Genomic DNA, 461,373 nt, shown 5'->3' with positions numbered 1-461,373 from the left:
GTGTGCGAATCCATCGGTCTCGACCAGTGGCCATATCACCGATGATGACAATCTTATTATTGAAGTCCTCTACAGGAATCTTTCTCTCTAAAACATCGATAAAACTTCTAAAGGGAAGATCTGCAACAGGGGCTGGCCAATTAAGCAGCATCACCCCATTGTCAAACGAGGGAACATCTAGAATATCCGTTGTCAGGCTGTAGGCTTCAGCTGTTGCTTTTGCAAAGGAACGACTGTTATTAATGTGAATTTTGTGGCGTCGTGTTACACCATCAAAGTCATCACTGTAGTCATCAATATGGCCACTTGCGATCGCATTTTTATAAAGCAAATCATGCGCTTGTAGTATTTCCCCTTCCTCATCAACTGTCTCAGCCAAAACAACGCCCTGATGCGCTGCCATTACCTCAGCCAAGGCAGCATCATCCTTAGTCTTGTCTGGCATCAACACATCAAAAGCAGCCACCCGATTATTACTTTCCAACAAAAATTCTAACAGTTCAACATAGTTAGAGCGTGGTAGTGGGTGGCTTCCTAGTTTCTTTAACGTTCGATCGTCAATGCCAATGACGATGAGTTCATCACTCCACGCCCTTGATCCACGTAATCGAATTAGCACATCACTTGAAATATTATCAAGCGGCTTGATCAGCCCTAGGTAGGACAATGAGACAACAAAACTACTGACAAATAACCCTGGCAACAATGGCTCACATCGCCGCAAGAGTCTCAGCCAGTTAGGGGACCACCAACTCATAGACTTGCGTTTTGCCAAGGGGAGTAACAACAGTCGCCTCAATACGTCGATTAGCAGACAGAGGCAATTCTAATGCGAAGTTCCCCTCAGTATCGATCTCTTGAGTTTCTTCATCAATCACCAATAAATTGACAGGAAAGGTATTTCCTTCTACGACAACAATTGATTCATCCTCACGCCGCTGACGTTCTAACCTTAAAAGGTTAAAGTTAGGCTCCTCAGTAATAGGTACTGGTTCAGAAGGGGGTTCTCCCGGAATCGTAAAATTTTGAAATCCAGTATTTACGGGTACCGATACCCCTTGAGCTTCAGAAGCCACACTACCCTCTTCAACAACAAGTGACGACCGGCCACTGGGTTGAATTGCAATACCAAAATTTGTACCCCGCACTCCATTGATACCGGCTGGGGTGCGAATCTCTAAACGAGAATCAGGATTAGTAAACGGTCTGACAAAGACTCTGGCTTGGCCGCGACTGACATCCAGTTCTGTAACTTTACCGCCCCGTGGAGTAGTGTAGAACTCTATAATACTCAGCAATGTATTTTCAGAGACACTAACAAAACCCACTTGAGTATCGACGGCGAGTCGGGCGAGGGAACCGGCTCCTGTACGTATACCATCACCCACTGCCCCCAAACGCTGACCGGATTGAGCACGTCCCCATTGACTACTCTGTCGAACATCGACGGTACCGCTAAAGCTACGTAATTCTAGCCAGCGGTTTACGCGTACCGAGAGAGGGCGAGCATCTGTTTTTAGGGAAATACTCGCGGCGACCACGGCGAGACCGGTAAGTATTACCAGGCGACGTGGGCGTAAATAACGAGATAACATGTTGCGATTGAGCCCCTTCATCCTGTTAGGTCCTTCTATACATGATGTGTGCACAGATTACCAACAAACAAATCATGGCACGACTGTTTTGCCGTAATCTTAAAGGTCATGCCAATGGCCTGTGGATTCAGGCCATTTGGCCGAAACAGTTGCTATTAAAAGGCATAAGCCGCCTGCCACTAGAAACACCACCAGGAATAACGTTTATCGACCTAATCGGGCACGATGAATGACGCGTACATCGAGCGATAAAGACTCATCAATGGAGTCAACCAGTTCTTTTGCATCTCTGTAGTTGTCAAAAGATGCAACATGAACATAGCTACCTAACCTTGAGGATGTCAAAAACGCGTCAGGAATACAGGCACGAATCGTAGGCAAGCTTTCTTCAAGATCATGGGTTAGCAGCACAATATAGGGCCGACTTGTAACATGGCCAATCACAATTCTGTCGTCATTCTCAAAGGTATTGAACTCTTGGGGAGAGACTAAAAAGTCACAATCCTCAGATTGAGCCGATACACCACCAACCGACAGCATCATAAATGTGCTTGCTGTCGCCAAACAACACATGAACTTTTGAAAACTGTTCAAGCCTGTATCACCAAAGCTAAGAAACACCTAAATAATAACCACATCAGGTGTCCTCACTTCTATAAAAATCCTGCAGAAGCAACCATGCTTCATATTCGGAGGGGGCAAACTATCCCTGTTTAGACATTTCACGGGTTTCTGCCGATAATTTGCCGGATGGTTTGGGGCTAAAGACATGGGCTGCGGTCAGGTGATGACTTGTCATCAATGCTGCGGTCAGCCGCCGATGCCGCAAACGAGTTCTCGCTTGTGTAGGGAGCAGTAGGGAGGATATCACTGCTTGAGGTTCCGAGGGTTGGGGTTTGACCGTTGGTGGCACCTTAGCCATTCCGTTACTCACCCCTGCGGCAAATACCAAAACCACTATCCCCATAGTGAAGGACTGGAGTACTTTGTCCAGCCACGAATGTCGAAAAAAGGCCAGCCACGACGCCTTCTGGTCTATTAATGGGGACATGACTTTATCAAGCTATTCAAAACAAAGATGCTGATGAGCGAGCAAATAGTGACTGGAACTGTAGGGCTCTATCAAGACTATTACAAAATTCAATGTTTTGAATTATAAACTTGCATAAAGTTATGGAACTGCGTCAATATCGAATCCTGGGATCGACATAGGCATTGAGGATGTCAATGGCAATACTGACGAGGGCTACGATGGTGCCAAAGAATGTCATCAACCCTTGCACGACTTCATAATCTCGTTGAGAAATAGCTTCAAAAAATCGATTGGCCAGGCCAGGCCAGGAGAAGGTGACTTCGGTCAGGACGGTACCCCCCAATAGGGACGCAAAGGTCAGCCCCAGAATGGTAATCACAGGAATCAAGGCATTCCTGAGGGCATGGACAGTGATAATGCGAAATTCGGGAATGCCACGGGCACGAGCCGCTTCCACATAATCGGCCCGTAGAGTCTGCTTGAGGTTGACTCGCACCATGCGCTCAAAAACACCGCTAATCAAAATACCGAGGGTCAGGCTGGGTAAGGCTAAGTGATATAGAGCTGTCCCAAACTGAGACAGATTGCCATGGAGTAAGCTATCCAACAGATAGAGGCCCGTAGGCCCATCGGGAGGGGTTTGTAGAAGGGGAAACCGAGTGCCAATGGGAAACCAGCGCAACTGCACGGCAAATACCAGCTGTAGAATCATGCCGAACCAATACATGGGTGTGGCATAGGTGAGAATGCCAAATAGCCTGCCACCTGCATCAATGGGCGTATTAGGACGTGATGCCGCGATCGAACCTACGGTGATCCCCACGATGGCGGCTATGGTCAAGCCACAAAATGTGAGTTCCACGGTGGCAGGGAAATGATCGCCGATGATGTGCCAAACGGTTTGGCCCTGGCTTGCAATAGAGCTACCTAAGTCAAAGCGCAGCAGGTGACCCAGGTAATCTAGGTATTGAAAGAATAAGGGCTTGTCGAGGCCAAGTTGCGATCGCAATGCCTCTTTCGCCTCAATCGGTGCCCTGGGTCCCAACAGCGCGTCCACCGGATCGCCCGGCGTTGCCCGCATCAGCAAAAACACCACCGTTGTGATCGTCCAGATCATCAACGGTGCCAGCATCAACCGCGACAGCACATAATAACGCAGCGCATTAGCCCGAGATGCCATGTATTTCCCCCATATCTAACCCAACCAATTCCCCTGTAGGGGCGTTCCATGGAACACCCCTACACAAGAATTCGCCAAAACCATTTATTTGTTGATTTGCCATAGCAAAAATTGCTGGTTTGGCTCGATCGCCACACCATCCACACCTGACGCAGCAAAGACATAATCTTTGTTTTGCCAGAGTGGAATATAAGGCACATCCTCTACCATCACCTGCTGTAAGTCTTTAAATACGTCACTACGAACCGATTCATCCTGCTCTGCACGTTGCTTAGCCAGCAGATCGTTGGTCCTAGTACTGTAATAAAACGAGCCGTTCCCCTGGGTTGCACCTTTTTCACAGAGCGTTTCTTCAGACCCCTCATTACAGCTGAGAAAAGGCTGCACAAAATTATCCGGGTCAAAATAGTCTGGATACCAGTTAGATAAGACACTGGGATAAACCCCTTTCTCCACGTTTTCCCACAGCGTCGCTGACTCAGCCGTACTCACTTGCACAGTCACCAGCCCTGGCAAATTAGACTCAATCGCTTCTTTTAAGGTGTTAGCCACCACACTACGGGTGGTAGAAGCAGTTGGATACCAAATCTCAAATTCAAGCGGATTCGCCGCCGTAATCCCCGCCTCTTCAAGAAATACCTTCGCCTGCTCATAGTTACCATCGCCATAGGCGGTTTCAAACACCGGCTCATGTACGTCAAAACTCTTGGGGATCAAGCTATAAAGAGGCTCTGCCTGGCCTTGAAAAGCGCGGTCGTTAATGAGATTACGGTCAATCATAGCGGCCACCGCTTTGCGCACATTCAAATCATCAAAAGGCGCAATCTTTTGGTTCAGCGACATATAGTTAACGACGGTTGACCCCGCCTCAATCACATTCCAGCCACCCTGTCCTGCTTCTCGTTCTAAGGCTGCAATTTGGTCGGGATCCAGTGTTTGATAAGCCACATCCAAACCGCCGGAGCGAAAAGTATTGTAGAGATTGGCTGGGCTTGTGAAAATCTGAATATCAATGCCCTCGTTACCCGGTGCTGTTCCCCAATAATCTGGATTGGCATCTAGCTTAATCACATCACTACTAAAGGAAGCCAGCTTATAGGGACCAGAGCCAATAAATTCTTCCGGCTTAAACTGACCATCCCCAATGGTGTAGGTTTCTAGCGGTACAGGCGTCACCCCCCAAAATGTCAGCAGCGATGTAAACGCCGCAAAGGGCTGCTTAAGGGTCATCGTCAGTTCGTATTCACCAGTCGCTTCGACCGTATCAATTTTTTCTGACAGCAAGAACGCGGGACGACCGCCATTATCCATAAAACGCTGAATGGAAAACGCCATCACTTCTGCATTAAAGGCAGAGCCATCGTGCAGCGTCACCCCTTCTCGCAGAGGAACCGTATAGGTCAGGGCATCGTCGCTGACGGTGGGCATATCTGTCGCCAGCTGAGGTTCTAGGGTGGTGGTGCCTGGGGCGTAGGTGTAGAGACGATCCCCCAGGTTATAAAGCAGAATGCCAGGGAAAATTTCATAGGCATCGGCAGGATCCAGGGTACGGGCCTTCAGGGTAGTCCCCATAGCAACACGGCCATCTGAAGTGGTGGGACCAGCTGCTTGCTCACCACCATTACCTCCACAGGCAACGGCCATAATCAGACATAGGCTAAAAAGGCCAATGTAGTAACCCAGTGAGCGCAGTGGTCTTGGCCAACCACGCTCACTCAAAAACTGAACCGACATAGAGGATCTCCGATACGCTAGCCGACCACAGTTGTCTATCCCTGGCCTTAATAGCAGACACAAACACGTGGCCCATGGGTGCTAGTTGTACCATTCTCAGAGGTCGCAAGCAATTAAGTAGGTGACTCAAGACGCGATTATTACTGATATTGCAGGGATTAGACGCTTGCGAAATAACGCTGGTCTTATAAAATGAACATCAAGCTAGACCGCTCGCAGCTTCAACCTGAACGTCTTACTTACTCAACCTTTAATAAGCGCTGATAATTCCTTTTCAAGGGAACTGCTTTGATTTGAGCCTATCGGCCAACTAGTCAAGATTCGACCTAGCAGCATTACTGACCCACTATGGCTAGGAGCCTCTTCCATGCAGACCACAAGTAAATTAGGCTTTCAACCCTCAGGAAGGGTTTATCTTCTCATGGCCATTGCCATCTTTGGTGCGGCCAATGCAGTCACTCGCAAGCTGACTGAACTGGGGGCGATGAACCTAATTGATGAACGTAACCCGATCTCATTTTGCAATGTATTGTTCGTTGGTAATTTATGCGCCCTCATTCTGTTAGCCATTACCTATGGTCGGGAGTGGCGGAAACCAGCATTGCAAAAAATTAATTGGCAAGACTGGCTCTCCATGGCTGTCGTCGCAATCTTAGGAGCAGCCATTGTACCAACGCTTATCTTTACGGCACTCGAGATTACTCCGGTTAACAATGTGATTCTTATCAGTCAGATTGATACACCGCTGGTGCTGGCATTATCGGTTTGGGTGTTGGGCGATCGGGTGAATAAATGGGTGGTTGCTGGAGCCGTTGTTTCTTTTATTGGGGTTGCTCTAACCGTATTGATTCAGCCTGCTGGCACTGAAATGGTTTCCATGGGCATGGGCATGGTTTTAGGCCGTGGCGCTCTGTTTACATTGATAGCCGCTGTGATCAAAGCCGTGGCAAACCTGATCAGCAAAATTAGTCTGCGTGAGATTCCATTGGGAATTTTCAGCGTTTTTAGAATGTTTGTTGGAACTGTTTTCTTCTTTGGAGCCACCGTGGTTCTCTACGGTCCTGAGCATTTTATGGATGTAGGTTCACCTTTTTTGTGGCAGTGGATGCTGTTCTATGCCGCTATCATTGTTGTGGCGGGTCAGTCATTTTGGTTTAACGGTCTGAAACGTAGTACGGCCAGCGAGGTCTCATTTGCCACTGCATTTAATCCGATTGTAGGCATTCTGTCTGCATTTATCCTGCTAGGTGAGGTGCCCACCCTTGGACAGTACTTGGGAGGTGGTGTCATTCTGTGCGGCATTGGATTAAACCAAATTGGCGTACAGCGATTAAATATAATGCGTCCTTCTCAGCGACCCAGCACTAAGGAAATGAGCGAATCTGGTGGATTCAAAGGCGTTTAAGCACGTTCGCCCCCAGGCAAGCACAAGGCCAACCCCTACCTAACCCATGCACGATAGACCAACCCCTACCTAACCCATGCACGATATCCATGCACTATGGTGAAGGCCATTGAATATCTATCTGTTGCACATACAGGTCCTCAATCTTCAACAGCGGCAAGGTGGCATCATCATCAATGCCTGAGAACAGATTCAATGTGAACTGATAGCGTCCTTGATCTTCAACAGGGCGGTTATCCTGTCGCCAGCGTTCGATTTCGGTGGCGAGGTCTGTGACTAGTTGTGAGGTGATTGTTGTATTTTTTGCGATCGCAACCCTCGGCGTCAACAACACCGGCACTGCCGAAAACAGCTGCTCATCCCCCACCGTCACCATGGCAAAGCTGTAGCGACAATCTAGCCGCAAACCATAGGGCTGGGGGGCTGAATCCGGTAGCACCGTCTCAAATAACCGCTGCAAATGAGTCAACACCGGCTGTTCGGGCGTATCCGAGAGGTCCGCAATGTTCCAAGGACGATTATTCACCAACAGCGGTGTCACCCAGTTACTAAAGCGTACCTGGGGCGTCTGGAACACAAAGACAGGATTAGTTTGAGCATAGGGCACCAGTTGACGGTTACGGGTTAGCCAGATACCGCTCCAGGCATTTTGCTGGGCTAAAATATCGCGATCCTGAATGATCAGGGTGCGATCAGGAATCGAGGATTCTCCATAGACCGGATCGAGGGCGGCTTCCTCCGGTGATTTTTCTTCAAACCGATAGAGCTGGTTCTGGAAACCAGGCGCAGAGTCTTGCCGTTGAGGTGAGTCATCAAGCTGTCGATAGCCTGGCAGCAGGACCTGGGGCAATAGCGCTGTATCAGGTGCCACAATGGTCATCTCCTTGATGGCAGGTTGACCAACAGGTACCGGAGGCTCTTCTTCATTAATGGTGTAGTCCACACCTGTTGCCACAATGCTGCGCTGTACGGGCTGCCACTCTCTCCAAGTAACAGCCACCTGGCCCACTAATTTAGTAAAGTCATCCACTGCTTGAGTTGTCTCTTCGGCTAATGCTGTCAATTTTGCAGAGGTATCAGCTTCAGCGAGCTTTTCAAATGTAGCTTTAAGGGCTGGATATTTCTGATTAAACCGCACCAACGCATCAAATAAAGTCTCTTCACTACTGTCCTCTGGTAAACCTAACTGTGCCGGACTAGGTAACCCTTGCAGGTTATAGCGCACATCACTTTCTAGACTATCCTGAGCCACATCCAAGTGCTCATAGGTATAGACATACTGCCATTCACGCACTTTCGCTAACTCATTGCCGATGGCATCCGGATCTAACTCAGCCTGTTGCAACACCAGAGATGGTGGGATGGGATAGGTACGTAGAGGAATTGGAATCTGGACATGACCAAGGGTATCCGGCTCATCGGGTTCAATAAAGCTGAGCCAATCAGACGACTGATACCCTGCTATACCGGGAACAGTTTTTATGTTGTATTCCAACTCATTACGGTTGAACGTCAGATTGAGTTCAATATCTTCATACTTTTCAGGATTGTGAGTATTAAAGAAAAACGTCAGATAGGTTGTTTCTTCTAAAGAGACTTTAGCTGGAGACAGGGTAAAATCGAGGGTGGAGAGATCGGTAATCTCGGCTTGGGTAGTCGCATCACGGGCACTTATCAACGTGGGCTGCCCGGCTAAACGCACTGGGAAATCCCCATCATCGGGCAAATCATTTTTCACAGATACACCGTACTGGACAATGGTTTCAATGGCATAGGCCTCTGCTAAATTAATACGTAGCTCTTGGTTGAGAGCCTCAGCAGCACGGCGTTGACGTGCATCATTATCGGGGCGTGATGGCTGTAATAGAGAAACAACTTGAGCACTGATAGCATCCGCCAATGTCTCTTTGGCAGCTAAAATCCCATCAACGTTGTCCGCAACCGTATTGCCTAAACGAACCGCTGGGACAGACACTTCGGGTGCTAAAAAGTCTTCCACTGCTTGCAAACAGCTTTGCCCCAACAGGTTCAAGTCAATGGCATCAAAGCGTTTGTTATCAGGCTGATAATCGGCACGGTTCCGGTCTGCCTCTGTACTGATTTTGAGATCAACGGTGCCCGCCATCAGGGTATTGGCCAACGGGGCAGGAGCAAAGAATAGAGGATTGCGGTCTTCGCCAGCAGGTAAAGTCTGTTGGTCTAGATTCAGAGGCTGAATTGTATAAGTGAGTCCTCCCTGGCCTAGACGCACGGCCCAAATTGATTGACTGCTGGCATTATTGGGATCGCCAGGGAAGCCGGGGTTACGGTTATCGCTGGTGGCAAGACGCAAACCAGAAAATGCGGCTTGGAAATCTTGGGCAAATCCTTGAAGAGAGGCTGACCGGGTATCACCATTGATGGTATGGGGAGATAGATAGGCGGTGGACCGCTGCACCAGGGTACGGTCAGGTAGGTCATTGGCAACTAAATTATCATCCCGTTGCAGAGTCACGTTGACAGTGACTGGAAAGATTAGCTTCTCGGGATAGATAACAGTATTGTTATCCGTGGGTAAATCTAGCGTTATGGGAATTTGTTGGATGTAAGGCGGCTTAATGAATGGGGCACCTATTTGGAGAATGGGAAGGGTTTGAATTGCGATCGCAACCTCCGCCAGAGACACAGTGCGATCTAACCGTTCTCTCAGCTGCTGCACCTGAGTTTTAAGCTGGGCATTTGCGGGGTCAGGGGCACTCGCCAAGGCTGCCACCAAGGATACTCGCACCTGCTCAAACAGCTGTGTGAGACTGTGGAACGTCTCATGGTCACGGGTTACTGGCACATTAGACTGGCTGTGAAATGGCTGCAAGGCCGCATTCAGAAACGGCTGCACATAGGTCTGAAGTTCAGGAGTCGTATTCTCAACCAAGACAGACCATGATTGGAAAGCTGGTAATAGCGACTGCCCAGGCTGAATTAACCCGGATAATGTCTGGTTGGTCGTGACGAATGCCGCTAGATCAATCTGCCGATGGGTGCTGGGGGATGGCTGCAGGTTACGCACAACTGCGTCCAGGGTGGGCTCAGTGATTGAGCCACTAGTTGATACAGACGCATTGGGAGCAAGGATGAGTTGTGCAGGAATCGTCAGCGTTGTTGTTGCCTCTAAGAAAGCATTTGTGGCCAGAGCAATGTCCGTCACTGTTAGCAGAACCGCATCTAAGCCAATATTGAGCGTTGTATTCTTAAAGACAGCTTGGACTTTGTCTCGGGCGTGGGCTAATGAGTCGGTGCTTCGCCAGTCATACGTCAGGGGTACGGCAAGGATAACCTGATCATCGAGATAATCACCCTTGGCCTCTAAAATCGGGATCAAGGCCTCAACGGTGATACCAAGAGCACCCGCAATTTCTGCTAGCGTATCTCCTGGCAGGGTTTCATAGGTGTTGGCCTGGCTACTAATCGACAGACCGTCTCGGACTAAACCCGGTGTATCGCGATGACGTTGGGCAATTTGAACCACTTTGGCAGCAGTGGCCGCTTCAGTAATGTTGGGCAGGGGAGCGGTTGCGATCTCGATCACATTATCAAAATCTCGCAGCAGTGCCTCAGCTTTTAGAGCCTCTTGTGCAATTTTCCGAAGACTATCGTTAACAACAATATCGCGCTCGACGGGAATCTCTAATCGAGTACCTGCTGTCCACAAGCCGCTCAGCTGCTGATTTTCTTCGGCTAAATCATCTACTGACAATCGGAACGTGTTAGCCACAGTTGCAAAGGTTTCATTGGCACTGACATTGTGGGACTGCAGCGTCAAGCTTTCCAAAGTAATGAGATAGCCATAAGCCATCTCCACAAAGCTGGTCAGCACTGCTTTATCCACAGATTTTTGAACAACATTTGTACCTTGTAGTAGCACAGACGTTGCCGCTGTTGCTGTCACATCAGCTTGATGAATCTGATAGTAAATCTGTTGGTAGGTCTCACGCGCTGCGATCGTCTTGCGCCTGACCTCTTCAAACAAATTACCGGGGGTGGAAATATAAGGACTAGAGTCTAGCTGTAGCGATAAATCCAGGCGAGCTTTTTGCTGAGAAACCGCCTTAAATCGATAACGTTCCACTAGCGATGGCCACTGATTCAGCCCCAACAGTGGATCAAAATAACGGACAGGCAACTCAGTGAATTTAAACTGTTTGAAAATGTTGCCATAGAGATCGCGCCACTCTAACTGTGGTTGTACCACTGCCTGGGCTGAGACACCTCGATAGGGATTCATCTCAGGAGATGGCAGTGACGGATTGGCAGTCCCGCCCTGATCAGTAGACAGGGTATAGACTGGCAGCACCCGTTCATATTGCCATGGGTGGTTGGCATCTTCAGGATCATCACTGGGGCCAATGGGTAATGCCTCCGGTGTTGCCACAAATTGTCCCGGTTGTTCTAATAATCGATAGCCCAAGAGCTGGTAGAGATTTTCCAATTCATCATTGGCAGTACCATTATTGGGTTGCACTGACACATTCGGACGTGTCAGCTGTATCCCTAAATGACCTGCGGGTATTTGCAATACCGGTATGGGATCGTGCTCATCATTACGGATGGCCAACAAATCTACTGATTGGGCGGCGGTAATGTCCACACAGTTGTGGAAACGAGCAGCCTCTTGTGTGAAACCCGTCACACGGATCACCAACACCAAATCCGCTGTTACCCCATCTGTAAACAAGTTTTCTGGTAGCCCAGCGGCACCCAAAGGTCCATAAACCAGGTAATAGCCCCCTGAATTAACCGTGCTGCATTCCCACAGAATTTGTAAAAAGTCAGCGCCATCACTGTCACTGTTCGCAGGTAAGGTGGCTTGATAGGTGGTTCTCGTTGACGCTGTACTGAAGCTTCTAGCTGTTGAACTTGTTCCCGCCGCTTGACTGCGGGTGGAAAGATTAGCTTTTAATAACAACACATCACGAGTCGGTTGCACGAGTTGCGCCGTGTCAGCGTCTAGATAAAACAAATCGAGGCTGGGAGATGCCCCTGTGACCCGAATTGCTTCCAGCAAATCTTTCCCCACTTCATCAGTGCCTTCTAGCTGATAAATGTTATCTCCTGCCAGGCGACGTACGGTTACCTTCACCTTGGTTGACCACTTGACCCTATCGCGTGGTAGCGGAGTGGCTGTTTTGTCTGTCGCATCGGCCAGAATGAAGGGGATAGTTGATAGAGGAGCAGAGTCAGGTAATAAACCTTGCCTATAGGTCAACGGATCGGCTAGATAGGCCCGCAAATCTGACGGTAATTCTCGCAACTCGCCTACTGTCATTGGGCTCCGCTGACGTAGGGTATATTGACGTTCTACAGATCGATAGAAAGGCAGCAGAGGCGATGTTGTTGACTGATGATCTAGATTAGGAGTCGCTGTCTGCAGGGCTAGTAAGTCATTTTTCTGTTCAGTCGTTAATCCATAGACCAGTGATGCTGCATTGCGAGTAGGTGGATTATTCAGATTGGCACGGTCATAGTCAATAAACCGTATCCAGTTCAAGGTAGCGGGTTTACTCAGTACAATTTGATCCAAGTTGACCGTAGTCACTTCTCTGGCATCATCTCCCACACCAACGGTCTGAGTGGTAATCGACACATCAAACTGCTGCCCCGTTGCCTCATATAGAGGATTTGTTGCCCAGGCTGTCATGGGTGCGGCTGTGGGTGTGGGTAATCGTAGTCCATGGAGAAAATAACGAGACGCGGTACCCGATAGATGGTTAAATGCGCCATTGCTATTCAAAGTCGATAAGACTGTTTCTATGGAAGGTGCGGAAAACTCGGCTTGGTCTTCTAGGTCTTCTAAATAGTCAATGGCACTCTGTAGACCAGAACGAATCAAGAGCAAGAAATAATCTGCAAACAGATAATCTGTTAACGAAAGAAGCTCTGTTCCTGAAGTGACGGGGTCCGATGGGCTGCCGCCAATTGCCGAATTTTCAACAGCGCTACCGGGACGTACCTGTAGTTGCTTAAAGTAGTCCTTAATTTTTTGCAGATCATCCAGGCTGCGCTTAAAACTATCTACCTGGAAATCAATGGGCGATTGCTGATCTAAGGCCATGCTTATTAACGGCACCATGGGGAAGAAAGTGCCACTTAGCTCTTGATTCTGTTGCAGGTCGTTGAGCGTGCGATCAGAAATATCAAAGACAAAATTGGTCTCTAAGAATTGATAGAGCTGACGCAAGAACGCAGGCAAATTATTGGCTGTTGCAAATTCTGTTGTGAAGCGATCATAGAGAGTTTGCCAATCTACCAAGGTAAGTGGCTGATCCGTGGAACTGATGCGGCGATAGCTGTGAAGCGTCCATCTCAGCAGCGCCTTCACTAGCTCATCAAAGTCGGTGTTAACAGTTGCTGCAGCATCACCTATCTGCTCTGGGTCATCATGGCGTACCGAGTTTTCAATAAATAATAGGGCAACCCCTTTCACCTGCCCGCCAACCTGGGTGAAACCGGGTTGAAAATATAGGTCGATGCGGATGCGATCGCTATCCGTTTGATCAGCAGGCAAACCATCAGGCAACGATAGCTTCACCGGCAGCCAAGTCTCAGCGGTAGAAGCGCCTGAGGTATCCGCATCTAATGTAGTAAAGGATAATTCAGCCTCTACTGCGGCTGATACAACTGACTCTGAGACCAGAGCGTCTGGCACTGTTGATGCTGACACCGAGTCAACAGGCAACGCTGACATATCCAACGTTGTTAAGTCTGATGGTTCAGCAGTCGTTGATTCTACCGACTCAAAGGCCGCAGCCTCAAAAGCTGCCGTTTCCAACGCAACTGGCATACTGAAGGCCGCTGGAGCGAAGCGAGCCGCTCGACGGCTGGTAGCGCCAATGGCATTGGTCGAGCTGGTGGTTGGTGAACCCAGCTTCCAGGGAGTGGGTTTAGCAGAGCCCAGGGTAAAGGACTGACGTACGGTCACCCTAAACGAGAACCGGATACGCACAAACGCAATCTTGATAGAAGCCCGTACTGAAACCTCAGCCTCCAGAGCTAGCTGGGTTGGCTGATAGGCTTCTACCACAAATAAGACTGTTGCCCGCAGCACCACTTCTACGTCAACACTAATTACTCCAAAATCAACAACGCCATAGAGACGCCCCACCAGGGAGACACCTCCCTGAATCTTGAAGTAATCATCACTGGCAACATTCGCTTCACTGGGGTTAAACCGGGCAACTACGCCTTGAATGACGCCTTGAACCGTGATACTAATTTCAGCCTTGAGAATCCCTTTGTTGAAGGTGCGGCCCAGACCAATCTTCAGACCCAGACCAAACTCATACACCGGGCTAAAGGTACCATTGACAATCGCAGGGGTACTGGTCGCTGTCTCCGCACTCAGCTTAGCAAAGTAGAAACCACCGGCCCCTAGTACAGGGAAAGGACCGGCAAACCCTTGAATAGCAAAGGATCGAGAAAAGTCTCCTTTCCAGGGGAAACCAAAATCCAGGGCAAAGTCTCCATTGGTGTAGATATCCACCACCACAATCGGCAGCGTTACTGACACTGCGCCCACATCAAACTGGCGCATGGCATCTGGCAAAGCCAACTCTAGATGGTATACACCCACCGTATCACTAACACGCCGATAGAGAATCTCAAACTGCAGCCCTGCAAATAGCTTTGCCTTAGCACCATAGAGACTAATGCGAAGTCCATAGATCAGTGGATCATTAAAGATCACACTCATATCTATGGTGTCCATGATGGAGAATTGCGCCCCCAACAAAATGCCGCTGTTGGGGTCAAATTGAATCGGACTGCTACCCTCAGGAATCGTGATCGTTGCCGTCGGGTCAATGCTAACCGGGGCAGGTGAGGGTAACTGGGCTTGCAAGGCTTGCAATGGATTGCCACGACGTTTGGCCGGGGGCAACACCCCCATAGTTTGTCGCAGCACCGTCATGACTTGGGTGATGTTGCGGGCTTGCGACACAATATTAGGATGAAAAGTCACCCGTTGGCCAACGGCTAAAAACTGTAAGTCAAAGACCTGGATACCTTTACCCGGAATATTAGGTGGGTTCTCATTGACTGGATCCCAACCAACCTGTTGACGCGGCTGACCAGGAATTGTCAGATCTAGACTAATGCGAGAACGGTATTGTTTAGATCCTCGGGAAGTTTCACCATAGGAGAGGCTCAGATTTGAAATTTTGAAGAGACCTAGATTCAGACTTTCAGCATAGCTAAAGGTAAACTGCTTATTGGTGAGATTGATGCTAACCCTCAGCTTACTGAAATCAATACTCTCTTTACCTAAGACATCCCAAGGAGCGTCTAGCTCAAAATCTTCTAAACTTGGATCAAAGAGATTAACAACATAGCTAATAATATCGCCAATATTGACTATCCCGGAAAAACTGAAGTCAATTTTTTCTATATTGTTAGTATTGCTGTAGCGTCCCGTCAGCGTAAATGATTTAAATGTAATCTCAAATCCAACTCGCTTTTCAGTTAGCGAAAATCCATAAAAGATGGACGCTGTTAATGTCTTATCAAACAGCTCAATCAGCCCAGCTACTTTACCGCTAGCTTTATCAGTAATTGTTTTAACAGTTTTGCCAGCCCTGACATCTTCTCTATAGTTTTTAATCTCAGCACTGGCTCCGACAACAAAAGGCTCACTAGCAATAGTAAAAGCCCAATCGATTGCCCCTAGAAAGCGATACCGAGATTGGGTAATGGTGCCAACTTTCTTTTGAGCAAGTTCTAACTCAAGTAAATCGATACTTAAATTCTCAAGTTCAAAATCTGATGTTAAGTTTCCTGCACCTAATAGTTTATTAACCAGCGATGCTAACTGAATACGCTCAGCCCGTGCTAAAAAGATCCACTCTCCTGAACTGGTAGCCGTTGTCACAATGCGGCTCACCAAGACAGAAAACTGGCCACCAAAAAGGCTAAAATCTCCTTGTAGAAAGAAGGATTTCTCTTGGGGTGATTGTTTGAGAGCAATGAGTATCCGATCAATGCTGAAGTTTAAAGGAGCACTAGGATCGTTCGTGGGAATTTCTACAGCCCAGACATCTGCCAAGCCCAGGCTAAAAGCATAGGTTTCAAGCGTAGGGCGAGCCTCCAACGTTAGCTCAGTAATGGCTAACCCGCTCATGGAATCTAACGGTGGCAGCTCAGGAATTATTTTCTGTAACAGCGCCACTAGCAATAATCGCTGCCCTGGCAGCATGCCGCCACGAAATACAGACGTTCCTCCTTCTTGTGTGTTTTCCAGCTGAAGGTTGACAGTTTCGCCCCCTGCCGTCAGTTCTGCCACAAAGCCAAAGCTGACTGTTGTCTGTTTAGTTAAGGATGAACTCATAAGACGTACTTGCAGTGCCTCAACTGATGTGACATAAACCTTGGAGGTTAATTTGAAACTCTAACAGGAATGGCGTTGCTGATCCTCGGTATGATTTTATCTGTAAGATATTGATATACGGCGTTTCTAACAGACTAGTTCATCCTGTAGCTCAGCAACGGCAATTTCAGAATGCCTAAATTAAACAAGCATTCTGAAATTGTCTTTAGGTAACTCTCTTAACCCTCCTCGTTACTCACCTTGAAATAAAGACCTTTCAGCTTTAGATCTAAACTATCGATCAGCGTGCCTGCATCTCCAGTCCATGTAGCGGACAGTCCCACTGTGTAAGCCGTTTCTGATTTGGCAGGGGCGCTGGTGCTAGTTCCGGTTGGAGGAATTCGTAAATGGAAATCTTCAATGGCTAAGTTGGCTTGAGTCAGCAGATTGACAGCAGTTTGAATGGCAGGAATGCTCGGTAGCTGTGTCTCATCCAACGTGCCATCATCTTTTAAGAAAGAGATGTCATCAACGCCAAGCGCTTGCAGAATCCCTTTCAGACGTTCACCGACAGTACCTAAAACAACTCGTTCTCCTGCCGGAAGGCCCACTTCAATGCCTTTTTCTTTAATTTCTGTAATGGCATTTTGGGGCTGTAGAGAAATTTCTTCACCATCGAGTTCTAAAACAACACCAAAAAATACTTTAGACTCTGCTGCATTGGCACCTGATGGAGCGGGGGTGATACCAGACATACAATTAAGACTCCTTAAGAGATGATGATTGAGTAGGCTATAACAAGATACTTATCAGTATCCATGAGACATGGCTATCAAACGGTCTAGACCTCATTACCTTGGTTAATAATTTTGATCTTGGCCTTGATAGCAAAGGTTTGATCTTCCACTTGATCTGCAAAATCAAAGGGAAACGTAACAAGTTCACCTTCAGCAGAAAAATCGGTACCCTCCCCATTACCTGCCTTGACATTGATATTTGTATTCCAAATTGGTGTTATGGGGCTGTTTGAAGGAAATAGAGCAGGAAAGTTAGTTTGATAATGGTCGTTAACAGCCGTGATCAAGGCGGAAATAGTATTAGCATTGAGGATATTTTCTTCAGCCATTTTTCATAGAAGTAAAAACGTTGAGATATCTTGGGGAAGATGGGTACATATCACCCATAGATCAGAACCTAAGGTGGTCTCTGGGCTGGTTCTTTAGCGTAGGCAGCATACCAGCCGATGGGATGATCGCGACCTTGACTATTACCAAAGATCAGCAGTTCGGTTTGACCATTGGGGGGCAGCGACAACACCAATAGCTTCAAGACAATAGCTTTAAGTTTTAACAAGTAGGTGGAGTTGTCAGGCCCATCGGCTGGATCAAATAAGAGTTCAGCCGTCTTAAATGAGAGTTTGATTACACTTTGCAGTGGGAAACCCAGGACATCCCCAGACAGTCCTGGTAGTTTCATTCCCACATAGACTTGGGGCTCTGGGCGCGTATCTGCCTCAGGATTGGGGTTGGGCAACCAGAGCACCACTAAGTCAGACACAAACTTGGATACACTAGCCAGGGCACCGAGATTCCCTAGGTCTAAATCAAAGGACAGACCATACCAGGTAACGTCTGCCGATAGCGAAGCATTGCCCAAGGCAGTTTTTATCGGTAAAAAGCCTTTGGGTTTGTCTTGACCTTGGATAAACCCGGTCAAGGTGATGGGAAATTTGGCATAGAGGCTGTTGTTGCGGAAGTCACTGCTCTTTAGATTAAAGCTGAGGTCATCAGGAACAAACGCAAAGGACCGTTGATTAGCATCATCTCTGGGAAACGATAAGGTGACCACCAGATTTGCCGCACTGAGAAACTGCTGTGCATCAGTTTGGGTAGGAAAGTCACCATCAGGGCCAAAGGAGAAAATATCGAATTTTTCCAACTTACGAAAGTTGAATTTTGTCCAGAAGGAGAATCGCCCTGTAATAGTAGGATTATCCCCAGCAGGAATTGGATCGGAGGAAAACTGGGCTTTGACAATATCGATATAGTTAAAAATCGCACTATTGGGCATTAAAAAGCGGTTATTGCCGCTAAAGCTAAACGCATAAGTCGTACGACCATTATGATTTTCAGCACTCCCCTGGAGATTGACCAAATTACGTCCAGAGACATTGGTAAGACTACTAACGCTAAAGTCTTCTTGGAGCTGAGTCCGTTCTTCAAATAATTTATCTAGGGTAACGGCAATTTGACTGGCAAAGTCTGTTACCCGAGAATTTTGAAACAATACCCGCAGATTCAGTACCTGAAAGTTATAGCCAGAGGGGTGGGGCTCAGGTGGCTGATTGTCTTCATAGTCAATTAAGCCAAACAGAGACGATGGTTCCACCACCAGTGCGCCATTGTCATCAGGATGAATAGGAGTACTATCAATGCCAACATACTGGGCAAAGAAGTTTTCTTCTTTGATGCCGCCAGCTAGGGCCACCAGTTCTGGGGGTAACCCCTCGGCGGGGGGCACGGGAATGTTGAGGCCGATGATGCCGGACCAGTTGGGGTTTCGGGCAATATTAGCTAAGGGAGCGTAGCGTTTACGGGTTTTCAAAGGGATGTCTTCGGTATCATTTGAGATCGCACTCTCCAAACTCGCCCGCACCCGCTGCCGCACCTCAGCAATCTTCGCCTCATCCCCCACAAATGTGGCCGCCTGAGACCAGAGACTCGGCTGCTCAATTAGCTCTAGCAGTGATTTGTTGTAGTACTTAAAGATCAGAATACTTTCTGGACGCCAGAGTATGTTTCCGGCATCATCCACCGTATCCAGATAAAATGTCCAACCATCAATGGTGAGTTGAGTAATGGTTTGATTGGGATCATCAGGGTCATTAAAAGAAGACTTCAGTGCCTCAGCCTTGTCAATGACGAGCAATAACTGATTAGCCTGAAACGCACTCCAAAGGGCCGAGCTTCTCTCAATGTTGGTGAATTTCAAAAACTGAGTCTGCTCATTCTTGGTCGACCGAGCCAGCACCAGCTCTCTCATAAGGCTGTAATCAGTGGTGAAACGAGCCAATAGCCCTTGGGGTGTTGTACCACTAATAGTTTCGGTCGTAGTGTCGGCAGCACTGACAAGGTTTGAACTCGTGATAGCGGCAGTGCTGGCCGCTGTTCTAAAGGAACTCCCCACAGCACTCACAGCAGCCGTTCTGACGTTAGCGACCGGGGCCCCTGACACACTTTGTTGCTCATAATGCTGCTGGATCTTAGCCCGCCGTAGTGGGTTCACCACTTGAAGTTCTAATTCACGACAATCTGTAATCGCGGTAGCCAAACTCCCATAGGGAAAGATCGGAAATGTGTCGGGTATGGTCTCTACAGTGACATCATTGGCTACAGCAAGATTTGTAGCGGATACGTTCTCTAAATCAGTGGCTGGCACCTCCAAAAAGTTCATTAGAGACGTCTGACGAGACGGCTGATAGAGAATGGACTGATCGGGTTGAGCATAATAGGTAGGAGAACCGTCAGTGCGCCGCACATAGGCCCAAGCTGTCGTTGCACTAGCTTGTGTGGTTAAAGCAGCTGCAGTCATCCCTGTCTCGTCATCCTTCGCACGGCTTGCCCGTAAAGCATTTTGAAACCACTGTTCAAAATCTCCTAAGGTAGACAGGTCAGAGCTAGAGAGTTGTTGCAACGCCTCCGTTGCCTCTAACGGTAGCTGATAGCCCGACGGGAAAAACTCCCCTAGCAAAGTATCGCGAATGAGTAAAATCTCCTCAGCTCGGTTGGGGTCAAACAGACTACTCAGCGTCTCTCGCTGGTTCAAGTCATCGACGAGTCGCTGGGTTAGGATATTGACCAAATCTCGTAGTCGCTGAGTTAGGCCCTGACTGGGGGTGTAGCGGGGTGCAAAGGCAGGGTGACCAGGGACAAAGCCAATGGTATAGGTGCCCGCTTCTAGCAGTTTGATATATTCCACCCCTGAGAGACCACACATCAGATTTTTGCCATAGTCGGGCAGTTGCCGAGCTGGGTTGTCATCATGGCGAGGGATGGTCAGCCCAAACTCACCCTGGGGGGTCAAATATAGCCCCTCTGCTGGCCCTAGACTGGAGGCTGGCTTAGCTGCAAACACCAGCTGGCTGCTAGATTGAGGCGTCAGATAGACGGTATAGCCTAGGTTGCTGCGATAGCCCGAAGGGAGACTGGGCAGTGTGTTGTCTGATAGTGGTACAAATGTGAAGGAACTGCGATCGCAATCCAAAGGATCCCATGAGCCTTGCAATTTCAAATCGGCTGGGTAGCGCTCTTGCGCCGCTGCGGTTTCATCAAAGAGAGGATAGCGCAGCGATTGGTAAAATGCTGCTGAGCCAAACAAAGCTGGATCGCTAGAAAGTAACGGGTCCGCAAAAAAGACCCGAAAACCAATATCCAAAGAGGCCAGTTCGGCATAGGTAGAGTTAGCAGATCGGGCTAAGGTCAAGTCAAACTGCCAAGCACCAATGCGCGGGCCGACTAGCGGCAGTTGGATTTGTTCTCCGACGCCCCTTAACTGATGGGCACCATAATCGGTGGTCAAATAGGCCAGGGCTGTGGTGCCTGTAAACCCGGCTGAGCTTGGGACAATTGTGGTGCCCCTGGGTAACGTCAGTGCATACCCCCCTAAGTCAAAGGTTGATTGACGACTAACACGCCCATCATCTATGGAGAGACTTTGTAACTGCCATTGAGAAAGAGACTCACTGGGATTGTTGACCCACAAAAAGCGTACTTGGCGATAGGCAGGAGATTGACGCAGTTCTAGGAGTTGCGATCGCAACGTCACAAAATCAAAGGTCTCGACATCTATCACCTGGGTCGGCAGAAACAGATATATCCCAGCAGTTCTCGACCAGGTAGTTAATAAATCCAGATTGTCAGCCTGCGCATCACCATTGGCAAAATTGAGTGCTAAATCCGTGAACAGCACATCAACACCCGCAGGAGTAGTCACCACTCCAGTGTCAGCCGCCACATTAACCAGACGATAAAAGCCAGTCCCTAACCCATCAAAACGGGGAATTGCCATGATGTTTCCCCCTAAAAGTAGATGCGATCGCCCTGCAACAGCGGTAGATCCAACGCATTCGTATTATTTCCCAGATTTATAAACCGATAGTCTGGTGTATTCTCGACCCCTTCATAAACCAACCGTTGAGGTCTGGCTCGTAAAGCCGCCTGGCCATAGCGCTCCGCCACTTGCCGCAAGGTGGTGCCCACCGGCACATAGGCTGGCTGTTCTTGCACAAAAATAGCAATCTCAGGCACCACGGTGGCTCGCCCCCGGAAGTAGACCAATGCAATATTCGTTGGCGGTTGACTCCTGGCAGCCCTGGGATTGCGATAATAGGTTGTTGCCTCTTCTAACGTGTTGAAATCATTCGCCCCAATCAACAACGCCACTCGCTCTGCCCCAATGCGTCCCTGGGACGGTAGAAACTCATCCGGATACATCAACCGATAGAAGGCCTTACGATTCCCTGGTCGCAACAGATCTACTAAACCACTGGTCGCTTGACTGGTAGACTCCACCGCCGTTGGCACAGCTGACAAAAACGGATCAAACCCTAAAAAATCCTGTGCACCGTCCGTTTCAAAATGCAGGGTGTAATAAGCTGTCCCACTACTAACAAAACCCGTGTCAGCTGTTCTATCCACAGGATGCACAAACTGATAATTCTGGTATTCAACCCGTAGACGCATACCGCCTACTAGATCTACTGTCTGCGCATCGTAACTATAAACATATTGCAGGGCCTGAGTGATGGGCACAGGTAACAGTTTGGCCAGTCGTCGTCTAACCTGTTCAAAACTAGAGGGCCGCACAGAACGATTCGATAGCTGCCCTAGAAAGTTATCGTAGTCGCTAGCAATCTCACTGTCAGACCGTCCGGATAAGGACAATATCAATTGTGCATTCTGCTCAGACTGAATCAGTTCAAATAGTCCACGGGCAGACTTAATAGTTTCGACGCCACGCAAGACAGTGGGCAAAATGGTTGTCTGAGTTTCCGGGAACCTTGGCTGTGACCCATAAATTAGTACCGACTGACCTGAAACATCAATGATATAAAAATCTTCTTTAGATTGAACAACTGGAGCAAAAACCTCGTTGGCATAGCGACTGAGCTGTGCTGTGGCCTCAGCAAGTAAAGCATTGGGCGTAGGGGGAATGGTAAATGTTGTAAACTCCGGTACCGAGAGTACCTGACGTCGCCCAAACTCATCTTCCCAGGGAAAGGTACCGTTGACAGTAGCCACAAATCCGGCACCACTGAGCTCGATCAGAGTATCCAAACTCATAATTTGACGGCAACCTGGTGTCGGGCAGACCTTCACCTGATCAGCCACGACTACGGTTGTGCATGGCTCATGGATGGGACCCAGCGTCAGACTAAAGGGTAACTGGTAGAGGATGGCACTACGTAGGACAAACTGATCTTCGATAGAGTGTCCATAGAAATTAAAGGCGCGGTTAAGAGAATTGCCCGTTAGCAACACCCGATCTTCCGCAACAGCTCGCAGCGGGTCCTCCACGTATTCAATGACAAGATCTAAATCGGTAAGCTTAAAGTCTGTTTTGAAATCAAAGGGCCGGTTAATGCTTGGCAAGTTGATCTCAGACTCCCGCACATCAGCAATCAGCTCCCACTGAGGTCGATTGTCAAAACTACTGGGCTGTAGCTCAAAGTTCTCAACGGTGATTTCTCCTAAATCCTGCAAAATAAATGTGAGTGGCTGATTAGGCTGCGGAATTAAGGGTAAAAACTGTTCTGGTTGGCCCGAATTATCCTTGGTACCTAGGGTGAACTTATTCTGTTGCCAAAGTGTGGCTTCTACGGCACTGCTATTTTGCTCTAATGCCCAAGGATTGGGACCGACCTTTTTCCAGGAGAGGGTAATGCGATCAAACTGAAATTGGGGGGTTGCCAACCGAGGTGTCGTTGCCTTTGATTGAATCAAACTGAACTCATCTTCATATACGATTTCCGTTGCCAGGGGCTGATCTAATGGTGCTGGCATATCGGTTAACCTGAGGGCCCCTGTTGTCAGTACCTGGGGATAGTAAAGTTGGCGTACCTGCTCTGGAGTCAGCGCTTTGTTGTAAACAGCAATGCGATAAAATTCTCCTTGCCAGGAACGATTGGGATCTTTGAATTCGTTTGCGATCGCAAGTTCAAAATCTCCCCAAGTACTAAAATCACCACCGACAGTAGCCGAGTCAACCGGCTTGCCATCAAGATATAGATACGCGTTAGGCTCTCCTGCTATCGGCATAGAACGAGTAAACACTAGACATGTAGGCCGCAGTTGAACAGATTTATTTGGGGAGTGCAGCACATCTTCTTTATTTATTCGACCATTTTTATCAGTCACAGTTGTCCGCAGACGCACCACATAATGATCTTTTTGTTGGCCAACTAGAAAATTATGCTCGGAAAAATCTGACGATAATGTAATCAGACGATCTGGACCGCTTTGATTTTGCAGCGCCGGCTTAAACCACAGCACCACAGAAATTTCTTGGGTATCTTGACAGGCCTGAATCAGTCGCCTCACAGGTCGAGGAGCAGGCAATGGTTGTCTCGCATCACGGGGAGCGGTTGCGATCTCAGTATCTGCCTGGGTAAGCAAAGCACCCCGTTCAAGGGTGACCAAATCAGGGGTATACACCGTCAAATCAATCGCCACCTGGCCCGACGCATCACGAATGATATTCCCAGAAACAGCTTCAAATGAATATAACGTCTGCAAAGATGGCCACGGATGGGCAAGGGTTTTCACCGTAATTTCAGTCTCTTCAATCACCCCAACCTGGCCCACTGAAACCTTGGGACCCGTCGCATTGAAAACTAATTGGCCATCGTCCCATGCAGGAATCAGAGCCACTGGTTGTTCCAAAAGATCGAACAACAATATAACCTTAAGACCTCCAGATACTGCAACATCAGCAGCCATTTGAGTGAAGGTGAGATCTAAATCTTGAAACGTTACATGACCACTTGGGCTCACACCAAACGGAGCTGCCTGACGCACCGTTAATGTAAATACTGACTGCCCTGCAACATCACTAACCCCTACAGAAATATCTACGAAAGCTGGGCTGGGAGTGGCTGGCAATCCCGTCAAGACAATATGCCCTGGCACTTGCACATTGGCAGCTCCGCCCAAACTTTCCTGAACCAGCGCCCACCACTCTAATGCGGTCAATTGAGTGTTGTCAGATAGATCATAAAACTGAATTTGCAGCTGACTGATTTGAACCCCAAAATGCCTGGCACTCTCTGGCGCAGCAGGATTTGTCACCACCAAGCGACCTTGGCCAATCACATCTGACATAAACTCAACTCAACAACAACAGAGAAAGTTACCGAAAAGCCAGCTCACCAGCATCGCCGTGAGCCAATAAAACTTAATAAAGATGCTGCTCTAGTAAAACCACTTATTGTTTGCAAGCATATCCACTGTAGTTGATGCATTCAAAGTAGCAGCCATAATTCTTCATGTTTTTGTAACATGCAGCACCCGCATCAACCCATAAAAAGAGGTCAATCTACTTCCGTTAGTTTAATCAAGAAAATCTAAGGCAAATCAATTTAGCAAAAGGATATATATTATTAAAAACGAAGATTGCTGAAATACCAGTGGTATTTCCTTTATTACAGGTTAATCATAATGTGTTGAAATATATATTTCAACAGGATCTCGTGGTAAGAGCTTAAACATCAAAAACAACATTCTATACATCCTTCAGGCATTGGAGGTTTGCAGCGATCTATTGCCTCCATGCGGCATATCCGCATAAAATCAAGCTTTTAGAGCGACATTATTTATTGATTTTCTTCTGTCACACGTATTTCAAATCACAGATTTAGAAACACCTGTAGGCTAGTGTTGAGCCAGTCTTCAGGTCATTGTCATTTTTAATAATCTTGTGAAACTACACCATAGGCTCTGAGCAAAGCCCTTTTAACGAAGCAAAAATCTTAACCCTCTTCAATATAATCTGGGGACACATTTATCTGGGGGCATCACTCATGAATCCTTTAGATCAGCCTTATCTCAATCAGATACAGGAGATTAATTTTCAGCCAATTTTTATTCTTGGCGATCATCGCTCAGGAACAACTCTGCTTTACCAGACTCTAGCATCGACACAATACTTTAATGTGGTGACGGCCTATCACATTATCAAGTACAACGAGATCTTACATAACCATTTCAATCATCTTGAAAAACAAAAATATCAAGAACTACAGACAGAGTTTAGGCAATTAGGGATTAGCGATCGCGAATTCGATGCAGTCCCCGTTTCTCCAGAACTACCCGAAGAATATGGCTTCATTATTCGCAATGCCGGACACGAGCTTTATATCAACGATGCAAGCTTACCCAAGTTTTTAGAAGCCTGTCGCAAGATCCAGAGCATCTCCGATTCTGGTAAACCCATTCTGCTCAAAAATCCCTGGTGCTATCCTCACTTTCTCTATATTCGCCAGGCCATACCCAATGCAAGATTTATCTTTATCCACCGCAATCCCATCCATGTAATCAACTCAAAGCTCAAAACAGTGGATAAAGTCCTCTCTGAGTGGAATGCCTACACAGGACTTGTTTCCAACCGATACAACAAGATCTTCAAAAATCCACTTTTTCGGCTGATTTACCGCATCATGTATTTTCCATACTTGGGTATCGGCCTCAATAAAGTCTTGCAACAATCTTTGACGTCTACGTCTTATTTTATGAGTAACATTCAGAGTCTGCCAGACTCGGTCTATGTGTCTATCCGATTTGAAGATCTTTGTGAACAGCCCCAAGCCACACTGAAAAAGATTTTTGACTTTCTAGACGTCAAACCAGACGTGGCTATCGACTATGATTCACTGATCAAAAAGCGACCTACCCAGTTAATACCAACAGTGGCACAACACCAACAACGCATCATCCAACGACTAACGCCCTACTTTGAATTGCACAATTATCCTACAATTGCATCAAGCTAGTTTTTGGCAGAGTCAGTCACTAACAACCTCCATAGAGCCTTAGCTAGGATAGGTCATCGAACTACGCCGTCTGAGTTAACACAAGAACGTCTGCTCCCGATGTCTTTAGCTAATAAAAACTTAAAAGCAATGCGATGAAAGTTATAGATTGTTTTGTAAGGGACATTGCATTTAAGCTATTGCTGTTCTGACCGTAAGAGTTAATTCCTTCATGGTGCTATCACAGCCGCTCTATCATGCGACTCCTCGCCCTCAGGCGAGTGAACCTGTTAAACGTCCCAGTGCATTAGTCATGGCAGCCCTTTTCAGCGCGATATTGCTTTGGGCCTCAGCTTTTCCCGCCATTAGTGTTGCGTTAACAGCCTACAGCCCATTAGAGGTAGCTGTTTTACGCTACCTAGTCGCATCTGCAATCCTGTTAGTTTATGCCCTTCTCAAACGAATGCCATTACCACGTCGACAAGACTGGCCGCTGCTCAGTCTCTGTGGGATCACAGGATTTACTCTTTACAATGTGTTTTTAAATGCGGGCCAACTAACAGTGTCTGCTGGCATGGCCAGTTTTATTATCTCGTCAGAAATTGGCATTATCGCTTTACTGGCATCACTGTTTTATCGTGAAAAGCTTACTCAAGCAGGCTGGTGCGGGATTAGCCTTTGTGTAGCTGGTGTAGCCACCATTTCTCTTGCCAGTAGCGGCAGTTTACAGTTCTCCCTTGGAGCATTGTTGGTGTTTATGGCCACGCTTTGCATCAGCGTTTACTCAGTCATCCAAAAACCGTTATTACAGCGCTACACTGCAATTCAATTTACGACCTATGCTATCTGGGCAGGTACTCTAGTCTTAGTGTTATTTGCACCCCATGCTGTGTTTTCTACACTGCATGCGCCCTTTGGGCCAACGCTATCAGTTGTTTACATGGGGTTGTTTCCAGGGGTAGTTGCTTACATTGCTTGGTCCTATGTGCTTTCTAAGATTCCGGCATCCCAAGCTGGCAGTTACCTATCGCTCATTCCTGTAGCGGCTCTGTTTATTGCTTGGCTATGGTTACGAGAGATACCGAGTCTGGTTTCATTGGTAGGTGGTGTGATTGTCTTATCCGGTATCATGCTCGTGAATTGGCAGAATAAAGCGTAGCTACAGCCATATCCTTTCTCTCGATAGCTGAGAATCTTCCTGCAAAGATGATGGCTCCACCGCTCACCATGGCATCAACCCCAGTCTCCATAGAGTTATGTCACTGCTTAATCAGGATAACAGTGACAAAAACAACATTAACGTTTGTATCAAAGCAGAGATATTGAAGCACTGCCGACATACTCTAAGGACATGAGCTGAAAGGCTCATAGTCAAAACGAAAGGAGGTCTGACGATAGATATCTCGATAGAATCGTTTGACGGATCAAAGACAGCACCCAAACAAATCACTGATATCTCTTCTTACTGGCACTAGAGAGTTTTGTTTATAGTAGGTTCACCTTACATACGACAACTCTAAGAAGTCTTGTTGAGCTTAGAAGAATCCTTCAGTCGATTGTTTTGGGTGCTGTTGTGTTTTAAAAAATGAGTTATCTAAGAGTATCAACCTGGACCAGAAAGCTGCCTGTAAATACTTTTAACCAGACTATCTGAGGTATTGGTTAGCTTTTTAACAACTAAAGCTGCAACACCCCCATCCTCAAGGATGATGCCCAGCAATAGGTGATTGGGCTCAATGTGCTCATCACCTAGCTTTTTAGCTTCTTCAAGACCGATCTCTAGCACACGCTTTGCCCTAGGGGTGAATGGAATTTTCGTATCTATAAATCCTGTCCCAAGACCAATAATCTGTTCCACCTCTTGGCGTGCATCTTCCAGGGTTATCGCTCGTTCTGAGAGAACATTAGCAGCTGCATTGTCACCGTCTGCCAACATCCCTAACAGTATCTGCTCTGTACCAACAAAGTTGTGTCCCATTCTCCTAGCCTCATCCTGAGCCTGAACAATAATGGCACGGGACTTTTCTGTAAACCGCTCAAACATAAACTAAACCTCCAAATTATTGACAACAGTTGACATTGGATAGACAGCAGTCACTATCCTCCAAACAATTTCCGACAAGATGGCAACATAAGCCATCGCTGTAGTCAGCAGTGCTCAACAAAATGAACAAAATTTTAAACACAAACTCTCAGCCAACTCTCAAGCGTTATAACGCTATGCTAAGGGGCAACCTCAGAGCATAGGTCGCCACACTTTCTAGCAGTGACGTTCCTTAATATTTTCAAAAGTGCTAAACAGCCTATGTTCTGACACTTACGACCAAGTACTTAGCAGCTCTACCTCCATGAGCAGCTAATCAACAATTATATCCACTCTAAAAAGAAATGACACCTATGATGAGCCAAAGTGATAATTGGCCACCATTTAAGTGATGCCGTTGTTGCTTTAGAGGAGGATCAGTAACGCTTAGGTTATGCATTTGCCTGCTCCTTTGCCAGGCCATGCATCTTCTCTGCTGTGATTTCATCAGCTGGAAACAGGCACTCAATGCGTAACTCTTGTAGGGTGATATCGTAGGGTGTGCCTAACGTAGCCAGAGTGGAAAAGAATGCCAGGGTAGTGCCTTCTTTCTCAAACTTGACCGTTAACAACGGCACCTGCCAAGATTCATAATCATTTGATTGCCAAAGAGTTTTGATGTCAGGGAATTTCAACATTTCCTGGAACAGACGCTCAGACAGACTATTTTCACCAGCGGACACTGCCTCACGATGGATCCGACGGATTGACACAGCAGCCACAGCTTCCCAATTAGTCACTATTGGCCGCAACACATCCGGGCGGAGCATCGCCTTCATTAAATTTATCTGTCCACTGGCCGAGCAACAGTTCATCAGCTGCTCCGGTTTAATCAGATATGTCAACAAACGTTGCGCCGATTGGTTACTCTCCAATTGATTCCAATAGCGATCCATCACGATCGCCGGATAAGGCTCCTGCTGGCGCAGCATAAAATCCAGTGCCTGCCGAATCGGTGCTAACTCCGGTGCAGATAAGTCGCTCTCTACAAAAACAGGGGCAAACCCTGCTGCCGTTAGCAACGTATTTTGATCACGAAACGGTATTTCTAAAACCGTTCCCAGTCGCAAAATCATCTCTCGACTGGGCTGGGAACGCCCCGATTCTAAAAAGCTTAGATGCCGCTGGGATACATCACTAGCTAGCGCTAGCGCTAGCTGACTAAAGCCACGCTGCTTCCGCCAGGATTTCAGCAATGTTGTGAACGGCGCTGCTGACATCAGTTTCAAAGTTTCACGAATTCGATTACCTCAAAGGTAATTGTTTCTATTATGTGGGCAGGCCATAATCGTTGCAATCACCGCTACGGAAACTCATGATGAGCACTATCTCTATCCAGCAGTCCAGACCTCTAAGGTGCAAACTGTATCTGACGCTAACTGTTATCGGTAGCATCCTGCCTTGGATATTTCTGGATCAGTTTCTCTTCTCAGGGACGGCCTCAGCCTCAAAGTTTTTTGCCCAAGCATTTTCTACACCAGTGGGTATCGCCCTCACCGTTGACTTATCTATTTCTTGTCTGGTCTTTTTCTGTTTCGCCTGGTTCGAACTATCGCGAATTGGCCTATCCCGACGTTGGCTATGGCTCTATTTAGGTTGCACCTTGGGTGTGGGTTTGTCCTGCTCTCTACCCCTCTTTCTATATATGCGAGAGCGGCAGCTAGGTAGCCTGGGTCAATAGAGAAGCTTTCCGTCATACTAGAGGTGGTAGCGATTCCACTTCTAGTATGCAAATCCATCGCCTCAACGCCTGGTCAGATAATTATATTTTTTTGCTTCAGGATGGACCTAGGGCAGCCGTTGTAGATCCAACTGAAGCGCAGTCTGTCTTAAGTAAGCTTGAGGAATTGGGTGCTGAACTCATCGCTATTTTCAACACCCATCACCATGGTGACCATGTGGGGGGTAATCGTGAACTACTGGCTAAATTTCCTAACACAACGGTTTACGCTAGTGAAGCTGATCGCGATCGCATTCCTGGCCAAACAGTATTCCTCCACGAAGGTGATACCGTCACATTTGGTGGACGCACCGGCCAAGTCTTCTTTGTGCCTGGTCACACCAAAGGCCACATTGCCTATTATTTTGCTCCGGTTGAAGCGCATCAGCCGGGAGAATTATTCTGCGGTGATACCCTATTTGCCGGTGGCTGTGGACGACTATTTGAAGGCACCCCAGCCCAAATGGTCAATTCCCTGAGCAAATTACGGCAGCTGCCAGACAATACGCGCGTTTGGTGCGCCCATGAATATACCCTCAGCAATCTCAAATTTGCAGTGACCGTAGATGGGCAAAACGCAGATTTGCAAGACCGTTATCAACAGGTACAAGTAGCCCGCAAACGTCAGGAGGCCACAGTCCCCTCATGGCTAGGTATTGAGAAAAAAACTAATCCCTTTTTGCGCTGGGACCAACCCGCACTCCAGGCAACCGCTAAGATGAAAGAGCCTGCTCGCGTTTTTGGGCGTATTCGTGGCATGAAAGATATGTTCTAGCACATCACCCGATTGGGTGATCTAGTTGGGGGATGTCAGGCCGGACGCCAATTTATACATTAGGGACATAATGCGTAGACACACTTCCCTATGACATTGGCCCCCTCCCTTGCTATCAAAATGCTGGGTGGCATAGCCCTCACTGCGTTTTGGCTTGTTCCCCTGCACATCTCCCGTGCTGAATCTTCCCTGTGGCAACTGACTGCTTGGCAACCCACTGCCACTACAGCTGTCGGTATGACAGGTATGGACGCGACAGAGCCTGACACTTCAAACTCTGTAGTGAATGGGGTGCGATCGCAATCCACATCACCCTTCTCGCCCAAAATATTTAGTGTCTCCCTACACAGCCGCTATTTCAGCACGGGAACATCCCTCATCTATACTTGGTAGCTAAGCTTAAGCCTTTCAGAGGCAGACCACTCTCAACCCACACGACCAAGGTGACATGGTCCTATGCCGCTCAATATTTTGATTGTCGAAGATGATCCCATGATGCGTCTGGGTCTCACCCATTCCCTTGCGCACAAGGAGACGATAACCATCATTGGTGAAGCCAGTGATGGTTATCAAGGTGTGGCCATGGCCGCATCAGAACAGCCCCATGTTGTCCTCATGGATGTAGGCATGCCCCGCATGGATGGCATCGCAGCTACACAAGAAATTAAACAGCGATTCCCCAACATTCGGGTTGTGGTTTTCACCTCCCATACCGATCAAACTGAAGTGATCGCCGCTCTCTCTAGCGGAGCCGACGCCTACTGCATTAAGGGAACCAATATCGATACCCTGATGCAGGCCATCAACGTTGCCGCCAGCGGAGGGATTTATCTAGATCCTCAAATTGCCCAGCAGGTGGTGACCTGTTTAACCCACCAGCCACCAGCTCCGATTCCAGATCATCCCCTATCGGCACGCGAACTGGAAGTGCTCAAGTTAATTGTTGAAGGGTATAGCAATCCAGAAATCGGCGAGAAGTTGTTTCTGAGTACCAACACGGTTAAAACCTATGTGAAGGGCATTATGAACAAACTGGTAGTCAATGATCGAGTGCAAGCAGCCGTATTAGCCCTAAGAAGGGGTTGGGTTAGTTAAGGGCAACGTTAGCCAAAAAGTACTGCCTGCCCCCAAGTCAGATTCCACACCGATGGTGCCACCATGGGCAGCAACAATCTGCTGTGCAATGTGTAATCCTAAGCCAATGCTCAAATGACGCCGACGATGTCCCTGGGAATATAAGCTAAAAAGATGGGTGCATTGGTCAGTTGTCATGCCCACACCATTATCCCGCACAGAACAACGTATATGGGGCTGAGGCTGAGACTCCACCGAAGCCTTAATCCATATGGAAATACCTGGTGGATTATGGTTTAAGGCATTGATAATCAGATTATGAAACACCCTCCACAGCTGAGTCATATCACCAGCAATGGTTGGCAACTCAGGAGACAGCTGATTAGCCACCATAATATTCGATTCTTGTAGTTGTGGAGCCACCTCCTGACAAACTGCATCAACGAGAGAACATAGCGAGACATTCTGTCGCTGTAGCACCAGACCTTTTAAATTGTTATTGTGAGCCTCCAACAGGCTATTGATTAGGACCAGCTGACGATCTCCCCCCTGCAGCATCTGCTCTAGCAAAGTGCGAGGCATCGCAATTGTGTCTCCGGGCTGGGCTAACAAGCTTTTGAGCAATAGCTGAGTACCCGTTACAGGATTACGTAAGTCATGGGAAACGGCATGCAAAAAGGTTTGTATTTCTTGCCGCGCTTCAAACTCTTTGTAGCGTAATCGCTCGTAGAGGTAGACAGACAAGTCTGCCACAAAACACACCCATAACAAATAAATATAAGCGGCCACCGAGCCCAGAATTAAGTTAGAGCGCTCCGCTGCGTTTTCTACATTGAAAAAGGCAACTGTGATCAGCAATGTTAGGGGAATTAAAAGCGTTAGTTGCGATCGCAAATGCAGTTGCCATCGAACGGGCACCACGGTCGACTGAGCTAAAAACACCATGGTCCACAGGATGATGTCAGAATCATCTATATTACCGCCAATCAAGGACGCAGTCAGCAATGAAAGCGTTACTCCAGCTGACATTCCCCAGAAGATTAACCCTGGATGTTGTTTCCCCCATGGGAGCATCTGTAGACCCAGTGCTACGGCAAACACGAATCCAATCACACCATTAATCACAAAGTCATTCCGTTCCATATAGTCCGGCACCGTTAACCAGACCCAAGTCTCAAATAAGACAAAACTGACCAGCACAAATACCAATAGCCAAATCAACAGTCTCAGACGTTGATGGAAAAATTGTTGTCGCCACTGTTTATAAACGCTCAATACACTAGGTGACTCAACGTGTGGAGGAAAGTAGTGACGCCACCAAGCGCGCGCATAATGTAACATGGCATCCAAAAACGACTAACGCCTATTTTCTCAAATCAAACTCAACCTAACGTATCCAGGCATGAAATTCACAGCATACCGTTGCTAATTGAAGGGATGAAGCGAGGACAAAATAACCCTGAATCAGCATTGTCAGATTAACTCCTCTCAAGGCTCAGCAACGCCCACAGCATACTTCAAATGTCATGCATTTCATCCCCCTTAAGCCAACAACTTATAGCAGCGCGAATGAGCTGATAAACCGATCGACATCTGTCTCATTATCGTCAATAGCAAATAGCAAATAGGCACGCTCATTGACAAGATAGAAACGCATGTCAATGGTTCCTTCATCATGGCTATAGCGATAGCGCCGACCTGGGTGCCCCCCCAGCTGAACGTTCACTTCTACAGCCTTTAAAACTGCAGGGTCAATGTCTTCAAATGAGTCTCTTAGATTATTGAGAACAACCTCTGACCCTTGGCTCAGAAAAGTGGTGGGCAAATCAGAATACGCAACCATATATTGACTGTTAGAACTAGACGTTTCAAAGATATGGATTTCAACCGGATCCCCTTCAATGTCATCATCTTCAGTGGTGACGTCTGGAGGTGTGGGAAATGCGATCTCAAAACGTCCTGGTGATGATGAATATAAAGAACTTTGGGCAAGTTGCCATGGAGCCACAGGTTCAAAGGCAGCAACCGGCATGCCAGGCAGCATGCCCACAGCTCCTATAGCACTCAAGGCAATCACACTTTCCATCATTAGACGACGGATCAATCGAGATCTATGCATACTCATAAAGTTAGTCTCCAAAACTAGTCGGTCGGAACATCGGGCTACCTAACGTTTCTATAGATTAGTTTTGAGACTCTAATGATCACTACGCCCAACCGGTTCACCCAATCGGGTGATTGAGCCAGTGCTTGTTGATTTGGAATACAGTCTTCTACCAAAGGTGGTCATGAACAAACACCTGTACCACCCTAGAGCTGATCCAAGTCAGGTATTAATAACCAATTGACTAATAACTCCACACCTCAAAAAGTGCCAGGCTCGTCACTTCGTATTTTAAATTTGCCTCAGGCGGACCTGAGTCTATAGAATGTTAGACTGCACTAGTTTTATTACGGGTCAAAGAAGGAGACTGGGCCACATAAACCGTTTTTACGTTGAAGGATTGCATCCAAAACGTACTCAAAGCGCGCTTTATCTGGGCTCGAGCAGAATCATTATGGCAAAACGGGTTCAGTTAGTTCTAAGTCAAGATATTAGCAAGCTAGGTAAGACAGGCGACCTCGTCGAAGTAGCTCCTGGCTATGCTCGCAACTATTTATTGCCTCGTGGTTTGGGGTATCGGGCAACTCCCGGTGTGCTCAAACAGGTAGAGCGCCGCCGTGAAGAGGAGCGTCAGCGTCTTGAGCAGATTAAGCAAGATGCTGAAGCCATGAAGACTGCGATCGCAACCATCGGTCTCTTCACCATCAAGAAAGAGGTGGGCGAAAATGAGGCAATCTTCGGTACAGTCACTGCTGATGAAGTTGCCGAGCTGATCAAGACCAACACTGGTAAAGACATCGACAAGCGCGATATTGATGTTCCCCCCATCAATAAGCTGGGTGAGTACACTGTGCTGGTTAAGCTCCACGCTGAAGTCACTGCAGAACTACGGCTACGGGTTGCTTAGGTTATTTAACCCACTGCAAGCATTGCGCTTAAATGCCTGCAATACAATGCACTCATCATTCGATCAAGCCCTAGGTTGCTCATCAAATCTAGGGCTTCCTTATGGGCAACCAACGTACGCGAACTAACTATGAAAGGGGATGAATGCTTTGCAAAAGCCCCCTGAGAACTCTGACACACTAGATCATGTCAGGGCAAAGCGCATATAATACAAATGAACTAAAAAACCTGTAGCCAGGTTATAAATACTCGTTTTCCCTGTTATCTTCTCTATCTATAGCGTTTTGTAATCACCCTTGACGCTAGATGTGGATGGCTAAGATACTGATAAACAGGGAGTGGCATAGACTGCTACGTAACTATCCGGCATGCGCTTCAAATATTTTCATGCCGCTTGCCGCTCCCCTCTTTTAGCTCCCCTCACCATATTGCCTGAAGGTCATCATGGCTAAAGAACATAAGTTTCAAGCAGATTTTGATCGCCTACCACCTCAGAACATCGACGCTGAAGAGGCTATCTTAGGCGGTATTTTATTGGACCCAGAGGCCATGGGTCGTGTTACTGAAATTTTGGTCCCCGATGCCTTTTATATTGCCAGTCACCGCGAAATCTATCGAGCTACCCTTGAACTACAGGCTAAGGGCAAACCCACTGACCTGATGACCGTTGCCTCCTGGCTCAAAGATCACAACTTGCTTGAAAAAGCTGGCGGGCAAGCCCGTTTGGCCCAGCTGTTTGACCGCACCATCAGCGCCGCTAACATTGACCAGTACGCCAAACTGGTCATGGATAAATACACCCGCCGTAAACTAATCCAAATCGGGGGTGAAATTGCCCAGCTCGGCTATGAAACTGAAACTGCCATCGAAATGGTCCTCGACCAGTCTGAGCAAAAGATCTTCGGCATTACCCAAGAGCGTCCCCAGCAAGGGCTCACTGCGACATCTGACATCCTGACTGAAACCTTCGACGATATCGAACAGCGCTCCATGGGCATGGTGCTGCCTGGTTTATCTTGCGGCTTCTATGATCTCGACGCCATGACTCAGGGGTTTCAGCGATCTGATCTGATCATCGCTGCTGGACGTCCGGCCATGGGCAAAACAAGCTTTGTCCTGAACGTGGCTCGCAACATTGCAGGCGGACACAAGCAACCCATCGCTATATTCAGTTTGGAGATGTCCAAACAGCAGCTCGTGTATCGTCTGCTATCGGCAGAGGCCAGAATTGAAAGTGGTCGCCTACGCACTGGGCGCATTGGGCAGCATGAGTGGGAACCTTTGGGACATGCCATTAGTTCTCTGTCTCAAATCCCCATTTTTATCGATGACACCCCCAATATTTCAGTAACTGAGATGCGCTCTAAATGCCGTCGTCTTAAAGCTGAAAATGGTGGTGCCTTGGGACTTATCCTGATCGACTACCTCCAGCTGATGGAAGGCAGTAGCGATAACCGAGTCCAAGAACTCTCTAAAATCACGCGATCGCTAAAAGGGCTTGCCAGAGAACTCAATGTGCCAATTATATCTCTCTCCCAGCTCAGTCGCGGTGTCGAGTCGCGTACTAACAAACGCCCCATGATGTCCGATCTTCGTGAAAGTGGATCTATCGAGCAGGACGCAGATTTAATTATGATGCTGTATCGCGAAGAATACTACGACCCTGACACCCCTGATCGAGGTCTCGCAGAAGTCATCATCGCTAAGCACCGTAATGGTCCTACAGGAACCATAAAATTGTTATTTGAACCCCAATATACTCTCTTTAGAAACCTTGCTAAACCAAATTCATAGGAGAACTTCCTCACCTACTCTTCAACTCGATAGCCAAGTTCTGCCAGGTGCGATCGCGACTGCCGCCATCGATCCTGCACTTTCACAAACACCTCTAAGTACACCTTGCCAGCAATGAGCTTTTGCATTTGCTCACGGGCAGCTGTATTAATTGTCTTCATCATCGACCCTTTTTTGCCAATGAGAATTCCTTTTTGAGACTTGCGCTCTACATAAACTGTCGCCAGCACATTGGTAATCTTAGGCGTTTCCTCAACTGTTTCAATCGTTACAGCAACAGAATGGGGAATTTCTTCACGGGTATGCAACAACACCTGCTCACGAATTAACTCGCCCATGATAAAACGCTCAGGCTGATCGGTGACTAAATCAGGTGGATAGTAATAAGGGCCAGCATCTAGTCGTTCGATCAAGCTTGATTTCAAAGCCTTCAGACCTGTCTCTGTCACCGCTGAAAATTTACACACAGGCCAGTCATTCTCATCAGCCAGTGCTTGATAACTAATATCAATCATCTGGGCCTTAGTCTCAGACTGTAAATCAGCTTTATTGATACCTAGAACAACCGGCACCTCACTACGCTTCAGCAAATCTGCAATAAACAAATCACCACGACCTAACTCGCTGGTACCATCCACCACGAACAACGTCACATCCACAGAGTTGATGGCAATGCGGGCATTTTTGACCAGCACTTTGCCCAACTCATGGTGGGGTTTGTGAATACCAGGGGTATCCACAAAAATGACCTGCGCCTCCGGCAACGTCATCACCCCACGCAGGCGATTGCGCGTCGTCTGGGCAATGGGCGAAGTAATGGCAATCTTTTGCCCCACCATCGTATTCATTAGCGTTGACTTTCCCACATTGGGACGTCCCACAATCCCAACAAATCCGGAACGAAACCCCGGTGGAGGTGTTGGGGCTCCCCCCAGATCAATGGCCATACTTATTCTATAACTCTAACTATTAACTCTTTTCCATTACCCAGTGGGCAGCAGACCACCTTACGTTTCACCCGTAATGTGAACTACAACATCTCGGTGATAACCATGGCTACGATGTTCCCACAGGTAAATTCCCTGCCAGGTACCCAACGCCAACCGACCATTTATGATAGGAATCTGCTCCGATGTATGGGTCAAGGCCGTCCGCAAATGGGCAGGCATATCATCTGGTCCCTCAGCACTGTGGTTATAGTAATTACCCTCAGGTACTAACTTGGCCAAAAAGTTTTCCATATCAACCAGCACATCCGGATCTGCATTTTCTTGGATCACCAAACTGGCTGAAGTGTGGCGTAAAAACAAACAGCAAAGCCCGGTTCTCACCCGAGATTCACGGACAGCATCTTGCACCTGCATCGTAAATCGCTGCAATGATTTAGGACGGGTTTGTAAGGTTAGCACAGTCTGATAATGCACGGACGTTGACGTGGTAGGAATCATGGTGATGCCCTCTGAAGTAAAGACTCATCATGCTTTTCAGCATAGAGCAGGACTTACAGTCACGTCCAAGTTGCAATCTGTAATTTCTTTTAAGGTACGCCAAGCATTTTGGACAAGAACAAAGCCTAGTCCAGGGTACATGGGTTTGCTACCTAACACCTAAAGTTTCCACCTATAAACGTTGTATCAATTACCGAGTAGGGAATCTTGAGCTTACAGATACCGGGTGTTTTTAAGACCTTGACATCGCATCTACCTTGAGCCTAAATGCTGCCTCCAAGCCCGATCATTGTCATTATGCAGGGAGTTGCTGCATGGAATCATTGGCGTCGCATGCAAGCACCTGACACAGAGGCACCTCAACTGAGAGAGGCACTGTTGATCCGAGCCGAGTTACCTAGGGTTAACCTCAGTCAAGTGGACGGCTGTATCAGTAATTTCTCTGGTGCTAATTTATTTCAAGCCAACCTTTCGCAGGCAATTTTCTACACCGCAAATTTATCCCAGGCCAAGTTGGATTGGGCCAGATTGACAGGCGTGGACATGCGGGAAGCTAACCTCAGGGATGCCAGCTTGATTAGAGTGGACGGACAGCACACCAATTTTGCCATGGCGGATCTACACGGTAGCAACCTCAGGGAAGCCATCTTAACCGACAGTAACTTTTGCAAAGCATCCTTAGCAGGCGTTGATGGCTGCATGGCGCAAATGAGTCAATGTAATCTGAGTCATACAGACTTGCAGAACAGCCTTTTTTATACTGCTGATCTGCAACAGGCTAACTTGCGACAAGCCAAGCTCACCTCAGCTGACTTCCGTGAAGCCAATTTAACCCAGGCAATTTTAGAAGATATCAATGCCTGTCACACCAGCTTTGCCAGGGCAATTTTAGACCGGGCAATTCTAACGGGAGCTTTGCTAGCAGACGCTAACCTGACGATGGCTAATTTAAAGCTCACCATCCTCAATAAGGCTAATCTCAGCAATGCCCAGGTACAAAATGCCGTTTTGACGGAGGCCAGTCTTGTGGGTGCAACACTCTGCCAGGCGCAGTTGCAAAATAGCAACATGGCTCAAACAGACTGCCGCAATACCCTATTTAGTGAAGCCAATCTGGAAAACGTAAATTTGCAAGGGGCTGACCTGAGTGGAGCCAATTTGAGCAAGGCTGCATTACAAGGCGGTTGCTTAAAAGATGCCAAATTGAAACATACCAACCTGAGCCACGTTGATCTACGCCATACTGATTTAACGGGTGCCGATTTAAGTCATGCTATTTTAGCTGGCACGCAATTACCCAAAGGGTATGAGCCAACCCAGTATCCCGTGAGTGAAACAGAGTCCTGTAATAGGCAGGTGGCTTAGGGTTAACTCAAATAATCACTAATTGCATTTGCGATCGCACCATTACCATCCGTGGCCAGTTTCTCGCCTGTAGGGGGTACCAGGGGTTGCTCTAAAAACGACCAGTCCCCCTTAAAGAAAGTATGGCTATCTAAAATTTGGTGATAGGCATGGCGTTGGATACCATTCATCAGCAAGGGGGCTTCGGCAAAGCCCTCACGGGGCAGCGTCACGACACCGCGATCTAGACGACAGGCTTCGGCAAAGGTGCTATATCCGGGTTTAGAAACGATGCGATCGCACACCACCATGATGTCCGCAGGTCGCAGCCCAATCTCCGCAATCTTAATCAGGTTCGGTAACTCTGGTGCATTGTGATCAAAGGTGAGAAACTGCCAATGGGGATATGCCCGTAATGCTGTCTCATAGGGAATTTGAGATAACCCTAGCCCACCAAACGTCAGCAGAATGGTGCGATCGATAGGAACCGTAATGCCAAATTTCTCTCTGATTACATTGGCTGACAGCTTAGGATTTCCCCCCGTGAGACCGACATCAGTGATGTTAGGGAAAGCGACCATATCTTCATGGAAAGGGAGACGAAAAAGGCGATCGCAATCCCCAAAGCAGTCTGCAATCGAGTCTGCAATTGCCTCAAATTCTCCTCCCCAGGGCCGATAAATAAAGTCCCAACCAAAATTCCCCATCATCCAGCAGGGTAAATTCACCGCCTTAGCCAGCTGAGTTAATAAAGGAGGAATATCCCCCATAATCAGGTCAATACCTGTGTTTCCAATAAACTCAACTTCTGGTGCCAGAATCTCATCCTGATGCTCATAAATCCATTTAAGTTTCTCCAAGGTGGCAACCTTATCCATTGTCAAGCTGTCACTTTGTAATACACCAATATCAAAACTCACCGCTCGATAGGTCACTCGCTCAGGCTGTAGATAAGATTGCAATAACCATTGGGGAGCCGTCGTTGCCAGAATAATCTCTACATCGGGTCGACTCTGTTGCAATGTTGCTGCCATGGAGGCAGCACGGGTAGCATGGCCAAACCCATGGTTAGTAACTGCGAGATAAAGCTTAGGCATAAACTTTTGTTCTTTCTATTAACATTTAACAATTCAGCCTTACACCACATATTATCTTCGTAAGTTTAGAAGACCGCCATCATCATTTTAGGCTAACTCAAGCTTGTAACTAGGGTGACCTATCCTCCTTACCCTGCAAGAATTACAGAAAGAGCATTGTGACAATTGTTTACCCCCTAGAGAACAACTAATAAAAACCTCTAAAACATTGAAGTATTAGTGAAATGTATGGATTGCCATCTCCTTAACGTTAGAAATCAATCAAGATAATAATCATCGGGGACAAAATTTAGTAACAACAGTAGAGACAAATCTGTTGACTGCTGATCGCATTCACTGTCCATCAAACCGTAATATTTGGAATCTCATGAGCAGCGCTTTTGTTGAATTGGGTAACTTGTTTGAACTTAATGAGTTTTTTGAATTTGATGAATTTGAATTGATTATAGGAACACCAGCCAGTGAGCAGCTCAATGGTACTGAAAATAACGAAGTGATTATCGGCCTTCGTGGCGCTGATACAATTAACAGCAACGGTGGTTTTGACCTACTGTTTGGCAATCGCGGCAACGACACCATTGCAGGTGGATCTGAAAGCAATTTTATCTTTGGCGGTCCTGGTAGAGACACTATTTATGCCAACGGTGGTTGGAATATCCTCATCGGTGGTCCTGGTGCTGATCGCATACATGGCAGTAACCAATCAGACTTCATCCTGGGTGGCAGCGGTAGAGATATCATTTATGCCAACGGCGGTGGAGACTTTATCGCGGCTGGTCGTGGTGCTGACAAAATTTACGGCAGCAATCAAGCTGACATCATCCTGGGTGGCAGCGGCAAAGATACGATTTACGCCAACGGTGGTGACGATCTGATTGACGGTGGTGATGGTATTGATACAATCTGGCTCAGTGGTGACGAGACTGTTGTTCTCGATGCAAACAATAGTAAGTACGACATCATCAAGAACTTTCAACTAGGTCGGACTACTTTTGTTGTTAATGACCTTGAGAACTTAAACGTTCAAGGGAGCAGTGACGGCGCTAAAATCTATCAAGGCAATAACCTACTAGCGACCGTTAGCTGGCAATCTGCCAGTGTCTTTGAAAACAACATTAACGACATCTTTGTTACTGAAATCGACGAAGTGGTTGTGTAACACAGCCATTTGGGAAGTTGCAAACAAATAAATAAAGGCTCCAGGATTGCGTTAGTGAGGTTTTGGATGCTGACATCTGATACTTTACCTAGCCAGGAGATCCTGGCTTAAGTTGATACTTCTCATACTACAAATTAGTGCTAATCATCGTCATCGAGAATCATCTTCTTGGAAGAGTCTGATTCTCGATGATAATTTCTCTTGGAATTTTGTCAAACCGTATGCGCTGACAGGAGATCCCTTAATGATAAGCATAGGCTTTATACACACATGGCTCAGCGATCCTCAGCATTGCAGCATCCATCACACCTGGATTGGGATTGCTACTTAAGGCTATAAATTCCTGACTGGTGTATGTATTTCGGATTGTATCAATTATACACTGACCAAGTTCCTCAAACTTCTGATCTGAGAATATGCCCAACTGGGTGATGCGAGCTGTTATTTCAAAAGCCATGCTAGAGGTGTCTTCTCAAGAAAGCGCGAATGATGTCTTTAAAGAAAATAGATGGCAAGCAACTCTTTAAGCTTGGATTACTAGGCCTAGGAGTAGGCATATGTAATATTGTCGCGGTGATGCCTGCTTTAGCATCTCCTGCACCTATATTTGAGCCGGTTCTTGATGAACTTACCACTTCAAACTTTGCTGTACGCCTTCCCACGTCTGTACCCACCGACGTGGAACTACATCCCTTTACTCGAAACAAACATCCTGGGTTCCATATCCTCACTGTTGGTACCTCACCTGAATGTTCAGGTGAGCGTTGTCTGGCCTTTAACATTGTGACCATCCCAGAGCCCAACACCTGGCCAACTCCAGAGGAAAATCGTTTAACGCCTCTGACACCCGTTGTCTTAGGCAACGGTATTCAAGGCTATACCGCTGAGGCCATGGGCTTTGCATCTGTGGAATGGATGCAGGATGGCACGCTCTATATATTGAACTACAGTACAGATATACTGTCATTTGAGGATGCGATCGCAATGGCCACGTCTATGGCAACTGAACCACCGGTTTCAGGAGCACAATAACCAACACTTGAGTAATACCAACTTCGAGTTCATTAAGCCTGAACCAAGTTCTTCCAGAACCAAACCGCTTTTCTGTTCTAGGCCAATGGACAATCCATAAAAACAGAAATGGTGAGGTCGTTAAACGACCTCACCACTCACAGATTTATGTAACGAGAGCCTCTATGGCCAGTTCTTACAATGAATTGGCCAGCAGTAGCTTATTACAAAACAGGTACAAACTGCTCTTTCTCAGGGACTGTAGTATACTCAGCCACAATCTGACGGAACTCATCTCCGTCAAGAGTCTCTTTCTCAATGAGAATATCGACCACGCGGTCCACAGCTGCACGATTATCTTGAACCATGCGCTTAGCATCGTCGTAGCACTGCTCAACAATGGTGCGAACTTGTTCATCGATGCGCTGAGAGACGGTTTCAGAATATTCAGAACGATTACCCCAGCTGCCGCCAAGGAAAACCTCACCCTGAGGATTCTCTAGAGCCAACGCCCCCAACTCAGCAGACATACCAAAGCGGGTAACCATTTGACGGGCCATGGACGTCACCTGTTGCAAGTCGTTCCCCGCTCCCGTGGTAACCTCAGCCTCACCAAAGATGATGTCCTCAGCGGCACGACCCCCAAGGGCACCGGTAATCCGAGCCAAAAGCTGGGCACGGGAAATCAACATCTGGTCTTCGCTGGGAGTAAACCAAGTTAAACCTTGAGCCTGGCCCCGGGGAATCAAAGTCACCTTCTGCACAGGATCATGGGCCTTAACCAGGGTGCCAATCAGTGCGTGGCCAACTTCGTGGTATGCAATCAAACGCTTGCTCTTACCGTCGACTAAAGGTGTGCCTTCCATACCGGCGATGACGCGATCAACGGCATCATCAATTTCCAGCATCGTAATGGCTTCCTTACGACGACGAGCGGTAAGAATAGCCGCCTCGTTCAGCAAGTTGGCTAAGTCAGCACCTGTGAAACCAGGTGTGCGACGTGCGATCGCATCCAAGGAAATCTCATCCGCCAGCTTCTTATTGCGGGCATGGACTTCCAGAACCGCAATACGGCCCTTAACATCAGGTGGATCAACCGATACCTGACGGTCAAAGCGACCGGGACGTAACAGCGCCGAGTCAAGTACATCGACACGGTTAGTCGCTGCAATCACGATAATGCCGCTGTTGCCCTCAAAACCGTCCATCTCGGTCAGCATTTGGTTGAGGGTTTGCTCGCGCTCATCGTTACCACCCCCGATACCAGAACCACGGGAGCGACCAACGGCGTCAATCTCATCAATAAAGATGATGCAAGGAGCATTTTCCTTCGCTTTCTTAAACAGGTCGCGAACACGAGACGCACCAACACCCACAAACATCTCTACAAATTCAGAACCAGAGATGCTGAAGAACGGCACACCCGCTTCACCAGCGATTGCTTTGGCTAGCAGCGTTTTACCAGTTCCAGGAGGGCCAACAAGCAAAACACCTTTGGGGATGCGAGCACCCACAGCTGTAAAGCGCTCAGGTTTCTTCAAGAAAGTCACCACCTCTTGCAGCTCTTCCTTGGCTTCATCAATACCTGCCACATCATCGAACATGATGCCGGTCTTGGCTTCCATCATGAAACGAGCCTTTGATTTACCAAAGTTCATGGCCTGACCGGGACCACCGCCAACGCCACCGTTGGAGCGACGGAATAGGAAAAATAAACCTGCAATTAGCAAGAACGGGAATAGCAGATTGCCCAGAATACCAACCAAAGCACCGTCGTTACGAGGTGGGTGGGAATCCAAACTGATGTCAGAGTCGCGGAGACGCTCAACGAGCTCAGGCGCACTACCGGGTAGGTCCACACGCCAGCGCATAACGCGGTTATCTAGTTGTGGATCAACCGCTTCAATAATGGCTGTTCGGCCACCATCATAGAGGTCAACCGCTGTCACTCGACCAGCATCTATATAGTCTAAAAACCGGCCGTAGGTCATACGGGTACTTGCCGTATTACGACTCATGTTTGCGGGGTCTCCGCCCATGGAACCTTGCCAGAAGAAAAACCCAATTAACAGGGCTGGCAATGTCCAGAGCAAAATGACTCTCCAAGAAAGCTTCATATCTCGGTGGCCTCGTTTTGATTAACAGTCCTAACTGCCTAAGCAGATTGAAAAGCAAGTTCTAAAGCAAGCTATAAAAACCTGTGAGTTGACTAAAAGCCTGCCAATGGCATTTTCTCAAGTCGATTAGGTTTAATTAACTACATTGTTTACTAAATGTAACGTAATTTCTCAGATACAGGCAATCCGTTACGTAGTCACTATGTTACCGGGTGATCACAAGCTAGCTGTTTAGTCGGTCTAAAACCATTAACTAGTAGCTATTGCGATCGCACGTTCCAGACGCCCCTGATCGAAACCACGCTGGTGCAAAATCACCCAGGACTCCACTAGGTCTGGTCCTTGCATATCCCCCATTAGGGCTGCTCTCAGGGATCTCATAATCAGACCTTTTTTCACCCCCAATGCCTTAGTCACCTGATTAATCAGACCTTTGGCATCACCCACCTCATTTAGGCCTGCATGGGCTTTAAGGGTATCTAAAACAGCCTGCATTGCATCCGCCACACCATCTTTTTTAAGCTGCGCTACCGCTGCCTCAGAGAACTCCATGGTCGGCATAAAGAAAAAGCGGCTCAGGTCAACACAATCTTTTAAGCGAGTCAGACTAGGCCCTGCTAAGGCAGCTAACTTGAGCAACCAGTCTTGATCAGCCTCTGTATCAAATTCATACCCCGCATCTTTTAGATAAGGAGTCATCAGTGCTAACAAACTCTCTGGGGATTTCTGATGCAGGTACTGGCTATTGATCCAGTCCAGCTTATCCCAGTCAAATTTAGCGCCAGCCTTATTGACCCGGTCAAAGCTAAACAGCTTTGCAGCCTCATCTAAGGTGAATAGCTCTTGGGCATCAGGGGCAGACCAACCCAGCAACGTCATATAGTTGGCCAGCGCTGCAGCAGTAAAGCCCATCGTCTGAAAGTCAGAAATAGAGGTGACTCCATCACGCTTGGAAAGCTTGGCACCCTTTTCATTCAAAATCAGCGGTGTGTGGGCAAACTGGGGCACGGGCATCCCCATGGCCTCGTATAGCAAGATTTGCTTCGGAGTATTGCCCACATGATCTTCACCACGAATGACGTGGGTAATGCCCATATCGGCATCATCGACCACCACTACAAAGTTATAAAGGGGCTGACCAATTTCTGTACTTGAGGAGGCGCGAGCAATCACCATGTCGCCCCCCAAATCACGACCTTTCCAATTGACGGGACCACGCACCATGTCGTTCCAGGTAATGTCACGGTCGTCATCAATTTTGAAACGAATCACCGCCTGACGTCCCTCTGCTTCAAAAGCAGCAATTTGCTCAGGGGTGAGATCGCGATGCTGATTGTTATAACGGGGTGCTTCACTACGGGCTTTTTGCCGCTCGCGCATCTCATTCAGTTCTTCGGGAGTTTCGTAGGCACGATAGGCCAGTCCTTGATCTAGCAACTCCTGAATTTTTGGCTGATAGAGACCCATGCGCTGGGTTTGATACACGGGCTCCTCATCCCAGGTCAGACCTAGCCATTGCAAGCCATCCATAATGTTCTGGGTGTACTCAGGCTTAGAACGCTCTAGATCGGTGTCTTCTACTCGCAGAATAAACGTACCGCCCTGGGCACGAGCAAAAAGCCAGTTAAAAACTGCGGTTCTGGCTGTCCCAATGTGGAGATTGCCAGTGGGACTCGGAGCAATCCGAACGCGAACAGACATGGTTGATAGTGCCAAAAACGAAACAGCTAGGTCTATCAGCGTACTATATGGCAGCCTGTAGAGGTTGCACCGTTTACAGCAGTGATCTGTGCCTGGTTATTGGGTGCTGTAGCTCCTCCTAGCATTACTTTTAGAGGTGGTATTTTGGGCACACTGGTGCGTGCAGAGCTATTACACCTAAGGGATATGGAATGCCTGTCCCTTGGTGATCTCAGCATTGGCGGAGCAGGGGTCTTTGATGTCATTGCACTATATGGTTTATTTGCACGACTACTCACTTAGACTGCTTAAAGATCCCGCAAAGTTGTCTGAGAAAGAACACCAAGTTGGAACAATGATAGTGTCAATAATTCTCTAAGAATTAGACCGATTTATATTGATATTTAGGGCCAAGCTTTATGCTGAGTGAAAAGATTCAAGATGCAGCTATACGAGCAAGCATCGCCGATGACTGCGCTAAATTAATTGATAAGCAAGTAGCTGCTAAAGGTGGCCTCACTGGCATGGCCATGAAAACTGCCTACGGTGTGATCAAAGGAGTTGGCGCAGGTTACATCCCTGGTGCCATTAATCGACTACTCCCCGATGCATGCAAAGCCCTTGAACCTATTTGGCAAGAAGGTGCAGCAGCGGGTGACCCAGTCAAATACCTCAGTGAAAATAGCGATCGCACCGCTGACAGCATCTTAAGTGTGACCGATGCCCGTATTCAAAACACCAGCAATGGCGTCGTTAGCGGAACGTATAAAAAACTACGTAAATCCGTTAAGAATGACGTAGAAGCTGCCGTTCCTGACCTGGCGCAAATCATCTACAGCCACGCCGCTTAACACGGACTCAAAATCCCATCCCTGCGTAGGGGCAGCACCTTATGCCTGCCCCTTTGTCCTAATAAATAGGATTTGGTATTACCAAACTCGCCAGTCTTCCCAATCAAGGTTGAAGATAGACGTATCAGGAAAAGCGGTAGGATTGCCACGTTCTTGCAACCGTTGCTGTAGCTCCAAAAGCTCAGGCTCAAATCGAGGTAAATCATCCACCAAGCTATAGGGCAACAGTTGATTCTCCAGCGCATAGTCAATGGTTGCACCAGCAGCGATGCCCACCGACCACTCAAACGAATGAACACGATAGGCGGCAGCAGCAATCGTACTGGTGGCAATACTCTTCCCCGCAACCAGCATGTTGTCGATCTCCTGGGGAATCAGCGCCCGCAGGGGAATCTGACCAGGATAACTCTGCCCATGGGCTCGCCGTACACCAGCCCGTTCAGTATTGCCTGGCAGCTCAGGCGGTGCTAACTCCATACAAGGATGAAAGTCGATGGCATACTGAGCAATGCCCAATGAATCTGGAAAGATAGTGGAACGGGTGCGGCGAGGGATATCTGTTGCAGCCTTATTCTCTCCGATAGCGGCAGCGGTTTCTAAACCAGCCAATGCCCGGCGCAATTGTAGATACATACCATCGGGTAACTGAGTCTGGTAATACTCATCGCTATAGTCCACACGGGAAATGTCAATCTCATTGATCATGAATCCCTCCGGATGACCATAAGCAGGTCGCCCTATAATTCGACGACCCTCGCGGATATAGGGATGCTTGGATAAGCCGTGGGCTGTATTCATAGGGGCATCAAAACCGGTGAGAAATCGATGACGAAGATCCACACTTTTAATGCCATAGCCCAGCTGAGAATCTGACAATCCACCAATCAACCAGTGGTAATAGCTGAAGGCATTTTCTTCACCCCGGCGCAGAGTATCTACACGCAACCCACCTAGCCAACCGCCAGGTTCTAGCTGGCCTGTAGCGTCCAGCTGCTCATGGGAATAGATCAGGTTGTCTACGAATGTACCTGGTCGGTAGTCATTGCCCCAGGTCCAATTTTGCATGGAGATATCGCCGGGCTTAATATCACTAACTCCAAAAATACGGCGCTCGGGTCGGTTACCCGGTGCCCATAGCCGCCGATAAGTAAAGACAAAATCAATGTAGTTGGTGTTGTCGCGCTCGCGTTCAAAGCTGAAATATGGAGCGTAAATGTCGTAATACTCTGGTCGTTCCTGCACTTGGGCCTCTTCAGTCCGCTCCATTGCGAACGTATAGGTAAACCCCTGGGTGCAGTAGGCATCGCCCGTCAAGGTGGGCGAAGACGGGTTGAGATAGGACTTTGGATCTAGACCTAAACGATAGGGCACCCCCGACAGTGCAATCAATTCGCCCGTTTCGGTGGCCTCAACCACGTACCAATCAGCAGGTCCTTCATTGCCAGTAGGCTGAAAGCGAATAATGTTTTTGCTTAAACGCTCTGAATCTTCATAGCGATAGACATCTTCGTAGAAGGCAGATAACGGCTCGGTATTGAGGGGAGGTGTACCCGGTGCTGGGCTGTGTTGGATTGCGATCGCACTTTCAATCATGGAGCCATCAATATCCAACTCCTTCACCACTGTTGAAGGAAACCACTTCAGGGTTCCATCCCCCTCACGAGCTGCCTCATTCAACATGTCCACCAAAATATCGTGGGCATCAGCGGGCAAAAAACAAACTGCACTAACCCAGCAGTCCCCTGGATTCTGGCGACCATAGAGATCCAGCACCCGTTGCCGCAGGTCTTTATAACCTGACGCATAAAACAAAAGTTGACGCTGCATTCTAGCTTCATCTAAGGCCGTTGTTCCTTGAGATGTCAGCTGCCCCCCTAACCAGTCAGTCATCTCTGTCAGGCAAACTGTTCGTCCAGCGTGCAAACTCTCGTAGGCGGTAGACACCCCCGCAAGGCCACCACCAACCACCAAGACATCACAGCTTTCAGTTTGCTCAATACGATTGGGCTGGGCTGCCAACGGGCTAGCCAGGAGGAGTAAGAGACCAATGGCCGAGAAGAGGCGCTGACCAAAAGAGCTTAAAAGCAAGCTAGCAGAAATTCGCATATAGGTCTTTCCTTAGTCACTGACATTACTGCGCCCAACACTATATCCGAGCACTAAACCCAATAAATTGAGAATTCATGGCCGATACAGACAGAAGCAGTAGGATACACATCAGCTACCACAGTAAACAATTAAATCAATTTCAACATCGCCATACCCGGCCAGAGCGGTTATTCCCACAGTGGTTCGACTGGGTAACCGCGCCTGGTCAAAGTAAGACGCATAGACTTGATTAACAATCTCGTAGTAGCGAAAGTCCGTGACAAAAATTCGAACCATCACAACATTTTGAAAGCTTGTACCCGCATGGGTTAACACCCGTTTCAGGTTTTCCATCACCTGCCGCGTTTGCGCTTCAACATCCAGCTTTAAGACTTCACCAGACTCAGGATCTTCAGATAACTGCCCTGTCACGAAGAGAAAATCTCCAGCCTTTACAGCATGGGAGTAAGGAGCAACTGGAGGTAGTGCATCAGGCAAGGTAATAAATTCAAGCATGGTAGATCAGCCACGGTAGTTGGTGCTGATCTATTTGCTCATTGAAAGAGAATTGGGTATTCAAACAACCTACTTCATTAAAGAATTGCGCTCACGCCGCCCCTGCTGTGCTTAAAAGCAACCACATGTCAGCAGACTTGAGGCACCGAATTCCCCATACAGGTCACTACAATCGTCCCTAAACCCTAGAAATATAGAACATTGGATCAAGCAGCCGTTAGCCAGCTCAATCGCAGACATAGCCAGGAAATTCACACCTAAAATCAACCTGAAATATGATCATTTAAACGAGATTTATGATACATTTGTATTAGTTGATGAGGCATATGTTCTATTAGTTCCTCGTCCTCTTCTGCAATATGAACGATTTAGATATGGAACTTCAGACGATTCGGCAGAAGCTACAAACCCTGAAAGCATCTCCTCCCGAAACAATGGCAGCTCCTTGGAGCCCGTCACGATTGACTGCGCCTTCCCCTAATTTAGCCCAGGTGACCACGGCAATTGAGACCCTACGGCAACGCTCAGGTCAAACACTGTCATCGTCTCCAGTTCCTGGTTCTAGTTTGCAGCAGTTTGATGCTGCGCTTGGTGCCGTTGAGCAGCTGGCACAGCAGCAACGACAAGCCTTGCGACGATTACAGTCCGTAGGTGATAGCCTGATTCAACACATCCAACCGGGTACATCGCCAGATATTGATGACATCACTCGCTTTTTAGCAGAATGCCAGGCCATTCAGATCCCCACTGTTCAACGTGATGCCGATGGATATTTAGAATTGATCTATCATACGGTCGATTTTCACCAGGCTGAGCACGACGCTACGTCAAATGCACAAACCTTAAGGTTGCGATCGCAGTCACTATTCAAACACCCGCTCCATCAAGAACAAGGGCGTTCTAATGATTTTGACGATCAGTATGATCGCAAAACCAATGGCACAGGCTTTGTGAGCGACCTCAGGCGTGTTTATCAGCAACTGTCTGGATCTATCCAACGATGGACACGCCGCTATCTACACTCTAGACAACAAACACGGGTTTCACAATTTACCCTCCTAGACAGTGCAATTTGGTGCATTGGTGCAGCCATTTTCCGGCTGATTCTAAATCAACTGTTTCAAATTAACCCAGCACTATGGCCGCCAGTAGCATTTATTCTCATTGCTGGCATTATCCTCAGTCTTTACAGAGCTATTCTTAGCCCCCGCCCCGATCCAGTATTAGGGTATCGCACACTTATGATCATCCTCGGTTTGCTGGTCGGCGGTCGTTTTGCCTAACCCCAACAACCACAATCACTACAACAGATATCAGAGCTTTTATACATTTTCACTAAAAGCAGTGCAGTTAGTTTTGTCATGCAGTTTCTTTCCTACTCATTTCATTCTTTCCCAAGAGGTCTCCCATGGTTTACCCCAACAATGTTCCCCATCGCCCTCGGTCACAAAGTCTAGGTCCCAAACCTCTAGTGGCAGCTAGTCTAGCCATGATTCTTACAGCTTTACTGATCGATTTTAATGGCATCAAAAACTTTTTTACATCCGCTAGTACAGCTAGCCAACAAGCCCATTGTAATGATGTAGTAAGTGATGACGCCAAACTATCTCGAGAACAGTTAGCCCAACTCCTCACCATCCCAGAACGAGATGCCAAAGAGAGAGTTCGACAAGTCGTCAGCGAACCCTATTGTGCATTACCCACACTCAAAGTCCGATCTGGGGTGGATGCGGAACGAGAAGCCTATCCCCTTGCATTTGATCCTGGTACAACCCTTGTGATTCTCTACGAAAATAATGAGTATGCAGGTTATCGTTTCAGCTTTGAGTAGGTCTCAGCACAGGCTTTGGATTATATTCTTTGGCTTATTGCTAAGTAGTTGTCAATCCCAAGCAATACCCCCCAAACGAGTCATTAATATCCAACAACAATGGGAGCTGGAACCCGGCGATAAAATTGCAGACCATCTTGTCGTTGGCAGTTTAGGCGATATTTCCATTCAGCTTAAGCATCAACCCTTAAGAGCACCGTTTCCAGGCAAAGTAGAACCCAGCACATTCGAACAGTGCGTAATTTATTCCACCCCTGAAGTTCCAGCTTACCTGTTTCGATTTTGTGGTTTGCAAAGGCCCAGACTTGGCAACATTAAAGCCGGGCAAACCATGGGTGGAGGACGTCACATACAATTTGCCACATTACGCCGTCAGCCCGATGGCACTTGGATTATTGTTGAACCCTCGACCGGAGTTTTAGAACGAGCCATTTCCCAACATAATCCTGGCAGATCTCCCACTAAAGATGAGACAAATCAGGATCAAGTCCAATCACCTCAGACACCAAAAGGAAAAAAATCTGTTAACTAACAAATGTTTCCTGGCAACCTCTCTCACCTTGTGTTTCCGCCTTCGGAGTCCTGACCACTATGCTGCGCTTCAAGCTTCATAACCTTTTTGCCCTTTCTCTTTTGGTGACTGCCATAGGTCATCGTCCTGCCCAAGCTATGGGTGTGAACTTTGACCTAGAGACACAACCCAAAAGATCTCAGACTTCCTCCAGTTCTGAACTTATCGATAGCCAACCCGGTTTACCTGAGACAGACTCTCCAAGTGCAGTAAAAGTTTTTAAGCCACTGCCTATACCGCCTACAGCGAGTCAGCCTCCGCTTCGAATTACAAGATCTAAGTCTGCGCTACCGAGCCATGTGATCGCATCTGCACGGGTATTAACCCCACCACCGCCAAGCGCTTTGCCAACCTCACGGGTACTCTCACCCAACCCTATTCCATCTACACCTATACCCCATGATTCATCAGAGAAGGAGGCCATTGCCTTAAACTTTACTCCGGACGCATCTATCTTCGAGCCATCAGAGCCATCACCACCTCAGCCCTTAACAAAAGCTCAGGAGCAGCCTGCTTTACCCAATTGGATGTATGAAGGTGGTTCCAACTCATTAGTCGCTCGGGTTATTGGCAGCGCCGAAGGAACACGCACTGCCAACGGAAATCCCACTCAAGCTTATTACGGCCACACCGACCCAGGTAACGGTGTGTGGAACATGGGAACGTTTTCCTATCAGCACGGCGCAAGTTCTCCTCAAGAAGCTGATAAGAAGCAACTCAAAAGACTCAAAAGACAGGGGAAAACCATTGCAAACCAGGCTGATCAAGCAGAATTATCCATGACCCTGGGGGAAGTTCTTAATGGTTTAGACTTAGCAAATCAATCGCCTAGGGCGGCCTTAGAGCGCGGTGGTTATGTCGATCGTCTTGTCCAAGCTAGACATAAAGGAATGAAAAACAACGATGCCATTGTCTGGGCAAGAACATACTCTTACTTAGACCCAGATACGCAGCGGTGGAATGCTCCTGGACTAGGCAACACCTTAACCAGCATTCGTAGAGATCAACGCCGTCGCCATGATGCTGTTGCCACAGCCTTCAACAGTTATCAAGCCCAGCGAGACGATCTAAATACCCCATCAGAAGAAACCTTGAAGACCCCCATATTGGCATTAGCTCCAGAACCTTCAACTAACCTCTTTTCTACAGATAAGACCTCGCAAGAAAAGAAATTATTGGTGACTCAACCCACAGATTCAACATCATTAGCATTCAGTATTCATGATGATTGGGAGTCTTCGAGTCGAGAAATTCAGAGCAGAGATGTGCCCATAGCTAAGACATATGAGGCTGAGACTGACGCCATTCAGGCAAAAGACACCTTAAAACGTGGAGATGACTCTCAAGATCAAAGGTTGTCCATAGCTCCAACATCAGATCCAGAGGAAATTGCTGGCTAATCGCTCTACATACAAACGTTAGTTTGAATCAGTAAATAGACAACATTAAAAAAAGCAAGCTAGAGTGAGACTGGTGTCGGCTGACCGCGTCAAGATCATGCAACCCTCATCCTATCCAATTTCATCGCTCTCAGACGCCATTGAAAGGTGTCAAGCATTAGGTATGCGCCTCAGTCGTCAGCGTCGCTATATTTTGGAGTTGCTTTGGGATGTGCAGGAGCATCTATCTGCACGGGAAATTTATGACGAACTTAACCGTCGAGGCAAAAAAATTGGCCACACATCGGTCTACCAGAATTTAGAAGCCCTCTTTGATCAAGGCATAATTGAATGTGTTGAACGCTCAGATGGCAGACTATATGGCCATCTCAATAGTTCTCATAGCCATGTCAATTGTCTAGACACTCAGAAAATAATTGATATTGATATCGAACTACCGCGTGCCGTTATTCAAGAAGTTGAGCAACGTACCGGTCTGAAGATTACCGATTATCGTATTGATTTTTTTGGAACTACAAACTGATGCCCTTCAAGGCAGTCTCCCCTGTAAGAGCATCCATTGCACCAAAGTATAGAGACTTGTTTGGCAATGATAAAACCTCTGTTCTAGCTAGAACAGAAACTTCCAGGACAGAGTACTAAATCTCTACTTAAACTAGGCTTTAAGCTTGATGGACTATGTGTTGCTATCACATCAGCCAAGCAACACAAGCATTCACTGTAGGATTTAAATAATTTCTACCTCTGGCTAGTATACCCAATGGCAAAAATTTGGCGGAAATTTCATGCACCCATGCACCCATCGACTCATCCACATTGGATAGTGAGCAAACTTACGCCCCAGGGTACTAGTCACCCAGGACTTCACGGCTAAATAGGACAAATACTGTTCCAAAAACAAGAGCAGCTAATGTGATATCCATATCTAAATCCTCGCTTAATTTTTTAGGCCATTACCAGATTGCCCTTTCTTGAAGCCTAATGCGAGGATTTAGATAAATTTTCCTTGAACTTTATTGATGTGCTTAACTACGAATTTGCACAGGCATCACAAGGTATGTCATTTGTAAACCACTAACGGGAGTCAGAATTGCTGGACTAGTAGCTGAATTGCACTGTAATTGCACTTCAGGACTCGGTAGAGCACGAAGGCCTTCTAGTAAGTACCTCACGTTAAAGGCAATATCGAGATCCTCTCCTGTCACCTGGGCAGACATCTCTTCTCGGCCACTACCCACCTCCTGGGCCTCAACTGACAAAGCCAAGGTTTGGGCTGAGCCAGCAATGGAAAGTTTGACAATATTATTGCGTTGGTCGGCTAGTACACCGATGCGCTCTAAAGCAGACATCAGCTGCTTACGATCTATTGTCAACTGCCGCTCGAACTGCTTAGGAATTAGTTGGCGGTAATTGGGATATTGCCCTTCTAAAAGACGAGTCGTAATGCGCTGATGCCCTAACTCAAAAACGACTTGAGTCGGATCAAATCTTAGGGAAATTGGCTCTGTTCCCTGATAAGACTGTAGTAACCGTTCTAACTCACGTAGGGCTTTGCCCGGAACTGTCACATCAATGGCCAAGTTCATGCCCGAATCATCCACACTCTGAACTACAGCTAAGCGATGGCCATCTGTAGCAGCAAATTCTAAATTTTCGGGTTCTGCCACGACATGAACACCTGTGAGCACTTGTTTGGTTTCATCAGAACTGGTAGCAAATAGAGCTCCCCGTAGACCTTCCAAAATGGATTCTGCCGAAACACTCGCTACCTGTCCATCCTCCACTAAGGGAAGGTTTGGATAGTCAGTGGCTTCCATGCCACGCACTTGATATTCACCAGCTGAGCACGTCAGGGTAATCACTGGTTCGGTATTTGATTGGCTAAAATCTAAATCTTCAGGAGGCAGTTTAGCCACAATATCTCCCAATAGTTTGGCAGGAACTGTCAGCATCCCCCCCTCTTCAACATGGGCAGAAAAGCTGGTTTGGATCCCTAGTGTTTCATCAAAACTCGTTAGGGTAATGCGTTGTGCATCTTCATCTACCTTGACCAAAATATTTGCCAATACGGGCTTATTGGGCCTGGAAGGAACTGCCCGGCTGACAATTGAGAGATGTGTGTTGAGATCCCCCTGGGAGCACACGAACTTCATGGCTGACATATGTCTATCAAGAATGCTGGCCAATCGTAACACCCCAACAGAACGATGGAAAGCGTTTATTTTAAGCAAATTTTCTTGCTCTGTTCTATAGATAAGTTCTTTCTTTAAATTTAAACAATAGTAGTAGTAGGGCCTGTGGAAACTGTGGAAAACATCTTTACACCCCTTCTCTATCAGGCTATTGAATCTTTTTTGGCCTGTGGAAAAAATGTGGATATTCAGAGCCGTTTTCCACAAGATCTGAGTAGGCTAAATCTTTTTCCCCATCGCCTGTCCTATTCTCCCCAGTTAATCCCCACCTTTTCCACAGCTAAAGTAGAGTTTTCCACAAGCGATATTTCTGGATTTTGGTATCAAACTTAATATTCTCAAAGCCTTCGGACGTAATGGTTTGATTGTTAAGTAGATCGTCAGTACTGTTTTCCACAGCCAAAAGTTTTCAATGTACTAGTCAACAGAAACCGCACCAGGGTCATATCCCTGGTGCGGTTTCTGTACTATTATTGCCTGATCCTTTTACGCAGGATGCCTGGGGCAGAGCACGTATGTCCTCTTTTTTGTCTGAGCCCTAGATTGACGACTTTGTATGATTTGTTTGATCTAGCTATGCTCGATTGCTTAAGCTGATGCGATCGCTAAGCTCACGTACCGTTTGAGCCATGTTCAAGTCTTTTTTAATGAGTTGAGCGATTTTATCGCAGCTGTAAAGAACTGTAGTGTGGTCTTTTCCACCAAAAACTTCGCCGATCTTGGGCAAACTAAGATCCGTATGTCGTCGCATTAAGTACATGGCGATCTGTCGAGCTTGGCTGATTTCACGGCGGCGAGAATTGCCTTTGAGGTCTTCTACGGAAACGCTGAAGACTTCGGAAATAATATCTATCACCGATGTGGGAGACGCATCGATTTTGCCTGTGGGGGCATCAAGAACCGGCTTCAGATTCTCGATGGTCATGGGCAGTCCTGAGATAGAGGTATAGGCAATAGCTCTAATGAGAGCACCTTCTAGCTCACGAATATTGGATGTGTAGCTAGAAGCAATATACTCAGTTACCTCACGGCTTAAATTCACGCTCTCGTATTCAGCCTTTTTCTGTAGAATGGCCATCCTGGTTTCAAAATCAGGCGGTTGAATGTCAGCAATCAATCCCATGGAAAATCTGGAGCATAGCCGTTCCTGGAGCCTGGGGATTTTATTTGGCGGACGATCGGATGCTAGGACAATCTGCTTGCCTGCTTCATGAAGCGTGTTGAAGGTATGGAAGAATTCTTCCTGGGTATATTCTTTGCCTTCAATAAACTGAATATCATCAACCATGATGATGTCGACTTCTCGATACTGTTCACGGAAGCGTTGCATGCTGTCCCGCCGAATAGCTGTGATGAGGTCATTCGTAAACTGCTCGGTGGATACATAGGCAATGCGAGCAGCGGTATCGATATCTAGACGGTAATGACCAATAGATTGCATTAAATGGGTTTTGCCAAGACCAACCCCGCCACAAAGAAATAGGGGATTAAACTCACGGCCAGGCGATTCGGCGACGGCCAGGGCGGCAGCATGGGCCATGCGGTTATTGGACCCGACAACGAATCGGGAAAAAACAGCTTTTGGGTTGAGGTCAGGTGGACTTGATTTACTGGTAGTGATGCGTTCTGTGGTTTGAGGTGAAGGCCAGGCGGCAGCATTATCCGTCCGATTCGTATCACCATCAACTGGTTCACTCACTGTGACGACCACGTTAATGTCTTGGCCCAACAGTTCTTGCGCTACGTCAGAAATGACTTGAATGTAGTGCTTTTGCACCCAATTACGGGCAAAAGGATTCGGTGTGGAAATAGTTAGAGTACTATCCGCTAGGGTTTGGAGTCGTGTGGGTTTGATCCACGTTTCAAACGTGGGACCACTGAGTTGGTCCTGAAGTTTATTGAGAACTTCATTCCAGAGACCATCCACTTTGTTCACAACTAACCCTCCAAACGGTGAGTAACTCTGCAATCTCAAGCTCAGTATTTTCTCTGAATGCTCCGTAATGGAACATTACAAGAATAAGGACCTCAAAATTAAACACCCCCAAACAATTGGACAGTGCTGAACTTGGAACACTATTTAATAAGGTCCTAAAAACCATAGTTGATTATTCAATCAACTATGGTTTTCAACAGGTTCTGTATTAAGAACCGTTTTATCAGTAATCACGCAAAATTAGACATTAATCGATTCCCCATGGCTAAGGCTGAAAAACTGAAGCTGATGACGGCACAGTGCTCTAACATCTCTTAATCGACGATCTCAGCAGGATGTCAACCTACTCTTAGGCGAGCTCTTGGTTGAACGACCCTGGATTAGGGATACACACCTGAATTGAATGGATAGTGTATGGCTTTTATCGACGTTTTCCCTTACAAGCACCCATTAACGAGGGCTATTCCCCATAAAGGACTAGGAATATTTAAATGCGTAGGTATAACTTTTAGTACATTGAAAACTAATGAGCTCTAATACACTAACCTGTTGTTGTTCACATATCCAGCAAGCACACCAGAGTAATCTGCACCATAGATATAACCTTCTTTAAAGGATGCAATGATCTAACTTGATGGAGACGAGGGTGAACTGGCACAGGTTACATGGTTGAATTTAGCTGTAGACGCTATACAGATAAGGGTTAGTCAATAGGACGCTGGCAATGTGTAGATGCTTGTGAGGCGTTCTGTCCAACCAGAGTCATTGCAAAGTTCCCATGCCTGATGCCATGTCTAAACTACGCTCCTCAACCGTTCGTTTTGCCAGGTCGTTAGCTCTTTACGGGTTTATTGCGGCCTGTAGTGCAACGGCAGCTGTGTTCACGACAGCACAACTTGTTCCAACAACGGCCCAATCGCCTACCTCTGGGTCTGGGCGTTTGCTGACGGACAGTAGCTTTATTGCATCCGTGGCTGATGATGTGGGACCTGCTGTGGTTCGGATTGATTCCTCGCGAACTGTGACTCGTCGGTCTGGACCGTTTGATGATCCGTTCTTTCGAGAGTTTTTTGGCGATATGTGGGAGGAGCCATCGTCTCGGGTTGAGCGTGGCCAGGGTTCTGGCTTTGTCGTCGAGTCAGATGGTGTGATTTGGACCAATGCCCATGTGGTTGAAGGGGCCGATGCGGTGACGGTCACGCTTAGGGATGGCCGTGAATTTAGTGGTGAGGTGGTGGGTGAAGATCCGCTAACGGATGTGGCGGTTATTAAAGTTCAGGCTCAGGATTTACCTACCGTGACCCTTGGCAATTCAGAGCAGCTGCGCCCAGGGGAGTGGGCTATTGCCATTGGCAATCCACTGGGGTTAGACAATACTGTTACGGCTGGAATTGTCAGTGCAACGGGACGCACAAGTGCTCAGATTCGAGTGCCAGATAAACGGGTGCAGTTTATTCAGACTGATGCGGCCATTAATCCTGGAAATTCTGGTGGGCCGTTACTAAATGAGCGCGGTGAAGTAATTGGTATTAATACGGCCATCATCGGAGGTGCCCAAGGATTAGGGTTTGCGATCCCTATCAATTCAGCTCAGCGTTTAGCTCAAGAATTGATCGAGAAAGGTCGGGTGGAGCATGCCTATTTGGGTATTCAAATGCGTACACTGACAACTGATTTACGCCAACAAATCAATCGCGATCCTCGTAATGATCTGAGGTTATCTGCTGACGAAGGTGTAATTATTTTGGGCCTGATGCGTAATTCGCCAGCCTTAGAAGCAGGTTTGGAAGTGGGTGATGTGATTGTGGCCATGAATGGTAAATCGATCACAGCGGCTGAGCAAGTACAGCAAATTGTTCAAGATTTAGGCGTAGGCGAGTCGATTGGGATAGAGGTTGACCGGAGTGGTCGTCAGATAGCTCTGGATGTAATGACAAAGGCGTTACCGCAGCAGCGACGATAGATGGGCATACGGTCGGTTATTCAATTGGGTGATGTGAGATTGCGATCGCAAGCCCAACCCATTCAGCATTTAGACGATCCCCAGCTGCAACAGCTAATTGATGATCTGTTAGCTACCGCAGCGGCCAAAAATGGTGTGGGTATTGCCGCACCCCAGGTTGCTGAAGGCCTACAGCTGTTTATTGTGGCTTCACGCCCGAACCCACGCTACCCCGAGGCCCCGACTATGGAGCCTGTCGCCATGATTAATCCGCATATCCTTAACCACAGTGACGATCAAGTCAAAGGCTGGGAAGGGTGCCTCAGCGTGCCAGGGAAGCGGGGATTTGTTCCTCGGTACCGCGAGATCGAAGTAACTTACCTGGATCGCGATGGCCATGACCATCGTCAGCATCTGCAAGACTTTGTGGCGCGAATTTTTCAACACGAATACGACCATCTACAGGGCAAGGTTTTTCTTGACCGGGTAGAGCATCCCGATGACATTTTGACTGAGGCCGAATACCAAAATCGATTTAATTGTCCTTAGATTTGGTTTTGGGGCGTCGTCGTTTGCCACCGCCTTTGCCCGTCATTTCCCCTTCTACTCGGCTAATGCGCAAAGGGTGGCCCGCAACGGATACCTTTTTAAGGTGTCGCATCATTTCTTTGGGTATCCCCTCTGGCAAATCTACGGTGCTGTGGCTGTCGTAGATATTAATGCGACCAATGTAGCGACTTTCGAGACCGCTTTCATTTGCGATCGCGCCCACAATATGGCCAGGTTTCACCCGATGCCGATGACCGACCTCAATGCGATAGCGTCCCATGCCTTGCTCAGGTGGGGATGCCCTGCGTTCACGTCGCTGGGGTCGCTCGCGCCGGTCGCCGCGCTCTGGACGACTGCGCTTGCGTTCTTCCAACAATAAGGGCTCGTTGCCTTGTACCAACTTGGCTAAGGCCGCTGCAATCTCAATAGCAGGCACATTATGCTCCTGTTCATATTGCTCCATGAGATTGTTGAAGAACTCTAGATTCTCCTCAGCAATGGTGTCAGTAATTTGCTGTTTAAACCGAGCAATGCGCTTGTTATTGACCATCTCGGTCGTTGGCATCTCCATTTTGGAGATTTTTTGTTTGGTTGCCCGCTCAATGGCATACAGCAATCGTCGCTCACGAGGGGCTACAAATAAAATTGCTTCACCATTACGCCCGGCTCGCCCTGTACGGCCTACTCGATGGACATAGGTCTCGGTATCATAGGGCATGTCATAGTTAATGACATGGCTAATTCTATCCACGTCTAAGCCGCGGGCAGCTACGTCGGTGGCGACGACGATATCCAGCTTGCCTGATTTAAGCTGTTCGACGGTACGCTCCCGCTGCATTTGTGAAACATCTCCACTAAGCGGGGCAGTTTCATAGCCTCGGGCTTCCAGCTTCTCCGCCAGTTCCACGGTGGCCAGACGGGTTCTAACAAAGACGATCATGCCGTCAAATGTCTCTGTTTCTAAAATGCGGGTCAGGGCATCTAACTTGTGGTACCCACTAACCATCCAATAGCGCTGTCGGATAGTGTCAGCGGTGGATGTTTTGGATTTAATCAGGACCTCAGTGGGATTATTGAGATGTCGCTGGGCAATATGGCGAATTTCTTTGGGTAAGGTGGCAGAAAAGAGAGCGACCTGCCGAGATGCTGGGGTTTTCTCCAATACCCATTCCACATCGTCGATAAAGCCCATGCGCAGCATTTCATCGGCTTCGTCCAGTACGAGACACTGCAATGCGCTCAGGTCCAAGGTGCCGCGTTTCATGTGGTCCATGACCCTGCCAGGGGTGCCCACGACAATATGTACCGAACGTTCTAGTTTACGAAGTTGAATACTATAGCTTTGCCCCCCATATAGGGGCAGCACATGAAAGCCTTTCATATGAGATGCATAGCTTTGAAAGGCTTCTGCCACCTGAATTGCTAATTCTCTGGTGGGAGTCAATACTAGGGTATGGGGCAAACGCTGCTCAATATTGACGCGGGATAACAATGGCAGCGCAAAAGCCGCTGTTTTGCCAGTACCTGTTTGGGCTTGCCCAATCAGGTCCACACCAGCCAATACATGGGGAATAGTCTGGGCTTGAATGGGTGTTGGACTTTCATAGCCCAAACCTTCCAAAGCCTTTAGTACCGGCTCACTTAAAGACAACTCACTAAAGCTTGGAGCCGATTCCACATCCATTGGCATTTATCTAAATCTTAATATAGGCGCTGTTACAGCCTGACAGATGTTGAGTCAAAAACAAACTCTGACAGCAAAATAAGTGCTGAATAATCACTATTATGAGGGTTGCTAATTGAGTTCAGTCCCTAAGACGTTCCTCCCGAGCAATGGTTGGATAATTTCTACATTTTTTACAGACTATAAATAATTTCGTTTTTGGACGTCTCTACAATTCTACTTTATCTGCTCTATACTTGGAACAAGACACATAATTGGGTGCATCGTCTGAAACCATCTTGAGATATATAGAGCCTCTGGGATGGAGAAATCCTTGAATGTGATGGCAATCTTTACACGCTTAGGGCGCAAGGTTAGAACTCTCATTTAGAGTCTGGTGAAAGCACTAGCTTCGGATTTGTTGGATGTAGCTTAGATGCTTTGACCTTGCTGATTCAGAGGAGAGTAAATCTGAAAAATGTCGATGTAGGGCAATTTTGCCGGTTCGAATCTTTCCCTTAATCAGCAAGCACCTCGATCCTCCTTTTCAAATATCATCGTTTTACAATGGCTCCAGTATCTTTTAATTGGTGAGCAGGTTAGGCGATGGTATTTGAATATATTTTTAACTTCGGTAATTTGTTTGTGCTCCCATTTTGGGCCTTGATGGTGTTATTGCCCAATTGGGACGTCACCCGCAAAATCATGGCATCCTACATTCCATTTGTGGTGTTGGCGGCGCTTTATGTCTATTGTTTTGTTGCCAGTCTTGATCCTGACAAACTCGAGGAGTTTGCTAACCCTACTCTGGCGGTGTTGGCCAACTTATTTTCAGATGAAAAGGTGATGACGACGGGATGGGTGCACTTCTTAGTGATGGATCTCTTTGTGGGCCGCTGGATTTACTTGCACGGACAAGAGAAACAATTATTTACTCGTCATTCCCTGGCGCTATGTTTGTTTGCTGGACCTATGGGACTTTTATCCCATGTAGTGACTGTGTGGATTACACCATTGTTTAAGTCTTCCGCTGAAGTGGCTTAAACGCTAGTCTCTGTTAAATAGGCAGACATCAGCATGTATTTGCTGCGGGCTTGGAAATGAGTCTGGGCGTAGAGGTGCTGTGCCCTAGTATTGGATGCCGCCACCTCTAAGTGCAGCGCATGAATATCCAGGGCTTTTGCTTCTTGCTGAATCTGCCTCAGGGTTTGTTTTCCCAAACCTTTGCCACGAAACTCGGGCCGGATATAAAACTCATCGATAAAGGCATCTTTACCACCAAATTCGATACTGTAGCCGAAGGTGAGGGCAATGTACCCTGCGATCGCAATATCTACAACAATTAACCAAATTCCCCCGAGTGAAGAGTCGGATAGCAGGCCATGAATAGCCTGTTTTCGGTTCTTGCCCGTCATATGGATGCGTTCAAACTCATGGTAGGCCTCCACCAGCGGCAATAGCTGTTGCAGGTTGTCCGTAGATGCGAGTTGGAGTCTGTAATGCATGATGTACCTCTATGGGCAACGGATATAAGCCCTAGGATGAGTAAAATTACAGGCTTTCAGGAATCTGACGATACTGATGATGGTGATAGTACTTAGGATAGTTATCAAGGCGCACATGTAGCCAGGCGACTCCACCACCTGCTGTACTAAGCCATACTGGCTGATCGCTAATGCGTTGGGCCATAGTATCACCGACTAAAGTCCATAGGGCATGTTGCTGAGGCCTCGGCGCATTTTGTACAAACGCCCCGAGATGACTGTAATCGCCATCAGCATCTGTAGGGCAGGGGACAATTAGCACAGCATCTTTGCCCAGATTCAAAAAATTAACAACCGGTTGATCAGGTGGGAAATAGGGTGAAAACGTCTGCCGATCAGGGGGGCGTGACAGGCTCGGGCTGTCTATTAACACACACTCAAAAGGAGTATTAACCGTTTTTGTCGTTATTGGTGGTGTTTCCCAACGAAAGCTGGCAAAAGGAGATTTTGCCAATAGGTCAATGAAAAAGTTACGAAAACCACTATCTTTTTGCCAGGCATCTATAACTGTTGCATAGGAAACAGGAGATGAATTTTTTGTGATGACAACCCGAAGGCTGTGAAGATTATGTGATTTTTCGCACTGTGCATTCCACATGACCGACTGCTCCCCTACCTTTGTCAAACTTTTGTCTAATTTTGCTGCAATGTCGGGAACTTTTCCTGGGATAACTAGATAACAGTGTAGAGGTCAGTGTGGCTAGTGTCAGTGATTATACGTTGCCTACTCACGAACAATTCACGGTTTTGCTGAGTAATTTACGCGCATTTGCGCGACCAATATCACCACGGACTAGCCATCATGGCAGTACAGAAACGTTGTTCCCTAACAGTTAACGCGAGAGCAGTCCTATGGTTGCCGTTAGAAAGACAGAAAGAACACCCGAGATTATATTGCAGCAGGTTTGGAATACCCACAAACTTACTCGTAAAGATCATGTCAGATTGTCTTCCTTTTTACTGTCCATTGTGGATTTAACCCCTAAACAGCGTGAGCAGGTACATCATATTTTTGATGAGCTGAGTCTGGGTAAAATTCAACTGGTTGACTAATACTAGACGCTTGGTGGAGGCGTTCCATAAAACGTCTGTACATTGTATTTTAGTTGGGATGACGGTATATCAGGGCGCTACAGAAAAGACTGTTATCCAAAAATATTGAGTTGAGAATCAGGGCTGCTTTCTTGAACTTTTGATTTTTTAGACGGTTTGGTTGCACTCCCTTTGCGGAGGCCTACGGCGATTTTACTGTGTTTTTCAATTTGACCCATGACCTGTTGGGCTCGTTTGATGACGCTGGGGGGCAATCCCGCTAGGCGACCGGCTTCTATTCCATAAGAGCGATCAGCTCCGCCAGGTTGTACCTGGTGTAGAAAGATAATCTGGTCTGGCATTTCTTTCACCGTTACTTGGAAGTTGGCCACATTTTCTAATAGTGAAGCGAGCTCATTGAGCTCGTGGTAGTGGGTGGCAAAAATAGTGCGGGCTTGAATATCACTAGCCAGGTGTTCTGCCACCGCCCAAGCAATGGAGAGTCCGTCAAATGTGGCTGTGCCTCGACCAATTTCGTCGAGTAAGACGAGGGAGTGAGGGGTGGCATGGTTAAGAATATTGGCGGTTTCATTCATTTCCACCATAAATGTGGATTGCCCGGTGGCTAAGTCGTCTACGGCACCAACGCGGGTGAAGATGCGATCGCACACTCCCAGCACTGCACTCTTCGCTGGTACAAAGCTTCCTACCTGGGCCATCAGCTGAATGAGCCCCACCTGTCGCAGATAGCAGCTTTTCCCGCTGGCATTTGGCCCCGTCAAAATGATCAAGTCCGGAGGATGGGCCTTGCCCCCCCTCCCATCGGGTGTTTCCCCATAACCAAGACCCGTCGAATTCGGCACAAAAAAGCCCGCAGGCAGCGACTGCTCTACCACCGGATGGCGTCCAGCTTCAATCGCTAGAGTCCGATCTTGCACAATATCAGGGCGACAATATCCCTGGTAGATAGCCAGCTCCGCCAGGCCACAAAGCACGTCTGCTGCCGCTACATTTACGGCCACCTTGCGGATGAGTTCAGCATGTTGGCCAACGTCTTCCCGTAGCTCTAGAAAAATCTCGTATTCAATTTGATTAATCTCATCCTTTGCGTTAAGGATGCGAGCTTCTCTCTCCTTTAGTTCTGGTGTAATGTAGCGTTCTTCGTTAGTCAGCGTTTGTTTACGAATGTAGTTGTCAGGAGCCTGTTTGCTCTTGGCCCGAGAGATACTGATGTAATATCCAAAGGCTTTATTGAAACCGACTTTTAAGTTAGAAATACCGGTACGTTCCCGTTCGGTAACTTCCAGATTGGCAATCCAGCGCTGGTCGCTACTGACTTGATCTCGTAGGCCATCAAGGTGAGCATTAACGCCTTCGCGGATCAGGCCACCATCTGTGAGGTAGAGCGGTGGGCTCTCCACTAAATGAGCTCTGAGCTTGCGTCCCATCTGCTCCAGTTCTGACGGTACAATCTGTAGTTTCACTAAATGCGGTGACTGGGCGTGGGCCATCAGTGCCGCCAGATCTGGTAACTTTTCAAATGACTCAGCCATGGCTACTAAATCACGACCGTTGGCAGTACCAGAGCCAGCGCGCCCGGCCAGTCTCTCTAAATCATAAATTTGCTTGAGGATCAGCTGTAGCTGCTGACGTAGCGTGCCGTTGTCTACCAGTTCACTGATCGTTTCTTGGCGCTCCTGAATGTTCTCGATGCTTAAAAGCGGTTGCAATAACCAGCGTCGCAGCGCTCGACTGCCCATGGCGGTCGTGGTTTTGTCTAAAGCCCACAGCAATGAGCCGTGAAAGATACCATCCCGTACAGTTTGAGTCATCTCTAAATTACGTCGAGTCTGATGATCAATCACCAGAAATTCTGTGGTGGTGTAGGTCGATAGAGGCTGTAGTGGTGCCAAACTCTCTTTTTGAGTATCTTCGACATAATGCAATAAACCGCCAGCTGCTCTCGCTGCGAGCGGTAAATGTTCGCAACCAAAACCTTCTAAAGAGCGTACGCGGTAGCTTTGTAGTAGACGCTGTTTTGCTTCAGCATGGGTAAACGGTGTTTGGGAACGAAAGGTATAGCAAAATTGTGCTGGTAAGCCTTCGGGTAAGTTGTCCGAGGTTTCTCCTGGCCGCAATAGTGCACCTAAATCAGGGGCGTTGGTGGGCACAAGTACCTCTGCGGGCTGCAGTCGCATCAATTCCTGAGACAATTGATCAATGGCTGTACCCTGGGTGGTAAAAAACTCTCCTGTTGAGACATCGGCATGGGCTAGTCCCCAATGTTTGTCGGCAATGACTAGGGCGGCTAAAAAGTTGTTGCGTTTAGCGGTGAGCATACCCTCTTCAAGAATGGTACCAGGCGTAATAACGCGGGTGACCTCTCGTTTGACCAGTCCCTGGGCCTGGGCCGGATCTTCTACCTGGTCGCAAATTGCGATCGCAAATCCTTTTTCCACTAATAGTGCGCAATAGCGATCTAGCGCATGATGAGGAATGCCTGCTAAAGGGACTTTACCGATAGCCTTGCCAGCATCTTTGCTGGTCAGGACGAGCTCTAGTTCACGGGCAATTGCGATCGCATCCTGAAAAAACGTCTCAAAAAAATCCCCAACGCGATAGAGCAAAAGGGCATAGGGATAGGCATCCTTTACCTCAGCGTAGTGACGCATCATTGGCGTCAGGTCGTCGCGTTTGATCTCTTGATAGTCGGTGTACCGCACCGTATGTTTAAGCAACCGTTCTGGAATGCCAATGTCTTGGGGGGTATTACCAGAGCGTTGGCTGTTGGTTTTAGATGCGGATGCGGTCATGGGGCCTTTGAACCGTTAGAACTCTGATTAATCTTATGATGCATGCTTAGATGCAATCTCTAAGATATCTAGGAAATCCACAAATCCATTGTTAGCGTTTAGAATCGTCTGACCAATGCTTACTAGCCCATGCTGACCGATATTCAGACGCGTAAGTTAACTAAGCTCTTTCATCTGTACGATGCCAATGACGATGGCGTACTGGTGCAGCAGGATTTTATTGCCTTGGCTCAGCGCCTGGCAAACCTGCGCCAGGAGGTGCAAGCTGCATCCCATCAAGAGCAAATTTTGACCCATTTCCAGCAGGACTGGGTCTGCCTGTGCGCAGCAGCAGATCAAAATTGTGATGCTCGGATTACCTTGAGGGAATGGTTAACCTATTACGAGCAGATTCTGAATGATATTAAGCAATATGCCAGTCGAGTGATTGCCCTAGTAACGTTGCTCTTTGCCGCTTTTGATCAGGATAACGATGGTCAGATTAGCGAACAGGAATGGATCAGTCTGCTGTCAGTGTTCAATGTGCTGCCAATCTATGCATCGTCCATATTTCTTAATCTAGATGTGAATCAGGATGGAGTTCTCAATCAGGATGAAGTGCTGACGTTGATTCATGATTTTTTCTATATCAATGAGCCCTCTGCTCCGGCCAACTTTATATTTGGTCCCTATTGAATCATCTGAAAAAGCAGGCACGAGTCTACTGAAACAGTTGGCCAGGCATACTATATAGCTGTGTATTTCTTAAACGCTCAGCCTTTGTATGGTTTCTCTAAGCACACCACCTGCTGATTTCAATACTCCACAATCATCGAATGCATCACTACCTCAGCTATCACCCGTCCCTTTAGGGTGGTCAACGGAAGATCGCATCGTGGCCCGTGCCCACTTAGTCGGTGAGCGCCTGATTGTGAAAACATTGGAAACCAAGGATGCGTTGTCTACCAACCCGTTGATTGTTAGGGCTGGGAAGTCCGGCTGTGCCGTACTGCTACGTTACGGTGTGGTTGTCGTATTTAATCTGAATGCTATCGAAGAAGCTGCATATTTAGAGTCGCTCAAGCCGTTAATCAAAGAACCATCGTCGGAAGATGTATTTGAGGATCTGCTGTTAGCATTTCATCCCACAGCGAAAGAACGGTTAGAGCAAGATACATTATGGCTGCGGGACTCTAGTGCAGAGCGTTTGCAAATTGTGGCAGAGGCCCTCGCAAAAAGCGTTGTCCTGGACTACTACGAGCAAAGGGTTTTTGATCTGTTTAATCAAATTAAGCCGTTTACAACAGCGATTCAAAACCCTAAAGAACGGGCACCAAAAGAGAAAGAGTTGCTACGCTACATCGGTGGAACGTTACTAATTCAGCAAAAAATGTTGGGCATTGTGGAGGTGGGTGATAAACCGGATCCGATTTGGGATTTCCCGGATTTAAACCGGCTCTATCTGCGTCTAGAGGACGAATATGAACTGCGGGAGCGACTTTTGATTCTGGAGCAAAAGCTCGCTTTGATTTCCCGTAGTGTAGAAACTGCGTTGAGCATATTGCAGCAGGGCAGCAGTCATCGGGTGGAATGGTACATTGTTATCCTGATTTTGGTGGAGATTCTGCTGTCGGTGTACGAAATTTGGCTGCAATAATCGGAGGTTTCTGATCATTGGAATGATTTAATCTAAACAACGTGGCCTTTGATGTACGTTTTTTAGAGCAGTTTATACTCTGTAAGTTAACCGCTCGTTGAGTGCAATTTTGAGAGTGCACATTATTCCAGCCCATCGCACTACGGAAAATATCAAATGGAACTTGTAGATTCAAGTAATTGCCTGAGTGTTGAAGGACGTACGGCTCTACCCATCACCATGACCTTGCGGCAGACAACTGTGCATTAGAGCTGAAAATTATCTAGATATCTAGACTCCTGTCAGGGGGAACACCATGGAATCTAAACCGTTGCCAGTGATCTTACGAAAGTTTGTCTTTCGAGACGAGCTATCACAAGACCATGAATCCCATGTGGATCAAGATATTGACGCAGGTCAAGATGCTTCCCAGGTCAGGCTTGTGCACATTGGCACCCCTGAACGTAAGCGGGCTTCCATTCCTGGCTATTTTGTGATGAGTAGCGCACCACCAAATATTGAAAATGCCAAAGCCATGCAAGAGTCAGAGATGCAGGCAGCGGCACGGGGTGTGAAGGAAATTGCCCGGCATCTCTATGATATCTGTTCTAAACAGGAGGGACCTGACCCTGAACTCATGATTACTGTTCACGGATATAACAGTGGTCGCAGCTCTGTTCGAGATTGGTATAAGAATATTTTTCAATATATTAACCGATACGACACAGTGATTCCAGGGCAAGGCAACCAGGTCTTCATCGGCTATCGCTGGCCGTCAGAGAATATTGAGTTTCGGCGTTTAGGAGAAGCTTGCAAAGCGCTGCCTCCTTTACCGCGAGATTTGATGTTTCTAGGGTTTGGTGGGGCGCTAATTCTGCTAATTGTAGAACTTATGGCCTGGGATAAAACGCTGGCGGGTCTAATAGTAGTACCTCTATTGCTTTTGTTCTTAGGCCTATCCACCATAATTATTACACTGGTTATTTTGCGCATGGTGGTTTATTTTCGCGATCGCTACCGAGCTCACAACTTTGGAGTTCTGGATCTCGTTGAATTGCTGCGCCAAATTGACCGGGAATTAGTGAACTTAAAAGCTGCTGATATCAAGCGACAAAATCCCAACGAGCAATATCCTTGTGACAAAGCAGCCCAATTCTGGAAACAAACCCATCGTAAAATAAAACTCTCGTTTTTAGGACACAGCATGGGTGGTTTTGTGGTTACCAATGTGGTACGGATTTTATCCGATGTGTTTGATACGCGCTCCATTAGTAACAAACCTCCAGCCGATATTGGATCTGTTTTCCGGTTAGAGCGGCTGATTTTAACGTCTCCGGATATTCCGATTTTGACTATTGTGTCGAGCCGAGTAAATTTTCTCTCATCTTCTTTAAGACGATTTTCAGAGTCCTATTTATTCAGTAGTGAAGGCGATTTGGCGTTGCGGATTGCTTCGGCGACAGCTAATTACTTTACGTTTCCTAGTACGACAGAAGCAATGGGTTATCGTTTAGGGAATGTTTCGTTGAAAGCTGATCATAACAACTCTAAGGATTACGGCATTGTTAACTTGTCAGCTTTAGATGAATGTTTTTTCCCAGGTTCGTCTTTAGCGGATTCTATTGCTCGTAATCCTTACAAGATTATGGAGCATTTATTCCTTACCTATAACTGGTGTAAAAAAGATGGCTACAATACGTTAGCTAAAATATCGCAGGATTGTATCAAAGCTAGTCAATCTGAGACGATAAATAATTCCCCATCTCAAACGACTGCTCAAATTACGATTGCTGATTTCTTTACTTACTTTGACTGCACTGATTATAAAGACTTTACCTTCTCAGTCAAAGAAGATGTCACTAGTGAAGAGACAAAGGGGCTTCTGACCCGTGCTAACCGTAGAAAAGCTTTGAATTGGTGGGATTATCTAATGTTGATGGTGGATGGAGTGTTCGGAATACGAGATGTCCATGGAGGCTATTTCCAGGGACAGTTTACCCAATCAATGATCTATCGTATTGCATTCCTAGGCTTTCAAGGATATCTAAAAACATTGGATAACGATCCAAATATGGCCTTTGATCCTCATGTGGCGTTGAGTAAATTGCATTTGCAATGTCGTGCCTTGGGAATTCAGAGTTTTCTCTCTCCTATGCGCTACCGTGTGAATATTCAAGGAGCAAGTATTGCAGACAATAAGCAAGAACTGATCGCAGCCATTGATCAAGAGTCCACTGAAGTCTTGCAGTCGGATAATATGTTGGAATCTCTTCAAAATCAGGGTTTTGAAGTCATCGTGAAATAATTCAATCACTGCTCAGGTGAAGTATACAGGTCTTGTACGGTAAAGTAGTCGTTGAACTTTACAGTCTCGTAGTTTAGGAGAGACATTAACAACTATTTTGCAGAACCCATGTTTGCTGCTTCCTCATGGGGGATTTCTGACCATTGGTTGGGCAAGGGGGCAAATATTTTTTAGATACGGTGTCTGCAAAAAGGGCTGCTCATATGAGCAGCCCTTTTTGCCGTTCACTTGATTTTTGCTAATTTCTTAGCCACCAACGCGAATCAGTTCTACATCAAAGATGAGTGTGGCATTGGGGGGAATAACACCCCCTGCGCCACGGGCACCGTAACCTAGTTCGGGGGGAATGACTAGCTTACGACGACCGCCCACACGCATAGTAGCAACACCTTCATCCCAACCTTTGATTACCTGGCCAACACCGATGGTAAAGGAGAAAGGACGGTTGCGATCGCGACTACTGTCAAACTTTTCACCGTTTTCTAACGTACCAGTGTAATGCACTGTCACGGCTTGACCTTGTGTAGGTAGAGCTCCAGTACCGACCTCAAGGTCTTCGTACATTAGGCCGGAGTCCGTAGTTGTCATATTTTCGGCCATATCGGTCGTAGGTTCCTCGGTTGTTTCTTCGGTTGGTGGGTCAGGTTCTGCTTGGGCGACAAGCGTAGACGTGACAGAATCGGTCGTGCCTATGTCTACGGTCAAGTTACCGGCAACAGCTTCACTTCCTCGTAGCTGAGTAGCTAGTGCAACTACACAGCAAATGGTGAAAACCCCCAGGCTAATAAAAACTTCTTTCACAGTTCGTTCTCCCAGTGCGATAGCGCAAGAGCTGATGCATCAGCTCGTAACCTGCATCCAAATTGTACGTTACGATTCCTAAAAATTAGGTAGGACTCATGTCACATTTAGTGCCGGTACAGGTAATAGATTACTAGGCTCTAACGCCATTGTTTATTTTCTAAATCTCTAAGTTGGCGCTCCAGGCGATCTAAGCGGCCCCGCAGTTCATCCATTTCCGTCTGGCGTGGCACACCCAAGTCTTGCATGATATTACGAATCTGACGCTGGAGTTGTTCATCGATAGCGGCCTGGTCGATGTTGAATTGAGACATGAAGTCATCGACGAATCCGCGGGCTTGTTCTGGATTAAGCTTGCCATCTTTGACCCAATCTTCAGTCACCTGCCGTAGCTGTTCAGCAACGAGTGATGTAGTGCCAATGCCCAACATTAGAAGTTGCCGAAATAGATTGGATGAGTCCATAGCTTAACTCTAGGTGATGGATGATGAGACTTATCGAACCGGCAGTCGTAGGAAACTTGTAGGAAACCCCGAAATGTAACCCACACCTTCTACAGTTTTGGATGCGCTGTCGGCTTAGATAAACTTATTCTGGCAAACTATTGACGTATTCGACGGGCGGTTAACCGTATGGTTCAGAGAGTTCTATGGTGTTTAATGGCTGTCTGGACGGTGATTGTCTGGGCCAGTACTCCCGTCCATGCTGAAGCGACCCTTAATCCTCAGCCGTCTATGGTGATTGAATGGCTAAAATTCAGAGTAGAGCCTGCTCAGCGTGGTCGTTATCTAGAAATTGACGAGGAAATTTGGACCACAGCTCTCGAGTCCTATCCCGGTTTTTTAGATAAGACCACTTGGCTAGACCCGAACCACGATGATGAAGTAATTTTTGTCATTGCTTGGGCTACTCGTGAGCAATGGAAATCAATTCCTGAAGAGGAGCTAGAACAAATCAATCAGCGCTTTGATGCGGCCCTGGGCATTGACTATGATCTAATGGAATCTAAAGAATTTATCGTTCCAGATCCAAAGGCTCCGTAGTTTAGAGCAAACGCATATGCCCAGCTGTCCTCGATGTCATCAGTCCGTATTCATTAATGCAGTCACTTGCTCTAACTGTGGGTTAGAGCTGAAAGCCCATGGACATCCTGGCATTGACCTGCATCGTTCTGAGGGTGGCACTTATCTGTGTGATACCTGTGTGTATCATCAAGATGATAGCTGCACGTTTCCACAGCGGCCTCAAGCCACTACATGCACCCTGTATGTAGACACTGCTCAAAAGCCAGTGCCCGAAGCTTCGAAGATCTATACAATTCCGTGGTGGCGTAAATATTCCGGGTGGCTAATGCTGGCAGCGCTGATTCTAATCAGTGTTGTGTTGGTAGTTATTTAAAAAATTAGAGACGTTCTATGGAGCGTCTCTACAAAATTAAACTTAATTTTAACGGGCCTGACGGGATTCGAACCCGCAACTTCCGCCGTGACAGGGCGGTGCTCTAACCAATTGAACTACAGGCCCTTACGAGCGATCTCTATTTTGCTTAGTTATGGGTACTTTGTCAAACAGTTAGTGCAACTTTTTTAGGCAGTGGGGATTATCCGGCTTCTGCGTTGTCTTTCCAAATAGGGACCCTATAGCTAAATAGGGACCCTACAGAGATTATCCGGCTTCTGCGTTGTCTTTCCAAATAGGGGCTGCAAAGTTAGCGAGCCACTGTTTGACCCAAAATGTGGCCCGGCAGTCGTCTTCGTTATACTTCAAAATATCATTGAGATATTGTTCATTCTGGCTCGATAGCCAATTGTCATACCAGCAGATAGACTGGGCTCCATTTGCACTGCTGTCTCGCCATTCAAAGCCAATCCAGCGGGCAATGTGCTTAAGGGCATAGCTTTCGATCGGTAAGGTGACGGAATCGACGATGCGTTTATGGATATCGACAAATCGGCTAAGCAGTTCATCGATATCGATAATGCTGCCATATCGTTCGGCTAGGCGTCTTACGGTCTGGGCTTCATAGGGACAAAAATGGTAGATCGGCGAGTCTGGATAGTGGGCAATCACATGTTGAAATTGATGCCAGGCACTAGCTTCGCCCTCAGGCTCTCGGGCTACGAGTGGGATAAAGGTTTCGTTATGGGTTTGGGTGTCGACAACCAAAATCCCGTGGAGATAAACCAGGTCTTTGTCGGGGGCGGCTTCAATGTCGAAATATAGTTCGATGGGGGCACTGGGCAATTCCTGGGGAGACAGAGTGAAGTTATTGTTGGCGTCGGTACGTGCGATCGCAGCTCCCGAAAGTTTTGCCTGGGCCTGATGCACTAGTTTTTCTGCCACTTTCAACTCAAAACCTGAGGCCTGAGCCAACGTGGCGGGCTGGTTTCGTGCCAGGGTTTCAACCGTTGTGAGTCCAAGCTTTTCTAAATGGCGATAGCGGTTGAGGGTGACCCCAGGCAGGAGAGACAAATGATTTTGTTGCTGGGCGACTTCATAACAATGATTGAGCCACACGCACATGTCACATCGACTCCGGCTGATAAAAACATCCGGTGTCTCCCCTGATGTCAATACAGTTTCACAGGTGTCTAGAAGCTCCAGAAGCGTTGGCCATTGTTTCTCAAGATCGATAACGTAATGACGTTCTTTAAGGCGTAGATGGGCCTCTGCTGGAACGACTCCTTGCCAGGCTGCCAATACATAGGCATGGAAGGCGGCTGTCAGCTGATATTCTTGCTTAGGCTTTTTACCTAACTTGATGTCTAAGGGAACGTAGTACCAATTGCCCAGCCATGAAACACCTGGTTGTTTAATCCAAAGATCTGGCTGGCTAACATAGCCAATGGAGCCATCTGCATTGATGGCGGCTACAGTTCCTCGAAAAATATGTTCCACCCCTTGCTGCATTAGGGTAAATGTTTCCTGGGCTGTAGCAGCAACATTACCTGCATGGCGAGGGGGGCGATTAACGGGGTGAAAGTCTGCTAAGACAGTTTGTCGATGGACGGCACTATCGCTTTTCAGCTTGACTAGATAATCGCTGGGCTCTGATTGTAGGTCTGCATCGCCATAGGCATCCAAATATGCCCGCCGTTGACAGCGCAGAAAGGTAAAAAGTGTACTGTCCTGAATAATTTGATCTGGTTTCGTTTGCTCAAGTGACCAGGAGGATGCAGTTGATGTCCACTGAAGAGTAGATGCTGGTGTAGCGGAACCAGCATCCTGACTTGGCGGCATAGGTAACCTAGCAACCAAAATCCTCCCAAGCCTGTCGGCAAGACGCAACCAAAAGTATTGAAATCATCAAAGCAATAGAGCGTACTCTTTGGCAGAGGCAGAGCGTTTGCGACTAATGTAACGCAGCATTTGCTTATTGTAGTAACACGCTGGAGCGGAAATCGCAATAATGGTACGGGGAAAGAATTTTGTAGGCAGTGACGAGTTCTTAGTTATAAATTTTGAGTTTTGAATTCCGTGCTCGATATTGGCACCGGCATGAACTCAAAACTAAGAACTCCAAAGTGTAATTAGACTCCAACTTTTGGGTGTGCAGACGTTGCATGTAATGGCACTCCAGCAGTACTGTTGGCTTACGCTGAAAATAATCCTGTGCTAATGCGCTTTAATCCCCGTGTCACCACATCGGAATAGCGTAGTTTCCCTAGGAAGACATCGCCCATGATCTGCGTGCCTTTGGGTTGTTTGACGCCAACGCGATAGCCAACGTTAGGTGCCAAATAAAATGCCTTAGCCAGACGAGCGGCCCAACGCATTTCATTGCCCCATTCATCAATCATGGTTTGGGTATAGTTAGTCAGAGCCTGTTCGTTGCCGCTGAGGGCGCTGTGAACTGCTTCAGAGGCCTTGAGACCACTAAAGATAGAGGGCCGAATACCCTCGGCAGTAAATGGATCTACCACGCAAGCGGCTTCCCCAGCTAATACAGCTTGGGTGGTATGCAGTGTCTGATCACCATCCCAAAGAAAAATAGGATGTCCATGTTTGGTTTCCTCATCGATCTCCACTCCAAATTGTTTGGAGTAGTCGGCGAGAGGCTGCACTAGATCACGAGATTTGCGTTTAGCTGAGACAAATGCTCCACTACCTAAGGAATAGCCATCTGCCTTCGGAAAATTCCAGACATAGCCATTTTTAAGTAGGCCAAATTCAAAATGGACGATGTGGCCATCGTGAACTGGCAGTCGAGGCTCCGTTTCAATCGCCCCGGCCATAACCGTTTTGCGTTGCTTAAAGCCCAGCCATTTTGCCATTGGACCTTTAGCACCGTCTGCGGCGATGAGATATCGCCCTACCACTGGCTCAGCAGATGTACTGATATGCCAGCAACCATCCTTAAACTCGATGCCTGTGGCTTTGGTGGCTTCCTGTAGAACAGCTCCCTGCTTTTGGGCCTGCTGCACCATGTAATGGTCAAACTCGTCGCGGCGCACCATCCAAATGGGTTCCGATAGTTCAGAAATGACTTCATCTTCCATGTTGTAGGTGTAGCGAACCTGGGTGACTTTTTGCGAAATCACTGGTTCAAAGTCATAATCAAACCATTCAGCTACCTTGGGGCAAACGCCACCGCCGCAGGGTTTGTAACGAGGCAGTTTGCTTTTTTCTAATATCAGTACAGAATGGCCATTTTTTGCTAGATGGTAGGCTGCTGTGGCACCAGCTGGGCCACCGCCTACAACGACGCAATCGTAGAAAGATGCCATAAATTCAATTAAATTTGATGGGTTAGTATGTGGTGTAGTTTACCCAGACTAGAGCGTTGCGCAATGGTTGATTACGATGGCGGTGCTTTTCGATCGAGTTGGGCGGCGGCAGCGATCGCACCCTTTTCCTTAGCCCGCTGAGCATAGGGTTGTAGTGTAGCGGCCTCACATCCCGTCAAAATGCTGAGATTTTCAAGGCTAATACCCCGCATAAGCATTTCCACACACCAAGTTTGTCGCGCTTGAATCAGTTTAGGCATTTCCACAACCATATTCAGGCCTTGCCACCAAAATTCCCAGCGTTCTTGCAGCTCTGTCACGGTCATAGGGTTGCCCGCTTCATCAATAAACATGGCGCTGGCATCGTCTTTGCGGTTTTTGAGCCATTTGGTCAGGGGATTGCTGGTGTAAGAACCGTAGCGTTTACCTAAAATCCATTGGTTAACCGTGACCTGGCGAGGGCCGTTGGTCCCCGTCACCTGCAAAATGTGTTGGGATTTATCGCAAATTTGGTGCGAGCGCTGCAATCGAGTAATTTCTATCGGTAGGAGCCCGGCACCGAAGAGAAGAAGTGCGATCGCATGATCCTGGAACCCAATACTTCGAGTCTGCTTCATCAACTGATGTACCCAGCTGGTGGGCAAATCAACCACTAGGGCTGGTGCTGACTCAGAGACAGTTGCCATTGACTCGTTGTGTGGAGTGCTAATTAATTTAGTCAAACACTCCAAAAAATGACTTCGATCCTCCCAGAGAGAATCTCCGCTAGTGGTTTCAATCACCGTGTAGCCCACTAAAGCAGCACCGATCAACCGGGTGAGTTCTGCTGCTGGGAGAGATGATGTATCCAACATTTGCCCTAGATGGTTAGCAATGGCTTGTTGAATTTCCCCCAGCCTTAGCTGTAAAGCGGCGCGATGTTCAGGTGGATACTGGTCAGACTCACCAATAAGAGAGCGTACAAAGTTGGGATATCGCTCCAGTAGCTGTAGGTGTTCATCCAAATAAAGCTGCAGGACATCCGGTGAATATTCGCCGTGGAGCGGGGGCTGGGCATTTAATGCAGGTGACTCTTGCAAGATGGCCAGGAGCAGACCGTACTTATTGCCAAAATTGCGAAATAAGGTAGCCTCATTCACCTCAGCCATATTGGCTATCTGTCGAGTTGTCGTGTGGCTAATGCCTTGAGACAAGAAAAGTTCAAACGCTGCCTGAGTGAGTCGATGGCGAGTTGAAGTCGGAGACATGGACGACTTGCAAGTGCTACTTGCAACTTAAAGGAATCATTGCTACTCTAAGTTTAATGCAAGCGATACTTGCAAAGTGTTCAGAGAGTAGCGGCTGTCAGCTGAAACCCTCTAAGAATTTGCCAATATCAACGACAGTGAGGACTGTATGACTGCACAATTAACCCAACCGCGGCTGGATCCTCAACCTGAGGTTAAACGCCCACCTATGGATTGGGTCACGTTTGGTTTCTTTGCCGTATTTCACGGTGTTGCCCTGCTGGCACCCTGGTTTTTCTCCTGGTCTGCACTGGGTGTCGCCATTTTATTGCACTGGTTATGTGGCGGTGTAGGCATTTGCCTGGGTTTCCATCGATTGCTGAGCCATCGTAGCTTTCAGGTGCCTCGCTGGTTGGAATACCCCATCGCTGTGCTAGGAACACTGGCAATGGAAGGGGGCCCTATCTTTTGGGTCAGCGGTCACCGTAAACACCATGCGTTTACAGAAGATGTGCATAAAGACCCTTATTCAGCCAAGCGCGGCTTTTGGTGGAGTCATATGCTTTGGATTCTGTATCCCCACCGTGAAAACTTTGATAAAAATTACTACGGTAAGTATGCGCCTGACCTCATGCGTCAGCCATTCTACCGCTTTTTGAATAACTATTTTCTATTATTTCAAGTGCTGCTTGCACTATTGCTCTACGCTATTGGCGGCTGGTCCTTTGTTATCTACGGTGTTTTTGTCCGAGCAGTCTGTTTGTGGCATGCAACTTGGCTAGTTAATTCTGCTACCCATACTTGGGGCTATCGTACATTTCATACAGATGATAATGCTCGTAATCTATGGTGGGTGTCTCTAGTCACCTACGGTGAAGGCTGGCACAATAATCACCACACCTATCCTCGTGCTGCTCAGACCGGCTGGAAATGGTGGGAGATCGATGTTACCTGGTACACCATTCTGCTGTTTGAGCGTCTGGGCTGGGCTAAGAAAGTGAAGCGTATTCCAGCGACACATCGTTAGGTAAGTTCAAAACTAGAGCATCAAATAGCAAAGAGGTATAGCTCCAGAGAAAACGAAGGGCTATACCTCTTTTAGCGTCTATCGTTTTAATGCCTTGATCCCTATACATGAATCCCCTACAGGCGAGATACTGGATTAGTTCTAAGTTTTGCGTGAGAGAGGCCTCGATTAAGTGCCAGGATTCAGAGCTGATTGTCAAGACCTCCAACCCACTCAAAACCTAGAACCAAGAACTAAGAACTCTCTATCCCCGTGGCTTACTACATCTCACCCCGTTTTCTTAACGCTTTGGCAGTTCACATTACTAAGAACTTTTTGGAGTTACCCCAGGTGAAGCTGCCGCTGATTTTCGGTATCCATGGCCGCAAAGGGGAGGGTAAAACCTTTCAGTGTGAGCTGGTGTACAAGCGTATGGGAGTGAATGTAGTTCATGTTTCTGGTGGCGAACTAGAGAGCCCAGATGCGGGAGACCCAGCTCGTTTAATTCGTTTGCGCTACCGCGAAGCCGCTGAGCTGGTCAAAATTCGCGGCGAAATGGCCGTGCTGATGATCAATGACCTGGATGCTGGAGCTGGTCGCTTTGATGGCATGACTCAGTACACCGTGAATACGCAACTGGTGAATAACACCCTGATGAATATTGCGGATAATCCGACCAATGTGCAGCTGCCGGGTAGCTATGACGAAACGCCGCTACCGCGTATTCCGATTGTGGTGACGGGTAATGACTTTGCCACGCTCTATGCTCCCTTAGTTCGCGATGGGCGCATGCAGAAATTTTACTGGGAGCCGAACCGAGACGATCGTTTGGGAATTGTGGGAGGAATCTTTGCACCCGATGGTCTAAGTCGTAATGATATTGAGACCCTGGTGGATACGTTTCCGAACCAGGCAATTGATTTCTATGGGGCACTGCGATCGCAAATCTACGATGAGCAAATCATTGATTTTATTCATCGTGTAGGGGTGGAAAATGTTTCTCGTAATGTGGTGAATACGAAAACTCCCCCCAGCTTCAAAAAGCCTGATTTCCGTATTGGCCATCTGATTGAAGTGGGTCAGCGTTTGGTCCGCGAACAGCGTCGCCTTCAGGAAATGAGATTAGTGCAGGAATATAACCAGGCTCTGAACAAGGTCGGGGAGAATCGCAGCAACGGCAACGGTAACTACTATCGTGCTTATCAGCCTGCGCCCTCGGTGCCGTTACAGCCGGTAGAAGAACCTAACGGTGCTTCACACAACACTCCTGCTACACCCCAGTCGCAGTCAGTGGTTGCTGCTAGTTCTCTGCCTGATGAGGTGCAGCAGAATGTGCGTAATCTAATGACTCAGGGCTATCAGGTCGGCATGGAATATGTGGATAAGCGTCGCTTTCGGACCAATGCTTGGCAGAGTTGCCCGGTGATTAATGGTGGTAGTGAAGGACAGGCACTTCAGGCAATTGCACAGTGCTTAGTTGATCATGGCCAGGATTATGTGCGTTTGATTGGTATTGATCCCAACAGTAAGCGACGAGTGTTAGAGCGAATTATTCATCGACCCTAAAGGAACTTAGGAGGGAATGCCAGCGCTAAGGGATATACATGAACATCAATACCCACTCGGACTTGGTATCACTAACAATAATCTCTGTTTTGTTTTCTGTTGTTGTTACATTTACTCAAGAGATTGTTGTATTTTAGATAAAGCTCCTAGCCTCAACAAGTGCAGCAGCCGTTGCATTGCTTCAAACAACTGGTGTAGGCCGTAAAGGAAAGATATTTTAAAAAATCTCATTGCTCGCTAAAGACGGCATCTGTGAGATTTAGAGAGAGAAACACTATTTATGGATAAACTAAAGCTTACTACCTTGACTAAGATGTCTAACTGGTAAGAACTTCTGTTCCTGTAAGCTCTTCACTATCAAGATTATAATGATTGTCCTCAACCCAACGGAGAACGTTTTTGGCAAGTCGGCTTTTGCTTTTAATTGCTCTGATAGCACCAGTCAGGTCCAGTTGTTGCGCAGTTTCCGGATGCTCTAAATCAAATAAACCAGTATTGACCAGATCTATCCGATTAAATTCGTCTTCTAGATTTGTAAAAATTTCTAAGAAGTGTAGGGCAGTCTCTAACTCGGGTGGATCGAGAATTGGGCAATCTGGGCCAGCTAAAAAAGTATTCACAAGGTACCTGAAAACTGCATAGACGATTTGGGCCTTTCTGCTAAGGGGCTACGCAGATTGTTTTTAAAACAAGATACCCAGGATGAGGGAGAAGCTTTACCCTCATTTAAAGCCTAGCACCTATTGTATTACTTGGCTTCCGGGTAGGTCGTTATATCAAGTACCCGTGTTTGATCGGTTAATACTCAACAATTACAGGGGTATGATCGCTAGGTTTTTCCAGCTTGCGTGGTTCGACATCAATCCAGCAGCGTTTGGCTTGCTTATACAGTTCAGGCGATAAGTAATGGTGGTCAATGCGCCATCCCAGATTGCGCCTGAACGAAGCAGCTCGATAATCCCACCAGCTGAAGTGACCACCTTCATCTGTAAATTTACGAAAAGCGTCCGCTAATCCTACGGTGAGCAGGTCTTGTAGAGTTTTACGCTCTAATGGAGAAGACATGATGTGCTTATCCCGCTTCTCATCGGTATAAATATCCTTGTTTTCTAGGGCGATATTGAAGTCACCACAGACATTGAGCTTGGCAGTTTCCTCAAGAGTTTTGGTCAGATACAGTTTGAGTAAAGCGAGCCAACGCATCTTATAGTCATACTTTTCACTACCGATGGAAGATCCATTGGGCACATATAAGTTAAGAATGCGCACGCCATCTAACACAGCACTAATAACTCGTTTTTGATCGTCCAGATGGCCAACGGTATCCTCATCAAGGATTGCTCCAAATCCCATGCGCACATCGTCTAAGGGCGTTTTACTGATGAGGGCTACACCGTTATAGGCTTTTTGTCCGTATATGTAAGTGTGATAGTTAAGTTCCTCAAAGGGGGTTTTGGGAAAGTCAGCATCAACGACTTTTGTCTCTTGGAGACACAGCACATCTACGTCTGAATTTGCCTTGAGCCAATCAGTGACATGGCCAAGACGAGTGCGAACAGAGTTAACGTTCCAAGAAGCGACTTGCATTCGATTCGGTTTCAGCAGAGACAACGCTATCCAGCTCCGTCATTGGGTAGGGGCTCCCCTTGGGGGTGGCCGATACATCAGATGTCGTCTGAATTAGCTCTCGTATTTTAGTATTGGGCAGCGTTGATAGAGCAACCGATGCTGTAGACGTCATTTGTAGCGTTGCTTCAGTAATCTCAAAGTCCTTGAACAGTGAAGTTTGGAGGCGATTCAACAAGACATCGCGTCGACCAGCACTAGCCGTATTTACAGTGAGGTTTGCCGTCAAATGAATTTGACCCGGTGCGATGGTCCAAACCTTAAGCTGCTCTACTTTGGTGATGTCTTTAAAGATAAGCAAATTTTGCTCAATCTCTTGCAGACTAATGTTGTTGGGTGTTTGCTCTAGCAAAATGCTGAGGCTCTGGCGGATCAGTGGGATCGCTCCGGCAAAGATGAGCAGCGCGATCGCAATGCTTACCAACCCATCTGTCCATTGCCACCCAAACCACTGCACAACTGCCGCTACACATAAAACCCCCAAACAGCTGAGTGCATCGGCCAGGGTATGTAGAAATGCCCCCCGCAAATTCAAATCATCATCAGTGTGGCGATGGAGTAAAACGGCGTTGATGCCATGAACACCTAAACCTCCTAACGCCGTCAGCGCCATGGGTTTTGTTAAAATCTCACTGGGCGGTGTCTGTAGTTGCGCAATAGATTCTTGGCCAATCCAACCTGCAATTAATAAAAGACCAATGCCATTCACCAGGGCGGCTAAGATTTCCACGCGACGGTAACCAAAAGGCGCATGGGATGACGTGGGCCAGCGGGCGATCCAGGCAGCGAGTAGGGTCATTGCGATCGCAAACACGTCAGCAATCATATGGCCTGCATCTGCCACCAGCGATAAACTGTGGCTGTGGTGACTCACCCGCAGTTCCACCGCTGAAAAAATTGCCACCATCACGAGGGCAATGGCCAATACTCTAAGTTTCTCTGGCGACGTCTCTGCGGGGCAGTCGCAAGCCCCAAAACCATGATTATGCATACTTGATATTGGTCACATTGCTTATGCCAAAGCGTGTCTGATGAAAGCGTTTTGTTGTCCCGCCAATGTGACACGCAAACACCCTGATGCATCAGGGTGTTTACTATATGAGGGTGCCACACCTAACCAAAACCAACAATTAACCTTGTGACAATATGCCCGACCAACCCCTCCAAGGCGATGCTCTGATCAAGGAAACTAATCGCCGCATTCGTCTTGCTAAAAAACTTTGGGATGCTCACAATAATGCCGCCTGTCGTCGTGAGCGGGAGCGCGCCTTAAAGTTGTATAGCCAACTTACTAAGGTGCAGAAGGAAAAAGTGCCACAGCAACTACGAGTCTGGTTGCGATATCGCAGCGAAAAATATTTTGGTGCTCATCGGACGCCGCCGGGGAGTAAGCATCGGTCATCAAGGCGGCGAAAATAGTGGATGGGAGAGTTAAGCGTTGCGTTTTGCTTTCTCGGTCGGATCTGTCCAATGCTCTAACCATGTAAATCCTTGGGAGAACATCAGGTTTAATGCCAAATAGGTCAGACCAACAGCTGTATAAATTTCAAATGCGCGAAAGTTGGTGGCTACAGTCAGCTGACCGCGACGAAAGAGTTCTTCCAAGCCAATAACAGCGACCAAGCTCGTGTCCTTGAGTAATGTGGTGAACTCATTCCCTAAAGGTGGGATCATGCGTCGCAGGGCTTGGGGTAAAACAATGTAGCGTAGGGTTTGAATCGCATCTAGACCCATGGATGAAGCTGCTTCCCACTGCCCGCGATCAATTGATTGAATGCCACCTCGGACAATTTCAGCTACATAGGCCGCTGAATTCAGGCTCAGGGCAAGAACGCCAGCGGACCACCGGTCAAAGGTAAAGCTTAATCCCAGGCTTTTGAAGAGTGCTGGAAAGCCAAAGTAAATCCAGAAGATTTGGACCAGCAGCGGCGTGCCTCGAAAAAATTCAATGTAAGCACGGGTGGCCAAACGTATGGGCCAGAACTTGGAGAGTCTGGCGGTGCCGAGCAATGTGCCACCAATAAAGCCAAAGAAGATGGCTAGGGCTGTCAACTGTATGGTCGTTAAGGCACCCCGCAGTAGGGCGGGCAGAGCATTAATAATATATTCCACGTCGATAGGTTCCCTTGTGAGGACCTGTTAAGGAGTAGTGCTAGGACCTGAATATTGGGGTAAGGCTAAGATTCTTGCTCAAATTCCATGGAAGACACGGATCTTCCATGGAATTTTAAGGTTCAAGCTCTCCTCTAAAAGCCAGCTTCCGGTAAGGTGCCGACAGGAGTGGTGCCAAACCACTTTTCATAGAGGGCATCATAGGTGCCGTTTTCAATCAGTTCGGCTAAGGCTGTATTTAAAGCCTCAAGGTTTGGCGAATCTTTGGGCATCGCGATGCCATAGAATTCTTCGGTTATCAATTCACCTACAACCTTGACGCCGCCAATATTGCCAGTCGCGATCGCATCCAACGTTACCGGCGCATCGTTAATCACAGCATCAGCATTGCCATTAGAGAGTTCTTGTAGTGCTAATGGCGCTGAATCAAAGGTGCTGATTTTAGCATCCTTAATCGTACCGGCCATCTCTGCACCTGTAGTACCCAGCTGTACAGCGATGGTTTTTCCTTCTAGACTCTCGAATGATGTGGTTTCAGTATCATCTTCAGCTACTGCGATCGCTAGACCAGCTCGGAAGTAGGGGCGAGAGAAATCCACTGTCTGAGCCCGTTCTTCAGTAATGGTCATGCCGCTAATGGCTGCTTCGATGGTGCCAGCCTGTAGAGCGGGAATTAGACCATCAAAGGGTAAGCTTTCAAACTGAACTTCGACACCAGCCTGCTCACCAATGGCCTTCATCAAGTCAATATCAAACCCTACAAGTTCACCGCTGTCATCCTGAGACTCAAAGGGAGGGAAGGCGGGCTCAGTACCCACTAGCCATAGACCAGCAGCATCGCCACCATCAGCGCTGGGGGTTGTGGAGACATCACCACCACTACCGCAGGCCGCCAGTACGACAGCTGCTCCCAGACTTAAACACGCGTTTCTTATGAATTGAGACCGTTTCATAATGCTTAATCGGCTCCTTATTGTTATGACGTCACTGATCTACCGCAGAAGATAAGACGCTAGGGCTGAATCACCCTGATATCTGACTCAAACGTGTAGTTTAAACTACCAGGAATTAAAAAACGGTGTTGTTTGTAGCGTCATGGTTGCTTACGTTTCTTTACCTTCTTCGGTTTTTTGCTGCGCCGAGCTGCTGCCTGAGCTTTCTCTATCCAGTTCAAAAGTTCTACTGGTTCTTCTAGGACTGTTTTGGGTAGTTGATAGTAAGACATTTGAATGGTTTTACCGTGGCGTTCATAGTGAAACGGCCCCATGTCGGCTTCTAGATAGTCGACTAAATTGTCATCATCAACTTTGAAATAGAGCGTTTCATAAGCAATCAGAGCAAACATGATCCCGTCTGCGTAGAGACCATAGCCACCAAACATAGAGCGGGAAGTAACGGGTGCCACCTGATTCAATTGGTGAACAATTCTATCTTTGAAAGCCATGGTTTCTGGAGATGGCATGGAGTATTCCCGAGCAATAAAACCTCTTACCTGTCCGACGATGATACGTAATTTCTGCGGGTAAGTGATTACTGTTAAACATTCATGACTTAAAAAACATTGTGATTCGTAGCGTCAGCACAATGTCAGCGGTATGATGCCTTTCAAGATGTTACTGATAGGTGTGTTGTGACAGAAGCCGCAATTTATTTTGCAAACCTGCAGAAGAGCTATGGCGACCTATCGGTGCTGCGAGGCATTAATGGCCAAATTGAACGTGGTGAAGTTGTTGCCATCATTGGTTCTTCGGGATGTGGTAAAAGCACGCTACTACGCTGTTTTAATCGCTTAGAAACCATCAGTGGTGGTCAGTTGGTTGTAGATAATATCAATTTATCAGCCCCTAATCTGAGTGCTAAGGCGTTACAGCAGTTGCGAGCAAAAGTAGGGATGGTTTTTCAGCAGTTCAACCTTTATCCTCACATGAGTGTTTTGGACAATCTGACGCTGTCCCCCCGTAAGGTGCTTCGGCTTTCTACTAAGGAAGCGGAAGAGCGAGCACACGTCTATTTAAATAAAGTTGGTTTAGCTGAAAAGGCCTCAGCTTATCCTGATCAGCTTTCAGGTGGACAAAAACAACGCGTTGCGATCGCGCGCTCTCTCTGTATGCAACCTGACATTTTGCTATTTGATGAACCCACAAGCGCTCTAGATCCTGAACTGGTGGGCGAAGTGCTTCAGGTGATGCGCACCCTGGCTGAAGATGGTATGACCATGGCCGTAGTGACCCATGAAATGCAGTTCGCTCGGGAAGTCGCGAGTCGTGTCCTATTTCTCAATCAAGGTGTAGTCGAAGAAACTGGTGCTCCTCGAGACGTGTTGCAGAACCCTCAGAGTGAGCGTTTACAGACATTTCTCAGTCGTATGAATGGGATAACAGTTTAGGTCAAAACTAGGTCAAAGCCTTTTAGACAAAACCTCGATCAACAAATTCACAGCCCCGCTGATAAATTGTCTGGGCATAATCTGTCCACTGCCCTTGACCCCAGTACCGGAAGCAGCTGGTTTGTAGAATTAGGTTGTGCAGGAGTGCCTGGCGATAGTTGGCATTTAATGCTAGGTAGGCTTGCTTGCTTGCTGGCACTGCAGCAATGGCATGGTGAAAGCTAGCACTTAGGCGTTCTATGGGGTCAATGACATTGGCATATCCATCGATCCAACTGCGATCGTTAGTCCATGAGCCTCCTGTAAATCTAGTGTTTTGTTCCGCTAGATGTGAGATCGCATCACCCACCTGTTCTGGTGTAATGTTGCCATCCAGAGCCTGCCACAGTTGATGTTGGTCCTTAGCCTGACAGTTAGGAAAATCACTTTCTTTGATTCCGGCTGCTGCTAACAGTTCCAGATATTCGGTACCGTTAATTCCGGTGACTGTGTGCTCATGGCGAGATTCATGCCAGGCTCGTTTAAAGGCCCCTGGAAATTCGTTCATCATGACGCCGCCATTTTCACCGTCAGAGATTTGGCTCACTAGAGGTGGGATTGACTTATTTCCAAGGGGTATCTTTCCTAAGGTCTTGGCTTCGTAATACGGCTGCATTTGACCAATTAACTTAGTATCAGAACCTTGGGTTTTGATTAAGGCCGTGATCGACACTGTGTCGCCATGACTGTTGCGAGCCACCAAACGATGAGGCAGATGTGGTTGCTGAATTCCCTCACCTGTCAGTATTTCCACGGTATGCTCTTGGACCATGACCCAGCGATAACCTGTCTCTTTGAGAGTTTTAACCAACGTGTACAGAGCATCGGGATGATTCGGCAGTTGCATTTCAGGTAATGAGAATCCTCGAACTCGCTTGAGTGCTTCTAATCCAAAAATGCTGGCAAACTGGTGCTGCCAAGCTCGAATATGTAACTTGATATCGGGTAGTGGCGTGGCAGCGGCAACGGCATGTCCCCAAAATGTACCTAACCATTCCACATGGGTTTGGTACCGAGGATCGCAGGTGATCCCTCTGAGCTTATCGAGAATGTCGTCACGCCCCATTTGCTGGAGGCCCCACAGCAAATTCCCTGAATAGTCCAGCATGACCCGTGGGTTGCAACCCTGACTCACAAGCTCAGGGATAAAATCACCCATGCGGGCATAGCAATAGGCAAATGGTCCAGCATTATGATTGTCACCTTCATAGTGGTGTTCAAACATATATTGCAAATGGCCGATAAGCTTGCCCTCTGGCCCCGCTGGGATCGTCGGCTGGTGCATGTGAAGTGCGATCGCAAACCCTGCCGACAGGCTGTTGAGATCGAGATTACTGCGTTCCAGAAAAACTGGCTCGTCGAAACTACTCAACTCCTCAATAGATGACTCCCAGCCACAAAGCATAGGGAGTGTTTGATCATAGGTAGCTGGGGGAGATACAGCAGCAGACATATACTTGGAGAGTATTAAAAGGTGGATTATTTTCTATCCCTAGTGTCCCAGGTACGGGCTTTAAAATAAACCACCCTTATAGAAAAGATAACCCTAGATTAACTCTCCCACTAAACTCTTTGGTTACCTATTCATGAACTCCACGTTCGAATGAAACCGCCAACTCATCTTCTAACCAATTTAGGATTTGCAATCGTTCTCCCTGAGTGAGATACAGATGGCCCGTATGACGTAGGCGATCGTTGACGTCTTCTATATCTGAAGGTGTCATCAACCCAACTATGGCTCCTATATTATAAAGAGCATCATCTCGTTCCTCTTGAGTGTGACAACCGTAGCGATATCTTGAGATTTGCCGACTAATATATTTGAATGCCTGGGGGTCGGTAGATTCTAACCGCTGCTTGCGTTCATCAGCAATTGGTTCACCAGCAACCATGGCAGCATAGTCGGTGTCTAATATATCCAACTTGACGATTTTGACTTCTTGGCTGGATCTATGGCTCACGGTGGTCAACACCCCACATACTCTTTGAGTCTTTTCAATTGTGCCTTCCTCAAATAGAAAATGCTTGAAGCTTTGTTATTTTGCAATTGTCCGTTTGCAAACGTTTGCAAACGGACAATTCGCTAAATTTCACTCGCATTTTAAGCGCATGCTCAAATCCAGCCAGGATGAGCGAGTTATTGGCGCGCTACTTGATATATAGTCAACACCCGTTAATGCAATCTCACGAATGGTTTCGAGAGTAACGTTGCCGGATCCCTCAATCTTGATCCGAGAACTATGCTGTCGAATTAAGTAGACTGCTTGCTCCATCACACTTGGAGTCATGTTGTCCAACATAATAATGTCGGCACCATGGTTCAATGCCTCCTCAACCTGTTCTAAATTCTCTGTCTCTACCTCTATATTGAGCGGATAAGGCATAGCTAACCTTACAGCTTTAATTGCCTGTGCAATTCCACCCGCAGCAGCAATATGGTTGTCTTTAACCATCAAGGCGTCATCAAGGCCCATACGGTGGTTTTTCGCACCGCCCATGCGAGTTGCATACTTTTCTAAGGCTCGAAGCCCTGGGGTCGTTTTGCGAGTATCCACGAGCTGAGCTGGCAGATCTGCAATTGCATCGACATATTGCCGGGTAGCAGTCGCAATACCACTAAGATGCATTGCTAAATTCAGGGCGACTCGTTCACCCGTGAGCAAATGAGCGAAGGAACCGCTCATTTGAGCAATGGTCGTGCCTGCTTCTACCCATGTGCCCTCAACAACACAGGGCTCAAACTCTATTTGATTAACCGATGTGCCGTCTAAATCAGACAGGATTGCAAACACTCTACGAGCGATCAGAAGTCCACAGATGACGCCCGATGCTTTTGCTATCCAATACCCACTTCCCTGTCTTACACCTGTGGTGTCTAAACCTAAAGTGGTCTGATCTCCACGACCAATATCTTCTTGCAGCCATTGCTTTAGCTGATCATCTAAGCCGATCCAGTTGATATTCACAGTATTTTTTCTGCTCAAGCTCACCCTATTTAAATAGAGATAGAGACAAACGATTGCACTGTCTACTAGCTAGCTTCAAGTCAACAACACAACTCACGCTAGTAATAGTTGCCATCGATTGGTAAGTAAGCCAGCTTCAGCAATAAAGCTGTGACCAAAACACCTAAAAGCTTCATCTAAATTCTAAAGAAAGTTGTGTCATAGTCACGATGGGCATGGCCAAAACTCGCTTCGACGCCTTGTTCTAAGGCGTTTTGCGGCTTTCCGAAAAAACTTCAAGAAAGGAGTTGACCAGTGACGAATAGCTCGCTATATTAGTAAAGCGCTTGAGACGGGAGCGGCGAACACCGTAACCGAATCGAGTTAGAACCTAGACAAATCAATAGTTTGAGATTCTAACAAAATCCTGTTTAATTTCTTTAGTTTGAAATTGGTTAGACCTTATCACGAGGTTGAGGCCGATGTCAAACGACCGGATACTTAGATAACACTGAGTGTCAGGTCAACACTTGATGAATGAGTCTTGTTTTTTCTTTAGGGAGCAATGAGATTACCATGGAGAGTTTGATCCTGGCTCAGGATGAACGCTGGCGGCGTGCTTAACACATGCAAGTCGAACGAACCTTTCGGGGTGAGTGGCGGACGGGTGAGTAACGCGTGAGGATCTGCCCTTAGGCGGGGGACAACTTTTGGAAACGGAAGCTAATACCCCATATGGCGAGAGCTGAAAGCTTAATGTGCCTGAGGATGAACTCGCGTCTGATTAGCTAGTTGGTGGGGTAAGAGCTTACCAAGGCGACGATCAGTAGCTGTTCTGAGAGGAAGATCAGCCACACTGGGACTGAGACACGGCCCAGACTCCTACGGGAGGCAGCAGTGGGGAATTTTCCGCAATGGGCGCAAGCCTGACGGAGCAACGCCGCGTGAGGGAGGAATGTCTGTGGATTGTAAACCTCTTTTCTCTGGGAAGAAGATCTGACGGTACCAGAGGAATCAGCATCGGCTAACTCCGTGCCAGCAGCCGCGGTAAGACGGAGGATGCAAGCGTTATCCGGAATTATTGGGCGTAAAGCGTCCGTAGGCGGTCAATTAAGTCAGTTGTTAAAGACTGCAGCTCAACTGTGGGAGAGCAACTGAAACTGATTAACTAGAGTATGGTAGGGGTAGAGGGAATTCCTAGTGTAGCGGTGAAATGCGTAGATATTAGGAAGAACACCAGTGGCGAAGGCGCTCTACTGGGCCAAGACTGACGCTGATGGACGAAAGCTAGGGGAGCGAAAGGGATTAGATACCCCTGTAGTCCTAGCTGTAAACGATGGATACTAGGTGTTGTGCGTATCGACCCGTGCAGTACCGAAGCAAACGCGTTAAGTATCCCGCCTGGGGAGTACGCACGCAAGTGTGAAACTCAAAGGAATTGACGGGGGCCCGCACAAGCGGTGGAGTATGTGGTTTAATTCGATGCAACGCGAAGAACCTTACCAGGACTTGACATCCCTCGAATACCTAAGAAATTGGGTAGTGCCTTCGGGAGCGAGGAGACAGGTGGTGCATGGCTGTCGTCAGCTCGTGTCGTGAGATGTTGGGTTAAGTCCCGCAACGAGCGCAACCCACGTCTTTAGTTGCCATCATTCAGTTGGGCACTCTGGAGAGACTGCCGGGGACAACTCGGAGGAAGGTGTGGACGACGTCAAGTCATCATGCCCCTTACGTTCTGGGCTACACACGTACTACAATGCAACGGACAAAGGGCAGCCAACTAGCGATAGTGAGCTAATCCCATAAACCGTTGCTCAGTTCAGATTGCAGGCTGCAACTCGCCTGCATGAAGGAGGAATCGCTAGTAATCGCAGGTCAGCATACTGCGGTGAATACGTTCCCGGGCCTTGTACACACCGCCCGTCACACCATGGAAGTTGGCCATGCCCGAAGTCGTTACCCTAACCGTTTTCGGAGGGGGGCGCCGAAGGCAGGGCTGATGACTGGGGTGAAGTCGTAACAAGGTAGCCGTACCGGAAGGTGTGGCTGGATCACCTCCTTTAAGGGAGACCTACCGAATCGACTCCGAACGAATTTTTATTAGGAGCGATATTGGTCACTCTAGGTCGTGACAGGATTGAGGGAATTTCAAACTATTGTTTAGGTTGTATAGGCTGGGGCTATTAGCTCAGGTGGTTAGAGCGCACCCCTGATAAGGGTGAGGTCCCTGGTTCGAGTCCAGGATGGCCCACTGATGGGGGTATAGCTCAGTTGGTAGAGCGCCTGCTTTGCAAGCAGGATGTCAGCGGTTCGAGTCCGCTTACCTCCACCAAATATTGCCAGATTGGCAGAGATAGGAATAACTTCAGCACCCTGTTTAGGTCTGTTAAGAGATGGGCTAGGGGAATAGGCTGCTGGATTTAGGTCTAGCGAGAACCTTGACAACTGCATAGATTAGTCGAATAGGTAGTTCGACACAGAGAACCTTTAGTAAAAAGACTGAGAGGTCAAGCTACAAAGGGCTCATGGTGGATACCTAGGCACACAGAGGCGAAGAAGGACGCGGTTACCGGCGATATGCCACGGGGAGCAGGAAGCATGCATTGATCCGTGGGTTTCCGAATGGGGCAACCCTACGTACGGCCCACTGAATCTATAGGTGGGTACGAGCGAACGCAGCGAATTGAAACATCTTAGTAGCTGTAGGAAGAGAAAGAAAACTCGATTCCCTTAGTAGCGGCGAGCGAAGCGGGAAGAGCCTAAACCAATTCTTATCAGAGTTGGGGTCGTGGGACAGCGATATGGAATCTGGAGGATAGACGAATCACTTGAGAGGTGAACCAAAGAAGGTGAGAGTCCTGTAGTCGAAATTTGAAGGATACTAGCTGAATCCCGAGTAGGTTGGGGCACGTGGAATCCCGATTGAATCAGCGAGGACCACCTCGTAAGGCTAAATACTCCTGTGTGACCGATAGCGAATAGTACCGCGAGGGAACGGTGAAAAGAACCCCGGGAGGGGAGTGAAATAGAACATGAAACCATGAGCTTACAAGCAGTTAGAGCACGATTAAACGTGTGATAGCGTGCCTGTTGAAGAATGAGCCGGCGACTTATAAGCACTGGCAGGTTAAGTCGAGAATGACGGAGCCAAAGGGAAACCGAGTCTGATAAGGGCGATAGTCAGTGTTTATAGACCCGAACCCGGGTGATCTAACCATGTCCAGGTTGAAGCTTAGGTAACACTAAGTGGAGGACCGAACCGACTTCTGTTGAAAAAGGAGCGGATGAGGTGTGGTTAGGGGTGAAATGCCAATCGAACCCGGAGCTAGCTGGATCTCCTCGAAATGTGTTTAGGCGCAGCGGTAGTGATTATAGCTGGGGGGTAAAGCACTGTTTCGGTGCGGGCTGCGAGAGCGGTACCAAATCGAGACAAACTCAGAATACCCAGTGAATACATTGCCAGTGAGACGGTGGGGGATAAGCTTCATCGTCGAGAGGGAAACAGCCCAGACCATCAGCTAAGGTCCCCAAATCATCTCTAAGTGATAAAGGAGGTGAGAATGCTGAGACAACCAGGAGGTTTGCCTAGAAGCAGCCATCCTTAAAAGAGTGCGTAATAGCTCACTGGTCAAGCGTTCTTGCGCCGAAAATGAACGGGGCTAAGAGATGTACCGAAGCTGTGGACTTGATTTATCAAGTGGTAGAGGAGCGTTCTGTAGTAGTGAGAAGCATTAGCGAGAGCAGGTGTGGACGAAGCAGAAGTGAGAATGTCGGCTTGAGTAGCGAAAATAGATGTGAGAATCATCTACCCCGAAAACCTAAGGCTTCCTCCGGAAGGCTCGTCCGCGGAGGGTTAGTCGGGACCTAAGGCGAGGCCGAAAGGCGTAGTCGATGGATATCAGGTTAATATTCCTGAACTTTGTTTGTGGAGCATTGCAGGGACGCATGACAACTAGCTACACCCTAAATGGATTGGGAAGTTTCTACGGAAGCTGCGTAGTGAACGATAGTGCCTAGAAAAGCTGTGGATGTAATGAAGCGAACAGACCCGTACTGTAAACCGACACAGGTGGGTGGGTTGAGTATACTAAGGGGCGCGAGATAACTCTCTCTAAGGAACTCGGCAAAATGGCCCCGTAACTTCGGGAGAAGGGGTACCCCTTAACGGGGGTCGCAGTGAAGAGATCCAGGCGACTGTTTACCAAAAACACAGGTTTCTGCAAACTCGAAAGAGGAAGTATAGGAGCTGACGCCTGCCCAGTGCCGGAAGGTTAAGGAAGCTGGTCAGTCTTCGGATGAAGCTAGCGACCGAAGCCCCGGTGAACGGCGGCCGTAACTATAACGGTCCTAAGGTAGCGAAATTCCTTGTCGGGTAAGTTCCGACCCGCACGAAAGGCGTAACGATCTGGATGCTGTCTCGGAGAGAGGCTCGGCGAAATAGGATTGTCTGTGAAGATACGGACTACCTGCACCTGGACAGAAAGACCCTATGAAGCTTTACTGTAGCTTGGTATTGGGTTCGGGCTTTGATTGCGCAGGATAGGTGGGAGACATAGAACTAATGCTTGTGGGTGTTAGTGAGTCGCTGGTGAGATACCACTCTATCAAGGCTAGGATTCTAACATTGACCGTGACCCGGTTAGTGGACAGTATCAGGTGGGCAGTTTGACTGGGGCGGTCGCCTCCTAAAAGGTAACGGAGGCGCGCAAAGGTTCCCTCCGGCTGGTTGGAAATCAGCCTTTGAGTGTAAAGGCATAAGGGAGCTTGACTGCGAGAGTGACAACTCGAGCAGGGTGGAAACACGGCCTTAGTGATCCGACGGTACCGAGTGGAAGGGCCGTCGCTCAACGGATAAAAGTTACTCTAGGGATAACAGGCTGATCTCCCCCAAGAGTTCACATCGACGGGGAGGTTTGGCACCTCGATGTCGGCTCGTCGCAACCTGGGGCGGTAGTACGTCCCAAGGGTTGGGCTGTTCGCCCATTAAAGCGGCACGCGAGCTGGGTTCAGAACGTCGTGAGACAGTTCGGTCCATATCCGGTGCAGGCGTAAGAGCATTGAGAGGAGTCTTCCTTAGTACGAGAGGACCGGGAAGAACGCACCTCTGGTGTACCTGTTATCGTGCCAACGGTAAACGCAGGGTAGCCAAGTGCGGAGCGGATAACCGCTGAAAGCATCTAAGTGGGAAGCCCACCTCAAGATGAGTGCTCTCATGGAGTTAATCCAGTAAGGTCACGGGAAGACGACCCGTTGATAGGTTCTAAGTGGAAGTGCAGCAATGTATGAAGCTGAGGAATACTAACAGACCGAGGGCTTGTCCTATCAGTCAAGGGGTCTCATGGATGAACTCTTATTCGAACTAATACTAATCTATGCAGTCTTTCAGGGCTCTACTGAGAGATTAACAGTAAGCCTCAATAGCTTTCCTGGTGCCAATGGCGGTGTGGTCCCACTCCGACCCATCCCGAACTCGGTTGTGAAACGCACCTGCGGTGAAGATAGTGAGGGGGTTGCCCCTTGTGAAAATAGCTCGGTGCCAGGGTCCTAATCTACAAAGCGCGTCTTGTTCTAGACAAGGCGCGCTTTTTGCGTGGCCCCTGCCTTGCCAGCAAGGCATGACAGCTCGCACCTCCGATGACTCTCTTGAGTTTGTGTCTTCTGTCTAGCTCGTCGCTACCCGAAGTGGTCACCCCCAATATTCTGAGTGTCGATGATTTTGCCTTCCGTAGATGTCATCATTATGGGACTATCTTGGTGGATCTCGAAACGAACCATCCCATTGCCCTATTGCCAGATCGAACAGCAGAAACCTTTGCAACCTGGCAAGAAAGACCACCCTGGTATTGAAATCTTGTCCAGGATCTACAAACGCAGGATGATTCAGGGCTCTCCTAATACCATTCAGGTCGCCGATCGCTCTCATCTGTTACGCAATCTTGAAGAGACGCTAGAAAAGGCCTTGAAGGGGCACTCAAAAATCCTCAAACAGGTTGAGCAAGATCAGCTTTAAGCTGAGAGTGATATCGCCTTTGAAGGTCTGATATAAGAAGACTCAGTCCCCCAACTTCAAACAGCCCAACAACGGAAAACGGCCCAAAAGCGAGCTGAACGATTAGACAACTATGAGCAGGTTCGACAACAAGGACACAAAATCAAAGACATTGCCTACCATCTAGGAATGGGTAAGCGTACCGTGTATTACCTGCCTGTCTCACGAGACATTTCTAGAATGGCAGTCCGTCCAGACAACAATGCAGGAGCATGTTAGGTCCCTACAAGTCCTATCTCATCGATCAATGGAGCTGGGGACATCAGCATACTAAACGGCTCTTCAAGGAGATTCAATAATATGGGTATTTAGGGACCTATGAAACCGTGGTCCGCTATACCCATACGTTACGGTTGACTCAGCCAAAGCAGGCATGTCTTTAGACGTCAGTAATGATTCGATTGAAGGCCAAAATAATCGATTGAAAATGCTGAAGCGATACATGTTTGGGCGAGCCGGGTTAGACCTATTGGCCAAGCGACTGATTTTGACGAATAGATAATCTCCTGAGGCGATGGTTCAAGTGAGGGTAGCGCGCTCACCAAAAGTGGCTATAAGCCGATCTACGGCAAAGGTTGGAAAACATCAAAAATTTAAGAAGCGATGCTGAAAATTTCCACATGCAGAGCTGTATATACCGCAGAAAGTCCTCAAACTTCCCTTGATATAAGCTTTCCAGATATTTCCGAAAAAACTTCAAGAAAGGAGTTGACCAGTGACGAATAGCTCGCTATATTAGTAAAGCGCTTGAGACGGGAGCGGCGAACACCGTAACCGAATCGAGTTAGAACCTAGACAAATCAATAGTTTGAGATTCTAACAAAATCCTGTTTAATTTCTTTAGTTTGAAATTGGTTAGACCTTATCACGAGGTTGAGGCCGATGTCAAACGACCGGATACTTAGATAACACTGAGTGTCAGGTCAACACTTGATGAATGAGTCTTGTTTTTTCTTTAGGGAGCAATGAGATTACCATGGAGAGTTTGATCCTGGCTCAGGATGAACGCTGGCGGCGTGCTTAACACATGCAAGTCGAACGAACCTTTCGGGGTGAGTGGCGGACGGGTGAGTAACGCGTGAGGATCTGCCCTTAGGCGGGGGACAACTTTTGGAAACGGAAGCTAATACCCCATATGGCGAGAGCTGAAAGCTTAATGTGCCTGAGGATGAACTCGCGTCTGATTAGCTAGTTGGTGGGGTAAGAGCTTACCAAGGCGACGATCAGTAGCTGTTCTGAGAGGAAGATCAGCCACACTGGGACTGAGACACGGCCCAGACTCCTACGGGAGGCAGCAGTGGGGAATTTTCCGCAATGGGCGCAAGCCTGACGGAGCAACGCCGCGTGAGGGAGGAATGTCTGTGGATTGTAAACCTCTTTTCTCTGGGAAGAAGATCTGACGGTACCAGAGGAATCAGCATCGGCTAACTCCGTGCCAGCAGCCGCGGTAAGACGGAGGATGCAAGCGTTATCCGGAATTATTGGGCGTAAAGCGTCCGTAGGCGGTCAATTAAGTCAGTTGTTAAAGACTGCAGCTCAACTGTGGGAGAGCAACTGAAACTGATTAACTAGAGTATGGTAGGGGTAGAGGGAATTCCTAGTGTAGCGGTGAAATGCGTAGATATTAGGAAGAACACCAGTGGCGAAGGCGCTCTACTGGGCCAAGACTGACGCTGATGGACGAAAGCTAGGGGAGCGAAAGGGATTAGATACCCCTGTAGTCCTAGCTGTAAACGATGGATACTAGGTGTTGTGCGTATCGACCCGTGCAGTACCGAAGCAAACGCGTTAAGTATCCCGCCTGGGGAGTACGCACGCAAGTGTGAAACTCAAAGGAATTGACGGGGGCCCGCACAAGCGGTGGAGTATGTGGTTTAATTCGATGCAACGCGAAGAACCTTACCAGGACTTGACATCCCTCGAATACCTAAGAAATTGGGTAGTGCCTTCGGGAGCGAGGAGACAGGTGGTGCATGGCTGTCGTCAGCTCGTGTCGTGAGATGTTGGGTTAAGTCCCGCAACGAGCGCAACCCACGTCTTTAGTTGCCATCATTCAGTTGGGCACTCTGGAGAGACTGCCGGGGACAACTCGGAGGAAGGTGTGGACGACGTCAAGTCATCATGCCCCTTACGTTCTGGGCTACACACGTACTACAATGCAACGGACAAAGGGCAGCCAACTAGCGATAGTGAGCTAATCCCATAAACCGTTGCTCAGTTCAGATTGCAGGCTGCAACTCGCCTGCATGAAGGAGGAATCGCTAGTAATCGCAGGTCAGCATACTGCGGTGAATACGTTCCCGGGCCTTGTACACACCGCCCGTCACACCATGGAAGTTGGCCATGCCCGAAGTCGTTACCCTAACCGTTTTCGGAGGGGGGCGCCGAAGGCAGGGCTGATGACTGGGGTGAAGTCGTAACAAGGTAGCCGTACCGGAAGGTGTGGCTGGATCACCTCCTTTAAGGGAGACCTACCGAATCGACTCCGAACGAATTTTTATTAGGAGCGATATTGGTCACTCTAGGTCGTGACAGGATTGAGGGAATTTCAAACTATTGTTTAGGTTGTATAGGCTGGGGCTATTAGCTCAGGTGGTTAGAGCGCACCCCTGATAAGGGTGAGGTCCCTGGTTCGAGTCCAGGATGGCCCACTGATGGGGGTATAGCTCAGTTGGTAGAGCGCCTGCTTTGCAAGCAGGATGTCAGCGGTTCGAGTCCGCTTACCTCCACCAAATATTGCCAGATTGGCAGAGATAGGAATAACTTCAGCACCCTGTTTAGGTCTGTTAAGAGATGGGCTAGGGGAATAGGCTGCTGGATTTAGGTCTAGCGAGAACCTTGACAACTGCATAGATTAGTCGAATAGGTAGTTCGACACAGAGAACCTTTAGTAAAAAGACTGAGAGGTCAAGCTACAAAGGGCTCATGGTGGATACCTAGGCACACAGAGGCGAAGAAGGACGCGGTTACCGGCGATATGCCACGGGGAGCAGGAAGCATGCATTGATCCGTGGGTTTCCGAATGGGGCAACCCTACGTACGGCCCACTGAATCTATAGGTGGGTACGAGCGAACGCAGCGAATTGAAACATCTTAGTAGCTGTAGGAAGAGAAAGAAAACTCGATTCCCTTAGTAGCGGCGAGCGAAGCGGGAAGAGCCTAAACCAATTCTTATCAGAGTTGGGGTCGTGGGACAGCGATATGGAATCTGGAGGATAGACGAATCACTTGAGAGGTGAACCAAAGAAGGTGAGAGTCCTGTAGTCGAAATTTGAAGGATACTAGCTGAATCCCGAGTAGGTTGGGGCACGTGGAATCCCGATTGAATCAGCGAGGACCACCTCGTAAGGCTAAATACTCCTGTGTGACCGATAGCGAATAGTACCGCGAGGGAACGGTGAAAAGAACCCCGGGAGGGGAGTGAAATAGAACATGAAACCATGAGCTTACAAGCAGTTAGAGCACGATTAAACGTGTGATAGCGTGCCTGTTGAAGAATGAGCCGGCGACTTATAAGCACTGGCAGGTTAAGTCGAGAATGACGGAGCCAAAGGGAAACCGAGTCTGATAAGGGCGATAGTCAGTGTTTATAGACCCGAACCCGGGTGATCTAACCATGTCCAGGTTGAAGCTTAGGTAACACTAAGTGGAGGACCGAACCGACTTCTGTTGAAAAAGGAGCGGATGAGGTGTGGTTAGGGGTGAAATGCCAATCGAACCCGGAGCTAGCTGGATCTCCTCGAAATGTGTTTAGGCGCAGCGGTAGTGATTATAGCTGGGGGGTAAAGCACTGTTTCGGTGCGGGCTGCGAGAGCGGTACCAAATCGAGACAAACTCAGAATACCCAGTGAATACATTGCCAGTGAGACGGTGGGGGATAAGCTTCATCGTCGAGAGGGAAACAGCCCAGACCATCAGCTAAGGTCCCCAAATCATCTCTAAGTGATAAAGGAGGTGAGAATGCTGAGACAACCAGGAGGTTTGCCTAGAAGCAGCCATCCTTAAAAGAGTGCGTAATAGCTCACTGGTCAAGCGTTCTTGCGCCGAAAATGAACGGGGCTAAGAGATGTACCGAAGCTGTGGACTTGATTTATCAAGTGGTAGAGGAGCGTTCTGTAGTAGTGAGAAGCATTAGCGAGAGCAGGTGTGGACGAAGCAGAAGTGAGAATGTCGGCTTGAGTAGCGAAAATAGATGTGAGAATCATCTACCCCGAAAACCTAAGGCTTCCTCCGGAAGGCTCGTCCGCGGAGGGTTAGTCGGGACCTAAGGCGAGGCCGAAAGGCGTAGTCGATGGATATCAGGTTAATATTCCTGAACTTTGTTTGTGGAGCATTGCAGGGACGCATGACAACTAGCTACACCCTAAATGGATTGGGAAGTTTCTACGGAAGCTGCGTAGTGAACGATAGTGCCTAGAAAAGCTGTGGATGTAATGAAGCGAACAGACCCGTACTGTAAACCGACACAGGTGGGTGGGTTGAGTATACTAAGGGGCGCGAGATAACTCTCTCTAAGGAACTCGGCAAAATGGCCCCGTAACTTCGGGAGAAGGGGTACCCCTTAACGGGGGTCGCAGTGAAGAGATCCAGGCGACTGTTTACCAAAAACACAGGTTTCTGCAAACTCGAAAGAGGAAGTATAGGAGCTGACGCCTGCCCAGTGCCGGAAGGTTAAGGAAGCTGGTCAGTCTTCGGATGAAGCTAGCGACCGAAGCCCCGGTGAACGGCGGCCGTAACTATAACGGTCCTAAGGTAGCGAAATTCCTTGTCGGGTAAGTTCCGACCCGCACGAAAGGCGTAACGATCTGGATGCTGTCTCGGAGAGAGGCTCGGCGAAATAGGATTGTCTGTGAAGATACGGACTACCTGCACCTGGACAGAAAGACCCTATGAAGCTTTACTGTAGCTTGGTATTGGGTTCGGGCTTTGATTGCGCAGGATAGGTGGGAGACATAGAACTAATGCTTGTGGGTGTTAGTGAGTCGCTGGTGAGATACCACTCTATCAAGGCTAGGATTCTAACATTGACCGTGACCCGGTTAGTGGACAGTATCAGGTGGGCAGTTTGACTGGGGCGGTCGCCTCCTAAAAGGTAACGGAGGCGCGCAAAGGTTCCCTCCGGCTGGTTGGAAATCAGCCTTTGAGTGTAAAGGCATAAGGGAGCTTGACTGCGAGAGTGACAACTCGAGCAGGGTGGAAACACGGCCTTAGTGATCCGACGGTACCGAGTGGAAGGGCCGTCGCTCAACGGATAAAAGTTACTCTAGGGATAACAGGCTGATCTCCCCCAAGAGTTCACATCGACGGGGAGGTTTGGCACCTCGATGTCGGCTCGTCGCAACCTGGGGCGGTAGTACGTCCCAAGGGTTGGGCTGTTCGCCCATTAAAGCGGCACGCGAGCTGGGTTCAGAACGTCGTGAGACAGTTCGGTCCATATCCGGTGCAGGCGTAAGAGCATTGAGAGGAGTCTTCCTTAGTACGAGAGGACCGGGAAGAACGCACCTCTGGTGTACCTGTTATCGTGCCAACGGTAAACGCAGGGTAGCCAAGTGCGGAGCGGATAACCGCTGAAAGCATCTAAGTGGGAAGCCCACCTCAAGATGAGTGCTCTCATGGAGTTAATCCAGTAAGGTCACGGGAAGACGACCCGTTGATAGGTTCTAAGTGGAAGTGCAGCAATGTATGAAGCTGAGGAATACTAACAGACCGAGGGCTTGTCCTATCAGTCAAGGGGTCTCATGGATGAACTCTTATTCGAACTAATACTAATCTATGCAGTCTTTCAGGGCTCTACTGAGAGATTAACAGTAAGCCTCAATAGCTTTCCTGGTGCCAATGGCGGTGTGGTCCCACTCCGACCCATCCCGAACTCGGTTGTGAAACGCACCTGCGGTGAAGATAGTGAGGGGGTTGCCCCTTGTGAAAATAGCTCGGTGCCAGGGTCCTAATCTACAAAGCGCATCATACTGCAATTAGTATGATGCGCTTTAGTTTTATTTCTGTGCTACATCAGGTTTCCAGAGCTTAACATTCAAAGCTAAGAACAGATATTATATTTGGTCATATCTCTTATGACTATCATGGGTTTGAAGAGTTATTCTCAACCTGATTTGTTCTGTTGGTCTTCATTGTTGTTCTCAGGATAGGTCTCATTTTCGGTATTGCCGTACATTTCGGCCAGTCTATCTTGCATATCTTGCAACCAGCTGACATGTTCACTCCGAATAATAGCTTCGGTACTGATCACCAGTCGTTCGCAGTTCTTAGAATTTTGTTTTTGATCTAGTGATAAGCTATTCCACCAGGCTTCGACATCATAAAGTCCATCTGCCGCCCGGTTATAACCAACCAGAGTTGCTTCTACACGCTTAAAGTCAAGATAATTGCTTAATGCACCTGTTAAGGCAACAGTGATAGCTACCCAGCTTTGTCATTTAACCGCTGCTAGCAAGGTTCCTAATCCCCCAAAAAATAAATACTTCCTTCTAAAAACTGTAGTTGTCGGTCTAGCTGTTGGCTTTTATTGCGATATCAAAAGAATTGCTCCTCTAGACGGTATCTCAGATAATCTTCGGCACTGAGATCTGAAAACTCATCGTCTGGAATAGAATTTTTTCACTTAGTTTTTCGAGACCAAAAAGTTGATTCCATAGTTGCAGGAACAATTTGCCAATTAGTCTAATCGAGAGGGTAATTATTTTGATTACCCAGCCGAGTTTATAGTGTGAAGGTGGTTCTTCTTCATCAGGATTAAGAGCAGCTTGGTGTACAGCGCTTCCTTTAAGTCGTTCGCTGACAAGTTTTGTCTTGTGGGCTAAAATCTCATTTCGATTTTCTTTATATTCTCGAATACGGGTTCGATAGCAGTAGATTTCACTTTTTAAGACTTCGGCGCTACCTCTTAGAAGTAGCCAATTATTCCCTCGGTCAAACTTTACGGCAAAAGCCAGCAAAGCGGAGATAGTTATTGGGAGAATGATCAGGCAATGCTGAAGTGTGGGCTGTAGTATGTGTATACCAGATAGAAATGGTTTTTGGAGGTGATTAATACTATCGATCTTTGTAAGTTGTAATTTAGTCAGAGAGGCATCAATAACTGATAATGCAACAACTACAACGCTTAGAACTAATAGTAGATTGCGCAGAAATGCAAAGCGAGCGCGATAACGGCTTGCATTTTTGCTATACACTTTGTGCCGATTCCATGCGAAATCGAGCAATTTTCGATCAGGTGCTTCTGTAGGCGATTTATCCTGACTCATAAGCTTGATAGCTGTTGCACATATCAGCTATCAGATTACCTTAAGATTGAAATGCATTTTCAATTGCTTGGTTAGGGCATCTAGAGGTTTGTTTAACTCGAAGATTGACAGCTGGCTTGGGTAATAAGATTTCACTAGATCCTGAATCATAGAATTAGTGGAAGGTGCGAGTCCACTAATAGTGTTTGCGATCTCATCTGCCAATCTACCACTGCCCGCAATGATTATGGTTTGCTGACCGACGGAAAGGTTGAGTACTAGATCACTCAATGAAATTTTTCCACCATTAATCAAAATAGTAATTGAAGGGTAGCGATCGGCTAGGGTGGATGCACAATGGGCAAGCCAAGGTGATTCGTTTCCCCAGTTAATACCTGGAATTAAGGCGAAATGCGTATGATGTTCTTCTAAATCAGTAAGTTCTCTGGTTTCAATATCAATAGCTAAGTTGAGGGAATGGCCTGGTAAGTTGACTTTTGCTTTTGGGGCAACGCCGACTAAGTTAAAGCTACCACCAATATGCTGACGTGCTTGTCCCATCATTTGGATAACACCAGCGTCTGTTCCTCCATCAAAAACTGTAACTCCATAGGTTTCAGCGATTGGAGCTAAGACTTTTGTGAATAGGTGCTCTACTCTAACTTTACTTTCTGGACTCATCTTACTTGCCCCACCGATGATTACCATGCTGCGGGATGGCAAGTTTAATCCCAACGCATCTAAAGATTTGGCGTAACTGAAGGTATCTGGTACATCTAGCACGTAGGCTGTTTGGCCACTAGAAAACGTATATTTGAAGGCGTCGTCGGTAGAGTTTTTGCGCATTGATGCCTCCTACCTTGCTATTTGCTTCAGGTCTAATTGCCTTAAGCAAGAATATATATAACGTTTGTTAGCCATAAACTTGAGAGTGCTTAGAGCACCTGCTGTATTTGGGAACAAAGAGCAAAGTAGATATTCAGTCTAAATGTACCTTTCGGAAAATAGAATTAAACTTCTTGATATCTTGGACTGGAGCAGTAAACTTGACACAATTTTAACTGGCTCAGCCATTGATCAGTATTTAACTGGCATTATTTAACTGGCTAAATACTTTTAAATAGAGAGTTTGCCTCAGTTCACGCATGGTGTTTAGCTCAGTATATTAAGCTGGGCAAAAGTTATGGTTAGAGATTAGGTGAGTTTAGTGGGAGCTTACTACAAATCAAATTCATATGGTAGATGTGGCTCTCTTCAAGGAAAATCATGTCAATTTCACTTGCTATCTTTTACGGACATCAGTGAATATGCATATTTTGAAAAAGCTTGATGTATGTTTAAGGAGATGTCTATAGGCTACCGATTGAGTGTGTATGAGTCTAATCAGTAGGATGACTCAATATAAGCTACGCCTCGCTTATCAACGGCCTAAAGAAGATCGTCTGAGGCGTATTGCTGTGGTGAAGCCACGGAATAACGATATTTTTATTAGTTATACTCCCCAAGATGGAGATTTCGTCAGACGTTTGGATCAGGCCATTCGTGACCAAGGTTTGGATCCTTGGATCGATTTTGATGATATTCCTGATTTCAATCATTTTTTAGATGGTGATAGTACGTATGAAAAACAAATAAAAGATGGCATTCTTGGAGCTGATGTTTTTGTCTTAGTGCTTTCTAATGCAGCACTAGGTAATGGAAAAATAATGCAAGGGCTCAGGTTAGCCCAACGCTTAAATAAACTTATTGTGCTTCTATATCAGAATTCATTTGCTGATATACATGAGCTGACTCTCAGCCTGGATGATTTACAGTACTTAGATTTGAATTCTCCGCTAGTGGGCAAGGTGTTTGAACAAGTCGCCTGCAACATTATTCATCTACAAACTTATACGAGACTTTTAGCACGGGCTAATGAATGGGATAAGCAGGGCCGTCCTCAATCGTATTTGTTGACTTTAGAAGACCTCAAAGAGGTTAAAAAACAGAAGCGTTGGATTGAGACTCATAAGCTGGGAGCACAGTTTAAATTTACTAAGATTCAAAAAGTTTTCTTGGAGACTGTGGATCGAGCCCATGAAACATCTGAGTATTTTAGTAAGAGCCCACCTGATATTTTCATTTCTTATTCTCGCAGTAACAAGCATTTTGTCGAGAAACTGAATCAATCATTAAAGGATGAGCGTTGGAAGGTCTGGATTGATCGAGATAGGATCCCTGTGGCTGCTAATTGGCGAGATGAGGCAGAAGAGGGGATACGTTATGCTCATACTGTTATTTTTGTTGTTTGTCCTGACTCTCTTACTTCTAAAAATTGTCAATGGGAGTTTGAAAAGGCTAAAAAATATAAAAAGCGAATTATCCCAGTTATTAGTTGTAATGACTATAACCGAGAGGTTTTTCAAGCTATGGGATTATCATCTGTTCAGTATGTGTCTTTTGTGAGGCATGGGCAGTCTTTTGATCAGTCGTTGCAACAATTATTAGATGCACTGAAAACCAACTTGGACGATCTGAAAGTCTACAGACAGGTTTTAGTCAAGGCCTATGAGTGGTCTGATCGTGAACGTTCAGATAGGTTTTTGATGGGGCGTCACGAGTTTAAAGAGGTACAAGGTTGGCGTAGAAAGCGTCAATATCTTCAACAAACAGATAATCGAGAGGTTGATCTTCTACTTCCTCGTCAGCATGAATATATACAAGCAAGTCAACGTTATTTGGCTCTACAGCGAAAGCGTCAGTGGGTGATGATATCTGCAATATTGGGGATCTTTGCAGGGCTTTCTACACTTTTGTTAGCCACAACATTCAGTGAGATTAAGGCGTTAGTAAAATCCTTGGATAATCTTAAGGGGTTAGATGCCTTAGTGACTGGCTTACAGGCAGGAGAACGGGTTAACCATCACTACTTGTTTGTGAGACTTTTGCGTCCTGATTTGCAGGCAAAAGCGACAACTGTACTACATCGAACAGCCCTTAATCTTAGTGAAATTAATCGTTTAGAGGGCCATGATGGGAAAGTTTATTCTGTTGTTTTTAGCCCAGATAGTCAGCAATTAGTTTCAGTGAGTGTTGATAAAACTGTTCGTTTTTGGGGGTTGAGAAAAGAGACAGATGATCAAGGAGAATCATGTTCGCAAAATGCTACAAGATTTAATATAGATAAAGGTGGTATTCCATCAAAGGCATTTAGAACAGTTTCTTACAGCTCATATGGAAGCGATATAGCAACAGGTGATGAAGATGGAACTATCAAGTTGTGGGGATGTACTGGGCAACTAACTAAAGTCTTGTCTCAATCACATCGCGATCGTGTTAATCGCATTGCCTTTAGCCCAGGTGGTCAGTATCTAGCTTCGGCAGGGAAAGATGGCCAAGTGTTTCTGTGGACTCGATATGATGGATTTTCTACTCTGATTAATTTTGAGTATCAAGGTAAAGCACCGGTCTCAACCCTTGTCTTTAGTCCTAATGGCAAATACTTGGCAGCAGCTGATGCTCAAGGATTAGTTCATTTATGGGAAATTAGCCATAATCCTGAAGGGTTACCTTTTGTCAGGTTGATCAATACTTTTCTGTATGAAGTACCAGAAAATCTCCGATATCTCATTACGTTAGTTTTTAGTCCAGATAGTTCTTTGCTAGCTTTTTCAGGCTACGGCGGTGTTGTTCAAGTTCAAAGCCTTAAGCAAGCAACTGTTCGTCGTTTGGCGGATCACGACGGTGATGTCTATCAAATTGTGTTTAGTTCTGATGGAAGAACGTTAGCATCTGCTAGTTTTGACGGCACTGTGAAGCTCTGGAATCCTCGTGGAAAGGAAGGTAAAGAATTAGTCCATACTCTTAGAGGCCATCAAGGTCCGGTGTATAGGGTAGTATTTGGCCCTCAAGATGACGTACTAGCTACAGGAGGTGCGGATGGGATTGTGCGTTTGTGGTTGCGAGATAAGGGTGTTCAAATAGAGGCTTTTGAAGGTCATGAAGATGAAATATCTAGCCTTGCTTTTTCTCCAAAAGCTACGCTTGGTTATGCATCGGTATTAGCCTCCGCGAGTGATAGTGGCGATATTCGGCTTTGGAATATCGATAGTCCAATTCAACCATTACCTCACAACAGTGATGTGTATGACGTAACCTTACGACCTGATGGCAGAATGATTGCTTCAGGTGGGAGGAAGACTGTTAGAGTATGGCGACCTGATGGTACTCCACGATTTCATATTGCATTTGGACAAGATAGCAAAGTACTAGCAGTGGACTATAGTCCCGATGGCAGGATACTGGCAGCAGGTGGTTCTAATGGCCAAATCAGGCTCTGGAAACCAGATTTTGACACAGAGAAGCCGATACAGGTCTTGGATGCCCATTCTGATCCGATGGATGAAGAGTCTAGTTCGGAGGAAGTTTTAGATTTAGTCTTTAGCCCTGATGGTCAGTGGTTAGCTTCGGTAGGAACTGACAGAACCCTAAAACTTTGGAGATTTGAGGGTGAGCAACTTTACCGATACGTAACACTGGAACATTCTAACGATGTGACTGGTGTTGCATTTAGTCAGAACAATCAGCAATTGGTTACTAGCACTCGTGCAGAAAGTGATGCTGTTGGCAGAGGAATTTATCTATGGCAAATGCCTAAAAAAGGAATATTGGGGGAGAAGCCAAAACTGCAATTGCTAACTGAAGAAAAGCATGAAGGCAGTGTATTAACGGTTGCGATTCAACCTGCTAAGGATGGCATCATCGCTTCAGGTGGCAAAGATGGCAAGATTAATCTTTGGAGTGCCTCAGGTGAATTGATTAGAACTCTGAATGAACATACTGATCCAGTAACTAAAGTGAGCTTTAGTGGTGATGGGCTGTTTTTGGCTTCATCTAGTCAAGACGGTAGCGTTAGGCTCTGGACAGCCCAAGGGGATTTGATTTCAGTATTGGAGCGCCATAAACGAGCTGTATCGAGTGTTGAGTTTGCTCCTAAAAATAGTGATCTTTCTCCTAATGGCAATGAGTTTATAGTTTCATCGAGCTCAGATGAGGATGTTCTGCTTTGGGAGCTATGGGACTTATCTAAGCTAGAGATAAATGAGCGCAATCAGAATCGTGCACTACTCAAAATGCTAATTTCAAATGGTTGTCGGCCCGCAATGCCTTTTTTAGAAAGTCGCTATAGCAAAGATACTCAACAAAATATTGCGGAGATGAACACTTCTGAAAGAGAAAGCTTAGGGGAAATCAAAAAAATCAAAGAATTTTGCGATCGCGTCTTGCCCAATAAAAAATCAGAATCCCGTTAACTCTTAGGTTCAAACCCTAGGATGCTCTACAGCCTGAAGGATCATTGACAGGATCATCACAGAATCCATAAGAATTCACCGCTAGATCCTGTACTTCATTGGTGCTGATTACCTGTATCCCTTTGGACAACATAGGAAGCACCAACGTGCTAGACAATACAGCTGTATAAATCCAAATAGATAGTTTCATGGTGATGGTCCTGCATAACTGCCTACTGCTTGAGAACTCTGCATATCATTTCTATTGAAGCACTAATTTTCCGGAGGGAGCCTTGCTACTACGGACGCTTTCTGTGGTGTCATATTAGTTCTAATGCGCTATGGCTAAGTTTTGTATCGAGTTTACTTGGGCTAAGACGGTAAGCAAGGGCGTATTCTGGGATGGGTTTAACCTTAAACGTTCATTGGAGTAACACGTCGAAGCCTTTACAACGGCAGTCTGTAAATTCTGAATTTTTATTAAGTATACAGGCCATTATACTTTCGTCTAAGTGGCGTACTACACTTCATCGATAATCATTGGAAGTTTTGGTTGTCCGTGATTTTTTCTTCAGATATATCGCCATTATTGGTAGGAGAACTATCTTTTTTATGTGTGGCGTGTGGCGAAGTATGAATAGTATTGCATTATGTAGCTAAATGTCTAATCTTTCAGTAAGCCATAGTAATCAACTATCAGTAAAATTAAGGTGGTGTGCCTTACTAATGGTTATCTCTTGGCGATTATGATCTCTTTTGTCCAAAAATCGATTCGTCAATTAGTTGAAAGACCCTCTGAGCAGTTTGAAGTTGGTCCAGTGAAGTTGGTTGTTATTCAGCCAACAACGTTCTGCAATCTTAACTGTGACTATTGCTACTTGCCAGATAGGCATCTCAAACTAAAGTTTTCGCTAGATTTACTAAACCCACTATTTGAGAAGCTTTTCAAGAGCGACTTAGTTGATAAAGGTTTTACTGTGGTGTGGCATGCTGGTGAGCCTTTAACGATGCCAGTAGAATTTTATGAAGAAGCGTTTAGCCGAATTGAAAAGATAAATACCCAACTGAATGCTGAGCCAGTCAAGATCAGGCATGGAATTCAAACCAATGGCACTCTCATTAATGATGGTTGGTGTGATTTATTCAATCGTTATCATGTCAACGTAGGTATTAGTTTAGATGGCCCTGCTTTTTTGCATGATGCTCATCGGATAACTCGAAAAGGGCTGGGCACCCATAGTGGTGTAATGCGGGGTGTTAAATTGCTGCAGGAGAACGGAATTGGGTTGCATGTGATAGCGGTCTTGACTAGTGCATCGTTAGATTACCCTGATGAAATCTTTGATTTCTTTGTTGAGAGTGGGATTCGGCATGTTGGATTTAATGTTGACGAAGAGGAGGGTGCAAATGAGACGTCTTCTCTGGAGGGGGATGAAGCACTAGCTCGATATCGAGCTTTCATGACAAGGTTGCTGGAACTCACTAAGCAAAATCCAGAAGCTTTAAAGATCCGAGAGTTTGAGCAGACTCGCAGTATTATTGTTGGAAAAGCTGACATCACAAAAGGGCAACATGTTCCTTTTACAATGCTTAATGTTTCCTATAGTGGAGATATATCGACTTTTTCTCCTGAGCTGTTATCTATGAAGAGTTCAGTTTACGGAGACTTTGTGTTTGGTAATGTATTACAGGATAGCTTTGAATTAATTTATAAAACACAGAAGTTCCAGCAGATAAATTCTGATATTCAAAAAGGAGTCGAGCTTTGTAAATCACAATGCCAATATTTTTCTGTATGCGGGGGAGGTGCACCCTCTAACAAATACTTTGAAAATGGCTCATTTAATTCGGCTGAAACTATGTACTGTAAATTTTCGAAGCAAATTTTGACGGATATTATTCTCCATGATCTTGAGCAGGGACTTGGGCTGGTAAATAACTTCTTAGATTAGCACTTATAAATGTGAAGTCCATTGACTTGCTAAGTGAGGATATTTGTTGGAGAGCTTGGACAAATAAGGGGTGAGGGAGTTGTCCCTAAAGTACCTAACTGCAATTTTAGTATCTAGGAATCATCTACTAATGCATAAACAATATGGCAGGAAACCTCCAAAGGCTCTCTTCATCGCACTTTTGGGCTTAGTGATGTACTTTTTGCAAAGTAAACCAGTCCAGGCTTTCGGTGTTTTAGAAGCTGATGAGAGGCTTTTAACCATTGAACAAAGAGTTATGAGAATTCGCCAAGAGGTTTTGAAATCAGTTGATGCCAAATCTTCCTATGCGAAGATGAATAACGAACAAGACATCCTGCATACCCTGAATAGAGGGACTCAAACTTCTCAAACAGATTGGAAAGATTGGAAAGATTGGAATGATTGGAAAGATTGGAATGATTGGAAAAACGATTGGAATGATTGGAATGATTGGAAAAATGATGGGAATGATATGCAACAGACATCATAAATTGCTCGATTCCTGTAATTCTTCTGTTTTAGCAATCTTCTAGAGTTAGGATATAAATCAGTGTTGCTAACTTTCGTGATGTGTATGTCTAGTAAATTTTGATAATTACATCACTATTAGGTTGTGTAGCTCTTAAATCAGCTTTAAAGTCAATGTTTGATAGCAGTCAAAATGTGTAGGTGTCTAAATTTTCATAAGTCTTACTTATGAAAAAACTCAGTTTATTATCCTTTCAAGGAATGTTTAGAGGCCTCTTGCAATGCAAGAAAAGGATAATTGCTATGACATTAGATAAAATGTCATAGGTTAATTGTTTTTCTTAAAGCTTTTTAGTCTAATTAACGTGTAAGCTCTTGATCGGACTATTCTACTAGACAAGTAAGAATATATCCTTGAGAGGAGAGCATCAAGGTTAGTCTGGTCCTACTCTGTAAGCAACTTTATTCCTTATTATAGAGTTGCTGCCTATGAGTTTAATGTAGCAGTTCTTTGTAAGAACTTGTTAAGTTCTGAGTCATTGATGAGAATAAGAATATAGGTCGAGGTCTCAAAGCGTTTTATGATACCTATTCGCGATAAGCTTTTTAGAATATTCGACAAGATGGTTGCTGCTTGTGCAGCAGCGGTTGGACTCACGTTCTCTACCCCTGTACTTGCAGAGAATATAGCGTTTGATTATCATCAAAAAAAGTTAGGTGTCCTATCAATAGAGGAAAGAGTGGAGTCAGTTCGGTCTCAGTTGAGCCAACGGCAGCTTGATGGAGTGTCTGAATCAAGCTTTGAAAAGTCTGAGAATCTAAGTAACCAGGTGCTAGAGCCAAAAAGTTCGCGAACTGCAATATCTCAATGGAGAAATTATTGGAACGACTGGAACGACTGGGTTAATTGGCGTGATTGGCGTGATTGGAACGATTGGAGTGATTGGAGTAATTGGCGTTTCTGAATAGTGGATTATATTTTTATATCTAACCTTAGGATTTTTGTATTTGCTGTTTTGTATTTAAGAAATTCAATTTTTGTAAAACCTAAATAAGCAAGGTTTTACTTTGGACTTACCCATGGAGTTTTACTGAATAGGCTTAATTAGAAATAGTAGAGCCTTTGATATATAAAGTTTTAAGAGCACAAAAAGATCATCTAAATGCTTGTCTGAGAAGGTTTTGAATCGATTTTACCCCTTCTTGATTCCAATGTGAGTTTATTAAGGAACTTTTTTGGAAGCGATAGGTGTTGCTGAACATACTGTCAGTGCTTTTTCAACTTCAGGGCGATTGTAGCTAAAGTCTTTTAACCATTGACAGCCGCGGTCTAGTAGACTGTCCAGCGTAGAGTCAATTTCCCACATATCCGTCTGTCCATTATCCGAAGTGATGAGTAAATGTGACTCATCGGGTGAAAATCTAATACTTCGGACAGCCTCATTGTAGCTATACTCAGCAAATAACTGTTTCCTTATATCTGCTAAGCCCTCATTAATACTCCACAATTTAACGTTGCCATCTTCTGAGGCTGTCGCAATCATTTGATTTTTGGAGCTAATTTCTATGTCTAAAATGGAATCAGTATGAGCTCTGAAGTTTTTGACTATGATTTTCCTTGGCTCTTTTTGGGCAGTTAGATCTATAACAACAATACTTTCATCTGCTGAGGCGGTTACTAGATACTTATTATCTGGTGTGAAAATCAGATCTAAAATTGGAGATGAATGCACTTCAAAGTCTTGCAGTACTTTGTTCTTGTTATCATCCCAAACTGTAACTTGACCGCTTGCTCCACCAGCAGCTATATATGTGCCATCGTCATTATACTTAACAGTGTGTAGGGCTTTATCGTTTGTAGATAGCCTGCTTTCAACTAAATTTCCATCTAAATCCCAGATCCTAACAGTTCCATCAGAAGCGTTAACACTAGCTATATGTTTTTTGTTTGGGTTAAAGTCAATGTCCCAAATATTAGTTGGCTTATCAAACTTAATTCTTCTATTTATCTTCTTTTGGAATATATCAAAGATAACAATTGAGCCATCTGCTGAACCTGAAGCAACTAGCTTTCCATCCCGGCTGAAATGGACGCTGTTAATTTGACGTTCATGTAAATTGAAAGATGCTGGCGTCGCTTTGTCTAACATTTGATCAATTAACAACGGAGAGTTCTGTTCTGTAAAATCCCATATGTAAAGACTGCCATCTACAGCCCCAGCAACAAGGTGTTTGCCTGTAGGACTGAATTGTATAGTCCGGAAAGTGTTATTGTCTTTTTTAGTAAAACCTGCTACTTTTTTGTCACTTATGTCCCATGTGAGCACACTACCATCCTCTGAGGATGTTGCCAGAATATGACTTTTTTGTGGATCGGTGTTAAAGCTAACACTTAAAACTTGATTAGAATGCCCTTTAAGTTTATGTACTTGTTGACCAGTTTCAAGATCCCATACGCGAGCCGTTTGGTCTGCTGCTGCTGTTGCTAAATATTTTCTATCAGCACTAAAACTTACGCCCAATAATGTTTGTCCTTCATGGTCAAAGCTAGTACTAGAACCATCTTTTACACTCCAAATATGAGCATTGCCGTCTGCTGAAGCAGTTGCGAAGAATTGGCCTGTAGTATCAAAGGTAATGTCAAGTACATCAGCTGTACTGCCATTAGATAAAGTTTGAATTTTATTACCTGTTAAGTCCCATAATTCAACTTTGCCATTGCTTGAAGTAGTTGCAATCTTTGTACCCTCAGGGTTAAAGCTAACATCAAAAATAGGCTTATTTTGATTGCTTAAAGTTATTGGATTATTATGTCGATTCCCTAACTTCCATAGCTGGGTAATTCCTATATCAGCCTCTCTATCAGCTGATATTATAGATACTATTGCTATATATTGATTATCAGGACTCAGACTGATACTACGGATTCTGCTTTCTTGCTGCTCGACTGGTAACTCTTGTATTAAATGACCGTCTGGATTCCAAATTTTTACGATGTTGTCTGCAGATGCGGTCGCTATAGTTTGTCCATCCTGACTAAAACTTACGTCTATAATCGGTGTCTGAGAAGCTGGGAATTCAACTAATTTTTCTCCTTGCATATTCCAAAGATGTGCTGTCCCACTTCGGGAGGTGGTCAACAATTCATCTTTGTTGGGCCTAAATATAGCTTTATGAACAGGACCTTCATGTCCGTGAATTTGGTTGATTGCCCTAATTTCATGAAGCACTTGCTGTAACACATAGTATGGGCTATAGGTAGAAGTACTATTCGATGATTTATCTCTAACTAGTTTCTTCGCACGCTGCACATACTCCATGGCATTAACAAGTGATGACAGAGGATCAGATTCAACTTGTTGCAGCATTTGCAAAGATTCTCTCTCTAACTCAGCTTTCTCTGATTGTAGAGATACATCTTGATATTTAAAATGTGCATCAATAGATACTAGAGTAATAGCAGTGCCGATAGCGATTGTCGAGGCAATAATGACTCTACGAAAAAGCCTCTTGGCTTGTTGTAGGTCTATTTCAGTTTTACGTCGTTGTGCTTTTTCCGCTTCTAATTTCTTGTTTATTTCTTTGAATGCATCTCTTTGTTGTTCAATCTTCTGTTTCTGTATCTCGGTTGCTTGACGTCGTTCTCTTTCTTCTTCAAGTTTAGCTGTCAATTCACTGATACGAGGTGTCTGCTGACGGCGAATATAAGATACTAAGTAATCATGCACTAGTTGATAGCGACTAGCTGGTAATGAAGGCAATAGGAATACTAGCCCTGATTTTACGAAAATCTGCAATACTAGGTCTAGCTTATTAGCCTCGGTTGCTAAATTCCTTGCTAAAGACCTTAAGGCACTTTCTAGCTCGTCCCTGGTTTTAGGGGGACGAGTCTCATTCTCATCTGTCAAGAGATATAGCACTAAATTGGCAGCCTGCTGATTTTCAGGCCCGCAATCTTTAATGACTTCTTCTAGATAACGTTGAACTAGAGAAGATTTTGGCCCTTTTTCATGATATTCATCTAGTTTTGTAATGCCCTCTGTTTGAAGTTGAGCGCCGACTATTTGTAGCTCAATGGGTCTCACTTGCTGTATGTCACCAGCTAAATCGTTGACTAGGGTATCCACTAGTTTTGGTTCAAGATGAAACTGAGTTCTTTCGGTGAGACTTTGGATGATCGCCTTGGCATCTTCCGGTGAGAAATTGCCAATTTCATAGCGGTGATTCGCACTCAGAATATCATTAGTGATGTAATAATCATCAGTTGCCAAATGTTCAAACTCTAGCAAGTAATGGAGATAATCTTCTCTCATTACAATAATGACTTTTGTATAGGGAATCTTGAAGCAATGACTTAAAAATTGAAGAAAAGACTTTCTCTCTTCCTGATTGGAATGGCCAATAAAAAACTCTTCAAATTGATCTAATATTAGGACGCTAATATATCGATACTGATTTTGCCTTAGCTGTGCTAAAACTGATGCTCCCGAGTCTAGAGGATTGGTTACGTCTTCCTCATGACGGTTTAAATTGTCACATAATTGACGACCCAAGTCGTCTATCCAATCATTGTAGTACTGTAAGGTTATGGTCAAAACATCGCGAGTTTTAATAATCCGATCACGAAGCGTAGGAATTAACCCTGCCCGTACAGTCGAACTTTTACCTACACCAGACTGTCCATGAATAATTGTCAATTTGAAGTTATCTCTTGAAATTCTGTTGACTAACTTATCAATATCTCGCTGTCGATCGGAAACAGAGATTTCTTGAGCAACGTTTTCGAGGTTAGAATCTCCAAGGATACTAGAACCCAGCTGTCGACTTGGCTGGAGTCGACTTGCACCGATAAATGCCCGTAATCCATACTGGCTTTCTAGAGACCGTTGTTCTTGCTTTGTTTCGAAAGCGCTTAGGTAGTTATGTTGTGCAATAAATAACTTACGCAACTGCTTTAATATAGAAATACAAAGTATGGGATCGGATAGCGACCTAAGAGTTTGTCTTGCCTCTTTTGAGCAAGTGGCCGCTTCTGTTAATTGACCTTGTTCCTGTAAAGCCTGCGCGCGAGCGAGCTGATAGAAAGCTCGATGCTTGCGTTGTGATACGGGAGCTAATTGAATAGACTGTAATGCTTGTTCTGCATATGACTGGGCTGCTTCCCAGTCATTGTTATGTAAAGATATTTGAGATAAAAAACCATAGTCTCTTGCAAGTCGCGCATTATTGGCTGTTGATTGACCAGACCGGTGAAGCTTCAGTGATTGATCGGTTAATACCTTTAAATTGTTCCATTGCTTTAGGCGTAATAAGACTTCACCTAACTGACCAATAAAACAAGCCACTAAATCTGAGCGATTAGCAGAATTGAAGCTGGCTAAGCATTGTTTAAAATAAGTTTCTGCTTTTTGAAGGTTGTTTTGAACATGATTTAGCTCCAGCTCAGATTTCCGCTTGTGACAAAGTCCTAGATGAAATTGAACAATGCCCTGTTTCCTTTTATCATTAAGAGCTTGCCAATGATGTAAGCAATACTGATATTTTGTGACTGCGTTATTAAATTGATTGCTTCTGTAATCTTCACGACCGATGCAGAGCTTTAAAGTTGCAAGGTTTTCTTGAGATAGTTGATAATTTAGGAATTCTAGTTCTTCTTTTGCTTTTAGATATTCCTTGATCTCTTGAGCATTCCAGGCTGACGTTAATACTGTTTCTTCTGCTGGATATTCTGTAGCGGACTCAAGAATATGTTGAAATAGTTTCTTAGAACGCTCTTGTAGAAGATCGACTAGTTCGTTAGCTGCATATTCGAAGGTAATTGGAGTTGCCCAATTATGAAAATCAGGAACTAACCTAATTATCTCGCCTAAAATATCATCAGTTACCCAAATAACTATTGGAAAACCAAAATTCTTTCTGAATTCCTCTCGTACTTGATTAGTTGATAATAGCAACTCTTCTAATTTCTCTACGGACTCTAAGCCCACAATGCATAACGCTTCAGGTGTCTGATCTGCGAAACTTTGTTGTATCCGTGTGTATAATTGCCGGGCAGTTTTAGGTAGTTCTAGAGTATGGATAGATACCTCAGATTGTTGATATAAAAGTTGTAAAATCTTGTCGCGTAGGGGAGTATAGTTGGAGCGAGCAAGCACGAGTTCAAATCTACGACCACCCGTTAGCCTAAGTGTCCTGGCTAGTTTTTCTAAAGAACGCTTATTGTTTTCTGTTAGATTAACTGAATCTTTTGCCTGGTCCATAGCTAGTAAGCTCTGAAAGGTGGATAGTCACAATTGTAATCTGAACTAGTGTTAAGCTATTTCCTGAGAGTTGAATCAGGTTTCTGGAGGCCGCTTCTTTAGGTCTTTGATTTAATGAGTGGATTTAGATCAAACCATCTACCTCCATCTTTGTCATGGTATTCAAAGACAAAAAGACTTCTCAACAGAATTTGATATCCTTTCTCTCCACTAACTTTTTTACTCTCTTCTACACCATGTAATAACTTCCATTCATCTTCGGTGATTGCCATTCTTAAACGGTCAGCGTACTCGCGAATCACCCTCTCAAGGGTAGTCCGCTTTAAGGGAGGATCTTCTTCTTGAAGGCAAGTGTAAAGCATGCCTAAAAGGTTGCGAACATGTCCACCGCTAATGTTGCAAAGTCTATCTAATGTAGTTGTGTCATCAAACACTTCTGAGATTAAACTCTGGTACTCTTGAGGGCTTACATCAGGAAAAGCTCTGGCCATAATTAACTGGCGCAGTAGATTCATTCCTTCCATACATGTATTGCCATTACGTAGACGAACTGGGACCATGGGTAGAGTTTTGGTCAGTACTCCTCCACCGAAACGATTGATCATCGTTTGGTGATCGTTAGAAAAGGTTAAAGATAGCGGAATTGTGTATACAACATGACAATTGAGCTTTCGTAATTGCTCGCCTCTATCAATAAAGAGATATTCAGGTTGAGGACGTCCTGCATCATTCACTCGATTGTCGACCCGATCTAAGCTATCAACCAAGACAACTAAGCCTTTTTTACCTTGTAGTTTTAGTTCTTGATTGGCTTTGCCAAGGACATCTTGATTCAGTGCCTCTAGAATGCTGCTTGTCAGTGGTTCAAGATATTGCCTGAGGCGTCCACGGGTTTTGGGGCTTTCTTTCGTTAAGGCAGTCAGCTTTCCCAACCCAATTGGTAGAGAGAATTCGAATTCTGAAAATTCAATAGGTGTTTGCAGAAGTTCGGACACCTCCTTAAAAAGTTTTTCAAAATAAGATGGTCTAAGTTTAATGCCAATATTCTCAAGTCTGATGCTGATGCGATGGGCAATTGCTAACAGTATGTCCGTAACATCTACATCTGCTAAATCAAGATCCTGCGAGGATTCAAAATAAACTACATAAAAACCCTGCTCTTCTAAGTCAGCTTGTAGCCTACGAAGCTCGGTAGATTTCCCACAGCCAATGTGCCCTGTAAAAAGCTGGCAGCTTGATTCTCCCCCAAATGATTTAAGTGCAATGGTGCGTTCAATTGCTTCGATAATTTTGCCCCCACGAACTTCAGCAAAATCAACATAATATTGCCGATCCTCTGGCTTACTGATGATTAGAGTGCGGCTGGGATCACAAGCATCAAAAAATCTAAGGAAGTCCATGTGTAGGATTTAGTTAGTTAAGGTGCCAGAAGTATTAGACGCATTGACTTTATGGTTGAGGATTACTGGTTGAAAACAGTATTTCCATTCCATATAGAATTTGTTGAACGTTGGAATCGTAATTCAGTAAAATTTTCTAGCTATATTAGCTATGGCCAAGAGGCAGGTAGCTTCGGTCAGGAAAGGTTAGACACTGTATCTTTTTATATGCTCCTCAATTTTAAGTGTTTAAGCTTTTCGCAAAAAAGAAGTTAAATTACTTTGCAAGTAAGGTTAAGAATTTTAAATGCTTGCGTAATGGAAGCCTCTGCACTTTGAGTGAATGAAGGGTTGCTTTATCTCTTAGTCTGTCTTTAGGAATTTTGCTGCCAAGGTGTCGGTCTAGTAGTCCGTTTGATATATAAAGGATGGCGAGGTTGGCCCGATTGGTTGCGGGCTAGACAGTAGAACTTATGGTGATGGATGGCAAGTAAATCTAGGACATCTTGGTGTCGATTGAGTAGGTTGCCCCAATTGCCCCAGGCCAAAATCACGGCGTCCGCTGTTGCAGATGCTTCATGTAAGTAACGATTATTCTCTGGGCCAATCGGATCGTTGATTTGCTTCAAAATCGACGGTTGAGAGGTGCGATAGGCAAACAAGTTCACTATATTTAATTGGGTATATTCCCATCTTTGGGCAAATTGTGAGCAGGCTCGAATGGTGGGGTCATCCTTTTCTGCATCGGCCTCACTGGGGTTGAGCATAATAAATGTGACCTGACGTAGATTTTGGCCCTCGGTTAACCATGATCGGGTGAGGCGATAGCGATAGCGATAAGACGCGTCGAAGGTGGCCGTTCCTTTTATAGAATTCGTTACAATCGTTAACATTGGTCTGTCAGGAAAATCAGTGTAACGTTAGTCCGTAATTGCAAACGCTTTCGTTGGCAATGAAAGCTGTGAACTCTTGCCACGAAGCGTGTTGTATACCGTTTGCTGTTTGGGTTACACCTGGTGGACGCATCTTCCGTTAAGGAGCATTATTTTGAGCGTATTTGTTACTTTAGAGCCGGCCCTGAGACGAAACTTGATAGTGATGTTTGTCGCTGGGCTGTGTTTTTGGGCTGGATTGGCAGGGCTATTGCCTGCGTTACCGTTATATATTGAGCAGTTTGGTGCAACGGGTCAGCAAATTGGGTTGGTGATGGCGAGTTTTGCCATTGGTTTGTTGACGATGCGGCCAATGATGGCTCGTATAACTGATGAGCGTGGTCGTAAGCCAGTGTTATTGCTAGGGTTGATGGCAATTGCTGTCGCTCCCTTACTGTATTGGCTAGTACCTGTTTTTCCTGAAAAGATATGGCAGTTTTCGCTGGGTAGCCATGTTTGGCGTATCAAATCAGCAATTGCCTTGATGATGTTATTCAGGGCATTTCACGGGTTAAGTATTGCTGCTTTTGTGACCGCTTACAGTGCCCTAGTCGCGGATTTTGCTCCACCTCAGCAGCGAGGAGAGCTAATTGGCTATATGAGTCTTGTTAATCCGATTGGTATGGCTATAGGACCTGCCTTGGGGGGCTATTTACAAGCTGGATCAGGCTTTGCTCAGGTATTTTTTTTAATGGCGATTCTTGGGGCAATTGGATTGGTGTGCGCTGTTACGATTGCGGAGCCGCAACGAGAGAGGATACTATCGCGTCGTCAAACTGCTTTTTGGTCGTTGCTGCTGCTGCCAGCTGTTCGGGTGCCAGCCATAATTTTATTTTTGGTGGGGCTAGCTTTTGGAGGATTAGCTACGTTTGTGCCGCTATATGCCCGTGAGTCAAACTTTGCTCTCAATATTGGTCTGATTTACACAGCTTCTGCAGTTTCAAGTTTTGTGATTCGTCTTTTAGTCGGCAAGGCATCTGATCGTTATGGTCGTGGACCGTTTATTACCCTTGGACTAATTTTTTATTCAATTTCTATGATGGCGTTATGGCTTGCCCAGAGTGAAGTTGCAGTGTTGCTTGCTGCTGCTTTACAAGGTATGGGCGGTGGCATGCTAATTCCTATGGTGGCAGCTCTGATGGCCGATCGCTCAACGCCCGCTGACCGTGGCTTGATGTTTGGTCTCTGTTTAACAGGATTTGATTTGGGGATTGCGTTAGCGGGCCCAGTAATGGGGCAAATTGCTGATTTAGCTAGCTATAGGGATATTTTTGGTGTAGCTAGCTTAATGACTCTTGTAGGTTTAGTCATATTTATCACTACATCTAGCAAAGACATCAACCACTCAATTCAGTTCTCACTGAGAGGTGGTAGAGATGTGTATGCCACACCACATTCGACAATTTAACGAGCCTGGAGGGATTCGAACCCCCGACACCCTGGTCCGTAGCCAGGTGCTCTGTCCACTGAGCTACAGGCTCTAACAGGATTAAACTTTAACACACTGTTGCAACGCTATCCAAGATTTCTATGGCAATTTTGATTGGCACTGGCTCTGTACCCTATCAATCCAGACAGTCGTCCTTAACTCATTTGGATGGAGGTGGGGCGGCTCAAATGGTTGATGTGTCTGGCAAAGCGATGACTCACCGTACGGCTGTGGCTGAGGGGTATTTGCGTATGGCGCTTGAAACGATGGCAGCAATTCAGGCAGGTGATGTACCTAAGGGGGATGTGTTAGGGACTGCTCGAATTGCTGGCATTATGGCTGCTAAGCAAACGTCTAATTTAATTCCTCTGTGTCATCCTCTTCCAATTAAAACGGTAGAGATTTCGTTGGAACCTGATGATGAGCGACCGGGCTATCGAATTCAAGCGACGGTGAAGACGACAGGCCAAACAGGTGTGGAAATGGAGGCGTTGACAGCGGTTTCTGTAGCGGCGTTAACCCTGTATGACATGGCCAAGGCACTACAAAAGTCAATGCAGATTGAGGATATTCGTTTGCTGAAGAAAACTGGTGGTAAATCGGGGGACTATACTATTGATCCATGACATATTTTTTGGTGTTCTATGCCTCCTAAGTGGCCACGAAAACCTGATCGTAATGACCCGGCCTATCGAAAATTAGAAGATAGAATCAATTTTGCTGTGCATGTGGCGGCGTTTACGGCGTTTAACTCGGGACTATGGTTTTTTCATGGTTTTATGCCAGGGACTCTGCCATGGCTGCCCAAGTTAACGCTACCTTGGCTGGGGCTTTTGGTTGTCCATGGTGTTTGGTTATTTGCGATCGCATCCTACTCTGCACATGAGGCACCCTCAGACAAGCCATCGTCATGAATTGAAAATTTTGTTAATGCATTTTACGAACGGTTCATTTCCGTAGCCAGACCTTTTACCCTAATGCAAGAGACTTTCCTCTAAAAAGAGAATTACCATGGCATACCCCGGTGCGGCAGCAGTTATTGAAGCCTTAGCGGCGGATATTGGCGACACAGTTTACATTGATGTTGCCAAGTGGCATTTGTATCTTCGAGATACCTCGTTGCATACTACCCTGGCTGAAAAATTTTATCCGATGGTGACCGACAGTGATTTATCTGAAACTGGTGTGGTCGCAGTTTTGCAGGACATTACTGTCAAGTTAGGTGGTGGTCGTCGATCTCTTCCTTTAAGTGATTTAGTGCCCATTCAGTGTCAAGTAGATTTGCTTGACCTGTTAGAACGTCATCGCAGTGAGATATAGCTATCAATGATTTGGGTTTTCAGCTAAAAATGCGAGTCGGCTGGAGTAAGTGAATAGACAAAACTATCCATCAATTCGGACTTTGACTCCGCTCAGCCTTCATTTCTCTAAATTAGCTGGTTGAGCGGAGTCGAAACCAGCGGTGTTAGGGACGTTTACTTTCAGCTATCTACTTAGCTCCTACTGCTTGTTTAAAATTAAGTTCCCTTCACTCGAAATAGGTAATTGATTGTTGCTGATCTTTTGGAAGATTGAAGCTGAAAAATGTTGATGCAGATCGATCTTGCCAGCTCGATGTTTAGCTTCAATCAGCAATGGCAATAGCTGCTTAAGTATGGTGTTTTGTGCGCACCTTCAATATCTGTACCCACACTGGTCATTGATGAAAACCAGTTGGGATCTCGTATCAGACAATGGTAGCCATAGGCTTCAATCTAGACCTGACATTCCATTAGATTAGGGTCGCTTGAATTGCTGTTGAATTTCGAGGTCTACCCTAGACTGTAAGGGGGCAACGTTGAATGAAAAATCGCTTTAACGCGCCTATTTGGCGTGTGTCTATTTGAGTTGTTTACCAGGATAGGGAAGCATCTGTGGACGCTAACGTTTTATCACTTTTTAATCAGCCTTTAGCTACCGTCAACGATTCAAGCGCCGATCCTTTAGGCGCTTTTGTAGCATTACTACCAAATATCGATTTTGATAGCTTGATCGCAGATATTACAGATTCTGTGAATGATGCGATCGCAGATGTTGATCAAGTCGTTGATTCAACGACTTCACTGGTGGTGGAGACTCTAACGAATCTTGGAGTTGATATTGAAACTGTCGATGTCAGCGATGTCGTTGAGGATATTGTTAACTTCATCGCCGAACTGCCCGAAGATGCGACGATTGCCGATGTTCTGAGTGATGTTGTGGACTTTTTTGAAGTGACGCTGCCATCACTATCAGACGATGAACTGTTAGAGCTGTTGACTGATGTCAGCGACCTCATTAACGAGATCGCTCCTGATCTCAGTCAACTATCAATTACTCCGTTTCTAGAGCAAGGGGTGGATTTTGTAGAAGACCTGATTGATAGCACAGGCACCATCACAATTGATGGTCCTAACTTGTCAGGAGAATTAACCCAGGACGGGATACTGCGTTCGTTCACCATCGAGTTCTCTGATGACGCCTTTGATGATCTGCTTGAAGATGCCAGCGATTTTCTAGCAGGGATTACAGGTAGTGCCAGTTTGAGTGATGGTCAATTCACAGGGGATGTCACCATTGATGGCAATGACTATACCTTGAGTCTGGACATCACTGAGGCCTTGACGGACAGCCTAACTAGTCTGTTTACCAGCGCAGAGGTGGCGTTACCCTTTGCCAACGGCGTTCTCAATGTTGATATCGATACAGCCCTTGGCGACTTTGTCGGCACGATCGATTTTGCAGGGGGAGATCTCGACCTTGATTTAACAACGCCGTTTGGAGCTCTAGAGACCAGCATCGAATTTCCTGAGGATGCTCAGTTTGAGCTACCCGGTGACATGCTTGCAGGGGTTGATGCTGAGCTAGATTGGAGTGCGGGTGTTGTGCGTATACCCATTCCTAGTACGCTTCTGGCTTTACCGTTTGAAGCTTTCTCTGGAGAACTGTCTCTATCGGAGGGCTCAGGGGCATTTACAGCGGGTGTTGATGGTCTGCCGATTGGTGATTTCTCAACAACCTTTGAGGTGGGGCCTCTGGCTAGCCAACTAGCAAGTGCCTTGACTGAAGATCTAAGGGGTGAGTTGACGATTGATGCAGGTGAAATTGCTGGCAATATTGTCAGCGACTTTGGGGAATTTGAAGTGGCGGCTGCCTTCGATGACCTCATCCTACAGGCCAGTAGTATAATCGATTCCACCACTGGGGCATTGACCTTACAGGATGGAATCGCATCTATCAATCTTGATACATCCCTTGGCCAACTTTCAGGCGCAATTGCTTTGTCAGCAGTAGAAGATGTTTTGACCAATGCATCTAGCCTACTGGCTTAACAAAATAAATTTTGGCTCATAAACGAGCGGTTATTGGTTCTGGAAAATATTGTCCGGCTGTCTGCGTTGGCAGCCGGATTTCTTTTATTCATGAGGCTTTCAGCATAATCAAGAAAAAAGCTTAAGCGACGTCTTTACGAAACTTAAAGAAATAACGTTTCTGAGAACGGCTAGTAAAAGTTAATATAAAACAACCTAATGGCTACCATTCGTTACACAAAAGAATTATGGGATTATTTGATTTCTTGGGCGGCAAAAAAAATCAAGGTCCTCAACCAAAAGAGGCTTATTTTTTGACCGAAGATGAAGCTAAAACCTTTGGTGACATCGACTTCATGCGGAAAGAGGTCGTAGTCCGTCGCACATTCGCTAAGAAAAAAGGTCAAGAAGAGCTGGAGAGTGTTAAGAGCATTTCCTCTAGCACTAGCAAGGCGGTAGGAGAAGCGGTGAAGCCTGCAACTGCTAGCTTTGGTGCTTCTGCTTTTAGTACTCCTGTAGCTCCTGCTCCTGCCGCAGCGGCTTCTGCTGAAGTGCCTACAACTGGTGATTCTGAGTCTGCTGCATCTACACCAGTGGCCCCTGCTGCATCTCAAGAGCAAGATGTTCGTCCAGCACCTGACACCAGCATGGATATGTTCCGCAACATGGCTAAAAAGATACGACGATAGGCTGGTCATGTGTTGATCGCTCTAAGGGCTTAGTTAGCCCTGTTGTTGAGTGATTGATTGCGTTAGTCTTCTTGGTATTTGGTCAAAGTAGGCACTTGGGTTCTCACTAACCCTGGTGCTTTTTTGATGATTGATTTTATTCACAGATAAAATTGCCATGCTGTCCCAAGCCAGTGCACCACTTGTTACTGCTTTGCAGGATTGTGCACGACGACAAGGTGCTGCTTTTTATACCCCTGGGCATAAAGGTGGGCACGGAATATCTTCGTTGCACCAGCAGGTTTTTGGTGGTGATGTCTTCTGCGTAGATATGCCTGAACTGCCTGAACTCGATGACTTGTTTTCCCCTGAGTCTGTCATTTTAGAGGCTCAGCGGTTGGCGGCTCTAGCTTTTGGTGCAGAGAGAACTTGGTTTTTGGTCAATGGTTCCACCTGCGGCATTGAAGCAGCCCTGCTAGCCACCTGTGGGCCGGGTGACAAAGTCATTGTGCCGCGTAATGCTCATCAGTCAGTACTCTCTGGGCTGATTTTATCGGGAGCCATGCCCGTTTGGGTGTCTCCAACCTACGAACCCGGTTGGCAAATGGCTTTGGGGGTTACGGCGGCTGCGATCGCAGCCACCCTAAATCATCATCCCGATGTCAAGGCCGTGTTGGTGGTATCACCCACCTATGAAGGCGTGTGCAGCGATATTGCTGCCATCGCAGCCGTTGTCCATAGCTATGACATTCCTTTGATTGTGGATGCGGCCCATGGTCCTCATTTTGTGTTTCATGCTAATTTGCCGCCATCTGCCCTCAGTGGAGGGGCGGATATGGTTATTCACTCAGCCCACAAGGTTTTGGCTGCATTTACCCAGGCTGCATTGCTGCATGTGCAAGGAACACGATGCGATCGCAACCGTTTGAATCAAGCACTACGCATCACCCAATCCAGTAGCCCTAGCTATCTACTGCTCGGTTCTTTAGATGCCGCCCGTCATCAGATGGCAACCCATGGTCGGTCACTGATGGAACGAACCCTTGCCCTGGCTAGAACGGCACGTGAGCAGTTGAGTCATAGTCCGCTACCGGTTTTGAATGTGTCTGACGGCAGCTTTCAACAAGACCTAACGCGTCTGACAGTAGATGTTTCTGCTATGGATACGACTGGATTTGCCGCCGACATGTGGTTACATGAACGGGGTGTGACGGCTGAATTACCGACATTGCACCAGCTAACCTTCATCATTAGTCTTGGCAATTCGATCCAAGATATTGAGCGATTGGTTCAAGGGTTATTGCAACTGCCTGCCACAGGTGCAGTCAAAAAAGCTCGACCCTATGTGGAAATGCCATTGACGGGGCTCTCTCCCCGTGAGGCTTTTTTTGCTGCCACAGAAGTTTGCGAAATAGATAATGTGATTGGTCGCTTAAGTGCCGATACGGTCTCTATCTACCCGCCTGGTATCCCTAGCCTCATGCCAGGAGAGCTAATTACAGAGACTGTGCTGATGACTCTACAGACAGCTCAAGCAGCAGGTGCCCATCTGAGTGGTCTGGCAGATTCCTCTCTACGAACCGTTAGGGTTTTGCAGGTCGATCATGGCTCCTCTGTAATCAGACCCTAGTCAGACTTTCAGAACAGCGCTATCCTCAGGCTATTCCAGCGTTTTAAGGCAGATTTCCATGGAGCCCCTCTGGCCCTACGCTACCCCCGGTATTCCCGATCGTTTTTTTGAGCAGCTACCTGGTATTCCCATGAGCCAACGTGAGGTGCGATTGGCCATTCTTAGTGCTCTCCGATTAGGACCTAAGGCTGTGCTTTGGGATATTGGGGCAGGCACTGGGACCATTACGGTAGAAGCAGCGTTGCTCTGTCCCCAGGGCTCAATTGTGGCGGTGGAGCGAGATGAGGACGTAGCAACCCTGATCAAAAATAACTGTCAGCGGTTTGAGATATCTAATGTCGATGTTGTCGTTGGTAATGCTCCCGACTGCTTCGACAGCCTGCCCCATACGCCTGACTCAATCTTGGTAGAAGGTGGACGAGACCTAAAACCTCTCTTAACTGACGCCTGGCATAAACTTGCGTCCCATGGTCGGCTCGTCGTGACCGCAGGAAATTTTCAATCGCTCTATGCAATTTCTGAGAGCTTTGCAGATTTACAGGTCAGAAATATAGAAGTCGTTCAAACCGGGGGTAGCCGCTTAGAAACCCGTGGCTCGAATCAGGTATTAAAGCCGATTGTGCCAATATTTATCCTAAGTGGTGAAAAGTTTTAAGGTGGATGGACTCAGTATGAATGGCTGGGTCCATTTTAGAAATAGATCTAATGGAGTCTGTAAAAACCATGAAGATGACTTTGCACGTTACTCTTTTTGATTAAGTGGGGCTTGCTATCCCCCGACAGTCATTTGACGTTGCTGTCAATGACTGTCCTTGTAGGTGACTTTCCTTGGGATGACCCATGTGTTGTAATGAATCTAGGGACTATCAAACTTGATATTTCTCAATCTACATATTTCAAACCACCATCACCATAGAGCGTCTGCGCGTTTATCGACTTTGCTCGATAATTACTGTCCACTTTTTTGGGTTGCTCCATGGCAGCTAATTGGTAGTTATCTGATGTCTGAAATTTTGGGTAAAGGCAACGCAGCTTTTACTAAATGTTGTTACATAAGACCTTCGGCCTCTAGTCATGATGACCGTTGATTCTCAACCGAATAAGGCGACTGAGTCCTCGGTTGAATCTCGGCAACCTTGTTTGGATATTACCGTTGCTATTCCTACCTATAACGGTGCTGAGCGTATTCCTCAGGTGCTGGAGCGCCTTCAACAGCAGGCAGGGGTATCCGATCTGCATTGGGAAGTCATTGTCTGTGACAATAATAGTTGCGATCGCACCGTCGATGTAGTGGCAGATTACCAGAGTACCTGGCCTCAGGAGCATCCATTACGATACTGTTTTGTTGCGGAGCAGGGAGCAGCATTTGCTAGACAAAGAGCCGTAATCGAAGCCCATGGACATATTGTTGCCTTTCTAGATGATGACAATATTCCAGCCCATGATTGGTTGAGCAATGTTCAACAGTTTGCTGAGGCTCATCCCCAAGCAGGGGCCTTTGGCAGTCAAATTCATGGTGATTTTCAAGGTCCTTTGCCAGATGGTTTTGAGCATATTGCGTGTTTTTTAGCCATTGTTGAACGGGGTAATCAACCCCATCTATATGATCCAAAGTCTAAGATTTTGCCGCCAGCTGCTGGGTTAGCTGTTCGCAGGACAGCATGGCTCGATGCAGTCCCAGAGCGCCTATTTCTGAATCATAAAGGTAAAAATGCTGGCCTTGCCAGTGAAGACTTAGAAGCCATGCTTCATATTCAGAGGGCAGGCTGGGAGATCTGGTATAACTCCAACATGGTAGTGAATCATCAGATTCCTGGTAAGCGTCTTCAACAAGAGTATCTGGTTTCACTGTTTCGCTGTGTTGGTTTAAGTCGATTTTATATTCGTTGGTTAGGCACTAAAGATTGGCAACGCCTTTTCAAAATACCTGCGTACATAGCCAATGATTTGCGCAAACTGGCTCTCCATTATCTAAAGAATGGGCCGCGTCAGCATAATCTGACCACAGTGACTGCCTGTGAGCGAGCATTGCTGACCAGTACTGTGGTTAGTCCTAGCTTTTTACTAAAAAAAGCATCCCGAGACTTTTGGCAAAATCGAGTAGATAAGACCCAACTGCCTGAACGTCAGCAGTGGCTACAACGTTTAACAGATGCATTTGAGGAACGCCAACTTGTTCTACATCAACAGGCGGTTGTTTTTCTCGACGCGTCAACAACATTGGACAACAATCTAGCTACTCCTTGTCACCATGAAATCTTATTGCGCTTGCGTTGTCACTCTTCTGAGGAGAGATTGGTGCCTCCTGCTAGCTTTTTCCCGACGGCAGAACGTTATGGCTTGATGCGCACCTTAGACCGTCGTGTCATTCAGCAAGTTTGTAGAAGATTAGCTGCTAAACCTGTGGAGGCAACCTACTCAGTTAATTTGTCAGCGGTTAGTGTATGCGATCCTAGTTTGTCTCACTTTTTAGAAGAACAGATTGAACGTTATCAACTCAAATCTGGGAGTTTATACTTTGAGATTCCGGCTTCGGTGTGTATGAATCACCTTGCAGCAGCGACAACGCTGGTTCATTGTATGAAGGCATTGGGATTATATGTGACCATAGATGAGATTCCCGATGACTTAGAGATCTCCTCTGATCTTATGCAGTTGCCGGTAAACTGTTTGAAGCTCAGCTCCAGGATGGTTGTCTCTGCTAGCCCAAAATTAGGCGATTGGGTTCACTTTAGTCAGCAGCGTAATATTCAATTAGTTGCTAAAGGCGTGGAGACCCAAGCGATTATGGAGCAGCTCCAATCTGTAGGCATTCAATATCTGCAAGGATATTATTTATCTAAGCCAACTCCATTGACTTAAGAGGTGCAATGCTGAACTATGGTTGATTTTACGGTTGTTATTCCTACATATAACGGCGCGCAACGATTGCCAAGGGTGTTGGATGCGTTGCGTTCTCAGAATATCTCTGACTCCTTTGCCTGGGAAGTCATTATTGTGGATAACAATAGTACTGATGGGACTGCTGCGGTCGTTGAAGGCTATCAACTAAATTGGCTAACGACTATGTCTTTGCGCTATGTAACTGAACCTAGACAAGGATTAGCCTATGCCCGTCAATGTGGAGTGGAAGCCGCTAACGGTAAGTGGGTTGGCTTTTTGGATGATGACACTGCTCCGGATCAAAATTGGGTTACAGCGGCTTATCATTTTGGAGCGCAGCATCCTCATGCAGGCGCTTATGGTGGCCAAATTCACGGTGATTTTGAGGTGCCGCCACCCGAGAACTTTGAACGGATAAAATCATTCTTAGCCATTAAAGAGCGAGGGCCTAATCCCCATCTCTATCAACCTGATGTGTTGATTTTGCCACCAGGTGCAGGGTTAGTCATTTGCAAACAGGCGTGGCTTGAGGCTGTTCCGGCTCAGTTACAACGCACTACCCGGGGTGGAAATGATTTTGAGATTTCAATATGCATGCATCGTCAGGGGTGGGAAATTTGGTATAACCCCGATATGCATATTTATCATCATATTCCTCAAAAACGTCTAGAGAAAGAAGCATTACTCTCGCTCTCTCATACCGTAGGTAGTTGTATTTGCGAATTGCGATTAATCAATGTCAGCGTATGGCAGGTCCCTGTTATTGTCAGTCGTATATTTCTTGGTAATCTAAAACGCATAGTCAGGCATTTAGTGCAATACCGCCTTCAAATTCGAGATGATGTCGTCCTCATGTGTGAACTCGTGTTCTTTATTGGAGGTTTTTTGAGCCCATTTTATTTGTTAAGAAAAAAGCTAGCGAATCCGTCCGCATAAGACTATTGAGGTATTCTGATGCCTTTGATTTCTGTTATTGTTCCTGTTTTTAATAGTGAAAGGACGATTGCCGAGACGTTACAGTCAGTTTTAAAGCAAACGTTTGTCGACTTTGAAGTTATTGTTGTCAATGATGGTTCTCAAGATTCTACGTTAGATAAAATTGCTGCAATTAATGATCAACGCATTAAAGTCTTCTCCTATGAAAATTCTGGTGTTTCCTTTAGTCGAAACCGTGGAGTAAGTCATGCCTCTGGAGATTTTATTGCTTTTTTGGATGCAGACGATCTCTGGACTACAGATAAGCTCATGTCTCAGGTGACAGCATTACAGCAATCTCCGCAAGCAGTTGTCGCCTACAGCTGGGTTGATTGTATCGATGAAGCGGGGACATTCTTGCGTAACGGCAGACACCCAAAATATACCGGCAATGTCTATCAGAAACTGCTGCTTGGGAATTTTTTGGAGTCTGGCTCTACGCCTCTAGTACGGAAGCAGGTATTTCAAGATGCTGGCGGTTTTAACACAGCCCTATTGACTAATGAGGATTGGGAGATGTGGGTCCGTCTTGCAAAAGACTATGAGTTTGTTTTGGTTCCTGAAGTTCAGGTGCTTTATCGAATTTCTGCTAGGTCTAAATCGTTTAACTTAACCCGACATGAGCAAACCCGGTTACGGATTATTGAGCAAGTTTTTGAGCAGGTGCCTGAAACCCTTCAATATTTGAAGCCTAAGTGTATTGCTAACTTCTATCGCTATTTATTGTTCAAAGTTTTGGATGCTCCAGAAAATAGTTTTGATGGGGATCGAAAAAAGTCCCTATTGGCCATTAAGTTTCTCTGGAATTGCCTAATGCATGATAAATCACTATTTAGGCAACCTAAAACGTTGTTTTCTGCCAGTATGAAAATACTGCTGTTGGGAGCTTTTCCAGACCAGTCGCCACGCATTCTTTTAGAGCAGCTGAAAAGCAGTTATGTGAGGCCTAATGCTAACTAGTTATTGATCCAATAAAAGTATGTAGGGTTCTTTATGGCGATAGTTAAAAAACGGCTCAAAATTTTACTGTATGGCAATGTTTTTGGAGCCTATCGTTCTCAAAATCTGTTTAAATATCTGTTAGATTCAGGCTATCGAATATCGTTTATATCGCCTGAGTTTTTCTATGAGCTGGGTGAAAAAAAAGATCTGCTCACAAAAGCTCTACGTATACTTTTATCTAGTTACTACTTGGTTGACTTATTTGTTCAAGCAGCATTAGCGGATGTTATTTATTTACTGCCCCTAAATAGTAATCTAATTACTCCAGTTATATGGGCTAGCCGTTTGTTTAAAACTAAGCTAGTTGTTGAGATGTATATATCAGCCTATGACACACGGGTACGTGAAAAGCAAGATGTTTCTGCTGATAGCAAGTCAGCTCAGTTACTATTTGCCCATGATCGGCTGGCTCTCTCAGCAGCTGACCGTATCATTCATCTGTCACGGTATGAGTTGAGCTATTGGGAAAAGATTTTTGATATTAAATTGGTAGAAGATAAAATTGCGATCGCGCCACTATTTTGTGAATCTAAGCTAACAGAATATCAACACAATACTATTCAGGATAATTGTTTACGGATTTGTTGGTGGGGTACGTTAATTCCCAGTCATGGAATTCCAACTATTTTAGAAGCACTCCACAAACTGCAAAATAACCAGGTCAAATTTTCGTGTCAACTATTTGGTATTCCGCCTAAAGGTCGAGAATATCTGCTCAATACTTACGAAACACAGATTGAGGAACTGGGATTAAAACAAGTCGTCACCTTACGCCAAGATTTGAAATTCACGGATGATTCATTGCCACGTTACCTTGTGGAAAACTGTGATTTAGCCCTTGGAATTTTTGGCGACACTGAGAAAGCACGGGCAGCTGTCCCTAATAAGTTGATTGAATCTTTGACACTTTGTATTCCAACCTTGACGATGTCTACTCCTGCTCTTAAAGAGTTTTTTGATCCTAATGTAGATTTTTGGGCCTGCGAAGCTTCACCGGAGGTAATGGCTGACACGATCACTCAAATTTACAAGCAAACAGCCTATCAAGTTGATTGGAATAAGACAAGAAAAAAGGTTCTGCAAACCTTCTCTGTAAAGAATTATCATCAATCCATTGCCCAGGTGTTGAATAGCGTTAAAGCTGACCTTATTGGTGATAAATAGTTGTTCGCAGACATTTTATCGCCGTTAGCGATCGATAGAGGAATAAAGATTTATAAAAAGCGATTTTTAACTCTCGTAGAATTGACGAGCATATTATTCATAGTCAATATTTTAGACGACATTATTCACTTATCTGATCATGTCGCATGCTTGGTTTTAAAGTGAGGAAAGCTTGGTATATTTTCTGAAGCTATACTGCGTGACTTTCTAGGCGCTAAAGATATAAAAGTTGTGAATTACTAATAATACCAAATCCGAATTCACTAAACCCGATTAAAAATGGACAATCCTGTAGGGGCACTCCCTTGTGCGGTTCGGCTGAGCTCACCGTCGAAGCCATGCCCTTCGATACTGGGCGCTATCAGTCAAGATTTTGTATAAGAGAGAAACAAGGAAGGCTCTATGAGAAATTCAAGCAAGCTGTGAAATTTCTCTCTGAACACCTGCACCAAATCTGACGATTTCCCCAAGTTAAAAAAATGTAGTAAAGCTGAAATCGATAATTTTTATCACCTCTGGCAACATGATGCATCCAAGTTAGTGTAAGACTGCTAGATTTGAGGTGGCTCAAGATAAATTTTTGAGAGTGTGTAGTATGAAATTGAGTGTAGTGATTCCGTGTTTTAATGCCTCGGATACGCTGGGCGCACAATTGGATGCTTTGGTTCAGCAGCAATGGGACAAATTGTGGGAGACGATCATTGTAGATAATGGATCGACTGATCGCACCCTAGAAATTGCAAGAGATTATATGGAGAGGCTCCCACATCTGAGGATTATTGAGGCTTATGAACGTAAAGGAGCAGCCTATGCTCGTAATCAAGGCGTGAGCGCTGCGGCAAGTGAGAGCATAGCCTTTTGTGATGCTGATGATGAAGTGGCTTCTGGTTGGGTTGCTGCGATGGGAACGGCACTGGCAAAGTACGATTTGGTGGGGGGTGGTTGCGAACTTAAAAAGCTCAACCCATCTTGGGTCATTAAGTCTCGTTTGGGAGGGCAGGAGCGTGAAATGTTAGCCGATGGTTTGTTGCACAGTAAATTATCTCCTGATTATCCTTATACGGCGAGCTGTAATTTGGGGGTTAAGCGAGAGGTTCACGAGAAAATTGGAGGGTTTGACGAAACGTTGTTTACCTGTGAAGATTTTGAATATTGTCGACAGGCTCAGCTGCAAGGATCGGGTATTAAGTATATCCCTGAGGCTATTGTTCACTATCGCCTACGCCATTCGCTAGTAGGAATCTATAAACAAGCGTACTCCTATGCGCACTGTCAAGTCTTTCTTTATGAGAGATATAAAGCAATTGGGATGTCACCTCGACCTTTATCGAAAAGTGTGATGGCGTGGCGTTTACTGATTAAGGGACTGCTACAAATTCGTAGTAAAGCTGATCTGGCTGTATGGTTTTTTAGTTTTGGTTGGCGAGTAGGCCATGAGGCAGGCAAAAAACAATACTTGATTCATGCTGGGATAGATCAATAAAATGTTTAGCAACAGCCTGCCCGGAACAGTTCTTAGGATATGACCGTGGATATCATATCCATATCTTTTGGCTTACTATCATTGTTGATTTCTGGACTGGTTTTTGAAGTATCAAGAGCTATTTGTATTGTCTTACCCAGTTGTTGAATGTAAGGATCTTCAAACATTGCTGGATGTGGGCAGTCAACATCCCAGATATAGAACTTTCCTTTTGATACTAAAGTATCCCATCCAAATAATAGCTTTTTGCGATCTTGAACGGGACCTAGATTAGCCTTTAAGGACGCTAATGATGAAGGAGGATGCTTAGGTACAAAGCTTTGCTGTAGAGCTAAGAAGAAGTTGATATTGCCAGTGTAGGTCTTTGGAACATAGTCCTTCTGAGCTCGCAGAAAAACCTCGAAGAACTGGTCCTTGATCCGTCTCTGCTTAGCTAATGAATGATGTGTATTATTTTGAGTATTAGTTATAACTGGTGCTAGTTGGTCGGTAGCTATCTCACATTTATTTTGCTGCTCCATATTTTGGGTAGCTGTTGTCAAACCCTTGATATTTATTAGTTTAGAGCTTATTTGACTCAGCTTTCTGCCAACATACCGCAGCTGCTCTACCAAGGTGTGTTTACGTAATTCGTCTAGATGATAGTTAAATGATACTTTCAGATGACGTAGGTAGTAAATTCCTGTAAACAAGTAATAACTGCGATCCCATTGGTGGTGACGGTAGGTGGGACGATGAAAATAGTATCGTAGCCGGTTAGTAAAGTGATTTTCCAGTTGAGGATGTGGCGTGTCTAACAAACCTAAAAATTCAACAATATCACCTTGGTTGGTGAGCTGCTGTGCCATTTCAAAGGCAATAATACCACCAGAACACTGCCCTACTAATTGATAAGGTCCTTGAGGCTGCTTCTCTTTAATTGCCTGAATGTAAGCGCCGGCCATGGCTTCAATTGACGGTAATGGTTGTTGTTGGCCATCTAGTCCAATCCCTCGTAGAATATAGACTGGCTGTTCATTATCTAGGTGGGCAACAATTTTTACCGTGCTTAGAATGTCACCATAGCCACCATGTACGATGTAGAGAGGAAGCTTACTACCACCAACTTGTCCAGTGACTAAAGGATGCCATGTCTGATCTTGATGCTGATTAATCTTGCTCGCTAAGGTTGCTATGGTGGGTGCATCCAGAAGTGTTGATATCGGTAAACGCTTGCCCAAGATTGTCTCGATATCGGTAAACGCATTTACCGCGAGTAAAGATGTGCAACCTAAATCAAATAGATTATCGTTGAGACTCACTCTATCAATCCGTAAAACCTTACTCCATATCTCACTGAGTTTTTTCTCTATGGTTGTTTTGGGCTCACTCCAGTTATCGTCATGGGCGCGTTTTCTCTGGTGCTGCTCGGTAAGGTTATTAAGTACTTGTATAGGCTGCCATAGATGATGAACAATGTGAGCCCATTGTTCTGATTTGCTTTGTTGTTGTGCAACCATAGGATTGTTTTGCTCTGCCCTAGGCACGTTTTCCTTTGCCTTTGATGGTTGAGTGGGGGCACTGGAGTTGAAGCTTAGATTTTGACTAACTTCTAGGGGGAGTTCGTACTGGCAGCCTTCATGGGTATCTTGTTGGTAGGAATGGCCAACAGATGTGAAGAATTCTGCAATTGGTAAATTTTTAGATGTGGGCCGATAGTTTAGAGTAACTGTATTCAGGCCGTCATTGGCCGCAACCTCACCCAGATGCTTCAACATTTGGTGTTCTACTCCACGACCTAAGACGCGGCAGCTGAGTAAAAAGCTATCGACATTTAATGTGTGTGCCTGTCTTTGGAAGATCATGACCCCAACGAGACCATAGTCCCCAAACCTATCTTTAACAGTCACAGCGCGGCAGCCATATCCGCTATCGGTCTGACACAGTCTCTGTATCTCTGATTCGCTATATCGACACGTTGTAGCGTTAAACTGATTCGTGCGTTGAGTTAGCTGAGAGACACGAGAAAACTGCTCTGGCGTAGGAGCGGCGATATTGATATCCAGCTGTAGCCCGGCAATAAAGGTCTTAAAGTCTATGGAATGTTGTTCGAATTGCTTACGAGCCGCGTTTTGTTGGTAGAGTTGAGTACGATTTTTGTCTGCTTCAGTAACCTTGAGGGTATCTAAGGGCCAAATATGGTTGAGAAATTGAGAAAATTGGTCGGGCTCTTCAGGTAGCTGTAGCGTAAGTACCTCGGGGCAGTGCGCCCGTACTTCCGAACATTCTACTGGGTTATCATCAATGAAGATAAAACTGTCTAGCCCCAGGTTGAGCTCTGTGGCTAGAGAACGCAAATTCTCTGATTTGGGCTGCCAGTTAATGCGCCAACCTACCAGGTGTTCACGACCCAAGAGCATATCGTCCCGCTGATCAAATACCTGCCAAACATCTTCTTCAACGTTTTTACTGCATAGACACAACAGGAAGCCAGCTTCATTACAGCGCACCATAAAAGACTGTAGTGCCCGGAACGGTTCATCGACTGCGATGCCCAGGGGACCATCTTCTCCACATATGCCGCGCCAGAGGGTGCGATCGCAATCCAAAGCAATGACTTTATAGGGGGGGCGCTTCAGGGCATGAACTGTCCGTGCAATTATTGTTCCGAGTGCGGCAAACGCTTCAGGAGTGAAGGGAATATGGCCGATGCGATCGCGACTAGCGTCATAAAAGTCGTTAACGGGATATCGCGAGAAAATTGTCCCAGACGGTATCAGGTATAGATTATTAATCGGGCTAAGTTCTTCGACAATCGTTTGCTCAATCTGGTTATAAAGGGCTATTGTCTCAGTTGATGTATCTGGATTAGATGGACAAAAAACAACTATATGGGGTGTTGAAGAACGCTGAACTGACTCAAAGATAGCGTTAATTAGATCCTGACTATTTCTCTTTAAAATATCCCTACAAAGAGCGTTCAGATTTTCTTCAGTCTGCTCCTCGGATGTCTGAAATTTAATCCAATCTTCAATGCGTATCAGCAATAAGTTAATACCCTGAGTGTTTTGGGCCATTAAACTTGCAGGGTTGAGCAGTTGCTGAAATACCTGATTGTAATCAGTTAGGTTAACTTCCATAGCCAAACCCAGCTGAGCAAACCAGAATTCAAGAATTTCCTTGAGAGGGTCGGCGGTAAAAGTTGCGGCTACAGCCAATTGACCAATTTCATTACCGGCATTAGATTCTGTTGACTTGTGACTATTATCCTTTGTGACCGTGGGCTTCGGCATAATTATGAGTAGATAGATGTTTTAAATACTTATTAAATACTTATCTTTAATGGGCTACAGAATGGTGCGTACTTCTCTTGTGCATCCATTGCAGTAATGGGCAAACGTTAGTAAGCCAATCGCCAATCATGATAAATTGTGAGCGATTTATGAAGTGAGTTGGACATTCCACACGTCCAAACAGTATAAAAAGCCACACCGTTTTGAACTTCTTTTTGTGTATACGTTGTGTATAAACGCTTACTCCTGATCAATAAGGTTACTACTGATTCCACAATCCCTGAAAGCATTAATACTGAGACTTCAAGTAAGCTTCATAAATTTTGTTCTGAGAGTGTGGGTGATATTGCGTACTATCACCTCACAAGCCTTGATAAAAGAGTGCCTGTTGGATTGTCACCATATCAACATAAATTCTTAGAATTTATTCCTGCTTTCAAGCATATTCTCGTCAAGCTAAGCTTATCTATGGCACCATAAATTATGACGTCTTGCTTTACGGACTTCACTCAAACTTCACAAACAGATATACCTCGACTGTAATTACCTGATCCTGTAAAGGCTATACGTGTTATCCCATATTAGCTATTTGTTCAATCCATTGCTGCCAGGCTCTTTCAAGCCAAGTAAGCGCTTGAACAAGCCAGTGTAAAATCCTTGTTAGAGGACGTTCTAAGTAACTGATATTGTTGACTTTTTTATTTGAAAACTATAAATGGCTTTAAGCGTTAAAGGCAAACTAATCCAATGGTTAATTAAGAAAAACTTTCATCTTTCAAATTTCTATGAACAATTTAAGGTTGCAAAGGCTGATACGAAGGCCAATAAAATCTTGATTTACCAGATGGGTAAAGTAGCTTCAACTAGCTTACATAAGACACTAAAAAATCGAAATCTTGATGCTTCCATCTACCATTTGCATACTTTACAGCCTGCTTCTATCCATGAGGTGAAGCAGGCGTATAAAAAACGGTTTTTAATTACTCATAGAGTTGATGAACATCTTATTCATAGTCAATACCTGAGACGATGTTTAGATCGAGGTCTTAATGACTCAAAATCAAAATGGAAAATCATAACGTTAGTCAGAGATCCTGTCGCTCGCAATATATCAAAGTTTTTTCAGGAAAATCGTTATAATTCTGAATTTAATGCTCTGCTCAATGATTTTAATGTTGAGGCTTTGATCCAAAAATATTTTCATCATTATCTTGATGAAAAACACCCATTTACTTGGTTTGATGAAGAGCTTAGCCCCGTTTTTTCTATTGACAATCCCTTAAATGACTTTTCTAAAACTGACGGATTTAAGATCTACTCATATGATCATGTTGATTTGCTGGTTCTGAAAGTAGAGCATCTTGATCACTGTGTCGAAGAAGCCTTTAGCAAATTTCTGAATATTAATAATGTAAGCCTTGTGAAGGCCAATGTTGCAGGTAAAAGAAAAGAGCAAGGCAAAATCTATAAGCAGTTTAAGCAGCACATCAACTTTCCCCCAGAATATCTGGATAGGCTTTATCGATCTCCTCAGGTTGAAAAGATTTATAGTGAAGCTGAAATTCAGGGTTTCTACCGTCAATGGCAAGTTGCTCAAAAGATTTAGTAGTGCATGTTTGAGGGCATTCTGTTGATGCCTATCAAAAGTTCTGAAATAGTTGACCTGTGCGATCGCTAGTGTTTGATGGCGGATTGGCCATAGGAAATTTGGTAAGGGCTAATTTTGCTGATTGCCAAACGTAGATGCTTAGATTAACGAGGCCAAGCAACTTGGTTCCGTCTTCTAGCATGATGGGCGTGCCAATGCCACGAATGGGTAAAAAATCCGCCGCTGCCGAAAAGACTAGTAAAGCGCCAGAAATTAGCAGTAATCGATAGGGTGTTGTCAAAATAGTGCGCCAGAAGCAGATTGCGATCGCTACTCCAACGCTACTGTAAAGCCCATACATCAAAATTTTAGGAACATCTAATAAAGAATAGAGAATAAGAGTTATCCGAAATGCATCATCTGCTAATAACAGAGATAAAAATATACCGAAACAGCTTAAATATCGACGCAGTTGCCGATGACGTAACAAATGGGCGGTAAAGAAACAGAGTGCAATGGGGAAGCACCAAACAATTTCGGAAATCTCGGTGAGAATTCCTTCATAGGGTATGGAATAGGGCTCACTAAATAACGTAATCAGTAAGTCAATACCCGTTGATCGCCTGAGCGTTCGCCCTGCCGAGTATCCGTTAAGTATGGTTGAGACTTTGATGTAGGCTGTGAGCAGGGCAAATGGAACGATAACTGCCAGATTTAGCAGTAAGGCTGTGCGATGAGTTTGCATAGCGCGGCACAGGCGATACCAAATTTTGAGCATGATAGGTGGCAGGATGCGTTAGGTTATCCCATGTTAGCTCTACCCTCAAGCCATTGTTGCCAACGATGTTCACACCAAGTCAGAACCCGATCTAACCAGCGCAGCATCCTTTCTAAAGGATGCTCTAAGTAGCTAACGTCATTGATGTTAGCTTCAAACGCATGGGGATCTTTGCTGGATAGGTGACGGGCACTGTAGGTATGGGTTGCACCACTTGATAAGCGTTGAGCCCGTGTTTTAACAGTACCTTTCGTCGCTGAAGACGGGTAAAAAACACGAGAGCGAGGTTGAGGATTGTTTGTTTCTAGAGGGGGCAGACTCAGGGCTTTTGGACCCGGTGCCACCTGAGCCCAGGCTTTTCGAAACTCCATCGGTAAGGCGGCAATAAAGACAGCACCAATGGCCAGAATTGTTTTAGCTGATAATTGCTTGGTTTTACGGGGGACAATGGTTCTCGATTCCCGATAGGCGTTCATGACGCAGGCAATGTAGTGTTTTAGGTCTGCCTGTTGTTCAGGGGTAAAAATATCGAAGACCTCATTGCTTGGGTTCACTAGAACTATCTTTTGAGTTTCGATAGAAGATGCCAGAGTGGTGCCATTTTGAAGCAAATCCGCCCTAGCTTGTCGCCGCATTCTTGCAGATTGAGCCACAGCTAACCCTTTAGATCTGTATTGAGGTTTAGCAGACGTTACGAGGTGACTCTGTTTTCTTTGGATGTTGGTAAGAGCAGCGGAACCCCTAGTAGATAATTGGCTCCCTGGAAGTTGTTGCCTTATCCGTTGAATAACACCAGATAGAAGAGATTGTGCCTTGCTTAATAGGCTACCTGAAGGGGCGATTACTAGCTGGGATGAGTCTTCTGAGGAGAGCAGTTGTTGTGTGTGGGTCAAAATTGCAGTGAACGAATGCTCAAGGTCAGTAACATTGCCCTGAGCACGAGTGGTGGGGACAGTGGGTTGGCTGCTGCTAGTGTCAGGGGTATTATTGCTGCCCAGGGCAAAATTTGCTCGTTCTAATGCCCGCATGACGACATAGATGGGAAACACTGCGACCTGTGCACCCCAGGTGGCGGTTGACTGTAGCTGCCGCCAAGCTCGATCTTGTCGTTCTAACCCCTGCTGCCACTGCTGCAGGACGAATCTGAGTAATTTGCTTTTGTAGGGGCGAGACGACGATGGCATAGTTGTATGGCAAGTATCCTCAGATCCTTGATCAATCTTAGTTCGATCTTAGCGGAAGTATGAACGCCCCTATCTCATTTGTGACGAACCTGATTCAAGAGCTGCGGTCCTACAGTCAGCAGGATGTGCAAATGCATTGGCACGGTTTGTATGAGGATATGGGGGGCAGCCTGACAGCGGCGATGGAACAGGGGCATCAATGGGATGTGATGCCGTTGAATGAACGTCATCACATTGCTTGGTCTCAGGGACGAGTGCTGTTCTTGTATCAACGGTTTACGGTGCCTGATACTCTGAATGGCTATCCCTTAGATGGTTTGACTCTGCGTTTAGTCACTGCTTGGTGGGCTGAAGATGCACAGCTTTATATTAATGGTGAGTTCGTCCAGGCGGGGGATTTGTTCGACTTCTTCACGCGTCTTTGTTTGAGTGAGGCGGTGATGCCGGGACAATCGTTTGAGGTGGTGCTGCGCCTGGCAAGTCCGAAGCATGATGCAGGGGCGTTGGTGCGATCGCATCTAATTTATGAGGCCTTAAATCACGCCATCAGCCCTGAACCTGGCTTTGTGGCCGATGAATTACAGGTGCTGCATTACTATTTGCAGACGTTGACGCCAGAAAACTTGCCTGCAGTGACGGATCTTATTACTCAAGAGTGGCAAGCCAGCAATGGCGATTTACATCAGCGTCTTGCCCACTTGCGCCAATGTCTGTTGCCCTATGGCGATTGGCTGAAACAGCGGCAAATTCACTGTGTTGGCCATGCCCATTTAGATTTAGCTTGGCTGTGGCCTGTGGCTGATACCTGGCAAGCGGCAGAGCGCACCTTTACCTCGGTTTTGACACTACAGCAGGAGTTTCCTGAACTGATCTATACCCACTCTAGTCCGGCCTTATTTGCTTGGTTAGAAACCAATCGCCCTCAACTGTTTCGTCAAATTCAGCAGCAGGTGGCTGCAGGGCAATGGTCTATTGATGCAGGGCTGTGGGTTGAACCTGAGCTGAATATTGTCAGTGGAGAAGCGATCTCACGACAGATCCTCTACGGTCAGCGGTATTGCCAAGAAAAGTTTGGTACCCGCAGTTTAATCGCATGGCTCCCTGATACTTTTGGTTTTTGTTCGCAGCTGCCCCAGCTACTCAAGCTAGGCGGTGTAAATATATTTGCCACCCAAAAACTCCGGTGGAATGACACCACCCAGTTTCCCCATGAGCTATTTCGTTGGCAAGCCCCCGATGGCAGTGAAATTTTAGGGTGGACGTTACCTCCTATTGGTACGGATTTTGATCCTGTCCAGATGGCAGAGTATGCCGCGCAGTGGGAACAGAAAACAAATAGCCCCCATGCATGTTGGTTACCTGGTGTCGGTGATCACGGCGGTGGCCCCACCCGTGACATGTTAGCTAAGGCGCGACGCTGGCAAGAGTCTCCATTTTTCCCCCAGGTGAGATTCTCAACCCCAGTCAACTTCTTAAAGACTGTATCTCATTCTTTACCCCACGCTGATTATCCCAGTACAGACATAGAACAAACGTTTTTTACTAGTCAAATTCTTCCTGCTTTACCCCTATGGAATGATGAGCTATATCTGGAGTTGCATCGCGGATGCTACACAGCCCACAGTGATCAAAAGCAACAGAATCGTCGCGCAGAAGATTTGTTATATCAGGCGGAGCTATGGTCAACGATAGCGCAGATAAAAGCTGCACACCCTTACCCTAAAGATAGCTTAGAGGCCGCCTGGAAAGGGTTGTTGTTTAATCAGTTCCATGATATTTTGCCAGGCTCATCGATTCCGGAAGTCTTTCAAGATGCAAACCAAGAGTGGTCTAAGGTGGATAGCTTAGGGCAAGAGGCATTGGTCAATGCATTAGAGACCCTATCCGGTCAATCATTACCAGAGCAAGGTCAACCATTGTTTGTGTTTAATGCCCATGGCTGGTCACGCACGGAGGTTGTGACTGCAACATTACCGTTAGGCCAGTGGCAAATTATTAATTGCGAAACCAAGCAGCCAGTGGAGTATGAGGTGCATCGAGCAAGTAACCCATTAGCTAAAAAGGCTAACGAAGAGAGTCAGGTTCTCAGCTTTTTAGCCGCTGATGTGCCAGCAGTGGGCTATCGATTATATGCGCTCGTGTCTGATGCTTCAGAGAAGAGAGACGACCAAAACTCAGATGAACTTGTTTTAGATAATGGGTATTTACAAGTTGTTGTTTCTCCAGATACTGGAGACATTGCTTCCTGTATTCATGTGGCGACGGGACGAGAGATTTTTAAGGCAGCGGCAAATCAGTTGCAGTGTTTTGAAGATAGTGGTCAGTATTGGGACGCATGGAATATTGCGCCAGACTATGCCGATCATCCCGCTGCCCCTGCAAAGCTGTTGGAGATAAAATGGATTTCTAGTAATTCTGTTCGCCAGTGCTTGCGTGTTACCCGTCAGCTCAATACATCCACGATTGTTCAAGAGTATTGTTTGGAAGCGGCGTCTCCTTTGCTAAAAGTGGAGACCTGGGTGGATTGGCAGGAGACGCAGGTGGTGCTCAAGGTTAATTTTCCGACCACTGTGGAGGCTGATCAGGCGACCTATGAGGTGCCCTTCGGTGCCATTGAGCGGCCTACAAAACCGATAACTGACCATGAAAAAGCAAAGTGGGAAGTGCCTGCTTTACGCTGGGCTGATTTGAGTGATGATACATTTGGCCTGAGCATTTTGACAGACTGTAAGCATGGGTTTGATGCCCAGCCAAGTCAGTTAAGACTGACCTTATTAAAGGCTCCGCTATGGCCTGATCCAGGTTGCGATCGCGGTCATCATCATTTCACCTATGCCATTTATCCTCATGCAGGTTCCTGGCAATCGGCCTGCACCCCCCACCATGCTCGGGCACTCAATATTCCCCTAAGGACTTACCTTCCTAAAGCAATGACATCCTCAAATCGCTCTACTCCTGTTTCGACCAGCCAGAGCTTTTTCAGCTTGGAATCCGATCACCTCATCCTGGCCGCACTTAAACCGAGCGAGTCAGATCCAGAGAGGTTTATAGCTCGATACTACGATGCCTATGGAAGATCATCTGCGAAAAATGTGTCCATGACGAATAGTTTAGGGCTCACGGTAGGAAAATCCCTTAATCTACTGGAAGAGCCTACAGAGTCATCCACTGCTCGACCTTACAAAATTGAAACTCGTTGTCTTTATTCGCAAGACGTATGATACAAAACCCTGATTGATAGCGTTCGATATCTAAGGGTATCCACAAGGGACTGCCCCTACAGGAGTCTCCATGTTTAATCGGGTTTAATAAATTCGGATTGGGTATGAGAAGCATAAAGGCCGAATTGTCAATGACGACAACTCGGCCCGTTTCTGTATATGGGTGTAGGAATAGGGGGTGGGTTACATATAATTTGTTTGTCTACACACTAATTCATCCCAGATAATGTCCATCAGCTAACACTTGAGCAAAGATCGCTTGAACTTTCTTTAAAGACGCTGGAATGTTTCTTTCAAAGGCATTAAAAGCTACTAAGTCACCTCAAAAAACGCTACATAGGTTCGCCGTAAGACTAGGTGTTTATACAGCTACAGGAGTTTTGTCGTTAGCCCTTTGATCACTATGATTGTTGTCCCTATTAGGGTCTTTTACTACATCTAAGTCAATATCGAGAACCTTCATAGTGAGTCCTGCTTTGGGCGTGCCATCTGTCTTTGATACATAGGGTGTGGGCTCTACACTCCCCGTACAAATAATGAGTGAACCTTTTTTCAAAAAAGCTAGGGTGCGCCAGGCGGGAGAGCCTTCCCAAATATTTAATCTCACGGTAAAAGACTCATTTCTATCTTTCACCCCGCGCACATAGATAGTGGCACTAGCTACCTGAGCTTGACGACCACTGCGGAGGTCGACAGTTTTAACAGCGGCGTCAGCAGCTAAGTTACCGCTAACAGTCCACTTGTTTAGGCCAGCACTAGACATGGCAAATAAACCCCTTTTGAGATGACTAGGTGTGCTATCTCAAAATGCCCACCCTGGCCAAAGGGGTTTGTATTGCTTGTGATATCGATTTCTGTTGTTAGCTTAGCGGTGACGGATTGAATCGTAGATTTTAACGTATTGTTGGCCAGGGATATGCCATGAATAGTCATAGGCCATGCCCTGGCGTTGTAGCGTTTGGAAACCTTTGCGGTCGGTGTACCAAAGATCTAACGCCCGATCTAATGCTGACTCTAGAGCATAGTTATCTGACTGGTAGAACACAAAACCATTGCGTTTTTCAGGCGGTTTACTTTCGTCATAGTCAATGTCAAAGACAGTATCCACGAGGCCACCGACACCGCGGACCACCGGAACAGTGCCATATTTAAAGCTAATCAACTGAGTCAAACCACAGGGCTCAAAATTACTCGGCACCACAATCATGTCCGCACCAGCATAGATCAGGTGTGATAGTTCCTCGTTGAATCCCAGCTCCAAATGGCAGTTAGGATTATCATTTTGGTGAGCTTTTTCGTAATGGAAATGGTCATTAATACTGGCATTAGTGGCTGAGCCCAGCAGTACAAACTGAGCACCCCGGTCGAGGGCTCGGTACATGGCGTGGTGCACCAGATGTACACCCTTTTGCTCGTCCAGGCGACCAATAAAAGCGACGAGTGGTTTGTCATCATGGCTTAGCATCAGCCGTTCGCGTAGCGCTTTCTTGTTGTAAAGCTTATGGTCTAGCGTATCGGGGGTGTAGGGCTCGGGAATGTAAGTATCAACCTTAGGATTCCATAGGTTATAGTCGATGCCGTTGAGGACGCCCTTAAACTTATGCTGGTTGATATGAAGCGTTTGGCCTAAACCATAGCCAAAGTCTCCATGGTGTGCTTCCCAGGCATGGTGGGGTGAAACGGTGGTAACAGCATTGGAGTAAGTAATCCCACCCTTCATGTAGTTGAGGGCGAAGGGGTTAAAGTTATCCTGTAGCCGCTCATGATTGAAGTAGTAGGGTTCGCGATTTAGACCCGTCGCCCATAGCACCTCGGTACCAGCATTGCCCTGGTGCTTAAAGTTATGGATGGTATAACACACCCGCTGGTGCTCCATGCCATGATACTTATAGATTTCGAAAAGCATCACCGGCACTAGACCTGTTTGCCAGTCATGGCAGTGGATGATATCAGGTCGCTTATTGCTTTGCTGTAAAAACTCTAGGGCTGCCTTACTAAAGAAAGCAAAGCGCATAGGGTCATCGTCGCAGCCGTAATACCGGCCACGGCGGAACCAATTGTCTTTGTCGTGGGGCTCAATAAAGAAACAGAGACGTCCATGCACCCACCCGCAGTGAACATCACAGCGAACTTCGGCACCATACCAGGGCACTTTGAGATCTTTGTAGGCATCGTGTAGACCCCAAATGTGGTCGTACCGCATGCAATCGTATTTTGGCAGAATCAGCTCTACTGTATGGCCGGATAATTCCAACTCGCGACTCAAACCATAGACCACATCCCCTAGACCGCCGGCCTTAATCACCGGAGCGCATTCGGAGGCGATTTGTACGATATACATGTTTACCCCTCGCTGCTTATAAAAATGGATTTTTAATGTATGAGCATTTTTCTTAATAGGAACAAGTGCACTATAAGATGAGCATTTATTCCTATTAAGAGGATATTGTATAGAAACATGAAGCCTTCCGCACTGTCTATTTGATGTAGTTTGATGCGGAAACGTAATGATCTCGGTGTGAGTTAGGCTATGACTGGCTTTAGGACATTCTTGCAGTAGCACGTTGCATGAGCTGTTGATGGGAGCTACGCTCAGGTTCATCAGAGTGAGGGTGGCGTTGTGCATAGCTGCCATCAGACTGCATTTCCCAGGCTTGACGGTTATCTGCCATGAAAATGGCTAGCAGTTCCTTGAGTTCATCCACCAAGCTTGATTCTTCGATAGGAGTCACGGCTTCGACCCGTCGATCTAGATTGCGGGGCATCCAATCGGCACTGCCGATATAGACTTCTTCTTGGTGATTATTTTGAAAGTAGAAAATCCGAGAATGCTCTAAAAATCGGCCAATAATGCTGATGACGCGGATGTTTTTGCTAACCTCAGGAATGCCGGGTTTGAGACAGCAAATGCCACGAATGATGAGGTCGATCTGAACGCCTGCTTGGGAGGCTTTGTACAGCCAACGGGTCATCTCAGGATCAACTAACGAATTCATTTTGGCAATGATCTTGCCGGGACGTCCTTCTAGGCAATGGTCGATCTCACGTTGAATCAGGCCAATCATGCGATCTCGAAGTGTAACCGGTGCCACCAGTAGCTTGCGATAGGCTTTTTGGTGGCAAAAGCCAGTCAAATAGTTAAACAGATCGGACAAATCCGCACCCAGAGTTTCTTGACAGCTCATGAGTCCCAAATCAGTATAGAGCTTAGCAGTTTTGGGATTGTAATTGCCGGTGCCAATATGAACGTAACGACGTAGCTCATCGCCTTCTTCACGCACGACGAGAGCTGTTTTGGTGTGGGTTTTTAACCCTAGCACCCCATAGACAACGTGAATGCCTGATTGCTCTAAGCGTCTGGCCCATTCGATATTGTTCTCTTCATCAAATCGGGCCTTTAACTCAACCAGTACTGCTACCTGCTTACCATTTCTCGCTGCCTCAATCAGTGCGTTAACGATGGGAGAATCCCCAGATGTTCTGTACAGAGTCATTTTGATGGCCTGCACTTGAGGGTCATGGGCAGCCTGGGTGATCAGAGTTTGCACCGAGGCATCAAAGGCTTCATAAGGATGGTGAAGCATCAGATCCCCATCTCGAATAATGGAAAAAATATCCGGGTGAGTATCGGGTAGATCTAGAGCTTCTTCAACGTCTACTTCATGGATAGGTTTGAGACGCGGTGGGATAACAGCTACCCAGGGAGAATCTTTGAGGTCTGGTCTGGAGATAGACAGAAAAAAAAAGAGATCCTGCAGGTTGAGTAAGCCGTCTACTTGGTAGATGTCAGTAGGGCTAATTTTGAATTCTTGAATCAGAGAGTCTTGTAGTTCCTGGGGAAATGTTGATGCTACCTCAAGACGAACGACAGATCCTTCCAGTCGACGTCTGCTAATCTCTTGCTGAATGGCTAGTAAGAGATCGTCAGCTTCTGCCTCACGTACGGGGAAGTCGGCATCTCGGGTAATCCGAAACAGATGACTACTGAGAATAGTCATGCCTGGAAACAAAGCCTCCAGGTGATGAATGATGATATCTTCCAGGGCTACACCTACCCAATGAACTGACTCACCATTAACAGTTGTGAGTTCGTCTGGCAAACTAATGAACCGCGGCAGGTTGTTCGGCACTTTGATTCTGGCAAAGCGACGTTCTTGGTTCTTGGGGTCTTCAATTTCGGTGGCAATATTGAGGCTGAGATTGGACATGCGGGGGAAGGGATGGGCAGGATCAACACCCAGAGGAGTCAAAATTGGAAAGATGCGGGAGTCAAATAATTTGGCGAGGTGAGACTTTTGTTCTTTGCTGAGTCGATCGTAGGTGAGAAGATGGATACCTTCGTTAGCCATTTGCGATCGCATCTCACCCAAGAAATACTCATGTTGTCGTTGCACAACTGGTAATAGGTGACTATGAATACGCTCTAGCTGTTGTTGAGGTGTCAGACCATCTGCCGGAGTCTTTGTAATATTTGCTTGTGCCTGCTCCAATAGGCCAGACACCCGTACCATGAAGAATTCGTCCAGGTTGGTACTGAAAATTGCTAGAAATTTGAGGCGTTCTAGCAGAGGCGTTCTCTCATCAAAGGCCTCGTGGAGCACCCGGTCGTTAAACTGCAACCAGCTCAGCTCTCGATTGCAGTAATAATCAGGGTTACGCAGATTGGGGATCGTTTGCTTCTTTACAGAAACGGTCATTATGGGGGCTCCTCAAGGTAATCCTTGACTTAATGGGGGCTTTTCCCTTTGATACCGCAGATTTGAATAGCTGCAACGACAGGATTAAATTGCTTAACTATCTTGGCTGCTACGCAAACGATATCGGGAGATGTCAGACTATAATCTGTCGGTAAAGAAAAGGTTATGGAACGGGGCAAATAACTAAAAAATGGTTGTCTAAGACCGATTTCTGGGTGTTTTAAAAGTAGGATGGATGGGGTGTGATCACAAACAAGTCACTGCTTTAGTTCGCCTGTACTTGTTTTCGGATGCCATGCCAACCTATTCCTTAAGAAAGGTTTCTATGTAGTTGGACCCATTCTTTTCGATAGCTAACCGAAAGGTATCTGGATTCTCCAGAAAAACTCATTGGTGAGCCTAAGAATCTGCTCTATGCTAGTTTGGGTGTTCCGGAGTTTGGGTGATTTAATGGCCAAAAATGGCAGATTCTATAGCTTACAGATGGCCATTATGTGGAGAAAGAGAAGTCTCTGCCCTTGTTGTTAGTGGATAAGACAGATTTGTAGCAGTGTCTAGAAACAGCCTTAGTGGATGAGGTCACTGCGGAAATAGATTTTTGTCAATGGGTTTGTGCTCAGTCTAGCTCGTCAGGTGAGTTGAGATTTAAGTTCTGCTCAATCTATTCCTGAGCCGTAATGTTATGTTGTTGATAGAAAGTTGTTCGTTTTGCGTAGCGCTCTTGACGGTAATGCTCTCGTTCTTTTGCTGTGGCTTGAGCTACAGGAGTTTTGGAAAATCCTTCAATAACTGGGTAACTTGCGCCTAAATACATCAATACCAGTTCCTGTATGTGAGTATTGTTGACCAATTCTCGTGGCAAAGTACTAAAAGCTTGGGAGAGTTTTTGTTGCGTTTCCGGTGACCTGACTTGCTCAGGTTGAGTTAGATCGGCATCAAGAGGTATTTCAGCAGGCCATTGATAGAAGGCTTGTTCAGCAAAGGCAATCAGCCATGGAGCGAATTCAGGGTGATGCCAAAGGGTGATTTGATTTTCTAGAAGTGAGTTGACTAGGTCGGTGGGCTCTAGTGGTTGTGGTGCTGATGAAGGATCGGCAGTGTAGAAGTCATCTATATTATCATCGAACCAGGCATACCAAGTAGAGCTACTGCCGTGGTCTTGAAACCTGCCAGGCTGCGTAGAGTCCTCGGAGGTGGCACTGCTAGGTGTTTGATGAGTTAAGCCAAGCGTTTTTTCTTGGGCATAGCTACGGATGAGCCATGTTAACCATGGCATGAATCCTAACTTAATGGAGCTGGCTAGGATAATGTCCCGTAATGTCGCTAATGGTTGACTCAACAATTGTTTATGCATTTTGGCAGTTTAGTACAAACATTCTTTTTGATCAAGCTTATTTACATTTTTTAGTGGTGTTAAAACACAAATCGATGTCTATTTGATGTAATAAGTGTGTCTGTAGATGAGAGGCGGTATCATGGCCGCTATGACCAAACGTGTGCAAGTAACCCTTCCAGACCGCCTAGCGGAAGCTCTAGAGCAGTGGGCCGCCTATGATGGCCGACCACTGAGCAATCTTTGTGCTTTTTTGCTGGAAAAGGCAGTGCTTGATGCCAAGCAAGCTGGTGCTGAGTGGTCTGAGTCTGATAACGCCTCTGATAAGTCACGCAAGTGATTGCCAAGCCATATAAGGGGATTGTCAGGGGTATCTATCTATGTCCGAGAGGAAATTATCAATCGCTGGTTTAGTTCAGCTCTAGATATTCAAGAAGAAACAGTCCTGGGATGTTGGAATCTGTAAAGATAGTCATTTCCCACTCTTTCCGATAATGGAAAAAACAAGATTTAATCTTTCCGTTGGTGGAAGGTCTTAGCGCTTTTGCTTAGCCATACTATTGGCAAGTCAGGTGAGTGTTGCCCCATCGTCAGCATGCTGTCTAATGCGCTATAATCCGTCACCGCTAAACACATTTATTTGGAATTTATCCATGCAACTCACTCACCTCGGCGCACCCTACACGCCTTCTACCCAGTCCATTGAAACTGTCGAAACCAAGGCTAAACTTTCCTTCTTGGGCCGTAGGTTCAAAATGAGAGCTCCCGTTGCTATGCCGGTCACCCCCAGATCTAACCCCCTCACGTTATAGTGTTCGCTACAACGCTTAACTATAGACTCACACAGTTTCAAAACTGCTGTGTACTCTCTCATGTAATGCAGATTGTCAGTGTTCATCACGACTCCCTGGTCTCTGGTTGTTTTGCCAGGGACCACTTTCTTTTGTGGCAGCCACCATAAAACGTCCTCCAACTAAGAACTGGTATTAAAGGTTCTTGCGTAGCGGGTATTGGCATTCACTCAGGCAAGTAAGATTGTTATGTAGATCCGAGTGATGGAGTCTGGGGAATGATGGTGACCCTACGCACTTGCCTCAGCGCTTTGAAGAATTGGGGACAAACTCTAGTTCTAATGGGGCTGTTTCTAGTCTTGTCTATCTTAGTACTGTCCACGAATAGCGCTTTTGCCGCAGGAGCCCCAAGCCAACAACCGATAGATACACTACAGGTGCACCTGGGTGATAAATCAGGTGCTCTGGTCTTTGAACCTGACACGTTAACCTTTGATGCTGGTAAACGCTATAAGCTGCTGCTAGATAATCCTAGCCCCGTCAAGCATTACTTTACGGCCAAAGACTTTGCGGATGTAATCTGGACTCAAAAAGTAGAAGCAGGCCAGGTCGAAGTCAAAGGTGCTATTCATGAACTGGAGCTGAAGCCTGGAGCTGAGGCTGAATGGGTATTTATTCCTCAAAAACCAGGGATTTATGAACTCCACTGCTCAATTGCTGGTCATGCTGAGGCTGGTATGGTTGGCGAGTTGACAGTAACGGCTGGCGTTTAACTGCCCCACTATTTGAGGGCATCAGATAGTGGGGCATCATCATTCCATTGTTTTTTGCAGCAGGCTTGCCACCTGCTCTGCGCTGTCACTGACGGCTAAAGCTGCTGCTGCAACCCTCATGCAGTCCAATTCTGCTGGATTTTCCAGGAGTGCTAAGACCCACTTTTGCAACGTGTCGCCATCAAGGTCTGACTGTCGATATACCTTACTCGCTCCGACAGTGCCAAAAGCGTTGGCGTTATAAGCTTGGTGGTCGTCTGCTGCAAAGGGGTAGGGAATTAAGACAGATGGGGTATGGGTCATGGCTAGTTCCGTTAATGTGCCAGCTCCGGCCCGACTAATCACTAGGGTGGAGCGCTTAAAAAGGGCGGCTACATTTTTAAAGAATGGACGATGAATGTATTGAGGGTGGTTCAGAGTCTCGGTGTCTGGATCATTGTTGCCCGTTTGATGAATTACCCAGGCACCTTGTTCCAACCAGGCTGGGGCTGCAGCCCGTACAAGCTTATTTACAGCGACAGCGCCTTGACTGCCACCAATCACAACGATTAAGGGGACATTGTCAGGGATGGAGAAATCCTGGAGACTGGCATGACTGTCAGTCAAAAACTGCGATCGCACTGGTGTCCCCACCCAGACTGTCTGCGCTTGTTTAGGCAAATACTGGCGGGTTTCCTTAAATCCAATAGCAACTATTGAGCACAAGCGGCTCAGCCAACGAGTCACTTTTCCCGGCATGGCGTTGGACTCATGCAACACAGTGGGTAACCCCAAACTGCGGGCGGCAATGATGGCAGGTGCCGCAATGTATCCACCAGTGGTAAAGACGCCCTTAAAGTTACCTCGCTGTAGTAGTCGCCGAGTTGCCAACGTGGCTTGTGCAAACTGGACAAATAGTTTTATAGTCCCTAACCCCAGTTTGCCCTGAACGCCTCCCATGCGGACCGTATGGAGGGGGTAGCACGCCGGGACAAGTTCAGTTTCTAAACGATCGGGCACACCAAGCCATTCAATTGGCCCAGTCAGATGCTCGGCAGTTGCGATCGCAGGAAAAAGGTGGCCGCCAGTGCCACTGGCAGCAATCAAAAGCTTATTGCCTTCACCATTTCCTTGTCTGTCGTCCATAATGTGAAAGACCCTGACCATCCATCAGTAACAATGGCCTGAATAATTAGGCTTTATAACTGTTTCTAGATTGGGACTTGGGTTTAGGGGTATGTTTAAGCAATAACTTAGCCAGGAGCTATTATCCGCTGAATCGGCACCAATGGGTCAGCGATTGCAATTGCACAGACTGAGCCAGTCGGCTCTAAGATAATGCCTTTTGCTTAATTTGACCAACCTCAATTGTCACAGATACTACTATCGAGGACTTTACATATGATTCACCCTTGCCACTGGTCGTTATGTTCACTGGGTGTGCTAGGGATGAGTGTATTTGGCTTGACTGCCCAAGCAGCTCCTCCAGAAACCGCACCAGCAGCTTTGACTACTGCCCTAGAGCAGATTGAATCTGCTTCTAATGAGCGAGATATAGATGGGGTGATGGAATTTTATGCCGACAGTTTTACAAATAATGACGGCTTTACCTATGCCACCCTTGAAACAACGCTACCGCAGCTATGGGAACGCTACGAGACTCTTAATTATCGGGTAGAACTGCAGTCATGGGAAGAAGTTGATGGTGGCTATGTTGCTGAGACCGTCACCTATATTGATGGCACGCAGACCATGCCTCGGCGTCTAAGCCTGGAGTCGGTAATTCACTCTCGCCAGCAGTTTACGGGAAATAAAATTACATCCCAAGAAATTTTATCTGAGCGTAACCAGCTCAGTTCTAGTGCCACATCCCCTGAGATTGTGGTGATTTTGCCGGAGCGTGTACAGCCAGGTGAAAGTTATGGATTTGATGCCATTGTTCAAGAACCCTTAGGCGAGCGTTATTTGCTAGGTGCAGCGTTAGATGAGGGGACCACACAAGAAGATTTCTTTACGCCACGCCCCCTGGATCTAGAACTGTTATCGGCCGGTGGTTTATTTAAGCTCGGTGATGCTCCCACCGATGACGATAACCTATGGGTTTCGGGGCTACTGATTCGTGAAGACGGTCTGATTGTAGTTACCCGGCGTCTGCGGGTAGAGTAGTCGCGTCTGCCGTCTAATGCAGATGTAGCGGACTACCATCTGGAGCCACCGCACCCCAAACATTACTGTCCACAAAAACAGTATCGATAATCGTTGCCCCGCTCAGGTCAGCTGCTCGGAGGTCAGCTTTATGTAGCCTGGCGGTTGTCAAGTTAGCGCGCCGCAGGTTAGCTCGATGTAAATGAGCCTGGGTCAAATTAGCCTTTGTCAAGTTAACATCGCGCAAAATTGCCCATTCCAAATCGGTGCCTACTAAAGAGGCCTCACTTAAAATGCTGTAACTGAGATCAATCTCAGGCAGCTGTAAGTGGCTTAAGTCACATCCACTCAAGTCCAAGCCGTGAAATATGCGCTCACCCTGTTCGTAACGTTTGATTAAACATTGAATGTTCGATTGCATCGTGATATTCATCAAAGAAGTCTAGTAGGCTTACTCATCTACTAGTGATGACATCCGTGTATATGTGACCGGTCAGTGTAGTGGTCAATACAGTGATTGGGTCAGTGAGCTAAGGCTGGCTAAAGTGGAAAACACCTTGCTGTGAGAGAAATATAGCGGTTTTCTTAATATGCTATATCCGGGGTATGGATAGGTAAGGGGTGTGGCAGTTGCCCGTGCTGTTCGCAACATTGCTTCATGGCAGCTTGGGTGGATTGTCCCATCACCCCATCAATGGCTCCGTTATAACAACCGTGTTTGTGAAGATATTGCTGTAGAGTTTTGCATTGGGATTTTTGCAGACGCTGGGCTAAATCCTGGAACGCTTCGTTTAGCCATGCTTCATTCAGGCATGTCTGCAATTTTTGCTGCTGGTCAGTAATATCGTTTTCATCAATCCAACTCTGTAAGTGAGCCAGCATATGATCAGCTTCATCAATGAGAAAGCTAATGAGTGGATTTGTTTCGGCAGTTGCCAAAATGGTATCCAAACGATCTGCATCGTTTTTGTTGAGAGCAGGCTGCACAGACAACTGACAATAGGTGTGGATCAAATCGCGATGCAGCTGAGATTGATCGTTAATACCGAGATTGCGAGGACTGGAGTAGCTAAACATGGGATGGTCTCCATTGCAGTTATTGGGTGAGTCGCTAAGGGGTTAGTGGCTGGGGGTGTGATCATGTGACATCCAATTTCAGAGGGTTGCTCGATTCGCCGAAATCAGTACAACAAATGACAGTTTCCGGTATGTGCCTTTACCTATTTCTGAACAATTGTAGGCACAATGCGGAATGTCACGGAGGTAAGCTGTTCTTCACTATTAAGAGGAATCATCAACTCATAACAGGATCACCTGGCTCATTGGTATGCCTGACCAACCTGACTTGCCTTCTGACTTGCCTTTATTGGATGTTTTGGATCTTGCCCTTTCAGAAATTTTAGGTAGCGGCAATTCCTATGCTTATTCCACCTTGGCTACAGTACGTCGTCATCTTTTTCAGTTTCGACTGATGCACCAGTTCGAGCCCTATGAGATTTTATTTGAGGCTTATTTGCGGGGCAAGGCCCGTCAGCGCAGTGGTGAAGTTATCTACAATCCCCATGCTTGGTTAAAGCGCACCGCTTTTAATATTGTGCGTGAGAAAAGTCGTCATGCCCAGCGACAGGCATCCCAAAGCTACGATGATATTGAGTATCGCATCAGTGCGGAGCCTGAATATGTCTTGGAGTCTATCGATCTGAGTCACGAGATTGATTTGCTTTACAAAGCCCTTAGGGCACTATCCCGCGAGGATGACCATACGGCTCAACTCTTAGTGTGGCGAACGATTGAGCAGCTGTCATGGGAGCAAATCACTAGCCGTCTAGTGGAACTTGGGGACACAGATATTCCTAACCAAGCCACCCTACGCAAACGGGTATCACGGGCAAAAAAGCGTATGCGACATATTATGCACAGTTACGGCTTGCCGACAGGGTAAACGGTTGACGTTGAACTTACGGTTTGGGAATTTGTTGTAGAAGCGTTACCTGGAATGCCTCTACAACAAATAATTTTTGGCCCTTGTAAAATTCTGATATCTAAGAACTCAACAGTCCTTCTGAAAGCTTTGTTTTCACATTAAAGGTCAGAACCGTTTCATCAATTCCCTTCAGCTGTAGCGGACTAAATTTAACGATTTCTTGTTCATCGAGGTAGTCGGCGACAGCGGCAGATACGAGAATGCTTTCACCATCGGCGGCTTCCTGTAGACGTGCGGCAATGTTGACGCTGGGGCCAATGGCTGTGTAGTCAGTTCTGTGGGCGCTGCCAAACATGCCAACTACGGCAGTACCCTGATGAATACCGCAGCGAAATTTCACTGATGGAACGCCCTGTTGGCTCCAGCGTTGATTGAGGTCTTCTAGGGCCTTATACATTTGGCGAGCAGCTGCGATCGCACGCATGACCTGTTCATTAGGGCTCAAGCGTTCTGGAGCACCAAATAGGGCCAGAACCGCATCACCCATAAACTTATCCACGGTGCCACCATTGGCAAAAATGGCATGGGTCATGACCTCAAAATATTCATTGAGTAATTCGGCAACCCGCCGCGATCTCAATGTGTTCGACAACTGAGTAAATCCTACAATATCGCTGAATAACACCGTTACGAGACGGGGTTCGGGTTTGAGATTCAGTTGTAGGTCACCATGGGCTGCCTTTTTGACCAAAGAAGCCGGTAAAAATCGCTTAAGTACCGATTCGGTCAGGTACTGATTGAGTTCTGCGATCCGATGTTCATTGGCTTTAAGCGCTAAGAGATTATGCACCTCTGCCAGCAATTCGCGGTCCTTAAACGGTTTTGATATGTAAGCATCTGCACCTTGCTCAACGCCCTCTAGTCGCGTGTCGTCATCGACTTTGGCGGTGAGTAAAATAATCGGCGTACCTTGTAGAGCTGCATCCAGACGTACTTGCTGAATCAGTTCTATGCCTGAGACTTGGGGCATCATCAGGTCAGTAATAATCAGATGCGGCTGCCGTTTGCGGGCTATCTCCAATCCAGTGGCTCCGTTGTCAGCGGTGCTGATGCCATATCCCCGACGTTTCAAGATGCTAGCCACATAGCTGCGCAAGTCAGGATTGTCATCAACCACAAGGATATGAATGTTTTTGTCCAGTGCTGGTGGGTTGGCTTGGGAGAGGTCTATGGACTGAGGCTGGGCTGCCTTTGGTCTCTGAACCTCTGCTGCTGCTGTATCGACAACTTGGTTGTGGAGATCCGCTAGCTCAACTGCGGCGCGGCGTGGCTCCAGTGTGCGGAAGGTTTTGCTGACACGATCAACGGGTAAATGGTCAGCTCCCATGGGGAGTTCGATCGTAAACATAGTGCCTGCTCCATAGGTGGAGGAAACTCGCACCTGTCCACCGTGGAGCTCCACTAACTCTTTCACGAGCGCCAAGCCAAGCCCTGTACCTTCATGGGTGCGGCTAGCAGAGCCGTCAGCCTGTTGGAATCGTTCAAATATGTGGGGTAGCTGCTCTTTACGAATACCAATGCCGGTGTCTTCGATTTCAAGATAGCAGCGGTTTTCAAAGGTATTGAGGGTGATTTGAATGGAGCCTTCTGCTGGTGTGAATTTCACAGCGTTAGACAGGATGTTATAAAGCACCTTGTCAAATTTTTCGAGGTCGAGATAGACCGATGAACATGGTTGGATTTGAGTGGTGAGAGTAATGTGTTTGCGATCGCAATAAGCCTGAAATGACTCAGCCACACTTTTTATCACCTGGTCAAAGTCACAGGGATAGAACGTAGCCTGCATCTGCCCAGCATCAAGACGCTGGAGATCAAGTAATTGGTTGACGAGGCGCAGTAACCGTCGTGAATTACGCAGGGCAATAACCGACTGATCAAAGGGCAAGCCTGTGCCGTTTTCTACGGCTGATTCTAAAGGCCCAATGGTGAGGGTGAGGGGGGTGCGAAACTCGTGGGAAATGTTCTGAAAAAATGTCGTCTTTTGTTTGTCTAATGCCAGCAATTGCTCCGCCTGTTGACGAGTCGTTTGATATAACCGTGCCTGCTGCACTGCAATGGCCGCTTGATTGGCAACTGCCTGAGCCAAATTGATTTCTTCCATATGCCATTGGCGAGGCTGGCTCTGACGCAGACTGATACTGCCAATAATCTGGCCATCCGTAATTAGAGGCACTACCAGTAATGCAGTTGCCTGGGATTGGATCGATAGGTGCTCGGGAGTATGGGCTGTGGCCTTGGATAAATCATCAAAGACTACGGGAGAGCGACTGACTAAGAGCTCTTGCAAGATTGGATTTTCGCTAATTTTGGCCTGGGACTTAGGCAGGGTCAAAATTTTGGTCTGTTGGGCGTCGTAAAGCCCTACACAGTCTACGTAGTCATCGTCTTGGGTCCATAAGGAAATAGTACAGCCATCAGTTTCCAGGGCCTGCCCTAGTTTTTGCGTAATGGCCGAAAAGATTTGTTTGGGTTCCAAACTACTGTGGATGGCCTGGGTGATGGTGTTGATTAACACTTCCCGTTGGGCCAGGGCTTGTACCCGCTCGTGGGTCCATGCTTGAGCCAGAGCCAATGCCGCTTGAGCCACCAGGGTACCTAGTAACTTAAGCTTCTCTGGTTGCCAATGATTAGGCTGCTGACAGTGATGTAATGCCAGGATTGCCAGAGGTTCGCGTTTGCTCGTTAGAGGGATAAGAACAGTGGAGTAAGGCGCTAAGAGTTGATACACCTTGTGATCCGGAATGTCTGGCGCTGTGAAGATTTGCAGGCTATCCGTATCAATAGCGGTATCTGTTAGTGTTTGGTCATCTAATGGCGCAGCTGAATCTGCCTGATAGGTCCAATAGTTTTGTATTTGGTTAGGGAGGTTATACAAAGGGCGAAGTGCACAGTAGTCAGCTGCAAAGGCTGAGCCCAACATGCGAGGGATTACCTGCAACATCTCTTCGGAGGTTTCAGCACTGCGAATAGTGCGGGTAATTTCGTTTAGCAGGGTTTCTTGCTCAACGATGCGATCCAGCTCTCGTGTTCTGGCGATGAGGATAGAATGAGTTTCGATCGCTTGCTGAACAACGACCCTTAAATCTTTTTCTTCCCAAGGCTTAGTAATGTATTTGAATACTTTGCCTGTATTGATGGCATCCACCAGATCTTCCACATCGGTGTAGCCGGTCAGCATGATGCGGATCGTGTTGGGATAATGCTGGGCAACTTGGAGCAGCAGGTCTGTGCCACTCATATAAGGCATGCGCTGGTCTGAGATGATCGCTGCAGTATCTGGGTTCTGGGCTAAACTCTCTAATGCGGCGTGACCACTCTCTGCCCGTAGTATCTGAAATTCTCGATGGAACGTTCGATGAAACAGGTCTAAATTGTCAGGTTCATCGTCGACGACTAAGATCTTGGGTTTTGTGGTGTGGGCTTGTCGATTGCTGGTTGGACTGGACATGCACCCTATGGTTTCTCTAATCGACTGTGGGTATTGAATAACTGCAGAAATGTAGTGCGCCCTGGGACCACGGTTCCAACCATGGATAAAATCAACAAAAAATCAACTAAGACACCCATCAATTACGATGTGGGCATTACCTGGTTGAATGGTCCTATCACCCATCCAGAGTTCCCTAGCGGGCAAGCTGCTCACCATGTCCAGACTTAACTGGGACAGAGTCCATACTCTGCCTCAAGACTATTGGCTAAGGCCTGCTTATCCCGAAGATTTATCTCAACTAGTGGAGTTACTCCTAACCAGCTTCTATCCTCAACATCGTTGTAATCGATGGTTGTACCCATTGATGCGTATGGGTATTCAAGAAGATATCAAGCGCCGTCTGAAGCACTCGTCTAATCAGTATGGCTGCCTGGTCGTCATTGATAAGTCTGCTGGGGCTGCAATTGTTGGGACGGTGGAAATCTCATTGCGATCGCAACTATGGCAACCACTACAGCCCCGTCGTCCATATATCGCCAATGTTGCTGTCGAACGGCAACATCGGCGTCGTGGCCTCGCTCAGCAAATGCTCCTAGCCTGTGAATACATTGGCAAAAACTGGGGATGTCAGCAACTTTACCTACATGTTGCTACTGATAATCCGCCAGCGATTGCCTTGTATCACAAAATTGGCTATCAGCTTCATAGTCAGCATCCATGGCAGCGAAAGCAAATGATGGTTAAAGAACTGTTTCACTAATGAGCATTTAACTACTACAAATAGCAATTTCTTAGAGAATATTAAAAACGTTGTTATGTAAGTATGTTCAAGAGTTTTAACGCACTTTGGATACAGTGCTTGTCGCCCCTCATACCGTGAAATTATCCATATCCTCCTGATAAATATTATTTTTTATGTAGTGAGTATGAGGAGGGACTGGTAACTATCAAAGACTGGATAAAACTCGTCTGATTTCCTGCACGAAAGTGATCGTGTTCGTATCAAATAAGAGTAATTAGTCTGGATTACCTTACCCCCCAGGTAGACGCTCTAAAATGATGGATGCTCAATCCAATCCACCTTCACTCTACTCATCTTCGGTCAAACGATTTGGCCGAAGAAAACATCCCCATATTTTTAATGTGCAAGCGAAACCGTCCTCGGGCAATGCTATGCATCTAGAAGATAGTACGGTAAAGTGGTGGGCTGAGCGAGCTAAGCAGCCTCTCGGTTCAAGTTCTAATGTGCCTGTGAATGAAACGCTAGCTGTTGACAGTCTGCTCAAAAAAATAAATCGTGGCGATTTACTGGTCGTCAATAGTCGTCGTCGCAACGGCCTGATTATTTTTCGAGAGTTTTATGCTGAATTTGCCGGCCCTGGTGCAGCAGTGGGTGGTGACTTTGACCAAGGCTGCCATAAGATTATTCCGCTGGGTAACCTGTCGCTGGTTGAGCCCGATGATCATGAAGAGCATCAAAAAGCTTTAAAAATCCGCCTACAGTGGATTCGTCTCACCCAGAATTTCACGGATCAGCCGCGCTCTACTGACCGGGCTCAAATGATTTTGGACCAATTCAAAACTTATTTTGATAAGAGCACTATCGACAACGTGCCTAATGAAGCCTTTGCCCTGATGGTAGGAGTTTTACCTCAAACGGTGAGGCGAGTGCGCCTAGGCATGGGCGGTTAACGGTTCACTAATAGCCTCCAAGTTTTTTCGTGTCCGCTGATTTTCCTCAGGTGTGCCCAGGCTAATCCGTAAACCCCCTCCGGTATACCGAATTAAGGTTCCTTGCTGACGCAAAGTGCCGAAGATATGCTGCAGACCTTCGGCTTGGGACATCCCCAACTGAGATCGACCCTGCTCACTTAAACGGCAATAGATAAAGTTTGCTGCACTAGGCCATAGGGTTAGTATCGGTTGCTGTTTGAGCCAGTCGACCATTGTCTGACGTTCTGCAATGGTGACCTGTACAGCGGCTAGAAGTGATGCTCGATGGACCAAAGCTGCCAATGCTGCTGCCTGGGAAAAACTGGGCAGATTGTAGGGCAATCGAACTTTTTCAAGCGCTTCTATCAGAGCTGGTTGAGCGACTGCATAGCCAACTCGATGGGCTGCCAAACGAAAAGCCTTAGAAAAGGTTCTCAACACAACCCAATTGCTACGACTGAGGCTATCGGCGACAAGGGTGTGCCCGCTGAATTCAAAATAGGCTTCGTCAATAACCACCAGAACATCGTTAGGTAACTGTCGGAGCCATGCAATTTCCTCTGTGGTTAAAGGATTGGCGGTAGGGGAGTTGGGATGCACCATGAACACGACTCGGATAGCGTGTTGCTCCATAGCAGTTTGGGCTTTCTCTAAATTGATGCAGAAGTTCTCTCGACGACCGACATCTATAACCGGAATGCCTAAGGTTTGAGCCAAGATCCCGTACATGGAAAATGTGGGGCTGGCGACCAAAATAGACCCGTTACCAAGGGCGGCTGCAATCAGTAATGACCGGATCAGTTCATCGGACCCGTTCCCTACTGAGATGTTGTTCTCCGCCACCATTACTGACTCTGCACTCGATTCTGCGACATAGTTGGCAATGGCTTGCTTTAGAGCTGTATGCCCACCATCTGGATAGCGATTGGCGGCAATAGCTTGCTGGTAAGACGCCGCTAGGGATGCTTTGACGTCATCAGGTAGATCAATTGGGCTCTCATTCGTGTCGAGCTGATCATAGGGCTTTGGCATTGGGGGGTGTGGCTTATAAGCCTTGAGATTAGACAAATCAGCACGCAAGAAAGGCAGCATGGAAAAACCTATGGATTGCAGACTTTTTATTGTGCCATTTTTGCTGATCAAAGCGATTGGTCCTCTTAATCGGCAACGGCTTACAGTGCATAAATGGTTTACAGTGCACAGAAATCCTGAATGGCGATCCAAATATCTTCCATTGCATCGGCCATACCATGGTCAGTATCTAAAGACTGTAGGGTGACCCAAGGGCGATGTTGTGCATAGAGTCGGCTGGCATCCTCAGCAATGACCTCATCTCGTTGGCCGTGAAGAATGAGAGTAGGGATCGACTTTTTAAGTTGACTATCTGGGTAGCGTTGAGCATCGGTTAAAAAGTCGTAGTGCAATTGCTGCTGGGTATCTAGACCATAGTGATATATCGATAGCCAGCCGTTCGATTTCCAGTTGTTTAGTTGTTCTGTGCCCAGTTTGGGTAACCACTGGTGCAAAAATTGAAAGGCGGGGGCCAGCAAAATGAGCCGTTCAACGCAGGTAGATTGCTGGGTGACCCATGCTGCTACGATACCCCCTAAACTTGACCCGATCAGGATGGTAGGCCCGTGCAGCTGTTGGGTAACTTGATGGATTTGGCGAGTGAGGGTGAGATGGCTAAAATCCCCCTGGTTTAGGTCCAGTAACTGGAGGTCAATATTGTGGGTTTGCAAACGCGATCGTAACCATGTTCCTTTAAAGGACTGTGGCCCCGATGCAAACCCATGAAGATAGATGTAGTCAACCACGACCCGATCGTTTCCAGTGCTATGCCATGCTTACAATATGATGTTCGATCACCCAAGATCTCGACTTAAGTCTCCATGACCCAGCAGTTTCGTATTACCCTTCTTCCCGGTGATGGCATTGGGCCTGAAATTACAGCCGTTGCAGTTGATGTCCTCCAGGCCGTTGGTGCCAAATTAGATATTCAGTTTAACTTTACCGAAGTACCTATTGGTGGCTGTGCCATTGATGCTACCGGTTGTCCGCTTCCAGACGAAACCCTTGATACCTGTCGGCAAAGTGATGCGGTATTGCTAGCGGCGATCGGAGGATACAAGTGGGATTCTTTGCCCCGTGCACAACGGCCAGAAACGGGTTTGCTGGGATTGCGAGCAGGGTTGCAGTTGTTTGCTAATTTACGACCAGCGGCGATTTTGCCCCAACTCATCGATGCTTCTTCCCTCAAGCATGAGGTGATAGAAGGGGTAGACATTATGGTGGTGCGCGAATTGACTGGTGGCATCTACTTTGGTCAACCCAGAGGGGTGTTTGACGCTGATGGCGATCAGCGGGGGGTCAATACCATGGCCTACGCAGGTGCCGAGATTGATCGCATTGGTCGGGTTGCATTTGAAGCTGCTCAAAAACGCCAGGGCCGCCTGTGCTCAGTAGATAAGGCGAATGTGCTGGAGGTGTCGCAGCTATGGCGCGATCGCATCACTGCTTTATCCAGTGACTACAGCGACGTGGAACTCTCCCATATGTATGTAGATAACGCGGCGATGCAACTCCTGCGCTGGCCCAAACAATTTGACACCATCGTTACCGGCAATTTATTTGGTGATATTCTCTCGGATGCGGCGGCGATGCTCACTGGCAGTATTGGCATGTTGCCGTCTGCTAGTCTGGGGGCTTCAGGACCTGGTGTGTTTGAGCCGGTGCATGGCTCAGCTCCTGATATTGCTGGGCAAGATAAGGCCAATCCCTTGGCCCAGGTGCTCAGTGCTGCCATGATGCTGCGCTACGGTTTAAGCCAACCCCAAGCCGCTGACATGATTGAAACTGCCGTAGATACCGTGCTCACTCAGGGCTATCGCACAGGCGATATTATGGCCGAAGGAATGACCGCTGTTGGCTGTAAGGCGATGGGTGATGCTTTGCTGCACGCCTTAGTTTAGCCATGATTGAAAAATCCTGGCACAATCCATAGATGATAGCTAGTATTGTTGTACTGAATAGTGGCAGGGCTGTTTCTATTAGCAGACATAGGGTATCTTCAGCAAATGAATTGCTGAATTCGTTATAAATTCAGGTCAGTTCCATCACATACGTACTATCGAGCTAGAGGGAGTATTCAGTCGTGTCATCTTTACAGCGACCAGAGTACAGTAGCCATGGTGAGGCGGCAGTGCACCCCAGCGTGGCAGCAACCGGGCTGAGCCGTAGCCCGCTGAACTTAAGGTCTCCATCGTCAATGTTAGACCCCGCACTATTGCGGGCTGCCCGTCACATTTATCGCACCTACTATGAGGTGCATCCTGAGGTGGTAGAGCGTCCCATTGGTGTGGCCATTGGCCGCACTACCCGCCGTGGCAAGCTTATCTTTGGTCCCAAGCCTGTGCTGTTGCCCCACGAGAGCTTTATCCCTTTAACTCAATTGGAGCCAGGCTTGCACTAGATGCTAGACAGCCTGGTCATCTATTTATTTGTCTTTGTTCTAGGGGCTTCCATTGGGAGTTTTCTGAACGTTGTTATCTATCGGTTGCCAGCTGGAATCTCACTCCTGTCCCCGCCCTCTCGCTGTCCCCGCTGTTTCACCCGTCTAAAGCTCTATGACAATGTGCCAGTGGTGGGCTGGTTGTGGCTGCGTGGACGCTGTCGATATTGTCGAGCGTCGATCCCGATGCGATATCCCCTGGTGGAGTTGGTGAGTGGTCTGCTGTATATCGCTCTATTTCTCAGATTTGGTTGGAACCTCGAAACGCCTATTTATTGGGGTTTAACCACCTGGCTAGTGGCGCTCACTTTAATTGACATTGATACGCTCACGCTGCCTAATGCATTGACGATGTCAGGTGTGTGTCTAGGCTGGCTAGCTCAAGTACTGTTGGCGACTGGGCAAACTCCTGAGCAAACTGTGGCCTCAGCTTTGGTCGCCAGTGTTGGCGCTAGTATTTTGGGGCTGTGGTTATTTGATGGCATCAGTTTGCTCGGGGCCGTTGCGGTTGGTAAGACGGTGATGGGTGGGGGCGATGGCAAGCTGGCAGCTATGTTAGGAGCCTGGTTAGGTTGGCAGGGATTATTGCTGAGTATGCTACTGGCTTCGTTTATGGGTGCCATGAGTGGTGGGCTGGGGATAGCGTTGGGAGTACTAGATCGTCGCCAACCTATTCCCTTCGGACCATTTTTAGCCTTCGGTGCAGGAATTAGCGTATTTTTTGGGAATGCATTGATACAGGCCTATTTGGGGCTTTTTTTTGAAGGCCATTTGTAATCTATGGCAACAAGAAAATCTCTATGGACTATTCCAGGGGGGTGGGCGAGCCGGTAGGATTGGAGAACGCTATGTATCGAGAACAGGGTCTATGTCCCTCTTTGACTGGTTTGCAAACCGTAAGAAAGAAAGCCCCATTAGCCAAGATCGTCAGGAACGCGAAATTGCCGATGGTTTATGGACTAAGTGTGATCAGTGTGGGGTGCTGACTTACACCAAGGATTTGCGGGCTAACCAGATGGTTTGTCCGGAATGTGACTATCATTACCGTGTCTTTAGTGATGAGCGGATCGTACAGCTGATCGATACAGATACTTGGCAACCTCTGAATGAGCAAATTGAACCTAAGGATCCCTTGCGATTTCGCGATCGCAAAGCCTATAGTGATCGGCTGCGCGATATGCAGAGCAAGACCAATCTCAACGATGGTGTGCAAACCGGTGTTGGTCAGATCAACGGCGAAGGAATTGCCTTGGGCGTTATGGACTTTCGCTTTATGGGCGGTAGCATGGGCTCAGTTGTCGGTGAAAAGATTGCCCGTTTAATTGAGCATGCGACTGCGGCGCAGTTACCTGTAGTGATTGTCTGCGCCTCAGGCGGGGCGCGTATGCAAGAAGGCATGTTAAGCCTCATGCAGATGGCTAAAATTTCAGCTGCCTTGGAACGTCATCGTGACAGCCGTTTACTCTACATGCCAATTCTGACCCATCCCACTACAGGAGGTGTGACGGCCAGTTTTGCCATGTTGGGCGACATTATCTTGGCTGAGCCAAAAGCGACCATTGGTTTTGCAGGGCGTCGTGTGGTGGAACAGACATTGAGAGAAAAGCTACCGGACGACTTTCAAACGGCAGAATATCTCCTTAAGCATGGATTTATCGATAAAATTGTGCCGCGTACCCAGCTAAAAGACACCATTGCGCAGCTGATTCGCTTACATAAATTGCCTGTAGCGTCTGCCTCGCTGAGTCATGTATCACTCGATAGAGTTGCCAATGGTCACCTTGTGCCGATCAAACCGGTTATATAGTCAAGCTTTTAACTGTCTTGGGAATTGACCCTATCGGTGGCATGATAGGTATTAACTATTGGCTACCTGAAATAAATTTTGTCCACGTCCACACCTATAGTTTTCCATTGCAGGAGCTGTAGATTACAACTTGGACGTTATTTATCAGATAGCTGCAAATCGCGAGCTTAGCCTGATTATTGGGCTTATGGCTTTGTGCTGTGTTGCGTCTTTTACGGGCGATCCATTTCGAGGAGAATCATGTTGAAAAAGTGCATTTGGCTGGTGGTCGCGGCTGTTTTTCTTGTCGGTAACCTATTTGTAGGTGGCAACGCGATGGCGGCTGAGCTGGATGAAAATATCCGTACCATTCCCCTGAATGAGCAGGGTGACACAGTTGTGCTTTCCCTAGAGCAGGTTTCCCAGGGCCGGAGAAAGTTTAATTACGCCTGTGCAACTTGTCATGTGCAAGGTATCACCAAGACCAATCCAAACGTTGGTTTAGAACCTGAAGCTCTAGAAGGTGCTTATCCCAATCGTAACAATCTAGAAGCTCTAGTTGATTATTTGCATAACCCAACTACCTATGATGGGTTGACTGAAATTTCTGAGCTACACCCCAGTACCCAGAGTACTGATATCTTCCCGAAGATGCGAAGCCTGACTGAAGACGACTTGGTTTCCATTGCCGGTTACATTCTGCTACAACCCAAGGTCATGGGTGATATGTGGGGTGCTGGTAAGATCCGGTTTTCTGCACCTGCTACTTTTGACTAATTTTTGAGTGGGTTCTTTGTTAGGGCCTTTGTTATTAAACCGTGATAAGAGGGTGAGGTTGTCAAACCTTGCCCTCTTTTTTGCGATCGCAAGATTCGCAATTTTTTAGTGTTCTACATTGGATGGTGTTCACCTATTAAGCTAGGTTAGATAGGCAGTTTCGCAAAGCACGATGGTAAAACGACGCACGGTAATGTTGGGATTGCTGGGGTTAGGGACTGCTGTTGCCAGTTGTCGTTCCAGTGCGTCTGCCTCCTTAAAAGTAAAAGTGCTGGCTCGATCGGTGCCCGCTCAAGTCTTAAAAGCCTTTAGTCGGGACACACTAACTCACTTTGAGTCTGAGCTTAATCTCATTGATATTTATCAACAGTTGCAGTGGTGGCAGGCTCGTTCCCCAATGACTCCCCCCCTGTGGCGACGGTTGATTCCCATCGGTCACTCATCCAGCCAAGATGCAACAAAGCCCCCACCCGTGGGGGCTCATCTTGTGACCTTGAGCGATCCTTGGCTAGAGCATGCAATTCGTCAGGACTTAATTCAACCATTACCAGACTTTCCCTTGGCCTATGCCTTGCCTGAGCCCTGGCAAAAATTGCTGCGCCGTGATCGTGAGGGGTACTCCAGTGAGCGCGGTAAGCTCTGGGCTGTTCCCTATCGCACCCAAGGATTGATGATTGCTTATCAAAAGCCCATCTTTCAAACCAACACCAATAATAAGCCCATTACCAAATGGGCAGATCTGTGGCGGCCTGAATTAGCCGGGCGCATTGCGATGCCCAATCAACCTAGACTGGCAATTGCCATTGTCCTAAAAGCACTCCGATATTCCGTCAATGATGAAGCCGCATTGCTTCGAGATGATGTTCAAGAGCAGCTGCTGGCCCTTTATCGACAGGTTAAAGTGTTTGATTCTCAGGCGTATTTAAAGGCCCTGGTGAATGAAGATGTTTGGCTGGCGGTGGGGTGGAGCGGTGATATTTTAGCGACGCTAGTACGCTATCGACGGCTAGGTGCTGTTCATCCTCAAGAAGGAACGGTGTTAACGAGTGATTTGTGGGTTGCTCCGACTAACGCAAAACTTACGGAAGAGGCCCAAGCTTGGATGGAGTTTTGCTGGCAGATGCCGATTGCGACTGAAATTTCTGTGTCTAGCTATGGGGTGTCTCCATCATTTTTCTTGCCGGATGTGAAGGTGCCTGAACAGCTATCTCAGCAGACGCTATTGGTACCCGGTCATGGAGAGGTTCTGTTGCCGCTATCAAGACGTGGGCAAACAAATATAGAAACATTATTGAGCGTTGAGGCCGAGGGTTAAAGCTGCCGTCTACCGCGGATTGCGCCCTGGCCAAAATAGTTCAGCTCGACAACGCATTGTGGTGTGTAAGTTGCTTCATTAGTTGCGGCGTTTCTGTCCGAAAAATCACATACATGTAACCCGACCAAGCGATTTCCAGTGAATACCCTCAGCTGATAGCCGTAATCCTTAGTGCTTTCTCCAAACTGATTGATGAGTGAATATCGTTCTAGATAATTTAATAATGGCCAAAGCTGACCGTTGACGATGATATCCACATGGGGGGTAGATCCCTCGGTCTGGATGCTGGCTCCGCTGTCTAGGTTAGTGTTTCCATAGGCTCTCCAGCTATCAATTAGGCGGCTGTTGATAGCTTCTCCTACTACCTGCTGCTGCCACCACAAACTCGGAATTGAAAAATGTTCAGGGGATGGATTGTCGTCAGTTGCGATCGCGCCATCATCTGTCCGGGGCTCTTGGCCATTGAGCTGACACATGGCCTCTAAATCTTCTGCCAGTAATACCCGAGGAGACTGTGTGTTGTCCGTTGAGCTATCTTCTGTTCTAGGGCGCTCAGCACTAAGCTGACAGTCTATGCGCTGCACTGCTGCTGATTGTGCCACAGCATAGGGCCCAGGCAACAATAGATACAGGCTTGAAATCGCTGACCACACCATAAGTTTCATGTCTAGCACATTCCAATTCTTAGATGTACAGACGTTGCATGTAACGTCTCTCCACGGATTTTACTAATGGCTTGAGCTTTTACGTCAGAATTAACTGTTGGCGATGCACATGGCCTAATACTAACGAAGAAGCGGTTGCATCTTCCTGTTGTCGTTCTAGCATACGCAGCATCTGCTCGGGACGCAGCATATTGCCATCATTCCGGCAGCTGCCTACATATCGAATAACCACATCCCCTGTAGTCGTTAGCTTATGAATAACCCTGCTGGGCAAATGAGAGGGTAGAGTCCCGACTACTTCTACGGTATGCAATCGTTCTCTGAGGTTGATTTGCTTGACCTTGCCTGACTTTGTTGTATGGGTATCAATAATTTCATCTGTGGCTAGGATGCGATCAATCAACGCCTGCCAATTCAGAGCCTGTCCTTCTTGTTGTGTGGTGATGGCTAGTAAATAGTCAGCTTGGTTGAGGGCTTTAGTGGCTGATGGAGCTTTGATATCGACTTCCTGAACGTCATAAATAGGCAGGCTATCTGATAGCTGTACCTGTAGCCGCTGTCTAAAATCAGTACGGTCCATTTGCTCAGTCAGTTCGAAGTCAACTACTTCTCCTGTGCTGGTTGCGCCAAGGGATAGAGCATTTGCTGGAGCAATACGGGGGCCAGGATGGTAGCCTCCTGTAAACGAAATTGGCAGAGCAGCTCGTCTGACAGCCCGGTCAAGCATTCTGGCCAAATCCAAGTGGCCAATGAGTGCCATGTCCCCTAGTTTGCCGAGAGTCACCCGCAGCCGTTGCACCCGCTCAGATTTGGGCTTGCTATGGCCCTCGAAGGAAGGAATCGGTAAGGGTGGAATAACAATGTTATGGCCGAAGTCAGTGCCACACACGCCGCAATGGGAGCAGCCTTCAAAGGAACAATCAGGCACGATGGCTGCTGCCATTGCGCGGCGAAGGTCATCTTGCAGCCAAGTTTTATCAATGCCTGTATCTAGATGGTCCCAAGGCAGTGGAGCATCCATTGCCACTTGCCAACGATGCAGATTCTCTACTTGAGTCGCATTCTCTGCTTGATCTACACTCTCGTTTTCTAAAGACTCTCCCAGATTCCATTCTCCCTGCTCAACCTGGCGATACTTCCAGGTGAGGCCAGCATCCTCAATGGCTTGAGTCCAAGCATTAAAAGCTCGTTCTAGGCTCTCCCACCAGGCATCCATACCTGCCCCCAGCTCCCAGGCTCGACGGACCACCTTCGACAGTCGTCGATCACCTCGGCCCACAAAGTCTTCCATGGCCGAAATACGCACATCGGTGAAGTTGACCTTGACTCCACGAATTGACCGAAATGTTTCCCGAAGCATGGCTTGTTTCCGTTCAAACTCGCTAGTAGAAACAGAATGCCACTGAAAGGGAGTATGGGGCTTGGGGGTGAAATTAGAAACCGTAATGTTGAAATTCAAAGACCTCCGGCCTTTGATACGACATTCCCGTCGCAGCCATTGGATAGTTTCAGCAATGCCTAGCACATCGACATCTGTTTCCCCTGGCAGACCAATCATGAAGTACAGTTTTACCTTGTCCCAGCCCTGCTCATGGGCAGTTTTAACGCCGCGCAGGAGTTCCTCATTAGTCAGGCCTTTGTTAATAATGTCCCGCATGCGCTGTGTGCCTGCTTCTGGGGCAAAGGTGAGGCCAGTTTTGCGGGTGCCACCGACTATGTGAGCGATATTTTCATCAAATCGGTCGACTCGCTGACTGGGTAAAGACAGGGACACATTGTCGTTTTTAAGTCGATTTTTCACTTCGACACCTACTGCAGGCAGCGCCAAATAGTCTGAGCAGCTGAGAGAAAGTAGGGAAAATTCGTTGTAGCCTGTTGCCCGCATCCCCCGTTCAATAGTGTCGATTACCTCTTCAGGCGCAACATCACGGGCCGGTCGTGTCAGCATTCCTGGTTGGCAAAAACGGCAGCCCCGGGTACAGCCCCGGCGAATTTCAATGGTGAGCCGATCGTGGACAGTTTGCACATGGGGTACTAACCCGATGGAATAGTCGGGAATCGGGGTGGCGACTCGACGGAGAATGCGCTTAGGGACATCCTCTCGATTGGGATGTACTGAGCCATCATCGGCCATGTCGTAAAACTGGGGCACATAGACTCCTGGCACCTGGGCCAGATCTAGCAAGATCTCTTGTCGAGTCATTCCTGCTGTTTTGCCTTCTTCAAGTACTAAACCAATTTCTGGCAATAGCTCTTCGCCATCTCCCAAGGCGATAAAGTCAAAAAAGTCGGCGTAGGGTTCAGGGTTAGACGTGGCGGTTTGGCCACCTGCAAAAATCATGGGCCAGCTAGATTCGTTCCAGAGACCATCGCTATTGCGCTCTTGCCAAGTAAGAGGAATCCCTGCCAGGGTCAACATTTCCAAAATATTGGTGGCACCCAGTTCATAACTGAGGCTAAAGCCCAAAATATCAAAATCGGTCAGTGGTCGACGGGACTCAACAGCAAACAGAGATGTGTCGGTTTCTGTCAGCTTTTGTACCAAGTCTGAACCAGGAAGATAGGCGCGATCGCAGAGCTGTCGAGGCTGCTGATTGATAATGCTGTAGAGAATGATATGGCCCAGATTTGAGGCCCCTACCTCATAGACTTCTGGATACGTTAAAACCCATCGGATTGTAGCTGTTTCCCATGGTTTATTAACTGCTCCTAACTCATTACCTAAATAACGGGCAGGACGAGCAATATCTGGAGTAATCAGTTGGTCTACAGCAATAGCCACGGCAATGGAAAAAGCAACTCAGACCTAAACTATAACTGATTCTTAAGTGCTGCGAATGTTGTGCCTTGGTGGGTAGAGCGCTAACTAGAAGCACAGCCAATTCATAATAGCGAGGCGACGGTCAACATGTTGACCGTCGCCTCGCCAGCGATATTTATAAATTTGTGCGGTCCTGCATTATCAATCAGCTATGTATCAAGACCGAAGGGAACAAGAATAATTGCAGTTAATCAATCTAAGCAGCCAGTAAATCTTGACTGTCTATCATTAAAACAGCACGATCAACTTGAGCTAGCTCAAACACGATACGTACGCGAGGAGCAACATCACATAGGCTCAACCGCTTCCGGTGACGCTTAGCTGTGTCACATCCGGCCAACAGTGCGACTAATCCAGAATTATCTACACTGTCTACTGCTGCCATATCGATCGCTACCTCGCTAGCACTTTCAGATGTGATAGCAGTTAGCATTTCCTCTTTAAATGCGTCAGCGTTGGCAGATGTTAAAGCGCCCATAGGTCGCACAACCTGAACTGATGTTTCAACGCTATTCATATTCTGTCTCCTATCAGTTTGATTAGATTAAATTAATTGTCTGACTACGACCTTTCCATATGTTGTTGAAGCTAACTTGGCAAATCTAAGCTTGCCCAGATGCCTACCACCTATTTGTGGAATCTTAATGTCTAGCCCATCTCTTTGAAGTTTCCAGAAAGTTGCTCCATCAAACGGTAGCAACAGCTACGTCATGAGGGTAATGCCCTTGGGTTGGCATGTTGGGTGATGTGGATCACTGAGTTAACTAACTCCAGAAGTTTCACTTGAGATACCCCCAAGTAGTGACAACCATGTTCCAGATGGAAAATGGTCCTTGGAATGTAAATACTGATGCAAAGCCTGCTATAAGTCATCATGCACTCGTTTGCTATTCGCCACCTGGTTGAGAAAGCTCTTTATACAAAGCAGCTAACTCCAGATATTGAAGAACAAATCAACTCCGAGCTTTCACGCCTGGGTTACATATCAGAAGTTGACTATGAAGCCCTCGAACTTCTGATGAGTGAAATGGATGAAGGCCGTATCAAGTTAGTGCCAACTGTTCGATAGTTGGCACCAAAGATATCAATGATATGGATACTGCCCTAATGTTGCACCCATTCAAAACTGATTAAACTGAATCTTATTTTTTATCGTATTGAGAGCAGCTTCGTAGATGACTGAGAAGCATCATTATTTGAGCTCCCAGGGTTCCAACATGTGTGCAGAAAGTGTTGAAAATGCTGCTTCGCCAGATCTTCAGAGTCATTATTGTCTGCGATCCGTAGATAGAAAAGCAAAGCAAAAAAGTCTGTATCGAATGCTAGCTTGAACCTATCCATCGGCCAGACAAGGTCAGGAGCTGTTTTTAGATCGTAGAGGTCTAAGTTACAAGTTTCGGGCTTGGCAGCGGCTTCTGCGATCATCATTTGCTGTTGCCGAGACCCATAGGGAAGATTGCATACCAGCATTAAGGGGCGGCACCACAAGCGTACCGAACCAGCCAATTGAATTGCCTCAGCATAGAGACGCTGATCTAAACATTCCAGGTAAACGATTTGCCCAGGGTTTATGCTAACCATGTTGAAAAAGGAGTTTCAATAAAAACGTTATAGATGGGTCGATACAAGGTGAGCTAAATTCTCAAACCATCACCCTGTAGGGGAAGAAATGGATAAGAGACCATTTATATGGCTCTAGGAGATGAAAAAATTCAAATTTTGTTAAATTAGCTAATAAACTACCATTAAGCGTGTTGAGAAACATTTACTTAGATTATTTCTTTGTTGCTTTTAAAGCTTGTGGTAATTTTCAAGGACGTGCAATGCCTTATCCAAAGCTTTGTTTAGAGGTTTATGCCTGAGTTTTTAGATAAGTTCTGGTTAAAATTAAAAACAGTGTGTGTGGCTTGATTAGGAGTGGCACTCCGAGGTAGCCGTCTGTCATAAAGAAATTTGCTTGATTAACGATTGGATAAGGTCATGGTGTCTACTGGGACAATTGAGAAGACAGTTACGTCAAATAAGCGGCAGCATGCTCCTCGCTATAGGGTTTTACTGCACAACGATGATTTCAACTCTATGGAGTATGTAGTGGAATCTTTGGTTAAGACTGTGCCCAGTCTTTCAGTGCCGCAGGCAGTCGATATTATGATGCAGGCCCATAATGCGGGCGTTGGTTTGGTGATTGTTTGTGAGTTAGAACACGCTGAGTTTTATAGTGAAATGCTGCGTTCTAAGGGGCTTACAAGTACTATTGAGCCTGATGAGTAAGACTCAATAGCTTGATTATGATCAGATTTTTTACTCCAACCATGGCTGCTTAACCACAATGGTCAAGCAGATTCAGCTATATCGACGCTTAATGCATGCTCCGTTAGCTTGGCGGATCATCGCTTTCTTGGTGACATTGGTCATTCTATGGACCCCCTTCGCATTAACTTTTTACAGCATAGGAGGTTTGACCGGGCAGTCTGATGTAATGAATGCGCTAGCGTTGATTGCTCTATATGGTTGTTTCCTCGGCCATGCTTGGTTTTGGGGGCGTTGGGGTCATGCTTGGCCTAAGCCTTTTCAAACATATGGGTTAGTCTGCTGTCAGCGCTTCTTTTGCGATTTAGCGTTTGCTGTTGCATTTGGTTTTGCCTTGGTATGTCTCCTATTTGGGATAGAAGTATTGTGTGGTTGGGCCAACTTTCATCCTCAACCTCTAACGAGGATTGCTGTAGAAGGCTTAGCCGTAGGTCTGGCTTTTGGTTTTGCAGAGGAACTGTTATTCCGTGGCTGGTTGCAAACTGAGCTTCAACAAAATTTGCCCAGGTCTCAGGCAATTGTTTGGAGCAGTTTGATTTTTGCTATCGCCCATTTCATTAAGCCATTACCTGACATTTTGAGAACGTCCCCCCAGTTTTTAGGATTGCTTCTCTTGGGACTTATTTTGGGATGTGGGCGCTATCTATATTTTCGGAAGCGCTCTTTTGCCAGTTTAGGGTTGCCAATGGGGTTTCATGGAGGCCTCATATGGGGCTACTACATTGTAGATGTGGGGGATTTAGTTCTTCCCTCAGGGCAGGTACCTGAATGGGTGACGGGCATCCATGGTAATCCTCTCTCTGGAATCCTGGGGATGTCAATTCTAGTTTGTTTGACAGCTTATGTCTGCTTTAAGCTGCGCTCAAAATAGCTGCTAGTAGAGCCTTTTGAGCATGGAGTCGATTTTCAGCTTGGTCCCAAATACGAGATTGGGAGCTTTCCATGACATCGTGGGTAATTTCTTCACCGCGATGAGCTGGTAGACAGTGGAGGACTATGGCCTGCTCGTTAGCCAAATCAAGCATGGCCTGGTTGATTTGATAGGGCTGAAACTTAGGAATTCTAGACTCTGCTTCTGCTTCTTCGCCCATGCTGGCCCACACATCTGTGTAAAGTGCATGGCTTGCTTCTACAGCAGCTTTAGGATCAGTGGTAATAATCACCTCACTACGTCCCTGACTAAGTTCTATTGCTTGCTTCACAACGGTTGGATTAGGGGCGTAGCCATCTGGTGTTGCGACGCGAATATGCACGCCTGCCAGGGCGCAACCTAGCATTAAAGAATGGGCGACATTATTTCCGTCTCCCAGGTAGGACATGGTTAAGTTCTCTAGGGTGCCGAACGCTTCTTTGAGGGTGAGCAGATCTGCCAAAATCTGGCATGGATGTTCCAGATCAGTCAGGGCATTGATCACTGGGATGGAGGCGTATTCAGCAAATTCTTCTATTTCAGATTGTGCAAAGGTACGAATGGCGACTATATCCAGATAGCGATCGAGAACGCGTGCAGTGTCTGCGGTGGGTTCTCCACGCCCTATCTGGGTGACGCCGGCATTGAGATCCAGAACTTGACCGCCCAGTTGATACATGGCCACTGAAAAACTCACACGGGTACGCGTGGATGCTTTGGAAAATACCAAGCCCAGTACCTTGTTCAGGCATTTGGGCCGTTTGGTGCCATCTTTTAGTTGGGCTGCCAAGGCGAGTAGTCCGTGTAGTTCTGTACTGGTTAAATCTGCCATGCTAAGCAGATTCCGTCCCTTCAGTGAGTCCATAGCATCTTTGGTGAAATTGGTAGAGTCAACAAGATACTACTATTTAGCCTGAACAGGCGATATTGATGTTTTAGGGGGATGTCCTAAAAATTTTTGGAGTTAAAGTATGGGCCTTTATTCACGTATAGTTTTTCCGCGCTTACTAGATCTGACAATGTCAGGACAAGAGTTAAATGACTATCGTCAATCCCTACTACAGTCTGTGAAGGGCCAGGTGCTGGAAATTGGCTTTGGCACAGGGTTGAATGTGTCTTATTACAGTGATGAGGTGACAGCGTTAACTGCCATTGATCCTAACGAAGGGATGGCTGCGATCGCAAACCCACGGATTCAAGACTCAACCGTAGATATCACCTTAAAAACAGCCAGTGCTGAGGCGTTACCCATGGCCACTGAAAGCTTTGATGCGGTGGTGTGTACTTGGACTCTGTGCAGCATTCCCAATGTTGAAAAGGCCTTGACGGAGGTGTACAGAGTACTCCGGCCAGGAGGAAAATTTTTCTTTATTGAACATGGTCTAAGTCCAGAACGTGGTGTGGGTACCTGGCAGCGTCGGATTACACCGCTCCAGCGACGTATTGCCGATGGCTGTCGTCTAGACCAACCTATGGCTACCCTCGTTAAGGCTGTTTTTGACCAAATGGAGTGTGAAGAGTTTTATTCCAGGGATTTGCCGAAGCTGATTGGCTATTTCTATAGGGGGATAGCAACTAAGGGGTAACGCTAACCGTCTTGATGTAGATAAGCTTGCTGTATACAAGCTCATGTCTTCCCTTTAAAGATTTGCGCGGTTGCGATCGCAATACGCTCAATATCAGCATTCAATAGCGGTGGCCACTCTACTTTGGCGCGTTTTCCTTGCTCATAGAACTGGCGACCTTCATAAGCGAGTTGATGTAAAGCATAGACTAATGGTCGATCTAACTGCTCAGCAGCTTTTAGGTTTTCTGTAATTGACTTTAAAGCTAGTAGTAACGACGTCACTTGTCCGGGGACTGGCGGTTTATACTGCTGTAGCCGTGCCAAAAATGCATCAGATACGGTCAAATCCGCTTGGGTCATCACCACATGTTGAGCTGTTTTAATATCCATAATATGAGAGGGAAGAGAAACTGGGGCAGCACTCTGCTACTACAGGTTCCGCCCACCATAAGGTTAGAAACGACCATCGTCAATTCTGAAGCAGGGACAAAGGGATTTAACAAGCTTCATAGAGACTTTACGATGTCAATATGCCCAATTCTCAAATTAACAAGAGAAACTGGTGAATAGGGGCACAAATATAGCAAACTGCTGGATGCATATCTCCAAAGGAGAGTCTGCGCCAAGCTTACATATACCAGACCCGTACGACTCCTATAGTTCTTCTATGAAAGCTGTGTATGCAGGTGCGGTGTGATTAACCTGCTGTTTCCACAGGTGTCACTGGGTTTTAATAGGGAACATTTTATAAATGGCAGCTACTCTACCCGACATCTGTTACTAACAACTGTGGGAGCAAGTGCCAATATTGCAGTAGAAAGTTCACATCATGGCTAGTTCACGCTTTGTTCCCTTTGTTGATTTATGCCAACAGCACGACCCATTGCACTCGGAGCTAATGGCGGCGATAGCGGCTGTGGTGGCTCGGGGTGACTATATTCTAGGCGAGTCAGTCGTTCAATTTGAGCAGGCATTTGCCACTGCCTGTAATGCTTGTCATGGTGTGGGGGTGGGGTCAGGTACCGATGCTTTGACCCTGGGGCTCCAGGCCTGCGGTGTAGGACCTGGGGACCAGGTGATTCTGCCGGTTAATACATTTGTCGCCACCTTAATTGGCGTACTTCAGGTTGGAGCCATTCCTGTCTTTGTAGACTGCGATTTAGAGACTGGGTTGATGGATTTGGCTGCCGCAGAACAGGCGATAACTCGAAGAACTCGAGCGATTATTCCGGTTCATCTTTATGGCCAGATGGTCTCTCCTCAAGCTTTGCGCTCCCTGGCTGAGACGTACGACGTGATTATTTTTGAAGATGCTGCCCAGGCGCACGGCGCAGAACGTGAAGGAAAGAAGGCCGGTAGTGTTGGCTTGGCAGCTGCCTTTAGCTTCTATCCCAGTAAAAACTTGGGAGCTATGGGAGATGGCGGCATGGTCACGACGCAAAATGACCTCGTTGCTCAAACGGTCAGATCGTTGCGTAATTATGGGTCTACCCGTAAGTACTATCACACGGATCCTGGTGGGACTAACAGCCGTCTCGATACGCTACAGGCAGCAATACTACAGATAAAGCTAGCGTATTTGGCGTCATGGAATTGCGATCGCAACCGTCTCGCAAAACTTTATGACGATGCCCTAAAACCCCTGGCTAACTATGGCTTAGTCCCTATGCTGAATCAGAGCGGCAGTGGTCATGTCTATCACCTCTATGTTATCCGCTTAACCCAAGACTGCTCAATTGACCGCACCCGTTTACAGCAGGAATTGGCTACCTGTGAAATTCAATCTGGCATTCACTACCCAGTGCCTTGTCACCTACAGCCTGCGTTTCATAACCTGGGTTATCGCGCTGGTGACTTTCCCGTTGCTGAACAGCTGAGTCAAGAGATTTTATCACTACCCATGTATCCCGGCATGAGTAACGACCAACTACAGTATGTTGTGGAGACCATTGCCGGGGGTGTCCAAGCTTGTCCAGTCTTGATTTAAACCCATAAGAGCAGCGGATATACCCAACTATGATTAGTATTTCTCAATCCAAAGCGTCGCGATGGGCACTTGAGCTTATAGTGATTAGCTGTTTAGTGATTCTTTATGGACCCTTGCTCTATCACTGGGTATGGGATGGTTGGATTAACAAGAATATTAGTATTCAGCATGAATACTTTAGCCACGGCATCTTAGGCATTCCCTTGGCTTGTAAACTCGTTTGGGATAAACGCCAAGACTGGAAAAAGTTGGGTGATGTTTGCCACTGGGCAGGTCTGCTGTGTCTGGCCATAGCCCTGGTGTTTTATACCAGCGGGGTGATAGATGCGGTGAATATATCGTTGCCCCTGATACTGACAGGCTTGCTTTTGTGTCTCAAAGGCCCGTCAGGTTTAAAACTGATGCTGTTCCCCCTGGTACTGATCATTTTTTCTACCCCGACACAGCTGCCCTATCTAATTGAGCCTCATATCTTGCCGCTACAACGATTTATTGCCACCGTGGCCGGAACTATTTTGCACGGTCTTGGTTATGAGGTGGAAGTCAATAACATTTATCTCAGCATGAATCAGCAACTGGTAGAGGTTGCCCCTCACTGTGCAGGCTTAAAGATGCTGTTCACCAGCCTGTACATGGGTCTGGTTCTTACCTATTGGACCGGTCTAAATTGCTCAAGGTTGCGCACAGGAGTTTTTTTTGTGGGCATCATTTCAGTAAGTGTCATCGGTAATATCCTCCGTAATACAATTCTGACTTTCTTTCATGGCAACAGTATGTCAGAGGCTTTTCACTGGCTCCATGACAGCTGGGGCGGCGATGTGTATTCTGCGATTATGTTAGGCTCTCTGGTTTTAATAGTGAATGCTATCCAAAGCCATGTGCCAGAAAGTGTATCCATGAAAACTGTGGCACTCGAAAATGTCCATACAGATGGCAGTCAACCTGCTCAGCAGATGCCTCCCGTCGATTTTTAGCTCGATGTTCCAAGTGTTCACAAAGCTTTTCTCGGGATGTTCGTAACCAATGGCTTTGTCCTTATTGTCTGCAAACTCTAAATCTAGACCTTGGCTAAGGTGGCTAGTCGTAGCGTTACTAGCCGCCATTATTGCCGCCGTTGCCATTCCTCGGTATTTAGGTCAGTGGCCTTGGCACTCACCTCCCGGTGTTGCCCAAATTCGCGATATTCGAGAGCTGAAAGAAACGGGACTTACCTTAAAGGGATGGTCTCAAGATTTCCAACAGAAAATCACCATGGGTGGTTCTCAGTGGTCAGTACAGCAATTGACCCATAGCGATAATGCCACCTCAGAACAAATGGTACTCTTCCTAAAACCCCAGGGGCAGGCAGAGGACCAGCCTCAAGTTGAATGGATTGATTTAAAGGGGGCCCAAAAATGGCAAACTTCTAACCCTCGTCGCTTACGTATAGGAAAGCTAAGCATAGATACGTTTCGAGCTTGGACATCCAACCAAACCTTTGCAGTAGCTCAATGGTATGCACTACCCAAAGGTGGTCATCCTGCTCCCCATCATTGGTTTTGGAGAGATCAAAAATATCAGTGGACTCGAGGCGAACGTCTGCCGTGGGTTGCAGTAAGTCTACTGGTACCGATGCCTCCCCTTGGGGACGTCTCACTCTTCTATTCTGACTTAGAAAGTTTGAGTCAATTAGTGCAAACAGCTTTAGAAGAGGCTGTGTTGACCGCAGTGTAGCCTCTCATTTCATGTCCGCAAACACGGGAATGCATCAGCCTATGACGGTACAGCAGATGAGCTAAAGTAGCTACATTGAAAAACTTATGGTTTTCGTGAACTAGCTTTATTTCAAATACGTTTTGTTAATTTTGAGTTGGTATGGTTCTTATCAAAAATGCCAAGGTTTCCCATAGCCCCTGGGATAAGAAGTTCAGCCTGCTAGCTGGGCAACTGTTGCTCAGTACCGTTATTTGGAATCTTTGGCAGAATCCAAGCGTAGCGCAGTTAGCTCCTCTTCCATCAGACACCTCAACAGAGGATGCTGTCCCTATGGATACACCTGAGGAGGATATTGATGAATCTTCCCTGGCTGATGAAGCTGTAGGACCCGAACTCCCGTCGGTGGAAGTCTTAGAGAGCCGCCCAACCTTAGAAGACTTAGATCCTCGCATTCGAACAGGTTCGACTCCAGGATCGGTTGAGCGTAACTTTGATCAGTATCGCTTAGGGCCTGGAGACGGTATTTTTGTTAGTGTTCAACGGTTTCCTGATCTGTCATTTCAAGCAACCCTTGATCAGCAAGGCAACGTGATTTTACCCATTGAGGGCGCTGTGTCTTTGGAAGGCCTCACTCTCAATGAAGCTGAAAATAGAATTCGTGCCGTCTACAACCAATATGTAGTGCTTTCCGAAGTGCGTTCTGTCGGTTTGGCGAATGCTCTTCAGGGGGTACCATATCAGGTCTCAGAGGTCGAACTTAACCGCCGTATTGTTCCCAACTATCAAGCTCTGCGAGCCAATGATCCAAGAAACTATCGGGTCCCTGATGTTACCTTAACGTTGACTGCCCAGCGTGGGGTAGAAGTCATCATGTTAGGAGAAATTGAACGCCCAGGACTCTACCCCTTGGAAGCTCCACGGGTGACTGCCGCCCTCTTGGCTGCTGGTGGTGCTCGTAGTACAGCCGATTTGCGCGAGATACGTATTCAGCGACGTTTGCCTGATAACAGCGTCATTGAAAAGACAGTAGATCTTTACACGCCCGTTCGAGATGGTTTACCTTTTCCCGAGGAGCGCTTAGAGAATGGAGATATCGTTATTATTTCTCGTCTTGATCCGGCGCAAACCCAAGACTATGACGTCAACTTTGTTACCCGTTCTACCCTAGCTCAGCCTGAGATCCTGGTGCGAGTGATTAACTACCCTAGAGGCTCTGTCGGCGGACAACGTTTGCCGAACGGCAGTACATTTGTTGATGCCTTGGTGGGCAATGCTGCCAGGGGGGGGAATGGTATTGGTATCCCTCTGAATCAAGCTAACCTCAGTTCAGTGGCTCTAATTCGCTTTGATCCAGAGCAAGGTGAAGCTGTTGTCACCAAGTTAAACGCCAAAGAGGCCATCCATGGAGATCCCACACAGAATCCCCCACTCAGGGATAACGATGTGATTGTGGTTGGTAGGAACTTTATTAACCGAATTACCTTTGCCATAGATACGATTACGCAACCTTTTCAAGATATTCTCAGCTTTGTACTCTTTTTCGATGGCATTTTTGATCGCGACATCTTTTAATTAGTCGTTGTCCGTATTCACAGCATGCCCTAGCAAAGAGGTATCCATTTGGTGATTGAGCTATGATTGCCTTAACTGTCTGGATTAGTAGCCTAGATTTCTGAAAAATTACTGACTGTCACCTGAGCAAATGATTCAGGCCATTGCCTTCCCTTAGTTCTCTTTATCCGATGAGTGCCCATGGTATCTCCTATTTTTAAGCGGTATCTATTAGCTGTTCAGCGATATAAGTGGGCTGGACTTACCTGTTTACTGTCAATTGTTGGTGCTTCGGGGGTTGTAGCTCTACAGCCGCCCCCGCCAGTTGAGTACTATGCCGAGGGAACACTGGTTGATAATGCTCCCTTGGTTTCACTTACTAATACGGCAGACACTATTGATCAGCTTGGGAGGGGCATCATTAGTAAGGATCAGCTGCTATCTGAGGTCTTGCTGAAAGAGGTGTCTAGACAGCTGGGGACAAGAGGTATCGATCTGACACCAGGGGAGATTCGTAGAAATACGACGGTGACAGTCAGTGGTGGCAAAAAGGGTGAGACTGGCCTTCGGGCAGATGTTAGCTTTATTCATGCTGACGAAGAGACGGCAACGGTTGTGCTAAACACACTCTTCCAGGGCATGGTTGAGCTAAGTCGTGTCCGTAATAAAGCCCGTCTGCAAGCTATTATTGATGCTTTGAACGAGCGCCTACCACCCATTGAAACCGCCCTCAGGCAAGCGGAACAAACTTTAGAGCAATATGACCGTCAGGAAGGACCAGCCATTCAAGCTGCATTAGATGGCAGTTTGTTGGGGCAAATTTCAGGTAGCCAACAGCAAATTCGGCAGAATGAAATCACCCTGGCTGGTATTGATACTCAAATTCGTAGTCTAGAACAACGGTTGGGACTGACTGCTGATGAAGCCTATGTGTCTTCAGCTTTAAGTGCTGACCCGCTAATTGCTAATTTGCGAGCGCAAATCTATCAGGCTGAAAATGAGTTAAATATATTGCAAGCGTCAGATTATCGTGAAGATCATCCTATAGTTGTGGAATCTCTACGGAACTATAGTGCATTGCAATCACAGCTCAGTCGTCGGGTAAACGATGTTCTGTCTGGTGATGGTCAAACGGCTGCTTTGCCTTCTGGCATTGTTAACATCAATAGTAATTTAGACCCTGCCCGAGCTGGTTTGGCCAACCAGTTGGTCAATTTGCAAACGGAACGGGATACTCTGATCAGTCAGAGTCAAGTTTTGGCCCTATCGGCTCGAGACTTGCGCCAGCAGTATTCCAGTTTACCTAATAAGCAGTTGGAGCGTGAGCGTTTGGCCTATCAGGTGGGCCTGAAAAAGGCACTTTATGATCAGATCCAAGCTCGAATTGTCGATGCGGAAGCTGCGGAGGCTGAAACGGTTAGTAGTTTAACTGTGGCGAGTCCTCCTACCGCTGTTATTAACGAACCTGAAAAGCCAAACCCTGCTACCATTCTCCTGATAGGAGGCTTGCTGGGGCTTGTTTCAGGTGGTGGAATCATCTTCCTATTGGATATGCTAGACGGCACTATCCGTACGCCCGAAGATTTGGAAAAACTGTTGCGCGATCAGGATATGCCAATATTAGGGGCTGTCCCAGTTATTCGTACACGCCCAGCTAAAGCGGCACCCATTTTGGTGCAGTCCGATTCTCAGTATCACAGTAGCTATGAACGCTGTTTGAGCAAGTTGCGTTTGACAGGCTTTGAAGATAGTGTAATTGGTCCTCGTGTGGTGTTAGTGACCAGCACGATTAGTAATGAAGGTAAGAGTATTACGGCCTATAATCTGGCAATTGCAGCTGCTCAAGCGGGGCGTCGTACCCTTCTAGTGGAAGCTGATTTGCGTTCCGGCTCTAAGGCTCAATATTTAGGATTAGTGAATGATGATCAAGTTTTGATGGAACCGCTACGTTATTACGGTGGCAGTATTGGCGACAATGTGCGTATGGTGCCATTTGTCGAAAACTTGTATGTGTCGCCTAGTCCTGGTCCTCAGCGTCAAGCTGCTGCCATTCTTGAATCAAGCGAGATGCGTCGTTTCCTAGACGATGCGCGTGAGCGGTTTGACATGGTTATCTTAGATACGCCGTCTTTGAGTCGTGTTGATGATGCTTTATTGCTAGAAGAGCAAACCGACGGCATGATATTGGTGGCGCGGCCTGGTGTAACAGAAAGAGCTGTTTTGAATACAGCACTTGAGGAGCTAGATCTCAACGAAGATATCCGCTTGTTGGGCGTCTTAATTAATGGCGCTAATGTCACTCTTCAAGACGAAATTGACGATGACGATTATCAAGATGATGATGAGCGTTATTTCCTTGAAGAAGATGAACAGGATACTCCTCGAGAAGTCGCTACAGCACGGATCGATTTCTAGAGATAAGTCGGATCTTCAAAGGCTAATGATATGAGGTGGTTGGCTACGCTGATATTGGAACAGACATAAGTATGTTCTAGTTTCTAACGTTATAAACAAGTCAGGCTTGTATAGGTTGGCTGCGTACAAGGTTTAATTACAGAAAATAACAGTGGTTCTGCATTCCCTGTTAGAATCCTGTCTATTGGATTCGAAATCTGACCTTACGGGGTCATTACTTTTGGTGGTTTTATAAGACAGATGACAACATACTATTACGCTGTAGCCAGCCAGCGCTTTTTACTGGAAGAAGAGCCCCTGGAAGAAGTTCTTAAGGAACGGCGACGTTATTATCAAGAACAAGAAAAAGAGATTGATTTTTGGTTAATTAAGCAGCCTGCTTTTCTGGAGGCATCTGAACTAGAGGCTGTTAAGGTAAGTTGCCCACAACCTTCAGCAGCCATAGTTTCCACTGATAAGGTGTTTATTACCTGGCTGAAGTTGCGACTTGAGTATATTGCCACTGGGGAGTTTGAGACTCCGTTGACCTCCGTTAACGATCCGCTTGCTTCCTTAGCTGCTGCTGCATAATTGGCATACAAATCATATTCACGCTATAACTCTGGGGTATTTTCTATCCGAACAACAGCTTTGGGGTACGAGTGCGGTTGAGTTAGCTAGGAGGTTTAGCTATGGGGTATCGGTGGTTAAGTGGAGCCATGCTTATTCTCCTTAGCAGTGGTGTGCAAGGGATAGCTCAGAGTTATCCTGACTGTCCACCCCCTGCAAGTGGAGAATATTTATTGCTTGTGCGTGGTTCTGATGCGGAGACTCGCGATCGCACTATCTCCGTCCTCCCGGTCGATAAGCCCACTCTGGTGTGTAACTATTTGGACGATACCGTCATTCGTGCTGGTGGTTTCACGTCCCTGGAGGTAGCTAATTCTTGGGCACTGTACCTCAACGATATTGAAGAACTTGAGACTGTTGTTGTTGAGTCATCCACTGCAACGCAAGAGCCAGTGGTTGTAGATGCTGAGCCATCCACTGCAACGCAAGAGCCAGTGGTGGATGACTCAGCAACATCCTCTACTACTGCTGAGCAGGAGCCAGTGACAGGGCCTATTGTAGCTGCTACGCCTGTTGCAGACCTGCAATCTCAGTATCAGCCAACATTGTTGGGTGAGGGGGTGGCCGTCCTGGTGGACTATCAGCAAAATCCTGAGATTGGACGTAATTTGGCCCAACAAGGAAGCGTGGGCTTAGCAGTTTATCTCCAGCAGCCCTATCTGTTAGTGCTGCATACAACCGATTCATCGGCGGCGGCAGCAAGATTACAACAGCTAGTTGATAGCGGCCTAACGTCCTTCTTAGTGAATGGAGAAAAGGTCATCCGACTGACCGATACAATTCAGTAATTCCTAACAGTTGCTCATAGGCAAGCCGAGTCGCTTTTTGATAAGCTACCAACCCTAATAGGTCGGTGCTGCTAATAGCCAAATAAACACACCTAAGGCCGCACCGGCAATTACTTGTAAAGGTGTATGGCCTAGGAGTTCTTTGAGCCGATCTTCTTGAAATTCATGATCGTTAAAGAACTCATCTACAATTTGGTTGAGGACCCGTGCTTGTTTGCCAGCAGCCTGGCGAACTCCAGCAGCGTCATACATAACAATGACGGCAAATACGGCAGTCACAGCAAATGCTGGACTGGACCAGCCGATGGTCTGGCCGATGCCGCAGGTGAGCGCAGTGACTAAAGCTGAGTGAGAGCTGGGCATGCCGCCTGTTTCGACCAGAACACGAAAGTTCAAGCGATGGTGGGTAATAGCCTCAATGATAAGCTTGAGTAACTGGGCGCTTAAGCAAGCAACTAGGGATACGACAAGAACGTGGTTCTGGAGAATCTCGATAAAGGTTTCCATATAAGTATATTCAATTCAATAATTCAACGAGATATTAGTGAGTGCGCGCAGTGATAAAGTCTGCGATCGCAACCAGAGGTCGTTTCAGGGGGCCAAACGGTTCCAGCTCTTCTTTAGCTGCCTGGATCAGGTCGTCAGCCTTCTTTCTTGATTCATCTAGTCCCCAAATGCTTGGATAGGTTGCCTTTTGAGCCTGAATATCTTTGCCAATCGATTTGCCCAGTTCTTCTTGGGTCGAGGTAACATCTAGGACATCATCCACAATTTGAAACGCTAGACCAATATTCTGAGCATAGCGAGAAAGACGCTCAATGGTGTCATTGTCAGCTCCTGCGAGGACCGCCCCTGAGACCACAGAAACCTCAAGCAATGCTGCAGTTTTATGTATGTGGATAAAGTTGAGGGTTTCAATTGATGTGTCGGGTTTGCCTTCGGAAGCCAAATCAACAATTTGGCCGCCCACAAGACCAGCAGCCCCTACGGCGTGCCCTAGTCGGCGGATAACGTCTAACACTGCTGTTGCCGGAACATCCTCAGTGCGGTCAGCAATGAATTCAAAGGCATAGGCTAGGAGGGCATCACCTGCCAAAATTGCCACATCGTCACCATAAACCTTGTGGTTGGTCAGTTTACCCCGACGATAGTTGTCATTGTCCATGGCCGGTAGATCATCGTGGATTAGCGACATGGTGTGGACCATTTCTAGCGCACAGGCTGTGGGCATGGCTTGGGCGCTCGTCCCTCCCACCAATTCGCAGGTTGCCAAACAGAGAATTGGCCGTAACCGCTTACCCCCGGCCATCACTGAGTAGCGCATTGACTCATAAATGACTTCGGGATAGACCACCGCTAATGACTGATCGAGAGCAGCCTCAACATCAGCCCCCTTAGTGGCCAGGTAGGAGTTGAGGTCAAAATCAACATTGACATCGGTGGGCATCATGGTTATGGAAAACGAATTTATGGAGCAGTCAACACCACAGCAATGGCAAATGCGATCGCGTGGCGTTAAAAACGAAAAGGCTAACTATTAATTAACCATTAAATCGTTTACGGTAGCTTAATACTGTATTGTGCAACAACATGGTCACTGTCATGGGGCCAATTCCACCGGGTACGGGGGTAATTGCTCCAGCTAGGGGCTCCACACTGGCAAAATCAACATCTCCAACCAGTCGAGATTTGCCTGACTCGGCATCCTGAATACGATTAATTCCCACATCAATCACAGTGGCTCCTGGTTTGACCCAATCAGCACCGATCATATTGGGGCGGCCCACAGCCGCAACTAAAATATCTGCCTGACGGCATAGTTCAGCTAAATTTTGTGTTCGAGAGTGGGCAATCGTGACCGTGGCATTTGCCTCTAGCAACATAAGGGCCATCGGTTTACCGACTAAGATGCTACGCCCTAATACAACAGCCTTTTTCCCGGCTGGTTCAATGTTGTACTCCTTCAGGACAGCCATGACGCCAGCGGGAGTGCAGCTGCGCAGGCCAGATTCTCCACGTATCAGCCGCCCCATATTTTCAGGATGCAATCCATCAGCATCCTTAGCCGGATCGATGCGATTAAGCAGTGCTACAGCATCTATATGGTCAGGTAGAGGTAGCTGAACTAAAATGCCATCTACTCGGTCATCTTGATTCAGCTGGTCAATTATTTCAGCGACCGTCGCTTGAGACGTGTCAGCAGGTAAATGGGAGCCAAAAGATGCAATTCCTAGCCGTTCGCAGGCCCGTTCTTTATTTCTGACGTAAGCGGCACTGGCGGGATGGTCACCTACCATTAGTACGGCTAAGCCAGGTGGTCTGTCCCTATGCTCACTGTCATGATTAATGTCGGCTGCGAGCTGGGATTGAATTTTGTTGGCAAGTGCTTTGCCATCTAACCGCTGGGCCATGAAATTTTTACTAACTTTATCGGCGACTTTACCGATGCAGCTAGTCAATTAGGGGATACTAGCCACATTGGCTCTATCCAGAGTACCAAAGGCTACTCCTTGACCCAAATGCGAGCGTTTCAAGTCAACATGGCCTGCTTGATAACTGATAAACAAAACCAATATGCATTCGTTGCACAGCCTTTCCTAAATTGACTGATGCTCGAATGCTTTGATTGGACCCTGACAGACGTGAACCCTGACAGACTCCTTTTGCAATGCGTTTTTTAAATTACAGACTGATTATATTCAGCCTCGGAATCAGCTTCATGGCGATCTGTTCCGCTTGTCAATCCCCATCGGGTGGCCAAGTGCCCGTTATCTCTCTGCCTCAATCAACGGTTACGATTGATTCCCTGCGTCAACCCCAGCGTGTTGAGCGGTCGGTTCCTCTCCAAGGCTCGGTAAAGCAACATCTAACGATTTTGAATGGCTGGCTATATCAGATTGATGATGGCACCGGGCAGGTGTGGATCTTGACTCAACAAGAGCCACCCGCTGTCGGTAAGCAAGTATATGTGGAGGGCTTGCTGCGTTACGAAGCGATTCCTATCAATGGAGCTGATGTCGGGGATTATTATTTAGAAGAAGAACAGCGAGAGCTACAGCAGCTATCTGAAGATGTGTCTTAATCGCATCAAGATTGCGACCCCGCAAGGGTTCTTAAATGAATGGGAGTTACTGCATCGTTAGAGGGTACGGCGTGGTACATGTCATTGGCGATCAAGTAGCGATCTAGGATGGCCTGGGCATCGTCGGCGGATTTGAGCTGATAGGTTACAAAAAAGCGATAAGATGCTTGGCCTGGAGTAAACGCATGGCTATCTTCCCAGACATCAAGACAGATGCCTTGTTGATTGGTGCGCAAGCGGTAGTTCAAGGTTTTGTTACCTGATGTTGGGTTAGAATTCATCGTCGGTACGGGTGTTATTTGTCACTTGGTTACACTACGCATAGTGCCCGTCTGTTGCCAGGCTTCAACTTTCTGGTGCCACAAATCGGCACGATCCCTGATTAAGGGAGACGGTGAGAAGCCTGGGTATTGGTAAAAACCGTTGTGTTCTACGCAGGTATCACAAAATCCTGCGTGAAATTACCATGCAATCCGTAGGGCACATGATGGGGGAGCTTCAGTGTGGCTACCGGACCTTGTGTCACATGTTGAGCATCTAAAATTGCTAGCTCTGAGCAACCGCGTTCGGCATTGTAAAACTGACTTAAAATCCAGCCATCATCTTCAACTGTGCTATTGGGACGCGGCACAAAGATCGGTTCACCGGCAAAGCCGCGGGGGGCAAAACTCCAAATCTCTTCTTTGCCAGTGGCTAAATCCCGTTTAAGTACAGCCTGGAGAGGGGCATTACCTTGGGGCTGATGGGCAACACCAATGTATAAATAGCGGTAGGGACGACCCACGTTGTTGGGGTTTAGGTCAGGAAACTCGCAACCGCGCTCAATTAAACAGTCCGCTTGGCTAGTCTCTGTGGTCAGGTCTAATTCAAAACGCCATAGCTGTCCTTCAGGAATTCGACTAAAATCAGCTTCTAAGTAGTTTTTTGCACCTTTAAGATCGGGAAATTCTTGATAGCAAACGGAATCTAAGTAGAGCTTGCCATCAGCCTCGAACGCATTGGCATGATGGAAAACAAAGCAGGGTTGCAGATCAACTGTTTGAATGGGGCTGATGCCATCGCGGGGAATAACAATGGCTCGTGTGGGTTGTTTCTCATTGAACTGAATACATTCAGCAGCTCCTTTGATGCCTGCCAGGTAAGGTATGGGATTAAAGCTCACCGGATTTTGAAAGAAGATGCAGTAGTTCGGGGTGATGGCGAAGTCGTGCAGAAACGCGAACCCTGGAATATTGCGGCGGTGAGTATGCACCAGGCGGCCTTTTGGATCAAATTCGTAGAGGGTAATGGTGCTAGATAGTCCCGTTTTAACGCCGAAGTTGACCAGGCAGGGTTGGTTGTTGTTGCGATCGCAACTTGGATCAATCCGTGGATGGGCAGAAAAAGCTTCCCCCGGTTTGAGCACACCGTCTAAGTAATCCAGACCCAGGGTGTCTAATGTCTCAGGATTGAGTCGATGGGGTTCCGCTGCTTCCCATAGGGCCAGCAATTTTTCGCCCCAATAAATCACATTGGTATTGGCGATGTTCTTGAGGCGTAAATCAAAGGCATTGGCCATGGGACCACCGGGTTTTTGGGTACCAAATACACCGCGATAGAGAGGTTTTCCAGCAGCTCGTTCTTTGACATAACCCTCGGTACGTACAAAGCGATTGCGAAAATAGGCTTTGCCTTGGGCAATAGAGATGGCCGTAATCATGCCATCGCCATCGAAAGGATGGTGTACAGGATAACCGTTAACATCGAGTAATCCTGGGCCATTCCGAAAGAGTGTTCCTTCTAGTTCAGCGGGAATGGTGCCATCAATGTCTTCAATTGCATAGGCATACTCATTGGGCTGTGAACGATAGCCGCTACGCCAATCGTCCATGTCAAAGCTAGTGGAAGCACTGGGAGATGAGAGAGTCTGCATAGGAAGAGGTAATTGATGTAATTCGGGTATGAATTGTGAATGTGTAAGGCCTGCGTGTGATGTTAATCACCACCTAATTGGCTAGCGCGTTATGACGATGTAAGTACCGGTTCTGGAGCCGCTGAATCTTTGTCAGCAGCGTCTTCCCCATCGGCCTCAGATAATTCCATGTCTGACGATGCAGACGTGCTAGGGAGCAAAAATAGTAGTGGCAGTGGTAATAACGTCGTGAGACTGGTAATGGTTACGAGCAGCCACAAATTCTCAAAATCTGTCTCAGTCACATGCAACCAATGGGTTAAGAGGGCACCTAGCTCATGGGAAACAAGACCGGCCAGATTGACAATCGACATTAGCAGCGCAAAGAGGGTGGCTTCTACACCAGCGGGGCATAGTCTTGCTGACAAGACCAGCACAGGCATAAACGCAATTTGGCCCATGACGGTAAGAATTGCGCTATCGCCAAGACTAAACCAGTGATCGTCAATACCGATGCTGCGATTCGCATGGGTCACCAAAAGCAATGTGGTCATGCCCCCCAACGCTGCTAGAACGGTAGACCAAGCAAAAATTGTCCGAAATGGAACGGCTTTGAGAAAGCGCTGAAAAATAGCGATACCTACCAGGGCTGCCAGACTGGTGACTAGGCGGACTCGTCCTAGAAATTCAGGCTCGAACCCTAAATCGTTAGTGGTGAAAAAGAAAAAAGCTGAATCAGCACTGGGGGTGGACTGCCAGAGAAACAGAAATAAAGCAGGCATCCAAATGACCCGTTGGCTAAAGGCTGCCTTTAGCTGTTTGACCTGACTCCATAACGTTTGAAAGTTTGCTTTTTCTTGGGCCGGTTCCTCTGCAATCAGCCAGGCGACGACGGAGACAATTAGGGGAAATGTGGCGGTTACCGCAAAAACTACGCGGGTACTTGTTTGCTCCAATAATAATCCGCCCAGGTAGGCCGTTAGTACCCCCCCTAGGGCAGACGCCCCCCAGCACAGTGACTGGAGGGTGCCAACTTCGCTCTGGGATTCTTGACGGGCACGCTCGACCACCAAGGAATCCACAATCACGTCTGCGATCGCAACAGACAGCGAACTGAGCAAGATCATCGTGGTCGCTAGCCAAGCGGTATTAGCGAGGGTTGCCAAGGTCAGCCAAGCCGCTGTACCCATCACGCCCGATAAGACTAGATAGGGGCGTCTGCGATAGCCAATGATAGGTAAGCCATCAGATAAGAATCCGAATAGGGGCTTAATGGTCCAAGGTAAGCTAGCGATTCCGGTGAGTGCTGCAACTTCTGCAGGGCTCAGACCTAAATCATCCTTAAGAAAAAAACTAATTGCTAACCGAGCCAGACCTAAGATGCCTTGCACAAAGTACACCAGCAAGATAGCGGTTAACTCAGTAGTCAGGGGCCGACCTAGTAAAATGCGTTTTTCCAAAAATTGCTTAATACCCTGCGAGTCGGCAGCTGCAGTCATGGACGACAAAAACCTTTAAGAAATGTCAATTAATTTTAATCATAACGATTCTCCTGCCATTGCCCCAGAACATTGGCCAATAATCCAAAAATTAGGCAAAAAAATGGGGGCAATGATTTGCCCCCTAAGCCCTGAAATTAATTGAGAAAAAGCGGATCAAATGCTATTGACTATGACTTATCGCGTGTATCTAGAGCGTCGAGACGATATTGCTGGATAGTCGTGTCAGTTAGTGAGCCGCTGCTTTTTGTGCGTAGATTTAGCTCATCTAGGCGACGCTGCTGAAGCGTAGTATTGACCAAAGAATCACTGCTCTTCGTGCGCTGATCCAACGCATCTAACCGACGCTGCTGAAGAGTGGTGTCTACTAAAGAATCATGAGTAGGACTTTTAGCTTCAACAGCAGGTGTAATAGCAGCAGCAGCTAATAGAACTGATAAACCAGAAAGTACGAAGCGTTTCATAGTGTGTCCTCCAAAGAAAGGAAGTTTTTAATGCTTTCTTATCTGTGATTTTGGACAACACATCTGAATAGCCTCTGATAGAAGTCTGAGAGCTTTTAAAAAAAGAATGATAGTTGGCTGAGCAAAGAATGTGATTTAAATCACATTCTTTGCCGGATCACTCAAGGATACGAACAGCTACCGTACTAGCTTTAAACGTGTAGATTTTGCCTTCTAATTCAATGGGGGTGCCAATTTTAATTCTGCTATTGCCTAAGACAGGACCATCCTTGGTAATCTCGGCGGTTCCTGTCAGAGTGATCAACATGTCAGCCGTAAATCCTAGTTCAGGTCTTGGATCAGGAAACGATTTCACTGAGCCATCAGGTTGGGGGACGGCAGTGCTACGGGGCAGAGCTTGCACATCTTTGACGGTAACTTGGCCGTAGGGTTGATTGCGAATAATGATTTTGGTAGTGCCTTCAGCCTTCAGGTCGTCTAGAAACTGTTCAGGATTGAGAACAGTCAAACCTCGAGTCATCACATCGACTTCGACCTCCTGATTAACAGCTCCAACTGGGGCCACCGAACCTGAGGCACCAGGGTAGAAAAATATGGCAACTGCCACCATTAGAATAATCAGTCCTGCTCCAATATCTAGGAGACTGATTTTGCCAAATAAGCGGCCTTTAGAATCCAAAATAGCCATAGTTTCTGGCACTCCGAACAATCCCTACTATTTAGACTTAGTGCGTTTGAAAGCGCTGATTAGCCCAAGCGATAATGTAACAGACATGCAACGCCTCTATACAGAATATGCAAAGCAATCGTTAGTATTTAACCATGGGGCATGTCGATTAAATGGGCGTCAGACTATTAAGCAGTGCCTGGGTTGCAGTGTCAAATCGTAGATTGATGGAGTATCCGCCAGTTGACGAATGCTGCCTCCTCATGTGACTGCTTAAGCTGGGTTTAGTGCCCAAATTTACAGTCAATTAACTGTCACAGCCTCCAGATTAAGCCTCGGCAGCTATCGTTATGGTCAAACCATGGACATCAATTGACTGTTGTCGTTGTCCAACTTCAGAGTTGACCGTACCTGTCTTTTGTTTGATTCATCGTTTCACTACAGTAAGCTGACCATGTCTAATGCATTTCTCCGCTGGGGTAATCGCTGGCAACGCCGTTTAGCCTATGGCTTGATGGCTTTTTTCGTGACGTTAAGTTTTGGCGTCTTTACACCAAGACCTGCTACTGCCGGTTTGCTCGACATCATTTTGCCGACGATTCAGGTGTTTCAGATTACCAATATGTCTGATGAGCAGGAAGTTAGTCTGGGTAAGCAGGTTAATCAACAGCTGCTTTCTAGCTCATTTCGACTACATCGAGATTCCTCTCTCACAAGTTATGTAGATCAAATTGGTCAGAGCCTGATTCCCCATAGCGATCGTCCAGATATCCCCTACGTATTTCAGGTGGTTGAAGACGACAGCATTAATGCGTTTGCCACGATGGGTGGGTACGTATACATTACGACTGGTCTACTTGCTGCGGCTGACAATGAGGCAGAGGTTGCAGGGGTGCTTGGACACGAAATTGGACACATTGCCGAAAAGCATGCCCTTGATCAGATGCGAGATGTTGCCATTGCCCAGGGTGTGGCCGGGGCCTTTGGGCTGAGCCGCAACCAAATGGTGGGGATTGCTGTGGATGTGGCATTGACTCTGCCCAACAGCCGTAGAGATGAGCTTGTAGCTGACGAACATGGCTTTGTCACCATGGGTGAAGCTGGCTATGATCAGACTGGTATGGCAACGCTGATGCAAAAGCTAGATAGTGGCAACAGCCCACCAGCTATCTTTAGCACGCACCCAAATCCTCGTGATCGAGTAGTGCGTCTACAGCAAATGGATAACGAATCAGCAATTCCTTCAGCGACAGCCGGTACTGATACTACAGCCTATAGTTCTCGAGTTTCCTCCTTGCGGTAAGCAGAGATTCCCCAAAACATAAGGTTTGGATCAAACCAGGTTCTATTTACTAGAGCCTGGTTTTGTTGTATCTGATATTGCGCCAGGTAAAGGCGATGGAGATACTCGCCGTCACCGCCTGTGAATAGAATAGATGTGTCAGGATATTGGCTGATCCAGCTGTGAATAAATTCATGGATGCTAGCCAGGATGGTATGAATTACACCGCCTTGAATGGCACTAGGAGTATCCTGAGCCCACCGTGTTGGTAAGTGTGGCGGCGGGCTGAGATGGGGGAGTGCTGCGGTGTAGTGATGTAAGGCAGCTAGATGCGATCGCACGCCCAATAAAATGGCTCCTCCCACAAACGTACCAGCGTCTCCCGCTGTAAATGTCAGTGCGGTACCTCCATCGATGACCAAAGTAGGCCAACTATAGTGCTGACCCGCGCCCCAAAGCGTAACAATGCGATCCAGCCCCATGGTGGGATACACCTTCTCTAAAGGAAAATGACGGAGCCATCGAATCGTAGATATATGTTCCACCCCCCGTGTTTGGCTGGGCACCACTGAAACAGCCCAAATATTGAGAGATTCAATTGGTAAGAGCCGTATCTGAGAGGGGGCATGGGCTGCCAAAATTGAGGATAAGTCTGGGGTGGGTGTTTGGCTATTGACTAGATGTTCATGGTGCCAAACGTGTTGTAAGTGATCATCCTGAAACCAGGCCCAGTGCCATCGCGTATTCCCAATGACGAGGGCTAGCCAATCAATCATTATTGCTTTAACTATTGGCTTAGTACAGATTTATGCGGTCTAAAATTATTCATTAAAATAGGGACCAGTTATTTCTAACTGGTCCCTTTTAACTTGGCAAAACTCAAAAACAATCGCTAGTCTACTGTTAATTTGGTTGGAGAAATAGATAAGATTAAGTTGCTAGGGTTTACGATTCAAATTTGCTACTTGCCTTATATCGATTGAGATTTGGTTGCTTTTTTCAATTACTTGAAATGATGCTAACCCTACTTAGACACATAGCTAAACCTGAAGAAGATTTGGATTTCAAATGTCAGGAACAATTGGATTTACCTGACAGCTATTCAGTTGTTTCTATAGGATTAATGTAGCACTAGCGACATGGTCTGATCGATGGCCTTTACTCAAGTTTACAACGGTTTATATAAGTCTTCGATTGATTATCTTTATCAATTTAGAAAATTGGTTAGAGTCAGTTTTGTAACGTTTTAGTCCTACTTTAAGGGTTTCATTTTTTGTTGGCTGACTAATATGATCCTTTGTTCATTTAGCTTCGCCAATCATGCCTGCACCATTGCGCAGCGCGGCTGTTATGAGCATGAGATGCCACCGTATCGAGACTATCTGCTTTCCGATTGCACCTTAGGTAGATAGAGCATTGCGATGACAGTTGCCATCGCAATGCTCTAGTATCGGTCCCGGATATTGTGGTTGAGGCGTCGGTGTCGCGAGCCTGCCCAGCTTGATGGCTATACCGCCCAATTAATTCCGAAGCTGACCCTCTCAGGTTACAATTGCCGCCGCCCGTGGGCACCTGTTTCGAATATCTGGCAATATTGCTGATGACCACCAGGAAAAACCACATTTAGCTTTAGCGGGTCGCTATTATCCCGTGGATCACCAGGGCCTTGGGTTACTTTTGAGATACCATTTTGGGTCTCCACTTGGACGGGACGACGGTTTTTAAGTTCTCCACCACTGCTGTCGACATAGGCGACGAGATTGCCATTATTAAAGACGTGGCCGATATTTTGGATCAGCTGGAGGAAGTTGCGATCGCTCCCACCACGCTGAAACACCAATCCATCTTCTGTCTCCACAGCCTGGCTGGTAACCGTATCACCAACACCAATGATCAGCGGCATGTGCGCCGGGTCAAAGTCTTGCTTGACCAGAGCCAACATATCATCCATCGTTCTAGGGGCTTGCCGCGCATTAAATCCAATCCCTAAGGGGTGTACCCCTATTTTCTTGAAGTAATAGCGATTAAGTAAAGCCAGTACTCCAGCTTCCTTAATGGCTCCGCGCAGCATAAATTGAAAATCTGTGGTGCCTGAAGTGGTCTCATTGGCCCACCATACAGCTTCGTCACCATTGTTGTTGCGCCCTAAGTTAGGGGCATAGTGCACAAAAAATGAGTCCCCCAAGCCTTTTTCTACAGCCTCTGTCAAAAGCTGATCCATTAGCACTTTCATGTGTTCTTGAATTTGTTGATAAAGCGCTGGATTGGCAAGCTTTTCGTAAAACGTGTTGAGGTTGGCTGTAGGGGATGCCACATTGTCTAGTACTGATGCATTGATGCAGTGGTTTAGAACTTCTGAGGATAAACCGTGGTTAAGGTTGTTCAAAAACTCACGCAGGGCTGTTGTAATCCGATTGGGGACAGATTGAAGAAAAATGAGCTCATCATCACTGACGCCAGGGTGGTTTAACTGGCCGTAGCGGTCCTGCCACTGCACACCTCCGGCTGCTAGCCCTGGTAAGTGACAATCGCTCACGTCTTTCCCTAATGCCTTTTCAATAATGCCGTTAATTCCTCGTTTGCCAATGTGTTCACCATTGGTCAGAACAAAAAAATGACCATCATAGGCTGTGACAGCTTCTACATATGATGGATGGATTTCACGGTTGAGGGGATCTTTAACCAGTCCCATGCACACTCCATCCAAATCTTGAATGATCAGTAGGTTTTCGGTGTGGGTAAGTAACTTAGTGAACGCCGCGTGATCTAAGGAAAACGTTTGCTGATGTAGTGGTACACGTGTTTCAAAGCTGGAGGTGACCATAGGACTTTTGTTAAGAGAATTAGCCGTTTTCGTAAAAATACGGTAGCACTCGTTACGATACAGTTTGCAGTAGCGAGTCACGAGTGAGGGCTCGACCCATGGCTACAATTTATACTCTCCATCCAGAGTCGCCTCAATTGTTTAAAGTCGAGAAAATTCGTAAGCAGTTGCAAAGTGGTGCGGTGATGCTCTACGCCACTGATACTGTTTATGCTATTGGCTGTGATTTGCTGTCTAAGAATGCCATTAAGCGGGTACGGCAGCTCAAGAAACTGTCAAATGATAAACCCCTGACATTTCTGTGCTCGTCGCTGTCGAATATTGCTGAGTATGCCTATGTCAGTGATCCGGCCTATCGGACAATGCGTTATCTGGTGCCAGGACCCTATACATTTATTTTGCCTGCGACAAAATTAGTGCCGAAGCTAGTGATGAATCCTAAACGTAAGACGACAGGGATTCGGGTGCCGGATAGTGCAGTGTGTCAGGCACTCTTGAAGAGTCTGGGCAACCCGATTATTTCCACGTCGGCCCATACGGGGGATATGGATGAAGCTTACTTCTCTCGCTATGAGTTGTTTGATGCTTTAGAGAAGCAGGTTGATCTGATTATTGATAGTGAAGCTGAGCCGAGCTATCTGGCATCGACGATTTTGGATATGACTGAAGATGAGCCAGTCATTCTGCGTAAAGGCTTAGGCTTTGATGCCGTCGAACAATTCGCAGCAGCAGCAATTGAGTAGATCCAGCCAAGGTTTTAGTGGCAACAAGTTCCTATGACACCATTGGTAATGTGTTTTTCTCTCCCATGATTCACATTGAGCCTATGGCACTGAAGCACCTCTTAGTGATTATCTCTGCGTTTCACATACTCAGCACAAAGGCTATCTTCGAATGGACTTATTATCTGGAAGGGCTGTCTCAGGATGATCAAGTTGTGTTCGAGGCTGTGAGCGATGACGGTATTGATGCAACAACGTTGCGATCGCGACAACAAAAAGAGAACGCCAATTGATATGATGTGTCAAGAATAGGGCTACACAGGTCTTCATTCGCATACTAATCAATATTAATGATTTCTGTAGCTGTAACAGTTTTTTGTGATTGCTATTTTTTAGGGAAGATAGTGCCTGAAAATGAATAAAACTTCTTGATTAAAGGCAGTATTTTTACCTTTTACAATACGTGGTTTTTGATTGGAAAGTGAGATGCGCAAAAAAAAGACTGCCGGTTTGCACCGCACAGTCTAATCATTGGCTTTCAGAATCAAAGAGACTAGATCGTACTGACAGCTACCTTCTGTCTCGGGGAAGATTGCTGATGTGCTCGTTCGGCACATTTCTAGAATAGTCAGTAACTTCGATAGTTGGATAAATCGCTGATGAAGAAATCAGTATTTCGTATGATCTGCCTATAAAACCCGCCTGTAGATAGCGGCTTATACTGGGACTCACTGATTTTCAAAATGAACAGGCTGTTTTTTTAATATCAATTGATTTGACTCTACAGTCAGTCATTTAACCTAATAGTTTTTCTACTCGGTTAACCTGTTTTTGGGCATGAATATCAGAGTATAAAGCTAGGGCACGATGCCAGTGCTCATGGGCAGTATCTTTTTGATGAAGGCTCATATAGCTATGTCCTAGTTCCACATGGGCATTGGCTAGGTCGCACTTGGCACCAATGCTATGAAATAGGGCAATGGACTGTCTGTGATAGTCCATTGCCCTATCCATATGCTGACGCTGGCGGGCAATGGTGGCTAATCCAGTCAGAGCTTTTGCTTTTACTTGTAGATAATGGCCAACATCAGCAAATGTGAGGGCCTGCTGATGTAATGTTTCAGCTTGTTCCATATCCCCTAGCTGACCATAGGTTTGCCCCAAAAGCTGGATAAAATAGGCGAGTCTGCCTGACTTTGGACTGTGATGGGCAAAGGTGCTGAGGCATTGGCTAGCGAGGGTGTGGGCAGCTTTCGTTTGATTATGATAGGCCAGGGCCAGGGCCAGGGCAACCATTGCCTTATCTGCCCAAGCCTGATGTGGGGTATCTTGCCCAAGTTCTATAACGGTATTAAAGGCTGCTTTGGCTTGGTCTAGTTCCCATAGATCCATGGCATACAGTCCCAGGCTCAACCGTGAATCGATGTTTAACATCTGGAGGTAATAGTGGTTGAGGGAATCTGCTGGATCCGTAATCGCTAGTCGCTGCTGAGTAGTTGAGATCGCACCTTGCTGACATTCAATGGCCTGACTAATTTCCCCCGTAATCCAATAAATATCGCCCAGAATATTACGGAGTTCGCTCACCTGGGGCAATGGGTCAGGTGCCGTTTCCAGATGGGATAACACTTCTAAAATTAATGTGCTGACAGGTTGCAATAAGCCCATGCGATACAGGCTACTGGCCAGGGGTAAGAACTGTTGCCATTGGTTATGACGGCTCTGCAACAGCACCTGTGCTGCTGCCTGATATTCATCGATCGCAACATAGTGATAGTAGGCTTCCAATGCTTTCTGAGCATCTAGCAGTTCTGTTAGTTTCTCTATGCTATTAGTCCAATACTGGGCAGCTACCTGATTAGCCTGATACCAGAGGTCGCTTTGTCGTAGCCGTTCAATCGCGACAGCACGAATGACTGGATGCAGCCAATATTGGCCATTTTCCATCTCAATCAGTGAGCGGTTGCGAAGAGATGAAATCGCCCGCTGACCGTCGGTACTGTTACATTGAGCCAGAACAGCAGGCAGCGATAGTGTAGCAATGGTTTGATAGCGATAACAGCTCAGACGACACAAGAGTTGATACGCTATGAGGTCGAGGCACTGGAGTCGATTGATTTGGCTGATGACCAGGTTATTTAAATCAATCTCTGCTAACGGGTCTGCGCCGTAAGCTTGCCAATAGGCCTCTAGGTCACCATTGAAATCAGTTTGTACTGTACTACATAAAATCTCCATTGCCTTGGCGTTACCACCATAGGCACGGTGTAACCTCTGCAAAATCTTGTCAACCTCAGGTAGGCGCAATTGATGATAGGTAAAACACTGTTGCCAATCTGTAAAGGTGAGACGAGGTAGGCGATAATGATACGCTCGGATGCCTGGCTCACAGAGACGATCGCGGCTAGTTATTAAGGTTGTTGCATTAATGGAAAAATCCGCTAACAACTTTAGGAGTTCTGCATAACAACGAGCCTCAATAACAAATTGTCCATCACCATCTAGAGCGGGCTCAAGGTTGTCAATGAGAATACCAACGCGTTTTTGTTTTAGATGACGTTTTAATCGACTCAGGCTAATACTCAAGTCCTGACCGGGTTCATCATTGAGATCCTGACGCAGCCACTCGTCGAGAATATTTTTAACCGCAGTTAAGCTGGAGGTTTCCTGCGCAATACGCCACTCTAGCACTACATCGAATGTCATTTGCCGTAAATAATGCTGGGCGAGGGTGGTTTTGCCTAGCCCGCCCTCACCTTGAATAACGATGATTTTGTGCCCTTGATGACTAATGGTATTGATTGTTTCAAGCGCTGCGCTCCGACCAATAAAATGTGGATCTAAAATTGGCGATTCGCTGTTTGGGATCGTTTTTTGAGTGGATTGCGAGGTATGCGATGCACTAACGCGGGGCCAGGCTTCCTCAGCAACGTGCACCATTTTGCGTTTGGCACGTTTCAGCCAGTAGACCAGCCGTGAACGGTAATTACCCTTAGTAATGCGCTCCCCTAATACATCGGAAAGCAAGCGCCATAACTGAGACGCGACATCTTTTACATGACCTTCACTATAGCCAGCAATGGTTGCGATCGCACGGTAGGTTTTGCCTCCCCATACCTGCTTCAATATGCAGCATTGCAGGTCACTGAGGTGTTGTCCTGTTTTCTCATAGAGTAGATAATCCGTAAATTCGATAGCAGTATCGACACCCATCGGCCACAGTCAATGGAAAACCATTGATAGACTACCGTTATCTTCCAAGCCATTGCGCATAGGATATTCCGACTTTTTCAGACCTTTAAATTCAAACCCTTACCTACAATCTCAGACAAAGAACCCTATAGGGTGTAAACAAGCAAGGGGGTACACTGGTCTGACCTGTCTTTTAATCAAAGGATTTTGATGCACTTTCTGTAGTCTGCTGTTCATAGATTATAGAGACGTCTAAATTTCAATGATTTAGGGCATCCTTGAATCATGTCACCGTTCTTAGTTAAGGAGCGTTGTGTGGATGATTGTATGAAAGTCAATGGTTTCGTAAGAGCCAATATTTTAATTTTTCCTTGAACTTGACTATATCGGTTGCGTGACAGCACAGACAGGCCATTCACGTTTAAGGCATATTTGGAGCAATACGTATCTGCAATTATGACGATCCAAACTCTGAAAACTCTACCGTCTGACCTTGACCCTCGCGGTCTACCTAACCACGTTGCTGTGATTATGGATGGCAATGGCCGCTGGGCTCAGAGCCAAGGTTTACCCCGGATTGAAGGCCATCGTCGAGGGGCCATTGTGCTCAAAGATTTGCTGCGCTGCTGTAAGGATTGGGGGATTGGAGCTCTAACTGCCTATGCCTTCTCGACTGAGAATTGGCGACGTCCCCACGAAGAAGTCGATTTTCTGATGGTTCTGTTTGAGCGCTTGCTACGCAAAGAGTTAGCGGAAATGCATGCAGAGGGGGTACGTATTCGTTTTATTGGTGATCTAGACGGTTTACATACATCCCTGCGTCGTGAAATGGAACGCTCTATGGAGCAAACCAAACATAACGATGCTGTGGAGTTTAATGTTGCTATCAATTACGGTAGCCGCCATGAAATTACTCAGGCCTGTCGCTCGGTTGCTGAACGTGTTGAGCAGGGTGAGCTGTCTGCCGATGCGATTACTGAAGAGCTGTTGGAACGTCATCTCTATACTTCTGGCTGTAGCGATCCAGATCTGTTAATTCGCACCAGTGGCGAGCAGCGGCTCAGCAATTTTTTACTATGGCAAATGGCCTACGCCGAGATGTACTTTACTAATGTATTTTGGCCCCAGTTTGACCGCCAACAGTTTCACCAGGCACTGCTAGCCTTCCAAAATCGCGATCGCCGATTTGGAGCCCTGTCAGAACCTGTAAAAGCTAAGGCCCTGACCGCCTAGTTTTGGGAGTATTGCGTTCAGAGTGTTGAAGTTTGGTGGGTGGATGTCACTCAAAATTCAACACTCAGCACTCAAAATTATTCATTCACAGCGGCAAACACGGCTGAATAATCTTGGTCAGCTAGTCCTTTGTCTACGGCTTGTTGCACCATATGGGCCACACTTTTGGCAACGTCGGCGTTAAAGGTGTCGGCAGCTTGCACAAACAGGTTCATGTCTTTGAGTAGATGCTTGCTGGGGAAATTGGGATTGGCAAAATTGAGATCGCACATACGGCCTAATTTTTTGTCAAAGGTGGGAGCGTAGAGTGCACTTTGTCGCACGATGGCCATGAATTTCTCAACGTCGATGCTTTCTTGCTGGACCAGTCCTAAACTCATGGAGAAGGCAGTGGTCAGGGTGCCAATCAGCTGGTTCATAGCCAGTTTGACACCACTGCCTGCACCCACTGGACCCATTAACTGAGGTTCTGGCCCAAAACATGCCAAAATTGGTCGCCATTGAGCAAATTGCTCTGGGGTGGCCCCTACCATCACAATTAAAGTGCCTGCTTTGGCTTCGGGGATGCTGCCGAGAACAGGCGCTTCGAAATAATCGCCACCAGCCGCTTGGACGGCTTGGGCAATGGCTTTACTTTCTTGAGGGGCGATGGTTCCCATTTGTAACACTGTTTTGCCCGTTAGCTCTGCCTTAGCTTCTGGACTTAAGAGTGTGGTCTCGATGGCGGCAGCATTGGTCAACATCAGGATAATCAGTTGAGAAGCTGCGATCGCACTAGCAGGAGTCTCTGCCTGTTTAACCCCTGTTGCTAACAGCCCCTCTAACTTATGAGCACTGCGGTTCCACGCATATACTTGATATCCAGCTGATTGGAGCAGCTGTGCCATGGGGGTACCCATCAGCCCTGTACCTAGAAACCCAATGTTCAATTTAATTTCCTCTATGTCAGTATGTTTGAATTCCAGCTGTCCTGGGGTAACCCTAGTAACCTGTAAAACTAAGAAGCGATAATATTGCTGCTTGTCCTGTGGAAGTTGGCTAATGTCTTTTCACTGGAAATCGGGAGACGCATAAAGCCAAAGAGGCCTTCGTCGCAACCCAATCACTGTATGTATAAATCTTATATGTCCACTTTTTATTGTTCTCGTATCGTAGGTCGCTTAGTTTTATCGTTAAGTGTTTCGGCGGCCCTAATTTTGACTAGCTGTACTCCTCGTGAAGACTGTTCCTTAATTAATGGAGCGCTAGCAGAGGGCAACTTACGTATTCAAGAAATCAATGAAGGCAATCTGGGTGGCTCGGACTACAACCAGGGCATTGAGCGTCAGATTGGCCGCATTTACTATGATGTGTCCCAGGTACTTGATAGTCTGCTGATCTCAAATCGCAAGTTGCAAACGATTCAGTTCCAGCTTGTTGAGGTATATCAGCAAGCTTCGGACTATCGCTATCAAGCGGCGGAGTTGATAGCTAGCAACCCTGACCCTAACGATCAGATTAAAACCGATGTGCGTACACTACAGCTAGATTCTGAAGCGCAGGTGGGGGCAGTGACGGAAAATCTACGTAAACAATGCCCGCTCCGTTAGTAAAACTGTAGAGCGGGCAGCGAGTCAAATAATTTGTGACTGATTGTTTTGGCTATTTATTCGTTATTTAGCTGCGGTGGCTAGGAACTGAATATTGGAGAAGTTGAACTCCATGTCGCCCTCATCATCAGATGAGATCGCACGACGAGTCAAGATAAAGTAATCACCTACTTTGTCGTACTCGTCGGTAAATTCGCTACGCCCTTTTTTCTGCTCTCCAGTTTTTGGGTCGTGGTATACCGAATCATAGGTATGGGATAAGTAGCCGGCACCAGTGTCGTGAGTGCTAAAGGTGTTAATAGTAACGACTACGCCGTGAATGTGGCGATGAACTAGCACCACCTCATTATCAAGAACCTTGTACTTATCACCAGTGGATTTTCCTTCGACCAGGATCTCCACAGCTCCACGCTCATCAGTGTCACCCATGGCAAATGTATTTTTTCCATGGGTATCTTCAAACTCACGGCGTACTCGATGAATGGCAACCTCCCAGAGTTGCCCTTTAACCAGCTTCAGCGCTGCCTCATCCTCAATATCAAAAACCTCCGCTGACAGGTCGGGATTAACTCGAGCTTTCCCAATATAGGTTTGCTCACTATGCTTAAATTCGACATCTGTAGTGTAGCCAGGGAAGTTTCCATCCCAGGTGTAGCGGTTTTCGTAGGCGGCACGCATGATATCGCGCGCAGAAAGCTGTACAGCAGTCATGGGCACTTATTGGATTACATCTATCCTTTACTTTAGTCAGTTTTTTATCCCTTGGGCAGATAGTATATATATCGACTGTCAATAGCGATGATTCCGCCGATGGGAATCATCGTCACAACATATACTCAAAAGATTACTCGTTTAAATTACCCCAAAGCTCTCCTAAACGCTGATCACGACCACAACCAAAGCGATATAACCGATAGCGAGCTGGATGAGTCTGATAATAATTCTGGTGGTAATCTTCTGCCGGATAAAACGTATCTGCTGGTAGCAAGTCAGTGGCAATGGGTTGATCAAATAAATCACTCACTGCTTCTTTTGACGTTTCAGCAAGCTGTCGCTGAATTTCATTGTTATAAAAGATGATCGATCGATATTGGCTACCTTTGTCGCAAAACTGCCCTTGGGTATCCAGGGGATCTACATTTCGCCAAAAGGTATCTAAAAGTGTTTCATAGCTGATGATATCGGGGTCATACTTAATCTGCACAACCTCTGCATGGCCTGTTATCCCTGAGGAAACCTGGCGATAGCTAGGGTTGTCAACAGTGCCTCCCATGTAGCCTGAGGTGGTATCTGTTACCCCTTGTAGCTCATCAAAGGGATGCTCCATACACCAAAAACAGCCCCCTGCAAATGTTGCTTGGGCCGTTTCTGCTACGGCTGTAGAGGCTCCTAGACACCATATGCATCCTATTAGCACACTCAGAAATACTTGTTGTAGCAACCGTCTCAACGGCCATTTCTTGAAAATGCTGCCCATAAAAGTGTACCTCTGCCGAGTGATTAGATGCTGGGAATAACAATGGCTCCCAGCATAAATGACAATGAAGCCAGTAGCCAATAGTCAACATACCGTTTGCTCATAAGTCTGATTTTTTAGCCCATCATGTCCAGTTTCTATTGCCTCTGTCTAGCCGACATTGATTGTCGCAGGTTGGTGAGACCTTTCAAATATAGACCCTAGGGTTCAATGCCTGCCTCATCATTCCCCAAGACGCTGTTTTCATCCGGTAATGTTGCTGAGTTGGCCATGATCACGCCGGGTGTCATGAGGGTCGTGAGCTGAATAATAGAGAGCTGATTCAATTCAGAGTTTGGATGCCTGCGTCTAAAGTCTAAGATTTGAGAGGTCATTGCCAGCTGATCTGTCCCTGTGATGCCCCAGCGTTGAGGTAGTTGCGGGCTGATTGTATTGCCTGCTCTACTCCACTGCTGGGTGGATAGCGGTGTCATGATTCCGGGTGCGGTGCGACTCTGCCAGGTCATTGTTAACTGGTGGCGTACCAAGGAAGCCGTCATACCTGCCATTACTGCTAGTGGTAATAGAACAGCTACACTGCGATTTCGCCATTGCTGATAAATGGCAGTACGTTTACTCAGTTGTATAAATTTTTGAGCCAATGTAGAAAGCTCTTGCCCATGTACCAATAAGAACTGACTAATATCGTTTAAGTACTTTTGCCCTAATAGATAATCAGAGCATTTTAATTCCCCACGGGAGTGCCATATCCATGCACGGGTTTCAAGGTCCCGCTGCTGACGTAACGCAGGACGATCAGCATGTAGCCACTGTCGTAGTAGATGCCAGTCTGATACCAAAGATTTATGGGCTAGTTCAATCCTTTCGTCGGATGTTATTCCCTGTTCACACCAGTGAGCGATGATGCTCATGTCTGAGCGGTTGGAATGATGATTAGCTTGCCAAGCTGCTGTTGCAATGGTCTGACCGTTTGTTTGTGCTGCTAAGTGTGGTTTATCTGAGACTACGAGCCGGGCAGCTACTAACTTCTGCAACATTCGCTCAACCATCACTGCGGAAAATTGTGGATTGATCAGCTCAGATTTGCGAACGGAACGACCCTGATCCAGGCGACCGTCCCCTAAATCACATAGAGCAATAAAAATACGTTTTGCGATCGCTTGTTCATTTGCTGGTAAGGATTCATAAAAAGTTGTTGCTCTGTTCGTGAGCATTTGTGATAAACGCCCTAACTTCATATAGCTATCTACTGAGAGACAAGGACCGCCTTTGCTATAGGACATAGGGGTCCGATGTTGCCAAAGCTCATATAGAATACTTTGTAGCAAGGCTAGTTCACCGGGAGCTCCAGTGAGATCTAACGTTAAATGATGTACTAAATGAGGGTCTATTTTGAGCCCCAGCTTCTCAGCAGGTTTCTCAATCACACTTCGGATTGCTTGGTAATTCATCGGCTTGATGACAACCTGATTATTTTCGATTAGCGAAAACATCTCGCTATGGCACGTCAGATGGTCGAGAGCATCTGAACGGATGCCAATAACAATGCCTAAGGCTATGGATGAGCAGCGCAATGCGGTGACTAAAACTTCCATAACCTGAGCACGTTCTTGTTGAACTAGGGGATCAGTCGTTGGCATTAATAGCTCTTCAAACTGATCAATAACGAGCCATAACTTAGTGCCAGTAGGTTGTTTTAGTAATGCAGCAGTAGCTAAGTTAATCAGACCACTGGATTCATGACGCAGAAGTTCTTCTGCTTGCCATAATTGTTTGGCCACATCTATTTCCCGACTGCCGAGTGTGAACGCGGTTGCTAAAGTTTTCAATGGCGTTGTCCCAAGATTGACATAGCGTATAAGCCAATTCTCGCTGCCCAAAATATCATTACCTGCTGACAATCTGGGAATTAATCCTGCTCGCAGGAGTGATGTTTTTCCACTACCTGATGCTCCTACTACGGCACAGACATTGGTTTGTTGGAGTGACTGAAGAAGTTCTTGTATCAACTCGTCGCGACCAAAATAATACTCAGCATGTTTCTCTTCAAAGGGATGTGGGCCTCGATAGGGACAAAAGTTAAGACTATACTGTTTGAGGCGAGAGATAATTGAGATGTTCTCTGATGTAGATGTTGAGAACTCTGTGTGTTGGGTAATAACAATTTCACTGCCTCCCTGTTCAAAGAGGGGTTGTTGCAGCTCGCCACTTAGTTGATTAGTGATAGATGCAACTAAGTCAGTACTTGTGACCCGACCACTATTAGAATTTTGAGGCCGTAGGCTAGAGATAACTGCCTGGGTGAGCACACTATAATCGCTACTTAATGACTCATAAGCTTCCTCATACTCACGGGATGCTGCTATAAAGAGATAACTCTGACCATCACAGCCTTGCCATGCTTCGTCTTTTAGTGAAAGAAACTCACCACTATGACAACAATCTAAAATAATGATGATTTGTCTGATAGGACTATGTTTAATAAGTCGGCGCAGCCAGGACAATGATATGCCACTATTATTTGAATTGTTTGGCTGAGTTTCACTAGTGGCGAGATATCCCTCTCGTATACCTATTTCACGCTGAAGCCCATGGCCTGAAAAATAAAAAAAGACAGCTTCGGGAATATGGTTGCCTTTGGGCAGTAGAAGTCTAACTAAGCTATTTTCTAATTGTTGTGTAGATACTAATGTTTGTTGGCCTACTTTGGGACGCTGATTTTGTATGATTTCCGGTAACCTACGTACACGGAAATTACCATGGTTCTCCAACAAGTTAGCGATGCCTTCTGCATCTTTAGCTGCTGCTGTGAGTTTAGGTAATGTCTGGTATTGATTAATGCCGACAATAAGTGCGTCCCGTGACATGACCGGTACATTCCAATAAATATTTAGGTGGCGTCATGATTTTCTACTGTGCAGAAGACTATGGCTGCCAGATGGATTTTTCATATATCTTGAGAGAAAAACACAAGCAAATGAGTTTTCTGGAGCAAGACATGAAAGCATCAGATCGTTTTGATGCTCGTTTCAGATATAAACAATATTTTCAGAGCTAGCTCGAAAAACACTTGGGTGTTTGAGCAAAAACTGATGCCAGCACGCTTTGAATATGATTGTTTTCATACTCAACATACTAGAAGTTTTTGCGGACAGTCGAGAGGGGTGAGACCCTCCTGTCGGTAATATCAAAGAGAATTAATGTGTTGTGCTTTATGGGTTATCCATAAAAACTCGTAGGAACTTCATTGAAACACTGATTATGGTTGATATATTGATTATGGTTAGACGTATGTTTACTCAAAGTAACAACAAAATTTGCTAGTAAAAATCAGTGAATTAAAGGTTTACTTTGTCCACAGCAAACAAAAAAAAGGTGCCAATCGATCATCATTAATTTATATCGGCCAGTCGGCGGATATTTTTGAATAAGACTCCGTAAGACTATGCAAGGTTCCGTTTGGTTGTGTCGGTGATGACCGATGTAAACCTTTGTTTAATAGGGGTTCTACTGATCTGTCTGAATGAGGTCTGAAAATATATAGCGTTTTCAAGATCATTAACGATGGTGTCACTGCTCATGTCTCACGCACTGACACTATCAAAATCTGTTGATATCAGGGTTAGAAGTGTCTATCTATTGACTTGCTTGAGCTATAACCCGTGGTGTAATTATCTTTGATTACAAAGAAAAAATCTAAGGTTGTGAATCTGCTCAATATGAAGAGTCTAGACAGAATCGCGTAGAGTTTGGGGGTTTATCCATCAGTAGTAATGATACTTAGGAGTTTTTATACTCGGCAATTTAAGGATATCTACTAAACTGGTTGTTTGTGCTTTAGCTATTTTGAAAAAATATAGCGTTTCTCTATCTGATGGAGCACGGAATTAAGGCTGAAAAGCTTGCTAATAAAGGATTCTAATGTTTTTTGTTTGCGTGGGAACGTTGTCAAAAGTATTCTCTATGGAGTCTTTATAGGTATAAGCCTTAGCCTAGTTAAGCGATATCAGAACTTAGAAATATCTTCCTACAAAGCGTTGCCTTGCCTTTTACTATGGATCAGCAAAATAGCTTAATTCACAATTATAAGGAACAAACTAATGCACCTTAAAATCTAAAGGAACAGCATCAATGAATATGATGAGATTTTGGGGGAAGAACAGTGCAGAATAAGAGAGGGTTCTTGTTTGCTGAATGCTAGCTTGTCAATGGGCGAGACCTTTAATAAGCGCTTGTGTGACTATGTTAAACCATTGATTCCCCATGAATGTTAAGGCTTGCATTTCAATATTGTTCAACTCTAGGAACTTTGCGTGCCTGCATCCTTCAAGGATAAATAATGGGTGGTTTTGAGAATTATTTATCTTAACAGTTAAAGTCTCGAAAAGTATTAACTCAAACTATTGAAATTGGTCTTAGGGGCTTAACTTAAGCATCAGGGTGCTGCTGAACTACCTTAATCGAAAACTCAATTCATAGGTTTATTTAGGATAGTTTCATATGTCACAAGAGATTCTGGAGGCTGCTATAGATGCGGTTAGAGTCGGACAGTTTCAAGCAGGTATTAGTGGCTTGAGGCATGTTGCGTCTCAAGTGCGTCCACCGGATAAGCTATATTATTCGGCAAATATTTGGTTGGTCAGAGCCTATAAAGAGAGTGGTCAACTGCCACAGGCCATTAAACTCTGCCGTCAGTTGGCGACGAGTTCTCATCCCAGAGTTCAAGTTTGGGCTCAGCAGGCTTTGCCGGTTTTGCGACAACCGTCAAACATTTCTAGTCGTCTAGATATTTTCTAGAAACTCTAAAGAAATTGGCAATCCTTAACTCGAATCTTTGATTTAATATCTCTATTGCGGCTATGCCATGCTGGAAGACGTCGTGGCAATCGCTGTCCAGGTAAACTAGGCTAGCGCATGCATACTTTAGAAGATCGTTTAGGGATGTAATCAGGGGTTGCCATGTATCTGCTGTCGGTTACCCTTACTAATTTTAAGACTCATCGCGATCGCAACTTTGAGTTCCAGCTAGGGACCAATGCCATCTGTGGGGTCAACGGTGCGGGTAAGACTAGTATTTTAGAAGCGATTGCTTGGACCCTATTTAACTATCGAGGGAACTATAAGCAAGAGGACTTGATTCGGAATGGCAGTGGTAGTGCGCAGGTTAGAGTCGCGTTTGTTTCTGGCCATGATGGCCGTACCTACGAAGTAGAGCGTTGTACTAGCCGAGGCTATACCCTATACGATCCCCAGCTTGGGGAACGCTTAAATTATAGTCGCATTAAAGATGAGGTAGAACCCTGGCTCAAGCAGCATTTAGGCGTACCGATCGGAACAGAGTTGGGGCAACTTTTTGCTAATACGGTTGGGGTCCCTCAAGGGACTTTTACCGCTGATTTTTTGCTGAGTACTGAGAAGCGTAAACCTATTTTTGATAATGTTCTCAAGGTAGAGGAATACCGCCGGGTTCATAAAGATTCTAACGCTCTGCGGCGGTATGCTGAGGCTCAAGTAGATTTGCTTAAACATCAGCTACAACAGTATGAGGAGCAACTCCAGTCTTTGGATACGCTACAGACTCGCTATGATGGTGTTGCCGAAGAGATTGCTCTTGATGAGCAACAGCTGGTTAATTTACAGCAGGATCTGACGAAACTCCAGGCAAAGAAAGAGGCCTTAACTAGGCAAGCTCAAAAAGTGCAGACTTTACAGCAACAGCAACAGCAACTAGTGTTGCAGCTAGAGGCAAAGCAGCAAGCCCAGCAAGTGATGGAGCAGGCTCAGCTAAGAGCACAACAGGCAACAGAACTATGTCAAGCCCATGCTGAAGCTTATCGATGTTATCTGGCGGTAGAAAATATTCTTAAGACGTTAACCCAGAGAAATAAGCAGTATCAGCAATTATTACAGCAACAGCAGTCCCAACAACGTAGCTTAGATCAGCAAGCAGCTACCATGGCAGGACTTAAAGTGAAACTGGAACAACGTAGTCAGCTTCAAACTCAGGCAGCTAATGTAGCCCAACCATGTCAGCAACAAGATGAGCTAGAGGCTGAACGCCAGGGGGTGATTCAGCAACAACAAGTTTTGGGTAAGTTGCAGCTGCGTTGTCACAGTTTGAAAGAGCGTTTGTCTAGAAACCAGCGGGATGTTCAACAGGTGCAATATGAACGTAAGGCTCTTGATGCACTACAAGACAGTGTAGAGACAATTTCTAGTTTGGAGCAACAGCAACAACGTTGGCAGCAACAGCTGAGCCGAGTTGAGGCCGCTCAACAGTTTGAAGCAGAGCTTCAACAACTGGTTGTTACCCATCGTTCTCAAGCTATAGACTATGGTCAACAAACGATGGCTGCCTTGGCGTCCTTAGAACAGTTGCAACAAAGTTTACCCCTGCTGTCTAATGATGTATTTGAGCAGTTAGAAGCTGCGATCTCAACTGGACAATCTCTTAGTCAGACTACTCTGTCAACCCTAGAGAATATTCTCAATGATCTCTCGGGACAAGTGGACACTGAACAGCTGACTCGTAAATTAATGTCTGTACAGACACAGTTAAACAAAGCTTATGGCCATAAAGCGCAGCTGAGTCATCGCCCACGTCTACAACAAAAATATGCAGAACTGCTCGAGCAACAAAGCCAACTTCAAAACGATATTCTCCAGCTTGAACAACAGCTGACACAAACGGAGCAGCTTGAGCAGCAGTTAAGTGAGATAGATAAAACTTTGGATGCTCTCGGTGATCCGAAAGGACGGCGGCGGCTTTTACAAGAACAGCTTCAGGCAATGGAAAATGTTGAGGCTGACTATGGGCGTCTCACTGCCCAGCATCAAATTTGGGAAAAGCAGCTTGCTGAACTGACTACTCAGCTTTCTGACTTTACTGACCTCGATCAAGAAATTGCCCAGCAGCAGCAGTTGCGCCAGGAGTATCAACCGGGCTATCTGATCTATATTCAAAATGAAAAAGATGCCCAATTGTTAGAACAGCGGACCGCTGATGTAGCAGCCACTCATCAGTTGGTTGTGGAATTAAGCCAGCACCGTGAACGTCTTGTTGATCAGCTGAGTCGTCTCTTGGATGAGTTAGACCCAGCAACATTACAACTGGTAGACCAACGGTATGGGGAGGTGAAGTCTCAGTGCGATCGCATCACGGGCAGTCTGCCTCAGCAACGCAAGCTCCAGGCTGAACTGACCGATCAACTTGAGAGTTTGCGAAAAGTAAAAGAAAAGCGAGATCAGACTCAGCTCGACCTGAAACAAAAGGAGCGTACCAAACGCTTTATTAACTTCGCTCGAAAAGCATATAAAGAAGCCGGACCCCGCATCACTGAACGTTATGTAAAGGGCATCTCCCAGGAGGCAGATCGGCTATTTCGCGATCTGCTCAATCGACCCAACGTCTCATTAGAATGGACACGGGACTATGAAATTGTGGTTCAGGAAGGTAGCAATACGCGTCGGTTTATTAACCTGTCTGGTGGAGAGCAAATGTGTGCCGCTCTCGCTGTGCGTTTAGCCTTGCTAAAGGTCCTTGCTGATATTGATATTGCCTTTTTTGATGAACCGACTACTAATATGGATCGCTCCCGACGTGAGAGCCTGGCTGAGGCGATTGCGCGGTTGAAGGCATTCAAGCAGTTATTCGTGATCAGCCATGACGATACCTTTGAAAAGGTAACCGAGAATGTCATTGTTGTTGAACGAGAAGATTAGCCCGAACGGTTGGTCAAACGTTTTACCATGGTGTCTTTAAGGGTTGAGGGGAGGGGCAGCCACTCAACTAAGATAACCCAAAGGTTTCCCATGCCAACCCTCCATATCTAGGATCTAGATCTAAGGCCGGGTTCCAATCACTGCTCCCTAGATATAAGCTTTTATCAATCTAATTCATTGATTTATTAAGCATTCCGAAAGGTAGAGCTGCAAGGGCAATTTGCCTGAATATCAGCATTTAAGCAACGTGAGATTTTACTGGACTTGATGTGTAATCAGTGGGTGAAAACAGCAAATGAAAACCTCTGTATTGCCTTGCATGTAAATCTTCCACAGGAATTTTATCCAAAAGGTAAATCCGTCTTGGATTTGTAGGCTTATAAGTTAAGCTTTTCACTCCAATTCAAATTAATAAACGAAACAAATAGTGGAGTCATTTCAATTTATTGGTAGACTTTAATCAATGAAAATTAGGAGTTTCATTTATCAGAGTCAATTCTCCCTTGGTAGCCTAACCATTGAGTCTGATTTTCTGAGGCAGTGCAAACAATAGCTTTCTTTGGGAGGCATCAGGCAAGCTTGCTGATTTCAGAACCAATGGTAGGCAACTGGTAGTCTTGGTTGGACTAATAGGTGCTTCAAAATGCAAATTACAAATAAGATACATTTCCGAAATTTACGCGGTGACCTCTTTGGGGGTGTCACCGCTGCTGTGATTGCGTTACCCATGGCCCTAGCCTTTGGTGTTGCCTCAGGTGCTGGTGCGGCATCAGGTTTATGGGGGGCTGTATTAGTAGGTTTTTTTGCGGCTTTATTTGGTGGTACACCCACGCTGATTTCTGAGCCCACTGGCCCTATGACAGTTGTTATGACAGCTGTGATTGCCCATCTAGTGGCTGCTGATCCTGACAACGGTATGGCGATGGCCTTTACCGTCGTCATGATGGCCGGCGTATTCCAAATTATTTTTGGCGCTTTGCGGCTTGGTAAATATGTCACGATGATGCCTTACACAGTGATATCGGGCTTTATGTCTGGTATCGGCATCATTCTGGTGATTTTGCAGCTAGCGCCATTTTTGGGCCAAGCGAGTCCTAGTGGCGGTGTTGTCGGTACGCTACAGGCGATTCCGGAACTGTTAGTCAATATTCAACCGGAAGAGACAATGCTGGCGGCTGTCTCTGTTGCCATTATTTTGTTCATGCCTGCTCGCCTTAAACGGTTGGTCCCCCCTCAACTAGTTGCATTAATAGGTGGCACAATTCTCTCATTAGTCTTATTTCCTGACTTAGACATTCGTCGCATTGGCGAGATTCCTATGGGTTTCCCGCAAATGCAGGTGCCTACCTTCAGTGCTGATCAGCTGCAACTCATGTTTGTTGATGCAGCTGTGCTTGGTATGTTGGGCTGTATTGATGCACTTTTGACTTCTGTCGTTGCTGATAGTCTTACTCGGACTGACCACAACTCTAATAAGGAATTGATTGGTCAAGGTATCGGGAACCTGATGTCGGGACTGTTCGGTGGTATTGCTGGTGCAGGGGCTACCATGGGAACCGTTGTGAATATCCAAACGGGTGGTCGTACAGCCCTTTCTGGCTTGACTCGTGCGTTTGTTCTGCTGGTTGTTATTCTGGGGGCTGCTAATTTAGCTGCAACAATTCCCCTGGCGGTGCTTGCAGGTATTGCTCTCAAAGTCGGTATTGACATTATTGACTGGGGTTTTCTCAAACGAGCGCATCAAATTTCTGTCAAAGGTGCGCTGATTATGTATGGCGTTATTCTGCTGACGGTTTTGGTGGACTTGATTGCAGCTGTTGGTATTGGCGTGTTTGTTGCCAATATTCTCACTATTGATCGCATGAGTCAGCTCCGTTCTGAATCAGTTCGAGCAATTACTGATGCGGATGATGCGATTCGGTTAAATTCTGAGGAAAAACGTTGGTTAGATGAGGGCAATGGTCGCGTGCTGTTATTCCAGCTCAGTGGCCCTATGATCTTTGGGGTTGCAAAAGCGATTTCCCGAGAACATAACGCCATTGGTGAGTATGATGCAGTTGTCTTTGATGTAAACGATGTGCCTCATTTAGGCGTTACAGCATCTCTAGCCTTAGAAAGTGCTATCGAAGAAGCTGTTGAAAAGGGTCGCTCTGTTTATATTGTAGGGGCTGCTGGCCAAACTAAGCGTCGTTTAGCGTCACTGAAGGTTTTTAATCTAATGCCTGCTAACAATCTGTATACAGATCGTACTGAAGCTTTAAGACAAGCTGTTCTTCAAATCTATCCAACGTCCCCAGAAGTGACTGTGTCTGTGGACGCCTCTTCCAAAACCTGAAACCAAATCATATAAGGGCTATGCAACCTGTTTTGTGGCTGTTACTTGCTCTCGGCATGACTGCTTTAGGTTACCGCTTACGCCATCGTGATGAAGTTTATGCGCTCGCGCTCTATATCGTTGCCTTGCTGAGTGGGCTTTGGGGATTTTCCTTAGTGCCTAGTACGGTGCAACTGACAATGGGGGCTATTGCCATTGGTTGGTTACAAATGAGTAGTCGGCGTAATTAGAGGCTTGTTGTCGGCGAGTAATCCAGCTGTGTTGCTGGGTATTGAATTCAAGCTTTTGGTGAATACCCAGCAACCAACACCTTCAACTTACTATTTTTGCTATTTATCTTGGGAGAGTGCATATTTTTCATACTGAATTTAAGACAAAAACACTTTAAAACTATGAAGCAAAGAGGATTTACTCATGTTGTTCAATAACGTGTCAGCGTTATCCCTGGATCAGTTGATAGACACGTGGCCATCAACCCCATGGACATTTGCAGAAGTCTTGCCAGCTGAGTTCAGCCCTTTTATTTTGATGGGTGTGCTGCTGAGTTTGATAACAGTCTATGCCACTAGTAAGATTGGTGGTGAGCTATCAAAGCGCCTTGATTTACCTCCCGTATTAGGTGAATTAGTAGGGGGTGTTGTTGTTGGTATTTCTGCTCTACATCTGTTGATGTTTCCTGAAAACACCGCAACGATTACAGATTCATTGATTGCTCAATTAGTGCAATGGATGGGGCATCTGGATGCGGATGCAGCAATACGTGTCTTTGAGGGGCAGAGTGAAGTAATCTCAGTATTGGCAGAATTAGGTGTTATCGTTCTGCTATTTGAAATTGGCTTAGAGTCTGACTTACGTGAATTGAGTAAGGTCGGCTTTCAAGCTGCTGTGGTAGCTGTTGTCGGGGTAGTTGTTCCTTTTACCTTAGGCACCGTAGGCTTGGTATCGATTTTCCATGTTCCTGTTATTCCTGCCATTTTTGCGGGAGCAGCGCTAACTGCGACTAGCATTGGTATTACCTCTAAGGTTTTATCGGAGTTAGGCCACTTAAAGTCTAAAGAAGGTCAAATTATTGTTGGAGCTGCTGTCATTGATGATGTTTTAGGCATTATCGTCTTAGCAGTTGTGGCTAGTCTGGCTAAGACAGGTGAGGTAGATCTGCTAAATGTGGTTTATCTCATCATCAGTGCCAGTGGCTTTTTGCTAGGAGCTATTCTCCTCGGTAAGTTTTTCAATACAGGATTTGTTGCTATTGCTGATAAGTTGCAAACTCGTGGTGCATTGTTGATCCCTGCGTTTACGTTTGCTTTGGTAATGTCTTGTTTTGCTAGCGCTATACATCTAGAAGCCATCTTAGGTGCATTCGCAGCAGGTCTTGTGCTAGATGAAACTGACAAGCGCAAAGAACTCGATCAGCAAATTATGCCGATTGCCGATATCCTGGTACCAATCTTTTTTGTTACTGTAGGTGCGAAAGCAGACCTGGGAGTTTTGAATCCTATGGTTGCTGAAAATCGGGCTGGTTTAATTATTGCCGCTTTCTTAATTGCGGTAGCTGTGGTAGGTAAGTTAGTTACCGGTTGGGCTGTGTTTGGTCAGCCTGGAATTAACCGTATGGCCATTGGTGTTGGCATGATTCCTCGTGGTGAAGTGGGTCTTGTCTTTGCTGGAATTGGATCTGCTAGCGGGGTATTGGATCGACCTTTGGAAGCGGCGATTATCGTGATGGTAATCCTGACCACATTCTTAGCGCCTCCACTACTTCAGCTGACGCTGAAAGGATCTAATGTGGAGATGTCGTCTAGTGACGTGTTGCCAGCGACAGATTAAAGTCGCTAGTCCAATCCTCTGTTGCCGGGGACAGATTAAATATCCTGCCACTTCTGTTGTGCTCAATTGAAGTGACAGGATATTCCTCATAATCTGAATCAACCAGCTGTTTGTTTGATATTTAAATCAATGATTGCTGTACTCGAAGCCTGTATTTTTGCCACGGTCATGGGTGGTTTCTTTGGAATTATTTTGAAGAAAAACCTCATGATGAAAATTCTCTCTATGGATGTGATGAGCACTGGTGTCATTTCCTGTTATGTGCTTGTGGCATCGCATCGCGGTTTGTTTACGCCCATCTTAGGATCTGGGGCTGGGATCGAATTGGGAGCAGACTCTGGGGCCTATGCGGATCCGGTGCCTCAAGCTGTGATTTTGACGGCTATTGTGATTGGCTTTTCGATTCAAGCATTGATGCTGGTCGGGGTGATGAAGCTGTCACGGGATAACCCGACTCTGGAGATTTCCGAGATTGAAAAGAGTAATACGCCATGATGATTTTAACGATTGCTTGGATTGCATTACCGCTCTTAATTGGATTTAGCATCTATCTTTTGCCCAAGTTAGATCGTTATCTGGCCATGGGTGTTGCGCTGGTTTCAATAGGCTATGGTTTGGCCTTATTTCAAATGCCAGATGCCCTCGATATAAGTCTATTAGACAACTTTGGTGTAACTCTTTTAGCGGATTCACTGAGTGGTTACTTTATTTTAGGAAATGCCCTGGTAACAGTTGCGGTGCTGCTCTATTGTTGGGAGCAAGAGAAATCGGCTTTCTTTTTTACGCAGATGATAATTTTGCACGGCAGTGTCAATGCCGTTTTCATCTGTGCTGATTTCATTAGTTTGTATGTAGCCTTAGAAGTCGTTGGTATTGCTGCTTTTTTGCTGATTGCCTATCCACGAACGGATCGTTCTATTTGGGTGGGCTTGCGCTATTTATTTGTCAGCAATACGGCCATGCTGTTTTATCTAATTGGAGCAGTGCTAGTGTATCAGGCGAATGGATCGTTTGCCTACACAGGTTTACAGACGTCTCCTGCAGATGCGATCGCACTTATCATGTTGGGCCTTTTAACTAAGGGCGGCATGTTTGTATCGGGTTTATGGCTGCCGTTAACCCATTCCGAAGCCGCAACACCTGTCTCAGCAATACTATCTGGTGTAGTGGTCAATACAGGTGTTTATCCCTTGGCACGGTGTGCGCTGTTAGTTGATGATATTCAGCCGATTCTTCAATTATTTAGTATAGCCACAGCGCTTTTCGGTGTGGGCTACGCAATCTTTGAAAAAGACACAAAGCGAATGCTGGCATCCAGCACGATTTCTCAGCTAGGATTTGTTGTGGCTGCGCCAGCGGCATCAGGTTTTTATGCACTAAGTCATGGTTTAGCCAAGGCATTGCTTTTTTTAGTCGCAGGCAATTTACAAAGTCGCAGTTTTCAAGAATTGCGTCAGATGCCTATACAGTTTCCTGTGTGGGGTGTACTGACAGCCGCTAGTCTGTCTATTTCAGGTTTTCCGTTAATGGCTGGTTTCGGTGCTAAAGCGCTCACCTTAAAATTAATGGCACCTTGGCAATCCACAGTACTTACCCTTGCAGCCATTGGTACAGCAGTTGCATTTGCCCGATTTATCTTTTTACCATTTGAAAAACTCGCCATCTCAGATAAGAAACCGTCCCGTGGATTTTGGTCAGCGACGATAGTGTTGTTGGGCGGCCTTATTGCAGCCAATAGTTTCTTTTTAGGGGGGTATACACTTCCTAATATTGTCAAAGCATTGCTGGTCATTATTGCAGGCTGGTTGATTTACTTCATAGGTGTTAGAAGACTTAAGTTTGAACTGCCCCGTGCTGCTGAACAATTTGAACATTTGATTGGTGCAATGAGCCTGATTTTAGTGTTGCTGTTTAGTATGGTGTTGGTGTAATGAGTATTCCAGATTTATTACTGCGACTGACGATTTGGTTTTTACTCACAGCTGATTTAAGTCCAGCAAACATTGCGATTGGACTCTTTGTTGCCTGGTTCATTCCTCACCGGTATACTGTTCCCGCTTCTTGGAAGCGCTGGTTAAAAGAGTTGTTGCGAGTCTGCTGGGAAATTGTCTTAGCTATTCCCAAGGCTTATTTTGAAGCGTTTGAGATTATATTGCGTCCCCATGCAAAGGAGGTAATAACGCGAGAGCGTGTACGCCCTTTTCGAACACCTGGCTTGATTTTTCTCGATATCTTTTTAATCACGTTTACACCTAAAACAATTGTCCTTAAATGTCGTGAGGATGGCTGGTATGAGGTCCATCAAGTTGAGCGGAGGAAACGCCCATGAACGGTATTTTATTAGCCATGATCGGTGCTTTGTTGATACCAATCTATGAAGCTTGGCAAGATGACGATATCTGGCAAAAAATGTTGGCATTTGCCAGCATTGCCACCAAAACATCAGTCATGATTCTGATGCTTTCTATCCTACGTGATGACTGGATGATTGGTGTTGTTGGAGTCCTAATTTTAAGTGTTGGCAATGCTGCATTAATGTTGTTAGCTCATGTGCTGAGACGGGTGAATGAATCATGATAGATACTGTTATTAATGTCATCAGCTATAGCTGTATTGTAATTGGTCTAATCTTTTGGTTTTGGGGCACATTACCGTTGCTGGGGCATCGCTCCGTCCTCTTTAAACTACATAGTTTGTCTGTTTCTGACACCCTTGGTTCAATGAGCATTATTGTGGGTCTCTTGCTCAAAATTCCGAGAGAATGGCCCTTGCTTTTGCTAGCACTGATTTCTCTGTCTCTTTGGAATACGGTGTTGGGTTATGTTCTGGCTTACTGCTCAAATGAGGGACGTTATGACTGAAGATATTTATACGGTTGCAATACTTCTCCTGCTACCCATGACAGCCAGTATGTTGGTGTCACAAGTAAATCCATACAATGCGCTAGTGATTCGTGGCATCCTTGGTGCTGTTGCAGCCTTAGTCTATGCAATGTTTGGTGCGGCTGATGTTGCTCTGACCGAGGCTTTGGTTGGCACAATGTTATCAATTACCCTCTATGCAGTAGCGGTACGCTCCTCGATGAGTATGCGGCTAGGGGTGGTTGAAACCGCGAGTAGTGAATGTCCAGGCTATGAGGCCTTGTTATCTTCTTTACGCACTCATCTTCAAGAAAAGCATCTGAGATTGGAAGTGATTCCATTCACTCAGACTTCTACCCTGCAGACAGCATTAGCCAATAAAGAAATTCATGCGGTTTTCATGGTGCCAAATTCCGAGAACTCTGATCAGCTAACGGCTCCTACTGGTGACTTGCAAATTCGTGTGCGTCGTCTATATGAGATCTTGCAGGCTAAATTGTCTCATGAGTTAGTGAACCTCAGATTTGCTGATGTAGAAACCGCTAATTTATCCAGAGGGAAAGGACTATGAAGTGGATTTATGTGATTGCTGGAGTTGCTCTCTACATTAAGATGCTGGTTTTTCCTAATCCATCTACTGATATGGCTGAGGTTTCTATTGTTGACGTGATCGTGCAAGATACGGGTGTGTCGAATGCGGTGTCAGGCATTATTTTTAGAAACCGCCTCTATGACACCATTTTTGAAGTTGTTGTTTTTACCCTAGCAATTATGGGGGCACGCTTTTTGCTTGCTAATGAACAGCCTTCCTGCACGATTTACCAATTTACCGATCACCCATCTGTAGTATTGGCACGGTTAGGCGCAACGATTGCAGCCTTAGTGGGTATTGAGTTGGCAATTCGGGGGCATTTGAGCCCCGGTGGCGGTTTTGCTGCTGGTGTTGCGGGCGGTACAGCGATTGGCCTTGTGGCGATTACCTCGTCACCAAAATGGATGGAGGATATTTATCAACGTTGGGGGGCTGCTATTTGGGAAAAGATAGCAGTGCTGGTTTTTATTGTTTTAGCAGTGCTTTCGTTAGTCGGCATTGCTTTACCCAACGGCCAAGTCGGCACGTTAGTCAGTGGTGGCTGGATTCCACTGCTCAATATTTTAGTGGCGGTTAAAGTAGCTTTGGGATCTTGGGCGGCTATTCTGACATTTATTCGTTATCGAGGATTGTTGTAGCTGGTGATGCTACGTCTTAAGTTTGAGTGATAGAACTGCTTGCCATACAAGTTATCGCTTAGTCCTAGATACATCCATGCCTCTCAAACCGCAGTTCAAGAGGCATGGAGTTGGAATGAATTGGAGACAGTGAATGTAGATTCACTATGAGTACCAGCTCTACAGCTAATACGAGAGGGTTAACCCTCTAAGCTTCGACTTGAGAATGCGTCATAGCTATAGGCAGGAGTACGAGTGCTGAAGCTAGTCTCACGTCCAGTGATAGTTTGAGATAGGGCGTCGAAGGAATCAGAACGCCAGTTACGCTCATGAATGGGTTTAGATTGCTCGCCTAGGAAGTATGCTTGAGAGCCAATCAGTACAGCGGCTAGCCAACCTACGATCAAAAGTGCCAATACGATAGCCATATTTAATCTCCTATTTAAAGTGCTGATGATATTGCGATGTAGGGCAACACCAGCCGGTCAATAAGTGCAAGCGTTGTCTTATGTAATTAACAGTAACGAAAATTATTAAGAAACGTCAACTGCGATTGACTAAATTGTTGGTGTGGCTATCAACACTTTGCTTTATGACTATCACCCTTGATGCCAACGTTGTGTGCTCTAAGTAGAGACACTGAGTGTGGGGAGTAGAGTGTATTTTAAGTTACACGCTGTTTGATCAATTCAAACAGTGCTCTCATGCCCATGGCGTCCCCTCCCTCAGGGCGTCCGGGCAAGCTCCGGAGGTTGTAACCCATAAAATCTACATGGATCCAGGAGATGTCTGGCTGAACGAATTCTTGTAAAAAGAGAGCTGCTGTAATGGAACCACCATAGGAGCCGCTGGCAATATTATTCATGTCAGCTACTGGACTATCTAGCATGGAGCGATAGGCCGTATGTAAAGGCAGATTCCAGAGTGGGTCGTCTATATTTAGACCTGCATCAAGTAATGTTTTAGTGACCCCATTGTCGTTGCAGAAAAAGGCTGGCAGTTCAGTGCCAAGGGCAACACGGGCAGCACCGGTAAGGGTGGCACAGTCAATCAGTAAGTCTGGGTCTTCGCTGCTAGCTTCCCATAAGGCATCGGCTAATATTAAGCGTCCTTCAGCATCTGTATTGCCTACTTCGATGGTTGTTCCTTTGCGGGATGTCAAAATATCCAAGGGGCGTAGGGCATTGCCCGCAATGCTATTTTCAACGGCTGCCACCAATACTCTGAGGTTGACCGGTAAGCCGATTTCCATAATCATCTGCGCTAGCCCTAGCACCTGGGCTGCTCCCCCCATGTCTTTTTTCATGAGGCGCATGCCAGTGGCTGATTTAACGTCTAAGCCGCCACTGTCAAAGCAAACTCCTTTGCCTACCAGGGTGACTTTGGGGGCGTCTGGATTGCCCCAGCGCAGATCAATCAGGCGAGGCGCACGGGTGCTGGCTTTTCCAACGGCATAGATCATCGGGTAATTTTCGATGACTAAATCGCCACCTGCAATGACTTCCACTTTGGCTTCGTAGCGCTCAGCTAAGCTGCGGGTTGTTTCCTCAAGCTGATCAGGCCCCATATTGTTGGAGGGTGTGGTGATCAGATCGCGTACTAGATAGGTGGCTTCTGTTGCGGCTTTAACGTAGGTTACATCTACATGATCAGGGGGGTGTAGTTTTGCAAGAATGCTGGTTTTGGTCAGTTTGTAGCGCTCAAAGCTATAGCTGCCCAACTGCCAACCCAAATACAGTTTGGTCGCGTTAGCGATAGCTAACGCATTGCCCAAGGTGTATGTCCCTGCTGGCAATGTTTTGGGTAGACTTGCCAGGGTCCAGGTATCTATGGTGTCGGGACGCCCCACTAAGACTTTGCCAATTTTGCCAGTGGCATCGGGAATTAAGCATACTTTGCCAGTTTGACCAGAAAATCCGGCTGCCTGGCACCAGGCAGCACTATCAGGATGATCGGTCTGGAGCTCCTCTTCATTGACTAGGTAAATTGCGATCGCATCTGCCAAGGGGGAACCTCCACACGTTCAAACATACTTATTCAGACGAGTTTAGTTTGCCTTATGGCTACTAGCAACGGTGTAGCACCTGAGCTTTATTTCAAGAAATACACCTTAAAATTATTTGTCTTCATGGCCACTCAAATAAAGCTGGCTTTTCTTCGACGCTCTGACGAACACAGCAACTTGCCAGATGATCGTTCACGGGACCCATGGCCTGCATAAAGGCATAGACGGTAGTTGGTCCAATAAATAACTAGCCCCGGTTCTTTTAAACCTTGCTTAATGCTAGAGATTCTGGTGTTTTATTCAGCTGGAGATAGATTTGCGTAGTCACACTCAAGCGGGCGTTGAGTGGGCTCATATTGCCAAAAGTTACGCGGCTAGTGAACCCCATTCATCAACACCAATAATGAGGCCCTCAATCATATACGCCTAAGGTTGAACTACGTAGTCTCCATCAATGGAGTCAACTCTCCCTTGGTTCGCTAACGTTTGATAAATCATCGCTGCAACTTCGGCACGGGTAGCAGGCTGATTGGGATTGAGCATATCCAAGTTGGGGTAGTTAACGACAATATTGGCTTGGGTAGCCGCCGCCATTTTGTCAATTGCCCAACTAGGGATCTCTGCGGCATCGCTGTAGAGATTAACTATGGTTTGAGTGTCTGTGGGGATAGTGCTATTCAGCCCTGTAACTAAGGCCGTGAGGACCTGGGCACGAGGTACCGGTAGTGTAGGTTGGAAGCTTTCATCAGGGAAACCACTCATAAAGCCACCTTTTACGGCTTTGTCGATGGCTTCGGTTGCCCAATAGCCTTCCTCAACATCCAAGAATGCGATCGCGGCCTCTTGATCTTCTAGGGGAAATGCTTGAGCAATTGCACTCGCTAACTGTGCCCGTGTCACTGGTTGCTCAGGAGCAAACGTACCCTCAGAAATACCATCCAAGACCAATCGCTCACTGAGAGCATCAATGTAGGGCTTAGCCCAATAATCGTCAGGCACATCCTGAAATTGAAGCGCCTCACGGCTTGACTCCAAAGGCTCCTGGTTCGTTGGGGCAGCAGCCGTATCCGTTTGTGCAGGCTGCGCCGATTGTTGAGGCAGCTCCGTTGAGGCAGATGTCTGAATGTCAGAACGCGACGGTACCGTTGTTGTCTGACTAGTAACCCTATTGTTCAGAGAGGGACCCTTCAGAAAGGGATCCTCAGCTGCTCTTTCTAGCGCCTGATTGCTATTCCTAAGGACGCCAGCACTACCTGAACCAATATCCTCTACAGTGCCAAAGCCAATACCATCTCCATCAGCTTCAGCTTCCAGGCTACTATCAGTGTCTTCAGCTCGACCCAGTCGCTCTCCTGCGTCGAACGCACCCGCTACAGAAGGTGCACTATCGGCATTAAAGAGTCCCGCTTGCCCCAACAAGTTCACCCCGGATCGGGTCAACCCCCAAAATAATACGCTGCCCAAGGTTAGAAATGCTACAAATAAAGCAATCAGTTCATCATAGTCAACTGAGCGACGACGATTATTATCAGTACCTGGGTCAGACGGAATTTGTGACACAGCAGACTCCTAATCCCTTAATAGAGGATTAATCAAAATATATTCCCGATATAAAGATAAATCAGAAAAGGATCGACTTAAGCGTTATTACTTACATTTCTAAATTATTCTTTCTATTAAGCTTTTGCGTAAGTGGTTATTTCTTGACAGTGAGCTACCATAGCTTGCTACTTTCTTGACTGATGATTTTACGATTTAGAAAGTCCAAATTAAAATCTACAGTGGGTCGTGCCAAGCGTTTACTGGTCATCGCTTTACCTGCTCTTGGTATGAGTGGCTGTGTAATGATGACTGGGCAAATCTCCACATTGCGCCCTGTGTCCGCCTTGGTGACTCACATCATGGTTAGAGCTACGGCGGTTGGCGCTCTGATTAGTAAGGTTCATCAACGCTTGGATATCCTACAGCCGTTAGAAAAAGAAGCCGTATCCATTGGCGGTTTAGGCCCAGTAAGACTGGGAATGTCTATTCAAGAGGCAGCCAATGCTGCCCAGGTTAGTTTTGTCGTGGCTCCGATGACCCAGTCAGAATTGTGCCAGTACTACTTACCAGAAGTTTATGATCCTGAAAAGGCAACCCGTGTCGCGTCGATTGATGGCATTGGCCTCATGGTGGTGAATGATCAAGTAATTCGAATTGATATTTGGTCGGAGAGTCCAATTAAAACCCTGAGTGGTCTTGGCATTGGTTCCACCATTGAAGAGATTGATGCCGTTTATGACGGACAGATAGACGTGACGCCCCATCCATACACCGACGGCAGTTATGTCACACTAACCTCGGAGGCTGCTGGCAGTAACCTGTATAGCCTCGTCTTTGAAACCGATAAAGAAGGCCGAGTCACCCAGTTTCGCACTGGACAATTCCCTGCCGTCACATGGGCTGAAGGCTGTTCTTAAGCACATCATTATGGCTAATCTTGATAGACTCAGGGGGCAACAGTTCTTTGTTTCCCTGACCTATGGTGAATCGTCTTGCCCAAAGTCAAAGTCTCTACTTGCGTAAACACGCCGAAAATCCAATTGACTGGTGGCCTTGGTGTGATGACGCATTAGAGGCAGCAAGACGTGACAATAAGCCAATTTTTCTGTCGGTGGGCTATTCTAGCTGCCATTGGTGCACGGTAATGGAAGGGGAAGCTTTTTCGGATAGTGAAATAGCTACCTATCTCAATGCCAACTTTTTGCCTATCAAGGTTGATCGTGAGGAGCGTCCCGATCTTGATAGCATTTATATGCAAGCCCTTCAGATGCTTGTAGGACAAGGAGGCTGGCCGCTCAATATTTTTCTATCTCCTGATGATTTAGTGCCCTTTTATGGAGGCACTTACTTCCCCGTTGAGCCTCGCTATGGTCGTCCTGGTTTTTTGAAACTGTTAGAGATTTTGCGCAATCTCTACGATACAGATCAGCCTAAAGTGGGTGCAGTCAAATCTCAGATTTTAGAAACGCTACAGCAGTCAACGTTGTTGCCCGCAGACGACAACCTCAGTACAGAGTTGCTAGTCCGTGGATTGGCCGCCAGTGTGAAAATCCTGATGCCATCGGGGCAAGGCACCAGTTTTCCCATGATTCCCTATGGGCTCAGTGCTTTACGTTCTATTCGTTGGGTGGAGCCCACAGACGAGCTGAATCCTGAGGAAATTTGTCTGCGTCGAGGAGTGGATATGGCCCTTGGGGGGATATATGACCATGTAGCTGGCGGTTTCCATCGCTACACCGTCGACCCAAATTGGACGGTGCCTCATTTTGAAAAAATGCTCTATGACAATGGTTTGATCATGGAGTACTTGGCAGATTTATGGAGTCAGGGACATCAGGAACCTGCCTTTGAGAGAGCGGTTGCTGGAACTGTTCAATGGCTAAAGCGTGAGATGTGGGCGGGGTATTTCTATGCCGCCCAAGATGCCGACAGTTTTGTCACCCCTAATGACGTTGAACCTGAAGAGGGGGCGTTTTATGTGTGGCGTGAGACCGATCTGCGAGAACTTTTAACAGATGCGGAATTTGCTGACCTGAACGCCGACTTTTTTATTTCGGCTGAAGGCAATTTTGAGGGTAATATCGTGCTCCAACGGCAGCAGCCTGGAGCGCTTAAGCCAGGGACAGAGTCTGCCTTGCAAAAACTGTTTGCTGTGCGCTACGGTCAACCTGCCTTGGCAACCTTTGCACCAGCAATCGATGCTCATGCTGCCAAAAACTCGGCGTGGCCAGGTCGCATTCCCCCTGTCACTGATACCAAAATGATCGTCGCATGGAATAGCCTGATGATTTCTGGTTTAGCTCGTGCGGCGGCTGTCTTTAACCAGATGGAGTATCTAGATTTAGCGGTTGAAGCAGCTCAGTTTATTTTAGAAAACCAATGGATAAATGGACGCTTTCATCGGTTGAATTACGATGGGGTCCCTGCTGTATTAGCTCAGGCCGAAGACTATGCCTTATTTATCAAGGCTCTGTTGGATATTCAGCAAGCTAGTCTTGGGTTGTCGAAGGGTACAGCAGCAGACTGGTTAGCCCATGCCAAGAACATTCAAGCTGAGTTTGACCAATGGCTTTGGAGTGATGTAGCCAATGGGTATTACAACACGGCTAGCGATGTCAGTGAGAGTTTATTGATCAGAGAACGAAGCTATCAAGATAATGCAACGCCAGCAGCTAATGGTGTGGCTATTGCCAGCCTGATGCGATTATTCCTACTCACTGAAGATTTAACCTATTTAGATCATGCTGAAAAGGCTCTAAAGTCTTTTAGCATCGTTATGGAGCAGGCGACTAGGGCTTGTCCAACCCTGTTTCAAGCCCTCGACTGGTATCGTCATCACACCCTGGTCAGAACGCATGCAGAGAATGTCACTAAACTATCGCGTAGTTACTTACCTACCGTTGTTTTAGTGCATCAAAATTTATCGGATGGAGAGGCCGGGTTAGTATGTCGCGGTCTGTCATGTCGTAAGTCAGCAATGAGTGTTGAAGAAATGATGGAGCAGATTGTTATGAGTCAGCAAAGGGACAAAATTCGCTAGAGAGAACTATCTGCTGACTAAGGGAGGAAGTGCTTTATTGCTGGATGGGCTGCGATCGCAAACAAATTCCATCTTGAACTAGGGTATGCACCTGCCAGGTAGCATCTGTTTCAGGATAATCACTGCGGTAATGCCCACCGCGACTTTCAGTGCGAAACAGGGCACTTTCAAGCACTAATTTGGCCACGGTTAATAGATTGCGAGTTTCTGTCCAAAGACGGAGTATTGTGAAATCTAGCGTTGCAGGGAGCGTATGATTTTTCTGTTCGTTCACCCTGTTTACTATCTGTGTCAGCGGTAATGCGTCGAACTCGGTTTTCCATTGTTCTAGCTGATCCAGTGCCGCATTCATTTGGTTGGCTTCACGGGCAATGCCTGCACTTTGCCACACCAATTGCCCAATGGCTGTTCGATGTTGCTGGAGCCAACTAGCAACCTCATCTAAATCCGGGGGCGTGGTTAATTCATCACTAGCAGCACTATCGCTTTGAGATAAATCTGCTAGTGGTTGTGGTGTAATGTCCTTCAGCTGTGCTCCAAATACCAAACATTCCAGTAATGAATTACTAGCTAATCGATTAGCACCATGTACACCCGTGCTGGCATTTTCACCAACGGCATAGAGGCGAGGTATGGTCGTTTGACTACCAAGGTTAGTGATTATTCCGCCCATCCAGTAGTGGGCTGCAGGTGAGACGGGAATCGGCGTTTCAAAGACGTTAATACCTGCCCATTTTTGACATTTGCGAATGATATTGGGAAACCGATGTTTCACTCGCTCTGGGGCAATCACCCTCAGATCCAGATACACCACAGACTCATCTGGATGTCTCTGAAGATGATTAAAAATAGCTCGACTGACCACATCTCTGGGGGCTAATTCGCCGTCAGGATGATAGTCAAAGGCAAACCGACGGCCATGAATATCAATCAAATGTGCGCCTTCTCCCCTGACAGCCTCACTAATGAGAAAGCGAGGAGCCCCTGCTTGGGTTAAGGCTGTGGGATGAAATTGCATAAATTCCAAATCCCGTAGGGTGGCTCCCGCTCGCCAGGCCATGGCCACACCATCCCCTGTGCTGGCAGTGGGATTGGTCGTTTGTGAATAGATTTGACCACCGCCACCTGTGGCTAGAACGACGGCGTTAGCCTTTACCAACTTTAGTTGTTGACTGTGGACCAGCTGTACACCAAGGCATTCTCCCTGATGCATCCATAGGTCTAATGCTAGGGCTTGGTTAAAGACGTGGATATTTGGGCGTTGGAGTACTTGATCTGCCAGTGTGGTGACTACGGCTCGTCCAGTGGTATCGGCGGCATGTAACACTCGACGCCGAGAATGGGCCGCCTCTAGGGTCATTGCTAGCTGCTCGCCTTTGCGATCAAATGCCACACCCATTTGGGTCAGGTGCTGAATACATTCCCCTGCCTGTCTAACTAGCACGTCTACGGCTTGGCGCTCGCATAGACCAACGCCAGCTTTGAGAGTATCGGCAATGTGGAGTTCTGGGGCATCGTCAGGTGCGATCGCAGCGGCAATTCCTCCCTGTGCCCAGTCGCTGGCGGAGATGGACAGCGTATCTTTTGTGATTAAGCCTACTTGGAGCGTTGCGGGTAAACAAAGGGCTGAATACAGGCCAGCAGCTCCACCACCGACGACTAAAACATCAAACTGTGATGGCAACGCAGCATAGGACGAAGAGGAGTGCACCAATAAAAATTGCTCCTGACAGAGGGATTAAACCACTCTATCAAGAGCAATGATAGATAAAGACAATACCAGGGAATTGAAATTTTGAGATTTACCCAATATTCAAGTCTGGGAATGCTTGCTTACTTGTAAGCACCATTGTTGTAACGGTCGTCACCTTCCACTAGAGCAGGGTTAGGTGGAGAGATAGTAAATATGTCCATGTTCTCTTGAATCCGTGATTTCTCAACATCACTAAGTCCAGGGATTTCTAAGATATCCTCCAGGTTCTCGTAGGGAGCATTCCGAATGATTTTGCCTGCAATCGTCGGAAATAGGCCCCGATACTTCCTAAACGCTGCAACGTTAGTGTTATTCACATCAAGCTTATAGCCATACTCTGTAGCCAGCTTGTCATCCACTGCGTTGCGAGGTAAGTTAGCTTCTGCCAGAAACACCGTACCGCCATTCAACATATTGGCTACTGCGGGCTGAGCATCGCTCACCAAAGTACCAAATACCAGTCCAAGCGCCATTAATAGGCCAAAGAATTGTTTCATCTCTCCGCCGGATTTATTTAAATCTCATACACAGCATTAATGAGCAGCCTATCACTTTCGCTGTGCCAATGTTGAGTAATGGTGATAATCCTTTGCGGACCGTTACGCAAATGCTCACCTGAGCCCTAATTTAGGATGACTGCACAGACGAGGATTTTATTGGAACTGAGGATTTGCGATCGTAACTGATCAAAAATCTATCCAAGTCTGAAAACGTGCATGCATAGGTCGTTAACGGTTTGTCATAACCCTTTAACAAAGCTGAATAGCGCTTAAATGTTTGTTCGTTGGCTCCCAGCTTACTCAAGTACTTATAAGTTTCTGCCCCCAGCGCTACATCTAGGCCTAGCTGTTTGGTGGAGCTTTCAAAGCGGAAGGCCGCATTGACGGTGTCACCTAGGGCCGTGTAGTCAGGACGGTCTCCTGTACCTGTATTACCTACGACTGCATAGCCAGTGTTCACACCAGCTCCCACCCGTAACGGGAAAGGGAGGGGAAATTGCTTATGAAGCTGACGCGTCATCTCATTCAGTGCACTAATGGCGCGGCTGATTTTCAACATTTCCTCAGCTTCTACCGCCTGGGTGCCATGAATCCAAACGGCCATCACAGCATCACCAATGTATTTATCGACCCAACTACCGTACTCGCCAATGATGTTGCCAGCATGACGGAACCAGGTGCCGATGACTTCTGATAAAATCTTTTCATCGATCTGCCGGGTCATGACTGTGAAGTCTCGGATGTCGACCACCATGACCGAAATCAAACGACGCACGTGCAGTGTAGCGGTTGCGGTAGAGTCGTGTGAGCTCAGTGAGTTATTACTATTGGTGTTAACGGGTTCTGGTGCAGGACAATAGAATTGCAATTCAGTCTGCCCAAAGGTTAGAGCATCCCCATTCCGTAGGGTAACTGGCACACTGACTCGACGGCCATTCACAAATGAGCCATTGCGGCTACCTAAGTCGATCAAATAGAATTCTCCGCTTTCCATAAATTGCAGCATTGCATGGTTGCGGGAAATCCAGCGATCGGGCAGAACAAAATTATTATCGTCGCTGCGGCCAATAGTCCAACAACTATTACCCATCAACGATAAGTGACGTTGACCTGAGTCTGTTTTTAGGACCAGGTAAGGTCCAACTTGAGGGGTCTTTTCAGGGAATAACACTATACCTCGACGCTTCGAGTCAGCTATGTCCTATACCTTAACGCTACTGCTCCTAACAGCACTATAGCCTTTGTGCTTATTTATTATGCATTACATACACAATACTGCTGATCCTAAGGATTCATGGTCAAAGCTTCATACGTTATCTAGATCTTCAACGCTAAGGCTAATTTTTCTAAGTCCCCACCAGGTGCCTAGATTCGAATAATCTTGCTTATTTGTCAAGAAAGTCACGCCGTTTAGCGGTAAGGCTCTTGCAGACAAGCTTATGGGGCCTCTTACTTATTTATGCCAGGATTGCCGCAAGTAGGAATAGCGCATCTACCAGAATTGTGCTTAGCACTGCCCCAGCGAATGCCCACCAATGGGTTTGGTTAGATTTGAGTGCTAGGGTGCCAACACAGATAAGTGCTATGAGCAATGCCAACGCCCTGGCGACAGCAATAGGGTTTTCAATCTGTAGTAGAGCTGCCTGCAAAACATTACCTGCCTCTGTGGGTTCCACGGTCATGGCTTGTCGCCAATAGGGAATTAGATTGACCCAGTAGAAATAAAGATCCGTAATAGCAGTACCCAGTAAAGACCCTACATAAAAATAACTGCCAATCTTAAGGCGAGTCTGGCTGATTAAAATAATGACGATGGGTAACCCAATGGCTTCAACGGGTAAGTGGACATAGGGATTTTCCCTCAGCCATCCCCAGTAAAGGCTGCCAGCGAGCCATGTCCAGGAAAACCCAATGGCCAAGTCTCCCCAGAGTTTGTATGTGTGCTGACGCAGGGCATAGATCCCACCGAATAGCCAAATAAAGGTCATTAATAAGCTCACCCAAGGCTGAAACCGCACAAGGGGGGCTTGAAAAAAAACGGGCACACTGACCAAGAAAGCAGATGCTAGGAATGCAGGTAACCGATGAGCTGCATGCTCATCAGAACGTAGCGTTAGTTGTTCAGTGAGTTGGGTTTGAGGTGAAGTTTCGGATAGCAATACTTCCTGATGAATTCAATTGAATTCTGAGAGAGGTTAATTATTGTTAACATAACATGTCAATTGAGCCACTCAGGAACCGTAGCCTCGTAAATGGCGACCTAGATAATATTGCAGTATGTAAATTTTTAGGGAGAACCCAATTAAAAATTGCTGATAAGGAATTTTCAGTTCTGATTTGTCTTGCCAGCATGTACCTTAGCGAGCATTGGATATATCTTTGCTAAACTTCAGATTTTCTTTGGGTTGCTGCTTAGCTGAGGATCATGCTTCAGTCTATGAGCGGTTTGTCTGTTGATACATACTTGCGACTGCCTGCCGAGGGTTTTGTGGTGCACCCATACCGACATTCTTAATTTCAGTGCAGTTGGATTCCAAAGTGCTGATATGGCGCATCAGTAAAAGCTTGTCGAGGTAGTCCGGATGTAGTTGTGAATGGTTCGTGTCCTATAGGAGTGGTCTGCGCTAGACCTAATTGATAAAGTTCGAGCTTTGGAGCATTTTTCATGTTTGTTTGCCAATTATTTGAGCTTTTGGCCCAAGCACCTACGAGTCAAGCAGCGCAAATTAACCTGCTTCAAGCCATTGTGATTGGCATTGTGCAGGGACTGACGGAGTTTTTGCCTATTAGTAGTACCGCTCACGTCAAAATTGTGCCTGTAACGCTAGGTTGGGGCGATCCTGGTGTAGCATTTACGGCTGTGATTCAGCTTGGTAGTTTAGCTGCAATCTTGTGGTACTTCTGGGATGATTTGACCAAAGTGACTCGCAATACGATCAAGGCGGCCATTGCAAAGCGCTATCAGTCTTCAGATTTTCGTTTGGGGGTAGGTATAATTCTGGGCTCGATTCCGATCGTATTGTGTGGCCTAATCATCAAGCTGTTTTTTGAAACGCAGTATGAGACGTCAGTGATTCGGAGTACCCAAGCGATCGCAATTACATCTATTGTGATGGCCGTCCTTTTGGGCATTGCTGAAAAGGTAGGCTCTCGTAAGCGCAAGTTTGAGAAGTTAGACCTCTGGGATGGCGTTGGCGTTGGCATCGGTCAGGCCCTGGCCCTGGTTCCTGGTGTATCTCGTTCAGGTTCAACGCTAACAGCCGGTTTGTTTTTAGGTCTGGAGCGAGATACGGCAGCACGCTTTTCGTTTTTGCTAGGGACACCAGCTATTTTGCTGTCTGGTCTAGTAGAACTTAAGGGGTTGCTGGATGAGATGGCGACAGTGGGCGATGCAAGTTTGGTGCCCCTGGTCGGTGGCTTGATTGCGGCGGTGATTTCTTCGTATCTTGCGATCGCATGGCTAATTCAATTTCTAAGGCGCAATAGTACCTGGGTTTTTGTTTGGTATCGCCTGGCCTTTGGCGTCGCTATTTTAATTGGATTAGCTACTAAGACTATTCAAAACGTTTAGGGCGTTTTTGCTTTTATTTATTCCCACAATAGGTGGTTTCCCTAAGTATTATGGATTAATTGTCTAGCCCGATGGTTTATGCGTAGTGCGTCTATCCAACCGGCTGTCGTTACCAGTGTTCTCAGTGATTCTATTGCTGAAGCTATTGGCTTTGAGCCTGGCGATCGGTTGGTTTCGATCAATGGTGATCGTCCCCGTGATTTAATTGACTATCGATTTCTTTGCTCGGATGAATGGTTGACCCTGGAAGTATTAGACGCCGCCGGGGATAGCCACACCGTTGAGATTGAAAAGGAGTATGACGAAGATCTGGGCCTGGAATTTGAAAGTGCTCTCTTTGACAACCTGATCCAGTGCAATAATCGTTGCCCTTTTTGTTTTATTGACCAGCAACCTCCTGGTAAGCGAGACACTTTATACCTGAAAGATGATGATTATCGCCTTAGTTTTCTGTACGGTAGTTATCTGACACTGACCAATCTGCCTCCCTCAGAATGGGAACGGATTGCACGTTTGCGTTTGTCTCCGTTGTACGTTTCGGTCCATGCCACCGAACCAGAACTGCGTCAGCGCTTACTGAAGAATTCTCGTGCTGGCTTACTTTTAGAGCAGCTCAAATGGTTTCAAGAGAACCGTCTACAAATCCACGCACAGGTGGTTGTTTGTCCTGGCATTAATGATGGTCCACATTTAGAGCACACGTTGCGTGATTTAGCTCAATTTCATGTTGGTGATACCCCTGCTGTTGCTTCAGCCGCTGTTGTTCCAGTTGGGCTTACTCAGTTTCGTCCAACAGAAGACGAGCTCATCCCTGTCAACACCGCTAAAGCTAATGAGGTGATTGAGCAGGTCACACAGCTACAGTCTGAATTCAAAGACACCTTGGGCTCCACATTTGCCTGGCTGGCAGACGAATGGTTTTTAATTGCACGACGTAGCTTGCCACCAGAGGCTCACTATGAGGCCTATCCCCAAATTGGCAACGGTGTAGGGTCTATTCGTTTATTTCTGAAGCAGTTTGAGGCAGCAGCTCAGAAATTGCCTGAATCTATCAATACCTCTAAACATCTAACCTGGGTGGTTGGTAACGCTGTTGAAAAGGCGTTTGAGCCCATTTTGGAACGAATCAACCAGGTAAGGGGGCTAACAGTTACTATGGCGGCTCTAAACAGTGAGTATTGGGGGCAGGAGATTACTGTTACTGGCTTACTGACGGGTTACGATATTTTAGAAAAGCTAAAGGAACGCAACTTAGGGGATGGAGTGTTACTGCCGTCTTTGATGTTGAAGCGGGGACAGCATGCTACACCTGAGAACACATATTTCCTAGATGATCTGTCCTTATCGGAGCTAAGTCATCATCTTCAGTGTCCTGTCTGGCCAGTGGACGATATTACCGAGTTATTAGCGGCCTGTGCCACTCCAGATTGCACCGATTAGCTCTAAGCTTTAATTCTCTCAATTATGACGATTGTCAGCTTGTAAGTCTGATTCAATTGCTATTGAATGAGAATTTCTTAATGAATGGGCGGCCTTGGGCTCGATTGCTTGTATATCTGTGTAAGCTGCTTGAAAAACGAGCTTGTGTACGAATTTACTAAATTTATTAGCTACCAACTGACGCAAACACTATGGGATACATCAACCACTCGCTTTTGATCCGCATAGCTGTGCTTGGAGGCGCATTGTCCCTACTGCCTCTTCCAGCGCACGCTAAGGTCTTAATTGATGATGATCCAAGTGGTACCTCGCTGCCTTTGATCACAGCTCAGTTAGATGTGCAGGAGACTGAAGTAAGTAGCGGTAATCATGCCGATTCTTTCCCAGATATGCTGGCTCCTGCTGTTATGGCAAGTGCGGCATCACCGACGTTTTCAGCAAAGTCGTCAAGGGCTCATGGAATTGCTTTACCGCCAGAGCTAACCCAAATGTCTCAACTGCCTGAGTTGTCTGAGCAGGACGAATCTGAGGGAGAGGTTGCTCCGGATACGATTCCGTCTACTGATGAGGCAGATCCCGCAGAACCCGCAGCTTTAGATGAAGAACAAGACCCCGCAGCTGTAGATAGTGATGGAGCTGAGCAGCCATCTGCGGTCGATAGTGAAGAAATTGTGCCAGCAACTGGTCAGGCCGAATCTACATCTAGTGATGACTTGCTAGATGAAAGTAATTTGCCACCTACAGAATTGCTTGCAGACCCTAATCCGTTAACTGTACCTACGTTAGAGGCGGAAGTATTGCTGCAAGAAGGTGACGAGCAAACAATTTCGCTGGAAGAAGCGATTGAGCTTGCTTACTTTAATAATCAAGATTTGCAAGCGTCTTTGCTAGAGCTGGAGCAGGCTGAGGCAACCCTGGCGGAAGCGCGGGCTGCTTTTTCTCCCACCGTGAGCACGTCGGCAGATGTGACGGCCCAAGAGTCGGATTCGCAAACAATCTTTGGGACTACGGTGGGGGAGGATGAGCTTGATACCACCCTCAATGCATCGGTGCAGGTGAACTATGATCTATTCACATCAGGCCAGCGAGTTGCTTCAGTCCGAGCCGCAAAAGAGCAAGTCCGTTTGAATGAGCTGGAAGTTGATCGTCGTCGCGAAGAGCTTCGTCTTCAAACTACCAGTCTTTACTATGATTTGCAGGAAAGTGGTGAACAGATTCGCATTAACAGGTCCTTTGAGGAAGAAGCACAGCGGAACCAGCGGGATAATGAATTGCGTCGCCAAGCTGGTGTAGGTACCCGCTTTGATGTGCTGCGGGCAGATGTGCAGTTAGCCAATGCTCAACAGGCACTGATTCAATCCCAAGCAGATCAGCGCATTGCTCGGCGTAACCTGGCGCGTCTGCTGAATATCCCCTCTACGGTGAATATTAATGCTACGCCGGTGCCTGCCCCAGATAACTGGGAAGAAACCTATGAGCGCTGGAGTTTAACGCTAGAGGATAGTATTCTGCTTGCGTTCCAAGGCCGTGTGGAATTAGAGCAGCAGTTAGCGCAACGGGAAATTAGCACTCAGCAAGCTCGCGCAGCTCGCGCGGCGGTTCGCCCACAGGTGAGTTTGTTTGCTAACTATAGTTGGAGCGATCTGTTGGATGACTCGTCGGATAACTATAGCTTTGGAGCGCAGTTAAACTGGCTACTGGTGGATGGCGGTGCCGCTCGAGCCCGAGCTCGTCAACAAGAAGCCAATGCTGATATTGCTGAAGAACGGTTTTCAGAACAGCTGGATCAAATCCGTTTTGAAGTGGAGCAGGCCTATTTCACGCTACGTTCTAATGAAGAAAATGTGAGAACGGCTAGAACGGCGATCACTCAGGCTACTACCGCCCTGGAATTGGCTAATTTACGTCTTGATGCGGGTGTGGGGACACAGTTAGATGTGCTGACAGCCCAGTCTGAATTGACTGAAGCTGAAGGTAACTGGGTCAGTGCAGCCTTAGGATATAACCGAGCGCTCGCCTCATTACAGAGAGCTGTTAGCAACTTGCGTTCTACGCTATAGCGGTTAGAGGTGTTTTAACAGCTCCAAGATATAGCAAGCTGCTGAAATGCATATCTCCAAAGGATAAGTGCGCTGAGCTATATTTAACCAAGCACCAGTGCAGCAAACTCCTTCACTTTGAACGGACATTCCTAAGCTATTCAACTAAGTTGGATAGCTTAGCTGTTCGGACATTGAGAGTTTGGAGTTGTCTGTGGTTGATATCTCACCGCCACATAATTTCTCAATGACTTGATCAGCGGTCATGAGCCGTTTCAGAACAACTTGGCCAATTGGGTTGCCAGTCTCATCTTCAGGCAAGACTTCAACCATTAGTACATCCTCTTCGACTTGATATAACCATAGCTTTTCTGTGGCTTCTTCGATGTAAAGCCCTAATTTGTTGATAATTGGTTTGCGCTGCCAGGCAATTTCATTCCAAAGGCCGCCAAACTCCCATACTCTGCCAGTTGTCCAGCCGTCGGACAGAAAAAAATATTTCACAGATCCTGAGTAAGGTCAAAGGTTTAATCGCATTATCTCTGGTCATGTTGTTTTTGACACGGGGTCGCTAAAATCTTGATGCTTTCTTATGGTAAGGACAGAAAAAGAAGCTGATTTTGAGTTCTGTCCGGACGTCAGGGGGGATGACATGGACAATTAGCTGGTAGATGCACCCTGATGTCTAACTCCTGAGCCCTTCTGGGACTTGGGAGCTTTTTTTTGCTAATTAATGCTGCTACTTCTTACCAAATAATGAGGACTAGGTTGCTAGTAAAACTTGATTCTATTTTGTCCGGTAGCGGGGAAGAATAGTATTGACAGTTAGCTGGTAGATGTATCCTGATGCCTAACCTATGAATCCTTGTGGGGCTTAGGAGTTTATTTTTGATCAACTCAATTACTTAATTAGATATGACGTTTAAAAAGAAGATTCAGTTGTAAATGTAATTTGATTTTGTTCTGTCCGGAAGTAGGGAGTAATGGCATGGACAGTTAGCTGGTAGATGCACCCTGATGTCTGACTCCTGAGCCCTTCTGGGGTTTGGGAGTTTTTTTTATTGCCTGAAATCTAGATTTTAGTGCTATCAATTGATCAAAGATGGATCCAAATTTCTACTACTTAAGTTGTAAATGCAATTTGATTTTATTCTGTCCGGAAGTAGGGAGTAATGGCATGGACAGTTAGCTGGTAGATGCACCCTGATGTCTGACTCCTAAGCCCTTTTTGGGCCTGGGAGTTTTTTTTGCTAATTTTTTAGCAGCGAAATGTTAGCACCATTATTTGTGCTCAAATTGTGAGGTCTCACTGGTAAATAAAACTGATTTTTTATTCTGTCCGGAAGTCAGTAGGAATTGTGTGGACAGTTAGTTGGTAGATGCACCCTGATGTCTGACTCCTGAGCCCTTTTTGGGCTTGGGAGTTTTTTGTAATTGGCTGATAGCCACGGAGTATCGAGATTGCCTAATGGGTAGGTTGAGTCTGTGATAGGCTAACCCCTTAATATGATTTTGGCGTTTCTGATCCTCGGGCACAGCAACTTTTTATTTAGCCTTACGTAAATAGCGTTCGTTGTAGCTCGGTTTATTGATAAATCAGAATAACGTCCTTTTGAGATAAAAAGGAGCCTCACTTAATGGCAAAGATGCGCGTAGGCTTATTGTTTGGTGGATGCTCGGGTGAGCACGAGGTGTCTATTTTCTCAGCCCAAGCAATTGCTCGAGGGCTAGAGTTGAAAAGTAATGCTGAGAAGTATGACGTGGTGCCGGTTTACATTCGTAAGGATGGCGCTTGGGTGATGGATGCCTACGATGTTCTGAAGTCGGGTAGTCCACTACTAGTAGCTGATGATCAAGAAGTTTTAGCAACGGAGCGTATACCGACACAGGTAGCCAATATTGATATTTGGTTTCCTGTACTCCATGGGCCCAGTGGTGAAGATGGCACGATTCAGGGCCTATTTGAATTGATGCAAATGCCCTATGTCGGTTGTGGCGTCTTAGCGTCAGCTGTGGGTATGGACAAACTCGCCATGAAGTCTGCGTTTGCTCAGGTAGGGTTGCCTCAGGTGAAGTATATGGAAGTTTTGCGATCTCAAGTCTATTCCAACCCCTGTGTTTTCCCAAAGCTGTGCGACGATATCGAGCTTACTCTGGGGTATCCATGTTTTGTTAAGCCTGCCAACTTGGGGTCGTCCGTTGGTATTGCTAAAGTAAAAGATCGCCAAGATCTAGAAGCGGCTCTGGATAATGCGGCCAGCTATGACCGTCGCATCATTGTTGAGGTGGGTGTTGTAGCCCGTGAAGTTGAATGTGCCATTTTGGGAAATGACAATCCGAAAGCCTCGGTCATTGGTGAAATTAGCTTTGATGCAGATTTCTACGACTATGAAACAAAATACACGAGTGGCCAGGCTGATTTAGCCATTCCTGCATCGCTGCCAGCCGATATTGTGACAGCGATTCAAGAACAGGCCATGAAAGCGTTCCAGGCAATTGATGGTGCCGGTCTATCACGGGTAGATTTTTTCTATCTTGAAGACACAGGCGAAGTCTTGATCAATGAAATCAACACATTCCCAGGGTTTACAGCTACCAGCATGTACCCCATGTTATGGAAAGCTGCCGGTGTGGAGTTTGATCAGTTGGTTGATCGATTAATTCAGTTGGGTTTAGAGCGCACAGCGCGTAAATCCTAGAGCGACCCCGTCCTATAAGCTTTCTAAAAATACGAGTAGGTCGGCCATATCCTGAGTATTTGGTTGAAACTGTGGCATAGGTGGAGTTTTACCACTAATAACCTGCTGGATGAGTGCTACCTGTGATTTACGCTCAGAGACATGCTGTAAATCTGGTCCAACTTCTCCAGTTCCTTCTAATCCATGGCAGGTGGCACAATTTTGCCAAAATAACTGTTGCCCACGTTCGAGATCTCCTGTGGAGGCTAAGACGTCATGTACGTACGGATCGGATACTTGTACCCTATGAATTCCCCAAATAATCAAAATGACGCACAATAAAATTGTTGTTGCCGCCAATACAAACTGGACCAACAGCCGATTGTCCGAGTTGGCTACGGTTGTCTGGGGAAGAGATGGGCTATCGACTGTTTTTTGGGTCACAAGCAGAACGTAACACTTTGTCATTACGCATATGATACATAGTTTAAAGTTTTCTCAGGAGCCAGTGCAAGTTGTTTTGGCTGGAAAATGAAGATCAAATCTATAGCTTTGATTAAGCTATAGATTTATCAAGCTTAATCTTGCGCATTTACCAGCAGACATCGTCACGGGATCTGGCTAGGCCTGACCAAGGGACTAGGATCAATTAAGGGAATGTCTTAATATAAAGGTAGAAGAAGTAATGTGTAGTGCTGCTTCTATGAGCTCTGTAAGTCATTGAGGAAATACGGCGTGATTGAACCTTTGCTGTTAGGAATTGTTTTGGGCCTAATTCCGGTAACATTGGCCGGTTTGTTTGTAGCGGCTTACATGCAGTATCGCCGGGGTGATCAGCTCAACTTTTAGATTTTGATTGGTAAGAACTTTTGCGAAGCCAGCGTTTCTAAAAACGCTGGCTTTTTTCGTTCAGGCTTTTGCGACTAGGTTAGCGGCGAGGCGTGCAGTTCCATAGGCGGCTTCACTGTGTAGCGAAGAAACCAGGGGAATGCCTAAGGCTTTTGCCCTTAATGTTTGCCAGGTCAGGTTTTGTGCTCCTCCTCCCGCTGTATAAATGCGGTGTACTGGACCTCCACCCAGGGTAATCAGCTTTTGATAGCCTAAGGCTTCGATGTGAGCTATGCCTTCTAATAATCCGTGGAGAAACCGTACCGGATCGCTGGGACGGGGAGTCAAGCGAGGTGGCAGGTGAGGATCGCTGATGGGGAATCGTTCCCCAGCGGTGAGTAATGGATAGTAGTCAAGTCCGCTAGGGATTTCGGTGTGAATACGTTGGCTGATTGAGCCAAGTTCGTCATCACTAAAGTGGTGACGTAATACAGCTCCCCCTGTATTGGATGCACCTCCCACTAACCATTGTTGACCGAGCCGATGGCTGTATACACCACTTTGGGTGTCATTAATGGCAACGGGGCTTAACAGTTTAATCACCAGCGTAGAGCCAAGGGAGGTTACAGCGTCTCCTGGGGTGCTGGCACCACTGGCTAAAAAGGCGGCAATACTGTCAGTAGTGCCCGCTTTGATCATGCAGTTTTTCGGCAGGTTAAACCGCTGAGTCAGTTGAGGCTGAATGGGTGCGATCGCATCCCCAGGCGCTAAAACGTTGGGTAACCATGGACTGATCTCTACGCTCAGTAGCCAGTCGGGATAACTGAGAGTCTGTGGGTCATAGCCTAGCTTGAGGGAATTGTTATAGTCGCTGATACCCGGTTGACCATGGAGCAGACTACTGAGCCAATCTGCTTGATGCACCAGGTAACGAGCATTGGCCAAAATATTAGCCGGTAAATTATTTTTCCACCATAGGGCTTTGGCCAGGCTGGAGGTGGTGCTGTGGGCTGGGCTATGGGTAGGTGCAATGGCAGGAGTACCACCACGAGTATCGTTGTAGAGCAATGGCGGCACTAGGGGGATATGGTTGCGATCGCACAGGAGAACGGTGGCCGAGGTGCCATCAATTGAGATCGCGCTCGTGTGTTGGCGAATAGCCTGGGGGATTTGGTCAATCAACGCCCATAGTGTTTGCTCCCATCCCTTCGCATTTGGCTCTGGAGTAGGATACTGACAGCGACCTTCGCCGACAATCTGCCCATCGGCATCGATTGCGATCGCCCGTGCGCCCGAAGTGCCAAAGTCAATTCCTAGGTAGTTCATAAGCACGCAAAAAAAGAGGTACCCGAATGAGCACCTCTTTTCAAAACTATTGATCTTAGGTGGAATTAAACGCTCACTTCACCCAACTCACGGCTTAAATGGTCAAAGGGAGCATCCACAAATGAAGTGTCACTAATGCCCTGGGCCGTTAGTTGCTCCTTCAGGACATCTTTCATGATTTGAATACCAATGACCGTTGGGCCAACGGGCACTTCCAAAGAGTTGTAAGTTTCACGCAGACCGTTGAGAACGCGCTCAGTGAGGACATCACAGTTGCCTGCTACCAGCGCATAGCTGCTGTAGCGCAGGTAATAGTCCAAGTCGCGTAAGCAAGCGGCATAGCGCCTAGTGGTGTAAGCATTGCCGCCGGGGCGAATCAATTCAGGTATCCGCTCAAACAGTTCAGCTCCTGTCGCCTTTACCAGGCCAGATGCATTTGCACTGATATAAGCAGCGGCTTTAACCCGATCAGAGCCACTGTCAAAATAACTCTTTAGAGAATCGAGGGCGTCGCGATCGAGGTATCGACCTGTGATGTCGTAGGTGCTGATTAAACCCGTCACCGTATCCCGCATGAAACCTTTCTCCCAGTGCGATTAATGTGCGACTCAAAAACTAGAGCAAGAATTTGTAACCAAGCTTGGAGTGAAAGTCCTCATACAGACCATGGTATGACCCAAATATGAGAACAAACGCAAGGGCTATCCAACCGCTTGTTAAGGTAGTTACAGGTGCCTTGCCGCTGCCATGTAAATCCTGAAACCCGTTCAGCGACAACGATTACCGACACTTGAGTACCAAAACTTAGTCTACCACGGTGGATTAAACCCCAGGCAATCGACTCAATGGAGAAGGGGATTGACCTGCGTATTTTTTACAATCCGCAATCTTTCGCAACATTTTATGGCATGCTTAGACACCATTTTAGGGGCATCTGAATAACTCTGATGTCAGTTCACCTCTCAAAAATGAGACGGAAACATCCCAATCTTCCATGGGTTTGCTTGAGAAAACTTGAATTTGTAACAAAAGATACAATTGCTCGGTATTACAGTTCTTAGGATTATCCATGCCTGGTTAAAGTAGGCACTAATGCATGCTTTAACCCAGTAGATCTGTTTATGGGTGTTACTAAACCTTTGGATCATAGCCAGGTTCAGAGGTTGTATGGGGATGAGTGAGCGTCTCTGGGTGACATAGTCGTATGGCCCGAGTGCAAATAATATGCTTGCCACTGTTAAGGGATATAGAAAACTTCTAACAGGCATACATTTTTCGTTACACTCATTTTTTAATGTTTTGGTCGTTACACAGGTTGGCCTGTCCGTGCTGCAAAGCGCCTACATTACCCTCAGATTTTCCTGGTGTTGCTGGCTTGGTTTGAGTCGAGCTTGGGGATATTACTAATCTCTGGATATTCTCAGCAAGGCATACCTCCGCTTAGCGACGATATTTGTGAAAACGGCTCTAGTTGAATGCATAGAAAGGAGTGATCCATGGCTCAAACCGCCGCAGAAGTTTTGCAGATGATCAATGATCAGGACATTCAGATGATTGATCTGAAGTTCATTGATTTGCCTGGTATCTGGCAACACCTTACGGTGCATCGTAGCCAGATTGATGAGAGTAGCTTTACCGACGGAGTGGCTTTTGACGGATCCAGTATCCGGGGGTGGAAGGCAATTAATGAGTCGGACATGTCTATGGTTCCAGATCCTGCAACAGCCTGGATCGACCCTTTTATGAAAGAGCCTACCCTCAGTCTTGTGTGTTCTATTAAAGAGCCTCGTACTGGTGAATGGTATGATCGATGCCCCCGCGTTATCGCTCAGAAAGCTTTGGACTATCTGAATGCAACTGGTATTGGCGATACCGCATACTTTGGCCCTGAAGCAGAATTTTTCATCTTTGATGATGTGCGTTTCGATACCACATCTAACTCTAGCTACTATCACGTAGACACCGTTGAGGGCCGTTGGAATACTGGCCGCGAAGAGGAAGGTGGCAACCTGGGGTATAAGCCCAACTACAAGGGTGGTTATTTCCCCGTGTCTCCCACTGATACATCTCAGGATATGCGTACTGAGATGCTGTTAACCATGGCTGATTGTGGTGTGCCCATTGAGAAGCATCACCATGAAGTGGCCACTGGTGGTCAGTGCGAACTAGGTTTCCGTTTTGGTGAGATGATCCAAGCGGCTGACTGGTTGATGACCTATAAATATTGCATTAAGAACGTTGCCAAGAAGTACGGTAAGACCGTTACCTTTATGCCCAAGCCTCTCTTTGAGGACAATGGTTCTGGTATGCACACGCATCAGTCCATCTGGAAAGATGGACAGCCTTTGATGGCAGGCGATAAGTACGCTGGCTTGAGCGAACTCGCTACCTATTACATTGGCGGTATTCTTAAGCATGCCCCTGCACTACTGGCATTTACTAATCCCAGTACTAACTCTTACAAGCGCCTGGTTCCTGGTTTTGAGGCCCCTGTAAACTTGGTTTACTCAAACGGTAATCGTTCCGCTGCTGTTCGGATTCCGTTGTCTGGTGATAATCCTAAGGCTAAGCGTTTGGAGTTCCGCTGTCCTGACCCCACTGCGAATCCTTATCTTGCCTTTGCTGCAATGCTGTGTGCTGGTATTGATGGTATTAAGAACAAGATTGAGCCTCCTGAGCCTATCGATCAGGATATTTATGAGCTCAGCCCTGAGGAGTTGGCTAAGATTGCATCCACTCCTGCTTCCCTAAAAGAAGCCCTATCTGCCTTAGAGAGTGATCATGCTTTCTTGACTCAAGGTGGCGTGTTCACCGAGGACTTTATCCAAAACTGGATCTCTTACAAATTGGATACTGAAGTAATTCCAATGGATATTCGTCCTCACCCCTATGAGTTAGCCCTCTACTATGATTGCTAATCCGTTTTGAATGACTTTTGATTAGCGATCGCTTTTGGTCTGACGCCAGTCTCTGGACTGGCGTTTTTTTATGGCAGTAGCCAATAGATTATTGAGTAAAACCAATCTTTATTTGAAATAAGATTAGCATTTGTTTAAAAATAAATTTAAAACCGTATCAATTGATACGGTTTTTTTGGCTATAATTAAAACTGAAAAGAGTCCATGGCACTACAACGGTGCCTTTGCTGTACTTTTGTAGGAGTTCAATAGATATGTCTATTCAAGAATCTGCTAGGCTGCGCATCGTTAGCAACCGCCATGCTGTTACTAATCGTCAACGTTCTTTGCTGAGTCGTGCTGCCGTGGATGTTGGTATGCCAATGGATTCAATTGGTGGGGGCAGTCGCATTCAAGGTAAGCCTAGGTATGATGTGCAGCATACCTATGGTCGTAGTAATGCTGCTATGAGTTAAACACTGAGCTAATTGCCATAAGACATCAGTGGGCGGGGGATGCGATCGCATCCCCCGCCCACTGATGTCTTATGGCATCACAAAAAACTATTAAACTTAGATCTAGGCGTAAAGATTTGAAACTAAGCGGTACAAAATGTTAATTTGCAGGGAGCTAGATGTATTGACTTAGTCTTTAGGGTTAGTGTCACAAGTTTTGTTATTCCGTTGCTTCTTCGGTTAAAAGGTTTATGGCTGCTCTTACTTCTCGTGCTGCCGAGTCCCGCAATGGTCAGGCTAAGTCCGCTCATCCTAAAAAAGTAGTTGTTATCGGCGATAGCCTGATTTACGGTTACGGTGATATCGAAGGTGGCGGTTGGGTTGAGCGCTTGCGTCGTCAATGGATGGATCCATCACAGCCAGGACCCATTATCTATAACCTGGGCGTGCGAGGCGATGGTGTACAGCGTGTAGCTAGACGGTTAGACGGGGAGTTTAAGCTGCGCGGTGAGCTGCGCCGTCGAGTGCCTGATATTTTGGTGCTCTCCGTAGGCTTAAATGATAGTGCACGCATAGGACGGTCTATAGGACGCCCCATCATGGATCGGGTTGCCTTTACTCAAGAACTTTACGGATTACTTGATCAAGCTACGCAGTTATGCCCCACATTTTTTGTGGGCATGATTCCTGTGAATGAGGCTGCGATGCCCTATGCAGATATCCTTCACTTTTCAAATAGTGACCAAATCCATTACAACCAAATCACTCGTCATGCTTGCGCAGCACGACAGATTCCCTATCTAGACCTTTTTCAACGGTGGCAATCCCAGGGCCAAGCTTGGTGTAACGAACGCCTGTGTGAAGATGGCTTGCATCCTAACGTATTGGGATATCGTACGCTTATGCAGGAAATTTCAGTATGGGAGCCATTGATGCAAGCCTTAGTCTAAGATTTGAGGCTTAACCTGGCATCACTGAGCTGGTGTTGCTGCTAAAAGTACCCAAAGCCAGGCAAGCACAGTTGCTAATACAAGTGTGGTGAGCATTGTGTGAAGAACGGTGCTTGAAAATACTGTTCTGGAAGACTTATGGGTAACCATGGGCAGTGCTCATATCACTGAATCAGCTGCTCTGTCCAGTCATCGCCAACGCGGATGGTGATATCGGAGTCTAGATCACCTGTGGAGTCAGCAACGACTTTACCAGCTCCCAGGACGGCCTCTAAAAAGCCAGCACCGTCAATGTCACCCCGTTGGGCAATCACCGTTGTTTGATGCTGGAAATCAGGCCAATCTGCAATCAGGTAAACATTTCGGAAGCCTTCATTGCGTAGATGATCAGCCACGGCTTGACCCATATATGGCTCCCTTGATGCATTTTGAACAGCGATGCGGAGGCGACTAATAGAACGGCGAGGTGTATCTGTAGCTAGAAGGGCATCGGGTTCTGCATCGAAGAACTTCTGCATGACCTCATTCGTATTATTGGTGTCAGCAATCCAATAGCTTGCCCTATATTCAGTTGGGCTGCTAAAGCGACCTGGCAGCATCACCATGTTGAGATTTTCTCGGTCAAGCTGTAGTCCAAAACCTGCTAGCGCCAGAATTTCTTCGGTAGATAGATTTGTATCGATATGGCTTTGCAGAATGCGAACAATTTGTGGCAATTGGGTAATGACCTTGGGATTGATCATGCGATCGCGCAAAGCCTTTAGCAAAATTTGCTGCCGTTGTACCCGCCCAATATCCCCCAAGTTATCCTGACGAAATCGAGCAAATTGTTCAGCCTCATCGCCATTAAGGGTTTGCCAACCAGGTTCTAAATCAATTACTAGCCCTTGAGTTTTATCCTCATATTGCATTCGTTTGGGGACAAAGACTTCGACGCCACCGATTAAATCGACAATTTCACGAAAGGCAGCCGTGCTGACCCTGACATAGCGGTCAATCTCAACCTCGTTGAAGTTATAGCTGACGGTTTGAGCAGCGAGTTCTGCTCCACCTTCCACATTGGCTTGATTAATTTTGTCAATGCCATAGCCTGGAATTTCCACACGGGTGTCCCGTGGAATTGACATGACATTAATGGTTTCTGCCTCTGGGTTGATCCGGGCAAGTAGCATTGTGTCAGTACGACCCACCAAGTCAGTGGGTACTGCTCCATCAATATCAGTAGCCTCGTCGAGTCCCATTATTAGGAGCGTCACTGGACGGGATACCTGATAGCGGAAACCTGATTGCCATAGATCGCTCAATGGCGGTGTGGCCGTTTCTTCTCCCAAACCCTTAGGTAGAGGCACAGTCAATATAAAAGCTGCCCCAGCCGCTGCAGATACCACTGCTGTTGTTCCAAAAATGCCAGTCCAGGCAAAAACTCTGAGGGCGTTACCTAGAAATGAACGATGCTGAGGTATATCGGATGAAGTCGTGGAGTCGGACTGAGACGATGGAGAGGGAGACATAGGGTATTTATTAGAATGCCCGGACAGGCGGGGGATGCCTAGCAAAGAATGAATGGTGATCCCTAGAAACAAACTACGCACTCTTCAATCGAGAGTCAGAACGCGATTGGACGTGATTTGCGGATTATCATCCAAACAGCATGTTTGTTTATGGATTTCTCAGGTGTAGAAACAGTTGTGTTTGCTGGTGTGTCTATGGGGATGGGGCTATGGACGTTTGATGTGTTCCACATATTAGTGAGAAGTTAACCAATATTAAGCTGTTTCTATGCTTCGCGTTTTGGGGAATCGCTAATATTGTTCAGAATTCTATAAGGACACACCATTTTAACGCCGTAATTTAACTTTATTAAGTAAACAATGACACAACCTATGAACCCAACTCCAAAGTTAGTGCCAATTATTTTAGCTGGCGGTAAAGGTGAGCGTTTTTGGCCGGTTAGTCGTCTGAAGAACCCCAAACAGTTTTTATGTTTAGACGGTAGTGGTCGCAGTTTGATGCAGTCTACGGCGGATCGTTTATTGCCTTTGTCCGGTGGCTGGGATGCAATTTGGGTGATTACAGCGTCTCATTTGGCGGATGGTGTCAAGCAGCAGCTGCCTGAACTGCCTGAGGACAATATTTTGGTGGAACCCCAAGGCCGTGATACAGCACCGGCTGTGGCCTGGGCAACTTTGGAAGTGGCTAAGCGCCATGGGGAGGATGCGATCGCATGTTTTTTCCCGGCCGATCACTACATCACTGACGAACCCAAGTTTCGTGCCACAATTCGTGCCGCAGCTGACTTGGCTCTGAGCCAGCAAGCCATTGCCACACTAGGGATTCAGCCCACGTTCCCATCCACGGGATACGGCTATATTGAGCAGGGCGATGATGCGGGTCAATATGGTGAGTTAGCCGCTTACCGTGTGAGTCGCTTTACAGAAAAGCCTGAGCGTAGCGTAGCCGAAGAGTTTCTGGCGAGTGGGCGCTACAGCTGGAACAGCGGCATGTTCATTTTCCCGGCAGGGGTAATGATTAACGAGCTCAAGACCTATTCGCCTGAGCTCATGGGACCGCTGATGTCTAAAGGTGTCGATGCCTATGCTGAACTGGAGAAGCTCAGCATTGACTACGCAGTAATGGAAAAAACCCAGAAAGCCTATGTAATGCCTGCCAACTTTGGTTGGGATGACCTGGGGGACTGGAATGCCATCGAGCGTCTGATGAAGGGGGATGCTGAAAATGTGGACATGTGTCAGCACCAGGCCCACGATACCAATGGCTGCATTGTTTACTCTTCTTCGGAAGACGAAGTAGTGGTCACCATTGGTTTAGAGGATGTAGTGATTGTGCGTGATGGTAAAGCCACCCTCATTGTTAAAAAAGACCGCACCCAAGACATCAAAAAAGCGGTGAAAGCCCTTGGACAAGAGCAGAAATTCCATCATTTCCTTTAAGGCATAGGTCATAGCCAGCCAGGCTAACTCATTAGCTTAACTTATATAGCTACAGATGCTTTATAAAGCTCCATCCGTTTTGGTTGGAGCTTTATTGCATTTTAAGAAGCGATAGTCAGTGAAAAAGGTTGAAAGCATTAACCTTAAACCATTCAGAGAGTTCATTGCTAGCTATTAAGAGGTTTTATGACAGCCACAAATCTCAAACCTGTAGAAATTCTTCGGGATACGTTTCAGCGGGTAGGCCCTGTGTTTGTGCCAGTTTTGCTGCTGGCGTTGCCTGGTGTACTCATTTCTGTTCTGGTTCGGAATGTGATGCTTCAAGGCATGCTCAATGTAATATATGCAATTTTGGTTGCGCCTATTTTAGGTGGAGCCATGATTATTCTGGTTAATCGCTGTTTAACAGGCCAGACAACGGATCTGAGTGAAGCGGTGGCCATGGCCTGGAGAAAGGCTAGCAATCTAATTCTGACGTCACTGCTATTAGTCGTAATTTTAATCCCAGCATTTGTATTGCTATTGATTCCAGGCATTTACCTCTCTGTACGACTATTTTCGACCCAATACGCTGTTGTCTTGGAAAATAAGTCGCCAACTGAGGCGTTATCAGCCAGCTGGGAGCTAACCCAAGGAAAATGGTGGAAAATCTTCTGGGCTGTTTTTGTGATTACGCTTGCCTTGGTGATTCCACTGTTTATTGTTAGCGCTATTGTGGGTGCCGCCTTGCCCTGGGGTGCCACCATTGTGTCTAATTTGCTGGGGCTGGTGATCACGCCTCCCATCGTTATGGCATTGCTCATGGTCTATAAAGTGCTTAAAGGTGAAGCGGCTTTAGACGCTGATGGTGCGAATCCCGCGAGTGCTTGATCACTCTGATTAATTGATTAATATTGCTTCAGGTAAAGTTGGATCCTGAAACTATTTTTCTAGGCTGTGGAGTACGACACCCACAGCCTATTTTTTTAAGCATCTGACAGCTTCGAGCATGCCCCGTGCTTTGTTCAGGGTTTCCTGATATTCATTTTCAGGCACCGAATCGGCAACCAGTCCTGCTCCTGCCTGAACGCTAATCCGATGTGTGCCATCCTCCTTGCTTTCGACCACCATAGTTCGGATAGTGATCGCGCTGTTGAGCTGACCTTCAAAGTCGTAGTAGCCATAGACCCCAGAATAGGGGCCGCGACGACAGGGCTCCAGGTCATTCATGATCTGCATGGCGCGAATTTTGGGCGCACCACTGACTGTACCTGCTGGAAAACAGGCTTTGAGTAAGTCCCACGCGGTTTTGCCAGGTGCCAGTTCGCCGATGACGTTGCTGACGATGTGCATGACATGGGAGTAACGCTCAATGATCATCAGCTCATCAACGCTGACGGTGCCGCTGGTACATACGCGCCCCAAATCATTACGGCCTAGATCCACCAGCATCACGTGCTCGGCAAGTTCTTTGGGGTCAGCCAATAGATCCTCAGCATAGGCATTATCTTCAGCAATTGTTTTGCCGCGAGGACGGGTACCGGCAATAGGTCGGAGAATGGCGGTCAGGGTATCGTCATCGCCTTCGCGGGTGGCTTTGACCATAACCTCAGGGCTGGAGCCAATAATCTGCCAGCCTTGGAAGTTGAAATAGGCCATATAGGGCGATGGATTGACCAGTCGCAATGAGCGATATAGGTCAAACGGATTACCACTGTAGTCAGTTGTCAGACGCTGGGAGATGACCAACTGGAAAATATCGCCTGCTTTGATGTGGGCTTTGGCCGTTTCTACACTTTGGCAAAATTCGTCTTTGCTACGGTTACTGGTATAGGCCAGCTCAGCTGCTTGATTACTGCCAGGAGGGGTCCATGCAAGGCGACTGTCTTGGCTCGCTAAGGGCAGGTTGAGTTTATTGACGAGGTTGCTTATGCGATCGCAACTCTCCCCATAAGCCTGCTCCAGCCCAATCTCAGGGTCACGTAAATCTGCATAGCTAACAGCCCAAATTTTTCGCTTAACCTGGTCAAAAATCAAGAGGCTATCCACCTGCATCCATAGACCATCAGGCAGGTCACCCTGACTAAACGGGTGAATCGTAACCGTCGGCTCAATCCACTTGATCAGCTCATAACCCCAAAAGCCAAATAGCCCACCAATACCAGGGGGTAAGGCGGGCAATTTCACCGGTTGATAGGGAGCAAGACAGTCCGTCAAAATATCAAAGGGATTGCCGGTAAACACTTGCTCAGTACCGTCGCGAAATCGCTGAGTGGTCGTTTCGCCTTTGGCTTCAAGAGTCCATAGTGGATCACACCCCAATAGACTATAGCGGCCAATATTTTCACCCCCCTCGACAGACTCCAGTAAAAAACTGTAGGGCTGCCCTGCGCATACCTTGCACCAGGCTGACACTGGCGTATCCAGATCGGCAACCCACTCCTGGTATACCGGGACAAAGTTACCCTGTTTTGCAAGCGTCTTAAATGTGTCGAGGTCTGGATAAATCATGGAGTATTGGAAGGTAGGCGTAAACGCATATGCAAGTTCAACCTTAAGTTGTTTTGCAGAAAACTACAGCTCTAGATGTGGATAACGTTGTTCAGCCTGTCTTATGGGGTTGAACCTTGGGTAAGCGGCAAAATTAATCAGAGGATAGTCGGCCATTAGACCATTAAAAAGAGGCAGCCCATAGACTGCCTCTTAAAGCCGTAACGGTTATTCTTCTAAACCAATGCAATAGGTGCAGTAGCTAAAATCCTTAAACCTCGTAGGGTTCCTTACCGCTAAACTTAATAGTCGCTGGGTTAGGATTACTCCCAATGTTGCGATCAATCTTGCCGCTGTAACCACGACCTTCGTTAACCTTCTCAGGAGGAACACCATCTGCCGGGTGCAAATAGGTAGTCTCACCAGTAGGTAAAACGCGATAAATTTTATAATCAGTAATTCTGGGCTTAAATTTGGTCTTGAGTTGACGGCTGAGAGCTAAGCACTGCTCTTTGCGAGCTAGATAAAGCATATTCTCGCCTGTGTTCATGATAGCTACACCACCAGTGGGCATCTCAAAGGGCTGTTCCTTTTTGCTGCTCCAGGTGATAACGTACTTTTCTTCCCGCTCAGCAGCGGAAAGTAGGCCACCAGTACTGCCACCAAAGATCGGAGTTTTGCCAGTAATTTCTTCAGACATGGAAATATTATCTCTCAACCTTATCGCTCACAAATTTATCACTGTAAATGACGTTGTTTACATTCTTTGTGAGGAAGCGTAATAGTTCTTCAGAGTTTAAATGTGGCTGTCTAAATCTGCTACATCCCATGACGATTAAAGGATTTCTAGCTTCACTGTTTTCTTCCCAGGAAAACACCATATCTAGTGGTAGTAACAAAGAACAATCATCAAATATGGTGAATTATTTATTTGGTGGAAAAAATTTATAGAATTTCTTGAGTAAGGTCAATAAGGTCAATATAGATACGTAATGAATATATGGGGAAAATGGCACCGTAACCATTGATAATAAAGACACATTTAAGATTTCGGATTTATAAGCTGTGAAAATATTCCGAGCTCGCACACTACAGACCCTGTTTGCAGACAGTTGGACCATTTTTTGGGGGGACTGGTTGGATTTGCGGGTGCGGATTCCTCAAGTGGCGGCATCAGGGTTGGTGTCTCCCCTTATCTATATTTTGGCGTTTGGGTTGGGGTTGGGGAGTTCTCTCGACCAAGCTGCCCGCCCCCCCGTAGGGGATAGCTATTTAGAATTTATTCTGCCTGGTATGGTGGCGCTATCATCCATGGTGATTAGCTTTGGTGGAACCACGTTCTCGATTTGTGGTGAGCGACTGTTTACGAGAAATTTTGAGGAAATGCTGCTGTTTCCCATTCATCCTCTAGCGATGCATTTAGGAAAGATGTTGGCAGGGATAGTACGTGGTTTGTTAACGGCTGGCTCAGTGATTTTGGTGGCCATCCTGTTTACCCGTGATGTATGGAGTTTCTTGCACCCACTGTTTTTATTGCTGCTAGTGCTGAATTGTGCGGTGTTTGCTGGTTTAGGGGTAATTGTTGGCTTAAATGTTAAGTCCTTGGAGAGCGTTGGACTCTTTAACAATTTTTTGATTGTACCGATGTCATTTCTGGGGGCGACATTTTTTGACCCATCTACGCTGCCCGCTGTGCTAAAGGGCATTGTTTATCTGCTGCCCCTCACCTATACAACCATTGGCTTACGGGCTGTAGCGTATCAACCCCTGAATGAGTTTCCTTGGTACTCGATTCCTGTGTTGTTGATAGTTGCGATCGCACTTTCCATGAATGGGGCCTATCAGTTTGCCCGCCAGCAAGACTAACTTGCGATCGCGTCCTGCATGGTGGGAGGCATAGTTGCGATTTCTAGTGGAGTTTGGGCTACCAAGTGTTGTTGTAAGGTCTCGTCCTCCATGATGCGCTGTTCAAGCTCTGCTGCAACTTGGTTAAAGTTCAGATGCTGATCTCGCAGTTGTGAAAAAATCCGATAGGTACTGAGGGGCGGCACAGTCGCATCGTCTGTGGAGATCTGCACTAAGTTGTAAAGAGTGCCGCTTGCATAGACTGCAAACGTAATGCGAAATACCTCAAAAAAGTTGATGACCCAGCGACAGTCTTCTTCTGAATAGGTTTCGTAATATCGAATTAAGCTAGCAATACGAAGCTCTAGATGAGATTGTACATTGGGACAAAATAGGGCAATTTTGAGCAATAAAATGACTAGCACCAGTGGGTTTCCTTGGGCTAGGAACATACTAAAGAATTTGGACGGTTGTACCCCATCTTCACAGGTAAGAATGTCAATGACTCGTTTGCAGGTACGTAAAATCAGAGCTTCTGTTAATAACTCCGAGTTATTGTGCCTGTAAATTGTCAAAACAGAGTCGGGTAATTTGTCTTTGAGGGCGCGAGTAATGGGGGTATTGGGGAGTGCATAGGCTAGATAGTGCAATAACGCCCGTTTAAATTCCCAGTAAGTCAGCTGCTGGCATTGTTTACGCAACAAATTTGCCAGGTTCTCATAGCCAAAACGACCTGGCTGCAACAGCAGCATCTTGATCAAATTAATGGCAGCTTCGCCTAATACCGTTGGGTTATCGATTGTTGTGGGCGGAGACTCCATCTGGGATTTGGCTGTATACATTGCCAGATCAAAGCGAAACTTTGACTTCAGCTGTGACGATAAGTGACGAGCGGCTTCGCGTTGTTCTAATGGGTTCTCTAGATTTAGATACTGAGGAGCCAATAAATAGGATGTATATCGATTGCTCCAATGTTCATGCTGTTCGTAGCGGGCTGCAAACAGTTTCAGATCATGAAAGTCTTGACTGGTAATAAAGTTCCGCATCCAAATGCGCAGTCGCTTGAGGATTAGCGAAAACCCAGGACGCATTAAAACTTGGTCATCAAACATCTTGATCAGAGCGCGGATGGCGTCTGGTTGGCGTTGAATGCCCCAGTTGTTAATTAGGATGTAGCAAACCCGTTTGAGGGTAAATAGAAACTGCTGTTCGCTGTTCGCAATGACTATAGAATATAGGGCGACAGGAAGCTCTGATTCAGTGGATGATTCTGTGTAATCCACAAAAAGACGACGAAATGTGGCCAAAACAACGTCAACAGGTTCCGTTTGGACACTGTAGAGAAAGAAATCGTATAAGACGTGTTGGGCGTTCTGGATATCTGTACGAACCATAGTCACCAGGAACTCAATCAGGAACTTACATATTGTCAGCTAAGTCTACCTAAAAGAATTAATGATTTTCGGATGTAATGGCACCCGTGTGCCTACTGAAGCACTGCCAAAGCTATTGAAAAGTATAAATCGAGACATAAGAGTGGGCTGGGATGTCTGCGTATGAATCATGAAATTGCTTTTTAAAAAGCATGGACTGCTCCCCAGAGGCTGCCGATAGGTTTTAATGTCGAAGCATTAAAATTGAACGGGTAAGCAACAATAAGACCCATATCTGCCCCTCAATGAGAAAATGGGAATAATCTGGTATACCCATCTTTCCATTCTAGGGAAAATCACTGGTGTGACGCCACTTAGAACGCCTAGCTTTGATTTGCTCCCTTTCGGTGTCCCTGTTGCTTGCACCAGGAGTACGATTGGAACTCATAGGTAACCTATTACTCAAAGGGTTAGCTTATTCACCGCAGCTAATCCCTTAGACGGATGGTTGTGCAACGACAGGAGCTGGTTGCTCTGCTTTGAGTTGAAATATGCGTTGAATGACCTGTGCCACTGACTTATCAGGGGTTGATGCGCCTGAGGTAATGCCGATCACAATTTTGCCAGTGGGCAACCAATCTTTAGAAACGGTTGGGGTTTGATGGAGTGGCTGATGCTCGATCTGGTTGCCAGGCCCTAAGCGCTGGGGACCATCGATGTGATACGACGGAATGTCACGCTCAATGGCAATTTCTTGTAGATGGGTCGTATTCGATGAATTGAAACCACCAATCACCACCATCAGATCCATGTCCATATCGACTAACTCAAACATGGCGTCTTGCCGTTCTTGAGTGGCGTCACAGATGGTGTTAAAGCTGGAAAAATGCTCATTAATGGCTTGAGGGCCATACTTTTTCAGCATGGTGCGTTCTAGCAGTTTGCCAATTTGTTCGGTTTCCCCTTTGAGCATGGTGGTTTGATTGGCAACGCCCACAGCGCCTAAATCTTGGTCAGGATCGAAACCTTGTGAATAGGCATTGGCAAATTTATCCAGAAACTCGGTGCGTTTGCGCAGCCTTTCCTCTGGAGAATTGCCGCTGTTAAGAATGTAGTTAGCAACGTACTGTGCTTCGTCCAGGTTGAGAACCACCAGGTATGTATTTGCGAAGGATTTGGTGGCTACGGTCTCTTCATGCTGGTACTTGCCATGGATTATGGAGGTAAATGCTTGTTTTTTATGCTTCTCTACGGACGTCCAGACCTTAGATACCCAGGGACAAGTGGTATCGACAATGGTGCAGTTAAGCTCGTTGAGGAGCTTCATTTCGTCAACACTGGCTCCAAAGGCGGGCAAAATTACCACATCACCCTGCTCAACGCCTGAAAAATCTTTTGTGCCGTCGATGACCTGGATAAACTGAACGTTCATTTCCTGGAGACGTTCATTGACACCGGGATTATGGATGATCTCGTTAGTAATCCAAATACGCTGGTTTGGAAAATGCTGGCGAGCTTCATAGGCCATGGCAATGGAGCGTTCTACGCCCCAGCAAAAACCAAAATCTTTAGCAAGCTTAATCGTTACATCGCCTTGAGTGTAGGTATAACCCTGGTTGCGGATAGTTTGAATGAGGTCGCTTTGGTATTCGTCATCCATTTGAACCGCAATTTGCTCTTTTTCTCCAAAGCCTTGATTGCGGTAGTAGTTATCGGATTTGTTGAGACTACGGCGAAATGCTCTGGTATCCATTGGTTTTACAAAGATGCAGCGAATGTACCTAGTCTACCGAAAAGGGGAATAGGGAGTGGGGACTAGGGAATAGGGAGTGGGGACTAGAGAGTAGAGATAAATTTCAATGCTTGAGTGGCCAAAGCTTTTAATACCCTTCAAAATTTATGTTGGGGTCTCAAACTGGGGTCTTTGCCCATTCCCTTGCTCACCTATGGCAATTCCAGTTGACTATAAAGTGCGATCGCAGCACGCCACACCAAATACCCTTCTCGGTTCAGGTGTAGGCCATCGGTCGTTAAATCCGGTCTCAGTTTGCCCTCACCGTTGGAGAAAATCGGATACAGTTCCAGATAGTAAGCATCGTAATCATCTGCGATGTTTTCTAAGGACTGATTCATGGCTCGAATCCGTTCGTTGGGCAATTCGAGTAACAGATGACGGCTTTCCCAGGTGGCGGTTTCTGCGCCATGGGGCAATATGGACTGAACTACCACTTGGGTATCAGGATGATTGGTGGCCAGATAGTCCATGATGTCGCGATAGTTGTTCAGGACATCTTGATCGCTTTGGCCCCAGATCAGATCATTAATACCAATCATCAAAAAGATGGTGTCGACATTGGCAACATCAAGCAGGTGTAGACGTGACAGTAGGGTGTAGGTTTTTTCGCCGGAAATCCCCTGATTCATCCATATCCGACGCCCAGGCAACAATTCTGCTGGAAACCACAAACTCAGCGAGTCACCTAGCAAAATAGTCAGGTGATCTGGGTTTTTATCAGCCATGGTCTCAATTTCTTGCCCCAACAGGCTGACCCACTGTTGGTAACTCAGACGCCGTCGATTCGGTTGAGTCTCTAGTGCTGCTGGTTCAATGGCAGATGTCGGATCAGTGGCATAGGCGGCATTCGCCTGCGGCAGGACTGTTGGGTCACCGCCGCCAGATTTGTCCTGCCAAATGACTAGCAGCGCAATAAATAATACCCCGTTCATCATCAGTGAGAGGGCGGCCCAATAAGGGATTGTCAACGGAGATTTCAGAAACCGATTTGCCACAACAGTATTCGAGCCAACGTATAAGGCGTTGGACAGATTCTAATCGGATCTGCCATGGATGGACAGCCTTTGGGAATAGATTTTTTCTGATAAATGCGTGGGATCGTCGCCAGGGCAGTAGACCTAAGTTTCAGAGATCCGTTGCACTTCGTAAAGGACTAGTAAATGGCCATCAAAGTCACAAACGGCCTGTTCTGTAAATTTGAGGTCGGGAGGGGTGTTAAAGGAACTCGCTTTAATGGGTGTTAAACCCAAGGACTGGATCTGGGGCAAGGCGGCAGCCAAGGAGGGAATGCGAATGACGGTAGCGCCACGGTGAGGCACAGGAGCTGGTGGCAAACAGCTGCCTTTAACCTCCGTGAGTGCCAAGGCGCGGGGCTCTTCCTCTGTGCTCAGGGCTGCGAACCGCAGCTGTGCGGTTGCTGGCAGCTGAAATGCTGAGTATAGATAGGAATCAGCATCCGCCTTGCCTACATAGTCGAGTTGGAAGCCCAAACAGTCACGATATAGTCTGAGGGACTGTTCCAAATCTGCCACTAATAGGCATGGGCGCTTGAGATGCAATCTTGATGGCACGGTCTTCTCCGCATTCACCATGGCCTAAACATTAAATCTAAAGAGCATGACATCCCCTTCTTGCACCACGTAGTCCTTACCTTCACTGCGCAATAGGCCTTTCTCTTTGGCAGCGTTCATAGAGCCGTGTTCTACCAGGTCCTTGTAAGCAATCGTTTCAGCCCGAATAAAGCCCCGTTCGAAATCGCTGTGGATAACACCTGCTGCTTGAGGGGCAGACATGCCTGCGTTGATCGTCCAAGCACGGGACTCTTGGGGACCAGTGGTGAAATATGTGCGTAACCCGAGCAAATCGTAGGTGGCTCGAATGAGGGATTTAAGTCCTCCTTCTTCCACTCCAAGTGCTTCTAGAAAGTCGATGCGTTCATCTTCTGGCAGCTCTAGGAGCTCTGCTTCGACTTGAGCGGAGATGGTGACTACCTGTGCATTTTCTTTTGCTGCCAGGGTTTTAATTTGCTCAACCCAGTCATTGCCCTCGGCAAGTTCATCTTCTGATACGTTCGCCCCATAGATAATGGGTTTGCGGGTTAAAAAACCTAAGGACTTAATGAGTAGTTCTTCGTCGTCTTCTAGCTCCACAAGGCGTGCTGATTTCCCTTCGGCTAGCACAGGCTGAATTTTTTCAAGCACAGCCAGTTCCGCTTGGGCTTCTGGATCTCTCCGTGCTTGTTTACGAACGCGCTCCATGCGGCGTTCAATTTGCTCTAGGTCAGCCAGGGCCAGTTCCAAGTTAATAATCTCGGCATCGCGCAGCGGGTCAATTGAGCCATCAACGTGAATAATGTCGTCATTTTCAAAACAACGCACTACATGGACAATGGCGTCTACTTCACGGATGTTAGCCAAAAACTGGTTGCCGAGGCCTTCACCTTTACTTGCGCCTTTGACAAGGCCAGCAATGTCTACAAATTCTATGCGTGCTGGAATCGTGTTTTCTGATTTGGAAATTTCGGTCAAGACAGCTAAACGAGCATCGGGCACTGCCACCACGCCAACATTGGGTTCAATGGTGCAGAACGGGAAGTTCGCTGCTTGGGCTTTTGCGTTTTCAACTAGTGCGTTGAAAAGGGTTGATTTACCTACATTGGGGAGCCCGACGATTCCAGCTCTAAGCATGGTCTCTAATTTTTATGAAGAAATTTCCATAGTCCAGCATAGGTCAAAGCGATAACCTTGGGGTTTGGGAAACTGTAATTCACGGATGCTCTGAATTAATCACTGTGGTTTTTGGTGTTAGAAACTCAAGATTTTAGCCAGATGTGGTCTATGCTTTGGCTAATGGGTATCTAGCACGTTAAGTCAAGATATTCCTAGTAAGTGTCTTGATGCTTGGCCTTCATTTTGTTTCTCCTGTTGTGAGCATGGAGATAGTTATAAGCCTCTGTTCTAATGATGGGACGAACGCTGTAAAATGCCAAAAATGCTGCGAAACTGGTGTAAATCAATGGTTTTTAGATTTGATCTTCAAGGACGTCAGGGTAGAGTGAAATCATTTTCAGCACTCGTGCTTTCAACATGTTTATTGCTCGGTCTCACCAGCTGTAACCGCGTGGGTGAGCGCACTAAAGATGTCATCAATGCGATTTCGATGCAAAACTTGTCCAATGGTCAGACGCTATTGAAAAACGAAGAGAGTGATGTGCAGCTAACGCTTCCTGCGGGATGGGTTGATGTCCAGACGTTGCGTCCTGATGCTGACTTATATGTTGCCCACGAAGATCGGACGATGTATGTCATGGTCTTGGCCGATCCTAAAAAGTCTGAGTTGGATGGGTTTCCCTTGGGTAATCATGCCCTCCAGTATCTAAGTTTTTTTGATAGAGGGTTGAGCCAGAAACAGCCTGATAAAGCGACAAATGTTACCTCGCTGAATGGCCTTAATGCTGTGCAGTATGAAATCCAAGGGAATGTGGACAATCAAGCTGTGACGTACTTACACACAACAGTTGAGGGGGAAAACAGCTATTTTCAGGTGGTTGGTTGGACAACTGCGCAAGCGTACTCTGAAGCCAAGGGTGAATTGCTGACTGTAATTGAAAGTTTTCGAGGTAGTTAGTGGTGTTCTTCCTATAGCTGCTGTGGGAGATAGTGTCCGTTCTGTGGCGTAATGGTAATAGTGTAGGCATTAAAACCAGGATGTTATGGGCAGTTTTGTGATTAGACAGTTGAGAGCAGTTGTCAATCATTCTTTAATAAAGCGTTGGGTGGTGTTTGGTATTGCGATCGCAACTTTCCTCATCCCCACCTTGTGCAATCCTGGTCACGCTTGGGCGAGCCTCACTGACGATAGATATGACGGCAATATTTTTGCCCTCTATGCGGGAAATGGAGCCATTGTGCCCCCCCGTGTCAACTTGGCGCAGTCCCTCAAGCAAGAAAAGCCAACGCTGCTGTTTTTCTATGTCGATGACAGCAGCGACTGCAAAGAATATTCGTTTGTCATTTCACAGCTACAGGCTCCCTATGGCAGGGTCGCTAATTTTGTACCTGTGATGGCTGATGCTGTGCCGTTAAAAGATTCATTTTCGCCTAATGAGTCAGGGTATTACTTCAAAGGTTCAGTTCCTCAAACTCTGGTGCTAGATGGTAGTGGTAAAGTGCGCTTTGACCAGACTGGTGCCGTTACCTATGAAGAGGTCGATGATGTTTTTAGGGAGGTGTTTGATCTGATGCCTCGTGAAGAATCTAAAGAGCTACGCCGCCGTGTTGTCAATGAATTAAACGTGGAGCTTGTGCCAGGGGATTAGGCATTCGTCCCTAACTATGCCCCTAACTATGGGGTTTAGCGGAGAGTGCCCATGACCCACAAGCATAGGGGGCATGTACCTAAATCAGTTCTGGACTTGGTTGTATGTGCATCACTGATCGAGAACACTACGAATCAGGCTGCCTTATGTCGTACCTGCGAAGTGTTAGGGGTGAACCGGCTGATTCTGCCTGCCCCTGATGTTTCCTGGGAGTTTCGTAAAATTTCGGCATCTGCACAGCGTTGGCAACCATTAGAGTATTGTCCACCAGAACAGCTGGACCAATGGTTAGCTCAGCAGAATGGCTATGTCCGTGTTGCTCTGACGGTAGGCGGTTCAGTCCAAACGTTGACAGACTACATGTTTCCGGCAAAAACCTTGTTAATATTGGGCCGTGAATTAACGGGTATTCCAGCTGATATTGCTGCTATGTGTGATGTGACTCTAACCATCCCCCAATATGGACGAGTGGAATCATTAAATGTACAGACGGCGGGTGCGATCGCAATCTACGAATACAATCGTCAATGGCGATCATCCAATTAATCCAAGGGAATGTCAGCCGTTTCTGAGGCCTCCTCAACCACCTGATCTAGATCAATGGCAGTATCTTCGAGTTCAAGATTAGGCTCCTTGGTTGCCTCTACCGGACTATCGGGCTCTAGTGGATTAGGCCGTATGCGTCGGATTGGTAAATTGGCCATCAATGCCGTTACCCGCTGGTCTGACTCTAGAGAGAATTCCAGACCATCAAAATCGATCTCTACATAACGCGAAACGACCTCTAAGATTTCTTTGCGCAGCTTTTCTAAGTTTTGGGGTGAGATGTCAGATCTGTCATGGGCCAAAACAAGCCGAAGGCGCTGTTTAGCCGTGTCACGGCTAACCGGTTCAGGGGTTCCAAAGAGTCTTTCTAGGAATTCACTAATCATGATCGTTTCCGATGAGGCGGATGGCAAAATCAACGGTCGCTGTCCATCAACCGTTTGAATAAAAAACTAGTTAAATAACTGACGTAATTTTTTTAAAAAGCTATCCTTTGGCACACTCAGATCCATGAGTGGGACTTTTTCTCCTTGTAGACGACGAGCAATGTTGGAAACAGCAGTACCTGCTTGAGAAAGATCCTTACTTAGGATGAGGGGTTCCCCATTATTAGTTGAGACTACCACCTGCTCATCATCGGGAATGACCCCTAGCAGTGGCACTGCCAAAATATCTTGCACATCCTTCACCGACATCATTTGCTCAGCTTCCACCATGGACGGCTTTAGTCGATTGATAATCAGTCGCATTGCCTTAACGTCATTGGCTTCTAAAAGACCAATTACCCGGTCAGCATCACGGACGGCAGAGATTTCAGGCGTGGTGACAATAATGGCTTCGCGGGCTGCTGCGATCGCATTGCGAAAACCCATCTCAATTCCAGCGGGGCTATCGATTAATACAAAGTTGTAGGCCTTGGTCAGGGCTCTGACCAGTTTTTTCATCTGCTCTGGGGTAATGGATTCCTTAGAGCGATTCTGAGCAGCAGGTAGCAGGGCTAAATTCGGCTGACGTTTATCTTTGACCAGTGCCTGATCGAGGCGGCATTCACCAGCCAGTACGTCTAGGGCTGTATAAACGATGCGATTTTCTAGGCCCAGCAGTAGATCTAGGTTACGTAACCCAAAGTCAGCATCAATTACTACGACGCGTTTACCTGACTTGGCTAGGGCCATTCCCAGGTTGGCCGTGCAGGTGGTTTTCCCAACGCCTCCCTTACCGGAGGTAATGACAATAATGCGGTTCATAGCCATGAATTAAATGGGCGATTGAGGACGGTGTGCGCGAAGGGTAGGGCTCAAGTAGGGCAATAATCGCACGTTGTGGCAAATTTTATGGGAAATTCTCCAGGGAATTTTTGTGGATCGCCCTATGCAAGTGCTTGAGTCTGTGCTGGAACCCTCTTTTCAAGGGACATTGAGGTGAATCTGGGCAAATTCGGATGCGATCGCAATCCGAATTTCTTCATTGCTAATATAAGCAACTTCTGGCTGATATAAGGCCGGTGGTTTTTCCGGTGCCCGAGCCACCTTATCGGCAATGCGTAGCTGTGTTGGTTGCATGTGCAATGCCATAATTCGGCAATCTGAATTACCATCTGAACCGGCATGGGCTATACCCCGCAGACGACCCCAAACAAAAATATCGCCTGCGGCGATCAAGGATCCCCCCGGATTCACATCACCTAAAACGACAATGGAACCTGGATGTCGAATTTCAGTTCCAGAGCGCACGGTCAACTGTATGTAGAGAGGCGTTTCCAGCGCTTTCCCTGGATCCCGGGAATCAGTCAGATGTTCTAAGGTTTGCTGATCTACGGAATAGCCTGCTGTGGCCGCCGCAACCGCCGTCTGTCGCCGCTGCGTATAAATACGCTTCATCCTTAGCTGAGCCGTTTGCAATAGCTCATCAAGTTCTTGCAGCTGACGATTATCGAGCAGTCGATCACGGGCAATTAGATGCACCGTTGTATTGGGTTGAAAGAAACGATTTTCAGAGTTAAGACGGCGAGAAAGCTGTTGACATAACTCGTCCCACTCCACCGGGGTGAACTTTTTCTCCGCTGCGGGAGACAGCATCAGTAGTAGTCGCCCTTGCTCGCTCTTAAAGGTAACCTGCTGTTTAGAGACGCTTTCTGACTGGTCTACCTCTAGGTCTAAAGACGATACATCGACCAAGGCGTCACCCTCGTCATTATTTTCCTCTTCAAATACATAGAGTTCTACATTTTGCGTTCTCTTTAACCGTGCAGACAGCGCGGAGCGGCTAGTTTGATCAGCCTCATGATCAGCCGTGACTGACGTTGCAGGGTCTAGCTGCGATGTCTGCTCAGACATATTCGACTGCTCAGATGTATCAGTATTAGTAGGCTCGTCTGGCTGGAGAGGACTATCGAAAACCTCTTGATTGGTTATATTTTTGCCTGCGCCGTTATCCATATTCGAGTTGGCTAAGAGTGCTTCTAGGACGCCTTTAACTACAGATAAAAAATCGACCACTCAGTGGTCACCGAAGAGCATAAACCACTATAGAGCCCAAACCTCTTTCTAATCAGCGCATGTTTGGATTGCCCTCAGGGTTTTCGATATTGATTGTCACATTGCTATTGAATGGGTCATAAGGTTGAACTCGACACATATTATGTTTGATTCGTTTTCATCTATTCCTTTTCAGGTGTATTTAAGAGTGAAGCTTGCCTGGAATGGGGCAAATATAGGGCGTTACTTCTTGAAAAATTAGGATATCTAGATATTTGTTGTTTATTCAGTACATCTTAAGTCGTCTGAATTTTTGGGTGACGACAAGATTATTGGTGGTTTACTACTAATGTTTCTGTAACTGACGGTTACATCCTGTGGCTTTTCGGTGGGCACGGCTTTTATCAAAATGAGGTTTTTAGATATGTTTAAGCCCCGCTCTACCTTGACCCTGGCTGCTACGGTTGCGTTGCTAGCAGTGATTGCCCCTGGTCACCTTGCTTCTCGTGCCAATGTCTTGGCCGCCCCTATAGAGCTGTTTGTGATTTACAATTCACCGCTGACCTGCCATGCCTTGGACTGCCATTCACGCCAAGATTCATACTTTACTTAAGACAACGTCCCTGCTTCCTAAAGACACAGCCATTTTAATGGGAGTGTCTGGAGGGCAGGATTCTTTGTGTTTGGCGAAGCTATTGTTAGACCTACAGCCAAAATGGAATTGGCAGCTGGCAGTCGTGCACTGTGATCATGGCTGGCGATCTGACTCTGCTGATAACGCTGCCCATGTGGCAAAACTTGTTCGGCAGTGGCAACTCCCTTATTTTGTGGCGACAGCCCCAGAACTACCGAAAACAGAAGCTGCTGCCCGCAGTTGGCGCTACGGCATATTTGCAGAGTTGGCTAGCACCCATAGCTATTGCCATGTGGTTACAGGACATACGGCAACTGATCGAGCTGAAACTGTGCTTTATAACCTGTTGCGGGGCAGTGGTGCTGATGGGGTGCAGGCATTGAGCTGGCAGCGGCCTCTCAGTATTACCCACCAGGATGTTTATGTAACTCGACCGTTACTACAGCTGACTCGTCAAGAGACGGGGCTGTTCTGTCGAGAACTGGCGCTACCTGTCTGGCAAGATGCTTCTAACGAGAACCTGCACTATCGTCGCAATCGCATTCGTCAAGAGCTGATGCCTTATTTGCGATCGCACTTTAATCCCAATGTCGAAACCACCCTGGCCCAAACCGCCGAAATTTTTACTGCTGAGGTGACTTATCTAGAAGCGCAATCTCAGCAACTCTACAGCGAGGTGATTAATCGGATGGACCAGAATGGCTGGCGTATGCGTCGATTACTATTGCGAGCTGCCCCTTTAGCACTACAGCGTCGAGTCGTTCGTCGGTTGTTGCAAAGGGTGTTGCCTCAGCAGCCAACCTTTGACCATATTGAAAAACTCGTAGCCTTAGCCGATGCCCCTAACCGCACCCAGACCGATCCGTTTCCAGGTGGGTTAATTGCTCGGGTTGAGCACGACTGGATCACGTTGCAATAGTGCCACCACCGGGTACCCATGAACGGTTGGATCTACCTAGCAAGTGTCGAGCAATCCACCTAAGCTATAGAGAGAAACTTCTTGGCACACTATGCGTTGGTTAATTGCAGTTGTCCTGGGGCTATGTCTCAGCTTCACTCCTCTATCGTTATTACCAGCGTTGGCAGGGCCGATAGGGGGCTCCCAGGCTGATATTAATGGTTTACGCCATCAGGCTTTTGATTTGACCCGTCAAGGTAAATTTGACCTAGCGGAAGTGGTATGGACGCAACTGGTTGAAGCATTACCTGATGAACCTGCTGTGTGGAGCAACCGTGGCAATGTGCGAGTCAGTCAAAACAAACTTCAGGATGCAATTCACGATTACGACCAGGCCATTGCCTTAGACCCATTGCAACCGGATCCGTATCTCAACCGAGGCGCGGCCTATGAAGCTGTGGGGAATTGGCAAGAAGCCATTGATGACTATAATCGGCTCCTCAAGCTCTCCCCTGACGATCCAGCGGCTTACAACAATCGTGGTAATGCTAAAGGCGCTCAGGGGGATTGGAAAGCTGCGCTTAAAGACTACGAAAAGTCGATTACGATTCAACCGAGTTTTTCGTTAGGGTATGCCAACTACGGAATTGCACTGTTTGAAGTAGGTGAACGGGCCAAGTCAGTGCAAGTACTCAAAAGCCTTGCACGTAAGTATCCCAACTATGCAGATGTGCGTGCTGCCTTGACAGCTGCATTGTGGGAAACGGGGAACTGGGGAGAAGCTGAGAGTCAGTGGGCCGCTGCAAGAGGCCTTGATCGTCGCTATGCCGATTTAAAGTGGGTCAAAAAAGTACGACGTTGGCCCCCCTCCTTAGTGGCCGGTCTAGACCATTTCTTAAAACTCTAACGATTACAGAGCGTTAGAGTGTGACACTTGTTTTTGAAACAGGTTGCGTTGCCAAGCATGGGCATGCAGCAACATTCGGGCAAAAAAATATTTTGGATGCAGTGTGCCTGGCTAATTTTACAATTCTTAGCAATGGTGATTAACTGCTTTTTTTGTCTGTTGTATCAATGGTTTTTAGTGTGTAGGTTGAGCAATCTGTAGCGGCTATCATGATTGATTTCAGTCTTTCTACGATAGAAGTTCTTTGAATAGGGCTTGATACTTATAGATGAGTTGTGTTGTAAAGTGCAGCTAGCAAGGGTAGCTGTTGAGTCAGAAAGAGCAGTCCGAAAACTGGCGATTTCCTTCTGTAGCTAGCTTTTAGCAGTTGGTTTGTGTGTTGTATTTTGACAATTTCATCATTATCCTGATGTATCTACGCCTGTAGACTATGCGCTTTTGCATGTTCTCGAAAAACCTACGCATGTGCGGTTGAGAAATGCATTTGGGGGCTGGATGGCTATGTTACCTGGTGTTTTAACCCAATGACGACATTGCACGTCTTCTGGATGAAGTGCTCACCAAAGCGAGTGGCACATTAAGCCTAGTAAGCATTGACGGGTGTTGTCACTGATTGCACTTCCTTTATTCCTGGGCATCCTATGTACCACAGGTCTTTCAGTAAAAAATCATCTCAGCTACAGACACTGCTACCTGTGAAGTCTTCAGTGTGTGATGAGCCGGGATGGTGTTCATCTTGGCATACAGTTTCTGCCTCTATTGGGCAATTTCATCAATCCCTCGAACCTTCCTCAAGGATGGCTTGCTTCTCTGATCCTGAAGATGCTGTAGATCATGCTCAGCAGCTTCAACGGCAGATACAACAACAGATTGACTTACGGGAAACCATTCGGCAGATCCGACAAGTTTTATCAATCAATGATATCTATAAGACTGTTGTACAGTCACTGATGGACTTTTTTCAGGCAGACAGCATATTTCTTCTTGAAAATGCTCCAGGCTGTTGGCAGTCTGTAGAGTCATCACTCTGTTCAACGAGTAATGCCCATCAAACGAATGCTTTGAATGATTATCTCGGGTTAGAGAGTGTGATTGCAAAGCTAGAGCAGCCGTTTCCCATCATGGTTAATGACCAATCTGTTCTCCAGTTGCCAGTACATCAGCAGTGGCTTAGTCAATTCCCTGGGTCTTGGCTATTAGGGCCAATACACTTGCCTCATAAGCGGCAGACACAAACACTGGATAAACCTTGGGGCATAGTTGCGATTGGTCGCAAAGATCAGGCGAATATTTGGACGAAGGATGAGTTAGAACACGCAAAAGTCCTAGTGGATGAGATTGCGATCGCACTGCATCACAGCCTTTCGTACGAACAGCTAAGGCGAGAAAACCAAGATTTACAATCCCTGGCATTAACCGATAGCCTTACAGGGCTGGCTAATCGGCGACGATTTGATCGCTATTTTGATGCCGAATGGCAGCGGCTAGCACGGGATCAAAAGCCGCTCACCCTGATTTTGTGTGATATCGACTATTTCAAGCGGTACAACGATTACTATGGCCACCCGACGGGAGATATTTGCTTAGCTAAAGTTAGTGATATTCTGACTCGTTGTATCCGTCGCCCTGCAGATTTGGTGGCTCGTTATGGGGGGGAAGAATTTGCCGTGATTTTGCCCAACACTGACACGGGTGGTGGCCATAGCGTTGCCCTTGCCATAAAGGGTCTGCTTGCTAAAGCAGCGATTCCCCACGCAACGTCTGGCATTGCTGAGGACGTGACGTTAACTATGGGAATTGCCACCGTTATCCCTGGACGTCACCTCGCGTCCCAAGACCTGCTCCAGGCTGCTGATTTAGCGCTCTATCATGCTAAGCAACAGGGTCGCGATCGCATCTACGTCCATGCCCATTACTGCATGCATGAAGATGATTATCCTATCAGCAATAATAAATTAGAGCCCGTTACCCATGATTTAAGCTCACCAGATAGATAGCTGCGGTATGTGCGTTATTGATAATTGATAATGCGTGCAAAATTCTGAGGGTCTAGACTTGCTCCACCCACTAAGGCACCATCAATGTCAGGTTGGGCCATAATTTCATCCACATTTCCTGGTTTGACCGAGCCACCATACTGGATGGGCACGTCTTTATTTGCCAGTTGGGAGCGAATGAGCCAGCACACACGGTTAGCCTCCTCTGAGGCACAGGTATCTCCAGTTCCAATGGCCCAAATTGGCTCATAGGCAATAATCAATTTGCTTTGATCAACCCCCATCAACCCCTTTTCGATTTGGTTAACCACGTGGGTTTCTGTGTCACCTGCGTCGCGTTGCTGTTTGGTTTCACCAACACAGAGAATGGGGGTAAGTCCAGCAGCTTGAGCCGCTTTCAACCGTAAATTAACCGTTTCATCGGTGTCCCCAAAATACTCACGGCGCTCACTATGACCAACAACGACATAGCGCACACCGATTTCCGTCAGCATTTCCCCAGAAATTTCTCCGGTATAGGCACCAGAAGATTCCCAGTGGATATTCTGAGCCCCTATCATCACCCGTGAACCATGGAGTGTTTTCGAAAGTGTGGTCAGGGCCGTGAAAGGAGCACATAGAATAACTTCTCGCTCCTCAGGGGTGGCCTCTAGCTGAGGCAAAAAACCATTCAAAAACGCCAGACTATCTGCCTGGGTTTTATGCATCTTCCAATTACCAGCGATAACAATTCTTCGCACGGGTGTTTAATTTTGCTCTCAATATTGCATCCAGCATCCTACCGAGAAACCTGAACCCAGTGCAAATCAGGTCAATAGATTGCAAAAAAGATAGGGGACATCATCGATAAAAACATATGAGGCCTGGCAGATGCTTGCCAGGCCTCACGTGCATCAACTATTAGTCCATACGATGTTAGTCCATACGAAAGGGGGTTATTCCGGTGCTAAGCCAGCTGTTTCACGCGCTTTTGCCGCTTCATCTGGATGGATATTAAGACGTGTGAGATTGACACGGCCACGGCCATCAATTTCCCGAATTTTGATTAGCACTTCCTCACCGACGGTTACCTCATCTTCGACCTTATTGACACGGTAGTCTGCCAATTGGGAGATGTGGATCATGCCCTCCTTGCCAGGTCGATATTCGACGAACGCGCCGATGGGAATGATGCGAGTGACCTTACCCACATATACATCGCCAGCCGAAGGCTTGAAGGTGATGCCTTCGATAATGGCCTGAGCCCGCTCTGCAGCTGCTCCATCCACTGAGGACACGGTAATGGTGCCATCATCTGCAATATCAACCTTGGCTCCGGTTTCATCGGTAATGCTCTTGATTTGCTTACCGCCAGGGCCAATGACCATGCCGATCATTTCGGGGTTAATCTTGAAGCTTAGAAGTCTAGGCGCATAGGGTGATAGCTCAGTGCGTGGGGCATTGATCGCCTCCAGCATCTTGGAGAGGATATGTAATCTAGCAGGCTTAGCCTGGTTGATTGCATCTGCAATGGTCTCTACGGATAGACCCGTAATCTTCATATCCATCTGCAATGCTGTAATGCCACTGTCAGTACCGGCAACCTTAAAGTCCATATCGCCGAGAAAATCTTCGATACCCTGAATATCGGTCAAAATGCGGATTTCATCGCCTTCTTTAATTAGACCCATTGCAGCACCGCTTACCGGCTTTGATAGCGGCACCCCAGCATCCATTAAGGATAGGGTGGAACCACATACCGAGCCCATGGAGGTTGAGCCGTTGGAGGACAAAACCTCAGACACAACCCGAATCACATAGGGGAAGTCGCCCATGGATGGTAGGACAGGCAGCAATGCGCGTTCGGCTAGTGCTCCGTGACCAACTTCTCGACGTCCTGGTGAACGCATGGGGCGAGTTTCACCAACGGAGTAAGGAGGGAAGTTGTAATGGTGCAGATAGCGTTTCTCTTCATCGGGATGCAGGTCATCCGTCATCTGGGCATCCCCTGGAGTGCCCAGAGTAACTACAGACATGACCTGGGTAAGGCCCCGTTTGAATAGTCCTGTACCGTGAACCCGACTGGGTAACACCTTTGTGCGGCAGCTAATGGGTCTCACTTCATCGAGTTTACGACCATCGACCCTAACCCTCTCTTCAAGGATTTGAGCGCGCATCAACTTTTTGGTTAAGCCTTTATAGGCATTGCCAAACGCTTTGCCATCTTCTGTGACAGCTACTTTAATGGGATCCTCGTCATCCAGCTCATCCAGCTGTTCGCTGATGTGAGCTTTTAGTGCATCCAGTTTTTCATCCCTTTCTGGCTTGGCAAGCTCAAATTCTTTCAGGATATCTTTGATGCCATCGGTTGCTTTCTCTGACAAAAAGTTTGTCAGAGTTGAATCTGTTTCTGGGCTAGGCAGAGTCACTTGCTCAACACCTAACTCCGCCAAGATGTCTTTCTGAGCCTGGATGATGTCACGAACAACCTCATAACCGAAGTCAATCGCTTCAATAACATCTTGCTCAGGCAGCTGGTTGGCTCCAGCTTCAACCATGATCACACCGTCAGGTGAACCGGCAACGACCAAGTCCAAATCGCCGTTTTCAATTTCCTTATAGGTAGGATTGATAATGAAATCATCACCAATTAGACCTACCCGTACCGCTGCCATAGGGCCATGGAACGGAATTTGGGCTAGTAGAGTTGCGATAGATGCGCCTGTGGCTGCCAGAACATCAGGTGGAACATCATGATCCATCGAGACAGTGGTGGCAACGATTTGAATGTCATTCCGTAGCCATGATGGGAATAGGGGCCGCATGGGCCGGTCGATAAGACGACTGGTCAGAGTTGCTCTTTCTGGTGGACGTCCTTCTCGACGTAAAAAGCCACCTGGGATCCGCCCTGCTGCGTAGAGGCGTTCTTCGTAGTCAACTAGCAAGGGTAAAAAATCGATGCCATCCCTTGGGCTAGCGGACTGGGTTGCGGTTACTAATACAGCAGTTTCTCCAGACTCAATCAGTACTGAACCGCCTGCTTGGGGGGCAAAAAGACCCACCTTAAGTCGAATATCCCGTCCATCAAAAGATATTGACTTGTCAATTTCTTGCATTTACAACTACGTCCTTCTTACTTCTTTCACATTTGTTCTCTGGCAATCCTAGCACTGATGTAGAACAGTTGTTTCCTCTTCAAAATTAAAGATATGGCTGCTGCCAGCACATACTTTTAAATAAGATTGAATTCGTTTGAATACTTGTTCCCTAAGAGGCCTCACCTTTATGGGAGACCCTTCTCTAAAAAATATTTCAAGCTATATGCCCAGTTGAAAATATGTGGTGAATAAGGACAAAGTTAAGGCCAAACTAATCAGAAATAGTTTGTTTTGCTCAAGTATTTTTCAAAAACGAACTCTAAACCTTTGGCACGGTTTTTGAAGTGATCATAAATTTTGTCTCGGAAGTTGAGAGGCTGCCTCATGCGTTTTTTCTAATCTTGTTTAGCATCACTGGGTGAAGCCTAGATTTGTTTCAGCTTTTGGTGTTGCCGAGGGCAGGATACTTTATAGTAAGCGCGATTAATGGAATTTATTGCATTATGACTGTATTGGTGACAGGGGTAGCTGGTTTTATTGGCTATTTTCTAGCGTAGCTGCTGTTAGCTGAGGGCGAAACTGTTTATGGCATTGATAACCTCTTACCACAGAGGATAATGTGGACCATCCGGTATCGCTTTATGCTGCAACTAAGAAGGCAAATGAGTTGATGGCTCATTCCTACAGTCATTTGTATAATCTGCCGACGACAGGGCTGCGCTTTTTTACGGTCTATGGTCCATGGGGACGGCCAGATATGGCTTATTTTAAGTTTGTAGATGCGATCGCAAACGACCGTCCCATTCAAGTTTACAACCACGGCAAAATGCAACGGGACTTCACCTACATTGATGATGTTGTCGAAGGTGTAGTACGGGTGCTACGGCACTTGCCTCAACCGATCACAGATGATGCCTTTAATACGGCTGCTCCCTACAAGCTCTACAATATCGGTAATCATAGCCCAGTAGAGCTAATGCGCTTTATCGAGATTATTGAGCAAGTGTTAGGAAAAACGGCTGTCAAGGAAATGATGTCCATGCAACCAGGCGATGTGCCAGTAACCTATGCGGATGTTGTTGATTTGACCGCGGATGTAGGGTTTGCTCCAAGCACTCCTTTAGAGGAGGGCATTGCGAAAATTGTTGCCTGGTACCAAGACTATTATGGACGTTAGCCCTAGCTAGGCCGACGGCGAATGGTGCGATAACCCAGCACGCTAGCAATCACCACTATTAATAGATAGGGACTATAGGCCACTAACCATAACCCTAGCTGCATAAGCCCTACCGTCAGGTTGCCGACTGACTGGGTAGCATCTCGCCATGTGGTACTAATCGTTTCGCCGAGGGGACGCCCAATGGGTTGTGGTGCAACAGCTGCTGCCAATGACAAATCAACTGTGGAGTAACGTACCTGGGTCTGTAAATTTTGCACACGGGCATCAATTTGCTCAATTTGCTCCCGTACACGACTTAGTTCGCGAGACACCTCTAACACATGGGAGATTTCACCGGAGCGTTCCATGATTTTGAGCAAAGATTCCTCTGATTTTCGGAGATTACGTAGCCGAGCCTGAGCATCAATAATTTGTGTGGACACATCTTCAGCACTTAAGCCCTGCTGTTGAATAGTGCCAAGGTTACTCAATGCTTCTAAGAGAGGATCTAAATTCGCTTGGGGCACTCGAATGCGTAAGTAGGCCGTGCGTTGACTTGCCTCTATTTGATTGTCTTGGAGGTCTAGAATATCGCCCTGGTGAGTGCGAATAATTTGTGAGGCGCTCTTTAAGCCATCATCGACCGAATCGACGATTAAGTTAAGCTGGGCGCGTTTAATCAGCTGAGGTTGGCCAGAGGTTACAGCGGCATCATTGGGGGGCTCGACAGGTCTGCTTGCATCGGCTTCCATTGCTTCTTGAGCTGTCAAGATGTTGGCTGATTCAGCAACTGCTGCTGTTTCGGCTGGAGCCTGGGCTTTGGAGCGAAACTCATCACCACTGATACTCATTTCAGTGGCCGCCCCACAGCTCACTAAGCTAGCGACTGCCACAAGGATTGCTAGGCCTGCTCTCATTGACTTTGCCATGGGTTTTCTTACGTCTCATACGAGTTGCTTGTCCTCAGTATGAAAGGGAATTCTGGCTAAATTCGCCAGGTTACCAATTTTGCAACAACGCCACACCGCATATCTCTTTGGCTGTGAGCCTCACCTCAAATTTTCAGTACTGAAAATTTATGACTGCAAAAACCGTACTCCAGAGTACTTCGAAGATGGAACGATTGTAGCTAGTGCTGTAACTAGAAAAATAAAAGTCTGAACGTAAATTTGCCATACTAAAACTACTGATACATCAGCTGTTGTCCCAGCATGAGGCCAGGTCCCTATGACCGTCACCACCTACAAATGGACCATAGACCGCTACCACCAGGCCATCCAAGCTGGCGTATTCGACGACCAGCCCGTCGAACTACTACGCGGAGAAATCATCGTCATGCCACCGGAGGGTGAACCCCACGCTTACTACAACCGTGAAGCAGGCGATTACCTGCGCAGCCTGCTCGGCAGCCGGGCTAAAGTCAGCGAAGCCCATCCCATCACCCTCAGCGACGACTCAGAACCCATCCCCGATCTGGCCATCATCAAACCCCTGGGCACTGTCTATCTAAAGCATCACCCCTACCCCAGCGATATCCACTGGCTGATCGAATTTTCCAACGCTACCCTCACCAAGGACCTGACCACCAAAAAAAACACCTATGCTGTATCCGGGATTCAAGAATATTGGGTCGTCAATTTAACGGATAAACAGCTCCATGTCTTCAAAAATCTACAGAATGGGCAATATACCTCGGAAGATGTCCTGAAAACTGGCATCGTATCGCCTATGGCCTTTCAGAATATAAAAATCCAGGTGTCTCGTCTGATGACTCCATAGCTAACGATCCAACCAAAAATTAGGCCATACTCTGAAGTCAGGAGCAAGTTGAAATACAAAACCTATATTTGGAAGGGATTACAGGCTAATTAGTTTATTTTGACTAACTGCGTTTCGCCACTCACCCATCAAGCAAATCAGCCTTAATGCATACGTATTTATAAAGTCGCAAAGCCTGTATGAGCGGTGAAAGTAGTGTCAGTCCAAAAATTCTATCGTGGATTCATCAGTTGCCGATTTTGCAACCATCCGCTAGCATCCCAGTTTCTCTGAGTATTCATACAATAAGCCTCGGTTTCTCACAGAAACCGAGGCTCTAATGCGGATGAAAGGACTTGAACCTTCACGTCACGAAGACACTAGAACCTAAACCTAGCGCGTCTACCAATTCCGCCACATCCGCTTGCGAACTCCATACTATCAGAGAATTTGAACAAGTTAGTAGCTAGTTTTCTAGAATAGATATTTTTCCCTCCATCAAATCATGACTCCTCAAAATAATCACACTAGTTTAGTGCGTGTCGGATTATCAAAAGAATTCGAACAAGTGATAGTCGGTTCTCTGGAATGGACAATGTTGTCCTAGCCGGACCATTATAGGGATGTGTACATGTGGTTAAGCCGCAGCACAATAGTGGCTTAGACTACTAAGTGACTACTATATATATGATTAATTGTGTAGACGACTGTTGTCGTTACACGCGCAGTGGGAGAAACCTAGCGGATGGGAAAGGTCGTCGGTATTGACCTCGGTACTACCAACTCAGTTGTCTCAGTCATCGAAGGTGGCAAACCGGTGGTCATCGCCAATACGGAGGGGATGCGTACGACCCCTTCGGTGGTTGCATTTAGCAAAGAGGGTGAGCGTTTGGTGGGGCAAATGGCCCGGCGTCAAACGGTACTCAATCCTCAGAACACCTTCTACAACGTTAAGCGCTATTTGGGGCGTAAGTATACAGAGTTAACCTCTGAGTCAAAACGTGTTCCCTACACCGTGCGTAAAGATGATGCTGGCAATGTTAAAATTCGCTGCCCGCGTCTAGATAAGGATTTTGCCCCTGAAGAAATATCATCCATGGTGCTGCGTAAGCTAGCTGAAGAGGCTAGCCGTTACATGGGGCAGCCGGTGACTGGCGCAGTTATTACGGTGCCTGCTTACTTTAATGATGCGCAACGTCAGGCTACCCGCGATGCAGGCCGCATTGCAGGTCTAGAGGTAAAACGGATCATCAATGAGCCCACAGCAGCAGCATTAGCCTACGGACTGGATCAGCAATTTAATCAGACTATTCTGGTCTTTGATCTGGGGGGTGGCACGTTTGATGTGTCCATCTTGGATGTTCGTAATAACGTCTTTGAGGTGAGAGCTACCAGCGGCGATACTCAGCTCGGTGGTGTCAACTTTGACAAGAAAATTGTTGACTGGTTAGCAGACGAGTTTTTAGAAACTGAAGGTGTTGACCTACGACGAGATCGCCAGGCATTGCAGCGTCTGACTGAAGCCGCTGAGAAGGCCAAAATTGAGCTATCGGGGCTGCCCACAGTTGAAATCAATTTGCCTTTCATTACGGCTACTGCTGATGGGCCAAAGCACATTGAGAAAAAGCTGTCGCGATCGCACTTCGAATCCCTGTGTGCTGATTTAGTGGGTCGCCTCCGTGCTCCTCTACAACAGGCGATGAATGATGCGCATCTGTCTCCCTCACAAATCGATGAAGTGGTTCTTGTGGGCGGTTCTAGCCGTATGCCCATGGTTCAGCAGCTAGTGCGCTCTATTTTGAGTAAAGAACCTAACCAAAATGTAAACCCTGACGAAGCCGTTGCCGTTGGTGCGGCTATTCAGGCCGGTATCCTCACCGAAGAAGTGAAGGACATCATGTTGCTGGATGTCACGCCGCTGTCTCTAGGGTTAGAGACTATTGGTGGTGTGATGAAAAAGGTGATTCCGCGTAACACTACGATCCCTGTCCGACGCTCCGATATTTTCTCCACGTCTGAAAATAATCAGACCGTTGTGGAAGTGCATGTGATCCAGGGTGAGCGGGAAATGGGGATAGATAATAAATCCCTGGGGCGGTTCAAGCTTATGGGAATCCCCCCAGCACCAAGGGGAATTCCACAGATTCAGGTGTCCTTTGATATTGATGCCAACGGTATTTTGCAGGTATCGGCCATGGATAAAACCACGGGCCGTGAGCAAAGTATTACCGTGCAAGAAGCGTCCAATCTTTCTGACGATGATGTGCAGCGCATGCTGCGGGAAGCGGAAGAATTTGCTGACGTTGACCGGGGCCAGCGAGAACGCATTGAGAAGCGTAATCGAGCTGAGACGCTAACGTTCCAAGCGGAGCGAGCGATGCGCAGTGTTTCCATTGATTTTGGATTACAGTTTGCTCGCGATCGCAAACGCCGCATTGATAACCTGATTCAAGACCTGCGTGATGCCCTCAAACGAGAGGATGAGCGCATGATAGACATGATTCAATCTGAGTTACAGGATGAACTGTACGAGTTGAATCGCGAGGCCTATCTGTACGATGCCGATAATGACGACGGCAATATCTTTAACCAGATTGGCGACACCATTAAAAAAGCCTTTGAGGATGACGACGATTACTATCGTCGTGACTATGACTGGAATGGTCAAGGCCAGTGGGATACCCCCAGCTGGACTGCTGGTCGTCGTGATAATCGCAGTGGTTGGGACGATTGGGATGATAGCTGGAATCAGCCAGCATCACGTCCAGGTAGCGCACGTCAATCCTATGATGCTGCCCCTCCTCGTAGTTACGATAATCGCAGTGGTTACGACAATCGGGATTACGATAACCAGGGGCGTCGGGCAGACAGTTACGATCAAGCATCCTACGGGCAAGGGGCTTATGATCAAGGAGCTTATGGTCAAGAATCCTATGGTCAAGATGCTTATGGGCCTGATGCGTATCGTCAAGAGCGCTTTAATCAAGACAGGTCTAACCAGGGGCGTTATGATCAGCGTCGTTATGACCAAAATACCCAGGGTGGCTATGGGGGCAATTCCTATGAGTCTCAGCCGCAAGATCGCTATGAGCAGCGTTCTTCTCAAGATCGATATGTTCAAGGCGGCTATGGCCAAGAGACCTATGGCCAAGAGACTTATGGCCAAGGATATGACCAAGGAAGTCATGGTCAACGTAACCAAGACCGGTATGAGCGTAGTCCCGACCGTAATCGCGAGGAGAATTTTGATCGCAGCAATGCCTACAGAGATGTAAGGGATAACTACGACCAACAGGGCTATAACCAAGATCGCTACGGTCAGCGTGACGTGGGTGATGGTCAAGATGCTGGAGCCGCTCGCCGCTCGGCTTATGGCCAAGATAATAATGCAGAGCAAGATCGCTATAGACCAAGCTCCACGGATAGAAATTCGGTGAGACCGCAGACTGGTTCTGGTCGCTATGCGCCCTCTAATGCTGGATATCCATCTCAGCCAGCCGATGGCTATGCCAATGGAGGTAAATCTACAGCTAGCAGCTGGAATTCTAATGCGTCTTTGGATGAAGATCCTTGGGCTGATAAGGCTGGTGAACCAGCCAGTAAGCCCGCCAAAGGTTACTCTGATCATTCTGGTCGGCCCAGCAGCAGCTCACAAAGCTATAACGAGGATGAATGGGGCGACCAGGACGAACTCTGGTAAGCCGGTCGGGACCCTCACTATGCAAAATTTTCGAGACTACTATGAGATTCTCGGCATCGTTGAGAGTGCTGATTCATCAACGATCAAACAGGCCTATCGTCGTCTTGCACGCCAGTTTCATCCCGATCTAAACCCTGGAGATCAAGAGGCTGAAGAGCGTTTTAAATCCCTGGGTGAAGCCTATGAGATACTTTCCGATGCTGATCGGAAGGCTCAGTACGATGACTACCGACGGTATTGGCTACAGCAAAAGTCTGAGGCCGACTATCGGGATTTAGAAGACTTTAACCGGTTTGTTGATCAGCTGCTTAATCGCCAAGCGATTCCCAAATCGCCAGTTCAACCTAAGAAAAAACAAACGCAAGCAAAGGCAACGGGTGATCCTCGACGGCGGGATGCAGAAGCATCTCTTCAGGTTCCCTTAGAACGAGCGTTTCAAGGAGGAGCTGAACGGGTACGCCTCGAAGATGGACGTGCTTTAGAAGTGGATATGCCACCTGGCATGCTCACGGGGCAACGTATTCGTCTACGGGGTCAGGGTATTAATGGTGGTGATCTTTACCTAAATATAGTTGTGGAGCCCCATCCCTTTTTAAGGGTGCAAGGACGAGATGTCGTCTGTCATTTACCGATTACACCCAGTGAAGCAGTTTTGGGTGGACAAATTACTGTGCCCACCCTTGATGGGCCTGTCCAAATGACCATTCCGGCAGGTATTCAATCGGGGCGAAAGCTACGGTTGGCTGGTAAGGGGTATGGTCGCATAACTGAAGAACGCGGCGATCAAATTGTGGAGATCGAAGTGGCAGTCCCCAAGCTTCTCAGTGACCAAGAAGCCGAGCTCTATGAAAAGCTACGAACAATTGAAGCGTTTAATCCTAGGGCTCACTTAACGTACTAAATTAAGCCCCAAAATAGGCAGGAGCCTGACCTGGAGTCCATTTGATATTGCACCCAACGCTGGGTATCTGGTCGTCAGATAAGCTCTGTCCGGTCAGGAGCGTATCAATTGCCTGGCGTAGGTCTTTGCCTGTGACTGGTTTGCCATTACTAGGGCGGCTATCATCTAGCTGTCCTCTATAGGCCAACTTCAGCGCGCCATCAAATAAGAAGAAATCGGGGGTGCAGGCAGCGGTATAGGACTTGGCTACGCCTTGAGTTTCGTCATAACAATAGGGAAAGTTGAACCCCTGGGTTGTTGCTTGAGTTTTCATATGCTCGGGAGCATCTTGGGGGTGCGTCTGAATGCTATTGGCACTAATGGCGATAATGCTTAAGTCTTGCTCGGCATAGTCATGCCCAATTTGGGCTAGTTCTTGTTCCACATGTTTGACAAATGGGCAATGGACGCAAATAAACATGACTAACAGCGCTTTGCTGCCTGAAAAATTCTCTAGGGTGACACTGTCACCCGACACAACATCGATTAATGAAAATTCTGGAGCTTGGGTTCCCAATGCCAACATTGTGGACTCAACCATCACCATGGCAGATACCTCGAAGTACGTCCTTTATTGCTGATTCAATCAAGTTTGTGAGCGATTTAGTGGATCTAATCGCCAGCTAAAACCCAGCTCATTAGCCACCAAATGCCATGGCTGACATAACAACCGCAGATAGCAGAAGACCAGGGCTTAATAGCAAAATTAGCGTTAACAGCTCATGCATTTCCATAGACTTAGATGTTTCCTTTCAAAAGACTGCGGATATTTAATCGGGTGTTGCTGACCTCGTGATGATTCCATCTGTCAAATTGAGGCTGTTGGCAAGCTATACAGATGGATTTATCGTCTCAATCAGCAACGGTTTAATGGTTTCTGACTGCACTTATCATGGCCGATAAATCTATGAGGCGTGGGGAATTTTTATCAAAAATATGGGTCGTATTTGACAAAGTACCGTATCCTTTTACTTTTAATTGTGTCTGTTGGCGTTCTGTGGGGTAGTTTTATGGCATTCAAGCACTGTTTGCATCAGTCGTTAGGAGGTAGCCTGATTGCTCTTGCTTTATCAATGGCACCAGCATTCGCAGAAAATCTACAGAATTGGTCGTTTGATACGAGTAGCAATGAACTAACATTTTCCTTGTCTGACGAGGTTTTTCCAGAGTTTTTTCTACTTTCAGAACCCCCACGCTTAGTCCTCGATATCCCCAACACAGACATTGGCGATATTGACCCAGAGCAGATTTATGATGGAGCTGTCAAAAATATTCGGGTAGCCCAGTACACCCCAGAGAATGTCAGGGTTGTCATTGAATTATCTCCGGAAATAGTTCTATCCCCTGAGCAGGCTGACATTCAATTTGATGATAGTGATGATGGTCAACGACATTGGCGTTTTCGCCCGTTAATTGCTGAAAACAATACAGTTGCCCAGAGTACTTCCCTAACCCCAGCCCAGAACTCTGACGATCATAATGTCAGTCTTGCCGCAGCGAATCTACGCATTCCTCAAAGCTCGACAACCACAACAGCACTGCCCATTGATCCCTATGATTCTGAGGCTTCTAGCGGTGTAGTGAGTGTTCCACCCTTAGAAGAGAATGATGGGGTCAGTGTTCCACCTCTAGCAGACGTTAACGTTCTATCCATAGAAGATAATAATGCTTCTGACGATGCTGCTCCAGTGGCTGTCGTTGATGCAGAGGTGCCAGAATTGCCACCTATGAAGGTTCCAGAGCTTGAAGATACTAGTACAGAAGATGTCTTGACGCCAACAGTAGTTTTAGAAGCGGAATCACGGCAATCGACGCTACCAGATCTCGCTGCCAGTAGGAGTGAGCAACCTGTCGCTGCCGCTGAGCCGATTAGTTCGGAGGTAACGCAGAACGCAGATGTGGCTGTCGCTGGTGATGAGACTGTAGCAGCGGAAGAGCCGACTCCTGCTGTCAAGATGCCAGGGGAGTCATCTGCCGCTGTGCCAGACGTCGAGATGCCTGCTCCTGCAAGGCCGGCGTCAACTGCACTGGCTCCGGTTGAATTATCGTCTTTATCTGAAGAAGACCAGACAGTTGTGGAAGATCGTGACCCACCTGATTTTCAGACTATTCAACAACCTGCCGCTGAGCGCACGATTGTGCAAACGGACTTACCTGTGCCGCTACAGTTTGGGCAACCCTTACCTGAAGGGATCTAGGCTAAAAGATCTGAAATGCACTGAGTTTTCGGGGAACAGCAGTGTGCTGCCCCCTATGGCTGTAATGCCCTAAATTCGAAATATTTACTCTCCATAGAGCCATGGGCTTTATGAGACTGAAATCTTTTTAGGATGGGATGATTTGATACCTGAGCGCTTTTTTGTTCTGTGGTTTGATTGCTGAGCTGCGATGGGCAATGTGAAGTGAATTTGCGTGCCCTGATCTTTGCCTTTAGATGTGGCCCAAATTTTGCCGCCCTGCGCTTCTACAATTTGACGGCAAATGGCAAGTCCCAAACCTGTTCCACCCACTGATCTGCGGAGTGCCCCTTCTTCTTGGTAAAAACGTTCGAAGACCGTTTCTAATCGCTCTGGCTCAATGCCTCGGCCACTGTCATTGACTGAGACTTCTACAAACGCATTGTCTTTGATGTGGGCTTGGATGGAGATATTTCCGTTGGCCGCCGTAAATTTACAAGCGTTGTCCAGTAGCTTGGTAAGTACCTCAACGATCCATTCACCGTCGCCCCGAATCAAAGGTAGGGACTCTGGTAAGTCAACCATAATTGTCGAGGAACTGGTCATTGTTCGTCGACTGCTTAAGGCAAGGGCAACACATTCGCTTAGAGCAAGGGACTCCAGGTTCCATTCAATACGACCACTTTCAAGGCGCGATAGGGTTAAGAAATCTTGGACGAGCCGTTGCATGCGTTCAGAGTCATCCATGGCAGTTTGCAACATCGCTTGCCGCATATCCATGGGCATGTCAGGCTCTGTAAAAATACTTTCTAGGCAGACTCGAATAGTCGATAGGGGGGTGCGTAGCTCGTGGCCAGTAATGGCGATGAGATTGCTGCGTGTTCGATCGAGGGCTTCTAGCTGTTGGTTGAGACTTTCTAGATTTGCATAGGCTTCAGCTTGAATTACAGCTACACTGAGTTGAGCAGCAACGGCTTCCACCAGACTGATATCGTTTTTACTCCAGGGTTGTGGGGTATCGCTGCACTGGTGAAGCTCAATCATTCCTAGTAACCGCTCTTGGTAAATTAGAGGTACTAGTAAGCAGCTATGAATATCCCATTGGTTTAATAAACCATCAATAGTAGAGATATCGTCGATTTGATTCTTCTGTTGGCTACCAACTGGGGTTTGTGAGTAGGTCAGGGATTCCCGTTGTCGGTTGACAGTTTGGAACAGAGGATTTTCGATAAGAGGCCAGACTTCGCCTTTGAGAGAGGTGATATTTGGTTGCCGGAATTCATGTTGAATTTCAATACTGTCGTAACGGTCACTACGATAAATAATGCAGCGACAAGCAGAAATTTCTTGCCCGAGTTCGTGGGTTGCGATCGCAAACACCTCAGTTGGGTTCAAGGACTGACGAATAGCCGCCGTAATTGAATTGATCAACCGCTCACGATTTTCTTGAGCGGCCATCGTTTTATAGGCTTTAAGTAGCTTGTACTGACTAGCCTGCACATACGTAACTAATCGCTGAGCAAAGGGATAGGACTCAGTGACCTCAGCGTTATAAGGTTTACCCCCAAGTAGGTCCGCTGGCAAAAAATCAGTCTGAGCTTGGGTGATTTTATCGGATAAATCTGGTCGATAGTGAGCAATACGCTTCAACAAAATATAAGCTGCCTGTTCACAGACACGCCGATCAAGCGTCCAAATACCTTCAAAACGACGGCTTTGATCAAACGCAGGCGCACCGTTTAAAACCCTAGGTTTTTGCGAACCATGATGCTCACGGCAAACCAAACAGGCCGTGTACTGTTGGCCTAAAACTACGAGGTGCCATTCATGCACCAGCGCATCTTCAGGATCAAAGGCAATGGTTTCATGCCTGACAGTGCCATCAGCATTGGCAAACTTGGTATTGGTGGCTGCTAACACATAAATTTGAGGCGTAATGTCAGCGAGTCGTAAGTAACGATGAGCTTCTTGACGATAAAAGCGTTCCTGCTGAAAGCTGGCAATCATCAAAGGACGATCGTCCCCCGCCAATACCTGATCTTCCATCGCATGGGAAAGGGCCGTCAGCGATGTTTTGAAATACATTTGTGGCCTTAGTGCCGGTAAGACCGCAAGCAGCTCGTCTAAAACTGAAGCCGGATTGCCCATTAACTGTAGGATTTAATTGATGTCGAGACTCTTCGCCCAACTGCCCCAACCTTATCAGTGCCTATCCAGGCTGCGGAGGAATTGTAACTAAGCTTAGAGGAGAGGTGTAAGGCGTCAGAAGAGCAGCTTGCCATCCTTCCAAGGATGGCAAGCTGCTAAGGGGCCACGGAAAAAGCTCTGTAAAGTTCGAAGGCTTTAATTCTCCGAAAAATAAAGGTGGGCGGTTTCCTGAATGAAACCACCCACCTCTAAAACGCTATTCCTTATAGGTTCTAAGTATTTATAAAGAACCGGAACGACTTAACAAGCTTAGGCAACACCGCCCATATCGCTAGTGTCCTTCAGGAAACCGCTGTAAGCTTCCATGCCGTGCTCGCCAATATCCAAGCCCTTCAGCTCTTCCTCAGCAGAGACACGTAGACCAAACGCAGACTTCAGGATGGTCCAAACAATGGCACTGAATACAACAGTAAACAGACCAATGGCAACGATACCGATCACCTGAGAGATGAGCTGATTGATGCTACCGCTGTAGAACAGGCCAGTTGTGGTATCAAACAAACCTACGGCAAGGGTCCCCCACATACCGCACACAAGGTGTACGGAAATAGCACCCACGGGGTCATCAATTTTGATGCTGTCAAAGAAGCTAACGGAGAAGACAACGATTACGCCTGCAATCAGACCAATGATAACTGCACCAAAGAAACTAGCCCCAGCACAGCCAGCCGTGATACCAACCAAACCGGCCAAAATACCGTTGATAATCATGGATAGGTCAGGCTTGCCACTCATGATCCAAGCGGTTACAGTTGCGGCTACACCACCAGCAGCAGCAGCTAGGTTAGTGGTGACAGCAATGTAAGGAACAGCTCCGTCAGCTGCTAGCTGAGAACCAGGGTTGAAACCAAACCAACCGATCCAAAGAATAAGACAACCAAGAGTTGCAATACTCATGTTGTGACCGGGGATGGCATTGATTTGACCATCTTGATACTTGCCGAGCCGAGGACCCAGAATTGCTGCACCTACTAGAGCTGCCCAACCACCGACAGAGTGCACAACAGTAGAACCAGCAAAGTCGGAAAAACCGCCTGTGGGTAGAGCACCTAACCAGCCATTGCCAGACCAGACCCAGTGACCAGTGATGGGGTACGAAATGGCTGTCAGCAGAATGCTAAAGAGAATGAAGTCAATGAATTTGATCCGCTCTGCAACGGCACCAGACACGATAGTTGCTGCAGTACCTGCAAAAGCTGCCTGGAATAGGAAGAACACAGGGGCCGTTAAGTTACCTGCATAGGGCTCGTCTACAGACAAACCGGACAGGAAGAAATTACCCATGCCAAAAACAGGGTTGGCCTCGTTAAACATAAGACCGAAACCAATTGCCCAGAAAGACAATGTGGCAAGGGCAAACACGATCAAATTCTTGGAAAGAATATTGACAGCATTCTTCTGGCGACAGAAACCGGTTTCTAACATCCCGAAACCAGCGTTCATAAAGATCACCAGAATGGCTGCGATCAGCACCCAGATGTTATCCAAAACAAACTGAACATCGCCAGCAGCAATTGCATCTTCTTGAGCATGGGCTGCAGTACTCCACGTGGCAACGATTACTAATGCCAGGGGGATACAAACTAACCAAGCCCATGAAAAGCTTCTGCCAAAAAAGCGCTTAGCCATCTGATCAAATGGCGGCGCATAAGAATCCCAGACAGACGATTTACGCCGTCTCGCCTTGCGGCTCAAATTTAGACTAGACATCTCAACAGACGTTCCTACAACACAATCCAATCAACTAAAACTCACTCTCAAAGGATCCAGCCCTAGACAGTGATGTCTTTGTGTGAGGGGACCTTGACAGTTCAAGATACTCAATGACCGACAAGAGATTTAGGACCGTGATATGGCTCTGCCAAAAATTGGAGAAAATCTTAGTTAAGAATTTTCACCATCATGAATGGCAGATCTGCCACATTCTGCGCCCTAAACACCTAGCCTTAAGCGTCTGGTTTCTCTTTGGTGCATTGTGCATATCTATTAGATAGATTCCACCAATTTCAGCCAAGTCATTCTGTATCAAGTAATACACTTGGTTTGTGTGACTGGAATATTCGGGGTTTGAGACCTCATTATTTTGGCTTATTTTCAAAAATTAATATTATTGACAGCCTAAAACCCTTGCTGCTATGTGTTCTCTTTTGTGTCCTTTGAAGGGAACATTGTTTTTAGGTAGGGATGGTGACCCAGTTCGTTGAGTCGAGTTTGTTTTTCCAGGACGCTATCTTCAAGGGATTTCCGATAAGCTTGGACGCGTTCGAGGAGCTTGCGATCGCATGTTGCCAATATTTGCGCCGCTAACAGACCCGCATTTTTTGCATTGCCAATTGCTACCGTTGCCACTGGGATGCCACCGGGCATTTGGACGATGGAATAAAGTGAGTCTATGCCTTGCATGGCGCGGCTTTTTACAGGGACGCCAATCACAGGAAGTGGCGTCAGGGCGGCCACCATGCCGGGCAGATGAGCCGCTCCACCAGCCCCAGCAATAATGACTTTTAGGCCTCGTTCGACAGCGGTTTGAGCGTAACTCACCATGCGTTTTGGGGTGCGATGAGCCGATACAATGGCCACTTCGTGAGGAATACCAAAGTCTTCGCAAACGGTAATGGCTGCTTCCATAGTGGGCAGATCAGAGTCGCTGCCCATAATGATGCCAACAAGAGGAGAAGTCATGTGATGAAAGGTGAAACGTTATATCTGGCTGTGCCAGAGTTGCTGTTGTTAGCCTACCGGGTTCCTATGGGATGATTCGTACAAAGATTTGAACTGCAACTGCCCATGTCAATTTTGCTAAGTGCACGATTACCTCATCTGTCGGGACTCTATTGTCTTGAGGTAGTCGGCCATCAGCTGCGCTCTATGTTACCCATGGCTAAAGTGTCGGCTAATGCAGTACAGGCAATTGACCTCAACGGCGATTGGGTTTCCCTAGGGGGTGTGGATTTACAGATCAATGGCGTTTTAGGGTTGGCATTTCCTGATTTGACTGATCCTGTAGAACTGCAGAAAGCAGCTAGTTTTTTGTGGAGTCAGGGGATTGATGCGTTTACCCCCACTCTGGTGACAGCCCATCCAGATAAAATTCAACGCAGTCTCTCTGTAATTCAGGATTACCAGACTCAAGGTTTTAACAGGCAGCCACGGCATGCTGTGGTTTTGGGGGCACATCTAGAGGGTCCATTTTTGAATCCGGCTAAGCGAGGAGCGCATCCTCAGGACTATTTGCAGTCGCTTTCACTGGATCGCGTTCAAGGGTTATTGGGGGGCTGTATTGACGTAGTTAAGATCGTTACCCTGGCTCCAGAAATAGAAACCGATGCTGCGGTGATTCCCTGGTTGCGATCGCAAAACATCATTGTCAGTCTTGGCCACTCCCTGGCGACGTCAACCCAAGCTCAACAAGCCTTTGCCCAAGGAGCCTCAATGGTGACCCATGCATTCAATGCCATGCCAGGATTGCATCACCGTGCACCTGGGTTACTAGGGGCTGCGTTAACCCAGCCCAATGTGTATGCAGGTCTGATTGCCGATGGCCAGCATGTGTGTCCTACGATGCTCGACCTGTTGCTACGAGCCGGACGAGGTGCCTCTGAAGGTGTCAAGGGCGGTCTGTTTCTGGTGAGTGATGCATTGGCCCCCCTGGGTTTACCGGATGGTACCTATCCCTGGGATAGTCGTGAGATTGAGGTGGTAGACGGTACGGCTCGACTGCCGGACGGGACATTGTCAGGCACTACCCAGCCCTTACTGAAGGGGGTAACCAATTTGGTCCAATGGGGGTTATGTGATGTCAATGAAGCCATCGTCTTGGCTACCGAAAGACCACGCCAGGCTGTAGGGCTGCCAGGATTAGCTCCCAGACAAACTGCCAACTTACTCCGTTGGCACTACGATGGCACGACTCTCAGCTGGCAGAGAATTTTAGACGAATAAGGTATTGCCCATATTTTCACTACACTTCAGATTGCCAAAACGTAATAGGATCTGACGGTAGAGAAATCCTAATGATTACTTCTGGCCAATCCTATGACGAGTGCAACTGACGATAAAACCATCGTTCGTAATTATTTTAATGCCCAAGGTTTCGATCGTTGGAGCCGTATCTATGGAGACGGTCAGGTCAATAAAGTCCAGCGAGACATTCGAGAAGGGCATCAGCAAACTGTTGATCACGTTCTTTACTGGTTTAAGCAGGATGGTAATGCTCAGGGGCTGACGGTCTGTGATGCTGGCTGTGGTGTCGGTAGTCTCAGTATTCCTTTAGCGGAGATGGGGGCAGTAGTGTCTGCGAGTGATATCTCCGAGAAAATGGTAGAAGAAGCTAGTTTTCGTGCCAAGGAACTGTTGCCGCCAGAGTTTGTACCTACCTTTGATGCGCAGGATTTAGAAACCCTAGACGGTAGCTATCACACAGTTATTTGTTTGGATGTACTCATTCACTATCCTCAAGAAAAGGCTGGTGACATGATTGCCCATTTAAGTTCTTTGGCTGAGGACAGACTGATCCTTAGCTTTGCTCCGAAAACCCCCTTCTATACCCTACTTAAGCGTATTGGCGAGTTTTTCCCGGGCCCAAGTAAAGCAACTCGTGCTTATCTCCACCGTGAGGCCGATATTCGTGCAGCTTTGAAGGCAAACGGCTGGCAGATTAAGCGTAAGGAATTTACAGCAACACAGTTTTACTTTTCTCGCTTGTTTGAAGCTGTGAAAGTTACAGACTAAATGCCCTTCAGGGCTGACGCGTTAGCCCTGAAGGGTTGGCTCCTGTCTTAATGACAGACGCTATTTTTGCAGGTGTTGATTGGGAAGCTGGTCGAGGGTGTTGGGCTGATGTAGACAAACGCAATTGCGCCCTGACTTTTTGGCGGTATATAAGCCCAGGTCAGCCATCTCCACTAGGGCACTCGGTGGAATTTCTAATGTTGGCACAAAGCTGGTCACACCTAAGCTCATGGTGACATAGTCGGCGGTTTCGGAGGCGGTATGGGGCAAGTTGTAGGCGGCTAGCTTCGATAAAATGGCACGTGCGATCGCAGTCCCTTGTTCCGCTGAGGTATTGGGTAGCAGCACAACAAATTCTTCACCCCCATAGCGAGCATTTAACGCACCACTCGCTTTAACAGTGGTGCGGATGGCCTGAGCCACCTGTTTGAGGCATTCATCCCCCTGGGGGTGACCGTAGGTATCATTATATTTTTTGAAATGGTCTACGTCACCAACAATCAGGGCCAAGGGGTGTTGCGCTCTCAAGGCCCTAAACCACGCTTGTTGCAGACTCTCATCAAATGTGCGGCGATTGGCTAGCCCAGTTAATTTATCGTTGGTGGAAAGGACCTGTAATTGTGTGGTGCGATGTGCCCCTGAGAGCCCGGCGGCGATCCATAATCCCAAAAGCATAGGGACAACGGGTAGCCAGAGTCCTGTAAAGCTCAATGTTCCATAGCTGATACCAAACACGAGCAAGCTGATGCCTGGAATCAGCGTCAGTCGCTGCCATAGTTTGGTTGCTTGTTGAGTAAGATAGCTGCCATAGATAGAAATACCTATGATCAGCAGGCTTTCTAGCCACTGGGGCCATGCCTGAATGAGGGGACGACCGTCGAGGGTCGTACTGATAAGCTGGCTAGCAATTTCTCCATGTAGCTGTACACCAAATTGAATTGTGGGTTGTCCATTTGGCTGTTGACCTCCGGTGTAGAAAATATCAGCTTTACTAAATGCCATGCTGCCGATTAAGACGATGCGATCGCGCATCAAATCTGGTGGAATTTCGTTACGTAATACTTGTTTGAACGAAACAACATTAAATGGGGTTTTATGTCGACGAAAATTAAGGAGAAGCTGATATCCTTGCGCATCTGTTTCAGCGTATCCTCCTGTATGGGTCTCTATCGGAGGAAATTGAACATTCTTAAGCGTTAGTATCGAAGACTCTAAATCTGGTTCGATTTTCTCAGGTTCACCAGCTAAATATTCAAGGGCTAGACGCAAACCAAGAGACTCAATAACATTGTGTCCACTGGCCGCAGGAAATAATATGCCGCGTCTAACGCGGCCATCGGCATCGACCACAACATCACTGGCGGCGATTTGATCGGCACTCTTCAAAATGGCGTTGCCAGGTATGGCATTGCCTTTCTGATTACCAATTACTTTTTCGATCCCGATAAGATTAGGGGTATGGGTAAATACTGTCGCTAAATTCTTGCTTCCAGGTTCGTTGGGTAAATGACGATAAAAATCTAGACCGATAATGCGAGGCTGTTGCATCTGAATTTGGTGGATTAGATCCACCATAGTCTGATCACTGACATGGTTAGTACCTAGGTAGTTATCCAAATCAGCATCAGTAAGACCAACGATGACGACCCGTGGATCAGTGGATTCAGGCACTCGCAGCGCCAACATTTTGTCAAAAGCACGTAGTTCTAGTATTTGTAAACTGCCCAGCGATCGCAAGCCTATGATGCTGCTGGCTGTGATCACACTGGCCATGGCTCCAAACCCATAAGCTTTTCTGACGCTATGCCAGAGCGTTCTTGCAACGTCTCCAATCTTGTCTGTTTTTACCAAGGGTTACCATCCGTGCATGATGTAATCGCCAGTACTTTAGCCACACGGTGGTTGCCTAAATGAGATTAGAGATGTACCACCGCTGATAACGGTATTTCTGCTGGACTTTGCCCTTGTTCCAAAAGAGTCTGCACCATGGTTTCAGCATCTGTTACCCCCTGACTTCTAGCCGCAAGCAGCACAGCGATAGCGTCGTACCAAATACCTTGGTTTGCGTAAGTACTGGCTCGTTCCAGGCTAGATAGATTACTTACATCTAAGGATTCCCGGTTTATATGTTCAACGAAGCTGCGGGCAGAAATTTCAGCGTGGTGATCGCCTGGGCATGAGACAAAGACTGTCCAACGATATTTCTTATGAAGAGCTAATCTGTTGTCTTCAGGTAAAGTTACACTGACTGTGGCAGTTTTCTCTAGCTCAATCGTTTGAGTATAAATGGGAGTCGCCAAAGCAGGATCCGACACATATAATGTCATGGAGACTGGCATAGTAGTTGATACATGCCATGCCAATGTAGGATTTGACTTAGTTGTCAGTAAGTTGGATCGATCTCCTGGCACCATCAAGGCTAAGCGAGTTGCGCCATCATCAATGCTGCAACTAACGGCTTCTTGCCCTCTGCGTCCACCTGATAAGGTTGATTCGACGTTACCTCGATCTGTATCAGGAGTCCAGCGAATCCGTTCTCCAGCATAGCTAGGCGCTATCAAGCTTAACCCAAGGCAGCTGGCTAGTATGGCCGATGATAGCCGATGACTTTTTTGCAGTACAGCTATTATTTTTTGCGAAGTGAATACGGTGAACTGGATCATGACAGGATGTACATATCTTATCAGGATGAGCTAATGGGACATTTAGAAAATCCCTTAGTGATTTCAATGTATCCTTTTTGACTTAAAAAAGTGTAAAAAACACTTAAAAAGCCCCAGAATATCTGTGCAGAGTCAGTGAAGTTTTGGGGTGTGACGTGCGTGTTTCTACTGAGAGCGTATCTGTGTGTCAACACTAGCGCCAGGGATTGCCTACCATCGTGAACCCTGCCCAGTAGAACGGATGTGAAAACTCTGTTGTGGGTAGCCTTAACTCAACGGGCAGGGTTATATCTCCCTGAGATGTGTACAGTGTATTGTTATTGATATGGGTCGCCCCGCTAATTAAAGAGATTTGTGCTCTTTGTAGAGCATGGTGACGGAGCGTTGGACGGGGTAACTGATGATAAAATTCTGTCATTAATGCCAAAGTCCCTATGTCCGAAACATTCCATAGACTCCCAATGGAGGTTTCAATACCTGCTGCTGCTGCTAGCCCGATAAAGCCTAGTTCTGCTTCAGGGCTGCTTAAAGCTGTCCCACAAGCACTCAGGATTAAGAGCTCTAAATCTGGCCAACTTAGCGTTTTCATTTGATGAAAGTTAAGTGGCGTATCCCAAAATTGAATGAATGACTGCTCTAAGTTGCCTGCATTGAATTCAGCATGGGTGGCTAAATGTAATAACTCTGGTTGTTGTGATGTTTTTAGCTTTAGAAAGTTGTCGAGTGTAAACGTTTCATTAAGAAGAATTTCTCTGGTTTGGAGGCTTTGGGCAACAACATCGAGTTCAAGGGGAACGGCTGGTAGGGTATCGAGAGCCTCGAATTGGTTCGCACCAGCAACGAGTGAGCGAGGAGCAGAAATAGTGTTGTCAAACTGGTGCTGTATTAACCCCATGCTAGGAATGAGAGATACTCCATATTCTTCAATGATGAAGTTGTCCCCTTGCATCATTGCCGCTAGGGGAATGGTTCTCAGTCCTTGGTCCAGAGAATACATCACATGATCAATTTGCTTTGCCTCCAAGTCTTGTGTGAGCGGTGCTAATAACCAGTCATACATTTGGCGAGCTAAGGCTTTATAGCTAAGTGGGTCTTCGGGGTCTGAAACAGCCAGTCGAAATAGCTTTGCCTGTTGGGTTAGCTCAGCCCGTGACACATCGACCAACTGTTGGACGGGGTCTCCAGTAGCGGATACCAAAATTAACAGTAGTTGATCCTCTGGGCTGGCATTTTGCTGAGTCCGAGGTAAGGCAAATCTGTCGAGACCGGCCTCAGTGTTAGAGGCTGGAGGCACAAAGACAGCATAAATAACTGCTGATTTACTTTTATAGTCGTGATTAGCTTGATTTAGGATGTTTTGTACTGATTGAAAAGTAACGGGCTGAGTTTGGGGCAATTGCCAATAATTTTCATAGTCGTTGCTCAAGGCCTCTTCTAAGTCCTGAAAAGCTGCTTCGTCAAAGTACTGTAAGCGACCGTTTGTGGCTGTTATATGGGTTGGTCTTATGCGTGGGTTTAGGGGACGGCGGAATGGCTTGTCTGCATGAATTGATGTTGCCCTATGGCTGAATCGAATTGATTGTACGGCAGGTGTATGAGGAGGCTGGAGCTGTTCTAAAACAGGGGAGGACTGAGGCTTACCTGAGATAGGTCGTGATGAATTTTGAGGTTGAGATCCATTTGTTTCAAGACCTTCAGTTTCTGTTAGTAAGGGAGAAACTGCATTAACAATATTGCTCTCGACAGCACCGATGTCGATGATACCACCGATAATTCTAGGGTTTCCGTGTTGATCGTTGATGGTGGCTGCTGAATTATGGCCAGTATTAGCGGCTGGACTATCATTGTACAACTGATGTGATGGGAGATTGCCCAAAGTGTTGTTAAGGGGTGTCAATCTTGGCTGTAGTGGAGTATTGATTGTGCCTACCAGATTACTAAAGACAAAACCTGTGCTGCCTTGATCGATGCCAATCAGGTTGTTTCCCAGATCGCTAAACTCTCCCTCTATGTCAGGATTAGTTGGGGCAAGGTTGTTGGCCACAATGGTGTTAATTAGCTCTGGAGTAGATAAAGTTGTGAGATTTTCGGATATGCCACCTCCAGAGGTTGTGGCGATATTAGCTGCTACCGTGACGTTTGTGAGTGCTGTGGGGCCAACGGTACGGAGTCCGCCGCCCACGATAGCTTGATTGCCGGAGATAGTGCTGTTGGTAATGGTTGCCTGTGATAGGTTCGAAAATCCGAAGTCGCTAGCAATTTCAATGCCGCCTCCAAGGGTAGCTGCTTGGTTGCCAACAATGGCGCTGTTTGCGATCGCAATTTCAGTTTCACTATCAGTAGCCAGATTGAGAATGCCGCCACCACTCTTAGCCGATAGATTATTACTGATCAGCGTCGCATCAATCGTGATCTCTCCTCCAGCAGTATTTAGGATTCCGCCGCCGCCATCATAGGTGCCTATTCCTGTTGCCTGATTGTTGGCAACAGTGCTGTTCACTAAGGTGAGTTCACCTTGGTTATAAAGCCCGCCACCTCTTTCAGCCATATTATTCATGAAGTGGCTGGCCCTAATCTCTCCATCATCGTCTAAGAAGATGGCTCCACCAGCATCGCTAGCACGGTTTTCAGTAAAGTAGGCCGTGTCGATGCTCAATGCACCTTCACTAAAAATTGCGCCGCCGTTGGTTCCTGCTCTGTTGTCAGAAAAATCTGTATTGGAGATGCTAACTATGCCATTGGGATCAACATCGATGGCCCCAGCATGTTCTCCAGCTTGGTTGTTATTAAAGGTGCTATCAACCACTGTAACTGAACCTTGAGCAATATCAATCGCTCCACCATCAGAGGCACTACGATTATTGTCGAAAATCGTGTTAGACAGGATCAGCGAGCCTCTATTTTGAATGGCTCCACCATCTTGTGAACTACTTGTGACCTCATTGTTGGTAAACGTTACATGACTGATTGCAACGTTGTTGCCAGATGTCCTGAGACCAGCACCATCTGACGTACTAGAGCCATCCTGTATGGTGAGACCATTAATACTGATATTGTCTCCATTGCTGGTGATATCAAAGACTCGTTGATCTCCAATCCCGTTATTGTCAACATCACCACTGATAAAAGTGCTGGCTTGACCTTGCCCGACAAGATTAAGGGAGTGGTTAAGGGTGATGGTGTGAGGCTCACGATAGGTGGTAGTCGCCAGATTTACCGTGCCACCGTCAGCGACAGCATCCACAGCATTTTGAATACTGCCGTTAGCGCCTACATTCACTGTATTGGCCGAACCTGATAGTTCTCCAATGCCTTTAAGAGTAATCTTCTCATTGAGATTTAAGGTGTTTGTATCAATAAATAAATCTCTGCTAGAACTGTTGCCACTAGCATTAATAGCTGCATCAAGAGTAATGGAATTACTGGCTTGTAAAGTGACATTAGTGCTATTTAATGAACTGACGATTGTAGACGCATTAATGGAGCTGTTAATGACATCGTTAGTGCCTGCCACAATGCCTCCAGTACCACCTGTTTCGATGACTGTGAGATCGATGGGGTCGATGAGCCATATGCCTGCGTCTCCGTAAGGAGCAGTGGTTGTGACATTGGCATTGTCTCCGATGGTGAGTTGATGCAGTCCAGAGGTTTCTACCAGACCGCCATGACCCGTTGCAGATTGAGCTGAAATGCTACCATCAAAGACTGTTGTGCCATCTGACCAAACAATTACTTGGCCCCCATGCCCCTGGGTGGCATCGGCAACCAGGCTAGTGGTTGCCGTAATTTCTGTTTGAGAGGCATGGGGTAAATTTCCTTGCCCTTGATAGTCTCCTCCAATGCGAACTGAGCCTCCGCTGGTGTGACCAGAAGCATTCAAGGTACTCTCAAGTACCTGAATAGTGTTTCCTAAAAGATTGATTTCACCACCTGTGATGCCTTGGGTAGAGATGTTGCCAGCATTCTGGAGACTAAAGGGAGTTGGAATATTGTTGGTAATATCACGATGTATGAGAGTAGCTGTACCATCATTGCCAATGACCAACTCATTGCTGTGGTTGAAGTCACCACCAGTGATCAAGGCTGGTAGAGTCTCTGAGATGTCAGGCTCGGTGGAGATCTCTAAGCTTAATAGGCCGCCCATTTGTGCCAGTCGAATGGACTGACCCGGTTCTGTAGCCAAGAGGGTGATTTCGCCATCAGGGGCACTTAACGTGCCAGTATTTGTTACTTGAGAGGCTAACAGTCTGAGGCTATGTCCCTCACGCACAGTGAGCTGGCCTTGGTTGATGATGGTACTTGGGTAACTAAAGCCAAAATGGCTGGGGGGAGTCACCAAGGTGCTGTAGTCCGGATCGCCCATGATCTCGAACCATTGATCGTCAGTACCAAGGTGGGTGGCGGTTGTAGCTGTGAATGAACCTCCAAGGTCAAGACGAGCATTGGGGCCAAAGAGCAGCCCAGCAGGGTTCACTAGGTACAGATCCGCATTACTACCGGTTACTTGCAGCAATCCATCAATATTGGAGGCAGTGCCACCGATGACTTGTCCGATGACTGTATGGGTGTTTGAGGTGGTCAGGAAGTTTGCCGTTTGGTGCTGGTCCAGGTTGAATTGCTCAAAGCTATGGAAGAGATTGCTTCCTGCTTGATTGCCACCACTAATATCAATAATGCCTGGTTCGGAAACAGTGGCTTGGGTTGCGTTGCTTGTGGGCACAATTGTTTGTGCTTGTAGTGGAAAGGGCGTTGAGATAATAATTCCACTGCCAACGACGGGGATTAGCGCAAAAGCGGCGGTTACTTTAGTCAAGACTTCCATAGATCAAGGTCAGCCTAAATCTCGGCGATTCAGGAGTCAAACGAGAGTTGTGACGATGATTGAGGGGTGTCATCGTCACCGATAAACCAAGAAAATTAATGTTCGGGCTTCAAAGAAATAGAGCGGTCTCTTTGGTCTCTTTTCAACTATAAGACTCGTAAGTCAGGTCTTACTTCCTACGTAAAACTAACCAAATTTGCATTAAGTTTTTCTGAAGTCAATCAATTGATGTCAATTTAATTAGCAACCTCTAAGACAGAACGACGGGCATTGTTTACTCTGGAGAGGTTCGTTTGTTGACCACACTATGACTGCTCGGCTGTGTATTGCGATCGCATCTATTTTAGGAGGCTTATCCGTAGCAGGCGGTGCCTTTGGGGCCCATGCACTCAAAGCCCAGCTGACAGAAAAATCCCTGGCGACATTTGAGATAGGCACACGCTACCAGATGTATCATTCCCTGGCCTTGCTATTGGTGGGACTTCTGTGGTTACAACTTCCGAATAATAGCTGGCTCAGCTACGCCAGTTGGGCATTCATCATCGGCATTGTGATTTTCTCCGGCAGTCTCTATGGCTTGAGTCTGTCAGGCATCAAAGTTCTGGGTGCTGTGGCCCCCATTGGTGGTTTGGCCCTCATTATTGGTTGGGCATTTTTAGCCACAGCTGCATTCTCTCTGACAAACTAAAGAGCTAGGGGATGAGTTTTGCATTTTTAGCAATAGGTTTGATTGCCCTTACCGATAAGCTCAAGCTCAAGGCAAAAAATCTTGAACTCAGCTTTTTCTGTTCACTAGTACTATGTGTCGTTTACTTGCCTATTTAGGAAAGCCCATCCTCCTTGAAGAGCTCATCCTCAAACCTGAGCATTCCTTAATGGTTCAAAGCTATCAGCCAAAAGAGTTAGAAGTGGCCTTGCTCAATGCAGATGGGTTTGGTATTGGCTGGCATCATCCCGATGACATTGCGGCTGAGCCTTTTATCTATCGCAATGTGCTACCCATTTGGAATGACGCTAACCTGCCTCACCTGTGTCGTTACATTCAGGCGCAGTCATTCGTTTCCAATATTCGCAGTGCCACACCAGGCTTGCCCCTCGACTTTAGTAACTGTCAGCCGTTTCGCCACGGCCAGCTCTTATTTGTTCACAACGGCTATATCGATAAATTTCGACAGACACTGTATCGCCCCATGCGTGATCTAATTGGCGATGTCGCTTATCAAAATATCTATGGTCTGACAGACTCTGAACATATTTTTGCCCTGATTACCCATCTGCTAGAGCTGGATCCCCAGTTGGCGTTATTGGGAGCTTTGGAACAGGCCATTGAAATGATTCAATCCTTGGCCAATGAATACGACGTCCGAGTCTCGGGTGTGATCGTTCTGAGCGACGGTCAAAAACTTGTTGCAGCTCGTTTTGATAATCAAGCCAAGGCCCCATCATTTTATCTATTGCGTCAGCCAGAGAGCATTATTCTGGCTTCCGAACCTTTATTTTCAGGGGATTGGGAACCCATTGCTCAGGCCCATAGTTTGACTGTTGCTGCTAACGATCTTCAACCCAAAATTCATGGTTTTTCTCTCGCTACCTGACACTGGATCTACTGATGCGTCAAAACTTCGCACCTACTTTCAAACCACTCTCCAAACCTGTCGCAATGGCACGTTAGCCCTAGTGGATGGCATTAGTCAGACTGTATTGCAACAGCAGGCACATCCTGACTTTAGCCCTGTGGGTTGGCACTTGGGACATATTGCATTTACTGAGTCTCTATGGATTTTGGAGCATTTAGCTGGGCAACCATGTCCGTTCCCCGGTTATCGAACGCTGTTTGCTGCCGATGGACTGCCTAAGTCTCAACGCCAGATGTTACCTAGTTTGGAAGAACTACTAATTTTCTTGGCAGATGTGCGACGGCGGACATTGGCGTATTTGAGCACTGCCCCTGTGGTCGATCAATCACGTCTATGGCATTGGCTGATTCAACACGAATGTCAGCACAGTGAAACCATGTCCCTGGTGATGGCTCTACATCAAAATCAGGGTCAGGTCACGCCTCTAAGAAATCCTGTTGCTGGGCCCATACATGAGACTCCTACAGGTATGGTCCATATCCCTGCTGGAGAGGTTTGTCTGGGCTTAGTAGCTGACCGTGATGGCCTGGATGGTGATGTGGCCATTGATAATGAGCGACCAGCCCATTGGGTGGATGTAGCAGCTTACTCCATTGACCGCACACCAGTCACCTGTGAACAGTATCAGCGTTTTATGGATGCTGGTGGATATCAGGAGCGGCAATGGTGGTGTGATACGGGCTGGTGTTGGCTACAGACGACCCAGGTGAACCAGCCCCTGTATTGGCCTGCCCAAGATGTAACTGCATTTAGACACCATCCAGTCTCTGGTGTGAACTGGTATGAGGCAAGTGCCTATGCCCGCTTTGTAGATAAGCGCTTGCCGACTGAGGCAGAGTGGGCCTTGGCAGCGCAGGGATTAACGCCCAAGCTGCAAACATTGCTAACAACAGATCAAATTAATTGCAATCATCACGTGGGCTGCACCAGCCCTGTTGGGAGATCTGATCAAGCCGTTAGCGATTACGGTTGTTATGATCTTTTGGGGAATGTGTGGGAATGGACCCATAGTTGGTTTCGTCCCTATCCAGGATTTGAAGCTTATCCCTATCAAGGCTATTCAGCAGTTTACTTTGATGATGGCCATCGAGTGCTCCGAGGGGGCAGCTGGGCGACTCGTCCTTGGGGGCTACGGTCCAGCTTTCGCAACTGGTACGAGCCCCATGTGAGAGAGCTATTTATGGGCTTTCGCTGTGTGCGCTAGAGAAGTTTGCAATCTTCCCACGAAAAATACAGTCCCACGCTACACTGGCCCTGGTTATTACGGTTTTCTATGACTTTTTCCACAGCTGATTGCGATTCTCCGATGGAGAAGCATGGCCAACGCACCAATGCTAACTTGGCAGATCGCAACGTTATCGATCCAGCTCGCCTTCAGATCCAAACTCTGCTCAGTAATGAGCCTGAGGTCAGGGTAATGGATGGGCAGGATGTGATTGAAGGATTAACCCAAATACCAAAATCTTTGCCACCAAAATATTTTTATGATCACTTAGGATCAGAGCTATTTGAGAAAATTTGTACGCTCCCAGAGTACTATCCCACCCGCACTGAATCGGCTATTTTTTATCGCTATGCCCATGCCATTACTCAGCTGACTGGCCCTTGCGAGCTGGTGGAGCTGGGCAGCGGTAGTGCGACAAAAACACGCATTCTTTTAGATGCCTATCGGGCTGCTAATTTGCCGTTACGCTATATCCCTGTCGATGTCAGTGGCAGCATGTTGAAAGATAGTTCTGATCAACTACTATATGATTATCCTGAACTCAGGATTCACGGGATGATCGGTACCTACGAACCTGCCCTCAATGCTTTGCCAGCTGCCAACTTGGCTACCCGAATGGTGATGTTTATTGGTAGTACCCTGGGTAATTTGTCTCCTAATGACTGTGAACAATTCTTGCAGTTGGTAAGTGGGGCCCTGGAGCCAGGACAATTCTTTTTGCTGGGCTTAGATTTGCAAAAGGATATTGGCACTGTTGAGGCGGCTTATAACGATGCTCAAGGGATAACGGCCATGTTCAATCTCAATATGTTGCAGCATCTCAACCATCGCTATCGAGGAGATTTTTGCCTTGATAATTTCTATCATCAAGCGATGTATAACTCGCAAAAACATCAGATAGAGATGTATTTGGTGAGTAAGCAAGAGCAGACGGTGACGCTCCAAGATCTAGATTTGACGGTGAAATTTGCTGAGGGAGAGCGACTGTTAAGTGAGATTTCTCGCAAGTTTGATGTGGTTCAGATGGGTGCTCAGCTGGCTAATCATGGGTTAAAAGTATTGCAAACCTTTACCGATGAACGGCAGTGGTTTGGTTTGATTTTGGCTCAAAAGGGTTGAGGGGGAGATTTTATTGGGGGTAAGCATTGCTGCCCTCTAACAAAACATTTAAAACATTGCAAATTGTGCGATCGCAACCGATTTAATCTCTCAACGAGATAAAATACCTCGGTAGAAAATTGACACGATGTTTTGCAATCACTACTCTCCGTTGCTCGCAAGATTGACGCATTTACCTGTCAAATCGGCAAGTTCGCCTATTGGTTAGTGCTGGCCATGATTGGGGTTGGCACATGGAATGTCATTGGCCGCTATTTAGGTAATGTGGTCGGTCAAAATTTAAGCTCCAATGCTCTGATCGAAACTCAATGGTATCTATTTGATATTGTCTTTTTGCTTGGGGCTGCCTACACCCTACAAAAGGGGGGCCATGTGCGAGTGGATGTGTTTTATGATCGCTGGTCCCGTCGCCGCAAAGCGTTGGCTGATTTCATTGGGACGGTGTTCTTTCTTATTCCGTTTTCTGCACTGGTGATCTACTTCTCCTGGGGAGCCGTGCTGAAGTCTTGGGCGGTGTGGGAGAACTCTCCGGACCCTGGTGGGCTCTTACGGTTCCCAATCAAGACGATGATCTTGGTTAGCTTTGGGCTGTTGATACTACAGGGCATCTCAGAAGCCATTAAAAACTGGGCAATTTTTTCAGGGTATCTACCCGCAGATGAGGCCCCAAAGACATTAGATGGGGAGGCGGATGATGTTAGTTGATTGGTTGGGGCCACTGATGTTTGCTGGGGCCTTGGTGCTGCTGTCATTAGGTTACCCTGTGGCGTTTTCCTTGGGTGGGGTGGCCATCTTGTTTGGTCTAATTGGCATTGCCTTTGGTGTATTTGATCCCATCTTTTTAACGGCGATGCCGCAGCGAATCTTCGGCATCATGAATAACTTCACCTTGTTGGCTATTCCCTATTTCATTTTTATGGGGGCAATGCTAGAAAAGTCAGGCATTGCGGAAAACCTGTTGGAAACCATGGGCAGTCTGTTCGGTCGGCTGCGGGGTGGGTTAGCGATCGCAGTTGTTGTGGTCGGTGCACTGTTAGCGGCAACGACGGGGGTAGTGGCAGCAACTGTGGTGACCATGGGGCTGATTTCCCTGCCGACAATGCTGCGCTATGGCTACAACAAAGATGTTGCCACTGGGGTGATTGCTGCATCAGGTACTCTGGGCCAGATTATTCCACCGAGTATTGTCCTGGTGGTATTGGCCGATCAGCTAGGCGTATCCGTGGGTGACCTATTTCTAGGGTCATTTATTCCTGGTTTGCTAATGGCTGGCGTCTTTGTAGTACACGTGGTCATCATTGCCTTCGTTCGACCAGATTTGCTACCGGCGCTGCCATCGGAGCTATTAAAGATTCGCGGTCAGGCCTTGTTCCTCAAAGTCTTGAAGGTGATGGTGCCGCCACTCGTGTTGATTTTGCTAGTGTTAGGCAGCATTTTCTTTGGCATTGCCACACCGACAGAAGCGGGTGCCCTGGGAGCTGTAGGCGCGATGGTATTAGCTGCCTTTAACCGACAGCTGACCATTAGGAGTTTGCAGGAAGTGTGTGACAGCACCCTGCGAACCACCACCATGGTGATTTTTATTCTCCTAGGCTCCACAGCATTTAGTCTGGTATTTCGCGGGTTGCGTGGGGATAGCTTTATTTTTGATGTGCTGACCAATTTGCCAGGGGGCGATGTTGGCTTTTTGATTGTCAGCATGCTGACAGTCTTTATCCTCGGATTCTTTATCGATTTCTTTGAAATTGCCTTTATTGTGATTCCCCTATTTGCGCCAGTGGCTCAGCAGTTGGGGATGGATCTGGTGTGGTACGGCGTCATCATTGGGGCCAATATGCAAACCTCCTTTTTGACACCACCGTTTGGATTTGCCTTGTTTTATTTACGGGGTGTGGCTCCCAAAGATGTTTCTACAGGTAATCTCTATCGAGGGGTTATTCCTTTCATTGCGCTGCAATTACTAGTCCTGGTCTCGATTATTGCCTTTCCAGGTTTGGTGAACTGGTTGCCGTCGATTAGTAGCTAGATCCTGTTGTCGGGGCGTTACATGTAATGCCTTGATGATAGTCAATGTTGTTAATGTTGAGAACATCTAAAACTATGCGTGTTGGTGACTGCACCCGCAGTATGACTAATAGATAGCCAGTATTGTGATTTAGTGGGTTCCCATGGGTAATTCGGTGGTTGGTCGGCGAGTTCTTTGGCTACAGGTGTTAGGGCTGGCAGCCGTTCAGGGGGCGATTTCCCTGACTTGGGTTATTTACAATCTCTATTTGGATGATTTGTTGCTGACTTTAGGATTTTCGGCCAGTTTAGCCACACTGCTGCTGGTGATTGAAAATGCCATGGGGGCGGTGATGGAGCCGCTGATGGGAACGTTTTCAGATCAGCGACAGCACTGGGTAGGGAGTCGTTTTCCTCAGATTGCTTTCGGTATGATTGTGTCTGCCCTTTGCTTTCTAGGCATTCCGTTAGTGGTATTGGTCGGTGGTATATCCTTGAAGGCCCTGTTGCCGATTGCTTTGGTGGCTTGGGCGTTAGCCATGACGATTTTCCGGAGTCCGGCGCTATCCCTTCTCGGACGCTATGCCTTTGATGTGGATTTACCCCAGGCTGCTAGTGTCTTGACCATGGTGGGTGGTGTCACGGGAGCCATGGCTCCTGTTGCCAGTGACTTTATTTTGGGTCTAGGGCCTTTGGTCGCATTTTCCATTGGTACGGCGGTTTTGCTTTTAGCCGCGTTAGTGCTACGGCAGGTTGACCCTAATCAAGTGATTTCCACCTCTCCATCATCTGCTGGGGCCAATGCCCAAATGCAATGGGCTAATTTACCTTGGATCTTTGGGACTGGGGCGTCGGTGGCTCTTGGCTTCAGGCTTTTACTGGGTAGTTTTCCCCAGGCAGTATCGAGAACTGGTTTTAGTCAGCCAAAATTGATCATGGTGGCCTTATTTGTCACGGTGGCCTTGAGCGCATTGCCCTGTGGGCAACTGGCGACGAAGGTGGGTAATCGTGTGGCGATGATATCGGGTTTGGGGGGGCTGATTGTGATGGCAGGTGTGGCGACGATTATGGGCACGGCAGGTGTGGCGGTTTTAGTTGCGATCGCGATCGGTATTTTCTTCAGTCTCGTCGCCAATGGCACCCTGCCCTATGCCCTCTCAATGGTGCCACCCACCAAAGCAGGCCTTGGCACAGGCCTTTACTTCAGCGGCGGCGCTTTAGCCATCAGTGTATTGCTCAGCATAGGTCCCTTGAATTTGACGATCTCATTAATAGTTGCAGCGATTAGTTTTGCAGCAGCAGCAGGCTGTGTTTTAGCCAAGCGACCCTAACGTTACCGTTAAGGATGCAGGCTTATTTAGGCGTCTTTATTGGCAAATCCTGCAAACCCTAGTTCATTCAGGCGATTCCAACCATAAACTGATGCGCGGAATTCTTTCCACTGATCGTAGATTTCCTTGAAGTCAGCATCCTCGCTAGCACTCTCTTCGTAGATTTCAAAGGCGGCTTGTTCAGCAGCAGCTAGGATTTCAGCGCTGAATGGTTTCAGTTCTACATCTGCACCCAGCAAACTTTGAAGGGCCGCTCCATTGACGGCGTCATACTTGGCTAGGGTACTGGTGTTGGACTCGACACAGGCAGTTTTGATCACTTCTTGATAGACCGGTGGCAGAGATGTCCATGCCTCCATATTGATCATCATGTCAAAGGCCGGGCCGGGTTCCCACCAGCCGGGATAGTAGTAAAACTGAGCTGCTTTTTGCAGCCCTAGTTTTTCGTCATCGTAGGGACCCACCCACTCGGCTGCGTCAATGGCACCCCGTTCTAGGGCTAGGAAAATTTCGCTACCAGGCAGGTTCTGAACATTAACACCCAGCTTGGCCATCACCTTGCCACCAAGACCGGGAATCCGCATTTTCAGACCCTTCAGATCATTGGCAGTGTTGATTTCTTTATTGAACCAGCCCCCCATTTGAACACCGGTATTCCCAGCGGGGAAGTTGATGGTATTAAATTTCGCGTAGAGTTTTTGCATGGCTTCTAACCCACCGCCGTGGTATAGCCAAGCATTTTGCTGCTGAGCATTAAGACCAAAGGGAACGGTGGTGCCAAACGCTAGCGCTGGACTTTTACCCACATAGTAATAGGAGGCGCTGTGGCCACATTCCACGGTGCCATCCTGGACAGCATCTAAGACTTGCAATCCTGGAACGATCTCGCCCCCTGCATAGGGTTCGATGGTGAAGCGACCATCGGTCATGGCAGCGATGCGATCGCACACAATCTCAGCAGCCCCAAACAATGTATCCAGCGACTTTGGCCAGCTGGTAGCCATTTTCCATCTCACCGTTGGTAGGGCTTCCCCATCACCCGCAGTTGTTGGCGTGGTGGATTGAGCGCAGGCGGTTAATGCAGCAGTGCTCGCCGCGCCAGTCAAGCCATAACCAATTAGCTGTCTACGTTTCATAGCGAAGTAAAGCCCTACAAGTGTGATACAAGCCAGCGGGTATAGACTGATACACGCAGCACAGAAATTATTAAATCACTCTGTTCAAAGAATTAAGCGGATTGGCAACAGTTGGTAATAAAGGGAATGGGGAATGGGGAGTGGGCTTTGCCCACCCCCAAATGCGATAATGCCTAAGCTGTCTTGGTTTTGCGAATGACGCTAAAGCGGGTTGTTTTATCGATTCTGACGGGGCTGGTGGCGCTGGTGGTGGTCTCGTCCCTATATGAAAGTTTTTCCCAGCCTCAGGTAACGGGGCAGCTACAGCTTTATCAGAGTGATTTACTCTTGCAGGCAACTGAGTGGGACGAGTTGGAAAGTGCTGAGTTTAAGCAGCTGAGTAATGCGTTGCTGGGGGCTAAACCGCTGGAGACAGTGACCAAGCAATATCAGTCGGTGCGCAAGGAAGCCGTGGCGGGTGTGGAGCGATCGCAAAAGCAGCTGGCTACTCAAAACAATACTCTAGATCCTCAGCTCGCTAAGTACGAGGTGGCTATTCGTCAGCAGCAACAACTTATTGATGAAATTGACCTCAAGGTTGGGATTATTGCTACCCAGCAACAAAACATCAGCGCCGCTCGCCAGCGTTGGCAACCATTGTCTGAGGGCGATAGCTCAGTGGCAGATATGGCGAGTGTTTTGTTGGGATTATGGCAGACGCCACCGAGCATTACCCCAATGGCTGAAACCACCATTACAAATCAGCTGAACGGCTGGTTTCAATATCGGGTGCTGGAACAGCTCTATACCCTGGATGATCGGTCTGTAGACCTGACACAACTGCGATCGCAAGAACAAACAGCGGCTGAATCCAAGCTTGTTAAGCTCGCTGCCGTAGGCACGATGCCTGTCCTGGGCTGCATTGTCGGCATAGGGTTACTCATTTTCTTGGCCGTGCAGTGGGGGATCCGTCGCCGTGATTCACTGCTAGCTAAACCCCTTTCTCCTTGGGATGTGCCTTGGGATGGAGAAATTATTTGGCAGGTGCTAATTGTTGGTTTTTTCTTTGTTGGGCAGTTGCTGATTCCCTTTTTATTGCAGTTGTCAGGACTGAGTTTTGCAACGGCGGGCAGTCGTGGCAGAGCCCTATATTCCATGATCTTTTATCTGCTGATGTCTGCGAGTGGTATTGCCGTGTTAGCCGGTTCCATTTGGACCTATCGACCGTTACCTACGGGCTGGTTTCAAATCAAGGTATTGGGTCGCTGGCCTCTGTGGGGCGTTGGGGGCTATGTGGTGGCACTGCCCTTAATGATTGCAATCTCCGCCTTAAATCAGCAAATTTGGCGGGGGCAAGGGGGCAATAATCCTTTGCTGCAGACGGTATTGCAAGAAAGCGATGGCATTGCGCTCCTGCTGTTTTTCCTGACGGCAGCTGTCGCGGCTCCGCTATTTGAAGAGGTGCTCTTTCGAGGGTTTTTGTTGCCTTCTCTGACGCGCTATATGCCGGTCTGGGGAGCAATTTTGCTAAGTAGTTTTATCTTTGCTTCGGCCCATCTGAGTCTGTCAGAGGTGCTACCCCTGACAATGTTGGGGACCATTTTGGCTTGGGTATATTCGCGATCGCGAAACCTACTCGCCCCGATGCTCATCCACAGTCTTTGGAATAGTGCCACTCTAATCGGGCTATTTTTGCTAGGGGGGCAATAACTATCCGCACAACACCTCAGCGTGATGTTTGATGTGGTCTTCCATAAAGGTAGAAATAAAATAATAGCCGTGGTCGTAACCCGTTTGCATTCTTAGGGTCAATGGTTGTCCTACAGCCTCACAGGCAGCCTTAAATGCTTCAGGTTTTAGTTGTTGCTGTTCCAAAAATGGATCGGCTAGGCCTTGGTCAATGAGAATATGCCGGTCTGACTGAGCATGTTGTTTGACCAACTCACTAGCATCGTAGGCAGCCCAGCTAGTTTGATCAGCGCCTAAATATTTGCCCAATGCCTTTTGCCCCCAAGCACATTGCATAGGATTAGCAATCGGGGCCAATGCTGAGATTGACTGGTACTTTGCTGGATTACGCAGACCGCAAACCAAGGCCCCATGTCCGCCCATGGAATGGCCGAATATGCCCTGTTTATCACTGACTGAGAAGTGAGTTTGGATGAGGGCTGGTAACTCCTCTGTGATGTAGCTGTACATGCGATAGTTGCTAGCCCACGGTGCTTCAGTAGCATCTACATAAAAGCCAGCACCGCTACCAAAATCCCACCCCTCTTCATCGGGCACATCGTCGCCACGGGGGCTTGTGTCTGGTGCAACCAGCATTAAGCCATGTTGGGCGGCATAGCGCTGGGCTCCGGCTTTTGTGATGAAGTTTTGCTCAGTGCAGGTCAGACCTGCCAAATAATAGAGCACCGGCACCGTCTGGGTGATTGCCTGAGGGGGGATGTAAACGGCAAATGTCATGTTGCATTGACATTGCTCAGACGGGTGGCTGTAAATGTTTACGTTGCCCCCAAAGCAACCATGCTGACTCATTAATGTCAGGGTTCCAGTTTGTTCGTTTGCCATGAAAAATTCTCAGTTTCTTTTGGTATTACTATCGCATTCAGAATTTTCTTTTCAGCCTGGGTTACGAAATTCTGCGTGCTACAGAACCCCTTGATAGGGGCAGGCATCCAAAAGGGAATGCCCCTATATGAGTGGCGTAATGTGTTTAATTGCTCAGGGGGTTCTCAGGAACTCCTTATTTTCGTTACACACTTCTCAGTAGTTTTTCAAAACGTCTTCAGCTGAAAATTATGCCCTACACCAAGAATTCTTGTCAGGGGGATTACTTCTCCGTGTCGGATGTCTCTGGTTGTGCAGGAAAAAGCATCTGTACGGAAAGTGATTGTATTTCCACTGAAGTTTTATCACTCTAGTTATGAATAAGTTTGCTCTGGGTTCCCACCGCGTAGCATTAGCTGCGGCAATGGCTTTGGGAACTGTGACAACGATGGCGACAGCCGCATCTGCCGCCACGCTCCGAGTAACTATCGAGAATCTTGCTCCGATCAACGGTGGATTTTTGACTCCGGCCTGGGTTGGTTTTCACGATGGTACATTTGATCTTTACGACCGTGGTGAATCTCTGGATGACTTCACTGGATTGGAGTCTTTAGTGGAAGACGGTGATACGTCTCAGCTAACGGATGCCTTTGCTGCTGATAATCCTGATGGTGTCCAAGCCACGTTGCTGAGCGATGGCCCACCGCCTTTAGAGCCTGGTGAGCTGACCAGTTTTACCTTGGATGTAGATCCAGCAACCAATCAGTATTTCAGCTACGCATCCATGGTGATTCCTAGTAATGATGCTTTCATTGCTAATGGCAATCCTCTGGCCCATGAAATCTTTGACGATGCTGGCAACTTCCTAGGGGCTGACTTTATTGTCTTGGGTAGTGAGGTGTTGGATGGCGGCACCGAGGTGAATGATGAATTGCCATTCAGTACTGCTTTCTTAGGACAACAGGCACCTGATACAGGTATTGATGAAAATGGTGTTGTGACTGAGCACCCTGGTCTGACAGTGGGCACGATTCTTGGCACAACAGACTCCAGTGCCCTCAATGGTCTACCGCTGAATTTCACGGGGGCTGATTTTACAGCTCCTGGTTATCAGGTGGCTCGTTTCCGTATCGAACTAGTAGATAATCAGGTGGAGGATGTGCCTGAGCCTGGCATTATTTTGGGTCTAGTCGCTGCTGGTGGCTTGGTAGCCGCTAATCGTAAGCGTAAACAGACGGCCTAAAACAAGGCTATACAATACCTCGCACACAATACCTACGACAGATGTTGAGCCAACTGGGGAGGGCGGATGCTCTCCCTTTCTTTTACTGATAATGCATCCGATGAGATTTGGTAGCCGTATACCTTACGGACTCCCTATCTTCAGGGCTGTGATGCAGGTAGGGGAGAACATGTCGTCTCCCTTATCTTTTCTAAATTTGCATCCAATCAGATTTGGTGGCCGTATATCTTTTGGAACCTGGCTAGTAAGACGGTGACTCAGGCGGTAGATGAGATAAATCAAGTTGTGCAATCTGTGATGGAGCATGAAACTGACGGCGCTCTAGTCGTCCGCCTGTGGAAAGGGGATGTGTCTGCTTTGGGCAGTCTTTATGATCGCTATGGCAGTTTGGTGTACAGCATTGCACTAAAGGGATTACGTCGAGTTTCAGAAGCAGAAGATTTGACCCAAGAAGTCTTTCTAAAGCTGATGCGTACTCGGTCTTATAACCCCCGTCGTGGTTCCCTGGCTAGCTATTTGACCACATTGACCCGCTCACGAGTGATTGATCGGCTGAGGGCTCAATCAACCCAGCAAAAATATTTAAGCCAATGGCATCAAAATCAGTTCAGTGTTGATTCGGCTACACCCATGAAGCACATTACTCAGCAGGAACGGCGTGCCCTAGTGCGAGAGGCGTTGACAACATTAAAGGCCCAGCAACGGGAAGTATTGGAACTGAGTTACTACGAGGGGCAGTCCCAACGGGATATTGCTGAACGGTTGGGGGTGCCTCTTGGTACGGTCAAAAGCTGGGCCCGACGAGGGTTGTTGCAGCTACGTAAACAACTAGATGTGTTAAGGGAGGATCTGTAATGGCTACACCCCTTTCACCCCAGGAAATTCAAGAACTGGCTGCTGGGTATGTACTGGGAGATTTGAGTTCGTCAGAGGCTGAATACTTTCAGGCTTTGTTAGCTGAAGTTCCAGAATTGCAGGCCGAAGTGAGGGCTTTGCAAGAGGCGTTAGCGATGATGCCCTATGGCTTGGATGAGGTGGAGCCAGAGGGGGGATTGCGATCGCAAATTCTCACTGCTGCCCAAAGTGAACTCTCTCAGCCGCTACCTGTTCCTCAAAAAGTAAGACGATTTCCATCACGATTACCCTGGGCCATGAGTACCGTAGCGGCTGGTCTGGCCATTGTGTGTGGTCTGGCCACGCTGCGTCTCAGCGGTCAGGTTCGTCTACTACAGGCTCAATATCCTCAACCTGATCTGGTGACGACTGATCAAGCTGGTATGTACCAAACTTGGTCAGGATTGAGTAAACTCCTGCAAGACCATCAAAAGTCTTTGGCAAACCCCAATGGCCCAGTGGATTTTGTGGTGCATCAACCGAACGAGATTCCGGCTTTGTTGAAAGAGTTTCCAACCACGGTGGCGGCCTTACCCCTATTGCCTGCCAAACAAGGAATGTTACTGGGGGGCAGTAGCTGTCAACTAGGCGAAACCCAGGGGGTTCGTCTCACCTATCAGCTAGAGACAGAGAAAACGGTCTCTGCCTACCAGTTGGCTGTGACTGAGGAGGAAGAATTTCCTGAATTTCAGTCAGCCCACCTAACGTTGCAACAACCTGATGGTACCGGCATTGTGCTTTGGCGCGATGACGATTATCTCTATGCCCTTGTGGCAGAGTTACCAACAACGGAGTTGCAGAGTTTGGCCTATGCGATTGAGGGTACCTGACATTTGAAGAGATGGTTGTAGGGACGTTCCATGGAACGCCTCTACAACGGTCAACCGGCCCATAGCACACAGTTTAGATCTATAGAGTTAGAAACATGCCACGTAAACGTAAACAACCAACTACCTGGATTCATCGTAATTCTCGCTATTTGATTGCTGGTGCATCTGCTGCTGGGCTGCTATTGGCTATTGGCTGTATGGCGAAGGGCAGTAGCTCGCTGGCGGGCAGTGCCTATGTGCAATTGGGCGGGCTGTCACTACCATTGCTGGGTGCGATCGCATACTTCTTAATGGGCGCATTGGCCATTGGCCCTGTAGCTACCAAAAACAAATCGTTAGAAAACCCCACCTGGTTGGGGTTATTTATTGGTAGCACTGCCATGACTATTTTCAGTGGCTATCTGCTGTACGTCATGTTTGCTGTATTGCAAGAGCCCTGTGTTCCTTGTATGTTATCGGCGTTTCTCTCAGTGGGTTTGTGGGTGCTCACTCTCATTGGTAATCGTTGGGAGAGTTTGGGACAGCTGTTGTTACCAGGGATCTCAGTGGCTTTGGTGGCTGCGATCGCAACCACAGGTCTGTATGCCTATGCCCAAAATCCTGACAGTTTTATTGCCGGCAATCCCCCCCCAGCAGTCGAAACCAATTCCGGCACATCAGAAATTGAGTTAGCCAAGCATTTGACCGCGATTGGTGCTACAAAATATGGTGCTTGGTGGTGTCCCCACTGTCATGCTCAACAAACACTTTTTGGTAAGGATGCCTTTAAGTATGTGACCTATGTCGAGTGCGATGAAGAAGGCATAGATCCTCAGCCCAATGCATGTCGAGCTGCTGGCGTGCAGAGCTATCCCACATGGGAAATCAATGGCCAAACCTATGCGGGTGTTCAGTCACTGCAATCTTTAGCATCAGTTTCTGGCTACACTGGGCCGCAAGAGTTTATTAATCAGAATGCTCAGCATTGATAAACGGATATCACCAGTAGCCGTGATCTAAGCTGCAACTACCCTGACTTTCTCAGGTCTAATATGTATTTATTCAAAGGTGCTCATTCCCTTGGGGTGGGCACCTTTGTTCACAAATTCCTTTGTCACATCTATGCGTTGCCCTAAGTGCAAACATCGCTCAGTGCAAAAGCATGGAGCACAGTTTAAATTTGTCCAAAGCTATCAATGCAAAGACTGCCAGCATATTTTTTATCCATCGGTGCGTCACGCGATTAGATGGCTCATTGGCATTTTGCTGATTACAGGGCTATCACCCTGGTGGATTAATAGGGGATTGCGCCTGCTTGTGGCTCAGCCAGATACTGGTGAACCCGTAGATGCTATTGTTGTTGTTGGACGCGGAACCGATTATAACGATCGTCGTGCAGAGGCCGCTGTAGCACTGTGGAAGGAAGGCCGAGCTCCCCATATATTTATGAGCGGTGCCAATGATGCCCCTATTCTGGTTAACCTTGCTAAGGAAATGGGTGTACCGGATGCCAATGTGAGCGGTGAAGCCTGTGCTGCTACCACTTGGGAAAATGCGTTTTATACCAAGCGACATATGCCCTTTGATCGGGCGTCTAAGCCTAAAATTTTGTTGGTCACCGATGGTTTGCACATTGGTCGCACCACATTGCTCTATCGCAACTTTGGGTTTGAGGTTGTTTCCCATCCTGTCAGTCTAGATTTTCCAAAATGGCGAAAGCATATCATCCGTGAGTTTTTGGCAATCATATACTACGTGAAAACCAAAAAACTGTTGCCTCCTAAACCAGCTGATTATCAACGAGCTGAGTCTGTCGCTGAGAAGAGAACTGTAGATTGGCAATGTCTTGATATGGAGAAAGCATTTATACCTAAAAACAGATGGTAGCTTTGGCTGCTGTTGATGCTAGTCACCAGACGGGCAAGGTTTAGAGGGTAGGGGAAGCTAATGGTTGACTCTTAAATCTCATCTGGATCAACGCCCATTTCCCGTAACCGCTCCGCCAATCGTTTAGCCTTTGCCTCTGCGACCTCAGCCCGTTGGCTTTCTGCCTCAGCCCGTTGGCTTTCAGTTTCTGCCCGCTGAGCAATTTCCGCATAACTCAAAAATCGTTGTCCATCTGGACGCAAAATCTGAAGTTCTTCACCCGAGGTATCAAATCGAATATTTAACCGGGGACTCACCCAATTCTCAATAGGCTCAATTACATCCAAAAAGCCCTCTAGCCGTACCCAGCCCTTGAAATCATCTTTGTCTGGATCATAGAGATAATATTCATCCACCCCAAACTGATGGTAAAACAACAATTTGCGGTTCATCTCAGCGGTTGTATTGCCAGGGGAGAGAATTTCAAACACTACATGGGGCGGCACATTATCTTCTTCCCATTGTTTATATGAACCGCGGTCTCCTTTTGGACGCCCAAAGACCACCATCACATCAGGTGCCACCCGTTTTTTATTATCGCCTTCCACCGCGTACCACAGCAGGTCTCCTGCAACAAAAACTTGCGGATCATTGGCAAAGAGCCAATCCAAATTCTGTTGAATGATGACAATCCATCGAAATTGCTTAGTATTATCCGCCATTGGTTGACCGTCACTATCGGGGTAGAGAACCTCTGGTCTAGATGATGGCTGAAGTTGAACCATGGCCATTATGGAATTAGGGCTTTATCCCTTAGCCTAGCATGTTCGCAAATGGGGCAAACTTAAGCCAGTAACCCAGCTCGGTCAAAAATGCTTTGGGCAGAAATCTTGAAAGCAGGCAACTGTGGTTCATTAATCACTGTGTTGCCACGATAGGTGATGGGCACTGCCTGGGGGTGAAATAGAGTTACGGTTTTAGCTCTAGGGTCTGTGATCCATGGTTCTCAATCTCCTGTAAATACCGTCATCCATCAGCTTTATTGTCACCGATTTGCTGAACCGATTGAGTGGACAAAACTTCTCTTGGTTGAGTAACCTATGCAGATTCAGCTTGGTCAATCAATGAAAACTCTGATTAAACATTTGCCCTATCAATGATTTGGGGGTATCTCTATGTTCGCTTATGTAAGTTCTGTCTTGATCTGGTCGATAGCATTACGAAGTTCCTGAGCATGAGCCCAAACAAAACCACCATAGAGCATTCCTCCATTAGGATCTGCCAAAAAGACATGATCTCCACCAACTGCCCGATTAGTCCAAGTTCTAAGTGGACTTCCATCTTGTAACAAAAACCTTAAGGAGGAGTGTTTGAAGAGGCTTGTTCTGCAAGGCGTCATTCCTGGGACATCGTCCAATATGGCAATTGCTACTTCCACAGTTGAAGAGCTATATGTTGAAGTGGTTTCATAGGCTGTCACATCTACAAAACCTTCTGTAGCTTTACCGAGTGCGTTAATGAGACTCAACATATCTCAACATATCAATTACACCTTAAATACCAGACGCGAACCTTGAACCTTTAGAAATCGTGGAATCTCATTGTCTACTCTCTGACAAAAGATAGATGTTCTGTCACTAGAGACAATTCTGTAGGGGTATCCCCGTGTGAGTGCCCTGCGGTATCGAATGCTATCAGTCAAGATGTCATATAAAACCCTATGCCAGGTTTCCCAGCATAGGGCCAAAACTTTGGTTATTGAAATCGTACAGTCAATTTATTTGACCTTAAGCAGTCACCAACTTAGGTTGTTCTGTTGCAGACTCCTGCAAGCGACCCAAAATCGCATTGGTATTTGCTTTCGCATCACCAAACAACATTTGGGTATTCTCCTTAAAGAACAGCGGATTTGCCACACCAGCATAGCCAGCCGACATGCCCCGCTTCATGACAACAACATTGCGTGCTTTCCATACTTCCAACACTGGCATCCCAGCAATTGGACTCTCAGGATCCTCCATGGCGCTAGGATTGACCGTATCGTTGGCACCAATAACCAACACCACATCAGTTTCAGAGAAATCTTCGTTGATTTCATCCATTTCCAACACAATGTCGTAGGGCACATTGGCTTCTGCCAATAACACATTCATATGGCCTGGCAAACGACCCGCTACAGGGTGAATACCAAAACGCACATTCACACCCCGCTGAGTCAAAAGCCGAGTAATATCAGACACCGCGTGCTGAGCCTGAGCCACTGCCATACCATAACCAGGCGTGATAATTACACTCTGTGCATCCGCTAGCAGGTCAATGGTTTCATTCACATCAGTCTCAGTGACTGTACCCTCAACGGCTTTACTGCTGCCTTTGCCAGATCCTTGGCCAAAACCACCCAAGATCACACTAAAGAAAGAGCGGTTCATCGCCTCACACATGATGTAGCTCAGGATGGCACCACTACTACCCACCAATGCACCCGTCACAATCAACAAATCATTGGAAAGCATAAAGCCCGCTGCCGCTGCTGCCCAGCCAGAGTAGCTGTTGAGCATGGAGATCACCACAGGCATGTCGGCACCACCGATGGCAGCCACTAAATGGATGCCTAGCAGGGAGGCAATCGCCACCATGCCCAACACATAGTTAAACCCATCAGTCCCCTCGGCAGCCATAAAGCCAACGCCGAGGATAACAGTGCCCACCAGCATGGCAACATTCAGCAAATGTCGAGCGGGCAACATCAATGGCTTGCTGCTAATAATGGTCCGTAGCTTGCCAAAGGCGACCACAGAACCCGTAAAGGTCAGCGCCCCAATAAAGATACCGATGTAGATTTCCAGTTTGTGGATAGTTTCCTCCGCCCCCACCAATGTGGGATCTGGTCCCAAATAACTGGCTAAACCAACCAGCACAGCAGCTAAACCCACAAAGCTATGGAGAATGGCAACCAGCTCCGGCATTTCAGTCATTTCCACACGGGAAGCCACTAAGCCACCAATGGCAACAGCGGGCAAAATCGCTGCCACTAAAAGACCGTAAGCTGTCAGTTGTGAACTCAGGGCAGTGGCTACCAGCGCAATCACCATGCCGATGATGCCATAGACGTTACCACGCTTTGCGGACTCTTGATTAGAGAGACCACCCAAGCTCAAAATGAAAAGAACAATAGCGACCAAATAGGCCACCGCAACAAGATTGTTAGACATGGCAGAGAAGTTGTAGAGAAATGTCTAAAGGGCAAAGACTTCAAGTCTCTCTCCCCGGAGAGAGAGAGGTAGGGAGAGGGCTTTTACTTCCGAAACATTTTCAACATCCGCTGAGTCACTAAGAACCCACCCGCAATGTTGATCGTGCCGATAAAGATAGCAATGGCACCCAAAATCACTGTGGGTGCCATTGGCTTACCCGAAATCTGCAACATGCCACCAATGATGATGATGCCGCTGATGGCATTGGTCACACTCATCAAGGGGGTATGCAGCGATGGGGAGACATTCCAAATCACCTGCCAGCCAACAAAACAGGCCAGGATAAATACGGTGAAGTGGGAAAGGAATGAAGAAGGCGCGCCAATACCAATACCGATAAGGGCGAGGGCTGCAAAGGCAACCCCAATCCATTGCCAAGGCAGAGAAAACTTGGGTGCAGCGGCTACTTCCTCTACTTCCGTCGATTCTTCCCCTTTTGCCTCAACCTTTGGAGGAGCTGGTTTCTCAGGTTTAGGCGCAGGCCAAGTAACCTGACCTCCATGGCTAACCAAGGCTCCTCGAACTACCTCATCGTCAACGTTAACGGTGTAGCCGTCAGAACCACCCATGTCGTTGAGCAGGTGGTACAGATTCATGCCATACAGCTGGCTGGACTGTCCGGCCATACGGCTAGCTAAATCAGTCAAACCAACGATTGTCACACCCTGGTGACGATAAACTTCGCCAGCACGGCTGACTTCGCAGTTGCCTCCTTGTTCAGCAGCCATATCTACGATGACCGAGCCAGGCTTCATCAGTTCTACGGTGTCTTTAGTCACCAATAACGGTGCTTTTTTGCCAGGAATTAAGGCTGTGGTAATAATAATGTCTACTTCTTTTGCTTGCTCGGCAAACAGGGCCATCTCTGCTTCGATGAACTCTTTACTCATCACCTTGGCATAGCCGCCAGTGCCAGTACCATCTTCTGCAAAGTTCAGTTCTAAGAACTCGGCACCCATACTTTCCACTTGCTCTTTGACTACGGGACGGGTGTCAAAGGCACGAACAATAGCCCCCAGACTTTTTGCTGCACCAATGGCGGCAAGGCCTGCGACACCTGCGCCAATGACTAACACTTTGGCAGGGGGCACTTTCCCCGCCGCCGTAATCTGACCTGTAAAAAAGCGACCAAAATTATTGGCCGCTTCAATCACGGCACGGTATCCAGCCACATTTGCCATGGAGCTCAGGGCATCCATTTTCTGAGCTCGGCTAATGCGGGGTACTGAATCCATCGCTAGGGCCGTTACTTGCTTGGCTGCTAGTTGATTGATTAAATCAGCATTCTGAGCAGGCCATAGAAAACTAATCAGGGTTTGACCATCATGGGCGAGTTCAGTTTCGTGACAGTTTAGTTCGTGGTTATGACTAGGAGGCTGCACTTTGAGAACAATATCAGCCTGTTGCCAGAGCTCAATGGCGTTGGCAATAACCTCGCATCCTGCCTCGCGATAGGCATGGTCAGAAAACTCGGCTCGTTCACCAGCACCCTGCTCTATCAATACGTCGAATCCAAGGGACTGGAGTTTTTTGACAGTTTTAGGAGTGGCTGCAATGCGGCACTCTCCTGGGGTAACTTCTTTGGGGATGCCAACGCGCTTTGGGCGTTCGAGATGGGATGCCTGTTGGTCAACAGCACCTTGATCGAGTGCGATGGTCATAGTGATCCTTATTGATTAACTAGCTGGGCTAACGACTGTTGTAAAAACACTATGGAATTGGGATCGCATTTAATTTCAATCCAACAGGAATAACTTTAGATTTAGTGGTTTTACTTAACTTAAAAATGGACAATTACTCTGACGCATGAAACGCCATTTCAATGCACAAGCTGAATGATTTTAAGACTCTTCTAAAAGAGGTTTAGAGGTCTTCTATCTAGTCGAACTGAAGCAGATAATATTGCCTGTTTCAATGCACTAAACACTTTGACAATAGTTGATGAACCCTTATCCAAGGCTCCAGAAATAATTATTAAGCCCTTGAGAAACTAACTGTTAAGCCTCAAGGTGTAAATTGGCCTTGCTTTGATTGTGTCAACTTAAGTATTGAAAAGTGTGGAGTTCGTCATGAAGATTTATCTTTTTTGACAGAAATCCAACATAAATAATCTTTGATGAAGTGTTTGCTAGTTGGTTGGCGTTCTAGTGGAGTCGAGAATAATGACTTTTTGCGACTTGAAAAAGATTGTGGGCAGCCAGTGATTTGTTCTATTTCTCGTTTATTTGTAGTGAACTACCCACGAATTTGAATTTAATTAGTATGCTAATCTTAAGAAAAATTGCGTTCCGTAAATTTACAGATCTTGATTGAAGTGGCAGCAGCTTTTCAAGCGTTCTCGCTGAATGGGGATGATGGCTAAGCATGCTTGCTGTAACATCTGCATCTGTTCTGGCTAACGGGACCAATCATGCAAACCGTCCCTTGTCTTGAAGCATTGGGCTCATCTGCATGATAGTTCTAGGTCAGTTCCGCTTTAATAATGTGAGCTTGAGGAGTTGAAAAATGGCACTGAAACAGTTGATCCGCTTGGGCTTAGTCGGCTTAGCGATGTCGGCAGCCGCTGTAGTAGGGGTGAATGTGCCTACCTTGGCCCAGCAAGATATTTACGACTCCGATGGACTTAATATCATTGGTGGTGTTGAGTCACGCTATCGCCTTAACTATAGTCTGAATAATAATACTCGCCGTAATACTCGTGCTAGTTACCGGTTAGAGGTGAAGGGCGATAAAATTGATTCTGCTGTTTCTGCATTGGTTGTGACCGTCCCGGAGGCATTTTCTCGCCATAGAGGTCGTATTGATTTAGATAGAATTAAAGTCCGATATGGTCGCATTGATGACGTTGGTGAGGAAATTGCGGTTGATGAGGTGCTCTGGGACGATCGTGTTTTCAGTGGAGCCAATGATTTGTCTGACGATCTAGACAAAATTGAGATTTACCTTGCTGAGGATATTCCTGCTAATACGTCTTTCGTAATCGATTTTGAAAAGGTTCGCAATCCTAACCGTGCGTTGATGCAACGTGTCAATCTGCAGGTAATTCCTCGGGGTAATGATCTGGCCACCTATATTGGTACCTGGGAAATGTTGATCGCTTATCAAGACTAGATTGCTTTTCAGGGTTGGTTCTAACGTGTTACTATCAGAAACCGCGCTGAATGGCGCAAGTAGTATTTTGTTTGAGCAGACTTAGGAGCAATCGCCATGACTAAGCGCACCCTCGGCGGTACATCTCGCAAGCGTAAGCGCGTTTCTGGTTTTCGTACTCGCATGCGGACAACTAATGGCCGTCGAGTTATTCAGGCACGTCGTAAGAAAGGGCGTGCTCGTCTGGCCGTTTAGACTGGCTAGCTGAGTGCGATCGCATCTGTGGCGTTACCTAAGCAACATCGACTGCGAGCTTCGCGTTCTTTTTCTAAGGTTTATCGTCAAGGGCGTCGAGCTAGCGGTCATTGTCTAGCCATTAAAGCCCTTAAAAATCCTTTGCCCGTTGAAAGCTCATCAAGTGAGCTTTCAACGGGCATCTGTTTTGGAGTGTCCATTAGTCGAAAAGTACATAAGCGAGCCGTTGTACGTAACCGCATCAAACGACAAATTCATTCGGCTCTAAGGCTCCTGCTGCCCAGGGTCGAAGGAACTTGGTGGGTTGTGATCAATGTCAGATCTGCTGCAACAATCTGCCAATATTACGATTTTTTGCGAGAATTAGAGAATCTATTGGTAGAGCTAGAGGTGCTGCATGGCAATTAAAGAGGAAGTGTATTACGAGGGCGGCCCCCACATTGGTGATTTAATTTTGCACTGCGTGCTGGCGCTGACATTGGTCTTCATTCCCCTTACAGTTGGCTCTATTATTCGTGCTCTGTGGGTTCGCTATCGCATCACCAATCGTCGCATTTCGGTTACAGGGGGCTGGATGGGACGTAACCGAACTGATTTGATTTATTCAGAAGTAACTCGTGTGGCCGTTGTGCCTCGCGGTTTGGGACTTTGGGGTGATATGGCGGTGCAACTCAAGGATGGTAGTCGCTTAGAGTTGCGGTCTCTGCCTAATTTTCGCGATCTCTACGACAAAATCACTGAACATATTTCTGCTAAAGCTAGAAAAGCTAGTGGTTTGCCCACTTAGAGAAACTTCCTGGGTAACGTTTTAAGCTCATAACAGTTTTTCTCTGGTAAATCCATAAATAAAAACTACAGGCTCATAACTTTCTGCCCTGACCCCAAGTAGGGATAACCGTCAATTTATAGGTCAAACACCGTCTCAAATAGTTTTGTGTGGGTGAAATAACTAACCCTTTTTGCAGCGGATCGACCTAACGCCTGCAATATTCAGATACATTAGAGTTCGGTATGCAATTTGCTCGGTAAGCGCGCATGGATTTCGGTATTGGATTTCTAACGAACAATATAATGCTGCCAATCCTAGATTTTTTCTATGGGATTGTGCCCAGCTACGGTTTAGCCATTGTGGCTTTGACTCTTCTTATTCGCTTTGCGCTCTATCCGCTTAATGCCGGATCGATTCGCAATATGAGGCGCATGAAGATTACCCAGCCTCTTATGCAGAAAAAGGTCAAGGAAATCCAAGAGCGCTACAAAGACGATCCTGCCAAGCTCCAAGAGGAGATGGGCGGGGTTTACAAGGAATTTGGTAATCCATTGGCAGGCTGCTTTCCAGTGGTCTTGCAGATGCCTATTTTGTTTGCATTATTTGCAACACTTCGAGGATCACCGTTTGCTGATATTACCTATCCTGTAAATTTCCAAATCCTTCCTCAAGATTCGATCGAGCAAGTTCAGCCCCAAGCATTTTCCGCCAAGCAATCTAACCTTTATATTGCCGACGGTAAGCATTTCTCCATCGCTCCAGTTCTGCCCGGTGGTAACCGTATTGGTGTTGGCGATAGTGCCGTGATTCGTTTACAGACCCCTGAAGGTGAGTCTGTGAGTCAGTTAGCTGACAAGTATGCCGAAAATCCAGCTGTCTTTACTCCCATTTGGGAGGTCACTAAGGGGCAAGACCTGGTCAAGGTTGATGAAAATGGCCAAATTACGGCGCTAGCTCTGGGTGACGTCACTATTCAGGCAAAAGTCAAAGGGTTGGCTGCCAATAAAGGTTTCTTGTTTATCAAAGAGCTAGGGCGTATTGGTGCCCTCGGTGACGAAGGGGAAATCCACTGGGACATTCTCGGCATGATTTTGTTCTTTGGTGTAAGCCTTTATGTCAACCAGCTTTTGTCCGGTCAGTCTTCCAGTGATAATCCTCAGCAAGAGACTATTACTAAGCTGACACCTGTATTATTCTCGGGTATGTTCTTGTTCTTCCCCCTGCCCGCAGGTGTATTGCTCTACATGGTACTGGCGAATGTTTTCCAGACAGCTCAATCATTTATCCTGTCTAGAGAGCCCCTACCTGATAATATTCAGGCTTTAGTTGATGCCGAGGAAGTTAAGACAGCAAGTGCTGATCGTGGGCCACTAGCATTTGAGCCTGGAGCAAAGAAAGCGGCAGATAAGGGCAAGTCTAGTTCTGCTCGGTCTAAGTCAACTAGTAAAACATCTGCCAAGAACAATAAGTCCACCAACAAGGCCACATCTTCCCGCTCTAAAGGGAATAAGAAATCTGGTGGTAGTTCTAAAAAAAAGGTCTCTAACCGATAGCTAAAGGTACACTTGTGGTTGGCATAAAATTCGCTGAAGCGGGTGTGAGTGATTTATGGGCGAACAGCAAGATAAAGGCGGTATCCAATGGCTATCGCAATTGCTAGATCATCAAGGCGTTAAGACAGATGTAACTGGTGAGCATATAGACGATGCTCTAGGGGATAGTAGCTTCTGGCTCACTATCGATGATTCCTCTTTGACCCAGGCTCAAATTGACGGCCTTGTAGGAGATCGAGGTCGTGTTCTAGATGCGATTCAGTATTTAGCAAATACAGTGCTGAATATTGGGCAAGACGTTGACAATCAGCAGTCTTATACGATTGAGCTGCATGGCTACCGTCAGCAGCGTCGCGATGAACTTAAGTCAATTGCAGAAAGGGCCGCAGAAGATGTGCTGTCCAGTGGTGGTGAGCATGAAGTTTCTGATTTATCGTCTGCTGAACGTAGGCAAGTTCATACGTTCTTAAAGGCCCATGGTGGCTTGGAAACCTTTAGCCGTGGCCGAGAACCTGACCGTCGGTTGGTGGTTCGTGCTTTGTCGAATACTGACTTTGCCAATGCAGAGGATGAGTAGGTCTTGAGGGTATCTTGCTGCACCTGAGCCTTGGACTAATTGATTCTTTTTTGGCCCTTCAAAGTGATTAGATAGCGGCCCATGCAACGGATATATATTCCCCATTTGATTAAAGATCCGAGCAAGACTCGGATAATAGAGGTCGATGACTATCTCAGCGATCTAGAAACTCTAACGCCGGTTAAGGGGCGCATACAAATTCAGCATCGTGGCAATTTTTTAGAGGTCTCAGCCCAGGCTGAGACCATTGCTACGTTGACATGTCACCGTTGTTTGCAAAACTATAATGCACGCATCCAGGTTGATACTTCAGAGTTTATTTGGCTACAGGAGCTGCAGCCTGAATCCTATGCCGAAGAGGTAGAAGTTAGCTTGGACGATTTAGTGGAAACCTTGCCGCCCCAAGGCCATTTTGAGCCCGCTAAGTGGCTCTATGAGCAGTTATGTTTAGCCATGCCTCAGCGGCAGCTCTGTGACCAAAGTTGTGAGGGAATTCCCAATCCGGTGGCCAGTAGCGACGATGCTTCAGCTGAAACAGATCAACGCTGGGCAGCTTTATCTGCTTTGAAGCAACAACTTTCTGATTAGTCACCCAGTTTTTATGGCATTTAACGATGAGTTAGGACTACTTATTCGAGCCCGCTACCCGTTGGTGTACGTTCCCACCCGAGAAGAGGAGCGGGCTGAAGAGTCGATTGCTAAGGTTGCTGCTACTACGGGTAATCGAGCTGTTTATGTGTGGGATTTTGTTGATGGCTATCGAGGTAATCCCAATGATGAAGGGGTTGGTCGTCGAAATCCACTCCAAGCCTTAGAGTTTGCTGACAAGTTATCGTCTTCTGCTCCAGCTATATTAGTCCTTCGTGATTTTCATCGTTTTCTAGACGATATTGCTATCTCACGAAAGCTGCGGAACCTGGCGCGGATACTAAAGGCTCAGCCTAAAAATATAATTATTCTGTCAGCTCAGTTGACTATTCCGGATGAGTTAAGTGAGCTACTGACGGTTTTGGAGTTTCCACTCCCTACGGTTGATGAAATTCGTAGGGAAATAGAGTCCTTGCTAGGGGCTATGGGAAGTTTGCCGGGGCCTAAAGCATTAGATGCTCTCGTGCGTTCTTGTCAGGGGCTGTCAATGGAGCGCATTCGTCGGGTATTAGCACGGGGGATAGCGGCCAATGGGGCCTTTAGCCCTGATGATATTGATTTAATTCTGGAAGAAAAGCGTCAAACGATTCGCCAGACGCAGATTTTGGACTTCTATCCTGCTACCGAAAAAATTTCTGATATTGGTGGTTTGGATAATCTGAAAGACTGGCTAATTAAGCGCGGTGGTTCATTCTCTGAGCGAGCAAGGCAGTATGGGTTGCCTCATCCCAGGGGATTGATGCTAGTGGGCATTCAGGGGACAGGTAAATCTCTGACAGCAAAGGCCATTGCCCATCATTGGCATCTGCCTTTGTTGCGTTTGGATGTAGGGCGTTTATTTGCTGGTCTTGTGGGCGAATCAGAGTCTCGTACCCGGCAAATGATTCAGCTGGCAGAGGCGTTGGCTCCTTGTGTGCTTTGGATCGATGAGATTGATAAAGCATTTGCTGGATTTGAGGGTCGTGGTGATTCTGGCACTACAAGCCGTGTTTTTGGCACCTTTATTACCTGGCTATCCGAGAAAACATCTCCGGTGTTTGTGGTAGCGACAGCTAATAATATTGGTGCGTTACCGCCAGAACTATTACGACGTGGCCGATTTGATGAAATCTTTTTTGTGGGTTTGCCGAGTCAGGCTGAGCGAGATGCCATTTTCAATGTGCATCTAAGTCGGCTGCGTCCCCATAATGTGAAAAGTTACGATACCCGTCGCCTTGCTTACGAAACTCCTGACTTTTCTGGAGCGGAAATTGAGCAAGCCATTATTGAAGCGATGCATATTGGCTTTAGTCAAAATCGTGATTTTACCGTAGATGACATTCTGGAAGCGGCTAGTCAGTTAGTGCCGTTAGCCCGTACCGCTAAAGACCAGGTAGATGCTCTGCAAGCTTGGGCTGCATCAGGTAAAGCTAGACTGGCGTCGCGGCAGTCTATGTTGAGCGATCGCATGAAGGATTTGGACGGTTAGAGCCTCATCAGAAAAGGTCTTAGTGTCAGATATCTGAATAAGAGATAACTTTCTACAGAAAATAGGGTATAACCGTAGGACATTCTGTGAGTGTCCCTGATTGTCTACAGTAGCTATGGCGTCCAACCGATTTAATATCCAGGCGTTTTTGGTGAGTCTGCTCAAGTTTATTGGCGGAGTCGCGATCGCGCTATTCGTTATCTCTCTTGCTGGAGTTGCGACCGCCCGCTATTTCTTGACCCAACTTTCCAGCTTGCCAGAGCGTCCGGTTTACGAAAATGAGTTGCCAGCGCAGCCTCAACAGGCGAGCGATACCAATACGGAACCTGCGCCTCAGGCTGCTGTCGAACAACCTTCTGAGCCTCAGCCAACAACAGCTCCGACCCCCGCTAATGAAGCCAAAGCACTCTATAAGGTTGTCGTTACCTACGGGACCGGTTTGTTGGTGCGTGCGGGTGCAGGTGTGGATTATGAAACGATTGATGGCATCGACTATGACGAAACTGTCGAGGTTTTAGAAGAGTCTGGCCGCTGGTTTAAAGTTCGCACTGGTAGCGGTGTTGAGGGTTGGATTAAGGGCCAAGGGAATACTCAAAAACTTTAGTTTGACTAGTTTTATATCAAATCCAAATTCAGTAACCCCGATTAACAATAGACAATCCTGTAGGGGCACTCCCTTGTGGATGCCCCTCTCTATCGGGCGCTTATCGTGATTACCCTGAATGCCGATGGTTATTGGTGTAATTTATCCTTGCTCCGGCCCACTGGAGCTTGCTTCTCAACGTTTGATAATAAGACTGGTTCCGCCGCAACAGCACAAATTTTGCCATGTGTTCCGCCATCCAAATATCTACCCGTTGCCCTGGCCAAATAGAAGTAGCCATGACGCCATCCATCCACAGTTTGGTGGTCATGGCAGGATCGACAAGGGGCCAAACACTAACAACACTGCCAGATGGGATCACCACCGGACGACTGGATAAACTCAGGGGACAAATCGGGGTGACCACAATGGCATCCATCCCAGGATGCACAATGGGTCCATTCGCGGCAACTGTATAGCCTGTTGTACCAGTAGGTGTGCTGATTAAAAGGCCGTCTCCTTGGTATTGGTCAACCACCTCTCCATCAATTTCCATTTCTAAAATTGAGGTAATCATGCGGTCAGGTGAAGCGGGCTTGACACACATTTCATTGAGGGCCCAATATACCTCGCTGAGGGGTTCACGATTACTGCGATTCCCTTCGTGGATGCAGGCGCGGAGCATCATACGCTGTTGCACTGCATAACGATCGTTCTGTAGCCGATCAAGAATCTTTTCGAAATCATCAATTTCATCTGATGATTCTGTTAGGAAGCCTAAGTGGCCACCAATGTTGACGGCCAAAATTGGGATTTTTTCGGGTGCTAAGTGGCGTGCTGCCGCAAGGGCTGTACCATCACCACCCAGCACAATTGCTAAGTCAATGGGCTGCTGGGCAGAGGCTAAAAAAACAGGATAGGGATTATCTTTGGGGCCGCTGGGGCCAAGCAGTACACTGGCACCACGTTTTTCTAAGAGCTGGGCACATTTCTCGGCCCAGCTTTTACTTTGCTGATTACCTGCTTTGTGAACAATGATGACTTGGTTGAGCTGCACGGTAGTGGAGAAAATGAGGAGTTACTTGACTGATTTCCAGTTGACAGCAGCTTGTTCCAAGACGTAGTTCGCTAGGCTAGTGATTTCATCTTTGCTGAGCTGATCGCTATAGGCGCTCATCAGGCCTTTGCCATTGGTAATCAGGGTTGCGATCGCATCCATAGACTCATAACCATGACGCTTTAAAGCCCGTTGCTTTAAGTTTTTGCCTCGGCGAATGATATTAGCTCCATTGGGATGACATCCGGCACAGTGAGTCTCAAATAATTTTCTGGAGTCTATTGTGTCTGCCCACGCCATGGCTGAAGTGCTAAACCATAGGCTGGCGGCAAGTAAGCAGCAAGCCAAATAACCAGGCATGAGACGTTTAAGCCTGGTTAGATATAAGCGCCAAGACGTGAGTAAACATGAGAATGTTGAACTGAATATGGAGCTAAAGACAGAAGCCGACATTAAAATCAAAGGGGCGAGCAATTCGCTTCCTATGGTAATGGTTTACGACCTTAGGAAAATGAGCCTGGTACAACTTAAGATCAGTTTTCTCCGCTGACAGAGGCGCTAAACTGTGGATGATTTGAGTGTAGGTTACAAGTTTGCCGTGTTATGAGAAAAGCAGCACTATTGATGAGCCTAATGGTGGTATCGGCAGTTGCTGGCGGCAGCTTTGCCTATGGATGGTACAGTGTGACGAATGTGTCACCCCACAATAATCCAACAGCAGCACCAGTAACACCATCCACACCAGAGACTGATATAGCTGCGACTCAGTATTCTGAGTCGGTAATACGCCGTAAATCATCAGGTGTAACTGCCCATCAGCCATCAATGCGTCAGCAACTGTCTCACATATCTAACAAAAATGGTGAAATTAGCCTGACTCTAGATGAGCCTCAGCTGACGCAGCTAGTCAACGATGCTATTCTCAGTCAACCTGTGGCGGCTCAACTTTTAGCGAATGCCCAATTGTTGCAGACAACTCTCCAGGGCGAATTCATTGAAACGGGTGCGGTGCTGAATTTGTCAGAACTGCCACGAGAAGCATTGTCTACCGAGCTACAGACCAGTCTGGATCAGTTGACCAGTGCTGTGCCTATGCTAACCAATCGCGATATTTACATTGGGATTGTTGCCCGTCCTCAAATACAAGACGGCAAAATTACTCTGAATCAGGACCTTAGCTTCAAAATAGGCCAGTTTACCCTGCCCCTGGCGGATGTTGCTGAGCAGATGGGGTTTTCTACCAGCGAAATCGAGCAACGCCTTAATGGATTGCTCGATCAACAAGGGGTCATTTTAGAAACCATTGAAATTCTAGATGAGCAGCTGGTGATCACAGGAATTAAATCCTAATGACTATGACCAGCAACGAGATCACCAGGATTCAAAATCATTGATTTTTGGGTTCTAGTCTGAATCACTGGGCCGTACACCTTTCATAATGCGTGATAGCTCACTCTTCTCGTCCACAGAAACCCGAGTGGGTGAACCGCTGATAATGCGCTCTAGGTTACGGAAGGAGTCCTTGATTTCCGGGCCATTGGCACTGATGGTGTATTCACGGATAGCCTTGTCATGCCAAGATCCCCGCATCTTGAATACATTCAATGCCCGAGACATTTGACCACGTATTTCCACATATTGCAGCATTAAGATGGTGTCTGTGATAGTGGAAATATGCGAGTCAGTAATGGAATGGGAGCCCATAAACTGCTCCGTAGTGTTTGTAAAGAAACCAGTGATTTCTTCCTGTTTGGCATAACCCGTTACACCAATGACAAACTGACGGAATGAATTATTGCTGACTCCGCGATCCAAAGCTGACAGAGAATCGATGGCAATACGTGAGGGCTTAAACTGTGCAATCTCAGACTTAATAATCTGCAAGTGGTCTTCGAGTCCAGCAGATTCGGGATATGCGCAGATGATTTTGAGTAGTCCCGCGCGCTCTAACTCCTCAAAGTCAATGCCCCAGGAGTAAGCATTTCTAGATAGCTGTGCGCGAGATTCTTCGTAGGCAAAAAGAATGGAACGCTCTTTTGCCTGACAGCCATTTTCAATGAACTTACTAACCAGCAACGTTTTACCTGTCCCTGTTGCCCCGGTGGCCAAGATAATTGAGTCCTTAAAGAATCCACCGCCACACATTTCATCCAGGGCTTTGACTCCAGAGGAGACCCGTACATTCGATGAACGTTGAGTCAGGCGCATTGCCCCCAACGGAAAGATGTTGATACCGTTTTGGGTAATGGTGAAAGGGTATTCCCCTTTCATATGGGTCGTGCCCCGCAGCTTGAGAATTTCGATGGTACGGCGACGACGCTCCCCTTCGAGGACATTGCGAACAATAACGACGTTATCTGACACAAATTCCTCGACTCCAAAGCGGGCAACGGGACCATACTCGTCCACGCGCTCTGTTGACATTAGAGTCGTCACGCCCATTTGTTTAAGACGCGCAACTAATCGAAAAATTTCACGCCGGACTACACCAGCTGCATCGTATTGCTGAAAAACGGCTGTAACCGAGTCGATGGATACCCGTCGTGCCTTGTACTTACGAATAGCGTATTGAATCCGCTCAATTAATGCTGAGAGGTCGAAATTACCTACGATTTCTTGACCTTCGGGATCGGGGGATGCATCCAGAATGAATAGCTTGCCATCATCAATGAGCTTCTGTAGATCCCAGCCAAAGCTGCAAGCATTTTGAATGATGTCGGCAGGTGACTCTTCGAAGGTGACAAATACACCGGGTTCATCAAAATCTGTGATGCCGTTATATAGAAACTGTACGGCAATCAAGGTTTTACCAGTACCTGAAGTTCCACTGACGAGGGTCGAACGCCCGGCAGGCAGACCACCATGACTGATGTCATCAAAGCCTTCCATCATGGTGCGAATTTTTCTTACGCCCGCCAAGGTATTATTCGAGGGGATTTCACCTTGAGAAGACTGAGTCATAACTTAGTAAATTGACCTGTTAAAAAAATAGTGAGTTGGCCTGTAAAAAAATACAGTGGGAGAAAAGAACATTACTAATATTTCAACAGGTTAAGTTATCAAGAGCAAGCACTATAGATGATTCTGCTCCAAGAACATCGTGCGTACTGGCATATATTGCCAAAAACTCTATATTTCATGCTTGTGAACTGTATGCAAAGGAGCTTGTGTCATGAGCGTTGCCCAATTGGTGCATTACACTTCTATCCTTTGCCACATTCCAGTCTGGAATGCATAAGCAACGCTTCTCAAAAATCGAAACATTACTTTAAGACTGATAAGTTACTTTGGTAAAATAGGCTAATCATCCTCCCTGAGCTCATCATAAAGCAAGTCTAGACCGATCAGGACGCGCTCACGGTCAGACAGGTCGCCAATGATTTTACGAACAGGAGGCGGTAGGATTTTTGCCAAGGTTGGAGTCGCTAATATTTTGTCTTCTTCAGCGAGCTGTGGATTTTGTAAGACATCAATGACCTTTAATGCATAAACGCCCTGAAACTCTTCTTCCAAGATCGTGTTGAGCATTTTGAGTGCCCGAGTAGAGTTTGGGGTATTGCCAGCAACGTAGAGTTTTAATATGTAGGTCTTTTTATAGGCCATTGAAGGGTTCCCGAATGTGTGGCAGATGTGGAGTACAAGAGTCCATAAATAAAATTGGGACGTGCGTAAATCAGATTCTATGATTCACGTGGAATAGAGCGACGGTACATTTCACATAGATGGGCCAGCACATCAATTAGGGTTAAGCGATAGTCCAATAAAATTTCCTCACTACGTCCTTCCATGTGGAGCTGCTTTGAAAAATTGTCCATCAGTTCCATATGGATTTCGACAACCTTAGAAATGGATACGTCAGCAAAGAACGCTAAGTTAACGTAGTCATCAATACGTTGATTTAGGCTTTTGTCATCCGATGAAAAATAACTCAGGATGATTTGACGATAGTCTTGACGCAATTGATCTAAAAACTCATGACGCTCCTCCACGGTCATGTTGCGTACAAAATTTTGAGAATTACGCTTGTAATACACACCCAAATAGCCTAAGCGTTCTTGGAGTTTTTCAGTCAGTCGCTGCTGCTGAAGGCTCAACAGAAATATGCGATTATCCCGGTTTTCTGTTGGAGAACCTTCATTATCAACGACAGTGCTAGAGTTGGCTGGCAGTTTTAAAAATTGGCTGATGGCTTTGTGAACCTGGTCTTCAATGGTATCTAATTGACCTGGACTGATCTGGATAACAGCATCGTGATACTGGGTGCGTTGCTCTAAAGCATCCTGTGCTGAGATCACTAAAGTAGGCAGCAAAATATCACGCTCCCACAGCTCATGTAGTAAATCCCAACCATCTTGATTAGGTTGGACAACCAAACAATCAATCCGATGACGATTACTGATGGTCCACTGCACAAACTCTGTGTGCGTCTGGCTCCAACTAATAGCAAAAGGACTGTGGGTGAGCGTTTTCTTGAGAGACTCCGCCATAGAGGCCTGAGCCGTATAAATTCCAACCAGGAAGCGTGCAGCCAAAATTGAGATGAATGTTACGCAATGTTAATTGATTTATTGCACTATTTAACAGCTTATTGTTTATCTATGGAGACGATATTTTATATTTTTATGCGAATTGGGAGATGAGTAGCCAATGAGTACAAAAGTTTGCAGTCAAAGGAAAATTTAATAGGTACTTTTTATCAAAACTAAGCATATAGGCTACGAGTGGTAGCTATGGCAAACTTAAGTATTTTTATCTGGGAGTTATTTTTGGCGTCCTCAGATGTCTGTACTTAAGGGCGCTTAGGGGAGACATATTGCCTCAGAAGAATAATTACGGACAAGTGTTCCATTGTTATTGTGATCTGAGCACTGCATAATCAACGAGCATGGAGGGATTCGAACCCCCGACCGCCAGAACCGGAATCTGGTGCTCTATCCAGCTGAGCTACATGCCCTCGTTTCTAGCTTAGTTTATCCAGGAACCGTGCTTAATATTAGCACTTGTGTTCGTATCTGTCTTTGCCTTTACGTTAAACGTGTTGATGGCATACGCTCATGGGGGTGTGCAAGATGCGTGCTGCGTGCTGGATATTCAGAATTTATCAAAAGCTTTTGGTCAGCGTCAGGCACTATCGGCTTTGACCCTGAGGTTGGAGTCAGGTGAAGTGTATGGTCTGTTAGGGCCTAATGGAGCTGGAAAAACCACAACCATTAATTTGCTCAGTGGTTTATTACGACCCGATCACGGACAGGTGTTGATTGCTGGGCAGCCTGCTGCTGAATCAACCAAGCCATATTTGGGGATTATGCCGCAGCAAAACCTGCTGTACCAAAGTCTTACCTGTGGGGAGAACCTGGCATTCTTTGCCAAAATCTATGGCCTGGAATCTACAGCGCGATCGCAACGTATCCAAACCTGCTTGACCGCTGTCAATCTTCAAGATCGGGTTAACAGCGTTGTTGGTTCCTTAAGCGGTGGTATGCAGCGACGGTTGAGTTTAGCCATTGCCATTGTGCATCAGCCAAAGTTAGTGGTCCTTGATGAACCTACCACCGGATTAGATATTGAAGCGCGCTACGAGGTCTGGGATTTAATTCGGCAGCTTAAGCAACAGGGGGTAACGGTGCTGCTAACTACTCATCTACTTGATGAAGCAGAACGACTGTGCGATCGCATCGGTTTTCTTAAGCAGGGTTGCTTACTGGCTCAAGGGAGTCTCCCGGAACTGCGAAGCCATATTCCAGCTGAGGAGGTGGTGATTCTACAGACGGCAGATGAAGAGGCCGCCATTGCCCAAGCCGCCAACCATGGATTTACAATGCGCCGCTATGACACTCACCTGGCGTTTTGGATACCTGAGCGATTAGAACTCAGAGAGCTAATTGCCAAATTTGATGGCATTCCGATAGATTCCATTGCCCGCAGTCCAGTCACCTTAGAGCATATTTACTTAGAAGTGACCCGTTCAGTCTGAAGATACGTACTCTGTCTATCGTAAATACCCTAAACCCTTGTGAGTAGTCTGATTAAACCCTTTCTTCAAAGTAGGTTTATTGAAGTTCACCAGGTGTTCATGGGCATGCTTAGGGGACTGGGGTAGTCTATATTTAGTTCGAGAGAACGCTTATGACTACTGCGTTTGCAGCTTAAATTTAACTTCTATTCTGACTGACTTTTTAGCAGTTTCCTTTATACAGATCTATTTATTGCAAGACGGGCCTCAGCGTAATGTTGAGGCCTGTCTTCTATTTATTCAACGTAGTTCAGCCTCCATACCAGGGCAGAGGGTGAACTACTTTAAAGCGCTGGCTAACCCGGTTAATATAGCGTTGGGTTTGCTCTGTAGCGTTGGCATGATTGTCCAACAAACGTATGGTTAAATTTCTGCTTGTGGTGATTCCAGCGTTTTTAGTAATTGCGATCGCAATCCTGTCGGTACAGAACGCCACCCCGATTTCCCTACAATTTTTGGCGTTTCGTTCGGTGGCCCTACCGTTTGGCTTGTGGTTAGGGATTGGCCTGGCAGCTGGCCTGGTCGGCACAGCGGGTTTACTCACCGTGTTTTCAAGCAAACGCCGGTAGGGAAACTGTCAGGTGTAAATTGTGAGTTGTTGGTCCCAATCCATTGCTAATTGAGCAGTTATAACACTCATAAAGTTCAAGATTCAGAACTATGTAAAGATCGCTCCGCCCATCAACTTTGTATAACGACGGTTCAACTCTTTTTTAATTAATGGCCACTGCTCCAAAGTCGAGTCTTGCTGGATGAGCTGCTCTGCTGCTGTCCGGGCTAGCTCCAAAACCTCTTGATCATTCACCAGGCTGGCCAAAGCAAAGTCAGGCAGTCCTGATTGACGGGTGCCTAACACCTCACCAGGACCCCGGAATCGCAGATCCATCTCAGCAATGAAGAACCCATCTTGCGACTGTTCTAGAACCCGCAGTCGCTGCAAAGCCGTTTCGCTTTTACTACTGCTCATCAATAGGCAATAGGATTGGTCAGCCCCTCGTCCTACACGTCCCCGTAGCTGATGCAGTTGTGAGAGACCAAAGCGCTCAGCATGTTCAATGAGCATGACACTGGCGTTGGGCACATCCACCCCAACTTCTACCACTGTGGTGGATACCAAGATCTGGGTATGGCGTTCCCGAAATTGCGTAATGGCCGCATCTTTATCAGCAGAGCTCATGCGCCCATGGAGCAGACCGACGTTGAACTCAGGAAAAACAACCTCGCTCAGACGCTGATGTTCTTCAATGGCGGAACGCAAGTCCAGCTTTTCAGATTCATCAACCAGGGGTAGCACGATGTAAATCTGTCGGCTTTGGGTGATCTCACGTCGAATCAAATCGTAGGCATGGTTGCGATCTCGACCAGCTAATAATGTGGTTTGAATGGGCTTACGCCCGGGCGGGAGTTCGTCAATTTGGCTAACGTCCAGATCTCCATGCAATGTCAGGGCTAGAGTTCGCGGTATAGGCGTAGCCGTGAGGGTGAGCACGTGGGGATTGTCACCTTTTTGCTGGAGCTTAGCCCGCTGAGCTACCCCAAACCGATGTTGCTCATCGATGGTGACGAGACCTAAACGACTAAATTTCACAGGATCTTCGATCAAGGCATGGGTTCCTACCAGGATGGGGAGTTCTCCCGTTTCGAGTTGGGAATGAATTTCCCGGCGCTTGGCGGTTTTGGTGGAACCAGTTAGCAGTTCTACGGGTAAGTGCAATAGGTTAAACCATTCCACTAACTTGCGGTAGTGCTGCTCTGCTAACACTTCTGTGGGGGCCATCAGGGCTGCCTGATATCCTGCCTGAATGGTTGCGAGGATTGCCACCACTGCCACTACGGTTTTCCCGGAGCCCACATCTCCCTGCACTAGTCGATTCATCGGTGTGGACTGCTGCAAGTCCACCAGAATTTCCTGCACTACCCGAGCTTGAGCCTCTGTCAGGCTAAAGGGCAGTACCCCATAGAACTGATCGATCAGCTCACCAGTAGGGGCCATGTGAATTTGAGTGTGAGCCTGTTGCTGTTTGCGACGGGACAGCAGACCTAATTGCAAATAGAAGAATTCATCAAACACCAGACGGCGGCGGGCAATTGCCAGAGCCTCACTATCGGGTGGAAAGTGAATGTGCGCAATTGCCACCGTTAGTTGAATCAAACCATGTTGCTCCCGCAGCGCAGTGGGAAACGGCTCTCGAATTTCTATAGCGGCGGGCAAGGCAGCGACCACTGCCTTACGGACCAGTGGGGCAGGCACACCTTCTGTCAGGGGATATACAGGGACCACGCGACCTACCGTGTCGGAGTCAATGGCTTCCTGGGTATTTCCGAGTACCTCCAGGTCTGGATCGTCTAAGGTGATGCCATATTTTCCTTTTTTTACCAAGCCCGAGGCAGCTAATGTAGAGCCGACTGGGTAGAGACGCTTTTGACGTTCTTGCCAAGCTCGGTTACGAAAGCGCGCTCCGGCCAAGAATCGATTGAGTTTGAGGGTGCCAGTGCCGTCGTAGAGACTGAGTTCAAAAATCGTCAGTTTTGCATTGCGAGGACTATTGAAGCAATTGCAACGCCGCACGGTGCCCACAATCGTCACGGTGTCACCCGCTTTAAGATCTCGAATTTTGACCTGGCGGGCATAGTCTAGATGGTCGCGAGGATAGTAATAGAGCACATCCCGGACGGTATACAGCCCTAACTTTGCGAGTCGTTCGCTATTCTTGGGGCCGATGCCTTTGAGATAAGTGATGGGCTGATCTAGGGGATGGCCTGAGCGAGGTAAGCTCGGTGTCTGAGTAATTAAGGATTTGGTTTTAGGGCGTTGGTTGGATCTTGATGATGGACGACCGACCGCTTCACTAGCCTTAGGGCTGGGCTTTTCTAATAGTTGACGACTCTGCTGTAAAAACCGTCGAGTGTTGGCCACCAGATGCTGCCGTTGGGCAAAGCTGAGGGCGCTATATTTATCGAAGTCTTCCGAGAGATTACGCCAGCGTTCTTGGTCAATGGCAGGCAGACTGCTGGGGACCTTGCGTAAGCTATCTCGCAAAAATTCGCTAAATCGTTTTTGATGGCCTTGCAGGTCATTGAACCCCGCTTCAGCTTCGACACTCAGTGCCTTTTGCAGACGGATCCAGTCGGGCTGATCAGCCATTAGTCGTTGGTCCAGCTAGCTCTCCAGGCGTCTTCGGCTTGTGCGATCGCAAGCTGTCGTTCAGCATCCTTATAGGCATGGCCAACACGTTTCAGATGCGCCATTTTCTTCCGAATATGGCTTCGCCAAAGTGCGACGTTCGTCTCCGCAAATTCAATTTCCGAGAGCCGTAAATGAATCATGACAAAATCGGGCAGAGACTCTAACTGGAGAAATTGAGGCATCGATATAGATGCTTCAGAACGATTTTCGTCCCCATCTGAATCTTGGTCTGATGTGTCTTCGCCAGTAATAATAGCGGCGGCAATCTCAGCGTCAGCCCACTGCTCATCGAGCTTATGATCTTCACCTTCGTCAGGCTCGCCATCACTCTTTGAAAATCTACTTTTCTCGGGTTCGTGCAGGATCTTGATCGATAGTCTGACCAAATTAGGTGTTTTCATGGGGATATGGCCTAGACGTTCTGACTCTGACGTCGCCGCTAACAATGCATGGGGGATCTCTGGCATTACATTTGCTGTTCGCAAAAGCTCATTTGCCTTCTCGGAGACTGCCTTGAGCACATCTCGAATAGCTTTCTCAATTAAAATTTGCCGCCGCATGATTTGTGCAGGTTGTAGTGGTCCTGACGGTTCGGTTTCTGGCTGTGACTCCTCTAAACGCTCACTATCCATGAGTGAACGAATATCGGCTAAGAGTTTTGCTTGAGATCGCTGTGTTTGGGGTGACTTGCCAGGGTGTGTGTGATGTTCTTGGTCCTCAACTGTATCAGCTGCTGAGGGGCTGGTTTTAGGCGTTGATTCTGATTGCTCTCTGGCAGAAGCTGCTTCTAAAAATAATTGCCGAATGACGGCGAGGCCATCTTCCTCTGCTGGTTGTAAGCTCAGGCGCTTTGCTGTAGCCCATTTGTCCTGTAGGTGAGTGTGAATGCGATTGCCCAACTCGCGCAGCTTGTGCTGTAAACGATCACGTTGGGACAAGCTCAGTTCTAAAAAACTCTCAGGATAAACCTGCGTACAAATATGATAAGCCGCTAATATTAGCTGGCGTTTGCTTGCCTGACTTAAAACTTGTAAATATTTATCGATTAAGCCTTCAAGCTCAGTGGCAATATCAGCAGTTTGCGTCTGAAGCTTGGAAAGCTGCTGTTCAATATGACCACTTGCGTTACCCATTAGCGCAGATATTAGACAAAAAACGTGATGTAGAACGGCATTACAATGCCGTAAATCCCAGTATAGGCGCTATGACAAATGTTCTAATATTTCAGAGCCATTTGCCTAATTCATAAATACTGACATCTGAGGTGCTATAAGTACTTGCCCCTAGCCAATGGAAAGATATAAAAAAGGCAGGCAAGCACTTGGGCTTGCCATACCGATTTAGAAAAAAATTATCCACACAGAAGAGGACTATTTCTTTTTCTTTTTGCCTTTCTTCTTTGCTGTTTTAGGAGCAGTTTCAGTAGGCTTCTCGTCTTTAGCTTCCGCTTTAGGAGCTGCTGCTTCAGCAGGCTTCTCCTCTTTCTTTTGACCTGTTTGAGCAGCGACTTCTGCTGCAAAGTTTTCCTCTTTCTTCTCAATACCTTCACCTAGAGTGAATCGTGAGAAACGGCGAACCTGGATATTTTCACCTAGAGTTGCCACTAACTGTTTGATCAACTCTTCAATAGTGATGTTTTGATCCTTAATGAAGGGCTGGTCTAATAAAGATTGTTCTTTGAGACGCTTTTCAATACGACCATCTACGATCTTGGCGCGGATGTTTTCAGGTTTCTTAGCAAGATCCTCGCGACCCATTTCAATTTCCCGCTCGCGGTCAATGGAATCTTGAGGAATATCGCTGGTTCTAACAACTTCAACGTTAGGGCATGCTGCTATCTGCATAGCAATGTCGCGTGCTAGAGCCTTGAACTCTTCCCGACGGGCAACGAAGTCTGTTTCGCAGTTGATTTCCACAAGGACACCCACACGACCACCGGTGTGGATGTAACTTTCCACTAGACCTTCTGCCGCAACTCGGCCTTCCTTCTTAGCCGCTGAAGTAATACCTTTCTGACGGAGCCACTCAATGGCCTTCTGTAGATCACCGTCCGATGCTTGGAGGGCTTTTTTACAGTCCATCATGCCTGCGCCAGTAGTATCACGCAGCTCTTTTACTTGCTTTGCAGAAATGCCTGCCATTATCTCCTCCTACACTAATGCTCTACTTTGAAAAAATATTTTGACAGAACAAGCTTTTTGCCAATGTTAAGACCTGCGCCTAAAGCATCAACAGCTGAACCTATGGTGGGGATCAGCTGCTATATGTAATGCAAAAGCCTACAGCGTTTTATTCGCTCTCTGCTTCATCTGCGGCATGTGCTGCTAGCACTTCATCTGCCGCAGGTGCTGCTGGTACTTCATCTGCTGTAGGAGCGTCTCCAGCATTGGGAATATCGGCTGCATCATAATCATAGTCTTCTTCGGCACTTGGATAGTCGGCGTAAATGTCGCCTTCATCACTATTGTCCTGCGGTGCCTGACCATGGGAACCCTCATAGATGGCATTCGCTAAGCTACCTAGAATTAACTTGATTGAACGAATGGCATCATCGTTGCCGGGAATTGGAATATCAACCACATCGGGATCACAGTTGGTATCCAATAGTGACACAATTGGAATCCCTAATTTCTGACACTCTTGCACTGCGTTATATTCACGCTTGATGTCAACCATAATGACTACGTCTGGCAGACGCCGCATCAGCTTAATACCACCCAGATATTTTTGAAGCTTCTCGAGTTCACGACGCAAAACAGCAGCTTCTTTTTTCGGGCGTAGAGCTAGAGCTCCTGTCTCTTGCATGCGCTCTAGCTCTTTGAGACGCTCTACACGTGTTTTAATGGTGGTCCAGTTGGTTAGCATTCCACCTAACCAACGCTGGTTGATGTAGTAAGACCCACAACGTCTGGCTTCTTCAGCGACAATTCCGGCAGCTTGGCGCTTAGTGCCCACAAACAAAAACTTCTGACCTTTCTCTGCTGAAGTCCGTACGAAGGAATAAGCGTTATCGAGCAGCTGAGCCGTCTGGACTAGGTCAATAATATGTACACCGTTACGTGCGGTAAAAATATACCGATCCATTTTAGGGTTCCAACGGCGGGTCTGATGACCAAAATGAACCCCTGACTCAAGCAGTTGAGCCAATGTTACAACAGGCATTTAATTCTCTCCTTTCGGGTTAAACCTCCACCTGGTGCGCATTTCAGTCGTTAAGTGTAGGTTTTACTTCACCTGACTTTGACTGAAACACCCGAAATATCCAAGTGTGTGAATTTTTTGACAGCTAAACTAGGGTAACACAGCAAGTTGCTGACTTCTTGAATCATGTCAGTCTCTTTGCCTGCTATTGGAAGTTGCAATTTTGGGTAGTCTGTGGATGATGGGTAAGTGTGTCTGCAACGTAAAGTGGCACAGACATGTTGCTTTGATGTTGCCCGTCGTTAACTGAAGGCTTTTGGTGCTTTATGACTGATCAACAACGCTCTGCTTCAATGCCGTCTGTTCCGCCGCCTCCACCTAAGCGGGTTGCACCACCCCCACCGCCGGGAATGGGTAGAGCTGGTGGTGCACGTTCAGCGGCACCGCCCCCAATGCCAAAGTCTGCTGGTGGCGTCAGAGTCGGCGGTGGCGTAACCCTAGAGCGTATCGTTCGTGAGGCCTTTGATAAAGGTTTTTCTGATGTGCATCTGGGTGTGGGGGAAGTGCCTCGTTTTCGGAACCGGGGCGAAATTGAAACCACAGACTATCCTGCCACTGACGAAGCCACATTCTACGCATGGCTATCTGAGGTCCTAAAGCCCGATCAAATCCAAGACTTTAAACAAACGATGGATTTTGACGGGGCAGCTCATTTTGACTTCACGCGTGTACGCATCAACATATTTAATACACTGCGTGGGCCTTCCTTGGTGATGCGTCTGATTCCGGTGAAGATTCTCACGCTTGATCAGCTGAGCTTGCCAGTAGTCTTAAAGGATATTTGCCACTATCACAAAGGTCTGGTTTTGGTGACTGGTCCCACTGGGTCGGGTAAGTCAACATCGCTGGCTGCGATGATTGACTACATCAATACGGATATGCCGAAGAACATTATCACCATTGAGGACCCGGTGGAATTTGTCCATGCGAGTCGTATGTCCTTAATCAAGCAGCGAGAAGTGGGGATTCACACGCTGGAGTTTAAGAATGCTCTTAAGGCATCGCTTCGGGAAGATCCAGATGTCATTCTGATTGGTGAGATTCGCGATCGCGAAACTGTAGATATTGCGTTGAAAGCAGCTCAAACAGGTCACCTTGTATTTGGTACCCTGCATACCAACAGTGCGGTAAAGACGGTTGAGCGTATTTTAGGCATGTACGAACCGGAACAGCAGAGTGCGGTGCGCATCTCAATTGCTGAATCTTTGGTGGCGGTTGTGGCTCAAGGGCTATGTCGTACGACCGATGGTAAGCGAGCGGCTTTCCATGAAATTCTGATCAACACCGATGCCATTAAAGATTATATTCAGCGAGGTCAGCTGGATGAGGTAGAGGCTCTGCTACCAAAATGTAGTTTTGATGGTATGTGCACCATGAATCAATCCCTTTACTCTCTATATGAGTCGGGACGTATTACTGAGGAGACTGCTTTAGAGATGTCACCTCGTCAAAATGAGATGGCGCAGATGTTGCGTGGTCGGATTTAGAGTCGACAGGATACTCATTCATCTTTATTTGATGTGAGTAGCTTTGGTTCAGCTCACGCTTCACAATTTCGTTGGATATTTAGAGTCTTCCGTGAGTCCAGTCGTGTTCGCCATGACTGGACTTTTTGTTGAAGGTTCGCAGGAAGCCAGCTGTCATATTGTGAGTAGACGGGCAAACGTGGCGTCAAGCTGTAGTTTTGGGTCTGTAGCTGGGCTGTGAGTGTCGACAGAGTTTTGTGATGATAGGTGGGGTTGACTTCATCTAGTGGTCCAATGCCGCCTAAATCTCTTGCTCCAGCCTTCAGGCACGCTAAGAGCGTTTGAGTTGACTGCACTAGATTCGGTGGGATCTGAATCGTAATGTCCTCTGGCAAAATCTGACGAGTGATATGGACAGCACGGATTAACATGTTGTCGTCACAGGGAAGAGCGAGTTGGGTCTGGCGTTCGCCAGGCTGATGGGGTTGAAGAATAACTTCTTGGATATGACCGTACTGGTTGTGGAGGGTTGCGATCGCAACCAGTGTTTCTTCCCAATCTGTTTCCGTTTCACCGATGCCTAAAAGAAGTCCAGTCGTAAAGGGAATTTGCAACTGTCCTGCCCACATTAGTTGCTCTAGCCTGACTGCTGGTCGTTTACTTGGGGCATGATGGTGAACGTTATCCAACAAAGTAGGTGTGAGCTGCTCCAGCATCAGCCCCATTGAAACATTCACCTGCTTGAGCCTTTTCATTTCTTCAAAGCTAAGGGGGCCGACATTGGTATGGGGTAAGAATCCTTCTGCAATGGCTAAGTGGCAAAGATCATATATGCGGTCTAACCAGGTTCGACGACGTGAACTTTTGGGATGAACTTCTCCGCTCAGAATTAATATTTCAATGGCATCTAATTCTTGGAGCATAGCCCGTGCCCTAGGAAGACTCAACCATATATCAGAGCCTGGCTGGACTCGAAAATTACAGTAACTACATTGATTGAAGCACTCATATGTCGGGACTAGAGTGTATGCCGGACTATAGGTGATGGTCAGGCTCAACGTGACTATCCTCTTTGCTAATCGTTACAAAAAATGAGCAATTACTTCAAGCCTTAGAATCTAAAAGTAGACTGTCTTACCCGCCGTACAGGCTAACTTACATACTCTGTTAGAACCGGGGGCGTAAGGAGTGAAATGTTTGTAGATCCTTCTGTCTCAGCGACCTTGGTGAATTGACTTTCAATATGCAAGCCCATCAATAAGGCATTCAGACGCCGACTTTTAAAATTCTCTCACGATTAGAAAGTTTACAAAAATAGGTATTTCTTTTAGCATGTATATGTGGGCTAATTGCCTACTGTCGTACCTCGACAATATTTATAGGATTCATAAAATCATGACAACTACTCTACAGCAGCGCTCTAGCGCTAATCTGTGGGATCAGTTTTGTGAGTGGGTTACTAGCACTGAGAACCGCCTCTATGTAGGTTGGTTTGGTGTGCTGATGATCCCCACACTACTCGCTGCCACGACTTGTTTCGTCATCGCCTTCATCGCGGCTCCTCCCGTTGACATCGACGGTATCCGTGAGCCCGTTGCTGGGTCTTTGATTCTGGGTAACAACATCGTTTCCGGTGCGGTTATTCCTTCTTCCAACGCTATCGGTCTACACTTCTACCCCATCTGGGAAGCTGCTTCTCTAGATGAGTGGTTGTATAACGGTGGCCCTTACCAGCTGGTCATTTTCCACTTCCTCATTGGCGTCTTCTGCTACATGGGTCGTGAGTGGGAACTGTCCTACCGCTTGGGAATGCGTCCTTGGATCTGTGTTGCTTACTCTGCTCCTGTAGCAGCCGCATCTGCAGTGTTCTTGATCTACCCCATCGGTCAGGGTTCGTTCTCGGATGGTATGCCTCTGGGTATTTCCGGTACCTTCAACTTCATGCTTGTTTTCCAAGCTGAGCACAACATCCTGATGCACCCCTTCCACATGCTCGGTGTGGCGGGTGTCTTCGGCGGGTCTTTGTTCTCCGCAATGCATGGTTCTCTGGTAACGTCCTCCTTGGTTCGTGAGACCACTGAGACTGAGTCCCAGAACTATGGATACAAGTTTGGTCAGGAAGAAGAGACGTACAACATCGTTGCAGCCCACGGCTACTTCGGTCGTTTGATCTTCCAGTATGCTTCCTTCAACAACAGCCGTTCCTTGCACTTCTTCTTGGGTGCTTGGCCCGTCATCGGTATCTGGTTCACTGCCCTAGGTATCTCCACGATGGCGTTCAACCTGAACGGATTCAACTTCAACCAGTCCATCATCGACTCTCAGGGTCGTGTCGTCAGCACTTGGGCTGACGTGATCAACCGTGCCAACCTAGGTATGGAAGTAATGCACGAGCGTAATGCTCACAACTTCCCTCTAGACTTGGCGGCTGGTGAAGCGGCTCCTGTTGCTATGGTTGCTCCTTCCATCAACGCGTAGTCGTCGTGGTTTTGTAACCTAGTCTAGTCAAAAGGGCCTCTATCTTCGGATGGGGGCCTTTGATTTTTTAAGGGGATAGATACGCAATTCTTGTTTTGTTTGAGACTGACAACTTGGCAAGCCTAGTTGATTAGGCTATAAGTGATTGCTGAAACGTTAGCTGGAAACAGACAGCTATGGTCAAGACACAAAGTGCTGTTGGCGTCGCTTCTCATTTGGAGATATGCATTCATCGATGTTCGATAAGTAGATATGCTTGTTACTAAAAAAGGGAGGTTTAATAACCTCCCTTTATGGCTAATGTTTAATCAGTGCTGGTCAAAGCGTTTAGATTGAAAATACATCAAGAGACGCTCTGTAAATTCACGAAGCTTTTGTCTTTAGCTTAATAAGCAAGAGTTTCTAAGGTCTCTCGCAGATATCGTCTTACCAATTGCTCTAGTGGAGTTTTATCCAAGGTGTCAGCTGGTAGTTCGGACTTCCATCTCTGGAACCCGGTACTACTACATATAGCTCGCTGCAAGCTTAACCATACATTCGTATCTTCAGAGCTAAATAGAGTGGAGGATATACTAGCCATAGGTTTCCTGTGTAAGCTGATTTGATAGGATATTTCAGCATCTTCTACTCATACGATAACGCAGGACCAATGGACGTGTTGTGCCTATAATCACGGTTTGTATCGACTTGTTGCTAGTCGATACAAGAAATGGAGGCAATCTGGTAATATCACCGGTTTTTCTTGTATCGACTAGCTTTATACAGCGGATTGCTGACGATAAGTCCTATTGAGAACGTCCGGCTAGGGTCCGTCGCTTCGTGACCATCTTGAAGGCCTCAATGCGATCTCCTTCTTGCCAGTTACTGAACTTATCAACACCGATACCACACTCAAAGCCAGAGGCAACTTCTTTCACGTCATCCCGCATACGCTTGAGTGAATCTAGATTACCTTCATATACCTGAGTGCCATTACGCATGACTCGAATCTTACAATTTCGAGTTACCTTACCGGATAGAACATAGCAGCCTGCAACAGCCCCTTTACGTACTGGGAAGACAGCACGGACTTCGACTTCACCCAGATCTTCTGCCACCAGTTCAGGCTCAAGCAGACCTTCCATAGCGCCTTCAATATCTTCTAGGAGCTTATAGATAATGTCGTAGTCTCGAATATCAACACCTAGACGGTCAGAAGCTTGCTGTGCTCCCGGCGCTAGAGTTGTGTTGAAGCCAATGATGACTGCGCCACTGGCCGCAGCTAGGTCAACATCAGTTTCACTAATCTCCCCTGGAGCAGCCATCAGCACACGAATTTGAACTTCGTCCTGGGGCAGCTGTTGTAGAGATGCCAGAATTGCTTCAACAGAACCTTGAACGTCTGCTTTCAGCAAGATGTTGAGTTCCTTCAGTTCGCCTTCCTGAGCTTGGGCAGACAGGGTATTGAGGGTTACCCGTCGAGATGCCATCGCTTGCTGCAACCTAGACTGACGCTGATCGATTGCTCGGCTATCAGCTATAGCACGAGCTTCTTTTTCAGACTTGAAGACTTCAAACTCATCACCTGCTTGAGGTACGTCATTGAGACCTAGAACCTCAACGGCAAAGGATGGTGAAGCTGCCTCAACACGGTTTAAGCGATCGTCTAACATTGCCCTCACCTTACCGAAGACAGAGCCGACGACCATTGAATCGCCAATCTTCAGAGTGCCATTTTGTACAAGTAAGGTAGCCACAGGGCCTCGTGCTTTATCCAGGTTGGCCTCAATAACGGTTCCCTTTGCTAATCTGTCAGGATTAGCGTGTAGATCCTCAACTTCAGCCTGTAGCAATAGCATTTCTAGCAACAGATCAAGGTTCTCACCAGTTATGGCACTCACAGGCACCATGATGCTATCGCCACCCCATTCCTCAGGAACCAGACCTTGCTCCATAAGTTCTTGCTTGACGCGATCAGGGTTAGCTGTTTCTTTATCAACCTTGTTTATAGCAGTAACAATGGGTACCTGAGCTGCTTTGGCGTGGCTAATTGCCTCAATCGTCTGAGGACGCACACCATCATCTGCCGCAACCACTAACACTGCAATATCAGTAACACGAGTACCTCGAGCACGCATTGCTGTAAATGCTTCGTGGCCAGGGGTATCTAGGAAGACAACCTGGCGATTGTCGCCCTCATGTTCGACATCAACGTGGTAAGCACCAATGTGCTGGGTAATACCCCCGGCTTCCCCACTGGCAACTTTAGCTTCACGGATAGCATCCAGAAGCGAGGTTTTACCATGGTCAACGTGACCCATGATGGTGACCACTGGTGGACGCTGCTTCAGATTTTCGAGGTCGCCCTCATCAATCATTTCGGTGGTTTTCTTTGCTTCAGACTCGGCTTCAGCAGTTTCTACCTGGATATCAAAGGCTTCAGCTACCATCCTGGCCGTGGGAATGTCCAAGGTTTGATTGATATTAGTAGCGATGCCTTTAAAGAACAAGAACTTAATAACTTCAGTTTCAGGTTCTTTAATCTCTTGAGCTAATTCGTGTACGGTCAGGCCGTTGGTTAGAATTATTAGTTCGGGCTTGTCTTCGACGACTTCGACTTTGCGATCGCGCCGATTATTGCGTGATGAACCACCCCGAGTTGGCATAGAACGGCTTTTCACAGCAGCTGGCTTGGCCTGACTCTGATGAGACTTAGGCTTAGGTGGCCGCATCAACGAAATACTGATCGGTGTTGCTGAAGAATCACCAGACAGACCTGCCTCTAGTTCTTCAATGTCATCATCATCATCTAAACGTTGAGCACGTCGCTTCTTCGTTGCGTTCTTGCTAGCGCGCTGCCGCATTTCCTCTTCTTCACTCTCACCACGAGGCTTCCCTCGTTTGGGTGGACGTGCTGGAGCTGAAGGTCGGCGTACGTCAGGACGTCGAGGTGCGCCAACTAAAACGGGGCCACCACTGCTGGCATCGTCTGTATCTGTATCTGTAGCACCTGTCTCATCAGCCGTTGGACTAGACGGTTTTGGTCGGCGGACCTCAATAACTGGTTTTGGTTTTAAGCTTGGTTTCGCCTTAAGTGCAGCTGGCTTATCCTGAGCCTCGACCGATCTACCGACCTCAGTCACCGGGATCTTGGCATCTGGATCATCACTTCGCCTCGCTACTTTAGGACGCGGTGCTTGGGTGCGAGATGGAGGAGAGACTAGCTTAGGTTGAACAATCTGTGGTTTGGATACCGGTACAGCCTGGTCGGATGGCTCACTGGACGTAGTCCCAGAAGAACTGGCACCATTGGTATTCCCAGTAGGACGAGGTACTGGCTTCTGAGGAGGACGCACAGATGGCTTGTTTGGTCGTCCAGGGCGATTTGGTGGCTGTCGTAAGTCATCCGAGGATGGCGACTTGGCTGGAGAAGCATCTTTGGGAGCCTGAAGAGGAGATACTTTTTTCTCAGGAGAGTTAGGTTCTGATGACTGATGACGCCTAACTTCTAAAATTTGCTGTTTTCGAACGGGACGATTTGGGGCTTTAGGCTTGGTCAGGTTCGGTTTTTGCTTTGGTTTCGGAGGCGGCTTTTGTAATGAGCGCTTTGGCGCTCCTGATGCAGCTGCACGAATCCGTTCCGCATCCGATTCAGTAATAGTGCTGCTATGGCTCTTTACTGCTATGCTCAAACGTTCACAGATGGCCAGAATATCTTTATTGTCTAAATCCAACTCCCGAGATAACTCATATATCCTGACTTTGCCATTGTTCATCCAAATATTCCTCGCAAATTTTCAAAGAAAGGTGTCACATAGACTTACTGCCCTTATCGAAACGACATGACATTTTACCCTTGGGCACTATGGGCAATATCTTATTCTATCGACTCTTAGCACTAATGTGGCCATTGTGGGTACTGATGAAAATGGATATATCCCCATCCCCGCTCAATAATATTCTGACAGTATCAGGAATTCCCGACCAAAAATTAGCACAGGTCTTAAATTCTACCTTAGCATCAGCCCTAAAAAGTATTCGCAGCCAGGCAAAAGCTCAAAAGCTTTAACTGAACTACTTAGGTCATTTGCATGTAAGCCTGTGTGGACATTTCAGAAGCTGTTAATGATCAAGCTTGAATCTGTTATCGGGGCGATGCCAGTTTTTGCTTAATGAGTTGGTGCAAGTGTTGATAAATTTCCTCTGGCACAGGTGCCTTAAGGGAACGACCAAGCCGATTTTTCTTGTGTGCTGAGTTTAAGCAATCTATCTGAGGACATAAATAGGCGGAACGTCCCATGCCATAGTTCAGCTGGATTGTGCCTGTTGGATAAGTGCGAACGACCCTCAGGAATTGATCTCGATGGGCTGCCTTACGGCAGCTCACACAGCGTCGATAATTCGGTCGCATCAAACTAACTTATTCCTCCTCATAAGCGGGTCTCTCATTTTCCCCCTCATAGGCAGGTCCCTCATTCTCAAGGACTTCAGGCTCTTCTACAGCCGCTGCTTCTGCGGCAGCTTGTTGAGCGGCCGCCGCTGCTAGATTTGCTGCTTTAATGGCTTCCATTTGTGCCGCTAAGGCCGCCGCTGCTTCTTCCTCTTGCTTACGTTTAGCTTCCAGTTGAGCCCGTACCTTCTCATCTTCGGCCTCATAGTCGTACTTAGCTGAGTCCTTGATGTCAATTTTCCATCCGGTTAAACGTGCTGCTAGCCTTACGTTTTGACCTTCTTTCCCAATGGCTAAACTAAGCTGATCTTCAGGGACCAACACATGGGCTTGACGATCTTCTGGATTCATCAATCGCACCTCGTCAACCCGTGCAGGGCTGAGGGCGTTGGCAATATAGGTGGCTGGGTCTGGGGACCAGCGAATGACGTCTATCTTTTCACCTCGCAGTTCATTGACAACAACCTGAATGCGAGAACCACGAGCACCAATGCAGGCACCTACGGGATCAACATCCCGTTCTAGGGTATCAACAGCAATTTTGGTTCTAGGGCCTACTGAACGAGATGGGGGATTAGCCTCACGGGCCACGGCAACGATGCGGACTACTTCGTCCTCAATTTCAGGTACCTCATTGGAAAATAGCTCAACAACAAGGCTGGCATCTGCACGGGACACTAGTAATTGTGGCCCACGGTGAGATCCTTCTGAGACTTTTTTCAGGGCTACACGGAATGTGGCATTGGCTCGATAGTTATCATTGGGTAATTGATCCCGTTTGAGTAACTCTGCTTCTACGTCTGGTTGGCCAACGCCGCTGCTAACGGCCATAATCACGGACTGACGCTCAAATCGCAGTACACGTGCTTGGAGGATGGTGCCTTCCAAGTCCTGAAATTCTTCCTGGATTAACCGCCGCTGCTGATCACGTAGTTTTTGAGCCAGCACTTGTTTGGTCTGAATCGCGGCCATGCGGCCAAAGTCGCGTTGCTCTGGCGTAACATCAAGCACCACCTCGTCTCCTATCTGAGCCTCGGGGGCAACTTCGACTACTTCTGCTAAAGAAATTTGATGGTCAGGGTTTTCAACAGCCTCGACAATTGTTTTGCTCGATAAGACCCTAAAGCCTTCTTCCTCTGGATCTAACTCCACAGCAAAGTTGTCAAAATAGTCTTCATCAAATTGAGCGCTATCCATGCGGCGAGTACGACGATAGCGCTCATAACCTTTGAGTAAAGCTTCTCTGAGGGCCTGTTCTACAGCGGAACGAGGTAAGTTACGCTCTCGACTGATGCCTTCAATCATTTCTTGTAGGCTGGGCAGACTGACCATTGACATGGGCTTTCTCCTCCTTAAATAACTAGACTTCGATGCGAATAGATGTGAATAAAAGTAAGAATGATGCTGGTTTAGCCCTGATATCCTGGCGCGTTACGCTGAGGTGATAGGCGTTTTGTAGCGATGAAGTGGTGCAATGAGCGGCTATGCTTCAACTTGATTGCTCAGTTGTACTGCTTCTACTAACTCATTGGGTATGGCAACGCGACGACCTCGTTGACTAATAGCTAGTTTGCTTTCCGTTCGTTCTAGTAGTGTACCTATCCATACTTTTTTGCCTTTATGAGGTGTATGGAGAGTGATTTCAATGGCAAACCCCTTGAAAACGATAAAATCGCGGTCAGTTTGCAGCTGATCAGAAACGCCAGGACTGGAAACTTCTAGAACATACGCATCAGGTAGTGTATTAGAGGTTTCTAATGCTTCACCTAAGGCGATACTCATTTTTTCACAGTCGTTTAGGCTAGTGTCGTCCTGGGTGAGGTTACGGACGTCAACCCGTAAAACCGGTGGGTTATGGTTGGTTTGAAAAACCGCGCCCACTACCTCTAATCCCAAGTCAGTGGCAATGGGGGCAGCTATTTCAAGTACCTGTGGAATAACAGGGTGAGCCATGGACACGTAGTAAATTAAACAAAATAAAAAGTGGGCCTTGAGGTCCCACTTCTTAACACAATCATTTTTGAACTGGGGCAGTAAATAACCAGTTATTAACTGATCCAAGTAGCATTACTGCTACATGACTTTACTGCGTTACACAGTTTAGCGTGTTTTTCTTTGCTTTGATTCAATACCCGTTGCTTGAAAAAGATCGGCAACAGTTGTGCAGTAGTTGTCTAGGCCAAGGCTAGAAGGGGTCAGAGGATTTTGATAAGTAAAATGACGATACTTTAAACAAAAGTGGTCCCAATCTTCCAGACGCACCTTAAATAGTTTGATAAAGAAGTCGATGAGTCTCTGGGATAGAGGGATACGGAAGTAAATGGATCGACCTAAATAATGGCTGACTGCGGTTACAGCCTCATCCACGGCAAGGGCAGAGTTGCCTAATACCAACTCCCTACAGTCGTCTTGCGTAGGCGGATGGGCAATTAGATAGGTAACCATCGTGGCAACGTCTTGAGCATGGATAAAATGTAACGTACCCTCAGCACTAAAAAAGCGAATTAAATCGATCCACTTAGTGACTTCGGTTAGTCCACTGGAAATATGCGAGTAAGGTTTGTTGGTATCACCCCCAAAAACGAGTGTGGGAAATAGGGTAGTGATTTTGGGATATATGGCTAGGTCTTTTAACTTTTGATGACACTGATATTTACTGCGAATATAGTCAAAGGAGACGTTGCCGGCTGCTTTGAGGGGCTGATTTTGACGGTCTAAAATACTCGCGGTTGAAAAGTAGAGCACCTGTTTAATCCGATCAGGATCTAACAGTTCCATCAACTTCAAATTAGCTGTGACATTGATGTCGTAGATTGCAGGTGCGCCTCCCCAGGATGTGGCGATGAGGATTGCAGTGTCTATGGTGCCAAGTAGGTTGGCAAACTGATCAATTTCACGAATATCGCCCTGTAATATGTGAACCCTCGGCTGCTGAGAAATATCTAGTTGGAGCTTATCTGGATGACGCAATAGTAGAAAAAGCTCATGATGACTATGCTCAAGCAAGTTCTCAAGGACATAATGGCCTATACACCCACTGGCACCAGTGATAAAAATTCTCTGCGGTGACGATTGAAGGGATTGTGCCAGTTGACTCACGGTTTAAGCAGGCGCGATATTTAAGTATCCATAGTATTACCTTGCGTAGCAGTTATAACAGCTGGTGTGACGCCTGGTTGAGTGCATAATTGCAGCTACAGCCCATCAATCAGCTATGGGCTGTAGCTGTGGCGGTGGCTTTGCGTTTTAAGCAGGAACTGCTAGCAAATCTTCAAGCTGCTTGGCGGTTTCGAAGAAGTGAGCTGCATTTTCTTCTGGAGTGCCAGGAAGAATGCCATGGCCCAAATTCAAGATGTGCCCACCACGACCGGCTTTGCGTACGGTATCGAGGATGCGATCGCGAATGAAATCCTTCGATCCAAACAAAACGCCAGGGTCAACATTACCCTGTACCTTCATGTTAGGACCGAGACGACGACGGGCATCGGCCATATCAACTGTCCAGTCGACGCTGATGATATCTACACCAGACTCGCCCATCAGTTCCAGTACGCCAGCACTGCCGCTGATGTAAAGGATGAGAGGGGTATCAGGATGAGTTTCTTTAACCTGGCGTACGACCTGCTGCTGATAAGGCAGAGCAAAAGTACGATAGTCTTCAGGACTTAGCTGCCCGGCCCAAGAGTCGAATAGCTGGACAACCTGAGCACCGCAGTCAATTTGATAGCGTACATACTTGGCAATGCCATCTGCCAGGTGGCTCAGCAGCTGATGCAGCATCTTGGGCTCCGAGAAGGCCATGCCTTTAATCACAGAGTAGTTCTTAGAGCTCTTGCCTTCCACTGCATACGCCGCCAACGTCCAAGGAGACCCCACAAACCCAAGCACTGTTGATGCATTGCCTACTTCTTGTCTGAGGGTAGTCAAAATCTGTCGAATAAAGGGTAAATCCTCTTCAGGATTCAACGGGCGCAGGGCATCGATTTGAGCTTGAGTGCGGATTGCAGGCTCAATGATGGGGCCTTTGCTCTCTACGATATCGAAGGGGATGCCCATGCCTGGCAATGGGGTCAAAATGTCTGAAAACATGATGACGCCATCGGGGCGAAATGCCCGCCAGGGCTGTAGTGAAATCTCAATAGCAAGTTCTGGGTTCTCAGAACGCTCACGAAAAGAGGGATACTTCTCTCGTAAATCGCGATATATCTTCATGTACCGACCTGCCTGACGCATCATCCAGACCGGTGGTCGATCCAAGATTTCGCCCTTGGCGGCTCTTAAAAGGTAGGGCGTTTGATCGGGTTGGGTCATTGAAATTTCACCACAGACTAAAAGAGTTTTTAATTCGCATTTGTAAGCTTATCATCGTGAATTGCCCTCAATGACTGGAGATGTTTGGCTTGCCTAGGGTTTAGCCAGTGAACTGATGAATTTGACACGACCGTCACAGCGTAAACTTAAAGGCAGATAACGAATTGTGGCTATGTATGTCACTCCAGTCAGACCTATTCATGCAGAATGTGAACTTTTTTAAAAAGCAAGAAGGACGGTGGTTTTCGCAGCGCACTACACACTACCTGAAGGCAGGAAACTCAAAGGCGGGTAAATCAGATTTAGAAGTTACCTACATGGACGCTGGTACGGATGCTGTGATTCAGCTCTGTAATGAAGCGAGCTGTTCTGCCACGGACGCTGTAGGCGGGTTACGGATTGCCCAGAAGAGTACCGTAGATGGCCAAACGCGAACCCTGGTAACGTTGTTGGCTGCGATCGCAACCGATGACGATAACGGTAAGTTAATCAGCAAACCTGAGGGTAAAGCCCGATCTCAAGTCAGTCAGTATCGGTTTGAGAATGAAGTTCTAACGATTGTTACGGCAGCTGATGGTTTGCGAGCTGAAGAGCGTTGGTGGTTTATCACTGACAAATTACGGATGCGCACCAATGTTCTCAGTGGCGACCAGGGGCAAACGATGGCTTCATTTTGTTCAGAAATTCGTCTGGGTGATATCAAACCCTAGAAATACGCTTAAGTTGAAGTGTTGGTCGAAACGGTTGGATCGGAGCTGACCTAACCATAGGAATATAGTCTGAATAGGCCGCCTCAGTCTTATGGGGAGATGCCTTGGGCCTAGCTTCTGCTTTGGATGCCATCGTTTGATGAGGCTGATGCGATGGATCAGCTTGATAAACTTCAACCAGCGTATCCTCGGGCTGCACTGGAAATGCTTCGATGGATAACCCAGGGTAATGGCCGTAGTCCACATCAGATGATCTACTGTGGATGCCTTTGGCGGTTGAGACGGTTTCTGTAAACCCTGATGAGGACATAGTCTTGCTCTGACCCAGCTCGTTCATCGTGTGACTGGGGCATGTGATCTCAGGCTGTGGTGCTGTGGTCAAATGTAGCGGAGTCCCAAGATGGTCGGCAATGACTTGCCCAAAGCCAGACGTAAAGTGACGAATAGGCTGTCCACGCCGTTGCCATAGGCTAAGGATATGCTGAACCGAAATAACTTTGTAGCGCCCTTGATATACTGCCTCGATAATGGCATCTCGAATCCAGTTAGCACGATAGTGGTTAAGCCAATACAAGACTTGGCTTTCAGGACTATATTGAGCCAACTCCAGGCTAAAGGACTTGAGCAGAGTAATGGCCTGTTGTGCTTCTCGCTCTAGATCAGATGCCATCATAGTTAATACCTCTAGCCCAACGTATTATTTGATTCATTGTTGAAGTAACAATTTCCTAATACGCTTGGGAAATAATATTTATAGGTTTATTGAACCCATATAAGTCTTAACTTTACCCTTGGACATCAGTCCTTGATGCAGTCCTTAAACTTTGTTTGATTCCCGTATTCCTACGATGTGGTGAACGCTGATTAAGTAAAGGCCTAACGTTCTTCTACCACACCACTATCTACCTGGCGAATATTGGGCTCATCAAAGGGGCTGCCACTGCCAAGCCAGTTGAAATCACTAAGTCTGAATCCAATGGAACCTGTTTCTCTAGTTGGGCTATAGCGAAAAACCAAACCGTAGGTGCGGCGAGTGTATTCGAAAATAAAGTCGGTGTTAACGGTTTCCCCAGTATTAATGTTTATTGATGTTTGAAAGCCTAGCAAAATAGGCCCAAAAATTTGCTGGAGCACACCAAAACTAACCACGCGTCGATCTACATTTCGATCAAACAAAAAAGGAGAGTTATCGCTTGAAAGGATGTCTTGGGAATAGCCCAGGTTGAAGCGAGTGTAGTCAAAAAAATTTTTAGACAGATGTCCAATCTGCCCGTCTAAACGTACATCTGCAGAGAGCTCCTCTTGAAAGTCGCCACTCGTATAGTAAGACGCCACTCCCAGCAAGTTAACGTTGAGGTTTAGAAAAGGGACCACTGGGGCTGGGGTGTAACGTAAGCCTTCTGTGGGGGTAGCAGGCAGGGGGGTGCCGCGCCAGAGGTTAAATCCTTTGCGCAAGCGTGCGCTGGCTTGCATCCGGCCTAATGTGATCAGATCTTCGCCACCCCGTGGCCTACCCAGAAGATCGATACGATCGGTTCTAGAGGTGACTAACTGTGCGCCAGCTTGGTAGGTCAGGATAAGGCCACGCTTATCTAAATTAATGGGTGGAGACAGCAGGACTGCACCGAGACTGGAGCGGACATTTTGAAAGCCTAGACTGCCATTAAAAAGGCGATCGCGATAGCTATATTCTGCGGACAGTAGATGATCGCCGATAAGGTAGCGATTACGAATACTGCCGCGGAGGTTATCTTCAGCTTCTCTTAAATCTAAGCTGGTCAATCTGACTCGTGCAGAAAGGTTGGAGCTTGGGCTTAGACGCGTGTCAAAGTCAGCTTCCACACCAAATACATCTGAATTAGCCAGGCCTTGATTTGTAGCGCGTTCTAAAAAGTACTGGGGAGTAATGCTAAAGGATGTGGATTCATTCTCGACAATAGGGACTTCGCTTTCTAAAAAAACGCCACCACGATCCTCAGAGTCGCTACCAATACTGATCAAAAAAGGGTTGATTTGATTCTGCTCGCGTTCTCCACGATTCAGAATATATCTGGACTTTAATAGGGGTAGGGAAAACCCTTGATCAAAAACCAAGCGAGGGTTTTCTGTCGTGAGCAAATCGGCGGTTGGTGAGAGTGTCACTAACGTCAGTCGGTCAGTGCGAAATTCGAGCTCCGGTGGAGAAAAAGGATCGTTTGTTAATCGCACCTCCTCTGCTACCCAAGCTTCAGCATCAAAGGTGACTCGTGCGGCTTCAAAGCGGATGCGTCTGATGCCGCCTTCTGCGTCTGGTAAGGATCCGGGGTTACTGCCTTGAAGCCGAGAACTCAACTCAACCCCCCCGACTCTTCGGACGGCAGTGACATCCTCGTCTGGGTTGAGGGGGTCGAATACTGTCCGGCTAGTGACAGGTCTCTCCGTTGGGGCTGCAAAGTCGTCTTCGAGTTCTGGTAAAAAAAGTTCGCCCCGTGTTTCAAAAATGGTGCCTGCTTCCTGCAGAAGGCTATATTCAGCTCGTTCACCTCGAACTTCTTGCTCGCCACGAGTCAAAATTACGTTGCCTTCTGCCAGGACATAGCGATTAACTAAGTTGATCCACATCTCATCGGCTAATAAAAAGGCATCGTTGAGCTTGAACACGACGTTGCCTCGGGCAATCACCACTTGCCTATCAGAGTCAAAGATTTGGGTGTCGGCTGTAATTTCTAATTTTGAGGGATCTAATGCTTCAGTAGGTGCTGTGGTAGAAGGAGGTTCTGCTGATTCCGGTGTTTCAGTCTCGTTGCCCTCATCAGAGCCCTCATCAGAGCCCTCATCAGAGCCCTCCGCTGCTGCTGGCTGAGGGACTAAGCTATCGTCCGCTACTCCCTCAATCTCTCGCTCCTCGAAAGCGTTGGGATTGGGATTCTCTAAATCGACTGCTTCGGTGTCTTCTAAATCGGTTGCTTCGGTGTCTTCTAAATCGACTACTTCATTGACGGTATCCCCAGCTGCTTCGTCACTTGCAGCTGGTGCCACTTCCGTTTGAGGCGGTAGGGAAGGTAATTGGGCCAGATTGGGCTTAGAGAAATCATCCGCATTGGGCTCTGACAGTTGTCCGACAGGAATCAGGCTTCTAGGGGAAAAAGAAGGCTCTAGAAGGCCATCGGTCGATTGCCAAGGCGTGGGGTGGTGATGGGTGAGTAGGTGTTGAGCCCCGCTGTTGTGCTTAGTTTTGGGTGAAACTGTGCTGATTGAGACTGTTGATAGCTGATTTTGGGAAGGTTCAGGAGGTAAATCGATTAGGGCCATGGAAATTGTTAAAAACGGCCAATGGTTAGCGTAATACTAACCCTCATGAACACAAGCGTTGAAACAGTCCCTCAGGGTGAAAACTGACTCGCATTAAAAACTCCTTAGCTGGACTAGCCAAGGAGCCTAATCAAAATTCATTGGAACTCTTTCGAAACTAGCGCTTAGCAGGAATTATTCCATATCTTGGCGGCCAGGATTCCGAGAGGGGTCGCCATTGAGGAAGCCAAAGACGAATAGACCTACAAAAAATGCAACAGTCAGATATACAACGATCTTTAGAGTCAGCATCGGGGATCTCCAGCACAGACACTTAAATTTATAAAAGCTATTCTATCGCAACATTGAATTCATCGAGTGTTGATACTCAGAGTTTGCGTAAAGATGGAACCCATGGTTTAGTCCATTGCCATGATGGCAACGCCACTGACCATAATGGCTGCTCCTAATAGGCGCTCTTTCAGGCCTGTTTCGCCAAATAGGGCGTAGCCAAAGCCAACTGAAATTAAGGCACTCATGCGCTTGACTGCGATTACCTGCGCTACTGGGGCCAGGGTGAGGGCGATGAACTGGAGGCTAACGCCGATAGCGTTGAAGACACCTGCGAGCACAACGAATAGGGCTTGCGATCGCAATTCCCCAATCACCAAACCTGCCCCCTTTTGCCAGGCCCGCTGCACAACAAAGGGCATCATACCCATCGCAATTGTCCCAAACAGCGACATGCCCCAAAAAAGGGAGGATGAATTTAGGGTGCCAACCTTATCAAAATTGGACGTGATGCTCCATAAAAACGCCACACCCATCATCATGCGGCTACCTGGATTGGTCATGAGTGCCCGTAAGGGGGCCAACGTAAAGCCCTCACTAGGCTTCAGGTTCAGTATGTAGGAACCCACAATGAGAAACAGCACACCCATTACGTCTAAGCCAGTGGGCCATTCGCCAACGATGATGGGGGATGTGACCAGCAAAAACAATGGCGTTAAGGTGACCAATGGCACCGTCAGCGATAGGTCCGCAATTTTAATGGCGCGTGTATAGAGAGTGAAGGCCAAAATATTTAAGCTGCCCCCCACCAGAATTGCTAACCCAAAATCAGGTCCCAGAGTCGGTGGACCTTCGGTTGCCAGCATCAACATGGCCATCAATAAGGCTCCAGCGCTGGTAAAGCCTAATAAAACCGAATATTCATCTAACGATTTCAGCGCCTGTTTCCCCGTGGCATCTTTGAGGGCTTCGCAAAGGGCGGTGCCGCTGGCAAGGGCTAACCAGAGCATCCCCTAAGCTCCGCAGCAACGATCGATGCCCAGGCTTTCTAGCAATAAGTCGCCGACAGCATTGGCGACAGAAAACTCGCTGTAGAAGCTTTTGGAAAAATCGAAGGACTGCAATTCAGTTAAAATAGCCATCACCAAGGGAATCAGCTCATTTTCCCCTTCCATCCGCTGGCGTACGAAGACCTGAGATGCACGTTGGGCGATGTCCTGATTGACCGCTTCTGGCAAAAACTCTGTATCTAGCCAGTTTTGCAGCGATGCTCTGAGCCATTCGCCTTCTTGCTGTGGATCTTGAGGAGATGGTAACGTGACGGATTGAATTGGTTCAGTCATAGCAGATGCTGCGGCGATACCTGTATTTTTTCGGTTCTAGATTCTTTTAGGGTAAGTTTTTTTAGGCTACGGTAGGAGAAGGGTTTGAAGAATGTAACGGGATAGTCCCCCTGTCACAGCTGCTATGGCTTACTCGATTCCCCATATTTTGCAGTGTTATGCCCAGGGTTATTTTTTAATGGCAGATAGCGATTACCAAACGCTCAATTGGTATTCCAGCCGTAAACGAGCACTGATTCCATTGGATGAGCGATTTCGTTACCCAAAATCGCTACGTCGGGTACTCAATCAAAATCGGTTTGAAATTGCGTTTAATCGGGATTTTGATGGCGTTGTTGAAGGCTGTGCCAATCGTGAGACTACCTGGATCTCAGATGAATTGAAGGCAATTTATCGCATGCTGCACCGGGCAGGCCATGCCCATAGCTTTGAAGCCTGGCAGGGGGATCAGCTGGCAGGCGCTATTTTGGGCATTGTGCTAGGGGGAGCTTTTATCGGCGAGTCGATGTTTTTTACGGTTCCCGACGGTTCGAAGGTGGCGATGGTGAAGCTTGTGGAGTGGCTGCGATCGCAAAACTTTCTACTTTTCGATGCTCAAATGATGAACCCCCATCTAGCCCGTTTTGGGGCATACGTCGTGGAAAGTGAGATCTACGAAGACATCCTTTATCAGGCAATACAGCGTTCCTGTCAATTTTTGCCGCCGTCAGCGAATGTGCGAACCATCTCCATGGGATCGCAATACTTAAATCGCAGGAAGTACGAATAGGGTAAATGCTGTTGTCAGTTCTTCCGAGTTCTCAGGGGGAATGAGGCATCCAATGGTCATCCACAAGGGATACCCCTACGGTTTGATAACTATTCTTCTTGAGATTGGATGGGTACCCACTGGTAGACTAACTTACCATTGACTCTGGTCCAATGGGCAACCAGGCTTGATCGCTTCTGAGGCCGAGAATCTTTAGGAGGAACGGCGCGATAAGTAGTCGCTAGACCCGCATAAGTAATCATATAGTGACCCTCCAGTGATTTATCTATAGCGGCAGCAATGTTGCTTTACATTTCTTGGGATGTTTGGTCAGGAACTCATTTATCTCCCTCAACAAGACGTCCCTATCCAGCAAATTCGCTACCTAATGACCTCTGGCATTGGGACATCATTATGGTAGTTGCTGATGCAACGGCTACCGCTGTCCATTGCCCCTAAAACCGCCATGACCGCCGAATACGATCGCCTGCACACCAACCCAGACACCTGGAAAATCTGGGGACCTTACCTCAGCGAACGTCAGTGGGGCACCGTTCGCGAGGACTATAGCGCAACGGGGGAAGCTTGGGATTATTTCTCCCATGACCAGTCCCATAAGCGGACTTATCGGTGGGGTGAGGATGGTTTGCTGGGGATTTCTGATGCAAAACAAAGCCTTTGTTTTGCCCTGGCACTTTGGAATGGGGAGGATCCAGTTCTCAAAGAGCGATTATTTGGGCTGACGGGTAGTCAGGGCAACCATGGTGAAGATGTGAAGGAGTATTACTTCTATTTGGATAGTACGCCGACACATTCTTATATGAAGGCACTCTATAAGTATCCGCAGGCAGCCTATCCTTACGGTGAGCTGGTGAAGGAAAATCAGTGGCGCGATCGCAACTCCCTAGAATATGAACTCCTGGACACAGGCGTCTTTGATGAAAATCGCTACTTCGATGTCTTTATCGAATACGCTAAGGCAGCGCCCGAAGATATTCTCATTCAAATTACTGTTGCAAATCGAGGCCCAGAAGCCACAACATTAACAGTGTTGCCCACCCTCTGGTTTCGCAACACCTGGAGCTGGGAAGAAAACGCAGAAAAACCAAGTCTCAAACTGGCAGATACTCAATCAGGCTTCAGTACTCTGGAGGCTTTCCATAATGACTTGGGGGTTCGTTGGCTCTACTGTCAAAGCAAGGGGTTGGTGCAGAATTCTCCTATTCTTTTTACGGAAAATGAGACCAACTACCAAGCAGTTTTTGGATCTGCCAATCCAATTCCCTACGTTAAAGATGCCTTTCATCGCTATGTGGTTCAAGGTGAGACAGGGGCGGTTAATCCTGGGCTGACAGGAACGAAGGCAGCGGCTCATTACACATTAACGATTCCTCCTGGAGAGAGTCAGGTGATTTGTTTACGGTTGAGCGATCAGTCTCAACTTTCAAATCCCTTTGGAGAGTCTTTTGTAACTACCCTGACCACTCGACAACAAGATGCGGATGACTTCTATCGAAAAGTCTCTCCTTTCCCGATGAAAGATGAGGAAAAAGCCGTTCAGCGTCAGGCTTTTGCTGGCCTGTTATGGAGCAAACAATATTTTGGTTTTGATGTGAACCGTTGGCTCAAGGGCGATCCGACAACACCGACACCGCCAGAAAGTCGGCAGCGCAATAATCAGTGGACTCACCTGACTGCTGAGGATATTATCTCGATGCCCGATAAGTGGGAATATCCCTGGTTTGCGGCCTGGGATTTGGCGTTCCACTGTATTCCCATTGCCATGGTGGATCCGGAGTTTGCCAAGTACCAGTTAGATATCATGACGCGGGAGTGGTACATGCACCCCAATGGTCAGATTCCAGCCTATGAGTGGGCCTTTGGGGATGTGAACCCGCCGGTTCATGCCTGGGCGACGTGGCGAGTTTATAAGATTGAGCAGAAGGTGACTGGAAAGTGCGATCGCACTTTCCTAGAACGCGTCTTCCAAAAACTCCTGCTCAATTTCACCTGGTGGGTAAACCGCAAAGATGCCGAAGGCAGCAATGTTTTTGAAGGTGGTTTTCTCGGTCTAGATAACATTGGCGTTTTTGACCGCAGCTCTGCTCTTCCTACCGGAGGCCATCTCGAACAGTCCGACGGCACCAGCTGGATGGCTATGTACTGTCTGAATATGCTCACCATTGCCCTGGAGCTTGCCAAGGAAAACCCAGTCTATGAAGACATGGCCACTAAGTTCTTCGAGCATTTTCTCTACATTGCCGATGCCATGAACCACATCGGCCAGGACCGCTCTCAGTTATGGGATGCTGAAGATGGCTTTTTCTACGATGTGCTGCAGTTTCCCAACGGCGATCGTCAGCGGCTCAAGGTCCGCTCTATGGTGGGTCTAATTCCGCTTTTTGCTGTGATGACACTAGAACCTGATTTGTTAGAGCAAGTACCTGGCTTTAAAGAACGGCTAGAGTGGTTTATCGAAAATCGTACCGATCTGAAGAAGAATGTGGCCTGTATGGAAACAGAAGGTGTGGGTGCTCGCCGCATGCTGGCCCTTTGCTACGCCACCCTGGGTGAGGTGGAACCCACCGATAAGCTACGCTGCATCCTAAACAAGCTGCTAGATGAAAACGAATTTCTCAGCCCCTATGGCATCCGTGCCCTATCTCGCTATCACGCTGAGAATCCCTATTGTTTCAATGCCAATGGTGAAGAGTTTTGCGTAAATTACGAACCAGCAGAATCCAGCAGTGGGTTGTTTGGTGGTAATTCCAACTGGCGTGGCCCAATCTGGTTCCCAGTAAACTATCTGTTAATTGAGTCTCTCCAAAAATTCCACCACTACTTAGGTGATGATTTCAAAATTGAATGTCCTACGGGGTCAGGTCATTGGATGAATCTATGGGAGGTGGCAGCAGAACTTTCCCAACGATTGACATGTATCTTCCTACCAGATGAGCAAGGCAATCGCCCTGTTTACGGCAGTGACTCATCTCCGTTTCAGCAAGACCCCCACTGGCAGAACTATATTCTTTTCCATGAATATTTTCATGGCGATAATGGAGCCGGTATCGGTGCCAACCATCAAACGGGCTGGACTGGCCTAGTAGCTAAGTTGATTCAGCAGCAAAGCAAACATGGTCAATAGGCATCCTGTTGCTTATGGTTCAAGAACTTTTTCCTTAATCTATCCAAAATCTATCCAAATCCAAATTCAGTAACCTAATTCAAAATAGATAACCCTGTAGGGGCAATCATCACCTAGAAATCCTTTGTTAAATTAACTAGATGTAGCGCTATAAATCGGCTAATCTTAGAATTCAGACTCTATAGCTAGTGGCTAACCCAAACGCTTCAAGCCACAAGGTCTATATAGTATAATTGTACTAAATACAGGCGAGCGCTATGTCCTTTGTCGGTCTGCACATCCACAGTGATTACAGCTTGCTCGACGGAGCCAGCCAGCTAGAACCACTGGCGGCCAAAGCTGTCGAAATGGGGATGCCCGCCATTGCCCTCACCGATCACGGTGTCATGTACGGGGCTATCGAACTGCTAAAAACCTGTAAAAAAGCAGGTATTAAGCCCATCATCGGCAACGAGATGTACCTGATTAATGGCGACATCACTAAGCAAGAAAAGCGCCCCCGCTACCACCAGGTCATCCTTGCCAAAAACACCCAGGGCTATAAAAACCTGGTGAAACTCACCACCAAGTCCCACCTGGACGGTGTCCAAGGTCGCGGTATCTTTTCCCGTCCCTGCATCAATAAAGACCTGCTGGAGCAATATCATGAAGGTCTGATCGTCACCAGTGCCTGCCTCGGTGGTGAAGTTCCCCAGGCCATTATGCAAAATCGCCTGGATGTCGCCTACCGCGTTGCCAAGTGGTACAAGGACCTTTTTGGCGAAGACTACTATCTAGAAATCCAAGACCACGGCTCGCCCGAAGACCGCATTGTAAATGTGGAAATCATCCGTATTGCCCGCGAGCTAGATATCAAAATTATTGCCACTAACGATTCCCACTTTATTTCCTGTGTCGATGTCGAAGCCCACGACGCACTGCTCTGCATCCAAACCGGCAAGCTCGTCACCGAAGACAAACGACTGCGCTACAGCGGCACCGAGTACCTAAAATCCGCTGATGAAATGCGTCGTCTTTTCCGTGATCATCTACCCCAGGATGTCATCGACGAAGCCGTAGCCAATACGGTTGAAGTCGCCGAAAAAATCGAAGAATATGACATTCTCGGTAATCCTCAGATTCCGAACTTTCCAGTGCCCGAGGGACATACTGGCGAAACCTATATGGCCAAGGTTTCCCGCGATGGTTTGCTTGAACGGTTAAACATTACTTCCTACGACGAAGCGCCGCCAGAGTATCAAGCACGCCTGGAATACGAAATCCAGATGATGCACCAAATGGGTTTTGCTACCTATTTCTTGGTGGTGTGGGACTACATTAAGTTCGCCCGTGATACCAAGATTCCTGTGGGACCAGGGCGAGGTTCGGCGGCAGGTTCCCTAGTGGCCTATTGCATGGGCATTACCAATATTGATCCGGTTCACCATGGTCTACTGTTCGAGCGATTCTTAAACCCTGAACGTAAATCCATGCCTGATGTGGACACCGACTTCTGTATCGAAAAACGGGAGAAGGTGATTGAATACGTGACGGAAAAGTATGGCAAGGACCATGTTGCTCAGATCATCACCTTTAACCGCATGACCTCCAAGGCGGTGCTTAAAGATGTGGCCCGTGTGTTGGATATTCCCTACGGCGAGTCCGACAAAATGGCCAAGATGATCCCAGTGGCTCGGGGTAAACCCACCAAGCTCAAGGTGATGATCGACCCTGATAAAACGCCCGAGAAAGCGTTTCAGGAAAAGTACGAAAGTGGTGACTTGGTGCCGGGAACAGCCGTTACCTATCGCCGCTGGCTTGATATGGCCATTACCATTGAAGGTACTAACAAAACCTTTGGTATGCATGCGGCGGGTGTGGTGATTTCTGCTAAGCCGCTAGATGAACTGGTGCCGCTACAGCGTAATAACGATGGTGCCGTCATCACCCAGTACTACATGGAAGATGTAGAAGCAGTTGGTCTACTAAAGATGGACTTTTTGGGTCTGCGCAACCTCACCATGATCCAAAAAGCGGTGGACTATGTGGAGCAGACCCGTGGTGAAACCCTCGATATGGATAAGGTCGCTTACAACGACCCAGAAACTTACAAGCTATTGAGTCGCGGTGAGTTAGGGGGTGTATTCCAGCTTGAGTCCTCGGGCATGCGCCAGATTGTGCGCGATCTTAAACCTGACGGGTTGGATGATATCTCTTCAGTCCTCGCTCTATATCGACCGGGTCCGCTCGATGCAGGCTTAATTCCGAAGTTTATCAACCGCAAACACGGTCGTGAGCAGATCGATTATCCCCATGAGCTGATCCAGCCGATTTTAGAAGAGACCTACGGCATCATGATCTTCCAGGAGCAGATCATGAAAATTGCCCAGGATATGGCGGGCTATTCCCTTGGGGAAGCAGATCTGCTGCGCCGAGCTATGGGTAAGAAAAAGCAATCGGCAATGGATATGCACCGGGGCAAGTTCATTGAAGGGTCGGTGGCCAATGGTGTGCCTAAAAAGACGGTGGAAAACCTTTGGGACCAAATGGTGAACTTTGCCCAGTATTGCTTTAATAAAAGTCATTCCATGGCCTATGGCTATGTCACCTATCAGACGGCATACCTGAAGGCCAATTATCCGGTCGAATATATGGCAGCATTGCTGACGGCCATTAGTGGTGATCAGGATAAGGTGCAGATGCACATTGCTAATTGCGTCAGCATGGGCATTGAGGTGCTGCCGCCGGATGTGAATCGTTCTGGCGTGGATTTTACGCCGGAAAATAACTGCATTTTGTTTGGGCTGTCGGCAGTGCGAAATGTTGGCTTGGGTGCGATTGAGACGCTGATTCAAAGTCGTGAAGAGGATGGACCGTTTAGGTCATTACCGGAATTGTGCGATCGCATCGATCTCCGCGCCGTCAACCGCCGTGCCTTAGAAGCCCTGGTACACTCTGGTGCATTAGATAGCCTCAACAGCAACCGTCGTCAGCTCAATGCTGACTTAGAATTTGTCGTTGATTGGGCTCAGTCCCGCGCCAAAGATCGCGAAATTGGCCAGGGCAATATCTTTGACATGATGTTAGGTGGAGGCGAGACAGCCGCAACACCCAATGACAAGACCAATCATGCCGGTGCCTACGAAGCCGCCCCCAAAGCTCCTCCCATGGAGGATTACGATCCCCAAGAACGCCTGCGCTTAGAAAAAGAGCTGCTCGGCTTTTATATTTCCGATCATCCGCTCAAGTCAGTGCAGCGCCCAGCTCGTATTTTGGCTCCCATCAGCTTAGCCGAGCTGGGTGAACAGCCCGAAAAGCTGACCCTTAGCGCCATCGTAATGATTAGTGCCATGAAGCCCATCACCACTAAAAAAGGTGACAGTATGGCAATTCTTCAGATCGAAGATTTAAGTGGTCAAGCTGAAGCTGTCGTTTTCCCGCGGACCTATGCCCGCATTGGCATGCATATTAAGGCCGATGCGCGATTAATGATTTGGGGTAAGGTCGATCGACGTGACGATCAGGTGCAGATGATCGTTGATGATGCTGAACCCATTGAAGATGTGCGCTTAGTGACGGTTGAGCTGCCTCCATCGATTGCCGGAGACATCGTGCAGCAAAATCGCCTCCGTAATGTCATTCAAAACCAGCAAGGGGAAGATAAAAGCGCAGCTAAAATTCCCGTTGTCGCTATGATCACCCACCAAGGACATCGCCAGGTGGTGCGTCTTGGAGCTCAGTTCCGTGTCAAAGATCCAGACGAAGCCGTATTAGCCCTGAATGCGGCTGACTTCAAGGCTAAAGCAGCTCCCTTGGTAAGTGCGTAGCAGATCAATACTGTTTTAGTAAGATGACCTGGAATCTAGCCCCCTTTTCTTGAAGTCAGTTCCAACTGGAGGGGAGACGTTAACCCCTTAGCCTTCACTATTTATCGTGAAGGCTTAATTTTTATCAATGACGCGTATAGATAATTGGACTATACGGCACACTGACCCAAGAGGGTTTTGCTATGGGGTAGGACTTTATTTATGGAACTAGATTACAAAGTCGCATTACGATGCGCCCATCTATCGAATGAAGTCTACAGAGATTTCAACGAACGGCTCCGATTTAGTATGCGCCCTAATCTGATGCCAACGTTGTTTGATATCGAGCGTACTGATACACAGGTTGCCTTACTAGAAGATCCCGAGACCCAATGCGGATACGTTATTTTCCGTGGTAGCGATGCTGATCGCGACTGGCTTACCAATTTGGATTTTGCCCGCTGGTCTGCCGTGACGGGGGCTGTCATAGATAACAAACAACTGGACTATCCTGCTGTCTATGGCACCTCCCAGTCTGGAGTGAAAATGCACTCAGGATTTACTAAGGCCTATCTTGCCGCCAGGTCTGAAATCCAGTCCGTTGTACATCAAAGTGAGATGACTCGCTGGTTGGTAACTGGCCATAGTTTGGGAGGCGCTTTAGCTAAGTTGTGTGCTGTAGATTTGCAATACAACTTTTCCCCTGATATATCGGTAGAAGTCTATACCTTTGGGGCTCCGCGTGTGGGTAATAAAGCATTTGCTGAATCCTATAATCGCCGGGTTCCCAATACCTGGCGTTTTGTCAATGGTAATGATGTTGTCAGTGGGTTACCCCGCCGCTGGCAGCGCTATCGCCATGTCGATGAACGGATCAGATTCAACGTTATTTTCAGCTGGCGCATTATCTCAGGCAGTTTGCAAGATCACCGTATCGACCGTTATATAGCTGCACTTGAAAAACGAGCAGATCAAGAAAAATAGCTACTTTAGCTGAATGCTAAGAGATCCCTTGGTTTGATTGGTCGGTGCAAATAGCGATGCTATATTCCGTGTAAGTACCAACTGTGTGCTTTAAGTTCTGAATATCAAATCTTTGACAACTTATCTAAGGGGCAGCCATGAAAAAGACGGGGCGGCGCAGTAGCAATATCGATGATCGTCGTGGTGCTACAAGTTCTCTGGTTGTCGGTGGTGGTGGTTTAGGGGCTCTGGTGTTGGCTGCCGTCGTGACCCTTGTGACTGGCGATCCAGGCCCTGTTTTAGATCAAGTTGCTCAAACCCAAGCTCCCACGCAACAATCTTCAACCTCTCTCGCTGAAGATCAGTTAGCGGATTTCACATCCGTGGTCCTAGCTGATACTGAAGATACGTGGAATCAAATTTTCCAAGAACAGATTGGTCAAGATTATCCGGAGCCTACGTTGGTTCTCTATTCTGGATCTACTCAGTCTGCCTGTGGTTTAGGTCAAGCAGCTATGGGGCCATTTTACTGTCCGGCTGATCAGCAGGTCTACATCGATCTAAGCTTTTACAACGATTTGAAGAGCCGTCACCAGGCCCCTGGTGATTTTGCCCAGGCTTATGTGATAGCCCATGAAGTTGGGCATCATGTGCAGAATGTTCTGGGCATTTCTAGTCAGGTACGACAACTGCAAAGCCGTGCCAATAAAGCTGAAGCTAACCAACTATCAGTCCGTTTAGAGCTTCAGGCCGATTGCTTCGCGGGGGTATGGGCCAACCGTGCTGATCGAGCCCGAGATATTTTAGAGACCGGTGATATTGAAGAAGCACTGAACGCGGCTAGTCAAATTGGAGACGATCGTTTGCAGCAGCAGTCCCAAGGCTTTGTTGTGCCTGAGTCCTTTACCCACGGTAGTTCTGCCCAACGTGTACGCTGGTTTAAGCAAGGTTTGGCAACGGGGGATATCGAGCAGTGCAACACGTTTGTGACCAATCAAATTTGATAACGCTCTCCCGCTAAACTTACCAAAATCAACCTGGACTTAACATAGGTTCCGTATATATACGGAACCTATGTTTGCTATTTTTGGTTTTTTGCTTGAATGGGGCTACGTATAAACCCGTAGGTGTTATCTAAATTTAAAGCTCTAAAAAAGATCTCAGCATTACTGAGGTGACTCAAATCTCCGTGAAGTTATTAATGTGAACGTAGTATTTGATACCTTTATCTGTAATGGCTAATGTCAAATCTTTAGCTGCGATCGCAACCACTGTTGTGCTATCCATTGCTTCTACAATTTTGCCTGCTCAGGCAGAGGTACGAGTCCTCGACTTTGAGGCCGATGCGTCCGGTAATGCCCTAAGTGGCGGTACTCAAGTTCATAATCAATGGGCCGACTGGGGGCTAAGCATCACTGGCAAAAACTATAAAACCGGCCATAACAACGCCCCTCTGTTGCTCTATGACACAAGTCAATCAGGTGCCGATAACGATCTACGCACTGGCGCGACCTGGGGTACTTCAAATCAAGGCAATGCCCTGATCATTCAGGAATACAACAACGGTAGTTATAACTTACATACACCTGATGATGAAGCTAAAGGTGGCCACATCTGGTTTGATTTTGACCAAACAGTTGGATTTAAACAGTTTTCACTCCTTGATATCGACGATAACTTTGGGACGAAGTCCGGAACTCAGGTTCGTGTGATTGGTAAAGATGCTGACAATAATACGATTCTCAATATTAATGTTGACAATCTAATTAAGCGGTTTGCCAATACCTATAGCGATCCAGACCACTCCAAAAGTCAAGGCAAATCCCTCACCCATGCCTACAAAAATGGTTTAGATGAGTATGTTGACGTCACCATCACTCAGGTGGGCAATAAGCGTGACGACAACTCTATGTTCCAGTTTGATTTCGAAGAAACTGAATTGCAGCGAGTCCAGTTTCGCTACAGCGACGTGAGTGGTGCGATCTCAGGGCTACAGTGGGACGATCTCTCATCTGAGGAACCACCCCAGCTCCCTGAACCCTCAGTCACCATTGGTTTAACGATGATGGGCTTTATAGGGGCTCGAAAGCTCCTTCAAGGACGCTTGCAATAATGCTAGTCAAACGTCACAACACTACGAATTGATGTGCCTTCATGCATCACATCAAAGGCGTCATTGATCTTCTCTAATGGAAAAGTGTGGGTGATCAGATCATCAATATTGATCTTGCCATTCATATACCAGTCCACAATTTTAGGCACATCGGTGCGACCTTTTGCCCCCCCAAAAGCTGTACCTTTCCAAACTCGACCTGTAACCAGTTGAAATGGACGCGTCGAAATTTCTTGCCCTGATGCAGCGACACCGATGATGATGCTTTCACCCCAGCCTTTATGGCAGCACTCCAATGCCTGACGCATCACATTAACATTGCCAATACACTCAAAGGTGTAGTCGGCCCCACCTTTGGTCAAGTCCACTAAGTAGGGCACCAGATCCCCCTCAACTTCCTTGGGGTTCACAAAGTGGGTCATGCCAAACTTTTCTGCTAGAGCCTTTTTCCCAGGGTTAAGATCTACACCTATAATCATGTCTGCCCCAACCAAGCGACAGCCTTGGATTACATTTAACCCAATCCCTCCTAATCCAAAGACAATCACATTTGATCCAGGCTCCACCTTAGCTGTATTAATCACAGCACCGATGCCTGTAGTCACCCCACAACCGACATAACACACCTTATCGAAGGGTGCATCTTCTCGAATTTTAGCCAGGGCAATTTCAGGGACAACCGTGTAGTTAGCAAAGGTTGAGGTACCCATGTAGTGATAAATAGGCTCCTTGCTCAAATGAAAGCGACTAGTGCCATCGGGCATTAATCCACGACCTTGAGTGCTACGGATGGCCTGACAAAGGTTGGTTTTGCCGCTTAAACAGTACTCACAGGTACGACACTCGGGGACATATAAAGGGATGACATGATCGCCAGGTTTCAGGCTTTTTACACCCTCTCCCACTTCCACAACCACGCCAGCACCTTCATGCCCCAAAATAGCTGGGAATAAACCTTCAGGATCTTTGCCTGAAAGAGTATAGGCATCGGTATGACAAACACCAGTAGCCTTAATCTCAACCAGCACCTCACCTGACCTAGGGCCATCTAAGGTTAGTGTTTCTATCGTTAGGGGTTGTCCAGCCTGATGAGCAACAGCTGCTCTCACGTCCATAAACCATACCTCTGCACAATTCCTCCTCAGAGTAGGGGACGTGGTTGACGATTTATCAACCTGTTATTCAACTGTAAAGAAACGCTACGAGAATTTATTCAGTGGATTTTAATAGCCCTAATCAACCCAACCAATGTCATCGTCGGAGAGCATACTATTATGTTCGCCACGCTGGATGGCATATTCTGGAATTGCTTTGTAACTACTGGGGCGATTTCTCAAACTCAAAGTATGACGGTTGACCGCTAAATCGGCACCGTGAATGATTTTCGTCGGAGTATCCTCTTGTTGAGCCGCTTCCTCTTGTTGAGCCGTAATTTTTCGGATTGTTTCTTTGGCTGTTTCCAGCTCGTCAGTAACTTTTGTTAGTTCTTCCGATTTATCTGTTGCAACTTTTTGTGAGGTTTCTAACTCATCCTTAAGTTCGAATATACGAGTTTGGTGAGTCTTGATATCGTCTTGTAGCCCAGAGATTTGTTCCTGAGCTTGTTTGAGAGAAGTTTTTAAGTCGGCGATTTGCTTTTTCAGATCAGCTGTGTTGGTGGCTTCGGTCGTGGTCTGTTTGGTCGTGGCCTTTTTCGCAGTCGTCTGTTTTGAAGCCGTTGATGTTTTATTGGTCCGTTTTCTAGTCCGACTTGTACCAGAGGCCGTTTCGGCAGTTCCTCCGTTACCTGCTTTAGAGGACTGACTATCCTGAGTGGGAGTGGGTGCTGGAGTTTGTTCAGCATCGTTGGATTTCTCGACTTCTTCTTTTAGTAGGTCGGCAATGCGTTTTTTAGTCATAATCTTTTCCAGTCTCTTAGGACTTCAGCAGCAACTCGGTAATAGTCGGCCTGAGCTTCTTGAGCATTAGGCCCCTTCCATTGACTAATAGCGCAACCTTCCATGGCAGCCCGCTCGTGGGCTTTGTACGTCCGTATGTATGTTTGAAAAGCCGAAATATCCAACTTCTCCAGCATGGCTTGAGCCTCTTGCGCTTCTTTTAAACTACGGGAATCAACCTTTGTCAGCAATACCCGATGAAAGACCCCAGATGGTTGAACAATAGTTTTGACAGTTGTAATTAAGGCTGTCACATCCATCGGTGCTGGTGGTGTAGGCAGTAGTAAATAGTCTGCCACCGTTAACACAGCACCTAAGGATTTAGAGTGTAGCGCTGGAGGAGTATCAACTACAATCAGTTCATATTCATCAAGGGACTTCAGCTTTTCCAGCATCTTGACATCAGGTGCGTGGGAGAAGTCAAATACTTGGTGTACTCGCTCTAGCCACCAGGTAGCAGAACGCTGGAGGTCACTATCGATCAGCAAAACTCGCCGATCTTCTGCAAAAATCGCAGCTAGATTAACAGCAGTAGTTGTTTTACCTACTCCACCCTTACCATTTAAAACAGCTAATACCTTTGGGGTTACTTGCTTATTTTTTACCTTGGTCACGGCTACTACAGCTACAGGACCTTAATACCTAATGTTCATGATCAGAACAGATGTGTGTTTAATCGTGCTATACGGCAGCTTCTCGCCCATTGTAAAGACTCATGGCACGCTCAATCCCTTTGCGTAAACTAAACTCTACTGCGTCATTAGCAAGAGTAATAGCTGCATCGATAACCTTACGTTCATCCGGAGCAAATTTACCTAGTACATGACTAACGACGGCTCTATTAGCTTGTTTGTCTGAAGTGTTGGTCCGACTAATACCCAATCGAAGTCTAGGAAAATCCTGAGTGCCTAGGTGGGAAATAATTGATTTCATGCCATTATGACCGCCTGCCGAGCCCGAAAGGCGTAAGCGTAATCTGCCAATGGGCAAATCCATATCGTCGTAAATCACCAGCACTTCACTTGGCACTAGTTTGTACCAATCAAAAACAGCCCGTACCGATTGTCCAGAACGGTTCATGTATGTGGTGGGTTTGAGTAAAATCAGTCGTTCGCCAGAACTGGAACGAGTTTCTCCAAAGTGTCCCTGGAAGCGTTTGTTTTCGGTAAGCTTTATGGACCAACTCTTAGCCAGGCTATCTATCACTTCAAAGCCAATATTATGGCGAGTGCGGTCATATTTTTGCCCTGGGTTACCTAGCCCCACTAATAGTTTCGGTGTTGGTGGAGCTGCGGCGTTTGTCGTTACCATCCTATTACTTAAAACTTTCGGTTACTTACGCTTCGCGTTAGTAGGCTGAAGGCAAGACGTGGACTAGGTGAAATAATTATTTTTGACTATTACCCTGCACCCAGAACAAATACAACTAAGCTGGCCCATCGGTGGTGATGTTGCTCGCAGTAGCATCATTGACCTGATTTTCGTCGGAAGATTCAGGCTCTGGCTTTAATGCCTTAGGTTCTGATTTTTCTAAAGTTGCTTTCATCGGTTCAGCTACTGTTTTTTCTATGCGGGCAGCTTCTTTTTTGAACTCGTCTTCAAATTCTTTGGAAGCATCTTGAAACCCTTTAAGGGCTTTTCCGAGGCTACGACCAATCTCAGGAAGCTTTTTGGGGCCGAAAACTAATAGGGCCACCATCATAATCAGAGCCATCTCTGGCAAACCAATGCCAAAAATATTCATTGCTGATAAACCTCTCGCTGATGTTGACTGCTCCAGACTATTACATCACCTAAAATCACCGCTAACCTGATAGTCATGGCGCTGATCGATGAACTACTGACACACTACTAGCAAAGGGGACAGGTTAAGAAACCCACCCCCCTCAAACAGTTTTTATGCGCTTTTATGCGCTTCCCCAAAATTTTTATGAGAGAAAGCGCACTGATGAAACTGATTTAGAAGCTCAAACCACGCCAATCAACATCAACTCCCTGGATTTGAATTGAACTGTTGTAAAGCTGCAGAATGATCAATAAGAAGACAAGGAAAAGCGCCATAAATACTCCCATTAAAGGAGTAGTACCCCAGCCGGGGGTAACTTTACCGTATTCAGAGTTCAAAGGTTTGAGTAGGTTTCCCAACCGAGTTTGCTGTGCCATGGGCGTAAGTACCTTAAGGTCACTTTATATTCTGTAATATCATAGATTTTACATCCTCTACGTCTTAAAAGATCCTATGGATTCTGCAACAGTTCTTATTATTTCAGTTGGCGCTATCGTCATCGCCTTTACGGGACTTGCCATATACACAGCATTTGGACCACCGTCTAAGCAGCTTGCTGATCCATTTGACGATCATGAAGATTAGTCAGCGTGTTTTTGGCTGGGAGTTGTCGTCTGTGAACTCGAAGTTTTCACACTGACACAACATAGCTCTACGAATTCAATTCTTCACAAGCAAGGTTAGCTAAGATTATTTTGAGTGTTAGCAGAGCTTGTTGACACTTTGTCAGTGCGATGCTGGCTTTGTGGTGATAGAATTAGTTGCTCTGGGTGAGTGCGTCTGTTTTTGGGCCCTTTGATAAAGCCATAAAAGACCTCGCACTCAAGCACTTTTGAATAGATGTGCTGCGCTCAGCTAGGCTTTATGTAAATTTTCGGACAGAACAGTTTCAACAAAATTATGATCAAATTGCGACTGAAGCGTTACGGCAAAAAGCGTGAGGTGAGCTATCGGATTGTGGCTATGAATAGCCGAGATCGCCGTGATGGTCGCCCTCTAGAGGAGCTAGGTTTTTACAATCCTCGAACTGATGAGACCCGTTTAGAAGTTCCTGCTATTCTTAAACGTTTGAAGGAAGGCGCGCAGCCCACAAAAACTGTGCAACGTATTCTTGAAAAGGCTAACGTGTACGAGCAGCTTAAGGCTTAGTTTTAATGTCCGTGGTTCTAGAACTTGATGCTTAGTATGAGAGCTTATTGTTAAGCTTCCTGCTGAAATCAATTTCTTGGTGTGTGTACTCCTATGCTTGCTACTGGATGTTAGAGGGTGACGATGTGCCTGATTTTGAAGCCTTAGTGCGATTTTTAGTAACTCCCTTTCTAGAGTCTCCTGATGCGTTGAGATTGGACTTTGAATCATTGTCAGGCGGTCAACGTCTTTGGATTCGAGTTGCTTTTGACAGTGAAGACAAAGGTCGAGTTTTTGGACGTGGTGGTCGTAACATTCAAGCAATTCGTAAGGTTTTGAAAGCGACCGGTGCATTGCACAATTGTTCAGTGCATTTAGATATCTACGGCGAATCATCTCAAGATTCGAGTGGTGGTCATGATCGGGCTCGTCCAAGAGGTGGTCGAGGTGGTGGTCGCCCGCGCCGTGGCGGTGGTGGTGGTCGACCAGGGGCTGGTAGACCACCCAGGCGCAGTCAAAGTCAAGACGATGCTTAGCTGAAATGTCTAGGCTTGGTCGGGTTTTGAGTTGTGTTTACGAGCGTCGATAGTTAATTAATGTACAAAGTCCAGGTGCTGGGTGCTTGAGCTAGGTATCTAGGGCGGCACAGTTTGTCTGTTTTATGGAAGGTGCCTTCGAGTTTGAGTTTGATTCAGCCGAGCAAGCGATGGCTATGGCTGGATATCGGGAAGACGCTGTAAAACGACTATCTCAGCAAACAGGAGCCAAGCTAGTTATGCGTGGCACCACTTTGTTGATATCAGGGACGCCAAGTCAAGTTGAACGTTCTAAGCGTTTAGTGACATCGTTGCAATCTATTTGGTCTCAGGGACAGGAGGTCTCGGTGGCTGATGTGATGACTGCGGTGCATGCGTTGGATACTCATCGAGAGGATGATCTTGGGCAGCTGCATGGGGATGTAATTGCCCGGACTCGTCGCGGAGAAACGATTCGAGCAAAAACCTTCCGTCAACGTAAGTATGTCAGTTCCCTGCGCACCAATGACCTAATTTTTTGTACTGGGCCAGCCGGTACAGGGAAGACATTTTTGGCCGCTATGGTTGCTGTGCAGGCAATTCTTGAGCAGCAGTTCGAGCGCCTGATTTTGACTAGGCCTGCGGTTGAAGCTGGGGAGAGTTTAGGTTTTTTGCCAGGTGACTTGCAGCAGAAGGTGGATCCCTATTTGCGTCCTCTTTATGATGCGTTGCATGAGTTGATTGACCCGGAGCGCATTCCGAGTTTGATGGAGCGGGGCATTATTGAAGTTGCTCCCCTGGCCTATATGCGCGGGCGCACATTGAGTAATGCGTTTGTGATCTTAGATGAGGCTCAGAATACGACACCAGCTCAGATGAAAATGGTGCTAACGCGTTTGGGTTTTAAGTCGCGGATGGTGGTTACTGGTGATATTACCCAAACAGATTTGGTGCGTGAGCGGCAATCAGGTTTGTCTGTTGCTATGAAAGTGCTCAAGGGTGTCAGTGGTATTGCGTTTTCCGAATTAACAAAGGCCGATGTTGTGCGCCATCCAATGGTGCAGAGGATTGTGGCGGCCTATGAAAAATATGAGATGTAGCTGGATATGATTCTATCCTCGAACTATATACTCTGAATCCTTTTTATCTGGATGTTGGACGGTACTGAAGGCAGCATTGATTATGGCGATTCTTCATGGAAGTTGGCTCCCGGCACAGCAGCGTTTTTTTGTGTGGGCGGAGACATGGCGTAGGCTAGAACCTACTGACAATGGTTGGAGTATTGCGACTCATCCTTACTGTTTAAGTGCTGATGAATTTCAAGCTTTTCTGGCGACGGTAAATCATTGGGATTTAAGCGTGTTGGCAGAGCGGTTTCAGTCGCGTTGGCGCGAGCAAGTGCTATCAGTGCCAACGGTTATGGAAGATGCTCAACTTTGTCCTCAGCTCTGTGGGCAATCTCAGGAGTCTGAGGTGTTGCTTTATCCGTGGCGTGTGTCTGGAATCATGCTGCCTACTGTGGCGGCGTTGCAACTTTTGGTTGGGTTGCCTTTGGGAGCTGAAGCGAGTCTCATTGGTGGTGATTTGCGCTATTGGTCTCACATGATTCGCTGGAGTCTTGACCTGATGGCACGGGGCAAATTTGTACCAATGGTGAGTGCGGATGGTAGTGGTGCGATCGCAACTTGGCAGCTACTACTCAACAGTGCTACTGACCAGGCTCGACTGCGTCAGTTTGCTGATCGCATGCCCCTTGTCTGTCGACTATATCAAGCACTCAATCCACAGACACGTAAAACGACTGCGGCTAAAAAAACTAAAACCACTGCTAAGAAATCCAAAGCGGCCATTGCGGACCCACCAGATATGCCGATTGCCATGGGTTCCCCCGAGCTACCCTTGCCGCTACTGCAAGACTTTCTCGGTAATGTAGTATCAGCTAAGGTGCGCGAACTGGCGCAAATGCAACCTTTACCTGCTACGGCTCCCCTCAGCAAAGATTTGCCGCTACGGGAATGGGTAGGAGCTTTAACTCAAGAAAAGAAAAAGCGCTTTGACTCTACTCCGGTTGGACTGGTGCGTCTCAATGAAGCGCTGAATACCTGGACAGCGCCTCTGCAAAATGTGGCGGCTGATGATCTAGATTCATTACATGTGGGCTTTCGTCTGATGCCTCCGCCCAGCGGTGAACTCAATTGGGCATTGCACTATGGTCTAGAAGCCTCGGATGATGAGAGCTTTTGCCTGGATGCCCAGACAATCTGGCGGCACCCCGTTGATCAGTTAGATTATCGTGGACGTGCGGTGGAATCTCCTCAAGAGAAACTATTAGCTGGTCTGGGACGAGCCGCTCGTCTATGTGAACCTATTAAGCAAACCCTGGGTGAGCCGAGCCCGAGTGTCTGTACCCTTGATCCGATTCAAGCGTTCGAATTTATTAAAGCAACGGCCAATCGCCTGCAAGACAATGGATTTGGAGTGACCTTGCCCGATAATCTGGTGGACCCGACAAAGGCGAGTGCTAGTCGTTTGGGTTTAAGTGTTAAGGCGATGGCACCTTCCCGTAAACAGCAGCGCCTAGGGCTTCAAAGTCTGCTCAACTTTGAGTGGCAACTGTCCATTGGTGGTCAGAATGTTAGCCAAAGTGAATTTGAGCAGCTAATTGCCCAGCAGACGCCTCTGGTAGAAGTTAATGGTCAATGGGTAGAACTTCGTCCCCAGGATGTTAAAGCCGCTCAATCCTTCTTCACCAGTCGCCAAACAAAAAACAAGCTTTCCGTCGAAGAAGTATTGCGGATTAGTAGTGGTGATGGTCAGCTCATCGATAAGTTGCCTGTGGTAGCCTTCGAAGCATCGGGCAAGTTGGATGAGTTGATTACGACCCTGACCACCGGCAACCAAAGTCTTGAAGAAATGCAGGAACCTGATGGATTTGACGGTAAGCTGCGTCCTTATCAAGCAAGAGGTGTATCTTGGTTGTCATTTTTAGAGCAGTGGGGCCTGGGCGCTTGTTTGGCTGATGATATGGGTTTGGGTAAAACCGTTCAACTCATTGCCTTTCTCCTTAGTCTCAAGCAAGAAGACGTTCTCAATAAACCGATTCTGTTGGTATGCCCGACATCAGTACTGAGTAATTGGCAGCGAGAAGTGCATCGGTTTGGTCCAGAGCTGACCACATTGGTTTACCACGGTGATAAGCGACCTAAAGGGGCCACATTTGCTAAACGAGTTCAGAAAACAAACCTGATTATTACTAGTTACACCCTGGTATATCGGGATCTCAAAGAGCTAAAGCGGGTGGAATGGCAGGGGCTAGTCCTTGATGAGGCCCAAAATATTAAAAACTCTGATGCGAAGCAGTCTAAGGCTGTACGAGAGTTGGAAAGTGATTTTCGCATTGCCCTGACCGGTACTCCGGTAGAAAACCGTCTCACGGAGCTATGGTCCATCATGGATTTCTTGAATCCGAACTATCTGGGACCCAAAAACTTTTTTCAGCGGCGTTTTGCCACACCGATTGAACGTTATGGGGATACTGATTCGCTACGGACTCTTAGAGGATTGGTGCAGCCGTTTATTCTGAGACGACTCAAGACCGACCGCAGCATTATTCAAGACCTGCCCGAAAAACAGGAAATGACCGTTTTCTGTGGCCTGTCTGCTGAACAAGCAAGGCTTTATCAAAAAGCTGTAGATGAAGCCTTGGCTGATATTGATGAAGCTGATGGAGTGAAGCGGCGGGGCATGATTCTGGGATTGCTAGTCAAACTAAAGCAAATCTGCAACCATCCAGCCCAGTATCTTAAACAAGCATCTCTGGGTAAACAGCGTCGTTCTGCTAAGCTCCAGCGTCTGAATGAAATGTTGGAAGAGGTGATTTCAGAAGGCGATCGTGCCCTCATCTTCACCCAGTTTGCTGAGTGGGGTACTTTGTTGCAGGCTCATCTAAAAGATTACTTAGGGGAAGAGGCTTTATTCCTGTACGGTGGAACTTCTCAGCCGTTTCGTGAAGCAATGGTGGATCGATTTCAGCAAGATCCCAATGGCCCCAAGTTGTTTATTCTTTCTCTAAAAGCCGGTGGTGTTGGTCTGAACCTTACTCGTGCCAATCATGTATTTCACTTTGACCGCTGGTGGAACCCAGCAGTGGAAAACCAGGCGACTGACCGGGCGTTTCGTATTGGTCAAACCCGCAATGTGCAGGTCCATAAATTTGTGTGTAGCGGCACTTTAGAGGAGCGCATCAACGACATGATTGACAATAAAAAGGCTCTGGCAGAGCAAGTCGTTGGTGCTGGTGAGCAATGGTTGACTGAGCTGGATACGGATCAATTACGTGAGTTGCTGCTGCTGGACCGTAAAGCTGTAATTGACGAAAGCTGATCCATGAATGGTCAGCTAGTCTAACTGGCTGTGCATAAAGCAAGCGTAATCAAGCGGCTCATACAAATGAAATTTTTGTGATGTTTACGGCCCTTCGCTTTGTTGCTGGCGGGCAGAGAGCGTTCTTAAATGCCCCGAAGATTAAGGCCGTAAGTCGTCCTAATGTCTGAATCTATCAGGAAATTTTCCATAAAATTGTGCCACTGAAAAACCTGGACTAATCCTGATCGAGGTGATCAGCAGTGGTTGATATTTAGTTAGATATAGCCCTCGGCGTCATCTTAAATGCTGTTTATCGGGAATAGATTGACTGAGTGATGTAGATCCTAAGGTCACCTTGATGTGAGTCACTTGGGGTTTAACTGCGTCACTCTACGCTAAATGTGGGTGCGTCAGTCTAGCTCATCAGGTATACATTTGTGCTTGGAGAAAATTCCCAATTTTGCAGATTGTTCCCCGCTTAATTGGCTCGGGCACACTACATCTACGAGGGCTAGACGGCCTTGACTGTTCTTAAAGCTACACCGCCCATGGTTATGGATGCAACGTCTTATCAAACCACTACAGATGCTGATTTAGCAGCCCCCAGCTCTGTTGCTCTCACTACTGCTGATCCTGCTAAGGAAGAGCCTAGCGATACTGATATTAAAATGCTGTTGTCAAAGGATGAGGATAGCGCTGTAGAAAATTTAGACGTTGATAAGTTAGCGGTTGCCCCTGGACGCCGTACAACTGATTTGGTTCGTCTTTACTTGCAAGAAATTGGGCGTGTCCGTCTACTTGAAAGAGATGAAGAGGTTGCTGAAGCTCAGCTAGTCCAGAGTTATATGAGCCTTTTGGAACAGCGCAATCAGGCTGCTGCTGAACAAGAGGGCATTCTAACAACATATGTCTTACTGTTAGAAACTCGAGATCGCATGGCAGCTCAGTTAGGCCATCGCCCCTCCCTGGAGCGTTTGTCTAAAGAATGTGGCATTGAGGCTGCCGAGCTAAAGCCAACACTGCAGGCAGGCAAGCGTCAGTGGGCTGAGCTTGTGGGTATGTCTGTCCAAGAGTTGGATGAAGCCTGTAGCGAAGGTACTCGTGCTAAAGAGCACATGATCAAGGCAAACTTGCGCCTGGTTGTGTCGGTAGCGAAAAAGTATCAAAACCGAGGTCTGGAGCTGCTAGACCTGATTCAGGAAGGTACTCTTGGCCTGGAGCGTGCGGTTGAAAAGTTTGATCCTACTAAGGGATATCGCTTTAGTACCTATGCTTACTGGTGGATCCGCCAGGGTATTACCCGTGCGATCGCAACCCAAAGCCGCACAATTCGTCTGCCCGTCCACATCACTGAAAAGCTCAATAAAATCAAAAAAGCTCAGCGTAAAATCTCCCAAACCAAAGGGCGCACAGCCACTGTGGAAGATATCGCTCGCGAGCTCAAGATGACCGCACCTCAAGTGCGTGAGGTGCTCCTCAAGGTGCCCCGGTCTATTTCCCTAGAGACCAAAGTGGGTAAAGAGCGGGATACAGAACTGGGCGACCTTCTAGAGACTGATGCCTTATCTCCTGAAGAGCTGGCGGTTCGTGATGCTCTGCGTCGTGATTTACATCAGCTTCTGGCTGACTTGACCACACGTGAGCAAGAAGTCATTCGTCTAAGATTTGGTTTGGGCGATGGTGTGCCTTACTCCTTAGCTGAGATTGGTCGCACCTTGGAACTATCTCGCGAGCGTGTTCGCCAAATTGAATCTAAGGCACTGCAAAAATTGCGTCAGCCTAAGCGACGCAATCGTATTCGCGATTATCTAGAAGCCTTGAGCTAGTCTCTGTCTGCGAGAGGCGTTTCTCCATACAGCACGTTTTTGAGCCGGTGATGTTTTTACATCACCGGCTTTTTTCCGAATAGATATTTTCTTGATAGATGTTGGTACCCTAAGACGGATGTTTTGGGGGTTGGGTGCTGATTGAAAGCGTTACAAACGCGTATAACCCTTTCCAGGTAAAGACCTAAGAGTTTCATTAAGTGGAACCCTTGCCTGAAATTGCCAGTCCGATTAATTAAATCTAGTTAACTGCGATCGCAAACTATGGCTATTTTTTACGTTCGAGCGAATGCGCCTAATACCAACAATGGTGATACTTGGGGAACAGCCACTAGTTTGCAGACAGCCCTGGCAAGCGCTAATGCTGGAGACGAGATTTGGTTAGCTCAAGGGACCTACAGTCCTGGGAGTAACCCCACGGATACCTTTACCGTCAATCAAGCCGTTCAACTCTACGGTGGTTTTGATGGTACTGAAGCCACCCGTAACCAACGGGATTGGCAGGCTAATCAAACGATTATTGATGGTAATGGCGACAATAATACGGTTGTCACCGCCCAGAGCACTGCGAATGAGGCGCTAATTGACGGTGTCATTATTCAAGGAGGAGATGCCGTTGACGATGGTGGGGGTGTCTACAATCAAGGGGGTGGCAAGCTAAGACTACAGAACACAATTATTCGCGATAACCAGGCTGCAGATGATGGTGGTGGGATTCGCAATAATGGTGAGTTAGTCATTATCAATAGTAGTGTCATCAACAATACGTCCATTGGCACTACGACCACGAGCGGTGGTGGTGGCCTTTTAAATGCCTCTGGTGCATCCGTCACGATTATTAACAGCACTTTCAGTGGCAACACGGCACGTAATGGTGGTGGCGTTCGTAACGACGGCATTCTAGATTTAACGAATAGTACCCTCAGCGGTAATATTGCTTCCGAAAGCGGTGGTGGTCTTTCAAATACCGTTAATGTGGTAGCGCCAGGGATCGTGATCGGTCGTGCAACGGCTACTATTGCCAATAGCACTATTACTAATAATGAGTCTCAAAATGTTAGTGCACAGCCGAATGATACGGGTGGTGGCGTCGCAAATTTTGGTGTTGTAACAGTCACTAACAGTATTATTGCGGCCAATGTTGATAATGATGACATCGTTGACATCAACTTCTTTATTGGTGCTGGTTCCACTACAACGGCTGGTAATAACCTGATTGGCAATGGCGATTCCACGCCTGGCTTGACTAACGGTAGTAATGGTGATCAGGTAGGTAGTGCTGTCACTCCCCTTGATCCACAGTTGGACACCTTACAAGCCAACGGTGGCTTTACTCAAACCCATGCTCCATTAGTGGGTAGTCCAGTCATTGATGCCGGTACTGCCGGTACTGTTCCTGCCGATGCGTTTGACCTAGATGATGATGGCAATGTTGCAGAGGTTATTTCCGTTGACCAGCGAGGTGTTCCGTTTGCTCGATCAGTCGGCACTACGGTCGATATTGGCGCTGTAGAAGGTTCAGTTGCGCCTGTCGGTATTACAATTACGCCAACCACAGGTCTTGTGACGACAGAGGCAGGCGCAACCGCCACCTTTACAGCAGTCCTGACCAGTCAACCGAGTGATGTGGTCAGCTTAACTTTCACGAGTAATGATCCTACTGAAGGGACGGTTATCCCTAACATTACGTTTTCTACAGCTAATTGGGACCAACCTCAAACAGTCACCATTACTGGCGTTGATGACACCGATGATGATGGCGATGTTGCTTATATCATCAATACCAATGTGACTAGTACAGATACTCGCTATAGTGCTTTGGTGCCAACGGCGGTAGCTGTCACAAATCAAGATAATGATACGTCTTCGGGTGGTCCTGGTAGTTCTAGTAGTTTGACTCCCCAAGATGCGCGACTGCTTGTCGGTGGCACTGGCGATGTATCTGTTGAAATTTCCATTAGTCAAAATGCATCTGAGCAGGTCAGGGAGATCATTGTGTTTGCCACAGATACCAGTGGTGCAGTCAATGGTTTGACCGCCAGTGATGCTGGCTACTTAGAGGCTGTGCTAGATGCGGCGCAAGTCGTTTTTTCTACTCTAGAAGCAGGAGATATTGCAGATTTTGAACCCCAAAAAACGCTTACCATAACGGCTGGTAGCATTCTGCAATTTGCCATTATCGATGACGGTAGCTTAGATAGTTTGCGCCGTGGCACGGGCGGCACGATTAACATCACAGGGCTCGATGGCCAGACAGATGTGGTCGAATTACAGGCCTTGAGTGATGGTTCTATTCAGGCAGGGTTTCGCCAGGGGCAAAGCGGAACCTTTGATCAAATAGTGATTAATGCCATAGCTGTGGAGGAGACTTTGCCCATTGGTGCAGGTCTGCAAGGTCTGAGTAGTGACTCTGAACTCATTGATTTGAGATCGCAAACAGGGACGTTAACAGCCACCATTGATATTTACCGGGAAGCCGCATTAGATAATGTGGTCGGTCTGTTTGTTGTGGAAAATGAACAAGGTCAAGTCCGTGATGCTCTGGGGATATTACTCAGCCCTGGCGATGAGGGCTATGGTGCAGCGGCCTTAGCTCAAAGGGTTAACTTAGAGTTAACCGGCACCAATGGCGAGGCCACACGCTATACCAGTGAAATTCTCGGTGGGCAGCTTTTATCTACCTTTTTAGTTGTGGATGGCACTGTTGCTGACTTACTAGATAGCGATGTGAATAATGATCCAGCTATCTACTTTACGCACATCGCCGGTAATAGCGATGGGGCAGATCATGTAAGGCTCTTAGGTAACAACGCCTTTGGCTTTGAAGATTTACCGGGTGGCGGTGATATGGACTTTGATGATTTGGTTATGCAAGTTCAGTTTGCCTGATATTCTGCCGTCATCCCATCTACAATAAAAAATAAAAAAGCCAGCCGCTATAGCGGCTGGCTGGACAGGAGCAATCGCTGAAACAGGAAATCACATTTTCTCGCTAGCAGAGATGATCAATAAGTACAGCGACAGTGGAAGCAAAGGCTGTAATGCCGAGCCCGACAAAGGGATTTTGACCTTGGCTCACGGCAAATGAGGTAATGATGCCTGCACCGAGAGCGGCAATCATAAATGCACCTAACCAATCTTTCTGGGCGTTGTACATAGGGCGCAGCTAGAGAAAAACTGAACGACTGAGATCAAGCTATCACCACGCTCTAGCCTGCATAAAGTGAAGCGTACATTCTGTAATCAAGATTTAGGGTCAGAGATGTTTTGTTACAAATTCTCGGGGCTGCTTTAGACAGAGACGGCTCTAACGGCTTTGACTAATTGTTCTACTTTGGCAAGATTTTTGTCTCCAGGTGAGTTCTCTACACCACTTGAGAGGTCAATGCCATCGGGTGTGAGCAGTGATAGAGCTGTGGTGACATTGTCGGGGGTTAGTCCACCAGCTAAAAACCAAGGTTTTTCAGGCTGAAAAGTGCGCAAGGTTGGCCAATCTAGGGTGTGCCCAGTGCCGCCTAGCTGTTGTGGGTGATAGGCATCTAACAAAAATGTGTCGACGTGGGGGGCATACTCTTTCACCTGTAGTAGATCCTCTGGATTACGAATTCGCAATGCTTTGATTAGCTCTACGCCAGGGAGCATCTGCCGCATTTGTTGACAATCCTGCGGGGATTCTTGACCGTGGAGCTGCACGCCGCTTAGTTGCCCTGTTTCTACAGTTTGCCGAATGACGTCTAGGGGCGCATTGGCAAAAACGCCAAAACGGTCAATGTTAGGCAGAGCTTGGACAATGGTGCGAATGGTGTCAGATGACACGTAGCGCGGGGATATTTTGACGCAAATAAAGCCCAGGACCGAGACTCCCATATTTGAGATCGCAACGGCCTGGTCCGTTTGAGTTAGGCCACAGATTTTAATGCGCATAGATAATAATGATTCAAAAAGATTCGGATATCCAGTAACGCTATTGGTAAGCCCCATTATTAAAATGAAGGCAGTTCTTGGAATTTCACCAGCGTGTAGTCTATAAAGACAATTTAATAACCCTGTTCCTAGGATCTCTAGGCATATCAAAGGTATATCACTATGCAATCCGGTTGGCGCGTTGGCGCAATTTTCGGCATCCCCCTATTCGTTGATAATTCTTGGTTTTTTATTCTCCTACTAATGACATTTGCCTACGGAGGCGATTTACTGAATGATGGTTTTTCGTTTCCGGTAGCAGCGGTAGTGGGGTTAGGGATGGCACTGCTTTTGTTCGGTTCTGTGCTCCTCCATGAGCTTGGTCATAGTTTGGTAGCACGGCGACAGGGTATTCAAGTCAATTCGATCACCCTATTTTTGTTCGGTGGTATTGCCTCGATTGATAAGGAGTCAAAAACACCGGGTCAGGCATTTCAAGTTGCGATCGCAGGTCCGTTGGTCAGTTTTTTCCTATTCTTGCTGTTGAGCCTCATGGTTTTCATCCTGCCAGAGCAGACTGTGATATCTCAATCAGTAGGGACGATTGCCCAAATTAATCTCGTCTTGACACTCTTCAACTTGATTCCAGGTTTGCCCCTTGACGGTGGTCAAGTGCTCAAGGCCCTTGTTTGGAAAATCACGGGTAGCCGCGCACAAGGAGTACGCTGGGCCGCTCGGGTCGGTCAGTTATTGGGCTGGATGGCCATCACAATTGGTATTTACGGTTCCCTGGCAACTCGACAGATAGGATTCCTCTGGTTTGCCCTTTTGGGGTGGTTTGCGGTGCGTAATGCAGGGGCCTATAACCGAGTTAGTGATTTGCAAGATGCCATTACTAGTCTTAAGGCCAGGGACGCAAGCGTGCGTGAATTTAAGGTAATTGATGCCAATCTGACTTTACGGGCGTTTGCCGATCATCAGTTGCTCAATGAAGAAAAAAAGCCGATTGTGTATTTTGCCGCGTCTAATGGGCGTTATCGAGGCATGGTATCTCTGGATGATTTGCGTCAGATTGAACGCAGTCGCTGGGAAACAATGACCTTGGCAGAGATGGCTCATCCTCTGTTAGATGTGCCCCATGTCCGGGAAGAAACGCCTCTTTCTAAGGTGATTACAGACTTGGAAGAAAACGAGCTACGACGCATTACCGTGTTGTCCCCAGCCGATGCTGTTGCCGGTACTATTGACCGAGGAGATGTCGTGCGGGCACTGGCCAAACGCCTGAATTTCCCAATTTCAGAAGCCATTATTGATCGCATTAAAGAGGAAGGTGCGTATCCATCTGGGTTACAGTTGGCTGCAATTGCTAGAAATGCTGAATAGGGAATTGTTAAAAACGTTAACGCCTAGAAATACTGAGTTAGCAGCCTCAGCATTCTTCCTTAAGCCTGAATAGAGTCGTTTTCAGCGATTTGTACCATCTCAAAACAACTATCTATTGCTGTCTCAATTGGGCCACTGTATGGAGATTAGGCATCTAGACTAATGGTGTCTGGACCTAAACAACTTCAGTGATTTGTCCATTGGTGGCTAGGTCCAGTGGCAGCTAACGTATTGTCATAGTTGAAATGGTAAGGCATTGGGGTGTGGAGTGATAACAGTCATGCCCTGATCACAGGTTTTATGAAGCATTGGCTATATCGATTTGGGTGGCGACTGTTGCCTGGAGTTTTAGCGTCAGGATTAACGCTATTCGCTGCCCATGTTGGGATTTTTCAACCTTTAGAGCACAGTGTCTATCGCTTCTTATTTCAAGTGAGAGGTGAGCAACCGTGGGATGAACGGGTAGCGGTTATTGAAATTGATGAGGCAAGTTTGGCCACCATTGGTCAATTTCCTTGGCCCCGGCATTATTATGCTGACCTGTTAGAAACTCTGGCTCCTGCCGATGCTAGTGTTGTGGCTTTCGATATTTTGTTTGCTGAGTCTGCGGAAGACGATGCAGAGCTGGCCCTGGCTATGGAGCACCATGGCAATGTGGTAGTGGCTACTGCATGGGATAAGCAACGGGGAGTCATTGGTCCCAATGCCGATGTGATGGAGGGTGCGATCGCAACAGGCCATATCCATCATATTGCTGATACCGATGGCATTACCCGTACCTATTATCCAAAAGCCAACGGCACACCAGCATTGAGCGTTGCAGCTGTGCAGCATTATAGTCCAAGTCAAGCCCATGGGCTTGCAGCCTCTCATCAGAGCCTTTGGTTAAACTGGCTCGGGGGTACCCAAAATGCCCCTCGATATTCGTTTGCTGATGTCCTCAATGGGACTATTCCTGTCGATAGCTTTTCAGACAAAATTGTTTTTGTCGGATTCACAGGAGTGGGTCTGGACACCATGACGACGCCCTACAATCAAAATCCACCAGCGGCAGGCGTTTATCAGCATGTTGTTGCAGCTAATAACTTGTTGGCTCAAAATCACTTAAAGCCCTTTGTCGTACCTGTCATGGTGCTACTGGTTTTGCTTGGCCCAGGACTGGGTTACCAATTATTTTATCGGCGTTATCGAGTCCACCTTTTAGCAAATCTAATAATTGTTGTGACCTGGGGTAGTGCAGTGACTGTGGCCTTTCATCACAATTACTGGCTCCCGACCGTTGCACCTTTGGGTACCGTAGTAGCGACTAGTTTCTTTGTAAGATTGACCGAACGCTTACAAGGTAAGCTGAAATTATCACAGTTTGCAAATATTGATCGAACGCTTGTAAGGCAAGCTGAAACTATTACAGTTTGCGAGTGATGTTCGTCTTACTTCAGCTTACTTCAGCCGGAATCTATTGGATGTAGCTAATCACGGTGCATGATATTTGGCTTGAGCCCAAACGAAGGCCTGTTCTTGCTCTTGTGGTGAGAGCGGCTTTTTTTTGAACTGGATATCGAAAATGTTCTCAGCGGCGACCGTGAGTGCTCCAGCAACATCAATGCGGTGAATGTTGACTAGGTTAGGTGGCGGAGTCACAGGACTACCGAACACAGCTTGAACTAAATCCGGGTTGGGCATAAGTCTTATGGAGCCATGTTGCAAGATACAGCTATTACGATAAAGCTGAGCACTGCCAATAAGTTTATAACCATTATCCATAACCAAATCAGCTACAGTATTGCTACCAAAGCAATTGTGAGTTTTCTGATAGCCACGTTTGTTAGAGCCTAAGGATAGCGAAATTCCTAATTGTTTCCAGCCCTCAATTAGAAACTGACAGAGTTGAGCATAGATATCCCGTCGCCGCCCGCCATAGCCAGAAAGCACCAGGCTATAGGTTAGATCTCCCTGGTGTAGGACGGCCCTCCCACCGCTTGGTCGTCTTACGATGTCAAGGGCTTGGCCGTTCCACTTAAGTGTGTGCCAGTGGTCTGGATAATCACGCTGATGATAACCCAGAGAAATCGCAGCAGGCTTCCATGTGTAAAACCTTAAGCAAGGCAGCTCATACGCCAAACGATGCTGCTCCAATAACCACTCATCAATAGCCATTTGAGTGATGCCAGAGGTCTCTATGGGGTCAATGAGCCGCCATGTTGCTGTCATGGTTTTAACTGGCAGAAGGATATTTCTCCTTCAGAACATCATCCGTTTCGTCGGCGATTGTGGCGACAATCGTCATCAGTCGAGAGATTTCACCGGGATTAATATCGGCAAGAATCCGACTCGCTAAGACAAGGACTTCTTGGTTAGAAATTCCGAAGCAGGCCTCAAAGGTTTCACCACAGTTCTTTGCCAATAGCTCCTGCATCAGATCATTTTGGTTGGTTACAGGTAACTTCAAAAGGGGAGACCATACAGTTAGAGTATCTTCGTCTCCAGTGCCCGTAAGTTGGACATAAACAGTCACACTGCCATAGGTAAATTTCCAAAGATAGCCCTCATCATCACGACTAACCATGGCATTGCCCCCCTGGTCCAGGCTGGCAATGACAGTTTCAATCACATCCACATGGCTAGCTTGAAAGCTTTCAGTGCCAGCGCTGATGGTTTCACCAGCAGTTTCAACGTTCAGGGTACTCATGGGCTCCGCTTACTCCTAATAAATCACAATCGAGGGTGTGAGCATGACAAGCTGCTGTTAGTCAGCATATCGATAAAATAGAACATTCTCGGTAGATGTGAGTTCCTTCCGAAAAGATCCATCCCACTGTATCGTTGCTTTTCCTAGGGGAAGTCTTAGCAAGTTATTTTTTCAGATTTCTTTCTAGTAGTTAGAGAAAGCTGGCTGATGGCGAATGAGGCTTAAGAACTCTTCGCGTGTTTTCTGGTCATCTTGGAAGACACCAAGCATAGCGCTTGTCACTGTCCAAGAACCGGGCTTTTGCACCCCACGCATAGCCATACACATATGACTTGCTTCCATTACAATAGCCACACCCTGTGGTTCTAAGATTTCGCTGATGGCTTCAGCTACCTGACGTGTGAGGCGTTCCTGCACCTGTAGACGGCGAGAATACATCTCAACGATACGGGCTAATTTACTTAAACCAACTACCTTTTGATTAGGAATGTAAGCTACATGGGCCCGACCCATAAAGGGCAGCATATGGTGCTCGCACAGGCTAAAGAAGTTAATATCTCGCACCAAAACCATTTCATTGTGACCCTCGTCAAAAATGGCGTTATTGATGAGGGTTTCTAAGGATTGAGTATAGCCTTGGGTAAGAAAACGCATCGCTTCGGCTACCCGTTTGGGGGTTTTCAATAAGCCCTCACGCTCTGGATCTTCACCGAGCTCGGCCAGCATTGTATGCACGGCTTCCATTAGCTTTGTGTTGTCAGTGGAAGGCTCGTGCAGTAATGCATCGTGTCCTTTGGTTTTAGCACGATCAGGGCGGATGCTGGATTCCAATGATTGCCCGTTAATCAGACCATTCGTTGTAGAGCCTGTGGTGGAACCGTTAGTAGAAATAACCATGGTGTGGGTAACTTGAGTTCTAGATAGTGAGCAAAAGGATATTCGTGTAGGCAAGCGAAATGTGATCAAGTTAGCTTGCCTACTTTGAAATATTGGTTAGAGAATCACAGGGCTCCTCCACTTGGCATGATGGTCAGCTCTTCGACCACAGCCCCAGGAGGTAGGAGCGCAGTTTGTAGAATAGCGTTTGCAACTAACTCGGGAGTCAACATACCGGAGCGGTCGAAGTCGGCTTGCACAGTGTCGGTATCCCAAAGAGGCGTATTGACCGCTCCAGGCAAAATGGTCACTACCCGAATGCCATGATTTCTTTCTTCTACAGAAATAGCTTTAGATAGTGCTACAACGGCTGCTTTGCTAATGCCATAGGCACCCCATTCTGGGAAAGCTTGGCGTGCGGCAATTGAGGCCACATTAATAATCATGCCGCTTTTGCGATCGCGCATTCCCGGAAGTACAGCCTGAATGCATTGAAAGACGCTAGTGACATTTAGATCAAGGACGCGACACCAGTCATCTAAAGGCATTTGGTTGAGTTCTCCCGTGTAACCCATCCCGGCATTGTTAACTAGCACATCAACCGGGCCAAAGGCCTCTAATATATGCGTTACTTGTTCCTTGATTTGAGCAACTATGCTCAAATCTAAGGGAAAGCTTTGGGCCTTAACGGTTGCGGTCTCACCAATCTCGTCTTCTAAGGCCTTTAGCTTATCTGTTGAACGACTGACTAATGCTACATCAAAGTTAGCCTTAGCAAAGGCCAGCGCAGTAGCACGACCGATACCAGTACTAGCACCTGTAATCAATGCGCGACGGTTTGGGACAGTATTCATCAAGGGGCGTCAAGGATGCGTAGGCGTCAATGAAAAATCACTTAAGATTAATGTTAACAAATGTTGCGAACAATGTGGTGTTTTCAGACTATGAGATTTTATTGAAAGGAGTAAAAAATAGTCTTTATGAGGGTTGTATCCACATAACAACAACTTATCAGGCTCTCATTAATCTTTGATTTCATCAGAGGTGAGTACCTGCATAAAAGACTTGGACTATAATCTAGGGCGTATTGCCGTTAGGCTTGCCGCACCTGAGATGCCTATGGGATAGCCTTTGCTTCAAGCAACGCTAGCGCAATTACGTTGTGGGCAACGATTATGCAGCTTCAGAAAATACGCCAATCTGCCGAAACTTACGATAGCGTTCCTGTCGACGTTGCTCTGGTGAGATTTCCAGTAACGCTTCAAGATTCTCTAGCAGAGCTGTTTCTAATCCTTCAGCTGCCTTGATAGGATTAGCATGAGCACCACCAATCGGTTCAGGTAGTAGATGGTCCAAAATACCTAGGTTTTTCAAGTCCCAAGCTGTAATTTTGAGAGCTTCGGCTGCTTGTGATGCCCTAGATGCATCCTTCCACAAAATAGCGGCACAGGCTTCAGGACTAGCAACGGTGTAAACAGAATGCTCAAACATAATGAGACGGTCGCCAACACCGATGCCCAATGCCCCGCCAGAACCACCTTCTCCAATGACAGTGCAAATAATAGGACTATCTAGACGAAACATTTCGCGAAGATTGTAGGCAATAGCTTCGCCTTGACCTAGTTGCTCAGCTTCTAAACCAGCCCATGCTCCTGGCGTATCGATAAAGGTGAAAATCGGCATCTTAAAACGATTTGCATGTTCCATGAGTCGCATCGCTTTGCGGTAGCCTCCAGGAGATGCCATGCCAAAATTGCGGGCAACATTATCCTTTGTATCTCGGCCTTTTTGGTGGCCTAACATGACAACTGAGTGACCATGAAAACGAGCGATACCGCCTACTAAAGCAAGATCATCTTTTCCAGAGCGACGGTCACCATGCAGCTCAATCCATTCGTCCGAAATTGCTTGAATATAGTCTAAGGTGCTGGGTCTACGAGGATGACGTGCTACCTGAATACGCTGAGCTGGCGTCAGGCTAGTAAAAATCTCCTGGCGTAGTTGCTGGGCACGGGATTCTAGTTGTTGAATTTGTGCTGAAACGTCGACATCATTGTCTTCAGCCAAGGCCCTTATTTGTAATATGCGAGACTCTAGTTCAGCTAAAGGCTTTTCAAAGTCAAGCAAAATAGGCCTTCGTTCTGTTGTCGCCATAACAGTTTTAGGTACCTCCAGCAGTGATTCCACCCTATCGTAAACTGTCCCCTAAAATTTACTTATTGTCATAGCCAACTGGCATGAACTGTAAATAACAGGGGGATTTAAGTTGTTAGCAAGGGGCGAAACCCATGTTTGATAGAGGCTGAACCAATTTGCTCCATTTTCTCAAGCGTAATTTGATTTCTCCCCCAAGAGAAGTTAGTGTGCCACTTTTCAAATTCCAACAACATGGATTCAGCAAAGCAAGCAAACAACTGTCGAGCCGGTACATCCATAGCGACGATGTGCATAATTCGCCAATCAATGTCTAGGCTATGTTCAACAATACCGCCCTTGAGAACATGGACTTCAGGATTGCTAAAATGGCTGTCAATATTCTTTGGATAACCGCCATCTACCATCAAACAGGGCTGCTTTAATGTGTTTGGGTCGATGTCGACGCCCTTGGGCATACTAGCCACCCAAACCACTACGTCTGCTTGGGGTAGGGCATCCTCTAGGCTCATAATTTTACCCATACCAATCTCGTCCTTAAGATTGTCTAGACGCTCTCGATTACGAGCGATGAGTAATAAATCTTTAACCCCTGTCTTTTCGCTAAGCCAGCGGCATACAGCACTGCCAATGTCTCCCGTGGCTCCACATACAGCAACGGTTGCATTTGACAAATCGATGTTGTATTTCGGAGCTGCCTGCTCCACCTGCTTACAAATGATGTAAGCGGTGTGCGTATTCCCAGTGGTAAAACGCCGAAAGTCAAGCTCTAAGTTACGAATGCGCCGGATTTGCTCTAGCTTGAAATTTTCAAAAATGATTGAAGAAAACCCACCCAAGGCAGTGATATTAATGCCTTGCTTCTGGGCGTGGGCCATCGCATTCAAGATCTTTCGAGTCGCTGCCTTAATTCGTCGCGTTGCCAGCATTTCTGGTAGAAAGCAGGACTCTACGTAGCGTCCTTCAATAACTTGACCAGTGGCACTGGTGACCTTAATGTCCTCAACTACAAATGGAGGCGCACTACACCAAAAATCCAAGCCCTGGCTGCCATATTCTGGATATCCCAAATCTCGGGCAACCGATTGGGCGTGTTCTAAGTTGGTCAGGTGTCCAATTAAGCCAAACATGTGGGACGCTTCTATTAAAAAAATAATCTTAGAAAATCAGACTACAACAAAACGTTACAGTCTTGCTGTTCGCTGCAACCTAATCACTATCCACACCAAAAAGAGGCTGATCGCATGATCAGCCTCTTTCAATATCTAATACAACATTATGCTTCTAATACAACATTATGCTGTCGCTAGACCTTGAGCAGAAAGCCGCATGACGTCACGACTACTGAAACCAATATTACCTAAGGCTTCACCATAGGTAATCATGAAGTCTTCAACTAGGGCATCTTTTTCCATGCCTAGTATAGCAGCGTCATCAGCCACTTGATTTAGCATTTGCCAAACCAAAGGCAGGTTTTGACGATTGGCCTCCTCTAACTCCTCCTTCGCGGAGTCAAAATTAGCTTTAAGCCACTCTTCACCAAAGTTGAGGTGCATGTATTCATCTTTGACTACACCTTCGGTGATCTTTCGAGCAAAGTCGTCTGCAACTGGAATATAGATGTTGTACGCTGAGATGGCAAAGGTCTCAATAATTAAAGACTGAATTAACAAACAAGTTACGATTTTGCCTTCGTCCTGGGCCTGCTTAAAGTTATCATGAAGCTTAGCAAAGAACTCTTTTGCAAACTTCATGTCAGGGGTCACATTTAAATTCTTGCCACAAGCTTGAAAGCCTTTCATGTGACGTTTTTCCATGCGAGCGAGCTTAATCAACTCATCTTTATGATCACTGAGGTGTTCAGCTAACGTCTGGTAGTTATCGTTAGCTTCCCATTCCCCTTCGATTACGATTGCGTTAATGCGACTATACGCATCTTTATACGCTTCACTTTGGAAGTCGAGCGCTAGGCTGGCCTCAAGCTGCGGCATATCTGTCCAATTCCTGCTTACAATAACCACTCGCTGTCCATATCTAAGCTATGGCATAGCACAGTGGCTGTGGTTAACTTAAATATTGACACCTGTTTTCACACTTTACACCCTATCAGGAGAGTAGATATGTTTGCCGATAGGCCCAAAGTGTCTCAACTCTTTTTGTTTGCAAGTGTTCCAGGATAATCTATTTAGAATTTTTATCTATTAGATTGATATTGCTTCAAGTGATGGACCTGTCTGGTTAGAAAGCTGACATATGATTTGGGAAATGGCTCATCAGCTAGTGTTTCAATCGTTGGACCGTCGGTCATAGTACATCTGTTGGTATGTTGTGCCTACTCGATGTCTTCCAGCACTTTTAGCCGTATGGCTTTCGTTGAAGGGCTATTAGCGCTACCCAATTGGATTTCAATAATTTCATTGGTTAGGGGAGTTAGTCCACTCAGGAGGGCGCGCAAATTAGGTGTACTTTCGCCACTATCGACATAAACACGCTCCGCTAGCTTATTGATGCGTCGCCACGCGGTGTAGAGTTTGGCGGCTGCCTGTTCTAGCTGAGTGGCTTGGTTGACCAAATCTGCCGTGGAGTTTAAACAGCCTACTCGTAATGCTTCTTCCAGTGCTTGTTCTAAATTCACAACATCTGGATCAATGGTCTGTACCTGACTAGCTGCAGCAATGTACTTAGATAAATAGCGGGCTTCAGATGTAATTTGCTTGAGAGTATCTACGTCTGGATTTTGGGCAGCTTCGGTGCGTAGCGTTTCTTGATGGCTCGGGGGCAGTTTTTCCATCTCCTTGACCAAGGGGGTGAGATATCGAGTCGGGATGGTGTTGTTTGCTGCTTTTTCACGGACTGTTTCAGGAATTAAATCGGAGGTCATTGCTGTCCATTCATCGGCTAGCTGTTTGACTTCTTTGCGAGTAATTTGCTCTCCACGACGAGCGGCTTCGGTGACCATTTGTTGCACTTCTGGCGCAGCTTGGGCCGTTTCCACAAAGGCTCGCTTGCTAAATTGGTTGACAGACTGTTCATTTAGTAAGCCTTCTTTAAGTAGTTCGTCGGCACTATTACCCAGCTCAATTAGGGCATAAGCTTGGCTCTTGCTAATTTCTCGATCTTTTAGCCAATTTAAAAATCCGGTGCCACGACCATCGCCCCCCTGTTTTTCACGATCGCGAACGGCTCTAAGAATTCGACCACGCCAAATATCAGTCTGCAAATCAAAGCGATCGCAAACTTGCCAAGCGATATCGATTTGGTAACTGAAATCCTGATCAGGAATACTAGTGTCGCTAGGGTCGGGAATTTTAAAGTCGAGCGTTACATCTTGGTCTGTACCACCTTTAGTGATGTCGGCCACAAAATCGGCTGCTCCAACCATTGAATTTCTCTATCCCGCAGGCCTATTTGACAGGCTTATTATGTTACAGCTGTAGGACCCAGCGCACAAACAATAGTGACAAGGTGGCTGCTCCTAATACAAGGGTCAATAGTCCTGCAATCAATATAATTGCGAATAACTTATCTGTTTTGCGGCTAGGAATGGGATTTCGAATATGCCGTTCTAGCAGATCGACATTGCGCGCATTGGCTTTCCAGACCACGTCAAAGAAATCTCCAATCATGGGCACTGTGCCCATGAGAACCTCCGTCAGGATGTTTAAGCCCATGCGACCTAGGGTCGCTGCAGGGACCCCTAGGCGAGCGGCTTCTATGACGACATAAATAGAGATCAGCCCTGCCATTAAATCTCCACCACCGGGCAGAAGACCGATAAGAGGGTCTAGACCTACTCGATAGCCTATACCTGGGATTGCGATCGCATTATCTAAAACATGACTCAGGCCACGTAGCCGTTGCAGTGTCTGATGAGAATTACGGTCTACTAGGGGTGGGGAGCCGTCAGAAAGGGGCATAGGAGTAACCTTACGTGCAAGCCATAAAGATGACTATATTCATTAGCGCGAAGGGCAGCATAACTCAATAAAAAACTGAGATTTTGTGTGGAAAATTGACGGAGCGTTAGCTTCAGTAATCAAGCTGGCTAATGAACGTTACAAGCTGGCTTGGCAACACAATGAAATCATCACTTGGGGCATAATGTCACCAATTCAATAATCCGTCTCTTTTGCAATCATGAAGCAATCTAGGAAAATTTTACGCCGTGCTTTGCTTATTCCTACCACATTGGTCACGTTTGGGATGATGAATGCTGCTGGCGCTGTGGCTCAAATTTATAACCCCATCGAAATAGCGGGAGGACGTGAAATTAGCGATACGCTTTCTGAAAACGATATCCCTACTGGAGTAGGTGGGTTTGCTAGGGATTACAGCGTTGAGCTGTTTGAAGGTGACCAGATCACTATCGATGTTATTTCGGAAGAGTTCGATACACTGGTTAGCCTTATAGGAGATGACGGTACCACTGTCAGTGAAAACGACGATGGTCCAGATGGTTCGACTAACTCATTGCTGTTTGCACGCATTTCTAAATCTGGTCAGTACACTGTAAGGGTCAGGTCCTATGCTGGCCAGGGTGCAGGAGCATTTTCCTTAAAACTTGCCCGTCTACGTGAGATTGAAGAATAATCCATTAAACCAGAGGGTTTCAGAGCCCTTTAACCCTTTGGCTTTAGGTTCTTCAGAGCATCTGATGAGGTGACATAGCAGCTAGAACAAAAAATATCCTAAGTTTTAGCTTGCTAAGGGTTCCACTCTTTTGCTAACTTGTTTAGGCGCGCAAGCAAAGGCAGAAATGCCTCATGTTGCCGGGATAGCTCAGTTGGTAGAGCAGTGGACTGAAAATCCTCGTGTCGGCGGTTCAAGTCCGCCTCCTGGCATTGCCGGTACAATTCCGGTGTATGTGGTAGAGGGTCGTTGCCCGAGTGGTTAATGGGGGCGGACTGTAAATCCGCTGGCTACGCCTACGTTGGTTCGAATCCAACACGGCCCACCACATAGTCTTTTTGCCTTCATAGCTCAGCGGTAGAGCACTCCCTTGGTAAGGGAGAGGTCACGAGTTCAATTCTCGTTGAAGGCTTACGCTATATAGCTTTCAGCCTTTATGAACGAATCAGAGATCGTTGATAACTTTAGTGTTGTGAGAGTAGCGAACTCCAGTGACTTTCCTGGTGTGGGTGAAGTTGTGATGGGGTATCAGTCAGCACAGATTATCGAATCCATCAAAAATGACCCTAAGCAAGTTAGGCGCTGGGCCTCTGGCGTTCCTTGCCAGGTTCTAACCCCTGGTGGTCAGTGGACGAAAGGAACGGTTAAGTTCGTCATGCAATTCACGCCTACCGAACAGCCGTCTGATCAAACCGATGTCCAGTAGGGCTGCCAATCGCCCCAGGCAATTAGAACGCCCTCGAACGGCATCCGATCTTTAAAGAAGTCTGCCAGCTCATCAAATGAGCTAAACCCGTCTGCGATCGCAAACTGCTCTTCTTGATTGGGGTGCGATCGCAAACTGCTTTTTAAAGTTGTAGGCCACCATCTCAACCAACCTCCAGGCTTAACTGACCCGACCTTTCGAGCTTCAGCTGCTTTTTGACAAACATGGATGACGGCTGCAAATCATACCGACAATGGCATGGAGCACAGAGCGCTTTGAGGTTGGCGCGAACGCAATTTTCAGGCTGGTGGTCTAGATGAGCCACGGTAAGCGTAAACCGCATTTAAAATTAGTGCCAAGCAATTCGTAAGAACGCGGCATTAATCATCCTCTGAACCCTGTAAACAATATGCATAGTGGTTACGCATTCTTAGATTTTTCAATATCTCTATAAGGATTACCTGACAACCTACGCTTGCAATTAGCATTCCATGAGAATAAATACCCCATCGACCATTTGAAAGGTTTCTGGTATAGAAATGCATGGTATTCATTTTCGGCAAGATTCAAATCAATTAAGCTACATTTGAAATTGCCCAATTGAACACGTATGTTTACGTTATGAATTCTAAAGAAAATCTGTAATTTTAAAACTAAAGGAAACCACTGCCTAGGCTTTTGTCTGGCAGTTATGAACAGGATATTCTGAGCACTGTGAAAGTTTTCAGTGTTTAGTATGTCAAACTTCAAGGCATGATAAACACTGGCAACAAACTCTGAAAAAAGTCACAATTTTTTTTCAGGAGTACATCAGAGTCTAATAGATTAAATTTAGCTAATAACCTAATAAAAGACTTGGGTTGTAATCAGAATCTTGACTTGAAAATTGACTATATTAGTGTTAATTGAAAACACGATTATGTATGTTTTCTTGAAGGCTTTGCAGCTCAGAATAAAGCCAGCTGACCTTTGCGTTCTAGGGCTGCTTTCGCCTTTAAAAATCTTGCCGTAGGCGTGTTGTCATATCTGCAATGACATACGGAACATAGAGCTTTAAGGTTGCTGAGATCGCAATCCTCGGGACGATGGTTAAGGTGTGCCACCGTTAAGATGAAGCGCCCAGGCTTCTCGATTTCAACGTCGCCAAACTCCTCAGAGTCAACCGTTTCATACCAATCGTTCAGCCAGGCAGATGGCAGGCGGTCAAACAATTCATGTTCACTCTCCCCAGGCTTACGGCAGGGCCTGCCACAGTTGGTACAAGTCCAACCAGCCTCATTTTTTATTTTTTGTGCAATCTCATTCCAGTTATCGGGATACAAGCGTCTATCCATCGGCATGTTCAAAAGTCTCCACTTAATTGCAAGTGTTCAGATTGAGTTTCAAATTCAGGGGGTTATTTGAAACTCAAAAGGGTATGTCGTCATATGGAATGGATTCGTGATCGCCATCAAAAAACAGCTGGTTGATGAGATACGCATCCCACGGGGTTCCATAGATGTTGTGGCTTCGCAGTAGACAAGCCCAAAACTCTTCAGCATCTGCGCTCACTTCATACGGGCGGCCAATCATGAGGTTTCGCCATGCATGAAGTACCCATGGGAGCTTGTCCAGCACCCACCGCTCTATCATTTGCAGTCGGGTAATTTCGAAGCCCTCAAGAGCCTCTCTAAATGGACACTCAAAATCACATTCCTCAGAGCCTGCTTTTAGACAGCCCACATACCCTTGACCCTGGCCACACTCATTTAGCCAATACTCGTAGTCGTCTTCCTCACCCCACACATCATGGGGTTCATCGTCATAACAGCCCGCATATGGGTCAAAATATGGCCCGTTCTCGTCATAGTCGGTGTAGTCGTCAAGGTCATAATCGTCGGTCTCGTTCGAATATCTCATGGTTAAAACTCCGGTACACTAACGCTTCTGGACTGACTGGCATAGCAGCGCTGAATCATGGCCACGCTGGTTCGACATAAATAAGAGATGTCCTGCTCATCCATGCCTTTTTTGACCAGCTCGGTAATAAAGGTGTGGCGTGCGTGGTATTCGCTGAAGTAAAACGCCACCTTGCGATCTCGCACCAATTGCTCAACGGTGGGCCTCCAGTAGCGCGTCTGAAAGTTTTTGTAGTCGAAGGGGCCACCCTTGACCGATGGAATCAACCAGTGAGTACTAACGGTCTCTGGGTTGATGTCCTCCCTGTAGTTTCGAGTCCGCAGCTCTTCAAGCAATCGTTTCATCTGGGCATTGCAGGGAAACCGCGTAGAACGATAGGTCTTGGTTGGTTGTTCAATCCTGGTATCGACCGGCAGCGCTTTATTAATCAGAATCTCGCTGAAGTCAGAGGCGACATCCCCCCATTTGAGAGCGCTCGCTTCCTCTGGCCGACAGCCGGACAAGAACAGAAACTTGACCCAAAACGCATAGAACGGATGGTCCCGCTCAAACGCATCAATGATCGCCTTGCGTTCCTTGGGCGTGAAGGCGGTGTAATTATCCTCGGTTATCCGGCGACGCTTGCCCCAGTACCGAGTGAGCCCATCGAATGGATTGACGGGCAGATCCCCCATGGCGACGGCAAACTTACAGGCGGCATTGAATTGTTGAATGGTTCGCCTGGCGGTTTCTAGTGAGAAGTTGTCCAACAGCCAGGCGCGGACATCGCGCGCATCATTGATCTCTGGTTTTTCTTTCATCATTTTGAGTATCCGTTTTTCAAACTTGGCGTAATCCCGAACCACGGTGCTAGGGGCGACGTAGGGGGTTTTGTATTCGACATAGGCAAGCCATAGGTACCAAAGCTCTCTAGGGGTTATCTGGCGATCCATCAGGTCACCTGCTCAGTTGGATCAGCAACTCGCTTCGAGGCATTCAACAGATCAGCCACGGGTACCGTCGCCAATACGTCATCACCCGTGAGTTCAGTGAGTTGAGCGTGATCCGCATCAATCGCGGCCACCCGATACCGATGATGGGATAACGTTTTCTTGAGCTTCGCGTTGGAGCCGATATAAATCACCACGGCTCCCGCGCTCACGTCACAGCGCTTGCAATACAGCTGAACCCCATCCGTAGTGAAAAAATCCGTACGCCCTAACTCTTGATTTCTCACCTTGATCACGGAGCCATCTTTGGAAATCGTCAAAATTAAAGACGGTCTTTGGAGTGTGTGACACCCCTCTGCGGTCATCCGAGACAGTTGGATTCTGGGGGAATTTCTATCTATGGTTTCTATAGACTTTTTCGGAAGCCTTGTGCTGCCTCGTCTAATCCAACTTGTGTCACCCGTGGGAATGACCTGATCGCCTACCTGTAGAGGGGGTGTTTGGGGGGGCTCAGAGATAGGGGCCTGTTGTGGAAGCCGTTTTTTGCCCTCACCTTGTGACAGTTGGTCGTTACATTTCTCAACAGGATTTTGAGGATCCAAAAAGGCTGAATCTCGCTGTGAGACGCTTGAGACTGCTTGTTTCTCTCTCTCTGTTTTTATTTCAGCGTTTGTGAGACAAGAATTCGCACTTACGACAGGGTCCTCAAATGAAGGATCTTCGTGGGGAATATTTATAGGGACCCTTTCTGATGTCAACTGCGTCAACTGAGGTTCAAAATCACCCTCTATCCCTTTCTGGGTATGGGTTTGCCCAGTTGACATTTTGGTGTCAACCGAGGGGGTCTGTTGACAACTGGAATTCGTCAACTGAGATTTGGGGTATGTGACAGTTGCCGAATCACTCTGATCACCCTCTCCATGGTTCAGTTGACTATTTTTATCTCTGTTGACATTCAGTTGACATATAGGTGTCAACTGAGATTCTTTATGACTGGCAGGGATTTCAAGTTGATCAGCAGGGTCAGTTGACGCAGTTGACACTTTTTTAGGCCCTTCAAAATTTTCGACCTGTTCATCAATTTCGATGTAGTCGCGGATCAGCTCAATGGGAATAGAGATGCACCGCTGAATTCTCCACTTCGGATCATCAGTGGCTTTGCGGTCAAATGCCTTTGAGACGTCTTCGTTGCCATGGAACCGTTGCCGGTCATGCATATGGGCCCCACGGGCTTTGAGTAGGTTCTTAAGAATCTGCTTGTTGTAAGCCAGCTTTGAATTCTTATCCACCACGTCCCACACTTCGTTTAGACGGATGGATAGCGCTTTGATCACCTCCGAATTGTGCTCGGTGGTAAACCGCATATTCCAATCACCTAGCTTGGCCTGGGACCGGAACATGGATAGTCGTTCGATAAAGTCGCGTAGGCTGTCGGTGCTGGCATCGGCATCATTGGCCATGGTGCAAACCTTATCCCTGAGGTAGCTCAGTAGGTCAAATTGAGATCGCACGCCAGCCATATCCAGCACGGCATTGCCATAGTGAAGAATGATGGCCAGGTTACGAGCCATCCTGGAATGGGCATGGGGTAAATAGGGTGTTAACGCGTCTTCGCAGTGACCGATTGCATCCAGGTCTAGGCCTAACTTAATGACCAATGGCAGGGCACCACTGGCTTTGTCCATGGCCCGTTTCATCGTTCGCCAGTCGTCTTTATTTCCGCACTTGTCGTTGCAATCAAACCAGAGCAGGATTAACCGGCTCATGGTTGCCGCATTGGTCTCACCGGCAGCGAAGTTAGACGCCACCATCAAGGCACTGTGAGGCTTTTGGGAATTGAACTTTCCCATATCCCCCCCACGTACCAATCTGGGTTTGCCGTTGTAGAGGCCCTTTAGAAATTCGTCCAGTTCAGGGTTTCGGTGTGGGTCATCCCAACAATGCACCAGGCCGCCGATCAGTTTTAAGCGCTCATAGGCTGCACTGACTGAAACATCTTTGAGCATGCCACCGGCTTTGTCGGTATGCATTCCAGATATCGATAACGCGCAAGCACCAGCGGTTGTTTTGCCACCACCCCCGTCACCGATCAGGTTCAAGATGGGAAAGCTACCAGTTTGCTCAATGAAGGACTGATAGTGAACAGCTGCCGCACCATAACCGAGGGTTAGTAAGGCTGGGTAAATATTGACCGGTCCATAAAACCCGATCATTGACTCCACCAACTGACCCATTGCATCCGCTGAGGCGGGATTATATTGAGGCACCGGTAGGGTATCGGCCTGCCCAGTAATGCCATCATTCCAAATCCACCGGCTGTGATCTTCGCTGGTGGGTTCACCATTGGGCATGAGCTGATTGCTGGGGAATATCCAATAGCCATCAGATTGTTGGCCCACACGTTCAGCCAGGCGATAAAGTTTTCCACCACGGCTGTGATACTCATCCAGACGTACCCTCAACAGCGCTTTCATCTGGTGGTTATTCAACCGGCAGATGAGGGCACCGCCCAACGCTTTCTTTAAAGTGTCCTCAAACTTGCTGACGCTGGTGAAATCTAGACTTGGCAGAAATAAACGGTGCTGCTGATGGTCACCACTACGTTTCAACTGCAAAATGAAGCCCCCACCGTCTGAGCTAGCCACTTCTTTCTCTATTTGCAAGTCAAAATTAGTGAGCGGTCGAAAGACACTATAGTCATCGTCGCTGTCGTCATCTTTACGCCAGTAACCGAGTTCACCATCGACAGAATCTGGAGCCCCCCAACGCAGTCGCCGTTTAATGTTGTGCTCTGCCATCTGCGCCAGGTCGATGGCTTCATCAATGGCATTTTCTAGCCGAATGAGGAGTTCGTCCGTTGCGATCGCACTCTGCTCAATTACATCTTTGATGTCACCCCCATGGGGCATTTCTGACCAAATAGCTAGCGGATTCAGGACCACCGCTGCGATCGCTTCTTTGCGGCATTCCTTGGTTAAACCGGCTGAGAAAGTGGCTTCACCGGTTAGGTCAAAGTCAGGGTGTATGGCAATTAGAGGTTTCAAACCTGCATCTTTGGCCATGGCCACACTCCCCGCTAGTCTGTCGGGGATATCGGCATAGCGGCTTTCACCACCCTGACACGTTGTTGCGGTGAGACCTAGCGACCGGTAAACCTCAACAGCCTGTTCACCGGCAACAATAAATAGAACCTCGCCACGGGTGATCGCTTCCTTGGCTTCGTTCTCTCTATACAATGGCCAGCTTCGTGGCCCGCGTCCCATGGCCCAGTTGCCAGCCTCTTCATTCCAAAACCACGGCCTAACTTCTTTGGTTTTGGTATATCCCTCAAACCAGGCCCTGCGATCGGTCCACTGACGACGGACCACCTTACCGATATTCTTCTCTGGGTTAAGCGGATCTGGATATAGATATTCAATCCGCTGCAACTGGTCGCCGGTAACTGCATCCTCAACACAGGGCTTAGCATTCTTCTCTGCAAGTTCTAAAAATATCTGGGTACCCCCAGGTGGTGAGCACATCAGCGTCTTACGCTTTCGACGCTTAACCTCATGGATGCCTGGGGTGATGCCATCCGCAACGACGACTAGATCACCAGGGGCAATGGTGGGCTTGGGTGTGTCTAGTACCCATGAGGGTGATTTTTCAGAGAACTCCTTAGGCTGTAATCGGATCAGGTCAGGATATTTGCGACTCCGTCTTCGTTTGGCTCCATCCCTAACGAACTTAGGCCGGTTGTCCTTGGCGAGTCCCTGATAGGTCCATCCGTTAGGGGGGCGATTTGCATCTGTCCATTGACAGAGCACCATGTCTGGCTTGCTCGGTTCACCACCAATCAGGAAGCAATACGACTCGCGACCACACAATGGACAGGCCGCACCCTTTCGTGCTTCCTGAGCTATCTTTGCCATAATATTTACAAGTTAAGATTTTCAGGGGCTGACGGACAGCCCGCTCCACATCTCGGTACTAACTGTGAGGCTGGCTCGGTGAGTCAGTCTCCTTTTTTCTGGTTGTTAATAAAGTCCGAAAACACGACGCCCTCGGCCAGGCCGGTGTAGATACCACGCAGCTCATTGATCTGCTCGGGCGATAGTCCCATCTTTTCGAACGACTCGATCGCAGTCCACATAAACCGCAGTACATAGAAGTGCTGCTGTTGATTAGCCGCAACCAGGCTTGCAGCGAGCCAGGTCAACTCAATACGGTTGCTACCCATTGGCATTGGATTGTCCTCCACGCATGAGATAGTCAACTTCCATTTCGTAGGCGTTGAGCACTTGCAACTTAGGCCGATAAAAGCCGATTTGAAATATGCAGCCATAGGGGGCATTGAGTTTCCTAATTTGGAGAGGCCAAACTATCCCGATCTGGGTGTCTCTCCAACAAGGATGATTATTCATTACGCCCCATGCGTAAGTTCGTAGGTCATGGGTTAATTGAGTTATTGATTGCCAGAACATGAGAGTTTACTTTCTTACTTGATTTGAAATGAGGCTTAATACGAAACACCTTCTATCACGCTTGTCAGGGTTGAGATAATTAACACGCGGAGTCAGGGCGTTAATCTTCCTCCGCGTGTCGTCTATCGGAGTTGATGTCGTAATATACGTCGTGAATATCGTCGTAAATTGCGACGTTAATGCTATGCTATGTCAAGAGGTGAGTTTCAGCAAGGAGAGAATGTGATCGCTCAATTTGTTCGAGTTCTTGGTATTTCTCAAAGCAAACTGGCTCGTGAGTGGGGGTGTACCAAGGACAAAGTCAATCGAGCTGCCAATGGATTCGAGCCGACTTTTACTACGGAGGAAATTCAAAATATTGAGGGTTGGTTGCGATCCAGGTTTGGAAAAGGCTGGCTTGATCTACCTCGATCGTTTCAGTCTGAAGAGCCCATAGCGTTTCTTCAAGAACTTGAAACAAAAAGCGCTGAGGAGTAAGGTCCTCAGCGCAGTTTAGAAAATCAGTTAATAGCCCTGGGCCGCAGTTTGGACGCCGTAGCCCAGGGCCATGTCCCTAAAGGAGAGACCTTTTTATGGTACCTAACGAATCCAAAAAAATAAGCCCATACGAGCTATTTCAAGAGTTTTCAACACTAACAACTGAAAGTCAGCAGCTGAGAGAGCGTCTGGAAACAATCAAAAGACTAAAGTTGTCTATAGGTGTCCAGCTGTCTGAGTTATGCAGTGGCTCTGAGGCCTCCATAACTGATGAAGGAGTCGTCGAAGTAGACGGCCAGCTGTACTATTACACGATTTGCCTTGAAGACGGTTCAGTCGATGAGTTTCGAGCCGTCAGCTATGTAAAACAGAGCTCCTGAATCCCCCCTGTGCAAGTCCATTGCCCAGGGGCTTTCTTGTGCCTACTAAGGGTTCTAGTAACGGAACCATAGGCACCCCAAACCAGAACATTTCCACTACTGAGGTCTTAAAAAACAATGGTTTTAGCGTATCAAGTACCCCAAAAACGCCCCGTTTCAGTGCCGGTTTCAGAACCCCCTGCTGTTTTGACCGCTGCTCTCGATTCCGGGTATAGCTTGGCCCAACTTTGGGGGTCTGTTATTCGAGTCAATGAGCCGTCCTATTTCATCTCAGAAGGGTTGCCTGCACTGCCTGATGAACCGGAACAGGGAGTTTTTTCATACGTATCTGGCGATGCCAATGAGCTAGTTGGTCGCACCTTCGCAGTTGGCTCCATTGCCCACAGCATTGACTCAGGTAAATGTCAGAAAAATGCAGATGCCCTGGAGAACAAAATCAACAGCGCTTTGATCATGTTGTTGGGGTTGTTGACTTATCAAAAAGGACTCCCTCGATCTGTCAAATTAAATCTGTTGCCATGTCTCCAAAAAGTGACCCCTCGACTAAGAGAACAGATGGCGGAAGTACTCCAAGGAAAACACTTAATTAAGTATGGTCGCCGGTCTCTTCACCTGGACGTTAACGTCCTTGGTTGTGCTGATGAGGGTATTGGCGTAATCGCTGTCACACCTAACTGTGACCCAGCTCAAAACATTGTTGTTGTGTCTGTTGGTGGTGGCACTATCAATGTCTCTCAATTCTTTAGAGGTAAGCTTCTTACTCAGACCCCATTTCCCTCAGGCGTGATGGAGTTGTACAACGATTTAGCGCTGTCGAATGGGGTGACGGGTCGCTTAAAAGCATCGGGCGATCCGCACATTATTCGAGAGGGCGTGGAGCGTGGAGACTTATTTTATGGTGGTCCGGTAGCTGCAAACCGATTCAGCTTTGGAGAAGACTATTTACGATGTTTGCCACGATGGTTTAAGGCCAGTTTTGCCCGACCTATGCAACATGCCAACGAGATGATGCTTAAGGCAGAGCGTGGTCTGGTCTTTGGGGGGGGTGCCATGCTGCCCGGCATCTCCAAACTGTTGGAGACCTTTAATTTTGAGGTGGTGGGCGATCCAGTCAACGCCAACGTTCACGGTCTGTATGAAATTGCTAAGTCAATGGTGGCTCGTCAGGAGGGAAGACGTGGCTAAGGTCAACCTGCGAGATCGCATCATCAAGGACCTGAAAACCCGCTATCCAGACCCATCTCTGAGCATTTCTGACCTGGTCATGATGGCCCTGACGCAGCTTGACCTATACATTGACTTGGTTCATAAGGGGGGCTCTATGCCCCCATCCGCTGTAGAGCAAACCTCCCAGGAAAGCGGCGTCAGTCTTGATGACAGCCTGCTCAATTCATTAGCCGATATGGTCCACCTGTCTGACGAATAACGCCTCACTTTCCCAGGTGTCTAAACTCAAAACGTAGATTTCAAGGATTGCTTATGACTCGCATTATCTGCACCATTCCTGTACCTGAAATTGGTGGTGAAATTGCTATTGATGTTGACGAAAATGGTCTATTTGGGTGGGTCGTTACCCATGAAGCTCCTGATAAGTCTTCAAAAGGAACATGTCGTGACGGTAGCGTGAATCGACGGTCCGTCTCACAGCTGGCCGCCATGGCTGATGCCTGTCTTTACGCCCTTACAAAACTCGAACGCAAGGAAACATTTAAGACTGTTCGACATGAGCCTAATTAAGGCTAAAACCAAGGCCATCAATGCTGTTGGTGGCCTTGGTTGACGACGAATAACAACTTACCGATTGGAGTTAGCATCTGATGCTCAAACACCATCTGACCCGTCTGTCTGGATTAGATCCAGACTGTAAAGCCTTTGACCCTGAAACCCTAGAACTGCTGACCTATTGCGGGCGTTATACGGCCCCACTGGATGAGCAGCCCATCAATCTAACCGCTACGCCCAGTGAGACAACCTGTGGCGCATGCCAACGGACCAAAGACTTTAAGCGCCTGATCTCCGTCTATGGCAATCACGGCCTCGGTAGACGAAATCTGTAGTCATTCCCACAAACCATCAGCGTTCACGCCCTATCAACCAGGAATCGATTCATCATGCCTTGGAAAATCATTTTAATGCTGATTTTGTGCCTGCTGTCTGGTTCGGCAGGCTGGAAATTGAGAGACACGGCTCAGCCAGTGGTAACGGCCTATACCTGTTCGACTGGTTTTTTTGATGCCCTCACGTTCTGGAACTAATGGAGGTGAGAGCCATGAGCGATGATCCATTGACTTGGTTATGTACCGAGCCAGATGTGCACCCCCCGGCTGAGCCACCCCCGACTGACGATTTAAGTCTTGCTGAGAAACTTGGCATTCTCAACAAAACCGTTGAGCGTCATGGCGTTGGCCTTAGCACTCTCAGGACGGCGGTTGCCGACCTTGAGGAGACTCACGGCATCCATTCAACCGAGATAAAACGCGCGCTCGCCACGATTCGTAAACAGTTAACCGTACTGGAACAAGGCGAAAAGCTGACTCAGAAAGACTTAGACATCATCAAAGGAACCGTGACTCACTTGGGTGATCTGTCCGAGCTGAACCATAGCTATATCGAGCGGCTAACCGCTGACCACCATCAGCAAGCCCGTGACCTGTCGAGACTGAAACAATTTCGATTGACGTTAACGCACCTGGTCTTATTAATCCTGGCGGGTGCATTTGCCGTATCCACCATCCACAACCATTATCGGTCCCTGCCGTTGCGGGATTTCTATCTAGAAAACCGAGACTACATACGGCGCTAAGCGTCGCCCCCCTTGATGTTTACCTTACCTATATCGAACGATGGCTTTTAACCTGACCGGCAATCTTGAACGAACTTTAAACGCCAAAACGGGACTGACCAACGAACGGATCAACCCCAGCAACCTAGAACGGCTTGACTTCACGAACGTTGCCCAGCTTCCGAGCAACTTTCTAACGGACTGTGGCACGGAAGCCTCAGCGGATCAGTTTATTGACCACATCACCGCAGAGTCAGAGCAATTATCCCAGGCAACACGGGCGATTGATGCCGCTAATCACTATATCGATTGCCAACAAAAGTATCAGACGGCTCTCAAGAGCTTACGCGAGAAAGTAGCCAAGCTTGAAATCACCATTGAGGAAGCGTTTGCACAATGGCAAACACTGAAGCATCAGCTCAATCTAGCCAGAAAGCAAGCGGGTTTAAAGCATGCGTCTGACGTGGAGAACGCCAATATTGCCTATGCCAAGTTTGATCGTGGCCTCCGCGAGAAATTGCACACAGCCACGGATATCAGCCGAAACGGCATCCACCAGGGCTCACATTTAGAGCACCAATTTGTCCAGAACTAGCCGTTTATCAGGGGGCAATTGCCCCCTTAGGACCGTGAAACTCAACCATCACTTAGGAGCCCAGCTCACCCAGTACCTCCTGATCGCCTGTGCCTCCTCAGCCATTGTCCAGCTGTCGGCCCTATGGCCCCCGTTGAAATTTTCGCTTCTCGTGGTGGGCGTGGCTGCTTTTTTCGTCGTTGTGAGCCTGCTAAGCCTACAGCTCAACGGCATTACACGGGGCCATCCATGGGCTAAACGCCTCACGTTTGAAGCAAGCAGTGTTGGAATTTTGCAGTTTATCGCGTTTGTCAGCGCCATCACGTTAGGAGGCATCGTTACATGGATAGCCATTTTCTAGACACGGATCTACTGTCCCCTGCCGTCAGGCATCGGTTAATGCAGGGGGCCGGTCAGTTACTCAAAGGTGCCTGGGTCGCAGCGCCTAAACGCGCACTCTGTCTTTACGGCATGGCCATCATGGGAGCCTTCCTTGTGTTTGCCCCAGTAGAGCGACGGTTTTACTCAGACCAAGGGTTGAACTATCGTTGGCCGCCAGCCTTGGGCCTCATGATGTCCGCCACCGGCCTCACCCTGATTGGGATGGCCCATGCCGGACTGGATAAATTCCAACGCGAGTTAGATGAAGCCGAAGAAGAGCGTCAATTCACCCGGAGTTTACAGAAACAGGCGTTTCAGGATTCAGAAACCAGTCGTGTTTACACGGCTGTCAGTGAAGTCAAGCTGCAAAACAATGCACCGCTGCCGGACCATATGAAGGAACCCGGTCTGGTCCCCGCTAAAACCTCACAAGAGGAGCTCGCGGAATTCAAAGCCTTGATGGGCATCACCCAGGATTCACCGGAGGCGGCCACCACTGAAACAACCAAAGACCTGAAATTCTCCACCCGTAAAAATGCCACGACCAAGGCCTCAGAGCGCTGTGTAGACCTGACGGGTAAGCGTCGGTATTGTGGCTTAAAAATAGAAAATCCTATTCCCCGGTTCCTTGCAGATGACAGAGGCCTACTGGGGTTAGGGACCACTGGGGTGGGGAAATCAGCGTTTTTAGAGGCCATTGTGAGCCATGCCTATCAAGTGGATGACTCCACTGACTTTGTGGCGATCGCTCACAAATCGGGCAACTCGGCCCGTGGTGAAACGCTATCCATGGCCGGTCTGGAGGACACCCACGATATGTATGTGGTCACCCGCACGATGCAGGGTCAGACGTTAGTGGATGCCGCAACGCGGCTACGGCAGCGGACCAATGCCATCGAGAACCTGTTAGAAACCGGCTCCCTGGTACCGTCCTTTGTGCTGATCGATGAGTCGAACGAAGGCACAAAAGCGATTTCAAAAGCCGCCCGTATCTATGCTGAACTTGAAACCGGGGGGCCACCCAAAAAGTCAGATATCCCCGACTGGCAAGAGGACTATAGCGACTTTATCGAAACGCTCATTGTGGACGGGCGTAGCAAAGGCGTTCGCGGGGTGGTGTTCGGTCACTTGAGCACCAATAAATCAGGTGTGGATAAAGAAGTTCGCAATCAAAACTATGTGATTGCATTGGGACGTAATGGCATCTATGGGGCCATTGAGAGCTTACTGAGTGATGCCCGATATATTGCGCTCAAAGATACCCGAGCGGCCCTCAAGCAGGAATTTACGGCCTATCTGGAGCAGCATAACGCCAATAAAGCCCCCGTCAATGTCGTGCTGGCCTTGACGAACATTGGGGGCCAGTGGCGTTTGATTGTGCTGCCTCAACGCTGGGACATCCAACCGATAAAACCCAGCGTGGTGAATCCTGCCCTGGATTCACCCTATGGATTTGAAGCCCCCGCTGAATCAGTCCCGGAGACCCCGACCGAGCATCTACCCATTGATGCCACCCAACAAAAAGACCCGCTTGCCTGCTATAGCCCCAGACAACGACGATTAGCCAATGAGTTTTTGGTGTGGTACGAGTCGAAGCGGAGCATTCTGGACGATGGAACCGGGCTGCTAGATTTGCGCATTCCCGTTCAATGCTGGGATCCCGTGAAAAGCCTCAGTGAACTTGAAATGGTTCTAGAAGTGCTGCACATCCAAGGCTATGGTGACTTTTTATACGATTCAGTGGATAAAGCCTTGCTCTGGAAGTTCTACCCACGCAACAGTCGAGGGAAATTAGTGGCCAGGCCCCCTGAAGAACCGGGTCAGGCTAACCAAGCTGAACCATCAAAGCTGGATATTCCAGAGGGCATTAGCCTGGATGCCTTTCGCTATTGCGTTAAGAAATTATTTGAGCTTCAAGTCGGTTCAATTCATACTGTTTCATCCTTTTTTAGATTCGCGAGTTCCCTCAGAAAGAACCATGATTTAAACATTGAGCAGGTGCACCGCATGCTATTAAGTAAGTCTCTAAAACGGGTGATCAAAATAGAGACTGGCAGCTATCACAGCAAGCTCACATTTCAGGTTTTGTGGACCCCTGAGCCGTAAAAGCTATCCCCCTATATTGGGCGGAATAACAACGTATTTCTTCAAAGTCCACAGGTCCACAAAATGGCTAAAACAATTGCTGTATATGGTGTGGACTGGTCCACAAAACAATGTTCATTGTGGTGTACGTCCACAACGCTGTGGACCCTAATCCACTGTTGAGTCCACAGTGATATCCACTGCAAGTCCACACGGTGTTTTCTCAATTTTTTAGAGGGATTTATATCGCACTCTACTTGTCGTTAGTACCGGATAAATGCACATGAAAAGGAAGAAAGTTGAGCTTGATATTGGTCGGGATTGTGATGGTGGTCACTCCATGCCCATGAGCTTAGAATTAATTGAAGAGCCGTTAACAAATGACGTGTTTATCGTTATTGATACGTCTCCACAGTTTGAGAATCCTGTGATGGGTGATCGGGTGGCAGTCGATGCTAAAGAGCTGAAGGCAGCGATAAAAAAGTTACTGCCTGACTAACCGCCGTCAGTGTTCCACGATACGGCATGTGCCAGTTGGCCAAACATGAAGGGCTACTTTTGGACTGGATCAGCCGATAAGCCGGATGTGCCAGTGACGCTAGCATGGGCATTCTAAGGATGTACGACTTTCCTTGAATTAGAAGGCCAAAGCCCTGTCCCGTAAAGGTCAGGGCTGTTTTTTTGCAATTGATTAGTTGCTGATTTCGCAGCGGGCCAAGGAATTAACCACCAGTGAGGTATCTACATACCCTCACGTCAGTTTGGGGGAAATTCTAGTCATTTCTGTCCCCTTTCGGGGTACTGGAATTGGCAACTTGAGATTGTTTGCGGTGTGGACTGGGCGATTCGGCCAGTGTTTCCGTCCCCTTTCGGGGTAATGGAATCTGAACCTGGTCATCCAGGATGGCGGCACCCTTGAGCAGGTCGTTTCCGTCCCCTTTCGGGGTAATGGAATCTGAACTAGAGGCCTTGTACAAGTTTGGAGATGTCTGGACTGTTTCCGTCCCCTTTCGGGGTAATGGAATCTGAACCAGAGCTTACTCGGCTGGAGAATTCCCAACTCTTTGTGTTTCCGTCCCCTTTCGGGGTAATGGAATCTGAACGTTGGAAAATCAGTTGAAAGATCAAAGCGAAGATAGTGTTTCCGTCCCCTTTCGGGGTAATGGAATCTGAACCTTTTGACGAATGTAGGTTAGGTAGCTTGCGGTGCCTCGTTTCCGTCCCCTTTCGGGGTAATGGAATCTGAACGCGATGACATTACAGGCTGCTGATCCCATTGTCCGGGTTTCCGTCCCCTTTCGGGGTAATGGAATCTGAACGTTCAAACCCAGACCCAGTCTGGCGAGTGGGTGCAAGGTGTTTCCGTCCCCTTTCGGGGTAATGGAATCTGAACCCGTATCACCAGTGAACACAACGGAGTGTGAAATCTTGTTTCCGTCCCCTTTCGGGGTAATGGAATCTGAACTCGCAGGTGCTGTGTCCTAATTCGCGTGTAGGCTAGTTTCCGTCCCCTTTCGGGGTAATGGAATCTGAACGCAATGCACGATGAAATCTTGGAAATCTGTGTCTGGTTTCCGTCCCCTTTCGGGGTAATGGAATCTGAACCCCTACCTTTTGAAACTACTGTGGTTAGGGCTTTCCAGACACCTAAATCTGAGGGGGGCAAAACTGACCCTACACAATCGAAAATGACTCCCAATAAGACCCTGTGAAAAACGTTTGAATGTCCCTCACAGTAATCAATCTGAGGGGGTCAACGGAAGAATTAGGTTTTCAAGGTTCGTCTAACCCCCTCAGATTAGCATCAGGATATTTAAATCCTAACCCCTCTGATGAATTTTTAATATTTTGAGTGCCATCTCTAAGAGTCTTGTGGGGCGGCTATCTGGGCTCCTTTGGTCTGTCATCGCGCGCACCCAGTCAGATTAATTCTGGGATGTGGTTTTTTCATGATTGAAGCCTGCGATCGCGCTGATGATGCCGATATAGGCATCCATATCCTGCGCATTTCACTGGCATAAAGTAACCTTGGGTTATCTTTCCGTTTCATATCTGAAAGCGAGGGCATCGAATGGAAGATCTCTGGTTGGCGTGGGCGAAACGATTGCAAAGCATCGCATCGAACGGCTTGCTCTTTTCGTCTGATGAGTATGACCGTGAGCGCTATCGCGAGGTCGCGGAAATAGCCAATCGAATGCTATCTACACTCGGAAGCGTACCAATTGGGCGAATCGAAGACTTGGTGTCCGACTTTGCGAGTGGCTACGCAACTCCCAAAGTCGATGTTCGTGGTGCTGTGATTCGTGATGAACGGATATTGCTGGTCCGTGAGGCAACTGATCAATTGTGGACGCTTCCGGGTGGGTTTGCGGAAGTCGGCTGCTCTCCCGCCGAAAATGTAGAAAAGGAAATTTGGGAAGAAACGTCGCTTCGGGCCAAAGCTAAGTCCATTTACGGCATTAGACACAAGGCTAAGCACAACTACGATCCTGATGTGCGCGACTTCTACAAGATTTTCTTTATCTGCGAGGGGCTTGAAGGTGAGCCAGAGCCAGGGGCCGAAACGATGGATGTAGGGTTCTTCGATTTAGAGGCGTTACCACCACTATCGACCGGACGCGTACTTGAGAGTGATTTGGTGGCAGCGTTCCGATTCATGAGGGACTCACAGCCGATGATGGAATTCGACTAATGGTGTGAGTGTGTTGTGAAATCGGCTGGAGACCCTGCTACTGCGATGCTTAGGGTGTTGGAACTGACATTTGACAGCTGTCTTTGAGATCCGTTCTTTTATTAAGAAAAATGACCGTTATTGTAAACAAATAAAAACCCCCTAGCCAATACCAAGCCAGAGGGTAAGAGTGAAATGATGGTAAGCCCCTTTTGTCCTGTGAGTTATATATTCATGCACATCAGGCTTGACGGCTGGATGTGTTCAGGGGTTGCTACCTTCTAAATTCTTCAGTCGTTTGGCTTAGAGGTATCTGTAATTAGTCTCAGTACTGCTCTGTACCCGTACCCTCACAGCAGCGATAAACGGCCAGATTAGAATCGGGTATTAGCCTGAAATAGTTCTACCTCATCTACCGGATCAGAGGCGTAGGCAGAAAGCTGCCCTCTATTGAATTTTTATCGGTTCAAGTCTCAGTAGCACGCATCCATGACACTACGTTTTCGATATAGCGAAGAGACGCTGCCTGTTTCGTTGATCAAGCGGCTGTGCGCCTTAACCAGCCTGTCAATTGGCGAATTGCGTTCTCGTGTATCTACAGGTGAGTCGATCCTGAGCATCACAGCCTTTGAAAACAATTGGCAAGAAGAGCGTGTGCGCCTCGCGTCCGTCATTCATGAGATTGTAGGCGGTTCTCTGCCGCTCTCCGTCTCTGAATCCGACGATGATAATGACGACGAAGAAGCGCCAATCGAGGCCGAAGGCTTGGTCAATATCCTCAGGCATTACCGTGAGATCGAATTACAGGATCAGCGTAGTGAGGATTTACGCATGGGGGTCATCAATGATCCATCGGACTTTGAACCGCATGATGACGATTGGACGGTGATCTAGCGTTTGGGCCAAACCATGTTGCACGTTTGTCGCAAACAAAATCGAAAACCGATAACGCCCTACATCAACGACAACAGCCCTGATCTGTAAAGGTCAGGGCTGTTTTTTGCAATTGATTAGTTGCGGTCGTGGGCAACGGGACAATGAAATAATGTCTTTGAAATCCGTTCTTTTATTAAGAAAAATAATCGCTATCGTCAACAAATAAAAAACCCCTAGCCAATACCAAGCCAGAGGGTAAGAGTGAAATGATGGTAAGCCCCTTTTGTCCTGTGAGTTCTAATCAGGCTTGACGGCTGGATGTGTTCAGGGGTTGCTACCTTCTAAATTCTTCAGTCGTTTGGCTTAGAGGTCTCTGTAATTAGTCTCAATGCTGAAAGTAGCCAGCTAACCCTTGCGTGCACCGGACAGATTGGCAACCCCTGACTTCGCTTCAATATTATTGGCCGCTGGTGACGCTCGCCGTTATGAGGCTTAAGCTCCTGATAGGAAAGTGGTTGAGAAATTGTCTGCTAGTGTGAGGTGAATTGCAGAAACAGTGAATCATATGGAAAAACTGACAGAGTTGCCGGAAGATTTGCCCGCTCCAGTAGATGACGGCGCTTGCAATCACTTGCTTGGGGAGTCTTTGCCATCGATCGCTTTACTATCCACTCAAGATAGTTGGGTAAATTTATCAGCGATCGCAGGACTGGTTATTATTTATGGCTACCCAATGACAGGGCAGCCTGGCATTCCGCTACCTGACGGATGGGACGAGATTCCTGGTGCAAGGGGGTGTACTGCACAATCCTGTGCTTTTCGGGATCATCACCAAGAACTGAGCGAGTTGGGAGCGCAGGTCTTTGGACTTAGCACGCAAAATACTGAATATCAAAAAGAAGCAATAGAGCGGCTTCACTTACCATTTGATCTTTTGAGCGATCGTGATTTAAGTTTTGCCCAAGTATTGAAGTTACCAACTTTTGAGATAGAAGACCTGCGACTTATTAAACGAGTTACGCTCATTGCCAAAGCAGGGAAAATCGCTAAAGTCTTCTACCCAGTCTTCCCGCCTGATAGCAATGCCGATGAAGTTATTGACTGGTTGCGGAACAACGCCGCATCACAAGTCAACGAAGCGGACGGCTGAGGGAATTTGTAATGATGCTAAGACCATCTGCCGCCGCTTATCTTGGTCGTTAAATCGGCAGCGGACCAAGGCAATAATCACCAACGAGGTATCTGTATACCCCGATTATCTCCAGTCGGGTTAACTCTGGGATGTTTTTTCATGATTGAATCCTGCGATCGCGCTGATAATGCCGATAATGGACAGCACGGTTTTGCAAATCAGCTCCAGCGTATCGCTATCGCCGAACAGCAATAGCGATGTGGCGGCCAACACCGTGATAGCCAGGCCCAATAACCACCGGTTCTGCTGCTTCAATCGTGAGTCCTGATGCTATTACACTCAGCACTGCAATGGATCGCACCCATTTCCTGTCCTTGCTAGGTGAGATGCCTAGCAAAAGCGAATTGAACCTCAAGGTATTTGAGGAAGTAGACTGTGGCGCGTTCGTTCGTCAAAAAATTGGCTATTCATCTGAGGCAGGAGAAACAATTTCCGCGTTTCTCTGTATCCCTAAAAATATCAGTGCATCGCTACCTGCCATATATTGCTTTCATCAACACGCAGCAAACTGGTCACTAGGTAAAAGCGAAGTTGTCGGGCTTGCGGGTTCACCGGATCAAGTTTACGCCAAAGAACTGGCAGAACGAGGCTATATCACTCTGGCTCCCGATGCCATTTGCTTTGAAGAAAGAGCAGATACCATCGATCCAGTGCGATATCATGCCCAACAACTCCATAGCCGATTAATGCGAGGGCAAACCCTTCTGGGTAAAGTGTTGTTTGATATCAGTGCAGGGATTGATTTACTTCAGAGTTTGTCGCAAGTAGATGCAACCAGAATCGGCTTCATTGGTCATTCCTATGGCGGTAGAACCGCATTGTTCGCACCAGCTTTTGATCGAAGGATTAAGGTGTCAGTCAGTAATTGTGGTTCTACAAAATTCAAGACGATGTTGGCACAAGATATCGGAATTCAGTTTGATTATGTCCTTCCTGGCTTTTTAGCATGGGGTGACATTGAAGACATTGTGCGGTTAGTCGAGCCATCTCACTTACTCATGCTGGGCGCTGATGCTGATAAGTGGAGTCAAGACATTGAGGATATTTGTGAGTATGCAAAATCGGCATTCGTGACAGGCGAATTAGAGCGGCAAATCTACCCTGGAAAGCATAGCTTTTCTGAGGAGATGCGTGAAAGAGCTTATAAATTCCTAGATCGTCATCTGAGCGAACGTGTGCGGTCAGCAAGATAACAATCGCAATGCACTGGCGCAGTCAAGTCTGATCGGTTGGTTGCCAAAGTTATTGTTGTCCGGTGATTGTGACCGTTAAGTCGGCAGTGGGCCAAGTCAATAATCACCAATGAGATATCTGTATACTCCGATTATCTCCAGTCGGGTTAACTCTGGGATGTTTTTTCATGATTGAAGCCTGCGATCGCGCTGACAATGCCGATCACGGACAGCACGGTTTTGCAAATCAGCTCCAGCGTATCGGAATCGCCAAACAGCAATAGCGATGTAGCGCCCAACACAACGATAGCCAGGCCTAATAGCCAACGGTTTTGCTGCTTCAATCGTGAGTCCTGACGCAGATTTTTGGCTTTCACAGTTCTGAGCTCAGTTTTGATCGTACTGACCTCTTTCTGTAGCGAGAGCGCGGCATCACGGGTGGCCCCCTGCTGAATCGTCAACTGGTCAACTTGCGTTGTCAGGGTCGCTATTTGCTCGTCAGAGTCCTTTAACTCCGCTTTCAAGCTATCCACATCTTCAAGCCCCAGGGTGGGATAGTCAGTGCTCGGTTCAGTGACGGGCCACTTCAGGAGTAGGCCATAGTCCCCTGTCCTGGGCACGAGCGCATATTCACACCCTTCATAGATCCGTACGGGGCGATTCAATTGCACCCCATTTCGCCAGAGGCCGTTTCGACTCGGTTGGTCGCCCCCATCTTTGAGCATGATTTGGTCCCCCTCGCGGTACACCGTGGCATGGATACGAGAAATCGAGCGCACAAAGACGAGTCGTGGATCCATGCCAACAGCCACTGGGTAGGTTGCCTGGTCCCATCGCCCAATGGTGGCCGGTAGTCGGGCCAAATTGATCGTGTGTCTAATGGGCGTCTCTCGCCCTGGCCTGTACTCAAGGATTTGTAGCATTGCCATGTGCCACTTGAGCTTAATCGTCTGGCTGTAAACAGGAGCCAGCATAAAAAACCGTGTGGTCAGTGAGGTTTTTTATTTCCAGAATTCCATCACGAATTGAAATCTCAACCGCCTGATTGTTGAGGCTAATCAGGAGCGTTTGCAGCTGCTTGACAGGCAATGTTGCTGTCCCCATCGGGGCAATCTGCCCAGGAGGAATACTGCCAATCATCGCTTCTGTATGTGACACCAGCATTCCCACCAGCTCAGCCGTTTATCCTGATTCGAATCTGCGTACTCAACCCCAACGCTAATGGTGATCGGTGACGTTACGAAAAAGACGGCTCGGCCAATGGATTCCCGAATTTTGCCGGGTTCTTTACCTGGTTCAGCCACACCCACCGAGCTTTTGTTCAGTGGCTCCAAGGTGCTGCTATCCAAGATGCCGATAACGGCATAGCCTTCCATGGTGGAAAAATGGATGCGATACCAAATATCGAAGGTGCCCATCGGCAAGGTGATATCTTTCCCATCTGGCGATAACGTGATGTCGTCACCAATTCGATAGCAAACATCATTAGCGGCCCTCGGGGTCGTCGTCCACGGTATTTTTCGATTGGTCTCTTTCGTCGAGATAAATAAATCGCTCGCCTGCTCAGGCACCGTCAAGTACAGCTCTTGCGGGTTTGTGGCCTGATTGAGCAGCATCGGCGTCCCATCTGGCCGACCGATATAAACAGCACCTTCGCCATTATTGGCATCAGGGCATTGCACAACTTCCCCATATTTGATGGAGCTAGGAGCCTCCACACCCTCCACACGTCGCGCTAGGAGCACAACATCAAACTTCTTGTCCGCCATCGTAGATTAGGTCAGGGGTTGAAGGATTGTTCTCACCCACACCCGGATCGACAAATATTGCGGGTGGGGTATTGCCAATCCATTCGTAGATTCGAATTCGCCAGTTAGCATCTGCTTGCCATTGTCCCCATAAGTTGACTTTCAAACGAATTGAGTAAACATTCCAGCCTGAAGCCTCCAAGTGGTTGGGGATGGAAGGATTAAACAAGCGTGGATCTCGATACGGATAAAACCGTCTGAAGCCGTATAAGGAACCATCTGGAAACTGCTGAACGACGGTGATATAAGCCCGACCGGGGAATGCCCCAGCATAGGACCAGTCTTGTTCTATCTTCAGGGTGGGCTCACCAACAATGGGTGGTCCCAGAGTGAGCCATTCAAACTGAGGTTCTACCTCTTGCAGTAGTTGCCAGCTCATCAACCTATATGGGCGGGCAACAGTACCCCGCTTTCGTTAGTAATGTAAGCAGCACCACCACTGTAAATAAACTGATTGACCGAGTTTTCTACAGCCTCGACATAGCCAGCAGCATCTAAGCCATGCTCTTCGATGCAGTCCAACACGGCATCCACGTATTCGTTTCCATCTAGCCAGTTTTGGATCAGCTCCTGTCGTACTGCAAGTTGTTCAATGGCTCGACGCTGATCACTTTCCCCGTGCTCAGGGTTCATATCAAGCCACGTCATAAACGGATCGAGGATGTCGTGTTTTGGCTTCATGGGGGTCTACCGATATCTCCGACGCTCGCGAGTTAGGGAGACTCGATTGAGCCCGAAACCTGCATTCGTAGTTAGAATCTGAGACTTGATAGCTGCAAATACATCGTGCATATCATCGTCTTCAGCTGCTCTACCAAACGCGCAGCTATCGCGGTTTACGTTCTCATAGGCACCGTATAACTGATTGGTAATCGCTGATCGCTTAGGGACCAAAACTTTGTCTGTAGCGCGGTTCCAAACCACACGAGCAGGGCTAAAGCCATTAATCGGAAAGATAGTACTTGACCCAATAGCATCAGTAACAGCCGCTCCACTTGCAGCGTTCACATTGGCTGCTAAAGCCGAATATCCCTGAACGCTGTTACTGGCTTGAATAACATCCGTCGCAACCCCAAGGTCAAAACCGAAAGGAACGATATATACAGGCTTTTGTGGAGGCCTTGAGCCGCGAGAACCGATATTAGGATCACGAGGGGTACTGATGTATTCGATATATTGCTGCTGAGCCGCATTCAGCTGTGCGCCTCGACGAATGTCGCTGTATCTAGACATAAGGAGAGTACCGTAGAGGATCTGATACCCTTCTAACTCATGTAAAACCTTGATAACGTCAGTCGGAAAGGTTTAGCCTTTCCTGTTGTTTTTGAACGATAGCGCTAGAAAACTAACTGACCAATGGCGCGGGTAATATGCCGGTACGGTCTACCAGGATGATAGGGTTTGGCACACCAAGCACTTCGAGCGATGCATACTGAAAACGGACATCAGCCACGGGGCGTCGTCTGGGCTGACGTCGACTTTTACCATACGCTTGGTCAATATCTGGAATCGTTGGAAACGCTGCAGCTGGTTCCGCGTTGACTTTTTCATTGAAGTATGACCACTCAGGTGTGTCATTTTGAATATCAAGAACTGCCTCAGTCACTCGTCTGGCTTCTGCTTCAGTGCGACAGAGTAACTGTAGTTGGTAGCCTTTTGGCCAATCGCTATAGCTATACATGTTCCTGCCCTTTTTCCAGACAAAACCACTACCTGTTACAAAGGTGGTTCGTATTCGCTGGGCGTAGGTTTGGGCTACAGATGGATTGATGGTGGCCGGCGTGTGATCCATCAGCCTAAAGCTGATACGACCATCAATAGGGGCATAACCTGGCTCAACGTCGGTAGCGTCTTCTAAAAAGTAAAGAGTGATTTTAGGTCGTGTCCGGCGACGGACATCAGTTCTATAGTTGGTGACACCAGTGTCATCATTGCCACCCAGCAGGCGATCAGCGAACCGACCGCGCAATGTCTCAAACAGCAGTATTCGACCAATGGTCATGTTGAATGAGTCATCATCACGATGTTCACAGGCCAAAGCCATACTGCTCCGAGGTGTATTGATGTCTAGGTCACCATCCAAGTCGATATCGCGAAACCATTCTCTAACCTCGGTTCTGAATGTTCGGCGAATGGTGTCTTGAAGGTGTTCAACGGGTGAAAAATTATCAGGGAGTGGCATCGTCAGGTGGATCTCCTCGTTGAGCATCGGTTGAGATCGCAACGTTGGGGCTCTGGCTAACCCCCTCGGCGTCTTCTTCGGCTATCTTGATCGGCTGGTTTTCAGGGGCGCTGGTCGGTAGTTGATTTTCCTCATCCATTCCTGGCGTATCCTCTGGGCCAAAGGCGGTGACGGCATCGGTGAATCGCGATCGCGCCTCACCTAGCTCATCAACCTCTTGTTGAATCTCGCGAACATTGGAGGTGACGACCGCCAGACTGCTAGCGGTATCCTCTGCTGATTCGAGACCTTGAAATACGCGACTAAATTTAGTGCGGTAGAACTCCTGTGCCTTGACCCGTTCTGACATCCATGGGTAGGCGCGATCGCCCACGACACCGTATTTCTTAAGAGCATTACCAATTTTGCCAGTGTTCTCAGCGGTCCATTCCAGAACGTCCTGTGTGGCGTCATTTATATTGCGTAATGTCCAGACGATATTTGACCCAGCCTGAAGTACGCGATTGGCCTTTTGCCAGCTGGTGCGCACGTCATCATAAACGTCGTCTCCCACCACGGCTTTAATGAAATTGGTGACGCTATCGCCCACTAAACCATTGATATCAAGAGCGTTGCCATCCTCGTCTTTAACGCCGACAACGGCCAGGGCATTACTCACGACATAGCCCAGCGTTTCACCGATGTCACGACTGATCATTGCGCCATTGTGGAGCACGGTGACGAGGGTCAGCAGATTGATGAGCTTGTCTACATGGGTGTTTTGCCAGGCCTTCTTAGCAAAATTTTCCATCTCCAACAACTTCGCTAAAATAGCTGCCAGCTGAGCGTTTTGAGACCCTTGCTGAAGCGCGTCTAATTTATCGTTTAAGCGTTTATCTAATTGTCCTATGACATCATCCGTGTGAGCATTAATACCCCCATTGCATCCACAAGAACTCGATGTACCTGTTTGCGGCAAATTAGTGCCTGGGTTGGTTTTCCTTTCGGGTACTAAAGGAGTTCCTGGATTTTGTCTTAGACCTGGAGTGATTGCCAGGCCTGGAATGAGTAAATCGGTTAGTGGATTACGTTGCTCCTCTTGAATCCTTCTTAATCGTTCAATAACCGTATTTTCTTTTACGGTTTCTTTCTGCAAAGGGTCTGTACTAGGGGATGTTGTAGGGGCATTCGGTGCTATAGGGTCTAGCTCTGATGGGCTAACTTTAGACGGATTCCCCGGTATATGCCTAGCGGGCGCAAATCTACGTGTAGGAATCGTTGGGGTACCTTCTGGTGCTTGAGTGGGTTGGGCTCTTTCAGGTATTGCTGGATTATCAATAAAATCAGGCTCCCCAGTGGGTAATTGAGGGATACCTAGTGGTAAATCAGGTAACGCTGGGATATAGGGCTCAAAAGGCGTATTAGGTTGAGCTGTAGAGGTTGGTGAACTACTAGGATTACCTAAGGGTAAAGATAACGGTGTTGGCCTGGGTGTCGTCGTAATTTGTGTTTCAGGTGGAATCGGCTCATCTGGCTTACCTTGCTCCGTAACTTTTAAAATCTCCAGATAAACAAAAAACACATTGCGGTTGCTACTACCCGTACCAAACACGATATTTCTTTGTGCAAACGCTGGAAGCGGGTCTGACGCTCCTTTGGGAGAGGTAACTCCGACAAACATGTGATTGCCATCTTGACTATATTCAACCTTTCCGATCGGGCCAGGAATAGTGCTTCTAGTTTGTGGATCTCTCCAAGGTCTTTCGGCTGGGCCATCGCTATGTTCGGGGCCTAAGTCTGTCCGGGTCCTAAATGTAACGTCGTAGTTCTTACCGGCTTCTCCATAGGTAGTAGGGTCTACCAAGTCTCCCGGTACTAAAGGGGTTAGATATTGAGAAGAATCCGTAGTTTTAGGGTTTAATTTAGCTCTTGCATAATCACCCAGACTAGGACCAAAAGGACGTCCTAGCCCCTCATAAATGGAATTTCCAACTAATAGTCCTAACCCTAACGATGCACTCCCTAACCCAATCAGTGGACCGGCTCCGACACTAGCGACAGGCGTTAATCCTAGGGCTCCAGCGGGGACAGCACCTGCCCCTAATGCACCGCCAGCCGCCGTTAAACTCGTTCGAACACCGGGATTTACTGACGTAGTTCCTTTCGTATTAGGTAATAGTTGATTTCCGATTCCTCTTACTTTAGCTGCATTCCATGCTTGTATTGCGGACTGAGTTCTAGAACTTCCTGTAATAGCGGTCCCGGCATTTCTTGAAACGTTAGTTCTAGCAGTACCAAAACGACTAATATTTCTACCAGATGCTGTTGTCCCTCTAGATGTACCTCGTGTATAGGAACTATTGTTTAATGATGCATTTCTTCTAGCAGTTTCTCCAACCGTTTCAGGCCCTCTGTAATTGGCATTTGTATTGAGTTGATTCAGTCTATTACTTGCTCGATTTCTAGCGCTTATTCTGGCACTTCTAGCATTGCCGCTTTGCATATCAGGGAAATGCATGCCCCCGGTTCCTCTACTCCCGTAAAAAGAACGCTCTAAAGAGAACCGACTGTTTACCTGATTACTAAAACTGGCATTACTAGAAAATGTTGTTCCAGGGCTAGCACCATTACCATATCTGAGTACGTTACTGTTTCCGTTGGTTAAAACAGTAGCGCCTTGACCAGTATTTAAAGATGTTCCTTTGGGTGTATTGCTAGTTGACATAAGGCACAAAAGGACAACTCAAAAAAAGAAGCCATTATAGCGATTCCCGCTCAAATGAGGTGCGTCAAAATCATTGACTGATAAGCTTTATAGCTTTAAGTATGTCCCTCACCAGATAGAGAAACGCTATAGTCTAATTACTAACAAATTTCCTTGTCATAATCCATTTGATGTACATTCCCCTTACTTAGTTTTTGTTTGCACCAAATAAGTAATTTAATTGAGTGCTTACCTTATTAAGCTAGCTTACGAACCCTGTAAGTAGGATACTGGAATAGTACCGTCTAACTCTGGTTGTACTGCTGCCCACAATGAGGGGTACTGGTTAGAAGTAAAGTTAGGTTGTAGCTGGACATTTATACGGAAGCTAGCAATGTTTTGTTCTGTATAAGATCGGAACAGGGATTTGTCGAATTGGAAGACATTTAAGCCTTCGGCTTCCTGATATCTACGACCATTGGCCATAAACTCTAGTGTGGAGCAGGCCCAGACCGCTAACGTTTCTAGGTCAGTTAAAGCACTGTCTGGTATCTCAGCTCTTGAAATGGGGATAGTCATAATAGTAGGTAATAGCTTTGTACTAGAAAATAATACTCAGCATACTTATTAAATGACCAGAGTTCGTGTTAATTAAACTGAATAATTTAGACTTTGAATCCTCTATGCTTTTGATACTTTGGGTTGAATAAACTTATGGGATTGATAATGCAATGAGTTATGGACGTACTATTAGCTTTGTTGATGTGGGCAATCATCATATTGCTGTACCTGCAACGTCAGAAATGTATACGTGAAGGTCGTCCCTTTTTTAGAGCCGTTTCAAAAAACAAGGTTCGGAAGCCAATAAAAACATCAGCGCCGCAGCGTTTTCAGCAAAAAACACGTCAGCGTGCCGACAATACACCAAGAACTCAGCGGTTTAAGAATCGGCCACAACAGGTAGCAACTGCGTCAACTAAAGCTCAGAAGCCAATAAAAACATCAGCGCCACAGCGTTTTCAGCAAAAAACACGTCAGCGTGCCGACAATACACCAAAAACTCAGCGGTTTAAGAATCGACCCAATCCTGGCATCAATAAGATCAAGACTGAAACTGCGAAGGTTGCTACATCAAAATATAAAAGTTCAGTCAATAGAGAAAACAGCGTTAATCGCCAATTACTGAATAAGCTAGATAGCCTCACTCACGACTCAAACACTAGCGTTCGACTGATTAAAAATGCTAAGCAGAAAAATCCTGGCCAGTCTTTAGATTGGTGTGCTGAACAGGCTATTTTTCAAATTCAACGAGATCGCAAATAGTTTCCATAGCCTTATCTCTATGCAGATTATTTTATTTTCAAGCACTGAAAATCCTCGTGTCGGCGGTTCAAGTCCGCCTCCTGGCATTGCCGGTACAATTCCGGTGTATGTGGTAGAGGGTCGTTGCCCGAGTGGTTAATGGGGGCGGACTGTAAATCCGCTGGCTACGCCTACGTTGGTTCGAATCCAACACGGCCCACCACATAGTCTTTTGCCTTCATAGCTCAGCGGTAGAGCACTCCCTTGGTAAGGGAGAGGTCACGAGTTCAATTCTCGTTGAAGGCTTCTGAGTTATTAGATTAAGTTTTTGTGTTTGCTTTTCAATAGGTAAAGCATAGGTTTTTCATGTCTTTTGGGGCATCTATCGCTTCAGTTGGCCATGGCACTGCTATAGGTGTTCAGATTCATGAATGATCATCTGATGAAGCGTGGAACTACGTCTCCACGGTGATTGTCTCTGAGTTCATTAGGTTTGAAACTTTTAGAGCTTAGGCACACGCTGTAGTAAATTACTCCAATTACTCCTTAGATAGTCAAGCAATTTCAAGTTTGCGCTAAGGATATCAAATTTGACATCACAAGGGTTCTTAATTGCATCTATCTAGTGATCAAGAGGGTTTATAAACTCCAGTATCGGCATGATTGTTATTAGGAATCATCGTTATGTATAAGTCTTACGATGGCAATATAAAATTGCGTGCACCAGCGCTTCATGTTCAAAAAGCCATGGTGTTTATCGATGGAACAAACTTCCGATACTGCCTTAATGGATCTGAAGTTAAAATTATCAAACCGATTCATTGGTTTGGAGAGATCTTTCTCGAAGGTCGCCAGTTAGTCAGAACTTTTTTCTATACATGTGAGCCGCATTTAGCCTCACTTGAAAGTGAGCATGGAGAGGACATATTGCAAACTTCTAAGGTGGTTTTAGGATATGCAATACCCATAGGAGGCGGGAATTATAGTGAGAAGGGAGTAGACGTACATCTTGTCTCAGACATGGTCTATCATGCTGCCATGAAAAACTATGACTATGCTTTGATAGTGACTAGTGATCAAGAATTTGTTCCTGTTATTGAACGAGTGCAAGATCTTGGCTGTCAAGCAGGTGTCTTATCCCTTTTTCGACCGGTACCCAGAGAACTTCAGAATGTATGTGATGAAGCTTTTTCTTTGAGTAAGGAGCAGTTGATTTCTAATAATATTGGTATTGAAATGACTGCCCTCAGTGTTTGATTTGTTGATAACTAAGAATTAGGCAACGTTCACTATTGTCTTGAATCTGTTTCAAGCATAAGTGCTTCATATAGTAGTGAACTGGTTGAGCTTAATTTATATCTACAAGATGATTAGGCTGGCTCAAAATAGATGGGCTGGGAACTTCTATAGCATACTGCTGAATGCATATCTCCAAAGGAGAGGCTGCGCCAGCAGCAGTGTGATACACCTATAGCTGTTGTTATTCGTAGCTTTCAGTCATAACTGATGTTGTGAACTATGGGCGTCAAGCTATAGATGTAATTTTCTATACGCAGCTGAGGTCGCCTTGATAAGGTGCTTTTCATTTTATGGTTGTGGCTAACCCACACACCATGTATTGGGCCTAGAAAAATCGAGAATTCCAAGGTGACTATATTCATTGAGGCCTCTTGCAATCTTTGAAAGGTTTGTTTCTTTATGAGAAGGCATGGGAAAAGTTTGATTAGAGGCGCGTAGATTTACACAGGGGATATGCTCATAGAAGGCGTTTCTGCATATTTCACTACCAAAGCGACGGTAAACTTGTAAACAAATGTTTCTTTGATTATTTATTGCTTGACAGGTTGACGGTTAGTTGCAGCATGGTTAAAATCTTTGTAACGATAACGGGCTAGCGCCTTTGTCTTCGTCAATGATTTATGGAGGAGTGACCTATGGATATGCCAGGTCAATTAACGTTAGAGCAGCAGTTTCAACTGCAGGTTTTAAAAGAGCAAGTGCGTAATCTTTCCCATGAGGATGCGCAAAACTATGTTTTAGAAGTTATGCGTCAAATGATGGTTAAAGATAATTTAGTAAAACACCTACTTAAAAATGCATAAGTCGCTATGGTAAAGCTCAGAAAGGTATCCCCTCGAAGCGCAACCTCGAGGGGATATCTTTAAAGGGCTTTAGTCCTATTAGGCAAGTGCTGAAAATTTGGGATGGATTAGCCAAACGAGTAATGTTTGCTAACTGTAGCGTTGATGCGCCAAGTGCAACTCATGCCGGCTGGAAAGATGACTAGGTCACCCTTACCCATAGAAATGGGAGCGCCTTCATCTGGTGTAACGACAACGTCTCCTTCTAAGAAGTAACAAGTTTCTGTCTCGTCATAATGCCATGGAAATTCTGATGCCTCTTTTTGCCAAACAGGCCAGGAAAAAACGCCTATTGCATCCAGTTCGGTTTTATCAGGCTGAGGATTAACTTGGATATTGCTCATGCTGTGTGCTGCTGACAGTTGATGCTTATTCACCAGCGCCCCACCATGCTAATGCGTAAGGTTGAGCGACTTCAGAAGTAACTTGTTTCTCATAAACGACTCTTAGTTTATATCGCCCGGTTTGGGGAATTTTATAAAAGATGTGCTCGAGGCTATCTACCTCACTGACTGAAGACCAAATGCTTTTGTCCATATCGTTCTCGTCAGCAGGCATCAAGTAGAGGTTTAAGTTATTCAGTTCCTGGCTGTTAAAGCTTTCTCCGATGTCATATAAGCCATTATCATTACTATCTGCCAGTGCAACCTGACGCTCCCATGTCAGAGTTGCAGCAAAGTAACTACCTTCCTTGAGCGGACTGTCAATCACGTAGTCTGTATAGATGCTTTCTTGACTAGTATCGTTGCCAGCAGCTAAGGGTAGGGAGTTGTAGTCCCAACCTACAATCGGTACATTCCCAGGGGGCCATTGACCGCCATTGAATTGTTCGTAAGCTCTGAAAGCATTTAATTGGCCAGTGCCCAGTTCTCCATGTAGAGGTACCTTTGGATCTCGATAAGCATCTGATGCGATCCAAGTCAGATTTGACTCATCCAGTAAGGTTTTTCCCATGCCTAGGTTTTGGCCATTCCCTTCATCCATTAATTTATCGGCAGCATTAAGCAATACAGCTTTCATTACCATAGGCTCACGAGTATCCAAGCTCCAGCTTGCTGTACGAATTTGTCGATCACCCCATTCTTGCAAGAGGGCAACAGTCGCTGCTACGTGAGGGGCTGCGAAGCTGGAACCGCTACTAAGAATTTCCTGGCCGTTAGGGTTCAACATCCTAATGTCGTCTCCAGGGGCCACTAAATTAATCGAACGTCGGGGACCAACATTAGACTCTGGTGTCGGCGTTCCCCGAGGGCTAAATGTAGGCTCACTACCAGCATTAGCGTAGTCAATTTTGACAAAACGTCCGTCTACTTGAGTTGAGTAAGCGACATTGATGCCATTGAAGTTGTCGGTAGGAATTGGGATGCCACCGCCACCCTGATTACCAGCAATAACATATAGTGTTTTGTGGGTAATACTTGACCAGTCAATACACTGTGTCAGTAGAGCATTGCCATCAAGTGTGGCATTGGGGCGAGGATCGGTGGCTAAAGGTTCGCCGAAGCTGAAATTAATGGCTCGGACATCATCACTATTGCGCAGGGCGATATGCTGTGTAGTGATACATTCTTGAGGTTGGCCACTAATTTCGCCTTCCAGTGGTCCAATAGATGCGGAAAATAAAGTTGCATCGGGTGCTACACCGACTAATCGTTTGTCTCGACTAATCATGACACTGGCCACATGATTAGCATGATTGTCGACAAACTCATCTGCTGTGGCAGAACCATCAAGCTGTAAAACCTGGTTTACTGTGACGGGACTATTAGGAATCGCCAGCTTATCTAGTCCAAAAAGTCCAGGTCGTCCCCCCTCAACTTGACCAATTGCAATTTTTTTACCGGTTAGATTGTAAGGTGCCAAATGTAACCGGCGAGCATCGATACCATCTGCTCCCACTGATACTGAAAGGGCTAAAGCTGGCAAGCCACTGGCAAGGCCTGTAAATAGAAGCAGGGGAAGTAGAAGACGTTTAACCTCATTGCGATCGCTAGAGGAAGACCGGTCCAAAAGTTTCTGAAAAATTCCCATGAAGACTCCTGTAAATACACATTCGGATGATAAATAGCATCAGCTAAAGCAGTTTGTAACGATTTTGATACTAAGTTTTTGTTACGATAGTGACCATTATGGTGATTACAAGAGGCGGGTTCCCCATGACACAATCGAAAAAATCTGTTGTTATTTCCCCATCTATTCTATCGGCTGATTTTAGTCGCTTGGGCGATGAAATTCGTGCAGCAGATGAAGCTGGTGCAGATTGGATTCATGTAGACGTGATGGACGGTCGTTTTGTACCTAATATCACCATTGGCCCATTAATTGTCGAGGCTATTCGACCCATTACTACAAAGCCTCTTGATGTTCACCTGATGATTGTTGAGCCTGAGAAGTATATCGAAGGTTTTGCAAAAGCTGGAGCAGATATCATTTCTGTACATGCTGAGCATAATGCTTCACCTCATTTGCATAGCACTCTTAGCAGTATTCGAAATTTAGGTAAGCAAGCTGGTGTCGTGCTGAACCCGTCTACACCTTTGGACCTAATTGAGTATGTGTTAGAGCTATGTGATCTGGTCTTGATTATGAGTGTAAACCCTGGATTTGGGGGGCAAAAGTTTATTCCTGAGGTGTTACCTAAGATTCGTAAACTCCGTCAGATGTGTGATGAGCGTGGTTTGGACCCATGGATTGAGGTTGATGGTGGTTTGAAAGCCCATAATACTTGGCAAGTGTTGGAAGCGGGAGCAAATGCTATCGTAGCTGGTTCTGCTGTGTTTAAGGCTCCAGACTATGCTGAAGCGATTAACAGCATTCGTAACAGTAAGCGTCCGACTCCAGAACTGGCTGCAGTGTAGATCTAAAATGCAGTCTCTAAGAGGTGGTTCTTCTCCACAAGAGAAATTAAAGGTCTAAGTAAGATGTGATTGAAAAGTGTTGACGCTAGGTTCAATACTTTAGTTTCTAGCCTAGGCCGCAGTCGTGGCCTAGGCTTTAGATTATATTTATAGTTATGATGGGGCGTCCTGATAGGGGGATGACTACCTTATAAAGACCTGGTAAACCCTTTGCATTTGGGCTTAAAACGTTTCTAAGGGAAATCACGGATGGTTTCTGGTGAAACTAGCAAAGTTTTTGGGTGGTTTGGCAGATATTTTCCAGAGTTATGCTCAACACAATACTCTGAATGTCTTGTCAAAGCTTACGTACAGAGATAGATGAGAGGCATCTGCTGAGAATTCTCAGTAGATGCCCTGGTGCTTTTGTCGGTGATCGTGCTCAGTTTAAAGAATTGATGTGACGAGAGCATAATTACTCACGGGGTGACACCCTTTCCCTAATAATTGAAATACGGTATCTCACGGATGTGAGTCCGTAGCAGACCCTCTAGATTGGGTTATGTAAAACAACTGACTGTGTGTTTTATTTTATACCTGTTCTTGGTCGCTGGGGTGCGAAGCTGTCTCTCTGGATTTGTGGGTGAATCTTTTTATGGCTATTCAATCGGTGGAAGAAATGGTTGCCAAGATCTTTGCAACTCGCCGTATCACACGCGCTGATCAGAGCGTTTTGATGGCAATGTTTGCTGGCAACAATATTAGTGCTAACGACAAAATGTTAATCAATCAGATTTATGATGCCTTGAATCAAGGGCGTTTACGTGTGGTTGAGTAGTATTTGTCGTTTTGGCAGATGTCTTTGCTGCTTAAGATAGGGGGCTACTGCCCCCTACACCCTTCCTTGTTCAATAGGAAGCTATTCCTTTTGTAGAAGCTCTGAGAAGGCAAGATCTTCGGCAGCGAGTACAAAAATGGTTGGCGGCAGGTCTACGGTCTTTTGCTGTAAGGATGTGTAGTATTCTTCAAAACCGTCGTTTGGTGTTGCTAGTCCCATGAGGACTAGATCTGCTGTAGCAGATGATTTCCTAAGAATAGTGTCAAATGGACGACCTTCAGCAACGATGATATTGGATTGAGCCCCGATGCTTAATGTTTCGATGAGCTTATTTAGATTGGTTTGAGCAGCTTGCGCTGCAGCTTTGTTAGAGACAACAAGCTTTAAATAAATGTCTGCTGACCGCCATCGAATTCCCGTGCGTAACAGATAAGCCAAAATTAACATTAGTCCTCCGTTCGATTGCAATCCACCCCACCAAACATCAATACGTTGGGGAAACTGGGGCATGTGGCTAGGAGGATTTCTGAGGATGACGATATTTCGTTTTGCTTGGTGACACTTGCTTATGATTTGGCAATAACGTTCGCGCGCCTCTGGATCATTGGTTTCAGTGTCTCCTAAAAGGACAGTGTTCGGGATTAAAGGTCCAATGCCATAGGTGTCGATAAGTTGTTGCGCTCCAGTAGATGTATCTGTGGCTTCAATAAGCTTGACAAAAGCGTGAATGCCTCGCTTTTCCAGGTAATCACGGATAGTACCTCTGATCTTTTCCTGTTGATTTAAATTTCGAGCACCCGTTGGTAGGATACTGGCTAACGTAATTAATCCCCGATTGTGGGTGAAGTCTGTAGCGAGCTCAATCAAGTGCCAGCGTTTAGTGGGGGCTCCAGAGAGAACGAGTAAGTGAGGTCTCCAGTTTTTAGGATCGGCACTATCCGCGATGTTATTCAGGCCAGCGCGTACTAGCGATAACCAAATGCCTTGTCGAACATCTCCCCAAGTTGTCCGGATTTCACGTCGCTCTAACCACAGATAGATGGTCAGTACAATAACAGCGGCGGCCACCGTGGCCGCCGGGTTAATTAGGAACATGATGGCAATACAGCCTAATGCTCCAAGGATGGAAATATACCAAGGGATCCGGAATGTTGGCCGAAATGAAGGGCTTTGAAGAAATCCTTCGATGCCAGCAGCAACGTTAAGCACCATGTAGGTGGTTAGAAAAAACATGGTGAGTACAGGGGCAATGGCATCTAAATCCCCAATGCATACTACTGCCAAGACTACGCCCAGGGTAAACAACGTTCCCAGTCTGGGTTCGTCAGTGGGACCATGGCCGTTACCGAGCCAGCGCAGGCGTTTTGGTAAAATATTGTCCCGAGCTAAAGCTTGCAAAACTCGAGGTGCACCCAAAATGCTGCCCAGGGCACTGGATAGGGTAGCACCCCATACCCCTAGGAGGATGGCATCTCCCCAAAAGGCTATTTTGCGCATGATCAAGGGGTCGCTAATCAGGCTGGCAGCATCAGCACGGTTGCTTAATAATAGAGGGATGCACATATAAATTACATAGCCGACTCCCACAGCTGCCAGTGTGCCCATGGGAATAGACTTTTTGGGGTCTTTGAGATCGCCTGACATATTGACCCCAGACATAATGCCGGTTACTGCTGGAAAAAATACAGCTAATACGGCCCAAAAACTTGCATCACCTGGTTGTTCTGAGGTGGGTATATCGGTGGTTGGTACCGTGCTGCCAAAGACTAGACTGATTAGGGACAGTATGATGGCTGCCATAATCACATACTGAGCCTTAATTGCGATATCTGCTGATTTGAGAGCTAGGGCTGTAACTGCGATAGTAGTCACTAGAGCCATCACGGTAATTGTGATGGGTAGGTTAGGAAATGCACTATTTACGCTTTCTGCAAAACCAATGGTGTAGAGAGCGACTGAAAATGCCTGAGCGAAATAAAGAGGGATGCCCACGGCACCGCCAGTTTCAATGCCGAGGGAGCGGCTAATCATGTAGTATGCGCCGCCAGCTCTAACTACTTGATCGGTTGCGATCGCACTAATAGAAAGTCCTGTAATAAATGTAATTGCGGTTGAAATAGTAACAATCAATAGAGTTTTGACTAATCCCATTTGGCCTACAACCCAGCCAAAACGGAGGTACATGATCACCCCCAAAATGGTCAAAATAGATGGGGTAAAGACACCACCGAAGGTGCCTAGGCCAGCAGAGCTAGAGTCAATAACTTTGGCAGACGATTCAGAGGAACGCGACGTCATGGGTGGGAAATCAGTAGATCACCTTAATTTAGCGGTCAATGGTACAGGTATGCCACCGAAATGAGAGGATGTCCAAACCGTATCAAAATGTTTTTATAATCCTCAACAATCCTGAGAAACGTGGCTTTTTAGGGTTGGTTTAGGTAACAAATGGCACTTCTGCACCTCAGCCTTATAAATACCTGAAATTAGAGAGAGGCACCTTAGAACTAAACCGGTTTTCGAGACCTATCTTTATGCTGGATTTTCAACATCAAGCTGGGTGGACTTAGTGTTGTTGGATTAAGCAGCAACGTTGGCAGCTCTATAAGCTAATACTCTTAAGGTGGAACTAGCATGCCCTAGTCAGAGATAAGTCATATCACGAGCCAAGCAAGTGGCAATACTGACGCATTCCTAACCCAATGTTTGGGACCATATAGCTTGCTTGGTGCACATATTAATCACTTCACTAACTTATTTGTGCTGATTTGAGTGAATATGGTCGGCCAAGGTGGCATCAGAGGCATCTTAGAAATCACTTGGAGGCTCTTATCACTAGTAGAGTGCCAACGGCAAGACCTAAGAAGGGAGGTAGCCATGCTGCGGCCACTGGGTTTAAGGTACCTACTTTGCCAAGCGCATCAGCAATAAAGCCTAAGAGATAATAGCCAAAAATAATGACGACACTGATGCCGAAGCTAGTTGCTTTGCCTGTACGTTGGGGGCGAATACCCACTGCAGCGCCAACAATCCCAAATACAATGCAGACAAATGGTAGCGCATACCGTTGGTATAAACGTAGCTCCCAAATGCGAATTCTCCGATCGTCTCCAGACTTGCGGACAATTTGATTAAGATGCTGCCTCGTTTCGGCAATGTTCATTTCATCATCGTCTTTGCCACGAGAAGCTAAATCTAAAGGAGTACGGGGTAGAGCCAGCTCTTGCTGCTCAAACTTTACAATATGACCGAAGGACCCATCTGGGGAAATCGCATAAATGGTGCCATTAAAGAAGGTCCAAACGTTGTCCGTAAAATTCCACGTGGCAGTCTCTGCACTGACTACCTGTTCTAGGCCAGCTTGGGAAAAATCGAGGATGGTTAAACCCTGCATTTCTTCCCCATTGAAGCGACGAGCGTAGAATAATCTTCCTAGTTCTTTTCCACTGCCATCAGCTGCCTTTTGGTACTCCTTATACAGGATATTGCGTTCCCGGAAGGGCGGCTTTTCGGAGTTGAAGGCTTGCTCCAACATTACTTTGGCTCGATAATTGGCGGCAGGAGTAATGACCTCATTAAATACAAAGGTCAGGCCTGTGATCAGAATACTCAGGGCTAGGGCTGGTGCTATAATCCGACGGACACTCACACCACAGCCACGCAATGCGGTCAGTTCGCTGTCACTAGAAAACCGACTGTAGGTCATCATGGTTGCTAGCAGTGTCGACATCGGAAATGCCAACACTACAAATTCAGGCATCTTTAAAACAAAAACCTGCATGGCCAAACCGACTTCCAGGCCTGATTCAGTGACTCTACGAATTAGATCGAATAGGGCCCCTACAGATACTAAAATTGACGAAAAGGCTCCTACACCAAAGAGAAAAGGTAATGTAAGCTCCTTAGCAATGTATCGATCCATGATCGAAATCGACAGAAATGGCCACCGAGGAAAACCTGAACTAGGAGCATTGGGTTGGGATGTGGTAGCCATAAACAGATGGTCACTATCGGTGGGGTGAGTACAAAAGAAACCCAAGGAACAAGTTAACAGTCAAAGCTATCTTGCTCTTTAAGGTTTAGGGGGTAAATCACAGTTTAAAGTCGTCGCCTAGGTAGTGTTCACGTACCAGGGGATTATTGGCAAGGTCTTCAGCACTACCGTAGGCCAATATGCGACCATCGCTCATTATGTAAGCTCGATCAATAATACGCAGTGTCTCGCGAACATTATGATCGGTGATGAGAATTCCCATCTTGCGATCGCGAAGCTGAGACACAATATGCTGGATTTCAGAAACAGCGATGGGATCCACACCAGCAAAGGGTTCATCAAGAAATAGGAACGTTGGTCCTTCTTTGCCAGAAGCAATTGCACGAGCCAATTCCGTACGGCGACGCTCACCACCAGACACTTGAATGCCCAGAGTGTTAGCTACTTTTTCCAATCGAAATTCCCGCATTAATTTTGCTAAGCGCTCAGGCCGTTCTCGGCGGGGAACATGAGTTTGCTCCATCACCAGACGAATATTATCTTCGACTGTAAGGTTCCGAAAAATGCTAGCTTCCTGCGCCAGGTAGCCAATGCCTAAACGGGCTCGCTCATGGATTGAAAGGGCCGTGATTTCTCGTTCGTTTAAACGTACAATCCCCTGATCAGGGTGCTCTAACCCAGTGGCCATATAAAAGGTGGTTGTCTTACCAGCTCCATTAGGACCTAACAAACCAACAATTTCGCCCTGGGCTACTGTCAGACTCACACCACGAACAACTGTGCGCTTACCGTAAGCCTTATGAACATTTTCCAGGGCAAGTACAGTGCCTGTTTGGGTCAACCTATTCGATGATGGGGGATTAGCAGCGGGAGACAGCATTTATTCGTTAGTGGGGATAGCAAACTCAGGCAGTTCCTCAGGAAGTGCTGGGAGAGGTGTAGATGGTTCTTCGGGCTGAGGTGCCGCAGCAGGTTCTTCAGTCGGTTCAGGGAGAACATATATTGATTCCACCTGACTATTGTCGCTAGGCGTTGCCACAAAGCGTCCCTCATCGATTAAATAGGTAACAACTTCAGCCTGTAGAGTGTTAGCCTCCTGCTGTACAAATACATTACCCGTCAGGATGATGCGTCGCTCACGACTGTAATACTGCGCCTGAGCCGACGTCGCATAAATTGCCTCTTCAGGGTAGTCAATCTTGACGTTGCCGCGAGCAGTAATAATGCCCGTATTAGCATCAGCTTCTTGAACATCAGCCCGCAGCTTGATAGAGCCTCCGGATTGGGCCTGAGAAGGAGTAATCCAATAGTTAGCAGCCACTACGATGCCAAACACCACAGTGCTGGCAATCTGAAACGGTTTTGGAAAAGGGAAACGAAAAATGTGTTCTCGCATTACAACCATAGCTTGCCTTCTGCTATTGCCCATTCCTAATCTAAACGTTGATGACGTCACAGTTTATTAGTCTTAGCCCAGTTGCATGACTGGTTTCATAAGCTAGGTCTTAATTGTTGCTTATTTTGCCAAGCACACCTAATCCAATAGTTTATTTCATGCTGTCAATTACAAATTCCCTAAACATGGGGAACGACTTAGCTAGGGGTTCCTTCATAAATAAAGTGGGATGATTTTGTGCTCAGCATCACAGTTTTGTAATCTCAAGGGGAGGCCTCAAGTCATTATTTTCATGCCAGTTGAATTTTGGGTGTTACTAGTCTATCTTCACGGTCAAGCCCATGATTTTCTGTCGCTGGCTGTCTACTTAATAAACAGGCTAGCTTTTGGACTTCATTAGGCCCGGTTTCTTGTAAAACAGTGAGCCAATCTATTGCTTGGTCTACTAGATCAGTAACGTTAATGCCACCGTGGACCTCCCCGTAGGCATGCAATCGGTTACTGCCTTCTCCTAGTAAAATAGCGGCCCCTCTCCAGTTGCTGTTGGACAGATGGTAAAGCCCAACAGCTATTTGAAGAATGCCCTGATAGAACGCTCGATCGCTTGGACTGGCCTCCAGCCAAATGGCTTCTAGCGTATCGTGGCAGGCGTAGTAGTCTCCCTGATTAAATTGCTCAACTCCTACCCAAAATTCTGCAGGTTGATCATTAGTGCTTGAAGAGTTACCGGAACCAATCATGGGCAGACTACAGCAATCTTTAATCTATACAAACTTACAGATGTTATTCTCCACTTTGAGTGTGCGTTGTTTGGAGTGTCAAGTATGGTAGTGTCTTCTCCTGAGTCTCAACAGGCTAACTTTGGTACAGGTTGGCAGCCATTAGATTTGCCAACCACACCACTATTTGGAACTGATGGAATTCGTAGTCGAGCGGGGGAGCTCTTAACGGCTCCTTTAGCCTTACAAGTTGGATTTTGGGCAGGGCAAATTCTGCGTCAGCAGCAGCCAGGGGCGATCATTCTAGGGCAAGATTCCCGTAATTCTAGTCCAATGATTGCAGCAGCTTTAGCGGCAGGATTAACTTCAGCAGGTCTTGAAGTGTGGGATATGGGGTTATGTCCGACTGCTGCAGTGGCCTATATGGCAGGCGATATGGGTGTGTCTGGTGGCATTATGATCTCAGCAAGTCATAACCCGCCTGCAGACAATGGCATCAAGTTTTTTGGGGCAAATGGCACCAAGTTAGAAAAGGTGATACAGGCGAAGATTGAACAATCCCTACGTCAAGGGTCTTGTACTAGTGCTTTTAATCCTGGTAATCAATGGGGCAAAACCTATCAACGACCTGAACTTGTGAAACGCTATGTTGACTCTCTACATCAACCATTTTTAGGTCAGCGCTATTTGGGCGGTATGCGTATTGTTTTAGATTTAGCTTGGGGTGCAGCTGCTTGTGTAGCCCAGTCAGTATTTGAAGCGACCGGAGCAGAAGTGGTTGTAATGCACGGTCGTCCGGATGGCAATCGCATTAATGTTAACTGTGGGTCGACTCACCTGGAGCCCCTCAAAGCAGCTGTGAGTGAACATGGTGCTGACATCGGCTTTGCCTTTGATGGCGATGCTGATCGAGTCATGGCTGTAGATAGCCATGGTCGTGTTGTCAATGGTGACTACATCTTGTATTTCTGGGGGCAGACCTTGAGGCAGCAAGGACAGCTTCCTGACGATACTATTATTTCGACTGTGATGGCTAACCTTGGCTTTGAACGTGCCTGGGAGCGGTTAGGTGGCAAATTGGTCCGTACTAAAGTGGGTGATCAATATGTACATGCAGAAATGGTTGCGCGCGGTGTCATGCTTGGCGGTGAGCAGTCTGGGCATATTCTCTGTCATCACTACAGTTTGACTGGGGATGGTATTCTTACTGCCCTGCATCTAGCTGATTGGCTGAAGCGAGCCGAATGCTGTTTGCCTGACTTAATTGATCAGAGTTTTGATCCGTATCCTCAACGATTGAAAAATGTTAAGGTCATCAGCCGTGAGAAACGTCGCCAATGGGCAGCGTGTGAGCCTGTACAACGGGCAATCGCTAAAGCTGAGGCTGCTATGGGTGATCAAGGTCGAGTTCTAGTCAGGGCATCGGGAACAGAGCCAGTGATTCGTGTAATGGTAGAAGCGGCTCATTCCGATCTTGTTGATCATTGGACTGATGCCTTAGCGGATGTTGTAGAGGTCAACTTAGCGGGTTAATCTGTACCCAATTGATTGAGAGAATTGCTTTTGTATATTAATGCGGGAGCTTACGATTCGATCAAACTAGCGCTCGATATGGCTAAGCATGTCTGCCATATTGAGCGTCTGAGGTTGATCAATCATTTTTGGTGCTAAAAGATATTTTTTGTGGCTTGCGTCTAGCTGTGTCGGTATGACATCATAGATCCCCTGTGTCAATAATTGCTAGCTAGCACCATCAATCATGGCTAAAGGCGTTCGCATTATCATTACGTTAGAGTGCACGGAGTGTCGTAGTAACCCTAACAAGCGTTCTAAGGGGGTTTCCCGCTATACCACTCAAAAAAATCGCCGGAATACAACCGGTCGACTAGAGCTGAAAAAGTTTTGCACCCATTGCAACACTCACACTGTTCACAAAGAAATTAAGTAGAGATCATCATGGCCTATTTTCGCCGTCGGGTATCACCCATTAAGCCCGAGGAAAAGATCGACTATAAAGATGTTGATCTTTTGCGCAAGTTTATTACGGAGCGGGGCAAAATCTTGCCACGTCGAATTACAGGGTTGACTGCAAAGCAGCAGCGGGATTTAACTGTTGCTATCAAGCGTGCACGTATACTGGCACTGCTACCCTACGTTAACCGCGAAGGTTAGTGCTTGATGAGATGCTGGCCATTAAGTCAGCAGCATGTAGGTTCTTGGTTATCAGCAACTCGTATAGTCGGCTTTAGGTAAAGCGGGTTATATGTAAATTGTTGGACTACTGTAAAACCAACAGTGAAACCATACGGTAAGGATCTAGGTTGGTGGAAAAGGGAGCGCTGATCGAGTTTAAGGTGCAGGGAAATCCTCGATTGGGGGTGGCCGATCGCCCAGAAGGTAAGAAGAATTGGGTGGTGATTGATGGTAATGGCCAATCCCATGTCTTGCATCCTCGTCAGATCACCTACATCGTTGTTGAAAACGGTGATTATGAGCCTTCGGATATTGCTGCTTTTATGGCTGAAGCTGAGCCCAATATTGAGCCAGATAGCTTAGAAGTTGCCTGGGAATTTTTGCAAGAAGCTGGGGAGGCTACCGACCCGGCTTCTTTGGCTTTGTTATTGTTTTCAGAGCAATCACCGCCACTGCGTTATGCGGCTTACTGTCTGCTGAGTAGTGACAAAGTTTTTTTTAAGCGTAAAGGCGATCGCTATGAACCTCGTTCGGTGAAACAAGTTGATGAGGTTCGACATCAGCAGGCTCGTGAGGTCGCTCGAAAATTAGAGTGGGAAGGATTTTTATCTCGTTCAAAGCAAGCTCTTGGCATACGGCAGTCTGAGGGAGCTGATCAGCAAGATTCTTTGTCTTCTATAGAATGGGAAAAGACCGATAGACAGCGTCTAGATCTGTTAGAGCGCTATGCAACTTTGGGAGAAGATTGCTCACAAAAAGTAGCGGCACAAGAAATCTTAACGGCTCTTGACTACAAAACAGCAGCTGAAGATGCTTTTCAGCTACTGGTCGATTTGGGCCTGTGGAGCCCTCATGAAAACCTAGCGCTGCGGCGTAGTCAGATTCCTATCCAAATTCCCGATGAGGTTAGTGCTATGGTGCAGAAGCGTATTGATAATCCGCCACCTGATGCCGATGCTGACCGATTAGATTTAACTCATCTCAAGGTTTACACCATTGATGATGAAAGTACCCGTGAAATAGATGATGGTCTTAGCCTAGAGAGTGTTGGTGATGGACGTAAGCGGATTTGGGTGCACATTGCAGATCCTACTCGTTGGTTGCTGCCCGGAGATGATATTGATTTAGAAGCACGCCGTCGCTGTACAACTGTTTATTTGCCAACGGGGATGATTCCTATGTTCCCAGAGGCTTTAGCGACTGGTCCGATGAGCCTGCGTCAGGGGGAAATTTGCTGCGCCCTAAGTTTTGGCATTGTGCTGGATGAAGCCGGGGCTGTTGAAGAATATGCTATCAAGGCGAGTCGAATTAAGCCCACTTATCGACTTACCTATGACGATGTTGATGAGATGCTTGAGTTGGGACTCAAGGCTGAGCCTGAGTTGAATGAGATTGCTGAGTCTGCTAAGCGACGGCGACAGTGGCGTAAGTCTCAGGGGGCGATTTCCATCAATATGCCAGAGTCATCAATCAAAGTGATTGACGAAGAGATCACAATTGATGTGTTGGAAAACTCGCAGTCACGTCAAACTGTTGCAGAAATGATGATTTTGGCTGGTGAAGTGGCGGCTCGGTATGGTGAGGCCCATGCACTAGCTATTCCATTTCGTAGCCAACCTGAACCCGAGTTACCTTCTGATAATGAGCTATTGCAGTTACCTTCGGGCTGGGTGCGTGACTCTGCAATTCGTCGCTGTATGCCCCGCAGTGAGATGGGTATCAGTCCTGCTCGTCATGCAACTTTAGGGTTGGATTATTACAGTCAGGTAACGTCACCCATTCGTCGCTATACGGATCTGTTAGTCCACTTTCAACTGAAAGCTCATTTGAGAGGAGAAACGTTGCCTTTCTCTCCCGCAGAAATGACAGAGCTAACCCAGGGGGTATCCACTGCTGCCTATGAGGCGGTGACTGTAGAACGTCAGACTAAACGCTATTGGGCGTTGGAGTTCTTACGGCGTGAGGGCAAGCACGCATGGTCAGTCATGTTGTTGCGATGGCTGCGAGAACATGAAAGTCTTGGATTGGTCATCATTGAGGACCTGGGACTGGAGTTGGCGATGCGGTTTGAAAGCATGCCAGCTCTGGGGGAACGTTTTGATGTTCGGGTTGTCCATGCCAATCCACGACAGGACTTTATTCGGCTTGAAGTGGTGCCAGATGAAGTGTTGACAGGCGAAGCTGTGGCATGACGGTGCAACCTTTTCTGCATACCACTCCTGACGATGTGTTACTGGATACGGTTGAACAACAGGTTCTGATTCCGTTAGAGGATGGTCGTATACAGCAGTTTCGGTTGGTGCTACCCACTAGTATTGATGCCTTATTAGATCATCCGGCTACCTATAAAGCCTTTGCTCAAGATGAATACATGCCCTACTGGGCAGAGCTGTGGCCGTCGGCGCTGATGTTGGGCCAGGCACTGGGCCAGCATGTTTGGCCTGCTGATACTCGGGTTTTAGAGGTGGGTTGTGGGTTGGGATTATCCGGCCTAGTGGCGTTGGCGCTGGGTATGGAGGTAATCTTTACTGACTATGATGTCGCCGCCTTAGACTTTGCGGCTCGAAATGCTCGACTCAACGGATTTGAACAGTTTCATACGATGCCGTTGGACTGGCGCTGTCCGCCGGAAGGATTACGGGTTCCCTTGATGCTGGCTGCCGACGTTATCTACGAAGTGCGTAATATTAGTCCATTAATACGACTGATGAAAGTCGTTTTGGAGCCTGGGGGGGAGTGTTGGCTTTCTGATCCGGATCGTCCCCACAAGAAAGAGTTTCAATCAGCGTTGATGTCTAATGGATTTGAGTTTGAGGTGAGGCCGATGACGCTAGAACGACCCAATCAGCCGACTGTGCAGGGCACTGTGTATCGGATTTGGGACTCAGGAAAACGGACTGCTTAATGGATGGTTTAGTGAATGGTTGCGCCTTGCGATCGCAACCAGTCTTGATCACGTTTTAGTAGCCCTATGGGTTGACAAAAATGAGTCCCTTGTACGGAGGTCTGCTGCCAGTTAATGTCTCGCAGATAACATTGACGGATGACAGCATGATCTAGGGTGGCATTTTGCAAGTTTGCCCCTGAGAGATTGCTTTCCGTCAGCGTTGCATGGACCATAACAGCCTGTTGTAAGTTGGCAGACGTCAGATTGGCATGGCTGAGATTGGCCCTGGTTAAATTAACCTGTTCAAGGGTTGCAGCTTCACCAGTAGCACCTATCAATGTGGCCTGATTAAGGTTAGACCGAGTTAACACCGCTTGGGTGAAATCAGCATGGTTCAAGTTTGCTTGTCGTAGGTCACATCCTTGAATCTGAGCCATATATAACTGCGCGTAACTACCGTCGATGCCGTAGAGTTCGGCCCCGTTAGCATTGACCTGCTTCATACAGGCCCGATGAAAATTGGCATTGATCAAGCTAGCCCTTCGCAACATGGTATGGCTCAAGTCGGCTTCGGTGAAATTAGCTTTGTAAAGTTCCGCTTCAGTAAGATTGGCACCCGCTAAATTAGCGTGGGATAAAGTTGCTTGTTCAAGGGTGGCGAACATTAAAACCGCGCCCAACAAATTAGCCCGTCTGAGACTCGTAGCGGTCAGGTTGGCAGATGTCAAAATAGCTCCGCTTAAGTTAACATCTGACATTTGCGCGTCGATCAGCTGTGTCCGCTCCAGATTTGCTCCACTTAAATCAGCCCGTGTAAAATCCACTCGCTCCAGATTTTCACAGCTTAAATCAGCCCCCCTTAATTTGACACCAGCTCTGCTCAATTGGCTTGCTGGGGGATAGTATCTAGGTATAACTAATTCAGTTGGAATTGCTACTGGGGTATCACCCCATCCATCGGCCATAGTGCCCGTTCATTTGAGGGATGCAGCCATCAGGCCACCGTTCTCTTTCAATTATTTAGATATCTAGCTAAAAGTAGATATCTAAATAATTTTGACCATATTTTATTGGTCTATGTCACTGAGACGGACGCCGTCTTTATGCAAAATTTTTACACGAATTTCAGGTTGATTTATGTCTTCACAAGGCTTTGCTGAAACCTTGTGAGCTTTATTCATTAGTATTCTTCTCTATTGCAAGTAGCTCTTTTAGGGCTAGCAATGTCTTGAGGCAGACCTGATTGAATTCACAAAAATCATATGTTTCATATTAAGGGTAGATTGATGGCGAATTGCTGAATACATATCTTTAGTTGAAGACATATTTCTACAGGAGCGATTGTGTCACCAGTCGGTTGCTGCGTCTATAGCTGTTGTGAGTTATGGCATTCAGCAAGTACTGAGGTTGTGCACTATGTGCCAAGCTGCCCTGACAAAATGCTGCGCTTTTCCTGATTGCCAAGGTGGTTTTCCATAGGTTTTGACTAGGGCGTCTGTGCTTTATAGGGCATCTAGCAGTCTCGATCCAGTTGTTGACCATCAGGCATGATGGTGCGACACAGGTGTGCTCCTTCCAGGTCTTCAATATGTATTTCTGCCCACCACAGTTCTGCTTCGCGTAAATCTGCATCCCACCACTGTGCTTCCCACAGTTCTGCGTTGCGTAGGTTGGCCCCTTGCAGATTGCTGCCTTGTAAATTGGCTCCTCGCAGATTGGCATGTTGTAAATCTACAGCTCTTAAGTCAGCTCCCTGAAGATTGGCTCCCCTAAGATTCGCCTGCTGTAGGTTGGCCATGCTGAGATTACAGTGACTTAAATCTGCATAGGGGAGTTCGATCTTAGCAAGGTTGGCATTAGAGGCTTCCAAGCCCTGAAGCGATAATCCATCCTGGTGTAAAGCTTCCAAGGCCTTATACCGGGCATAGCTGACCGACATTTTTGCCGAAGCCGCCATGTCAACCACTTGCCAAGCTTCGTAATGACGTTGCGCCCGACGTTCAGGTGCTCCTTTGATATAGAGAATTACGGCAATAACAGCGGCAATAGATTCGACGTCGCTGAGCAGAGTGCCGATCATGGTCCAATGCTGTTCCTCCAGTTTGAAGGGCAGCCCATCCTGAATTGTCGGGGTAGCTGCAAGAATTTTGAGGGCTAGCAATACAATAACTGCCAAGGATGCCACTACCCATGTCGGTATTGACTGCATCCAGCGTTCAATTGGGTGGGTTGGTCGAGTTGCTCTCCATTTCATAGGGTGATTTTACAGTTTGCCGAGCTCTAGCACGCCTCTTTTAGGTGTAGAAAACTGGTACAGGCGGGATGGATGCGAAATCGTTCAATATTTTCGAGATTAATGGTAGGCAGCTCGTAGTGGCCCAGGTAAGCAGCGGCTAAGGTTGTGCGGCGGTTGGTGTGACGAGGTACCCACGCTTTGAGAAAACCAATTTTCCAGAGGATTTGTTTAAGCTCCAAATAATCCATGTCCAGAACCCAGGAGGATGCTTGCTCAACGTCATATTCACCACAGACGATGGCCAAAAGCAGATAGTCCAATTCCTCTTTGTTATAGTGACTGCGTTTGCCACGGAAAACTTCAAACACATCTAACAGGTAGGGATATTGAAACCGATATTCTGAAGCGAGGTCACGGGTTTTTTGTTCAGAATAGGATTCTTCGGCAGCTGCGATCGCAACCTCATCAATCCGTCGTCCTGCCAGGGAGTATTCAATGCGTTCAGCACAAAGCTTACAAAACTGTAGAAGCTCACGGGGACGTAGCTGAGTTCGATCAATAATATAGTCTAGAGTTTCCGTCCCACTCGCCTGCATTTGAGCCACAAATATTGACTGCCAAAGTTTTTGGGCATTGAGCTGAGCAGCTTGGGGGAACGAATGAACAATGCGGCGACCAATCAGTTCGAGCAGCTCGTTTTTGCCCCAACGAATGACCTCCACATCTTCGCGAATTTTCTGAGCATCTTCATAGATCTGAGGAATGTTATCAAATAACTCCTGTCGGATAGAAATGTATACTCGCAAATTAGGACTAATCAGATTAAGTTTTTGTGTAGCTTGAAATAAGCCAGCAATAAAAAATTTGGCATCCTCTGAATTATCCCAACCCTTATCTAGTTCATCAATTAAAATCTTAATCTTGGTATTTTTCAGTACAGCTTGCAGACTGGGTAACAACGTTTTAATTTCATCCAGACTGTAGAGTGCTTGTAAGTCTTGGCTACGAAGACCGCCAGTTGCAGTACTTGTTTTGACCTGCTCAATACGCTTAAGGTAATTGACAAGCGTAATAATGGAGCTAGTTTGTTGAGATAACTTTTGGCTAGATACGTAGTCGTAGATGTTCTTGGTGGCACCTAGTAGTAGCCCTCGTTTAGTCTGGGCAATACTCTTGAATATCAGCGTATACAGCAAATATTGCCAAGCTACTGAATAAGCACTTTGTTTACGCCAAAACCCATCCTCTTCGCTCGTCAGATGCTCTGACAGTAGTTCGTAAGAATACTCCTCAGGAGAAAGCTCTAGAACTAGATTCCCTTTACGAATTTCGGTTGCGGCTATGTATTTGAAGATAGCGCTTTTACCAGCCCCACGATTCCCGACCAAAATTGTCTTACGGCCACTGAGAAATTTCTGATAGGTAGCATTCTGATAAAAGTATTCCGCCAGGCCAAGATTGATATCGCGCTCGGCAGAGTCTGACCCTAAATTGAGTTCCCTAATGTCTAATCGCATTGGACATAGGATGAGTACATTCCTGGATCAGTGTATCGCGTCCTTGAGATAGCCCATAGTACCGTCTAGGGTACCTATTGTTGAAACGCAAAAAAGCCGATGGAATTAACCCATCGGCTTATCATCAACTCGACTTAGAGCCTTAGTTCACCGCATTGAGTTAGGCAGTTGCAGCGCGCACCTCAAATGCGATCACCATATCGTTGAAGTCTTGGTCGCCACCACCAATGATGTCTTCAACACCAAAGGAGTTAATACCAGCTTGTCTGATTTGGTCAAAGCTACCGGAGCCTTGGTGACTAAAGAAGACCTCACCAGCAGAGGGATCAACACCATCAATGACGACATAGGTGCCAAGGAATACACCGTTGGTGATAGTTGCTTCAAAGGTGGTTACTTTGTCATTCTCACCTGTGAGTTGTACATTCAACTGTTTTGCTAGGGCGGCCTCTTTATAGCCTTCTTCCCCTGGACTGATAGTGGCCCTAGTCAGTTCATCGATAATAATGCGGCCATCCGCAAAATCTGTGACGTAGAAGCCAATAGTATTATCTAAACGTGCTTCACGATAGACCGTGAATGATACCTCAGATTGGCCAGTTAAGCCTGTCAAATCAATGGCTGCTGCATCGTTTAGCAGTAGGTTAGTCACCGATACTTCATTCGTTAATGTTGTTGTCAACTTAGTATTATTGCCAAAGTCTAGTGACACCTCTGTGGCACTAACAGAGGTAATTGTTGCCGTACGGATAACAGTGGTATTAGTCTTTAGATCAATCTCTTCGACTTCAAATTGGAAAAACGTTCCTGTCGCAATTTCGCTCTTTGTAAGACTGAAGCCAGGGGTATACTCTACAGGTAAGACACTGCCTTCAAGGACAGAAAAACTACCAAGCTGTTTACGGTTTTTGCCTTTGGCATCTGTTGTAAATATCCGGATTGTCTCAACCGAAACGTTGACAGAAGAACTAATGGTCAAGTTCAGGGACTGGGCGATGCCAAGCTCAGTGATTTCCAGAAGGTTGCCGGCTATTACAGTGAGCTTACTGCTGGCCCCTTGTGTGTTAGAGACAGTGTAGCTCTCATCTTTGGCAGGCTCACTATCCGGCAAAGCATTACCTACTAAGTCTGTAATATTTTGGGTGTCAGCCAGATCGATACCGACAGAACCATTGAAGGAGGCTAGATTTCCGCCGGAGACGGTGATGTTATAAACACGATCATTGACAGCGGTGACGTTAGTGATGCTGGCAGTGGTATTGCCATTGATGGAGAAGTCAGTAACATCAACATTTCGAACACCTTCATCAAAGGTGGCTTGGAATACTAGGGTATTGTCACTAGTTATTGCAGTGCCTGGTGTTAGGCGCTCAATGCTAAGCAGTGTAGGCGGTACAGTTTCATTGCTGACCGTGTAGATTTCATTAGTCCCTGTGGGTGCAGCTACAGGGACAGCTACATTGGACAAGTTTGTAATATTTTGATTTGCAGCTAATGCGAGTCTAACAGGGCCGTTAAAGCTAGCTAAGTCGCCTCCACTTACTGTGATGTTATAGATACTGCTGCTGTTATTAACGGCAACAACGCCAGTAACTGAGGCGGTGCTGCCTCCATTGACAACAAAGTCTGTTGCATCAATTCCCTGAATGTCTTCACTAAATGTGACTTGAAAGACGAGAGTATCACTGTTAGTTGTTGCGGTGGCTGGCGTTAGTCGCTCAATACTTGTTAGTGAAGGAACCAGGCTATTATCAACAGTGTAAACTTCATCTATAGCTGGTTCGCCGTTGGGTAGGGTATTACCTGCTATGTCAGCAATATTTTGGCCAACAGCAAGATCAAGCCCGACAGCACCATTGAAAGTAGCTAGGTTGCCACCACTAACCACAATATCGTAAACACTTCCGTTAACTTGGGTGACGCCACTGATGGTAGCAGTTGTATTGCCATTGATAACAAAATCATTAGCATCAACATTTTGGACGTCTTCGTCGAACGTCACTCGGAACGTCAGTGTATCTGCATCAGTCGTTGCGTTGCCTGGTGTTTGTCGTGCGATGCTGGTGATTGAAGGAGCTGTTGTATCAGGATTGCCAGTCCCGACGAGCTCATAAGTTTGATTTCTTCCTACATTTGTAGGTACAGCACTGTTGTCTCCTGCGTCAATGATATCCCATGCATTAGACGGTGTAAGGCCTATGGTGCCAGTGAACGCCGGTAAATTAGGAACTTCAATGACAATGTCGTATTGAGCATCATTTTGGTTAACGCTTTTAACAGAAATGATAGTAGCCCCGGTCACTCCAGTAATATCAAAGTCATCAGCTGTTACGTTGCTTACATCTGATGTAAAATTGACTCGAAATTCTAGTTGATTATCCGCAGTAAAAGTAGGGTCATTTGTGTTATCACGGCGAGTAATTCTGTCAAGGCTTGCCATTGTATTTCTCTATAGTGAGTAAACGGTTAAGGGGGCAAGCCGCTAATTTGTTCCTGACAACCATGAGCTCACGCAACAACATGAGCCCATGGTTATATTCAGACCATTTATCTATCAGCGGGTCTGTTCAGGAAACAACTTCACTAAACGCTTTAGTGACTTGAAGCGACTTACTCAATAATTTCACGTAGGGCCTGGTTGGTCCCGACTAAGCTCACGATGGTTACCGAGGCTTAATACAGCAATAAAAGGATTGTGAGGAAGATCTATTTTGGGACACGATATTGCTTTTTGGTGTCATTGACTGTGGAGTGAAACAGCTTTCTAGCGCCGTGTAAAAACGCACACTGAAACAACTCTGATATTGTTACGGAGATGTCTCAGGTAAAAAATATTGTTGTTGACTAGGGGGGAGAGTTATGATGCGATCGCACCTCTTGCCACCTGTAATTCCTGAATCCGTTCCAACGTGCCTGCGGGAATCGCTGAGATTAGCTGCTTTGTGTACGCTTGTTGTGGATTGTTGTAAATCTCATCGGCAGGGCCAAGTTCTTCAAGGCGGCCCCGATTCATGACCATGATGCGATCGCTCATAAATTTCACTACGCCCAGATCATGGGAAATAAACACATAGGTCAGGCCAAATTCTTCCTGTAGTTCTTTGAGTAGGTTTAGCACCTGAGCCTGCACCGATACATCCAGGGCAGATACTGATTCATCGCAGATAATAAATTTAGGATTTAGAGCTAAAGCACGGGCAATGCAAATACGCTGACGCTGTCCGCCAGAAAACTCATGGGGAAACCGATTGACACAGCCAGGATCAATATCTACCCGTTCTAATAAATAGGCCACCCGTTCTTGGAGATTACGACGACTGCGGATGACTTTATGAATCTTTAACGGCTCAGCAATGGCTTGACCGATGCTCATACGTGGATCCAGTGAGCTAAAAGGATCTTGGAAAATGACCTGCATTTCGCGACGCAGCTTGCGCATTTCTCCTTTAGGCAACTGGCGAATGTTTTGTCCTTCAAAGAAAATGTTGCCGACGATGGGCTCAACCAATCGTAGTAGGGCACGTCCCAGGGTCGTCTTCCCACACCCTGACTCACCCACCAGACCAAACGTTTCACCCCGGTACACCTCAAAAGACACATCATCTACGGCCATAAAGGTGCGAGTCGTCTGCCCAAACATTCCTTTGACTGGATAACCGACTTTTAGGTTTTGTACCGTGATTAAAGGCGGCTCACCCCCCAGCTTTTCGAGACGACTGGCTGTTTCTTCTGCCGTGACCTGTGCTGTCAGAGTTGCTGCCTCATCGTTGTCAAAATGCCGAGCAAAGATTTTAAATTCACCGTTGGGCTCATCTTGAACCTGCATGTAGTCAGCTACGGTGGGGAGTTTGCGTAACCGTTGCTCAGGTCGGGGACGGCAGGCCAATAGCCCTTTTGTGTAAGGATGCTCTGGATTAGCAAAAATCTTATCCACAGACCCGTATTCAACAATTTTGCCGCGATACATAACGGCCACATCGTCGGCAATTTCGGCGATGGTGCCCAAGTCGTGGGTAATAAAAATCATCGACATAGAGCGCCGGTCCCGCAGATCTCGCAGCAGGTCCAAAATCAGAGCTTGGACAGTAACGTCGAGCGCGGTAGTGGGCTCATCGGCAATCAGGAGGTCTGGATCGCAGGCAATGGCCATCGCGATCATAACTCGCTGTAGCTGTCCCCCAGAGAGCTGATGAGGATAGCGCTTGAGCATAGCCTTTTTGCGCTGCTGCACTCCACGGGCAATAGCATTGCGGTCCTTAAGTTGCTGTTCTGTCGCAACGAGTGTGGCCAATTCTTCGTCACTGGGTAGCAGCTTGACCTCCTGTAGGCTGTCAATAACCTTGGCTTCTGCTTCTGCTTTGGTTACATTATGATGCTGCTGGATGGCTTCAATGAGCTGAAATCCACAGGTATAGACCGGATTTAAGGAACTCATGGGTTCCTGAAAAATCATTGATATCCGGCTGCCTCGATAATCTTGCATCTGTTTAGGAGAAGCCTGACACAGATTGGTAGGAGCAGCGTCTGCTTGGGCTGAGAAAAGGATTTCGCCGTTGGTAATTCTACCTGGAGGGTTAGGGACTAGCCCCATGACAGACAACGACGTGACCGATTTACCTGACCCTGACTCACCTACAATGCCTAGAGTTCTACCCCGTTTGACCTGAAATGAAATGCCATCAACTGCCTTGATCACGCCGTTGGCGGTATCGAATTCGACTTTTAAGTTGCGGACATCAAGGATGATTTCACTCATGGAGATAGTAGGTGCTAATCGTTAAAAGAGTACAGAACTGCTGCAATACTGTCGGATATTTAGGGCTAAAGCTTAATTATCAATGATGTTAGAAAACCTGGGTTTGCTTGTGTATTTATTTGGAGTAAGCCAACTATATTTAGAGTTATTAGAGTTAACCATTGAGACTTCGGCAAATCCGCGCTAGTGCCATTGTGCAAAGGATCGGTATTGTGAATTAGCCACTGCTTTTTCAAAATGCCCATGTCTCATGGGTGCGACGCGTATAGGTAGATTGTGTACGCTTAGTCCAGAATCATAGCAATCCTTCGCCGTTGATTATTGATATGTTGTTTCTCCTTCCACCATGGCCCAACTTGCGATCGCAGTTTTGATCGTTATCATCGGTTCCGCAATCTGTTCAGGTACTGAAGTGGCACTGCTGTCCATTCCTCTACTCAAAGCCCGACAGCTTGCTCAAAATCGTAACCCAGCGACGCTTGCCTTACTAGCTATTCGAGAAAAGGTCAGCCGCCCCATTGCTACCATCGTTATCCTCAATAATGTATTTAATATAGTCGGCAGTTTTGTCGTCAGTCGTATTGCTGCGGAGCTTTTTGGCAATCTGATGCTAGGCATTTTTTCTGGCATCCTCACATTTTTGATCATTCTGTTTGCCGAAATTGTCCCCAAAACCATTGGCGAACGTTATGCCGAGCAGTTTGCTTTGTTTGTGGCAATGCCTGTCCGCAGCCTCACCTGGCTGATGACGCCGATTATTTTAGTGCTAGAGAAATTAACTGCACCCTTGATCAAAGGCAATCAACGCCCCGTTACCAACGAAGCTGAAATCAAGCTGCTGGCAATGTTGGGCTATCAAGAAGGCTTGATTGAAGATGACGAGGCTGAGTTGATTCAAAAAGTCTTTCGGATGAATGACATTGCTGCGGAAGACATCATGACGCCTCGGGTAGCGATTACCTATATTCAAGGCAATCAATCCCTTGAATCAGCGCAGCAAGAAATCATGCAGTCGCAGCACAGCCGCATAATTGTCACGGGAGAAGACTTGGACGACGTGCTAGGTGTGGCCCTAAAAGCTGAGCTATTGGCAGCGTTAGTTCAGGGACGCGGCAAAGATCCGGTTACTAGCTGTATGCGTCAGGCTCGATATATTCCGGCCACTGAGCGTTCTGATAAGCTACTCAAAACTTTCCAGACGGCTCGTGAGCACTTAATGATTGTGGTTGATGAGTACGGAGGCGTGTCCGGTGTAGTGACCCTGGAGGATGTGTTGGAAGTCCTGATTGGCGAGATTGTCGATGAAACCGATCGGAATGTGGATTTACAGGCATTGGCTCGGCAGAGACGGCGACGATTGCTTCAGCGACAAGGATTTCAGACGGATCTAAAGCGAAGTCGGTAGTTGGTTTGGGATGTTTAATTTTTCTGCTCCAACGCTGGCCTGAGGTACTCGACATAAAGCTTTACATCGTCTGTTACGTAAAACTAACTCGGTAACATTACTGCCTGGCCCCATCATGCCAATGATTCGTTGAGTGGTCATTCTTAAGTAATATCCGGGGTGTTGCTAGTGTTTGGTATGAGCCAATCTGTGAAGTGTGAATAAACAGCAAACATAATAGGCATACGCAAACCTTAAATTAGCAATGAGACGTCCGGCGTTAAGGCTAATTATGGTGAAGTAATCTATTAGCCCTTACTGGAGTCAAATCGGTTCGCTATCTTAGCAACTGATAACTTCTAGTTTTGATTGCTATGTTAGTTATGATTTGACGATTCTATGGCTGTTGGTAGGGCTATGTTCCTGTGCTTAGGAACTCGCTTTCCAATCGTTCGCTTACCCACTCCCGTTCAACTATGATCCATTCTGCTCGTTCGGCGGCTCAACCGCTTCGACTGGCCCAGTTTTTGACGTTTGTAAACGATTCAAAGCTGATGACGTTGAAGCGATGGCAGTCAGTAGTATGGGGTAGCGCTGTAGCGTTAGGGGTGGCGATATGTGGACCAGTGCAAGCGGCCGAGCGGGTGAATATTCAAGTAGGGCCAATTAAGCAGACGCTCTATGTTAGCGATCTTGAAGAATTTGCTAAAACTGGCCAGGTTCCAGATCGACTGCGGCTTTATGAGTCTTTTCTAACACCTGAACTTCGAACAATGCTAAATAATCGGGTGGTGCTTGATCCGGCGATGGCGGATCGCATGGTGGCTGATATTTTGGCATCGCCCAACGGTGAGTTATTACTGGATTCTTTAGCTCGTGTTGCGCCAGGATTAACTGTGGAGCAAATTCGGGGCGCGATTCGTTTAGCGGCTAAACAGACCAATGGTTTGAATATGCTTGGGGTACTGAGGGCAGTGCCCCAAGACACGTTAGATGTAGACCTAACGTCGGCATTAGCACTTGTATCGCAGCTTAATCTGTCCCGGTTAGAAGGGGACGCGCTCAGTAGCGTACTAGAGCAAGAACTGCTGGTGAGCGATGACATTGACCTACCTGACGATATCGACCCCACAACGGTAGGTCCCATGGGGGTGACCCAGCGCTCATATAAGTTTGTAGATAGCGATCGCAACCGGCTAATTCCGCTGGATGTATATGTGCCAGATGAAGCCTTTGTGGAAGAGGCACCGCTGGTTGTTTTGTCCCATGGGTTTGCTGCCGATCGGCATTTTCTCACCTATGTGGGTGAGCATTTGGCTTCCTATGGCTTCACGGTGGTGGCTGTGGAGCATGTGGGCAGTAATGTTGAAGCCCTCAGTAATACTCCCTTGGATCCGACGGCAGTGGAAGAGCCGAGCCGCATTTTACCAGCTAGCGAATTTTTGGATCGTCCGCGTGATGTCAGCTATGTTCTTGACCGCCTGGATTGGATGGAACAGGTGTCACCCATGTTGGAGGGTAAATTTGATACCGAGCGGGTAGTCTTGATTGGCCATTCTCTAGGCGGCTATACCGGTTTTGCTTTAGCGGGAGCACAGCTAGATTTATCTGCTTTGCCTTCCTTTTGTGACAGTCTGACGCCAGTGGGCTTATCGCCTGCCGATTGGCTACAGTGTGCGGCAGTCGAGCTACCTGAGGTAACAGCGGATCTGAGAGATTCCCGCATTATCCAAGTGATAGCAATGAATCCGCTGGTCGGTCGATTATTTGGTCGTAAGGGGTTGGCGGATGTCAATGTACCCAGCGTTATTTTGACCGGCACTAAGGATGGGGTGACGCCTACATTAGCTCAACAGCTAGGGCCGTTTAATCAATTGAGTGGACCCGATAATCATTTAGTTGCGGTGATTGGCGGCACCCATCTCAGTGTGGGCGATCCGGAAAATGTGAATGAAGCGCTGACTCAGATTCCGTTTATGCCAGAATTGTCCGGTGAGCAGGCCGCTACTCTACGGGAATATTTAAGGGCGCTTTCCTTGAGTGTGACGATGCAGCACACGTCTGGGGCGAAAAACTATAACGTCTTTTTGGAGCCAGCTTATGCACAGCAGTTTTCTACGGGAATGTTGCCGATACGCATGACCCAAACTTTACCTGAAAGTGTTAAGGGCTGGTTAAGAACGGTGGCTCCTGAGCAAGCTCGTGCTGAAGGAGAAACGTTGCGCTCATGGGTACATTTAAAAACCTTTGATGCGCGCAAGTCGGTGGGTAATGCACATCGTCGGATGATGGCCTATTTGCGCCAAGAGCAGGTGTCGATTACGGTGCTCTACTGGCCTATGAGATTACCTTGGATCTAAGTAGGATAGGGTTTGAATTGATTAGGTAGATTTGGATCGTTGTAGATCTAATAAGGCCGCCGATTCCCTGGGGCTGACTAGACTGTTGGCGCAGAGAATGCCTGAGGCAGCGACGGCGGGGACACCGATACCCGGAATGGTGCTATCTCCTACTCGATAAAGCCCTTTAATGGGGGTTTTACAACTTGGGAATAGGCCTTGCCCAGCGGCGATAGCGGGGCCGTAGGTGCCTTGGTGGCGGCGGAGAAACCGCTGGTGAGTAAGCGGGGTGCCGATGAGTTTGAGAGTGATGCGATCGCAAATATCTGGAATCACTTTTTGCAATGCCCGCATCAATGGTTTTGCCTTTGCTTCTTTTTTGGCTCCATAGCCTGCATCCCGCTGCCAGTCTTGCCAGGGCTCTAGCGTGTAGGCATGCACCACATGATGTCCTTCGGGAGCCAATGTGGGGTCTAGCACAGACGGAATAGAGATCATACAGGTATTACCAGGGGTGGTGATGTCTGTGTCTGTGTCATGCACCACTACATGGTGAACCGTTAAATCATCTAGACCCTCAGCCTGGATGCCTAGATGGAGATGCATAAAGCTATCAACCGCTGGTGTCTCCAAAGACTTTTGACGATAGCCCATGGGCAGATCAGTGTCGTCCAGTAGGTGATTGTAGGTATCCCATAGGGTGGCATTCGAGATCACCTTATCAGCGCGTATGCGTTCACCGTTTTTGAGAATCACCCCTTGTGCTTGATTCCGGTCGGTCCAAATTTTGCTGACATGGGTACCTAAGCGCAGTTCGCCACCCCAGCGCTTGAAACCTCGGATCAGGGCATCCACCAAAGCGCCGCTACCCCCCATGGGATAGTCAATGACAGATGCCGCTCGCTCCCCAAACATAAATGCCATTTCAGGGGCAACAGTCTCATGGGACTTCATACCTGAAAGCAAAAAACATTCAAGATCAATCAACTGCCGTAACCAAGGATCGTGGACTGTTTCATCTACAAAATCTCCCATCGAACGCCCTAAGCTCCGAAGTTGAGGGAGCATCTGCAGCATAGCTGTAGGGAAACGTTGGGCTAGTAGCGGAAACAGCCAACCATCTGCCCGTAGGGCTAAGGCGGGGATTGACCCTAGGGGACGGTATATCGCTAGCATTTTGTCTGTTAGGGCCTGGAGTTCTTGCGCTGCCTGAGGGTTGAACTCAGCTAAAGAGGCCTGATATCGTTTGGCATCACCATAAATGGCCAGCGTGCGCTCGGGGAAGTGGTAATGTCCCAGTGGGTCATAAGCGACAGTGTTAACCTTTTCCCCCAAGGCATTCAGCACCTCTCGCAACGGGTTACAGGATGTCGGATCGGCCAGACCACAGTAAAAAGACGGCCCAGAATCAAAGGTAAACCCCTGACGCTGAAATGCATGGGCCGCACCACCCGGTAATGTGTGACTCTCACACACCAAAACCCGCCGACCGTAGCGAGTGAGTAAGCCTGCGGCTACTAAGCCACCAATGCCACTGCCGATGACGACGACGTCCAACGATTCCATAGGTATTATTTTTATCCACAGGTAGAGACGTTTCATAGAACGCCTCTACATTGTCCTATGGTGTGTTTATCGGATCAAAACCTGCTCAATCTGCGGTAAGTATTCACGCACAGCCATTTCTTCCTCAGGATGAATATCCTTGAGTTGATTAATTCTCCAAAGAGTGGAGCTTTCTAGTTCTTGCGCTTCTTGCTGTAAGCGAAGATATTCGTCTGTGGCTTCAGGCTGATTACTAATTTGGCTGAGGCGTCGAGTGATGGCATCGCGTTCACGATCCCGATACTCATTGGCGGCCTGGATCTGGGCTACAGCACCACCAGATTTAACGACAGCGTACACATCCATAAGTCGTTGATACTTATCTAAATAATTAGAATCCACGTTTTTTACAACGGGATTACTAAGTACATTCCTTGATTTAGCAAGTCGCTTACGCCGAAGCCACCACTGTAAAATCACTGGAATGGATGTTTGACTAAGTAAAGTCTTTTCGGAAAGCAGATGCATAGTTACAAACCTCATGGACTAAACCGGAAGGTCGAAGCTAATTCCCCAAGGGGGTAATATTTAATACTAAGGCGTTATTGGCATACTTGGTGCCTTATCTACGTACATCTTTAATAATGTCTATCTGACGGGGTTAGAACGCTGATCTAATCCTTGTTAAAGGTATTTGTCAAGATCTCTAATGGCGTAATTTGTCACAATGCTCAAGGCAGTATTTTGGGGTTTCCATGGCGTCATCATCAATGACGATGACATTCATCCACAGCTGATTGCTCAGTTGCTGTTGTCGGAAAACCTACGGTTTAACCTGGAGGAATACCAGGAGATGTATCTTGGCCGTAGTGACCGAGCCAGATTGACAGCGATTTTGCAGACACGAGGCCGATTTGTCCGAGATGACTACTTAGATGGTCTACTGCGGAAAAAGGCTGAAGGCTATGGGGAATGGTTGCGATCGCAACCTAAGCTTGCCCTTTATGCAGGGGTAGATGACCTGTTGTATCGAATTCGCAGCAAACAATATGTCACAGCTATTGTGACTGGAGCCCAACGAGCTGATGTAGAACAGGTGTTGACTGCGGCAAAGCTCACTGATCAGTTTTCGTTGGTTGTGTCTGCTAGTGATATGCCTGTGGCGGCTAGCAAACCTGCTCCTGACAGCTATCTTGCCGCCATTGATCAGTTGAACCTGTTGAATCCTGAGTTGGCCCTAACGCCCCAAAACTGTTTGGCGATCGAGTCTTGTTTTGCGGGTGTCGAAGCCGCTAAGGCGGCTAATATTCCTGTCGTGGGCGTCGCTCAAATCTATCCGTATCACATGATGCAGCGCTGTGCGACCTGGGCCGTAGACTACTTGAACGAAATTGACTTTGATTGGATTGCCCCTCGTTATGAACGGGGATCGAATGCAGCTACCATGGAGGAAAAGCCAGCTGTGTAACCGTTCCAGGAGAGTGTTTGATAATGAAAGTGGCAGTAACTGGGGCAACCGGATTTGTAGGATCTCGCTTAGTGCAGCGGCTCCATGAAGCGGGGCATCAAATTAAAGTATTTACCCGTAACCCTGAGCGAGCCAGAAAAGTATTCCCGGCATCTGTGTTTAATCAGGTTGAGATCGTTGGTTACACTCCACAAGAGTCGGGAGATTGGCAGGCGGAAATTTCTGGTTGTGATGGCGTGATTAACTTGGCTGGTGAGGCTATTTCAGAACGCTGGACCCCTGAGCGTAAACGGGAAATCATGAGTAGCCGTGTCATCGGCACAGAGAAAATTGTCGAAGCCATCGGTCAGGCGGCTGTTAAGCCTAAGGTGCTTGTTAATGCTTCTGCTATTGGCTTTTATGGCACCAGCGAAACGGCAGAGTTTTATGAAACGAGTGAGCCGATTCATCAGGATTTTCTGTCTCAGGTTTGCCAGGAATGGGAAAAGGCTGCAGATAGGGTGACGGCCCATGGCACACGACTTGTCATAATCCGTATTGGGATTGTATTGGGCATGGGCGGTGCGATCGCAAAGATGATCACCCCCTTTAGACTTTATGCGGGCGGTCCCATTGGTAGTGGCAAACAATGGTTTTCCTGGGTGCATCGTGACGATCTGGTTAGCCTATTTATGCAAGGTTTAACCGATGAAAAAATGTCTGGTGTTTACAACGGTACAGCCCCTCATCCTGTGCTCATGTCTGAGCTATGTGATGCCTTAGGTAAAGTGATGAACCGGCCCTCCTGGTTACCCGTCCCTGACTTTGTCATTGAGACTTTGTTAGGCGATGGTGCAGTGGTTGTGCTGGAAGGTCAGAAAGTTTTACCAGAGCGCACTCAATCCACCGGATTTTCCTTCGCCTATCCCAAAGTGGAGCCCGCCCTGCGAGAAATAGTAGTGGAGTAGAGTTGTCTGCTACTACTGCACTACCTGTGCTCCATGACTCCGGGGATCATCGGCTGAACCTGACGGCTCTAAAGCAGTTTCCACATCCGAGGTTTGTCCCTCAGCCTGGGCATACGGCAGCTCGTTTCCAGCGACTAACGCTGTCAGGTTCTCTGCCAGGACTGCCCTTGGAATTTCACCAATGGCTGCCCCGGCATCGTTCCCGGTCTCAGTCAGAAATGCAAAGTGGGGGATGCCATCTACCCGGTAGTGCAACATTTCTGGTAGCCACTTATTGTTATCCACATTCAGCATGACGAAATTCACATCCTGCTGAAACTCACTTTTGAGTTGCTGTAAATCGCCAGCCATGGCCTGGCAGCTAGTGCACCAATTAGCATAAAACTCCACTAGAGTGGGTTTTCCATTGGTGATCGCCTCATTTAGCGGTACAGATGCTTCTGCCATATCTGAAAGAGACGCCGAGGGGGTACGGGTTTGCAGACCCAGGACCACGGCTACACTGAGCACCACAGCTACACTTACCACCACAAAATTTCGCAACCGTTGCCCTAGACCACCAGCTTCAGGGGAGTTAACCGACATAGAATAAAAAAGCGCCCGTGGCGTCATTACAGCGTCTTCTTTAGTCTAGCGGAATGAAAAAGCGTGTTACCCTGACCTTTCCAAAACAGACAGTGAATATGCCTATTACCTATCGGCTGGCGAAGGATTTTAATGTCGCAGCCAATATTATTCGTGCACAGGTGGCACCGAATCGAGTGGGTAAGGGAGTAATCGAGCTATCTGGTGACATTGATCAACTAGATGAAGCGATTGAATGGATGCGTAACCAGGGCATTGGCGTGTCCCTATCTAGTCGCGAAATTCTCATTGACGAAGACCTTTGTGTCCACTGCGGTCTATGTACAGGCGTTTGTCCCACAGGTGCTCTCCGATTAGATCCCGAGAGTTTCAAACTCGTTTTTAACCGCGCTCAATGTATTGTGTGCGAGCAATGTATTCCCACATGCCCAGTCCAGGCTATTTCTACTAACCTGTGATGACACTGATAAAAAAATTGCCTTGGTTGTCGTCACTGCTTTTATTACTGGCCTATATGGGCTTTGGTGCCTTTTTGCATTCTCGTCACAGCTCCGACTTTATCTGGTGGCTAGCAGTCATTTATGCAGTACTGGAATCAGCATTACTAACCATCATTTGGAAACCCTTACGCAACTTTTTTTTGCTTGGGTTTAAATCTGATATTGGCTATACGATCATGGCTTTGGTCATCGCCTCCCTAGCTGTAGTTGTTGTGTCCTGGATTCAGATTTTTGTCTATTTCCTCGTAATGTTAGCAGCAGCACTTTTACTACGGGTAGAGCTACTGATTCGCGATATTGGGAACAATTTAGCCTTTGTCACAATTCTATTGTTATCCCTCATGGGACTAGCACTGAGTCGATTGACGACAGAGCTGATTATGGCGCATGGCAATATGGATCCAACCATCATTGGACTATGGACACTATAGGAATCGGCATACGCCAAATCGCGTAGGCTTTGCTTTAAGCGATGCTAATAACAGCACAAGCGTTTAACTGTTGCCCCTACCTCGTGAGCTTCATGCTCTCGGGGTACTTTTTTATTTAAAAGATGCAATGCTCAAAAAATGCATCCCATAGGTGACACACCCTTAACAAAGTACACAAGCCAATAAGCTATAGAAGCAGTATCGCCAATAGCGGTAGAAATGGACGCTCTATAAAGCGTCACAAAAATAATCGTTCAGTAGTTTTCTTGAGCGATGCTAATAACAGCACAAGCGTTTAACTGTTGCCCCTACCTCGTGAGCTTCATGCTCTCGGGGTATTTTTTTATTTAAGAACAACTAGCAAAGGGATGGTCGTAATTCGACCCAACTAAACAATAACTATATAGTTATTGTTCGTAGTCTTTAACAAAGAGCCAAATATAGGTGGTAGATGCACCATAAGAGTATCATAGCTCACACGACTGAAACCCATGCTGTAAATAAATTATGGACACTATAGGAATCGGCATAGGCCAAACCGCGTAGGCTTTTTTTTAGGCGACTCTAATAACAGCACAAGCGTTTAACTGTTGCCCCTACCTCGTGAGCTCTACGCTCTCGGGGTACTTTTTTATTTAAAGGTAATGGGTGAGCCAGCATCACATTTAAGAATGAGAGCAGGGTGAATGCGTTATGGGATTAAGGGGGAGTCGCTGATGGTTAATGGGGGTACTGCGCGATGCTTGCAAGCTAAGACCAGTTTGCAAGCGTTATGAACGGGTAAATACACCATAAGAGTTCCGTGACTAGCACAGCTAGAAATATCGCTGTGATGGCATTATGGACACTCTAGAAATCGACACAAAAATACAGCGTTTAGGGAATTGTCTAAGCGACTCTAATAACAGCACAAGCGTTTAACTGTTGCCCCTACCCTGTGATACACCTTGGTGTTTCCAGGGTACTTTTTTATCTATTGAGCCGTGAAAGCGGAGAGGCTCTGTACACGCCTACAAAGTTGCAAGGAGGGCGACTCAGCTATATCAGGATTTGATTAAGCTGGTTGCCGCCTTCCTTTGTACCCATTCGGTGATTAATGAATTCACCAGTTCGGGTGCTTCATCTTGGGGACAATGGCCCACTCCTTCGAGTGGCATGAATTGTTCGACGACTTCATATTTGCTGAGTTCCCGACCTAGTTGAATGGGTTCCCACGGATCAGCCTCACCCCATAGCATCAGCACAGGACAGGACAGCTGAGGTAACAAATCTTCAGGCAGTGGCCCCTGGGAATAGCTGATAAAGGCTACGAATACATCCACAGCTGCAGGATCGCGAGCGGGCGTCAGCAGTAGCTCAATGAGTTCATTGGTAACGGCCTCTTTGCGACCATAGGCCTGCCTCAGAATATTTTTGAGTGTTTTGGGCTTGGCTAAGCGAGAGAAGAAAAACTTGCCAATGGGTTTGTAGTTGAGAATGGCCTGGATGAGGGGTGTGGGTGCACTGCGATACCAGGGAAGGGTGGCACGTTTACGATCGTGCAGTAATCGCAAGGAGCAATCAAGAACAACAAGACCGAGAACCTGGGACGGAGCCATGGTAGCGGCTTGCATAGCCACGATACAGCCAATGGAGTTACCTACGAAAAAACCAGGCTCACCAATGATCTCCCGACAAAAATCGATCACTTGCTGCCCCCAGGTTTCGAAAGTGTAGTTGATGGGGGCACCGGGTGTGGGTTTAGCAGACTGGCCATAGCCGATCAGGTCAATGGCATAGACGCGATGGCTGTGTCCTAAGTCAGGTAGGTTTTTGCGCCAATGATCACTGTGGGCTCCAAAGCCATGGATTAGGAGTAGCGGTGGTCCTTGGGTTCCAGCCGTTTGATAACGGATTGAAAAGTTTTGCCAGGTCCAAAAGTGGGTGGTAGGAAGTGTCATGGTGATGTGGCGCGATCGTGCTTTGAATGTCTCTGCCTAGAGCTAAAATCAGGCTAGGTGGATTATTGATGAATTGTTAAGACATATAAAGAAGTATAAGCGCAGATTCTAGTCGGTTCGTTCGCTTGAGTGTACGCGCATTGAACAGGTCTGTATGGATTTTTTTCAAATACGGTGGCGTTATCCCGCACTCAATTTGCTCTGACGGCGATTTTTTATATGCTGTGGCCAGTGCTGACAACAGGCATGGCCATTTATTTTGTAGTTCTGGAGGGCCTTTGGCTACGGACGAAGAATAAGGAGTATTACCACCATGCTCGATTTTGGTCCAAAGTAAGCCTTATTGTCTGATGTATGTCTATTTCTCCAACTCTTCTTGAGTTCTAACTCTCTTTAGCTATCCCTTTGTATCACTGTTTGGTGCTCTGTGTTCAAGACTTTCTTTGAATGACTAAGAGAGCTTTGAAAGCTAAGAGTTGGAGGGGGCTGATACATCTCTTGTTTGAGTTAAAGGTCAAGCCTAAGAGATACTCGGGCTATTTGACAGTATTTGAAAGGGTTTTTGTAAATACTCTTTTGTAAACTCTCAATGGATGCCCTTCTGCATTTTCTCCCGCAAGTTTGATTTGTTATTTTCGCGCTTTTTCTTCTACTTTATGTCATGCTCGATGGCTTTGATTTAGATATGGGTATTCTCTCGTTGACTGCATCAACAGAAAAAAGGATCTCTGTGGATACAGCGGGTCATTTTGTGGGTGGTGCTTTTGATTGGCTGGATTGGCGTTCAGCTTTGGTGGCGCTTACCTTGATTTAAGAGTATGTGTTGATTGGGTCTACCTATTTGATTTGGAAGACTGAAGGAGAACTGCAACAAACGCACTATACGACGGCTAAGATTGCGGCTTGAACGACTTTGTTGGGTGCGATCGCAATTACCATTGCCACACCAATTGTTTACCAAAACGCCCGTGAACGACTGTTTCATTATCCCGAAGTTGTTATCTTTTCTATGATTCCAATTTTGGGTGTATTGTTGTTGGTTTTGTTGCTGCAAGGTTTGAGTCAACAACGAGAGAAATTGCCTTTTCTTTGGGCAATCTTGATCTTTCTCCTAACGTTTATAGGGTTAGGGTTGATTGTTTTTTCCTACATTATTCCGCCTAGTATTACTATTTATCAGGCAGCAGCATCTCCTAGTTCTCTCGTCTTTATGATCATCTTCATTGGATTTTTGATCCCCCAAAATATTGCAACATAAACAGAGAATATTCTTCTACCTTACGGGCATAATCTGTTTCCCAGTTGGTGCTCACCACCTCAACCACCGGATGGATATCACCCAAGGCAAGAACTGAAAGATAACGTCTAACTTCTCCGAATCAGGTCTAATCCGCAAATGCCGGCAAAACCGGCAAAGAAGTACGCCGCAAACTGCCCTGGATGAGAATCTATTAACGGGTCTTCAGAGCCAATCAACCGACCAGAGTTATCACTCGCCGCAAAAATCAGCACAAACGCTATCAGACAAAGACCGATGCCTTTACCAATGGCATATCGTCTACCGACAGAAGATTTAGACTGGATGGACGGCTTCTGCATCGTTGGCTCTCGATGTTTTAACTGCTTGCCATTCATATACCTACTCCTTGGATGCCATCGTAATTAGACCCACACCACCACCCATCAACAGGGCTGCTACAGCAGACACCTCACGATTTGGAATCAGGCTAATCGCCGTAAACAGCAAACCAATCCCAAACATCACACTACCCAGGATCGCAATCATACGTTCAGAAAGATTCATCATAGGCAGTACCTGAAAGCATCTAGAAATCATTGTAGGAGGCAGACCGTTTTTTACAGGATTTTCGACATAATCTAGTTCACATCCAGAACTGTAGTTTTTTGGTATAGGAAACCTCAAGATTTCAGCTTAGATCAGGCTGCGTGCAGTAACCTATGGCTGAGAGTTCCATACCACTCTGATGACTGCCCTTGATCGCAACGCACAACTACAGAAACTACGCGATAGTCTGCGCCCTGGCCAACGTCGCTTGGCTGACTGGCGCGGTGGACCGCTTGCTGTTTCAGCCGTGCCAGGCTCTGGTAAATCTACGGGTATGGCTGCTGGTGCTGCGATCGCAATCTCCCATTTTCAACTCCACGCCCGCAAACAACTTGTCCTCGTCACCTTCACCCGCTCTGCTGCCGCCAACCTCAAAGCCAAAGTCCGACATCACCTCAAAGCTCTCAAACTTCCCTACAACAGCTTCATTGTCCAAACATTGCACGGGCTGGCCCTCAACATCGCCACCCACAACCCGGAAGTCTCCGGCATCAACCTCGAAACCACCACCCTCGTCTCACCGAACCAAAGTAACCGTCTCATCCGCACGGCTGTAGAAGCTTGGATTCATGAAGCACCAGCCCTTTATCATCGGCTTGTGGAAGGCCAAAGCTTTGACGGGGAAGAAACTGAACGGTTGCGACGGC

Annotated in this window: 392 protein-coding genes, 13 tRNA genes, 6 rRNA genes, 7 pseudogenes and 1 CRISPR repeat array (2 of these 419 cut by a window edge); of the genes and pseudogenes, 217 read left to right on the top strand and 201 right to left on the bottom strand. The window is 47.1% G+C overall.

Annotation, left to right across the window (positions count from 1 at the left end):
- The 6 genes from SPB21_RS24440 to SPB21_RS24415 form a co-directional block, all read right to left on the bottom strand.
- Positions 1-757 carry the start of a CHASE2 domain-containing protein gene (locus tag SPB21_RS24440; RefSeq protein WP_499059705.1) on the bottom strand. 1,919 nt of this gene lie to the left of the window's left edge, so 757 of the gene's 2,676 nt are visible here — the first part of the coding sequence; the start codon lies at positions 755-757; its stop codon lies beyond the left edge, outside the window.
- On the bottom strand, positions 738-1,616 hold the full coding sequence (locus tag SPB21_RS24435; protein WP_499867901.1) for a FecR family protein: 879 nt from the start codon (positions 1,614-1,616) through the stop codon (positions 738-740). The genes SPB21_RS24440 and SPB21_RS24435 overlap by 20 nt, the downstream gene beginning before the upstream one ends.
- 183 nt (positions 1,617-1,799) lie before the next feature.
- Entirely contained in the window at positions 1,800-2,138 is a 339-nt protein-coding gene (locus SPB21_RS24430; protein ID WP_163659163.1) for a hypothetical protein, read from the bottom strand.
- Between the two features lie 160 nt (positions 2,139-2,298).
- Positions 2,299-2,562, bottom strand: a complete 264-nt coding sequence (locus SPB21_RS24425; protein WP_163659162.1) for a hypothetical protein — start codon at positions 2,560-2,562, stop codon at positions 2,299-2,301.
- A gap of 217 nt (positions 2,563-2,779) precedes the next feature.
- Positions 2,780-3,808: an ABC transporter permease gene (locus SPB21_RS24420; RefSeq protein WP_163659161.1), complete on the bottom strand. Its 1,029-nt coding sequence runs from the start codon at positions 3,806-3,808 to the stop codon at positions 2,780-2,782.
- 84 nt (positions 3,809-3,892) lie between these two features.
- The gene (locus SPB21_RS24415) at positions 3,893-5,542 is read right to left on the bottom strand and encodes an ABC transporter substrate-binding protein (protein ID WP_499867900.1); all 1,650 of its coding nucleotides are present in this window, start codon (positions 5,540-5,542) and stop codon (positions 3,893-3,895) included.
- 367 nt (positions 5,543-5,909) lie between these two features.
- Between SPB21_RS24415 and SPB21_RS24410 the strand changes: the two genes are divergently transcribed.
- Complete coding sequence (locus tag SPB21_RS24410) at positions 5,910-6,947, top strand: DMT family transporter (protein WP_499867899.1); 1,038 nt, start codon at positions 5,910-5,912, stop codon at positions 6,945-6,947.
- 94 nt (positions 6,948-7,041) lie between these two features.
- On the opposite strand, the gene SPB21_RS24405 is transcribed toward SPB21_RS24410, so the two are convergent.
- The 5 genes from SPB21_RS24405 to SPB21_RS24385 all read right to left on the bottom strand — a co-directional run bounded on the left by SPB21_RS24405 (position 7,042) and on the right by SPB21_RS24385 (position 24,659).
- Positions 7,042-16,302, bottom strand: a complete 9,261-nt coding sequence (locus tag SPB21_RS24405) for a hypothetical protein (protein ID WP_499867898.1) — start codon at positions 16,300-16,302, stop codon at positions 7,042-7,044.
- A gap of 218 nt (positions 16,303-16,520) precedes the next feature.
- Positions 16,521-17,036, bottom strand: a complete 516-nt coding sequence (locus SPB21_RS24400; protein WP_023077127.1) for a hypothetical protein — start codon at positions 17,034-17,036, stop codon at positions 16,521-16,523.
- Positions 17,037-17,122: 86 nt separating this feature from the next.
- Complete coding sequence (locus SPB21_RS24395) at positions 17,123-17,407, bottom strand: hypothetical protein (RefSeq protein ID WP_163696409.1); 285 nt, start codon at positions 17,405-17,407, stop codon at positions 17,123-17,125.
- A gap of 68 nt (positions 17,408-17,475) precedes the next feature.
- On the bottom strand, positions 17,476-21,348 hold the full coding sequence (locus SPB21_RS24390; protein ID WP_499867897.1) for a hypothetical protein: 3,873 nt from the start codon (positions 21,346-21,348) through the stop codon (positions 17,476-17,478).
- Between the two features lie 11 nt (positions 21,349-21,359).
- Positions 21,360-24,659 (bottom strand): LamG-like jellyroll fold domain-containing protein, encoded by a 3,300-nt coding sequence (locus tag SPB21_RS24385; protein ID WP_499867896.1) that lies wholly within the window; start codon positions 24,657-24,659, stop codon positions 21,360-21,362.
- Between the two features lie 698 nt (positions 24,660-25,357).
- Between SPB21_RS24385 and SPB21_RS24380 the strand changes: the two genes are divergently transcribed.
- Positions 25,358-26,326, top strand: a complete 969-nt coding sequence (locus SPB21_RS24380) for a sulfotransferase family protein (RefSeq protein ID WP_163696415.1) — start codon at positions 25,358-25,360, stop codon at positions 26,324-26,326.
- Between the two features lie 211 nt (positions 26,327-26,537).
- Complete coding sequence (locus SPB21_RS24375) at positions 26,538-27,464, top strand: DMT family transporter (RefSeq protein WP_499867895.1); 927 nt, start codon at positions 26,538-26,540, stop codon at positions 27,462-27,464.
- A gap of 504 nt (positions 27,465-27,968) precedes the next feature.
- On the opposite strand, the pseudogene SPB21_RS24370 reads toward SPB21_RS24375, so the two are convergent.
- Positions 27,969-28,349: pseudogene (locus SPB21_RS24370) on the bottom strand (Clp protease N-terminal domain-containing protein); the annotation flags it as partial.
- A gap of 431 nt (positions 28,350-28,780) precedes the next feature.
- Positions 28,781-29,608, bottom strand: coding sequence for a helix-turn-helix domain-containing protein (locus SPB21_RS24365; RefSeq protein ID WP_499867894.1), 828 nt, complete (start codon positions 29,606-29,608; stop codon positions 28,781-28,783).
- Between the two features lie 95 nt (positions 29,609-29,703).
- Between SPB21_RS24365 and SPB21_RS24360 the strand changes: the two genes are divergently transcribed.
- The 4 genes from SPB21_RS24360 (at position 29,704) to SPB21_RS24345 (ending at position 31,978) form a co-directional block, all read left to right on the top strand.
- Positions 29,704-30,069, top strand: coding sequence for a DUF2834 domain-containing protein (locus SPB21_RS24360; protein WP_250565580.1), 366 nt, complete (start codon positions 29,704-29,706; stop codon positions 30,067-30,069).
- A gap of 46 nt (positions 30,070-30,115) precedes the next feature.
- Positions 30,116-30,883, top strand: a complete 768-nt coding sequence (gene gloB, locus SPB21_RS24355; protein WP_163696424.1) for a hydroxyacylglutathione hydrolase — start codon at positions 30,116-30,118, stop codon at positions 30,881-30,883.
- Positions 30,884-30,973: 90 nt separating this feature from the next.
- Positions 30,974-31,276 carry a hypothetical protein gene (locus SPB21_RS24350; protein WP_499867893.1) on the top strand — a complete coding sequence of 101 codons (303 nt, stop codon included), beginning with the start codon at positions 30,974-30,976 and terminating at the stop codon, positions 31,274-31,276.
- 63 nt (positions 31,277-31,339) lie between these two features.
- Entirely contained in the window at positions 31,340-31,978 is a 639-nt protein-coding gene (locus SPB21_RS24345) for a response regulator (RefSeq protein ID WP_163659148.1), read from the top strand.
- Here SPB21_RS24345 and SPB21_RS24340 read toward each other — a convergent pair.
- Complete coding sequence (locus SPB21_RS24340; protein WP_163696426.1) at positions 31,955-33,232, bottom strand: sensor histidine kinase; 1,278 nt, start codon at positions 33,230-33,232, stop codon at positions 31,955-31,957. The genes SPB21_RS24345 and SPB21_RS24340 overlap by 24 nt on opposite strands.
- A 280-nt stretch (positions 33,233-33,512) precedes the next feature.
- Positions 33,513-34,082: a hypothetical protein gene (locus SPB21_RS24335; RefSeq protein WP_490795434.1), complete on the bottom strand. Its 570-nt coding sequence runs from the start codon at positions 34,080-34,082 to the stop codon at positions 33,513-33,515.
- 433 nt (positions 34,083-34,515) lie between these two features.
- Here SPB21_RS24335 and rplI point away from each other — a divergent pair, with 433 nt between their 5' ends.
- The gene (gene rplI, locus SPB21_RS24330) at positions 34,516-34,968 is read left to right on the top strand and encodes a 50S ribosomal protein L9 (RefSeq protein WP_163659145.1); all 453 of its coding nucleotides are present in this window, start codon (positions 34,516-34,518) and stop codon (positions 34,966-34,968) included.
- Positions 34,969-35,411: 443 nt separating this feature from the next.
- Positions 35,412-36,761 (top strand): replicative DNA helicase, encoded by a 1,350-nt coding sequence (gene dnaB / locus SPB21_RS24325; protein ID WP_163659144.1) that lies wholly within the window; start codon positions 35,412-35,414, stop codon positions 36,759-36,761.
- A 14-nt stretch (positions 36,762-36,775) separates the two neighbouring features.
- Here dnaB and era read toward each other — a convergent pair whose 3' ends face one another.
- Positions 36,776-37,708 (bottom strand): GTPase Era, encoded by a 933-nt coding sequence (era, locus tag SPB21_RS24320; protein WP_499867892.1) that lies wholly within the window; start codon positions 37,706-37,708, stop codon positions 36,776-36,778.
- Between the two features lie 60 nt (positions 37,709-37,768).
- Positions 37,769-38,209 carry a secondary thiamine-phosphate synthase enzyme YjbQ gene (locus SPB21_RS24315; RefSeq protein WP_163696428.1) on the bottom strand — a complete coding sequence of 147 codons (441 nt, stop codon included), beginning with the start codon at positions 38,207-38,209 and terminating at the stop codon, positions 37,769-37,771.
- A gap of 267 nt (positions 38,210-38,476) precedes the next feature.
- On the opposite strand from SPB21_RS24315, the gene SPB21_RS24310 reads away from it, so the two are divergent.
- A complete protein-coding gene (locus SPB21_RS24310; protein ID WP_499867891.1) occupies positions 38,477-39,574 on the top strand; it encodes a pentapeptide repeat-containing protein in 1,098 nt (365 codons plus the stop codon).
- A gap of 2 nt (positions 39,575-39,576) precedes the next feature.
- On the opposite strand, the gene SPB21_RS24305 is transcribed toward SPB21_RS24310, so the two are convergent.
- Entirely contained in the window at positions 39,577-40,650 is a 1,074-nt protein-coding gene (locus tag SPB21_RS24305; protein WP_499867890.1) for a glycosyl transferase, read from the bottom strand.
- 367 nt (positions 40,651-41,017) lie between these two features.
- Between SPB21_RS24305 and SPB21_RS24300 the strand changes: the two genes are divergently transcribed.
- Positions 41,018-41,809, top strand: a complete 792-nt coding sequence (locus SPB21_RS24300; protein ID WP_163659139.1) for a calcium-binding protein — start codon at positions 41,018-41,020, stop codon at positions 41,807-41,809.
- 241 nt (positions 41,810-42,050) lie between these two features.
- Here SPB21_RS24300 and SPB21_RS24295 read toward each other — a convergent pair whose 3' ends face one another.
- Positions 42,051-42,266 carry a hypothetical protein gene (locus SPB21_RS24295; RefSeq protein ID WP_163659138.1) on the bottom strand — a complete coding sequence of 72 codons (216 nt, stop codon included), beginning with the start codon at positions 42,264-42,266 and terminating at the stop codon, positions 42,051-42,053.
- A 29-nt stretch (positions 42,267-42,295) separates the two neighbouring features.
- On the opposite strand from SPB21_RS24295, the gene SPB21_RS24290 reads away from it, so the two are divergent.
- Positions 42,296-42,841, top strand: a complete 546-nt coding sequence (locus tag SPB21_RS24290; protein WP_163659137.1) for a hypothetical protein — start codon at positions 42,296-42,298, stop codon at positions 42,839-42,841.
- 203 nt (positions 42,842-43,044) lie between these two features.
- On the opposite strand, the gene ftsH2 is transcribed toward SPB21_RS24290, so the two are convergent.
- Entirely contained in the window at positions 43,045-44,937 is a 1,893-nt protein-coding gene (gene ftsH2, locus SPB21_RS24285) for an ATP-dependent zinc metalloprotease FtsH2 (RefSeq protein WP_163659136.1), read from the bottom strand.
- A 249-nt stretch (positions 44,938-45,186) separates the two neighbouring features.
- A complete protein-coding gene (gene gltX / locus SPB21_RS24280; RefSeq protein ID WP_499059670.1) occupies positions 45,187-46,638 on the bottom strand; it encodes a glutamate--tRNA ligase in 1,452 nt (483 codons plus the stop codon).
- 45 nt (positions 46,639-46,683) lie between these two features.
- On the opposite strand from gltX, the gene SPB21_RS24275 reads away from it, so the two are divergent.
- Together SPB21_RS24275 and SPB21_RS24270 are read left to right on the top strand one after the other, a co-directional pair.
- Entirely contained in the window at positions 46,684-46,920 is a 237-nt protein-coding gene (locus tag SPB21_RS24275) for a DUF1614 domain-containing protein (RefSeq protein ID WP_499059745.1), read from the top strand.
- 116 nt (positions 46,921-47,036) lie between these two features.
- Positions 47,037-47,468 (top strand): DUF6918 family protein, encoded by a 432-nt coding sequence (locus SPB21_RS24270; protein ID WP_163659134.1) that lies wholly within the window; start codon positions 47,037-47,039, stop codon positions 47,466-47,468.
- A 78-nt stretch (positions 47,469-47,546) separates the two neighbouring features.
- Here SPB21_RS24270 and SPB21_RS24265 read toward each other — a convergent pair whose 3' ends face one another.
- Complete coding sequence (locus SPB21_RS24265) at positions 47,547-49,574, bottom strand: FAD-dependent oxidoreductase (RefSeq protein WP_499867889.1); 2,028 nt, start codon at positions 49,572-49,574, stop codon at positions 47,547-47,549.
- A gap of 111 nt (positions 49,575-49,685) precedes the next feature.
- A complete protein-coding gene (locus SPB21_RS24260; RefSeq protein ID WP_163659132.1) occupies positions 49,686-50,072 on the bottom strand; it encodes a RidA family protein in 387 nt (128 codons plus the stop codon).
- A gap of 359 nt (positions 50,073-50,431) precedes the next feature.
- Here SPB21_RS24260 and SPB21_RS24255 point away from each other — a divergent pair, with 359 nt between their 5' ends.
- The 5 genes from SPB21_RS24255 (at position 50,432) to SPB21_RS24235 (ending at position 54,397) form a co-directional block, all read left to right on the top strand.
- Entirely contained in the window at positions 50,432-51,355 is a 924-nt protein-coding gene (locus SPB21_RS24255; protein WP_499867888.1) for a hypothetical protein, read from the top strand.
- Positions 51,356-51,480: 125 nt separating this feature from the next.
- Positions 51,481-51,903: a hypothetical protein gene (locus SPB21_RS24250; RefSeq protein ID WP_163699559.1), complete on the top strand. Its 423-nt coding sequence runs from the start codon at positions 51,481-51,483 to the stop codon at positions 51,901-51,903.
- Positions 51,869-52,435 carry a hypothetical protein gene (locus SPB21_RS24245; RefSeq protein WP_499867887.1) on the top strand — a complete coding sequence of 189 codons (567 nt, stop codon included), beginning with the start codon at positions 51,869-51,871 and terminating at the stop codon, positions 52,433-52,435. The genes SPB21_RS24250 and SPB21_RS24245 overlap by 35 nt, the downstream gene beginning before the upstream one ends.
- A gap of 59 nt (positions 52,436-52,494) precedes the next feature.
- Positions 52,495-53,874 (top strand): hypothetical protein, encoded by a 1,380-nt coding sequence (locus SPB21_RS24240; protein WP_499867886.1) that lies wholly within the window; start codon positions 52,495-52,497, stop codon positions 53,872-53,874.
- A gap of 97 nt (positions 53,875-53,971) precedes the next feature.
- Positions 53,972-54,397 (top strand): Fur family transcriptional regulator, encoded by a 426-nt coding sequence (locus tag SPB21_RS24235; protein ID WP_163659127.1) that lies wholly within the window; start codon positions 53,972-53,974, stop codon positions 54,395-54,397.
- A 502-nt stretch (positions 54,398-54,899) separates the two neighbouring features.
- Here the strand turns inward: SPB21_RS24235 and dnaN are convergent.
- The gene (gene dnaN, locus SPB21_RS24230; RefSeq protein WP_163659126.1) at positions 54,900-56,027 is read right to left on the bottom strand and encodes a DNA polymerase III subunit beta; all 1,128 of its coding nucleotides are present in this window, start codon (positions 56,025-56,027) and stop codon (positions 54,900-54,902) included.
- A 153-nt stretch (positions 56,028-56,180) separates the two neighbouring features.
- Here dnaN and SPB21_RS24225 point away from each other — a divergent pair, with 153 nt between their 5' ends.
- A complete protein-coding gene (locus tag SPB21_RS24225; protein WP_499867885.1) occupies positions 56,181-56,399 on the top strand; it encodes a hypothetical protein in 219 nt (72 codons plus the stop codon).
- Between the two features lie 241 nt (positions 56,400-56,640).
- Here SPB21_RS24225 and dnaA read toward each other — a convergent pair whose 3' ends face one another.
- On the bottom strand, positions 56,641-58,002 hold the full coding sequence (gene dnaA, locus SPB21_RS24220; RefSeq protein WP_163659124.1) for a chromosomal replication initiator protein DnaA: 1,362 nt from the start codon (positions 58,000-58,002) through the stop codon (positions 56,641-56,643).
- A 778-nt stretch (positions 58,003-58,780) separates the two neighbouring features.
- Here dnaA and SPB21_RS24215 point away from each other — a divergent pair.
- Both SPB21_RS24215 and def read left to right on the top strand, forming a co-directional pair.
- Positions 58,781-59,965 carry an HhoA/HhoB/HtrA family serine endopeptidase gene (locus SPB21_RS24215; RefSeq protein WP_499867884.1) on the top strand — a complete coding sequence of 395 codons (1,185 nt, stop codon included), beginning with the start codon at positions 58,781-58,783 and terminating at the stop codon, positions 59,963-59,965.
- Positions 59,966-60,493, top strand: a complete 528-nt coding sequence (gene def / locus SPB21_RS24210) for a peptide deformylase (protein WP_163699566.1) — start codon at positions 59,966-59,968, stop codon at positions 60,491-60,493.
- Here def and SPB21_RS24205 read toward each other — a convergent pair.
- Positions 60,480-62,183, bottom strand: coding sequence for a DEAD/DEAH box helicase (locus tag SPB21_RS24205; RefSeq protein WP_250565803.1), 1,704 nt, complete (start codon positions 62,181-62,183; stop codon positions 60,480-60,482). The genes def and SPB21_RS24205 overlap by 14 nt on opposite strands.
- A 579-nt stretch (positions 62,184-62,762) precedes the next feature.
- Here SPB21_RS24205 and SPB21_RS24200 point away from each other — a divergent pair.
- Entirely contained in the window at positions 62,763-63,200 is a 438-nt protein-coding gene (locus tag SPB21_RS24200; RefSeq protein WP_163659121.1) for an ABA4-like family protein, read from the top strand.
- Here the strand turns inward: SPB21_RS24200 and SPB21_RS24195 are convergent.
- Both SPB21_RS24195 and SPB21_RS24190 read right to left on the bottom strand, forming a co-directional pair.
- A complete protein-coding gene (locus tag SPB21_RS24195; protein ID WP_163659120.1) occupies positions 63,197-63,661 on the bottom strand; it encodes a GNAT family N-acetyltransferase in 465 nt (154 codons plus the stop codon). The genes SPB21_RS24200 and SPB21_RS24195 overlap by 4 nt on opposite strands.
- A gap of 46 nt (positions 63,662-63,707) precedes the next feature.
- A complete protein-coding gene (locus tag SPB21_RS24190; RefSeq protein WP_499867883.1) occupies positions 63,708-64,298 on the bottom strand; it encodes a DUF6940 family protein in 591 nt (196 codons plus the stop codon).
- 254 nt (positions 64,299-64,552) lie between these two features.
- Here SPB21_RS24190 and SPB21_RS24185 point away from each other — a divergent pair, with 254 nt between their 5' ends.
- Entirely contained in the window at positions 64,553-64,753 is a 201-nt protein-coding gene (locus SPB21_RS24185) for a hypothetical protein (RefSeq protein WP_163659118.1), read from the top strand.
- Between the two features lie 92 nt (positions 64,754-64,845).
- Here SPB21_RS24185 and mutS read toward each other — a convergent pair whose 3' ends face one another.
- Positions 64,846-67,545, bottom strand: a complete 2,700-nt coding sequence (gene mutS / locus SPB21_RS24180) for a DNA mismatch repair protein MutS (RefSeq protein ID WP_499867882.1) — start codon at positions 67,543-67,545, stop codon at positions 64,846-64,848.
- Between the two features lie 129 nt (positions 67,546-67,674).
- Between mutS and SPB21_RS24175 the strand changes: the two genes are divergently transcribed.
- From SPB21_RS24175 to SPB21_RS24165, 3 genes are all read left to right on the top strand, one after another.
- Complete coding sequence (locus SPB21_RS24175; RefSeq protein ID WP_499867881.1) at positions 67,675-68,220, top strand: EF-hand domain-containing protein; 546 nt, start codon at positions 67,675-67,677, stop codon at positions 68,218-68,220.
- An 88-nt stretch (positions 68,221-68,308) separates the two neighbouring features.
- Positions 68,309-69,181 (top strand): RMD1 family protein, encoded by an 873-nt coding sequence (locus tag SPB21_RS24170; protein WP_006517038.1) that lies wholly within the window; start codon positions 68,309-68,311, stop codon positions 69,179-69,181.
- A 295-nt stretch (positions 69,182-69,476) separates the two neighbouring features.
- Positions 69,477-71,465 (top strand): alpha/beta hydrolase, encoded by a 1,989-nt coding sequence (locus tag SPB21_RS24165; protein ID WP_499867880.1) that lies wholly within the window; start codon positions 69,477-69,479, stop codon positions 71,463-71,465.
- 246 nt (positions 71,466-71,711) lie between these two features.
- Here the strand turns inward: SPB21_RS24165 and SPB21_RS24160 are convergent, their stop codons facing one another.
- The gene (locus SPB21_RS24160) at positions 71,712-72,266 is read right to left on the bottom strand and encodes an FKBP-type peptidyl-prolyl cis-trans isomerase (RefSeq protein ID WP_163659114.1); all 555 of its coding nucleotides are present in this window, start codon (positions 72,264-72,266) and stop codon (positions 71,712-71,714) included.
- Between the two features lie 140 nt (positions 72,267-72,406).
- Positions 72,407-72,730, bottom strand: a complete 324-nt coding sequence (locus SPB21_RS24155; RefSeq protein WP_163659113.1) for a phasin family protein — start codon at positions 72,728-72,730, stop codon at positions 72,407-72,409.
- 168 nt (positions 72,731-72,898) lie between these two features.
- Between SPB21_RS24155 and SPB21_RS24150 the strand changes: the two genes are divergently transcribed.
- Positions 72,899-73,309, top strand: coding sequence for a TIGR03792 family protein (locus tag SPB21_RS24150; RefSeq protein ID WP_499867879.1), 411 nt, complete (start codon positions 72,899-72,901; stop codon positions 73,307-73,309).
- Positions 73,310-73,325: 16 nt separating this feature from the next.
- Positions 73,326-73,664: a zinc ribbon domain-containing protein gene (locus SPB21_RS24145; RefSeq protein WP_163659112.1), complete on the top strand. Its 339-nt coding sequence runs from the start codon at positions 73,326-73,328 to the stop codon at positions 73,662-73,664.
- 52 nt (positions 73,665-73,716) lie between these two features.
- On the opposite strand, the gene SPB21_RS24140 is transcribed toward SPB21_RS24145, so the two are convergent.
- The 4 genes from SPB21_RS24140 to SPB21_RS24125 all read right to left on the bottom strand — a co-directional run bounded on the left by SPB21_RS24140 (position 73,717) and on the right by SPB21_RS24125 (position 78,240).
- Positions 73,717-73,790 (bottom strand) — tRNA-Asp (locus SPB21_RS24140).
- A 141-nt stretch (positions 73,791-73,931) separates the two neighbouring features.
- Entirely contained in the window at positions 73,932-75,506 is a 1,575-nt protein-coding gene (locus SPB21_RS24135; RefSeq protein WP_163659111.1) for a TM0106 family RecB-like putative nuclease, read from the bottom strand.
- 353 nt (positions 75,507-75,859) lie between these two features.
- Complete coding sequence (locus SPB21_RS24130) at positions 75,860-76,993, bottom strand: geranylgeranyl reductase family protein (protein ID WP_499867878.1); 1,134 nt, start codon at positions 76,991-76,993, stop codon at positions 75,860-75,862.
- A 71-nt stretch (positions 76,994-77,064) separates the two neighbouring features.
- Positions 77,065-78,240, bottom strand: coding sequence for a TetR/AcrR family transcriptional regulator (locus SPB21_RS24125; protein ID WP_163659109.1), 1,176 nt, complete (start codon positions 78,238-78,240; stop codon positions 77,065-77,067).
- Between the two features lie 148 nt (positions 78,241-78,388).
- Between SPB21_RS24125 and SPB21_RS24120 the strand changes: the two genes are divergently transcribed.
- Entirely contained in the window at positions 78,389-79,246 is an 858-nt protein-coding gene (locus SPB21_RS24120; protein ID WP_163659108.1) for an acyl-CoA desaturase, read from the top strand.
- A gap of 252 nt (positions 79,247-79,498) precedes the next feature.
- Positions 79,499-80,791, top strand: a complete 1,293-nt coding sequence (locus SPB21_RS24115; RefSeq protein ID WP_499059657.1) for a RuBisCO small subunit-like domain-containing protein — start codon at positions 79,499-79,501, stop codon at positions 80,789-80,791.
- A gap of 317 nt (positions 80,792-81,108) precedes the next feature.
- On the opposite strand, the gene SPB21_RS24110 is transcribed toward SPB21_RS24115, so the two are convergent.
- The 3 genes from SPB21_RS24110 to SPB21_RS24100 form a co-directional block, all read right to left on the bottom strand.
- Positions 81,109-81,411: a hypothetical protein gene (locus SPB21_RS24110; RefSeq protein ID WP_006517023.1), complete on the bottom strand. Its 303-nt coding sequence runs from the start codon at positions 81,409-81,411 to the stop codon at positions 81,109-81,111.
- Positions 81,412-81,589: 178 nt separating this feature from the next.
- Complete coding sequence (xth, locus tag SPB21_RS24105; protein WP_163659106.1) at positions 81,590-82,378, bottom strand: exodeoxyribonuclease III; 789 nt, start codon at positions 82,376-82,378, stop codon at positions 81,590-81,592.
- On the bottom strand, positions 82,353-83,408 hold the full coding sequence (locus tag SPB21_RS24100) for a cation diffusion facilitator family transporter (RefSeq protein WP_163659105.1): 1,056 nt from the start codon (positions 83,406-83,408) through the stop codon (positions 82,353-82,355). The genes xth and SPB21_RS24100 overlap by 26 nt, the downstream gene beginning before the upstream one ends.
- A gap of 155 nt (positions 83,409-83,563) precedes the next feature.
- Between SPB21_RS24100 and SPB21_RS24095 the strand changes: the two genes are divergently transcribed.
- Positions 83,564-83,836, top strand: a complete 273-nt coding sequence (locus tag SPB21_RS24095; protein WP_006517020.1) for a hypothetical protein — start codon at positions 83,564-83,566, stop codon at positions 83,834-83,836.
- Positions 83,837-83,848: 12 nt separating this feature from the next.
- Here SPB21_RS24095 and SPB21_RS24090 read toward each other — a convergent pair whose 3' ends face one another.
- From SPB21_RS24090 to SPB21_RS24080, 3 genes are all read right to left on the bottom strand, one after another.
- Positions 83,849-84,529, bottom strand: coding sequence for an amino acid ABC transporter permease (locus SPB21_RS24090; protein ID WP_006517019.1), 681 nt, complete (start codon positions 84,527-84,529; stop codon positions 83,849-83,851).
- 134 nt (positions 84,530-84,663) lie between these two features.
- Positions 84,664-85,482, bottom strand: coding sequence for a basic amino acid ABC transporter substrate-binding protein (locus tag SPB21_RS24085; RefSeq protein ID WP_490795730.1), 819 nt, complete (start codon positions 85,480-85,482; stop codon positions 84,664-84,666).
- Between the two features lie 140 nt (positions 85,483-85,622).
- Positions 85,623-85,991 carry a TfoX/Sxy family protein gene (locus tag SPB21_RS24080; RefSeq protein WP_499867877.1) on the bottom strand — a complete coding sequence of 123 codons (369 nt, stop codon included), beginning with the start codon at positions 85,989-85,991 and terminating at the stop codon, positions 85,623-85,625.
- Positions 85,992-86,159: 168 nt separating this feature from the next.
- On the opposite strand from SPB21_RS24080, the gene SPB21_RS24075 reads away from it, so the two are divergent.
- On the top strand, positions 86,160-86,915 hold the full coding sequence (locus SPB21_RS24075; RefSeq protein WP_348917855.1) for an amino acid ABC transporter ATP-binding protein: 756 nt from the start codon (positions 86,160-86,162) through the stop codon (positions 86,913-86,915).
- Positions 86,916-86,937: 22 nt separating this feature from the next.
- On the opposite strand, the gene SPB21_RS24070 is transcribed toward SPB21_RS24075, so the two are convergent.
- The 3 genes from SPB21_RS24070 to nadC all read right to left on the bottom strand — a co-directional run bounded on the left by SPB21_RS24070 (position 86,938) and on the right by nadC (position 89,920).
- The gene (locus SPB21_RS24070; RefSeq protein WP_499867876.1) at positions 86,938-88,407 is read right to left on the bottom strand and encodes a polysaccharide deacetylase family protein; all 1,470 of its coding nucleotides are present in this window, start codon (positions 88,405-88,407) and stop codon (positions 86,938-86,940) included.
- Between the two features lie 127 nt (positions 88,408-88,534).
- A complete protein-coding gene (locus tag SPB21_RS24065) occupies positions 88,535-88,915 on the bottom strand; it encodes a hypothetical protein (RefSeq protein ID WP_348917854.1) in 381 nt (126 codons plus the stop codon).
- Between the two features lie 129 nt (positions 88,916-89,044).
- The gene (nadC, locus tag SPB21_RS24060) at positions 89,045-89,920 is read right to left on the bottom strand and encodes a carboxylating nicotinate-nucleotide diphosphorylase (RefSeq protein ID WP_348917853.1); all 876 of its coding nucleotides are present in this window, start codon (positions 89,918-89,920) and stop codon (positions 89,045-89,047) included.
- A 552-nt stretch (positions 89,921-90,472) separates the two neighbouring features.
- Here nadC and SPB21_RS24055 point away from each other — a divergent pair.
- From SPB21_RS24055 to rrf (SPB21_RS24005), 11 genes and pseudogenes are all read left to right on the top strand, one after another.
- Positions 90,473-91,961 (top strand): 16S ribosomal RNA (locus SPB21_RS24055).
- Between the two features lie 115 nt (positions 91,962-92,076).
- Positions 92,077-92,150 (top strand) — tRNA-Ile (locus SPB21_RS24050).
- Between the two features lie 5 nt (positions 92,151-92,155).
- Positions 92,156-92,231, top strand: a tRNA-Ala gene (locus SPB21_RS24045).
- 173 nt (positions 92,232-92,404) lie between these two features.
- Positions 92,405-95,221: ribosomal RNA gene (locus tag SPB21_RS24040) — 23S ribosomal RNA — on the top strand.
- 103 nt (positions 95,222-95,324) lie between these two features.
- Positions 95,325-95,441, top strand: a 5S ribosomal RNA gene (rrf, locus tag SPB21_RS24035).
- A 134-nt stretch (positions 95,442-95,575) separates the two neighbouring features.
- Positions 95,576-96,450, top strand: a pseudogene (locus SPB21_RS24030) (ISL3 family transposase); the annotation flags it as partial.
- A gap of 471 nt (positions 96,451-96,921) precedes the next feature.
- A 16S ribosomal RNA gene (locus SPB21_RS24025) occupies positions 96,922-98,410 on the top strand.
- 115 nt (positions 98,411-98,525) lie between these two features.
- Positions 98,526-98,599: transfer RNA gene (locus SPB21_RS24020), tRNA-Ile, on the top strand.
- A 5-nt stretch (positions 98,600-98,604) separates the two neighbouring features.
- Positions 98,605-98,680, top strand: a tRNA-Ala gene (locus SPB21_RS24015).
- Between the two features lie 173 nt (positions 98,681-98,853).
- A 23S ribosomal RNA gene (locus SPB21_RS24010) occupies positions 98,854-101,670 on the top strand.
- A 103-nt stretch (positions 101,671-101,773) separates the two neighbouring features.
- A 5S ribosomal RNA gene (gene rrf / locus SPB21_RS24005) occupies positions 101,774-101,890 on the top strand.
- The 16S, 23S and 5S rRNA genes sit together here with 4 tRNA genes alongside, the layout of an rRNA operon.
- 158 nt (positions 101,891-102,048) lie before the next feature.
- Here rrf (SPB21_RS24005) and SPB21_RS24000 read toward each other — a convergent pair.
- The 3 genes from SPB21_RS24000 to SPB21_RS23990 form a co-directional block, all read right to left on the bottom strand.
- Positions 102,049-102,363 (bottom strand): hypothetical protein, encoded by a 315-nt coding sequence (locus SPB21_RS24000; protein ID WP_431732101.1) that lies wholly within the window; start codon positions 102,361-102,363, stop codon positions 102,049-102,051.
- Between the two features lie 145 nt (positions 102,364-102,508).
- On the bottom strand, positions 102,509-103,210 hold the full coding sequence (locus SPB21_RS23995) for a DUF4231 domain-containing protein (protein WP_499867875.1): 702 nt from the start codon (positions 103,208-103,210) through the stop codon (positions 102,509-102,511).
- Positions 103,211-103,240: 30 nt separating this feature from the next.
- Positions 103,241-104,035 carry a TRP family putative cation channel gene (locus tag SPB21_RS23990; protein WP_499867874.1) on the bottom strand — a complete coding sequence of 265 codons (795 nt, stop codon included), beginning with the start codon at positions 104,033-104,035 and terminating at the stop codon, positions 103,241-103,243.
- A 545-nt stretch (positions 104,036-104,580) separates the two neighbouring features.
- Here SPB21_RS23990 and SPB21_RS23985 point away from each other — a divergent pair.
- On the top strand, positions 104,581-108,480 hold the full coding sequence (locus SPB21_RS23985; RefSeq protein ID WP_499867873.1) for a TIR domain-containing protein: 3,900 nt from the start codon (positions 104,581-104,583) through the stop codon (positions 108,478-108,480).
- A 16-nt stretch (positions 108,481-108,496) separates the two neighbouring features.
- On the opposite strand, the gene SPB21_RS23980 is transcribed toward SPB21_RS23985, so the two are convergent.
- A complete protein-coding gene (locus SPB21_RS23980) occupies positions 108,497-108,670 on the bottom strand; it encodes a hypothetical protein (RefSeq protein WP_163660027.1) in 174 nt (57 codons plus the stop codon).
- 535 nt (positions 108,671-109,205) lie between these two features.
- Here SPB21_RS23980 and grrM point away from each other — a divergent pair.
- Entirely contained in the window at positions 109,206-110,411 is a 1,206-nt protein-coding gene (gene grrM / locus SPB21_RS23975) for a cyclophane-forming radical SAM/SPASM peptide maturase GrrM/OscB (protein WP_499867872.1), read from the top strand.
- 130 nt (positions 110,412-110,541) lie between these two features.
- Positions 110,542-110,922: a hypothetical protein gene (locus tag SPB21_RS23970; RefSeq protein ID WP_499867871.1), complete on the top strand. Its 381-nt coding sequence runs from the start codon at positions 110,542-110,544 to the stop codon at positions 110,920-110,922.
- 1,201 nt (positions 110,923-112,123) lie between these two features.
- On the opposite strand, the gene SPB21_RS23965 is transcribed toward SPB21_RS23970, so the two are convergent.
- The 3 genes from SPB21_RS23965 to SPB21_RS23955 all read right to left on the bottom strand — a co-directional run bounded on the left by SPB21_RS23965 (position 112,124) and on the right by SPB21_RS23955 (position 119,432).
- Positions 112,124-117,160, bottom strand: a complete 5,037-nt coding sequence (locus tag SPB21_RS23965; RefSeq protein ID WP_499867870.1) for an nSTAND1 domain-containing NTPase — start codon at positions 117,158-117,160, stop codon at positions 112,124-112,126.
- Positions 117,161-117,258: 98 nt separating this feature from the next.
- Entirely contained in the window at positions 117,259-118,560 is a 1,302-nt protein-coding gene (locus SPB21_RS23960) for a P-loop NTPase family protein (protein ID WP_163660020.1), read from the bottom strand.
- Positions 118,561-118,913: 353 nt separating this feature from the next.
- Positions 118,914-119,432, bottom strand: coding sequence for a DUF1643 domain-containing protein (locus SPB21_RS23955; RefSeq protein WP_499867869.1), 519 nt, complete (start codon positions 119,430-119,432; stop codon positions 118,914-118,916).
- 154 nt (positions 119,433-119,586) lie between these two features.
- Between SPB21_RS23955 and SPB21_RS23950 the strand changes: the two genes are divergently transcribed.
- Positions 119,587-120,879, top strand: a complete 1,293-nt coding sequence (locus tag SPB21_RS23950) for an MFS transporter (protein WP_499060748.1) — start codon at positions 119,587-119,589, stop codon at positions 120,877-120,879.
- Here SPB21_RS23950 and SPB21_RS23945 read toward each other — a convergent pair.
- Positions 120,880-120,952, bottom strand: a tRNA-Arg gene (locus tag SPB21_RS23945).
- Between the two features lie 49 nt (positions 120,953-121,001).
- Here SPB21_RS23945 and moaC point away from each other — a divergent pair.
- The 12 genes from moaC (at position 121,002) to SPB21_RS23885 (ending at position 134,034) form a co-directional block, all read left to right on the top strand.
- The gene (gene moaC / locus SPB21_RS23940; RefSeq protein WP_163696953.1) at positions 121,002-121,526 is read left to right on the top strand and encodes a cyclic pyranopterin monophosphate synthase MoaC; all 525 of its coding nucleotides are present in this window, start codon (positions 121,002-121,004) and stop codon (positions 121,524-121,526) included.
- Between the two features lie 18 nt (positions 121,527-121,544).
- Positions 121,545-121,814: a hypothetical protein gene (locus SPB21_RS23935; protein ID WP_499867868.1), complete on the top strand. Its 270-nt coding sequence runs from the start codon at positions 121,545-121,547 to the stop codon at positions 121,812-121,814.
- Positions 121,815-121,911: 97 nt separating this feature from the next.
- Positions 121,912-122,220 (top strand): DUF3181 family protein, encoded by a 309-nt coding sequence (locus SPB21_RS23930; protein WP_163660011.1) that lies wholly within the window; start codon positions 121,912-121,914, stop codon positions 122,218-122,220.
- A gap of 593 nt (positions 122,221-122,813) precedes the next feature.
- Complete coding sequence (locus SPB21_RS23925; protein WP_499867867.1) at positions 122,814-124,250, top strand: hypothetical protein; 1,437 nt, start codon at positions 122,814-122,816, stop codon at positions 124,248-124,250.
- A 227-nt stretch (positions 124,251-124,477) separates the two neighbouring features.
- Entirely contained in the window at positions 124,478-124,918 is a 441-nt protein-coding gene (locus tag SPB21_RS23920) for a hypothetical protein (RefSeq protein ID WP_499867866.1), read from the top strand.
- Positions 124,919-125,075: 157 nt separating this feature from the next.
- Positions 125,076-126,527 carry an aminotransferase class I/II-fold pyridoxal phosphate-dependent enzyme gene (locus tag SPB21_RS23915; RefSeq protein WP_499867865.1) on the top strand — a complete coding sequence of 484 codons (1,452 nt, stop codon included), beginning with the start codon at positions 125,076-125,078 and terminating at the stop codon, positions 126,525-126,527.
- Positions 126,528-126,585: 58 nt separating this feature from the next.
- Positions 126,586-127,182 carry a precorrin-6Y C5,15-methyltransferase subunit CbiT gene (gene cbiT, locus SPB21_RS23910; protein WP_006516988.1) on the top strand — a complete coding sequence of 199 codons (597 nt, stop codon included), beginning with the start codon at positions 126,586-126,588 and terminating at the stop codon, positions 127,180-127,182.
- Positions 127,183-127,601: 419 nt separating this feature from the next.
- Complete coding sequence (hpsE, locus tag SPB21_RS23905; protein WP_499867864.1) at positions 127,602-129,389, top strand: hormogonium polysaccharide biosynthesis glycosyltransferase HpsE; 1,788 nt, start codon at positions 127,602-127,604, stop codon at positions 129,387-129,389.
- Positions 129,390-129,407: 18 nt separating this feature from the next.
- Complete coding sequence (hpsE, locus tag SPB21_RS23900; protein WP_499867863.1) at positions 129,408-130,346, top strand: hormogonium polysaccharide biosynthesis glycosyltransferase HpsE; 939 nt, start codon at positions 129,408-129,410, stop codon at positions 130,344-130,346.
- Between the two features lie 18 nt (positions 130,347-130,364).
- Complete coding sequence (locus SPB21_RS23895; protein WP_499867862.1) at positions 130,365-131,345, top strand: glycosyltransferase family 2 protein; 981 nt, start codon at positions 130,365-130,367, stop codon at positions 131,343-131,345.
- A 33-nt stretch (positions 131,346-131,378) separates the two neighbouring features.
- On the top strand, positions 131,379-132,551 hold the full coding sequence (locus tag SPB21_RS23890) for a glycosyltransferase (protein ID WP_499867861.1): 1,173 nt from the start codon (positions 131,379-131,381) through the stop codon (positions 132,549-132,551).
- A 595-nt stretch (positions 132,552-133,146) separates the two neighbouring features.
- A complete protein-coding gene (locus tag SPB21_RS23885) occupies positions 133,147-134,034 on the top strand; it encodes a glycosyltransferase family 2 protein (protein ID WP_499867860.1) in 888 nt (295 codons plus the stop codon).
- A 32-nt stretch (positions 134,035-134,066) separates the two neighbouring features.
- On the opposite strand, the gene SPB21_RS23880 is transcribed toward SPB21_RS23885, so the two are convergent.
- Positions 134,067-137,306: an HAD-IIIC family phosphatase gene (locus SPB21_RS23880; protein WP_499867859.1), complete on the bottom strand. Its 3,240-nt coding sequence runs from the start codon at positions 137,304-137,306 to the stop codon at positions 134,067-134,069.
- Between the two features lie 715 nt (positions 137,307-138,021).
- On the opposite strand from SPB21_RS23880, the gene SPB21_RS23875 reads away from it, so the two are divergent.
- Positions 138,022-138,912, top strand: coding sequence for a putative capsular polysaccharide synthesis family protein (locus SPB21_RS23875; protein ID WP_499060742.1), 891 nt, complete (start codon positions 138,022-138,024; stop codon positions 138,910-138,912).
- Positions 138,913-138,946: 34 nt separating this feature from the next.
- On the opposite strand, the gene SPB21_RS23870 is transcribed toward SPB21_RS23875, so the two are convergent.
- Together SPB21_RS23870 and SPB21_RS23865 are read right to left on the bottom strand one after the other, a co-directional pair.
- Positions 138,947-139,672, bottom strand: coding sequence for a DUF8692 domain-containing protein (locus tag SPB21_RS23870; RefSeq protein WP_163659998.1), 726 nt, complete (start codon positions 139,670-139,672; stop codon positions 138,947-138,949).
- Between the two features lie 23 nt (positions 139,673-139,695).
- The gene (locus SPB21_RS23865; protein WP_499867858.1) at positions 139,696-140,856 is read right to left on the bottom strand and encodes a hypothetical protein; all 1,161 of its coding nucleotides are present in this window, start codon (positions 140,854-140,856) and stop codon (positions 139,696-139,698) included.
- 59 nt (positions 140,857-140,915) lie between these two features.
- Between SPB21_RS23865 and SPB21_RS23860 the strand changes: the two genes are divergently transcribed.
- Positions 140,916-144,077: an alpha-mannosidase gene (locus SPB21_RS23860; RefSeq protein ID WP_499867857.1), complete on the top strand. Its 3,162-nt coding sequence runs from the start codon at positions 140,916-140,918 to the stop codon at positions 144,075-144,077.
- 361 nt (positions 144,078-144,438) lie between these two features.
- Here SPB21_RS23860 and SPB21_RS23855 read toward each other — a convergent pair whose 3' ends face one another.
- From SPB21_RS23855 to SPB21_RS23840, 4 genes are all read right to left on the bottom strand, one after another.
- On the bottom strand, positions 144,439-144,840 hold the full coding sequence (locus SPB21_RS23855; protein WP_163659992.1) for a single-stranded DNA-binding protein: 402 nt from the start codon (positions 144,838-144,840) through the stop codon (positions 144,439-144,441).
- Between the two features lie 102 nt (positions 144,841-144,942).
- Entirely contained in the window at positions 144,943-146,418 is a 1,476-nt protein-coding gene (gene glgA, locus SPB21_RS23850; protein WP_163702928.1) for a glycogen synthase GlgA, read from the bottom strand.
- Between the two features lie 199 nt (positions 146,419-146,617).
- Positions 146,618-148,774 (bottom strand): polyphosphate kinase 1, encoded by a 2,157-nt coding sequence (gene ppk1 / locus SPB21_RS23845; protein ID WP_499867856.1) that lies wholly within the window; start codon positions 148,772-148,774, stop codon positions 146,618-146,620.
- Between the two features lie 661 nt (positions 148,775-149,435).
- Positions 149,436-150,128, bottom strand: a complete 693-nt coding sequence (locus SPB21_RS23840; RefSeq protein WP_499867855.1) for a hypothetical protein — start codon at positions 150,126-150,128, stop codon at positions 149,436-149,438.
- A 121-nt stretch (positions 150,129-150,249) separates the two neighbouring features.
- On the opposite strand from SPB21_RS23840, the gene SPB21_RS23835 reads away from it, so the two are divergent.
- The 3 genes from SPB21_RS23835 to SPB21_RS23825 all read left to right on the top strand — a co-directional run bounded on the left by SPB21_RS23835 (position 150,250) and on the right by SPB21_RS23825 (position 151,671).
- On the top strand, positions 150,250-150,447 hold the full coding sequence (locus SPB21_RS23835; RefSeq protein WP_163659983.1) for a ribbon-helix-helix domain-containing protein: 198 nt from the start codon (positions 150,250-150,252) through the stop codon (positions 150,445-150,447).
- 313 nt (positions 150,448-150,760) lie between these two features.
- Entirely contained in the window at positions 150,761-150,919 is a 159-nt protein-coding gene (locus SPB21_RS23830) for a DUF4278 domain-containing protein (protein ID WP_163659981.1), read from the top strand.
- Positions 150,920-151,176: 257 nt separating this feature from the next.
- On the top strand, positions 151,177-151,671 hold the full coding sequence (locus tag SPB21_RS23825) for a cupredoxin domain-containing protein (protein WP_163659979.1): 495 nt from the start codon (positions 151,177-151,179) through the stop codon (positions 151,669-151,671).
- A gap of 39 nt (positions 151,672-151,710) precedes the next feature.
- Here SPB21_RS23825 and murG read toward each other — a convergent pair whose 3' ends face one another.
- Positions 151,711-152,796, bottom strand: a complete 1,086-nt coding sequence (gene murG / locus SPB21_RS23820) for an undecaprenyldiphospho-muramoylpentapeptide beta-N-acetylglucosaminyltransferase (RefSeq protein ID WP_163659977.1) — start codon at positions 152,794-152,796, stop codon at positions 151,711-151,713.
- 303 nt (positions 152,797-153,099) lie between these two features.
- Here murG and SPB21_RS23815 point away from each other — a divergent pair, with 303 nt between their 5' ends.
- The gene (locus tag SPB21_RS23815; protein ID WP_250564682.1) at positions 153,100-153,816 is read left to right on the top strand and encodes a DUF8623 domain-containing protein; all 717 of its coding nucleotides are present in this window, start codon (positions 153,100-153,102) and stop codon (positions 153,814-153,816) included.
- A gap of 13 nt (positions 153,817-153,829) precedes the next feature.
- Here the strand turns inward: SPB21_RS23815 and SPB21_RS23810 are convergent, their stop codons facing one another.
- Together SPB21_RS23810 and SPB21_RS23805 are read right to left on the bottom strand one after the other, a co-directional pair.
- Positions 153,830-154,216: a pentapeptide repeat-containing protein gene (locus SPB21_RS23810; protein WP_006516967.1), complete on the bottom strand. Its 387-nt coding sequence runs from the start codon at positions 154,214-154,216 to the stop codon at positions 153,830-153,832.
- Between the two features lie 164 nt (positions 154,217-154,380).
- The gene (locus tag SPB21_RS23805) at positions 154,381-154,872 is read right to left on the bottom strand and encodes a peptidoglycan-binding domain-containing protein (protein WP_163659973.1); all 492 of its coding nucleotides are present in this window, start codon (positions 154,870-154,872) and stop codon (positions 154,381-154,383) included.
- 250 nt (positions 154,873-155,122) lie between these two features.
- On the opposite strand from SPB21_RS23805, the gene SPB21_RS23800 reads away from it, so the two are divergent.
- A complete protein-coding gene (locus SPB21_RS23800) occupies positions 155,123-155,737 on the top strand; it encodes an RNA polymerase sigma factor (RefSeq protein ID WP_163659971.1) in 615 nt (204 codons plus the stop codon).
- Between the two features lie 100 nt (positions 155,738-155,837).
- On the opposite strand, the gene SPB21_RS23795 is transcribed toward SPB21_RS23800, so the two are convergent.
- Entirely contained in the window at positions 155,838-159,227 is a 3,390-nt protein-coding gene (locus tag SPB21_RS23795) for a response regulator (protein WP_499867854.1), read from the bottom strand.
- Positions 159,228-159,308: 81 nt separating this feature from the next.
- Between SPB21_RS23795 and SPB21_RS23790 the strand changes: the two genes are divergently transcribed.
- From SPB21_RS23790 to SPB21_RS23780, 3 genes are all read left to right on the top strand, one after another.
- A complete protein-coding gene (locus SPB21_RS23790; protein ID WP_284681700.1) occupies positions 159,309-159,437 on the top strand; it encodes a hypothetical protein in 129 nt (42 codons plus the stop codon).
- A complete protein-coding gene (locus tag SPB21_RS23785; RefSeq protein WP_163659967.1) occupies positions 159,424-159,969 on the top strand; it encodes a GNAT family N-acetyltransferase in 546 nt (181 codons plus the stop codon). Before SPB21_RS23790 ends, SPB21_RS23785 begins: the two co-directional genes overlap by 14 nt.
- A 296-nt stretch (positions 159,970-160,265) precedes the next feature.
- Positions 160,266-160,901, top strand: a complete 636-nt coding sequence (locus SPB21_RS23780) for a hypothetical protein (RefSeq protein ID WP_250564681.1) — start codon at positions 160,266-160,268, stop codon at positions 160,899-160,901.
- On the opposite strand, the gene SPB21_RS23775 is transcribed toward SPB21_RS23780, so the two are convergent.
- Complete coding sequence (locus SPB21_RS23775; protein ID WP_499867853.1) at positions 160,884-162,014, bottom strand: histidinol-phosphate transaminase; 1,131 nt, start codon at positions 162,012-162,014, stop codon at positions 160,884-160,886. The two genes, SPB21_RS23780 and SPB21_RS23775, sit on opposite strands and share 18 nt — an antisense overlap.
- Positions 162,015-162,112: 98 nt before the next feature.
- A complete protein-coding gene (locus tag SPB21_RS23770) occupies positions 162,113-162,739 on the bottom strand; it encodes a YqiA/YcfP family alpha/beta fold hydrolase (protein WP_163659963.1) in 627 nt (208 codons plus the stop codon).
- 75 nt (positions 162,740-162,814) lie between these two features.
- Between SPB21_RS23770 and leuB the strand changes: the two genes are divergently transcribed.
- The 6 genes from leuB to SPB21_RS23740 all read left to right on the top strand — a co-directional run bounded on the left by leuB (position 162,815) and on the right by SPB21_RS23740 (position 168,311).
- Positions 162,815-163,894 (top strand): 3-isopropylmalate dehydrogenase, encoded by a 1,080-nt coding sequence (leuB, locus tag SPB21_RS23765; RefSeq protein ID WP_499867852.1) that lies wholly within the window; start codon positions 162,815-162,817, stop codon positions 163,892-163,894.
- A gap of 242 nt (positions 163,895-164,136) precedes the next feature.
- A complete protein-coding gene (locus SPB21_RS23760) occupies positions 164,137-164,394 on the top strand; it encodes a hypothetical protein (RefSeq protein ID WP_006516958.1) in 258 nt (85 codons plus the stop codon).
- The gene (locus SPB21_RS23755; RefSeq protein WP_006516957.1) at positions 164,395-165,210 is read left to right on the top strand and encodes a prepilin peptidase; all 816 of its coding nucleotides are present in this window, start codon (positions 164,395-164,397) and stop codon (positions 165,208-165,210) included. It begins immediately after the preceding gene.
- Between the two features lie 91 nt (positions 165,211-165,301).
- Entirely contained in the window at positions 165,302-166,240 is a 939-nt protein-coding gene (gene accD, locus SPB21_RS23750) for an acetyl-CoA carboxylase, carboxyltransferase subunit beta (RefSeq protein WP_490793161.1), read from the top strand.
- A gap of 240 nt (positions 166,241-166,480) precedes the next feature.
- Positions 166,481-166,996 (top strand): photosystem II cytochrome c-550, encoded by a 516-nt coding sequence (gene psbV / locus SPB21_RS23745; RefSeq protein ID WP_006516955.1) that lies wholly within the window; start codon positions 166,481-166,483, stop codon positions 166,994-166,996.
- Between the two features lie 172 nt (positions 166,997-167,168).
- Positions 167,169-168,311, top strand: coding sequence for an extracellular solute-binding protein (locus SPB21_RS23740; RefSeq protein WP_163659956.1), 1,143 nt, complete (start codon positions 167,169-167,171; stop codon positions 168,309-168,311).
- Here the strand turns inward: SPB21_RS23740 and SPB21_RS23735 are convergent.
- The 3 genes from SPB21_RS23735 to SPB21_RS23725 form a co-directional block, all read right to left on the bottom strand.
- Positions 168,308-168,976: a hypothetical protein gene (locus SPB21_RS23735; protein WP_163698686.1), complete on the bottom strand. Its 669-nt coding sequence runs from the start codon at positions 168,974-168,976 to the stop codon at positions 168,308-168,310. The two genes, SPB21_RS23740 and SPB21_RS23735, sit on opposite strands and share 4 nt — an antisense overlap.
- Before the next feature lie 79 nt (positions 168,977-169,055).
- Positions 169,056-171,758, bottom strand: coding sequence for a TIGR03960 family B12-binding radical SAM protein (locus SPB21_RS23730; protein ID WP_499867851.1), 2,703 nt, complete (start codon positions 171,756-171,758; stop codon positions 169,056-169,058).
- A gap of 235 nt (positions 171,759-171,993) precedes the next feature.
- Positions 171,994-172,314, bottom strand: a complete 321-nt coding sequence (locus SPB21_RS23725) for an STAS domain-containing protein (RefSeq protein ID WP_163659950.1) — start codon at positions 172,312-172,314, stop codon at positions 171,994-171,996.
- Positions 172,315-172,671: 357 nt separating this feature from the next.
- Here SPB21_RS23725 and SPB21_RS23720 point away from each other — a divergent pair, with 357 nt between their 5' ends.
- Complete coding sequence (locus tag SPB21_RS23720; RefSeq protein WP_006516950.1) at positions 172,672-172,866, top strand: hypothetical protein; 195 nt, start codon at positions 172,672-172,674, stop codon at positions 172,864-172,866.
- A gap of 80 nt (positions 172,867-172,946) precedes the next feature.
- Here the strand turns inward: SPB21_RS23720 and SPB21_RS23715 are convergent, their stop codons facing one another.
- Positions 172,947-173,378: a hypothetical protein gene (locus SPB21_RS23715; protein WP_163659948.1), complete on the bottom strand. Its 432-nt coding sequence runs from the start codon at positions 173,376-173,378 to the stop codon at positions 172,947-172,949.
- Between the two features lie 399 nt (positions 173,379-173,777).
- On the opposite strand from SPB21_RS23715, the gene clpS reads away from it, so the two are divergent.
- Both clpS and SPB21_RS23705 read left to right on the top strand, forming a co-directional pair.
- Positions 173,778-174,068 carry an ATP-dependent Clp protease adapter ClpS gene (gene clpS / locus SPB21_RS23710; protein ID WP_006516948.1) on the top strand — a complete coding sequence of 97 codons (291 nt, stop codon included), beginning with the start codon at positions 173,778-173,780 and terminating at the stop codon, positions 174,066-174,068.
- 58 nt (positions 174,069-174,126) lie between these two features.
- A complete protein-coding gene (locus SPB21_RS23705) occupies positions 174,127-174,978 on the top strand; it encodes a CPBP family intramembrane glutamic endopeptidase (RefSeq protein ID WP_163659946.1) in 852 nt (283 codons plus the stop codon).
- Here SPB21_RS23705 and argF read toward each other — a convergent pair.
- Positions 174,959-175,882, bottom strand: coding sequence for an ornithine carbamoyltransferase (argF, locus tag SPB21_RS23700; RefSeq protein WP_163659944.1), 924 nt, complete (start codon positions 175,880-175,882; stop codon positions 174,959-174,961). The two genes, SPB21_RS23705 and argF, sit on opposite strands and share 20 nt — an antisense overlap.
- Positions 175,883-175,988: 106 nt before the next feature.
- On the opposite strand from argF, the gene SPB21_RS23695 reads away from it, so the two are divergent.
- Positions 175,989-176,603 carry a class I SAM-dependent methyltransferase gene (locus SPB21_RS23695; protein ID WP_163659942.1) on the top strand — a complete coding sequence of 205 codons (615 nt, stop codon included), beginning with the start codon at positions 175,989-175,991 and terminating at the stop codon, positions 176,601-176,603.
- A gap of 41 nt (positions 176,604-176,644) precedes the next feature.
- Here SPB21_RS23695 and SPB21_RS23690 read toward each other — a convergent pair whose 3' ends face one another.
- Positions 176,645-176,974, bottom strand: a complete 330-nt coding sequence (locus tag SPB21_RS23690; RefSeq protein ID WP_006516944.1) for a hypothetical protein — start codon at positions 176,972-176,974, stop codon at positions 176,645-176,647.
- A gap of 439 nt (positions 176,975-177,413) precedes the next feature.
- Here SPB21_RS23690 and SPB21_RS23685 point away from each other — a divergent pair, with 439 nt between their 5' ends.
- From SPB21_RS23685 to SPB21_RS23655, 7 genes are all read left to right on the top strand, one after another.
- Complete coding sequence (locus SPB21_RS23685) at positions 177,414-178,571, top strand: DegT/DnrJ/EryC1/StrS family aminotransferase (protein WP_163659940.1); 1,158 nt, start codon at positions 177,414-177,416, stop codon at positions 178,569-178,571.
- Positions 178,572-178,600: 29 nt separating this feature from the next.
- On the top strand, positions 178,601-179,545 hold the full coding sequence (crtB, locus tag SPB21_RS23680) for a cyanoexosortase B (RefSeq protein ID WP_163659937.1): 945 nt from the start codon (positions 178,601-178,603) through the stop codon (positions 179,543-179,545).
- A 49-nt stretch (positions 179,546-179,594) separates the two neighbouring features.
- On the top strand, positions 179,595-180,284 hold the full coding sequence (locus tag SPB21_RS23675; protein ID WP_499867850.1) for a cyanoexosortase B system-associated protein: 690 nt from the start codon (positions 179,595-179,597) through the stop codon (positions 180,282-180,284).
- A gap of 141 nt (positions 180,285-180,425) precedes the next feature.
- A complete protein-coding gene (locus tag SPB21_RS23670) occupies positions 180,426-181,838 on the top strand; it encodes a polysaccharide biosynthesis/export family protein (RefSeq protein ID WP_499060735.1) in 1,413 nt (470 codons plus the stop codon).
- A 180-nt stretch (positions 181,839-182,018) separates the two neighbouring features.
- Positions 182,019-184,232, top strand: coding sequence for a GumC family protein (locus SPB21_RS23665; protein ID WP_163659933.1), 2,214 nt, complete (start codon positions 182,019-182,021; stop codon positions 184,230-184,232).
- A gap of 240 nt (positions 184,233-184,472) precedes the next feature.
- Positions 184,473-184,802 carry an MgPME-cyclase complex family protein gene (locus SPB21_RS23660; protein WP_006516938.1) on the top strand — a complete coding sequence of 110 codons (330 nt, stop codon included), beginning with the start codon at positions 184,473-184,475 and terminating at the stop codon, positions 184,800-184,802.
- A 101-nt stretch (positions 184,803-184,903) separates the two neighbouring features.
- Positions 184,904-185,629 (top strand): hypothetical protein, encoded by a 726-nt coding sequence (locus SPB21_RS23655; protein ID WP_499867849.1) that lies wholly within the window; start codon positions 184,904-184,906, stop codon positions 185,627-185,629.
- A 54-nt stretch (positions 185,630-185,683) separates the two neighbouring features.
- Here SPB21_RS23655 and SPB21_RS23650 read toward each other — a convergent pair whose 3' ends face one another.
- The 3 genes from SPB21_RS23650 to folD form a co-directional block, all read right to left on the bottom strand.
- A complete protein-coding gene (locus SPB21_RS23650; RefSeq protein WP_163659929.1) occupies positions 185,684-186,136 on the bottom strand; it encodes a divergent PAP2 family protein in 453 nt (150 codons plus the stop codon).
- A 34-nt stretch (positions 186,137-186,170) separates the two neighbouring features.
- Positions 186,171-187,079 carry a geranylgeranyl diphosphate synthase CrtE gene (gene crtE, locus SPB21_RS23645; protein ID WP_499060733.1) on the bottom strand — a complete coding sequence of 303 codons (909 nt, stop codon included), beginning with the start codon at positions 187,077-187,079 and terminating at the stop codon, positions 186,171-186,173.
- Positions 187,080-187,170: 91 nt separating this feature from the next.
- The gene (folD, locus tag SPB21_RS23640; protein ID WP_499867848.1) at positions 187,171-188,040 is read right to left on the bottom strand and encodes a bifunctional methylenetetrahydrofolate dehydrogenase/methenyltetrahydrofolate cyclohydrolase FolD; all 870 of its coding nucleotides are present in this window, start codon (positions 188,038-188,040) and stop codon (positions 187,171-187,173) included.
- Positions 188,041-188,348: 308 nt separating this feature from the next.
- On the opposite strand from folD, the gene SPB21_RS23635 reads away from it, so the two are divergent.
- On the top strand, positions 188,349-188,711 hold the full coding sequence (locus tag SPB21_RS23635) for a hypothetical protein (RefSeq protein WP_163702828.1): 363 nt from the start codon (positions 188,349-188,351) through the stop codon (positions 188,709-188,711).
- A 5-nt stretch (positions 188,712-188,716) separates the two neighbouring features.
- Here the strand turns inward: SPB21_RS23635 and SPB21_RS23630 are convergent, their stop codons facing one another.
- The 5 genes from SPB21_RS23630 to SPB21_RS23610 all read right to left on the bottom strand — a co-directional run bounded on the left by SPB21_RS23630 (position 188,717) and on the right by SPB21_RS23610 (position 193,253).
- On the bottom strand, positions 188,717-188,992 hold the full coding sequence (locus tag SPB21_RS23630) for a hypothetical protein (protein ID WP_163659922.1): 276 nt from the start codon (positions 188,990-188,992) through the stop codon (positions 188,717-188,719).
- Positions 188,993-189,141: 149 nt separating this feature from the next.
- A complete protein-coding gene (locus SPB21_RS23625) occupies positions 189,142-190,623 on the bottom strand; it encodes a carotenoid oxygenase family protein (RefSeq protein ID WP_499867847.1) in 1,482 nt (493 codons plus the stop codon).
- 89 nt (positions 190,624-190,712) lie between these two features.
- Positions 190,713-192,101 carry a folate/biopterin family MFS transporter gene (locus tag SPB21_RS23620; protein ID WP_499867846.1) on the bottom strand — a complete coding sequence of 463 codons (1,389 nt, stop codon included), beginning with the start codon at positions 192,099-192,101 and terminating at the stop codon, positions 190,713-190,715.
- Positions 192,102-192,271: 170 nt separating this feature from the next.
- A complete protein-coding gene (locus tag SPB21_RS23615) occupies positions 192,272-192,565 on the bottom strand; it encodes a hypothetical protein (protein ID WP_163659916.1) in 294 nt (97 codons plus the stop codon).
- Positions 192,566-192,722: 157 nt separating this feature from the next.
- A complete protein-coding gene (locus SPB21_RS23610; RefSeq protein ID WP_163659914.1) occupies positions 192,723-193,253 on the bottom strand; it encodes a DUF4330 domain-containing protein in 531 nt (176 codons plus the stop codon).
- A gap of 433 nt (positions 193,254-193,686) precedes the next feature.
- On the opposite strand from SPB21_RS23610, the gene SPB21_RS23605 reads away from it, so the two are divergent.
- Positions 193,687-194,535, top strand: a complete 849-nt coding sequence (locus SPB21_RS23605; protein WP_499867845.1) for a M48 family metallopeptidase — start codon at positions 193,687-193,689, stop codon at positions 194,533-194,535.
- On the opposite strand, the gene SPB21_RS23600 is transcribed toward SPB21_RS23605, so the two are convergent.
- Entirely contained in the window at positions 194,505-195,290 is a 786-nt protein-coding gene (locus SPB21_RS23600; RefSeq protein ID WP_163659910.1) for a pantothenate kinase, read from the bottom strand. The genes SPB21_RS23605 and SPB21_RS23600 overlap by 31 nt on opposite strands.
- A 770-nt stretch (positions 195,291-196,060) precedes the next feature.
- The gene (gene stpA, locus SPB21_RS23595) at positions 196,061-197,338 is read right to left on the bottom strand and encodes a glucosylglycerol 3-phosphatase (protein WP_163659908.1); all 1,278 of its coding nucleotides are present in this window, start codon (positions 197,336-197,338) and stop codon (positions 196,061-196,063) included.
- Between the two features lie 98 nt (positions 197,339-197,436).
- Between stpA and SPB21_RS23590 the strand changes: the two genes are divergently transcribed.
- Both SPB21_RS23590 and SPB21_RS23585 read left to right on the top strand, forming a co-directional pair.
- Entirely contained in the window at positions 197,437-198,081 is a 645-nt protein-coding gene (locus SPB21_RS23590) for an L-threonylcarbamoyladenylate synthase (RefSeq protein ID WP_163659906.1), read from the top strand.
- 17 nt (positions 198,082-198,098) lie between these two features.
- The gene (locus SPB21_RS23585) at positions 198,099-198,353 is read left to right on the top strand and encodes a hypothetical protein (RefSeq protein WP_499867844.1); all 255 of its coding nucleotides are present in this window, start codon (positions 198,099-198,101) and stop codon (positions 198,351-198,353) included.
- A gap of 502 nt (positions 198,354-198,855) precedes the next feature.
- On the opposite strand, the gene SPB21_RS23580 is transcribed toward SPB21_RS23585, so the two are convergent.
- Positions 198,856-201,273 (bottom strand): tetratricopeptide repeat protein, encoded by a 2,418-nt coding sequence (locus tag SPB21_RS23580; protein ID WP_163659902.1) that lies wholly within the window; start codon positions 201,271-201,273, stop codon positions 198,856-198,858.
- A 435-nt stretch (positions 201,274-201,708) separates the two neighbouring features.
- Here SPB21_RS23580 and uppS point away from each other — a divergent pair, with 435 nt between their 5' ends.
- Entirely contained in the window at positions 201,709-202,485 is a 777-nt protein-coding gene (gene uppS, locus SPB21_RS23575) for a polyprenyl diphosphate synthase (protein ID WP_163659900.1), read from the top strand.
- Positions 202,486-202,562: 77 nt separating this feature from the next.
- On the opposite strand, the gene SPB21_RS23570 is transcribed toward uppS, so the two are convergent.
- Positions 202,563-203,414 (bottom strand): NAD(P)-dependent oxidoreductase, encoded by an 852-nt coding sequence (locus SPB21_RS23570; RefSeq protein WP_499867843.1) that lies wholly within the window; start codon positions 203,412-203,414, stop codon positions 202,563-202,565.
- A gap of 195 nt (positions 203,415-203,609) precedes the next feature.
- Here SPB21_RS23570 and SPB21_RS23565 point away from each other — a divergent pair, with 195 nt between their 5' ends.
- On the top strand, positions 203,610-204,074 hold the full coding sequence (locus SPB21_RS23565) for a hypothetical protein (RefSeq protein WP_163659896.1): 465 nt from the start codon (positions 203,610-203,612) through the stop codon (positions 204,072-204,074).
- A 63-nt stretch (positions 204,075-204,137) separates the two neighbouring features.
- Here the strand turns inward: SPB21_RS23565 and SPB21_RS23560 are convergent, their stop codons facing one another.
- The 3 genes from SPB21_RS23560 to SPB21_RS23550 all read right to left on the bottom strand — a co-directional run bounded on the left by SPB21_RS23560 (position 204,138) and on the right by SPB21_RS23550 (position 208,418).
- Positions 204,138-204,785 (bottom strand): DUF3386 domain-containing protein, encoded by a 648-nt coding sequence (locus SPB21_RS23560; protein ID WP_499867842.1) that lies wholly within the window; start codon positions 204,783-204,785, stop codon positions 204,138-204,140.
- Positions 204,786-204,918: 133 nt separating this feature from the next.
- Entirely contained in the window at positions 204,919-205,551 is a 633-nt protein-coding gene (msrA, locus tag SPB21_RS23555; protein ID WP_499867841.1) for a peptide-methionine (S)-S-oxide reductase MsrA, read from the bottom strand.
- A 200-nt stretch (positions 205,552-205,751) separates the two neighbouring features.
- Positions 205,752-208,418: an nSTAND1 domain-containing NTPase gene (locus SPB21_RS23550; protein ID WP_499867840.1), complete on the bottom strand. Its 2,667-nt coding sequence runs from the start codon at positions 208,416-208,418 to the stop codon at positions 205,752-205,754.
- Positions 208,419-210,051: 1,633 nt separating this feature from the next.
- On the opposite strand from SPB21_RS23550, the gene SPB21_RS23545 reads away from it, so the two are divergent.
- The 12 genes from SPB21_RS23545 (at position 210,052) to SPB21_RS23490 (ending at position 221,526) form a co-directional block, all read left to right on the top strand.
- A complete protein-coding gene (locus tag SPB21_RS23545; RefSeq protein ID WP_163659889.1) occupies positions 210,052-210,348 on the top strand; it encodes a hypothetical protein in 297 nt (98 codons plus the stop codon).
- 162 nt (positions 210,349-210,510) lie between these two features.
- Positions 210,511-213,273, top strand: a complete 2,763-nt coding sequence (locus SPB21_RS23540) for an AAA family ATPase (protein WP_499867839.1) — start codon at positions 210,511-210,513, stop codon at positions 213,271-213,273.
- A gap of 643 nt (positions 213,274-213,916) precedes the next feature.
- Positions 213,917-215,608 carry a bicarbonate transporter BicA gene (gene bicA / locus SPB21_RS23535; RefSeq protein WP_163659885.1) on the top strand — a complete coding sequence of 564 codons (1,692 nt, stop codon included), beginning with the start codon at positions 213,917-213,919 and terminating at the stop codon, positions 215,606-215,608.
- Positions 215,609-215,628: 20 nt separating this feature from the next.
- Positions 215,629-215,838, top strand: a complete 210-nt coding sequence (locus SPB21_RS23530; RefSeq protein WP_163659883.1) for a hypothetical protein — start codon at positions 215,629-215,631, stop codon at positions 215,836-215,838.
- 184 nt (positions 215,839-216,022) lie between these two features.
- Entirely contained in the window at positions 216,023-217,435 is a 1,413-nt protein-coding gene (locus SPB21_RS23525; RefSeq protein ID WP_499867838.1) for a cation:proton antiporter, read from the top strand.
- A gap of 129 nt (positions 217,436-217,564) precedes the next feature.
- Entirely contained in the window at positions 217,565-217,930 is a 366-nt protein-coding gene (locus tag SPB21_RS23520; protein WP_163701819.1) for a cation:proton antiporter subunit C, read from the top strand.
- The gene (locus SPB21_RS23515) at positions 217,927-219,366 is read left to right on the top strand and encodes a cation:proton antiporter (RefSeq protein ID WP_163659877.1); all 1,440 of its coding nucleotides are present in this window, start codon (positions 217,927-217,929) and stop codon (positions 219,364-219,366) included. Before SPB21_RS23520 ends, SPB21_RS23515 begins: the two co-directional genes overlap by 4 nt.
- Positions 219,366-219,764 (top strand): Na+/H+ antiporter subunit E, encoded by a 399-nt coding sequence (locus SPB21_RS23510; RefSeq protein WP_163659875.1) that lies wholly within the window; start codon positions 219,366-219,368, stop codon positions 219,762-219,764. Before SPB21_RS23515 ends, SPB21_RS23510 begins: the two co-directional genes overlap by 1 nt.
- A complete protein-coding gene (locus tag SPB21_RS23505) occupies positions 219,761-220,012 on the top strand; it encodes a hypothetical protein (RefSeq protein WP_163659873.1) in 252 nt (83 codons plus the stop codon). Before SPB21_RS23510 ends, SPB21_RS23505 begins: the two co-directional genes overlap by 4 nt.
- Entirely contained in the window at positions 220,009-220,296 is a 288-nt protein-coding gene (locus SPB21_RS23500) for a monovalent cation/H(+) antiporter subunit G (protein ID WP_163659871.1), read from the top strand. Before SPB21_RS23505 ends, SPB21_RS23500 begins: the two co-directional genes overlap by 4 nt.
- The gene (locus SPB21_RS23495) at positions 220,289-220,867 is read left to right on the top strand and encodes a DUF4040 domain-containing protein (protein WP_163659869.1); all 579 of its coding nucleotides are present in this window, start codon (positions 220,289-220,291) and stop codon (positions 220,865-220,867) included. Before SPB21_RS23500 ends, SPB21_RS23495 begins: the two co-directional genes overlap by 8 nt.
- Complete coding sequence (locus SPB21_RS23490; RefSeq protein ID WP_163659867.1) at positions 220,864-221,526, top strand: Na(+)/H(+) antiporter subunit B; 663 nt, start codon at positions 220,864-220,866, stop codon at positions 221,524-221,526. Before SPB21_RS23495 ends, SPB21_RS23490 begins: the two co-directional genes overlap by 4 nt.
- Before the next feature lie 179 nt (positions 221,527-221,705).
- Here the strand turns inward: SPB21_RS23490 and SPB21_RS23485 are convergent, their stop codons facing one another.
- From SPB21_RS23485 to SPB21_RS23470, 4 genes are all read right to left on the bottom strand, one after another.
- Positions 221,706-221,933: a photosystem II protein, Psb35-related gene (locus SPB21_RS23485; protein WP_163659858.1), complete on the bottom strand. Its 228-nt coding sequence runs from the start codon at positions 221,931-221,933 to the stop codon at positions 221,706-221,708.
- A gap of 236 nt (positions 221,934-222,169) precedes the next feature.
- Positions 222,170-223,510, bottom strand: coding sequence for a leucyl aminopeptidase family protein (locus SPB21_RS23480; protein ID WP_499867837.1), 1,341 nt, complete (start codon positions 223,508-223,510; stop codon positions 222,170-222,172).
- A gap of 121 nt (positions 223,511-223,631) precedes the next feature.
- Positions 223,632-223,724, bottom strand: a complete 93-nt coding sequence (locus SPB21_RS23475; RefSeq protein ID WP_499867836.1) for a hypothetical protein — start codon at positions 223,722-223,724, stop codon at positions 223,632-223,634.
- Between the two features lie 212 nt (positions 223,725-223,936).
- Positions 223,937-225,070, bottom strand: a complete 1,134-nt coding sequence (locus tag SPB21_RS23470; RefSeq protein WP_499867835.1) for an S-layer homology domain-containing protein — start codon at positions 225,068-225,070, stop codon at positions 223,937-223,939.
- 182 nt (positions 225,071-225,252) lie between these two features.
- On the opposite strand from SPB21_RS23470, the gene SPB21_RS23465 reads away from it, so the two are divergent.
- Positions 225,253-225,969 carry a hypothetical protein gene (locus SPB21_RS23465; RefSeq protein WP_499061595.1) on the top strand — a complete coding sequence of 239 codons (717 nt, stop codon included), beginning with the start codon at positions 225,253-225,255 and terminating at the stop codon, positions 225,967-225,969.
- Positions 225,970-226,031: 62 nt separating this feature from the next.
- Positions 226,032-228,092 carry a thioredoxin domain-containing protein gene (locus SPB21_RS23460; RefSeq protein ID WP_163659850.1) on the top strand — a complete coding sequence of 687 codons (2,061 nt, stop codon included), beginning with the start codon at positions 226,032-226,034 and terminating at the stop codon, positions 228,090-228,092.
- Positions 228,093-228,126: 34 nt separating this feature from the next.
- On the opposite strand, the gene nadB is transcribed toward SPB21_RS23460, so the two are convergent.
- From nadB to SPB21_RS23440, 4 genes are all read right to left on the bottom strand, one after another.
- Positions 228,127-229,803 (bottom strand): L-aspartate oxidase, encoded by a 1,677-nt coding sequence (nadB, locus tag SPB21_RS23455; protein WP_163661657.1) that lies wholly within the window; start codon positions 229,801-229,803, stop codon positions 228,127-228,129.
- A 122-nt stretch (positions 229,804-229,925) separates the two neighbouring features.
- Positions 229,926-230,342, bottom strand: a complete 417-nt coding sequence (gene psbU, locus SPB21_RS23450) for a photosystem II complex extrinsic protein PsbU (protein ID WP_163701827.1) — start codon at positions 230,340-230,342, stop codon at positions 229,926-229,928.
- A gap of 130 nt (positions 230,343-230,472) precedes the next feature.
- Entirely contained in the window at positions 230,473-231,435 is a 963-nt protein-coding gene (locus tag SPB21_RS23445; RefSeq protein WP_250564677.1) for an adenylate/guanylate cyclase domain-containing protein, read from the bottom strand.
- A gap of 367 nt (positions 231,436-231,802) precedes the next feature.
- A complete protein-coding gene (locus SPB21_RS23440) occupies positions 231,803-232,504 on the bottom strand; it encodes a DUF3120 domain-containing protein (protein ID WP_163659844.1) in 702 nt (233 codons plus the stop codon).
- A gap of 506 nt (positions 232,505-233,010) precedes the next feature.
- Between SPB21_RS23440 and SPB21_RS23435 the strand changes: the two genes are divergently transcribed.
- The 3 genes from SPB21_RS23435 (at position 233,011) to SPB21_RS23425 (ending at position 237,416) form a co-directional block, all read left to right on the top strand.
- On the top strand, positions 233,011-233,916 hold the full coding sequence (locus SPB21_RS23435; protein ID WP_499867834.1) for an undecaprenyl-diphosphate phosphatase: 906 nt from the start codon (positions 233,011-233,013) through the stop codon (positions 233,914-233,916).
- Positions 233,917-233,994: 78 nt separating this feature from the next.
- Positions 233,995-235,356, top strand: coding sequence for a TIGR03279 family radical SAM protein (locus SPB21_RS23430; RefSeq protein WP_499061593.1), 1,362 nt, complete (start codon positions 233,995-233,997; stop codon positions 235,354-235,356).
- 191 nt (positions 235,357-235,547) lie between these two features.
- A complete protein-coding gene (locus SPB21_RS23425) occupies positions 235,548-237,416 on the top strand; it encodes a TolC family protein (RefSeq protein WP_499061592.1) in 1,869 nt (622 codons plus the stop codon).
- 144 nt (positions 237,417-237,560) lie between these two features.
- On the opposite strand, the gene SPB21_RS23420 is transcribed toward SPB21_RS23425, so the two are convergent.
- Complete coding sequence (locus SPB21_RS23420; RefSeq protein WP_163701834.1) at positions 237,561-237,899, bottom strand: hypothetical protein; 339 nt, start codon at positions 237,897-237,899, stop codon at positions 237,561-237,563.
- Between the two features lie 1,133 nt (positions 237,900-239,032).
- Here SPB21_RS23420 and SPB21_RS23415 point away from each other — a divergent pair.
- On the top strand, positions 239,033-240,094 hold the full coding sequence (locus SPB21_RS23415; RefSeq protein WP_499867833.1) for a D-alanine--D-alanine ligase family protein: 1,062 nt from the start codon (positions 239,033-239,035) through the stop codon (positions 240,092-240,094).
- A gap of 12 nt (positions 240,095-240,106) precedes the next feature.
- Here the strand turns inward: SPB21_RS23415 and SPB21_RS23410 are convergent, their stop codons facing one another.
- Positions 240,107-240,517: a c-type cytochrome gene (locus SPB21_RS23410; RefSeq protein WP_225920325.1), complete on the bottom strand. Its 411-nt coding sequence runs from the start codon at positions 240,515-240,517 to the stop codon at positions 240,107-240,109.
- Positions 240,518-240,808: 291 nt separating this feature from the next.
- Between SPB21_RS23410 and petG the strand changes: the two genes are divergently transcribed.
- Positions 240,809-240,922, top strand: a complete 114-nt coding sequence (petG, locus tag SPB21_RS23405; protein ID WP_006516887.1) for a cytochrome b6-f complex subunit V — start codon at positions 240,809-240,811, stop codon at positions 240,920-240,922.
- Positions 240,923-240,982: 60 nt separating this feature from the next.
- Here the strand turns inward: petG and SPB21_RS23400 are convergent, their stop codons facing one another.
- Together SPB21_RS23400 and apcB are read right to left on the bottom strand one after the other, a co-directional pair.
- On the bottom strand, positions 240,983-242,227 hold the full coding sequence (locus tag SPB21_RS23400) for an FGGY-family carbohydrate kinase (RefSeq protein ID WP_499867832.1): 1,245 nt from the start codon (positions 242,225-242,227) through the stop codon (positions 240,983-240,985).
- Positions 242,228-242,292: 65 nt separating this feature from the next.
- Positions 242,293-242,802: an allophycocyanin subunit beta gene (gene apcB, locus SPB21_RS23395; protein WP_163659836.1), complete on the bottom strand. Its 510-nt coding sequence runs from the start codon at positions 242,800-242,802 to the stop codon at positions 242,293-242,295.
- A gap of 921 nt (positions 242,803-243,723) precedes the next feature.
- Here apcB and glnA point away from each other — a divergent pair.
- From glnA to SPB21_RS23380, 3 genes are all read left to right on the top strand, one after another.
- Complete coding sequence (gene glnA, locus SPB21_RS23390; protein WP_163659835.1) at positions 243,724-245,145, top strand: type I glutamate--ammonia ligase; 1,422 nt, start codon at positions 243,724-243,726, stop codon at positions 245,143-245,145.
- A gap of 254 nt (positions 245,146-245,399) precedes the next feature.
- The gene (gene gifA, locus SPB21_RS23385; RefSeq protein WP_163659834.1) at positions 245,400-245,600 is read left to right on the top strand and encodes a glutamine synthetase inactivation factor IF7A; all 201 of its coding nucleotides are present in this window, start codon (positions 245,400-245,402) and stop codon (positions 245,598-245,600) included.
- A 230-nt stretch (positions 245,601-245,830) separates the two neighbouring features.
- Entirely contained in the window at positions 245,831-246,529 is a 699-nt protein-coding gene (locus tag SPB21_RS23380) for a GDSL-type esterase/lipase family protein (RefSeq protein ID WP_163701841.1), read from the top strand.
- 164 nt (positions 246,530-246,693) lie between these two features.
- Here the strand turns inward: SPB21_RS23380 and SPB21_RS23375 are convergent, their stop codons facing one another.
- Positions 246,694-248,040 carry an LCP family protein gene (locus SPB21_RS23375; RefSeq protein WP_250564675.1) on the bottom strand — a complete coding sequence of 449 codons (1,347 nt, stop codon included), beginning with the start codon at positions 248,038-248,040 and terminating at the stop codon, positions 246,694-246,696.
- Positions 248,041-248,400: 360 nt separating this feature from the next.
- On the opposite strand from SPB21_RS23375, the gene SPB21_RS23370 reads away from it, so the two are divergent.
- Entirely contained in the window at positions 248,401-249,480 is a 1,080-nt protein-coding gene (locus SPB21_RS23370; RefSeq protein ID WP_250565923.1) for a mannose-1-phosphate guanylyltransferase, read from the top strand.
- A gap of 186 nt (positions 249,481-249,666) precedes the next feature.
- Positions 249,667-250,350 carry a glycerophosphoryl diester phosphodiesterase membrane domain-containing protein gene (locus SPB21_RS23365; RefSeq protein WP_163701845.1) on the top strand — a complete coding sequence of 228 codons (684 nt, stop codon included), beginning with the start codon at positions 249,667-249,669 and terminating at the stop codon, positions 250,348-250,350.
- A gap of 87 nt (positions 250,351-250,437) precedes the next feature.
- Here the strand turns inward: SPB21_RS23365 and SPB21_RS23360 are convergent, their stop codons facing one another.
- Both SPB21_RS23360 and SPB21_RS23355 read right to left on the bottom strand, forming a co-directional pair.
- Positions 250,438-251,970 carry an anthranilate synthase component I family protein gene (locus SPB21_RS23360; protein WP_163701846.1) on the bottom strand — a complete coding sequence of 511 codons (1,533 nt, stop codon included), beginning with the start codon at positions 251,968-251,970 and terminating at the stop codon, positions 250,438-250,440.
- Between the two features lie 250 nt (positions 251,971-252,220).
- On the bottom strand, positions 252,221-252,649 hold the full coding sequence (locus SPB21_RS23355) for a photosystem I reaction center subunit II PsaD (RefSeq protein WP_163665834.1): 429 nt from the start codon (positions 252,647-252,649) through the stop codon (positions 252,221-252,223).
- A 365-nt stretch (positions 252,650-253,014) separates the two neighbouring features.
- Between SPB21_RS23355 and SPB21_RS23350 the strand changes: the two genes are divergently transcribed.
- Positions 253,015-253,815, top strand: a complete 801-nt coding sequence (locus SPB21_RS23350; RefSeq protein ID WP_499867831.1) for an ABC transporter permease — start codon at positions 253,015-253,017, stop codon at positions 253,813-253,815.
- On the opposite strand, the gene SPB21_RS23345 is transcribed toward SPB21_RS23350, so the two are convergent.
- From SPB21_RS23345 to ychF, 5 genes are all read right to left on the bottom strand, one after another.
- A complete protein-coding gene (locus SPB21_RS23345; RefSeq protein WP_163701848.1) occupies positions 253,812-255,188 on the bottom strand; it encodes a Sll1247 family protein in 1,377 nt (458 codons plus the stop codon). The two genes, SPB21_RS23350 and SPB21_RS23345, sit on opposite strands and share 4 nt — an antisense overlap.
- A gap of 475 nt (positions 255,189-255,663) precedes the next feature.
- Positions 255,664-256,920, bottom strand: a complete 1,257-nt coding sequence (locus SPB21_RS23340; RefSeq protein ID WP_163701850.1) for a 4-hydroxy-3-methylbut-2-enyl diphosphate reductase — start codon at positions 256,918-256,920, stop codon at positions 255,664-255,666.
- Between the two features lie 191 nt (positions 256,921-257,111).
- On the bottom strand, positions 257,112-257,957 hold the full coding sequence (locus tag SPB21_RS23335; protein WP_348918027.1) for a GDSL-type esterase/lipase family protein: 846 nt from the start codon (positions 257,955-257,957) through the stop codon (positions 257,112-257,114).
- 123 nt (positions 257,958-258,080) lie between these two features.
- Positions 258,081-258,554, bottom strand: coding sequence for a VOC family protein (locus SPB21_RS23330; protein ID WP_163665827.1), 474 nt, complete (start codon positions 258,552-258,554; stop codon positions 258,081-258,083).
- Between the two features lie 3 nt (positions 258,555-258,557).
- Positions 258,558-259,649 carry a redox-regulated ATPase YchF gene (gene ychF / locus SPB21_RS23325; RefSeq protein ID WP_163701853.1) on the bottom strand — a complete coding sequence of 364 codons (1,092 nt, stop codon included), beginning with the start codon at positions 259,647-259,649 and terminating at the stop codon, positions 258,558-258,560.
- Between the two features lie 328 nt (positions 259,650-259,977).
- On the opposite strand from ychF, the gene SPB21_RS23320 reads away from it, so the two are divergent.
- From SPB21_RS23320 to SPB21_RS23310, 3 genes are all read left to right on the top strand, one after another.
- Positions 259,978-260,589 (top strand): hypothetical protein, encoded by a 612-nt coding sequence (locus SPB21_RS23320; protein WP_163665823.1) that lies wholly within the window; start codon positions 259,978-259,980, stop codon positions 260,587-260,589.
- Positions 260,590-260,674: 85 nt separating this feature from the next.
- The gene (locus SPB21_RS23315) at positions 260,675-261,280 is read left to right on the top strand and encodes a thylakoid membrane photosystem I accumulation factor (RefSeq protein ID WP_163665821.1); all 606 of its coding nucleotides are present in this window, start codon (positions 260,675-260,677) and stop codon (positions 261,278-261,280) included.
- Positions 261,281-261,331: 51 nt separating this feature from the next.
- Positions 261,332-261,826, top strand: coding sequence for a TrmH family RNA methyltransferase (locus SPB21_RS23310; RefSeq protein ID WP_499061587.1), 495 nt, complete (start codon positions 261,332-261,334; stop codon positions 261,824-261,826).
- A gap of 113 nt (positions 261,827-261,939) precedes the next feature.
- On the opposite strand, the pseudogene minE reads toward SPB21_RS23310, so the two are convergent.
- From minE to minC, 3 genes and pseudogenes are all read right to left on the bottom strand, one after another.
- A pseudogene (gene minE / locus SPB21_RS23305) lies at positions 261,940-262,212 on the bottom strand (cell division topological specificity factor MinE); the annotation flags it as partial.
- Between the two features lie 66 nt (positions 262,213-262,278).
- A complete protein-coding gene (gene minD, locus SPB21_RS23300; protein ID WP_036018754.1) occupies positions 262,279-263,073 on the bottom strand; it encodes a septum site-determining protein MinD in 795 nt (264 codons plus the stop codon).
- A gap of 159 nt (positions 263,074-263,232) precedes the next feature.
- Entirely contained in the window at positions 263,233-264,324 is a 1,092-nt protein-coding gene (minC, locus tag SPB21_RS23295; RefSeq protein ID WP_348918023.1) for a septum site-determining protein MinC, read from the bottom strand.
- 403 nt (positions 264,325-264,727) lie between these two features.
- Between minC and SPB21_RS23290 the strand changes: the two genes are divergently transcribed.
- The 4 genes from SPB21_RS23290 (at position 264,728) to SPB21_RS23275 (ending at position 268,739) form a co-directional block, all read left to right on the top strand.
- Positions 264,728-264,916, top strand: a complete 189-nt coding sequence (locus SPB21_RS23290; RefSeq protein WP_163665815.1) for a hypothetical protein — start codon at positions 264,728-264,730, stop codon at positions 264,914-264,916.
- On the top strand, positions 264,873-265,856 hold the full coding sequence (tilS, locus tag SPB21_RS23285) for a tRNA lysidine(34) synthetase TilS (RefSeq protein ID WP_163701860.1): 984 nt from the start codon (positions 264,873-264,875) through the stop codon (positions 265,854-265,856). The genes SPB21_RS23290 and tilS overlap by 44 nt, the downstream gene beginning before the upstream one ends.
- Positions 265,857-265,947: 91 nt before the next feature.
- Positions 265,948-266,742, top strand: a complete 795-nt coding sequence (locus tag SPB21_RS23280; protein WP_163701862.1) for a tetratricopeptide repeat protein — start codon at positions 265,948-265,950, stop codon at positions 266,740-266,742.
- Between the two features lie 797 nt (positions 266,743-267,539).
- Positions 267,540-268,739: a sensor domain-containing diguanylate cyclase gene (locus SPB21_RS23275; protein WP_499867830.1), complete on the top strand. Its 1,200-nt coding sequence runs from the start codon at positions 267,540-267,542 to the stop codon at positions 268,737-268,739.
- Positions 268,740-268,753: 14 nt separating this feature from the next.
- On the opposite strand, the gene tpiA is transcribed toward SPB21_RS23275, so the two are convergent.
- Positions 268,754-269,479 (bottom strand): triose-phosphate isomerase, encoded by a 726-nt coding sequence (tpiA, locus tag SPB21_RS23270; protein WP_163665801.1) that lies wholly within the window; start codon positions 269,477-269,479, stop codon positions 268,754-268,756.
- 195 nt (positions 269,480-269,674) lie between these two features.
- On the bottom strand, positions 269,675-271,834 hold the full coding sequence (locus tag SPB21_RS23265) for a polyribonucleotide nucleotidyltransferase (RefSeq protein ID WP_163701866.1): 2,160 nt from the start codon (positions 271,832-271,834) through the stop codon (positions 269,675-269,677).
- A gap of 580 nt (positions 271,835-272,414) precedes the next feature.
- Between SPB21_RS23265 and SPB21_RS23260 the strand changes: the two are divergent.
- Positions 272,415-272,993 (top strand): annotated as a pseudogene (locus SPB21_RS23260) (NAD-dependent epimerase/dehydratase family protein); the annotation flags it as partial.
- Positions 272,994-272,995: 2 nt separating this feature from the next.
- On the opposite strand, the gene SPB21_RS23255 reads toward SPB21_RS23260, so the two are convergent.
- Positions 272,996-273,904, bottom strand: coding sequence for a DUF4349 domain-containing protein (locus SPB21_RS23255; protein WP_163701868.1), 909 nt, complete (start codon positions 273,902-273,904; stop codon positions 272,996-272,998).
- 298 nt (positions 273,905-274,202) lie between these two features.
- On the opposite strand from SPB21_RS23255, the gene SPB21_RS23250 reads away from it, so the two are divergent.
- Entirely contained in the window at positions 274,203-274,754 is a 552-nt protein-coding gene (locus SPB21_RS23250) for a Uma2 family endonuclease (protein WP_163701870.1), read from the top strand.
- A 320-nt stretch (positions 274,755-275,074) separates the two neighbouring features.
- Here SPB21_RS23250 and SPB21_RS23245 read toward each other — a convergent pair.
- Positions 275,075-275,157 (bottom strand) — tRNA-Leu (locus tag SPB21_RS23245).
- Between the two features lie 321 nt (positions 275,158-275,478).
- Here SPB21_RS23245 and dnaK point away from each other — a divergent pair.
- Both dnaK and SPB21_RS23235 read left to right on the top strand, forming a co-directional pair.
- Positions 275,479-278,433 carry a molecular chaperone DnaK gene (gene dnaK, locus SPB21_RS23240; RefSeq protein ID WP_499867829.1) on the top strand — a complete coding sequence of 985 codons (2,955 nt, stop codon included), beginning with the start codon at positions 275,479-275,481 and terminating at the stop codon, positions 278,431-278,433.
- A 19-nt stretch (positions 278,434-278,452) separates the two neighbouring features.
- Positions 278,453-279,334 carry a DnaJ C-terminal domain-containing protein gene (locus SPB21_RS23235; RefSeq protein WP_499867828.1) on the top strand — a complete coding sequence of 294 codons (882 nt, stop codon included), beginning with the start codon at positions 278,453-278,455 and terminating at the stop codon, positions 279,332-279,334.
- 1 nt (position 279,335) lies between these two features.
- Here the strand turns inward: SPB21_RS23235 and SPB21_RS23230 are convergent, their stop codons facing one another.
- Complete coding sequence (locus SPB21_RS23230; RefSeq protein WP_499867827.1) at positions 279,336-279,920, bottom strand: thioredoxin family protein; 585 nt, start codon at positions 279,918-279,920, stop codon at positions 279,336-279,338.
- A gap of 463 nt (positions 279,921-280,383) precedes the next feature.
- Here SPB21_RS23230 and SPB21_RS23225 point away from each other — a divergent pair, with 463 nt between their 5' ends.
- The gene (locus tag SPB21_RS23225; RefSeq protein WP_499867826.1) at positions 280,384-281,571 is read left to right on the top strand and encodes an AMIN domain-containing protein; all 1,188 of its coding nucleotides are present in this window, start codon (positions 280,384-280,386) and stop codon (positions 281,569-281,571) included.
- A gap of 108 nt (positions 281,572-281,679) precedes the next feature.
- On the opposite strand, the gene SPB21_RS23220 is transcribed toward SPB21_RS23225, so the two are convergent.
- The 3 genes from SPB21_RS23220 to purE all read right to left on the bottom strand — a co-directional run bounded on the left by SPB21_RS23220 (position 281,680) and on the right by purE (position 286,440).
- A complete protein-coding gene (locus tag SPB21_RS23220) occupies positions 281,680-283,698 on the bottom strand; it encodes a DICT sensory domain-containing protein (RefSeq protein WP_499867825.1) in 2,019 nt (672 codons plus the stop codon).
- A gap of 309 nt (positions 283,699-284,007) precedes the next feature.
- Positions 284,008-285,468 (bottom strand): ammonium transporter, encoded by a 1,461-nt coding sequence (locus SPB21_RS23215; RefSeq protein ID WP_499061580.1) that lies wholly within the window; start codon positions 285,466-285,468, stop codon positions 284,008-284,010.
- 423 nt (positions 285,469-285,891) lie between these two features.
- Positions 285,892-286,440: a 5-(carboxyamino)imidazole ribonucleotide mutase gene (gene purE, locus SPB21_RS23210; RefSeq protein WP_499867824.1), complete on the bottom strand. Its 549-nt coding sequence runs from the start codon at positions 286,438-286,440 to the stop codon at positions 285,892-285,894.
- Between the two features lie 105 nt (positions 286,441-286,545).
- Between purE and nagA the strand changes: the two genes are divergently transcribed.
- Together nagA and bchM are read left to right on the top strand one after the other, a co-directional pair.
- Positions 286,546-287,700: an N-acetylglucosamine-6-phosphate deacetylase gene (gene nagA, locus SPB21_RS23205; RefSeq protein WP_499867823.1), complete on the top strand. Its 1,155-nt coding sequence runs from the start codon at positions 286,546-286,548 to the stop codon at positions 287,698-287,700.
- Positions 287,701-287,793: 93 nt separating this feature from the next.
- Positions 287,794-288,489 carry a magnesium protoporphyrin IX methyltransferase gene (bchM, locus tag SPB21_RS23200; RefSeq protein WP_499867822.1) on the top strand — a complete coding sequence of 232 codons (696 nt, stop codon included), beginning with the start codon at positions 287,794-287,796 and terminating at the stop codon, positions 288,487-288,489.
- Positions 288,490-288,549: 60 nt separating this feature from the next.
- Here bchM and SPB21_RS23195 read toward each other — a convergent pair whose 3' ends face one another.
- The 3 genes from SPB21_RS23195 to SPB21_RS23185 all read right to left on the bottom strand — a co-directional run bounded on the left by SPB21_RS23195 (position 288,550) and on the right by SPB21_RS23185 (position 295,974).
- Positions 288,550-290,340, bottom strand: coding sequence for a CHASE2 domain-containing protein (locus SPB21_RS23195; RefSeq protein WP_499867821.1), 1,791 nt, complete (start codon positions 290,338-290,340; stop codon positions 288,550-288,552).
- 65 nt (positions 290,341-290,405) lie between these two features.
- Positions 290,406-291,152: a DUF928 domain-containing protein gene (locus SPB21_RS23190; protein ID WP_499867820.1), complete on the bottom strand. Its 747-nt coding sequence runs from the start codon at positions 291,150-291,152 to the stop codon at positions 290,406-290,408.
- Between the two features lie 193 nt (positions 291,153-291,345).
- Positions 291,346-295,974 carry a CHAT domain-containing protein gene (locus SPB21_RS23185; protein ID WP_499867819.1) on the bottom strand — a complete coding sequence of 1,543 codons (4,629 nt, stop codon included), beginning with the start codon at positions 295,972-295,974 and terminating at the stop codon, positions 291,346-291,348.
- 307 nt (positions 295,975-296,281) lie between these two features.
- On the opposite strand from SPB21_RS23185, the gene SPB21_RS23180 reads away from it, so the two are divergent.
- The 7 genes from SPB21_RS23180 (at position 296,282) to SPB21_RS23150 (ending at position 303,290) form a co-directional block, all read left to right on the top strand.
- Positions 296,282-296,662 (top strand): DUF423 domain-containing protein, encoded by a 381-nt coding sequence (locus SPB21_RS23180; RefSeq protein WP_163701892.1) that lies wholly within the window; start codon positions 296,282-296,284, stop codon positions 296,660-296,662.
- Positions 296,663-296,774: 112 nt separating this feature from the next.
- The gene (gene egtC, locus SPB21_RS23175; RefSeq protein WP_499867818.1) at positions 296,775-297,569 is read left to right on the top strand and encodes an ergothioneine biosynthesis protein EgtC; all 795 of its coding nucleotides are present in this window, start codon (positions 296,775-296,777) and stop codon (positions 297,567-297,569) included.
- Positions 297,547-298,815: an SUMF1/EgtB/PvdO family nonheme iron enzyme gene (locus tag SPB21_RS23170; protein WP_499867817.1), complete on the top strand. Its 1,269-nt coding sequence runs from the start codon at positions 297,547-297,549 to the stop codon at positions 298,813-298,815. Before egtC ends, SPB21_RS23170 begins: the two co-directional genes overlap by 23 nt.
- A gap of 69 nt (positions 298,816-298,884) precedes the next feature.
- Positions 298,885-299,955, top strand: coding sequence for an L-histidine N(alpha)-methyltransferase (gene egtD / locus SPB21_RS23165; RefSeq protein WP_499061572.1), 1,071 nt, complete (start codon positions 298,885-298,887; stop codon positions 299,953-299,955).
- Between the two features lie 132 nt (positions 299,956-300,087).
- Positions 300,088-300,660 carry a TRAP transporter small permease subunit gene (locus tag SPB21_RS23160; RefSeq protein ID WP_163665758.1) on the top strand — a complete coding sequence of 191 codons (573 nt, stop codon included), beginning with the start codon at positions 300,088-300,090 and terminating at the stop codon, positions 300,658-300,660.
- Positions 300,650-301,981 (top strand): TRAP transporter large permease, encoded by a 1,332-nt coding sequence (locus SPB21_RS23155; protein WP_163671705.1) that lies wholly within the window; start codon positions 300,650-300,652, stop codon positions 301,979-301,981. Before SPB21_RS23160 ends, SPB21_RS23155 begins: the two co-directional genes overlap by 11 nt.
- Before the next feature lie 142 nt (positions 301,982-302,123).
- Positions 302,124-303,290, top strand: coding sequence for an MFS transporter (locus SPB21_RS23150; RefSeq protein WP_499867816.1), 1,167 nt, complete (start codon positions 302,124-302,126; stop codon positions 303,288-303,290).
- 26 nt (positions 303,291-303,316) lie between these two features.
- On the opposite strand, the gene SPB21_RS23145 is transcribed toward SPB21_RS23150, so the two are convergent.
- Complete coding sequence (locus SPB21_RS23145; protein ID WP_499867815.1) at positions 303,317-304,426, bottom strand: TRAP transporter substrate-binding protein; 1,110 nt, start codon at positions 304,424-304,426, stop codon at positions 303,317-303,319.
- 195 nt (positions 304,427-304,621) lie between these two features.
- Here SPB21_RS23145 and SPB21_RS23140 point away from each other — a divergent pair, with 195 nt between their 5' ends.
- Positions 304,622-306,115 carry a CPBP family intramembrane glutamic endopeptidase gene (locus SPB21_RS23140; RefSeq protein WP_499867814.1) on the top strand — a complete coding sequence of 498 codons (1,494 nt, stop codon included), beginning with the start codon at positions 304,622-304,624 and terminating at the stop codon, positions 306,113-306,115.
- Here SPB21_RS23140 and fghA read toward each other — a convergent pair whose 3' ends face one another.
- Positions 306,116-306,976, bottom strand: a complete 861-nt coding sequence (gene fghA, locus SPB21_RS23135) for an S-formylglutathione hydrolase (protein ID WP_163665750.1) — start codon at positions 306,974-306,976, stop codon at positions 306,116-306,118.
- Between the two features lie 355 nt (positions 306,977-307,331).
- Between fghA and SPB21_RS23130 the strand changes: the two genes are divergently transcribed.
- The 5 genes from SPB21_RS23130 (at position 307,332) to SPB21_RS23110 (ending at position 311,788) form a co-directional block, all read left to right on the top strand.
- Positions 307,332-308,198: a spondin domain-containing protein gene (locus SPB21_RS23130; protein WP_499867813.1), complete on the top strand. Its 867-nt coding sequence runs from the start codon at positions 307,332-307,334 to the stop codon at positions 308,196-308,198.
- Positions 308,199-308,450: 252 nt separating this feature from the next.
- Entirely contained in the window at positions 308,451-309,053 is a 603-nt protein-coding gene (locus SPB21_RS23125) for a sigma-70 family RNA polymerase sigma factor (protein ID WP_499867812.1), read from the top strand.
- Positions 309,053-309,922, top strand: a complete 870-nt coding sequence (locus SPB21_RS23120) for a hypothetical protein (protein WP_499867811.1) — start codon at positions 309,053-309,055, stop codon at positions 309,920-309,922. Before SPB21_RS23125 ends, SPB21_RS23120 begins: the two co-directional genes overlap by 1 nt.
- Before the next feature lie 95 nt (positions 309,923-310,017).
- On the top strand, positions 310,018-310,890 hold the full coding sequence (locus tag SPB21_RS23115) for a vitamin K epoxide reductase family protein (protein WP_490794455.1): 873 nt from the start codon (positions 310,018-310,020) through the stop codon (positions 310,888-310,890).
- A 133-nt stretch (positions 310,891-311,023) separates the two neighbouring features.
- Entirely contained in the window at positions 311,024-311,788 is a 765-nt protein-coding gene (locus SPB21_RS23110; protein WP_163696373.1) for a YdcF family protein, read from the top strand.
- Between the two features lie 71 nt (positions 311,789-311,859).
- Here the strand turns inward: SPB21_RS23110 and SPB21_RS23105 are convergent, their stop codons facing one another.
- The 4 genes from SPB21_RS23105 to pntA form a co-directional block, all read right to left on the bottom strand.
- Positions 311,860-312,552, bottom strand: a complete 693-nt coding sequence (locus tag SPB21_RS23105; RefSeq protein WP_163665738.1) for a Uma2 family endonuclease — start codon at positions 312,550-312,552, stop codon at positions 311,860-311,862.
- A 398-nt stretch (positions 312,553-312,950) separates the two neighbouring features.
- Positions 312,951-313,298 (bottom strand): hypothetical protein, encoded by a 348-nt coding sequence (locus tag SPB21_RS23100; protein ID WP_163665736.1) that lies wholly within the window; start codon positions 313,296-313,298, stop codon positions 312,951-312,953.
- A 256-nt stretch (positions 313,299-313,554) separates the two neighbouring features.
- Complete coding sequence (gene pntB / locus SPB21_RS23095) at positions 313,555-314,979, bottom strand: Re/Si-specific NAD(P)(+) transhydrogenase subunit beta (protein WP_163665734.1); 1,425 nt, start codon at positions 314,977-314,979, stop codon at positions 313,555-313,557.
- A gap of 83 nt (positions 314,980-315,062) precedes the next feature.
- A complete protein-coding gene (gene pntA / locus SPB21_RS23090) occupies positions 315,063-316,682 on the bottom strand; it encodes a Re/Si-specific NAD(P)(+) transhydrogenase subunit alpha (RefSeq protein WP_499867810.1) in 1,620 nt (539 codons plus the stop codon).
- A gap of 844 nt (positions 316,683-317,526) precedes the next feature.
- Between pntA and SPB21_RS23085 the strand changes: the two genes are divergently transcribed.
- From SPB21_RS23085 to SPB21_RS23045, 9 genes are all read left to right on the top strand, one after another.
- Entirely contained in the window at positions 317,527-318,132 is a 606-nt protein-coding gene (locus SPB21_RS23085; RefSeq protein ID WP_163696374.1) for a DUF2808 domain-containing protein, read from the top strand.
- A gap of 96 nt (positions 318,133-318,228) precedes the next feature.
- The gene (rpmH, locus tag SPB21_RS23080) at positions 318,229-318,366 is read left to right on the top strand and encodes a 50S ribosomal protein L34 (protein ID WP_006516823.1); all 138 of its coding nucleotides are present in this window, start codon (positions 318,229-318,231) and stop codon (positions 318,364-318,366) included.
- Positions 318,367-318,393: 27 nt separating this feature from the next.
- A complete protein-coding gene (gene rnpA / locus SPB21_RS23075; RefSeq protein ID WP_163665727.1) occupies positions 318,394-318,774 on the top strand; it encodes a ribonuclease P protein component in 381 nt (126 codons plus the stop codon).
- Positions 318,764-319,153, top strand: a complete 390-nt coding sequence (locus SPB21_RS23070) for a PH domain-containing protein (protein ID WP_006516821.1) — start codon at positions 318,764-318,766, stop codon at positions 319,151-319,153. The genes rnpA and SPB21_RS23070 overlap by 11 nt, the downstream gene beginning before the upstream one ends.
- Positions 319,154-319,401: 248 nt before the next feature.
- Entirely contained in the window at positions 319,402-320,688 is a 1,287-nt protein-coding gene (gene yidC / locus SPB21_RS23065) for a membrane protein insertase YidC (protein WP_499867809.1), read from the top strand.
- A gap of 55 nt (positions 320,689-320,743) precedes the next feature.
- The gene (locus SPB21_RS23060; protein WP_499867808.1) at positions 320,744-321,265 is read left to right on the top strand and encodes a Jag family protein; all 522 of its coding nucleotides are present in this window, start codon (positions 320,744-320,746) and stop codon (positions 321,263-321,265) included.
- Positions 321,266-321,346: 81 nt separating this feature from the next.
- Positions 321,347-321,853, top strand: a complete 507-nt coding sequence (locus tag SPB21_RS23055; RefSeq protein ID WP_163665719.1) for a YceD family protein — start codon at positions 321,347-321,349, stop codon at positions 321,851-321,853.
- Between the two features lie 13 nt (positions 321,854-321,866).
- Positions 321,867-323,381, top strand: coding sequence for a Ycf46 family AAA ATPase (locus SPB21_RS23050; protein WP_163665717.1), 1,515 nt, complete (start codon positions 321,867-321,869; stop codon positions 323,379-323,381).
- 115 nt (positions 323,382-323,496) lie between these two features.
- Positions 323,497-323,985: an SH3 domain-containing protein gene (locus tag SPB21_RS23045; RefSeq protein WP_163665715.1), complete on the top strand. Its 489-nt coding sequence runs from the start codon at positions 323,497-323,499 to the stop codon at positions 323,983-323,985.
- A gap of 109 nt (positions 323,986-324,094) precedes the next feature.
- Here the strand turns inward: SPB21_RS23045 and SPB21_RS23040 are convergent, their stop codons facing one another.
- Together SPB21_RS23040 and SPB21_RS23035 are read right to left on the bottom strand one after the other, a co-directional pair.
- Positions 324,095-325,021 (bottom strand): NAD(+) kinase, encoded by a 927-nt coding sequence (locus SPB21_RS23040; RefSeq protein ID WP_499867807.1) that lies wholly within the window; start codon positions 325,019-325,021, stop codon positions 324,095-324,097.
- 21 nt (positions 325,022-325,042) lie between these two features.
- Entirely contained in the window at positions 325,043-325,381 is a 339-nt protein-coding gene (locus SPB21_RS23035; protein ID WP_499867806.1) for a c-type cytochrome, read from the bottom strand.
- Positions 325,382-325,624: 243 nt separating this feature from the next.
- Here SPB21_RS23035 and SPB21_RS23030 point away from each other — a divergent pair, with 243 nt between their 5' ends.
- The gene (locus SPB21_RS23030; RefSeq protein ID WP_163665711.1) at positions 325,625-326,371 is read left to right on the top strand and encodes a hypothetical protein; all 747 of its coding nucleotides are present in this window, start codon (positions 325,625-325,627) and stop codon (positions 326,369-326,371) included.
- Positions 326,372-326,425: 54 nt separating this feature from the next.
- Here SPB21_RS23030 and kaiC read toward each other — a convergent pair whose 3' ends face one another.
- The 4 genes from kaiC to SPB21_RS23010 all read right to left on the bottom strand — a co-directional run bounded on the left by kaiC (position 326,426) and on the right by SPB21_RS23010 (position 329,975).
- Positions 326,426-327,982, bottom strand: coding sequence for a circadian clock protein KaiC (gene kaiC, locus SPB21_RS23025; RefSeq protein WP_163665709.1), 1,557 nt, complete (start codon positions 327,980-327,982; stop codon positions 326,426-326,428).
- Between the two features lie 339 nt (positions 327,983-328,321).
- The gene (kaiB, locus tag SPB21_RS23020) at positions 328,322-328,624 is read right to left on the bottom strand and encodes a circadian clock protein KaiB (protein ID WP_006516811.1); all 303 of its coding nucleotides are present in this window, start codon (positions 328,622-328,624) and stop codon (positions 328,322-328,324) included.
- A gap of 77 nt (positions 328,625-328,701) precedes the next feature.
- Positions 328,702-329,553, bottom strand: coding sequence for a circadian clock protein KaiA (locus tag SPB21_RS23015; RefSeq protein ID WP_250565578.1), 852 nt, complete (start codon positions 329,551-329,553; stop codon positions 328,702-328,704).
- Between the two features lie 348 nt (positions 329,554-329,901).
- A tRNA-Arg gene (locus SPB21_RS23010) sits at positions 329,902-329,975 on the bottom strand.
- Between the two features lie 87 nt (positions 329,976-330,062).
- On the opposite strand from SPB21_RS23010, the gene SPB21_RS23005 reads away from it, so the two are divergent.
- The gene (locus tag SPB21_RS23005) at positions 330,063-330,995 is read left to right on the top strand and encodes an ABC transporter ATP-binding protein (protein WP_250565005.1); all 933 of its coding nucleotides are present in this window, start codon (positions 330,063-330,065) and stop codon (positions 330,993-330,995) included.
- Positions 330,996-331,393: 398 nt separating this feature from the next.
- Positions 331,394-331,603, top strand: a complete 210-nt coding sequence (locus tag SPB21_RS23000) for a DUF1049 domain-containing protein (protein WP_163665700.1) — start codon at positions 331,394-331,396, stop codon at positions 331,601-331,603.
- Positions 331,604-331,692: 89 nt separating this feature from the next.
- Here SPB21_RS23000 and recG read toward each other — a convergent pair whose 3' ends face one another.
- The 4 genes from recG to rpsB form a co-directional block, all read right to left on the bottom strand.
- Complete coding sequence (recG, locus tag SPB21_RS22995) at positions 331,693-334,179, bottom strand: ATP-dependent DNA helicase RecG (protein WP_499867805.1); 2,487 nt, start codon at positions 334,177-334,179, stop codon at positions 331,693-331,695.
- Positions 334,179-335,354, bottom strand: coding sequence for a hypothetical protein (locus SPB21_RS22990; protein ID WP_163665696.1), 1,176 nt, complete (start codon positions 335,352-335,354; stop codon positions 334,179-334,181). Before SPB21_RS22990 ends, recG begins: the two co-directional genes overlap by 1 nt.
- 237 nt (positions 335,355-335,591) lie before the next feature.
- Positions 335,592-336,362: a translation elongation factor Ts gene (gene tsf, locus SPB21_RS22985; RefSeq protein WP_499867804.1), complete on the bottom strand. Its 771-nt coding sequence runs from the start codon at positions 336,360-336,362 to the stop codon at positions 335,592-335,594.
- 148 nt (positions 336,363-336,510) lie between these two features.
- Positions 336,511-337,383 (bottom strand): 30S ribosomal protein S2, encoded by an 873-nt coding sequence (gene rpsB / locus SPB21_RS22980; RefSeq protein ID WP_163665692.1) that lies wholly within the window; start codon positions 337,381-337,383, stop codon positions 336,511-336,513.
- A gap of 305 nt (positions 337,384-337,688) precedes the next feature.
- On the opposite strand from rpsB, the gene SPB21_RS22975 reads away from it, so the two are divergent.
- Complete coding sequence (locus SPB21_RS22975) at positions 337,689-338,909, top strand: type IV pilus twitching motility protein PilT (protein ID WP_163665690.1); 1,221 nt, start codon at positions 337,689-337,691, stop codon at positions 338,907-338,909.
- Between the two features lie 53 nt (positions 338,910-338,962).
- Here SPB21_RS22975 and cofG read toward each other — a convergent pair whose 3' ends face one another.
- Positions 338,963-339,946, bottom strand: coding sequence for a 7,8-didemethyl-8-hydroxy-5-deazariboflavin synthase subunit CofG (gene cofG / locus SPB21_RS22970; protein WP_499061560.1), 984 nt, complete (start codon positions 339,944-339,946; stop codon positions 338,963-338,965).
- A gap of 337 nt (positions 339,947-340,283) precedes the next feature.
- Here cofG and psbA point away from each other — a divergent pair, with 337 nt between their 5' ends.
- Positions 340,284-341,366, top strand: a complete 1,083-nt coding sequence (psbA, locus tag SPB21_RS22965) for a photosystem II q(b) protein (protein WP_499061559.1) — start codon at positions 340,284-340,286, stop codon at positions 341,364-341,366.
- A gap of 785 nt (positions 341,367-342,151) precedes the next feature.
- On the opposite strand, the gene infB is transcribed toward psbA, so the two are convergent.
- From infB to hemE, 6 genes are all read right to left on the bottom strand, one after another.
- Positions 342,152-345,121 (bottom strand): translation initiation factor IF-2, encoded by a 2,970-nt coding sequence (gene infB, locus SPB21_RS22960; RefSeq protein WP_499867803.1) that lies wholly within the window; start codon positions 345,119-345,121, stop codon positions 342,152-342,154.
- A 368-nt stretch (positions 345,122-345,489) separates the two neighbouring features.
- Entirely contained in the window at positions 345,490-345,756 is a 267-nt protein-coding gene (locus SPB21_RS22955; RefSeq protein ID WP_163668145.1) for a YlxR family protein, read from the bottom strand.
- A gap of 9 nt (positions 345,757-345,765) precedes the next feature.
- The gene (nusA, locus tag SPB21_RS22950) at positions 345,766-347,133 is read right to left on the bottom strand and encodes a transcription termination factor NusA (RefSeq protein WP_499867802.1); all 1,368 of its coding nucleotides are present in this window, start codon (positions 347,131-347,133) and stop codon (positions 345,766-345,768) included.
- 144 nt (positions 347,134-347,277) lie between these two features.
- Positions 347,278-347,748 (bottom strand): ribosome maturation factor RimP, encoded by a 471-nt coding sequence (rimP, locus tag SPB21_RS22945; RefSeq protein ID WP_163702830.1) that lies wholly within the window; start codon positions 347,746-347,748, stop codon positions 347,278-347,280.
- 147 nt (positions 347,749-347,895) lie between these two features.
- Positions 347,896-348,894, bottom strand: a complete 999-nt coding sequence (locus SPB21_RS22940; RefSeq protein WP_499867801.1) for an NAD-dependent epimerase/dehydratase family protein — start codon at positions 348,892-348,894, stop codon at positions 347,896-347,898.
- Positions 348,895-349,041: 147 nt separating this feature from the next.
- Positions 349,042-350,106 carry a uroporphyrinogen decarboxylase gene (gene hemE, locus SPB21_RS22935; protein WP_006516793.1) on the bottom strand — a complete coding sequence of 355 codons (1,065 nt, stop codon included), beginning with the start codon at positions 350,104-350,106 and terminating at the stop codon, positions 349,042-349,044.
- A gap of 176 nt (positions 350,107-350,282) precedes the next feature.
- On the opposite strand from hemE, the gene SPB21_RS22930 reads away from it, so the two are divergent.
- Entirely contained in the window at positions 350,283-350,816 is a 534-nt protein-coding gene (locus SPB21_RS22930; protein WP_250565998.1) for a phycobiliprotein lyase, read from the top strand.
- Here SPB21_RS22930 and SPB21_RS22925 read toward each other — a convergent pair.
- The 5 genes from SPB21_RS22925 to SPB21_RS22905 form a co-directional block, all read right to left on the bottom strand.
- Positions 350,806-351,489, bottom strand: a complete 684-nt coding sequence (locus tag SPB21_RS22925) for a hypothetical protein (RefSeq protein WP_499867800.1) — start codon at positions 351,487-351,489, stop codon at positions 350,806-350,808. The genes SPB21_RS22930 and SPB21_RS22925 overlap by 11 nt on opposite strands.
- A 203-nt stretch (positions 351,490-351,692) precedes the next feature.
- On the bottom strand, positions 351,693-354,107 hold the full coding sequence (locus SPB21_RS22920; protein ID WP_499867799.1) for a DUF3769 domain-containing protein: 2,415 nt from the start codon (positions 354,105-354,107) through the stop codon (positions 351,693-351,695).
- 174 nt (positions 354,108-354,281) lie between these two features.
- Positions 354,282-354,398 (bottom strand): photosystem II reaction center protein I, encoded by a 117-nt coding sequence (locus SPB21_RS22915; RefSeq protein WP_006516789.1) that lies wholly within the window; start codon positions 354,396-354,398, stop codon positions 354,282-354,284.
- Positions 354,399-354,505: 107 nt separating this feature from the next.
- Positions 354,506-355,387, bottom strand: a complete 882-nt coding sequence (locus SPB21_RS22910) for an EamA family transporter (protein WP_499867798.1) — start codon at positions 355,385-355,387, stop codon at positions 354,506-354,508.
- 3 nt (positions 355,388-355,390) lie between these two features.
- Positions 355,391-355,720: a DUF8822 family protein gene (locus tag SPB21_RS22905; protein WP_163668161.1), complete on the bottom strand. Its 330-nt coding sequence runs from the start codon at positions 355,718-355,720 to the stop codon at positions 355,391-355,393.
- Between the two features lie 124 nt (positions 355,721-355,844).
- On the opposite strand from SPB21_RS22905, the gene aat reads away from it, so the two are divergent.
- Positions 355,845-356,489 carry a leucyl/phenylalanyl-tRNA--protein transferase gene (gene aat / locus SPB21_RS22900; RefSeq protein WP_163668163.1) on the top strand — a complete coding sequence of 215 codons (645 nt, stop codon included), beginning with the start codon at positions 355,845-355,847 and terminating at the stop codon, positions 356,487-356,489.
- 89 nt (positions 356,490-356,578) lie between these two features.
- Here aat and SPB21_RS22895 read toward each other — a convergent pair whose 3' ends face one another.
- Positions 356,579-356,731, bottom strand: coding sequence for a hypothetical protein (locus SPB21_RS22895; protein WP_499867797.1), 153 nt, complete (start codon positions 356,729-356,731; stop codon positions 356,579-356,581).
- Between the two features lie 203 nt (positions 356,732-356,934).
- Here SPB21_RS22895 and SPB21_RS22890 point away from each other — a divergent pair, with 203 nt between their 5' ends.
- The 5 genes from SPB21_RS22890 (at position 356,935) to SPB21_RS22870 (ending at position 366,474) form a co-directional block, all read left to right on the top strand.
- Positions 356,935-359,613 (top strand): MGH1-like glycoside hydrolase domain-containing protein, encoded by a 2,679-nt coding sequence (locus tag SPB21_RS22890; RefSeq protein ID WP_499868737.1) that lies wholly within the window; start codon positions 356,935-356,937, stop codon positions 359,611-359,613.
- A 257-nt stretch (positions 359,614-359,870) separates the two neighbouring features.
- Complete coding sequence (locus SPB21_RS22885) at positions 359,871-363,419, top strand: DNA polymerase III subunit alpha (RefSeq protein ID WP_163668167.1); 3,549 nt, start codon at positions 359,871-359,873, stop codon at positions 363,417-363,419.
- Positions 363,420-363,620: 201 nt separating this feature from the next.
- Positions 363,621-364,382, top strand: a complete 762-nt coding sequence (locus SPB21_RS22880; RefSeq protein ID WP_499867796.1) for a lipase family protein — start codon at positions 363,621-363,623, stop codon at positions 364,380-364,382.
- 137 nt (positions 364,383-364,519) lie between these two features.
- Positions 364,520-365,365 (top strand): KPN_02809 family neutral zinc metallopeptidase, encoded by an 846-nt coding sequence (gene ypfJ / locus SPB21_RS22875; protein ID WP_490794286.1) that lies wholly within the window; start codon positions 364,520-364,522, stop codon positions 365,363-365,365.
- A 230-nt stretch (positions 365,366-365,595) separates the two neighbouring features.
- Positions 365,596-366,474, top strand: coding sequence for a hypothetical protein (locus SPB21_RS22870; protein ID WP_163668174.1), 879 nt, complete (start codon positions 365,596-365,598; stop codon positions 366,472-366,474).
- A 2-nt stretch (positions 366,475-366,476) separates the two neighbouring features.
- Here the strand turns inward: SPB21_RS22870 and SPB21_RS22865 are convergent, their stop codons facing one another.
- The 6 genes from SPB21_RS22865 to psbH all read right to left on the bottom strand — a co-directional run bounded on the left by SPB21_RS22865 (position 366,477) and on the right by psbH (position 370,574).
- A complete protein-coding gene (locus SPB21_RS22865) occupies positions 366,477-367,589 on the bottom strand; it encodes an S-(hydroxymethyl)glutathione dehydrogenase/class III alcohol dehydrogenase (RefSeq protein WP_163668177.1) in 1,113 nt (370 codons plus the stop codon).
- Positions 367,590-367,706: 117 nt separating this feature from the next.
- Complete coding sequence (locus tag SPB21_RS22860) at positions 367,707-368,372, bottom strand: hypothetical protein (protein ID WP_499867795.1); 666 nt, start codon at positions 368,370-368,372, stop codon at positions 367,707-367,709.
- The gene (locus tag SPB21_RS22855) at positions 368,369-369,025 is read right to left on the bottom strand and encodes an AAA family ATPase (protein ID WP_163668181.1); all 657 of its coding nucleotides are present in this window, start codon (positions 369,023-369,025) and stop codon (positions 368,369-368,371) included. Before SPB21_RS22855 ends, SPB21_RS22860 begins: the two co-directional genes overlap by 4 nt.
- A gap of 67 nt (positions 369,026-369,092) precedes the next feature.
- A complete protein-coding gene (gene pth / locus SPB21_RS22850) occupies positions 369,093-369,722 on the bottom strand; it encodes an aminoacyl-tRNA hydrolase (RefSeq protein WP_499867794.1) in 630 nt (209 codons plus the stop codon).
- 115 nt (positions 369,723-369,837) lie between these two features.
- On the bottom strand, positions 369,838-370,155 hold the full coding sequence (locus tag SPB21_RS22845; protein ID WP_163668185.1) for a TatA/E family twin arginine-targeting protein translocase: 318 nt from the start codon (positions 370,153-370,155) through the stop codon (positions 369,838-369,840).
- A 215-nt stretch (positions 370,156-370,370) separates the two neighbouring features.
- The gene (gene psbH, locus SPB21_RS22840) at positions 370,371-370,574 is read right to left on the bottom strand and encodes a photosystem II reaction center phosphoprotein PsbH (RefSeq protein ID WP_006516771.1); all 204 of its coding nucleotides are present in this window, start codon (positions 370,572-370,574) and stop codon (positions 370,371-370,373) included.
- A gap of 76 nt (positions 370,575-370,650) precedes the next feature.
- Between psbH and psbN the strand changes: the two genes are divergently transcribed.
- From psbN to SPB21_RS22805, 7 genes are all read left to right on the top strand, one after another.
- Positions 370,651-370,782 carry a photosystem II reaction center protein PsbN gene (psbN, locus tag SPB21_RS22835; RefSeq protein ID WP_006516770.1) on the top strand — a complete coding sequence of 44 codons (132 nt, stop codon included), beginning with the start codon at positions 370,651-370,653 and terminating at the stop codon, positions 370,780-370,782.
- A 315-nt stretch (positions 370,783-371,097) separates the two neighbouring features.
- Positions 371,098-371,346, top strand: a complete 249-nt coding sequence (gene rpsP / locus SPB21_RS22830; protein WP_006516769.1) for a 30S ribosomal protein S16 — start codon at positions 371,098-371,100, stop codon at positions 371,344-371,346.
- Between the two features lie 125 nt (positions 371,347-371,471).
- On the top strand, positions 371,472-371,861 hold the full coding sequence (locus SPB21_RS22825) for a KH domain-containing protein (RefSeq protein ID WP_431732032.1): 390 nt from the start codon (positions 371,472-371,474) through the stop codon (positions 371,859-371,861).
- Positions 371,862-371,986: 125 nt separating this feature from the next.
- Positions 371,987-372,940 (top strand): PhoH family protein, encoded by a 954-nt coding sequence (locus tag SPB21_RS22820; protein ID WP_163668201.1) that lies wholly within the window; start codon positions 371,987-371,989, stop codon positions 372,938-372,940.
- 82 nt (positions 372,941-373,022) lie between these two features.
- Entirely contained in the window at positions 373,023-376,223 is a 3,201-nt protein-coding gene (locus SPB21_RS22815) for a sll1366 family intein-prone helicase (RefSeq protein WP_499867793.1), read from the top strand.
- 536 nt (positions 376,224-376,759) lie between these two features.
- Positions 376,760-378,031 (top strand): RNA polymerase sigma factor SigC, encoded by a 1,272-nt coding sequence (gene sigC, locus SPB21_RS22810; protein WP_163671771.1) that lies wholly within the window; start codon positions 376,760-376,762, stop codon positions 378,029-378,031.
- A 264-nt stretch (positions 378,032-378,295) separates the two neighbouring features.
- Entirely contained in the window at positions 378,296-380,920 is a 2,625-nt protein-coding gene (locus SPB21_RS22805) for a choice-of-anchor Q domain-containing protein (protein WP_499867792.1), read from the top strand.
- 103 nt (positions 380,921-381,023) lie between these two features.
- On the opposite strand, the gene SPB21_RS22800 is transcribed toward SPB21_RS22805, so the two are convergent.
- Both SPB21_RS22800 and SPB21_RS22795 read right to left on the bottom strand, forming a co-directional pair.
- Complete coding sequence (locus SPB21_RS22800; protein ID WP_006516763.1) at positions 381,024-381,188, bottom strand: hypothetical protein; 165 nt, start codon at positions 381,186-381,188, stop codon at positions 381,024-381,026.
- A 134-nt stretch (positions 381,189-381,322) separates the two neighbouring features.
- Positions 381,323-381,955: a phosphoribosylanthranilate isomerase gene (locus SPB21_RS22795; RefSeq protein ID WP_499867791.1), complete on the bottom strand. Its 633-nt coding sequence runs from the start codon at positions 381,953-381,955 to the stop codon at positions 381,323-381,325.
- A gap of 162 nt (positions 381,956-382,117) precedes the next feature.
- On the opposite strand from SPB21_RS22795, the gene SPB21_RS22790 reads away from it, so the two are divergent.
- Positions 382,118-383,317, top strand: a complete 1,200-nt coding sequence (locus SPB21_RS22790) for a site-2 protease family protein (protein WP_163668209.1) — start codon at positions 382,118-382,120, stop codon at positions 383,315-383,317.
- Positions 383,318-383,617: 300 nt separating this feature from the next.
- A complete protein-coding gene (locus SPB21_RS22785) occupies positions 383,618-384,739 on the top strand; it encodes a CHASE2 domain-containing protein (protein WP_163668212.1) in 1,122 nt (373 codons plus the stop codon).
- Between the two features lie 51 nt (positions 384,740-384,790).
- Here the strand turns inward: SPB21_RS22785 and SPB21_RS22780 are convergent, their stop codons facing one another.
- The 9 genes from SPB21_RS22780 to SPB21_RS22740 form a co-directional block, all read right to left on the bottom strand.
- Complete coding sequence (locus SPB21_RS22780) at positions 384,791-385,528, bottom strand: lipoyl protein ligase domain-containing protein (RefSeq protein ID WP_499061004.1); 738 nt, start codon at positions 385,526-385,528, stop codon at positions 384,791-384,793.
- Between the two features lie 4 nt (positions 385,529-385,532).
- Positions 385,533-386,006 carry a YbjN domain-containing protein gene (locus SPB21_RS22775; RefSeq protein WP_163668217.1) on the bottom strand — a complete coding sequence of 158 codons (474 nt, stop codon included), beginning with the start codon at positions 386,004-386,006 and terminating at the stop codon, positions 385,533-385,535.
- Between the two features lie 183 nt (positions 386,007-386,189).
- Positions 386,190-386,903 (bottom strand): GTP cyclohydrolase I FolE, encoded by a 714-nt coding sequence (folE, locus tag SPB21_RS22770; RefSeq protein WP_163668219.1) that lies wholly within the window; start codon positions 386,901-386,903, stop codon positions 386,190-386,192.
- Positions 386,904-387,007: 104 nt separating this feature from the next.
- Complete coding sequence (locus SPB21_RS22765) at positions 387,008-387,736, bottom strand: SDR family oxidoreductase (RefSeq protein ID WP_163668222.1); 729 nt, start codon at positions 387,734-387,736, stop codon at positions 387,008-387,010.
- A 319-nt stretch (positions 387,737-388,055) separates the two neighbouring features.
- Positions 388,056-389,036 (bottom strand): acetyl-CoA carboxylase carboxyltransferase subunit alpha, encoded by a 981-nt coding sequence (locus tag SPB21_RS22760; RefSeq protein WP_006516754.1) that lies wholly within the window; start codon positions 389,034-389,036, stop codon positions 388,056-388,058.
- Positions 389,037-389,143: 107 nt separating this feature from the next.
- Complete coding sequence (locus tag SPB21_RS22755; protein WP_163668224.1) at positions 389,144-390,166, bottom strand: long-chain acyl-[acyl-carrier-protein] reductase; 1,023 nt, start codon at positions 390,164-390,166, stop codon at positions 389,144-389,146.
- A gap of 165 nt (positions 390,167-390,331) precedes the next feature.
- Positions 390,332-391,027 (bottom strand): aldehyde oxygenase (deformylating), encoded by a 696-nt coding sequence (locus SPB21_RS22750; RefSeq protein ID WP_163668226.1) that lies wholly within the window; start codon positions 391,025-391,027, stop codon positions 390,332-390,334.
- A 341-nt stretch (positions 391,028-391,368) separates the two neighbouring features.
- On the bottom strand, positions 391,369-392,418 hold the full coding sequence (locus SPB21_RS22745; RefSeq protein WP_250565097.1) for a hypothetical protein: 1,050 nt from the start codon (positions 392,416-392,418) through the stop codon (positions 391,369-391,371).
- Between the two features lie 43 nt (positions 392,419-392,461).
- On the bottom strand, positions 392,462-392,953 hold the full coding sequence (locus SPB21_RS22740; RefSeq protein WP_163702841.1) for a DUF4112 domain-containing protein: 492 nt from the start codon (positions 392,951-392,953) through the stop codon (positions 392,462-392,464).
- 220 nt (positions 392,954-393,173) lie between these two features.
- Here SPB21_RS22740 and SPB21_RS22735 point away from each other — a divergent pair, with 220 nt between their 5' ends.
- The 5 genes from SPB21_RS22735 (at position 393,174) to SPB21_RS22715 (ending at position 394,371) form a co-directional block, all read left to right on the top strand.
- Entirely contained in the window at positions 393,174-393,626 is a 453-nt protein-coding gene (locus tag SPB21_RS22735) for a PPC domain-containing protein (RefSeq protein ID WP_006516749.1), read from the top strand.
- A gap of 178 nt (positions 393,627-393,804) precedes the next feature.
- Positions 393,805-393,877: transfer RNA gene (locus tag SPB21_RS22730), tRNA-Phe, on the top strand.
- Positions 393,878-393,908: 31 nt separating this feature from the next.
- Positions 393,909-393,993: transfer RNA gene (locus SPB21_RS22725), tRNA-Tyr, on the top strand.
- 12 nt (positions 393,994-394,005) lie between these two features.
- Positions 394,006-394,077: transfer RNA gene (locus SPB21_RS22720), tRNA-Thr, on the top strand.
- 24 nt (positions 394,078-394,101) lie between these two features.
- A complete protein-coding gene (locus tag SPB21_RS22715; protein WP_499867790.1) occupies positions 394,102-394,371 on the top strand; it encodes a hypothetical protein in 270 nt (89 codons plus the stop codon).
- Here SPB21_RS22715 and SPB21_RS22710 read toward each other — a convergent pair.
- The 6 genes from SPB21_RS22710 to SPB21_RS22685 all read right to left on the bottom strand — a co-directional run bounded on the left by SPB21_RS22710 (position 394,353) and on the right by SPB21_RS22685 (position 401,454).
- Positions 394,353-394,538 (bottom strand): hypothetical protein, encoded by a 186-nt coding sequence (locus SPB21_RS22710; protein ID WP_499867789.1) that lies wholly within the window; start codon positions 394,536-394,538, stop codon positions 394,353-394,355. The two genes, SPB21_RS22715 and SPB21_RS22710, sit on opposite strands and share 19 nt — an antisense overlap.
- A gap of 780 nt (positions 394,539-395,318) precedes the next feature.
- Complete coding sequence (locus tag SPB21_RS22705) at positions 395,319-395,711, bottom strand: HNH endonuclease (RefSeq protein ID WP_499867788.1); 393 nt, start codon at positions 395,709-395,711, stop codon at positions 395,319-395,321.
- A 67-nt stretch (positions 395,712-395,778) separates the two neighbouring features.
- Positions 395,779-396,270, bottom strand: coding sequence for a hypothetical protein (locus SPB21_RS22700; protein ID WP_499867787.1), 492 nt, complete (start codon positions 396,268-396,270; stop codon positions 395,779-395,781).
- Positions 396,271-396,272: 2 nt separating this feature from the next.
- Positions 396,273-397,202 carry a tyrosine-type recombinase/integrase gene (locus SPB21_RS22695; protein WP_499867786.1) on the bottom strand — a complete coding sequence of 310 codons (930 nt, stop codon included), beginning with the start codon at positions 397,200-397,202 and terminating at the stop codon, positions 396,273-396,275.
- Positions 397,202-401,110 carry a hypothetical protein gene (locus tag SPB21_RS22690; RefSeq protein ID WP_499867785.1) on the bottom strand — a complete coding sequence of 1,303 codons (3,909 nt, stop codon included), beginning with the start codon at positions 401,108-401,110 and terminating at the stop codon, positions 397,202-397,204. The genes SPB21_RS22695 and SPB21_RS22690 overlap by 1 nt, the downstream gene beginning before the upstream one ends.
- 83 nt (positions 401,111-401,193) lie before the next feature.
- Complete coding sequence (locus SPB21_RS22685) at positions 401,194-401,454, bottom strand: hypothetical protein (RefSeq protein WP_499867784.1); 261 nt, start codon at positions 401,452-401,454, stop codon at positions 401,194-401,196.
- A gap of 397 nt (positions 401,455-401,851) precedes the next feature.
- Here SPB21_RS22685 and SPB21_RS22680 point away from each other — a divergent pair, with 397 nt between their 5' ends.
- The 15 genes from SPB21_RS22680 to SPB21_RS22610 all read left to right on the top strand — a co-directional run bounded on the left by SPB21_RS22680 (position 401,852) and on the right by SPB21_RS22610 (position 413,038).
- Positions 401,852-402,139: a hypothetical protein gene (locus SPB21_RS22680; protein WP_006516741.1), complete on the top strand. Its 288-nt coding sequence runs from the start codon at positions 401,852-401,854 to the stop codon at positions 402,137-402,139.
- Between the two features lie 95 nt (positions 402,140-402,234).
- The gene (locus tag SPB21_RS22675; protein WP_499867783.1) at positions 402,235-402,519 is read left to right on the top strand and encodes a hypothetical protein; all 285 of its coding nucleotides are present in this window, start codon (positions 402,235-402,237) and stop codon (positions 402,517-402,519) included.
- Between the two features lie 117 nt (positions 402,520-402,636).
- Positions 402,637-403,704 carry a hypothetical protein gene (locus SPB21_RS22670; protein WP_499867782.1) on the top strand — a complete coding sequence of 356 codons (1,068 nt, stop codon included), beginning with the start codon at positions 402,637-402,639 and terminating at the stop codon, positions 403,702-403,704.
- Positions 403,697-403,945 (top strand): hypothetical protein, encoded by a 249-nt coding sequence (locus SPB21_RS22665; protein ID WP_490793265.1) that lies wholly within the window; start codon positions 403,697-403,699, stop codon positions 403,943-403,945. The genes SPB21_RS22670 and SPB21_RS22665 overlap by 8 nt, the downstream gene beginning before the upstream one ends.
- 53 nt (positions 403,946-403,998) lie before the next feature.
- The gene (locus SPB21_RS22660; protein WP_499867781.1) at positions 403,999-404,256 is read left to right on the top strand and encodes a hypothetical protein; all 258 of its coding nucleotides are present in this window, start codon (positions 403,999-404,001) and stop codon (positions 404,254-404,256) included.
- Positions 404,257-404,336: 80 nt separating this feature from the next.
- Positions 404,337-404,576, top strand: a complete 240-nt coding sequence (locus SPB21_RS22655; RefSeq protein WP_499867780.1) for a hypothetical protein — start codon at positions 404,337-404,339, stop codon at positions 404,574-404,576.
- 54 nt (positions 404,577-404,630) lie between these two features.
- On the top strand, positions 404,631-404,774 hold the full coding sequence (locus SPB21_RS22650) for a hypothetical protein (protein ID WP_163698522.1): 144 nt from the start codon (positions 404,631-404,633) through the stop codon (positions 404,772-404,774).
- Positions 404,775-404,788: 14 nt separating this feature from the next.
- Positions 404,789-405,322: a hypothetical protein gene (locus SPB21_RS22645; protein ID WP_499867779.1), complete on the top strand. Its 534-nt coding sequence runs from the start codon at positions 404,789-404,791 to the stop codon at positions 405,320-405,322.
- A gap of 40 nt (positions 405,323-405,362) precedes the next feature.
- Positions 405,363-405,896 (top strand): hypothetical protein, encoded by a 534-nt coding sequence (locus SPB21_RS22640; protein ID WP_499867778.1) that lies wholly within the window; start codon positions 405,363-405,365, stop codon positions 405,894-405,896.
- A gap of 34 nt (positions 405,897-405,930) precedes the next feature.
- The gene (locus SPB21_RS22635) at positions 405,931-406,236 is read left to right on the top strand and encodes a hypothetical protein (protein ID WP_499867777.1); all 306 of its coding nucleotides are present in this window, start codon (positions 405,931-405,933) and stop codon (positions 406,234-406,236) included.
- Entirely contained in the window at positions 406,218-408,362 is a 2,145-nt protein-coding gene (locus SPB21_RS22630; protein WP_499867776.1) for a hypothetical protein, read from the top strand. Before SPB21_RS22635 ends, SPB21_RS22630 begins: the two co-directional genes overlap by 19 nt.
- 262 nt (positions 408,363-408,624) lie before the next feature.
- Positions 408,625-408,840: a hypothetical protein gene (locus tag SPB21_RS22625; protein ID WP_163698531.1), complete on the top strand. Its 216-nt coding sequence runs from the start codon at positions 408,625-408,627 to the stop codon at positions 408,838-408,840.
- Positions 408,841-409,120: 280 nt separating this feature from the next.
- Positions 409,121-409,946: direct repeats of the CRISPR family, unit length 35 nt; unit sequence GTTTCCGTCCCCTTTCGGGGTAATGGAATCTGAAC.
- 466 nt (positions 409,947-410,412) lie between these two features.
- Positions 410,413-411,033 (top strand): NUDIX hydrolase, encoded by a 621-nt coding sequence (locus SPB21_RS22620; RefSeq protein ID WP_499867775.1) that lies wholly within the window; start codon positions 410,413-410,415, stop codon positions 411,031-411,033.
- A gap of 468 nt (positions 411,034-411,501) precedes the next feature.
- Entirely contained in the window at positions 411,502-411,906 is a 405-nt protein-coding gene (locus SPB21_RS22615; protein WP_499867774.1) for a hypothetical protein, read from the top strand.
- A 547-nt stretch (positions 411,907-412,453) separates the two neighbouring features.
- The gene (locus tag SPB21_RS22610; RefSeq protein WP_499867773.1) at positions 412,454-413,038 is read left to right on the top strand and encodes a peroxiredoxin; all 585 of its coding nucleotides are present in this window, start codon (positions 412,454-412,456) and stop codon (positions 413,036-413,038) included.
- Positions 413,039-413,158: 120 nt separating this feature from the next.
- Here SPB21_RS22610 and SPB21_RS22605 read toward each other — a convergent pair whose 3' ends face one another.
- Positions 413,159-413,335 (bottom strand): hypothetical protein, encoded by a 177-nt coding sequence (locus SPB21_RS22605; RefSeq protein WP_499867772.1) that lies wholly within the window; start codon positions 413,333-413,335, stop codon positions 413,159-413,161.
- 2 nt (positions 413,336-413,337) lie between these two features.
- Here SPB21_RS22605 and SPB21_RS22600 point away from each other — a divergent pair, with 2 nt between their 5' ends.
- Positions 413,338-414,273: an alpha/beta hydrolase gene (locus SPB21_RS22600; protein WP_499867771.1), complete on the top strand. Its 936-nt coding sequence runs from the start codon at positions 413,338-413,340 to the stop codon at positions 414,271-414,273.
- Positions 414,274-414,419: 146 nt separating this feature from the next.
- Here SPB21_RS22600 and SPB21_RS22595 read toward each other — a convergent pair whose 3' ends face one another.
- The 9 genes from SPB21_RS22595 to SPB21_RS22555 form a co-directional block, all read right to left on the bottom strand.
- Positions 414,420-415,226, bottom strand: coding sequence for an FHA domain-containing protein (locus SPB21_RS22595; protein WP_499867770.1), 807 nt, complete (start codon positions 415,224-415,226; stop codon positions 414,420-414,422).
- Positions 415,195-415,416 (bottom strand): hypothetical protein, encoded by a 222-nt coding sequence (locus tag SPB21_RS22590; protein WP_499867769.1) that lies wholly within the window; start codon positions 415,414-415,416, stop codon positions 415,195-415,197. Before SPB21_RS22590 ends, SPB21_RS22595 begins: the two co-directional genes overlap by 32 nt.
- Positions 415,389-416,021, bottom strand: a complete 633-nt coding sequence (locus SPB21_RS22585) for a hypothetical protein (RefSeq protein WP_499867768.1) — start codon at positions 416,019-416,021, stop codon at positions 415,389-415,391. Before SPB21_RS22585 ends, SPB21_RS22590 begins: the two co-directional genes overlap by 28 nt.
- Positions 416,002-416,439 carry a hypothetical protein gene (locus tag SPB21_RS22580; protein WP_163671282.1) on the bottom strand — a complete coding sequence of 146 codons (438 nt, stop codon included), beginning with the start codon at positions 416,437-416,439 and terminating at the stop codon, positions 416,002-416,004. Before SPB21_RS22580 ends, SPB21_RS22585 begins: the two co-directional genes overlap by 20 nt.
- A complete protein-coding gene (locus tag SPB21_RS22575; protein WP_499061409.1) occupies positions 416,439-416,741 on the bottom strand; it encodes a hypothetical protein in 303 nt (100 codons plus the stop codon). Before SPB21_RS22575 ends, SPB21_RS22580 begins: the two co-directional genes overlap by 1 nt.
- A gap of 6 nt (positions 416,742-416,747) precedes the next feature.
- Entirely contained in the window at positions 416,748-417,293 is a 546-nt protein-coding gene (locus tag SPB21_RS22570; RefSeq protein ID WP_499867767.1) for a hypothetical protein, read from the bottom strand.
- Positions 417,294-417,405: 112 nt separating this feature from the next.
- A complete protein-coding gene (locus SPB21_RS22565; protein ID WP_499867766.1) occupies positions 417,406-418,242 on the bottom strand; it encodes a hypothetical protein in 837 nt (278 codons plus the stop codon).
- The gene (locus SPB21_RS22560) at positions 418,229-420,946 is read right to left on the bottom strand and encodes a hypothetical protein (RefSeq protein WP_499867765.1); all 2,718 of its coding nucleotides are present in this window, start codon (positions 420,944-420,946) and stop codon (positions 418,229-418,231) included. The genes SPB21_RS22565 and SPB21_RS22560 overlap by 14 nt, the downstream gene beginning before the upstream one ends.
- A gap of 246 nt (positions 420,947-421,192) precedes the next feature.
- Positions 421,193-421,504 (bottom strand): hypothetical protein, encoded by a 312-nt coding sequence (locus SPB21_RS22555; RefSeq protein WP_499867764.1) that lies wholly within the window; start codon positions 421,502-421,504, stop codon positions 421,193-421,195.
- 159 nt (positions 421,505-421,663) lie between these two features.
- Here SPB21_RS22555 and SPB21_RS22550 point away from each other — a divergent pair, with 159 nt between their 5' ends.
- The 5 genes from SPB21_RS22550 (at position 421,664) to SPB21_RS22530 (ending at position 424,329) form a co-directional block, all read left to right on the top strand.
- Complete coding sequence (locus tag SPB21_RS22550) at positions 421,664-422,248, top strand: hypothetical protein (RefSeq protein WP_499867763.1); 585 nt, start codon at positions 421,664-421,666, stop codon at positions 422,246-422,248.
- A gap of 117 nt (positions 422,249-422,365) precedes the next feature.
- Positions 422,366-422,450, top strand: a tRNA-Tyr gene (locus SPB21_RS22545).
- Between the two features lie 11 nt (positions 422,451-422,461).
- Positions 422,462-422,533: transfer RNA gene (locus tag SPB21_RS22540), tRNA-Thr, on the top strand.
- A 378-nt stretch (positions 422,534-422,911) separates the two neighbouring features.
- Positions 422,912-423,484, top strand: coding sequence for an NYN domain-containing protein (locus tag SPB21_RS22535; RefSeq protein WP_163671216.1), 573 nt, complete (start codon positions 422,912-422,914; stop codon positions 423,482-423,484).
- 677 nt (positions 423,485-424,161) lie between these two features.
- Positions 424,162-424,329 (top strand): NblA/ycf18 family protein, encoded by a 168-nt coding sequence (locus SPB21_RS22530; RefSeq protein WP_006516719.1) that lies wholly within the window; start codon positions 424,162-424,164, stop codon positions 424,327-424,329.
- Between the two features lie 107 nt (positions 424,330-424,436).
- Here SPB21_RS22530 and SPB21_RS22525 read toward each other — a convergent pair whose 3' ends face one another.
- Complete coding sequence (locus SPB21_RS22525) at positions 424,437-424,712, bottom strand: cupin domain-containing protein (protein ID WP_499867762.1); 276 nt, start codon at positions 424,710-424,712, stop codon at positions 424,437-424,439.
- 25 nt (positions 424,713-424,737) lie between these two features.
- Entirely contained in the window at positions 424,738-426,399 is a 1,662-nt protein-coding gene (locus SPB21_RS22520; RefSeq protein ID WP_250565224.1) for a S8 family serine peptidase, read from the bottom strand.
- A 125-nt stretch (positions 426,400-426,524) separates the two neighbouring features.
- On the opposite strand from SPB21_RS22520, the gene rpe reads away from it, so the two are divergent.
- A complete protein-coding gene (gene rpe / locus SPB21_RS22515) occupies positions 426,525-427,226 on the top strand; it encodes a ribulose-phosphate 3-epimerase (RefSeq protein ID WP_163671218.1) in 702 nt (233 codons plus the stop codon).
- Between the two features lie 634 nt (positions 427,227-427,860).
- Positions 427,861-428,043 (top strand): hypothetical protein, encoded by a 183-nt coding sequence (locus SPB21_RS22510; RefSeq protein WP_006516715.1) that lies wholly within the window; start codon positions 427,861-427,863, stop codon positions 428,041-428,043.
- An 81-nt stretch (positions 428,044-428,124) separates the two neighbouring features.
- Here SPB21_RS22510 and SPB21_RS22505 read toward each other — a convergent pair whose 3' ends face one another.
- The 5 genes from SPB21_RS22505 to SPB21_RS22485 form a co-directional block, all read right to left on the bottom strand.
- Positions 428,125-430,341 carry an APC family permease gene (locus tag SPB21_RS22505; RefSeq protein ID WP_163696754.1) on the bottom strand — a complete coding sequence of 739 codons (2,217 nt, stop codon included), beginning with the start codon at positions 430,339-430,341 and terminating at the stop codon, positions 428,125-428,127.
- 517 nt (positions 430,342-430,858) lie between these two features.
- Positions 430,859-431,965, bottom strand: a complete 1,107-nt coding sequence (locus tag SPB21_RS22500; RefSeq protein ID WP_250565480.1) for an LptF/LptG family permease — start codon at positions 431,963-431,965, stop codon at positions 430,859-430,861.
- 169 nt (positions 431,966-432,134) lie between these two features.
- Entirely contained in the window at positions 432,135-432,917 is a 783-nt protein-coding gene (gene lptB / locus SPB21_RS22495) for an LPS export ABC transporter ATP-binding protein (RefSeq protein ID WP_250565225.1), read from the bottom strand.
- Positions 432,918-433,442, bottom strand: coding sequence for an LptA/OstA family protein (locus SPB21_RS22490; protein WP_163671220.1), 525 nt, complete (start codon positions 433,440-433,442; stop codon positions 432,918-432,920).
- Positions 433,443-433,723: 281 nt separating this feature from the next.
- Complete coding sequence (locus tag SPB21_RS22485; protein ID WP_163671221.1) at positions 433,724-434,173, bottom strand: DUF309 domain-containing protein; 450 nt, start codon at positions 434,171-434,173, stop codon at positions 433,724-433,726.
- Between the two features lie 84 nt (positions 434,174-434,257).
- On the opposite strand from SPB21_RS22485, the gene glmM reads away from it, so the two are divergent.
- The 5 genes from glmM to SPB21_RS22460 all read left to right on the top strand — a co-directional run bounded on the left by glmM (position 434,258) and on the right by SPB21_RS22460 (position 439,250).
- A complete protein-coding gene (gene glmM, locus SPB21_RS22480; protein ID WP_499867761.1) occupies positions 434,258-435,685 on the top strand; it encodes a phosphoglucosamine mutase in 1,428 nt (475 codons plus the stop codon).
- Between the two features lie 226 nt (positions 435,686-435,911).
- Complete coding sequence (rpmG, locus tag SPB21_RS22475; RefSeq protein WP_006516708.1) at positions 435,912-436,100, top strand: 50S ribosomal protein L33; 189 nt, start codon at positions 435,912-435,914, stop codon at positions 436,098-436,100.
- A gap of 8 nt (positions 436,101-436,108) precedes the next feature.
- On the top strand, positions 436,109-436,324 hold the full coding sequence (rpsR, locus tag SPB21_RS22470; protein ID WP_006516707.1) for a 30S ribosomal protein S18: 216 nt from the start codon (positions 436,109-436,111) through the stop codon (positions 436,322-436,324).
- A 152-nt stretch (positions 436,325-436,476) separates the two neighbouring features.
- Positions 436,477-438,537 carry a ribonuclease catalytic domain-containing protein gene (locus SPB21_RS22465; protein WP_499060716.1) on the top strand — a complete coding sequence of 687 codons (2,061 nt, stop codon included), beginning with the start codon at positions 436,477-436,479 and terminating at the stop codon, positions 438,535-438,537.
- Complete coding sequence (locus tag SPB21_RS22460) at positions 438,534-439,250, top strand: class I SAM-dependent methyltransferase (RefSeq protein WP_499867760.1); 717 nt, start codon at positions 438,534-438,536, stop codon at positions 439,248-439,250. Before SPB21_RS22465 ends, SPB21_RS22460 begins: the two co-directional genes overlap by 4 nt.
- 8 nt (positions 439,251-439,258) lie before the next feature.
- Here the strand turns inward: SPB21_RS22460 and SPB21_RS22455 are convergent, their stop codons facing one another.
- The 5 genes from SPB21_RS22455 to SPB21_RS22435 all read right to left on the bottom strand — a co-directional run bounded on the left by SPB21_RS22455 (position 439,259) and on the right by SPB21_RS22435 (position 447,741).
- On the bottom strand, positions 439,259-440,197 hold the full coding sequence (locus SPB21_RS22455; RefSeq protein ID WP_250565859.1) for a pentapeptide repeat-containing protein: 939 nt from the start codon (positions 440,195-440,197) through the stop codon (positions 439,259-439,261).
- A 548-nt stretch (positions 440,198-440,745) separates the two neighbouring features.
- Positions 440,746-441,486, bottom strand: a complete 741-nt coding sequence (locus SPB21_RS22450; RefSeq protein ID WP_163671226.1) for a pentapeptide repeat-containing protein — start codon at positions 441,484-441,486, stop codon at positions 440,746-440,748.
- 26 nt (positions 441,487-441,512) lie between these two features.
- On the bottom strand, positions 441,513-442,985 hold the full coding sequence (locus tag SPB21_RS22445; RefSeq protein WP_163671227.1) for a P-loop ATPase, Sll1717 family: 1,473 nt from the start codon (positions 442,983-442,985) through the stop codon (positions 441,513-441,515).
- Between the two features lie 160 nt (positions 442,986-443,145).
- Entirely contained in the window at positions 443,146-445,425 is a 2,280-nt protein-coding gene (locus SPB21_RS22440) for a DUF4114 domain-containing protein (protein WP_163700293.1), read from the bottom strand.
- 417 nt (positions 445,426-445,842) lie between these two features.
- Positions 445,843-447,741, bottom strand: coding sequence for an ABC transporter ATP-binding protein (locus tag SPB21_RS22435; protein ID WP_499867759.1), 1,899 nt, complete (start codon positions 447,739-447,741; stop codon positions 445,843-445,845).
- A gap of 346 nt (positions 447,742-448,087) precedes the next feature.
- Between SPB21_RS22435 and SPB21_RS22430 the strand changes: the two genes are divergently transcribed.
- Together SPB21_RS22430 and SPB21_RS22425 are read left to right on the top strand one after the other, a co-directional pair.
- On the top strand, positions 448,088-449,146 hold the full coding sequence (locus SPB21_RS22430; protein ID WP_163671230.1) for a hemolysin family protein: 1,059 nt from the start codon (positions 448,088-448,090) through the stop codon (positions 449,144-449,146).
- Between the two features lie 455 nt (positions 449,147-449,601).
- A complete protein-coding gene (locus SPB21_RS22425) occupies positions 449,602-451,485 on the top strand; it encodes an alpha/beta hydrolase (RefSeq protein ID WP_163671231.1) in 1,884 nt (627 codons plus the stop codon).
- Positions 451,486-451,506: 21 nt separating this feature from the next.
- Here the strand turns inward: SPB21_RS22425 and SPB21_RS22420 are convergent, their stop codons facing one another.
- Together SPB21_RS22420 and SPB21_RS22415 are read right to left on the bottom strand one after the other, a co-directional pair.
- Positions 451,507-453,030 (bottom strand): phytoene desaturase family protein, encoded by a 1,524-nt coding sequence (locus SPB21_RS22420; RefSeq protein WP_163696616.1) that lies wholly within the window; start codon positions 453,028-453,030, stop codon positions 451,507-451,509.
- A gap of 66 nt (positions 453,031-453,096) precedes the next feature.
- On the bottom strand, positions 453,097-453,537 hold the full coding sequence (locus SPB21_RS22415; RefSeq protein ID WP_006516695.1) for a hypothetical protein: 441 nt from the start codon (positions 453,535-453,537) through the stop codon (positions 453,097-453,099).
- Between the two features lie 199 nt (positions 453,538-453,736).
- On the opposite strand from SPB21_RS22415, the gene SPB21_RS22410 reads away from it, so the two are divergent.
- A complete protein-coding gene (locus tag SPB21_RS22410) occupies positions 453,737-454,477 on the top strand; it encodes an HAD family hydrolase (RefSeq protein ID WP_163696516.1) in 741 nt (246 codons plus the stop codon).
- Between the two features lie 23 nt (positions 454,478-454,500).
- On the top strand, positions 454,501-455,424 hold the full coding sequence (gene thyD, locus SPB21_RS22405; RefSeq protein WP_499867758.1) for a thylakoid membrane protein ThyD: 924 nt from the start codon (positions 454,501-454,503) through the stop codon (positions 455,422-455,424).
- A 12-nt stretch (positions 455,425-455,436) separates the two neighbouring features.
- On the opposite strand, the gene SPB21_RS22400 is transcribed toward thyD, so the two are convergent.
- The gene (locus SPB21_RS22400; protein ID WP_163698185.1) at positions 455,437-456,009 is read right to left on the bottom strand and encodes a thioredoxin family protein; all 573 of its coding nucleotides are present in this window, start codon (positions 456,007-456,009) and stop codon (positions 455,437-455,439) included.
- A 53-nt stretch (positions 456,010-456,062) separates the two neighbouring features.
- Between SPB21_RS22400 and SPB21_RS22395 the strand changes: the two genes are divergently transcribed.
- Together SPB21_RS22395 and SPB21_RS22390 are read left to right on the top strand one after the other, a co-directional pair.
- Entirely contained in the window at positions 456,063-456,467 is a 405-nt protein-coding gene (locus SPB21_RS22395; protein WP_006516691.1) for an NIL domain-containing protein, read from the top strand.
- On the top strand, positions 456,467-456,940 hold the full coding sequence (locus tag SPB21_RS22390) for a hypothetical protein (protein WP_163671236.1): 474 nt from the start codon (positions 456,467-456,469) through the stop codon (positions 456,938-456,940). The genes SPB21_RS22395 and SPB21_RS22390 overlap by 1 nt, the downstream gene beginning before the upstream one ends.
- Before the next feature lie 1,043 nt (positions 456,941-457,983).
- Here the strand turns inward: SPB21_RS22390 and SPB21_RS22385 are convergent.
- Positions 457,984-458,880: an alpha/beta fold hydrolase gene (locus SPB21_RS22385; protein WP_163698181.1), complete on the bottom strand. Its 897-nt coding sequence runs from the start codon at positions 458,878-458,880 to the stop codon at positions 457,984-457,986.
- Positions 458,881-459,030: 150 nt separating this feature from the next.
- Here SPB21_RS22385 and SPB21_RS22380 point away from each other — a divergent pair.
- Positions 459,031-459,225 (top strand): annotated as a pseudogene (locus SPB21_RS22380) (cytochrome ubiquinol oxidase subunit I); the annotation flags it as partial.
- Positions 459,226-459,511: 286 nt separating this feature from the next.
- A pseudogene (locus tag SPB21_RS22375) lies at positions 459,512-460,138 on the top strand (cytochrome d ubiquinol oxidase subunit II).
- On the opposite strand, the pseudogene SPB21_RS22370 reads toward SPB21_RS22375, so the two are convergent.
- The 3 genes and pseudogenes from SPB21_RS22370 to SPB21_RS22360 form a co-directional block, all read right to left on the bottom strand.
- A pseudogene (locus SPB21_RS22370) lies at positions 460,137-460,205 on the bottom strand (Uma2 family endonuclease); the annotation flags it as partial. The pseudogenes SPB21_RS22375 and SPB21_RS22370 overlap by 2 nt on opposite strands.
- A 40-nt stretch (positions 460,206-460,245) precedes the next feature.
- Positions 460,246-460,479 (bottom strand): hypothetical protein, encoded by a 234-nt coding sequence (locus SPB21_RS22365; protein WP_499867757.1) that lies wholly within the window; start codon positions 460,477-460,479, stop codon positions 460,246-460,248.
- 40 nt (positions 460,480-460,519) lie between these two features.
- Positions 460,520-460,687, bottom strand: a complete 168-nt coding sequence (locus SPB21_RS22360; RefSeq protein WP_163671239.1) for a hypothetical protein — start codon at positions 460,685-460,687, stop codon at positions 460,520-460,522.
- Positions 460,688-460,865: 178 nt separating this feature from the next.
- On the opposite strand from SPB21_RS22360, the gene SPB21_RS22355 reads away from it, so the two are divergent.
- Positions 460,866-461,373, top strand: the 5' portion of a protein-coding gene (locus SPB21_RS22355) for an ATP-dependent helicase (protein WP_499867756.1). It continues 1,859 nt past the right edge of the window; the window shows 508 of its 2,367 coding nt (coding positions 1-508); the start codon lies at positions 460,866-460,868; its stop codon lies off the right edge, out of view.

It is taken from the genome of Leptothoe sp. ISB3NOV94-8A (genome assembly GCF_043421595.1).
Taxonomy (GTDB): Bacteria; Cyanobacteriota; Cyanobacteriia; order Phormidesmidales; family Phormidesmidaceae; genus Leptothoe; species Leptothoe turfae.
Note: the sequence above shows the minus strand (reverse complement) of the source record. Positions and strands in the feature narration are given on the sequence as shown.

Bases quoted from the DNA above. Each gene is read 5' to 3' on its own strand.
- glgA (WP_163702928.1), bottom strand. From the start codon at position 146,418: ATGTATATCGTACAAATCGCCTCCGAATGCGCTCCGGTGATTAAGGCC.
- yidC (WP_499867809.1), top strand. From the start codon at position 319,402: ATGGATTTCGGTATTGGATTTCTAACGAACAATATAATGCTGCCAATC.
- tilS (WP_163701860.1), top strand. From the start codon at position 264,873: ATGCCTTGGACTGCCATTCACGCCAAGATTCATACTTTACTTAAGACA.
- SPB21_RS23085 (WP_163696374.1), top strand. From the start codon at position 317,527: ATGGCACTGAAACAGTTGATCCGCTTGGGCTTAGTCGGCTTAGCGATG.
- SPB21_RS22615 (WP_499867774.1), top strand. From the start codon at position 411,502: ATGACACTACGTTTTCGATATAGCGAAGAGACGCTGCCTGTTTCGTTG.
- SPB21_RS23070 (WP_006516821.1), top strand. From the start codon at position 318,764: ATGGCAATTAAAGAGGAAGTGTATTACGAGGGCGGCCCCCACATTGGT.
- dnaN (WP_163659126.1), bottom strand. From the start codon at position 56,027: ATGAAGTTCGTGTGCTCCCAGGGGGATCTCAACACACATCTCTCAATT.
- SPB21_RS22420 (WP_163696616.1), bottom strand. From the start codon at position 453,030: ATGGAATCGTTGGACGTCGTCGTCATCGGCAGTGGCATTGGTGGCTTA.
- stpA (WP_163659908.1), bottom strand. From the start codon at position 197,338: ATGGTCACCTCCAGCTTTGAAACACGTGTACCACTACATCAGCAAACG.
- SPB21_RS23110 (WP_163696373.1), top strand. From the start codon at position 311,024: ATGCGTTGCCCTAAGTGCAAACATCGCTCAGTGCAAAAGCATGGAGCA.
- SPB21_RS24190 (WP_499867883.1), bottom strand. From the start codon at position 64,298: ATGTGGAATGCACAGTGCGAAAAATCACATAATCTTCACAGCCTTCGG.
- SPB21_RS24215 (WP_499867884.1), top strand. From the start codon at position 58,781: ATGCCTGATGCCATGTCTAAACTACGCTCCTCAACCGTTCGTTTTGCC.
- SPB21_RS22390 (WP_163671236.1), top strand. From the start codon at position 456,467: ATGACACTGATAAAAAAATTGCCTTGGTTGTCGTCACTGCTTTTATTA.
- glnA (WP_163659835.1), top strand. From the start codon at position 243,724: ATGGCTCAAACCGCCGCAGAAGTTTTGCAGATGATCAATGATCAGGAC.
- fghA (WP_163665750.1), bottom strand. From the start codon at position 306,976: ATGGCAAACGAACAAACTGGAACCCTGACATTAATGAGTCAGCATGGT.
- SPB21_RS24345 (WP_163659148.1), top strand. From the start codon at position 31,340: ATGCCGCTCAATATTTTGATTGTCGAAGATGATCCCATGATGCGTCTG.
- SPB21_RS24335 (WP_490795434.1), bottom strand. From the start codon at position 34,082: ATGAGTATGCATAGATCTCGATTGATCCGTCGTCTAATGATGGAAAGT.
- SPB21_RS23780 (WP_250564681.1), top strand. From the start codon at position 160,266: ATGATGGATGCTCAATCCAATCCACCTTCACTCTACTCATCTTCGGTC.
- SPB21_RS23465 (WP_499061595.1), top strand. From the start codon at position 225,253: ATGATTTTACGATTTAGAAAGTCCAAATTAAAATCTACAGTGGGTCGT.
- psbA (WP_499061559.1), top strand. From the start codon at position 340,284: ATGACAACTACTCTACAGCAGCGCTCTAGCGCTAATCTGTGGGATCAG.
- SPB21_RS22445 (WP_163671227.1), bottom strand. From the start codon at position 442,985: ATGCGATTAGACATTAGGGAACTCAATTTAGGGTCAGACTCTGCCGAG.
- SPB21_RS22435 (WP_499867759.1), bottom strand. From the start codon at position 447,741: ATGAGTGAAATCATCCTTGATGTCCGCAACTTAAAAGTCGAATTCGAT.
- SPB21_RS22535 (WP_163671216.1), top strand. From the start codon at position 422,912: ATGTATAAGTCTTACGATGGCAATATAAAATTGCGTGCACCAGCGCTT.
- hemE (WP_006516793.1), bottom strand. From the start codon at position 350,106: ATGACCCAACCCGATCAAACGCCCTACCTTTTAAGAGCCGCCAAGGGC.
- SPB21_RS23540 (WP_499867839.1), top strand. From the start codon at position 210,511: ATGTATCTGCTGTCGGTTACCCTTACTAATTTTAAGACTCATCGCGAT.
- SPB21_RS22755 (WP_163668224.1), bottom strand. From the start codon at position 390,166: ATGTTTGGCTTAATTGGACACCTGACCAACTTAGAACACGCCCAATCG.
- SPB21_RS23880 (WP_499867859.1), bottom strand. From the start codon at position 137,306: ATGCCGAAGCCCACGGTCACAAAGGATAATAGTCACAAGTCAACAGAA.
- SPB21_RS23795 (WP_499867854.1), bottom strand. From the start codon at position 159,227: ATGTCCAGTCCAACCAGCAATCGACAAGCCCACACCACAAAACCCAAG.
- SPB21_RS22625 (WP_163698531.1), top strand. From the start codon at position 408,625: ATGAAAAGGAAGAAAGTTGAGCTTGATATTGGTCGGGATTGTGATGGT.
- SPB21_RS23875 (WP_499060742.1), top strand. From the start codon at position 138,022: ATGGCTTTAAGCGTTAAAGGCAAACTAATCCAATGGTTAATTAAGAAA.
- SPB21_RS23515 (WP_163659877.1), top strand. From the start codon at position 217,927: ATGATGATTTTAACGATTGCTTGGATTGCATTACCGCTCTTAATTGGA.
- SPB21_RS22715 (WP_499867790.1), top strand. From the start codon at position 394,102: ATGAACGAATCAGAGATCGTTGATAACTTTAGTGTTGTGAGAGTAGCG.
- SPB21_RS23890 (WP_499867861.1), top strand. From the start codon at position 131,379: ATGGCGATAGTTAAAAAACGGCTCAAAATTTTACTGTATGGCAATGTT.
- SPB21_RS23840 (WP_499867855.1), bottom strand. From the start codon at position 150,128: ATGCATAAACAATTGTTGAGTCAACCATTAGCGACATTACGGGACATT.
- SPB21_RS22780 (WP_499061004.1), bottom strand. From the start codon at position 385,528: ATGACAGCAACATGGCGGCTCATTGACCCCATAGAGACCTCTGGCATC.
- pth (WP_499867794.1), bottom strand. From the start codon at position 369,722: ATGGTAACGACAAACGCCGCAGCTCCACCAACACCGAAACTATTAGTG.
- SPB21_RS24130 (WP_499867878.1), bottom strand. From the start codon at position 76,993: ATGGCATCTTTCTACGATTGCGTCGTTGTAGGCGGTGGCCCAGCTGGT.
- SPB21_RS23980 (WP_163660027.1), bottom strand. From the start codon at position 108,670: ATGAAACTATCTATTTGGATTTATACAGCTGTATTGTCTAGCACGTTG.
- SPB21_RS23965 (WP_499867870.1), bottom strand. From the start codon at position 117,160: ATGGACCAGGCAAAAGATTCAGTTAATCTAACAGAAAACAATAAGCGT.
- ypfJ (WP_490794286.1), top strand. From the start codon at position 364,520: ATGAAAAAGACGGGGCGGCGCAGTAGCAATATCGATGATCGTCGTGGT.
- SPB21_RS22590 (WP_499867769.1), bottom strand. From the start codon at position 415,416: ATGCTGGTGTCACATACAGAAGCGATGATTGGCAGTATTCCTCCTGGG.
- SPB21_RS23650 (WP_163659929.1), bottom strand. From the start codon at position 186,136: ATGGAAACCTTTATCGAGATTCTCCAGAACCACGTTCTTGTCGTATCC.
- SPB21_RS23055 (WP_163665719.1), top strand. From the start codon at position 321,347: ATGCAACGGATATATATTCCCCATTTGATTAAAGATCCGAGCAAGACT.
- SPB21_RS23970 (WP_499867871.1), top strand. From the start codon at position 110,542: ATGCATAAACAATATGGCAGGAAACCTCCAAAGGCTCTCTTCATCGCA.
- SPB21_RS23675 (WP_499867850.1), top strand. From the start codon at position 179,595: ATGGCTTTGTCCTTATTGTCTGCAAACTCTAAATCTAGACCTTGGCTA.
- SPB21_RS22895 (WP_499867797.1), bottom strand. From the start codon at position 356,731: ATGATTACTTATGCGGGTCTAGCGACTACTTATCGCGCCGTTCCTCCT.
- SPB21_RS23120 (WP_499867811.1), top strand. From the start codon at position 309,053: ATGGCTACACCCCTTTCACCCCAGGAAATTCAAGAACTGGCTGCTGGG.
- SPB21_RS22660 (WP_499867781.1), top strand. From the start codon at position 403,999: ATGACTCGCATTATCTGCACCATTCCTGTACCTGAAATTGGTGGTGAA.
- SPB21_RS23265 (WP_163701866.1), bottom strand. From the start codon at position 271,834: ATGCAAGAAATTGACAAGTCAATATCTTTTGATGGACGGGATATTCGA.
- SPB21_RS23005 (WP_250565005.1), top strand. From the start codon at position 330,063: ATGGCATACGCTCATGGGGGTGTGCAAGATGCGTGCTGCGTGCTGGAT.
- SPB21_RS22505 (WP_163696754.1), bottom strand. From the start codon at position 430,341: ATGACGTCGCGTTCCTCTGAATCGTCTGCCAAAGTTATTGACTCTAGC.
- SPB21_RS23170 (WP_499867817.1), top strand. From the start codon at position 297,547: ATGGTTTTTCTCTCGCTACCTGACACTGGATCTACTGATGCGTCAAAA.
- SPB21_RS22575 (WP_499061409.1), bottom strand. From the start codon at position 416,741: ATGAAGCCAAAACACGACATCCTCGATCCGTTTATGACGTGGCTTGAT.
- uppS (WP_163659900.1), top strand. From the start codon at position 201,709: ATGACGATCCAAACTCTGAAAACTCTACCGTCTGACCTTGACCCTCGC.
- ftsH2 (WP_163659136.1), bottom strand. From the start codon at position 44,937: ATGAAGCTTTCTTGGAGAGTCATTTTGCTCTGGACATTGCCAGCCCTG.
- SPB21_RS23960 (WP_163660020.1), bottom strand. From the start codon at position 118,560: ATGGACTTCCTTAGATTTTTTGATGCTTGTGATCCCAGCCGCACTCTA.
- glmM (WP_499867761.1), top strand. From the start codon at position 434,258: ATGGTAGTGTCTTCTCCTGAGTCTCAACAGGCTAACTTTGGTACAGGT.
- dnaK (WP_499867829.1), top strand. From the start codon at position 275,479: ATGGGAAAGGTCGTCGGTATTGACCTCGGTACTACCAACTCAGTTGTC.
- SPB21_RS23630 (WP_163659922.1), bottom strand. From the start codon at position 188,992: ATGAATTCTAACCCAACATCAGGTAACAAAACCTTGAACTACCGCTTG.
- infB (WP_499867803.1), bottom strand. From the start codon at position 345,121: ATGAACAATGGCAAAGTCAGGATATATGAGTTATCTCGGGAGTTGGAT.
- SPB21_RS23225 (WP_499867826.1), top strand. From the start codon at position 280,384: ATGGCATTCAAGCACTGTTTGCATCAGTCGTTAGGAGGTAGCCTGATT.
- rpsB (WP_163665692.1), bottom strand. From the start codon at position 337,383: ATGCCTGTTGTAACATTGGCTCAACTGCTTGAGTCAGGGGTTCATTTT.
- SPB21_RS24305 (WP_499867890.1), bottom strand. From the start codon at position 40,650: ATGCCTAAGCTTTATCTCGCAGTTACTAACCATGGGTTTGGCCATGCT.
- SPB21_RS23370 (WP_250565923.1), top strand. From the start codon at position 248,401: ATGACACAACCTATGAACCCAACTCCAAAGTTAGTGCCAATTATTTTA.
- recG (WP_499867805.1), bottom strand. From the start codon at position 334,179: ATGGCTGATCAGCCCGACTGGATCCGTCTGCAAAAGGCACTGAGTGTC.
- SPB21_RS23830 (WP_163659981.1), top strand. From the start codon at position 150,761: ATGCAACTCACTCACCTCGGCGCACCCTACACGCCTTCTACCCAGTCC.
- SPB21_RS22905 (WP_163668161.1), bottom strand. From the start codon at position 355,720: ATGACTGAACCAATTCAATCCGTCACGTTACCATCTCCTCAAGATCCA.
- SPB21_RS23790 (WP_284681700.1), top strand. From the start codon at position 159,309: ATGGATAAAATCAACAAAAAATCAACTAAGACACCCATCAATTACGAT.
- nagA (WP_499867823.1), top strand. From the start codon at position 286,546: ATGTCAATTTTGCTAAGTGCACGATTACCTCATCTGTCGGGACTCTAT.
- SPB21_RS23100 (WP_163665736.1), bottom strand. From the start codon at position 313,298: ATGTTGAGTCTCATTAACGCACTCGGTAAAGCTACAGAAGGTTTTGTA.
- SPB21_RS24430 (WP_163659163.1), bottom strand. From the start codon at position 2,138: ATGATGCTGTCGGTTGGTGGTGTATCGGCTCAATCTGAGGATTGTGAC.
- SPB21_RS22690 (WP_499867785.1), bottom strand. From the start codon at position 401,110: ATGGCAAAGATAGCTCAGGAAGCACGAAAGGGTGCGGCCTGTCCATTG.
- SPB21_RS23670 (WP_499060735.1), top strand. From the start codon at position 180,426: ATGGTTCTTATCAAAAATGCCAAGGTTTCCCATAGCCCCTGGGATAAG.
- crtB (WP_163659937.1), top strand. From the start codon at position 178,601: ATGATTAGTATTTCTCAATCCAAAGCGTCGCGATGGGCACTTGAGCTT.
- SPB21_RS23705 (WP_163659946.1), top strand. From the start codon at position 174,127: ATGGTCAAGCAGATTCAGCTATATCGACGCTTAATGCATGCTCCGTTA.
- SPB21_RS24385 (WP_499867896.1), bottom strand. From the start codon at position 24,659: ATGTCAGATGTGATTGGCCAAGGTCGCTTGGTGGTGACAAATCCTGCT.
- SPB21_RS22430 (WP_163671230.1), top strand. From the start codon at position 448,088: ATGGCCCAACTTGCGATCGCAGTTTTGATCGTTATCATCGGTTCCGCA.
- SPB21_RS23715 (WP_163659948.1), bottom strand. From the start codon at position 173,378: ATGGTTAGCATAAACCCTGGGCAAATCGTTTACCTGGAATGTTTAGAT.
- SPB21_RS23475 (WP_499867836.1), bottom strand. From the start codon at position 223,724: ATGCAGGCCATGGGTCCCGTGAACGATCATCTGGCAAGTTGCTGTGTT.
- nusA (WP_499867802.1), bottom strand. From the start codon at position 347,133: ATGTCAATGGTCAGTCTGCCCAGCCTACAAGAAATGATTGAAGGCATC.
- SPB21_RS23355 (WP_163665834.1), bottom strand. From the start codon at position 252,649: ATGTCTGAAGAAATTACTGGCAAAACTCCGATCTTTGGTGGCAGTACT.
- SPB21_RS22805 (WP_499867792.1), top strand. From the start codon at position 378,296: ATGGCTATTTTTTACGTTCGAGCGAATGCGCCTAATACCAACAATGGT.
- SPB21_RS23920 (WP_499867866.1), top strand. From the start codon at position 124,478: ATGGGATTATTTGATTTCTTGGGCGGCAAAAAAAATCAAGGTCCTCAA.
- SPB21_RS22740 (WP_163702841.1), bottom strand. From the start codon at position 392,953: ATGCCCCTTTCTGACGGCTCCCCACCCCTAGTAGACCGTAATTCTCAT.
- SPB21_RS23510 (WP_163659875.1), top strand. From the start codon at position 219,366: ATGAGTATTCCAGATTTATTACTGCGACTGACGATTTGGTTTTTACTC.
- SPB21_RS23185 (WP_499867819.1), bottom strand. From the start codon at position 295,974: ATGGAAGTCTTGACTAAAGTAACCGCCGCTTTTGCGCTAATCCCCGTC.
- SPB21_RS23865 (WP_499867858.1), bottom strand. From the start codon at position 140,856: ATGCCATCGTCGTCTCGCCCCTACAAAAGCAAATTACTCAGATTCGTC.
- SPB21_RS23215 (WP_499061580.1), bottom strand. From the start codon at position 285,468: ATGTCTAGTCTAAATTTGAGCCGCAAGGCGAGACGGCGTAAATCGTCT.
- gloB (WP_163696424.1), top strand. From the start codon at position 30,116: ATGCAAATCCATCGCCTCAACGCCTGGTCAGATAATTATATTTTTTTG.
- SPB21_RS22490 (WP_163671220.1), bottom strand. From the start codon at position 433,442: ATGGTTGTAATGCGAGAACACATTTTTCGTTTCCCTTTTCCAAAACCG.
- SPB21_RS23610 (WP_163659914.1), bottom strand. From the start codon at position 193,253: ATGGCTATTTTGGATTCTAAAGGCCGCTTATTTGGCAAAATCAGTCTC.
- SPB21_RS22410 (WP_163696516.1), top strand. From the start codon at position 453,737: ATGCTCAAGGCAGTATTTTGGGGTTTCCATGGCGTCATCATCAATGAC.
- SPB21_RS23800 (WP_163659971.1), top strand. From the start codon at position 155,123: ATGCCTGACCAACCTGACTTGCCTTCTGACTTGCCTTTATTGGATGTT.
- SPB21_RS22800 (WP_006516763.1), bottom strand. From the start codon at position 381,188: ATGTACAACGCCCAGAAAGATTGGTTAGGTGCATTTATGATTGCCGCT.
- SPB21_RS23785 (WP_163659967.1), top strand. From the start codon at position 159,424: ATGTCCAGACTTAACTGGGACAGAGTCCATACTCTGCCTCAAGACTAT.
- SPB21_RS23490 (WP_163659867.1), top strand. From the start codon at position 220,864: ATGAAGTGGATTTATGTGATTGCTGGAGTTGCTCTCTACATTAAGATG.
- psbV (WP_006516955.1), top strand. From the start codon at position 166,481: ATGTTGAAAAAGTGCATTTGGCTGGTGGTCGCGGCTGTTTTTCTTGTC.
- SPB21_RS23720 (WP_006516950.1), top strand. From the start codon at position 172,672: ATGCACTCGTTTGCTATTCGCCACCTGGTTGAGAAAGCTCTTTATACA.
- SPB21_RS24125 (WP_163659109.1), bottom strand. From the start codon at position 78,240: ATGTCTCCGACTTCAACTCGCCATCGACTCACTCAGGCAGCGTTTGAA.
- egtD (WP_499061572.1), top strand. From the start codon at position 298,885: ATGACTTTTTCCACAGCTGATTGCGATTCTCCGATGGAGAAGCATGGC.
- SPB21_RS23685 (WP_163659940.1), top strand. From the start codon at position 177,414: ATGGCTAGTTCACGCTTTGTTCCCTTTGTTGATTTATGCCAACAGCAC.
- SPB21_RS23145 (WP_499867815.1), bottom strand. From the start codon at position 304,426: ATGAAACGTAGACAGCTAATTGGTTATGGCTTGACTGGCGCGGCGAGC.
- SPB21_RS23155 (WP_163671705.1), top strand. From the start codon at position 300,650: ATGTTAGTTGATTGGTTGGGGCCACTGATGTTTGCTGGGGCCTTGGTG.
- SPB21_RS22655 (WP_499867780.1), top strand. From the start codon at position 404,337: ATGCTCAAACACCATCTGACCCGTCTGTCTGGATTAGATCCAGACTGT.
- hpsE (WP_499867864.1), top strand. From the start codon at position 127,602: ATGATGACCGTTGATTCTCAACCGAATAAGGCGACTGAGTCCTCGGTT.
- SPB21_RS23825 (WP_163659979.1), top strand. From the start codon at position 151,177: ATGATGGTGACCCTACGCACTTGCCTCAGCGCTTTGAAGAATTGGGGA.
- SPB21_RS22920 (WP_499867799.1), bottom strand. From the start codon at position 354,107: ATGGCCCTAATCGATTTACCTCCTGAACCTTCCCAAAATCAGCTATCA.
- SPB21_RS22570 (WP_499867767.1), bottom strand. From the start codon at position 417,293: ATGTCTAGATACAGCGACATTCGTCGAGGCGCACAGCTGAATGCGGCT.
- SPB21_RS24270 (WP_163659134.1), top strand. From the start codon at position 47,037: ATGCTGAGTGAAAAGATTCAAGATGCAGCTATACGAGCAAGCATCGCC.
- SPB21_RS24425 (WP_163659162.1), bottom strand. From the start codon at position 2,562: ATGGGGATAGTGGTTTTGGTATTTGCCGCAGGGGTGAGTAACGGAATG.
- SPB21_RS22890 (WP_499868737.1), top strand. From the start codon at position 356,935: ATGACCGCCGAATACGATCGCCTGCACACCAACCCAGACACCTGGAAA.
- SPB21_RS22845 (WP_163668185.1), bottom strand. From the start codon at position 370,155: ATGAATATTTTTGGCATTGGTTTGCCAGAGATGGCTCTGATTATGATG.
- clpS (WP_006516948.1), top strand. From the start codon at position 173,778: ATGGTGTCTACTGGGACAATTGAGAAGACAGTTACGTCAAATAAGCGG.
- SPB21_RS22500 (WP_250565480.1), bottom strand. From the start codon at position 431,965: ATGGATCGATACATTGCTAAGGAGCTTACATTACCTTTTCTCTTTGGT.
- SPB21_RS23380 (WP_163701841.1), top strand. From the start codon at position 245,831: ATGGCTGCTCTTACTTCTCGTGCTGCCGAGTCCCGCAATGGTCAGGCT.
- minD (WP_036018754.1), bottom strand. From the start codon at position 263,073: ATGAACCGCATTATTGTCATTACCTCCGGTAAGGGAGGCGTTGGGAAA.
- SPB21_RS23995 (WP_499867875.1), bottom strand. From the start codon at position 103,210: ATGAGTCAGGATAAATCGCCTACAGAAGCACCTGATCGAAAATTGCTC.
- SPB21_RS22645 (WP_499867779.1), top strand. From the start codon at position 404,789: ATGAGCGATGATCCATTGACTTGGTTATGTACCGAGCCAGATGTGCAC.
- SPB21_RS22930 (WP_250565998.1), top strand. From the start codon at position 350,283: ATGTCACTCCAGTCAGACCTATTCATGCAGAATGTGAACTTTTTTAAA.
- SPB21_RS24245 (WP_499867887.1), top strand. From the start codon at position 51,869: ATGAGTATGCAGGTTATCGTTTCAGCTTTGAGTAGGTCTCAGCACAGG.
- SPB21_RS23725 (WP_163659950.1), bottom strand. From the start codon at position 172,314: ATGAATAGCGTTGAAACATCAGTTCAGGTTGTGCGACCTATGGGCGCT.
- SPB21_RS24150 (WP_499867879.1), top strand. From the start codon at position 72,899: ATGGTTCAGAGAGTTCTATGGTGTTTAATGGCTGTCTGGACGGTGATT.
- SPB21_RS24395 (WP_163696409.1), bottom strand. From the start codon at position 17,407: ATGGCTGAAGAAAATATCCTCAATGCTAATACTATTTCCGCCTTGATC.
- SPB21_RS23315 (WP_163665821.1), top strand. From the start codon at position 260,675: ATGGGCAGTTTTGTGATTAGACAGTTGAGAGCAGTTGTCAATCATTCT.
- SPB21_RS23235 (WP_499867828.1), top strand. From the start codon at position 278,453: ATGCAAAATTTTCGAGACTACTATGAGATTCTCGGCATCGTTGAGAGT.
- SPB21_RS23870 (WP_163659998.1), bottom strand. From the start codon at position 139,672: ATGCTCAAAATTTGGTATCGCCTGTGCCGCGCTATGCAAACTCATCGC.
- SPB21_RS23915 (WP_499867865.1), top strand. From the start codon at position 125,076: ATGCTGTCCCAAGCCAGTGCACCACTTGTTACTGCTTTGCAGGATTGT.
- crtE (WP_499060733.1), bottom strand. From the start codon at position 187,079: ATGATGCCCACCGATGTCAATGTTGATTTTGACCTCAACTCCTACCTG.
- grrM (WP_499867872.1), top strand. From the start codon at position 109,206: ATGATCTCTTTTGTCCAAAAATCGATTCGTCAATTAGTTGAAAGACCC.
- SPB21_RS24365 (WP_499867894.1), bottom strand. From the start codon at position 29,608: ATGTCAGCAGCGCCGTTCACAACATTGCTGAAATCCTGGCGGAAGCAG.
- SPB21_RS23990 (WP_499867874.1), bottom strand. From the start codon at position 104,035: ATGCGCAAAAACTCTACCGACGACGCCTTCAAATATACGTTTTCTAGT.
- SPB21_RS23050 (WP_163665717.1), top strand. From the start codon at position 321,867: ATGGCATTTAACGATGAGTTAGGACTACTTATTCGAGCCCGCTACCCG.
- SPB21_RS22460 (WP_499867760.1), top strand. From the start codon at position 438,534: ATGACGGTGCAACCTTTTCTGCATACCACTCCTGACGATGTGTTACTG.
- SPB21_RS23255 (WP_163701868.1), bottom strand. From the start codon at position 273,904: ATGGCAAAGTCAATGAGAGCAGGCCTAGCAATCCTTGTGGCAGTCGCT.
- SPB21_RS24375 (WP_499867895.1), top strand. From the start codon at position 26,538: ATGGTGCTATCACAGCCGCTCTATCATGCGACTCCTCGCCCTCAGGCG.
- SPB21_RS23415 (WP_499867833.1), top strand. From the start codon at position 239,033: ATGGCAAAGATGCGCGTAGGCTTATTGTTTGGTGGATGCTCGGGTGAG.
- SPB21_RS23150 (WP_499867816.1), top strand. From the start codon at position 302,124: ATGGGTAATTCGGTGGTTGGTCGGCGAGTTCTTTGGCTACAGGTGTTA.
- egtC (WP_499867818.1), top strand. From the start codon at position 296,775: ATGTGTCGTTTACTTGCCTATTTAGGAAAGCCCATCCTCCTTGAAGAG.
- SPB21_RS22550 (WP_499867763.1), top strand. From the start codon at position 421,664: ATGGACGTACTATTAGCTTTGTTGATGTGGGCAATCATCATATTGCTG.
- SPB21_RS23275 (WP_499867830.1), top strand. From the start codon at position 267,540: ATGGCTTGCTTCTCTGATCCTGAAGATGCTGTAGATCATGCTCAGCAG.
- SPB21_RS22910 (WP_499867798.1), bottom strand. From the start codon at position 355,387: ATGCTCTGGTTAGCCCTTGCCAGCGGCACCGCCCTTTGCGAAGCCCTC.
- ychF (WP_163701853.1), bottom strand. From the start codon at position 259,649: ATGCTTAGAGCTGGAATCGTCGGGCTCCCCAATGTAGGTAAATCAACC.
- SPB21_RS22865 (WP_163668177.1), bottom strand. From the start codon at position 367,589: ATGGACGTGAGAGCAGCTGTTGCTCATCAGGCTGGACAACCCCTAACG.
- SPB21_RS24435 (WP_499867901.1), bottom strand. From the start codon at position 1,616: ATGAAGGGGCTCAATCGCAACATGTTATCTCGTTATTTACGCCCACGT.
- SPB21_RS23190 (WP_499867820.1), bottom strand. From the start codon at position 291,152: ATGATCCAGTTCACCGTATTCACTTCGCAAAAAATAATAGCTGTACTG.
- SPB21_RS22450 (WP_163671226.1), bottom strand. From the start codon at position 441,486: ATGAAATGGAGAGCAACTCGACCAACCCACCCAATTGAACGCTGGATG.
- SPB21_RS23605 (WP_499867845.1), top strand. From the start codon at position 193,687: ATGTCTAATGCATTTCTCCGCTGGGGTAATCGCTGGCAACGCCGTTTA.
- SPB21_RS24120 (WP_163659108.1), top strand. From the start codon at position 78,389: ATGACTGCACAATTAACCCAACCGCGGCTGGATCCTCAACCTGAGGTT.
- SPB21_RS23665 (WP_163659933.1), top strand. From the start codon at position 182,019: ATGGTATCTCCTATTTTTAAGCGGTATCTATTAGCTGTTCAGCGATAT.
- SPB21_RS23105 (WP_163665738.1), bottom strand. From the start codon at position 312,552: ATGGTTCAACTTCAGCCATCATCTAGACCAGAGGTTCTCTACCCCGAT.
- rimP (WP_163702830.1), bottom strand. From the start codon at position 347,748: ATGGCTCACCCTGTTATTCCACAGGTACTTGAAATAGCTGCCCCCATT.
- SPB21_RS24310 (WP_499867891.1), top strand. From the start codon at position 38,477: ATGCTGCCTCCAAGCCCGATCATTGTCATTATGCAGGGAGTTGCTGCA.
- SPB21_RS23345 (WP_163701848.1), bottom strand. From the start codon at position 255,188: ATGGTTCGTACAGATATCCAGAACGCCCAACACGTCTTATACGATTTC.
- SPB21_RS23485 (WP_163659858.1), bottom strand. From the start codon at position 221,933: ATGGCTATCGTATTGGCACTTTTGATCGTAGGTTGGCTAGCCGCTGTA.
- pntA (WP_499867810.1), bottom strand. From the start codon at position 316,682: ATGACCATCGCACTCGATCAAGGTGCTGTTGACCAACAGGCATCCCAT.
- SPB21_RS22620 (WP_499867775.1), top strand. From the start codon at position 410,413: ATGGAAGATCTCTGGTTGGCGTGGGCGAAACGATTGCAAAGCATCGCA.
- SPB21_RS23330 (WP_163665827.1), bottom strand. From the start codon at position 258,554: ATGGTGAATGCGGAGAAGACCGTGCCATCAAGATTGCATCTCAAGCGC.
- SPB21_RS23895 (WP_499867862.1), top strand. From the start codon at position 130,365: ATGCCTTTGATTTCTGTTATTGTTCCTGTTTTTAATAGTGAAAGGACG.
- SPB21_RS23280 (WP_163701862.1), top strand. From the start codon at position 265,948: ATGCGTTGGTTAATTGCAGTTGTCCTGGGGCTATGTCTCAGCTTCACT.
- SPB21_RS23230 (WP_499867827.1), bottom strand. From the start codon at position 279,920: ATGGTGATGGTTGAGTCCACAATGTTGGCATTGGGAACCCAAGCTCCA.
- SPB21_RS24405 (WP_499867898.1), bottom strand. From the start codon at position 16,302: ATGAGTTCATCCTTAACTAAACAGACAACAGTCAGCTTTGGCTTTGTG.
- pntB (WP_163665734.1), bottom strand. From the start codon at position 314,979: ATGTCTAACAATCTTGTTGCGGTGGCCTATTTGGTCGCTATTGTTCTT.
- SPB21_RS24350 (WP_499867893.1), top strand. From the start codon at position 30,974: ATGACATTGGCCCCCTCCCTTGCTATCAAAATGCTGGGTGGCATAGCC.
- def (WP_163699566.1), top strand. From the start codon at position 59,966: ATGGGCATACGGTCGGTTATTCAATTGGGTGATGTGAGATTGCGATCG.
- SPB21_RS22765 (WP_163668222.1), bottom strand. From the start codon at position 387,736: ATGAATACTGTCCCAAACCGTCGCGCATTGATTACAGGTGCTAGTACT.
- SPB21_RS24185 (WP_163659118.1), top strand. From the start codon at position 64,553: ATGGTTGCCGTTAGAAAGACAGAAAGAACACCCGAGATTATATTGCAG.
- SPB21_RS22630 (WP_499867776.1), top strand. From the start codon at position 406,218: ATGGATAGCCATTTTCTAGACACGGATCTACTGTCCCCTGCCGTCAGG.
- SPB21_RS22425 (WP_163671231.1), top strand. From the start codon at position 449,602: ATGATCCATTCTGCTCGTTCGGCGGCTCAACCGCTTCGACTGGCCCAG.
- SPB21_RS23000 (WP_163665700.1), top strand. From the start codon at position 331,394: ATGGTTAAATTTCTGCTTGTGGTGATTCCAGCGTTTTTAGTAATTGCG.
- rplI (WP_163659145.1), top strand. From the start codon at position 34,516: ATGGCAAAACGGGTTCAGTTAGTTCTAAGTCAAGATATTAGCAAGCTA.
- SPB21_RS22745 (WP_250565097.1), bottom strand. From the start codon at position 392,418: ATGGTTGGAGCAGCCGATTTTGTGGCCGACATCACTAAAGGTGGTACA.
- SPB21_RS24155 (WP_163659113.1), bottom strand. From the start codon at position 72,730: ATGGACTCATCCAATCTATTTCGGCAACTTCTAATGTTGGGCATTGGC.
- SPB21_RS22365 (WP_499867757.1), bottom strand. From the start codon at position 460,479: ATGCAGAAGCCGTCCATCCAGTCTAAATCTTCTGTCGGTAGACGATAT.
- SPB21_RS23660 (WP_006516938.1), top strand. From the start codon at position 184,473: ATGACAACATACTATTACGCTGTAGCCAGCCAGCGCTTTTTACTGGAA.
- SPB21_RS22705 (WP_499867788.1), bottom strand. From the start codon at position 395,711: ATGCCGATGGATAGACGCTTGTATCCCGATAACTGGAATGAGATTGCA.
- SPB21_RS22610 (WP_499867773.1), top strand. From the start codon at position 412,454: ATGGAAAAACTGACAGAGTTGCCGGAAGATTTGCCCGCTCCAGTAGAT.
- SPB21_RS23530 (WP_163659883.1), top strand. From the start codon at position 215,629: ATGCAACCTGTTTTGTGGCTGTTACTTGCTCTCGGCATGACTGCTTTA.
- SPB21_RS22400 (WP_163698185.1), bottom strand. From the start codon at position 456,009: ATGTCGGTTAACTCCCCTGAAGCTGGTGGTCTAGGGCAACGGTTGCGA.
- SPB21_RS23525 (WP_499867838.1), top strand. From the start codon at position 216,023: ATGTTGTTCAATAACGTGTCAGCGTTATCCCTGGATCAGTTGATAGAC.
- gifA (WP_163659834.1), top strand. From the start codon at position 245,400: ATGTCTATTCAAGAATCTGCTAGGCTGCGCATCGTTAGCAACCGCCAT.
- SPB21_RS23655 (WP_499867849.1), top strand. From the start codon at position 184,904: ATGGGGTATCGGTGGTTAAGTGGAGCCATGCTTATTCTCCTTAGCAGT.
- SPB21_RS22735 (WP_006516749.1), top strand. From the start codon at position 393,174: ATGAAGCAATCTAGGAAAATTTTACGCCGTGCTTTGCTTATTCCTACC.
- SPB21_RS22525 (WP_499867762.1), bottom strand. From the start codon at position 424,712: ATGAGCAATATCCAAGTTAATCCTCAGCCTGATAAAACCGAACTGGAT.
- SPB21_RS24145 (WP_163659112.1), top strand. From the start codon at position 73,326: ATGCCCAGCTGTCCTCGATGTCATCAGTCCGTATTCATTAATGCAGTC.
- psbN (WP_006516770.1), top strand. From the start codon at position 370,651: ATGGATTCTGCAACAGTTCTTATTATTTCAGTTGGCGCTATCGTCATC.
- SPB21_RS24410 (WP_499867899.1), top strand. From the start codon at position 5,910: ATGCAGACCACAAGTAAATTAGGCTTTCAACCCTCAGGAAGGGTTTAT.
- dnaB (WP_163659144.1), top strand. From the start codon at position 35,412: ATGGCTAAAGAACATAAGTTTCAAGCAGATTTTGATCGCCTACCACCT.
- SPB21_RS22555 (WP_499867764.1), bottom strand. From the start codon at position 421,504: ATGACTATCCCCATTTCAAGAGCTGAGATACCAGACAGTGCTTTAACT.
- gltX (WP_499059670.1), bottom strand. From the start codon at position 46,638: ATGTCTGTTCGCGTTCGGATTGCTCCGAGTCCCACTGGCAATCTCCAC.
- purE (WP_499867824.1), bottom strand. From the start codon at position 286,440: ATGACTTCTCCTCTTGTTGGCATCATTATGGGCAGCGACTCTGATCTG.
- SPB21_RS23860 (WP_499867857.1), top strand. From the start codon at position 140,916: ATGAACGCCCCTATCTCATTTGTGACGAACCTGATTCAAGAGCTGCGG.
- SPB21_RS24175 (WP_499867881.1), top strand. From the start codon at position 67,675: ATGCTGACCGATATTCAGACGCGTAAGTTAACTAAGCTCTTTCATCTG.
- SPB21_RS22595 (WP_499867770.1), bottom strand. From the start codon at position 415,226: ATGCTGGCTCCTGTTTACAGCCAGACGATTAAGCTCAAGTGGCACATG.
- SPB21_RS23320 (WP_163665823.1), top strand. From the start codon at position 259,978: ATGGTTTTTAGATTTGATCTTCAAGGACGTCAGGGTAGAGTGAAATCA.
- SPB21_RS23580 (WP_163659902.1), bottom strand. From the start codon at position 201,273: ATGGGTGTCGATACTGCTATCGAATTTACGGATTATCTACTCTATGAG.
- SPB21_RS23935 (WP_499867868.1), top strand. From the start codon at position 121,545: ATGCCTCCTAAGTGGCCACGAAAACCTGATCGTAATGACCCGGCCTAT.
- SPB21_RS24400 (WP_023077127.1), bottom strand. From the start codon at position 17,036: ATGTCTGGTATCACCCCCGCTCCATCAGGTGCCAATGCAGCAGAGTCT.
- SPB21_RS22650 (WP_163698522.1), top strand. From the start codon at position 404,631: ATGCCTTGGAAAATCATTTTAATGCTGATTTTGTGCCTGCTGTCTGGT.
- SPB21_RS23220 (WP_499867825.1), bottom strand. From the start codon at position 283,698: ATGGGCAATCCGGCTTCAGTTTTAGACGAGCTGCTTGCGGTCTTACCG.
- cbiT (WP_006516988.1), top strand. From the start codon at position 126,586: ATGGAGCCCCTCTGGCCCTACGCTACCCCCGGTATTCCCGATCGTTTT.
- SPB21_RS23955 (WP_499867869.1), bottom strand. From the start codon at position 119,432: ATGTTAACGATTGTAACGAATTCTATAAAAGGAACGGCCACCTTCGAC.
- SPB21_RS23520 (WP_163701819.1), top strand. From the start codon at position 217,565: ATGATTGCTGTACTCGAAGCCTGTATTTTTGCCACGGTCATGGGTGGT.
- SPB21_RS23805 (WP_163659973.1), bottom strand. From the start codon at position 154,872: ATGTTTAGCTACTCCAGTCCTCGCAATCTCGGTATTAACGATCAATCT.
- rpe (WP_163671218.1), top strand. From the start codon at position 426,525: ATGACACAATCGAAAAAATCTGTTGTTATTTCCCCATCTATTCTATCG.
- folD (WP_499867848.1), bottom strand. From the start codon at position 188,040: ATGGCCCAGCGGTTAGATGGCAAAGCACTTGCCAACAAAATTCAATCC.
- SPB21_RS24420 (WP_163659161.1), bottom strand. From the start codon at position 3,808: ATGGCATCTCGGGCTAATGCGCTGCGTTATTATGTGCTGTCGCGGTTG.
- lptB (WP_250565225.1), bottom strand. From the start codon at position 432,917: ATGCTGTCTCCCGCTGCTAATCCCCCATCATCGAATAGGTTGACCCAA.
- SPB21_RS23690 (WP_006516944.1), bottom strand. From the start codon at position 176,974: ATGGATATTAAAACAGCTCAACATGTGGTGATGACCCAAGCGGATTTG.
- bchM (WP_499867822.1), top strand. From the start codon at position 287,794: ATGACGAGTGCAACTGACGATAAAACCATCGTTCGTAATTATTTTAAT.
- SPB21_RS22885 (WP_163668167.1), top strand. From the start codon at position 359,871: ATGTCCTTTGTCGGTCTGCACATCCACAGTGATTACAGCTTGCTCGAC.
- SPB21_RS24200 (WP_163659121.1), top strand. From the start codon at position 62,763: ATGGTATTTGAATATATTTTTAACTTCGGTAATTTGTTTGTGCTCCCA.
- SPB21_RS24315 (WP_163696428.1), bottom strand. From the start codon at position 38,209: ATGATTCCTACCACGTCAACGTCCGTGCATTATCAGACTGTGCTAACC.
- SPB21_RS23445 (WP_250564677.1), bottom strand. From the start codon at position 231,435: ATGGGTAATAGTTGTTGGACTATTGGCCGCAGCGACGATAATAATTTT.
- SPB21_RS22700 (WP_499867787.1), bottom strand. From the start codon at position 396,270: ATGAGATATTCGAACGAGACCGACGATTATGACCTTGACGACTACACC.
- SPB21_RS23625 (WP_499867847.1), bottom strand. From the start codon at position 190,623: ATGCAGACTCTCTCATCTCCCAGTGCTTCCACTAGCTTTGACATGGAC.
- leuB (WP_499867852.1), top strand. From the start codon at position 162,815: ATGACCCAGCAGTTTCGTATTACCCTTCTTCCCGGTGATGGCATTGGG.
- SPB21_RS22640 (WP_499867778.1), top strand. From the start codon at position 405,363: ATGGCTTTTAACCTGACCGGCAATCTTGAACGAACTTTAAACGCCAAA.
- SPB21_RS23060 (WP_499867808.1), top strand. From the start codon at position 320,744: ATGGGCGAACAGCAAGATAAAGGCGGTATCCAATGGCTATCGCAATTG.
- SPB21_RS23045 (WP_163665715.1), top strand. From the start codon at position 323,497: ATGGCGTCCAACCGATTTAATATCCAGGCGTTTTTGGTGAGTCTGCTC.
- SPB21_RS23140 (WP_499867814.1), top strand. From the start codon at position 304,622: ATGACGCTAAAGCGGGTTGTTTTATCGATTCTGACGGGGCTGGTGGCG.
- SPB21_RS23180 (WP_163701892.1), top strand. From the start codon at position 296,282: ATGACTGCTCGGCTGTGTATTGCGATCGCATCTATTTTAGGAGGCTTA.
- SPB21_RS22925 (WP_499867800.1), bottom strand. From the start codon at position 351,489: ATGATGGCATCTGATCTAGAGCGAGAAGCACAACAGGCCATTACTCTG.
- SPB21_RS23290 (WP_163665815.1), top strand. From the start codon at position 264,728: ATGTTTAAGCCCCGCTCTACCTTGACCCTGGCTGCTACGGTTGCGTTG.
- SPB21_RS22750 (WP_163668226.1), bottom strand. From the start codon at position 391,027: ATGCCGCAGCTTGAGGCCAGCCTAGCGCTCGACTTCCAAAGTGAAGCG.
- SPB21_RS22565 (WP_499867766.1), bottom strand. From the start codon at position 418,242: ATGCCACTCCCTGATAATTTTTCACCCGTTGAACACCTTCAAGACACC.
- aat (WP_163668163.1), top strand. From the start codon at position 355,845: ATGGCTTACTCGATTCCCCATATTTTGCAGTGTTATGCCCAGGGTTAT.
- SPB21_RS22680 (WP_006516741.1), top strand. From the start codon at position 401,852: ATGTCAAGAGGTGAGTTTCAGCAAGGAGAGAATGTGATCGCTCAATTT.
- SPB21_RS22880 (WP_499867796.1), top strand. From the start codon at position 363,621: ATGGAACTAGATTACAAAGTCGCATTACGATGCGCCCATCTATCGAAT.
- SPB21_RS24255 (WP_499867888.1), top strand. From the start codon at position 50,432: ATGAACGATTTAGATATGGAACTTCAGACGATTCGGCAGAAGCTACAA.
- SPB21_RS23400 (WP_499867832.1), bottom strand. From the start codon at position 242,227: ATGAACTACCTAGGAATTGACTTTGGCACTTCGGGCGCACGGGCGATC.
- SPB21_RS23460 (WP_163659850.1), top strand. From the start codon at position 226,032: ATGGTGAATCGTCTTGCCCAAAGTCAAAGTCTCTACTTGCGTAAACAC.
- SPB21_RS22580 (WP_163671282.1), bottom strand. From the start codon at position 416,439: ATGAGCTGGCAACTACTGCAAGAGGTAGAACCTCAGTTTGAATGGCTC.
- SPB21_RS23495 (WP_163659869.1), top strand. From the start codon at position 220,289: ATGACTGAAGATATTTATACGGTTGCAATACTTCTCCTGCTACCCATG.
- thyD (WP_499867758.1), top strand. From the start codon at position 454,501: ATGAAAGTGGCAGTAACTGGGGCAACCGGATTTGTAGGATCTCGCTTA.
- SPB21_RS23560 (WP_499867842.1), bottom strand. From the start codon at position 204,785: ATGACTGCTGTACAGCTTTCTGCGCGCGATATCATGCGTGCCGCCTAC.
- SPB21_RS23590 (WP_163659906.1), top strand. From the start codon at position 197,437: ATGGCTACAATTTATACTCTCCATCCAGAGTCGCCTCAATTGTTTAAA.
- SPB21_RS23755 (WP_006516957.1), top strand. From the start codon at position 164,395: ATGCTAGACAGCCTGGTCATCTATTTATTTGTCTTTGTTCTAGGGGCT.
- SPB21_RS23615 (WP_163659916.1), bottom strand. From the start codon at position 192,565: ATGAAACGCTTCGTACTTTCTGGTTTATCAGTTCTATTAGCTGCTGCT.
- SPB21_RS23500 (WP_163659871.1), top strand. From the start codon at position 220,009: ATGATAGATACTGTTATTAATGTCATCAGCTATAGCTGTATTGTAATT.
- SPB21_RS22760 (WP_006516754.1), bottom strand. From the start codon at position 389,036: ATGGCGACAACAGAACGAAGGCCTATTTTGCTTGACTTTGAAAAGCCT.
- psbH (WP_006516771.1), bottom strand. From the start codon at position 370,574: ATGGCACAGCAAACTCGGTTGGGAAACCTACTCAAACCTTTGAACTCT.
- SPB21_RS24300 (WP_163659139.1), top strand. From the start codon at position 41,018: ATGAGCAGCGCTTTTGTTGAATTGGGTAACTTGTTTGAACTTAATGAG.
- psbU (WP_163701827.1), bottom strand. From the start codon at position 230,342: ATGAAACAATTCTTTGGCCTATTAATGGCGCTTGGACTGGTATTTGGT.
- SPB21_RS22695 (WP_499867786.1), bottom strand. From the start codon at position 397,202: ATGGATCGCCAGATAACCCCTAGAGAGCTTTGGTACCTATGGCTTGCC.
- SPB21_RS22915 (WP_006516789.1), bottom strand. From the start codon at position 354,398: ATGCTGACTCTAAAGATCGTTGTATATCTGACTGTTGCATTTTTTGTA.
- SPB21_RS24265 (WP_499867889.1), bottom strand. From the start codon at position 49,574: ATGCGAATTTCTGCTAGCTTGCTTTTAAGCTCTTTTGGTCAGCGCCTC.
- SPB21_RS23565 (WP_163659896.1), top strand. From the start codon at position 203,610: ATGTCCACTTTTTATTGTTCTCGTATCGTAGGTCGCTTAGTTTTATCG.
- SPB21_RS23250 (WP_163701870.1), top strand. From the start codon at position 274,203: ATGACCGTCACCACCTACAAATGGACCATAGACCGCTACCACCAGGCC.
- SPB21_RS23695 (WP_163659942.1), top strand. From the start codon at position 175,989: ATGGGCCTTTATTCACGTATAGTTTTTCCGCGCTTACTAGATCTGACA.
- SPB21_RS24165 (WP_499867880.1), top strand. From the start codon at position 69,477: ATGGAATCTAAACCGTTGCCAGTGATCTTACGAAAGTTTGTCTTTCGA.
- moaC (WP_163696953.1), top strand. From the start codon at position 121,002: ATGGCAATTTTGATTGGCACTGGCTCTGTACCCTATCAATCCAGACAG.
- SPB21_RS23735 (WP_163698686.1), bottom strand. From the start codon at position 168,976: ATGAAACTTATGGTGTGGTCAGCGATTTCAAGCCTGTATCTATTGTTG.
- SPB21_RS23115 (WP_490794455.1), top strand. From the start codon at position 310,018: ATGCCACGTAAACGTAAACAACCAACTACCTGGATTCATCGTAATTCT.
- msrA (WP_499867841.1), bottom strand. From the start codon at position 205,551: ATGGGCAGCATTTTCAAGAAATGGCCGTTGAGACGGTTGCTACAACAA.
- SPB21_RS24170 (WP_006517038.1), top strand. From the start codon at position 68,309: ATGGTTTCTCTAAGCACACCACCTGCTGATTTCAATACTCCACAATCA.
- SPB21_RS22675 (WP_499867783.1), top strand. From the start codon at position 402,235: ATGGTACCTAACGAATCCAAAAAAATAAGCCCATACGAGCTATTTCAA.
- SPB21_RS23550 (WP_499867840.1), bottom strand. From the start codon at position 208,418: ATGTCACGGGACGCACTTATTGTCGGCATTAATCAATACCAGACATTA.
- SPB21_RS23360 (WP_163701846.1), bottom strand. From the start codon at position 251,970: ATGATTTATCCAGACCTCGACACATTTAAGACGCTTGCAAAACAGGGT.
- SPB21_RS24360 (WP_250565580.1), top strand. From the start codon at position 29,704: ATGATGAGCACTATCTCTATCCAGCAGTCCAGACCTCTAAGGTGCAAA.
- SPB21_RS22795 (WP_499867791.1), bottom strand. From the start codon at position 381,955: ATGCGCATTAAAATCTGTGGCCTAACTCAAACGGACCAGGCCGTTGCG.
- SPB21_RS22520 (WP_250565224.1), bottom strand. From the start codon at position 426,399: ATGGGAATTTTTCAGAAACTTTTGGACCGGTCTTCCTCTAGCGATCGC.
- SPB21_RS22440 (WP_163700293.1), bottom strand. From the start codon at position 445,425: ATGGCAAGCCTTGACAGAATTACTCGCCGTGATAACACAAATGACCCT.
- SPB21_RS24195 (WP_163659120.1), bottom strand. From the start codon at position 63,661: ATGCATTACAGACTCCAACTCGCATCTACGGACAACCTGCAACAGCTA.
- SPB21_RS22455 (WP_250565859.1), bottom strand. From the start codon at position 440,197: ATGGCCGATGGATGGGGTGATACCCCAGTAGCAATTCCAACTGAATTA.
- SPB21_RS22870 (WP_163668174.1), top strand. From the start codon at position 365,596: ATGGCTAATGTCAAATCTTTAGCTGCGATCGCAACCACTGTTGTGCTA.
- SPB21_RS24295 (WP_163659138.1), bottom strand. From the start codon at position 42,266: ATGGCTTTTGAAATAACAGCTCGCATCACCCAGTTGGGCATATTCTCA.
- SPB21_RS24085 (WP_490795730.1), bottom strand. From the start codon at position 85,482: ATGAAACGGTCTCAATTCATAAGAAACGCGTGTTTAAGTCTGGGAGCA.
- SPB21_RS22385 (WP_163698181.1), bottom strand. From the start codon at position 458,880: ATGACACTTCCTACCACCCACTTTTGGACCTGGCAAAACTTTTCAATC.
- rpsR (WP_006516707.1), top strand. From the start codon at position 436,109: ATGGCCTATTTTCGCCGTCGGGTATCACCCATTAAGCCCGAGGAAAAG.
- SPB21_RS23815 (WP_250564682.1), top strand. From the start codon at position 153,100: ATGAGTGTATTTGGCTTGACTGCCCAAGCAGCTCCTCCAGAAACCGCA.
- SPB21_RS23365 (WP_163701845.1), top strand. From the start codon at position 249,667: ATGACAGCCACAAATCTCAAACCTGTAGAAATTCTTCGGGATACGTTT.
- SPB21_RS23340 (WP_163701850.1), bottom strand. From the start codon at position 256,920: ATGGATACCAGAGCATTTCGCCGTAGTCTCAACAAATCCGATAACTAC.
- SPB21_RS22975 (WP_163665690.1), top strand. From the start codon at position 337,689: ATGACTGATCAACAACGCTCTGCTTCAATGCCGTCTGTTCCGCCGCCT.
- SPB21_RS22860 (WP_499867795.1), bottom strand. From the start codon at position 368,372: ATGACTAAAAAACGCATTGCCGACCTACTAAAAGAAGAAGTCGAGAAA.
- SPB21_RS22670 (WP_499867782.1), top strand. From the start codon at position 402,637: ATGGTTTTAGCGTATCAAGTACCCCAAAAACGCCCCGTTTCAGTGCCG.
- hpsE (WP_499867863.1), top strand. From the start codon at position 129,408: ATGGTTGATTTTACGGTTGTTATTCCTACATATAACGGCGCGCAACGA.
- SPB21_RS22790 (WP_163668209.1), top strand. From the start codon at position 382,118: ATGCAATCCGGTTGGCGCGTTGGCGCAATTTTCGGCATCCCCCTATTC.
- SPB21_RS24135 (WP_163659111.1), bottom strand. From the start codon at position 75,506: ATGCCGCCAAGTCAGGATGCTGGTTCCGCTACACCAGCATCTACTCTT.
- SPB21_RS23985 (WP_499867873.1), top strand. From the start codon at position 104,581: ATGACTCAATATAAGCTACGCCTCGCTTATCAACGGCCTAAAGAAGAT.
- SPB21_RS24100 (WP_163659105.1), bottom strand. From the start codon at position 83,408: ATGCATAATCATGGTTTTGGGGCTTGCGACTGCCCCGCAGAGACGTCG.
- era (WP_499867892.1), bottom strand. From the start codon at position 37,708: ATGGCCATTGATCTGGGGGGAGCCCCAACACCTCCACCGGGGTTTCGT.
- SPB21_RS24205 (WP_250565803.1), bottom strand. From the start codon at position 62,183: ATGCCAATGGATGTGGAATCGGCTCCAAGCTTTAGTGAGTTGTCTTTA.
- SPB21_RS23545 (WP_163659889.1), top strand. From the start codon at position 210,052: ATGTCACAAGAGATTCTGGAGGCTGCTATAGATGCGGTTAGAGTCGGA.
- SPB21_RS23620 (WP_499867846.1), bottom strand. From the start codon at position 192,101: ATGACTGCAGCTGCCGACTCGCAGGGTATTAAGCAATTTTTGGAAAAA.
- SPB21_RS22360 (WP_163671239.1), bottom strand. From the start codon at position 460,687: ATGATGAATCTTTCTGAACGTATGATTGCGATCCTGGGTAGTGTGATG.
- sigC (WP_163671771.1), top strand. From the start codon at position 376,760: ATGGATGCAACGTCTTATCAAACCACTACAGATGCTGATTTAGCAGCC.
- SPB21_RS23930 (WP_163660011.1), top strand. From the start codon at position 121,912: ATGGCATACCCCGGTGCGGCAGCAGTTATTGAAGCCTTAGCGGCGGAT.
- SPB21_RS23775 (WP_499867853.1), bottom strand. From the start codon at position 162,014: ATGCTGCCTTTCTTGCGTGCTGATTTGTCTAATCTCAAGGCTTATAAG.
- SPB21_RS23740 (WP_163659956.1), top strand. From the start codon at position 167,169: ATGGTAAAACGACGCACGGTAATGTTGGGATTGCTGGGGTTAGGGACT.
- SPB21_RS22585 (WP_499867768.1), bottom strand. From the start codon at position 416,021: ATGGCGGACAAGAAGTTTGATGTTGTGCTCCTAGCGCGACGTGTGGAG.
- SPB21_RS24260 (WP_163659132.1), bottom strand. From the start codon at position 50,072: ATGCTTGAATTTATTACCTTGCCTGATGCACTACCTCCAGTTGCTCCT.
- SPB21_RS24080 (WP_499867877.1), bottom strand. From the start codon at position 85,991: ATGCCATCTCCAGAAACCATGGCTTTCAAAGATAGAATTGTTCACCAA.
- mutS (WP_499867882.1), bottom strand. From the start codon at position 67,545: ATGACCGCATCCGCATCTAAAACCAACAGCCAACGCTCTGGTAATACC.
- SPB21_RS23435 (WP_499867834.1), top strand. From the start codon at position 233,011: ATGTTTGTTTGCCAATTATTTGAGCTTTTGGCCCAAGCACCTACGAGT.
- tsf (WP_499867804.1), bottom strand. From the start codon at position 336,362: ATGGCAGGCATTTCTGCAAAGCAAGTAAAAGAGCTGCGTGATACTACT.
- murG (WP_163659977.1), bottom strand. From the start codon at position 152,796: ATGGACGACAGACAAGGAAATGGTGAAGGCAATAAGCTTTTGATTGCT.
- SPB21_RS23130 (WP_499867813.1), top strand. From the start codon at position 307,332: ATGAATAAGTTTGCTCTGGGTTCCCACCGCGTAGCATTAGCTGCGGCA.
- folE (WP_163668219.1), bottom strand. From the start codon at position 386,903: ATGGTTATTTCTACTAACGGTTCCACCACAGGCTCTACAACGAATGGT.
- rpsP (WP_006516769.1), top strand. From the start codon at position 371,098: ATGATCAAATTGCGACTGAAGCGTTACGGCAAAAAGCGTGAGGTGAGC.
- SPB21_RS22955 (WP_163668145.1), bottom strand. From the start codon at position 345,756: ATGCGACCGAATTATCGACGCTGTGTGAGCTGCCGTAAGGCAGCCCAT.
- argF (WP_163659944.1), bottom strand. From the start codon at position 175,882: ATGGACTCACTGAAGGGACGGAATCTGCTTAGCATGGCAGATTTAACC.
- apcB (WP_163659836.1), bottom strand. From the start codon at position 242,802: ATGCGGGATACGGTGACGGGTTTAATCAGCACCTACGACATCACAGGT.
- SPB21_RS23835 (WP_163659983.1), top strand. From the start codon at position 150,250: ATGGCCGCTATGACCAAACGTGTGCAAGTAACCCTTCCAGACCGCCTA.
- SPB21_RS24070 (WP_499867876.1), bottom strand. From the start codon at position 88,407: ATGTCTGCTGCTGTATCTCCCCCAGCTACCTATGATCAAACACTCCCT.
- SPB21_RS23600 (WP_163659910.1), bottom strand. From the start codon at position 195,290: ATGATTGATTGGCTAGCCCTCGTCATTGGGAATACGCGATGGCACTGG.
- SPB21_RS22395 (WP_006516691.1), top strand. From the start codon at position 456,063: ATGAAAAAGCGTGTTACCCTGACCTTTCCAAAACAGACAGTGAATATG.
- SPB21_RS23430 (WP_499061593.1), top strand. From the start codon at position 233,995: ATGCGTAGTGCGTCTATCCAACCGGCTGTCGTTACCAGTGTTCTCAGT.
- SPB21_RS23635 (WP_163702828.1), top strand. From the start codon at position 188,349: ATGGCGATCTGTTCCGCTTGTCAATCCCCATCGGGTGGCCAAGTGCCC.
- SPB21_RS24235 (WP_163659127.1), top strand. From the start codon at position 53,972: ATGCAACCCTCATCCTATCCAATTTCATCGCTCTCAGACGCCATTGAA.
- bicA (WP_163659885.1), top strand. From the start codon at position 213,917: ATGCAAATTACAAATAAGATACATTTCCGAAATTTACGCGGTGACCTC.
- SPB21_RS24240 (WP_499867886.1), top strand. From the start codon at position 52,495: ATGCTGCGCTTCAAGCTTCATAACCTTTTTGCCCTTTCTCTTTTGGTG.
- SPB21_RS24290 (WP_163659137.1), top strand. From the start codon at position 42,296: ATGATGTCTTTAAAGAAAATAGATGGCAAGCAACTCTTTAAGCTTGGA.
- rpmG (WP_006516708.1), top strand. From the start codon at position 435,912: ATGGCTAAAGGCGTTCGCATTATCATTACGTTAGAGTGCACGGAGTGT.
- accD (WP_490793161.1), top strand. From the start codon at position 165,302: ATGTCCCTCTTTGACTGGTTTGCAAACCGTAAGAAAGAAAGCCCCATT.
- SPB21_RS22820 (WP_163668201.1), top strand. From the start codon at position 371,987: ATGGAAGGTGCCTTCGAGTTTGAGTTTGATTCAGCCGAGCAAGCGATG.
- SPB21_RS23375 (WP_250564675.1), bottom strand. From the start codon at position 248,040: ATGTCTCCCTCTCCATCGTCTCAGTCCGACTCCACGACTTCATCCGAT.
- SPB21_RS23030 (WP_163665711.1), top strand. From the start codon at position 325,625: ATGAGAAAAGCAGCACTATTGATGAGCCTAATGGTGGTATCGGCAGTT.
- SPB21_RS22415 (WP_006516695.1), bottom strand. From the start codon at position 453,537: ATGCATCTGCTTTCCGAAAAGACTTTACTTAGTCAAACATCCATTCCA.
- ppk1 (WP_499867856.1), bottom strand. From the start codon at position 148,774: ATGACCGTTTCTGTAAAGAAGCAAACGATCCCCAATCTGCGTAACCCT.
- SPB21_RS22530 (WP_006516719.1), top strand. From the start codon at position 424,162: ATGGATATGCCAGGTCAATTAACGTTAGAGCAGCAGTTTCAACTGCAG.
- SPB21_RS22785 (WP_163668212.1), top strand. From the start codon at position 383,618: ATGAAGCATTGGCTATATCGATTTGGGTGGCGACTGTTGCCTGGAGTT.
- SPB21_RS24415 (WP_499867900.1), bottom strand. From the start codon at position 5,542: ATGTCGGTTCAGTTTTTGAGTGAGCGTGGTTGGCCAAGACCACTGCGC.
- kaiC (WP_163665709.1), bottom strand. From the start codon at position 327,982: ATGACTCAGTCTTCTCAAGGTGAAATCCCCTCGAATAATACCTTGGCG.
- rpmH (WP_006516823.1), top strand. From the start codon at position 318,229: ATGACTAAGCGCACCCTCGGCGGTACATCTCGCAAGCGTAAGCGCGTT.
- SPB21_RS22775 (WP_163668217.1), bottom strand. From the start codon at position 386,006: ATGAGTACCCTGAACGTTGAAACTGCTGGTGAAACCATCAGCGCTGGC.
- SPB21_RS23425 (WP_499061592.1), top strand. From the start codon at position 235,548: ATGGGATACATCAACCACTCGCTTTTGATCCGCATAGCTGTGCTTGGA.
- SPB21_RS23035 (WP_499867806.1), bottom strand. From the start codon at position 325,381: ATGCCTGGTTATTTGGCTTGCTGCTTACTTGCCGCCAGCCTATGGTTT.
- xth (WP_163659106.1), bottom strand. From the start codon at position 82,378: ATGCAAGTCGCTTCTTGGAACGTTAACTCTGTTCGCACTCGTCTTGGC.
- SPB21_RS23310 (WP_499061587.1), top strand. From the start codon at position 261,332: ATGACCCACAAGCATAGGGGGCATGTACCTAAATCAGTTCTGGACTTG.
- SPB21_RS22510 (WP_006516715.1), top strand. From the start codon at position 427,861: ATGGCTATTCAATCGGTGGAAGAAATGGTTGCCAAGATCTTTGCAACT.
- SPB21_RS24250 (WP_163699559.1), top strand. From the start codon at position 51,481: ATGGTTTACCCCAACAATGTTCCCCATCGCCCTCGGTCACAAAGTCTA.
- SPB21_RS22560 (WP_499867765.1), bottom strand. From the start codon at position 420,946: ATGTCAACTAGCAATACACCCAAAGGAACATCTTTAAATACTGGTCAA.
- SPB21_RS24380 (WP_163696415.1), top strand. From the start codon at position 25,358: ATGAATCCTTTAGATCAGCCTTATCTCAATCAGATACAGGAGATTAAT.
- SPB21_RS23885 (WP_499867860.1), top strand. From the start codon at position 133,147: ATGAAATTGAGTGTAGTGATTCCGTGTTTTAATGCCTCGGATACGCTG.
- SPB21_RS23810 (WP_006516967.1), bottom strand. From the start codon at position 154,216: ATGCAATCGAACATTCAATGTTTAATCAAACGTTACGAACAGGGTGAG.
- kaiB (WP_006516811.1), bottom strand. From the start codon at position 328,624: ATGGCCTATAAAAAGACCTACATATTAAAACTCTACGTTGCTGGCAAT.
- SPB21_RS22485 (WP_163671221.1), bottom strand. From the start codon at position 434,173: ATGATTGGTTCCGGTAACTCTTCAAGCACTAATGATCAACCTGCAGAA.
- SPB21_RS23855 (WP_163659992.1), bottom strand. From the start codon at position 144,840: ATGTCTAGTGCTGGCCTAAACAAGTGGACTGTTAGCGGTAACTTAGCT.
- SPB21_RS22990 (WP_163665696.1), bottom strand. From the start codon at position 335,354: ATGGGTAACGCAAGTGGTCATATTGAACAGCAGCTTTCCAAGCTTCAG.
- SPB21_RS22815 (WP_499867793.1), top strand. From the start codon at position 373,023: ATGGCGATTCTTCATGGAAGTTGGCTCCCGGCACAGCAGCGTTTTTTT.
- SPB21_RS24390 (WP_499867897.1), bottom strand. From the start codon at position 21,348: ATGGCAATTCCCCGTTTTGATGGGTTAGGGACTGGCTTTTATCGTCTG.
- SPB21_RS24095 (WP_006517020.1), top strand. From the start codon at position 83,564: ATGCCCGACCAACCCCTCCAAGGCGATGCTCTGATCAAGGAAACTAAT.
- SPB21_RS23505 (WP_163659873.1), top strand. From the start codon at position 219,761: ATGAACGGTATTTTATTAGCCATGATCGGTGCTTTGTTGATACCAATC.